Origin of the sequence: Rhizobium acidisoli (genome assembly GCF_002531755.2) — a bacterium.
GTDB lineage: Bacteria > Pseudomonadota > Alphaproteobacteria > Rhizobiales > Rhizobiaceae > Rhizobium > Rhizobium acidisoli.
Genome location: NZ_CP034998.1, coordinates 2,147,655 through 2,597,472, shown reverse-complemented (window position 1 = coordinate 2,597,472; position 449,818 = coordinate 2,147,655). Strand labels below are relative to the sequence as shown.

At 61.1% G+C, this 449,818-nt stretch carries 426 protein-coding genes, 1 tRNA gene, 1 other RNA gene, 14 pseudogenes, 3 riboswitches and 1 other annotated feature (2 of these 446 only partly in view); of the genes and pseudogenes, 253 read left to right on the top strand and 189 right to left on the bottom strand.

All coding sequences use genetic code 11. The features are described 5' to 3' along the window. From CO657_RS12900 to ssrA, 4 genes are all read right to left on the bottom strand, one after another. Positions 1–80, bottom strand: the start of a protein-coding gene (locus CO657_RS12900) for a ribbon-helix-helix domain-containing protein (RefSeq protein ID WP_012558335.1). Its footprint begins 145 nt before the window's first position; 80 of the gene's 225 nt are visible here — the first part of the coding sequence; it begins with the start codon at positions 78–80; its stop codon lies off the left edge, out of view. A 101-nt stretch (positions 81–181) separates the two neighbouring features. Continuing rightward, on the bottom strand, positions 182–376 hold the full coding sequence (locus tag CO657_RS12895) for a DUF4169 family protein (protein ID WP_003593442.1): 195 nt from the start codon (positions 374–376) through the stop codon (positions 182–184). 49 nt (positions 377–425) lie between these two features. Continuing rightward, a complete protein-coding gene (locus tag CO657_RS12890) occupies positions 426–941 on the bottom strand; it encodes an SspB family protein (RefSeq protein ID WP_003593443.1) in 516 nt (171 codons plus the stop codon). 128 nt (positions 942–1,069) lie between these two features. After that, positions 1,070–1,432, bottom strand: a transfer-messenger RNA (tmRNA) gene (ssrA, locus tag CO657_RS12885). 111 nt (positions 1,433–1,543) lie between these two features. On the opposite strand from ssrA, the gene CO657_RS12880 reads away from it, so the two are divergent. The 5 genes from CO657_RS12880 (at position 1,544) to CO657_RS12860 (ending at position 7,014) form a co-directional block, all read left to right on the top strand. Next, positions 1,544–2,338 carry a thymidylate synthase gene (locus CO657_RS12880; protein ID WP_054182716.1) on the top strand — a complete coding sequence of 265 codons (795 nt, stop codon included), beginning with the start codon at positions 1,544–1,546 and terminating at the stop codon, positions 2,336–2,338. 13 nt (positions 2,339–2,351) lie between these two features. Beyond that, the gene (locus CO657_RS12875) at positions 2,352–2,870 is read left to right on the top strand and encodes a dihydrofolate reductase (protein ID WP_054182717.1); all 519 of its coding nucleotides are present in this window, start codon (positions 2,352–2,354) and stop codon (positions 2,868–2,870) included. A gap of 148 nt (positions 2,871–3,018) precedes the next feature. After that, on the top strand, positions 3,019–4,107 hold the full coding sequence (gene hflK / locus CO657_RS12870; RefSeq protein ID WP_003593446.1) for an FtsH protease activity modulator HflK: 1,089 nt from the start codon (positions 3,019–3,021) through the stop codon (positions 4,105–4,107). A gap of 3 nt (positions 4,108–4,110) precedes the next feature. Continuing rightward, the gene (hflC, locus tag CO657_RS12865; RefSeq protein ID WP_012558332.1) at positions 4,111–5,070 is read left to right on the top strand and encodes a protease modulator HflC; all 960 of its coding nucleotides are present in this window, start codon (positions 4,111–4,113) and stop codon (positions 5,068–5,070) included. A gap of 207 nt (positions 5,071–5,277) precedes the next feature. Continuing rightward, a complete protein-coding gene (locus CO657_RS12860; RefSeq protein WP_003593448.1) occupies positions 5,278–7,014 on the top strand; it encodes a Do family serine endopeptidase in 1,737 nt (578 codons plus the stop codon). A 317-nt stretch (positions 7,015–7,331) separates the two neighbouring features. Here the strand turns inward: CO657_RS12860 and serB are convergent, their stop codons facing one another. Beyond that, positions 7,332–8,222, bottom strand: a complete 891-nt coding sequence (gene serB / locus CO657_RS12850; protein WP_054182718.1) for a phosphoserine phosphatase SerB — start codon at positions 8,220–8,222, stop codon at positions 7,332–7,334. On the opposite strand from serB, the gene miaA reads away from it, so the two are divergent. After that, the gene (miaA, locus tag CO657_RS12845) at positions 8,221–9,117 is read left to right on the top strand and encodes a tRNA (adenosine(37)-N6)-dimethylallyltransferase MiaA (RefSeq protein ID WP_054182719.1); all 897 of its coding nucleotides are present in this window, start codon (positions 8,221–8,223) and stop codon (positions 9,115–9,117) included. The two genes, serB and miaA, sit on opposite strands and share 2 nt — an antisense overlap. An 18-nt stretch (positions 9,118–9,135) precedes the next feature. Here miaA and CO657_RS37920 read toward each other — a convergent pair whose 3' ends face one another. Together CO657_RS37920 and CO657_RS12840 are read right to left on the bottom strand one after the other, a co-directional pair. Further along, on the bottom strand, positions 9,136–9,261 hold the full coding sequence (locus tag CO657_RS37920) for a hypothetical protein (protein ID WP_280950474.1): 126 nt from the start codon (positions 9,259–9,261) through the stop codon (positions 9,136–9,138). A gap of 29 nt (positions 9,262–9,290) precedes the next feature. Continuing rightward, positions 9,291–9,830 (bottom strand): lysozyme inhibitor LprI family protein, encoded by a 540-nt coding sequence (locus CO657_RS12840; RefSeq protein ID WP_245292955.1) that lies wholly within the window; start codon positions 9,828–9,830, stop codon positions 9,291–9,293. 85 nt (positions 9,831–9,915) lie between these two features. Here CO657_RS12840 and CO657_RS38225 point away from each other — a divergent pair. Beyond that, a pseudogene (locus CO657_RS38225) lies at positions 9,916–10,031 on the top strand (LysE family translocator); the annotation flags it as partial. Between the two features lie 24 nt (positions 10,032–10,055). Beyond that, complete coding sequence (locus CO657_RS12830) at positions 10,056–10,982, top strand: dihydrodipicolinate synthase family protein (RefSeq protein WP_054182720.1); 927 nt, start codon at positions 10,056–10,058, stop codon at positions 10,980–10,982. On the opposite strand, the gene CO657_RS12825 is transcribed toward CO657_RS12830, so the two are convergent. Beyond that, positions 10,967–12,991: an ATP-binding protein gene (locus CO657_RS12825; protein ID WP_054182721.1), complete on the bottom strand. Its 2,025-nt coding sequence runs from the start codon at positions 12,989–12,991 to the stop codon at positions 10,967–10,969. The two genes, CO657_RS12830 and CO657_RS12825, sit on opposite strands and share 16 nt — an antisense overlap. A 324-nt stretch (positions 12,992–13,315) precedes the next feature. Here CO657_RS12825 and CO657_RS12820 point away from each other — a divergent pair, with 324 nt between their 5' ends. Both CO657_RS12820 and ilvN read left to right on the top strand, forming a co-directional pair. Continuing rightward, the gene (locus CO657_RS12820) at positions 13,316–15,106 is read left to right on the top strand and encodes an acetolactate synthase 3 large subunit (RefSeq protein ID WP_082366265.1); all 1,791 of its coding nucleotides are present in this window, start codon (positions 13,316–13,318) and stop codon (positions 15,104–15,106) included. 81 nt (positions 15,107–15,187) lie between these two features. Beyond that, entirely contained in the window at positions 15,188–15,760 is a 573-nt protein-coding gene (gene ilvN / locus CO657_RS12815; protein WP_003593459.1) for an acetolactate synthase small subunit, read from the top strand. Positions 15,761–15,943: 183 nt separating this feature from the next. Here ilvN and CO657_RS12810 read toward each other — a convergent pair whose 3' ends face one another. Continuing rightward, positions 15,944–16,792 (bottom strand): aldo/keto reductase, encoded by an 849-nt coding sequence (locus CO657_RS12810; protein WP_054182722.1) that lies wholly within the window; start codon positions 16,790–16,792, stop codon positions 15,944–15,946. Positions 16,793–16,941: 149 nt separating this feature from the next. Between CO657_RS12810 and CO657_RS12805 the strand changes: the two genes are divergently transcribed. After that, positions 16,942–17,535 carry a LysE family translocator gene (locus CO657_RS12805; RefSeq protein ID WP_054182723.1) on the top strand — a complete coding sequence of 198 codons (594 nt, stop codon included), beginning with the start codon at positions 16,942–16,944 and terminating at the stop codon, positions 17,533–17,535. On the opposite strand, the gene CO657_RS12800 is transcribed toward CO657_RS12805, so the two are convergent. Together CO657_RS12800 and CO657_RS12795 are read right to left on the bottom strand one after the other, a co-directional pair. Then, on the bottom strand, positions 17,527–18,003 hold the full coding sequence (locus CO657_RS12800) for a DUF2269 family protein (protein ID WP_054182724.1): 477 nt from the start codon (positions 18,001–18,003) through the stop codon (positions 17,527–17,529). The two genes, CO657_RS12805 and CO657_RS12800, sit on opposite strands and share 9 nt — an antisense overlap. Then, on the bottom strand, positions 18,003–19,277 hold the full coding sequence (locus CO657_RS12795; protein ID WP_054182725.1) for an SDR family oxidoreductase: 1,275 nt from the start codon (positions 19,275–19,277) through the stop codon (positions 18,003–18,005). Before CO657_RS12795 ends, CO657_RS12800 begins: the two co-directional genes overlap by 1 nt. 341 nt (positions 19,278–19,618) lie before the next feature. Between CO657_RS12795 and nthA the strand changes: the two genes are divergently transcribed. Genes nthA through CO657_RS12780 form a run of 3 tightly spaced genes read left to right on the top strand, consistent with a single transcriptional unit; the run spans position 19,619 to position 21,328 of the window. Further along, positions 19,619–20,314 (top strand): nitrile hydratase subunit alpha, encoded by a 696-nt coding sequence (gene nthA, locus CO657_RS12790; protein ID WP_054182726.1) that lies wholly within the window; start codon positions 19,619–19,621, stop codon positions 20,312–20,314. Further along, complete coding sequence (gene nthB / locus CO657_RS12785; RefSeq protein ID WP_054182727.1) at positions 20,311–20,970, top strand: nitrile hydratase subunit beta; 660 nt, start codon at positions 20,311–20,313, stop codon at positions 20,968–20,970. Before nthA ends, nthB begins: the two co-directional genes overlap by 4 nt. Then, positions 20,957–21,328 (top strand): nitrile hydratase accessory protein, encoded by a 372-nt coding sequence (locus tag CO657_RS12780; protein ID WP_054182728.1) that lies wholly within the window; start codon positions 20,957–20,959, stop codon positions 21,326–21,328. The genes nthB and CO657_RS12780 overlap by 14 nt, the downstream gene beginning before the upstream one ends. Before the next feature lie 3 nt (positions 21,329–21,331). On the opposite strand, the gene CO657_RS12775 is transcribed toward CO657_RS12780, so the two are convergent. From CO657_RS12775 to CO657_RS12765, 3 genes are read right to left on the bottom strand one after another with little or no spacing between them, the layout of a single operon-like run. Further along, on the bottom strand, positions 21,332–22,114 hold the full coding sequence (locus CO657_RS12775) for an anti-sigma factor family protein (RefSeq protein WP_054182729.1): 783 nt from the start codon (positions 22,112–22,114) through the stop codon (positions 21,332–21,334). Further along, positions 22,111–22,626 carry an RNA polymerase sigma factor gene (locus CO657_RS12770; protein WP_054182763.1) on the bottom strand — a complete coding sequence of 172 codons (516 nt, stop codon included), beginning with the start codon at positions 22,624–22,626 and terminating at the stop codon, positions 22,111–22,113. Before CO657_RS12770 ends, CO657_RS12775 begins: the two co-directional genes overlap by 4 nt. Before the next feature lie 19 nt (positions 22,627–22,645). Then, a complete protein-coding gene (locus CO657_RS12765) occupies positions 22,646–23,026 on the bottom strand; it encodes a COG4315 family predicted lipoprotein (protein ID WP_003593476.1) in 381 nt (126 codons plus the stop codon). A gap of 271 nt (positions 23,027–23,297) precedes the next feature. On the opposite strand from CO657_RS12765, the gene CO657_RS12760 reads away from it, so the two are divergent. Further along, complete coding sequence (locus tag CO657_RS12760) at positions 23,298–23,786, top strand: RrF2 family transcriptional regulator (protein ID WP_003593477.1); 489 nt, start codon at positions 23,298–23,300, stop codon at positions 23,784–23,786. Here CO657_RS12760 and CO657_RS12755 read toward each other — a convergent pair whose 3' ends face one another. The 4 genes from CO657_RS12755 to CO657_RS12740 all read right to left on the bottom strand — a co-directional run bounded on the left by CO657_RS12755 (position 23,787) and on the right by CO657_RS12740 (position 27,140). Continuing rightward, positions 23,787–25,265 carry a cyclic nucleotide-binding domain-containing protein gene (locus CO657_RS12755; protein WP_054182730.1) on the bottom strand — a complete coding sequence of 493 codons (1,479 nt, stop codon included), beginning with the start codon at positions 25,263–25,265 and terminating at the stop codon, positions 23,787–23,789. It abuts the gene before it with no gap. A 94-nt stretch (positions 25,266–25,359) separates the two neighbouring features. Then, positions 25,360–25,776, bottom strand: a complete 417-nt coding sequence (locus CO657_RS12750; protein WP_003593479.1) for a cupin domain-containing protein — start codon at positions 25,774–25,776, stop codon at positions 25,360–25,362. A 60-nt stretch (positions 25,777–25,836) separates the two neighbouring features. Further along, complete coding sequence (locus CO657_RS12745; RefSeq protein WP_054182731.1) at positions 25,837–26,592, bottom strand: SDR family oxidoreductase; 756 nt, start codon at positions 26,590–26,592, stop codon at positions 25,837–25,839. Positions 26,593–26,660: 68 nt separating this feature from the next. After that, positions 26,661–27,140 (bottom strand): carboxymuconolactone decarboxylase family protein, encoded by a 480-nt coding sequence (locus tag CO657_RS12740; RefSeq protein ID WP_054182732.1) that lies wholly within the window; start codon positions 27,138–27,140, stop codon positions 26,661–26,663. 132 nt (positions 27,141–27,272) lie between these two features. Here CO657_RS12740 and CO657_RS12735 point away from each other — a divergent pair, with 132 nt between their 5' ends. Together CO657_RS12735 and CO657_RS12730 are read left to right on the top strand one after the other, a co-directional pair. Continuing rightward, entirely contained in the window at positions 27,273–28,199 is a 927-nt protein-coding gene (locus CO657_RS12735) for a LysR family transcriptional regulator (protein ID WP_054182733.1), read from the top strand. 70 nt (positions 28,200–28,269) lie between these two features. Beyond that, positions 28,270–29,397 carry an ATP-dependent DNA helicase gene (locus tag CO657_RS12730; RefSeq protein ID WP_012558309.1) on the top strand — a complete coding sequence of 376 codons (1,128 nt, stop codon included), beginning with the start codon at positions 28,270–28,272 and terminating at the stop codon, positions 29,395–29,397. A gap of 75 nt (positions 29,398–29,472) precedes the next feature. Here CO657_RS12730 and CO657_RS12725 read toward each other — a convergent pair whose 3' ends face one another. After that, a complete protein-coding gene (locus CO657_RS12725) occupies positions 29,473–30,165 on the bottom strand; it encodes a MerR family transcriptional regulator (protein ID WP_003593487.1) in 693 nt (230 codons plus the stop codon). A 456-nt stretch (positions 30,166–30,621) separates the two neighbouring features. Between CO657_RS12725 and CO657_RS12720 the strand changes: the two genes are divergently transcribed. After that, complete coding sequence (locus tag CO657_RS12720; RefSeq protein ID WP_054182734.1) at positions 30,622–31,374, top strand: pyridoxine 5'-phosphate synthase; 753 nt, start codon at positions 30,622–30,624, stop codon at positions 31,372–31,374. Positions 31,375–31,679: 305 nt separating this feature from the next. On the opposite strand, the gene CO657_RS12715 is transcribed toward CO657_RS12720, so the two are convergent. Beyond that, on the bottom strand, positions 31,680–32,588 hold the full coding sequence (locus tag CO657_RS12715; RefSeq protein ID WP_054182735.1) for an NmrA family NAD(P)-binding protein: 909 nt from the start codon (positions 32,586–32,588) through the stop codon (positions 31,680–31,682). A gap of 123 nt (positions 32,589–32,711) precedes the next feature. Between CO657_RS12715 and CO657_RS12710 the strand changes: the two genes are divergently transcribed. After that, complete coding sequence (locus CO657_RS12710; protein ID WP_003593493.1) at positions 32,712–33,128, top strand: winged helix-turn-helix transcriptional regulator; 417 nt, start codon at positions 32,712–32,714, stop codon at positions 33,126–33,128. A 6-nt stretch (positions 33,129–33,134) separates the two neighbouring features. On the opposite strand, the gene CO657_RS12705 is transcribed toward CO657_RS12710, so the two are convergent. The 4 genes from CO657_RS12705 to CO657_RS12690 form a co-directional block, all read right to left on the bottom strand. After that, complete coding sequence (locus CO657_RS12705) at positions 33,135–34,343, bottom strand: MFS transporter (protein ID WP_054182736.1); 1,209 nt, start codon at positions 34,341–34,343, stop codon at positions 33,135–33,137. A gap of 103 nt (positions 34,344–34,446) precedes the next feature. Continuing rightward, a complete protein-coding gene (locus tag CO657_RS12700) occupies positions 34,447–35,067 on the bottom strand; it encodes a TetR/AcrR family transcriptional regulator (protein ID WP_054182737.1) in 621 nt (206 codons plus the stop codon). 60 nt (positions 35,068–35,127) lie between these two features. Then, positions 35,128–36,045 carry a bifunctional helix-turn-helix transcriptional regulator/GNAT family N-acetyltransferase gene (locus CO657_RS12695; RefSeq protein WP_054182738.1) on the bottom strand — a complete coding sequence of 306 codons (918 nt, stop codon included), beginning with the start codon at positions 36,043–36,045 and terminating at the stop codon, positions 35,128–35,130. 237 nt (positions 36,046–36,282) lie between these two features. Beyond that, the gene (locus CO657_RS12690; protein ID WP_003593499.1) at positions 36,283–37,002 is read right to left on the bottom strand and encodes an aspartate/glutamate racemase family protein; all 720 of its coding nucleotides are present in this window, start codon (positions 37,000–37,002) and stop codon (positions 36,283–36,285) included. Between the two features lie 155 nt (positions 37,003–37,157). Between CO657_RS12690 and CO657_RS12685 the strand changes: the two genes are divergently transcribed. The 5 genes from CO657_RS12685 to CO657_RS12660 all read left to right on the top strand — a co-directional run bounded on the left by CO657_RS12685 (position 37,158) and on the right by CO657_RS12660 (position 42,789). Next, positions 37,158–37,622, top strand: coding sequence for an Lrp/AsnC family transcriptional regulator (locus CO657_RS12685; RefSeq protein WP_012558301.1), 465 nt, complete (start codon positions 37,158–37,160; stop codon positions 37,620–37,622). 27 nt (positions 37,623–37,649) lie between these two features. After that, complete coding sequence (locus tag CO657_RS12680; protein ID WP_054182739.1) at positions 37,650–38,207, top strand: PH domain-containing protein; 558 nt, start codon at positions 37,650–37,652, stop codon at positions 38,205–38,207. Positions 38,208–38,332: 125 nt separating this feature from the next. After that, positions 38,333–38,869 carry a BA14K family protein gene (locus tag CO657_RS12675; RefSeq protein WP_082366266.1) on the top strand — a complete coding sequence of 179 codons (537 nt, stop codon included), beginning with the start codon at positions 38,333–38,335 and terminating at the stop codon, positions 38,867–38,869. Positions 38,870–39,151: 282 nt separating this feature from the next. Next, a complete protein-coding gene (locus tag CO657_RS12670; RefSeq protein WP_054182764.1) occupies positions 39,152–40,417 on the top strand; it encodes an NAD(P)/FAD-dependent oxidoreductase in 1,266 nt (421 codons plus the stop codon). A 416-nt stretch (positions 40,418–40,833) separates the two neighbouring features. Further along, the gene (locus CO657_RS12660) at positions 40,834–42,789 is read left to right on the top strand and encodes an elongation factor G (protein WP_054182740.1); all 1,956 of its coding nucleotides are present in this window, start codon (positions 40,834–40,836) and stop codon (positions 42,787–42,789) included. 180 nt (positions 42,790–42,969) lie between these two features. On the opposite strand, the gene CO657_RS12655 is transcribed toward CO657_RS12660, so the two are convergent. After that, on the bottom strand, positions 42,970–44,016 hold the full coding sequence (locus tag CO657_RS12655; RefSeq protein WP_003593509.1) for an NAD(P)-dependent alcohol dehydrogenase: 1,047 nt from the start codon (positions 44,014–44,016) through the stop codon (positions 42,970–42,972). Between the two features lie 218 nt (positions 44,017–44,234). Here CO657_RS12655 and CO657_RS12650 point away from each other — a divergent pair, with 218 nt between their 5' ends. The 4 genes from CO657_RS12650 (at position 44,235) to CO657_RS12635 (ending at position 49,773) form a co-directional block, all read left to right on the top strand. Further along, on the top strand, positions 44,235–45,143 hold the full coding sequence (locus CO657_RS12650; protein WP_003593511.1) for an AraC family transcriptional regulator: 909 nt from the start codon (positions 44,235–44,237) through the stop codon (positions 45,141–45,143). Between the two features lie 99 nt (positions 45,144–45,242). Further along, complete coding sequence (locus CO657_RS12645) at positions 45,243–46,298, top strand: glycosyltransferase family 2 protein (RefSeq protein ID WP_054182741.1); 1,056 nt, start codon at positions 45,243–45,245, stop codon at positions 46,296–46,298. Next, positions 46,298–47,980: a hypothetical protein gene (locus tag CO657_RS12640; RefSeq protein ID WP_054182742.1), complete on the top strand. Its 1,683-nt coding sequence runs from the start codon at positions 46,298–46,300 to the stop codon at positions 47,978–47,980. The genes CO657_RS12645 and CO657_RS12640 overlap by 1 nt, the downstream gene beginning before the upstream one ends. A 161-nt stretch (positions 47,981–48,141) precedes the next feature. Next, entirely contained in the window at positions 48,142–49,773 is a 1,632-nt protein-coding gene (locus CO657_RS12635) for an FGGY-family carbohydrate kinase (protein ID WP_054182743.1), read from the top strand. A gap of 76 nt (positions 49,774–49,849) precedes the next feature. Here CO657_RS12635 and CO657_RS12630 read toward each other — a convergent pair. Beyond that, a protein-coding gene (locus CO657_RS12630) for an IS630 family transposase (RefSeq protein WP_128715551.1) occupies positions 49,850–50,798 on the bottom strand; the annotation gives its coding sequence in 2 pieces (ribosomal slippage) (positions 49,850–50,461 and positions 50,463–50,798; 948 coding nt in all). A gap of 151 nt (positions 50,799–50,949) precedes the next feature. Then, positions 50,950–51,408, bottom strand: a complete 459-nt coding sequence (locus tag CO657_RS12625) for a hypothetical protein (RefSeq protein ID WP_054183299.1) — start codon at positions 51,406–51,408, stop codon at positions 50,950–50,952. Between the two features lie 170 nt (positions 51,409–51,578). Between CO657_RS12625 and CO657_RS12620 the strand changes: the two genes are divergently transcribed. The 3 genes from CO657_RS12620 (at position 51,579) to CO657_RS12610 (ending at position 54,169) form a co-directional block, all read left to right on the top strand. After that, positions 51,579–52,244, top strand: a complete 666-nt coding sequence (locus CO657_RS12620; RefSeq protein ID WP_054183300.1) for a TetR/AcrR family transcriptional regulator — start codon at positions 51,579–51,581, stop codon at positions 52,242–52,244. Between the two features lie 50 nt (positions 52,245–52,294). Next, entirely contained in the window at positions 52,295–53,314 is a 1,020-nt protein-coding gene (gene ilvC / locus CO657_RS12615; RefSeq protein WP_003593524.1) for a ketol-acid reductoisomerase, read from the top strand. A 93-nt stretch (positions 53,315–53,407) separates the two neighbouring features. After that, entirely contained in the window at positions 53,408–54,169 is a 762-nt protein-coding gene (locus CO657_RS12610) for a hypothetical protein (RefSeq protein WP_054183301.1), read from the top strand. A 60-nt stretch (positions 54,170–54,229) separates the two neighbouring features. Here CO657_RS12610 and CO657_RS12605 read toward each other — a convergent pair whose 3' ends face one another. The 5 genes from CO657_RS12605 to CO657_RS12580 form a co-directional block, all read right to left on the bottom strand. Continuing rightward, on the bottom strand, positions 54,230–54,583 hold the full coding sequence (locus CO657_RS12605) for a hypothetical protein (RefSeq protein ID WP_054183302.1): 354 nt from the start codon (positions 54,581–54,583) through the stop codon (positions 54,230–54,232). Positions 54,584–55,037: 454 nt separating this feature from the next. Beyond that, positions 55,038–55,625: a class I SAM-dependent methyltransferase gene (locus CO657_RS12600; RefSeq protein WP_054183304.1), complete on the bottom strand. Its 588-nt coding sequence runs from the start codon at positions 55,623–55,625 to the stop codon at positions 55,038–55,040. After that, positions 55,615–55,950, bottom strand: coding sequence for a type II toxin-antitoxin system RelE/ParE family toxin (locus CO657_RS12595; protein ID WP_012558287.1), 336 nt, complete (start codon positions 55,948–55,950; stop codon positions 55,615–55,617). Before CO657_RS12595 ends, CO657_RS12600 begins: the two co-directional genes overlap by 11 nt. After that, positions 55,934–56,185, bottom strand: coding sequence for a ribbon-helix-helix domain-containing protein (locus CO657_RS12590; RefSeq protein WP_054183305.1), 252 nt, complete (start codon positions 56,183–56,185; stop codon positions 55,934–55,936). Before CO657_RS12590 ends, CO657_RS12595 begins: the two co-directional genes overlap by 17 nt. 349 nt (positions 56,186–56,534) lie before the next feature. Further along, the gene (locus CO657_RS12580) at positions 56,535–57,635 is read right to left on the bottom strand and encodes a branched-chain amino acid aminotransferase (RefSeq protein WP_054183306.1); all 1,101 of its coding nucleotides are present in this window, start codon (positions 57,633–57,635) and stop codon (positions 56,535–56,537) included. A gap of 316 nt (positions 57,636–57,951) precedes the next feature. Here CO657_RS12580 and CO657_RS12575 point away from each other — a divergent pair, with 316 nt between their 5' ends. Then, positions 57,952–59,172, top strand: a complete 1,221-nt coding sequence (locus CO657_RS12575) for an aminotransferase-like domain-containing protein (RefSeq protein ID WP_054183307.1) — start codon at positions 57,952–57,954, stop codon at positions 59,170–59,172. A 174-nt stretch (positions 59,173–59,346) separates the two neighbouring features. Here CO657_RS12575 and CO657_RS12570 read toward each other — a convergent pair whose 3' ends face one another. The 3 genes from CO657_RS12570 to CO657_RS12560 all read right to left on the bottom strand — a co-directional run bounded on the left by CO657_RS12570 (position 59,347) and on the right by CO657_RS12560 (position 62,250). After that, positions 59,347–60,390 carry a DUF2278 family protein gene (locus tag CO657_RS12570; protein WP_054183308.1) on the bottom strand — a complete coding sequence of 348 codons (1,044 nt, stop codon included), beginning with the start codon at positions 60,388–60,390 and terminating at the stop codon, positions 59,347–59,349. Between the two features lie 100 nt (positions 60,391–60,490). Then, positions 60,491–61,549, bottom strand: coding sequence for an aldo/keto reductase (locus tag CO657_RS12565; RefSeq protein ID WP_054183309.1), 1,059 nt, complete (start codon positions 61,547–61,549; stop codon positions 60,491–60,493). Between the two features lie 230 nt (positions 61,550–61,779). Then, complete coding sequence (locus CO657_RS12560; RefSeq protein ID WP_003593535.1) at positions 61,780–62,250, bottom strand: MarR family winged helix-turn-helix transcriptional regulator; 471 nt, start codon at positions 62,248–62,250, stop codon at positions 61,780–61,782. Positions 62,251–62,471: 221 nt separating this feature from the next. On the opposite strand from CO657_RS12560, the gene CO657_RS12555 reads away from it, so the two are divergent. The 10 genes from CO657_RS12555 to CO657_RS12510 all read left to right on the top strand — a co-directional run bounded on the left by CO657_RS12555 (position 62,472) and on the right by CO657_RS12510 (position 71,399). Next, entirely contained in the window at positions 62,472–63,239 is a 768-nt protein-coding gene (locus tag CO657_RS12555) for an alpha/beta fold hydrolase (RefSeq protein WP_054183310.1), read from the top strand. A gap of 187 nt (positions 63,240–63,426) precedes the next feature. Beyond that, complete coding sequence (locus CO657_RS12550; RefSeq protein ID WP_054183311.1) at positions 63,427–64,404, top strand: ABC transporter substrate-binding protein; 978 nt, start codon at positions 63,427–63,429, stop codon at positions 64,402–64,404. Positions 64,405–64,411: 7 nt separating this feature from the next. Next, entirely contained in the window at positions 64,412–66,106 is a 1,695-nt protein-coding gene (locus CO657_RS12545) for an ABC transporter permease (protein WP_054183312.1), read from the top strand. Continuing rightward, a complete protein-coding gene (locus CO657_RS12540; protein ID WP_054183313.1) occupies positions 66,094–67,113 on the top strand; it encodes an ABC transporter ATP-binding protein in 1,020 nt (339 codons plus the stop codon). Before CO657_RS12545 ends, CO657_RS12540 begins: the two co-directional genes overlap by 13 nt. A gap of 121 nt (positions 67,114–67,234) precedes the next feature. Further along, positions 67,235–68,344: an endonuclease/exonuclease/phosphatase family protein gene (locus tag CO657_RS12535; RefSeq protein ID WP_054183314.1), complete on the top strand. Its 1,110-nt coding sequence runs from the start codon at positions 67,235–67,237 to the stop codon at positions 68,342–68,344. Positions 68,345–68,352: 8 nt separating this feature from the next. Then, positions 68,353–69,123 carry an NUDIX hydrolase gene (locus tag CO657_RS12530; RefSeq protein ID WP_054183315.1) on the top strand — a complete coding sequence of 257 codons (771 nt, stop codon included), beginning with the start codon at positions 68,353–68,355 and terminating at the stop codon, positions 69,121–69,123. A 255-nt stretch (positions 69,124–69,378) separates the two neighbouring features. Beyond that, complete coding sequence (locus CO657_RS12525; RefSeq protein ID WP_003593544.1) at positions 69,379–70,290, top strand: PhzF family phenazine biosynthesis protein; 912 nt, start codon at positions 69,379–69,381, stop codon at positions 70,288–70,290. Positions 70,291–70,512: 222 nt separating this feature from the next. Continuing rightward, positions 70,513–70,588, top strand: a tRNA-Lys gene (locus CO657_RS12520). 154 nt (positions 70,589–70,742) lie between these two features. Then, positions 70,743–71,039, top strand: coding sequence for a hypothetical protein (locus tag CO657_RS12515; RefSeq protein ID WP_054183316.1), 297 nt, complete (start codon positions 70,743–70,745; stop codon positions 71,037–71,039). Between the two features lie 57 nt (positions 71,040–71,096). Then, a complete protein-coding gene (locus CO657_RS12510; RefSeq protein ID WP_054183317.1) occupies positions 71,097–71,399 on the top strand; it encodes a hypothetical protein in 303 nt (100 codons plus the stop codon). Positions 71,400–71,620: 221 nt separating this feature from the next. Here CO657_RS12510 and CO657_RS12505 read toward each other — a convergent pair whose 3' ends face one another. Then, positions 71,621–71,935 carry a hypothetical protein gene (locus CO657_RS12505; protein WP_012558192.1) on the bottom strand — a complete coding sequence of 105 codons (315 nt, stop codon included), beginning with the start codon at positions 71,933–71,935 and terminating at the stop codon, positions 71,621–71,623. A gap of 258 nt (positions 71,936–72,193) precedes the next feature. Here CO657_RS12505 and CO657_RS12500 point away from each other — a divergent pair, with 258 nt between their 5' ends. Both CO657_RS12500 and chrA read left to right on the top strand, forming a co-directional pair. After that, the gene (locus CO657_RS12500; RefSeq protein ID WP_054183318.1) at positions 72,194–73,009 is read left to right on the top strand and encodes a chromate resistance protein ChrB domain-containing protein; all 816 of its coding nucleotides are present in this window, start codon (positions 72,194–72,196) and stop codon (positions 73,007–73,009) included. Position 73,010: 1 nt separating this feature from the next. Then, entirely contained in the window at positions 73,011–74,432 is a 1,422-nt protein-coding gene (chrA, locus tag CO657_RS12495) for a chromate efflux transporter (RefSeq protein ID WP_054183319.1), read from the top strand. A gap of 55 nt (positions 74,433–74,487) precedes the next feature. Here the strand turns inward: chrA and CO657_RS12490 are convergent, their stop codons facing one another. Further along, the gene (locus tag CO657_RS12490; protein WP_054183320.1) at positions 74,488–75,816 is read right to left on the bottom strand and encodes a hemolysin family protein; all 1,329 of its coding nucleotides are present in this window, start codon (positions 75,814–75,816) and stop codon (positions 74,488–74,490) included. A gap of 166 nt (positions 75,817–75,982) precedes the next feature. After that, a complete protein-coding gene (locus CO657_RS12485) occupies positions 75,983–76,366 on the bottom strand; it encodes a VOC family protein (protein ID WP_054183321.1) in 384 nt (127 codons plus the stop codon). Between the two features lie 314 nt (positions 76,367–76,680). Here CO657_RS12485 and CO657_RS12480 point away from each other — a divergent pair, with 314 nt between their 5' ends. Beyond that, a complete protein-coding gene (locus tag CO657_RS12480) occupies positions 76,681–77,007 on the top strand; it encodes an RcnB family protein (protein ID WP_054183322.1) in 327 nt (108 codons plus the stop codon). Between the two features lie 288 nt (positions 77,008–77,295). On the opposite strand, the gene CO657_RS37275 is transcribed toward CO657_RS12480, so the two are convergent. The 3 genes and pseudogenes from CO657_RS37275 to CO657_RS12465 all read right to left on the bottom strand — a co-directional run bounded on the left by CO657_RS37275 (position 77,296) and on the right by CO657_RS12465 (position 79,181). Next, positions 77,296–77,475: a hypothetical protein gene (locus CO657_RS37275; protein WP_082366282.1), complete on the bottom strand. Its 180-nt coding sequence runs from the start codon at positions 77,473–77,475 to the stop codon at positions 77,296–77,298. Beyond that, positions 77,472–78,005: pseudogene (locus CO657_RS12470) on the bottom strand (GTP-binding protein); the annotation flags it as partial. The gene CO657_RS37275 and the pseudogene CO657_RS12470, both read right to left, overlap by 4 nt. Before the next feature lie 120 nt (positions 78,006–78,125). Continuing rightward, a complete protein-coding gene (locus tag CO657_RS12465; protein WP_054183323.1) occupies positions 78,126–79,181 on the bottom strand; it encodes a zinc ABC transporter substrate-binding protein in 1,056 nt (351 codons plus the stop codon). A 101-nt stretch (positions 79,182–79,282) separates the two neighbouring features. Here CO657_RS12465 and CO657_RS12460 point away from each other — a divergent pair, with 101 nt between their 5' ends. The 3 genes from CO657_RS12460 to CO657_RS12450 are packed head-to-tail and all read left to right on the top strand — an operon-like array spanning position 79,283 to position 81,397. Beyond that, entirely contained in the window at positions 79,283–80,194 is a 912-nt protein-coding gene (locus CO657_RS12460) for an ATP-binding cassette domain-containing protein (RefSeq protein WP_003593564.1), read from the top strand. Then, on the top strand, positions 80,187–81,002 hold the full coding sequence (gene znuB, locus CO657_RS12455; protein WP_054183324.1) for a zinc ABC transporter permease subunit ZnuB: 816 nt from the start codon (positions 80,187–80,189) through the stop codon (positions 81,000–81,002). Before CO657_RS12460 ends, znuB begins: the two co-directional genes overlap by 8 nt. Then, positions 80,999–81,397, top strand: coding sequence for a Fur family transcriptional regulator (locus CO657_RS12450; protein ID WP_003593569.1), 399 nt, complete (start codon positions 80,999–81,001; stop codon positions 81,395–81,397). The genes znuB and CO657_RS12450 overlap by 4 nt, the downstream gene beginning before the upstream one ends. 268 nt (positions 81,398–81,665) lie before the next feature. On the opposite strand, the gene CO657_RS12445 is transcribed toward CO657_RS12450, so the two are convergent. Further along, entirely contained in the window at positions 81,666–82,955 is a 1,290-nt protein-coding gene (locus tag CO657_RS12445) for a hypothetical protein (RefSeq protein WP_128715550.1), read from the bottom strand. Between the two features lie 190 nt (positions 82,956–83,145). Between CO657_RS12445 and CO657_RS12440 the strand changes: the two genes are divergently transcribed. Together CO657_RS12440 and CO657_RS12435 are read left to right on the top strand one after the other, a co-directional pair. After that, positions 83,146–83,721, top strand: a complete 576-nt coding sequence (locus CO657_RS12440; RefSeq protein ID WP_054183326.1) for a transglutaminase-like cysteine peptidase — start codon at positions 83,146–83,148, stop codon at positions 83,719–83,721. 232 nt (positions 83,722–83,953) lie between these two features. Then, entirely contained in the window at positions 83,954–84,355 is a 402-nt protein-coding gene (locus CO657_RS12435) for a hypothetical protein (RefSeq protein WP_012558183.1), read from the top strand. Between the two features lie 174 nt (positions 84,356–84,529). Here CO657_RS12435 and CO657_RS12430 read toward each other — a convergent pair whose 3' ends face one another. Both CO657_RS12430 and CO657_RS12425 read right to left on the bottom strand, forming a co-directional pair. Further along, the gene (locus CO657_RS12430; protein ID WP_003593578.1) at positions 84,530–85,060 is read right to left on the bottom strand and encodes a gamma carbonic anhydrase family protein; all 531 of its coding nucleotides are present in this window, start codon (positions 85,058–85,060) and stop codon (positions 84,530–84,532) included. 10 nt (positions 85,061–85,070) lie between these two features. Next, the gene (locus CO657_RS12425) at positions 85,071–85,766 is read right to left on the bottom strand and encodes a fumarylacetoacetate hydrolase family protein (protein WP_054183474.1); all 696 of its coding nucleotides are present in this window, start codon (positions 85,764–85,766) and stop codon (positions 85,071–85,073) included. Positions 85,767–86,044: 278 nt separating this feature from the next. On the opposite strand from CO657_RS12425, the gene CO657_RS12420 reads away from it, so the two are divergent. Further along, entirely contained in the window at positions 86,045–86,797 is a 753-nt protein-coding gene (locus CO657_RS12420; protein WP_054183327.1) for a nucleotidyltransferase domain-containing protein, read from the top strand. Positions 86,798–87,017: 220 nt separating this feature from the next. Here the strand turns inward: CO657_RS12420 and CO657_RS12415 are convergent, their stop codons facing one another. Both CO657_RS12415 and CO657_RS12410 read right to left on the bottom strand, forming a co-directional pair. Further along, positions 87,018–87,998: an SDR family oxidoreductase gene (locus tag CO657_RS12415; protein WP_054183328.1), complete on the bottom strand. Its 981-nt coding sequence runs from the start codon at positions 87,996–87,998 to the stop codon at positions 87,018–87,020. A gap of 171 nt (positions 87,999–88,169) precedes the next feature. Further along, positions 88,170–88,727 (bottom strand): DUF308 domain-containing protein, encoded by a 558-nt coding sequence (locus CO657_RS12410; protein ID WP_054183329.1) that lies wholly within the window; start codon positions 88,725–88,727, stop codon positions 88,170–88,172. A 138-nt stretch (positions 88,728–88,865) separates the two neighbouring features. Between CO657_RS12410 and CO657_RS12405 the strand changes: the two genes are divergently transcribed. Then, complete coding sequence (locus CO657_RS12405; protein WP_003593588.1) at positions 88,866–89,447, top strand: TetR/AcrR family transcriptional regulator; 582 nt, start codon at positions 88,866–88,868, stop codon at positions 89,445–89,447. 127 nt (positions 89,448–89,574) lie between these two features. Here CO657_RS12405 and CO657_RS12400 read toward each other — a convergent pair whose 3' ends face one another. Continuing rightward, positions 89,575–91,548 carry a CHASE2 domain-containing protein gene (locus tag CO657_RS12400; RefSeq protein WP_054183330.1) on the bottom strand — a complete coding sequence of 658 codons (1,974 nt, stop codon included), beginning with the start codon at positions 91,546–91,548 and terminating at the stop codon, positions 89,575–89,577. Further along, a complete protein-coding gene (locus tag CO657_RS12395) occupies positions 91,548–95,306 on the bottom strand; it encodes a FecR domain-containing protein (protein ID WP_054183331.1) in 3,759 nt (1,252 codons plus the stop codon). Before CO657_RS12395 ends, CO657_RS12400 begins: the two co-directional genes overlap by 1 nt. A 127-nt stretch (positions 95,307–95,433) precedes the next feature. On the opposite strand from CO657_RS12395, the gene CO657_RS12390 reads away from it, so the two are divergent. Continuing rightward, positions 95,434–95,973, top strand: coding sequence for a Pycsar system effector family protein (locus tag CO657_RS12390; RefSeq protein ID WP_054183332.1), 540 nt, complete (start codon positions 95,434–95,436; stop codon positions 95,971–95,973). 85 nt (positions 95,974–96,058) lie between these two features. Here the strand turns inward: CO657_RS12390 and CO657_RS12385 are convergent, their stop codons facing one another. Continuing rightward, a complete protein-coding gene (locus CO657_RS12385; protein ID WP_012558176.1) occupies positions 96,059–96,547 on the bottom strand; it encodes a RidA family protein in 489 nt (162 codons plus the stop codon). Next, positions 96,541–97,266, bottom strand: coding sequence for an SDR family NAD(P)-dependent oxidoreductase (locus tag CO657_RS12380; RefSeq protein WP_012558175.1), 726 nt, complete (start codon positions 97,264–97,266; stop codon positions 96,541–96,543). Before CO657_RS12380 ends, CO657_RS12385 begins: the two co-directional genes overlap by 7 nt. A 193-nt stretch (positions 97,267–97,459) precedes the next feature. Here CO657_RS12380 and CO657_RS12375 point away from each other — a divergent pair, with 193 nt between their 5' ends. Continuing rightward, positions 97,460–98,362: a LysR family transcriptional regulator gene (locus tag CO657_RS12375; protein WP_003593596.1), complete on the top strand. Its 903-nt coding sequence runs from the start codon at positions 97,460–97,462 to the stop codon at positions 98,360–98,362. 108 nt (positions 98,363–98,470) lie between these two features. After that, entirely contained in the window at positions 98,471–99,247 is a 777-nt protein-coding gene (locus CO657_RS12370; protein ID WP_054183333.1) for a DUF1194 domain-containing protein, read from the top strand. Positions 99,248–99,588: 341 nt separating this feature from the next. Here CO657_RS12370 and CO657_RS12360 read toward each other — a convergent pair whose 3' ends face one another. After that, positions 99,589–100,278, bottom strand: coding sequence for a VOC family protein (locus CO657_RS12360; protein ID WP_054183334.1), 690 nt, complete (start codon positions 100,276–100,278; stop codon positions 99,589–99,591). A 162-nt stretch (positions 100,279–100,440) separates the two neighbouring features. Then, positions 100,441–100,875: a 6,7-dimethyl-8-ribityllumazine synthase gene (locus tag CO657_RS12355; RefSeq protein ID WP_054183335.1), complete on the bottom strand. Its 435-nt coding sequence runs from the start codon at positions 100,873–100,875 to the stop codon at positions 100,441–100,443. Positions 100,876–100,953: 78 nt separating this feature from the next. Then, positions 100,954–101,097, bottom strand: a riboswitch (FMN riboswitch). Positions 101,098–101,326: 229 nt separating this feature from the next. Here CO657_RS12355 and CO657_RS12350 point away from each other — a divergent pair. Together CO657_RS12350 and CO657_RS12345 are read left to right on the top strand one after the other, a co-directional pair. Beyond that, positions 101,327–101,773: an SRPBCC family protein gene (locus CO657_RS12350; protein ID WP_054183336.1), complete on the top strand. Its 447-nt coding sequence runs from the start codon at positions 101,327–101,329 to the stop codon at positions 101,771–101,773. A 183-nt stretch (positions 101,774–101,956) separates the two neighbouring features. Then, positions 101,957–102,277, top strand: coding sequence for a GCG_CRPN prefix-to-repeats domain-containing protein (locus tag CO657_RS12345; RefSeq protein WP_003593605.1), 321 nt, complete (start codon positions 101,957–101,959; stop codon positions 102,275–102,277). A 213-nt stretch (positions 102,278–102,490) separates the two neighbouring features. Here CO657_RS12345 and CO657_RS12340 read toward each other — a convergent pair whose 3' ends face one another. Further along, positions 102,491–102,715, bottom strand: coding sequence for a hypothetical protein (locus CO657_RS12340; RefSeq protein WP_003593606.1), 225 nt, complete (start codon positions 102,713–102,715; stop codon positions 102,491–102,493). 194 nt (positions 102,716–102,909) lie between these two features. Here CO657_RS12340 and CO657_RS12335 point away from each other — a divergent pair, with 194 nt between their 5' ends. From CO657_RS12335 to CO657_RS12325, 3 genes are all read left to right on the top strand, one after another. Beyond that, on the top strand, positions 102,910–104,022 hold the full coding sequence (locus tag CO657_RS12335) for an adenylate/guanylate cyclase domain-containing protein (RefSeq protein ID WP_054183337.1): 1,113 nt from the start codon (positions 102,910–102,912) through the stop codon (positions 104,020–104,022). Positions 104,023–104,094: 72 nt separating this feature from the next. Continuing rightward, the gene (locus CO657_RS12330; RefSeq protein WP_054183338.1) at positions 104,095–104,745 is read left to right on the top strand and encodes an ArsR/SmtB family transcription factor; all 651 of its coding nucleotides are present in this window, start codon (positions 104,095–104,097) and stop codon (positions 104,743–104,745) included. After that, complete coding sequence (locus CO657_RS12325) at positions 104,742–105,998, top strand: MFS transporter (protein ID WP_054183339.1); 1,257 nt, start codon at positions 104,742–104,744, stop codon at positions 105,996–105,998. Before CO657_RS12330 ends, CO657_RS12325 begins: the two co-directional genes overlap by 4 nt. Here the strand turns inward: CO657_RS12325 and CO657_RS12320 are convergent. Together CO657_RS12320 and CO657_RS12315 are read right to left on the bottom strand one after the other, a co-directional pair. Then, positions 105,987–106,910: a LysR family transcriptional regulator gene (locus CO657_RS12320; protein WP_054183340.1), complete on the bottom strand. Its 924-nt coding sequence runs from the start codon at positions 106,908–106,910 to the stop codon at positions 105,987–105,989. The two genes, CO657_RS12325 and CO657_RS12320, sit on opposite strands and share 12 nt — an antisense overlap. A 129-nt stretch (positions 106,911–107,039) precedes the next feature. After that, positions 107,040–107,963 carry a phytanoyl-CoA dioxygenase family protein gene (locus CO657_RS12315; RefSeq protein ID WP_054183341.1) on the bottom strand — a complete coding sequence of 308 codons (924 nt, stop codon included), beginning with the start codon at positions 107,961–107,963 and terminating at the stop codon, positions 107,040–107,042. A 97-nt stretch (positions 107,964–108,060) separates the two neighbouring features. Here CO657_RS12315 and CO657_RS12310 point away from each other — a divergent pair, with 97 nt between their 5' ends. Next, a complete protein-coding gene (locus CO657_RS12310; protein ID WP_054183342.1) occupies positions 108,061–108,885 on the top strand; it encodes a helix-turn-helix transcriptional regulator in 825 nt (274 codons plus the stop codon). A 24-nt stretch (positions 108,886–108,909) separates the two neighbouring features. Here the strand turns inward: CO657_RS12310 and CO657_RS12305 are convergent, their stop codons facing one another. Continuing rightward, positions 108,910–109,932, bottom strand: coding sequence for an LLM class flavin-dependent oxidoreductase (locus CO657_RS12305; protein WP_054183343.1), 1,023 nt, complete (start codon positions 109,930–109,932; stop codon positions 108,910–108,912). 265 nt (positions 109,933–110,197) lie between these two features. Continuing rightward, entirely contained in the window at positions 110,198–111,349 is a 1,152-nt protein-coding gene (locus CO657_RS12300) for an ROK family transcriptional regulator (protein ID WP_003593619.1), read from the bottom strand. Positions 111,350–111,557: 208 nt separating this feature from the next. Here CO657_RS12300 and CO657_RS12295 point away from each other — a divergent pair, with 208 nt between their 5' ends. The 7 genes from CO657_RS12295 (at position 111,558) to CO657_RS12265 (ending at position 118,362) form a co-directional block, all read left to right on the top strand. After that, positions 111,558–112,865, top strand: coding sequence for an extracellular solute-binding protein (locus tag CO657_RS12295; RefSeq protein WP_003593620.1), 1,308 nt, complete (start codon positions 111,558–111,560; stop codon positions 112,863–112,865). A 61-nt stretch (positions 112,866–112,926) separates the two neighbouring features. Next, a complete protein-coding gene (locus tag CO657_RS12290) occupies positions 112,927–113,817 on the top strand; it encodes a carbohydrate ABC transporter permease (RefSeq protein ID WP_003593621.1) in 891 nt (296 codons plus the stop codon). A 3-nt stretch (positions 113,818–113,820) separates the two neighbouring features. Continuing rightward, the gene (locus CO657_RS12285) at positions 113,821–114,738 is read left to right on the top strand and encodes an ABC transporter permease subunit (protein WP_054183344.1); all 918 of its coding nucleotides are present in this window, start codon (positions 113,821–113,823) and stop codon (positions 114,736–114,738) included. A 2-nt stretch (positions 114,739–114,740) separates the two neighbouring features. Further along, the gene (locus CO657_RS12280) at positions 114,741–115,847 is read left to right on the top strand and encodes an ABC transporter ATP-binding protein (RefSeq protein WP_054183345.1); all 1,107 of its coding nucleotides are present in this window, start codon (positions 114,741–114,743) and stop codon (positions 115,845–115,847) included. Between the two features lie 10 nt (positions 115,848–115,857). Beyond that, positions 115,858–116,688: a glycerophosphodiester phosphodiesterase family protein gene (locus CO657_RS12275; protein ID WP_054183346.1), complete on the top strand. Its 831-nt coding sequence runs from the start codon at positions 115,858–115,860 to the stop codon at positions 116,686–116,688. Beyond that, positions 116,685–117,515 (top strand): inositol monophosphatase family protein, encoded by an 831-nt coding sequence (locus tag CO657_RS12270; RefSeq protein WP_054183347.1) that lies wholly within the window; start codon positions 116,685–116,687, stop codon positions 117,513–117,515. Before CO657_RS12275 ends, CO657_RS12270 begins: the two co-directional genes overlap by 4 nt. Before the next feature lie 205 nt (positions 117,516–117,720). Beyond that, positions 117,721–118,362 carry a metallophosphoesterase family protein gene (locus CO657_RS12265; RefSeq protein WP_012558154.1) on the top strand — a complete coding sequence of 214 codons (642 nt, stop codon included), beginning with the start codon at positions 117,721–117,723 and terminating at the stop codon, positions 118,360–118,362. A gap of 191 nt (positions 118,363–118,553) precedes the next feature. Here CO657_RS12265 and CO657_RS12260 read toward each other — a convergent pair whose 3' ends face one another. Further along, positions 118,554–118,916, bottom strand: a complete 363-nt coding sequence (locus tag CO657_RS12260) for a hypothetical protein (protein WP_054183348.1) — start codon at positions 118,914–118,916, stop codon at positions 118,554–118,556. A gap of 5 nt (positions 118,917–118,921) precedes the next feature. Further along, a complete protein-coding gene (locus CO657_RS12255; protein WP_054183349.1) occupies positions 118,922–119,719 on the bottom strand; it encodes a DUF899 domain-containing protein in 798 nt (265 codons plus the stop codon). A gap of 118 nt (positions 119,720–119,837) precedes the next feature. On the opposite strand from CO657_RS12255, the gene CO657_RS12250 reads away from it, so the two are divergent. Both CO657_RS12250 and CO657_RS12245 read left to right on the top strand, forming a co-directional pair. Beyond that, positions 119,838–121,058 (top strand): hypothetical protein, encoded by a 1,221-nt coding sequence (locus tag CO657_RS12250; protein ID WP_054183350.1) that lies wholly within the window; start codon positions 119,838–119,840, stop codon positions 121,056–121,058. 44 nt (positions 121,059–121,102) lie between these two features. After that, positions 121,103–121,735, top strand: a complete 633-nt coding sequence (locus CO657_RS12245) for a Vgb family protein (RefSeq protein ID WP_054183351.1) — start codon at positions 121,103–121,105, stop codon at positions 121,733–121,735. Positions 121,736–122,229: 494 nt separating this feature from the next. On the opposite strand, the pseudogene CO657_RS12240 reads toward CO657_RS12245, so the two are convergent. After that, positions 122,230–122,764 (bottom strand): annotated as a pseudogene (locus tag CO657_RS12240) (N-acetyltransferase family protein). Between the two features lie 84 nt (positions 122,765–122,848). On the opposite strand from CO657_RS12240, the gene CO657_RS12235 reads away from it, so the two are divergent. Further along, on the top strand, positions 122,849–124,591 hold the full coding sequence (locus CO657_RS12235; RefSeq protein ID WP_054183352.1) for a sensor histidine kinase: 1,743 nt from the start codon (positions 122,849–122,851) through the stop codon (positions 124,589–124,591). A 10-nt stretch (positions 124,592–124,601) separates the two neighbouring features. Beyond that, positions 124,602–125,003 carry a response regulator gene (locus CO657_RS12230; protein WP_003593640.1) on the top strand — a complete coding sequence of 134 codons (402 nt, stop codon included), beginning with the start codon at positions 124,602–124,604 and terminating at the stop codon, positions 125,001–125,003. Between the two features lie 424 nt (positions 125,004–125,427). Here the strand turns inward: CO657_RS12230 and CO657_RS12225 are convergent, their stop codons facing one another. Then, the gene (locus CO657_RS12225) at positions 125,428–126,840 is read right to left on the bottom strand and encodes an aminotransferase-like domain-containing protein (protein WP_012558145.1); all 1,413 of its coding nucleotides are present in this window, start codon (positions 126,838–126,840) and stop codon (positions 125,428–125,430) included. A gap of 92 nt (positions 126,841–126,932) precedes the next feature. On the opposite strand from CO657_RS12225, the gene CO657_RS12220 reads away from it, so the two are divergent. Next, positions 126,933–127,796 carry a DMT family transporter gene (locus CO657_RS12220; RefSeq protein WP_054183353.1) on the top strand — a complete coding sequence of 288 codons (864 nt, stop codon included), beginning with the start codon at positions 126,933–126,935 and terminating at the stop codon, positions 127,794–127,796. Between the two features lie 53 nt (positions 127,797–127,849). Here the strand turns inward: CO657_RS12220 and CO657_RS12215 are convergent, their stop codons facing one another. Next, on the bottom strand, positions 127,850–128,185 hold the full coding sequence (locus CO657_RS12215) for an antibiotic biosynthesis monooxygenase family protein (RefSeq protein WP_054183354.1): 336 nt from the start codon (positions 128,183–128,185) through the stop codon (positions 127,850–127,852). A 299-nt stretch (positions 128,186–128,484) separates the two neighbouring features. On the opposite strand from CO657_RS12215, the gene CO657_RS12210 reads away from it, so the two are divergent. Beyond that, on the top strand, positions 128,485–128,931 hold the full coding sequence (locus CO657_RS12210) for a DUF4168 domain-containing protein (RefSeq protein ID WP_012558142.1): 447 nt from the start codon (positions 128,485–128,487) through the stop codon (positions 128,929–128,931). Between the two features lie 76 nt (positions 128,932–129,007). Here the strand turns inward: CO657_RS12210 and CO657_RS12205 are convergent, their stop codons facing one another. Together CO657_RS12205 and CO657_RS12195 are read right to left on the bottom strand one after the other, a co-directional pair. Continuing rightward, positions 129,008–129,394 (bottom strand): cupin domain-containing protein, encoded by a 387-nt coding sequence (locus CO657_RS12205; protein WP_054183355.1) that lies wholly within the window; start codon positions 129,392–129,394, stop codon positions 129,008–129,010. Positions 129,395–129,786: 392 nt separating this feature from the next. Beyond that, a complete protein-coding gene (locus CO657_RS12195) occupies positions 129,787–131,001 on the bottom strand; it encodes an ROK family protein (RefSeq protein WP_054183356.1) in 1,215 nt (404 codons plus the stop codon). Between the two features lie 194 nt (positions 131,002–131,195). Between CO657_RS12195 and CO657_RS12190 the strand changes: the two genes are divergently transcribed. From CO657_RS12190 to CO657_RS12170, 5 genes are all read left to right on the top strand, one after another. Next, complete coding sequence (locus CO657_RS12190; RefSeq protein ID WP_054183357.1) at positions 131,196–132,470, top strand: ABC transporter substrate-binding protein; 1,275 nt, start codon at positions 131,196–131,198, stop codon at positions 132,468–132,470. A gap of 229 nt (positions 132,471–132,699) precedes the next feature. Then, positions 132,700–133,584 (top strand): carbohydrate ABC transporter permease, encoded by an 885-nt coding sequence (locus CO657_RS12185; protein WP_003593653.1) that lies wholly within the window; start codon positions 132,700–132,702, stop codon positions 133,582–133,584. After that, positions 133,584–134,435, top strand: coding sequence for a carbohydrate ABC transporter permease (locus CO657_RS12180; protein WP_054183358.1), 852 nt, complete (start codon positions 133,584–133,586; stop codon positions 134,433–134,435). Before CO657_RS12185 ends, CO657_RS12180 begins: the two co-directional genes overlap by 1 nt. 38 nt (positions 134,436–134,473) lie before the next feature. Further along, complete coding sequence (locus CO657_RS12175; RefSeq protein WP_054183475.1) at positions 134,474–135,619, top strand: ABC transporter ATP-binding protein; 1,146 nt, start codon at positions 134,474–134,476, stop codon at positions 135,617–135,619. Positions 135,620–135,633: 14 nt separating this feature from the next. Next, complete coding sequence (locus tag CO657_RS12170; RefSeq protein WP_054183359.1) at positions 135,634–137,766, top strand: beta-galactosidase; 2,133 nt, start codon at positions 135,634–135,636, stop codon at positions 137,764–137,766. Between the two features lie 78 nt (positions 137,767–137,844). Here CO657_RS12170 and CO657_RS12165 read toward each other — a convergent pair whose 3' ends face one another. The 4 genes and pseudogenes from CO657_RS12165 to CO657_RS12150 form a co-directional block, all read right to left on the bottom strand. Then, entirely contained in the window at positions 137,845–139,551 is a 1,707-nt protein-coding gene (locus CO657_RS12165) for an adenylate/guanylate cyclase domain-containing protein (protein ID WP_054183360.1), read from the bottom strand. A 113-nt stretch (positions 139,552–139,664) separates the two neighbouring features. Further along, positions 139,665–140,266, bottom strand: a pseudogene (locus CO657_RS12160) (hypothetical protein). Between the two features lie 267 nt (positions 140,267–140,533). Then, on the bottom strand, positions 140,534–141,724 hold the full coding sequence (locus CO657_RS12155) for an MFS transporter (protein WP_054183362.1): 1,191 nt from the start codon (positions 141,722–141,724) through the stop codon (positions 140,534–140,536). A gap of 162 nt (positions 141,725–141,886) precedes the next feature. Beyond that, a complete protein-coding gene (locus CO657_RS12150) occupies positions 141,887–142,903 on the bottom strand; it encodes a zinc-dependent alcohol dehydrogenase family protein (protein WP_054183363.1) in 1,017 nt (338 codons plus the stop codon). 150 nt (positions 142,904–143,053) lie between these two features. Here CO657_RS12150 and CO657_RS12145 point away from each other — a divergent pair, with 150 nt between their 5' ends. From CO657_RS12145 to CO657_RS12125, 5 genes are all read left to right on the top strand, one after another. Beyond that, positions 143,054–143,950, top strand: a complete 897-nt coding sequence (locus CO657_RS12145) for a LysR family transcriptional regulator (protein WP_054183364.1) — start codon at positions 143,054–143,056, stop codon at positions 143,948–143,950. Positions 143,951–144,467: 517 nt separating this feature from the next. After that, complete coding sequence (locus CO657_RS12140; RefSeq protein WP_054183366.1) at positions 144,468–144,968, top strand: GFA family protein; 501 nt, start codon at positions 144,468–144,470, stop codon at positions 144,966–144,968. 345 nt (positions 144,969–145,313) lie between these two features. Next, positions 145,314–146,366, top strand: coding sequence for an EVE domain-containing protein (locus CO657_RS12135; protein WP_054183367.1), 1,053 nt, complete (start codon positions 145,314–145,316; stop codon positions 146,364–146,366). Next, positions 146,344–146,763 (top strand): ASCH domain-containing protein, encoded by a 420-nt coding sequence (locus CO657_RS12130; protein ID WP_054183368.1) that lies wholly within the window; start codon positions 146,344–146,346, stop codon positions 146,761–146,763. Before CO657_RS12135 ends, CO657_RS12130 begins: the two co-directional genes overlap by 23 nt. Further along, positions 146,763–147,296 carry an AAA family ATPase gene (locus tag CO657_RS12125; RefSeq protein WP_054183369.1) on the top strand — a complete coding sequence of 178 codons (534 nt, stop codon included), beginning with the start codon at positions 146,763–146,765 and terminating at the stop codon, positions 147,294–147,296. Before CO657_RS12130 ends, CO657_RS12125 begins: the two co-directional genes overlap by 1 nt. On the opposite strand, the gene CO657_RS12120 is transcribed toward CO657_RS12125, so the two are convergent. Both CO657_RS12120 and CO657_RS12115 read right to left on the bottom strand, forming a co-directional pair. Continuing rightward, positions 147,254–147,829, bottom strand: a complete 576-nt coding sequence (locus tag CO657_RS12120; RefSeq protein ID WP_128715549.1) for a GNAT family N-acetyltransferase — start codon at positions 147,827–147,829, stop codon at positions 147,254–147,256. The two genes, CO657_RS12125 and CO657_RS12120, sit on opposite strands and share 43 nt — an antisense overlap. Positions 147,830–147,843: 14 nt before the next feature. Continuing rightward, positions 147,844–148,941, bottom strand: a complete 1,098-nt coding sequence (locus CO657_RS12115) for a hypothetical protein (RefSeq protein WP_128715548.1) — start codon at positions 148,939–148,941, stop codon at positions 147,844–147,846. 346 nt (positions 148,942–149,287) lie between these two features. Here CO657_RS12115 and CO657_RS12110 point away from each other — a divergent pair, with 346 nt between their 5' ends. After that, a complete protein-coding gene (locus tag CO657_RS12110; RefSeq protein WP_054183370.1) occupies positions 149,288–152,071 on the top strand; it encodes a bifunctional diguanylate cyclase/phosphodiesterase in 2,784 nt (927 codons plus the stop codon). 357 nt (positions 152,072–152,428) lie between these two features. Here CO657_RS12110 and CO657_RS12105 read toward each other — a convergent pair whose 3' ends face one another. Then, complete coding sequence (locus CO657_RS12105) at positions 152,429–153,358, bottom strand: NAD(P)-dependent alcohol dehydrogenase (RefSeq protein ID WP_054183371.1); 930 nt, start codon at positions 153,356–153,358, stop codon at positions 152,429–152,431. Positions 153,359–153,445: 87 nt separating this feature from the next. Between CO657_RS12105 and CO657_RS12100 the strand changes: the two genes are divergently transcribed. Then, a complete protein-coding gene (locus CO657_RS12100; protein ID WP_054183372.1) occupies positions 153,446–154,048 on the top strand; it encodes a TetR/AcrR family transcriptional regulator in 603 nt (200 codons plus the stop codon). Positions 154,049–154,189: 141 nt separating this feature from the next. Here the strand turns inward: CO657_RS12100 and CO657_RS12095 are convergent, their stop codons facing one another. The 12 genes from CO657_RS12095 to CO657_RS12040 all read right to left on the bottom strand — a co-directional run bounded on the left by CO657_RS12095 (position 154,190) and on the right by CO657_RS12040 (position 167,068). After that, the gene (locus tag CO657_RS12095) at positions 154,190–154,840 is read right to left on the bottom strand and encodes a hypothetical protein (RefSeq protein ID WP_054183373.1); all 651 of its coding nucleotides are present in this window, start codon (positions 154,838–154,840) and stop codon (positions 154,190–154,192) included. An 839-nt stretch (positions 154,841–155,679) separates the two neighbouring features. Next, positions 155,680–156,018 (bottom strand): slr1659 superfamily regulator, encoded by a 339-nt coding sequence (locus tag CO657_RS12090; RefSeq protein ID WP_003593689.1) that lies wholly within the window; start codon positions 156,016–156,018, stop codon positions 155,680–155,682. Between the two features lie 7 nt (positions 156,019–156,025). Continuing rightward, complete coding sequence (locus tag CO657_RS12085; RefSeq protein WP_003593691.1) at positions 156,026–156,586, bottom strand: slr1658 superfamily regulator; 561 nt, start codon at positions 156,584–156,586, stop codon at positions 156,026–156,028. Between the two features lie 3 nt (positions 156,587–156,589). Continuing rightward, the gene (locus tag CO657_RS12080) at positions 156,590–158,947 is read right to left on the bottom strand and encodes a SpoIIE family protein phosphatase (protein WP_054183374.1); all 2,358 of its coding nucleotides are present in this window, start codon (positions 158,945–158,947) and stop codon (positions 156,590–156,592) included. Beyond that, positions 158,944–160,116: a class I SAM-dependent methyltransferase gene (locus tag CO657_RS12075; protein ID WP_054183375.1), complete on the bottom strand. Its 1,173-nt coding sequence runs from the start codon at positions 160,114–160,116 to the stop codon at positions 158,944–158,946. Before CO657_RS12075 ends, CO657_RS12080 begins: the two co-directional genes overlap by 4 nt. Continuing rightward, complete coding sequence (locus CO657_RS12070; RefSeq protein WP_425349933.1) at positions 160,113–160,616, bottom strand: hypothetical protein; 504 nt, start codon at positions 160,614–160,616, stop codon at positions 160,113–160,115. Before CO657_RS12070 ends, CO657_RS12075 begins: the two co-directional genes overlap by 4 nt. Before the next feature lie 58 nt (positions 160,617–160,674). Beyond that, positions 160,675–162,327 carry a putative bifunctional diguanylate cyclase/phosphodiesterase gene (locus CO657_RS12065; RefSeq protein WP_003593698.1) on the bottom strand — a complete coding sequence of 551 codons (1,653 nt, stop codon included), beginning with the start codon at positions 162,325–162,327 and terminating at the stop codon, positions 160,675–160,677. A gap of 187 nt (positions 162,328–162,514) precedes the next feature. Then, positions 162,515–163,348, bottom strand: coding sequence for a sugar phosphate isomerase/epimerase family protein (locus CO657_RS12060; RefSeq protein ID WP_054183376.1), 834 nt, complete (start codon positions 163,346–163,348; stop codon positions 162,515–162,517). Then, on the bottom strand, positions 163,345–164,550 hold the full coding sequence (locus CO657_RS12055; protein WP_054183377.1) for an NAD(P)/FAD-dependent oxidoreductase: 1,206 nt from the start codon (positions 164,548–164,550) through the stop codon (positions 163,345–163,347). The genes CO657_RS12060 and CO657_RS12055 overlap by 4 nt, the downstream gene beginning before the upstream one ends. Positions 164,551–164,635: 85 nt before the next feature. After that, complete coding sequence (locus CO657_RS12050) at positions 164,636–164,947, bottom strand: MocE family 2Fe-2S type ferredoxin (RefSeq protein WP_003593701.1); 312 nt, start codon at positions 164,945–164,947, stop codon at positions 164,636–164,638. Further along, complete coding sequence (locus CO657_RS12045) at positions 164,944–165,978, bottom strand: sterol desaturase family protein (RefSeq protein WP_054183378.1); 1,035 nt, start codon at positions 165,976–165,978, stop codon at positions 164,944–164,946. The genes CO657_RS12050 and CO657_RS12045 overlap by 4 nt, the downstream gene beginning before the upstream one ends. 88 nt (positions 165,979–166,066) lie before the next feature. After that, positions 166,067–167,068 (bottom strand): LacI family DNA-binding transcriptional regulator, encoded by a 1,002-nt coding sequence (locus tag CO657_RS12040; RefSeq protein ID WP_054183379.1) that lies wholly within the window; start codon positions 167,066–167,068, stop codon positions 166,067–166,069. 248 nt (positions 167,069–167,316) lie between these two features. On the opposite strand from CO657_RS12040, the gene CO657_RS12035 reads away from it, so the two are divergent. From CO657_RS12035 to CO657_RS12025, 3 genes are all read left to right on the top strand, one after another. Continuing rightward, a complete protein-coding gene (locus CO657_RS12035; protein WP_054183380.1) occupies positions 167,317–168,009 on the top strand; it encodes a type 1 glutamine amidotransferase domain-containing protein in 693 nt (230 codons plus the stop codon). A 52-nt stretch (positions 168,010–168,061) separates the two neighbouring features. Next, positions 168,062–168,475, top strand: a complete 414-nt coding sequence (locus CO657_RS12030) for a GFA family protein (RefSeq protein ID WP_003593706.1) — start codon at positions 168,062–168,064, stop codon at positions 168,473–168,475. 111 nt (positions 168,476–168,586) lie between these two features. Continuing rightward, positions 168,587–169,030 carry an SRPBCC family protein gene (locus tag CO657_RS12025; protein ID WP_054183381.1) on the top strand — a complete coding sequence of 148 codons (444 nt, stop codon included), beginning with the start codon at positions 168,587–168,589 and terminating at the stop codon, positions 169,028–169,030. Positions 169,031–169,082: 52 nt separating this feature from the next. Here CO657_RS12025 and CO657_RS12020 read toward each other — a convergent pair whose 3' ends face one another. The 3 genes from CO657_RS12020 to CO657_RS12015 all read right to left on the bottom strand — a co-directional run bounded on the left by CO657_RS12020 (position 169,083) and on the right by CO657_RS12015 (position 171,622). Continuing rightward, positions 169,083–170,021, bottom strand: a complete 939-nt coding sequence (locus tag CO657_RS12020; protein WP_054183382.1) for a hypothetical protein — start codon at positions 170,019–170,021, stop codon at positions 169,083–169,085. Between the two features lie 314 nt (positions 170,022–170,335). Continuing rightward, entirely contained in the window at positions 170,336–170,509 is a 174-nt protein-coding gene (locus CO657_RS36730; protein WP_003593709.1) for a hypothetical protein, read from the bottom strand. 222 nt (positions 170,510–170,731) lie between these two features. Then, positions 170,732–171,622, bottom strand: coding sequence for an SDR family oxidoreductase (locus CO657_RS12015; RefSeq protein WP_054183383.1), 891 nt, complete (start codon positions 171,620–171,622; stop codon positions 170,732–170,734). A 91-nt stretch (positions 171,623–171,713) separates the two neighbouring features. Between CO657_RS12015 and CO657_RS12010 the strand changes: the two genes are divergently transcribed. Both CO657_RS12010 and CO657_RS12005 read left to right on the top strand, forming a co-directional pair. Beyond that, positions 171,714–172,538, top strand: a complete 825-nt coding sequence (locus CO657_RS12010) for a helix-turn-helix transcriptional regulator (RefSeq protein WP_054183384.1) — start codon at positions 171,714–171,716, stop codon at positions 172,536–172,538. A 446-nt stretch (positions 172,539–172,984) separates the two neighbouring features. Further along, on the top strand, positions 172,985–174,517 hold the full coding sequence (locus CO657_RS12005) for an Ig-like domain-containing protein (protein WP_054183385.1): 1,533 nt from the start codon (positions 172,985–172,987) through the stop codon (positions 174,515–174,517). 71 nt (positions 174,518–174,588) lie between these two features. Here the strand turns inward: CO657_RS12005 and ftsZ are convergent, their stop codons facing one another. Beyond that, complete coding sequence (gene ftsZ / locus CO657_RS12000) at positions 174,589–175,611, bottom strand: cell division protein FtsZ (RefSeq protein ID WP_003593717.1); 1,023 nt, start codon at positions 175,609–175,611, stop codon at positions 174,589–174,591. A gap of 349 nt (positions 175,612–175,960) precedes the next feature. Between ftsZ and CO657_RS11995 the strand changes: the two genes are divergently transcribed. From CO657_RS11995 to CO657_RS11980, 5 genes and pseudogenes are all read left to right on the top strand, one after another. Beyond that, on the top strand, positions 175,961–176,173 hold the full coding sequence (locus CO657_RS11995) for a hypothetical protein (RefSeq protein WP_054183386.1): 213 nt from the start codon (positions 175,961–175,963) through the stop codon (positions 176,171–176,173). Between the two features lie 221 nt (positions 176,174–176,394). Further along, positions 176,395–176,562 (top strand): annotated as a pseudogene (locus CO657_RS38220) (phosphodiester glycosidase family protein); the annotation flags it as partial. Between the two features lie 189 nt (positions 176,563–176,751). Then, positions 176,752–177,501, top strand: a complete 750-nt coding sequence (locus tag CO657_RS11990; RefSeq protein ID WP_245487139.1) for a hypothetical protein — start codon at positions 176,752–176,754, stop codon at positions 177,499–177,501. 125 nt (positions 177,502–177,626) lie between these two features. Next, entirely contained in the window at positions 177,627–179,477 is a 1,851-nt protein-coding gene (locus tag CO657_RS11985) for an AAA family ATPase (protein WP_082366284.1), read from the top strand. Between the two features lie 166 nt (positions 179,478–179,643). Further along, positions 179,644–180,099, top strand: a complete 456-nt coding sequence (locus CO657_RS11980; RefSeq protein WP_054183478.1) for a hypothetical protein — start codon at positions 179,644–179,646, stop codon at positions 180,097–180,099. A gap of 51 nt (positions 180,100–180,150) precedes the next feature. Here the strand turns inward: CO657_RS11980 and CO657_RS11975 are convergent, their stop codons facing one another. Continuing rightward, positions 180,151–181,521 carry a sensor histidine kinase gene (locus CO657_RS11975; RefSeq protein WP_054183388.1) on the bottom strand — a complete coding sequence of 457 codons (1,371 nt, stop codon included), beginning with the start codon at positions 181,519–181,521 and terminating at the stop codon, positions 180,151–180,153. Then, entirely contained in the window at positions 181,518–182,186 is a 669-nt protein-coding gene (locus tag CO657_RS11970) for a response regulator transcription factor (protein ID WP_054183389.1), read from the bottom strand. Before CO657_RS11970 ends, CO657_RS11975 begins: the two co-directional genes overlap by 4 nt. A gap of 148 nt (positions 182,187–182,334) precedes the next feature. Here CO657_RS11970 and CO657_RS11965 point away from each other — a divergent pair, with 148 nt between their 5' ends. From CO657_RS11965 to CO657_RS11945, 4 genes and pseudogenes are all read left to right on the top strand, one after another. Beyond that, a complete protein-coding gene (locus CO657_RS11965) occupies positions 182,335–182,823 on the top strand; it encodes a hypothetical protein (RefSeq protein WP_054183390.1) in 489 nt (162 codons plus the stop codon). A 72-nt stretch (positions 182,824–182,895) separates the two neighbouring features. Continuing rightward, positions 182,896–183,335 (top strand): annotated as a pseudogene (locus CO657_RS37265) (hypothetical protein). 367 nt (positions 183,336–183,702) lie between these two features. Continuing rightward, positions 183,703–185,385, top strand: a complete 1,683-nt coding sequence (gene ilvB, locus CO657_RS11950; RefSeq protein WP_054183479.1) for a biosynthetic-type acetolactate synthase large subunit — start codon at positions 183,703–183,705, stop codon at positions 185,383–185,385. Positions 185,386–185,618: 233 nt separating this feature from the next. After that, positions 185,619–186,379, top strand: a protein-coding gene (locus CO657_RS11945; RefSeq protein WP_097609948.1) for an IS5 family transposase whose coding sequence is annotated in 2 segments (ribosomal slippage) — positions 185,619–185,946 and positions 185,946–186,379 — 762 coding nt in all. Because the reading frame shifts where the segments join, the coding sequence is not laid out codon by codon here. A 373-nt stretch (positions 186,380–186,752) separates the two neighbouring features. Here the strand turns inward: CO657_RS11945 and CO657_RS11940 are convergent. Further along, a pseudogene (locus CO657_RS11940) lies at positions 186,753–187,193 on the bottom strand (helix-turn-helix domain-containing protein); the annotation flags it as partial. Between the two features lie 2 nt (positions 187,194–187,195). Here CO657_RS11940 and CO657_RS11935 point away from each other — a divergent pair. The 6 genes and pseudogenes from CO657_RS11935 to CO657_RS11910 form a co-directional block, all read left to right on the top strand. Further along, positions 187,196–187,345 (top strand): annotated as a pseudogene (locus CO657_RS11935) (DsrE family protein); the annotation flags it as partial. A gap of 177 nt (positions 187,346–187,522) precedes the next feature. Continuing rightward, positions 187,523–188,803: a bifunctional sulfur transferase/dioxygenase Blh gene (gene blh, locus CO657_RS11930; protein WP_054183392.1), complete on the top strand. Its 1,281-nt coding sequence runs from the start codon at positions 187,523–187,525 to the stop codon at positions 188,801–188,803. Positions 188,804–189,265: 462 nt separating this feature from the next. Then, positions 189,266–189,520: riboswitch (cobalamin riboswitch) on the top strand. 171 nt (positions 189,521–189,691) lie between these two features. Next, complete coding sequence (locus tag CO657_RS11925) at positions 189,692–190,708, top strand: ABC transporter substrate-binding protein (RefSeq protein WP_054183393.1); 1,017 nt, start codon at positions 189,692–189,694, stop codon at positions 190,706–190,708. Then, positions 190,705–191,745: a FecCD family ABC transporter permease gene (locus tag CO657_RS11920; protein WP_054183394.1), complete on the top strand. Its 1,041-nt coding sequence runs from the start codon at positions 190,705–190,707 to the stop codon at positions 191,743–191,745. Before CO657_RS11925 ends, CO657_RS11920 begins: the two co-directional genes overlap by 4 nt. Continuing rightward, a complete protein-coding gene (locus tag CO657_RS11915; protein WP_054183395.1) occupies positions 191,742–192,506 on the top strand; it encodes an ABC transporter ATP-binding protein in 765 nt (254 codons plus the stop codon). Before CO657_RS11920 ends, CO657_RS11915 begins: the two co-directional genes overlap by 4 nt. A gap of 121 nt (positions 192,507–192,627) precedes the next feature. After that, positions 192,628–193,191 carry a hypothetical protein gene (locus CO657_RS11910; RefSeq protein ID WP_054183396.1) on the top strand — a complete coding sequence of 188 codons (564 nt, stop codon included), beginning with the start codon at positions 192,628–192,630 and terminating at the stop codon, positions 193,189–193,191. A 22-nt stretch (positions 193,192–193,213) separates the two neighbouring features. Here CO657_RS11910 and CO657_RS11905 read toward each other — a convergent pair whose 3' ends face one another. After that, positions 193,214–193,705 carry an HIT family protein gene (locus CO657_RS11905; RefSeq protein WP_054183397.1) on the bottom strand — a complete coding sequence of 164 codons (492 nt, stop codon included), beginning with the start codon at positions 193,703–193,705 and terminating at the stop codon, positions 193,214–193,216. A gap of 274 nt (positions 193,706–193,979) precedes the next feature. Between CO657_RS11905 and CO657_RS11900 the strand changes: the two genes are divergently transcribed. From CO657_RS11900 to CO657_RS11830, 15 genes and pseudogenes are all read left to right on the top strand, one after another. Then, complete coding sequence (locus CO657_RS11900; RefSeq protein WP_054183398.1) at positions 193,980–194,903, top strand: MYG1 family protein; 924 nt, start codon at positions 193,980–193,982, stop codon at positions 194,901–194,903. Positions 194,904–195,081: 178 nt separating this feature from the next. Continuing rightward, positions 195,082–195,471: a c-type cytochrome gene (locus tag CO657_RS11895; RefSeq protein ID WP_054183399.1), complete on the top strand. Its 390-nt coding sequence runs from the start codon at positions 195,082–195,084 to the stop codon at positions 195,469–195,471. Positions 195,472–195,636: 165 nt separating this feature from the next. Beyond that, entirely contained in the window at positions 195,637–196,455 is an 819-nt protein-coding gene (locus CO657_RS11890; protein ID WP_003593752.1) for a cytochrome c oxidase subunit II, read from the top strand. Between the two features lie 84 nt (positions 196,456–196,539). Then, positions 196,540–198,309 (top strand): cytochrome c oxidase subunit I, encoded by a 1,770-nt coding sequence (locus CO657_RS11885; protein ID WP_054183400.1) that lies wholly within the window; start codon positions 196,540–196,542, stop codon positions 198,307–198,309. Further along, positions 198,306–199,019 (top strand): cytochrome c oxidase subunit 3, encoded by a 714-nt coding sequence (locus CO657_RS11880; RefSeq protein ID WP_054183401.1) that lies wholly within the window; start codon positions 198,306–198,308, stop codon positions 199,017–199,019. Before CO657_RS11885 ends, CO657_RS11880 begins: the two co-directional genes overlap by 4 nt. Positions 199,020–199,042: 23 nt before the next feature. Then, positions 199,043–199,762, top strand: a complete 720-nt coding sequence (locus tag CO657_RS11875) for a heme-copper oxidase subunit III family protein (RefSeq protein WP_054183402.1) — start codon at positions 199,043–199,045, stop codon at positions 199,760–199,762. 7 nt (positions 199,763–199,769) lie between these two features. Further along, positions 199,770–200,141: a cytochrome C oxidase subunit IV family protein gene (locus tag CO657_RS11870; RefSeq protein WP_012558086.1), complete on the top strand. Its 372-nt coding sequence runs from the start codon at positions 199,770–199,772 to the stop codon at positions 200,139–200,141. 40 nt (positions 200,142–200,181) lie between these two features. Further along, positions 200,182–200,763 carry a dienelactone hydrolase family protein gene (locus tag CO657_RS11865; protein WP_054183403.1) on the top strand — a complete coding sequence of 194 codons (582 nt, stop codon included), beginning with the start codon at positions 200,182–200,184 and terminating at the stop codon, positions 200,761–200,763. Between the two features lie 82 nt (positions 200,764–200,845). Next, positions 200,846–201,889: a helix-turn-helix domain-containing protein gene (locus tag CO657_RS11860; protein ID WP_197283892.1), complete on the top strand. Its 1,044-nt coding sequence runs from the start codon at positions 200,846–200,848 to the stop codon at positions 201,887–201,889. A gap of 462 nt (positions 201,890–202,351) precedes the next feature. Continuing rightward, a pseudogene (locus tag CO657_RS11855) lies at positions 202,352–203,584 on the top strand (efflux RND transporter periplasmic adaptor subunit). 206 nt (positions 203,585–203,790) lie between these two features. Continuing rightward, positions 203,791–204,489, top strand: coding sequence for an ABC transporter ATP-binding protein (locus CO657_RS11850; protein WP_054183404.1), 699 nt, complete (start codon positions 203,791–203,793; stop codon positions 204,487–204,489). Then, positions 204,486–205,625 carry an ABC transporter permease gene (locus CO657_RS11845; protein WP_054183405.1) on the top strand — a complete coding sequence of 380 codons (1,140 nt, stop codon included), beginning with the start codon at positions 204,486–204,488 and terminating at the stop codon, positions 205,623–205,625. Before CO657_RS11850 ends, CO657_RS11845 begins: the two co-directional genes overlap by 4 nt. 4 nt (positions 205,626–205,629) lie before the next feature. Then, positions 205,630–206,838 (top strand): ABC transporter permease, encoded by a 1,209-nt coding sequence (locus CO657_RS11840; protein WP_054183406.1) that lies wholly within the window; start codon positions 205,630–205,632, stop codon positions 206,836–206,838. 245 nt (positions 206,839–207,083) lie between these two features. Then, complete coding sequence (locus CO657_RS11835) at positions 207,084–208,574, top strand: right-handed parallel beta-helix repeat-containing protein (RefSeq protein WP_054183407.1); 1,491 nt, start codon at positions 207,084–207,086, stop codon at positions 208,572–208,574. Positions 208,575–208,905: 331 nt separating this feature from the next. Beyond that, complete coding sequence (locus CO657_RS11830) at positions 208,906–210,396, top strand: right-handed parallel beta-helix repeat-containing protein (protein ID WP_054183408.1); 1,491 nt, start codon at positions 208,906–208,908, stop codon at positions 210,394–210,396. 19 nt (positions 210,397–210,415) lie between these two features. Here CO657_RS11830 and CO657_RS11825 read toward each other — a convergent pair whose 3' ends face one another. Further along, positions 210,416–210,697: a hypothetical protein gene (locus tag CO657_RS11825; RefSeq protein WP_054183409.1), complete on the bottom strand. Its 282-nt coding sequence runs from the start codon at positions 210,695–210,697 to the stop codon at positions 210,416–210,418. Positions 210,698–210,859: 162 nt separating this feature from the next. Then, positions 210,860–211,636, bottom strand: a complete 777-nt coding sequence (locus CO657_RS11820; RefSeq protein ID WP_054183410.1) for a dioxygenase family protein — start codon at positions 211,634–211,636, stop codon at positions 210,860–210,862. 219 nt (positions 211,637–211,855) lie between these two features. On the opposite strand from CO657_RS11820, the gene CO657_RS11815 reads away from it, so the two are divergent. Next, positions 211,856–213,436 (top strand): Na+/H+ antiporter, encoded by a 1,581-nt coding sequence (locus CO657_RS11815; RefSeq protein ID WP_054183411.1) that lies wholly within the window; start codon positions 211,856–211,858, stop codon positions 213,434–213,436. 60 nt (positions 213,437–213,496) lie between these two features. Here the strand turns inward: CO657_RS11815 and CO657_RS11810 are convergent, their stop codons facing one another. Continuing rightward, positions 213,497–215,398, bottom strand: a complete 1,902-nt coding sequence (locus tag CO657_RS11810; RefSeq protein ID WP_054183412.1) for a potassium transporter Kup — start codon at positions 215,396–215,398, stop codon at positions 213,497–213,499. A 345-nt stretch (positions 215,399–215,743) separates the two neighbouring features. Here CO657_RS11810 and CO657_RS11805 point away from each other — a divergent pair, with 345 nt between their 5' ends. Next, positions 215,744–216,919 (top strand): MFS transporter, encoded by a 1,176-nt coding sequence (locus CO657_RS11805; RefSeq protein ID WP_054183413.1) that lies wholly within the window; start codon positions 215,744–215,746, stop codon positions 216,917–216,919. 496 nt (positions 216,920–217,415) lie between these two features. After that, positions 217,416–217,838, top strand: coding sequence for a TIGR02594 family protein (locus tag CO657_RS11800; RefSeq protein ID WP_054183414.1), 423 nt, complete (start codon positions 217,416–217,418; stop codon positions 217,836–217,838). 155 nt (positions 217,839–217,993) lie between these two features. On the opposite strand, the gene CO657_RS11795 is transcribed toward CO657_RS11800, so the two are convergent. Then, complete coding sequence (locus CO657_RS11795; RefSeq protein ID WP_054183415.1) at positions 217,994–219,409, bottom strand: pyridoxal phosphate-dependent decarboxylase family protein; 1,416 nt, start codon at positions 219,407–219,409, stop codon at positions 217,994–217,996. Between the two features lie 138 nt (positions 219,410–219,547). Next, positions 219,548–220,498: a LysR family transcriptional regulator gene (locus CO657_RS11790; RefSeq protein WP_054183416.1), complete on the bottom strand. Its 951-nt coding sequence runs from the start codon at positions 220,496–220,498 to the stop codon at positions 219,548–219,550. A 91-nt stretch (positions 220,499–220,589) separates the two neighbouring features. Here CO657_RS11790 and CO657_RS11785 point away from each other — a divergent pair, with 91 nt between their 5' ends. The 3 genes from CO657_RS11785 (at position 220,590) to CO657_RS11770 (ending at position 223,538) form a co-directional block, all read left to right on the top strand. Further along, positions 220,590–221,075 carry a YybH family protein gene (locus tag CO657_RS11785; protein WP_054183417.1) on the top strand — a complete coding sequence of 162 codons (486 nt, stop codon included), beginning with the start codon at positions 220,590–220,592 and terminating at the stop codon, positions 221,073–221,075. A gap of 927 nt (positions 221,076–222,002) precedes the next feature. Beyond that, complete coding sequence (locus CO657_RS11775) at positions 222,003–222,509, top strand: GNAT family N-acetyltransferase (protein ID WP_054183419.1); 507 nt, start codon at positions 222,003–222,005, stop codon at positions 222,507–222,509. 96 nt (positions 222,510–222,605) lie between these two features. Beyond that, positions 222,606–223,538 carry an ornithine cyclodeaminase family protein gene (locus tag CO657_RS11770; protein ID WP_054183420.1) on the top strand — a complete coding sequence of 311 codons (933 nt, stop codon included), beginning with the start codon at positions 222,606–222,608 and terminating at the stop codon, positions 223,536–223,538. Between the two features lie 565 nt (positions 223,539–224,103). Here the strand turns inward: CO657_RS11770 and dapB are convergent. The 3 genes from dapB to CO657_RS11750 are packed head-to-tail and all read right to left on the bottom strand — an operon-like array spanning position 224,104 to position 225,516. Then, positions 224,104–224,874, bottom strand: coding sequence for a 4-hydroxy-tetrahydrodipicolinate reductase (dapB, locus tag CO657_RS11760; protein WP_054183421.1), 771 nt, complete (start codon positions 224,872–224,874; stop codon positions 224,104–224,106). A gap of 13 nt (positions 224,875–224,887) precedes the next feature. Beyond that, positions 224,888–225,241: a hypothetical protein gene (locus CO657_RS11755; RefSeq protein WP_054183422.1), complete on the bottom strand. Its 354-nt coding sequence runs from the start codon at positions 225,239–225,241 to the stop codon at positions 224,888–224,890. A 59-nt stretch (positions 225,242–225,300) separates the two neighbouring features. Continuing rightward, positions 225,301–225,516 carry a hypothetical protein gene (locus CO657_RS11750; protein ID WP_054183423.1) on the bottom strand — a complete coding sequence of 72 codons (216 nt, stop codon included), beginning with the start codon at positions 225,514–225,516 and terminating at the stop codon, positions 225,301–225,303. 193 nt (positions 225,517–225,709) lie between these two features. Between CO657_RS11750 and CO657_RS11745 the strand changes: the two genes are divergently transcribed. Together CO657_RS11745 and CO657_RS11740 are read left to right on the top strand one after the other, a co-directional pair. Beyond that, positions 225,710–226,096 (top strand): VOC family protein, encoded by a 387-nt coding sequence (locus CO657_RS11745; RefSeq protein ID WP_054183424.1) that lies wholly within the window; start codon positions 225,710–225,712, stop codon positions 226,094–226,096. Positions 226,097–226,317: 221 nt separating this feature from the next. Continuing rightward, positions 226,318–227,322, top strand: coding sequence for a carbon-nitrogen hydrolase family protein (locus CO657_RS11740; RefSeq protein ID WP_054183425.1), 1,005 nt, complete (start codon positions 226,318–226,320; stop codon positions 227,320–227,322). A gap of 183 nt (positions 227,323–227,505) precedes the next feature. Here CO657_RS11740 and CO657_RS11735 read toward each other — a convergent pair whose 3' ends face one another. Continuing rightward, positions 227,506–228,108 (bottom strand): histidine phosphatase family protein, encoded by a 603-nt coding sequence (locus tag CO657_RS11735; RefSeq protein ID WP_054183426.1) that lies wholly within the window; start codon positions 228,106–228,108, stop codon positions 227,506–227,508. Positions 228,109–228,376: 268 nt separating this feature from the next. Here CO657_RS11735 and CO657_RS11730 point away from each other — a divergent pair, with 268 nt between their 5' ends. After that, positions 228,377–228,850, top strand: coding sequence for a VOC family protein (locus CO657_RS11730; RefSeq protein ID WP_054183482.1), 474 nt, complete (start codon positions 228,377–228,379; stop codon positions 228,848–228,850). Positions 228,851–228,883: 33 nt separating this feature from the next. Here the strand turns inward: CO657_RS11730 and CO657_RS11725 are convergent, their stop codons facing one another. Then, positions 228,884–229,285 carry a GFA family protein gene (locus CO657_RS11725; RefSeq protein WP_054183483.1) on the bottom strand — a complete coding sequence of 134 codons (402 nt, stop codon included), beginning with the start codon at positions 229,283–229,285 and terminating at the stop codon, positions 228,884–228,886. A 215-nt stretch (positions 229,286–229,500) separates the two neighbouring features. On the opposite strand from CO657_RS11725, the gene CO657_RS11720 reads away from it, so the two are divergent. Continuing rightward, on the top strand, positions 229,501–231,381 hold the full coding sequence (locus CO657_RS11720) for an ABC transporter ATP-binding protein (RefSeq protein ID WP_054183427.1): 1,881 nt from the start codon (positions 229,501–229,503) through the stop codon (positions 231,379–231,381). 61 nt (positions 231,382–231,442) lie between these two features. Here CO657_RS11720 and CO657_RS11715 read toward each other — a convergent pair whose 3' ends face one another. After that, the gene (locus CO657_RS11715; protein WP_054183428.1) at positions 231,443–232,057 is read right to left on the bottom strand and encodes a LysE family translocator; all 615 of its coding nucleotides are present in this window, start codon (positions 232,055–232,057) and stop codon (positions 231,443–231,445) included. Positions 232,058–232,227: 170 nt separating this feature from the next. Here CO657_RS11715 and CO657_RS11710 point away from each other — a divergent pair, with 170 nt between their 5' ends. Beyond that, positions 232,228–232,824, top strand: coding sequence for a demethoxyubiquinone hydroxylase family protein (locus CO657_RS11710; protein WP_054183429.1), 597 nt, complete (start codon positions 232,228–232,230; stop codon positions 232,822–232,824). An 88-nt stretch (positions 232,825–232,912) separates the two neighbouring features. Here CO657_RS11710 and CO657_RS11705 read toward each other — a convergent pair whose 3' ends face one another. Further along, positions 232,913–233,689: a phosphodiester glycosidase family protein gene (locus tag CO657_RS11705; protein WP_054183430.1), complete on the bottom strand. Its 777-nt coding sequence runs from the start codon at positions 233,687–233,689 to the stop codon at positions 232,913–232,915. A 210-nt stretch (positions 233,690–233,899) separates the two neighbouring features. Between CO657_RS11705 and CO657_RS11700 the strand changes: the two genes are divergently transcribed. Beyond that, a complete protein-coding gene (locus CO657_RS11700) occupies positions 233,900–234,283 on the top strand; it encodes a VOC family protein (protein WP_054183484.1) in 384 nt (127 codons plus the stop codon). A gap of 498 nt (positions 234,284–234,781) precedes the next feature. Here the strand turns inward: CO657_RS11700 and CO657_RS11695 are convergent, their stop codons facing one another. Further along, complete coding sequence (locus CO657_RS11695; protein WP_054183431.1) at positions 234,782–235,996, bottom strand: argininosuccinate synthase; 1,215 nt, start codon at positions 235,994–235,996, stop codon at positions 234,782–234,784. 124 nt (positions 235,997–236,120) lie between these two features. Between CO657_RS11695 and CO657_RS11685 the strand changes: the two genes are divergently transcribed. Further along, positions 236,121–236,588, top strand: coding sequence for an Lrp/AsnC family transcriptional regulator (locus CO657_RS11685; protein ID WP_003593806.1), 468 nt, complete (start codon positions 236,121–236,123; stop codon positions 236,586–236,588). 22 nt (positions 236,589–236,610) lie between these two features. Here CO657_RS11685 and CO657_RS11680 read toward each other — a convergent pair whose 3' ends face one another. Then, a complete protein-coding gene (locus tag CO657_RS11680; protein ID WP_128715545.1) occupies positions 236,611–236,916 on the bottom strand; it encodes a hypothetical protein in 306 nt (101 codons plus the stop codon). Between the two features lie 126 nt (positions 236,917–237,042). Between CO657_RS11680 and CO657_RS11675 the strand changes: the two genes are divergently transcribed. Next, on the top strand, positions 237,043–237,537 hold the full coding sequence (locus CO657_RS11675) for a hypothetical protein (protein ID WP_054183485.1): 495 nt from the start codon (positions 237,043–237,045) through the stop codon (positions 237,535–237,537). 276 nt (positions 237,538–237,813) lie between these two features. Here the strand turns inward: CO657_RS11675 and CO657_RS11670 are convergent, their stop codons facing one another. Together CO657_RS11670 and CO657_RS11665 are read right to left on the bottom strand one after the other, a co-directional pair. Next, positions 237,814–238,386 carry a DEAD/DEAH box helicase family protein gene (locus CO657_RS11670; RefSeq protein WP_054183432.1) on the bottom strand — a complete coding sequence of 191 codons (573 nt, stop codon included), beginning with the start codon at positions 238,384–238,386 and terminating at the stop codon, positions 237,814–237,816. 78 nt (positions 238,387–238,464) lie between these two features. Next, positions 238,465–239,277: a hypothetical protein gene (locus CO657_RS11665; protein ID WP_054183433.1), complete on the bottom strand. Its 813-nt coding sequence runs from the start codon at positions 239,275–239,277 to the stop codon at positions 238,465–238,467. 143 nt (positions 239,278–239,420) lie between these two features. Between CO657_RS11665 and CO657_RS11660 the strand changes: the two genes are divergently transcribed. After that, complete coding sequence (locus CO657_RS11660; protein ID WP_054183434.1) at positions 239,421–240,296, top strand: bifunctional helix-turn-helix transcriptional regulator/GNAT family N-acetyltransferase; 876 nt, start codon at positions 239,421–239,423, stop codon at positions 240,294–240,296. 56 nt (positions 240,297–240,352) lie between these two features. Here the strand turns inward: CO657_RS11660 and CO657_RS11655 are convergent, their stop codons facing one another. Both CO657_RS11655 and CO657_RS11650 read right to left on the bottom strand, forming a co-directional pair. Then, positions 240,353–240,556, bottom strand: coding sequence for a hypothetical protein (locus CO657_RS11655; protein WP_012558049.1), 204 nt, complete (start codon positions 240,554–240,556; stop codon positions 240,353–240,355). Positions 240,557–240,779: 223 nt separating this feature from the next. Continuing rightward, on the bottom strand, positions 240,780–241,421 hold the full coding sequence (locus CO657_RS11650; protein WP_054183435.1) for a dihydrofolate reductase family protein: 642 nt from the start codon (positions 241,419–241,421) through the stop codon (positions 240,780–240,782). Positions 241,422–241,512: 91 nt separating this feature from the next. Between CO657_RS11650 and CO657_RS11645 the strand changes: the two genes are divergently transcribed. Beyond that, entirely contained in the window at positions 241,513–242,034 is a 522-nt protein-coding gene (locus CO657_RS11645; protein WP_054183436.1) for a winged helix-turn-helix transcriptional regulator, read from the top strand. Positions 242,035–242,059: 25 nt separating this feature from the next. On the opposite strand, the gene CO657_RS11640 is transcribed toward CO657_RS11645, so the two are convergent. The 3 genes from CO657_RS11640 to CO657_RS11630 are packed head-to-tail and all read right to left on the bottom strand — an operon-like array spanning position 242,060 to position 244,664. Continuing rightward, complete coding sequence (locus CO657_RS11640) at positions 242,060–242,908, bottom strand: ABC transporter permease (RefSeq protein ID WP_183690984.1); 849 nt, start codon at positions 242,906–242,908, stop codon at positions 242,060–242,062. Then, the gene (locus CO657_RS11635) at positions 242,866–243,666 is read right to left on the bottom strand and encodes an ABC transporter permease (RefSeq protein WP_054183438.1); all 801 of its coding nucleotides are present in this window, start codon (positions 243,664–243,666) and stop codon (positions 242,866–242,868) included. The genes CO657_RS11640 and CO657_RS11635 overlap by 43 nt, the downstream gene beginning before the upstream one ends. Continuing rightward, positions 243,663–244,664: an ABC transporter ATP-binding protein gene (locus CO657_RS11630; RefSeq protein ID WP_054183439.1), complete on the bottom strand. Its 1,002-nt coding sequence runs from the start codon at positions 244,662–244,664 to the stop codon at positions 243,663–243,665. Before CO657_RS11630 ends, CO657_RS11635 begins: the two co-directional genes overlap by 4 nt. A 204-nt stretch (positions 244,665–244,868) precedes the next feature. On the opposite strand from CO657_RS11630, the gene CO657_RS11625 reads away from it, so the two are divergent. The 4 genes from CO657_RS11625 (at position 244,869) to CO657_RS11610 (ending at position 248,689) form a co-directional block, all read left to right on the top strand. Then, positions 244,869–245,426 (top strand): NADPH-dependent FMN reductase, encoded by a 558-nt coding sequence (locus CO657_RS11625; protein ID WP_054183486.1) that lies wholly within the window; start codon positions 244,869–244,871, stop codon positions 245,424–245,426. Between the two features lie 263 nt (positions 245,427–245,689). Continuing rightward, positions 245,690–246,361: a response regulator transcription factor gene (locus tag CO657_RS11620; RefSeq protein WP_054183440.1), complete on the top strand. Its 672-nt coding sequence runs from the start codon at positions 245,690–245,692 to the stop codon at positions 246,359–246,361. Continuing rightward, positions 246,361–247,713: a sensor histidine kinase gene (locus CO657_RS11615; RefSeq protein ID WP_054183441.1), complete on the top strand. Its 1,353-nt coding sequence runs from the start codon at positions 246,361–246,363 to the stop codon at positions 247,711–247,713. Before CO657_RS11620 ends, CO657_RS11615 begins: the two co-directional genes overlap by 1 nt. Before the next feature lie 106 nt (positions 247,714–247,819). Beyond that, complete coding sequence (locus CO657_RS11610) at positions 247,820–248,689, top strand: DUF3313 domain-containing protein (RefSeq protein WP_054183442.1); 870 nt, start codon at positions 247,820–247,822, stop codon at positions 248,687–248,689. 101 nt (positions 248,690–248,790) lie between these two features. Here CO657_RS11610 and CO657_RS11605 read toward each other — a convergent pair. From CO657_RS11605 to CO657_RS11585, 5 genes and pseudogenes are all read right to left on the bottom strand, one after another. Continuing rightward, positions 248,791–249,380: pseudogene (locus CO657_RS11605) on the bottom strand (GNAT family N-acetyltransferase). A 205-nt stretch (positions 249,381–249,585) separates the two neighbouring features. Next, complete coding sequence (locus tag CO657_RS11600; RefSeq protein ID WP_054183443.1) at positions 249,586–250,083, bottom strand: BA14K family protein; 498 nt, start codon at positions 250,081–250,083, stop codon at positions 249,586–249,588. Positions 250,084–250,269: 186 nt separating this feature from the next. Further along, positions 250,270–250,485, bottom strand: coding sequence for a hypothetical protein (locus CO657_RS11595; protein ID WP_054183444.1), 216 nt, complete (start codon positions 250,483–250,485; stop codon positions 250,270–250,272). A gap of 197 nt (positions 250,486–250,682) precedes the next feature. Further along, on the bottom strand, positions 250,683–250,916 hold the full coding sequence (locus tag CO657_RS11590) for a hypothetical protein (RefSeq protein WP_425349937.1): 234 nt from the start codon (positions 250,914–250,916) through the stop codon (positions 250,683–250,685). 114 nt (positions 250,917–251,030) lie between these two features. Next, entirely contained in the window at positions 251,031–251,867 is an 837-nt protein-coding gene (locus CO657_RS11585; RefSeq protein ID WP_054183445.1) for an alpha/beta fold hydrolase, read from the bottom strand. Between the two features lie 489 nt (positions 251,868–252,356). Between CO657_RS11585 and CO657_RS11580 the strand changes: the two genes are divergently transcribed. Continuing rightward, entirely contained in the window at positions 252,357–253,316 is a 960-nt protein-coding gene (locus CO657_RS11580) for a S1C family serine protease (protein WP_054183446.1), read from the top strand. Positions 253,317–253,332: 16 nt separating this feature from the next. On the opposite strand, the gene dusA is transcribed toward CO657_RS11580, so the two are convergent. Next, complete coding sequence (gene dusA, locus CO657_RS11575) at positions 253,333–254,298, bottom strand: tRNA dihydrouridine(20/20a) synthase DusA (protein WP_054183487.1); 966 nt, start codon at positions 254,296–254,298, stop codon at positions 253,333–253,335. A 252-nt stretch (positions 254,299–254,550) separates the two neighbouring features. Here dusA and CO657_RS37915 point away from each other — a divergent pair, with 252 nt between their 5' ends. From CO657_RS37915 to CO657_RS11560, 3 genes are all read left to right on the top strand, one after another. Continuing rightward, positions 254,551–254,682 (top strand): hypothetical protein, encoded by a 132-nt coding sequence (locus CO657_RS37915; RefSeq protein WP_280950482.1) that lies wholly within the window; start codon positions 254,551–254,553, stop codon positions 254,680–254,682. Positions 254,683–254,849: 167 nt separating this feature from the next. Further along, positions 254,850–255,365, top strand: a complete 516-nt coding sequence (locus CO657_RS11565) for a DNA cytosine methyltransferase (protein WP_054183447.1) — start codon at positions 254,850–254,852, stop codon at positions 255,363–255,365. Continuing rightward, on the top strand, positions 255,362–255,613 hold the full coding sequence (locus CO657_RS11560; protein WP_054183448.1) for a hypothetical protein: 252 nt from the start codon (positions 255,362–255,364) through the stop codon (positions 255,611–255,613). The genes CO657_RS11565 and CO657_RS11560 overlap by 4 nt, the downstream gene beginning before the upstream one ends. A 148-nt stretch (positions 255,614–255,761) precedes the next feature. Here the strand turns inward: CO657_RS11560 and CO657_RS11555 are convergent, their stop codons facing one another. After that, a complete protein-coding gene (locus CO657_RS11555) occupies positions 255,762–257,024 on the bottom strand; it encodes a hypothetical protein (protein WP_054183449.1) in 1,263 nt (420 codons plus the stop codon). Between the two features lie 77 nt (positions 257,025–257,101). Between CO657_RS11555 and CO657_RS11550 the strand changes: the two genes are divergently transcribed. Beyond that, on the top strand, positions 257,102–257,377 hold the full coding sequence (locus CO657_RS11550) for a helix-turn-helix domain-containing protein (protein WP_054183450.1): 276 nt from the start codon (positions 257,102–257,104) through the stop codon (positions 257,375–257,377). Positions 257,378–258,421: 1,044 nt separating this feature from the next. Here the strand turns inward: CO657_RS11550 and CO657_RS11545 are convergent. The 5 genes from CO657_RS11545 to CO657_RS11525 all read right to left on the bottom strand — a co-directional run bounded on the left by CO657_RS11545 (position 258,422) and on the right by CO657_RS11525 (position 264,907). Next, complete coding sequence (locus CO657_RS11545) at positions 258,422–258,634, bottom strand: cold-shock protein (protein WP_003540801.1); 213 nt, start codon at positions 258,632–258,634, stop codon at positions 258,422–258,424. Between the two features lie 748 nt (positions 258,635–259,382). After that, positions 259,383–259,850 (bottom strand): DUF3828 domain-containing protein, encoded by a 468-nt coding sequence (locus tag CO657_RS11540; protein ID WP_054183452.1) that lies wholly within the window; start codon positions 259,848–259,850, stop codon positions 259,383–259,385. Positions 259,851–260,071: 221 nt separating this feature from the next. Then, entirely contained in the window at positions 260,072–262,198 is a 2,127-nt protein-coding gene (locus CO657_RS11535; protein ID WP_054183453.1) for a calcium-binding protein, read from the bottom strand. A 208-nt stretch (positions 262,199–262,406) separates the two neighbouring features. Beyond that, a complete protein-coding gene (locus tag CO657_RS11530; protein WP_054183454.1) occupies positions 262,407–264,128 on the bottom strand; it encodes a cadherin domain-containing protein in 1,722 nt (573 codons plus the stop codon). A gap of 392 nt (positions 264,129–264,520) precedes the next feature. Beyond that, positions 264,521–264,907 carry a GNAT family N-acetyltransferase gene (locus CO657_RS11525; protein ID WP_054183455.1) on the bottom strand — a complete coding sequence of 129 codons (387 nt, stop codon included), beginning with the start codon at positions 264,905–264,907 and terminating at the stop codon, positions 264,521–264,523. Positions 264,908–265,165: 258 nt separating this feature from the next. On the opposite strand from CO657_RS11525, the gene CO657_RS11520 reads away from it, so the two are divergent. Beyond that, positions 265,166–265,888, top strand: coding sequence for an SOS response-associated peptidase (locus tag CO657_RS11520; protein ID WP_054183456.1), 723 nt, complete (start codon positions 265,166–265,168; stop codon positions 265,886–265,888). Positions 265,889–266,008: 120 nt separating this feature from the next. After that, positions 266,009–266,707 carry a hypothetical protein gene (locus tag CO657_RS11515; protein ID WP_054183457.1) on the top strand — a complete coding sequence of 233 codons (699 nt, stop codon included), beginning with the start codon at positions 266,009–266,011 and terminating at the stop codon, positions 266,705–266,707. A gap of 72 nt (positions 266,708–266,779) precedes the next feature. Here CO657_RS11515 and uvrB read toward each other — a convergent pair whose 3' ends face one another. The 3 genes from uvrB to CO657_RS11500 all read right to left on the bottom strand — a co-directional run bounded on the left by uvrB (position 266,780) and on the right by CO657_RS11500 (position 272,307). Next, positions 266,780–269,773 (bottom strand): excinuclease ABC subunit UvrB, encoded by a 2,994-nt coding sequence (gene uvrB, locus CO657_RS11510; RefSeq protein ID WP_054183458.1) that lies wholly within the window; start codon positions 269,771–269,773, stop codon positions 266,780–266,782. Between the two features lie 157 nt (positions 269,774–269,930). Further along, positions 269,931–270,437, bottom strand: a complete 507-nt coding sequence (locus CO657_RS11505; protein ID WP_054183459.1) for a hypothetical protein — start codon at positions 270,435–270,437, stop codon at positions 269,931–269,933. Positions 270,438–270,567: 130 nt separating this feature from the next. Next, entirely contained in the window at positions 270,568–272,307 is a 1,740-nt protein-coding gene (locus CO657_RS11500) for a rhomboid family intramembrane serine protease (protein WP_054183460.1), read from the bottom strand. A 388-nt stretch (positions 272,308–272,695) separates the two neighbouring features. On the opposite strand from CO657_RS11500, the gene CO657_RS11495 reads away from it, so the two are divergent. The 3 genes from CO657_RS11495 (at position 272,696) to CO657_RS11485 (ending at position 274,039) form a co-directional block, all read left to right on the top strand. After that, positions 272,696–272,989 (top strand): DUF982 domain-containing protein, encoded by a 294-nt coding sequence (locus CO657_RS11495; protein ID WP_082366288.1) that lies wholly within the window; start codon positions 272,696–272,698, stop codon positions 272,987–272,989. Between the two features lie 146 nt (positions 272,990–273,135). Next, positions 273,136–273,525 carry a hypothetical protein gene (locus CO657_RS11490; protein WP_054183462.1) on the top strand — a complete coding sequence of 130 codons (390 nt, stop codon included), beginning with the start codon at positions 273,136–273,138 and terminating at the stop codon, positions 273,523–273,525. A gap of 136 nt (positions 273,526–273,661) precedes the next feature. Next, positions 273,662–274,039, top strand: a complete 378-nt coding sequence (locus CO657_RS11485; protein WP_054183463.1) for a rhodanese-like domain-containing protein — start codon at positions 273,662–273,664, stop codon at positions 274,037–274,039. 141 nt (positions 274,040–274,180) lie between these two features. On the opposite strand, the gene CO657_RS11480 is transcribed toward CO657_RS11485, so the two are convergent. Continuing rightward, a complete protein-coding gene (locus tag CO657_RS11480; protein ID WP_054183464.1) occupies positions 274,181–274,636 on the bottom strand; it encodes a DUF805 domain-containing protein in 456 nt (151 codons plus the stop codon). 161 nt (positions 274,637–274,797) lie between these two features. Beyond that, positions 274,798–275,565 (bottom strand): adenylate/guanylate cyclase domain-containing protein, encoded by a 768-nt coding sequence (locus CO657_RS11475; protein WP_054183488.1) that lies wholly within the window; start codon positions 275,563–275,565, stop codon positions 274,798–274,800. Positions 275,566–275,789: 224 nt separating this feature from the next. Between CO657_RS11475 and CO657_RS11470 the strand changes: the two genes are divergently transcribed. From CO657_RS11470 to CO657_RS11455, 4 genes are all read left to right on the top strand, one after another. Further along, positions 275,790–276,575, top strand: coding sequence for a DUF899 domain-containing protein (locus CO657_RS11470; RefSeq protein ID WP_054183465.1), 786 nt, complete (start codon positions 275,790–275,792; stop codon positions 276,573–276,575). Positions 276,576–276,801: 226 nt separating this feature from the next. Then, a complete protein-coding gene (locus CO657_RS11465; protein WP_054183466.1) occupies positions 276,802–277,176 on the top strand; it encodes a response regulator in 375 nt (124 codons plus the stop codon). Between the two features lie 50 nt (positions 277,177–277,226). Then, positions 277,227–277,478 carry a hypothetical protein gene (locus CO657_RS11460; protein ID WP_054183467.1) on the top strand — a complete coding sequence of 84 codons (252 nt, stop codon included), beginning with the start codon at positions 277,227–277,229 and terminating at the stop codon, positions 277,476–277,478. 175 nt (positions 277,479–277,653) lie between these two features. Continuing rightward, positions 277,654–277,709 (top strand) — a sequence feature (sul1 is cis-regulatory element that is thought to sense ions involved in sulfur or methionine metabolism; They are found in Alphaproteobacteria). A 70-nt stretch (positions 277,710–277,779) separates the two neighbouring features. Then, positions 277,780–279,246: a SulP family inorganic anion transporter gene (locus CO657_RS11455; protein ID WP_054183468.1), complete on the top strand. Its 1,467-nt coding sequence runs from the start codon at positions 277,780–277,782 to the stop codon at positions 279,244–279,246. Between the two features lie 11 nt (positions 279,247–279,257). Here the strand turns inward: CO657_RS11455 and CO657_RS11450 are convergent, their stop codons facing one another. Then, positions 279,258–280,172: a LysR family transcriptional regulator gene (locus CO657_RS11450; RefSeq protein ID WP_012558016.1), complete on the bottom strand. Its 915-nt coding sequence runs from the start codon at positions 280,170–280,172 to the stop codon at positions 279,258–279,260. 100 nt (positions 280,173–280,272) lie between these two features. On the opposite strand from CO657_RS11450, the gene CO657_RS11445 reads away from it, so the two are divergent. The 3 genes from CO657_RS11445 to CO657_RS11430 all read left to right on the top strand — a co-directional run bounded on the left by CO657_RS11445 (position 280,273) and on the right by CO657_RS11430 (position 283,775). After that, positions 280,273–281,154 carry an NmrA/HSCARG family protein gene (locus CO657_RS11445; RefSeq protein ID WP_012558015.1) on the top strand — a complete coding sequence of 294 codons (882 nt, stop codon included), beginning with the start codon at positions 280,273–280,275 and terminating at the stop codon, positions 281,152–281,154. Positions 281,155–281,276: 122 nt separating this feature from the next. Further along, entirely contained in the window at positions 281,277–282,077 is an 801-nt protein-coding gene (locus CO657_RS11440; protein WP_054183469.1) for a class I SAM-dependent methyltransferase, read from the top strand. Between the two features lie 447 nt (positions 282,078–282,524). Then, on the top strand, positions 282,525–283,775 hold the full coding sequence (locus CO657_RS11430; RefSeq protein WP_054183470.1) for an MFS transporter: 1,251 nt from the start codon (positions 282,525–282,527) through the stop codon (positions 283,773–283,775). Positions 283,776–283,861: 86 nt separating this feature from the next. On the opposite strand, the gene CO657_RS11425 is transcribed toward CO657_RS11430, so the two are convergent. After that, complete coding sequence (locus tag CO657_RS11425; RefSeq protein ID WP_054183489.1) at positions 283,862–284,689, bottom strand: RDD family protein; 828 nt, start codon at positions 284,687–284,689, stop codon at positions 283,862–283,864. Positions 284,690–284,998: 309 nt separating this feature from the next. On the opposite strand from CO657_RS11425, the gene CO657_RS11420 reads away from it, so the two are divergent. From CO657_RS11420 to CO657_RS11410, 3 genes are all read left to right on the top strand, one after another. Beyond that, positions 284,999–285,346, top strand: a complete 348-nt coding sequence (locus CO657_RS11420; protein WP_054183471.1) for a DMT family protein — start codon at positions 284,999–285,001, stop codon at positions 285,344–285,346. Between the two features lie 121 nt (positions 285,347–285,467). Next, positions 285,468–286,979 (top strand): DUF1800 domain-containing protein, encoded by a 1,512-nt coding sequence (locus CO657_RS11415; RefSeq protein ID WP_054183472.1) that lies wholly within the window; start codon positions 285,468–285,470, stop codon positions 286,977–286,979. A 115-nt stretch (positions 286,980–287,094) separates the two neighbouring features. After that, the gene (locus CO657_RS11410; RefSeq protein ID WP_054183473.1) at positions 287,095–288,279 is read left to right on the top strand and encodes a DUF1501 domain-containing protein; all 1,185 of its coding nucleotides are present in this window, start codon (positions 287,095–287,097) and stop codon (positions 288,277–288,279) included. A 197-nt stretch (positions 288,280–288,476) separates the two neighbouring features. On the opposite strand, the gene CO657_RS11405 is transcribed toward CO657_RS11410, so the two are convergent. The 3 genes from CO657_RS11405 to CO657_RS11390 all read right to left on the bottom strand — a co-directional run bounded on the left by CO657_RS11405 (position 288,477) and on the right by CO657_RS11390 (position 290,720). Beyond that, positions 288,477–289,424: an IS110 family RNA-guided transposase gene (locus CO657_RS11405; RefSeq protein ID WP_012556863.1), complete on the bottom strand. Its 948-nt coding sequence runs from the start codon at positions 289,422–289,424 to the stop codon at positions 288,477–288,479. Positions 289,425–289,720: 296 nt separating this feature from the next. Then, positions 289,721–290,308: a hypothetical protein gene (locus CO657_RS11395; protein ID WP_054185636.1), complete on the bottom strand. Its 588-nt coding sequence runs from the start codon at positions 290,306–290,308 to the stop codon at positions 289,721–289,723. Positions 290,309–290,333: 25 nt separating this feature from the next. Continuing rightward, positions 290,334–290,720, bottom strand: a complete 387-nt coding sequence (locus CO657_RS11390) for an acyl-CoA thioesterase (protein WP_003593886.1) — start codon at positions 290,718–290,720, stop codon at positions 290,334–290,336. A gap of 290 nt (positions 290,721–291,010) precedes the next feature. On the opposite strand from CO657_RS11390, the gene CO657_RS11385 reads away from it, so the two are divergent. The 3 genes from CO657_RS11385 (at position 291,011) to CO657_RS11375 (ending at position 294,778) form a co-directional block, all read left to right on the top strand. Continuing rightward, the gene (locus CO657_RS11385; protein WP_054185637.1) at positions 291,011–292,831 is read left to right on the top strand and encodes a methyl-accepting chemotaxis protein; all 1,821 of its coding nucleotides are present in this window, start codon (positions 291,011–291,013) and stop codon (positions 292,829–292,831) included. 151 nt (positions 292,832–292,982) lie between these two features. Then, positions 292,983–294,293, top strand: a complete 1,311-nt coding sequence (locus CO657_RS11380; RefSeq protein WP_054185638.1) for an extensin-like domain-containing protein — start codon at positions 292,983–292,985, stop codon at positions 294,291–294,293. 137 nt (positions 294,294–294,430) lie between these two features. Beyond that, positions 294,431–294,778: a CAP-Gly domain-containing protein gene (locus tag CO657_RS11375; RefSeq protein WP_012558005.1), complete on the top strand. Its 348-nt coding sequence runs from the start codon at positions 294,431–294,433 to the stop codon at positions 294,776–294,778. Between the two features lie 48 nt (positions 294,779–294,826). On the opposite strand, the gene CO657_RS11370 is transcribed toward CO657_RS11375, so the two are convergent. Continuing rightward, a complete protein-coding gene (locus tag CO657_RS11370) occupies positions 294,827–295,624 on the bottom strand; it encodes a class I SAM-dependent methyltransferase (RefSeq protein WP_054185639.1) in 798 nt (265 codons plus the stop codon). Positions 295,625–295,874: 250 nt separating this feature from the next. Between CO657_RS11370 and CO657_RS11365 the strand changes: the two genes are divergently transcribed. The 3 genes from CO657_RS11365 (at position 295,875) to CO657_RS11355 (ending at position 298,868) form a co-directional block, all read left to right on the top strand. Continuing rightward, positions 295,875–296,270 (top strand): Ohr family peroxiredoxin, encoded by a 396-nt coding sequence (locus CO657_RS11365; protein ID WP_054185680.1) that lies wholly within the window; start codon positions 295,875–295,877, stop codon positions 296,268–296,270. Positions 296,271–296,376: 106 nt separating this feature from the next. Then, positions 296,377–297,438, top strand: coding sequence for a DUF3095 family protein (locus tag CO657_RS11360; protein ID WP_054185640.1), 1,062 nt, complete (start codon positions 296,377–296,379; stop codon positions 297,436–297,438). A gap of 131 nt (positions 297,439–297,569) precedes the next feature. After that, positions 297,570–298,868 (top strand): epoxide hydrolase family protein, encoded by a 1,299-nt coding sequence (locus CO657_RS11355; RefSeq protein ID WP_054185641.1) that lies wholly within the window; start codon positions 297,570–297,572, stop codon positions 298,866–298,868. A gap of 40 nt (positions 298,869–298,908) precedes the next feature. Here CO657_RS11355 and CO657_RS11350 read toward each other — a convergent pair whose 3' ends face one another. The 3 genes from CO657_RS11350 to CO657_RS11340 all read right to left on the bottom strand — a co-directional run bounded on the left by CO657_RS11350 (position 298,909) and on the right by CO657_RS11340 (position 300,761). Next, the gene (locus CO657_RS11350; protein WP_054185681.1) at positions 298,909–299,322 is read right to left on the bottom strand and encodes an NUDIX hydrolase; all 414 of its coding nucleotides are present in this window, start codon (positions 299,320–299,322) and stop codon (positions 298,909–298,911) included. Positions 299,323–299,349: 27 nt separating this feature from the next. Continuing rightward, positions 299,350–299,847: a MarR family winged helix-turn-helix transcriptional regulator gene (locus tag CO657_RS11345; RefSeq protein WP_054185642.1), complete on the bottom strand. Its 498-nt coding sequence runs from the start codon at positions 299,845–299,847 to the stop codon at positions 299,350–299,352. A gap of 146 nt (positions 299,848–299,993) precedes the next feature. Then, entirely contained in the window at positions 299,994–300,761 is a 768-nt protein-coding gene (locus CO657_RS11340) for a siderophore-interacting protein (RefSeq protein WP_054185643.1), read from the bottom strand. 265 nt (positions 300,762–301,026) lie between these two features. On the opposite strand from CO657_RS11340, the gene CO657_RS11335 reads away from it, so the two are divergent. Then, positions 301,027–301,644 carry an O-methyltransferase gene (locus CO657_RS11335; protein WP_054185644.1) on the top strand — a complete coding sequence of 206 codons (618 nt, stop codon included), beginning with the start codon at positions 301,027–301,029 and terminating at the stop codon, positions 301,642–301,644. Positions 301,645–301,852: 208 nt separating this feature from the next. Then, positions 301,853–302,248 (top strand): Rap1a/Tai family immunity protein, encoded by a 396-nt coding sequence (locus tag CO657_RS11330; RefSeq protein ID WP_054185645.1) that lies wholly within the window; start codon positions 301,853–301,855, stop codon positions 302,246–302,248. Between the two features lie 10 nt (positions 302,249–302,258). Here the strand turns inward: CO657_RS11330 and CO657_RS11325 are convergent. From CO657_RS11325 to CO657_RS37110, 3 genes and pseudogenes are all read right to left on the bottom strand, one after another. Then, positions 302,259–302,462: pseudogene (locus CO657_RS11325) on the bottom strand (FCD domain-containing protein); the annotation flags it as partial. A 16-nt stretch (positions 302,463–302,478) separates the two neighbouring features. Beyond that, entirely contained in the window at positions 302,479–302,874 is a 396-nt protein-coding gene (locus CO657_RS37115; protein WP_197283924.1) for an arginase family protein, read from the bottom strand. Further along, a complete protein-coding gene (locus CO657_RS37110) occupies positions 302,874–303,353 on the bottom strand; it encodes an arginase family protein (RefSeq protein WP_197283925.1) in 480 nt (159 codons plus the stop codon). The genes CO657_RS37115 and CO657_RS37110 overlap by 1 nt, the downstream gene beginning before the upstream one ends. Positions 303,354–303,544: 191 nt before the next feature. Between CO657_RS37110 and CO657_RS11315 the strand changes: the two genes are divergently transcribed. Further along, entirely contained in the window at positions 303,545–304,504 is a 960-nt protein-coding gene (locus CO657_RS11315) for an acetylxylan esterase (RefSeq protein WP_054185646.1), read from the top strand. Then, entirely contained in the window at positions 304,501–305,229 is a 729-nt protein-coding gene (locus tag CO657_RS11310) for an esterase family protein (RefSeq protein ID WP_012557996.1), read from the top strand. The genes CO657_RS11315 and CO657_RS11310 overlap by 4 nt, the downstream gene beginning before the upstream one ends. On the opposite strand, the gene CO657_RS11305 is transcribed toward CO657_RS11310, so the two are convergent. Next, positions 305,220–306,854 (bottom strand): dihydroxyacetone kinase subunit DhaK, encoded by a 1,635-nt coding sequence (locus CO657_RS11305; RefSeq protein WP_012557995.1) that lies wholly within the window; start codon positions 306,852–306,854, stop codon positions 305,220–305,222. The genes CO657_RS11310 and CO657_RS11305 overlap by 10 nt on opposite strands. Positions 306,855–307,312: 458 nt before the next feature. On the opposite strand from CO657_RS11305, the gene CO657_RS11300 reads away from it, so the two are divergent. From CO657_RS11300 to CO657_RS11280, 5 genes are all read left to right on the top strand, one after another. Further along, the gene (locus CO657_RS11300; protein WP_054185647.1) at positions 307,313–308,758 is read left to right on the top strand and encodes an MFS transporter; all 1,446 of its coding nucleotides are present in this window, start codon (positions 307,313–307,315) and stop codon (positions 308,756–308,758) included. 238 nt (positions 308,759–308,996) lie between these two features. Next, positions 308,997–310,061, top strand: a complete 1,065-nt coding sequence (locus CO657_RS11295; RefSeq protein WP_054185648.1) for a histidine kinase dimerization/phosphoacceptor domain -containing protein — start codon at positions 308,997–308,999, stop codon at positions 310,059–310,061. A gap of 208 nt (positions 310,062–310,269) precedes the next feature. Then, entirely contained in the window at positions 310,270–310,821 is a 552-nt protein-coding gene (locus tag CO657_RS11290) for a DUF924 family protein (protein ID WP_003593916.1), read from the top strand. Positions 310,822–310,911: 90 nt separating this feature from the next. Then, the gene (locus tag CO657_RS11285; protein WP_054185649.1) at positions 310,912–313,443 is read left to right on the top strand and encodes a mechanosensitive ion channel family protein; all 2,532 of its coding nucleotides are present in this window, start codon (positions 310,912–310,914) and stop codon (positions 313,441–313,443) included. Between the two features lie 112 nt (positions 313,444–313,555). Beyond that, positions 313,556–313,822, top strand: coding sequence for a hypothetical protein (locus CO657_RS11280; RefSeq protein ID WP_054185650.1), 267 nt, complete (start codon positions 313,556–313,558; stop codon positions 313,820–313,822). Positions 313,823–313,826: 4 nt separating this feature from the next. Here CO657_RS11280 and arsC read toward each other — a convergent pair whose 3' ends face one another. The 3 genes and pseudogenes from arsC to CO657_RS11265 all read right to left on the bottom strand — a co-directional run bounded on the left by arsC (position 313,827) and on the right by CO657_RS11265 (position 315,338). Beyond that, positions 313,827–314,249, bottom strand: coding sequence for an arsenate reductase (glutaredoxin) (arsC, locus tag CO657_RS11275; RefSeq protein WP_003593922.1), 423 nt, complete (start codon positions 314,247–314,249; stop codon positions 313,827–313,829). After that, positions 314,246–314,943 (bottom strand): annotated as a pseudogene (locus CO657_RS11270) (MIP/aquaporin family protein). The gene arsC and the pseudogene CO657_RS11270 overlap by 4 nt, the downstream one beginning before the upstream one ends. Then, positions 314,943–315,338, bottom strand: coding sequence for an ArsR/SmtB family transcription factor (locus CO657_RS11265; protein WP_054185651.1), 396 nt, complete (start codon positions 315,336–315,338; stop codon positions 314,943–314,945). Before CO657_RS11265 ends, CO657_RS11270 begins: the two are co-directional and overlap by 1 nt. A 42-nt stretch (positions 315,339–315,380) precedes the next feature. Between CO657_RS11265 and CO657_RS11260 the strand changes: the two genes are divergently transcribed. The 3 genes from CO657_RS11260 to CO657_RS11250 all read left to right on the top strand — a co-directional run bounded on the left by CO657_RS11260 (position 315,381) and on the right by CO657_RS11250 (position 317,158). Continuing rightward, positions 315,381–315,905: a DUF6428 family protein gene (locus CO657_RS11260; protein WP_054185652.1), complete on the top strand. Its 525-nt coding sequence runs from the start codon at positions 315,381–315,383 to the stop codon at positions 315,903–315,905. Positions 315,906–316,024: 119 nt separating this feature from the next. After that, positions 316,025–316,528 (top strand): DinB family protein, encoded by a 504-nt coding sequence (locus CO657_RS11255; RefSeq protein ID WP_012557987.1) that lies wholly within the window; start codon positions 316,025–316,027, stop codon positions 316,526–316,528. Positions 316,529–316,546: 18 nt separating this feature from the next. Continuing rightward, positions 316,547–317,158 (top strand): TetR/AcrR family transcriptional regulator, encoded by a 612-nt coding sequence (locus CO657_RS11250; RefSeq protein WP_197283926.1) that lies wholly within the window; start codon positions 316,547–316,549, stop codon positions 317,156–317,158. Here CO657_RS11250 and CO657_RS11245 read toward each other — a convergent pair. Continuing rightward, entirely contained in the window at positions 317,144–318,127 is a 984-nt protein-coding gene (locus CO657_RS11245) for a hypothetical protein (RefSeq protein ID WP_054185654.1), read from the bottom strand. The two genes, CO657_RS11250 and CO657_RS11245, sit on opposite strands and share 15 nt — an antisense overlap. A gap of 308 nt (positions 318,128–318,435) precedes the next feature. Here CO657_RS11245 and CO657_RS11240 point away from each other — a divergent pair, with 308 nt between their 5' ends. Together CO657_RS11240 and CO657_RS11235 are read left to right on the top strand one after the other, a co-directional pair. Beyond that, complete coding sequence (locus CO657_RS11240; RefSeq protein WP_003593930.1) at positions 318,436–319,266, top strand: response regulator; 831 nt, start codon at positions 318,436–318,438, stop codon at positions 319,264–319,266. 186 nt (positions 319,267–319,452) lie between these two features. Then, positions 319,453–320,784: a diguanylate cyclase gene (locus CO657_RS11235; RefSeq protein ID WP_003593931.1), complete on the top strand. Its 1,332-nt coding sequence runs from the start codon at positions 319,453–319,455 to the stop codon at positions 320,782–320,784. Positions 320,785–320,840: 56 nt separating this feature from the next. Here CO657_RS11235 and CO657_RS11230 read toward each other — a convergent pair whose 3' ends face one another. The 3 genes from CO657_RS11230 to CO657_RS11220 all read right to left on the bottom strand — a co-directional run bounded on the left by CO657_RS11230 (position 320,841) and on the right by CO657_RS11220 (position 323,313). Next, positions 320,841–321,863: a GlxA family transcriptional regulator gene (locus CO657_RS11230; protein ID WP_054185682.1), complete on the bottom strand. Its 1,023-nt coding sequence runs from the start codon at positions 321,861–321,863 to the stop codon at positions 320,841–320,843. A 295-nt stretch (positions 321,864–322,158) separates the two neighbouring features. Then, on the bottom strand, positions 322,159–322,359 hold the full coding sequence (locus CO657_RS11225; protein WP_003593933.1) for a hypothetical protein: 201 nt from the start codon (positions 322,357–322,359) through the stop codon (positions 322,159–322,161). Positions 322,360–322,755: 396 nt separating this feature from the next. Further along, the gene (locus CO657_RS11220) at positions 322,756–323,313 is read right to left on the bottom strand and encodes a hypothetical protein (RefSeq protein WP_054185655.1); all 558 of its coding nucleotides are present in this window, start codon (positions 323,311–323,313) and stop codon (positions 322,756–322,758) included. Positions 323,314–323,848: 535 nt separating this feature from the next. Here CO657_RS11220 and CO657_RS11210 point away from each other — a divergent pair. From CO657_RS11210 to CO657_RS11170, 9 genes are all read left to right on the top strand, one after another. Next, a complete protein-coding gene (locus CO657_RS11210) occupies positions 323,849–324,148 on the top strand; it encodes a hypothetical protein (RefSeq protein ID WP_128715544.1) in 300 nt (99 codons plus the stop codon). Further along, a complete protein-coding gene (locus tag CO657_RS11205) occupies positions 324,126–326,102 on the top strand; it encodes an AAA family ATPase (RefSeq protein ID WP_054185656.1) in 1,977 nt (658 codons plus the stop codon). The genes CO657_RS11210 and CO657_RS11205 overlap by 23 nt, the downstream gene beginning before the upstream one ends. Next, positions 326,103–327,431, top strand: a complete 1,329-nt coding sequence (locus CO657_RS11200) for a DUF2442 domain-containing protein (protein ID WP_054185657.1) — start codon at positions 326,103–326,105, stop codon at positions 327,429–327,431. A gap of 55 nt (positions 327,432–327,486) precedes the next feature. Continuing rightward, complete coding sequence (locus CO657_RS11195; protein WP_054185658.1) at positions 327,487–328,377, top strand: metallophosphoesterase; 891 nt, start codon at positions 327,487–327,489, stop codon at positions 328,375–328,377. A 229-nt stretch (positions 328,378–328,606) separates the two neighbouring features. After that, positions 328,607–329,275: a DUF2442 domain-containing protein gene (locus CO657_RS11190; RefSeq protein WP_054185659.1), complete on the top strand. Its 669-nt coding sequence runs from the start codon at positions 328,607–328,609 to the stop codon at positions 329,273–329,275. Between the two features lie 452 nt (positions 329,276–329,727). Continuing rightward, on the top strand, positions 329,728–330,696 hold the full coding sequence (locus tag CO657_RS11185) for an SIR2 family protein (RefSeq protein WP_164918674.1): 969 nt from the start codon (positions 329,728–329,730) through the stop codon (positions 330,694–330,696). Then, a complete protein-coding gene (locus CO657_RS11180) occupies positions 330,693–332,522 on the top strand; it encodes an ATP-binding protein (protein ID WP_054185661.1) in 1,830 nt (609 codons plus the stop codon). Before CO657_RS11185 ends, CO657_RS11180 begins: the two co-directional genes overlap by 4 nt. 121 nt (positions 332,523–332,643) lie before the next feature. Next, complete coding sequence (locus CO657_RS11175; protein WP_054185662.1) at positions 332,644–333,426, top strand: hypothetical protein; 783 nt, start codon at positions 332,644–332,646, stop codon at positions 333,424–333,426. Positions 333,427–333,584: 158 nt separating this feature from the next. After that, a complete protein-coding gene (locus CO657_RS11170) occupies positions 333,585–334,880 on the top strand; it encodes a hypothetical protein (RefSeq protein ID WP_054185663.1) in 1,296 nt (431 codons plus the stop codon). Positions 334,881–335,499: 619 nt separating this feature from the next. Here CO657_RS11170 and CO657_RS11160 read toward each other — a convergent pair. The 6 genes from CO657_RS11160 to CO657_RS11135 form a co-directional block, all read right to left on the bottom strand. Next, a complete protein-coding gene (locus CO657_RS11160) occupies positions 335,500–336,789 on the bottom strand; it encodes a DNA cytosine methyltransferase (RefSeq protein ID WP_054185665.1) in 1,290 nt (429 codons plus the stop codon). Then, entirely contained in the window at positions 336,786–337,526 is a 741-nt protein-coding gene (locus CO657_RS11155) for a DUF6339 family protein (RefSeq protein WP_054185666.1), read from the bottom strand. Before CO657_RS11155 ends, CO657_RS11160 begins: the two co-directional genes overlap by 4 nt. 3 nt (positions 337,527–337,529) lie before the next feature. Continuing rightward, positions 337,530–338,444 (bottom strand): hypothetical protein, encoded by a 915-nt coding sequence (locus CO657_RS11150; RefSeq protein ID WP_054185667.1) that lies wholly within the window; start codon positions 338,442–338,444, stop codon positions 337,530–337,532. Continuing rightward, positions 338,444–340,270, bottom strand: coding sequence for a hypothetical protein (locus tag CO657_RS11145; RefSeq protein WP_054185668.1), 1,827 nt, complete (start codon positions 340,268–340,270; stop codon positions 338,444–338,446). Before CO657_RS11145 ends, CO657_RS11150 begins: the two co-directional genes overlap by 1 nt. Beyond that, complete coding sequence (locus CO657_RS11140; RefSeq protein WP_054185669.1) at positions 340,264–340,725, bottom strand: very short patch repair endonuclease; 462 nt, start codon at positions 340,723–340,725, stop codon at positions 340,264–340,266. Before CO657_RS11140 ends, CO657_RS11145 begins: the two co-directional genes overlap by 7 nt. Positions 340,726–340,909: 184 nt before the next feature. Continuing rightward, positions 340,910–341,929 carry a DNA cytosine methyltransferase gene (locus CO657_RS11135; protein ID WP_245293043.1) on the bottom strand — a complete coding sequence of 340 codons (1,020 nt, stop codon included), beginning with the start codon at positions 341,927–341,929 and terminating at the stop codon, positions 340,910–340,912. 372 nt (positions 341,930–342,301) lie between these two features. Between CO657_RS11135 and CO657_RS11130 the strand changes: the two genes are divergently transcribed. From CO657_RS11130 to CO657_RS11110, 5 genes are all read left to right on the top strand, one after another. After that, positions 342,302–344,866, top strand: a complete 2,565-nt coding sequence (locus CO657_RS11130) for a hypothetical protein (RefSeq protein ID WP_054185671.1) — start codon at positions 342,302–342,304, stop codon at positions 344,864–344,866. After that, positions 344,863–346,929 (top strand): hypothetical protein, encoded by a 2,067-nt coding sequence (locus tag CO657_RS11125; RefSeq protein ID WP_054185672.1) that lies wholly within the window; start codon positions 344,863–344,865, stop codon positions 346,927–346,929. Before CO657_RS11130 ends, CO657_RS11125 begins: the two co-directional genes overlap by 4 nt. Before the next feature lie 12 nt (positions 346,930–346,941). Beyond that, positions 346,942–352,827 carry a DEAD/DEAH box helicase gene (locus CO657_RS11120; RefSeq protein WP_054185673.1) on the top strand — a complete coding sequence of 1,962 codons (5,886 nt, stop codon included), beginning with the start codon at positions 346,942–346,944 and terminating at the stop codon, positions 352,825–352,827. Between the two features lie 64 nt (positions 352,828–352,891). Continuing rightward, positions 352,892–353,803, top strand: a complete 912-nt coding sequence (locus CO657_RS11115; RefSeq protein ID WP_054185674.1) for an HNH endonuclease — start codon at positions 352,892–352,894, stop codon at positions 353,801–353,803. 430 nt (positions 353,804–354,233) lie between these two features. Next, a complete protein-coding gene (locus CO657_RS11110) occupies positions 354,234–355,685 on the top strand; it encodes a pentapeptide repeat-containing protein (protein WP_054185675.1) in 1,452 nt (483 codons plus the stop codon). 731 nt (positions 355,686–356,416) lie between these two features. On the opposite strand, the gene CO657_RS11105 is transcribed toward CO657_RS11110, so the two are convergent. From CO657_RS11105 to CO657_RS11040, 14 genes are all read right to left on the bottom strand, one after another. Then, positions 356,417–357,055: a hypothetical protein gene (locus CO657_RS11105; RefSeq protein WP_054185676.1), complete on the bottom strand. Its 639-nt coding sequence runs from the start codon at positions 357,053–357,055 to the stop codon at positions 356,417–356,419. A gap of 97 nt (positions 357,056–357,152) precedes the next feature. Further along, positions 357,153–357,644, bottom strand: coding sequence for a hypothetical protein (locus CO657_RS11100; RefSeq protein ID WP_245293044.1), 492 nt, complete (start codon positions 357,642–357,644; stop codon positions 357,153–357,155). 94 nt (positions 357,645–357,738) lie between these two features. After that, positions 357,739–358,920 (bottom strand): hypothetical protein, encoded by a 1,182-nt coding sequence (locus CO657_RS11095; RefSeq protein ID WP_054185677.1) that lies wholly within the window; start codon positions 358,918–358,920, stop codon positions 357,739–357,741. 205 nt (positions 358,921–359,125) lie between these two features. Next, the gene (locus tag CO657_RS11090) at positions 359,126–359,944 is read right to left on the bottom strand and encodes a hypothetical protein (protein WP_054185678.1); all 819 of its coding nucleotides are present in this window, start codon (positions 359,942–359,944) and stop codon (positions 359,126–359,128) included. Positions 359,945–360,195: 251 nt separating this feature from the next. Further along, a complete protein-coding gene (locus tag CO657_RS11085; protein ID WP_054185679.1) occupies positions 360,196–361,158 on the bottom strand; it encodes a DUF3616 domain-containing protein in 963 nt (320 codons plus the stop codon). Between the two features lie 198 nt (positions 361,159–361,356). Continuing rightward, positions 361,357–362,151, bottom strand: coding sequence for an IS21-like element helper ATPase IstB (istB, locus tag CO657_RS11080; protein ID WP_054186382.1), 795 nt, complete (start codon positions 362,149–362,151; stop codon positions 361,357–361,359). Next, positions 362,141–363,658, bottom strand: coding sequence for an IS21 family transposase (istA, locus tag CO657_RS11075; RefSeq protein WP_128715576.1), 1,518 nt, complete (start codon positions 363,656–363,658; stop codon positions 362,141–362,143). The genes istB and istA overlap by 11 nt, the downstream gene beginning before the upstream one ends. Positions 363,659–363,713: 55 nt before the next feature. Then, positions 363,714–364,457 carry a murein L,D-transpeptidase catalytic domain family protein gene (locus CO657_RS11070; protein WP_054186310.1) on the bottom strand — a complete coding sequence of 248 codons (744 nt, stop codon included), beginning with the start codon at positions 364,455–364,457 and terminating at the stop codon, positions 363,714–363,716. Positions 364,458–364,526: 69 nt separating this feature from the next. Further along, positions 364,527–365,462 (bottom strand): chitosanase, encoded by a 936-nt coding sequence (locus CO657_RS11065; RefSeq protein ID WP_063856479.1) that lies wholly within the window; start codon positions 365,460–365,462, stop codon positions 364,527–364,529. 38 nt (positions 365,463–365,500) lie between these two features. Continuing rightward, complete coding sequence (locus CO657_RS37105; RefSeq protein ID WP_097609996.1) at positions 365,501–367,408, bottom strand: caspase family protein; 1,908 nt, start codon at positions 367,406–367,408, stop codon at positions 365,501–365,503. A 4-nt stretch (positions 367,409–367,412) separates the two neighbouring features. Beyond that, complete coding sequence (locus tag CO657_RS11055) at positions 367,413–369,332, bottom strand: C1 family peptidase (RefSeq protein WP_164918673.1); 1,920 nt, start codon at positions 369,330–369,332, stop codon at positions 367,413–367,415. 317 nt (positions 369,333–369,649) lie between these two features. After that, complete coding sequence (locus tag CO657_RS11050; RefSeq protein WP_128715541.1) at positions 369,650–369,985, bottom strand: hypothetical protein; 336 nt, start codon at positions 369,983–369,985, stop codon at positions 369,650–369,652. A gap of 73 nt (positions 369,986–370,058) precedes the next feature. After that, a complete protein-coding gene (locus CO657_RS11045; RefSeq protein WP_054186307.1) occupies positions 370,059–370,298 on the bottom strand; it encodes a hypothetical protein in 240 nt (79 codons plus the stop codon). Positions 370,299–370,391: 93 nt separating this feature from the next. Further along, positions 370,392–371,318, bottom strand: coding sequence for a DNA-methyltransferase (locus CO657_RS11040; RefSeq protein WP_054186306.1), 927 nt, complete (start codon positions 371,316–371,318; stop codon positions 370,392–370,394). Between the two features lie 252 nt (positions 371,319–371,570). Here CO657_RS11040 and CO657_RS11035 point away from each other — a divergent pair, with 252 nt between their 5' ends. Continuing rightward, entirely contained in the window at positions 371,571–372,314 is a 744-nt protein-coding gene (locus tag CO657_RS11035) for a hypothetical protein (protein WP_128715540.1), read from the top strand. Positions 372,315–373,068: 754 nt separating this feature from the next. Here CO657_RS11035 and CO657_RS38375 read toward each other — a convergent pair. Continuing rightward, complete coding sequence (locus CO657_RS38375; protein ID WP_245487150.1) at positions 373,069–373,362, bottom strand: WCX domain-containing protein; 294 nt, start codon at positions 373,360–373,362, stop codon at positions 373,069–373,071. 56 nt (positions 373,363–373,418) lie between these two features. On the opposite strand from CO657_RS38375, the gene CO657_RS11020 reads away from it, so the two are divergent. Both CO657_RS11020 and CO657_RS36720 read left to right on the top strand, forming a co-directional pair. Then, positions 373,419–374,618 (top strand): IS256 family transposase, encoded by a 1,200-nt coding sequence (locus tag CO657_RS11020; RefSeq protein WP_128715534.1) that lies wholly within the window; start codon positions 373,419–373,421, stop codon positions 374,616–374,618. Between the two features lie 1,662 nt (positions 374,619–376,280). Next, positions 376,281–376,436: a hypothetical protein gene (locus CO657_RS36720; RefSeq protein ID WP_156339794.1), complete on the top strand. Its 156-nt coding sequence runs from the start codon at positions 376,281–376,283 to the stop codon at positions 376,434–376,436. A gap of 436 nt (positions 376,437–376,872) precedes the next feature. Here the strand turns inward: CO657_RS36720 and CO657_RS11015 are convergent, their stop codons facing one another. Then, complete coding sequence (locus tag CO657_RS11015) at positions 376,873–377,544, bottom strand: hypothetical protein (RefSeq protein WP_054184738.1); 672 nt, start codon at positions 377,542–377,544, stop codon at positions 376,873–376,875. 68 nt (positions 377,545–377,612) lie between these two features. Here CO657_RS11015 and CO657_RS11010 point away from each other — a divergent pair, with 68 nt between their 5' ends. From CO657_RS11010 to CO657_RS10975, 8 genes are all read left to right on the top strand, one after another. Then, a complete protein-coding gene (locus CO657_RS11010; RefSeq protein WP_128715538.1) occupies positions 377,613–378,425 on the top strand; it encodes a hypothetical protein in 813 nt (270 codons plus the stop codon). Between the two features lie 22 nt (positions 378,426–378,447). Beyond that, complete coding sequence (locus CO657_RS11005; RefSeq protein WP_164918672.1) at positions 378,448–380,727, top strand: transposase family protein; 2,280 nt, start codon at positions 378,448–378,450, stop codon at positions 380,725–380,727. Between the two features lie 25 nt (positions 380,728–380,752). Further along, positions 380,753–381,709 carry a TniB family NTP-binding protein gene (locus CO657_RS11000; protein ID WP_164918671.1) on the top strand — a complete coding sequence of 319 codons (957 nt, stop codon included), beginning with the start codon at positions 380,753–380,755 and terminating at the stop codon, positions 381,707–381,709. A gap of 58 nt (positions 381,710–381,767) precedes the next feature. After that, positions 381,768–383,561, top strand: coding sequence for a hypothetical protein (locus CO657_RS10995; protein ID WP_128715537.1), 1,794 nt, complete (start codon positions 381,768–381,770; stop codon positions 383,559–383,561). 241 nt (positions 383,562–383,802) lie between these two features. Then, positions 383,803–385,530, top strand: a complete 1,728-nt coding sequence (locus CO657_RS10990) for a hypothetical protein (protein WP_054184743.1) — start codon at positions 383,803–383,805, stop codon at positions 385,528–385,530. A gap of 184 nt (positions 385,531–385,714) precedes the next feature. Then, on the top strand, positions 385,715–385,948 hold the full coding sequence (locus tag CO657_RS10985; protein WP_012557983.1) for a DUF2171 domain-containing protein: 234 nt from the start codon (positions 385,715–385,717) through the stop codon (positions 385,946–385,948). Between the two features lie 52 nt (positions 385,949–386,000). Then, positions 386,001–386,210, top strand: coding sequence for a hypervirulence associated TUDOR domain-containing protein (locus CO657_RS10980; protein ID WP_054184744.1), 210 nt, complete (start codon positions 386,001–386,003; stop codon positions 386,208–386,210). Positions 386,211–386,242: 32 nt separating this feature from the next. Next, the gene (locus CO657_RS10975) at positions 386,243–386,428 is read left to right on the top strand and encodes a DUF3008 family protein (protein ID WP_003579905.1); all 186 of its coding nucleotides are present in this window, start codon (positions 386,243–386,245) and stop codon (positions 386,426–386,428) included. Positions 386,429–386,466: 38 nt separating this feature from the next. Here CO657_RS10975 and CO657_RS10970 read toward each other — a convergent pair whose 3' ends face one another. Continuing rightward, entirely contained in the window at positions 386,467–387,186 is a 720-nt protein-coding gene (locus tag CO657_RS10970; protein ID WP_054184745.1) for an MgtC/SapB family protein, read from the bottom strand. A 234-nt stretch (positions 387,187–387,420) separates the two neighbouring features. Between CO657_RS10970 and greA the strand changes: the two genes are divergently transcribed. Next, positions 387,421–387,903: a transcription elongation factor GreA gene (greA, locus tag CO657_RS10965; protein ID WP_054184746.1), complete on the top strand. Its 483-nt coding sequence runs from the start codon at positions 387,421–387,423 to the stop codon at positions 387,901–387,903. 132 nt (positions 387,904–388,035) lie between these two features. Next, complete coding sequence (locus tag CO657_RS10960; protein ID WP_054184747.1) at positions 388,036–388,395, top strand: hypothetical protein; 360 nt, start codon at positions 388,036–388,038, stop codon at positions 388,393–388,395. 6 nt (positions 388,396–388,401) lie between these two features. Here the strand turns inward: CO657_RS10960 and CO657_RS10955 are convergent, their stop codons facing one another. Then, a complete protein-coding gene (locus CO657_RS10955) occupies positions 388,402–389,295 on the bottom strand; it encodes a LysR family transcriptional regulator ArgP (RefSeq protein ID WP_054184748.1) in 894 nt (297 codons plus the stop codon). A gap of 99 nt (positions 389,296–389,394) precedes the next feature. Between CO657_RS10955 and CO657_RS10950 the strand changes: the two genes are divergently transcribed. Next, on the top strand, positions 389,395–390,003 hold the full coding sequence (locus CO657_RS10950; protein ID WP_054184838.1) for a LysE/ArgO family amino acid transporter: 609 nt from the start codon (positions 389,395–389,397) through the stop codon (positions 390,001–390,003). Between the two features lie 162 nt (positions 390,004–390,165). Here CO657_RS10950 and CO657_RS37250 read toward each other — a convergent pair whose 3' ends face one another. Next, the gene (locus tag CO657_RS37250) at positions 390,166–390,384 is read right to left on the bottom strand and encodes a hypothetical protein (RefSeq protein ID WP_082366329.1); all 219 of its coding nucleotides are present in this window, start codon (positions 390,382–390,384) and stop codon (positions 390,166–390,168) included. Positions 390,385–390,457: 73 nt separating this feature from the next. On the opposite strand from CO657_RS37250, the gene CO657_RS10940 reads away from it, so the two are divergent. Together CO657_RS10940 and CO657_RS10935 are read left to right on the top strand one after the other, a co-directional pair. Beyond that, the gene (locus CO657_RS10940; RefSeq protein WP_172643288.1) at positions 390,458–391,399 is read left to right on the top strand and encodes a LysR family transcriptional regulator; all 942 of its coding nucleotides are present in this window, start codon (positions 390,458–390,460) and stop codon (positions 391,397–391,399) included. 99 nt (positions 391,400–391,498) lie between these two features. After that, a complete protein-coding gene (locus CO657_RS10935) occupies positions 391,499–391,654 on the top strand; it encodes an entericidin domain-containing protein (protein WP_003540537.1) in 156 nt (51 codons plus the stop codon). A gap of 76 nt (positions 391,655–391,730) precedes the next feature. Here CO657_RS10935 and CO657_RS10930 read toward each other — a convergent pair whose 3' ends face one another. Both CO657_RS10930 and CO657_RS10925 read right to left on the bottom strand, forming a co-directional pair. Beyond that, on the bottom strand, positions 391,731–392,081 hold the full coding sequence (locus tag CO657_RS10930; protein WP_054184750.1) for a hypothetical protein: 351 nt from the start codon (positions 392,079–392,081) through the stop codon (positions 391,731–391,733). 34 nt (positions 392,082–392,115) lie between these two features. Beyond that, positions 392,116–393,117, bottom strand: a complete 1,002-nt coding sequence (locus CO657_RS10925) for a glycine betaine ABC transporter substrate-binding protein (RefSeq protein WP_197283915.1) — start codon at positions 393,115–393,117, stop codon at positions 392,116–392,118. 732 nt (positions 393,118–393,849) lie between these two features. Between CO657_RS10925 and CO657_RS10920 the strand changes: the two genes are divergently transcribed. The 3 genes from CO657_RS10920 to CO657_RS10910 all read left to right on the top strand — a co-directional run bounded on the left by CO657_RS10920 (position 393,850) and on the right by CO657_RS10910 (position 397,507). Then, the gene (locus CO657_RS10920; RefSeq protein ID WP_054184751.1) at positions 393,850–395,304 is read left to right on the top strand and encodes a cobyric acid synthase; all 1,455 of its coding nucleotides are present in this window, start codon (positions 393,850–393,852) and stop codon (positions 395,302–395,304) included. 82 nt (positions 395,305–395,386) lie between these two features. Then, a complete protein-coding gene (locus CO657_RS10915) occupies positions 395,387–396,157 on the top strand; it encodes an SDR family oxidoreductase (protein WP_054184752.1) in 771 nt (256 codons plus the stop codon). A 261-nt stretch (positions 396,158–396,418) separates the two neighbouring features. After that, positions 396,419–397,507, top strand: a complete 1,089-nt coding sequence (locus CO657_RS10910) for an adenylate/guanylate cyclase domain-containing protein (protein WP_054184753.1) — start codon at positions 396,419–396,421, stop codon at positions 397,505–397,507. Positions 397,508–397,514: 7 nt separating this feature from the next. On the opposite strand, the gene CO657_RS10905 is transcribed toward CO657_RS10910, so the two are convergent. Beyond that, the gene (locus CO657_RS10905) at positions 397,515–399,305 is read right to left on the bottom strand and encodes a chloride channel protein (RefSeq protein WP_054184754.1); all 1,791 of its coding nucleotides are present in this window, start codon (positions 399,303–399,305) and stop codon (positions 397,515–397,517) included. Positions 399,306–399,565: 260 nt separating this feature from the next. Next, positions 399,566–399,956, top strand: a riboswitch (cobalamin riboswitch). A 383-nt stretch (positions 399,957–400,339) separates the two neighbouring features. On the opposite strand from CO657_RS10905, the gene cobU reads away from it, so the two are divergent. The 5 genes and pseudogenes from cobU (at position 400,340) to cobO (ending at position 406,732) form a co-directional block, all read left to right on the top strand. After that, positions 400,340–400,864, top strand: coding sequence for a bifunctional adenosylcobinamide kinase/adenosylcobinamide-phosphate guanylyltransferase (gene cobU / locus CO657_RS10900; protein ID WP_054184755.1), 525 nt, complete (start codon positions 400,340–400,342; stop codon positions 400,862–400,864). Positions 400,865–400,868: 4 nt separating this feature from the next. After that, a complete protein-coding gene (gene cobW, locus CO657_RS10895) occupies positions 400,869–401,918 on the top strand; it encodes a cobalamin biosynthesis protein CobW (protein ID WP_054184756.1) in 1,050 nt (349 codons plus the stop codon). Between the two features lie 4 nt (positions 401,919–401,922). Further along, positions 401,923–402,613 (top strand): annotated as a pseudogene (locus CO657_RS38210) (cobaltochelatase subunit CobN); the annotation flags it as partial. 103 nt (positions 402,614–402,716) lie between these two features. Continuing rightward, complete coding sequence (cobN, locus tag CO657_RS10890) at positions 402,717–406,100, top strand: cobaltochelatase subunit CobN (RefSeq protein WP_425375993.1); 3,384 nt, start codon at positions 402,717–402,719, stop codon at positions 406,098–406,100. Then, positions 406,097–406,732: a cob(I)yrinic acid a,c-diamide adenosyltransferase gene (gene cobO / locus CO657_RS10885; RefSeq protein ID WP_054184758.1), complete on the top strand. Its 636-nt coding sequence runs from the start codon at positions 406,097–406,099 to the stop codon at positions 406,730–406,732. The genes cobN and cobO overlap by 4 nt, the downstream gene beginning before the upstream one ends. 30 nt (positions 406,733–406,762) lie before the next feature. On the opposite strand, the gene CO657_RS10880 is transcribed toward cobO, so the two are convergent. The 3 genes from CO657_RS10880 to CO657_RS10870 all read right to left on the bottom strand — a co-directional run bounded on the left by CO657_RS10880 (position 406,763) and on the right by CO657_RS10870 (position 408,817). Further along, complete coding sequence (locus CO657_RS10880; RefSeq protein WP_054184759.1) at positions 406,763–407,557, bottom strand: helix-turn-helix domain-containing protein; 795 nt, start codon at positions 407,555–407,557, stop codon at positions 406,763–406,765. Beyond that, positions 407,557–407,922, bottom strand: coding sequence for a nuclear transport factor 2 family protein (locus tag CO657_RS10875; RefSeq protein WP_003579869.1), 366 nt, complete (start codon positions 407,920–407,922; stop codon positions 407,557–407,559). Before CO657_RS10875 ends, CO657_RS10880 begins: the two co-directional genes overlap by 1 nt. A 109-nt stretch (positions 407,923–408,031) precedes the next feature. After that, the gene (locus tag CO657_RS10870) at positions 408,032–408,817 is read right to left on the bottom strand and encodes a TSUP family transporter (RefSeq protein ID WP_054184760.1); all 786 of its coding nucleotides are present in this window, start codon (positions 408,815–408,817) and stop codon (positions 408,032–408,034) included. Between the two features lie 147 nt (positions 408,818–408,964). Between CO657_RS10870 and CO657_RS10865 the strand changes: the two genes are divergently transcribed. The 9 genes from CO657_RS10865 to CO657_RS10825 all read left to right on the top strand — a co-directional run bounded on the left by CO657_RS10865 (position 408,965) and on the right by CO657_RS10825 (position 416,037). Further along, a complete protein-coding gene (locus CO657_RS10865) occupies positions 408,965–409,384 on the top strand; it encodes a cobalamin biosynthesis protein (RefSeq protein WP_054184761.1) in 420 nt (139 codons plus the stop codon). A 69-nt stretch (positions 409,385–409,453) separates the two neighbouring features. After that, on the top strand, positions 409,454–410,404 hold the full coding sequence (locus tag CO657_RS10860) for a nucleoside hydrolase (RefSeq protein WP_054184762.1): 951 nt from the start codon (positions 409,454–409,456) through the stop codon (positions 410,402–410,404). Between the two features lie 190 nt (positions 410,405–410,594). Next, entirely contained in the window at positions 410,595–411,434 is an 840-nt protein-coding gene (cobA, locus tag CO657_RS10855; RefSeq protein WP_003594012.1) for a uroporphyrinogen-III C-methyltransferase, read from the top strand. Next, entirely contained in the window at positions 411,431–412,738 is a 1,308-nt protein-coding gene (locus CO657_RS10850) for a cobyrinic acid a,c-diamide synthase CobB (protein ID WP_054184763.1), read from the top strand. Before cobA ends, CO657_RS10850 begins: the two co-directional genes overlap by 4 nt. Further along, positions 412,735–413,775: a threonine-phosphate decarboxylase CobD gene (cobD, locus tag CO657_RS10845; protein WP_054184764.1), complete on the top strand. Its 1,041-nt coding sequence runs from the start codon at positions 412,735–412,737 to the stop codon at positions 413,773–413,775. The genes CO657_RS10850 and cobD overlap by 4 nt, the downstream gene beginning before the upstream one ends. Beyond that, a complete protein-coding gene (cbiB, locus tag CO657_RS10840; protein ID WP_054184765.1) occupies positions 413,772–414,752 on the top strand; it encodes an adenosylcobinamide-phosphate synthase CbiB in 981 nt (326 codons plus the stop codon). The genes cobD and cbiB overlap by 4 nt, the downstream gene beginning before the upstream one ends. A gap of 55 nt (positions 414,753–414,807) precedes the next feature. Continuing rightward, positions 414,808–415,170, top strand: coding sequence for a hypothetical protein (locus tag CO657_RS10835; protein ID WP_054184766.1), 363 nt, complete (start codon positions 414,808–414,810; stop codon positions 415,168–415,170). 106 nt (positions 415,171–415,276) lie between these two features. Continuing rightward, on the top strand, positions 415,277–415,477 hold the full coding sequence (locus CO657_RS10830; RefSeq protein ID WP_012557958.1) for an ECs_2282 family putative zinc-binding protein: 201 nt from the start codon (positions 415,277–415,279) through the stop codon (positions 415,475–415,477). A 131-nt stretch (positions 415,478–415,608) separates the two neighbouring features. Continuing rightward, on the top strand, positions 415,609–416,037 hold the full coding sequence (locus CO657_RS10825) for a L,D-transpeptidase (protein ID WP_054184767.1): 429 nt from the start codon (positions 415,609–415,611) through the stop codon (positions 416,035–416,037). Here CO657_RS10825 and CO657_RS10820 read toward each other — a convergent pair. After that, the gene (locus CO657_RS10820) at positions 416,027–416,749 is read right to left on the bottom strand and encodes a Crp/Fnr family transcriptional regulator (RefSeq protein WP_054184768.1); all 723 of its coding nucleotides are present in this window, start codon (positions 416,747–416,749) and stop codon (positions 416,027–416,029) included. The two genes, CO657_RS10825 and CO657_RS10820, sit on opposite strands and share 11 nt — an antisense overlap. Before the next feature lie 404 nt (positions 416,750–417,153). On the opposite strand from CO657_RS10820, the gene CO657_RS10815 reads away from it, so the two are divergent. From CO657_RS10815 to CO657_RS10785, 7 genes are all read left to right on the top strand, one after another. Beyond that, positions 417,154–417,432: an acyl carrier protein gene (locus CO657_RS10815; protein ID WP_003540486.1), complete on the top strand. Its 279-nt coding sequence runs from the start codon at positions 417,154–417,156 to the stop codon at positions 417,430–417,432. Between the two features lie 116 nt (positions 417,433–417,548). Beyond that, positions 417,549–418,031 carry a 3-hydroxyacyl-ACP dehydratase FabZ family protein gene (locus CO657_RS10810; protein ID WP_003594025.1) on the top strand — a complete coding sequence of 161 codons (483 nt, stop codon included), beginning with the start codon at positions 417,549–417,551 and terminating at the stop codon, positions 418,029–418,031. Beyond that, positions 418,028–419,233: a beta-ketoacyl-ACP synthase gene (locus tag CO657_RS10805; protein ID WP_054184769.1), complete on the top strand. Its 1,206-nt coding sequence runs from the start codon at positions 418,028–418,030 to the stop codon at positions 419,231–419,233. Before CO657_RS10810 ends, CO657_RS10805 begins: the two co-directional genes overlap by 4 nt. Before the next feature lie 12 nt (positions 419,234–419,245). After that, positions 419,246–420,532, top strand: a complete 1,287-nt coding sequence (locus CO657_RS10800) for a beta-ketoacyl-ACP synthase (protein WP_054184770.1) — start codon at positions 419,246–419,248, stop codon at positions 420,530–420,532. Positions 420,533–420,688: 156 nt separating this feature from the next. Further along, a complete protein-coding gene (locus tag CO657_RS10795) occupies positions 420,689–421,717 on the top strand; it encodes a zinc-binding dehydrogenase (protein WP_054184771.1) in 1,029 nt (342 codons plus the stop codon). A 7-nt stretch (positions 421,718–421,724) separates the two neighbouring features. Then, positions 421,725–422,660 (top strand): lipid A biosynthesis lauroyl acyltransferase, encoded by a 936-nt coding sequence (locus tag CO657_RS10790; RefSeq protein WP_003594031.1) that lies wholly within the window; start codon positions 421,725–421,727, stop codon positions 422,658–422,660. A gap of 287 nt (positions 422,661–422,947) precedes the next feature. Next, positions 422,948–423,664 carry a PAS domain-containing protein gene (locus CO657_RS10785; protein ID WP_054184772.1) on the top strand — a complete coding sequence of 239 codons (717 nt, stop codon included), beginning with the start codon at positions 422,948–422,950 and terminating at the stop codon, positions 423,662–423,664. A 31-nt stretch (positions 423,665–423,695) separates the two neighbouring features. Here CO657_RS10785 and CO657_RS10780 read toward each other — a convergent pair whose 3' ends face one another. The 3 genes from CO657_RS10780 to CO657_RS10770 all read right to left on the bottom strand — a co-directional run bounded on the left by CO657_RS10780 (position 423,696) and on the right by CO657_RS10770 (position 425,316). Continuing rightward, the gene (locus tag CO657_RS10780) at positions 423,696–424,055 is read right to left on the bottom strand and encodes a VOC family protein (protein WP_003594033.1); all 360 of its coding nucleotides are present in this window, start codon (positions 424,053–424,055) and stop codon (positions 423,696–423,698) included. Next, entirely contained in the window at positions 424,056–424,454 is a 399-nt protein-coding gene (locus tag CO657_RS10775) for a polyketide cyclase (RefSeq protein ID WP_054184773.1), read from the bottom strand. 70 nt (positions 424,455–424,524) lie between these two features. Then, positions 424,525–425,316: a helix-turn-helix domain-containing protein gene (locus tag CO657_RS10770; RefSeq protein ID WP_054184774.1), complete on the bottom strand. Its 792-nt coding sequence runs from the start codon at positions 425,314–425,316 to the stop codon at positions 424,525–424,527. Positions 425,317–425,520: 204 nt separating this feature from the next. Here CO657_RS10770 and gndA point away from each other — a divergent pair, with 204 nt between their 5' ends. Next, on the top strand, positions 425,521–426,972 hold the full coding sequence (gene gndA, locus CO657_RS10765) for an NADP-dependent phosphogluconate dehydrogenase (RefSeq protein WP_197283916.1): 1,452 nt from the start codon (positions 425,521–425,523) through the stop codon (positions 426,970–426,972). 58 nt (positions 426,973–427,030) lie between these two features. Continuing rightward, a pseudogene (locus tag CO657_RS10760) lies at positions 427,031–427,291 on the top strand (carbon-nitrogen hydrolase family protein); the annotation flags it as partial. Positions 427,292–427,309: 18 nt separating this feature from the next. Here the strand turns inward: CO657_RS10760 and CO657_RS10755 are convergent. After that, positions 427,310–428,260, bottom strand: a complete 951-nt coding sequence (locus CO657_RS10755; protein WP_054184776.1) for a LysR substrate-binding domain-containing protein — start codon at positions 428,258–428,260, stop codon at positions 427,310–427,312. A gap of 276 nt (positions 428,261–428,536) precedes the next feature. Here CO657_RS10755 and CO657_RS10750 point away from each other — a divergent pair, with 276 nt between their 5' ends. The 9 genes from CO657_RS10750 to CO657_RS10710 all read left to right on the top strand — a co-directional run bounded on the left by CO657_RS10750 (position 428,537) and on the right by CO657_RS10710 (position 436,941). Further along, complete coding sequence (locus tag CO657_RS10750) at positions 428,537–429,379, top strand: transporter substrate-binding domain-containing protein (protein ID WP_054184777.1); 843 nt, start codon at positions 428,537–428,539, stop codon at positions 429,377–429,379. A gap of 140 nt (positions 429,380–429,519) precedes the next feature. Then, a complete protein-coding gene (locus CO657_RS10745) occupies positions 429,520–430,179 on the top strand; it encodes an amino acid ABC transporter permease (RefSeq protein ID WP_054184778.1) in 660 nt (219 codons plus the stop codon). Beyond that, positions 430,179–430,961 (top strand): amino acid ABC transporter ATP-binding protein, encoded by a 783-nt coding sequence (locus CO657_RS10740; protein WP_054184779.1) that lies wholly within the window; start codon positions 430,179–430,181, stop codon positions 430,959–430,961. Before CO657_RS10745 ends, CO657_RS10740 begins: the two co-directional genes overlap by 1 nt. 80 nt (positions 430,962–431,041) lie before the next feature. Next, positions 431,042–431,767, top strand: a complete 726-nt coding sequence (locus CO657_RS10735; protein WP_054184840.1) for an aspartate/glutamate racemase family protein — start codon at positions 431,042–431,044, stop codon at positions 431,765–431,767. A gap of 13 nt (positions 431,768–431,780) precedes the next feature. Continuing rightward, a complete protein-coding gene (locus tag CO657_RS10730) occupies positions 431,781–433,037 on the top strand; it encodes an NAD(P)/FAD-dependent oxidoreductase (RefSeq protein WP_054184780.1) in 1,257 nt (418 codons plus the stop codon). Next, positions 433,037–433,858, top strand: coding sequence for an aspartate dehydrogenase domain-containing protein (locus CO657_RS10725; protein ID WP_054184781.1), 822 nt, complete (start codon positions 433,037–433,039; stop codon positions 433,856–433,858). The genes CO657_RS10730 and CO657_RS10725 overlap by 1 nt, the downstream gene beginning before the upstream one ends. Positions 433,859–433,932: 74 nt before the next feature. After that, a complete protein-coding gene (locus CO657_RS10720; protein ID WP_054184782.1) occupies positions 433,933–435,687 on the top strand; it encodes a thiamine pyrophosphate-binding protein in 1,755 nt (584 codons plus the stop codon). 38 nt (positions 435,688–435,725) lie between these two features. Continuing rightward, positions 435,726–436,235 carry a GNAT family N-acetyltransferase gene (locus tag CO657_RS10715; protein ID WP_054184783.1) on the top strand — a complete coding sequence of 170 codons (510 nt, stop codon included), beginning with the start codon at positions 435,726–435,728 and terminating at the stop codon, positions 436,233–436,235. Between the two features lie 94 nt (positions 436,236–436,329). Next, positions 436,330–436,941: a class I SAM-dependent methyltransferase gene (locus CO657_RS10710; protein ID WP_054184784.1), complete on the top strand. Its 612-nt coding sequence runs from the start codon at positions 436,330–436,332 to the stop codon at positions 436,939–436,941. Between the two features lie 30 nt (positions 436,942–436,971). Here the strand turns inward: CO657_RS10710 and CO657_RS10705 are convergent, their stop codons facing one another. The 4 genes from CO657_RS10705 to CO657_RS10690 form a co-directional block, all read right to left on the bottom strand. Then, complete coding sequence (locus CO657_RS10705; protein ID WP_054184785.1) at positions 436,972–437,505, bottom strand: AAA family ATPase; 534 nt, start codon at positions 437,503–437,505, stop codon at positions 436,972–436,974. 2 nt (positions 437,506–437,507) lie between these two features. Next, complete coding sequence (locus CO657_RS10700; protein ID WP_054184786.1) at positions 437,508–438,581, bottom strand: D-alanine--D-alanine ligase family protein; 1,074 nt, start codon at positions 438,579–438,581, stop codon at positions 437,508–437,510. Positions 438,582–438,614: 33 nt separating this feature from the next. Continuing rightward, entirely contained in the window at positions 438,615–439,229 is a 615-nt protein-coding gene (locus CO657_RS10695) for a C39 family peptidase (protein ID WP_054184787.1), read from the bottom strand. 167 nt (positions 439,230–439,396) lie between these two features. Beyond that, positions 439,397–440,437, bottom strand: coding sequence for a LacI family transcriptional regulator (locus tag CO657_RS10690; protein ID WP_054184788.1), 1,041 nt, complete (start codon positions 440,435–440,437; stop codon positions 439,397–439,399). A 455-nt stretch (positions 440,438–440,892) separates the two neighbouring features. Here CO657_RS10690 and CO657_RS10685 point away from each other — a divergent pair, with 455 nt between their 5' ends. From CO657_RS10685 to CO657_RS10655, 7 genes are all read left to right on the top strand, one after another. Further along, positions 440,893–442,128: an ABC transporter substrate-binding protein gene (locus tag CO657_RS10685; protein ID WP_054184790.1), complete on the top strand. Its 1,236-nt coding sequence runs from the start codon at positions 440,893–440,895 to the stop codon at positions 442,126–442,128. Between the two features lie 140 nt (positions 442,129–442,268). After that, entirely contained in the window at positions 442,269–443,174 is a 906-nt protein-coding gene (locus tag CO657_RS10680; protein WP_012557943.1) for a carbohydrate ABC transporter permease, read from the top strand. Continuing rightward, positions 443,167–444,111 (top strand): carbohydrate ABC transporter permease, encoded by a 945-nt coding sequence (locus CO657_RS10675; RefSeq protein ID WP_003594053.1) that lies wholly within the window; start codon positions 443,167–443,169, stop codon positions 444,109–444,111. Before CO657_RS10680 ends, CO657_RS10675 begins: the two co-directional genes overlap by 8 nt. Before the next feature lie 4 nt (positions 444,112–444,115). Next, positions 444,116–445,222, top strand: a complete 1,107-nt coding sequence (locus CO657_RS10670; protein ID WP_054184791.1) for an ABC transporter ATP-binding protein — start codon at positions 444,116–444,118, stop codon at positions 445,220–445,222. A 277-nt stretch (positions 445,223–445,499) separates the two neighbouring features. Next, a complete protein-coding gene (locus CO657_RS10665; RefSeq protein ID WP_054184792.1) occupies positions 445,500–447,959 on the top strand; it encodes a beta-mannosidase in 2,460 nt (819 codons plus the stop codon). A gap of 39 nt (positions 447,960–447,998) precedes the next feature. Further along, positions 447,999–448,760: a sugar phosphate isomerase/epimerase family protein gene (locus CO657_RS10660; RefSeq protein ID WP_054184793.1), complete on the top strand. Its 762-nt coding sequence runs from the start codon at positions 447,999–448,001 to the stop codon at positions 448,758–448,760. Positions 448,761–448,768: 8 nt separating this feature from the next. Next, positions 448,769–449,818 carry the 5' portion of a Gfo/Idh/MocA family protein gene (locus CO657_RS10655; protein WP_054184794.1) on the top strand. It continues 84 nt past the right edge of the window, so only the first 1,050 of its 1,134 coding nucleotides appear in the window; it begins with the start codon at positions 448,769–448,771; its stop codon lies beyond the right edge, outside the window.

Below are 449,818 nucleotides of genomic sequence, written 5' to 3'. Positions count from 1 at the left end.
TTCAACTCGTCCCAAAACTCGTCTTCCAGCGAGAAGCTGGTGCGGTGGCCGTGCAATGTCGCCGAATGCTTACGGATCATGACGCCGCATCAAGTTGAGTTTTTCGTACATTGATTCAGGGAAACTGCATAAGTGGCTGATCGCAGAGTGCATTCCGGCTTTTCGAGTTTTGCCTGAGCCATCAGGCGCCGTCGTCATCGGTCTCGATACGGCCGTCGCGATGGGCCTTGTCGGCCTTCTCGTTCAGGCTGCGGGTGAGCTGCTTTTCGGCCTTGGTGCGGCCGAAGGAAATGCGGTTCTGCTCGGCCTGCGTCTCCTTTTCGGAGCGGGCCTGCTTCTTGCGGAATTGGCGCAGATTAACGATTTCAGCGCTCATGCGGCCCCTTGATCCCTATAAAAAAGGGAGGCTTGGCCTCCCTTTGAAATCACTGCTTCTTGCGGAAGGAGTCGAGCGAGACGACCGAGCCCGGCTTCTTCTCTTCGCCATCGGCGGGTTTGGCGCCCGCGGCCTCATCCGGCTTTGCTGCGGCGTCGACGGGATAGGCGGTGATTTCACCAGACGGCAATTCCTCGCCATCGGCGAGCGGCACGTCGAATTCGAGCTCGAAGTTGACGGAGGGATCATAAAAGCCGCGGATGGCATTGAACGGGATGACCAGCTTTTCCGGGACGTCGGAGAAGGAAAGGCCGATCTCGAAATGCGACTCGGTGATCTTCAGGTCCCAAAACTGATGCTGGATGACGATGGTCATCTGCTCGGGATATTTCGATTTCAGGTGCTGGGAGATGCGTACGCCGGCAGCACCTGTGAGGAAGGTGATGAAGAAGTGATGGTCGCCGGGCAGGCGGCCCGTCGCTCCGACTTCCGCCAAAACTTTGCGGATGACGCCGCGAAGTGCATCCTGTGCCAGAATGTCGTAGCGGATATGATCCTGCCCCATGCTTTTCCTGTCTTTCGTCGGTTCGGAAGTCTTTTCACAAGGTTATATGCCACGTCCAGGCGCCTTGGGAAAGACCGGAGCCGAGTCACGTTTTTCAGCAGCATACATGATTTCGGCGGCAGGGAGAAGGTGAAGGCTTCTGTTGCCAGGTGCCTTCGGACCCCGCCTAGAGGTGCGAACCACTAGGACTTTGATTGAAGTGTCACACCGCGATTAAGCAGCGAGACGAGCTTCCGCATAGTTGTCGTTTGCAACTACAATTTTAGCCCGATAACGGCGGTACAATGCCGAGCAAAAAGACGATCTTTACACCCTTGTCGATCCTGTTTCGCCCCCATCAAAAGCCGGCCTTCGTGCCCGCCGGTTTTTGGTGGAGGCGCCGGGTACCGCCCCCGGGTCCAATAGGTTTATTACACCGCTCGTTTATCGCCATAGCCGGCCCGAAAGCCGGCATGGGTGATATAGTGGTTTCCGCTGTCCAAGGAAAGGGCCAACGTCATAAAAGCGTTATGCGACCCATCAGAAACATTGGGAAAATGCCCGCCGGCGATTGGTTTCCTGCTGCCGGGAGCTTAAATTAGGCCAAACGGAATCAGCGCGCCATGAAGCAATATCTAGATCTCCTCAACCATGTGATGGAAAAGGGCTCCGACCGGGGCGACCGCACCGGCACCGGCACGCGCTCGGTCTTCGGCTACCAGATGCGCTTCGACCTTCAGGAAGGCTTTCCCGTCACGACGACGAAGAAGCTGCATCTGCGCTCGATCATCCACGAGCTTTTATGGTTCCTGAAGGGCGAGACGAATATCGGCTATCTCAAGGAGAACGGCGTTTCGATCTGGGATGAGTGGGCCGACGAAAACGGCGATCTCGGGCCGGTCTACGGCGCCCAGTGGCGCTCCTGGCCGGCGCCGGATGGCGGCCATATCGATCAGATCGCCAATCTCGTCAAAGGCATCGTCAACAACCCGAACTCGCGCCGCCATATCGTCTCGGCCTGGAATCCGGCCGAGGTCGACCAGATGGCGCTGCCGCCCTGCCATTGCCTGTTCCAGTTCTACGTGGCCGACGGCAAGCTCTCCTGTCAGCTCTATCAGCGCTCGGCCGACATCTTCCTCGGGGTACCTTTCAACATCGCCTCCTATGCGCTTTTGACGATGATGGTGGCTGCGGTCACCGGGCTGAAGCCTGGCGATTTCGTCCATACGCTGGGCGACGCCCATCTCTACCACAACCATTTCGACCAGGCGAAGCTGCAGCTGGCGCGCCGGCCGAAGCCGCTGCCCTTCATGCGCATCAACCCCGATGTGAAGGACATTTTCAGCTTCACCTTCGACGATTTCGAGCTGATCGGCTACGAGGCCGATGCCAGCATCAAGGCGCCGATCGCCGTCTGATCCGGGACATTCCATGGCCGATATCCGCAGGACCATTATCGCCGCCGTTGCCCGCAACGGCATCATCGGCCGCGACGGAGACATGCCCTGGCGGCTGTCGAGCGATCTCAAGCGCTTCAAGGCGCTGACATTGGGCAGGCCTGTCGTGATGGGCCGCAAGACCTATGCTTCGATCGGCAAGCCGCTGCCGGGGCGGCCGAACGTCGTCATCTCCAGGCAGGCGGCGATAGACCATCCCGATGTTTCCATGGCGCATTCGCTGCCGGAAGCGATGACGGCGGCCGAAAGGCTGGCGCGCGAAAGCGGCGTCGACGAGGTCTGCATCATCGGCGGCGGTCAGGTCTATGCCCAGGCGATCGGCCTTGCCGACCGGATGTGCATCACCCATGTCGAGGCCGACCTCGACGGAGACGCATCGTTCCCCGCGATCGATCCCGACATCTGGCGGGCAGGGGAGCCTATCGCGGTTCCGGCCGGCGAGAAGGACAGTCACCCCACGCGCTTCGTCGTCTACGAGCGCCGACACGCCTGAAAATGAACTATTTTCCAATTAAATTGACCAAGTTTCTCACGTTGCGTTGAAAGCCGATGCGGCGATACTTATAACGGTCCCAACGCATCCGCCGGTCAGCCCCCACGGTTCCGGATGCGTGGAAGACTTAACGAACAACGAGGTTTTGATGCCCTGGAGCAATCAGAATGGCGGCGGCGGCCCTTGGGGCGGCGGCGGCGGTAATAATAATCAGGGACCATGGGGCCAGGGGCCGAACCGCCCGCGGGGCGGTGGCAGCGGCAAGGGCGGACCGCCCGATCTGGAAGATATCATCCGGCGCGGCCAGGACCAGCTGCGCAACATCGTTCCCGGCGGTTTCAACGGCGGCGTGGCGGTGATCGTCGCGGCGGTCGTCGCCATTTTCTGGCTGATCCAGTGCGTCTACGTGGTGCAGCCGGACGAACGCGGCGTCGAGCTGCGGTTCGGCAAGCCGAAGGACGAGATCTCGATGCCCGGCCTGCATTTCCATCTCTGGCCGCTGGAATCCGTCGAGACCGTCAAGGTGACCGTGCAACAGCTGAATATCGGAGCGACCTCTGCATCGTCTTCGAACGGCCTGATGCTGTCGAGCGACAAGAGCGTCATCAATGTGCAGTTCGCCGTCTTCTACACGGTCAGTGATCCGAAGGCCTATCTCTTCAATGTCGAAAATCCGGCAGAGACCCTGCAGCAGGTTTCCGACAGCGCCATGCGCGAAATCGTCGGGCGTCGTCCGGCGCAGGACGCCTTCCGCAGCAATCGCCAGCCGATCGAAGTGGATGTGCTTAATATCGTACAGGATACGATGAACCGTTACGGCGCCGGCGTGACCGTGACCGGTGTGACGATCCAGAACGTGGCGCCGCCGCGCGAAGTCGCCGATGCCTTCGAAGAAGTGCAGCGTGCCGGCCGAGACCGCGACAGCACGATCGAAGACGCCAACCGCTACACGAACCAGAAGCTCGGCCAGGCGCGAGGCGATGCGGCGCGAATCCGTGAAGATGCAGCCGCCTACAAGAACCGTGTCGTGAAGGAGGCGGAAGGTGAGGCGCAGCGCTTCACCGCGATCAACGACGAATATTCGAAGGCGCCCGAAGTGACCCGCAAGCGGCTGTTCATCGAAACGATGGAGCAGGTGCTGAAGAACTCGAAGAAGGTCATCATCGACGAGAAGCAGGGCGTGCTGCCCTATCTGCCGCTCAATGAGCTCGGCAAGCCGGCGCAGCAGGGAGGTTGAACCATGACATCGAACAGACTTCCCATCATTCTCCTCATCCTCGCCATCGTGCTGGTCGGCCTCTATTCGTCGATCTTCGTGGTGAATGCCCGCGAGCAGGCGATCGTCGTCCGCTTCGGCCAGATCCAGTCGGTCAAGACCGAACCCGGCATCTATTTCAAGCTGCCCTTCGGCTTCATGGATGCCGACCGCGTCCAGCTTGTGGAAAAGCAGGCGCTGAGGCTCGATCTCGACAATATCCGCGTTCAGGTTCAGGACGGCCAGACCTTCGATGTCGATGCCTTCGTGATCTACAATATCTCGGATGTTCGCCGCTTCCGCGAAACGGTCTCGGGTGACCGCGAGGCTGCGGAAGCGCGGCTGAGGGCGCAGCTCGATTCATCGCTTCGCCGCGTTTACGGCCTGCGCGACTACAATGCCGCGCTCTCGGAAGAGCGTGTCGCGATGATGCTGGAGATCCGAGACGACCTGCGCACGGATGCCGAAAATCTCGGCCTGCATATCGACGACGTTCGCATCCGCCGCACCGACCTTTCTCCGGAGGTTGCGCCCAACACCTACAACGCCATGCGTTCGGAACGCCTGGCCGAAGCCGAGCGCATCCGCGCGGAGGGCAATGAAGAAGGTCAGCGGCGCCGGGCCGTCGCCGACCGCCAGGTCGTCGAGTTCACCGCGGGCGCCCAGCGTGATGCGGAAATCCTGCGTGGTCAGGGCGATGCGGAACGTAACCGCGTCTTCGCCGACGCCTTCAACAAGGATCCGGCTTTCTTCGAGTTCTATCGCTCGATGGCGGCCTATTCCTCGGCGCTTTCTTCACAGGATACGACGCTGGTGTTGTCGCCGAATACGGAATTCTTCCGCTATTTCGACAATGCCGCCGGCACCCTGAAAGCGCCGACAAATCCGGCTGCGGCAATTCCCGGCGCGGCTGCTCCGGCAGCACCCGCCCAGCCGGCGAACTGACACCGACGGATGCCACGAGCATCCTGACAATCCTGAAAGGGCCGGCCCGGGTGCCGGCCCTTTTTTCGTGGAAAGGTCGAGATAATCAGGCTTTTGCGAGGGCCCGTCATATTGCACGGGGATTTCGCGAAAAGGTGATTTCGCCCTCCATCATTCCGCCTTATGCTGGTGCTCAATGTGCGCATTTACCCCTTATGAGGAAGCTTGATGGCCCCCACGAATCGCTCGCCCTTCAGACGAACGCTCGCGCTTATGGCCAGCGCTGCAATTCTTGCGCATGCCGGCATGAACGGGGTCGCCTTTGCGCAAACCGCGCCGCAGACGACGGCGCCCGGAGTTGCTACACCCGCTCCGGCTACTCCGGAAACGGCTGCTCCTGCACCCACGCCGTCTACAGCGGCTACTCCGCAGCAGGCCCCGCAAATTCAGGCGGGAGCCCCGAACAACGGTCCGGCTTCGGTCGCCGATCTCGCCGAAGGGCTGCTCGACGCCGTGGTCAACATCTCGACCTCGCAGAACGTGAAGGATGACGAGGGCGTCGGTCCGGCGCCGCGTGCGCCCGACGGCTCGCCGTTCCAGGAGTTCTTCAACGACTTCTTCGACAAGAAGCAGGGCAACAAGGGACCGAACCACAATGTCAGCTCGCTCGGCTCCGGCTTCGTCATCGACCCGGCGGGCTATATCGTAACCAACAACCATGTGATCGAGGGCGCCGACGACATCGAGATCAATTTCGCCAATGGTTCGAAGCTCAAGGCGAAACTGATCGGCACGGATACGAAGACCGATCTTTCGGTGCTGAAGGTCGAGCCGAAGGCACCGCTGAAATCTGTGAAATTCGGCGATTCCAGCACCATGCGCATCGGCGACTGGGTGATGGCGATCGGCAATCCGTTCGGCTTCGGCGGTTCGGTGACGGTCGGCATCATTTCCGGCCGCGGCCGCAACATCAATGCCGGCCCTTACGACAATTTCATCCAGACGGATGCCGCGATCAACAAGGGCAATTCCGGCGGGCCGCTCTTCAACATGAAGGGTGAGGTGATCGGTATCAACACGGCGATCATTTCGCCGAGCGGCGGCTCGATCGGCATCGGCTTCTCGGTGCCTTCAGAGCTTGCCTCCGGCGTCGTCGACCAATTGCGCGAATATGGTGAGACGCGGCGCGGCTGGCTCGGCGTGCGCATCCAGCCGGTCACCGACGATATCGCCGACAGCCTCGGGCTCGACACCGCCAAGGGCGCGCTGGTCGCCGGCGTCATCAAGGGCGGACCCGTCGACGATGGTTCGATCAAGGCGGGTGACGTCATTTTGAAATTCGACGGCAAGACCGTCAGCGAAATGCGCGATCTTCCGCGCGTCGTGGCGGAAAGCTCGGTCGGCAAGGAAGTCGACGTGGTGGTGCTGCGCGACGGCAAGGAGCAGACCGTCAAGGTGAAACTCGGCCGGCTCGAAGACAGCGATCAGGCGGCGGCATCCGGCGATGCGGCGCCCGACGGTTCGCAGGATGACGGCGTGATCACCCCGGATCCCGGCGAGAACAACGACATGGACGAGCCGGACTCCGGCGATCAGGCCCAGCCGGCGCCAGGCGCGCCCACGCCGGACCAACACCAGGGCCAGGTGTCACCGGATGCATCAACACCGAAGAACGTGCTCGGCCTGTCGCTGTCGCTTTTGAGCGCCGAGACGCGCAAGGCTTTCGGCATTGCCGAGAGCGTCGACGGTGTCGTCGTGACGGAGGTGACACCCGGCTCCGCCTCGGCCGAAAAAGGACTGAAGCCCGGCGACGTGATCGTCGAAGTGGCGCAGGAGTTCATGAAGTCGCCGGACGCGGTCGCTGCCAAGGTGAAGTCGCTGAAGCAGGAAGGCCGCCGCAACGCCCAGCTGATGATCGCATCGGCAAATGGTGATCTGCGGTTTGTGGCGGTGCCGATGGAGTAGGGGGACGGCGGCGGTGATTTGATTGGCCGCTGCGGTTTCTACCCCTCGTTCCCGTGACAAGCGCTGGGACAAGGAAGGAGAGGACGTGCCGTGTGGTACCCCCCTCTGCCCTGCCGGGCATCTCCCCCACAAGGAGGGAGATCGCAAGCGGCCTGCGCCTCCTGCCTATCTGCCGTTTCGTCGTGCTGGTCGCTGATTATTTGGGGAAGCGGGTGCCCCCAGCCGATCTCCCCACCTGTGGGGGAGATGCCCGGCAGGGCAGAGGGGGGCGGCCACAGGCACGCGGGTGAAGGCGGAGAGTGTGTGCCGTGTCGGCTTCAACCCATCACAAAATCCGTCTTCCGGTAACCCTGGATGTAGAGCAGTGCCGTCAGATCGCCGTGGTCGATGCGCATCTGTGCCTCGGCGGCCACAGCGGGCTTGGCGTGGAGGGCGACGCCGGCGCCGGCGAGGTGCAGCATGCCGAGGTCGTTGGCGCCGTCGCCGACGGCGATCGCGTCTTCAGGCGAAATGCCGAGGTGAGCCGAAATCTCGTTCAGCGCATCGACTTTCGCCTGCTTGCCGAGGATCGGCTCGGCGACGAAGCCGGAGAGAATGCCGCCGTCTTCCAGCAGGATGTTGGCGCGGTTCTCGTCGAAGCCGAGGGTGGCGGCGATGCGGCTGGTGAAGACAGTGAAGCCGCCGGAGACGAGGGCGGTGTAATGGCCTTTCGACTTCATGGTGGCGATCAGCTCCGGTCCGCCGGGGGTGAGCGTGATGCGCTTGGCTATGACCTCGTCGACGACCGATATCGGCAGACCCTTCAGTAGGGCAACCCGCTCACGCAGCGCCGGTTCGAAGGCGATCTCGCCGTTCATGGCGCGGGCGGTGATGGTCGCGACCTTTTCCTTCAGGCCGACTTCGGCTGCGAGTTCGTCGATGCATTCCTGGCCGATCATCGTCGAATCCATGTCGGCGATCAGCAGCTTCTTGCGGCGGCTATCCTGCTCCTGAATGACGAGATCGATGGGCGCGCCTGATATGACCGCGAGGAGACTGGCCTCGGCCGCTTGCGCATCCGCGCCGTCGCGCAGCGCGATATCGCAGGCGACGCCGTCCGCCAGCCAGTAAAGACCGGATGCCGCCACGGCCTTGGCCGCCTGTTCGGCGATGCCAGGGGTCAGCACGGGATTTGACGGATTGGCAACAAGCGTGGCAACGAGAGCCATGATGGAAAACCTTCTGAGCACAGTGAACGCGATCCTGATAACCGGGCCGACCGCCAGCGGCAAGTCCGCGCTCGCTCTCGAATTGGCGAGGCGGCACGCAGGCGTGGTGATCAACGCCGACAGCATGCAGGTCTACGACACGTTGCGGGTGCTGACCGCGCGCCCCTCCGAAGAGGAGATGCAGGGTGTGCCGCATCATCTCTACGGCCATGTGCCGGCGGGTGCGGCCTATTCCACCGGCAGCTGGCTGCGCAATGTCTCGGCGCTGCTGCCGGCGCTCAGGGCAGCCGGCCGGCTGCCGGTCTTCGTCGGCGGCACCGGGCTTTATTTCAAGGCGCTGACCGGCGGCCTCTCCGATATGCCCGATATACCCGAGGCGCTGCGGGAAGAGTTGCGGGGGCGTCTGCTGGAGGAGGGGCCGGATAGGCTCCATGCAGAGCTTGCCGAGGTCGATCCTGCCATGGCGGCGGGCCTCAACCGCCAGGACGGGCAGCGCATCGTCCGGGCGCTTGAGGTGGTGAAGGCAACGGGACGGTCGATCGCCGATTTCCAGGGCCAGTCGGGACCGGTGGTGATCGACGCTGCCCAGGCTCGCAAGATCGTCGTGCTGCCGGAGCGGGCCGTGCTGCATGCCCGCATCAACGGCCGTTTCGAAAAGATGCTGCGCGAGGGAGCGGAAGACGAGGTGAGGGCGCTGCTTGCGCTCGGCCTGCCTGCCGAGGCGCCTGTCATGAAGGCGATCGGCGTCTCGCAGATCGCGGCGATGCTGAACGGCGAGATGACGCGCGACGAGGTGCTGGAGAAAGGTGCGGCGGCGACGCGGCAATATGCCAAGCGGCAGATGACGTGGTTCCGCAACCAGATGGACGAGAGCTGGGAGCGGCTGACGGTTTAGCTGTGGGCCAACAGCCCGTCAGCTACCGCACTTGTGCTGGGCATCGGGCAGAATCCAGCTTTCACCGGTGCGGCCGTTGGTGACGAGGAACAGTTTCCCGCCCTCGTCGGGGCTGCAATCGCGGTCGATCTCGACCAGGCACATGGTGACGGGATCGCCGGGCTTCGATCCGATCAGCGCTTCCTCCCTGTCATAAGAGACCTGGTAGCCGTCATTGGCATAATCGATACCCGTGCCACTATCGAAATCCGCATCGTCAGCCGCGCCACCATTGCCGAGGCGGGGTGGACTTCAAGAACCGATGTGGTTGCACAGCGCCCGGCTTTCGCAGGGATTGCGGTTGCCTCGGGCAATTGGCTGCCCGCGAGAGACCGGGCTGAAATCCCCTGCATGAAATCGTTTTTGTCGGGCGAGATATTCCAGAGGACCGCGAGATAGGCGCTCAGAATGCACGACCTGTTGTCGGCACAATCGCGCCGATCCGCCAGGAAATTGCGGGCGGTATGGACGTTATCCTCGTCAGGCGCGGCTTTTTTCTGAGCGGCATAGCGTTGGTTGAAAAGCTCGTCGAGCCGGGAGAGCTGGCTGTCGCCGCAGACGATCTTTTCATCGGCGCTGCCCGCCTTGGAACAGTCGAAGCCGGCAGCATCGGCCACTGTTGCGAAAAGAATGCCGACACCGAAGACAATGATGAAGTTCAAGATGGATTTCACGATCGCCCTCTCCGAAAACTGCCGTCTCCGACGGCGCAACGCACATTCGCATCACGGTGTGGACTCATCAATGCGCAGCCGTCAGTATGCCATGCTTTTCTCGACGGCGCCGATGGTGCGCGGTTATGCCAGGGCGCGCCGCTGATCGGGGGAAGTCTCGTCATCTTCTTTGCCGGTGCGGGATCGCGCCTGCTGTTTTCCACTGATCGTTTTCAGGATCGCATCATGTCCCTTGCCTCTCCGTTTCATGGCCTTTCGGCCTTTCCGCCAACGCCCGCCGACATCAATGGCCGAGTGGACACCGAAGCCCTCTGCGGCTTGCTGGAACGTCTGTGCGAGGCTGGCGTCGCCTCCATCGGCCTTCTGGGCAGCACCGGGATCTACGCCTATCTCACCCGCGAGGAGCGGCGGCGGGCCGTCGAGGCGGCGGTCGAATGCGTCAACGGCCGTGTTTCCATCCTCGTCGGCGTCGGCGCTCTGCGGACCGACCACGCGCAGGATTTAGCGAGCGATGCGGAGGCTGCCGGCGTCGATGCTCTTCTGCTTGCCCCCGTCTCCTATGCGCCGTTGACCCAGGACGAAGCCTACGAACATTTCCTGGCGGTCACGAAGGCAGCGAAGCTGCCGCTCTGCATCTATAACAATCCCGGCACGACCCATTTCACCTTCAGCCGAGACCTGCTGCAGCGCCTGTCCGCCATCGAGACGATCAGGGCGGTGAAGATGCCGCTGCCGGCCGATGGCGATCTGCGGGGGGAACTCGCGGCATTGCGTGAGAAGACCGATCTCGCGATCGGCTACAGCGGTGACTGGGGTGCAGGCCAAGCGCTGCTTTCGGGCGCCGACGCCTGGTACAGCGTCATTGGCGGCCTGCTGCCGCGTACAGCTCTCGCCCTGACCAAGGCTGCCATGGCTGGCAACGGCGAGGAGACGCATCGGCTTGATGGGCTTTTCCAGCCGCTCTGGGACACGTTCAAGGCATTCGGAAGCATCCGGGTGATCTATATGCTGGTCGAGCATCTCTCACTCGGCCGGGCGGAGCTTCCGCGGCCACTCTTGCCGCTAGGATCGGCGGACCGCCAACGGGTGCTCGACGCCGCCCGGCCGCTGATCGCCCAGGAGATGGGGCAGCCGCATCAATCCTTGTTGTAAAGGCTGCTCAGCGGCTTTTTCAGAATGCTTTCGCGCAGCGACGGGCCGGGCTCCCGGCGGGTGATTGCGGGCTGGTCGGCCGGAGGCGCCGGCCGGGGAAAGACCGGTTCTTCGCGGCGCATCTCGCGGCGGAGCGCATCCAGCCGGGGATCGATCGCCGGCGGCGCGGCGGGGTCAAGCCGCGGTGTCTGCGGCAGCAGTTCGCGCCGGTAGGATTCGAGCGGCGCGGACGACGGGGCAGGCGGCGTATAGGGCTTTGCGTCGATTTCCTCGTCGAACGCATCAACCTCGTCGGGGGCTGCCGCGGATGCAGCATAGCTCTGCTGGAAATTCGAAATGTCGGGTCCGACGGTCACCGCCCGCATGCGGGTGACGATCTTGCGCAGATCGACCGTATCCGGATCTTCCTCGCTGTGCTTGCTGTTGGCGCTGGCAGCCTTCGGCAGCAGGCTCTCGTCGACGCGGGAAAAGCGCATGCGCATCGGCACGCTGATCGCCTCGCCGAAGGCGATCGCCTCGCCATTGCCGATCGAGGAGATGAAGCTCGTCGTCGAGATCGATGAGTTCGGGATGGCCGAGCGGATGATTTCCTGGTCGCGGTCATTGGCCAGGCGCATGGCAAACAGCGTCGAGCACTGCGAGAGGATCGTCTGATCGAGTTCACCGGGCCGCTGGGTGATGATCCCCAGCGAGACGCCGTATTTGCGGCCCTCCTTGGCGATGCGGGCGATCGCCTGACGGGTCGGCACAAAGCCGAGGGTCGGATCGGAGGGGATATAGCGATGGGCCTCCTCGCAGACGACCAGCATATGGATGGCACCCTCGCTCCAAAGCGCCACTTCGAAGGCCATGCGGCAGAGCACGGAGGCGACAGAATTGACCACCTCGGAGGGGATGCCGGCCAGCTGGAAGGTGCAGATCGGTCGGTTTTCGCCGGGAATGCGGAAAATCTGCGCGATGGTCTCGGTGATCGTGTCGCTGATCGTGTTGTTGGAGAACATGAAGTGATAGCGCGGATCGTTGATCGCGGCGATGAGGCGCATCTTCAGCGATCGCAGGAAAGGTTTTTCGGTGCGGCCTTCCAGGCGGCCGATGCGCTCGTCGATCAGCGCCAGCAGATCGGCCATGCGGTAGGGAACCGGCGTGTCGGCGGTGATCGAGCTCTTTTCCGTCGTGCGGCGCACCAGCGAGTTGTCGCTGCCGCGGAAGGCGCGCTTGGCCTCGGGTAGGATATCGCGCAGCATGTCGAGTTCTTCCGGCACCGGCGGGCGGCCGCGAAAGACGACTTCGGCGAATTCCTCCAGCCGCATCAGCCAGAAGGGCAGGTCGAGCGTATCGGTATCGATGGTGACGGCATGCCTGGGAAATGCGGCGGCGAATTCGTTGTGCGGATCGAGGATCAGCACCCGCAGCTTCGGGTTGGCTGCAATCGCCTTATGCAGCAGCAGCGACACGGCCGTCGACTTGCCGACGCCGGTGGAGCCGACGACGGCGAAATGCTTGGAGAGCATCGAGGGGATGTGGATCGCCGCATCGATGCTTTCGTCCTGCGTCAGCTTGCCGATGACGGCGGTCGTACCCTCTCCGGCATCGTAGATGCGCATCAGGTCGGCGGCGCGGATGCGGTGGGCGATGGCACCGAGATAGGGATAACGCGAAATGCCGGTCGAGAATTCCTCGCGCCCGTCCTCATCGACACGGACTTCGCCGAGCAGTTCGGTCTCGATCTTGAAATTGTTGTCCTCGCCTTCGCCCCAGGCATGGCTGCCGGTGTTCATCTGATAGACGAGGGCAACGACGCGGTTGCGGCCGACGCTGATCGAAATCAGCCGGCCGACTGACCAGAGTTCGGTAAGATCGGTGCCGCCTTCTTCGGCGACGGCAGCAATTGTTGCCCTGGATCCGCTGCACGCAACGACGCGGCCGAGAAAGCGATTTCCCGGCGCATGGCCGTCGCGTCGATCGTGCTCGCCTGCCTTGCCAGACACGCGCAAGTCGTTGTTGAGCAAAGGGCTACTCCCTGCAATGGGGCTTAATAATAAAGTCCATCCTTTAACAAATCCTTCAAACCATGGTTTTTAGAGGGTAAAGGAGCGCGGATGGATTTTTATTGCGGCATGCGTTGACGCTGCGAAATTTTCTGTCTATCACTTCCGACCATGAAAATCGCAACGGCTCTTATCGTGGTGGGAAAGCGCATGGGCAGGATGGTGTAACCATCCGGCGGTAGCCACCCATGCGCTAGATGACAGGCTCCTCCGGGGCCTTTTTTTATGCCCGAAATTCGGGCTTCCGGCCACAAACGCAAATCCCAGCATAAACGGAACAGACAGATGAGCACGGACAATCAGGCGGCAGGCAATCGGATGACGGGAGCGGAGATCGTTCTCAAGGCGCTGAAGGACAACGGCGTCGAACATATCTTCGGCTATCCCGGCGGCGCGGTCCTGCCGATCTATGACGAGATCTTCCAGCAGGAAGAGGTCAAGCACATCCTCGTCCGCCACGAGCAGGGGGCAGGCCATGCGGCCGAAGGTTATGCCCGCTCCACCGGCAAGGTCGGCGTCATGCTGGTCACCTCGGGCCCGGGCGCCACCAATGCGGTCACGCCGCTGCAGGACGCGCTGATGGATTCGATCCCGCTGGTCTGCCTGACCGGTCAGGTTCCGACCCCGCTGATCGGCTCCGACGCCTTCCAGGAATGCGATACGGTCGGCATCACCCGTCCCTGCACCAAGCACAACTGGCTGGTCAAGGACGTCAACCAGCTCGCCGCCGTCATTCACGAGGCCTTCCGCATCGCGCAGTCCGGCCGTCCAGGCCCGGTCGTCGTCGATATTCCGAAAGACGTGCAGTTTGCGACCGGCACCTATACGCCGCCCGCCGATTACGCGATCCAGAAGAGCTATCAGCCGAAGATCCAGGGCGATCTCAACCAGATCCATGCCGCGATCGAGCTGATGGCCACTGCGCGCCGTCCGATCATCTATTCCGGCGGCGGGGTCATCAATTCCGGCCCCGAGGCTTCCAAGCTGCTGCGCGAGCTGGTCGAGCTCACCGATTTCCCGATCACCTCGACGCTGATGGGCCTCGGCGCCTACCCGGCTTCGGGCAAGAACTGGCTGAAGATGCTCGGCATGCACGGCTCCTATGAGGCCAACATGGCGATGCACGACTGCGACGTCATGGTCTGCATCGGCGCCCGCTTCGACGACCGCATCACCGGCCGTCTCAACGCCTTTTCGCCGAACTCGAAGAAGATCCATATCGATGTCGATCCCTCTTCGATCAACAAGAACGTCCGCGTCGATATCGGCATCCGCGGCGATGTCGGTCATGTCCTCGAAGATATGGTCCGCTTGTGGCGGGCGCTGCCGAAGAAGCCGGAGAAGAACCGTCTCGAAGACTGGTGGACCGATATCGCCCGCTGGCGGGCGCGCAACTCCTTCGCCTATACAAGGAGCAACGATGTCATCATGCCGCAATATGCGCTGGAGCGGCTCTATGCGCATACCAAGGACCGCGATACCTACATCACCACCGAAGTCGGCCAGCATCAGATGTGGGCGGCGCAGTTCTTCGGCTTCGAGCAGCCGAACCGCTGGATGACGTCGGGCGGCCTCGGCACGATGGGTTACGGTCTGCCGGCCGCACTCGGCGTACAGATCGCCCATCCCGACAGCCTCGTCATCGATATTGCCGGCGACGCCTCGATCCAGATGTGCATCCAGGAAATGTCGGCGGCGATCCAGCACGATGCGCCGATCAAGATCTTCATCATGAACAACCAGTATATGGGCATGGTGCGCCAGTGGCAGCAGCTGCTGCACGGCAACCGTCTGTCGAACTCCTATACGGAGGCGATGCCCGATTTCGTCAAGCTGGCGGAAGCCTATGGCGCCGTCGGCTTGCGCTGCGAAAAGCCGGATGAGCTCGACGATGCCATTGTCGAGATGATCAAGGTCAGAAAGCCCGTCATCTTCGATTGCCGCGTTGCTAATCTCGCCAACTGCTTCCCGATGATCCCCTCGGGCAAGGCGCATAACGAAATGCTGCTGCCTGATGAAGCCACCGACGAAGCGGTCGCCAATGCGATCGACGCCAAGGGCCGCGCGCTCGTCTGACATTTTAATTTGCGTATAATCCTTTCCGGAAATCGCTTCCGGTTTTCGGGTTATGCGGCAGGGAAGAGGAAACTCAAGACCATGAACGCACACCTACAGCCCACGGGCTCTGCCTACTTCATCTCACCGGAAACGGCGGCGATCGAAAGCCACACGCTTTCCATTCTCGTCGACAACGAACCGGGCGTTCTTGCCCGGGTCATCGGCCTGTTTTCCGGCCGCGGCTACAATATCGAGAGCCTGACGGTCTCCGAGACCGAGCACCAGGCGCATCTTTCCCGTATCACCATCGTCACACGCGGCACGCCGCATGTGCTGGAACAGATCAAGGCGCAGCTCGAGCGCATCGTGCCGGTGCACCGCGTCGTCGATCTGACGGTGCGCGCCCGCGAACTCGGCCAGGAGCGGCCGATCGAGCGCGAGGTGGCGCTGGTCAAGGTGGTCGGCGAGGGCGAGATGCGCGCCGAGACGCTGCGCCTTGCCGATGCCTTCCATGCCAAGGTCGTGGATGCGACGATCGATCACTTCATCCTGGAGATCACCGGCAAGTCCTCGAAGATCGACCAGTTCGTGGCAATCATGAAACCGCTGGGGCTGATCGAGGTCTGCCGCACCGGCATCGCCGCGATGAACCGCGGCGCGCAGGGGATGTGAGGCCTTCCAGCCTGTCAGGTTGGTGCCGATAGCTGCCCCTCACCCTAACCCTCTCCCCGTAAACGGGGCGAGGGGACGTGCCCTGCGAGAGGTTGGCGGGGGACGGAGAGGTTGCTGCTCTCCCCCTTCGCCCCGCAAGCGGGGAGAAGGTGCCGGCAGGCGGATGAGGGGCACGCCCGGAGATCACAACATCTCCAGCGGCTTTTTCTTTGCCGGCGGCGGGAAGGCGGCGTCGAGCGCCTGCCAATCCTCGTCGGTGATCTCAAGCGATACGCAGTCGCGATTCTCAGCCGCGCGGGCGGCACTCGACGTTTTCGGGATGACGATGACGCCGTCGCGCTCCAGCAGGAAGGCGAGCGCCAGCTGGGCGGGCGTTGCCTGATAGGCCTTGGCGATGCGGATCAGCTCGGGATGATGCAGGATGTGCCCCTGCTCGATCGGCGAATAGGCCATGACCGGAATGCTGCGGCTCTGGCACCAGGGCAGGAGGTCGAATTCGATGCCGCGGCGGGAGAGGTTGTAGAGGACCTGGTTGGCGGCGACATTGGCGCCGTCGGGCACGCCGAGCAGTTCCTCCATGTCGCCGGTGTCGAAGTTGGAGACGCCCCAGGCGCCGATCTTGCCGGAGGCCTTCAGCATTTCGAAGGCCGCGACGGTCTCGGCCAGCGGATGGCTGCCGCGCCAGTGCAGGAGATAGAGATCGATGCGGTCGGTGCCGAGCCGCTCCAGGCTGTGCTCGCAGGCTTCCACCGTGCCTGTCAGGCTGGCATTCCAGGGATAGACCTTGCTGACGATGAAGACCTCGTCGCGCCGTCCCTTGATCGCCTGGCCGACGATCTCCTCGGCGCCGCCGTCGCCATACATTTCGGCGGTGTCGATCAGTGTCATCCCCAGATCGATGCCGGCCTTGAGGCTTTCGATCTCGGCCATGGCATGACCGGCATCCTCGCCCATGGCCCAGGTTCCCTGGCCGAGCGCCGGCACTTCCGCGCCGTTCGGAAATCTGACGAATGGAATTGGGTCGTCCTGCATGGGTTTTTTCCTGGGAGAGAGATTGGGCCGGGTCGCCATCTTTCAAGTAATCCTGTCACCATGACAATGATGTAATGGCATCGGTGATTTAGGGCAGTTACGCTGACCTAAATAAACGGCCTGCGGGAAAGCCGGCCTCGGGAGGTCGCATGCCGCTGGATACGTTTCTCGCCCTCGTTCTCTTCGTCTTCACGACGTCGATCACGCCGGGGCCGAACAATATGATGCTCTTCGCATCGGGCGTGAATTTCGGCTTCCGCAGAACGATCCCGCATATGTTCGGCATCGGTGTCGGCTTCTTCTCGCTGCTGATCGGCGTCGGTCTCGGGCTCGGCGCGGTGCTGCATACGATGCCGGCAGTCTATACTGCGTTGAAATTTGCCGGCGGCGCCTACCTCGTCTGGATTGCCTGGAAGATCGCTTCCTCGCGCTCGCTGAGCGAAGGCAAAAGCGCTGTCGAGCCGATGTCCTTCTTTTCGGCGGCGGCCTTCCAGTGGGTCAACCCGAAAGCCTGGGTGATGGCGGTCACCGCGATGGCCACCTATACCAATCCGGAACTCTATCTCGTCAGCGTGCTCCTCGTCGGCCTGGCCTTTGCGGCGGTCAATGTGCCGAGCGTTTCGACATGGGCAGGTTTCGGCTCGGCGCTGCGGGAATGGCTTTCCGATCCGATACGGCTGAAATGGTTCAATATCAGCATGGCGGTTCTTCTGGTGGCGAGCCTCTGGCCGATGTTAAAATAGGGCGATCGACGGTTTCGTCAGCATCAGCCAGAGAATGCCGATGACAGCAAAGAAGGCCGGAAAGCCGCAGGCGAACCAGATGCGGTAGAGGCTGAAATAGGCCGGCGGCAAGCCGCTTCCGGATTTTTCTGCGACACGGGCGAGATCGCGCAGCCGGATCTGGATCCAGACGACCGGCAGCCAGAACAGGCCGGTGATGATATAAAGCAGCAGCGACAGCGCGATCCAACCTTCCGACAGTTCCCAGCCGATCGCCCGCGCCAGCAGATATCCGGTTACGGGCTGGAAAATGGCGGCGGTGGCGGTGAAGATCGTATCGGCAATGACCACGGTTCCGGCGACATGGGCGATCAGAGCGGGATCACGCGTGCGATGCGCCATCACCATGAAGAAGGCGATGCCGGCGCCGGTGCCGAAGAGCACGGTCGCGCCGATGACATGGGCAAGCAGCAGCCACTCCTCGAGCATCAGCGTTCATCCAGGGTGGCAAGGGCCGTCAGGGTCAGCAGGATCGACGGCAGCACCTTGACGAGGGGGCCGAGCGGGTCGAGCCAGAGCGCGGGTTCGAGCAGGCTGGCGCCGGTCAGATAGGCGAAAGAGACGACCAGCATGCCGAGAAGAGAGCGTTTGGCGAGCGGACGGACAAGCACGGTGGCGCCGAGCGCCACGTCGATCAGGCAGGTCGCAAGCGTCAGCGCCGTTGCCGCCGCTTCGGGCATGAACGGCAGGAAGTGGGCGGATGTCTTCGTGAGCGCCAGCAGCGGGATGAGGCCCGAGAGCAGCCAGAAGACAGAGAGGCCTGATATGACGAGCGGTTTCAGGAGATAGAGCCGGGCAAACCAGAGATCCTGCACGCCGGAGGGATTGGCCGAGAGCGTTGCCGGCGCGGATGTCGCGGTTAGGCCGCTTTCCCGTTTTTCGCTTCGTATGCCCTCCGACATGACGGTCATCGCCGTCGAGCGCAGCGGCGAACGCCAGCCGAGCAGCCCCGCCATATCGGCAAGCCACGTCACGGGCCTGGCGAGCCACGAGGCAAGGGAAAAGATGCGGGCGGGTGCTAGGCCCAGCCATTGCCGGTGAAGGCCGATGAGATCGGCGAGTGTGAGAACCTCGTCGGCGGCAAGATCGATATCCCCGCGGAGGCCGCCTGCGACAGCCCGGGATACGGCTTCCGCCACGTCGTCCACAGAAAGCGTTTCGACCGGACTGTCGGCATGGACGAGCGGCAGCGCCAGCGGAAAGGCGGCAAGCGCCCTGAGCAGCGACGAGCCGCCATGGGCATTGCGGCCGAGCACGAGGGCAGGGCGGAGGATGAGATGAGGCAGGCCGCTTCCTACTAGCGCCTCGTCGGCCCGCCGCTTGGTGGCGAGGAAGGGCAGGTCGCCTGCCGCTCCCGCAGTCCTTGCCGATATCTGCACGACCAATGGCTGAGATGTGCGTTTGGCGGCGGCATAGAGCGCCAGCATCGCTTCAGCCTGCGTGGCCGAGAGATCGTCGGAGAGCCCATCCTGTAGCGCGCCGGCGCAATTGACGACAGCCTGCCGGTCTTTGAGGAGATCTTCCCAGTCCCCGGGCCTTGTCATGTGCGAGAGATCGGCGCGCCGCCATTCGATCGCCGGCTGTTTCAGACGGGCACGCATGGGATTGCGGCCGAGCCCGGTCACAGCATGCCCATCGGCGACGAGCCGGGCCGCGACGACGGAGCCTATGAAGCCGGTTGCGCCGAGAATCAGAATGTTCATGGCGGGAGATTAGCGGAAAAGTTTGAAGGGGATAGAAGGGCTTGGCGGGAGTGTGGTGTGTGATAGAAAGAGGAAGATGACTTTATGAGCATGCCTTAGGTTTTGCGGGGTGCTGCCGCGATTCCCCTTCTCCCCAGCGGGGAGAAGATGCCGGCAGGCAGATGAGGGGGTGAGCGGCGAAAGCCGCGAATGCACGGAGCGTAAGTGAAGGGCAATCATGACGGAGGTGCCGTGTGGCCCCCTCATCCGACCCTTCGGGCCACCTTCTCCCCACTGGGGAGAAGAGGGAGCAGGCCGCGAACCTTGCCTATCCTTTAGACTGCCGTTTTGGAGGACATGCCTTGCACGACGATCACGACCACGACCACCACGATCATGACCACGACCACCACCACGATAACCACTATTCCGACATGCAGGCCCGCGTAAAAGCGCTGGAAACGCTGCTGACCGAGAAGGGGCTGATCGATCCGGCGGCGATCGATGCGATTGTCGAGACTTATGAAACGAAGGTGGGGCCGCGGAATGGGGCGCATGTCGTCGCCAAGGCCTGGAGCGATGCCGATTTCGCCGCGTGGCTGAAGCGCGATGCGACGGCGGCGATTGCGAGCCTTGGGTTTACCGGCCGGCAGGGCGAGCATATGCGCGCCGTTTTCAACACGCCCGAGACCCATAATCTCATCGTCTGCACGCTTTGCTCCTGTTATCCCTGGTCGGTGCTCGGCCTGCCGCCCGTCTGGTACAAGGCGCCGGCCTATCGCTCGCGTGCGGTCATCGATCCGCGTGGCGTGCTTGCCGAATTCGGGCTGGCGCTGCCGGAGGAAAAGAAGATCCGCGTCTGGGATTCGACCGCAGAGCTGCGTTATCTCGTTATCCCCGAGCGGCCGGACGGCACGGACGGAATGGACGAGGCAGCACTGGCCAGCCTCGTCAGCCGCGATGCGATGATTGGCACGGCCATCGCAGGCAGCTGGAAGGTCTCAGCTGCCGGCAGTTCGACGATTTCAGCTGCCGACAGCCCGGAGGCTCGTCCATGAACGGACCGCACGATCTTGGTGGGCAGATGGGCTTCGGGCCTGTCGCGCCCGAAAAGGACGAGCCCTATTTCCATGCCGAATGGGAAAAGCGGGCACTCGGCATCACGCTTTCCTGCGGCGCCTTCGGCGCATGGACGATCGACGAAAGCCGGCATGCACGCGAAAACATTCCGCCGGCCGATTATCTCGCCGCCAGCTATTACGAGATCTGGATCCGCGGCGTCGAGACGTTGCTGGCGCGGCACGGTTTTGCGACGCGCGAGGAGTTGCTGTCCGGCCACAATCTGCAGGAGGGTGCTGCGCCGAAGCGGGTGCTGAAGGCGGAGATGGTGCCGGGCGCGTTGGCGAGAGGCGGGCCTTGCGATCGTCCTGTCGAAACCACACCGCGCTTTGCGGTCGGCGAGACGGTGAGGACGAAGAATTTCAATCCAGCCACCCATACGCGGCTGCCGCGTTATGCGCGCGCCAGGACGGGCGTCGTCGAGACGGTGCAAGGAGCTTTCGTGTTCCCCGACGACAATGCGCATGGCCGAGGCGAAAATCCGCAATGGCTCTATACGGTCGTCTTTGGCGGCGGTGAGATCTGGGGCGAGGGAGCGGATCCGTCACTGACGGTCTCCATCGATGCGTGGGAGAGTTATCTTGAGCGTTTGTGAGATGCCGTCTCAGCTGGCGCAATCGCTTGGGTTGCCGAGGTCGCCCGAAGATGACCCGGTTTTTCCCGAGCCTTGGGCGGCGGACGCTTTCGCCATGACGGTGCATCTGCATGAGAAGGGGCTGTTCGCCTGGAGCGAATGGGCCGAGGCACTGTCCAAGGAGTTGCATAAGCCCGGCCGCGCTGGCGACGGCAGCGATTATTTCGACTGTTGGGTGGCGGCCCTTTCCGAACTGCTCGTCAGGCGCGGCATAGCGGATGCATCCGTCATCCTCGACCTGCAGCAGAGCTGGCAGCGGGCGGCCGAAGCCACGCCGCACGGGCAGCCGATCGAACTTGCCAACGATCCGCTGCGCTGATTTTCACGAAGGGAATTGCCTGTAGCATTCCTCGGCCACACCACGCAGGGTTTCACGCGAGATTTCGCCGGTGACGGCATAACCGAGTTCGCCGTCGATCCAGTAGAAGGTTTCAAGATTGCCCGATGAGGCGAAGCGGAAGCTCGTCGTGCGGTTTTCCGTGTTGCGGCCGACGATGACGGTCAGGCGTTCGCCCGCCTGGTTCTCATACATGAACATGGCGCCCGGTCTGTCATCGACCGGCAGCAGGCGCCCGCCGACCAGCTTGAAGCCGAGCGATTGCAGGTTCGGGATCTTCAGGTTCTGGATGGCGAGGCGCTTGCCGAGCCAGGTGGCGAGATGGGCCTCCTCGTCGGCGAAGACCTCGACCGGGTGGCGAACCTCGGCTGCGTAGACCATGAATGCGGTCTCCGCCTGTTTCGGCAAGGTTTCTGAACCGGTAAGCTGCAATGCCGGCCTTTCCAGCAGTGCCGGGCCATAATGGCCGCTGACGGCGCCGAGCGCAAAGACGACGAGGGCCGCGGCGGCAATCGCCCAGCGTTTCGGTGTAGAGGAGACCGCGCGTGTGGGAGCTACGAGCAGTGGATCGGTGTCCTTTGCCTTCTCGTAACCGGCAAACAGCGATCGGATGCCGCTATTCTGCGCCTGCCATTCGGCGACCATCGCCGCGTCGTCCGCATTATCGGCAAGATAAGCTTCGACGCGGGCACGCGCAGTTTCCGGCAGTTGGCCGTCGGCATAGGCGTGGAGATCGGCTTCGGTGACGATCGGGTTGGTTTCGTTCATTTCGGTCTCCGAAGCGTAATGACGTTATCGGCCTTCAGCCTCTCGGCAACGCGCTGGCGGGCGCGCGACAGCCGGGACATGACGGTGCCGATGGGAATGTCGAGGGAAGCGGCAACCTCGCTGTACGTGTACCCTTCGATGACCACCAGCATCAGCACGGCGCGGTGCTCCTCCGAAAGGCTGTTCAGTGCGTTATCGAGCCGCGCGCGCTCCAGCGGATCGGCCGGCGGTTCGGGAGCGGCCATATCCCCGGCGGCGTCAAGCTCCACCAGCCCGTCGCGCGCCTTGCCGCGCCGGCCGTTGCGGTAAAGATTGGTCATGATGGTCAGGACCCAGCCGCGCAGGTTGAGGCCGCGCCATTGGCCACGGCGCGCCAGAACCTTCTCGACACAGTCTTGCAGCAGATCCTCGCCATCGGCATCCGAGCGCGTCAGGCTGCGCGAATAGCGCCTGAGCGAGGGAAGGAGGGCCAGGACCTGGCCCTCGAAACTTTCCGGTGCGGGTGTTTTCACGCCAGCCGCTTTCTGATGATCAAGGCTTGGCAAGCTCCCAGTTGCCGCCGACGCCATCGCCGGTGATGTCGCCAGCCTTCTTGTCCTTGACCCAGTAATACAGCGGCATGCCGTCCTTGGCCCATTGCTTCTTGCCATCCTTGCGGTCGATGATCGAATATGCACCATCGGCCTTGGCATCGGAAGCGGCCATCAGCGGCGGCCAGTTTTTGGCGCAATCGTCATTGCAGTTGGAAACGCCCTTGGCGTCCTTCTTGAAGGTGTAGAGGGTCATGCCGTTTTCGCCGGCAAGAACCTTGCCCTTGGCGGATTCGACTTCCTTGACAGGAGCGGCTGCGAGAGCAGCGGTCGCTGCGAGGGCTGCGGCGGCCACGACGGACAGGAATTTCACGGATTTCATGATGTCTCTCCTTGAGAATTGGGCACGCAATTTTGCGATACCTGACATGAGACACGAGACGAGGCGGTATTATTCCGCATGCAGGCAGAGTTTTATCGCGGGCGGGGATCATTCGCTGTGAATAAGCTCTTAGGATTGTGCCCGGCACGAACGTGGAGGATTTCAACTCCCGCAACACGCTGCTTTTGCGGGTCGTTTACATCATTTCAATTTGCGGATAGGATGTGTCCTTAATTCCGTTCGCAGAACCAGCCATCACGCGAGTTGCTGAATGATCCTGAAAAGCCAGGTCGAGTGGGCGCTCCACTGTTGCGCCATTCTCGCGGGCCTGCCCGAGGGCAGGTATCTCTCCACCAAGGCGCTCGCGGAGCTTCATGGCCTGCCGAAGGAATATCTCTCCAAGGCGCTGCAAAGCCTTTCGCAGGCATCGCTGGTCGATACAACGCTCGGCCCGAGCGGCGGTTACCGGCTTGCCAGGCCCTCGTCCGAGATCAATTTTCTCGACATTGTCGAAGCGGTCGAGGGCAAGGCGCGCAGCTTCACCTGCACGAATATCCGCGACAACAATCCCTGCCGGCCGGCCGGCTATTGCGACAGCAAGCCCTGCGCGGTCGCCCGCATCATGTGGGAAGCCGACGAGGCCTGGCGCGATACGCTGCGGCGCGTCCGGCTGTCCGATCTGGTCGGTACCTTGTCCGAGGAAGTGCCTGCAGAGCTTTGGCGGAGTACCTTCGAATGGGTGCTCAAGCGCGCCGGCTAACTACCCCCTGAAGATTGTCCTGATGGTTTTCAGAATGGCGTGGGCGCTGTGGGCGGGTTCCGGCGGGAGGGCTGCGTCGCGAAAACGCTCCGCGCGGCTGGCGAGTTCTTCGGCGATTTCTTCCGCCAGCGCCGGACGCTGGTTCAGCAAGGGGGCGAAGGCCTGCTGATCGATTTCATAGACCGTCACCGCGGTCAGAGCCTCCAGCGTGCAGACTTCCTGCATGCCGGCGAGCAGCCCGGTCTCTCCGAAAAAATCACCTGGCGCGAGCCGCCCGCGTTCCCCATCGCCGTGCCGCGCCGCAATAATGCCGGCCCGCACCATCATCAGCGACGGCAGCATGTCGCTCTCCCGGACGATCACGTCGCCCTTGCGGAATTCACGAATGGCAGTGGTCTCGGCAAGCTTCTGCTTTTCATCTGCCGTCAGCGTCGCAAAGATCGGAATGGCCTCGATCAGTTCGAGCGGCGTCACCCGCGGCGGTCGTGCGCTCTCTTCTGTCGGCAGATCGCCCGTCAGCACCGAGGCCGCCGCCGGAACGGCGAGAAGCAGGCCGGCGGATTTGCAGTGGCGATAGACGAGATCGAGCACCTCGTTGCGCGCCTGGACACGCCGGCTCGGGCTCGTCACCCGGAATTGCAGTTCGACTTCGAGGGCGGTGGCGTCCAGCCCTTTCAATGCGACGACTGGCGGCGGGTCGCGCACGATCGAATTGCAGCTCGTCAGCGCCGATAACATGACTTGGCGGACCGATGCCGGCATCCGTGTCGGAGCGATGCGGATGGTGAGGATCAGCAGATGGCTCTCGTCCGGCCGGCTGACATTCGTCAGGCCGAGCTTGGCGAGAAAACTGTTCGGTAGAACGACGATATTGTTGGCGCTGGTCAGGATATGCGTCGCGCGCCAGTTGCTCTCGACGACGCGCCCTTCCGTACCATCGCTCAAAAGAATCCAGTCGCCGATGACATAAGGCCGGCCGAGTGTCAGCGCGATGCCGGAGAAAACGTCGGCGAGCGTGTTCTGGAGCGCAAGGCCGAGAATGATGGCGACCACGCCCGAGGTGGCAACGAGGGTGCCGATCGGCACGCCGAAGACGAAGGCCAGAACCGACAGGGCCATACCGATATAGACGACGCCGATAACGAGATCCTGGAGCAGGCGGGCCTCTCGGGGACTGCCTTCCAGAACCAGATACAGCCTGATAAAACCGATGACAGCCCATGCGAGATGAATCCACCAGAGCGTTTTCGCGACAACGACAAGCAAGGCCTGCGGATCCTCGGACCCATATCCTTGAAACCGATGAGGTTCGATGCCGCTGCCGACGAGGATCAGCGTCATTAAGCCAAAGAAGACGATCTGCACCACCAGCCGCGTCGTCGGCCGCTGGCGGGAAAGCAGGTGCCAGACGACGATACCGGCAAAGCCGACTGTTATCAGGGATATCAGTGGCTTGCCGAAGAGCGTGTCGTAGATCATCTCTTTCTGTCTCCGGGAGGGGTGGGCGGCACATGATTGGGCATGTCGGCCGTCCGCGCAAGCATCGGCCCCGCGCGGACGGGTTTGGCGGCCCTTACTTGTTGAGGGGATAGGTCAGCTCTTTCTGGTCGGTGTCGACGACGAACACGGCAAGCAGGCGGGCGGGCTTCGTTTCGCTGCCGTTGGCGCTGACGCCGTGGCGGTCGCCCGGCATTTCCGAGAAGCTCTCGCCGGCCTGATAGACCTTGACCGGGCCGTCATTGACCTGGCTGCGGATCGCGCCTTCGAGCACGGTGGCGTAGATGAAGGCCGAGTCGGGATGGGTATGGCCGTCGGAGAAGCCGCCCGGGCCGTATTCGACCAGCACGCCCTTGATGCTCTTGCCCGGCACGTTCGGAAGCTCGTGCTCGTAGACGAGGGTGACCTTGGCAGATTTGCTATTGTCGGCAGCGCCGGCGCCGGTGGCCGCCAGGCAGGTGAGGGCAGCGGCGAGGATCGATGCTCTGATCATTGGAATCTCCATTTTTGCTGGGTGGGAGGACGGGCGCGGTGGCCGCGTCCCGGGCCAAAATCACTTCGGCTGGGCGGATTTTGCGAACCATTGTTCGAAGGTGATCGAACCGAGCCGCGGGTTGTCGTCGGAAACGAGCGACTGGTCGTTGAGCCGGACGCCGAAATATTTCGCTTCCGGATCGGCCTCGACGATGCGCGGGTCTTTTATGGCCTTCAGATATCGGGCGACGAGTTCGCTCAACCGCGCCCGTTCCGGACCTGATATTTCGATCGTGGCGTTGGCGGGGGCCGACAGCGCCACGTCAGCCATGGCGTCGGCGACATCGTCGGAGGCGATCGGCTGCACAAAGGCCGGCGACAGGCGAACCGTCTGGCCGATGGTGCCGGACTGGGCGATGCCGTTCAGGAATTCCATGAACTGCGTCGAATGCACGATGGTATAGGGAATGCCCGACGCCTTGATCAGCTTTTCCTGGGCGAGCTTGCCGCGGAAATAGCCGCTGTCCTGCAGCCGCTCGGTGCCGACGACGGAGAGCGCGATATGGTGCTTGACGCCAGCAATCTTCTCGGCGGCGAGAAGATTGCGCCCCGAGATCTCGAAGAATTCGAGAACGGCCTTGTCTTCGAAGGAGGGTGAATTGGCAAGGTCGAGCACGACTTCCGCGCCCTCGAGCGCCGCTGCCAGTCCTTCTCCCGTGATCGTATTGACGCCTGAGTTCGGCGAGGCAGCAATCACCTCATGTCCCTTCTGGCGCAGGCGTTCGACAGTTTTTGAACCGATGAGGCCGGTTCCGCCGATGACAACGATTTTCATAACAGATCTCCGTTCGCTGCCGGGGTGCGGCAGCGTCAAAGGTGAATCTTCTCAATGAATTGTGGAGCTTAGTTCAAGCCGGCCTTGTCGAGGCCGTAGGCCTTGTCGGCCGAACCGGGAACGGTTTTGAAGCCGACATTGACGCGGTTCCAGGCATTGATGGCCATGACGACGAAGGTCAGGTCGGAGATTTCCTTTTCGGAAAGCTGGCCGCGAACCCGTTCGTAAATCTCGTCGGGAATGCCGCCTTCTGGAAGTTTCGTCAACGCTTCGGTCCAGGCAAGGGCTGCACGCTCGCGGGGGACGAAGAGGTTCGATTCCCGCCAGATGGCGACGTGATGGAGCCGCAGTTCCGTTTCGCCATGGATCTTTGCCTGCTTCACATGCATGTCGAGGCAAAAGCCGCATTCGTTGATCTGCGAAGCGCGGATCTCGATCAGGGCCTGAAGCTTCTCGTCGATCACGCTGCTGCGCAATGCCATGCTGAATTCCATGAACTTCTTGAAAAGCTCGGGGGACTGCTGGGCGTAGTTCAATCGCTGGGTCATGTCGTCTCTCCTTTAATTAAGGATATTTGATATCCTTATGGATAAAAGATATCCGTAATTGCTGGACTGTAAAGCCATTCCAGCCTAGTTTGGCTGCATAAAGCCTATGCGCAAAAGTATGAGGGGCGGGGGATGGATATCGTTTCGGCATTGCGGACCTTCCAGCGCGTCGTGGAGACGGGCTCGTTTTCGGCGGCGGCGCACGATCTCGACGTGACGCAGCCGGCGGTCTCGCGGCAGGTCGCAGCCCTTGAGGGTCATTTCAACACGCGCCTCCTGCACCGCACGACGAGCGGCCTGTCGCTGACGGCGGAGGGGGAGCGCATGCTGCCGATGGCGCTCAGAATTCTCGAAGCAGTGGAGGAGCTCGGCGATGCTACTGGATCGGACGGCGTCATGGCTTCCGGGAAGGTCAGGCTCAGTGTTCCGGCACCGCTCGGCCTCTATCTCAGCGAGCAGCTGGGCGATCTTCTTGCCGCCCACCCGAAACTTTCCGTCGAACTGCTCTTCAGGGAGCAGAGTTCCGATATGATCGAGGAGCGTCTCGACCTCGAAGTGCGCCTCGGCTCGGTCGCCGACAGCAGCCTCGTCTGCCGCCGGATCGGCTGGACGACGGCCTTCCTCGTCGCATCGCCCGCCTATCTCGCGCGCAAGGCGCCGCCGCGGACGCCGAAGGACATCAAGGACCATGAATGCCTGTGCTACAACAGGGCGGGCGATGCCGCGACATGGTCGTTCTCCAACGGCTCCGAAGACATTTCAGTTCGGATCTCGCCGCGGCTGACCGCCTGCAGTGCCGTCGCCATTCACAGGGCAGCCCTTGCCGGCGCGGGCCTGGCGGTGCTTTCCCATATCATCGCCGTGCCCGATATTATCGCCGGCCGGCTGATCCCCGTGATGGAGGATTTCCAGCCGAGCCGCCTGCCGATCACCGTTGTCTACCCCTCGCGGCGAAACATGCCGCTGCGCGTCAAGACGGTTCTGGATTTTCTGACCGATGCCATCGGGCGGGATCCGTCGATGTGCGCAAGCGGCTTGGACCGTCGCTGGGAGGGATGATCGTCCCGCCGGGCGATTTGCGGTTTTCCGCCTTGCCTAACGCCCGCGAATCCTGCCAAGTCGTCCCATCATGCAATTTGCGCCGCAACAAGACGAAGCCCTCAAGGCTGTTTCGAAATGGCTGAATGAAGGGCGCTCGCCGCTCTTTCGCCTGTTCGGCTATGCCGGAACGGGGAAGACGACGCTTGCCAAGCATTTCGCCGAGAATGTCGACGGCGACGTGCTGTTTGCCGCCTTCACCGGTAAGGCCGCACAAGTGCTGCGCTCGCGCGGCGCTTCCAACGCCAAGACGATCCATTCGCTGATCTACCGCCCACGCGGCGAGGAGGCGGTGGAGGACGAGGAAACCGGCAAGACCTCGATCGCACCGATGTTTTCGATCAACCGGCAAAGCCCGGTCGCCAAGGCGGCGCTGATCATCGTCGACGAATGCTCGATGGTGGACGAGGCTCTCGGCAGGGATCTGATGAGCTTCGGCACGCCGATCCTGGTGCTCGGCGATCCCGGCCAGCTGCCGCCGGTCAGCGGCGGCGGTTACTTCACCAATCAGGATCCGGATTATCTGCTCACCGATATTCACCGGCAGGCCCGTGACAATCCGATCATCAAGCTCGCCATGCAGGTGCGCGAGGGCAATGAGGTGATGTACGGCGACTACGGCACGGCCAAGGTGATCTCGAAGAACGAGGTGACGCAGGATCTCGTGATGAAAGCCGACCAGGTACTCGTCGGCACCAACAGGACGCGGCGGCGCTACAATCAGCGCCTGCGCGAGTTGAAAGGCTTCAATGCCGAGTATCCGCAGACCGGCGACAAACTCGTCTGCCTCCGCAACGATCCGGCCAAGGGCCTGCTCAACGGCTCGCTCTGGCAGGTGATGACCTCGTCCAAGGAAACGACGAAGCCCGGCATCAATCTTCTCGTCCGGCCCGAAGACGACGACATGGATCGTGGCGCTGCCAAGATCAAGCTCCTGAAACAGGCCTTCGAGGATGTCGAAGGGGAAATCCCCTGGAATACCCGCAAGCGCTACGACGAGTTCGACTACGGCTATGCGCTGACCGTTCACAAGGCGCAGGGTTCACAATGGAACGACGTCGTGCTCTTCGACGAGAGCTGGGCGTTTCGCGATACGCGGGAACGCTGGCTTTATACGGCGATCACACGCGCGGCGGAGACGCTGACGATCGTGCGCTGATAGGATTGGCGGGAGGCGACGGTGGCGGCCGTCGAGAGCGTGCGCCGGGCCCGCGGCGCTGTCAGGCGTTCAAGGTTATGCCTGTACGATGCCGAGCAGAACGGCCTTGGCGATCGCTTGGAAGCGGTTGTTGGCGCGGAATTTCAGGATGATTCCGGCTTCGAGATCCCTGGTCTCATCATGCTTCAGATCGAGCGCTCGGGCGATTCGCTGGGTGGAATAGCCCTCCGCCATCAGTTCCAGGCAACGCCGCTCCTGCGGGGTCAGACTTGCGCTGTCCTGGTTGTCGTTGAGCGGCGGCTCTTCGACACTGTCGTCGTAATCCAGAAGGTCGCCCACCTGCTGGAGCTGGCGGTGCAGCGTCGACATCTCGGCCGTCAGCTCGCGCTTGCGCACCTGCAGCGCTTCGCGGAACATCGCCTCGGCTCTTTCCTGCGAATCGGCCTTGCGAAGCTCGTCCATCAATTCCTGGATGACGGCAATCGGCATGCCGGTCTCGCGGCAGACGGTGATAACCGCCATGCGCATCACGTCGTCTTGGCCGTAGACCCGCATCAGCCCGATGCGATTGGCCGAAATCAACCCCTTTTCTTCGTAGAAATGCAGTGTCCTGTGCGTAACGCCGAATGCGTTGGCCATATCGGCGATTGGCACCGGACCATCCGGTAGATCCGGCGGCAGCGCGGCCGAAGGCAGAAACCGGTATTTCGACCGGGCCTCCGAAGCGATACCGGCGGCAGCAAACAGGCGTTTGGAACCGTCTGGCATGAACCCTCCTAGGGCATCGTGTTGCACCTCATGCGGATTTGCCAGTTGCTTCCCAGGCGCGGCGAGTGGGGTTTTCCTCTGGGCGTTCTTATCATTGGGAAAGAAGCAGTACGCGGCCTACGTTTACGCGATACAATGTCCACGTTATGCGTGAACGATCTCTTTTATAAGTGCTAAAAATAATCTCTTTTAAATGGGATAGCAACGTAAGGGCATATTTTGCCGGCACGCCTTCTGTGCTGCAGCAAAACATGTGCTGCGCTGCCGCATGATCCGGCCATCTTCGGAAGGCAGCGGGAATTACTGTTTGCGCTACGCTTACCATCGATGTTCGATTGAAATGCTTGGGTTTCATCAACGTCCGGCATCGGATCCATCCGCGAATCTCGTTGGCCATTGCAGGGCACTTGGCTTAAAAGCAGGGCCTCCTGTTTCCGTGACCGATGGATGCCAGCCATGCCCGCCAAGCTCTCCGTGAACCTCAACGCCGTCGCCATGCTGCGCAACCGACGCGACCTGCCCTGGCCGAGCGTCGAAGCGCTGGGGCGAATCGCCCTTGCGTCAGGCGCGAGCGGTCTGACGGTGCATCCGCGCCCCGACCAGCGCCACATTCGCTTTTCCGACCTGCCGGTCATCCGCAATCTGATCGATGACGAATTCCCGAACGCCGAGTTCAACATCGAAGGTTATCCCACGCAGGAATTTTTCGACCTCTGCGCCGGAGCCGCGCCCGAGCAGGTGACGCTGGTGCCTGACGATCCCGCGCAGGCGACCTCGGATCACGGCTGGGATTTCCGCACGCACCGGGCATTTCTGACCGATGCCGTCGCACGGCTGAAGACGATGGGATGCCGGGTCTCGCTGTTTGCCGACGGCGACGGGGATGCTGAAGCCGTCGAGATCGCCAAGGCCGTCGGCGCCGACCGGATCGAACTTTATACCGGTCCCTATGGCGGCTGTTACGACGCGCCGGAACGGGCGGCCCCGATCCTCGAAGCGCTCGGCCGGACAGCGGATGCGGCGCTGGCGATCGGCCTTGCCGTCAATGCCGGCCACGACCTGACGGTCGCAAACCTGCCTGATCTGGTGAAGCGCATTCCGGCGCTTGCCGAAGTCTCGATCGGCCACGGGCTGACGGCTGATGCGCTTGAGTATGGCATGGCCGAGACGGTGCGGCGGTTCTGCCGGGCGTGCGGGCAGGCGGTTTGAGTGGGATCTTCTTCGAGGCGGTAAGAAAGGGTCTTTTGCGCCCAAGGACTTGGGCGCGCTGGATTCCTGTGACAGGCACAGGAATGAGGGTGGAGAGGTAGCGCTTCCCATCAGTCGTTGCCTCAATGGCGACGGGAAATTTGACGAAGGCACTCAATTTAACCTCCCTCATTCCTGTGCCTGTCACAGGAATCCAGCCACGGCGCGTCCGCGCCGTGAGTGACTCACCTCACGTGATGAGGGTTTCAGCGTCCCAAATCGGAGCACGCTCATCCCTGCGGCGAGCGCAGGGATGAACGGAAAGCTCAGTGGCCTCCGGCGTTTCCAGCCGCCGTCAAAGCAGCCTTATGCGCCACGAAGAAATCCTTCAGCGATTGCGGCTGTTTGCCCGTCAGCTTGGTGAAATCCTCGGTGACGATGTCGAACTTGCCGGCGCGGATGTTGGCGTCGGCCGACACCAGCATGTCGGCGACGAAGCCGGGGAGGCCGGCGCCGAGCATGCCCTGGCCGAGCTGCTCATCATTGACGTCGACCACTTCGAGCGGCTTGCCGGCGGCTTCGGCGGCGATGGCGGCGATCTGGCGGTTGTTGAGCGACGCCGCGCCGGTCAGCGTGTAGGTGGCGCTGTCCGATGTGCCGGAGGCAAGGGCGGCGGCGATCGCCAGGGCGCAGTCGTCACGCGAGATGGTCGAGACCTTGCCGTCGCCGGTGGCGCTGTACCATTTGCCGCCCTGCAGGTTGTGCGGCATGCTGTGCAGGTAATTGTCGTGATACCAGGCGTCGCGGATGATCGTGTAGGCGAGGCCGCTCGCCTTGATGGCGTTTTCGCTGCCGAGATGATCCGGCGCGAAGGTGACGAGCGAATCGTCCGGTGACGGCATCGAGGTATAGGCGATGTGCTTGACGCCAGCCTTGGCGGCAGCGGCAACGGCCGCCTTGTGCTGGGCGAGGCGTTTGCCGGGGGTATCCAGCGCATCGGTGCTGATGATCAGCAGGCGGTCGACGCCGGCGAACGCCTTCTCGAGGCCTGCCGCGTCATCGAAATCGGCCTTGCGGGTGACGACGCCCTTGTTTGCGAGTTCAGCGAGCTTTTCCGGGCTTCGCGTCGCCGCGACAATCGTGCCGGGGGCGACCTTGTAGGTCTCGATGAGGTGATGGATGACGCGCTGGCCGAGCTGTCCGGCAGCGCCGGTGACCAGGATGGTTTCGCTCATAAGTCGGTTCCTTCTGTGCTCGATAGGTAGTCTCAAAAAGAGAGCAACACTAGAATAGGAATTGACTTGGCGGTGTAAAGGAGGCAGTTTTTCGGCTCTACGTTACCAAAAGGGAACCAGCTCATGAGCGGCGCGGTCGTCAGTCTGAAAAACAGGATGCCGGGGGCGCGGCGCGAGATCGATCTTGCCGGCCTTGATTTTTCCAACTGCCCGGTCAGGGACATGATGCAGCAGATCGGCGGAAAATGGTCGACGCTGCTGCTCGAAGTGCTGGCGGCGGAGCCCCGTCGGTTCGGCGAGCTCAGGCGGATGCTGCCCGATATTTCCCAGCGCATGCTGACACAGACGCTGCGCGACCTGCAGAGGGACGGTTATATCGCTCGCGAGGTCTTCCCGACCAAACCGCCGAGCGTCGAATATTCCATGACCGAACTCGGCCGCTCGCTCTACCTGCCGCTGTCGCAACTGTTGAACTGGGCGGAAGCCAACCATGATGCCGTCCGCGCCGCCCGTTCGCGTTTCGATTCTGCCGATAGCTAGAGTGTCTTACTTGCCGCGCCCTTCCGTCAGGAACAGCAGGAAGGCGAGCGCCGGGAAGGCGAAGCCGATCCAGGCGGTCATCGACCAGCCGCCGGTGGCATAGGCCCAGCCGCCGAGCGCCGAGCCGAGCGCGCCGCCGGCGAAGAAGGTGGCCATGAACAGGCCGTTCAGCCGGCTGCGATGTTCCGGGTTCAAGCCATAGATGGCGCGCTGGCCGCAGACGAGATTGGTCGTCACCCCGAAATCGAGCATGATCGCCGCCACAGTCAGCAGAATCAGGGCGGTTAGTGAGCCGTTCGCTGCGAAATGGCTGATCAGGAAGGAAGCCATGCCGAGCAGCATGGCAAGCGTCGAGGCGATCTTCGTCATGCCGCGATCGGCAAGCCGCCCGGCGATCGGCGAGGCGATGGCGCCGGCAGCGCCGGCAAGCGCAAAGAGGGCGATGCCGTTTTGCGTCAGGCCGAAGGCCGGGCTTGCAAGCAGCAGCGGCGTCGTCGTCCAGAACAGGCTGAAGGCGCCGAACATGCCGGCCTGATAAAGTGCCCGGCGCTGCAGCACGCGTGAAGTCAGTGCCAGATGGCCCATGGAAGCCAGCAGCTCGCCGTAGCGCAGCTTCGTCGTCGGCACGCGCACCGGCAGGTTGGCGCGCAGGATGACGGCGAGCACGATCATCAGCGCTGCGGTGATGTAATAAACCACATGCCAGGACGAGGCCTCGGCGACGAAGCTGGCGAAGGGGCGAGCCAGCATGATGCCGCAGAGCAGGCCGCTCATGACGTTGCCGACGACCTGGCCGCGTGTCGCATCGGGCGCCATGTTGGCGGCAAAGGGAACCAGGACCTGAACGGCGACCGATGAAAGGCCGATGCAGAGCGAGGCGACGAGGAAGGCTGTGGGTGTCGAAGCCAGCGCCGCACCGATCAGCGCGACAGCAGAGACGGCAACCAGCAGCAGCACGAGCCGGCGGTTCTCCGTGAGATCGCCGAGCGGCACGATCAGCAGCAGGCCGAGGCCGTAGCCGATCTGCGTCAGTGTGACGATCAGGCCGGTTGCGGCAGGCGTGAAGCCGAGCTCGGCGCTGATCGGGCCGGCAAGCGGCTGGCCGTAATAGAGATTGGCGGCCACCAGCCCGCAGGCGGCGGCAAAAAGAAAGGTGAGCCAGGGGGATAGCGCCCTTGGAATGGCCTTATCCGGCGCGGTGGCTGAAATGCTCATCAGAAACTCCGGTATGATTGAATGGATTAATCGCAAATCGGTCTGCCGGCGGCCACCCGTTTCCGGGCGCGCAGGGGAATGCTGGCATTCCCCCGGGGGAAAGTCAGGTCACCAGCTTCATCGCGGCTCCGGCAGCGGCAGCCATTTCTTCGCCGCTGCGTTCCGTTTTGCCGATGACGCGCATGCCCTTGGTGAGGCAGAGAAGCGCAAGCGCTACCGCCGATACATCGATATCCGCCGAAATCGAGCCATCGGACTGGCCGAGGCGGATGAGGTCGGCGAGAAGCGTCTCGTCGGTGATGAAGGCGGTGGCGACGCGTTCGGCCGCCTCTGCATCGAAGAGGGCGAGATCGCCGGCGCTGCCGACGACGAGGCAGCCCTGCCGGCCGATTTCACCGTGCGAAGAGCCGGCAAAGAAGGTGATGAGCGCATGGAGCTTATCGCGGCCGGTCTCGGCACGTGCCAGCCTGGCATCGAGCAGGCCGCGACGCACGGCGCGGTAGCGGTCGAAGGCGGCAAGGAAGATGCCGCGTTTGTCGCCGAAAGCCTTGTAGACGCTGCCGGCGGCAAGCCCCATGGCCTCCGTGAGTTCACTGATCGAGGCAGCATGATAGCCGCGCTCGGAAAAGACGCGTAGCGCCGCGTCGAGTGCCGCCTCGGCGTCGAATTCCCGCGGACGGCCGCGGCTGCGGGTCTTCTCATGATCGAGGGTTGTTGCGTTCATGCTTGCCTAATTAGGAAATGATCGTTTCCAAATCAAGCGAAATTTTTGCGACGCAGCAAATCAGAGTGTGAGAAGCCAGTTCTGGCCATTCGCTTCCGGGCCGAACATGCGATGTCTCTCCTCGGAGACAAGTCGGAAGCCCGATTTGACGTAGATGGCGCGGGCGGTTTCCAGCATGTCGTTGGTCCAGAGCTGGAGCTCGCGATAGCCTTTCTGCCTGCAAAAGCGGATGCATTCGTCGACCAGCAGCTTGCCGAGCCCGAGGCCGCGGGCTGATTTGTCGACATAGAGCAGCCGCAGCTTGGCGACGCCATCGCCGCCATTGGTGACGAGGACCGAGCCGACATTGACGCCGCCGCGTTCGGCAATCCAGCAATATTCCTTGGCGGGATCGAAATTGGCGAGGAATTTGCCGGCGACCTCGGCGACAAGCGCCTCGAAGCGCAGGTCCCAGCCATATTCCTCGGCGTAGAAGCGGCCCTGGCTCTGAACGATCCAGCCGATATCGCCGGCGCGGTGGGCGCGGATGATGGCGGGTGCGGGCTTGGCCGCCGGGTCGAGCAGGAGGCGGATCGTGTCCATGGCCGAGACGACGGCTTGCGGTTCGCCGATCGCCAGATTGTCGAAGCGGGCGGCGATCTGGGCATTGGCGCGCCGGCCGAGTTCCTCGAACTGCACGCGTCCCCGATCGGTGACATTGATGATCTGGCTGCGCAGGTCGGCCGGATCCGGACTGGTCTCGATCAGACCCTCGGTGCGAAAGCGCTTGAGGATGCGGCTGAGATAGGCCGGGTCGAGATGCAGATCGCGGACAAGGGCTGCGGCGCTGATGCCGTCATGCGAGCCGATCTCGAAGAGAATGCGGGCATCCGTCAGCGTGAAGGGGGAGTCGAGATAGGCCTTGTTCAAGAGGCCGAGGAAATTCGTATAGAAGCGGTTGAAATCGCGGGCCGTTTCGATGAGGGCGGTATCGGACATAATGATCTCCAGATGGAGATCTCGCCAGACTGCTGACACAGGCTCGCTCCTCGCTCGGCGTCATCCTCGGCCGTGTGCCGAGGATCTGCTGCCCCATCGAACCGAGGCAGATGCTCGGGACAAGCCCGAGCATGACGGATGAGAGGCCGGCGACTGTCCGAACAAGCTGACGCGCATCTCCTAATGGAGTCCTTTGTCCTCAATTTAGTTGACTGAGTCAACTAAATTGATCACAACTCACGCAGCTTCTTCCGTTTCCGCTTCGTCGTCGCCGAGAGCGAAATCCACCGCCGCATGGGCATGGATCGTCGTGGTGTCGAAGCCCGGCAGCGGCAGGCGGTTGGGATCGAGGATCAGGCAGATCTCGGTGCAGCCGAGGATGATGCTGTCGGCGCCGTGCTCTGCGGCGCGGTCGATGATATCGATCAGTTTTTCGCGCGAGCTGTCGTGCACCCTGCCGGCGCAAAGCTCGTTGAAGATGATGTCGTGCACAGTCGTGCGGTCGGCGGCGTCGGGCACCATAATGTCGAGACCGAGGCTCTTCATTCGGTCGGTGTAGAAGCCGTGCTCCATCGTGTAGCGGGTGGCAAGCAGCAGCGGACGCTTACGGCCGGCCGCATGCAGCGATTTCGCCGTCTCATCGATGATGTGGATCAGCGGCGCGGAGATCTTGCCGGCGACCTCATCGGCGATCAAGTGCATGGTGTTGGTGCAGATGAGGATACAGCCGGCGCCCGCGGCCTCAAGACGCGCTGCCACCTCGCCGAGGCGGCGAGCCGCGCCAGCCCAGTCGCCAGCCTTCTGAAGAGCGACGATCTCCTCGAAATTGACCGAATGCAGAATGAGCTCGGCCGAGGCGAGGCCGCCTTTGCGGGCGCGCACCATCTCGTTGACGAGGCGGTAATAGACCGCCGAACTTTCGAAACTCATGCCGCCGATCAGGCCGATCGTTTTCATCTCTTCATGCTCCCATGCTGCGAGTTTCGAAAATGATGCCGCATTGCTCGCGCGATGTGTTTGCGTTGTTTGTCTTCCATATCAAATATCTGCTATGGTTTTGCGCAGTTTTTAAAAATCATGCAAAAATCGGGCGGAGGATTCCCTTAAGGCACATGCTTGATGATCGTGACAGACGCATTCTCGACATGCTGCAGAAAGATGCAGGCATATCCGTGACCGATCTGGCCGAGTACGTGGCGTTATCGGTTTCGGCCTGCTCGCGGCGCATCCAGCGGCTGGAGGAAAGCGGCCATATCCTTCGGCGCATCATCGTGCTTGACCGGGAAAGGATGGGCGTGCCGACGACGGTCTTTGCGCTCGTCAAGACAGCACACCATTCCGACGAATGGACGGAAACCTTCCGCCGGATCATCAGCGACATCCCCGAGATCGTCGAGGCGCACCGGCTGACCGGCAATCACGATTACATTCTGAAGATCGTGCTGCCGCGCGTCGAGCATTACGATGTCATCTATAAGCAGATCGTGCGCAAGCTGGAACTCTTCGACGTCTCGGCGTCGATCTCGATGGAAGAGTTGAAACATGGAATGGCGATACCCGTGGGCTATGCCCGATAAAACGGCATTTTGAGAGGCTGCGATAATATGAGCAACAGCGATATTCATAGCTACTTTCTGCCAGGGGAAAAACTTCTTTGGTCCGGGCGTCCCGCACAGGGATTTCGTCTGACAACGTGGGATTTTGCCCTCGTTCCTTTCTCGCTTTTTTGGGGCGGCTTTGCTCTCTTCTGGGAGACCAGCGTATTGACCACGCCGGGAACGCCGGTTTTCATGCGCCTATGGGGTATCCCGTTCGTCCTGATAGGCCTTTATTTGATCGCGGGACGCTTTGTCGTCGATGCGGCGGTGCGAGCGCGTACCGAATACGCGCTGACCGACCGGCGCGTCATCATTCGCAGAAGCGGTCTGCTTCGGAATTTCTCTGCCACCCAGCTCGACCTGCTGCCGTCGATCAATCTCGAAGAGGGCAGTTTCGGTAGGGGGACCATCACATTCGGAATGTCTTCTTTTCAGCGATACAAAACGGCAGGCGTCTGGACGCCCAGCCTGTCGAGAGACCCTCAGCTTCTGGGAATTGACAGCGTGCGGCAGGTTTATAATCTTCTGGAAAAAGCACGGCTCGATTGCATGAAAAGCCGATAGTTCTTCCCACTATCGATAGCGATTAATTTGCCTCGATACGGAACGTTTTTCGACATAATACGTTCACCTTTGGTTCAGGAGGAGGGCAGCTATCCCTCCACTTGGAGAAGTAGAGGAGAACAGTCATGAGAAAGCTAACCGTTGCTGCGTTATGCTTGATCATAGGAATCCCCGGCGTCACGCCGGCTCAGGCATTTCCGGCTATCAACCCACCCAGGCTCGAACCTCAGCAGCCGATAGAGCGCGTGCAATGGCATGGTGGCCACGGCCACGGTGGCGGCTATCACGGTGGTTACCATCATGGTCATGGATCGGGCTGGGGCTGGGCTTTGGGTGGTCTGGCCGTCGGTACGATCATAGGCGGCGCATTATCCCAGCCCTATTACGGCTCGTATTATGGCTCACCCTACGGCGGCTATTACGGTACACCCTACCGCTATTATGGCTCGCCCTACCGGTATTATGGTTCGCCCTATCGCTACTATGGCTCGCCTTACCGCTATTATGGCCGGCCGTACCGCTCCTATGCATCTTCTGCCTATTATGGAGGAGGCGGAAGCCACGAGGCTTGGTGCTATTCGCGCTATCGTTCGTACAGGGCGTTCGACAATACGTTCCAGCCCTATTACGGACCCCGTCGCCAGTGTGTCGGTCCCTATTGATCGGCGCGTTACGCATCTGCCCGTGAACTGCTTCCAGGGCGACTCCCTTCTTGCGACCCGGCGACACGGCATGCCTGTGTTGAACCCCAGCGGACGCTCGGTCTGGGGAGTTACGACTCGGCCTGAGTTCGGCTCCCATGAGCTTTCCCGCAGGAAGAGCCGATAATCATCGAACCCCCTCGACTGCCGGCGGCGCAGGGCAGGCATGCCGAAACGGCAGTTGCAACATTCGCGGCAAAAGCCACATTGGTTTCGAGCGAGATGGCGCAAAAGGGGCAGGTCATGAGCGATCATCATGTCGTCGTTGTCGGCGGCGGTTTCGGCGGGCTGCAACTCGTCAACGGGTTGAAGGGCGCGGGTGTGAAGGTCACACTCGTCGACCGGCGCAATCATCATCTCTTTCAGCCGCTGCTCTATCAGGTGGCGACCACCATCCTTTCCACCTCGGAGATCGCCTGGCCGATCCGCCGCCTCTATGCCGACCGGCCCGATGTGACGGTGCTGCTCGGCGAGGTCACCGGCGTCGACAGCGGCGCCAGGACGGTGTCGCTGCGCAACGGCATGACTCTGGGTTACGATACGCTGGTACTGGCGACCGGGGCGACGCATGCCTATTTCGGCCGTGACGAATGGGAACCGGTGGCGCCCGGCCTGAAGACGCTCGAGGATGCGACGACGATCCGCCGGCGCGTGCTGCTTGCCTTCGAGAAGGCGGAGATGGAGAGCGATCCCGCCGTGCGCGACGCGCTTCTGACCTTCACCATCGTCGGTGCCGGGCCGACCGGCGTCGAGCTTGCCGGCATCATCGCCGAGCTCGCGCATTTCACCCTGCCGAAGGAATTCCGCAACATCGATACGCGCAAGACCCGTGTCGTGCTGGTCGAGGCAGGCCCGCGGGTGCTGCCGACCTTCGCCGAGGAGCTTTCGGCCTATGCCCAGACGGCGCTGGAAAAACTCGGCGTCGAGATCCATCTCGGCAGGCCGGTGACCGACTGCAGCGCCGACGGCGTGAAGATCGGCGAGACCTTCGTCGCCAGCCGGACGATCGTTTGGGCGGCCGGCGTCACCGCCTCGCCGGCGGCCCACTGGCTGAACGTGCCGGCCGACCGGGCAGGGCGCGTCGTCGTCGAAAAGGACCTGAGCGCGCCTGGCCTGCCCGATGTCTTCGTCATCGGCGACACCGCTTCGGTCATGCGCGAGGACGGCAAACCGGTGCCGGGCATCGCGCCGGCGGCCAAGCAGCAGGGCGGCTACGTCGCCAAGGTCATCCGCGCCCGCCTGTCGGGAAAATCGGCGCCGGCGCCCTTCCGCTATCGGCACCAGGGCAGCCTGGCGACGATCGGCCAGAGTGCGGCGATTATCGATTTCGGCCGCATCAAGCTGAAGGGCTGGATCGCCTGGTGGATCTGGGGTCTTGCCCACATCTACTTCCTGATCGGCACCCGCTCGCGCTTCTCCGTCGCCTGGAGCTGGCTGTGGATCTATCTCAGCGGCCAGCACAGTGCCCGGTTGATCACCCAGCGGGAGACGATGCGGGAGGAGGGGTAGGCTCTTGCTGCGAGGCAAGCCGGCGGACAGCAGGAGAGGGCATGCCTCGGGGCACCCCCCTCTGCCCTGCCGGGCATCTCCCCCACAAGGGGGGAGATCGACTTGCGGATAGAATCTCTCCAAACAATTGATGTTAGAACGAGCGGGTTCGTCCAGCCAATCTCCCCACCTGTGGGGGAGATGCCCGGCAGGGGCAGAGGGGGCGGCCACGGCACGCCGGTTCAGGAAACCGGCCGACCCGTGAAGTCAATCCTCCCACGCTTGACACATGTCCCCACACCGCCTTAGCATCCCGCCCGCGTCCCCCAACCACCACCTAGGGTGTCGCATCCAGCCGTATCAACGGATAGAGGTTCCAATGCGCCGACTCACTTCTCACGAAAATCACATCCGAATTTCTGAGAAGTTGGTGGTTCATGCGCACTTTGAATCTGGGCATCCTCGCCCATGTGGATGCAGGCAAGACTAGCCTTACCGAAAGACTGCTTTTTGACGCCGGCGTCATCGACAAGCTTGGCAGCGTCGATACTGGCAATACACAGACGGATACCCTCGAACTTGAGCGACAGCGCGGCATCACGATCAGGGCCGCGGTGGTGTCGTTTGCGATCGGCGACAGGGTCGTCAATCTGATCGACACGCCCGGCCACCCCGATTTCATCGCCGAGGTCGAGCGGGTGCTTGGGTTGCTGGACGCGGCGATCGTCGTCGTTTCGGCGGTCGAAGGCATACAGGCGCAGACGCGTGTGCTGGTGCGGGCGCTGCGAAGGCTCGGTGTTCCCTTCGTCTTCTTCGTCAACAAGGTCGATCGCCTCGGCGCGCGGTACGGGGACGTGATGGAGGCCCTTGCCGCGCAACTGGCGGTGCGTCCCATCGCCATGTCCTCCGTCACCGATGCCGGCAGCAAGCTTGCCCAGGTGGAGGCTCTGGCGCCGGGAGACGAGCCGCTTTTTTCAGCGCTCTGTGAGGCGCTCGGCGAGAGCGACCAGGCGCTGCTCGACGACTATGTGCTCGCCCCAGAACGACTGACCACGGAAAGGCTCGGGCGCAGTCTGGCCGATCAGGTAGCAAGGGGCCTGGTGCATCCCGTCTTCGCGGGAGCGGCCATGACCGGTACCGGCGTGCCGACGCTAAGCTCGGCCATCGCGACGCTGTTGCCCGAGCGGCGGCTTGATCCGGACGGGCCGGTCGCCGGCAAGATCTTCAAGATCGAGCGCGGCTGGGGCGGCGAAAAGCTCGCCTATCTCTACCTGACTTCGGGCACTGTGCAGCTGCGGCAATATCTGGATCTGCCCGGGGGCGAGGAACGGGTGACTGCAATCCACGTGTTCGAGGCCGGCCGCAGCCATGGCGCCGCGAGCTTCTGCGCCGGTCAGATCGCCCGCGTCAGCGGCCTTGCCGGTGCCCGGATCGGCGATGCGGTGGGCAGCAATCCGGCCTTGGGCGGGCGGGCTTACTTTGCCCCGCCGACGCTCGAAACACGCGTGCTTGCCCGACGGCTCTCGGACAGCGCGGCGCTTTGGTTGGCGCTGAACCAGATGGCCGAGCAGGATCCGCTGATCAATCTGCGCAGGACCGAGGAGACGAATGAAGTCTTCGTGTCGCTCTATGGCGAGGTGCAGAAGGAAGTGATCCAATCGACGCTGCTGACGGATTTCGGCCTCGAGGCGGGTTTCGAGGAAAGCACGGTCATCCTGGTCGAAAGACCCGTCGGCAGCGGGGCCGGCCTGCAGATCCTCTTCAAGGAACCGAATCCGTTTCTCGCCACCATCGGCCTGCGCGTCGAGCCGCGCCCTGCCGGCTCGGGCAACAGCTTCGCGCTGGAGGTGGAGGTCGGCCAGATGCCCGTCGCCTTTTACCGGGCGGTCGAGGAAACCGTGTTCGAGGCGCTGAAGCAGGGCATTTTCGGCTGGCAGGTCATCGATTGCCATGTGGCGATGACGGCGGCGCGGCACAGTTCGCCCGCAAGCACCGCTGCCGATTTTCGGCAGTTGACGCCCTGGGTGCTGGCAACGGCACTCTCGGCTGCGCAAACGGCCGTCTGCGAACCTTTCGACCGCTTTCACCTGGAAGCGCCCGTCGAGAGCCTGAGCAGCGTGCTCACTCTGCTGGCGAAGTCCGCTGCGGCGACGTCGCATTCCGTGATCGCCGATGGCGTGGCGCGGCTCGAAGGCGCTCTGGCGTCTCAGATGGTTCAAAGCGTCCAGCAGCAATTGCCGGGCCTGACGAGCGGGGCAGGGACGATGGAAACCGCTTTCGATCACTACGCCCCGATATCAAGGCCGCCGCGCCTGCGTCTGCGTTCGGGGCCTGATCCGTTCAACCCGGTGGAATATCTGTTGCGGCTGCAGTCCACGAGAGCCTCATGCTGAGGTGCGCAGGCCGAAGGCCGGAGCCTCGAAGCAGGGGGCGGGCGCTCTGAAGTGGCGGTAGAAGCGGCGTTGGCGGATGATGCTTCGAGGCGATCCTTTGGATCGCACCTCAGCATGAGGGCCGGTGGAGTATGCCGTTATCAAAAAAAGGCGGCCCCCGAAGGAGCCGCCTTTCATTCTTCAAGCCGACAGCGAGGCAATATCGATGACGAAGCGGTAGCGGACGTCGCTCTTGACGACCCGCTCATAGGCTTCGTTGATATTCTGGATGTCGATCTTCTCGATCTCGGAGACGATGTTGTGTTTGCCGCAGAAGTCGAGCATTTCCTGGGTTTCCTTGATCGAGCCGATCATCGAGCCCGCCAGGCTCTTGCGCCCGCCGATGACCGAGAAGGCGTGGACCGGAACCGGGTGCTCGGGAACGCCGACCAGAACCATCGTGCCATCAGACTTCAACAGGTTGAGATAGGCGTTCCAGTCGATTGTGGTGCCGACCGTGTTGATGATCAGGTCGAAGGTGCCGGCGAGTTTGGTGAAGGTCTCGGCGTCGCTCGTTGCATAATAGTCCTTGGCGCCGAGCTTGAGGCCGTCTTCCTTCTTCGACAGCGATTGGGAGAGGACGGTGATGTCGGCGCCCATGGCAGCACCGATCTTCACGCCCATGTGGCCGAGGCCGCCCATGCCGACGATCGCAATCTTCTTGCCGGGACCGGCTTTCCAATGCGCGAGCGGCGAATAAAGCGTGATGCCGGCGCAAAGCAGCGGGGCGCCGGAATCGAGTGGAATATTGTCGGGGAAGCGCAGCACATAACCTTCCTTGACGACGATCGAGTCGGAGTAGCCGCCGAAGGTCGGGGTCGTGCCATCCGCTTCATAGCCGTTATAGGTCGGGACGAGGCCCGGCATGTAGTGCTCGTAATCCAGGTCACGCGTAGCGCAGCCGACGCAGGAATCGACGAAGCAGCCGACGCCGACGCGGTCGCCGACCTTGAATTTCGTGACCTTGGAGCCGACGGCGGAAACGACGCCGGCGACCTCGTGGCCCGGTACCATCGGGAAAATGGAATTGCCCCACTCGTTGCGGGCCTGGTGAATGTCGGAGTGGCAGACGCCGCAATATTGAACTGCGATGACGACGTCGTCATCATTGGGTTCGCGGCGCTCGAAGGTGAAGGGGGTCAGCGGTTGCGACGCGTCGGTAGCGGCATAGCCTTTTGCGATAGCCATCTGATGCTTCCTTTTGGGGTTGGGAGGGGTTGAGCGGGATGGCGGACTATTGCCCGGATGCTGGCGAGGGCGTTAGAGTGATCCTCTCAGCTTCTTGCACGATCCTGCAAAAGTCAGGCGCCCGGCTGTTTGCGAAATGGCAAAGACACTCTAGATAAGGGCGATATCGCCCGCGCCAGACAGCTGACAGTCAGACAGCTGACAGAGAGAGTTGCCGCATGACTTTGCCCTTCAGCCCCTATCAGGAGATCGTCGATATCGCGATGCGCTTTGCGCCTCACGACGGTGAGTTCTCCACTTCAATCGGCAATCTTCATGTCAGCCGCCGGTCCAGGCCCAGCGATCCCTTGCACAGCAGCTACCGGCCCTGTTTTGCCTTCGTGCTGCAGGGAGCCAAGAGCCTGCTGCTCGGCACGGAACAGATCAGCTACGGCACGGGGGATTATCTGCTGACCTCGCTCGACCTGCCCGTCGCCTGGCGGGTCACGGAGGCAAGTCCCGACGTTCCGCATCTCTGCCTGGGGCTGGCAATCGATTCCGAAAAGCTTTTGGAGTTACTCAGCCGCATCGATATTCCGCGCCCGGCCGCCCATACCGACGGGCAGCGTGGCATGGTGGTGAACGTCGCGCCGCCCGAGCTTATGGATGCCGCCGTCCGCCTGCTGCGCTTGCTCGATCGTCCAGGCGACATTCCCGCCATGGCGCCACTGATCGAGCAGGAAATCCTTTACCGGGTGCTGACCGGACCGCATGGTGCCCGGCTGATCAACATCGCCACGTCGGACAGCCACAGCAACAGGATCGCGCGCGCCGTCGCCTGGCTGAAGGAGAATTTCGCGCGGCCGCTGCGTATCGAAGACCTTGCCGACCGCGTCAATATGAGCGTCTCGTCCTTCCATCACCACTTCAAATCGGTCACGGCGATGACGCCGGTGCAGTATCAAAAGCAGCTTCGCCTTCATGAGGCGCGCCGGCTGATGTTCGTTGAGCGTCTCGATGCCGGCACGGCCGGCCACCGCGTCGGCTATCAAAGCCCGTCGCAGTTCAGCCGCGAATACAGCCGTCTCTATGGGGCCTCGCCCGCCCGCGATGTCGACGGCGGGCGCGAGATCATGGCGGCGGAATAGCATTCAAGGATGTTCGGCGGCGGCCATCCGGTCATTAAAGGATGTTTGACGTTTCCGGGCTAGGCTGGCGCTATCAATCAAGCAGGCACCGCCGTCCGCATGACGCAAGCACCGTCTCTTTCCATCGTCGCGCCTTGTCACAACGAGGAAGAGGGGCTGCGCGAGTTCTGCCGCCGCGCGAGCGCCGCCGCGCAGAGCGTTGCCGGCGACGCCTTTGAGCTCATCCTCGTCGATGACGGCTCGTCCGACGGCACCTGGGAGATCATCTCGGATCTGGCGGAAAAACTGCCGCAGGTGCTGGGCGTTCGTCTCCTGCGCAATCACGGCCACCAACTGGCCTCGACCGCCGGTCTTTCCGCGTCGCGGGGCGAGCGCGTTCTTTTGATCGACGCCGATCTGCAGGACCCGCCCGAGCTGCTTTTGATGATGATGCCGATCATGGAGCGTGGCGCCGATGTCGTTTACGGCCAGCGCACGCGCCGCGAAGGCGAAAGCTGGTTCAAACTCGCCTCCGCCTCGCTTTTTTATCGCGCGCTTTCCAGGCTCGCTTCCGTCACCATCCCGCGCGATACTGGAGATTTCCGGCTGATGCGCCGGCGCGTGGTCGATATACTGCTGGCGATGCCGGAGCGCGATCGCTTCATTCGCGGCATGGTCAGCTGGATCGGCGGCAAGCAGGTGGCGCTTCCCTATGAGCGCGACGCCCGTTTTGCCGGCACGACGAAATATCCGCTGCGCAAGATGATCAATTTCGCGCTCGACGCGATCACCAGTTTTTCCACGACACCACTGCGCATCGCCACATGGCTCGGCATGATCAGCGCCGGCGTCGCGATGGCGCTGCTCGTCTATACCTTCGTGCGCTGGCTGCAGGGCGAGACGGTCACCGGCTGGTCGTCGATCATGGCCGCCGTCAGTGCCTTTAGCGCCATCCAGCTGATCTGCATCGGCATCATCGGCGAATATCTCGGCCGTCTCGTGCAGGAGAGCAAGAGGCGGCCGATGTTCATGATCGAGACCATCCTGCGCGGCGGCGAACATGCCGAGCTGCCGACGGCTTTTTCGGAGATGAGCGCCGGCGACAAGCGCTCCGCGCTGGATGCAGCCTTTGCATCCGGTGAGCCGCGCTCGCAAAAGAACAGCCGGATCGGATGATGGACCGGATTGCCGCGCCTGTTCATTCGGCAGCCAGGCCCGAAGAATTGGTTGCCAGGCAGGATTCCACCATTGCGATCATTGCTTTCGTCGCGCTTGCCGCGGCCCTGGTGGTGCTGTTCCGCTTTCCGCCGGTTCTCGACTACGCAAATCACTATGCCCGTATCTGGCTTCTTTCGGGCGGGATCGGCGAGCAACCGTTTCCTGAAATCTATGCGATCGATTGGAACCGCACCTTCACCAATGTCGGGATCGATCTTCTGGCGATTTCGGTAGGGCCGCTGGTCGGCGCCGACAGGCTGGCGCGGGCTTTGCTTTTCCTGGCCATCGTGCTGCCGCCGCTTGGTGCGATCGGCCTGCACCGGGCACTTTTCGGCGGCCGGCACTATTGGCAGATCGCCATGCTGTCGCTTGGCTGGTGCGCCACGATGATCGGCGGCTTCATCAACTTCCAGATCGGCCTTGGCATGGCCTTGTTCTTCGCCTGCGCCGACCTGCGGCTGCAGCGCCGAAATCCGGTTCTGCTTTTTGCCTGGCGGCTTGCCGCCGCGCTGCTGCTGACGGTGATGCACATCTTCTCACTCGGCTTCTATATGGCGATCGTCTGCGGCCTCGAATTTTCCTGGCGTTTCGACATCGTGCGATCGAAGGCAGGGCTGATGAGGCTCGCCGGCCGTTTGGCGCTGGCGATCGGCGCCTGCGCCCTGCCGCCACTTGCGCTCTATCTTCGCACCACCGCTTTGCCGAACGCCGGCGGCGATGGCCTCGGCCTTGTCTGGAACGATGGCGTCGTCCTGATCGTCATGAACCTGTTTTCCGCCATCACCACCTATGTCCCGGTGGTGGATGTCCTGCTGGTTCTGCCGCTGATCCTCATCTGCACGCGCGCCGTTCGCGCAGGCGACATCCGCATGCATGCGGGCCTTGCCGTCGCCGCCTGCGGATTGCTGCTTCTCTCCTGTGTCGCACCGCTCCACATGCTCGGCACCGGATGGATCAGCTGGCGCTTTCCGATCATGACGGTGCTCGTCGTCATGGCGATGGTATGCCCCTTCGCGAATCTGACGCGCCGGCAGGCGCTGTTGCTGGCGCTTGTCGTCAATCTCGCGGTTTTCGGCCGGGCCGGCTGGATCGGCTGGAACTGGTGGCTGGCACAGCAAGACGCCGCTGCCGTCGAGACCGTGCTGAAAAAGGTGCCGGCCGGCAAGGTCGTTCTGCCTCTAGGGCACGAACCCGAGATGGTCGGCGACTTTGCCCACACCAACCGGCATTTTGCCTGGGGACTGGACACCTTCCGGCATTTGCCGACGCTTGCAGTACCTTTCTCGCACGCTTTTGTGCCGACGCTCTTCACGGCCAAAGGCAAACAGCCGCTCTCCGTTCTGCCGCCATGGTCGGAGATCGCTGTTCCAGAGGGCAATCTGGTGCCGATCAGCGTATTGTCATGCCCTGACATGATGCAGGAATATAGAGGCTATGCGCCTTATCTCTCGGACTGGCGCAGGCGTTTCGATTTCATCCTCGTCGCCAATGCCGATATTCCCGACCGGCATGTCGGTGACTTAATGCCGGCGGGGCTGATGCTGATCGAGGATGCCGGCTTCGCAAAGCTCTACGCAATCGACAAGGCGACGCCGGCAGCGCCTCTCTCGGTGCCTGCCGGTTGCGCCACGGCTCTATGAACCGTTGCGCTTGGCCTGGCCCGCGCCTCGCTTTCCTTGTCATGTCACCGCGACCGCGTAATGTCAGCGTCGCTGGACGCGACGATCTTTCCAGAGATAGACCTTAAAACCGGCCGCAGTTGCCAATCAACCCGATCCCTGGCGATCTGAAACGAGAGACCATGAGCGACACATCTCATACCCCGGAAGCCGACGCCAAATATGTCATCGGCGTCGATGTCGGCACCGGCAGCGCCCGGGCCGGCTTGTTCGATATGGCCGGCAGCATGCTTACCTCCGCCAAGCGGAATATCAGCTTGTTTCATGAAGCCGGTTCCATCGTCGAGCAATCGAGCCGCGAAATCTGGAGCGCCGTTTGCGCGGCCGTGCGAGAGGCGGTTGCCGCAGCCGACGTCGATCCGGCCTCCGTGGTCGGGCTGGGATTCGACGCAACCTGCTCGCTGGTCGTTCTCGGCGAAGGCGGCAAGCCGCTCGCCGTCGGGCCTTCGGAAGATCCGGACCGGGATATCATCGTGTGGATGGACCACCGCGCCGTCCCGCAGGCGGAGCGCATCAACGCGCTGGGTCATGACGTGCTGCGTTATGTCGGCGGCCGCATCTCGCCGGAGATGGAAACGCCCAAGCTTCTCTGGCTGAGGGAAAATCGTCCCGCTGTGTTCGATGCCGCCTGGCAATTCTTCGATCTTGCGGATTTCCTCACCTGGCGGGCGACCGGCGATCTGTCGCGTTCGACCTGCACGGTCACCTGCAAGTGGACCTATCTCGCCCACGAAAAGCGTTGGGACGGCAGCTATTTCCACCAGATCGGCCTCGGCGTGCTGGCAGACGAAGGTTTTCTTCGCATCGGCAAGTCTATCGTCGAGCCCGGTTCGGCGCTCGGCGAGGGACTGACTGCTGCTGCGGCAGAGGAGCTTGGCCTCACGCCCGGAACGGCCGTCGCAGCCGGGTTGATCGACGCGCATGCCGGCGGTGTTGGAACCGTCGGTGCCGATCCGCAGGCCAATCTTGCCTATGTCTTCGGAACCTCGTCCTGCACGATGACCTCAACGACAGAACCGTCTTTCGTTCCCGGTGTCTGGGGACCTTATTATTCGGCGATGGTGCCGGGCCTATGGCTGAACGAGGGTGGCCAGAGTGCTGCCGGCGCCGCCATCGACCATCTCCTTACCTTCCATCCGGCGGCCGGCGAAGCGGGCGAGCTTGCGAAGCGCGCGGGCGTTCCGCTGCCGGTGCTGCTTGCAGACATGGCCGCCGGCAAGGCGGGCCGTTCCTCCGATGCCGTCAAGCTGGCGGCCGGGCTGCACGTCGTTCCCGAATTCCTCGGCAACCGTGCGCCCTTTGCCGATCCGCATGCCCGGGCGATCATTGCAGGTCTCGGCATGGAGCGGGATGTCGACAGCCTGGTCTCGCTCTACATCGCAGGACTTTGCGGCATCGGCTATGGCCTGAGGCAGATCATCGAAACGCAGGCCGAGGCGGGTGTCACCGTCCAAAACATCGTCATCAGCGGCGGCGCCGGCCAGCACGATTTCGTCCGCCAGGTGCTCGCCGATGCGAGCGGCAAGCCGGTGGTGGCCACGAAGGCCGATGAGCCGGTGTTGCTGGGAGCGGCCATCCTCGGCGCAGTCGCCGGCCGGCAATTTGCCGATGTCGGCGCGGCGATGAGCGAGCTTACGCGGGTGGCAACACGTTTTCAGCCGTCGGAGGGTGAGATTTCCGATCTCCACCGCAAGCGTTACGAAGCCTTCAAGGAGCTTCAGACACTGGCGCGCAAGCTTCGCAGCGATGGCTGACATCGCTGCGCGACAAATGTCGCGGGCTTAAGCGCGTCGCGTTCTTTCTGATTCGCTCCTTGCGCTTTAGAGCGTTTCATGTTTTGACAGAAGCGTAGCCTGCGTTTTCGAAGTAGTTTGCGCATTCGTCTGGTTTAATGGTGCCGACGAGATATCCTAGATGGCGCCAGGTGTCCTCAGTGGTTCTCTTCTGGGCCAACCGCATCCAATGCTTGATCTTGGCGAATGTCTGCTCAATCGGATTGAGGTCGGGCGAGTATTTCGGCAAGAACCATAACCTGGCGCCGGCCGCTTTGATGGCATCGCGAATGGCCTTGGCTTTGTGAGAGCCGAGATTGTCGAGAATGACGATGTCGCCGGGCTTGAGGGTTGGGATCAATTGCTGGCTGACATATGCGCTGAAGCACTCGCCGTTGATGGGACCATCGAAGACGCAGGGCGCGGTGAGCCGATCGCAGCGCAAAGCGCCAAGGAAGGTCAAGGTGCGCCAGCGGCCGTGCGGTGCAAAGCCGCGCAGCCTCTTACCTTTCAGCCCCCAGCCACGCAGGGGCGCCATGTTAGTTCTGATCCAGGTTTCATCTATGAAGACCAGGCGATGCGGATCGAAGCGGCCTTGCCAGGCCTTCCAGCGTGCTCTGCGCCGGACAATGTCGGCGCGACCCTGCTCAAGGGCGAACAGCGTTTTTTTTAAAGCTCAGGCCTTCGCGGCGCATGAATTGCCAGATGGCATTGTGCGACACCCTCACGCCGCGTGCGGCCAACTCGTCCTGTAGCCGATGCAGCGTCAGATGCGACGTCTCCTCAATCCGCTCGATGATAAAGGCTCGGTACGGCTCCAAAATACGCCGGCGATGGCCGCCCATCTGGCCGGGCGAAACACTGCCGGTTGCGCGAAAACGCTGCGACCACTTCACCACAGAGGAAACAGCGATATCGAACCGCTCGGCCACAACCCGGCAACTCTGACCAGCACCAACCGCGGAAACAACGCGCTCATGAAGATCATCCGAATAAGGTCGCGTCATGGATGCTGGCCTCCAACCCAGCATCCATCATGAATCACAAATCTGCTGATTTGGGAATCCGCCGATTCCGAAAAGAAATGAACCGCTCTAGCACTTTGTTTTTGCGCATGTCGTTGCCGCAAAACCGCTGCACACTTTTGCGCGACATGCTTTAATTATTGATGGCGATGATCGCCCAATGGCTGTCCTCGCAGGCGTTATCCTCGCAGACCGCGCCCATCCAGACGGCGCCGTTTGCCAGCATGACGCCGTCGCTGTTGACGAAGAGATCCTGATATTGCTGGCCCCCGACGGCGCGGCGCGTCTCCGGCGTCACCAGATCCTCGAAATTCTCGACGAAATCCTCGGCGTTCTCGACATCATAGGTCTCGCCATTGGCTTTGACGGTCAGCGGATATTCGGCAAGGCCGGCGATCGTCTCGGCGTCGCCGGAGCGCATCGCCAGAACGAGCTGGCGCAGCGGCCGGTCGAAAGCCTCGGCATTGCCGTGCAACTCCTCGATCCTGTTATAGACCTCGTTTTCCGACTGCGCGATGGCGCCGGCGCTTAGGAGCGGTGCTCCGAAGACGACTGCTCCGGCGAGGAGAAGGGCGGCAGGCAAGCGCGACATGGAAAGCTCCCGGCAATGGCATCGATTGACACTATGCGATGCTGACCGATGCGCGCCTATCCAATTCTGGTGTCTCCCTGAGCTTTCCAGTATAAAAATCTGCCGGGCCTGCTTGACGGCTCGATCGCTTTGTCGCATAAACCTCACGAACCGTACCGTACGGTACGTATATGGGAGCCGTGACCGTGTCCGTCGATACCGCAGAGCCGAGCGAGTTTTCGCCGCGCCAGAACGCCGTTCTGGAGCAGGCGTTGCGGCTGCTCGTCGATGGCGGCGAGAAGGCGCTGACGACCTCGGGGGTCGCGCGTGCCGCCAATTGCTCGAAGGAAAGCCTCTACAAGTGGTTCGGCGACCGCGACGGTCTGCTGTCTGCGATGATTGCCTATCAGGCGAGCAAGGTCCGCACCTTCGAGCGCAACGGCGAGCGGCTGACGGCGGCAAGCCTGCATGACCATGTCGTCATCTTCGCACGCGACCTGCTGGAGGTTTTGGCCGGCGATGTCTCGCTGGCGCTGAACCGGCTGGCGATCGGTCAGTCCAACCGCGACGGCTCCAAGCTCGGCAAGCTGCTGCTCGAACGCGGCCGCCGGCAGATCGACCGCCGCGCCATGGCGCTGATCGATGCCGGAAAAAGGGCAGGGCTCCTGCGGTTTTCCGATGCCGACGAAGCCTATCACACGCTTTACGGCCTTGTTGTTTCCGATCTGCATGTGCGCATGCTGCTCGGCGAACCGGGCCTCAAGGATACCGCACGCCAGGCGGAGAGGGCGGTCACCGCCTTCCTCCGGCTCTATGGCACGGACAAGGTTCTGGCGGAGATGCCGGCTTTCGGCTGATCTCGCTTTAATGACAGTCAACAAGACAAGCACAAGGGAAGGAACTTCAAATGCGCGTCTATTACGATCGTGATGCCGATCTCAACCTCATCAAGGCCAAGAAGGTCGCCGTCATCGGCTACGGCTCGCAGGGCCGTGCTCATGCGCTGAACCTCAAGGACAGCGGTGCCCAGAACCTGGTCATCGCGCTGAAGGCCGGTTCGCCAACCGTCAAGAAGGCCGAAGCCGATGGCTTCAAGGTCATGACGGTTGCCGAAGCTGCCGGCTGGGCCGACCTGATGATGATGGCGACCCCGGACGAACTGCAGGCCGATATCTACAAAGCCGACATCGCTCCGAACATCCGCGACGGCGCTGCCATCGCTTTCGCTCACGGCCTCAACGTTCACTTCGGCCTGATCGAGCCGAAGGCTTCGGTCGACGTCGTGATGATCGCACCGAAGGGCCCGGGCCACACGGTTCGCGGCGAATACCAGAAGGGCGGCGGCGTTCCCTGCCTCGTGGCCGTTCATCAGAACGCGTCCGGCAATGCGCTTGAACTCGCTCTCTCCTACGCCTGCGGCGTCGGCGGCGGCCGTTCGGGCATCATCGAAACCAACTTCCGCGAAGAGTGCGAAACCGACCTCTTCGGCGAACAGGTCGTTCTCTGCGGCGGTCTCGTCGAGCTTATCCGCGCCGGTTTCGAAACGCTGACCGAAGCCGGTTATGCGCCCGAGATGGCCTATTTCGAGTGCCTGCACGAAGTGAAGCTGATCGTCGACCTGATCTATGAAGGCGGCATCGCCAACATGAACTACTCGATCTCCAACACGGCCGAGTGGGGCGAATACGTCTCCGGTCCGCGCATCATCACCGCCGAGACCAAGGCCGAGATGAAGCGCGTCCTCAAGGACATCCAGACCGGCAAGTTCACCTCCGAGTGGATGCAGGAATACCGGTCGGGTGCAGCCCGCTTCAAGGGCATCCGCCGCAACAACGACAGCCACCAGATCGAGGAAGTCGGCGCCAAGCTGCGCGGCATGATGCCCTGGATCGGCAAGAACAAGCTGGTCGACAAGAGCGTGAACTAAGCGGTTCCAATGAAATAAAATGGGAGGCCGGAGTGAAAGCTCCGGCCTCCTTTGCTATTAGTGCGTCGTCGAAGCGGGTATGTGGGACGTAACGTGTTTGAAGCGATCGTGCTGACGGCAAAACGGGATCTGGAAGATAGCCTCAGGACCCTCTATCCCACATTCTTCGAATATCCGTTCCCATCTTCGCTGGACGCCTCACCGCTCCGCGATGCCGAGAAAATCCTCACTGGACTAAAATCGACGCCTTTGCGGGAGATCGATGCGGCGGTGCTAGGCCCATATGCGGCAGGTGCGATAACGACGATCGGCTCGGTCGACGACTTCAGGCACTTCCTGCCGCGTATTCTCCACTGCGCTGTCCTCGGCGCGTCCGCATTCGGTTTCGAGCCGCCCATCATCGCTTCCAAACTTCTATTGTGCGACTGGCAGCAATGGCCGATAGCGGAGCGGACGGCAATCGCGAATTTCTTCTACTCAGCCTGGGCCTATAAAAGGTTGCAGGATCCCGATTTTGATGCATCGGCTTGGGACTGGATAGTCGCGATGGCGCTGCTCGATCTTCAGTACCAGGCATGCCTTGATCTGTGGGTGAAGCAGCCGACGCCGAACGCTTTTCTGCAACTCGCCGGCGCTGATCTCAAAAGCCTCTACAGGGGCACTGGGTTCTGGCAGGACGTCGCATCGGCAGATCGTCATCTTGTCCTCGAATGGATCAAGAGCGATATCATTGAAAATGCATTTATCGGGCTGATTGATGCGATGCCGCCGCAGCGGCATTGGATTGTCGATTGCCTGCTCGACGAAATCGGAGAGTTGCGGCGTTTGCCTTCTCGCGTTGAACCGCTGGAGTGATAATCTCGGATCTGACGGTGCCATCTCAACGTGTCATCTTGTGAATCGAGCGCGGCAAGATCACGGGAAGGTTTTTGTTACGTCGATAATTCCGACTATGGCCGCATTAAACTGGTCCATTTCCTCTGCGGGTATCCAATATTCGAGGTGCGCCCGACCGCCCGCTTCCTGAACTGAATGGCCATCGAGATAATCTTTTTTGACTTCAAACCTGGTCACAAAACCTGATCCGCTCCTCGGTACATTCCAGTCCCGAGCTATCCTCACTGCATAGTCTTCGGAAAGCACGGGATAAAAAATCGGTTGGTCGGGCAAGCGAGGGGGAAACCCGCGCATGTCAAGCTCATGAATGAGCGCGAGTTCCTCAGGCCCAACTGGTCGCCATAGTGTAACGGTCTCTATACCTTCGCTCATTTCTGTCTCTCAGCAATCTGGTAGAAAGGTTTCGAATGGATAAATCAACTATGCAGTCGATGGGCTTGCAACGACGAGTTTTTCGCCGACTATCGCAATAAGCGAATTCGGTCCATGGTATTGATATGCCCCACCGCTTGCTTCTTGCAGTCACGATCATGGTTGATCCAATAGTTGCACCGCCGCCGCCAACCTTGATGTGAAAGCGCAATCTTTTGAGCGGCGAAAATGTCCGCCTCCGACATAATCCTTATTTGTTTGATGAGTTCGGGCCACGTTACATTCTCCTTGAAGAGCATGTCGACTGCCACTTGGAGGTTCTCTGGTATTTGCACAACTATAGGCTTTCCGGTTGACGGTTATGAAGCAGTTTTGATCAAAAATTGATGTTGTCAACGCGCCTCAGGCAATTTCCAGACTGCCGGAAACGAGGGCCGGGCGAAAGCTCCGGTCTCTACCGCTCCGCGCTGATCGTCAGCCAGCGGGTCGGCTTGCCGTCATAGCCGCCGCCGTCGCTTTCCTCGATGGCGAGGTTGCGCCAGCCGTCCTTCGTCAGAAGCTCCGACAGCCATTCGCGTGAGGGGTAGTTGTAGTAGCGCCCGAAGCCGTCATGGCCTTCCACTTTTCCCGCCTTGAAACTTGCGTGAAGAAGGCCGCCGGTTTTGAGCGCGCGGCGGATGCGGGCGAAGACATCGGGCAGTTCAGCCCTTGAGACATGGAGAAGGCTCGCATGCGCCCAGACGCCGTCGAAGGCGCTGTCGGCGTCGAGCTCCTGGAACAGCATGACCTTCACCGGCCTGCCGATCAGAACTTCTGCCTGCCTCGCAAGCTCGGCCGAGCCATCCGTCGGCGTCACGTCGAAACCCTGCGACAGCATATAGGCGCTGTCCTGGCCGCCACCGCAGCCGAGTTCGAGGATTGCGCCACCCGGTGCGAGACGCGTGAGGAAGGCATCGAGCTGCTGCTTCGGCAGGCTGCGCGCCCGGTTGGCGTATGTCTCGGCGTTTTCCTCGTAAAAGGCGGAGGTACTGTTACGAGGCATGTGGGTCTGCCGTTGGGGAGCGTCGTCTGGATTGAAGGTGTCTTTCGGGAAGCCGGTCGGCGCCGATGATGTCGACGACGAGGATGCCGTCCGGAACTTCGCGGTAGAAGGCGACGTGGCGCATGTGGAGGAGGCGGCGAAGGCCGGAGCCGAGTTCGTCGCACGCATCTCCCATGGAAGGCACGCGCGAAAGAAGCACGAAAATCCTGTCCCAATCGAGAAGATAGGCATCCGCCTGCGCCTCGCCGAAATGCAGGCTGGCATATTCGTCGATGCCTGACAGCACGGCGTCTGCGGTTCGGGTCAGCCTATAGGTTGATGTCACGCAGCTTCGCCTTCGTTTCCAGCAGGATGTCGGCAATGCGCCGGTCGCTGATGCCGCTCTCCTCAGCCTGTCTCAGGATATCACGCAGTTCCTCGTCATCAAGCTTGCGGTGGTTCTGATCCTTCAGGACGAGTTCCGCCAGATATGCACCGGCACTGCTGTACCTGCCGCTTGCAACACGGCGTGCGACGTAGTCCGCCAGGTTGTCCGGAAGCATGATCGTCATTTTCGCCATCGAATTCGGTGCCGTCCGTAGATGCCGGTTTCAGCGTCCCTGATGCCAGCTTCCCATTCCCCACTTTGTGATAGAAGCGTTGTGCTCCGCCGTCGAGCACTTGGGTCACATCAAGGTCAGTCTTTTTTATCGATGTGGACGACCCGTTCCAAAACTTTGACATGGGCGTCGCCGGTCAGGATATCCGCCTCATGGCGCTCGGCCGTCGCGTAAAGATCGCATCAGCGGTCGCAAGTTTGAGGGCTGCCGATATCTCGGCGGCACGGTGGGCCAGCGTTGTGCCGAGGGGGCCACCATGCGGCGCCCCCTGTCGGTGTTGACGCCGCCGTTCGCCTGGAACGTCCGACGTTCAGGTCGGGATGAGGCGCGTCCAGCCGTGCTCATCGTTCGTTACGCCCTTCTGCAGACTGACGAGCTGTTGACGCAATTCACTGGTCAACTTGCCGGTCTGTCCGTCTCCGACCAGAAACTCACCGCCGGCATGTCGAACCAGGCCGATGCCCGCCAGAACTGCGGCAGTGCCGCAAGCGAACGCTTCGACGAGCCTGCCACTGGCAGCGTCGTCTTGCCATTCCGCGAACGAGTAGGGGCGCTGCTCGACGCGCAAGCCCCTTTCTTCGGCGAGCACGATCACGGAAGCCCGGGTGATGCCCGGCAGGATCGTGCCGCCAAGGGGCGGGGTCACCACTGATCCATCGTTCATCACGAAGAAGACGTTCATGCCGCCGAGTTCTTCGACCCAACGATGCTCTGCGGCGTCCAGGAAGACCACCTGATCGCAACCCTTTTTGGTCGCCTCGGCTTGCGCCACGAGGCTGGCTGCGTAGTTTCCGCCGCATTTTGCTGCACCCGTGCCGCCGGCGGCTGCACGGGTGTATTCGGTCTCGACCCAAAGGGAAACCGCCTTTGCGCCGCCCTTGAAGTAGGCGCCGACCGGAGAGGCGATGATGCAGAAGACATATTCCTGAGCCGGACGAACGCCGAGAAACGCCTCGTTGGCGAACATGAAGGGGCGAAGGTACAGGCTGGCGTCGCCTGTGGGAATCCAGGCCTTGTCGACACGGACCAGTTCTTCGACCGCCTTCAGGAAGAGGTCTTCGGGCACGGGAGGCATCGCCATGCGGGTCGCCGACTGCGCGAAGCGGCGTGCGTTCTCTTCAGGCCGAAAGAGCAGAATCCGGCCATCGTCCGCCTTGTAGGCTTTCATGCCCTCGAAGATTTCCTGAGCATAATGCAGCACGGCGCTCGCAGGATCGAGCTCCAGGGGTCGCCTGGGCGTAACCTTTGCATCGTGCCAGCCCTTCTCGGCCGTCCATCGTGCCAAGACCATATGATCCGTGAAGAGCTTGCCGAAGCCGGGCGTCTCGAGTGCCTGAATGCGATCGGCGTCCGGGACGGGAGACTTGTGGAGTTCGATTTTGATTTCAGGAGAGGCAGACGTCACGGTCATTTCTGGCACCTTGATAGTAAATTGAATAGTGGCGGCGACACTACCGCCGCCGAGCTGGTCTTGGAAGGGTCTGAATCAGCCGGTTTCGACTTTGATCAGAGGAATAATCGCTTGATGTGGCTGACGTCGAGCAGCAAATTCGCAACCGGGCGCCCTCAATGTCGGATGGCGGTTATATCAAGTGGAATCCCGACCATCCAAAGGCTTTTGAATATAAGATTCCAACATGTCACCATGACAAGAAAATAGGTCAGTATTGTTGACATAAATTTCCCGGCATGGTCTCCTGCCGGAATAGAAAATACGAGGAAACCCCATGCTGAACTGGGACACCATGTTTGCGTCGCGCTCGTCGCGCATGCGCGCATCCGAGATCCGCGAGCTTCTGAAGCTTCTCGACCGGCCCGATATCATTTCCTTTGCCGGCGGCATTCCGGATCCGGCGCTGTTTCCCGATCAGGAATTCAAGCAGGCCTATGCCGACATCTTCGATGGCCCTGCCGTCAATTCGGCGCTGCAATATTCGGTCAGCGAAGGTTATAAGCCGCTGCGCGAATGGCTGGTTGGGCAGATGGCCGATCTCGGCATCCCTTGCGAACTCGACAATGTCTTCATCGTCTCCGGCTCGCAGCAGGGCCTCGATTATCTCGGCAAGCTGTTTCTCTCGCCGAACGATACCGCGCTGGTGACTTGGCCGACCTATCTCGGCGCGCTGCAGGCCTTCAACGCCTATGAGCCAGCCTACGACCAGCTGACGCCGAACGGCAACCGGACGCCGGACTCCTACCGTGCGGCCGCAGCCGCAGCTGGCGGCAAGGTGAAATTCGCCTATCTCTCCGCCGACTTCTCCAATCCGACCGGCGAAACGGTCGATCTCGATGGCCGCCGGAAGGTGCTGGCGCTCGCCGAAGAGCTCGACATCGCCGTCATCGAAGACGCTGCCTATCAGTCGCTGCGTTACGACGGCGACCCGATCCCGCCGATCCTGGCGCTGGAAATCGCCGAAAAGGGCCACATCAACGTTACACGCACGATCTACTGCGGCAGCTTCTCGAAGACGCTGGCGCCCGGCCTTCGTGTCGGCTTCATCGTCGCCAATGCCCCCGTCATCCGCAAGCTGGTGCTGATAAAGCAGGCCGCCGACCTGCATTCCTCGACGATCAACCAGATGGCGATATCAGATGTCGCCGAGCGGGGCTTTGAGGCGCAGGTCGCCAAGATCAAGGCCGCCTACATGAAGCGCCGCGACTGCATGCTGGCAGCGCTCGAAAATTATATGCCCGAAGGCACGAGCTGGACGAAGCCGGAAGGCGGCATGTTCATCTGGATCACGCTGCCGGAAGGCATGGACGGGGCCAAGCTATTGGCGAAATCGCTCGAAACCGCAAAGGTCGCCTTCGTGCCCGGCAAGGCCTTCTTCGCCGACGGTTCCGGCGCCAATACTTTCCGCGTCAGCTTCTCCTGCGCCAACGAGCAGATGATCGAGGACGGCATCGGCCGCCTGGGTGCGCTGATCTCGGCCGAGATCGGCGGGTGATTGTTGTAGGCAGGGGGAGGCGTTGCCACGAGTCCCTTCTCCCCAGCGGGGAGAAGATGCCGGCAGGCAGATGAGGGGGCTACACGGCACGCGCTCTCCTCGCAGAGGGAAGGGTAGGCGGTTTATCTTTCCCTCCATCGCGAACGCTTCTCAGGCAGCCAGCCAGAACACCAATCAAAATATAGTCGTCCAGCCTTCGTTCGCCGTTTCGCTCTTGCCGTAGCCGACACGGTCGGCCACGGCGCCGTCGGCATTGCGCAGGATGATGTCGCCGCCTTTGTTGGCAAGCTGGGGACCGCCGCTCCTGGCATCGAGCGCTATGGTGCGCAGTTCGCCGGCCTCAAGCGTTCCCGACAGCGTCTGGGTCCTGCCGTTTTCGTCCTCCAGCTTCCAGCCGTCGAGCGATGCCGACATGTCGGAGCGGTTGATGATCGTCACAGTTTCGGCTTCCGTGCCGCCTGCGCCGTTGACCGGGTTGATCAGCGCGGCGATGATGCGCAGCGACGAGGCGACGATCGGCTGCGGTCGGCGGGTGCCTTCGCCGCGGCCCTGGCCGCCGCGGCCGTCGGAGACGGGATGGCCGGTCGCCGCATCGGTGTTCCAGTTCTGCGACTGGAAGCAGAGGAAGATCGCCGCCCATTCGTCGGTATCGTTGAAATGGACGAGCAGCGCGCCATCCTGGTTCGGCCCGTTGGTGGCCTTGAAGCTGCCGCCGTCACCCTGGTTCATGTGGATGTCGTGGATGCCGTTGCCCGGCTCGAAATGGAAATATTGGTCCGGCTTGTTGTTCTCCGGCCCCCAGGCCTCGCCGAAAGCGTAGAAATGCACGTCGGAATCGGCAATGCGTTCCTGGACGATCGGCTCGATGAAATCACGCAGGTCGTTCTTCGGACCGGATAGCTGGAAGGGCGCGACGTTCATGTCTTCGCGTTCGATCAGCCCACCGCGGACATAATCGATCGCCAGCTCCGGACGGTCCTTGCGGATGTCGGTCAGGCCCATCGGCAGCTCTTCGAGCGCTTCCGTCAGCGCCGGGTGCTTGAAATCGACGATGTTGGCGTAGAGCAGGTCGTGCGGCGATTCCTTCGAGCGGACGTTGAGCGCGATGCGGTAGCTGATACCGTTCGCCTCGATGCGGATCTCGATGTGCGGATCGTTGTCGTCGTCAAGGGCGAGTGCGCTCGCCGTACCCTTCAGGACCTTGTAATTCTTCAGCATGGCGAACCTCGCAGGAGTAGCGGGCTCTTACGCTAACACGGCGAAAGTGCATCTTTTATGACGCCTGTCTTTCGCCGTGCAATGCCTGGTTCGTCATCGCCTATTGCTGAAGATGCGGGCCGAACAGTTCGAGATCGGCTTCACCAAGCCTGTCGCTCACCGTGTTCAGCTGGTGCCAATAAGGATAGATCACCGGCGGCAGGCTGACGGCGTCGAGGCGCTTGCGCTCCTCATCCATCAGCTTCAGCTCGGCGGCAGCGATATTGTCGCGGAACTGGGCTTCTGTGCGGCCGCCGATGATGACCGAGGTTACCGCCTTGCGGCCGATCAGCCAGGCGAGCGCCACTTGTGCGGCCGAGACGCCGCGCTCCTGCCCGATCCCGACCAGCGTCTCAACGATGTTCCACAGGCGGTTCTCGTCACGGATCGGCGGTTCGGTCCAGCCGGCGAACTGCCGCGTGCCTTCGGGAGCGGCCTGGTTGCGGCGGTGTTTGCCGGAGAGCAGGCCGCCGGCAAGCGGGCTCCAGACCAGCACGCCGAGGCCCTGGTCGATCGAAATCGGCAGCAGCTCGTATTCGGCGTCGCGCGCTTCCAGCGTATAGTGGATCTGCTGGCTGACGAAGCGCTGGTAGCGGTGCTCGTTGGCGATGCCAAGCGCCTTCATGATGTGCCAGCCGGAATAGTTCGAGCAGCCGACGTAACGCACCTTGCCCTGCTTGATCAGCGTGTCAAGGGCTTCCATCGTCTCTTCGAGCGGCGTCTGACCGTCCCATTCATGCACCTGGTACAGGTCGATGACATCGGTCTTCAGGCGTTTGAGGCTCGCTTCGCATTCCCGGATCAAATGGTAGCGCGACAGTCCCTGGTCGTTCGGGCCGTCACCCATGCCGAAACGGGCCTTGGTGGCAAGCAGCACGCCTTGCGGCCGCTTGCCGGAGAGCACGTCGCCGATGATGTTTTCGCATTCGCCGTTGGAATAGGCATTGGCGGTGTCGATAAGGTTGATGCCGGCATCGATGCAGATATCGATCATCTTCCTTGCCTCGGCGACGCCGAGATCGCCCACGGTCTTTGCCCAGCCGACGCCGCCGAAGGTCATCGTGCCCATGGTCAAAGTCGAAATTTTGAGGCCTGAACGGCCGAGCAGACGATATTCCATTGAAATTCCTCCTTCATCGAAAACACGATTGACGTACCTCAGCGCGGCGGAACGGCAATGGCTGGGTATTCACGCCTGCGTGAGGCTAGACAAGATTTCGAGCGCCTGCATCTTCCGGGCCGGCCGCGGTCGACGCGCGTGTCCGGCGGCAGGGCGCCGGCAGACTGATCGTACAATATGCCATCGGCTTGTCGACGGAAATCGGTCGGGCGCAGCGATGACGCGCCGCGTCAGGTCTCTTCCTCTTTCTTCTTGTGAATGTTGTCGCGGATGGAAGCGATCGTTTCCCGAATCGTGTTGACGGTCGCGGCGTCGAGACCGACGGCTTTTCCGATGCAGTCGAACACTGGGGCGGTACGGCTCTTCAAGGCGTGCCCCTCCTTCGTCAGGCGCAGGAGGACCTGGCGCTCATCGGCGGGATTTCGGTTGCGGGTGACGAGGCCTGATTTCTCCAGCCGCTTCAACAGCGGGGTGAGGGTGCTCGAGTCGAGAAACAGGGTCTCGCCCAGATCCTTCACCGTGCGGTCGTTATGCGCCCATAATGCGGTCATCACCAGGAACTGCGGATAGGTGAGATCCAATTCGTCGAGTAGCGGGCGGTAAAGCTGGTTAAAGGCATGGCCTGCCGAATAGATTGAAAAGCAGAGCATTTCATCTACCTTCGGCACGTCGGTGAGATCATCTGGTGTGGCGTTTTTCATCACCTTCTCCTTAGGCCTCAATATAATTTGTGCGCGATCTATTTGCAAGCTATTGACGTCGCGGGCTCTCTGGCCTATCTAGATCGTACACAAACAAATCGCTTACAAATTATATGTCATCGAGAATATGGGCGGCCTGCCGCGTCGGGAGATGCGGAGACGAGTGATCGCCCTCCCGGTACGAATCTTAGTCAAACCCAACCGACGAAAGGAAATGACCAATGTTCAAGTTTGCTGCTGTCGTCGCCCTGGCGGGCGCGCTTCTTTCCGGTACTGCCGTTGCCGAGACGGCCAAGCCAACCGTCGTCCTCGTCCACGGCGCCTTTGCCGATTCTTCCAGCTGGAACGGCGTCGTCGAAATCCTGCGAAAGGACGGCTTCCCGGTCGTGGCTGCTGCCAACCCGCTGCGCAGCGTTTCCAATGACGCCGCCTATGTTTCCGATGTGGTCGCCAGCATCGCCGGCCCGGTCGTCCTCGTCGGCCATTCCTATGGCGGGCAGGTGATCTCGACTGCCGCAAACGGCCACGACAACGTCAAGTCGTTGGTCTATGTCGCGGCCTTCGCACCTGATGCAGGGGAATCGGTTGCCGATCTCGCCGGCAAGTTTCCCGGCGGCACGCTGGGTGCTGCGCTTGCGGCGCCGGTGAAACTGAGCGGAGGCGGCGTCGATCTTTATATCGACCAGGCGAAGTTCCATGACCAGTTCGCCAGCGACGTGCCGGCTGAACAGGCTGCCCTGATGGCGGCGGCGCAACGGCCGGTCACCGACGGGGCTCTCAACGAAAAGTCGGGCGAGCCCGCCTGGAAGAAGCTGCCGTCGTGGTTCGTCTACGGCACCGGCGACAAGAACATTCCGGCCGCAGCCCTTGCCTTCATGGCCGAACGGGCAGGGTCCAAGCGAACCGTCGTGGTCGAGGGCGCTTCCCACGTCGTGATGGTTTCGCAGCCGCAGAAGGTGGCAGACCTCATCGAAGAGGCGGCAAAGTAACGTTCTATCAGGGCCACGGCGCTGAAGTGCCGTGGCTCCGTTTTTGGCAAGCTTGAGCCTGCATGCGAGGCCGCGATCGACCGGGTTTGCAGCGATGGCTTGTCGGCGGCCAGCGGCGGCGGCACCTGTCACATCCCTGTTAACGATCCCCAATAAGGGAGGGGAGACCGCAATGAGGATCCCTCACATGAAAACGATCGTTTCCGCCGCTGCACTTCTTGCCGCGAGCTTCCTTGCCGTTCCGGCCCTTGCCGCAAACCTCGTTCTCTACACCAGCCAGCCGAACGAAGACGCGCAGGCGACGGTCGATGGCTTCATGGCCGCCAATCCCGATATCAAGGTCGACTGGGTGCGCGACGGCACGCCGAAGATCATGGCCAAGCTCCAGGCCGAGATCCAGGCCGGCAACCCGGTTGCCGATCTTCTCCTCATCGCCGATATGGTGACGCTGGAGCGTCTCAAGGAAGACGGCAAGCTGCTCGCCTATAAGTCGCCGGAAGCCGCGCAGTACGATGCCGCGCTCTATGATGCCGACGGCTATTACTATTCGACCAAGCTGATCACCACCGGCATCATGTACAACACCTCGGCGGCGATGAAGCCTGCGAGCTGGAAGGATCTGACGAAGCCGGAAGCCAAGGGCCTCGTCACCATGCCGAGCCCGCTCGCTTCGGGTGCTGCCCTCATCCATGCCCAGACGCTTGCCGCCGTTCCCGGCCTCGGCTGGGACTTCTACAAATCGCTCGCAGAAAACGGTGCGATCGCCGCCGGCGGCAACGGCGCCGTGCTGAAGTCGATCGCCTCGGGAGAAAAGGCTTACGGCATGGTCGTCGACTATCTGCCGATCCGCGAGAAGGCCAAGGGCGCTCCGGTCGAGTTCGTCTTCCCGAGCGAAGGCGTTTCGGCCGTCACCGAGCCGGTCGGGATCCTCGCCAGCACCAAAAATGCCGATGCCGCCAAGAAGTTCGTCGACTACGTGCTTTCCGAAAAAGGCCAGGAAGGTTTTCTCAAGCTCGGCTACATCCCGGCCCGCAACGGCATGAAGCTGCCGGAAGGTTTTCCGGCGCGCGACACCATCAAGGTCCTGCCGATCAAGGCCGCAGATGCGCTCAAGAATACCGATCAGGATCTGAAGACCTTCTCGGGTATCTACGGTTCGAACTGATCCTTCCATGCACGGCTATGTCAGAACCGGAAACAGCCAGCCAGCCTGGCTGTTTCCCTTTGTCGTCATCACCGTCCTGATCCTCAGCGTGCTGCCGCTCGCCCGCCTTGCCATGGTCGGGATCGCGGCCTTCGCCAATGGCGGCGTTCTGACTGTGCTCGGCGACGCGTCGCTCTGGTCGGCGACCTATTACACCATCGTCACGGCAATTCTCGGCACGATCATCTCGCTCGTCATCGGCTGCCTCTTCGCCTTCCTGCTGACGCTGACCGATATTCGTGGCAAAGGGCTGCTCAGTTTCTTCTTCGTGCTGCCGATGATGATCCCGCCGCAGGTGACGGCGCTGGCCTGGGTGCAGATGTCGGGGCCATCAAGCCCGCTGTTGAAGGCGCTCTCCATCGCCCCGCCGCTTGGCTCGCCGCAGCCGCTCTATTCGGTCGGCGGCATCGCGCTGCTTTATGGTGTGCAGCATGCGCCGCTGGTCTATCTGGCGCTCCGGGCCGGGCTGATGACGCTGCCGCGCGACGGGGTCGAGGCGGCGCGGCTTTCCGGCGCCTCCAGCCTGCGGGTGTTCCGCGACATCATCCTGCCGCTGTCGCTGCCCGGCATCATTGCCGGGGCGGCGATCTCCTTCGTCTCCTGCACCGGCAATTTCGGCATTCCCGCCATTCTCGGCATTCCGGCCTCGATCTTCACGCTGCCGACGCTCATCTTCACCAAGTTTTCCGCTTTCACCAGCCGCACCTTCGGCGATGTCGCCGTGCTCTCGGCTGTTATCGCGATGATCTCGGTCGCCGGGCTGATGATCCAGGATCGGGCGCTGCGCGGCCGCGATTATCGTGTCATCGGCCTGTCGGGGGCGAGTGCCGCCTTCGAGCTCGGCGCCTGGCGATTCGCCTTCACGCCGCTTCTCTGGGCGATCCTGTTTTTCATGCTGGCCGCGCCCTTCTTCGCGCTCGTCGCCGGCGCGCTGGTGCCGGCCTATGGCGTGCCGCTCACCTTCAAAACCATGTCGCTGCATGCCTTTCAGGAGATCCTGTTCCGGCAGGCGGTAACGCGCACCGCCTTTATCAATTCGCTGTCGCTCGCCGCCGCTACCGCCCTTTGTCTCCTGACGGTGACAGTGCTTGCGGCCTATGCGCTGACGCGGCGAAGAGATGCGGCTTCCCGCATCGTGTCCAGCCTGATCGAGATACCCTATTCGCTGCCCGGCATCGTCATGGCGGTCTCCTTCATCCTGGTCCTCGCGGCGCCCATCCCGTTCCTGCACATCTCGCTCTACGGCACGATCTGGATCATCCTGATCGCTTACCTCTCCTCCTTCTTTGCGGTCAGCCTGAAACCCGTGGTCAGCGCTTTCCATCAGCTTGACCCGGCGCTGGAGGAAGCGGCGCGGCTTTCCGGCGCCGGCTTCTTCCGCCGGCTTTTCGATATCATCGTGCCGCTGATCGCGCCGGCCGCCGGCGCCTCGGTCATCCTCGTCTTCCTGATCGCCTGCAACGAGCTGACGATCTCAGCGCTTCTCTGGTCGGCCGGCACCCAGACGCTCGGTGTGGCCATCTACAATCTCGACGACAGTGGCAGTTCCGACCTTGCTTCGGCGCTCTCGGTGCTCGTCGTCCTCATGGTCGTCGTCATGATGCTGCTGCTCGAGCTTCTGGCAAAACGCCTGCCGAAAGGGGTGGTCCGATGGCGAAACTGATCCTCAACCGGCTGGCCAAGGATTTCGGCACCGGGCGGGCGGCCGTCAGCGATTTCTCGCTCGATGTGCGCGAGGGCGGCTTCCTGGCGCTGCTCGGGCCTTCCGGCTGCGGCAAGACGACGATTCTCAGGATGATCGCCGGTTTCGAGACGCCCTCCGACGGCTCGATCCATCTCGGCGAGCGGCTCATTGCCGATGCCGCCCAGGCGCTACCGCCTGAGAAGCGCAACATGGCGATGGTGTTCCAATCCTATGCGCTCTGGCCGCATATGAGTGTTGCCGATAATGTCGGATACCCCATGAAGGTGCGCGGCATTTCCGGCGAGGCTTACCGGACGAAGGTCGGCGAGGCGCTCTCCACCGTGCGGCTTGCCGATTACGCCGGGCGGCGTCCCGCAGACCTTTCAGGCGGCCAGCGCCAGCGCGTGGCGCTCGCCCGCTGCCTGGTCACCTCGCCCGACGTCGTGCTGCTCGACGAGCCGCTCGCCAATCTCGACCGGCACCTGAAACAGGAGATGGAAGAAACTTTCCGCGAGTTCCACCAGCGCTCGGGCGCGACGATGATCTACGTCACCCACGACCAGAGCGAGGCGATGGCGCTTGCGACCGACGTCGCCGTCATGTCGGAGGGGCGGCTGCTGCAGGTGGCGCAGCCGGCCGAGATCTATGCCCGGCCGGAAGGGCGCGTCGTCGGCGGGCTGATCGGGCGAGGGGCAATCCTGACGCTGCCGGTCATGGGCGGCGAACGCCATCTGGAATGGGACGAGCTGCAGGATGCGCTACAGGCGGCCAACACCGATGGCGCCGATATCCTCGTGCGGCCGGAAGATGTGATCATCGGCGGTGAGGGGGCTCCGGCAACCGTCGAAGCCGTGCTTTTCGAGGGCGAACGTTATGCCGTCAAGCTCACCCTCGGCAACGGCCAGACGTTGCGCGGCTTCAGTCGTGTGGCTGTCGTGCCCGGTGAAGCGGTGCGCGTCGTCATTCGCGCGGGCTGGCGGCTTTGATCGAGGCAGGCAATTGTATCCGGGGCTTCAAAAGGGGCGGTTGTCCGCATATTTCTTGGCCCCGCCATCTTTTCCCCGTGCGATTGCCGGATAAGGTACTGCCCGCAACCGGACCCTTGCCATGTCGCTTCGCCTCGCCACCTTCAATGTCGAAAATCTCCTGACCCGTTTCGATTTCACCGGTTTTCGCAACCAGCTGCGCCAGGATCGCGTCATCAAGCTTTTCCAAGTGTCGAGCGAGGGCGTCTATCAGCAACTGGAGCAGGCGCGGGTGATCGCCGCCACAGACGATACGAGACAGATGACGGCGTTGGCGATCGCCGATGCGGATGCCGATATTCTCTGCCTGCAGGAAATCGACAATATGGCCGCTCTCCAGGCCTTCGAATATGGCTATCTCTTCCGCATGGTCGGAAACGGCTATCGCCAGAAATACCTGGTCGAGGGCAATGACAGCCGCGGCATCGATGTCGCCGTGCTGATGCGCGAGGAAACGCGCGACGGCCAGAAGATCGAGCTCAGGGAAGTCCGCAGTCATGCGATGACCACCTATCGCGATCTCGATCTCTTCGACGAGGAGTTGGCGCTCACCAACCGCATCGATGACAAGATCTTCAAACGCGACTGCCTGGAGCTCGATCTTCTGATCGGCGGCCGGCCGTTCTCGCTCTATGTCGTGCATTTCAAATCGATGGGCAATCCGCGCGACGAGCTGGACGGGCGGCAATCGACGATGCCGATCCGCCGCGCCGAGGCGCGCGCTGTGCGCCGCATCATCGAGGATAGTTTCGGCGCCGGCCATACTGGCAAGAAGAGTTTTGCCATCTGCGGCGACATGAACGATTACCAGGAGCGCGTCGATGTCATCGGCCGCCGCGGGGCCGGCTATCGTTTCGAGCATCACGACGAGGCCGAAAGCGCCCTCGACGTTTTCAGCCATGACGGCTTTGCCGAAAACGTCGTGCGCCGCCGCCCGGCCCTCGATCGCTGGACGCTCTATCACGCCCGCGGGCCGCAGGAGCAGTGGCTCTGCCAACTCGACTATCTCTGGCTTTCGCCAGCACTTGCCGCCCATAATGCCGGCCGCCTGCCTGAGATCATCCGCAGCGGCCAGCCCTATCGCACCATCTTCCCGCCGGGGCAGGAGGTGGAGCGTTATCCGCGCACAGGCTGGGACCGGCCGAAGGCGTCAGATCACTGCCCCGTCGTCATGACCCTGGATCTCCCCTGAAAGCGAACATGAAAACCAATTTGAACATGAAATTTGCAAGCAGCGATTTTTCCGATGATTTCGCCGGCTGGCCGCCGGAAGCCACCGTCTTCCCGATCGCCGGCGTCGATCTGCGCGTCCTGCCCGGCAGCCATCCCTTTGTCGTCGCCGAGGAAGCGGCGATCCGCGAGAACTGGGCCAAGGAAACCGCCGCCAACCCGGCGCTCTTCGACGGGCGGCTGGTGTTCCAGCAGCGGCTGTCGTTCGGAGAGGACGGGATTGCGGGCGAGGGCTACGTCACGCCCTTTTCCGCCTTCATGTGGTGGCGCCGGCAGCCGCAGCGCCAGGGCGGCCTGCATATCTTTGCTTATCCGGTGCTGGAAAGCTCAGACGGCGCGCTGGTGGCGATCCGCATGGGCGCCCACACCGCCAATCCCGGGCAGGTCTATTTCGCCGCCGGGTCGCTGGAACAGGAGGATATCGTCGACGGGCGCTGCGACATCGAGGCCAATATGCGCCGCGAGGTCCATGAGGAGACAGGCCTCGACCTTTCCGATTCCGTGGCAGGGCAGGGGCTCTACGCCAGCTATTCCAAACGCACGGTCACGCTCATGCGGCTCTTCCGCTTCGACATGACGGCGGAGGAGATGGTGAAGCGGATCGAGGCCCACATGCTGGTCGCCGAGGACAAGGAGATCGCCGGTGCAGTTGCGATCCGCTCGGCCGATCCCAAGGCATATCCTTATAACATCTCCATGCTGCCGGTCATTAGCTGGTATTTCGGCAAGGCGGACGCATAAGAGGCCAAAGGCCAGCGCCTCGAAGGACACGCTCCGGCTTGGCTCCTTGCATCCATCTGACTTAGAGCAATTCCAGGAAAAGTGCGAAGCGGTTTTCCCAGGCAAAGCGCAAAGCGCTTTTGCCGGGAATTGCGTTAAAACAAAAGCTTAGAGCGGTTCTTCGCTTGCGTGAAAAGCTGAACCGCTCTAGCGCCTTGCACTCGGCCGTTTGGTCGGGCAGGTTGGCGGCGCGATGACCGATTCAAGGAGGCCGATGTGGCGCGAAGCTACAGCGTCTATGACGTGTTCACCGATCGAAAGCTGGCGGGCAACCCGCTGGCGGTGATCTTCGACGGAGACGATCTCAGCGACGAGGCGATGCAGGCGATCACCCGGGAGATCAATCTCTCCGAGACGGTGTTCGTGCAGCCTTCGAGCAATCCCGCCTATGCGGCGAAGCTCAGGATCTTCACCCCGGGGCGTGAGCTGCCGTTTGCCGGCCATCCGACGGTCGGCACGGCGGTGGCGCTGGCCGAACGGGCGCATGGCGCGGCGACGCTCGATCTCGTGACGGTGCTTGAGGAAAACGTCGGGCCGGTGCGCTGCGCGGTGCGGCTGAGGGAGGGCGAGGCGAGCTTTGCCGAATTCGACCTGCCCCGGAAATCGCAGCCGGCCGTCATGCCGCTCGACAAGCTCGGCATGGCCGATGCGCTGTCGCTGAAGGTGACCGAGATCGGCTTTGAAAATCACGTGCCCTCGGTCTGGAGCGCCGGCGTTCCCTTCCTGCTCATTCCGGTGCACGATGTCGGCGCCGCGCAGCGGGTGGAATTCGATCCGCAGCTCTGGGAAAAGATCGTGCCTTTCGTCGAGGGTGCGCTTGCCTCGGCCTATGTCTATTGCCGCGGTGGGGTCAACCATGTGGCGAAGTTCCATGCGCGCATGTTCGCAAGCGGCATGGGGATCGTCGAAGACCCGGCCACCGGTTCGGCGGCGGCGGCACTCTCCGGTGCGATCCACCATTTCGACCGGCTGACGGACGGGCATCACCCGATCATGATCGAACAAGGCGTCGAGATGGGCCGGCCATCCTTCATCCATCTGCATATCGATGTCGACGGCGGGACGATCTCCAACGCGCGGATCGGCGGCCAGGCGGTGCGGCTGGCGAGCGGCACGCTCGACCTTTGATTTTATGGCGTGCCACGCGTCCGACCGCATGCGTGGCATTCTATCGCTTTGAATCTGCGTCTAATCCTGTCCGAAAATCGATCCCAGTTTCCGGGATCATGCGCCGCATTTCAGTCATGCCGAAAAATCTTCGCGATTAACCAAAGAATTTTCGCCGATGCGCTGGACAAGCCTGCCGATCCTGTTTATACGCCCCGTCACACCGCGCAGCCAAGCGCGAACGGGTGATTAGCTCAGTTGGTAGAGCAGCTGACTCTTAATCAGCGGGTCGTAGGTTCGAGCCCTACATCACCCACCAAATCTCTTGATAAGATTGAATTATTTGAATTCAGGCCGGATCTTCCGGCCTGCCGGAATTTGTCCGGGGCCGGGCGGCATGGTTGGTGTCGTCGGCATGTCTGGCAGCGTGGATCCTCGCGCCCTATTTGCTCTTAGATAAGCGGGAGGGTTCCATGAGAAGCGTCGTTCTAGTCGTTGCCTTGTCTCTGCCGTTGCCGGCCTTTGCCGCGGGGGCGAAGGAGATCAAGGCGAGCGTGTATAGCTGCAGTGAGATTGCGCAGATCATCCGCCAGAATAAGAAGGTCTTCGTCCGTGTCGGCTTCGGCGGCCGAAGCTTCCGCTATCCGCCGGCGCAATGCAGCATGGGCGAAAAGCGTACCAGCACGAGTTTCCGTGATGCTGGCGGAAAGCAGTGCATTCTCGACTATGCCTGCGTCTTCGACCCGGCATCCCCCTATAATTTTCCGTAGAGCGGGATGGTCTTGGGCCGGTTCGGTCAAAAAGTTATCCCACATTCAGGAGTTTTCATGAAAAGCATTGTTCTGGCGATTGTGCTGCTGTTTCCGTCCGCAGCCCTTGCCATCGAGGCAGTGGAGGTCAATGCCAGGGATCATACTTGCGAGGAGCTTGCGCAGATCATCCGCAAAGACAAAGCAGTTTTCGTGCGCATGGGCTTCGGCGGCCGCAGCTTTCGCTATCCTCCGGCCAGGTGCAATCTCGGCGACAAGTACGACACTGCAAGGGTCAGGGATGCCAACGGCAAGATTTGCCTTCTCGACTACCAGTGCGTGTACGACCCCCAGTCCTTCTATAACAGAATCCCCAAATAAAATCCCGCTGCGAGAATTGTGGGGAGGTCAAGAAAAAAGGCCGGGCGAAACTCGCACCGACCCTTCCTAGATCTGTCTCGATAACGGCTGCCAGTACATCCGTGGTCAGCCGTCAGAGACAAATTCAATATTTCTAAAATAAGCTTTCTCTGCCGGTATTCAAGAGCGCGCGACAGAAAAGGAAGCCGGCATTGGGCCGGCTTCCTTTAGCCGAGCAGCAGTTACTGCTGGGCAGGGGCAGCCGGCGGAGTGGCCGGTGCTGGTGCCGGTGCGGGCGTTGCGCTGTTGTCGGTCGGAGCGATCGGCTTAGGCGCCGCTGGTGCCGGCTCGGATTGGGTCGTGGAGGCTGTCGTATCCGGGGATGTGCCGGGGGTGCTCCACTGCGAATAGGCGAATGCAGCGACAGCGATCACGGCCAATGCAGCGACCCAGACAACCCACGTATTATTGCTGCGCGCGCTCGGCGTGGTGCGCAGATCCAGATTTGGGTTCAGCGGGCGGTTCGGGTCGTTGGCATTATTGGGGTCGTACGTCATGGTACTTTCTCCTCTTTCGGTGAAACAATAATGCCGAAGTGAGGATTTTGTTCCGTACCGGGACCGCGAAGCAGTTGATATCAAGGGATTCCGGGCGGCAGCTGACCCTGATCGGCTGTGTTCCGCTGTTCTATGCAAGCGCCCGCTTGACACGGCGGGGTCTGTTTGCGCATGGTTTTTCCATGGGGTTGCGATCATCCCACGAGGCGTCATGCTGAAGAATCGCGTCCAGTAACACCGATCAACGGAGGACGCGTCATGCCGTCATTTCTCGAAATTTCTCCCGACAAACTCAGCCGCCTTATTGGAACCCCCGCCGCGCCTTGCATCGTCGACGTTCGCACCGAGGAGGACTTCGCGCTCGATCCGCGCCTGGTTCCGGGCTCGATCCGGCGCGATCATGCCGAGGTTGCGTCCTGGGCGGCCAGCATGAATGCCGGCACTGTGGTGGTGGTCTGTCAAAGGGGCAGCAAGCTCAGCCATGGTGTGGCCGCCTATCTGCGCCATGCCGGGATCGACGCCGAGAGCCTCGAAGGCGGCTTCGAAGCCTGGATTGCCGGCGGAGCGGCAGTGCCAGCGGAAAAGCTTCCGCGCCGCGACGCCGAGGGGCGCACCGTCTGGGTGACACGGGCGCGGCCGAAGATCGACCGCATCGCCTGTCCCTGGCTGATCCGACGCTTCGTCGATCCGAACGCCGTCTTCCTGTTCGTGCCGGCGCCCGAGGTTATAGCCGTCGGCGAACGCTTCGGGGCGGTCCCCTTCGATATCGAAGACGTGTTCTGGAGCCATCGCGGCGAACTCTGCACCTTCGATGTGATGGTCGAGGAGTTCGGCCTGGCGTCCGAACCGCTTCTTCGTCTGGCGCAGATTATCAGGGCGGCGGATACCGCAAGGCTCGATCTCGCGCCCGAGGCGCCTGGGCTGCTTGCAGCATCGCTCGGTCTCTCCAGGATGTTTTCCGACGATCTGGAGCAGCTCGAAGCCGGAATGCTTCTCTACGATGCCTTCTTCCGCTGGTGCCGGGACGCGACTGAGGAAACCCACAACTGGCCTGCGCCGAAGAAGAGGGCATGAGATGGCCGAGATGACGGATAACGGCCGCGCGGGCAAAACGATGGAGAGGCATGCGGACGAGGAGCATCACCACGGCGTCTCCTTCGGTGACGCTTTCAAGGTATGGCTGCGCGTCGCCGCCTTGAGTTTCGGCGGCCCAGCCGGCCAGATCGCCGTTATGCACCGGATCATCGTCGACGAGAAACGATGGATCGGCGAGCAGCGGTTCCTGCATGCGCTGAATTACTGCATGCTGCTTCCCGGCCCCGAGGCGCAGCAGCTCGCCGTCTATATCGGCTGGCTGATGCACCGTACGCTGGGTGGTCTGGTCGCCGGCTTATTGTTCGTGCTGCCGGGATTCCTGTCGATCCTCTGTCTCAGCTATATCTACGCGGCTTATGGCAGCGTCGGCATCGTCGCCGGCCTGTTTTTCGGGCTGAAGGCAGCGGTGCTTGCCGTCGTCGTGCAGGCCGTCATCCGCATCGGCAGCCGCGCTCTCAGAAATAACGTCATGCTGGCGATTGCGGCGGTGGCCTTCGTCGCCATCTTCTTCCTGCACGTGCCGTTCCCGCTGATCGTGCTTGCCGCCGCCATCGCGGGCTTTCTCGGCGGCCGCTTCGGGCTCGCCGCCTTCAAACCGGGCGGCGGCCACAAGGCCGGAAGCGGCCCAGTGCTGTCGGATGCGGAGTCGGCGCTCGGCGAGGGCATACCGGCGCATGCCCGCCCCAATCTCGGCTGGTCGCTGCGTATGTCGGCAGCACTGCTGGCTCTCTGGCTCGTGCCCATCGCCGCCCTCTATGCGGCTTTCGGGGCACACGATGTTTTCACCGAGATCGGTCTGTTCTTCAGCAAGATGGCGGTCGTCACCTTTGGCGGCGCCTATGCCGCGCTCGCCTATGTCGCCCAGGAGGCCGTGCAGCGTTTCGGCTGGCTGAAACCCGGCGAGATGCTCGATGGTCTGGGGATGGCCGAGACGACGCCGGGGCCGCTGATCATGGTGCTTCAGTTCGTCGGCTTCATGGGCGCCTATCGCAATCCCGGTTCGCTCGATCCTATGCTGGCCGCCACGCTTGCAGCAATCCTGACGACTTGGGTGACGTTCGTACCCTGTTTCCTCTGGATCTTTCTCGGTGCGCCCTTCATCGAAAAACTGCGCGGCAATGTGGCGCTCGCCGGCGCGATGTCCACCATCACGGCTGCGGTGGTCGGGGTCATCCTCAACCTCGCCCTCTGGTTTGGCCTGCACACGCTGTTTGCCGAAGTCGCGACCGTCAGCCTTGGCGGCTTGCGGCTCGATATCCCCGTGCTGCAATCGGCCGTGCCGGCGGCAATGGCGCTGTCTGCCGCCGCCGCCATCGCGATCTTCCGGTTCAAGACGTCTGTGATCACGACGTTGCTGGCCTGTGCGATATCGGGAATGCTCTGGACGCTGGCGGTGGGTTAGAGCTCTTTTTTATGCATGTCGCCCGGAACTGCTGCACACCTCCGGGCGACATGCATCAGCCTTCCCCGTCCGCGGGGATGCGCGTTGCCAGCATCTTGTCGATGCGCATGCCGTCCATATCGAGAACTTCGAAGCGCCAGCTATCGAAAACGAAGGTTTCGCCGGCTTCCGGGATGTGCTGGAGCTGGTGCAGCGCGAAGCCTGCAAGCGTATGGAAATCGGCATCCGGACGATCGCGCAGGCCGAGCCGCTCGAAGGCGTCGAAGGCGGGCATCATCGCATCGATCAAGAGCGATCCGTCTTCCCGCACGATAATGTCGGGCTCCTCGTTGGATCCCGGCAGGTCGCCGGCGATCGCTTCCAGCAGGTCGGTCTGGGTGACGATACCCTCAAGGCTGCCATATTCATCGATGACGATGGCGAGCCGGACAGGCGAGGCCTTGAAACTGTCGAGCACGCGCACGACCGAAGTGCCCTCGTGCAGCACCAACGGCTGCTTGATCACCTCCATCGGCCGGACCTTGCCGCCGTCGAGAACCTGATCGAGCAGGTCCTTCTTCAACACCATGCCGATCGGTTCGTCGATCGAGCCGCGGGCGACCAGCAATTGTTCGTGGCTGCATTCACGGATGGTCTTCAGGATCTCGGCCTCGCTGTCGTCGGCATCGAACCATTCGATATCGAGACGCGGGGTCATGATGTCGGAGATCGGTCTGTCGCCGATGTTGAACACCCGCTCGACGAGCTGCTGCTGCACCTGATTGAGAAGACCGGCTTCCTGACTTTCGGCGACCAGCAGCTTGAGTTCCTGCGGCGAATGGAACGACGATTCCCCGGTTCCGGCGCGAAGGCCGACGCCCCGCAGCACAAGGTTGCCCATGCCGTTCAGAACGAAGATCGCCGGCTTGAACAGCACCAGGAACAACCTCAGCGGACGCACGACGGCAAGCGAAGTGGCCTCGCTGCGCTGAAGCGCCAGGCTTTTCGGCGCCAGCTCGCCCAGCACGATGTGCAGTGCCGTAATGATGACGAAGGCAATGACGATGGCGACGGTATGCGCGCCTGTTGCCGCCCATTGCCCGGGCAGCCAGGACAGCAGAGGCTCGATCAGATGGGCAAGCGCCGGCTCGCCGACCCAGCCCAGCGCCAGCGACGAGATGGTGATACCGAGCTGGGTGGCGGCAAGGTTGGCGTCGAGATTGTCGACGGCGCGCTGTAGGGCAGAGGCATTCATGCGGCCTGTAGCGGCAAGTTCGGTGACACGGCTGCGCCTGACGGACACCAGCGCGAATTCCGCAGCGACGAAGAAGCCGTTGGCGGCCACCAGAAGAAGCACGGCGAGTATCCCGACATAGTCGAAGACGCCGCCCGCGGATTCGGACATGTTTTCCCTACCTCTGAATTGATCCCAATCCGAAACTACACGCTCGGACAGAGGTAGCAAGGCGCGGCAGCCATTCTTGCTGCGAGCGATGTCGATGCGGACGATCGTCTTCAGGATCTTGCGGGCGATTTGCCCGATATGCGGAGCATGATCGCTGCCGCGGCAATCATCTCTTCGGCGCTTCGAACAGCTCGATCGGGTTTCCGGCCGGGTCTTCGAGCAGGATCTGCTTGGCGCCTATGCCCTGTACGATCTCGCCACGAAAACGCGCGCCCGCCTGGCGCAGCGTGGCGACTTCCGCTTCCAGGTCCGCGACTTCGATCTGGATGCGGTTCCATCCGCCGGGCGCAGGCTTCCGTCCGTCCGGCATTGCCTGGGCTCCGCCGCCCGGTCCCGTCATGCCGCTGACGAGCAGACGAAAACCATCTTTCGTCAGGATGGCAAAAGTGGGCGCGGGGTGAAGAGCGACCGAGAAGCCAAGATGTTTCGTGTAGAATTCCAGGGCGGCGTCGACGTCGTCGACGATGTAGCGCATGCTGATGCCGGGCATGGTTTCCTCCATCATCTATCGAGCGATTCCGGACGACGGCCCGACGGCGCCAGCCGCAGGGTCGAACGCGCGAAGGGCGCTCCATGGATCGAACCTGCGCCCAATCCTTCGGAAAATCGAATCAGAACTTCGGGATGCCCGCCGATCGCGTTCCAGGCAAAACTCCAGTTCGTCAGGGTGTATAAGTCTAATCTAAAATATAAAGTCAGCGCCTTATGTCTCGGATTCCATTACGAAAGTTTAATTTAAACTTCAGTTTCGGTTCATCTGTTCGGGCCTAGTTTTCTCCCGTGCCCAACATGAGGAACCCCCACATGAAAAAGATTTTTGCAGCTCTCCTTTCCGCCTCCTTCCTTCTCTCCCCGATGGTCGTCTCCCAGGCCAGCGCCGATGACCATCGCCGTCCGCCTGTCGTCGTGCAGAAGAGGGTGATCGTTGAGAAGAAGGTTGTCCGGCCGCACTGGAAGAAGGGATACCGCGTCAATGCCAGCGAGCGCCGCCGGTTTCACGATGTCAACGACTACCGCCGCTACCGGCTTGCGCCTCCGCCGCGCGGCTATCGCTGGGTTCGGGCAGACAACGACTACCTGCTGATCGGCATCACCAGCGGTGTGATCTCCAGCATTATTGCCGGTCGTTGATTGGTGACAAGGGGAGGGTGGCTTTCGCCGCCCTTTCTCGATTCTTAGGGCATCGAGACCCTGTGTCGCATGAAGACTCCGTCGGCACCGAGACCTCGTCTCGATAGGCATTTTCGCTCTCCCACTCACCTCATTCCTGTGCTCGTCACAGGAATCCAGCCACCGCGCGTCTGCGCGGTGAATGACTCTATGCGAGTTCGCAGAAGAGTCTTCGGCGCCCAAGGACTTGGGCGCGCTGGATCCCTGTGACGAGCACAGGGATGAGGGCGGATGGGGCGTGGTCTGCACCTAATTCCGCCGCCGTGCAGCTATCACCCGCTTGGCAATAATACCAAGCAACCCCTTCGGTCTTTCGGCATCAACCTTCACATCCCCGTCATGTGCCAACGGATGCAGCCCCTCGATCGGCGGCAGCCGATCACACTCCGTGCAAACGCAGCGATAGGGTTTGATCGCCGTTGCCGTCATGCCGCCTGGCGGCTCCAACTGGCGAAGGGGTCGGGCAGGTTTCGCCAGCGATCGGGCGTGAAGACCTCGGTCTCGATGAGGCAGGCGTCGAGTTCTCTCCTGATCCAGGCCTCGTCCATCGGGTCGGCACCGATGAAGACGATTTCCTGGCGGCGATCGCCCCAGACGGGGTCGAGATAGGGGCCGATGGCATTGATGAAGCCCGGTTCGTCGGGCCATTGTTCGCGCGGCACCGCTGCCCACCAAAGACCCATCTTGCCGGTGCGCACGAGGGCGCCCGCCTGGCTGATCTCGCCGACATGGTGCGGGCGCGTCGCCAGCCAGAAGAAGCCTTTGGCGCGCACGACGCCCGGCCATGTCAGGTCGAGAAAGGCCTGCAATTTTGCCGGATGAAAGGGCCGCTTCTCGCGGTAGACGAAGGAGCGGATGCCATATTCCTCGGTTTCCGGCACGTGGTCCTTGAAGCCGTGCAGCTCCTTGTACCAGAGCGGGTGGGTCTCGGCCCTGTCGAGGTCGAAGCGACCGGTGCCTGTTGTCCATGAAACCTCACATATTAATGTTATATCATTACATTGATAGAGCCGAAAAAAGGCGGAACGGGGTCATCCGCCTCTTTCCGCCTCAGCTCTCTCCGGAGCGCCGCATGGCTATCATGCGCTGGAGAGGCAATCCTTCATGCTCTCGGCGATGCCGCGCATGAGGGTGAAGTAGAGATCGGGGCCGGCCTTCAGCGTTGCTGCTTCGGGGTCGAGCACGCCGGATCTGGCCTTCGTGCCTTCGATGACGACATTGACGAGGCGCGGCTCGAATTGCGGTTCGGCAAAGACGCAGGTTGCGCCGAGTTCGCCGACCTTGCGGTGGATTTCCGACACGCGCTCGGCACCGGGAATGGTTTCCGGGCTGACGGTGATCGAGCCGGCGACGCGGATGCCGTAGCGATGCTCGAAGTACTGGTAGGCGTCGTGGAAGACGATGAAGGGCTTGTCCTTGACGGGAGCAACGGTGGCGGCGATTTCCTTATCCAGCGCCGTCAGCTTGTCGTCCAGCGCCTTGGCATTGGCCTGGTAGGTCAGCGCATTGGCGGGATCGGCGGCGACCAGCGTCGTGGTGATCACGGCGGCCATGGCTTTGGCATTCATCGGGTCGAGCCAGAGATGCGTGTCGAAGGCGCCATGGTCATGGTCACCGTCATGTCCGTGATCATGGTCATCATGGCCGGTGCCGGCGGCATGATCGTGATCCTCACCCTCGGCGGAAGCGCCATGGTGCTCATCGCCATCCTCATGTGGCTCGAAGGCGCCGCCTTCGCGGAAGGGCAGCTTGACGAGGCCGGGGGCATGATCGAGCTCGGCGATGCTGGCCTTCGAGCCCAGCGCCTGCAGCGGTTTTTCCAGAAAAGCCTCGAGGCCGGGGCCGGTCCAGAAGATCACCTTGGCTTCCTGCAGCGCGCGCGCATTCGAAGGCTTCAGGCTATAAGTATGCGGGGAGGCGGCGCCATCGACGATCAGCTCCGGTTCGCCCACACCCTGCATGATCGCCGCAACCAGCGAATGGATCGGCTTGATCGAGGTGACAACCACAGGCGCGTCGGCGGCCCGCATGGTGCCGGCAAACAGCAAGGCGGGGACCGCCAGCGCCGGGAGGGCGAGGGCGAGCGGAATTTTAAAGGCCAGGATCTTCAGGGCTGGGCCCAGGGTGCGTTTCATCGAATGCCCCGCTTGAATTGCAGATGTTATGTTATTACATCAATTGCGTTATGCTATAACGTGTGCAATAGCAGGATGCAACAGCGCTGTCGGAAAATTTGATGCTCTCTCCCGCAAATACGAAGGGCGAACCGCTGGTTTCGCTTGAGAATGTCGGCGTTCTGCGCAACGGCCGCTGGCTTGTGCGCGGCGTCGAATTTTCCGTCTCGCGCGGCGAGATCGTGACGCTGATCGGGCCGAACGGCTCCGGCAAGTCGACCAGCGCCAAGGCGGCGATCGGTGTGCTGAAGCCGAATGAGGGCAGGGTCGAGCGTCTGGCCGGCCTGAAGGTCGGCTATGTCCCGCAGAAGCTTGCGATCGACTGGACGCTGCCGCTTTCGGTGCGCCGGCTGATGACGTTGACCGGCCCCCTGCCGGAACGCGACATGCGCGCGGCACTCGAAGCCGCCGGCATCGACCATATGCTCGATGCCGAGGTGCAGCATCTCTCCGGCGGCGAATTCCAGCGGGCGCTGATGGCGCGCGCCATTGCCCGCAAACCCGACCTGCTCGTGCTCGACGAGCCGGTGCAGGGTGTCGATTTCTCCGGCGAGATCGCGCTCTACGATCTGATCAAATCGATCCGCAATGCCAGCGGCTGCGGCATCCTGCTGATCTCGCACGATCTCCACGTCGTCATGGCCGAGACCGACACGGTCATCTGCCTCAACGGCCATGTCTGCTGCCGCGGCACGCCCGAAGCCGTCAGCCGCAGCCCGGAATATGTGCGTCTGTTCGGCAGCCGCGCGGCGCAGACGCTTGCCGTCTACAGCCATCACCATGATCATACCCATCTGCCGGATGGACGCGTGCAACATGCCGACGGTTCGGTGACCGACCATTGCCAGCCCGCTCGTGGTCCCGAACGGGACCATGAGCTTGACGGGCATCACGCGCATGACCATGGGCATAGCCACGGTCATGGCCCTCACGATCACGGTCACGCCCATGCTGAAGGGGAGCGCCATGCTTGACGATTTCTTCGTTCGCGCGATCCTTGCCGGCGTCGGGCTGGCGCTGACGACGGGACCGCTCGGCTGCTTCATCATCTGGCGGCGCATGGCTTATTTCGGGGATACGATCGCCCATTCGGCGTTGCTCGGCGTCGCCCTGTCGCTGCTCTTCGAACTCAATCTGACCCTGGCCGTCTTTGCCGTCGCAGCCCTGGTATCGGTGCTGCTGCTCTTCCTGCAGAAGCGCCAGGCGCTGTCGGCCGATGCGCTGCTTGGCATCCTTTCGCATGCCACACTGGCAATCGGCCTCGTCATGGTCGCCTTCATGAGCTGGGTGCGGATCGATCTTATCGCCTTCCTGTTCGGCGATATCCTCGCGGTTTCCCCGACCGACATCGCGCTGATCTGGGGCGGAGGGCTCTTCGTGCTCGTGGCGATGGCCTGGCTCTGGCGGCCGCTGCTGGCCGCGACCGTCAATGCCGAGCTTGCCGAGGCCGAGGGGCTGAAGCCCGAGCGGGCGCGGCTGTTCTTCATGCTCTTGATGGCGGTCGTCATCGCCATCGCCATGAAGATCGTCGGCATCATGCTGATCACCTCGCTGCTGATCATTCCGGCGGCTGCGGCGCGGCGCTTTTCGGCGACGCCGGAGATCATGGCGGTGCTCGCCTCGGTCATCGGGGCGGCGGCCGTCGTCGGCGGGCTGTTCGGCTCGCTCACCTACGACACGCCCTCCGGTCCCTCGATCGTGGTCGCGGCGCTGATCCTCTTCATTCTCAGCCTGCTTCCCCTCAGGCGGCATCGCGCAGGCATGCAAGGACAAGGTTCATGACGACACCGCAACTCACCAAGAACCAGTCGCTGGTCTTCGACGTGCTCGAAAAGGCCGAAGGGCCGCTCAGCGCCTATACCATCCTCGACAAGCTGCGTGACCACGGTTTTCGCGCGCCGCTGCAGGTCTACCGGGCGCTGGAAAAGCTGCTCGAATACGGTGTCGTGCACCGGCTCGAAAGCATCAATTCCTTCGTCGCCTGCGCCCATCCGGGCGATGACTGCCACAGCCACGGGATCGTCGCTTTCGCCATCTGCGAAAGCTGCGGCCAGGTGACGGAGTTCCACGATCACGAGGTCGACCACCGGCTGATGGCCTGGGTGCGGGGGCAGAAGTTCAAACCAGCGAAGACGACGATCGAGATCCGCGGTTTGTGCGAGGCTTGTGCGGCGTAAGCGGCCACACTATCCGTCGGCACCCTATTCTATCGCACCAACGGGACTTTGACGGGGCGCCCACTTCTCCACCCTCATTGCTGTGACATCCCGGTGGTCAGGTCGGAGGACAGGAATGAGCGAGGGCGGGGCGGCGGCGTGCCCGAAGGTGACGATCCACGCGTTGGTTTCCTCGCCGTATTTGCTGCCGATCGATACACAAAGCGATGACTCAAAAAGGTGAGGCCGCGAGAGCGGCCTCACCTTTTGCATTTCTGTGCGGATAAGCTTAGTCCGGCTTGGATTCAGAGCCGCCCTTGCCGGAGCCGCCATTGTCGCTCTTACCGGAGCCGCCATTATCGCCCTTGCCGGAGCCGCCATTATCGCCCTTGCCGGAGCCGCCGTTGTCGCTCTTGCCGGAGCCGCCATTGTCGCTCTTGCCGGAGCCGCCGTTGTCGCTCTTGCCGGAGCCGCCATTGTCGCTTTTGCCGGAGCCGCCATTGTCGCTCTTGCCGGAGCCGCCATTGTCGCCCTTGCCGGAGCCGCCGTTGTCGCTCTTGCCGGAGCCGCCATTGTCGCTCTTGCCGGAGCCGCCATTGTCGCCCTTGCCGGAGCCGCCGTTGTCGCTCTTGCCGGAGCCGCCATTGTCGCTCTTGCCGGAGCCGCCATTGTCGCTCTTGCCGGAGCCGCCGTTGTCGCTCTTGCCGGAGCCGCCGTTGTCGCTCTTGCCGGAGCCGCCATTGTCGCTCTTGCCGGGGCCGTCATTGTCGCTCTTGCCGGAGCCGCCATTGTCGCTCTTGCCAGAGCCGCCATTGTCGCTCTTGCCGGAGCCGCCATTGTCGCTCTTGCCGGAGCCGCCATTGTCGCTCTTGCCGGAGCCGCCATTGTCGCTCTTGCCGGGGCCACCATTGTCGTCCTTGTCGTGGCCGCCGTTGTCGCCCTTGCCGGGGCCGTCCTTGCCGTCCTTGCCAGGACCGTCGCGTCCGTCATGGCTCGGGCCATCCTTGTCGTGCCCGTGATCTTTTCCACCCTTGCCGCCGTGATGATCGCCGTCCTTGTCGCCGTGGTGGTCCTTCCCATGACCACCCTTGCCATGATCGTGATCTTTTCCGCCCTTGCCGCCGTGATGATCGCGGTCCTTGTCGCCGTGGTGGTCTTTCCCATGGCCGTCCTTGCCATGATCGTGATCTTTTCCGCCCTTGCCGCCATGGTGATCGTGGTCCTTGCCGTCGCCATGATCGTCGTCATCATTGCCGTTGCCGTTGCCGTTGCCGTTGCCGTCGCCGGTGTCCGATCCGCCGCCGTCGGCAACCTGATCGCCATTGCCACCGGTTCCGGTGGCCGAACCGGTGCTGGACGACTTCTTGCCGCCGGCGATGCCTTGGCTGCCACGATCGTTGTCGTTCGGGCCGAACTTGCCATCCGCCTGAATTGCTCTGGTCGGCATGCACAGCCTGTATTCGAGTGTGCCGCGAACTGCGCTGTTGCAATTAACGACCGCCGGGGCTGCCGTTGCCAAGCTGCTGCTTGCCAGGAGGGAAGCAATGGCAAGGCCGAATTTCGATGCTCTGCTGATCATTTCATGCGTCTCCCAAGGTTAACCGAATGTTAATGGGGAGAGTTCTTATACTAACAACGAATTAACGTGAAGAATAAACAATGGTTAATCTGTATCGCTTATATAATAGGGTTAAATTCGCAAGTATAAAATTTTAATAAATTTTTATCCCGACTCTGTTATTGTCTCGGGTCAAATAGGGGAATCGGCTATGGCGCGTCTCTTTTCTCTTGCTGCTATTTCATTCTTTTTTCTTGCTTTTCAGGCTGTTGCCGGATCGTCGCTGCCGGTGACAAGAAGCATCGGCGCGCCTGTGGGATTCGGCGCGGCCTGCGCCAAGTACAAGTGGCTGTGCGGTAGGATGGCGGCGCAACAGCGAAACGACGGGGCAGGGATAGGGCTTCTTCAAAAGATCAATCGTGCCGTAAATCTACGCATCATTCCCGCAGAAGATCGTCCGTCTTCCGGAAACAGGGATGTTTGGTCTCTGCCGGTTGCCGGCCGCGGCGACTGTGAGGACTATGCTCTCCAGAAGATGAAGGACCTGATCGAGGCTGGTTTTCCATCGAACCGGCTGGCGCTTTCGGTGGTCATTGGGCCGCATGATCAAAACCATGTCGTTCTCATTGCCCGGACGGATGGCGGCGATTTTGTGCTCGACAATCTGACCAGTGCCGTGAGGCCCTGGCGCATGACGGGCTATACGTTTCTGGCCACTCAGGATTTCCAATCGCGCACGGGCTGGCGCGTGACGCTTGCCGGTCCCCGCGCCGGCGAATTCTCCTGAGGCGTGTCGTCGTTCAGCCGCCAACGTGCCTGGACCACCTCGAACGACGCTCAAATCGGGTGCAGATGGCGGTAAATTCGACGAAGAATTGTGTGTCCAATGCGGTGCTTGACGCGTGCCCGATGTAAGAATCGGAAACACTTTGTGACTAAGTGTCTCCAAAAGCAGCGTTTTTTGACTTGCTGCGTAAAGAGAGATGAAGGATATTCTGCAAACGTTGAGGGAAGCCTTCATGATCAGAATGATTGAAAACCCTGCCGAACTGGCTGGCGAAGACATCACCGGCAAATATATTCTCCGGAGGCTGAACTATCATTGGTTTGCCTACGGCAAGGCGGCTATTGTAACCGCCTGCAAGGGAACGATCCTGCATCTCGAGCGGGAAGAAACGGTTTATTCCGAGCGTTGGGGCCGTCGCGCCTATACCGGAACCGGCAAGCGTTACCCCGGCGGCATCTGTCCCATTTCGGCAGTCGCCTGCGTTTGCGATACGCCCGATGACGTCAATGCCGTCATTCAACTGGATGTCGAAGCGCAGGATGAATTCTATCAGTTGATCGCCAAGGCGGAAGCCAGGGTTCAGGCGCTTGCCTCTTCCTCGCGAAACAGCCAGTTTCTCGAGGCTGCCGAGTAAGGCGGTTTTTCAACGAAAATCAGCGTGGAGCCGTCAGCCGACGCTCATCGACGAAGCCGAGCCATACAGGGCTCAACGACCATCAGATTGCCACCTTTCTCCAGCCTCATCCTTGAGGCGCCCCGTAGGGGCCTCGAAGGATGGGGCTGGCCCCACTTTTTCTCAATTTCCTGATTACCCGATCTGCTTGAGATCGCGGGCGAAGCGTTGCCAGTTGGCAATGTAGTTTTCCGCCGAGCGGCGGATGGCTTCGATTGCGGCGTCGTCGAGCTGACGAATGGCGCGGGCGGGTGCTCCGACGATCAGCGAGTTGTCGGGGAACTCCTTGCCTTCGGTCACCAGCGCGTTGGCGCCGACGAGGCAGTTGCTGCCGATCTTCGCGCCGTTGAGGATGGTGGCACCCATGCCGATCAGCACGTTGTCGCCCAGCGTGCAGCCGTGGAGGATGGCGTGGTGGCCGATGGTGCAGCCTTTGCCCGTGGTCAGCGGGAAGCCCATGTCGGTGTGGGCCATCACCCCTTCCTGAATGTTGGTGCCTTCGCCGACGGTAATCTTCTCATTGTCGCCGCGCAGCACCGCGCCGAACCAGACACCGACATTCTCGCCGAGTTCGATCTGGCCGATGATATTGGCGTCTGGTGCGATCCAATAGAGGCCGGCGGCGGGCAGTTTCGGCGTCGATCCGCCGAGCGCGTAGACGGGCATGGCTCTCTCCTCAGACGACCTCGACCGATAGGATGGCAACGCCGTCGATACCGCAACTGATGCGGTCACCCCTGGAAACGGCGCCGACGCCGGCGGGCGTGCCGGTCATGATGATATCGCCCGGCGCCAGGGTGAAGAGCTTCGACAGCTCGGCGATGATTTCCGGCACCTTCCAGATCATCTGGTTGAGATCGCCATCCTGGACTCGGCTGCCGTTCTGTTCCAGCCAGATCCTTGCCTGCGAGGGGTGGCCGATGCGGCTTGCCGGAACGATCGGCGAGACAGGGGCGGAATGTTCGAAGGCCTTGCCGACCTCCCAGGGGCGGCCGAGCTTCTTTGCCTCGCCCTGCAGGTCTCGACGGGTGAAATCGATGCCGACTGCATAGCCGTAAATGCAGTCGAGCGCGTCTGCCGCCTGAATGTCAGCGCCGCCGGATTTCAGCGCCAGAACGCATTCGACCTCGTAATGCACATCGTTCGAGAGCGGCGGATAAGGAAAAGCATTGTCTGCCGGCAGCAGGTTATCCGCATTCTTCTGGAAGAAGAAGGGCGGCTCGCGGGAGGGATCATGGCCCATCTCGATCGCATGGTCGGCATAGTTGCGCCCGACGCAATAGACGCGGCGCACCGGAAATCGCTCATCGCTGCCGTCCACCGGCAGCAGAACCGGTGCGGGACGCGGGATGACGGTGACGGGGTGGGGCATGAGCGGCTCTTCCTGTTTGACGAGTCTTGGCGCCATCTTAGACGGAAAACAACGCGCCGGGGAAGCATTCTCGGTGCATTGACGCTCCCGCCGCCGGGCGATATCCTCGCCGCCATGACCGGGATTTTTGCAGTTTCGACGATGTCTACGACCACCGCCCCGGGCGGTGGGTGCAGACGCGTGAACTGAATTCCGTTCATTGCTGCTGAGACCCAACCCGCCGGAAACGAGCGGGTTTTTTCATATCCGCTCGTCTGCCGCCATTCGAGGACGAGATCGTGGACGACATCCAGAAACACATTCTTGCGGAGCGGGCGGTCGCCGCCGCCCATCGCTGCGTCGCCAACCGCTATGCCGGGGCCGCTTTCGCTTACGCCACCGGCTCGCTGCTGCGCGGCGAGGGCACAGCGTTTTCGGATATCGATCTCGTCGTCGTGTTTTCGTCGCTGGAACGAGCCTGGCGGGAATCCTTCACCCATGAGGGCTTTCCGGTCGAGGCCTTCGTCCACGATGAAGAGACGCTGGCGTATTATATCCATGCCGATACCGAGAGCGGCTGCCCTGTTATGGCCCACATGGTCACCACGGGTCGCGTGGTCGGACCGGATATGGAGCGCGCGCGCATCGTGCAGGCAAAGGCGGCGGCAATGCTGGCGGCCGGGCCGAAACCGCTGGCCGGCGCACGTTCCGACATGCTGCGCTATCAGGTCACCGATCTTGCCGACGATCTGCGCGGGACGCGCCCGCCCGAAGAGATCGCGGCGATCGCCGCGCAACTCTACCAGAAGCTCGCCGATCTCATTCTGCTCGGACGCGGCGAATGGGCCGGCCGCGGCAAGTGGGCGCCGCGTCTCATCAGCAGGCTCGATGCCCGACTGGCGGCGGAGTTCGACGCGGCGTTCAGGCTGGCGGCAGGGGGCGATGGCGCGCGATTGTTGGCTTTGGCCGATCGCGAGCTTGCCTTGCATGGCGGCCTCTATTTTGAAGGATTCAGGCAGGAGGCGCCGCTGGAGGCACGGCGCATGGAATAATCAGGCTGCTGGAGAGAGGTAAGGCCCATGAGAGCCTCACCCTGAGGGCCCCCGCCAGGGGCCTCGAAGGGCGAGGCGGGTGTTCTGGTGGTTGATGGGTGCAAGGAGCGACGTTGCGGCATGTCCTCCGAGGCTCCGGCCGTTGGCCTGCGCGCCTCAGGATGAGGCACGTTGGAGAGTGCCGTACCCATCAGAGCGTTGGAGGATGCCTCCGGTTGCTCTAACCGAGAGCGCTTTGGTCGGCGCAAATCCGGTCGATCAGAGCATCGACTTCACCCTTCGGCGGACGGCTTTTGGCGAGGCGCTGCTTGAGGTGCATGATCGGCTCGGCGAGAATTTCATCGAGGCTCTCGGCGCAGGTGAAGTCGCCCGCCACGCGCTTGACCTTCGAATTGTCGAAGATCGCCGTCCAGGCCTTGTCGCCCAAGAGCGGGCCGCCCCATTCCGGATTGTACCGGATCAGCGTGTCCGTTGGCACGTGGACGATCTTCGCCTCGACGCCGAGCAATCTTGCGATCGTCTTCTGGATATTATCCCAGATATGCGCACGGTCGGAGGTGATGTGGAAAATCTCGTTCAGCGCTGCCTGCTTGCCGAACAGGCCGACGAAAGGCACGGCGAAATCGATTGAGCGGGTCAGTGTCCAGGGCGTGTGGCCGTCGCCCGCCACGATGATGGGCTCGCCATCCAGCATGCGTCTTGCCATGACATCGCTGTCGCCCATCATGATCGGCAGGCCGGTGCGAACGGTGTGGCTGGGACGGACGATCGTCCAGGCTAGATTCGCGGACTGTTTGAGCAGTTCCTCGCAGGCGATCTTCGCCTGGCTATAGGGCCAGTGGGGATTGATCGCCGGCGTCTCCTCGGTGATCACGTAGTGACGCGGCGGTTTTTCATAGACCGAGGCCGAAGAGATGAAGATATACTGGCCGCAACTGCCCGAGAACACCTCGATGTCGCGGGCGACCTGGTCGGGCGTGAAGGCGATGAACTGGCAGACGACGTCATAATTGCCCTTGGCGAGATCCGCATAGGCGCCCGATCCCAATTCGCCGACGATCGAGGTCACCCCCGCGGGCAAACCAGCACTTCTCAAGCCACGATTGTAAACGCTGACCTGATGGCCTCCGGCAACGGCGCGCTCGACGCAGGGATAGGAGATTTGGCCGGTGCCGCCAATGAAAAGAACTTTCAAAGCCATGGGAGTGACCTCAGGGTCTATGGGCGGGAACTATTGCCGCCTTTCATAGCGCGAAAGAATGTCATCGTCTTCGCAAATCTCGTCTACGGGGGAGAGCACGGGAATAAGCCGTACTCTGGCCTCCTGCGGCGGCAGAACGCTTCAGGTTTGCCGCCGCAGGAGCCAACTGCCCTAAGCGTGCGCCTTGCGATAGGCTGCGACGACAAGCCAGATCGAGGAGAGCAGGAAGTAGAATGCGCCGAAGCCCGCATAAGGCACGATATCGAGGATCGTCGGCGGGGCGGCGCCAAGCGAGCGGCCGATCATGAAGCCGCCGGCAAGGGCAGACTGCGCGCCGCTGAGGATCATCACCCATTGGGCGCCCTCGGTGCGCCAGCGCCTTACACCAGTGTAGAGCTGCAACAGACCCGAGAGGATTGCCCAAGCCCCGAACACAGCCAGGACGGCATAGGAACTCACGCCGAGGGCGATGACGACGGCGAGAGATGTGACCGTGCTGACTGCGACATTCAACGTCTGCGATGGATTGGCCTGCAGGCCGCCATTGGCCCGGGCGTCGACCAGATTGGCGAGCGCGTCCCACAAGGGATAGATCACCAGCAGAAAGGCCGCGGCGCTCGGCTGCCCGGCCAGGGCAATGGCGGCGGCAATCCAGACGACCGAGAATGCGGCGCGCGTGAAATAATAGGATCGCAGCCAGTTGGACTGGTTCGAAGATTGAGCTTGCATCGACAGTTTCCTTGTTTTGTCTACCTACTAGTAGGAAGTTTATGAGATTGAAGTCAATGTGGCGGGCAGACACCTTCTTGTGATTGAAGAGGAAGCTCCTGGGCTTGACAATCTTCCTACCAGAAGGTAGGCGATGCTATGAAATCAATGCCTTCGACGTCGGACAAGATCCTCGATATTGCCCAGTCGCTCATCGTGGCGGGCGGCTATAACGGCTTCAGCTATGCCGATATCTCTGACGCGATCGGCATCAGGAAAGCGAGTATCCACCATCATTTTCCGGCCAAGGCCGAGCTGGTCGCGGTGCTGGTCGATCGTTACACCAAGCAGGCGGAGGCGGGTTTGCAGTCTCTGCGCGAGCAGGCCGCAAGCCCTGCCGATCAGCTGCGGTTCTACATCGACTACTGGCGTTCATGCATCGAGAACGCTTCGCAACCCTTCTGCGTCTGCGCCATGCTCGCCAGCGAAATGCAGATGCTGCCCGACGAGGTCGCATCACGCGTCCGCGCCCATTTCCGAAATCTCGCGGCATGGCTGACCTCGGTGCTGCAGGCCGGAGTAGAGCAGGGCTTGTTTCAGCTGGACAAACGGCCGGAAGAGCAGGCCCAGATGCTGATGGCCTCGGTGCACGGGGCCATGCTATCGGCGAGGGCTTTCGGCGATCCCGGATTGTTCATCGCAATCGTGGGGCCTGAGATTGCGAGGCTGCGGGTCGCATAACGCAGCAGGAGAGTTGCCGCCGAGGCTCGAGAGAGCCTTATCCTGAGGTGCCCCGCAGGGGGCTCGAAGGGCGAGGCCGGTGCGCCAAGGCATAGAAGAGCATCCGCGCAGAACTGCCGCTGCGCGGTTACTCCCCGCCATCACCAACCAGCGCATCCCGCACGATGGCATAATAGGCGGCAAGCTCGGGGATATCGGCGGCCAGTCTATCGAAGGCCGGATTGGACGGTGCAAGCGTGCCGGCATATTTGGCCTCGATGAAGGCCTGGTGAGCGGCAAGCGCCTCGGCATCGGCCTTGTGCACGACAGTGTAGACCGGCGAGGGCACGGTGCGGCCTTTGACGATGATGCGGTCGAGCTCGATGACGATGTAGGTCTCGGCGACCAGTCTTGCGGTTTCTTCGCCGAGCAGCAGCGCCACGCCGTAATTCTTCGAGGCGCCTTCGAGGCGGGAGGCGAGGTTGACGCTGTCGCCAAGGCAGGAATAGTCGAAGCGGCGGGTCGAGCCCATATTGCCGACAATGCATTCGCCGGTGTTGATGCCGACGCCCATCTTCAGGACATGCGGCTTGCCGCCACGCGCGGCCGCCTCCCGCTCCAGTTGGTTGTTCAGCCGCGAAATCGCTGTCTGCATGGCAAGCGAGGCGCGCACGGCGTGGAGGGCGTGGTCGGGATCGTCGAGCGGCGCATTCCAGAAGGCCATGATGCAGTCGCCCATATATTTGTCGATCGTACCGCCATGATCCATCACCACATCGGAGAGCGGCGTCAGCAGCCGGTTGATCAGGCCGGTCAGTTGCTCCGGATCGTCCTTCAGCGTCTCGGCGATGGTGGTGAACCCGCGTACATCGGAGAACAGTATAGACAGCGTGCGCCGCTCGCCGCCGAGCTTCAGCTGCGAGGGATCGTTCGACAGGCGCCTGACGAGATCCGGAGAAATATACTGGGCGAAGGCGCGGATGATCTGGCGCTTGTTGCGGCGCTCCTCGGCATAATCGAAGGCAGCCTGACCGAAGACGACCGAGATATAGGCGACGGTCGGGCCGAGCGGCGAGACGAAGACATGGGCAAGCCGGATACCGGCAAAGCTGACGGTCGCGAAGGCGAGGAGGGCCGCTGCACTGGTCACGATCGTCAGCCATCCCGTCGAGCGCCAGACGGTCGCAGCCGCCAGCAGCACCGATATCAGGATGCAGGCGGCAACTGCCGGCAGCCGGGCTTCCGCGATCGACAGGCCAGCGCGGATATTGTCGTAGATCGTCGCCTGGATCTCGACGCCGGAGACGAGCTTGCCAGTGTGGATCGTATAGGGTGTCGCAAAGGCATCGACACCGCGCTTGTCGATCTCTGGCGCATTCTGCAGGCTGAGGCCGACGAGGACGACGCGGTCCCTGAAATAACCCGGCGGCAGCAAGTTCTCGGGGTCGAGCGCCTGGTAGTAGGAGACCGTGGGGTAGCTGCGGGCCGGGCCGAAGGATTGGATGAGCCGGCCGGCCGGCAGGTCGGCGTTTGCTGCTCCCGACGCCGTCTTCATCAGCATGGCGGCAAAACCGTCCTGATAGCCCGGAATCCGCCGAAACATGCCGTCGCCGCTGAGATCGATCGAGGCGATGCCGGTCACGGCACCGGCTTGCGTCAGCTGCGGCAGCGGTGTCGCACGGATCAGCTGCGAGGCCTGCGGTGTCTCGATCAGCGTTTCGTCGCCGGCCAGCACGACATCCGGGCCGACCGCCTTGGCGATCGCCGCGTCGTTGTCGGGGTTCGAGGGTTCGGCCATGATGATGTCGAGGCCGACGACACGGGCGCCAGCAGCGCGCAGCTGGCTGACAAGCTCGGCATGCAGACTGCGCGGCCAAGGCCATTGCGCATTGATATCGGCAAGCGAAGGCTCATCGATCGCAACGATGACAGGGCCGCCGGGTGGCGGACGGGGATCGTCGACGGTGGAGAGGTAGTCGAAGCTTCTGAGCTCCAGCAGCGACCAGGCAGGCAGGCGCGACAGCAGCGAAATGGCGATCAGCACGGCGAGCGACAGCACCAGCAGCCTTAAACGGCGGCCCCCGGTTTGCCTCGCCTGCCGCGGCTTGTCCCGCACCGGCATCAGAAGCGGACTTTGAGCGTGCCCTTGAAGGCGCGGCCCCAGCCGGGCACACCGGGCGTGATCTCGAAGTCCTCGTCGAGCAGGTTATAGGCGGCGGCCTCGAGCGCGATGCGCTTGTCCAGCGGTTCCCAGATCAGATGGGCGTCGAGGCTCCAGTAATCGTCGAGCTTGGTGCCGAGATCGTCGCCGTCGCGCTCGCCGACATAATTGGCGGCAATCGTTGCCTTGACCTTGGCTTCGTTGACCCAGGTCAACGCGATCTGGCCGGAATTCTTGGGAATGAAGGGCAGGGAGCCGCCGTAATTCGGCTCGAGCGGGTCCTTGTTCTCCGATTCCATATAGGCATAGGTGGCGGAAAGGCCGAAACCGGCACCGAGCGCCAGGTTTGCGGTGAGGGCGGCACGGTCGATGCTGCCGCGCGACAGCGGCAGGCTGTCGGCCGCCGGAAGCGAGATCAGCGGAAAATCGATCGAGAAATCATGCAATTCCTGGTGCTGGTATTCGACCGAGGTGAAGAACCGGTCGGTCCATTCGGCGTCCCACTGCAGCGCCGCAGTATCGGCATACCCCTCGAGGCCGATCGAATATTGGTTTGCCTGTAATCCGAGGACGCCGATCGGGGCAAGTGTGGGTACGCCGGTGTCGAGGCTCTGGCGCATGAAGGCGGCGCGCAGCCAATGGTTCTGGGCGGGTGTCCAGGCAAGGCCGAAACGTGGTTCCAGGCGGTTGACGTCGACTCCGTCGCCCTCCATATGCGTGCCGAAGAGAGCGTATTCGCCCTTGAGATCGGGTGTAATCTCGTGCAGCACGTCGATGTAGGCGCGGCTGATATTGACGCGGTTGCTGAATGTGTCCGGGCCGGTCGTGGTCTCTGGGATGATCACGACGCGCGGAAAGAGTTCATGCAGGCGAGAAGAGGTGGTCGTGCTGGCATCGATCCAGCCGCCTTCGATGCCGTACCGCCACGTCAGCGGTCCGCTGCCGATGGAATGGCTGAGCGCGCCGATATAGGTTTTTGAAGACAGATCCTCGGTCCCGTCCAAAAATGGAATAATGTCGGGATCGCGCAGGCCGAGAACCGGCGCATCGTCGACCTGAAGAGAGGTGGACGTCCGCGACTTGCTTTCCGAATAGAGGAAGGCGCCGTTCAAGATATTTTCGTAGCCGAAGGTATGGCTCCAGCCGAGGCCGGCATTGGTGGTTTCGGTGATATTGCGCCGATAATTGTATTCCGAAGAGACTTCAGTTGGAATCCCGAAGCCCAGGAGGTTGAGGAAGTCCGTCAGTGACGAGCCTTGCGTCAGTGCGTTCAGCGTTCCATCGTTCTTGGCATGGTTGACATAGGCCACCACGCGATCGTCGGGCGTCACCGTTGCCGTCAGATAGCCATTGCCGCCGATAAGCTTGTTGTCGGTCTGGAAGCCGCCGAAATCGCGATAGTCGCCATCGAGCGCCAGTTCTTCCCAGGTCAGGTTGCCATAGAAGCTGAGCGGGATCGTCTCGTTCGAGAAACCCTGGATTTCAGCCTCGCCGATACCCCTCACATGGCCGTCGACGCTGTTGATGCCGCCGCCCAGCGAGCCTTCGATGAACGGCGTGCGCAGCAGCGTTGCCGAACGGGAGCGGCCGGAAAGCATGTGCGGATCAAGCAGCAAGCCCTGGATAAAGGATGAATAGCTCGATGCGTTGCCACGGTTCTGGATGACATTGTCGTCGCTGAAGCTCGTTGCGTTGACGTAAGGGAAGATGCTGCCCTTGATCGACTGGTCGATATAGCCGCTGCCTTCGAAGGGACTGAAGACCGCGTCCCCGTAATAGCGGCCCCAGGCATCCAGGCCCTGCAGGCGAAAAGCGTTGTTCAGCGTCGAGCCGGCATCCTGATTGGCGCCAAGGGCGCTGTAGTCGCCGCCGCGGGCGCGCGAGCGGCGGAGAAATTCCTGCGCGTTGCGGATCGCGCCGTCGGCGTCGTAATCGTCGATATCGACGGCGGTGCGGAAGGAGGAGATGACCGGATCGTTCTTATCGAGTCTGTCGGCATTGTCGACCGCTTGCTCGGAGGGGATGCGGTCGCCCTTTTCGTAATGGGCGGCGGCGAGCATCAGCTGCGATTGCGAATGGGCGGGATTGGCGGTGCTGGCGGCCAGCAGGTCCTCCAGCGCCTTGTCGCGCTCGCCGGTCTGCAGGTAATAGCGGCCGCGGGCGAGGAGGGCGATGTCGAAGGAGGGGTCGGCGGCAAGCGCCGCATCGATCTCGCGCTTGGCCTCCTTCATGCGCGATTGGTCGAGATAGAGGATGGCAAGGTTGGCGTGGGGGACGGGATCCTGCGGATCGAGAGCGATCGCCCGCAGGAAGGCGGCCTCGGCCTCGCCATTGGCATCGCGGGCGCTCTGCAGCAGGCCCATCGAGTTCAACGATCCCGAGGCGCCCGGCGCAAATTCGATGGCACGGTTCAGATCGGCGAGCGCCCCGTTGATATCGCTTTCGTAGCTCGCCTTGTAAGAGGCGCGTGCAGCAAGGGCGATCGGATGGTTGGGATCGAGCGAGAGCGCGCGGTTCACCGCCTCCTGCATCTGGGCGCGGTCATCGATCAGCTGCGCCAGCTGGGCGCGGATCGCAGGAAGGGTGGGGTCATCCGGAAAACGCTTTTCGGCATCCTTGATCAGGTCGACGGAGGCGCGGGGATTCTTGAGGAAACCCACCGTATAGGCCTGCATGATCGCGCCATAGGGGCCGACAGCCGATGACGGCGGCTTTTCGACATGGGCTGGATCGGCAAGCGAGCGGGCGAAATAGCCGCCATACTGCGCCATGTTCCGGCGGGCCGGATCGAGATGTGGCAATGCCGCCGCAAACAGCCTCGCGGCTTCGTCGTAGCGTTTTTCGGCGCCGGCGATCGTGGCATCGATCAAGTCGACGCGCGCCTTCTGGAGGGTCGTCAACTTGCGCCGGCGAACCTTCTGAAGCGTCTCTGCGGCGACCTGCCGGCCGTCGAAGGCGCTCTGCACTTCGGCAAGCTCCAACCAGTCCTCGGCGGTGCGACGCTCCGGCGGCAAAGCCAACAGCCGGCGGCGCTCGTCGGCCATCCGGCCTGCCGGCAGCGGCGAAGTCGGCATCAGGCCGAAGCCGTCGCGAAGGTTCAGATAGAACAGCATCTGCTCGCGGTCGTCGGGCGTGACGATCACCAGCTTGCGCGGTGCCTGGCCGATGGTGGCGACCGCGCCTTCGCCCTCGTTCACCTCGACGCTGCCCTGCGAGTTGCTAAGCGCCACGCGGCCTTCGAGCACGATCATCGAGGTTTTGCTGCCCTCGACGGTCATCGTCCAGTCGGTGCCGCGGATGGCGGCTGCGGCTGCAGGGGTCTCGACCGTCAGGCCCTGGCCGCCGCGCTCGGCGCGTGCCCAGATCGTTCCCGATTGCAGCTCCAGTGTCGTGTCGCCGCTTGCCGCCATCTTCTTGACCTGCAGCGATGAATTGCGGCCGAGGCGAACCTGGGTGTGATCGGAAAAGACGATGGCGAGCTGGCCGTTGGCGTTGGTGCGCAGCACGTCGCCGGTCAGGAGATCCTGATTGATATCGACGACACGCCAAGTCGACACGTCGATGAAGCGGACCTCTTCGCCGGTCTTGCGGGCGATGACGGAACCGGCGACCGGTGTTGCACGCTGTACCGGCTCGGCCATTGCCGACGGCGCGAAACCGGGCAAAGCAAGCGACAGCGCCATCCCCGCGCGACAGATGTTCTTGGAATAACCCCGCATAACTGAAACCCCATCCCCACTTCCCGTTTGTCCGTGTAGAGTGGAAAAGTCAAGCGTATTGCACACGTGTTCTTGCTTTCGCGCCCAAGTGTAATATCAGGAAAACACTTGTGGACGGAGTATTCACGTGAGCGAATTCGAAACTGCAACTGAGGTTATGTTAAGCCAGCCGTCGAGCGCGGATATCGGCGTCGAGTATTTCGACCATATCAAGAAAATCAATGATATATTTTACGATCAGGTCAAGATCTCCGATCAGAAGGCTGCCTATATCTTCACATTTATGCTGGCCTTCCTGGTGAGTTCCAGTGAGGTGAGGGCGGTCTTCAGCCCGGCGCGCTATATCACCGGCACGTCAGGCAGCATGCTGTTTTCCGGCCTGCTTGCCGCAGCCTCGGTCTTCTCAATCCTGTCGGCGATCCTCGTCGTGCTGCCGCGCCGTTTGGATAGCTCGACCTCGCTGTTCTGGGGCGCCTGGCAGAACCACCGCGAGCTGTTCTTCGACGCGGCAATCAGGCGCGACGAGCGCTATCTTTTCGACCAATATCTCGAAAACGCCAATATCCTCTCCGCCATCGCCCGCAGCAAATACCGCTGCGTGACCTTTGCGTTTCGTGGCTTGATGGTGAGTGTGATCGCCTACGTGCTGCTGTTGGTGGCGGTGTGAGGCGTGGGTGATGCTTTGCGCTTTTCAGCCGGCTGAGGCCAGCGAAACCAAGAAGACGGGCGCGCCGAAGCGCGCCCGTCCGTTTTTAGTCCTCGACCTCAACAATCAGCTCAAGCTCGATCGGCACGCCGAGCGGCAGGCTGGCGACGCCGAGCACGACGCGGCCGGAGAGCTTTTCCTCGCCGAAGACCTGGAGCAGCATTTCCGACGCTCCGTCCGCGACCTTCGGGTGGTCGCGGAAATCGCCTTCGGTGGCGATATAGACGCCGAGCTTGACGACTTTTGCGACCCTGTCCAGCGAGCCGAGATAGTCCTTGGCGGCTGCAAGTGCGCTGAGTGTCGCCGTTTCGGCGGCCTTCCTGCCGTCTTCAGTCGTCAGTGCGCCGCCGACGCGGCCGACATAGCGCGGCTTGCGGTCGATAACCGGCAACATGCCGCTGAAGAAGACCAGCTTGCCTGATCTGACCGCCTCGACATAGGCCCCCAGAGGTGTCGGCGGCGGGGGAAGGGTGATGCCGAGTTCCTGCAGCCGCCGTTCTGCGCCGGCTGCCTGCGCTTGCGGGTGGTTTACCATTTGCCCAGATGTGCGCCGCCGTCGACGTGCAGCACCTCCCCGGTTACGCGCGGAGCTTCGGTCAGAAAGACGACCGCATCGACGACTTCCCCAACGTTGGAAATGCCAGCCATTGGCGACAGCGTGCTGAGGAAGTCCTTCGGATTGTCCTTGTGCAGCGGCGTATCGACGACACCGGGAGCCACCGTGTTGACGCGGATTCCCTCGCTTGCATATTCCATCGCCAGGTTCTTCGAGATCGCGTCGATGCCGCCCTTGGTCATCATCGCCACCGAAGCCGAGAAACCGGCGATCGGATGGTCGATCAGCGGTGTGGTGATGCTGACGATGCTGCCGCCGGACTTCTGGGCGAGCATCTGCCGGACGACCAGCTGCGTCAGGTGGATGAAGCCTTCGAGGTTGGTCGAGGACAGCTTGCGGAAATCGGTCATGGTGTAATCCACGAACGGTTTGCTGAAGAAAATGCCGGCATTGTTGACGAGGGCGTCGATCGAGCCGAACCGGTCGATTGCGGCCTGTGCGACCCGTGCGGCGGTTTCGGCATCGCCGATATCGCCGTCGACGAGCGCCAGCTTGTCTGAAGCCTGAAAGGCATCCGAGGCGCTGACCTGGCGCGAGGTGGCGACGACATTATAGCCGCGCTCGATGAAGGCGTTGACGAGCCCGGCTCCGATACCCTGGGAGGCGCCCGTGACGATGACAGTCTTTGCGTTAGTCATGTTGAACTCCATAATTTGGTCGGGCAACGGAGGTCTTGCGCTTGCGAAGGCCGGGTCGCTCGAGATGGGGCGGCTGCGAATGCGCCTCCATCGGGGTGTGATTGTTTTCGCAAGGTGAATATGGCGAAAACTCCATTCCTCGATTAGATGGAAATATCTGGATTCTCTTTTGCATCTATGCAAAAATCGCTGCATGGCGGACCTGAACGACATCGCGGTTTTCGTGACGGTGGCGCGGTACGGCAGCTTCAGCCGCGCCGCCCATTCTCTCGGCATGCCGGTCTCGACCGTCAGCCGGAAGGTGACGTCGCTGGAGGAGCAACTCGGCGTGACGCTGCTGCAGCGCACGACGCGTAAGCTCAGCCTAACCGCGCAGGGCAGCGCCTATTTCGATCAGTGCAGCGAGCCGCTCGCCCATCTTATCGACGCCGAGCAGGCACTGACGGAAACCCAGAGAAAACCGGAGGGCTTGCTGAAGATCTCCGTGCCCGTCATCTTCGGGCAGGAGGTTTTCTACGAATTCGTTTCGACCTTCCTGAAGACCTATCCCGAAATCCGGATCGATCTCTTCGTCACCAACCTGTTCCTCGATCTGATCGCCGAGAATATCGATCTCGGTATCCGCTTCGGCGAACTCAAGGATTCTTCGATCGTCGCGCAGCGGCTCGGAAAGAGCGTGCGCTATCTGGTCGCCGCGCCGGACTATATGAAGGGCAGGGCGCTTCCCTCGAAGCCCGAAGACTTGAAGGATCACCAGTGCGTGCTGCTGAACGGCCGCAACGGCGAAGCGGAATGGCATCTCGTCAGCGGCCGCAAGTCGGTCCGCCAGCAGGTGTCGGGGCCGGTCTCGAGCCGGGATTTCGAGGCGGTGAGCGCCTTTACCTATCGCGGACACGGCATCGGCCTGCTGCCTTCTACCTATTGCGACGATGAGATCAGAAGAGGTGAACTCATCCGCCTGTTGCCGGACTGGTCATCCGAGGAGATATTCGTGCATGCGGTCTATCCGACACGCCGCTTCCTGCCCTTGCGCCTGCAGGTCTTTCTCGAGGCGCTGAAGGCGTGGAAGACCCCCTTGTGGCTCCCCCTGCATTGAGGCACCCGATGCCATCACCGAAAATTGAAGCCGCGCCTGCGGGCCGGCGCCCCTGGTCGATCAAGCTGTGTTACAGTTTGCTGGCTTGGATGGCGCGGGGATTTACCGATGCTGACGACAGTTGCGGTGCTCATGGGTCTTTCCGGCCTCGTCCCGGCAGCGCAGGCGGGGACAAACGAGGTCGACGTCAGCCTCGTCCTTGCCGTCGACACCTCGCGGTCGATGGATTTCGAAGAGATCGGCATTCAGCGCGAGGGCTATGTCGAGGCGCTCAAGCACAAGGAATTCCTTGATGCGGTGAAGGGCGGTCTGACCGGCCGCATTGCCATCAGCTATTTCGAATGGGCGGGCTATGTCGTCCAGGATTCGGTGATCGACTGGCAGGTGATCGAGACGGAAGAGGACGCGATTGCCTTTGCCGGCAAGATCGAAGCCCGGCCGATCGCCACGCAACGGCGCACTTCGATATCCACAGCGATCGGCCAGGGCGCCAGCATGATCATCACCAGCCCGTTTCGAGGCAGGCGGGAGGTGATCGACGTCTCCGGCGACGGCCCGAACAATTCCGGCAATCCGGTTATACCGGCGCGCGACAAGGCGGTTGCATCAGGCATGATCATCAACGGCCTTGCCATCATGCTGCGGCCCTCCGATGCTCCCAACGGGCTCGATACATATTATGCCGACTGCGTGATCGGCGGCCCCGGCGCCTTCGTGCTGCCGGTCCACAAGATCGAGGATTTCGCCGTTGCCGTGCGCCGCAAGCTGGTGCTGGAGATCAGCGGCCTTTCCCCGCCGGCGACGGTGCAGAGAATTGCTGGGGCTGGGCCCGTGACGGATTGCCTGGTTGGCGAGAAACAGTGGCGGGATTTTTTCGATCGGTGAGGGGTGGCTCGCTGGCGTGATTTGGGATGAGAGGACATGTGGTGTGGCACCCCCCTCTGTCCTGCCGGACATCTCCCCCACAAGGAGGGAGATCGGCTGGGCGCGACGGCTTCCCCAAACAGCTGAGAATTGTGATTGTCGCTGCCGTTCGAGAGGGAGCGATGGTCAAGCCTCCTGTCGATCTCCACCCTTGTGGGGGAGATGGCCGGCAGGCCAGAGGGGGGTACCACATGGCGTGCCGGTAAAGATGAGAGGTGCGGCATCCAAGAAAGCTTCGCCCTGAGATGACTCCTCAGGGGCCATCGAAAGGCGAGGCGGGTGCTCTTGGCGCCTACCGCCATCTACAATGGCAGTTCCCTGCCGGCCCGTTCGCTGACCATATATTCGGCGTACCAGTCCGGCCAGTTTTCGTCGTGCTTGCCGCCGTTGCGTTTCTCGTGTTCGCCGTGGGCGGTGGCCGCGCGGCGCAGCGCTGATGCAAGGTCGCTCGAGGTCGCAAAGGCCGTCTCGTCGGCGTCGATGCGTCCGGGCAGGCGCTGGGTGACTTCCTGGAACAGCCAGCCGTTGCCGTCGGGATCCTTGAACGAGGCGAAGGAGCGATAGCTGCGATGATCGGGATCGCGGCCGGCAAGCCTCAGCCGTCCGAAGAGATAGGGTTCGTCCTTGCCGGCATAGACGCCGGCAGCGTCATGGAACACGTCGCTGACTTCGACGCCGCGGGCGATGAGATCGCGGCGGGCGGCCTCGATGTCGGAGACGATGAGGTAGAGACCCTGGGCGGAGCCGGGTGCGGCTGCGGTTATGTTCTTGCCGAAAATGATCGCGCAGCCGGAGCTGGGCGGGGTAAACTGGATTACCCGGAAATCGGCATCATTGGCGAAGTCGGCGTCGAGCCGCCAGCCGAGGCCGTCGTAAAAACGTTTGGCGCGGTCGACGTCGGAAACGGGGATGACGACCACTTCGAGCTTGGTGTCGACCGGCCGTGTTTTCGGATCTTCGATAGGGGGTTCACTGCGCATTGCATTGCTCATCTTCAGCTCCTTGGGGTTCTGGATGCGTTAAGAATGGCGATACATGTCGGGGTCGAGTGGACCACAGCGCGGCGAGGGCGTCGAATCAATTATTCTGTCGGAATTGACCGGATGAAGACGGCGGGATCGATCCCGCCGCCTCGGTTCGAAGGATCAGCCTTGCTACGCGGCAAGTGCGGCGCGTGTCTTGCCGATCGTCAGCGCGGCCTTTGCGGCCTCCCGCCCTTTCTCGACGAAGTGTGCCCGGTAGATCTGCTTGTGGTGCTCGGTTTCCTGATATTGATGCGGCGTCAGCGAAACCGACAGGACCGGCACGCCGGTATCCATGCCGGCGCGCATCAGCCCGTCGACCACGGCCTGGGCGACGAATTCATGGCGGTAAATTCCGCCGTCGACGACGAAAGCGGCGGCAACGACGGCGGCATAGCGCCCGGTTGCGGCAAGGTCGCGCGAAAGGAGCGGCATTTCGAAGGCGCCGGGAACATCGAACACGTCGACCTGCTCGGGCGGCACGAGCTGGTAGAAGCCGTCAAGGGCGCGGTCGACGATGTCGGCGTGCCAGCTGGCTTTGATAAAGGCGTAGCGGGTGGGTGTCATGGTAATCTCCTTTGGCGAACAGACACATCACCCAAGGCGATCACGAACGTCCCCGACAGCCGCAAGGGCGGCAGGAACGCACGTTCTCTTTCATCCGGACTATGACCGTCGGCTCAGGCATCTCACCTGATCTGCTGACCCTTCCTTAAGAAGGCGCTCGCGGGCTCGCAATCGAAACTGCATACCGCCGGTAGGGACTTTCACCCCGCCCTGAGAACGGCGGGGACAATAGGGGCAAGGCGGCAAGCTGGCAATAGGGCGAAATGCTTTCTGCAATGCGCAAGGAGCGGCGCCGCCGGTGTCCGGCAATGTCGAGAACGGCGCCCCGACTGCCCTTGCTGAACGCACACGTTTGCCTACATGTTTCCGATGAGGACACCCAATCTACACCGCATGACCCGCCGATCCCGCCTGAGGCGAGGGCAGGCCATGACAACCATGGGAGAGAGACATGCAAGATCCCCTCGTCGTTCACCGCGAGGCGCATATCGCGGCGCCGCCGGCGGCGGTGTTTGCGCTGATGACCGACCCGGAAAAGATTCTGCGCTGGATGGGAACGGAGGCTCAGGTCGAGCCGCAGCCGGGCGGGCTCTACCTCGTCAACGTCACCGGCGCTCGCTTTGCGCGCGGCTCGTTTCGCGAGGTGGTGCCGGTTCATCGCCTTGCCTATAGCTTCGGCTGGGACGGCAGCGAGGTGGTGCCGCCCGGGTCCAGTCTGGTCGAGATCGACCTGATCGAGCAAGGAGACGGAACGCTGCTGCGGCTGACCCATAGCGGCCTGCCGAGCGCCGATCAATGCGCCGGCCATGCGGAAGGCTGGGCGCACTACCTTGGACGGCTGATCGAAGTCGCCGCCGGGCGCGATCCCGGTCCTGACAGTTTTCACGGCAGAACATGAACGATTTTTTACGGGCAGCGGGCGCCCGCAAGCGCTTGGCGCCGCGGGAAAAGCGGCCTGTCAACACCCCGATCGGGCGTCCGAAAACGCCCGTTTTTCTCGTCTAAACATGAACGTGCAGTTCATCTCCAGTTCAATTTGGCGGCCATAAGGTCAGGGCGGCTGGATGAAATGGAGTTTTCGATGAAGGCACTTTCTATCGCGGCTGCCTTGCTCGCTGGCAGCCTCTCGATCGGTACGGCTGAGGCGATGCCGATGGGGACAATCAATGTCCAGAGCAAAGTCACAAGCGATGTCACGAAGGTCGACTATGCGTGCGGCCGCGGCTGGCATCTGACCCGCTGGGGCGAATGCCGGCCGAATTGGCGACGCCCGCCGCCGGTGGCATTTTACGGTGGCCCGCCGCGTTGGGGCTGGGAGCGACGCCACCGCGATTGGGACGGCCCGCGCTGGGGCCATGAGCGGCGCTGGGATCGCGACCGTCGCTGGCGGGATGACGACTAAAGGCCTTGGTTAAAGCATGTCGCGCAAAAGTGTGCAGCGCTTTTCCCAGGCAAAGCGCGAAGCGCTTTTGCCGCAACGACATGCGGAAAACAAAGACCTAAAGCGCAAGGAGCGAATCTGAAAGATCGCGACGCGCTTTAGAGGCAAGTTGACGAGGGCCGGTGCGAAGTTTCGCCCGGCCTTTTCCTATGAAATTTTCCGCAGCCTCAGGGGTCAGATCCTGCTGACGAGCCAGTGCTTGTCATCGATCAGTTCCGCGAGCTCGATCGGATCCTTGACGCCGAATTCGAACCATTCGACGAGTTCCTTTGCCTTGCGGCTGCTTTCCTCCGCCGTCAGCTCGACCTGATACCTTTCGCACCACCGCCGAAGGATCGACGTCAGCAGCGTCATGTCATTCCCATCCAGCGGATCTTTCGGCCAGAATATCGTGCCCATCGTACCCCTCAATTACACGATGACGAACGGCCGCATAATGAAATTAAAACGGCGCAAGTTTAAAGCGTTATTTTTCGCTTTTCCCCGTGATGGAAGATTCGCGACAGGAATTGTCTGCGCAGGAATGGCACAAGGTGTCGACAGGCTCCAGAAGGCATCCTTGCGGACGTCCCGGGGCAGTGTCATGTTGCAGCATGGATCTGCCGTCTCCCCTTGCCTGGCTGGTTGACGAGGCCGGTGCCTCGCCCGGTCCCGAACGGTTTCTGGCCGAGCTCGGGCGCCGGCTCTTGGCTGAAGGTCTGCCGCTTTCGGGCGGCGCGCTGACGCTATCGGTGCCGCATCCGATCATCGCGCGGCGCACCTGGCTGTGGCGGGCTGAAACCGGGGCCGTCATCGAGGCGTTGGCCTTTGCCGCCACTCCGCAGAGCGAAGCCGGGCGCGAGTGGCTGGCCGGTCTTGGGCCGGTGTGGGAGACGAGGATCGGGCCTGCACAGGATAATCAGGCATCGGACGGCCCGCTGCTCGGCTGGGCGGGGGTTGCCAACGAGGCAGGGAACAGTGCATTCGGCCCGGCCGCGATCAGCCTGCTGCGCGAGGTCGCGCGTTTTGCCGCTGCGCCGCTTGCCGCACTTGCTGCGCGGGAGGCGCGGGCCGCGCTGCTCGAAGCCTATCTCGGCCGGCGCAGTGCGGCCCGGGTGCAGGCCGGCGCGCTTGCCCGCGGCACTGGCGAGACCATCCGAGCCGCTCTTCTCTGTGCCGATCTGCGCGACTTCACCGCGCTCTCCGAGGTGACCGAGCCTCACCAGATGATCACCGCGCTGGACGCCTATTTCGACCGCGTCGCAGGCGCCGTGCACGCCTTCGGCGGCGAGGTGCTGAAATTCATCGGCGACGGCGTGCTGGCGATCTTTCCGGTGACCGCGGCTTCCGGCGGAGCGATCGAAGGAGACCGGGAGGCCTGCGAGGCCGCATTGCGGGCAGTCGCCGCCAGCCGCGCCGGCATGGTTCATCTCGACCAGGTGCGCCAGTCGCAAAGGCTGGCGCCGTTGCCGTTCGGCGCGGCGCTGCACTTCGGCGAGATCCTGTGGGGCAATATCGGTGCGGCCGACCGGCTGGACTTTACCGCCATCGGCCCCGCGGTCAATCTGGTCAGCCGGCTGGAAGGGCTCTGCAAGCCGCTTGGCCGAACCGTGCTGATCTCAGGCGCGGTGGCGGCGAATACGGCGACGCCCTTGATGCCGCTCGGAGAGCACACCCTGCGCGGCATCGCCGATCCTTGCGCGGTCTTCACGCTCCGGGAGGATTGAGCCTGCGGGAAGGTGCATCACTTTTGCAAAGAAATATTTGCAAAGATATGTTTGCAAATATATGCTTGAAGCATGAAACATCCGCACCCTAAGCCCGCAGCAGATGCCGTCGCCTCCCGCACCGTCAGCCGCGTCGTGCCCGAACCGACGGCACTGAAGGCGCTGGCCCATCCTGTCCGGCTGCGCATGCTCGGCATGCTGAGGATCGATGGGCCTGCCACGGCAACGCAACTCGCCGCGCGGCTGGGCCTGAACAGCGGTGCGACGAGCTATCATCTGCGCCAGCTTGCCCAATATGGCTTCATCGAGGAGGCGCCGCATGCCTCACGGCGCGATCGCTGGTGGCGCGCCAGCCATGAGCTGACCTCGGTGCCGCCAAGCGAAGCCGAGGGAGAGGCACTCGATCTCGACCTCGCTTTCAACCAGGCGGCGCTCTCGCTGCAGGTCGGCCAGATGCAGCAGGCGCTGGAGGAATATGCCGAACTGCCGGCGGAGTGGCGCAAGGCGACGGCGGCCGATGACATCATTATTCCGATGACGGCTGATCAGGCCGAGGCTCTGACGAAACGGCTGACCGGCATCATTCTGGAAGCGATGCGGGCGGCCCCGCCGCTGGGCGAGGCGGCGTCTCGGAACTCCGACATGGTTCCTTTCTATGTCATGCTGCACGCCTTTCCCTATCCGGGCCGCCTTCCGCATCGCGAAGGGGAGGACGAGGCGTGAGGAGGGCCAGGCCCTTCCTGGCGCTTGCCGCAGCCGAGACATGTTCGCTTTCCGGCACGCGGCTGTCGACCATCGCTATTCCCTGGCTGGTGTTGAGCACGACGGGCAGTCCTGTCCTGACCGGCGTGACGGCGATGGTGGAGATGCTGCCCTATGTCGTCGCCAAGGCGCTCGGCGGGCCGCTGATCGACCGCGTCGGCGCCAAACGCATCGCCATCGTCTGCGATACCGCTTCGGTGGTCGCGGTAGGGCTGGTGCCGCTGCTCGATTTCTTCGGCCTGCTCGGCATGCCGGTGCTGCTGCCTGTCGTCTTTGCCATGGGCGTGCTGCGTGGGCCTTCCGACGCCGCCAAGCAGGCGATGGTTCCCGATATCGCCAGGCTGGCGAACGTGCCGCTCGAACGGGTGACCGGCGTCGCCAGCGCCATCGAGCGGCTGGCCTCGACGGCGGGTGCGGCCGGCGCCGGTGCGCTGATCGGCCTGATCGGGCCGGGCCAGGCGCTCCTCGTCAATGCCGCCACCTTCGCCGCCGCCGCGCTGATCGTCGCCGTCGGCATCCCCGATATGCGGCGCACGCCAGGGCCATCCGGCGCCCGACCGGCCGAGAGGGCTTCTTATCTCGACGATCTCCGCGAAGGCTGGCGCTTTCTGCGCGGCGATGCGGTGCTCGTCAGCATCGTCGTCATGGTGGCGATCACCAATCTGCTGGACCAGGCCTATCATGCGGTGCTGCTGCCTGTCTGGACACGTGATTCCGGCCACGGTCCGGAACTGCTGGGAGCGATGTTTGCGGCATTCGCCGGCGCGTCGATCGCAGGTGCGGCGATTGCTGCAGCAATTGGCGAGCGGATGCCGCGCCTGATGGTCTATACCGTGGCCTTCCTGTTGACCGGCTTTCCGCGTTTTCTCGTTGTTGCGCTGGATGCGCCGCTCGGCGTTGTCTTTACGACCCTGGCCATCGGAGGATTCGCCTCGGGCTTCCTCAACCCGATCCTGTCGGCGGTGATCTTCGAGCGCATCCCCAAGCCGCTGACCGGCCGCGTCATCGCATTGAATACCGCCCTCTGCTTCGCCCTCATTCCCTTCGGCGGCCTTGTCGGCGGTGCGCTGATCAGCACGATCGGTCTTGCCGCGGCGCTGCTGCTCACCGGGCTTGCCTATCTCGTCGCCACTCTCTTTCCCCTTGCCTTGAAAAGTTTCCGCGGTTTCGACAGGGCGATTGCCGATGTTGGTGCTTCCGTATCAAGGCGATGAGCGCGCGCCCGATCTCTCATGCCCTAGCGCCTCGACCATCAGTTCGACGAAACGGTGGATGCGCGGTTCCAGCAGGCGCTTGTCGGGGTAGAGCGTGACGATCTTGGCGTCATCGGCTTCCAGGTCGGGCAGGACCTGCCGGAGACGCCCGGCGGCGAGATCGCCGGCGATGAGAAAATCGGGCAGGAGCGCGATGCCCAATCCCGCCAGAGCAGCGTCGCGGATCGCCTCGCCGCTGTCGAGCCGCAGGCGGCTGCGCCCCTGCGCCTTGATCCAGGAACCGCCCTTGCCACGAAAACGCCAGCCTTGCCTTTGATTGCGGTTGGCAAAAATCAGGCAGTCGTGGGCTGCGAGATCGTCGATTTCGCGCGGCTCGCCGTTCGCGGCGAGATAGGAGGGCGAGGCGCAGAGGCGCGTCTTGTAGGTGGCGATCACGCGCGAGACCAGCCGGGTATCCGACGCCGCGGCGCCGATCCGGATCGCCAGATCGAAGCCGTCCTCGATGATGTCGGAGAGGTGATCGGTAAAGCTCACCTCGATCTGGATGTCGGGCCAGGCGTGAAGATATTTTTCCAGCAGGGGCAGCACGACGAGCCGGCCGAAGGCATCGGGTACAGTCAGTCTGAGAAGGCCGCGCGGCATGCCGCTCTGGCCTCCCAGACTCGCTTCCGCCTCGTCGACCGACGCAAGGATCTGCAGGCCGCGCTCGTAAAATACCCGCCCTTCATCGGTCAGGCTCAGCGTTCTCGTCGTGCGGTTGAGCAGACGTGCGCCGAGCCGGTCTTCGAGGCGGATGACGGCCTTTCCAGCCGCCGAGCGGGACAGGCCCATGGCCTGGCCGCCGGCGATAAAACTTCCGGCATCGACGACGGCCATGAAGATCAGGATATCGTTCAGGTTCGTGCGCGGCATCAGGCAACTCGAGCGGTTCGGTCCCAGCCATAAGTCGGTCAGTCATGCAACCGATTCAAGGCTTGGACCATCAACGCTCACGGCGGCAGTAAGGTCCCGACACTTCGCCGCTGGGGCGCTGAAGCCGGGCTACAGCATATCGCCGAGGCTCCAATGGTTGTTCCATCGGGCGTCGATCTCGTCGTCGACATTCTGATATCTGATGTCGGTGGAGAGGCGCAGCCGCCGGCTGCTGTCCTGGTTGGTGGTCGAGGCGTGGATCATGTAGGGCGAGTGGAGCACAACGTCGCCGGCCTCATAATCGGCGGCAAGCCAGCGGGTGTCGAAGCGCTCGGCCATATCGGGAAGATCCTTCGAGACCCAGCCGCCTTCCGTCATGTGACTGTTATAGGCGCTGATCCGCTCTTCCGCAGAAAGATCGCCGCTTGCGGCCTGGAACTTCGCCTCCATCTTGACTCCAAGCGCGTGCGAACCTTCGAGGTAGACGAGGCCGCCCATTTCGGCAGGGATGTCGCCGATCGGAATCCACGCCGTTGCCAGCCGACTGGTGCCGCCGCGGAGATAGACGAGATCGTAGTGAGCGGGTGTGGCCGTCGGCGTTCCCGGCTTGGTAAAACGCATGATCTTGCGCTTGTGCAGATAGGAGATGCCCTGCAGGAAATCATCCATGAAGCGGGTGAGCGGCGGCTGTGCGCAAAAACCTTCATAGGCGGCGGAGCGGACAAGCGACATCAGCCGCCGGTCCGCCAGGCTCCAGTCGACGCTGGCGGCCGACGCAATCCCTTGCGAAAAATCGCTGCCGGGCTCGACCAGTCCTGTCACCGCGAGGCGTTCGAACACCCAGCCACGGAAATCGATGACAGCTGCCCGCGGCAGAAGACCTTTCAGCCAGACATAGCCATCCTTCTGGTAGCGGCGGCGGATGGCGTCGACGCCGATGGCCGGATCGGTCGGCGTCAGCCAGCCGATCCGCTCCGCAGCCAAGGTTTTGCCGTGGGCGGTCAGGGAAAATTCCGGTGTTCTGGCCTGCATGACTTCGGCGGCAATCGACATTTCAGCCTTCCCCAGCTTGAATTGAGTTGCCTTTATTTATCTGATCTGCAGGACTAACCGACATAGAGGAAACTGGTACCTGGACTTTTCGCTCATCATGAGACAGGCCGAGGCCATTTACAGAACGCCGCTTGGCGCGGCCGGCGGACTGGCGGTCACCGGAAGCGGCAGGCAGCATGCACGCCATTCGGTGACCGACCGGAAACTTCCGAGTTTCGCCGTCGTGCTGGTGGAGCGCGGGCAGGGCTGGCTGGAGACCGCCGCCAGTGGCCGCCTCAGCCTGACCGGGCCTGCCCTGTTCTGGCTGTTTCCCAACCGCGCGCATTCCTATTCTCCCGACGAAGACGGCTGGGACGAGCGCTGGGCGCTTTTCGAAGGATCCTTCACGCGGGACTTCGTCAGGCTGAGGATCATTGCCGAGCGACATCCGGTCGTCGCCTTGCATCGCCTCGATGACGTGGCGCGAATCTTCGGAATGCTCCATGCCGATCTGCTCGACGATACCCACCTGGGGCAAGCGTCGGCGGCATTGATGCTGCATCGCATCGTCATATCGGCCGCCAGACAGGCAATCGGAGCGGCTGATCGACGCCAGGAAAGGCCCGACATGGCCGTGATCGTCGAAACGCTGCGGCGGCGGGCGATGCAACCGCTCGACCTCGCCGCCTTTGCCGCCGAGCACCAGATGTCTCCGGCAACATTGCGCCGGCGGTTCACGCTTGAAACGGGGCTGCCGCCCAAGGCATTTCAGCTTCGGGCACGTATGGATCATGCCAAACAGCTGTTGGCTACCACCGACGAAAAAATCGAAGCGGTTGCCGCCATGATCGGTCTGGATGACCCCTTTTATTTTTCACGGGTCTTCCACGAGCGGGAGGGCTGCAGTCCCCGCGAATTCCGCGCCAGATACAGGCGAATGTGAGCGCCCGGTGCTTTGGCCGGAGCGTCAGCGCCAGCCAAGCGCCGGGGCGACGTGGGTCAGAATTGCCTCGATGACATGGGCGTTGTAGGTGACGCCGAGCTGGTTGGGGACGGTGAGCAGCAGCGTGTCGGCCTCGGCGATCGCCTCGTCTTCGGCAAGCTGTTTGATCAGAATGTCGGGCTCCGCGGCATAGCTGCGGCCGAAGATCGCCCGGGTCTTCTCGTCGATGAAACCGATCTTGTCGTCCCCGTCGTTGCCATAGCCGAAATATGCACGGTCGCGATCGTCGACCAGGGCGAAAATGCTGCGGCTGACCGAAACGCGCGGCTGGCGCGCGTGGCCGGCCGCCTTCCAGGCCTCGCGGTAAGCGCGGATCTGGTCGGCCTGCTGGACGTGGAACGGCTCTCCCGTTTCGTCATCCTTCAGCGTCGAACTCTGCAGGTTCATGCCGAGCTTGGCCGCCCAGACGGCGGTGGCATTGGAGCTTGCGCCCCACCAGATCCGCTCGCGCAGGCCTTCCGAATGCGGCTCGAGACGCAGCAGGCCGGGCGGGTTCGGAAACATCGGCCGTGGGTTGGGCTTGGCAAAACCTTCGCCGCGCAGGACCTCAAGAAACACTTCGGCGTGGCGCCGCGCCATCTCGGCCTCGTCCTGACCTTCCGATGGGGCATAGCCGAAATGGCGCCAGCCATCGATCACCTGTTCCGGCGAGCCGCGGCTGATGCCGAGCTGCAGCCGGCCGCCGGCGATGAGGTCGGCGGCACCCGCATCCTCGGCCATATAGAGCGGGTTCTCGTAGCGCATGTCGATGACGGCTGTGCCGATCTCGATCCGACTGGTTCTCGCGCCGACGGCCGATAGCAGCGGGAAGGGGGCGGCGAGCTGCCGGGCGAAATGATGCACGCGAAAATACGCGCCATCGGCACCGAGTTCCTCGGCTGCGACGGCAAGGTCGATCGACTGCAGCAGCGCATCGCCCGCCGAGCGCGTCTGCGATTGCGGCGAGGGCGTCCAGTGCCCGAACGAGAGGAAACCGATCTTCTTCATGTCGCGCCTTTATCCGTTGCTTTTGTGGTCGATGGGTCATCGCACAGTTCCGGGTTGCGTGACAATCGGAACCGGCGAGGTGCGGCGCATCGGCGCTGTCGTATGGCGGTTGCAGTCCGGTGGGAGGTGCGCCTAACGCCGGTTGCTGCGCCTCTCCTCCGTCCTGGGGCACACCGATCAGCCCTCATCCTTCGAGGCCCCTTAAGGGGCACCTCAGGATGAGGTCGGAGAGAGCTAACAGCTTGGCTCGCCGGCCCGCTTACGCTCAATAATAAGCCGATTTGAACGGAGCGATCGCCGCGCCCATGGCCGAGGCATCGCTTGCGATTTCGGAGATGATCAGCTTCGGGCGGGGGCGCGGCACGCCGTAGCGGGGACGGTCGAAAATTTCGGTGCGGTCGATGAGCATCTGCGCCAGAGCAGATGGGATCTGGCCGCCGAAAATGATGCCCTGCGGATCGAAGATGGCCCAGATGGCGTTGATAAGGCGGCTGTAGGCGGGCGTTACCTCGTCCACCCATTCGGCAACGCCCGGCCATTTCGGATCGAAATGTTTGCGCATGTAGCTGATCGAGGGAATGTCGAGACCGTTGCGGTTGAGATTTTCGATCAGGTACTGCAGGGCCGGCCGGCGCTTGTTCTCCTCGGCATCATATATGCCGGAGAATTCGCCGGCATTGCCGACGCCGTTGTGCAGCAGCTCGCCATTGCTGACGAGGCCGCCGCCGAAACCGTAGTTGAAGCTCAAATAGGCGAAGTGCCTTATGTAGCGGCCGGCGCCGAACATTGATTCGGCGACCGTTCCCGCCTTGCCGCCATTGTGCACCCAGACCGGCTTGCCAAAGAAATCCGTCAGCAGCGGCCCGAGCTCGATCAGCGACCATTCATGCAGCGGCAGCGGCGCATTGTAGCGGGTGCCGCTGACGTGGAAGCCGGCAATGGCAAAGCCGATGCCGAAAAAGGCGTCCTCGGAGAGGTCGTTTGCTCGCTGATGTTCGGCCAGGTGCTCACGCACGAGATCGAGCGACTGGGCCATCGAGCGCTCCCGCAGGATGATGCTACTTTCGGCCAGCACCTTGCCTGATATATCCATCAGGCAAATGCCGATCACGTCGGTATTGACCGAGATGCCGCAGCTATAGGCATAGCGGCCTTCGAGGCGCAGAGTCGGGCTCGGCTGGCCGCGGCCGGTGCCGGGCTTCGGCGAACCGAAGGAGACGATGCCGCGCTCCTCCAACTGGTCGATGATCCGGTAGACGGATTGCTGGGTAAGGTCGGTATGGCCGGTGACTTCGGAGCGGGAGAGGCCCGGATGACGCCAGATCAGTCTCAGCATGTCGCGCTCGTTCGAAGAAACGACGCCACCGCCTTCGCGCAGGAAGCGCGGCGCGATCAGGGGTTCCGGGAAATAGGCCATTCCAACATCTCCTTCGCCGATAATTACTAGAGACGTGTAGTAATTATTGGCGCCGTTACCGATCGTTCCAATCGTTCGCCCTATAGCAGCAGCCGTGACTGGTCACAAGCGCCTCGCGTGCGTCACCAAATTGTTACACACTATGTGTAATAAATCGCCGTCAACCGAGCCAGGCGCGAAGCCGGCCGATCAAACAGGCGAGGGCAAGATGAAGATTTCCATTCTGGCGGCTGCGGCCGCGCTGATGGCGGGCGCATGTTCCGCACAGGCGGCCAATATCGAATTCTGGTACGGCAATACCGGTGTCGTCGAGACGGCGATCCAAGCCCAATGCAGCGCATTCAATGCCGCGCAGACCGAGCATCACATTACCTGCGTTGGCCAGGGCAGCTACGAGGTGTCGATGCAGAAGGCGATCGCAGCCTTTCGCGCCAAGAACCATCCCGTCCTCATCCAGTTCTTCGACGCCGGCACGCTCGATCTGATGCTGTCGGACGCTGTTGTGCCAGTCCAGGAGGTGCTGCCCGACGTCAAGTGGGAAAGCTATATTGCCGGGGCGCGCGCCTATTACGAAACCTCCGGCGGCAAGCTTTTCGCCCAGCCTTACAATGCCTCGACGCTGCTCTTCTACACCAACAAGACCGAGCTTCAGAAAGCCGGCGTCACCGAGACGCCGACGACCTGGGAAGAGATCATCGAGGCCGCCCGCAAGCTGAAGGCATCGGGTCATGCCTGCCCCTTCGTCACCGACGGCGATACATGGCGCGTGCTCGAACAGTTCTCGGCCCGTCACGGCCTGCCGATCGCCTCCAGGCACAATGGCTATGACGGCCTCGACGCCGAATATGTCTTCAACACCACCTTCGCCGCCAAGCATTTGCAGAACCTGGTCGACTGGCGCAAGGAAGGCATCGTCAGGCTCGCAAGCGATACCAAGGCCGGCAATTTCACCGCCGCCTTCAATGCCGGCGAATGCGCGATGATGGAGAATTCCTCGGGTTCTTATACGGCTTCCGCCAAGGCGTTCGAAGGCAAGTACGAGCTCACTGTCGGCATGGCGCCGATGTACAAGGGGTATGAGCGCCACAACACGCTCGTCGGCGGCGCCTCGATCTACATCATGAAAGGCCACGACAAGGGCGAAATCGAAGGCGCCAAGGCCTTTCTCGATTTCGTGCGCCGACCCGAACAGCAGATGGCCTTCACATCAGCCACCGGCTACGTGCCGGTCACCAGCGACGTGATGGACGCGATCGCCAAGAGCGGCGAGGCGAATACGCCGAAATACGCCACCGCCGCCGTTGGCATCGGTTCGATGAACGAGCCGCGCACGCCGGATACCCGCGGCATTCGCCTCGGCTTCTACGTGCAGTTCCGCCAGGTCTTCATGGAAGAAACGCAGAAGGCTTTTGCCGGCGGGCAGACGATGCAGGCAGCGCTCGACAACGCCAAGAAGCGCGGCGACGAGCTGCTGCGCCGCTTCGAGCAGACCTACAAGGGCGTAAAGCTGCAGTAATCCGAACCTCCCCTGCATGGGCGCTCGGAGCGCCCATGCAGCCCCCAACGCAGGGTTTCCCATGACGTCGGAATCTTCGCTCTTCAGCCATCGCTGGCTGCCGCTTCTGCTGGTGGCGCCGCTCATGCTGCTGATCGTGCTGTTCTTCTACGCGCCGATCTTCCAGGCCTTCTACTGGTCCTTCTTCCTCGAGCGCCCCTTCGGCGGCGGCTCGATGTTCGTCGGCTGGGACAATTTCATCCGGGTCTTTTCCGATCCCGAATTCTGGGAGGCCGGCTGGCGCACCATCATCTTCATGGTTACCGGCTCCACGCTCGCGGTGGCGATCCCACTGATCCTGGCGGTCGCGGCCGACCGGAAAATCGCAATGTCGCTGCCGGCGCGCAATGTGCTGGTCTGGCCGAAGGGGGTTGCCGGCGCCTCGATCGGCGTCGTCTTCGCCTTCCTCTTCAATCCTTTCGCCGGCGTGCTGGCGCCGCTCAATTCCATCTTTCCGGGCATCTGGGCGCCCGGCATCGACGGCACGGACGCTTTCATCACGCTGATCGCGGCGCATGTCTGGGGCGGCATCCCGTTCAATTTCGTCATCCTGCTCGCCGGCCTGCAATCGATCCCGCGCAGCATGCACCAGGCGGCGGCGATGGACGGGGCAGGGCCGTGGCGACGGATCCTCGACGTGCAGCTGCCGCTTATCATGCCGCAGCTCTTCCTGACACTGGTGCTGGAATTCACCGAAAGCGTCACTTCCGCCTTCGCGCTGATCGACACGATCACCAAAGGCGGGCCGGGCGGCTCGACGACGCTGCTCGTCTACAAGATCTATACCGATGGCTTTTCCGGCTACGACCTCTCCGGCGCCTCCACCCAGACGGCGATCCTGATGGTCTTCGTCGTCCTCCTCACCGCTGCCCAGTTTGTCTTCCTCGGCCGGCGCGTCAGCTACGACAGGTGAACCATGATCGAAAACGCCCGTTCGCTCAACATCGCCGCCAGCCTCATCCTCTTCGCCGGCATCGCCTATATTCTCGGACCGCTCTATCTGACGCTATCGACCGCCTCGCAATCCTATGAATTCATGCTTCGGAACGGGCTTGCCTGGCTTCCCGGCGACCAGCTGTTTTCCAATATGGCGCGGGTCTTTGCCGAAACGCATATCCCGATCCAGATGCTGAACAGCCTGGCGGTCGCCTTCGGTGATGCGCTGGCGACCTGCATCCTGTCGTTTCTGTCGGCCTATGCCATCGTCTATTTCCGTGTCCGCTGGGCGGGAGCGGCCTTCGCGTTGATCCTGGCGACGATCATGCTGCCGATCGAGATCCGCGTCATCACCACCTATCAGGTGGCATCGAACGTGTTTTCTCCCGTGAATGCGCTGCTCGACGTCACCGGCCTCAACGAGCTGATCGCGGCGTATTTCGGCGCGCCGGTGAAGCTCGAATGGAGCGTGCTGAACACGCATCTCGGCCTGATCGCGCCGCTCGTCGCGCACGGCACCGGCACCTTCCTGTTCCGCCAATTCTTCCTGACTTTGCCGAAGGATCTCTTCAAGGCGGCGCGCATGGACGGGGCGGGGCCGATCCGCTTCCTGCTCGACATCCTGCTGCCGCTGTCGCGCACCAGCTTCGCCGCGCTCTTCGTGCTGACCTTCCTCAGCGGCTGGACACAATATCTCTGGCCCCTCGTTGCCGCCTCGACCTCGGACATGCAGACCGCCGTCGTCGGGCTGGCGCGGCTCGTGCCCGATGCCGAGGGAGAGGTGCCGGATTTCCCGATGATCATGGCCGCCACCATCATCGTTTCCATCATTCCGCTCGCGATGATCGCGCTGCTGCAGCGCTATCTCGTCCAGGGCCTCGTTCTTACGGAGAAATAGTGATGACCGCGATCGACATGGCCATCCGCGCCGCTGCCGCCAACATCACGCTTTCAGGCGTCACCAAGGCCTATGACTCCGATACCACAGTCATTCCGCCGATGGATGTCGAACTCGGCGCCGGCGAATTTACCGTCGTGCTCGGCCCTTCCGGCTGCGGCAAGTCCACACTGCTGCAGATGATTGCAGGCCTCGAGCGGGTCAGCGGCGGAGCGATCGCCTTCGGCGACCGCGAGGTGCAGGATCTGGAGCCGAAACACCGCGGCTGCGCCATGGTGTTCCAGAACTACGCGCTCTATCCGCATATGAGCGTCTTCGACAATATCGCCTACAGCCTCAAAGTATCTGGCATGGCAAAGGCGGAGCGTATCGAGCGGGTCGGCGCGGTGGCGAAGATGCTCGGGCTTTCCGATTATCTCGCCCGCAAGCCGGGGCAACTCTCCGGCGGCCAGCGCCAGCGCGTGGCGATCGGCCGGGCCATCGTGCGCGAGCCCGGCGTGCTCCTGTTCGACGAGCCGCTCTCCAATCTCGATGCGCAGCTGCGACACGACATGCGCGTCGAGCTTGCCGAACTCCACCGGCGCATCGGCGCCACCACCGTCTTCGTCACCCATGACCAGGTGGAGGCGATGACGCTCGCCGACCGTATCCTGATCCTCAACAAGGGCCGGATCGAGCAATTCGATACGCCGAAGGCGATCTATCATCATCCGGCCTCGGTCTTCGTCGCGAAATTCATCGGCGCGCCGCCGATGAACATCCTGCCTGTCACCGGAGATGGCGCGGTCCTCAGGCTCGCCGACGGGCAAGTGGTGGCTGAGGCGCGGCTCACCGGCGCCTATCAGCTCGGTATCCGGCCGGAAGAAGTCCTTCTCGACGCCAAGGCAGACGGACATAAGCTCACATCCACTTTGCGTTTCCGCGAGGATCTCGGCTCGCATGCGGTGCTCGCCGCCGAGCTTGCGGGCGCCATCGTCAGGATCGCCACACCCTTCGGCGCCGACGTTTCCGACCACGGCCAGCTCTCCCTCCATTTCCCGGACTCCCGCCTGCATCTTTTCGATCCGGCGAGCGGCAGGGCCATACCAAGCGCATTCGGCGCGAATTGAAGGAAATCCCATGAAATACATCGACCACATTGCCGACCCATCGCGTCCCTGTGCCATCGCCGCCCATCGCGGCGCCTGGCATCAGGCTCCCGAAAACAGCCTTGCCGCCATCGAGAACGCGATTGCCGGCGGCTACGACATCGTCGAAGTGGACATCCGCCAGAGCGCTGACGGCGTGCTGTTCATACTGCATGACGATACGCTGGAGCGGATGGCCGGCGTCGACCGTATCCCCGAGGAAATGACGATCGCCGAGATCACCAGTCTCAGGCTGCGCATGGCCGATGGCGGGCCGGACCAGCCGTTTACGACGGAGACCGTTCCGACGCTGGAACAGGTGCTCGAAACCGTGCGCGGCCGCATCTTCGTCGATCTCGATATCAAGCACCTTGAATTGATGAGCACCGTCGCCGCCAAGGTCAAGGACATGGGCATGGAAGACCAGGTCGATCTCAAGGCCCGGGCCGATACGCCGGAGGCGCTCGCCTGGCTCGCCCGGCAAAGCGGCATCGACGGCATTCCCTTCATGGGTCAGGCCTTCTTCCGGGCCGACAGCGCCGACCAGACCGCCGAGACGGTCCTCTCGATAAAACCTTTCATGTGCGAAGCCAAGTTCGACCGGCTGGAGACGCTGGCCGGCCAGCACCAGCGCCTGCGCGAGGCCGGCATCTCGCTCTGGGTCAACTCGCTCGATCCCGTCTCCTGCTGCGGCCTCACGGACAGAGCAGCGCTTGCCGATCCGGATGCGATCTGGGGCCGGATGATGGCATCAGGCATCAGCGTCATCCAGACCGACCAGCCGGCCGCGCTCAAGGCCTATATCGAGGCGCGCCAGAGGTGAGGGAGATTTCCGATGCGCTCCTCCGCGCGCTGATGGAGGATATGCGACGGGCGGCGGAGGGGGAAATCCTGCCCCGCTTCCTCGGCGTCACTGCCGAGGGGATCCGCACCAAGACCGCGCCCGACGATCTGGTGACCGATGCCGATCTCGGCGCCGAACGGCGGCTCGCCGAGGCGCTTTCGGCGCGCTTTCCACAAGCGCTGCCCATCGGTGAAGAGGCGGTTTCTGTCGATCCCGCCATTCTGGCGCGGCTCGCTGATGCCGATCTCGCCGTCATCATCGATCCTGTCGACGGCACCTGGAATTTCGCCCACGGCCTGCCGCTCTTCGGCATGATCGTGGCGGTCGTCTCGGGCGGGGAAACCGTGGCGGGGCTGATCCACTATCCCGTGACCGGCGATTTCCTCGCCGCCCGGCCAGGGCGAGGGGCCTGGCACATTGCCCGGGACGGTACAGAGACCCGTCTTGCGGTCGCGCCGCCGTCACCCGTCGGTGAGATGCACGGCTTCGTGCCGCTGCACATGTTTCCCGCCGAGGATCAGCCGGCCTATGCGCAGGCCCTGCTGCGCTTTGCCCGCACCACCACATGGCGCTGCTCGGCCTATGAGTACCGGGCGATGGCATCAGGCGCGATGAGCTTTTCTCTGAACGCCGAGCTCAAACCCTGGGACCACGCCGCCGGCGTCCTGATCCACTGCGAAGCTGGCGGCTATGGCGCGCTGCTCACCGGCGAAGCCTATCGCCCGGCGATGGCGAGGGGAAGGTTGTTGCTGGCGCCGGACGCTGCAAGCTGGGAGATGATCCAGCGGATTTTTGTCGAGGAGTGAAATAGGTCGCGTCTCGACGCGATGCTGCTCAAGCGGAAGGAGAGGCAATCACGGTAAATGCCTGAGTCAGAGTCGGTTTTCGCGATGGCGGCGGGGTTTGCGTTTGTTATGATGCGGCAGACGGCGAAGGGGCGTGAGCCTCCGTGCCATGCCTTTGCGCGCCTTCTCTCGCGGACCGTCACATTGCAGCCGAGGGGCTTGGAACATGCGCTACACGTTCGCCATCGGTGATATCCACGGCTGTATCGATCCACTGAACAGCATGATCGATCGCATGGAGGCTTATGCGTCTGAAGGTACAGTCGTTTTCCTTGGCGACTATATCGATCGCGGGCCTGACAGCAGACGTGTCCTCGACCGGCTCATTGCCGGTCCGCCCGGCCCGTGGCGCTGGATCTGCTTGAAAGGCAATCATGAGGACATGATGGTCGCTGCCTATGCCGACAGCGACGACAGAGCCGTATGGATCAGCAATGGCGGGCTTGAAACCGAAATGTCCTATGATGGCAGGGTTCTGCCTCAGCATTTGCAATGGGCTGGCGATCGTCCGCTTATGCATGTGGATCGATATCGCATCTTTGTCCATGCCGGCGTTGTTCCGGAATTTCCGCTGGAACGGCAGACCAAGCGCGATCTTCTCTGGCTGCGGTTCCCTCCCGGTCAATCCAGCGACTATTGGGGCAAACATCTGGTCCACGGCCATACTCCCTCACTGTCCAACCCGGTGACGACAGGAAACCGCACCAACATCGACAGCGGCTGCGTCTTCGGCGGCAAGCTTTCCTGTGCCGTGTTCGACGATGAGGTTGCCGGCGGGCCGATCGACTTTATCGAGGTGAGGGCATGAACCTGCTCACGTCCGTAAGGGTGTAAAGCCAGAGACGGCGGAGTGGAGCAATGCGAAACGAGGGATTTATCGGCCCGCCAGCAGAAGGTTTGGCGAGAACGCAACCCAATCTCCGTCATTCCTGTGACATCCGTCGGGTTAAAGCCCGCGAACAGGAATGACGGACCGGAGGTGTCGCGACGTTGGCACCGTCACCTTTGGCCCGTGCCTCGCCAGCCGGCGGCGAGGCGCAGCCAGGGCGCAAGGTGGAAGCCGCTCATCAGCAGGTACATCGGGACCATTCCGCCGATCGGGAATGCATTTGGCGTCGTGGTGCAGATCATGTCGGCGCTGCCGGTGGTGGCCGTCAGCAGCGCCATGAGCGCGAATGTCGGGGCGGCGGCGAGGGATAGCCGGTCGGCGGTATGGGTGGCGATGCAGCCGGCCTGATTGTTCAACCTCCCGCTCGGGTTGCCAGTTGAACCGTCGTCGGCGGCTGCCAGCGACAGCCATTCGGCGGCGTTGAGAGACGCGTTGCCGTCGTCTCTCTTTGCTGTGTCGGCGGAAAACAGCATCGCCGTTACTCCTTGCCGTAGCGGTCGTGATGGCGCCACCAGATGCCGGTTTCGTTGCGGCCCTTGGGCGCGCGGTCGAGCCATTGATACATGCCCCAAAGTCCATCCAGGCCGCGGGCATAGCTGGAATAGCTGTGATAGACCGCACCGTCGACGAGTTCGAAGGCACTGACTCCCGGCCGGTCGCGGGTGTAGGTCATGACATCGGTGCCGGTCATGGCGGCGATTTGGGCAACCGGGCCTTCTCCGTCAGGCTGCTGCCATTGCTGCACGGTTTGGCCGGCGAGCGGTTCGGGGGCCGGCGGCTCAAGCCGGTAGTTGTATTCTATATCGCCCCGGCGCTGATCTTCGGCACTGAACCAGACGCTGAAATCGCCGTTGAAATCGCTGCCGAAGGACGAGGCCCAGGGGAAGCTCCAGCCCATGCGCTGCTTGAATGCCTGAAGCTTTGTCAGCGGCGCCCGCGACACCGCCCAAAAGGCGACGTCGTGGTTTTCGAGATGGACGAAGACGCCATTGAAACCGTCGGCAATCGAGGAGCAGGACGGGCATCCGGCGGTATAATCAGGCCCGAACATGAAGTGATAGACGAGCAGCTGCGAACGGCCGCCGAAGAGATCCTTCAGCGAGAGGTTGCCGCCTTCGGTGTCGAAGCGGTATTCCTTATCAATCCCAACACGCGGCAATTGCTGGCGCTTGACCGCCAGCGCGTCGCTCCGCCGCGTCAATTCCTTCTCCTCCTCGAGCAGATCGAGCCTTGCTGCCAGCCATTGCTGGCGTGTTGCGTTGAGCTGTGCCGTCATGGGGTCTTCTCCTTTGCCTGTCTATCGTCGTAGCATCCGGCGCGTGTTGCCTGCCGGTCCCAAGCAGATTACGGCCGGGCAGCGAAATGGCGGGAGTGACAAGTGTGACGGGATTTGAATGGACTCGCTGATCACAGCCGCCGCGAGGGCGCTGGCATCGGGTGATGCGCTTGGCGCGCTGAAGCGGGTGGCGCTGCGCGACGACGCACCGGCGCTGGCGTTGCGCGGCATTGCGATGGCTCAACTCGGTGACCTCGTCCGCGCCAAGGCGCTATTGAAGAGTGCGGCGCGCGCCTTCGGACCGCGGGAGGCGGTGGCGCGGGCGCGATGCGTGGTCGCCGAGGCCGAGATCGCGCTTGTCTCACGCGATCTCATCTGGCCGCCGAAGGCGTTGGAATCGGCGCGCAGGGTGCTGGAAGCGCATGGCGACAGGGTCAATGCCGCCCATGCGGGCAATGTCGCCATTCGCAGGCTGGTGCTGATCGGCCGCCTCGACGAGGCAGAGCGTGCGCTCGCAGCACTCGATCCGGCGCCGCTGCCGCCGGCGCTGCGGACTGCCCACGAACTGGTGGCGGCCGGCATCGCCGTTCGGCGCCTGCAGACGCAGGCAGCTCGCGCCGCCCTCGACCGGGCAAGGCTTTCGGCGCGCGCGGCCGCGATCCCCGCTTTGACGGCGGAGGTCGAAACCGCCGCGCTGGTGCTCGACACCCCGGCGGCGCGGCTGATCTCGCACGGACGGGAGCACCCGCTGTTGCTGACCGAGGTGGAAGCGCTGCTTTCCTCCAGCACCCTCGTCGTCGATGCCTGCCGCCATGTGGTGTGGAATGCGGGCACTGCCGTCTCGCTCGCGACTCGGCCGGTGCTGTTTGCACTTGCCCGCACACTCGCCGAAGCCTGGCCGGGGGATGTGGCAAGGGGTACGCTGATTGCCCGCGCCTTCCGCGGCAAACATGCCGATGAATCGCATCGCGCCCGGCTGCGGGTCGAGATCGGCCGGCTGCGCGCTGAACTGCGGGGACTGGCGGAGGTTTCGGCGACAAAGCGCGGTTTTGCGCTTTCCCCGCGCGGTGCCCGGGAGATTGCCGTGCTGGCGCCCCTCGTCGAAGGGGCGCATGGTGCGGTGCTCGCGTTTCTGGCCGATGGGGAGGCGTGGTCGAGTTCGGCGCTGGCGATTGCGCTCGCGGCCAGCCCCCGCACCGTGCAGCGGGCGCTGGATTCGCTGGCCGGTGAAGGCAAGGTCCAATCGCTGGGGCGCGGGCGGGCACGGCGCTGGATGAGCGCGCCGCTGCCTGGTTTCCCGACGATCTTGTTACTCCCCGGGCCGCTGCCGAGCGATTAGGATCGCTCGAGTTATAAAGAACCGGAGTGATCGGGAAGGAAGAGATGAAAAAATCAGCTGCGAATATCCTGCGTGAATATGGGCCTTTTCTCGGCGCTGAGCGCGTCAACGGCGTCACCTTCGACGGCGAGCACGTCTGGTTCGCTTCGGGCGACAAACTGAACGCGCTCGATCCCGCAAGCGGCGAGGTGGTGCGCTCCATCGAGGTCGCCTCGCATGCCGGGACCGCTTTCGACGGAGAGTTCCTTTATCAGATCGCCGAGGACGTCATTCACAAGATCGACCCGAAGACCGGCCATATCCTTTCCACCATCCCGGCACCCGGCAATGGCGGCGATTCCGGCCTCGCCTGGGCCGAGGGCACGCTCTGGGTTGGCCAGCATCGCGGCCGCAGGATCCATCAGATCGATCCCGAAACCGGCAAGATCCTCCGCACCATCGAATCCAACCGCGTCGTCACCGGCGTGACCTGGGTCGACGGCCAGCTCTGGCACGGCACCTGGGAGGGCGACGACAGCGACGTCAGGCGCATCAATCCGGAAACCGGAGAGGTGCTGGAGCGGCTCGACATGCCCGAAGGCACCGGCGTCTCCGGCCTCGAGTCCGACGGCGGCGACTGCTTCTTCTGCGGAGGCGGCGGCAGCGGGAAGATCCGCGCGGTGCGCCGGCCGGGGTGAGGCGGAAGAGCCTCTTATGGAGAGAGTGCGGCCCCCACCAGCGCTCCTCATGCTGAGGTGCGCAGCCCGCAGGGCGGAGCCTCGAAGCAGTGCCGCAACGGTGCTTCTTGCATCGTTCAACATCCCACGTTGGCACACCCGCCTCGTCCTTCGAGGCCCCTTCGGGGCACCTCAGGATGAGGCTCTCTTGGGCGCTGACGCGAGACGGTGGCGAAACAGTAGCCGGAGCAAAATCCACCGCCTGCTATTGGGCGGCGGCATCCCCCAACGCCCGCGATTGCACGCGCGGCATCCTCCAACGCCCCTCATGCTGAGGCGCGTAGCCCATAGGGCGGAGCCTCGAAGCACGCGCCGCAAGGCTGCTTCTTGCATCCATCTGACGTCTGCACGCTCGCCTCGTCCATCGAGGCCCTGCGGGGCACCTAAGGATGCGGCTCGATTGGAGGCTGCGCGCATCCTCCTGGGTCCGCTATTAAGCGCCGCATCCTCATCGCCTACGCAGGCCCATCCTCATCGAACAAAAGCGCCATGCCGATCGCATCGATGAACCGGCCGTCGATACGCGCGGCGCGCCAGATTATGCCCTCGCGCACGAACCCCATTTTTTCATAGAGGGCGATCGCCCGGTGATTGTCCTGGTAAACATCGAGTTCGACCCGGAGAAAGCCGGCCTCCTGCGCGGCTCTCAATGTCGTCTCGATGAGTTTTTGTCCGAGCCCCTGGCCGCGATAGGCCGGAAGGATCCCCATTCCGAGCTTGCCGCGATGGGCGTGCGACGGGAAGAAATGCCGGTCGATGTCGCACCAGCCGACGACCTCGTCTTGCGCGATAGCAACGAATTGCGGATTGGCTTTTGCAATCATGCCCATCACGAAGGCGCGCGTATCCGGCAGCGGCGTTGCCTCAAGCATGGACAGGTATTTTTTCTCCCGCGCGACAACGTCGAGCGCGCGATGAAAGCTGTCGATGTGCGCGGCAGCAAATCGGTTCGATCCTGATGCCTGACATATCCGACGCGGTGGCGTCCATGCGCTTCTCCTTCGAATATCGCGAATGCCTGTGGAGACATGTCGCGGGGCGCAGGGGAGCGCATAATTCACGGTCCGTCAACCTTTGCGTGTCAATTTCTCGGCAGCAGGCGCCGTCAAAAGGTTGCAGATATTGAAGGTCAGGCTAACATCCCACATTACATTCGTCTTGGTGACACTCACCTGTGCGGCGGCTGTGTTGCTGTGCGGATTTGCGTGGCTCGCCGCCATAAAGGTCGATGATCTCTCGCTCCGCCGGCAGGCCGATTTTGTCCGGCAGGGACTGGAAGAACAGATCGCGGCGCTTCCCCGGGAACAGGAAAGCGTTGCCAAATGGGACGACGCCTTCCTTTATGCCAAGCAGCGGAACCATGAATGGCTGCTCGACAATATCGGCCGGTGGACGAGCCAGTATTTCGGGCACGACAGGACCTATATCTTCGACGATACTAATCGCCTGATGTTTGCGTTCCGCGACGGCGCGGATGCCATGCCGCCGCGGCTTGGCAGCGACGACGGCCAAGAAATGACCACGCTTGCCGGAGAGATGCGCGCGGTTCTCGTCGAGCAGGCGGCAAAGCCCGGCACCAAACCGCTTGGTCAGCTGGCGACGGTTCGCACGATCATGATTGGCAATCGGCCGGCGATCGCAAGCGCGCGGCCCATTCTGCCGAGCTCGGCCAGAATGCAGATCGAGGCCGGCCAGGAGTTCATCGCCATCTCGGTCAAGTTCATCGATGGAAAAGCCGCCGAAAGCATCGCCCATTATGCGCGCCTCGAAGGGCTGCATTTCGCGTCGAAAAGCAATGACGAACGGGTCCAAGTGCCGGTCTTGTCCCATGACGGCGGCACGATCGGTTATCTCGTATGGCCGCCGATCCTGCCCGGATTCATGCTCTTTCAACAGATCGCGCCGGCCGGGCTTGGCTGCCTGGCACTGCTGATCGCTGTCGTCTTCTGGCTCGGACGCGGTCTGCATCGGACCTCGCTGACCCTGCTGGACAGCCAGGCTGAGCTCACCCACCACCGCAACCACCTGGAAGAGATGGTGGCCGATCGAACGGCCGAAATCGAACGGCAGAGGGAGGAGCTGGACCGGCTGCTCGTGCACGAGCGCCAGGTGAATGCGCTCCAGCGCCAGTTCGTCGCCATGGCGTCGCACGAGTTTCGCACGCCGCTCGCAATCATCGACGCCGCGGCCCAGCGGCTCTGCCGCTCGACCACCAATGTCAGCGGCGATTACGTTCACGAAAAAGCCGGCGTGATCCGCAGCGCGGTGGTACGCATGGTCGATCTGATGGAGAGCATCCTCGCCAGTGGCCGGCTCGAAACCGGACAGATTACACTGAAGCGGAGCGAGGGCGATCTGAAAGCCTTGCTCGTCACCTGCTGCGACAGGCAGCGCCACCTCAGCCGCTCGCATCTGTTCCATCTCGATCTCGAGCCCATACCCGAGGGTTTGACGTTCGACCGCAGCGCGATGGAGCAGGTCTTCACCAACCTGATTTCGAACGCCGTCAAATATTCGCCCAATGCACCCGATATCCATGTTCGCGCCCGGGTTGATGAAAAGACGCTGGAGATCGCCATCATCGACAGCGGCATCGGCATGGATGCGGATGATCTGCCGAAGCTGTTTCAGCCCTATTACCGCGCCCGCAGCGCGACGGGCATTGCCGGAACCGGTATCGGGCTCAACGTCGTCAAGCAGGTCGTCGAACTGCATGGCGGCACCGTCGAGGTGACGAGCGAGCTCGGCAAGGGCACAACATTTATCATTCGCCTGCCAATAGGGTCTCTATTGTCGGATCAACACGTCGCAGCTTAGGGAAAAGCTTATGGTTACAGTCCTGTGCATAGAAGATGAAGTCGAGATCCGGAACCTCCTTGTCGAAGAGTTGACCGAAGCCGGCTACAGGACGCTCGAGGCCTCGAATGGCGCCGAAGGGCTGGAAATGATCCTGTCGAAATGGCCCGACATCGTCATCAGCGATATTTCCATGCCGGTCATGGACGGGCACCAGCTTCTGGCCGAAATTCAGATCAACCACCCCGAGCTCTCCAACATCCCCTTCATCCTGCTGACGGCGCTGACCGACCGGGAAAACACGCTTGCCGGCCTTCGCGCCGGTGCGGCGGACTACCTGACGAAACCGCTCGATTTCGACCTGCTGCTCGCCAAGCTCGAAGGCTGCGTGACGCGGCTGGAGAACGACAAGGCGGTCAATCGGTCGTTTTGAGGGGGCTTGGGCGATGATGGAGGGTGCGCCGTGCGGCCCTGGCCAGGCATCGACTAGCGCCTAACCCTCTCCTCCGTCATTCCTGCGCTTGTCACAGGAATCCAGCCACGGCGCGTCTGCGCCGTGAATGACTCACCACGACCGCGAAGAAGAGTCTCCTGCGCCCAAGGACTTGGGCGCGCTGGATTCCTGTGACAAGCGCAGGAATGACGGAGGAGGAGAGGTTGGTGCACGGCCTTCAAGAGAGCCTCATCCTGAGGTGCCCCGTAGGGGCCTCGAAGGACGAGGCGGGTGTTCCTGCGTTCGATACATGCAAGAAGCGGCGTTGAGCGTGTCCTTCGAGGCCCCTACGGGGCACCTCAGGATGAGGGAGGTTGGAGGATGCCGCGCCCGCAATAATGCTCGCCGCAACTGGCTCGGTCTCTCACGTCCCCTGCCTCCCCAACACATCCCCCAGCACCTCGAACACTCTTGCATCCAACATCTGCGACACATTGAACCGCATGAAATTCGTTGCCGATTGTGACAAGCTGAAAGCGTTGCCGGGGGCCAGCACGATCTTCCTTTCCAGCGCGGCGCGGGCCACATCAGCCGCATCGATACCGTTCGGCAGGCGGCACCAGAGGAACATACCGGCCTGAGGCTCCAGCCAGGGCGTTATCCCCAGGCCCTTCAGCTTGGCCGAGACCTCGCTCATCGCCCGGGAGAGCCGTTGTCTCAGCATTTCCGTGTGTTTCCGATAGCTGCCGTCGCTCAAGACGTTCAGCACCAGTTCCGCCGTCAACCGGCCGCCGCCGAAGGAGGTGGCGATCTTGAGGTCGGTCAGGCCATCGATCCATTCCGGTTTGGCAGCGACGAAGCCGCAGCGGGCCGAGGCCGACAGGGTCTTCGAAAAGCTGCCGATGTGGATGACCCGATCGAGGCCGTCGAAAGCGGCGAGGCGCGGCGCCGGCGTATATTCGAAATCGGCGAAGATATCGTCCTCGATGATGGTGAGGTCGAACTGATCGGCGAGTTTCAGAAGCCGATGGGCCGTCACCGGGGAAAGCGTTGCACCAGTCGGATTGTGGATGGCGGAGTTGGTGATGTAGAGCCGCGGCCGATGTTCGGCGACGACTTGGGCAAACAGCTCGATATCGGGACCGGAGGGCGTATAGGGGACGCCGACGATCTTTGCGCGGTGGGCGCGCAGCAGCGCATGGAAATTGAAATAGCAGGGGTCGTCGACCAGCACCGTGTCGCTGGGTTCCAGCAGGAAGCGGCAGAGCAGATCGATCGCCTGCGTGCCGGAATCGGCGAGCATGATCTGATCGGGAGAGGCTTCGATGCCGCGTTCGCCCATGCGCCGCGAAATCAGCTGGCGCAATGGCGGCAGGCCGAGCGGCGAGCCGTACTCGGCAAGCGCCGGCTGATCGGCGCGGGCAAGGGTTCTCAACCCGCGGCGTATGCCTTCCCCTGGCAGCCAGGAAGGCGGCAGCCAGCCGCAGCCGGGCTTCAGATCGGTTTCATCAGCCTCCAGCGATTGCCGGGATATCCAGAAGGGATCGACGGCGCGGTCGAGCTTCGGCCCGGCCTCGGCGAGCGCAAAGGGGGCGGCCTGGTTGGCGACGTAAAATCCCGAGCCCGGCCTTGCGAGGATCGCCCCTTCGGCGACGAGACGCTCATAGGCATCCACCACAGTCGAAGTTGACAGCTTCAATGTCGCGGCCAGACCTCGGACGGAAGGCAATCTTGCGCCGGGCGTCAGGCTGCGGCCGGCAATGCGCTGCCTGATCGTTGAGACGACCATCTCCACCCGTGTGCGTCCTTCGTTCATCCGTACTGCTTTCTGCACCATAACAGTTTCGCGAAATCGTATCAGACTGTCACTGTCGTGACCATCCATCATGGCCGATAACGGCAAACAGCAAAGAAGGAGTGCGACGCATCATGGACCGCATGGCATCGGGATGGCTCAATGGTTTTATCGGGGTGGTGATCTTCAGCGGATCGCTGCCGGCGACCCGTGTGGCCGTGATGCAGTTCGATCCGGTTTTCCTCACCGTGGCGCGCGCGGCGATCGCCGGCATCCTCGCGCTCGGCCTGCTGATCGCTTTCCGGGAGAAGCGGCCGAGCGGGCGCGACATTCTCTCGCTGGCCGTCGTCGCGCTCGGTGTCGTGGTCGGTTTCCCCCTGCTGACGGCGCTGGCGCTGCAGCACGTCACATCGGCCCATTCCATCGTCTTCATCGGCCTGCTGCCGCTCTCGACGGCGATCTTCGGCGTGATCCGCGGCGGCGAGCGGCCGAAGCCGGCCTTCTGGCTGTTCTCCGTTCTCGGCAGCGCGCTGGTGGCGGGCTTCGCGGTGATGCAGGGCCTGACGGCATCACCGGTCGGTGACCTTCTGATGCTGGCGGCAATCCTCGTCTGCGGCCTCGGTTATGCCGAAGGCGGCCGGCTTTCGCGCACCCTTGGCGGCTGGCAGGTGATCTCCTGGGCGCTGGTTCTGTCGCTGCCGGTGATGGCCGCCGTGGCGTTTCTTTACCGGCCGGCGAGTTTCGCGGCGATAGAAACGCCGGCGCTGATCGGCCTTGCCTATGTCTCGCTGTTCTCCATGCTGATCGGCTTCATCTTCTGGTATCGCGGCCTGTCGCAGGGCGGCATCGCCGCCGTCGGCCAGCTGCAGCTGCTCCAGCCGTTTTTCGGCCTGGCGCTCGCCGCCACGCTGCTGCATGAGTCTGTGACGTGGAGCATGCTGGCTGTGACGGTTGCCGTTATTCTGTGCGTCGCCGGCGCAAAGAGGTTTGCTCGGTAGGAAAGGATCCATTGACGGACGGGTCCGTCGCCGCATTTCTTCACCAAGCCTCCTCACGCCTCTTCAAGGTTGAAGCCATAGGCTCGTTCGACGAGCCCAACGCGAATCTCATAGCGGCTGTACCAATCTGACCGTCCACGATTTTGCGCCTCGATATGGTCGACCACTGATTTCCAGGCCCGAATGCTGTCCTCATCCTTCCAATAGGAGATGAGTATGCCAAAACCGTCTGCGCCACGGACGCTTTCGAAGCCGAGATATCCGGGCTGCAATTTTGCAAGTTCCGTCATCGCATATCCCATCTCGCCGTAACCATCGTCGACCTTGGTTCGCTGAGAGGAAAAACTGACCATGTAATAGGGCGGCTCAGGTAAAGCGGCGATGGGCATTTCGGCTCCTCCTTTTGGCGTTGTGCAGAACCATACGATTGCCGTAGAGCCTGCACAACTCCGCCTCTTACTGCGGCGAGAATGCCACCCTCAGGCGATACGTACGCCATCGGCATCGGCGCGGCGGGGCCAGCCCGCGTCACAAAGCCGCCGCTCAATCGTCAGCAAATCGCCCCGTTACCGCCGCACCGTGCCCTCTTAGGGGCTCCATGTTCGCGACCTCGCCGGCCATTCAGCGGCCGGCGATCGACCGAGGCGGCTTGCTGCCAATCAAATCATGCACGTGAAAAGGAACGAATATGATCACTCGTTACACATCCCTGGCAATGATGACCGCGGCTGTCTTCAGCCTGCTTGCTTTCAGCCCGGCATCCGCCGCGGAGACGGCCCAGACGCAAGCCCAGCCGCCGGCACAGGGCCAGGCGCCGATGCAGGGCCAGAGCGGCGGCACGGCGGCACCCGCCGTCAGCGATCAGAAACTCGAGGCCTTTGCCGTTGCCTATCTGCAGGTCGACAAGGTCAGGCAGGAATATTCGGCCAAGATCGGCGCGACGAAGGACGAGGCCGGCAAGCAAAAGCTGCAGGCTGAAGCCAAGAAGCAGATGGTCGATACCGTCGAAGCCTCCAAAGATATCTCCGTCGAGGAATATTCCTCGATCCTGACGGCCGCCCAGAGCGACCCGGCGCTGGCCAAGAAGGTGCTGGAAAAGATCGGCACCCCGCCGCCGGCGCAGCCGCAGCAATAGCCTCACCCAAACCAAGGGGCGGGCTAAAGTCCGGGCGGCGAGCGCTTCCCGCGCTCGCCCCAATCCTGACGCAGCCTTACTTGGCAGGCACGACCAGCGGCTCGCCCTTGTGCACGATATAGGTCGCCAGCTCCGACGCCTTGCCGCTGCCGACGTTCTTGGCCGAATGCACCACGCCGGAGGGAATGAACAGGGACTGGCCGGCCTTGAGGGTCACCGGCTCCCTGCCTTCGAGCCGGTATTCCAGCGTGCCATCGAGAACGAAGGCGATCTCTTCGCCGGGATGTGAATGATTGGGGGCGAGAACGCCGGGGGCGAAATCGACGCGTACCTGAACGGCCTCATGGCCGGGCACGTCGATGTCGCTCCGGACGAGATCGGTGCGCTGCAGCGGCTGGTCCGCATGCGCTATCGTGGCAGCGCCGAGAACAAGGGCGAGGGCCATAGCCTGGATCATTTTCATCGTGTCATCCTTCCTGAATTGACCTTTCCGGCTCATCGGCCGCAAGGGTATTTCAGCCGATGATTGAACCTGGGATGTGTCGGAAAACCTGCCTTTTTGTAAGCGAGTGTATCTAGGCCGCGGTGGGTTGCTCGGGTTGTTGAGGGGATTTTATTCTCTGTCGTGCCGTGCAGGCCCCCCTCTGGCCTGCCGGCCATCTCCCCCACAGGTGGGGAGATCGGCATGTGGCTAAACCTTCCCGCCCGTCTACCGTTCGGCATTCGTGACGTTTGTTGTTTTACGAAGACCTTACGCCCAGCCGATCTCCCCACCTGTGGGGGAGGTGCCCGGCAGGGCAGAGGGGGGCTTGCACGGAATGACTTATCCGGCAAATCCGGCCTATCTCCCGCGTCTCAAGCCGCCGACGTCGAGCCTCTGACATTCCCCAGCGTCGCAATATCCGTCACCCCGCCCGACGATTCGAAGTCGAAGATCTTCTGGGTCACCAGAGCGGCGGCGCCCCGGGCCCAGGAATTGTCCTCCCAGTCGGGCAAGAGCGGCGGGGCGGTGCGGAAGGTTCGGGCGGCGAGGGCTTCGCGCAGCGGTGTCAGGAAGGGATCGCCGAGGGAGACGGCTTCGCCGCCGGCGACGATGACTTCGGGGTCGGTGATGTTGACGAGATTGGCAAGGGCGGTGCCGATGCCGCGGCCGGACTCTCCGACGAGGGCGAGGGCGGTGGCGTCGCCGGATGCGAGCGCCTCGCAGAGTTGGGGCAAGCCCAGTTCCTCGCCGCGGCCGGTTGTCTCCCGCCAGCGCCGCAGCATCGACATTTCCGAGTGATAGGCCATCAGGCAGCCGCGTTTGCCGCATTCGCAGAGCCGGCCGCCTTCTTCGAACAGCGTGTGGCCGAACTTGCCGGCCGCGCCATTGGCGCCCCGGTAGAGCTTGCCGTCGATGACGAGCGCGCAGCTGATGCCGACGCCGACGGCCAGCACCGCCATGTTGCGGTGCTGGCGGCCAAGTCCGAAGAGCTGCTGGGCGATCGCATAGGCGTTGGTGTCGTCCTCCAGCCAGACCGGCACGTGGACTCGGGCCGCGACCAGCGCGGCGAGAGGGACATTGTTCCAGCCGAAGCGGTAGCTGCGCACGCAGGCCGTCTGTTCGTGATTGATCACACCGGGCATGGAGATGCCGATGCCGGCAAGCCTGGCGTCGGGCCGGCCGGCGAGCTTCACCAGTTCCGGGACGGTCGCCGCCAGCAGGTCGGCGACCTGATCCGGATCGTGGCCGGCAAGGCTGACCCGCATGGCGGCGACCGGGTTGGTGGCGAGGTCGGTCGCCACGCACTCGACCGAATCCACCATCAGCTTGAAGCCGACGGCAAGCGCGTGTTCGTAGTTGATATCGACCGGGATCGGCCGGCGGCCGGTGAGGCCGGGCACGGTCTTGCCTTCGAGGACGATGCCTTCCTCCAGAAGGTCGGTGACGACGAAGGTGACGGCGGCCGGGCTCAAGCCAATGACGGCGGCGATATCGGCGCGGCTCCTCGGCCCCTCGCGCCGGAGAAGGTTGAGAATGAGGCGTCGGTTCATGGCTCTCGCCGTGGTCTGGTCGCCTTTTAACTTCACGATTCATTCCTTAATTTTGTAAATTAATTATTGCGGGCCGAAAAGATCTATGCATAAGTTCGGCCGCCGATCAACTCAGCCAAGCGGATTATCGCTGGAATTGCGGGTGGATCGCAATGTTGAAGCCTGGTCGGACCGTTTCATGGAGGAGGCGGCGGTCGGGAGATGTCGATCGATCAACTGGGAGGAATTCAATGACATTTTTGAAGCAATTTCCGTCAACCACCCGCAGACGCTTCTTGCAAGGCGCGGGCCTGGTGTCCGCTGCGGCCGTCACCGGCACCTTCCCGATCCCGGCGATCGCGCAAGCGCAGGAGGTCACGATGATCTCCGCCGAAAACAACGGCGAAGCGCTTGATGCGCTGAAGGCGATTGCCGCAGGCTTCAGCAAGGAAGCCGGCGTCAATGTCGTCATCAACAATATGGATCACGAGGCCCACAAGACGGCGATCCGCAATTATCTCGTCGCCGGCGCGCCGGATGTCTGCTCCTGGTTTTCCGGCAACCGCATGCGCGCCTTCGTCAAGCGCGGCCTGTTCGACGATATTTCCGATCTCTTCGAGAAGGAAAAATACAAGGATGTGCTGGGGGCGACGGCCGGCGCCGTCACCGAAGACGGCAAGCAGTACGGCCTTCCCACCGGCGGCACGCTCTGGGGCATGTTCTACCGCAAGGATGTGTTCGAAGAGCATGGGCTGACGGTGCCGAAGACCGCCGAGGACTTCATGGCCTATGGCGACAAGTGCAAGGCGGCCGGCATCACCCCGGTTGCGATCGGCACCAAGGAATTGTGGCCGGCGGCCGGCTGGTTCGATCAGATGAACCTGCGCATCAACGGGCTCGACAAGCACATGGCGCTGATGAACGGCGAGATGAGCTATCTCGATCCGTCGCTGACCGCCGTCTTCGACCAGTGGGAAGCGATGATTTCCAAGGGCTTCTTCACCCCGAACCATACCTCCTTCGGCTGGCAGGAGGCCGCAGCGCTGCTGGCGCAGAAGAAGGCCGGCATGATGAACCTCGGCGCCTTCCTGCGTTCGGCCTTCACCGCCGAGGATCTGCCGCAGCTTGGCTACGCGACCTTTCCGGTGTTGGACGCCAAGGTCGGCCATTTCGAGGAGTTCTCGGTCAATTCGATCCACATTCCCGCGAAGGCGAAAAACAAGCAGGGCGCGCGCGACTTCCTCGCCTATTTCTACAGGCCGGAGAACCTGGCGGCCTATCTGGAGCCCGGCGGCAACGTGCCGCCGCGCCACGACCTGCCGCAGAGCAAGGATCCGCTCGTCAATATCGCTGTCGAGACGATGAAGACGGTGCAGGGCACCTCGCAATATTACGACCGCGACAGCGACCCCGACATGGCCCAGGCCGGCCTCGTGGGTTTCCAGGAGTTCATGGCCAAACCCGACCGGCGCAAGGCGATCCTCACGCGGCTCGAGGGGACGCGGAAGCGGATCTATAAGATTTGAGGCTGGAACGTATCTGAGGCTGCCCCTCACCCTAACCCTCTCCCCGCGCGCGGGGAGAGGGGACGTGCCCCGCGAGACGTTGGCGAGGGACGGAGGGGGCGCCGCTTGGTCCCTTCGCCCCGCGAGCGGGGAGAAGGTGGCGGCAGCCGGATGAGGGGCAGCCCCACGCCGATAGCCGGATGAGGAGCGGGCTCCGCCGCTCGCTCTTGTCGTAAACAAGGTTCTCAAGATGCAGACATTATGGCGCCGCCAGCGTTGGTGGCTTACCCCGACTTTGCTCATCGCGCCGGCGATCCTGCTGTTTTCCACCGTCATCCTGCTGTCGGCGGTGCGCAGCGTCTGGATCAGCCTGCACGAGTGGGACGGCTTCGGCCCGATGGTGTGGATCGGGCTCGGCAACTACGTCGAACTCTACAACGATCCGCAATTCTACGTGTCGCTGAAGAACAATCTGATCTGGCTGGTCATGTTCATGGCCGCGCCGCCGATCGGGCTTGCCATCGCGCTGCTGGTCAACCAGAAAATCCGCGGCATGCGCTTTTTAAAGTCGCTGTTCTTCATTCCGCTGGTGCTCGCTTCGGTCACGGTCGGCGTCGTCTTCACCTGGGTCTATACGCCGGAGTTCGGCCTGCTGGCGCTGATCTTCAAGGCCTTCGGGGCGGTGGCGCCGGCGGTGCTGTCAGACGAGCATTTCGTCACCTTCGCCATCGTCATCGCCGCCCTCTGGCCGCAGGTCACCTTCTGCATGGTGCTCTATCTCGCCGGCCTCAACAATCTCAGCGAAGAGCTGATCGGCGCCGGCCGCGTCGATGGGGCCAGGGGCTGGAACATGCTGCGCCACATCGTGCTGCCGCAGCTGACCCAGGTCACCTTCATCGCCATTGCCGTCACCGTCGTCGGCGCGCTCCGCTCCTTCGACATGGTGTCGGTGATGACCTCGGGCGGGCCGTTCGGCTCGTCCTCGGTGCTTGCCTACCAGATGTACGAGCAGTCGATCTTCTCCTACCGCTTCGGCTACGGCGCGGCGATCGCCTCGGTGCTGTTCGTGATCATGGCCGTCTTCATCGCCTGGTATCTCAGTCACATCATCCGCAGCGAAGAGAGGGGAGGCTGATGTATCCTCGTCCCATTCCGGAGGCCGCCGTCTGGCAGCGCCGTGTTTATGTGCTTGCCGTCGTCATCGTGCTGCTGCTCTGGCTCTGCCCGCTGTTTGCGATCGTCCTCACCTCCTTCCGCTCGACCGAGGATGTCATGGGCGGCAATCTGTGGGGCTGGCCGACCGGCATCGGCGTCATCGACAACTACACAGCGGTGTTCACCCAGACGCCGATGGCGCGTTACTTCCTCAACAGCCTGATCATCACCATTCCCTCGGTGATCGGCGTGCTGGCGCTCTCGACGCTCGCCGGCTACGTGCTGTCGCGCTATCGCTTTCCCGGCAATATGCTGATCTTCGCGCTCTTCGTCGGCGGCAATTTCCTGCCGCACCAGATCATGATGATCCCGGTGCGCGACCTGATGGTGCGTCTCGACCTGATCGACACCACGGCGGCGCTGATCATCTTCCATGTCGCCTTCCAGACCGGGTTCGCGACGCTGTTCATGCGCAATTTCATCGCCGCCCTGCCGGACGAATTGTTCCAGGCGGCCCGCGCCGAAGGGGCGTCGCCCTTCCAGACGCTCATCCATGTGGCGATCCCGCTGGTGCGGCCGGCGCTGGCAGCCCTTGCCATCCTGATCTTCACCTTCATCTGGAACGACTATTTCTGGGCGGTGGTGCTGACCGTCAGCGACAGCGTCAAGCCGGTCACCGCCGGCCTTGCCAATCTGCGCGGCGAATGGGTCTCGGCCTGGAACCTGATTTCATCAGGCACCATCGTCGTCGCCGTGCCGCCGGTCATCATGTTCTTCCTGATGCAGCGCCACTTCATCGCCGGCCTGACCATGGGGGCGGTGAAGGGATGAGTGCCGCGTTTTCCATTTCAACAAGAGAGGGCCAGGACATGACCAGTCTCGAACTCCGTGAGATCAACAAGAATTACGGCGCCTATCATGCGCTGCGCGGCATCGATCTTTCCGTGGCGCAAGGCGAGTTCATCGTCATGGTCGGGCCGTCGGGCTGCGGCAAATCCACGCTTTTGAAATCGATCGCCGGCCTGGAGGAGATTTCCTCCGGCCAGATCCTGATCAACGGCCGCGACGTCAGCAGCGAGGAGCCGGGTGATCGCGGCATCGCCATGGTCTTCCAGTCCTACGCGCTTTATCCGCATATGACGGTGGCGGAGAATATGGGCTTCGGCCTGCGCATGGCCAAGCGCCCGAAGGCCGAGATCGAGGCGGCCGTCGCACGCGCCGCCAAGATCTTGAGGATCACCGACCAGCTCGACAAGCGCCCGAAGCAACTATCCGGCGGCCAGCGGCAGCGCGTGGCGATCGGCCGGGCGATCACCCGCTCGCCCGAGGTCTTCCTATTCGACGAGCCGCTGTCGAACCTCGATGCGGCGCTCCGCACCCAGATGCGGGTCGAATTGAGCAGCCTGCATGCCGAACTCGGCGCCACCATGGTCTATGTCACCCACGACCAGGTGGAGGCCATGACCATGGCAAGCCGCATCGTCGTGCTGAACCAGGGGATCATCGAGCAGGTCGGCTCGCCGCTGGAGCTTTACCGCAACCCCGACAATCTTTTCGTCGCCGGCTTCCTCGGCGCGCCGCGCATGAATTTCCTCGGGGTGACCGTCGACGACGTGTCGGGCCGCAATATCACCGTCTCGGCGCCCGGCCTCGTGCCGGTAACGGTGGAGCTGGCGCAGCCGACGGCGCTTGGAAAAGGCGCCGGCCTGACGCTCGGTATTCGTCCGGAGACGATATCGATCGTCGCCGATGCCAGCCAGGGCGGGGCGATCGAAGGCGAGGTGCGGCTGGTCGAGCATCTCGGCCGCGAAACCATCCTCTATGTCGATGCCGGCAACATGCGCACCATCGCCTCGGAGAGCGGCACCGGCAATATCACCGTGCAGCTCAGCTACGTCGCGCCCTTTGCCGCCGAGCAGAAGGTGGCGCTGAAGCTCGATGCCAGCGAGCTCTATCTCTTTTCATCCGAAGGCGGCCGCACGATCAGCGCCCGCAAGACCATTCTCGACAAATAGGAAAGACCATCCCCGTGTCCGACAAGACCCTCTCCGTATGGAACCCCGTCAAGACCGACCGTTTCCTCGTCGGCGCCCCGCATTATCCCGAGCATGTCGATGAAAGCTATTGGGAGCGCGACGCCGAGCGCATGGCGAAGGCCGGCTTCAACGTGGTGCGCATGGCCGAATTCGCCTGGCATATTCTCGAGCCGAAGCGCGGCACTTTCGATTTCGACCTGTTCGACCGGGCCATCGCAATGCTCGGGCGCTACGGCATCGATACGATCCTATGCACGCCGACGGCCACCCCGCCGCGCTGGCTGACCGCAGCACATCCTGAAATCTTAAGGGTCGACGGCAAGGGCCGGCCGATGAGCCACGGCTCGCGCCAGCATTGCGATACGGCAAGCCCGGTGTTTCGCGAGCACAGCCGGCGCATCACCCAGGCGATGGCCGAGCACTATCGCGACAATCCGCATGTTGTGGGATGGCAGACCGACAACGAGCTGAACACCAGCATGCCGGAGAGCTTTTCCCAGGCAACGCTCAGCGAATTCCAAGCCTTCCTCGCCGATAAATACGGCGAGATTGCCAAGCTCAACCGCGCCTGGGGCGGCGATTTCTGGGCGACGGCCTATGACGGCTTCGATCAGGTGGTGCTGCCGATCGAGTTCGGCCCGACCTTCCCGAGCCCCGGCCATCTGCAGGATTATCACCGCTTCCTCGCCTTCTCCACCGCGCGCTTCCAGCACGACCAGGTCGAAATCCTCAGAGCCGTCAAACCCGCCTGGTTCGTCTTCCACAATCTCGGCGGCCTCCGGGATATCGATTTCCGCGGCCAGTTCAGCAAGGATCTCGATTTCGTCGGCTACGACATCTATCCGATGCTCTATGACGAGTTCCAGCGGCTCGGCAACCACGCCAAGGTGCAGGCGCTGCACCTCGATATCTGCCGCGGCTTTTCCGGCAATTACATCGTGCCCGAGCAGCAATCGGGTTTCGGCAGCCAGCCGGGCTTCTGCACGCTGACGCCGGAGCCGGGCGAGCTGCGCCGCATGGCGCTCTCCTCCGTCGCCCACGGGGCCGATGGCTTGATGTTCTTCCGCTGGCGCCCGGCCCATTTCGGCGCCGAGATCTATTGGATGGGCATCATCGACCATGACGATATCGGCCGCCACCGTTATGAGGAGGCCAAGCGCTTCGCGACCGAGATGATCGCGCTGCAGCCGAAGATCCTCGGCACCTATGTGCGCATGGATGTCGGCATCGCCGGCTCCGATTTCGACAATCAGGAAGCCCACAAGACCTATCCGATCGGCCTGCCGAGCCCACAGGACGATGCGATCCTGCTGCATCAATATTGCTATGATCGCGGCATCGCCTGCGGCTTCATCCATCCCGAAGACGATCTCTCCAGGCTGAAGCTCTTCTATGTCCCCCATTGGGTGATGTGGAAGGACGAATGGACGGAAAAGCTCGAAGCCTTCGCAGCCTCGGGCGGCACCGTCGTCATCGGCGCCCGCACCGGCACGCGCGACGAAGACAACCACGTCATCCGCGAGACCGCGCCGGGCACCGCGCTGTCAAAACTGACCGGCGTGCGCGTCGAAGATTTCGGCCGTCTGACCGCTCCCGGCGCCAACGGCCTGTTCGATGTGATGGAGCGCTCCGGCGGTCTCGTCATCCCGCCGAACAAGCCGGCCGAATCCCAGCGCCGCCAGCGCCGCTTCAAACTCGGCAACCGCGAAATCACCGCCGGCCACTTCTATGAAAACCTGACGGTCGACAGCGACGTCGAGGTGATCGCCGCCTGGTCGAACCGCTATGCCGAGGGACAGGCGATGGCAACCGCCCGCAAGGTCGGCAAGGGCCAGGTGGTCTATCTCGGCACCTATCTCACGCCTGAGTTGACCGAGGCGCTGACCGAACGCCTCTTCCCCCAGGCCGATATCGAACCGCTGGTCGGCGGACTGCCCGAGGGTGTGGAGGTGACGATGCGGATGAACGACGAGCGGCGGCTGCTCTTCGTGCAGAACTACACCGACCAGCCCGCGACGATCGGCGGCGTGCCGGCCGGGCGGGACCTGCTGGATGGGGAGAAGCCGGTAACGGGCAGGCTGCAGCTTGAGGGTTATGGCTGCGCGATTGTGGAGTTGGAGGGGTGAGGCAGCGGCGCACCCGCCTCGTCCTTCGAGGCCCCTGCGGGGCGCACCTCCAGGAGCCTCTCTGGGCGCTGTACACATTCACATCTCCGGCAGGCCGGCCTTTCGGAAGCCGTCGACAAAGTGGTCTCGTACAGATGCATCGCGCAGCGGCTGGGAGCTGAGCCAATGGCCGATCGTGAAATGCGGGTGGGCGATCAGGAACAATTCTGCTTCTCGCCGCGCCTCCTCATGCTGGCCCGACTGCGCAAGCGTAGCCGCCAGGAATTTCCGTGAGTTGGTACGATACGTGTCTTCCCTGCGGAGTGTAGCGGCTGCCGCCTCATAGTCACGCGCGGCGTATTGCGCCTGCCCAAGATGACAAAGATACCAGCAGGCTGGACGGGGATTGAGCCGCAGAGCTTTCTCGATCTGCGCCAGTCCGTCGGCAACCCTGCCGTCCAGCACTGAGATATCAGACATGGCGGCCCAGGTGTCGGCGTGGTTGGGGTCCAGCTCCAGGGCCTTGGCGAAGGCGGCCTCCGATTCCTCCCATCGCCGCTCGTAGGCCAGAATGGTCCCCAGAACGTAACGGCAGCCGGCATCGTTTGGATCCAGCTCGACTGCCTTTTGCGCTGATGTCGTCGCCATCTCACGGTTGGGATCTTCGGGCTCGCCGAAATGAGTCCAGGCCAGCCAACGGTTATAGGCGAGCAGACCGAGCGCCTCGGCATAGGATGGCTCGAGCTTGACCGCGCGCTGGAGCAGCATATAGGCCTCGCGCTCGGTTTGCGGCGACACTTCCGTCAGCAGGCGGGCGCGCACACACAGGTCGTACGCCTCAAAGTTCTTCGGCCGATTGCGCGGCGTCGGGATGGTCAGCCGGCCGACGAGGGCTTCGACAATCTTGGCGTTGACTTCATCCTGCAATTCGAAAACATCTTCCAGCGTCCTGTCGAACCTCTCGGCCCACAAGTGCCCGCCGTCAGCCGTGTCGACCAGTTGGGCGTTGATGCGGACACGGCCCATTGCGCGTCTGGCGCTGCCCTCCAGGACGTAGCGGACGCCGAGTTCCTGGGCGACCAGCTTTACGTTGACCGGCTTGCCCTTGTAACCGTAGACGGAATTGCGCGCGATGACGAACAGGCCGGCCGTACGGGAAAGGTCGGTGATCAGGTCTTCAGTCAGGCCGTCGACGAAAGGCGCGTCGGCTTCATTCCCACTCATGTTCGTGAACGGCAATACAGCGATCGAGGGGCCGTCGGGAAGCGGCAATATGCTTTCCAGCGCATCCGGCCAATGCCACACGTGGACGGGGCGAGTCAGGTTCTTCAGGTAGCGCTCGCCTGCGTCGAAGAACCGGTCGCCGATCTTGCCGACGATCTCGTCGTGAACGCCGGCTGAAATGCAGATACCTCCCGGCGCGGCCTGCGTCTCCAGGCGCGCCGCGACATTGACCCCGTCGCCGAGGACGTCTGAACCATCGTCAATGACATCTCCCAGATTGACGCCTACACGTAAAAGTAGGCGTCGATCTCCGGGAGCCTCGACAGTCTTGGTGGCCCGTTGCATTTCCAGCGCTGCTTCGACTGCGTCCACCGCGCTGCCGAATTCGATAAGGAAGCCGTCACCCACGACCTTGAAGATGCGACCGTTGTGGCGCATCACAGCCGGCTCGATAACGCCAGAACGGAGTTCCCTGAGGTTCTCAAGCGTTGCGACTTCATCAGCCTCCATCAGGCGTGAATATCCCACCACATCGGCAACGACGATGGCAGCGAGACGACGCTGAAGAAATTGATCCGTCATGTGAGGACAAGCCCAACGACCAAATTAGCAAGTTATTGTTCAACTGCGGGTGAGTCAACAAGCCGTAAGAGGTAATGTCCAGGCGATCTCCACCTCCGAGTGGACAATGTCCCCTAGTTGCCCCAGCCGATTTGGAGCCGATCAAATCGAACCTCGCTCAACGGTTGGTTGGAGGGGCCTAGCCTTACCGAACGAAGAACGAGATGAAGCTCGGGGAATAATATTGTTCGAAAATAATCGGAGGCAATTCCGTCAGTTTCAGACGGCTGTTGATGGCCCAGACTTTGTAGGAACAAGATGCAATCGTTTCCTCTCCCCAGCCGTCGAACCTAATAAAAGTCGTGCCCGAAACGGATTTTTTGCCATTGATGAAAAGCGTGGTGTCGGATTGCCAGTTCTTCTTCTGCGGTAGATCGTCCAACGCAATCGCATTCGCGTATTTCAGCTCATGCGTTCCGCTGGCACTCACTCTCTTTTCGACGAGCAAGGGGTGTAAATATGCAGCCGACACCGGCTGCAGCGAACCGTCGCGCTGCATCAGCCGTTGTTCGGTGAGACCCGGGCCGTCCGGCTTGTAGAATACGGAATAGAAAGGCGCCTCTCTGGTCAGCAGCACGCCCTGTTTGGTCTCATTGGCGGTTAAGCAATTGCCAAAGGCTGGTACCGCCAATGTTATTCCAACCAGCAGCGACAGATTTCTTAGCAAGATCGACATCCTAGATTCCTCTCATCCAAGTCCGCTACTACAGTGCTTGGGTGAAATTGGGGAGATCTAGTCAAGCCCCGGCGGATCGCGCAAGCTCTCGCTTAGGTTGTGCGCATCCTCCTGCGCCCGCGATTACCGCGCGGCATCCTCCAAAGCCCCTCATGCTGAGGTGCGCAGCCCGAGAGGGCGGAGCCTCGAAGCACGCCGCAACGCGGCTCCTTGCACCCATCTGACGCCGAGCGCCAGCCTCGTCCTTCGAGGCCCTTACGGGGCACCTCAGGATGAGGCTCTCTTGGATGCCCGCGTCACGCCAACCGCAGTCACCGCCGAACCCAGCATAGTCACCGCACTCAACACGAACGGGCTCCACCAGCCGACATGATCGAACAGCAGGCCGCCGGCGAATGCCCCTGAAGTGATCGCAAACTGAATGAGTGCGACAAACCAGGCGCCGGCTTCCTCCAGATGGTGCGGGACCGTCCGCGTCATCCAAGTCGTCCATGCCGCCGGCACCGGCGTCGTCAGCAAGCCCCAGAAAAGCAGCAGGCCGGCTGTCGCGAAGGCCACGGGACCGAGGCCGACGAGCGCCAGGGCCACGGTCACCAGAACCGCCGGAAACCCGATGAGCACGTGGGCCATATGCGCGCGCAGCACGGAGGGTATCAGCGAGGTTCCGGCGAGGCCGGCAAGGCCGATCCCGAGCAGCACCAGCGAGAGCGCGTTGACGCCGAGATGGGTGATGTCTTCGAGAAACGGCCTGAGATAGGTCGACAGCGCGAACTGCCCCATGAAGAACAGGATCATCGCCGTCATGCCGAGGGCGAAGGTGCGGTTGCCCATCAGGCGGAAGGTCCTGCCGAGCGATCCGCTTTGGCCGCCCGGCATTCGGGGCAAGGCGATAGCTTGCCAGATGAACGCGACAATGCCGATCGGCACGACGATGAAGAAGGCGCCGCGCCATCCGACAAGGCTGCCGAGGAAACTTCCAAGCGGGGCGGCGATCACTGCGGCGAGCGCACTGCCGCCTTGCAGCATGGCCAGCGCCTTGGGCACGTCGGGACCGGAGGCGATGCGGGCGATGATCGCCGTTGCCAAGGACCAGTAGCCGCCGATCGACACGCCGATGAGCGCGCGGCCGACCATGAATATGAGGTAATTGGGGGCAAAGGTGACCGCCAGACCCGAGACCACGAGCACGACGGTATAGCAGAGGATCACCAGGCGCCGGTCGAAGCGCGCAAACAGCACATTGCTAAACAAGGCGGTGATGACGGCGAAGAAACCCGAGATCGAGATCGCCTGACCTGCCTGGCCTACGGTGCTCGCCAGTTCGTCGGCGATCGGGGTCAGCAGGCTCACCGGCATGAATTCCGACGCGACGAGCACGAAGGAGGTCAGCATCATGCAGATGACCGCACTCCACGGCGTCGTCTTGGCTTCAATTCTCATGTCGTAGTTGATGTCCATCGGGCTGTCCCTTCAAGGCGGGCGTTCATGGCGCCGGGCGACAGCTGCGCGTCGCCGTTCCGGCGGCCAGAGTCGCGCCGACAAGCCATGCCGGCGTCGTCGATTTCGAAATCTCGGACGGCTAAGTTTTCGGGGTCCTCGGTGTGATCCGAAATCCGGACGTCACATCCGCAGCAGCGTCTTGATCGCCGAGCGCTCGTCCATCGCCTTGTAGCCTTGGGCGACATCGGCGAGCGGCACTTCGAGATCGAAGACCTTTCCGGGGTTGATCTTGCGCGACAGGATGAGATCGATCAGGTGCGGCAGGAAGCGGCGAACCGGGGCAGGGCCGCCCAACAGGTTCTTCTGTGCGAAGAACAGCATCTGTCCGTCGAGACTGACGCCATGGGGAACGCCGACATAGCCGATCGAGCCGCCGGGGCGGCAGGCATTGATCGCCTGCATCATCGACTCCTCGGTGCCGACGCATTCCAGCACCGAGTCCGCACCGACGCCACCCGTCAATTCCCTGATCCTGGCCACACCCTCGTCGCCGCGCTCGGTGACGATATCGGTCGCGCCATATTCGAGTGCGAGGTCCTGGCGCTGCTTATGGCGGCTCATGGCGATGATGCGGCCGGCGCCAAGCTGCTTGGCCGCGAGCACGCCCATCAGGCCGACCGCGCCGTCGCCGACCACGACCGCCGTGCATCCCGGCGTGACCCGCGCGGCGTCGGCCGCATACCAGCCGGTGCCGAGAACATCAGAAGCCGCGAGCAGGCTGGGGATCAGGTCGTCGGATGGCATGGTGTCGGTCGCCACAAGCGTGCCGTCGGCAAGCGCGATCCGGGCATAGGGCGCCTGCGCGCCCGACATGAATTCGCGATGCTCGCAGGACGACTGGAAGCCATAGCGGCAATGCGGGCAGGTGTTGTCGGAGAGGCAGAACGAGCCGACGACGAACTGGCCGGGGCGGACAGTCCTTACCTCGCTGCCGACCTCGACGACGACACCGCAATATTCGTGGCCCATGTGCTGCGGGGCATTTATCGGTTGAAGGCCGCGATAGGGCCAGAGGTCGGAGCCGCAGACACAGGATGCCGACAGCTTGATGATCGCGTCGGTGGGTTTCTGGATTTTCGGTTCCGCGACTTCCTCGCAGCGGATATCGCCGGGGGCGCGAAGGACGGTGCCGAGCATAATCATCTCCTGTCCGGGCGGAATGCCCGTCTCATTCTTTGGGAGATGGATAGCACCATTCGATAACTCGGATTAGTCGTTGTAATTTGCATGGACTTATCGAAATCAGCTATTAATGGCACCGGATCGGAATGACTGGAGATATCCCCCGTGGCCCGCGAGAATTTCAATGAGCTGCTGCTATTCCTGGCAGTGGCGGAGGAGCGCAGCTTCACCAGGGCCGCGGCGAAACTCGGGGTCGCGCAATCGACGCTGAGCTACGCCGTCAAGGAACTCGAAGCGCGCATGGGGCTGCGGCTTCTCACCCGCACGACGCGGAGCGTGGCGACGACGGAGGCCGGCGAGCGTCTCCGGCAATCGCTTGCACCGCGCATTTCCGAAATCGAGGCGGATATCGCGGCATTGATGGCCTATCGCGACAAACCCGCCGGCACCGTCAAGATCACCCTTTCGAACCACGCGATGGAAAGCGTGGTCTGGCCGAAGCTCGCCCCCGTCCTCGGGGAATATCCGGATATCAGGCTGGAACTCAGCGTCGACAACAGCTTCCGCAACATCGTCGAAGATGGCTTCGATGCCGGCGTGCGTCTCGGCGAGAGCCTGGAGAAGGACATGGTCGCGGTGCGGATCGGCCCGGACTGGCGGCTGGTGGCCGTCGCGTCCCCCGACTATTTCAAGACAAGACCGGTGCCGACGACACCGCAGGAGCTGATGCATCATAACTGCATCAACAGGCGTCTCGACCGGGTGGGCGGACTGTACGCCTGGGAGTTCGAAAAGAACGACGAGGAGGTCCGGGTGAGGGTGGAGGGCCAGTTCACCTTCAACACCGATCGCGAAATGGTCCACGCTGCCCTCCAAGGCCACGGCATCGCCTTTGTTCCGGAAAGCTATGTCGAAACGCATATCGCGGACGGGCGTCTCCAACTCTTCCTCGAAGACTGGACCCCCAAATTCGCCGGCTATTACCTCTATTACCCCAGCCGTCGGCAGAACCTCCCGGCCTTCTCCGTCATCGTCGACGCGCTTCGAGAGAGAAATCTCTGACCCCGTCACACCCGCCTCGTCCTTCGAGGCCCCTGCGGGGCACCTCAGGATGAGGCTCTCTCGGAGGCTGCGCGAGCGATGGTGTAACAGCAGGCGAGACCAAACCACGCTATTCCAACCGCCTGATTGGGCGCGGCACCCTCCAACCTCCCTCATCCTGAGGCGCGCAGCCCGTGAGGGCGAAGCCTCGAAGGACATGCTCCAACGTTGCATCTTGCATCCCTCTGCCGCCGAGCACCCGCCTCGTCCTTCGAGGCTCCAGCCTCCGGCTTCCGCGCCTCGCGATGAGGCTCTCTTGGGCGCTGGCGCGGCACCCTCTGATGCCTGCGATGATGGCGCGGCACCCTCCAACCTCCCTCATCCTGAGGTGCGCAGCCCATAGGGCGGAGCCTCGAAGGACACGCTTCAACGCTGCTTCTTGCATTCGCCGAACTGCAATCTCCGGCCAGGCTGGACGATCAAAAAACGACAACCTAAAAGAGATTAAGCCCAAACCACCTGGTGAAGGAGGAGAAACATGAAACGCATCGAGATGCGGCTCAGCGGCGGCTGCCAGTGTGGTGCCGTGCGCTACCACGCAACCGCGATGTTCGACAATTCGCATCTCTGCCATTGCCGCATGTGCCAGAAAGCCTCAGGAAACATCTTTGCCGCGCTGGTCGCCGCGCCCGATGATGCGCTCACCTGGACACGCGGCAAGCCTGGCATCTGGAAGAGCTCGGAGCTTGTCGAGCGCGGCTTCTGCGCCAATTGCGGCACGCCATTGTTTTTCCACCACCTCGAAAACGGCCGCACCAACCTGATGATCGGTTCGCTTGACGATCCGAACGCCTTCCCGCCGCATGCAAATACCTGCACCGAAAACATGGTGGCATGGTTCGATACAATCACCGGCATGGAAAATACCGGTGCGACCGAAACCAACGGCGCCGACTGGGCCGCGGCGATCCAGCAGAGCAACAACCAGCATCCCGATCACGATACCAGGGCATGGGCGGTGAGGGGGCGTGAAGGCTGAGTCCCAGGCCGGCGGCGGCCAGTAGCGCTGTCCGTTGCCGCTATTCCGGAAAGTCGTCGTGCCGGCAACCATGGGAATCAACATTTCCCGAAGGCAATTCGTGCATAGAGAAGATGGATTTCAAATGCTTCACTTGAAGCTGAATACATCGCTTGGACTAAGCGCCGGAGTACGGCTCCAATGCCTTTCGTTTTATAGCCCCGTTTCTTTATGAGAAGAATGCACTCTGAACGAGACAATATTCAGTGGACAAGCGTCGTGCAAGTTAATGCAGCTATAGGCTGGATCGATAGACTCGCGATTAATCATGGTTGCGGCAGGAGAGGGGTTTGCGGGGGATTCGACATGGCACGAACGCTACTATTGACAAAGTTCAAAGAGCTTTCACTTGATGATCCATTTTTCGATAGTCTGAAGGGGGGCTACGATGAATTTCCGACTTGGTTCAACGGCAAGGCGGAAGAAGACGTTTATGTTGTGGTGGACGAGCATAACCATCTTAGTGGCATGATTTATTTAAAATCTGAGCATGGGGCAGTGACAGACGTAGAGCCCAACTTGCCCGACGGTCACTGGCTGAAAGTAGGAACGCTGAAAATTGAAGGCAAAGGGACGAAGCTTGGTGAGCGAGTCATTAAGAAGATATTCGACACGGCATTGGATGTCGGTGCCACCGGAATCTACGTTACCGTTTTCGACGTTCACAAAAGCCTGATAGAGCTATTCAAGAGATATGGATTCGAGAACACCGCCACCAAGACGACAAAAAATGGCGTAGAATTGGTCCTGTCTCGCTCCCTGACCCAACATTCGCATGATATGTTGAAGTCCTATCCGTTTATGAGGCTTTCGCAGCGAAACCGCTGGCTCTTAGCCGTATATCCCGAATTTCATTCCCGGTTCCTTCCGGACTCGATTCTGAACAATGAGCCCAAGGAGATCGTCCAGGACGTTTCATATACGAATACGATACATAAAATTTATGTCGCGAAGTTGCCGCTCACCCGGATGAACAAGGGTGACGCGGTCATAATGTACAGAACGTCGGACGACAAAGGCCCGGCTTATTATCGCTCGGTTGCGACCTCTATCTGCGTTGTGGAGGAAACCCATCGCCGCAAAGATTTCGCTTCCATCGATGACTTCCTTGAGTACACCAAGCCGCACAGCGTCTTCACTGAGGATGAGTTAAGAGACATGTACGTGTCTTGGGGCAGGCTCTATACTGTCAAGATGACATACAATGTTGCCTTTAATAAGCGGATCACGCGCGGCAATCTGATGGAACTGGCTGATGTTCCAGAACAACCGCGCTGGGACTTGAAGCCTCTAAGTGAGGCTCAATTTCAGAAGATTATCGAATTGGGGAAAGTTCATGAAGGTATTGTTGTCGATTAATCCGGAGCACGTTGAAAATATATTCAAAGGCGTGAAAACGTTTGAGTTTCGGAGAAAGGTATTCGCTCGAAAGGATGTAACGACTGTCGTGGTTTATTGCACTATGCCCGTAGGCAAGATAGTTGGCGAATTTGATATCGATACAATATTGATGGATGCTCCTGACGAGATATGGGAGAAGACGCGATCCGGCTCCGGAATTACGAAAGATTTTTTCGATCAGTATTTCTCAGACAGAAAGGTAGCGTACGCACTAAAAATCGGCGAAGTTCGAGAGTATGAAGAATATGTCGATCCCAAAGAAGTGCTCGACAATTTCACGCCTCCGCAGTCTTACATGTATATGAAAGAAGACAGACAGAAAATCGGACGATGTGAACAATTAGATTTCTGGTAATGCTTGGCACCAAACTCATTATTGTTTTTGGAATTTCCGGGGTCGGGAAAACTACGACATGTGCCGAGTACGCGCAGTCACGCGAGGGCGTCGTTCATTTTTCAGCAAGCAATCTATTGCGTCTTCACCGCGATACTGCCGGTACGCGTTCGATTGACGACGTCATGGGTGGCCAAATCCTACTTATAGATTCGGTTCGTGCTTGTCGAACCGTCACCTCAGCAAAACTCATGCTCCTCGACGCCCATAGCCTTCTAATCGCCGACGGGAAAGACTTTGTTATCCCTGTCGATATCATAGCGGCTATGGAGCCGAACGGCCTGATTTTTGTCGAAGCGGCCGCCGAGGTTATATCGCGGCGGCGCACTTCTAGGGGAGACAGGGGAAATAGTATCTCGGACGAAATTACAAGGTTGCAGGCCGTTGCATTGCAGGCCGTCAAAGAGTATTCAAAGTCGTTGGAGTGCCCGCTATATATAGTTGATGCCGATCAGCGAGTTGATTTCGCTAGAGCGATGGAAGGTTTATCATAAATGGGCTCTAAAATTTTGTTACTGAAGCTATTATTCGCGAAAATAGCGTCATTATATCCGAACTCCTGCCTGCCCCGTACATAAACGTCATTCTCAACACCCGTAAACTTAAAGCCGTACCAATCAAATATCCGCTCAAATGCGGGAAGTTTGGTACCGCTGACCGTAAGGCCGGGTTGGTCGTCGTCTAGCCATTTCAGCAATCCGTCGAACACTCTCAATCCGAGCCCCCTTCCGGCATGATGTGGTGCTACACGGACAGTGCAAATCTTTCGCTCAAGGCCATCGTTCTTGGCGATCCCAACAGCAACTAACTCCCCATTGCGATGTACGGGAAGTAGAAACCTCGTTCCCAATCGAAGGCCTGGTACAACTTTGCTGATATACCAATTCTGGATGTCGGGATAGTCTTCCGACAATCCACGAATAAATCGCAACGTCTCCAGCTCGCGATTGACAAGTGGGAAGCTTGGCGTGGGCTGAGCAGTAAGCGGCGACGAAATCGGCGCGGCTCTATCTTCAGTGACGACCATTTCCGCAATGTCCCTTAGTTGTTGTTTAGGAGAGTGGTATTCTTGATTTGATCAGCCTTCGCCGTACTTTCACCCGAAAACCATGAACTTATACCGGAAGCAGCCAGATTGCCGAGCAATCCGAACAGAAATGCGACGACTAAATAACTCAGCAAGATCCTGCGATCGCTTCTGCGTGTGTGAAGTTTCACAAATGATGAGAAGTCCGCAACCCCGTTTCCGTCTTTGGCCTCCTTCTTCCAATGGTAAACTACCATTCCGCCCGGAATGCCGCTCGGCACATAATCGTTCCACGGATCGTGTTCAAGAAGCCGGTTCTTATGCCATTGGATACTGCTAGCGGACAATTCCGAGTGCACCGGAAATGCCGTGAGGAACGCAACCAGGCTAATATTGACCTTTCCATGGGTCTCTTCAGCTCGGATTTTATTCTCTACCTGCGGCGGCAAGGTGCGAAGTTCGTTGAACCGAAAATCAATATATTCGATTTCTTCGAAGCCGCTCTGAAATCTTCGGTCAAGCGGCGTTATCACATGGATGAATGGGCTGGATTTTCCGCTTGGCAGATAAACTCTCAGTCGAAAATAAATTTGCTCGTCGGGCCTTATCTCATGACTGACGGATTCAATGGCCGCTTTCTCAACGGACAGTAAAGTGCCATCAGAGAATTTCTCTAATGAAAGATGGGAACTATCGAGATTGCCGCTTTCCTCGATGAACTTGTGAACCCGACAAAACAGAGTCTCGCCGTTTTTGAGTTCAATTCGTGCGGGAGCAGGTGTCGTTACGCATTGAAGCTTTTCATTGAAGATACCCTGCGCTACCGAAGTATGCGCTAACTGGACGCCCGCATCTTGAATTGCTTGTCGCTCCACATTAGCAGGCAAATATATGTTGATTCGTTGAACCGGCGACGGGTTTTTGAGTAACAGACCAATCTCCAGAAAATCTCTGGGTGGACTTTCTGGACGGCCCTTGAAATCTCTATCGCCTGCTATCCGCCAAAAATTGAAATGCGTCTCCATTTTGGTGTTCGACACGTCACCGTTAGCCACGCACCAAACCGCCATGCTGCCCGCTCGTTCCTGAGGCTCGCCCTTTCGTGTGTTCACGTTCGTCCCCTTAAACCCCGAATCTACAGGTGTAATTCTAGCTCAAACGCAACCATGCGTGAATCAAAAACCAAACTGGGTGTCGCTGAGTAAAGCATCGGCACGCGTGGACTCGATGGCGGGCCAGAGGTAGCGACGATTGGCAAAGCGCATCTCGGATTACCTTCCGACTGACCACCAAACAACTCCATTCACCATACCCAAACACCCACCATAAACCCTAATCCCACAACCCACCGAACAACCCACCCGAACAACCCCATTTCCCACCCGGCCGCCCCATTCATTTCAACCTTCCTTAAGCGACCGCTGATTAGCGTGCCCTCTGAAATCGAGGGCCTTTTCCATGTTTACCGTTCTGACGTGCGTTACCGAGCAGCATGATCTCACGCTGGTCGGGCTTGCGGGTCTGATCTGCTTTCTCGCCAGCCATTGCGCGCTCGTTCTGCTGCATCGGGCGACCTTGTCCGATGGTGCGGTTCGGTGGGTGTGGCTGGTGACAGCGGGGGCGGCGGGCGGTTTCGGCATCTGGGCCACGCATTTCATCGCCATGCTGGCCTACGATCCCGGTGTCGTCGTCGGCTATCATGCCGGATTGACGCTGGTCTCGCTGCTGGTCGCGATCGTGGCGACAACGGCGGCGGTTGCCGCCAAGATCGCCTATGACAGATGGGTGGCGAACGTCCTGGCGGGCGTGCTCTTCGGCGTCGGTATCTGGTCTATGCATTTCGCCGGCATGTTGGCGATCGAATTCCCCGGTGAAATCTCGTGGGATACGGGCTTCGTGACGGCCTCGGTGGTTCTCGGCGTGGCGTTTTCGGTCGCTGCCTTTCGATTTGCCGGCCGGAGCGGCCGGTCGACTTTGGGTAAGCTGGCGCCGACGGTTCTCCTGACGCTTGGCGTCGTCGCCCTGCATTTCACCGCAATGGCCGGGATAACGGTCATTCCCGGGATCACGGCGCTCAACCCCGCCATGCTTCTTTCGCCGGCGCTGATGGCGGTGACGATCGCCGCCGTCACCTTTTCGCTGCTGGCGGCGGGTTTTGCTGCCGCCATCTTCGCCGTGCGCTCGCAGGCAAAGACGGCCGGGGCCGAGCGCAACTTCAAGCTCCTGGTGCAGGGGGTGACCGACTACGCGATCTATATGCTCGATCCGGATGGCAAGGTCAGCAACTGGAATGCCGGCGCCGAGCGCGCCAAGGGCTATAGCGCCGACGAGATCGTCGGCAAGGATTTCTCGCTGTTCTATTCGGAGGAGGATCGCCGGAAGGGGCTGCCGCAGCGGGCACTTCAGACCGCCCGCAGCGAAGGCAAGTTCGAGGCTCAGGGGTGGCGTTATCGCAAGGACGGCTCCTCCTTCTGGGCCCATGTCGTCATCGACCCGATCTATGACGAGGCCGGCGAACTGATCGGCTATGCCAAGATCACCAAGGACAACAGCAAGCAGAAGGCGGATGCCGACCGGATCGATGAGGTCACCCGCAACCTCGACGTCGCGCTCGAAAATATCGGGCAGGGCATTTGCATGTTCGACAAGGACGAGCGCCTGTTGCTTTGCAACAAACGCTATCTGGAAATCTTCAAATTCCCCGAGGGATCGGTGCGTCCCGGCATGGGCTACCGTGAGATCGTCGACATCGGCTATGCCGCCAATACGGAGGATCCCGGCGAGGCGGCCGCGCGGGCCGAGGCGCATTATACCAGGAACATGGCGCTGATCAGATCAGGCGCCGGCAGCGCGGTTCACAAATATCCGAGCGGCATATCCATCCAGCAGAATGTCAACATGCTGCCCAATGGCGGCTGGGTCGTCACCTTCGAAGACATCACCGATCGCCTGAAATCCGAGGAGCAGGTCGCTTTCCTTGCCAAGCATGACGGGCTGACGGGCCTGCCGAACCGGCTGCAGTTCGGCGAGAGCGTCTCGGAGGAAATGATGATCGCCGACCGGGTGAGGGGCAACGTCGCCGTCATCGGCATCGATCTCGACAAGTTCAAGGAGATCAACGACCAGCACGGGCACGGCACCGGCGACAAGGTGCTTGTCGAGCTGGCGCGGCGTCTCGACGAAGCGCGGCAGGAGGGTGAGTTCATCGCCCGGTTCGGCGGAGACGAGTTCGCCGCGACCAAGCGCTTCGATGAGCTGAGCGCGCTCCACGATTTCATCGCGCGGCTGGAAAGCGCGCTGACCGGGACGGTCACGATCGATGGCTTCGAGATCAAGACGGGCGCCAGCCTCGGCGTAGCGGTCTATCCGAGCGATGCCGCAGGCGTCGACGGCCTTCTCGCCAATGCCGACCTTGCCATGTACCGCGCCAAACAATCCTTGCTGCAGAAGGTCTGCTTCTACGAGGCTGCAATGGACGAGCATGCGCGCCGCCGCCGCTCGCTCGCCAAGGACCTCTGGGCCTCGATCGACCGCAGCCAGCTGCATCTGCACTATCAGGTGCAGAAATCGGTGCGGACGGGCGAGATCACCGGCTACGAGGTTCTGCTGCGCTGGCGGCATCATGAACGCGGCAACATCCCGCCGATGGATTTCATCGGCCTTGCCGAGGAATGCGGCGCCATCCTGCCGATCGGCGAATGGGTGCTCAGGGAAGCCTGCCGCGAGGCGGCGAGCTGGAACAACAGCCACAAGATCGCCGTCAACCTGTCGCCGATCCAGCTCGGCCACGCCGATATGGCGGCCGTCATATCAGAGATCCTTCTGGAAACCGGCCTGAACCCGCGGCGTCTCGAAATCGAGATCACCGAAAGCTCGATCATCGTCGACAAGGACAAGGCCTTGCGGACAATGCGGCAGATCAAGGCGCTCGGCGTTTCGATCGCCATCGACGACTTCGGCACCGGCTATTCGTCGCTGGAGACGCTGCGCTCCTTCCCCTTCGACAAGATCAAGCTCGACAAGAGCTTCATGGCCGAGGTCGAAACCAGCCCGCAGTCAAAAGCAATCGTCCGCGCCATCCTGGCCCTTGGCCGCAGCCTCGAAGTGCCGGTGCTGGCAGAAGGCGTGGAAACCCAGGCGCAACTCGACACGCTCTTGGAAGAGCAGTGCGACGAGGCGCAGGGGTATCTGCTCGGCAAGCCGCAAGCGATGGGCGAGCCCGTGGTTGAGAAGGCGGCTTGAACCCGTCCTGGAGGGGATCACCGCGCGCGGGCGGCGGGTACGGCGGGAAAGCTAACGCCACTCTCCGTCATGCTCGGCCTTGAGCCGAGCATCCATGCCACTGCTGTTGATGGGTGCGGTGTGGGTGCTCGGCTCAAGGCCGAGCATGACGGAGCATGGGGGCGGGCAAAAGCCATTCCCAGCGCAGGCGCCAGCATCAGGAACGCCATCCACCAGCGAAACCAAACAATGACCCGGGCGAACTGACTTGGCAGGCAGGGGAGGCCATGCCTCACGCCTCCCGGGAATCCCAGACAGCACAGACATCCGGCTGCCCAGTCGGAGGGTGCGGCCTAAATCGCCAGCCGGCGGCGATTGTCAGAATGCGAGCACGGTCTTGCCGGAGGTGCGCCGCCCAGTTTCGGTATCGGCGATGGCTGCGAGCGCATCGGTGAAGGGCGCTTGCAGGCCGATCGCCGGCCGCAATGTGCCGTTGCCGGCGAGTTCCGCGATCGCAGGCAGATGCTTGATGCCCATCGTAGCGAAGGCGAGCTTGTAGCGTCGTGACAGCACGCCTCGCAGCAGCCTTGCCGGGGTCGGATTGATGTCGACGAAGACGCCCCCGGGATTGAGCATCGCAAAGCCGTGACCGACGTCGAGCGTGCCGAGCGTGTCGAAGACGGCGTCGTAAGTGCCCTGCCGCGTATAGGCCTGGCTGTCGGAATAGTGAAAGAGCGGGGCGACGCCGGCGGCTCTTGCACTCTCTCTCGATGCCGGCCCGCAGGCACCGGCGACATGCGCGCCGCGGGAGACCGCCAGCTGGACGGCGAGGGCGCCGACCGCGCCGCTGCAACCATTGATGAAGATGCGGGCGCCGGGACGGGCCTTGGCTCTGTCGATGATCGCCACCCATGCCGTCATCGCGGCAATGGGAAGCGAGGCCGCTTCAGCGAAAGACAATTGCGGTGGCTTCCTCGCCAGATGAGCGGCCTCTACCAGCACCGCTTCGGCGAAGGCGCCGGATCTCTTGAAGTCCATCGTGCCGAAGACTTCGTCGCCGACCCTGAAATCGACCACGCCGCCGCCGACCGCCTCGACAATGCCGGCAAAATCCGTGCCCATGCCTTTCGGAAAGCGTCTGCCGGTGAAGAGCCTCATGGCGCCCTGCCGGAGTTTCCAGTCGAGCGGGTTGATTGCCGCCGCGCTGACCGACACCCTGACCTCGCCATCGCCGGCCGGCGGCAAATCATAGTCGCCGAAATACATTTTTTCCGGGCCGCCATGGCGGTCATATTGCACTCTTTTCATATCATCCTCACGTCCGTTCACTGCGAAGGTAAATATTACACTGAGTGCAATTTTACAAGAGATGCGATTTCTGCTATCGCTGCGGCAATGGAACAGGATCGACCGAAACAGCAAGGCTGGCGCGAGAAGAAGCGGCGTGAAACCCTTCAGCGCATTAGCGATTCTGCGCTCAGGCTATTTGCCTCCGACGGCTACGAGGCGACGACGCTGGATGCGATCGCCGAGGCGGCCGGCATTTCGCGGCGGACATTCTTCTACTATTTCGACTCGAAAGAGGAGATTCTGGCCGCCTGGCAAAAAGGCCTGCCGGAGGCCTTTCGCGCCGCCGTTCTGGCACAGCCGAAAGATCAGTCGCCGCTCGATATGGTCTGCAACGCCCACCTGAAACTTCTGGCGAATTTCGACACAGAACAAGCCATCGTCATCGATCGGATTCTTCGCTCCAATGAGCAGCTGCGCGCAAGCAACCAGACCAAATACCTGCAGATGGAGCAGGTGACTTTTGAAGCGCTGTGCGAAATCTGGCCACACCAGGCGCGCCGCAAGGCGCTGCGCGTGGTGGCGATGATGTCCGCCGGCGTGCTGCGGCTTGCGATCGACAGCTGGGCGGAAGAGCAGGGGCGCAAGTCGCTTGTCGACTGTGTAAAAGAGATGTTTGCCGATTTGAAAGCTGAGCTCGCCCGTGCGTAAAGGCTGACGAGAAAGGCCGGGGCGGCCGAAATTGCTCAAAAAAAGAGAGCATTCCGTTACTTAAACAAAGACGGAAATGCTCTCATAGTCTGGCGCGCAACATAACCGATTAGCTGCGCACCTCACGCAACCCACTGGTGGCTATTCGTCTGACGTCGCCGGCGCGGCGTTTTCCAGCGAGGTGCGGATTTGATCGATCTTACCGTTCGCATCGCCCACGCCCAGAATGGTCTTCGCTTCAGCCAGGACCGCCGGGCTCACCTGACCGGATTTCGTTGCGGAAGCCAATGCGTCCTCCAGCGCCGCGTCCCCAAGCAGAGGATCGGTGGCTGTGGGCTCGATTCCGTTGTCGATTTCATACTGGGCATAAGCCACGGCATAGGCCGAGATGGCCGTCATGCGTGGGTCCGAGGTATGCATCAACGCCCTGTAATTCCGCTTCAAGGAGTTCAGGCCCGCAAGCTGCGCCGAAAGGTTTTTCTCTTTTGTGACCCTATCTGTTTTTGCCGACTTCGACTTGTCTTCCGCTTCGGAAGATTTGCCTTTCAAGCCTGTCGATTTGGAGCCGCTATTGGCTGAACCTCTGCCCTGGTTGTCGCTGCCATGGCTGCCGCTGTTTCCATGACCGCCACCATTGCCGCCGCCGTTACCACCACCGTTGCCGCCGCCATTGCCACCACCATTTCCGCCGTCCTTCGCCAGCGCGGCCATATCGATACCGGCAATCGTGACTGGGCCTGCGGCAAGAGCCAGCGAGAGCACAGCCAGAGACGCTAAGGTTGCTATCCGCATCGTTTTCCTCCGGATCAGATCAATAGGCGCCGTGCAGTTTCACGACGTAAGCAGTTGTTAAAGATTAAACCGCGATCGCATTCTGCACATCGGACTGAGGTCTGGTGCCGGGCCACGGCTATGGTCTTAGAGGAAACGCCGGCTAAGCTGACTTGATGAGGGTGGAGAGGTGTGCCGGCCCGATGAAACATCCTCATGAAGTCAGTACGACCGAGGTGCCGGTATTGTTTGGTTCGGTTGGTGGATCGCATTCCACGGCAGGCTCTGCGCCGTGAATAGCTCTTTGTGCTCACCCCGCCCTCCGTCATGCTCGGCCTTGAGCCGAGCATCCACACCGCACCCACCGGCACTCGTGGCATGGATCCTCGGCTCAAGGCCGAGGAAGACGGAGAGTGGGGTTGGCTTTTCAGCCAAACTCCCCGGCACAAAGCAGAGAGTTAGGTGCCTTGAGACGCAGACACGCCGCGGCTGATTCCTGTGACATCCCTCGGGTCGAAGCCCGAGGACTGGTAAGGAGGAGAGGTGAGTGCCTGATGAGCATCTGTGACGCGGCGAACCTGGGGGCGACGCGGACGGATCGTTTTGGTGGGGCATGACCGCAGGCCGGTCGCAATATGCGGTGCACTACCTCTCATCCCTCATTCCTGTGCTCGTCACAGGAATCCAGCCACGGCGCGTCCGCGCCGTGAATGAATCAAATCGCAATGGAAAAGTCTCTCGCGCCCAAGGACTTGGGCGCACTGGATTCCTGTGACGAGCACAGGAATGAGGGCAGAGAGGTAGCGCCTTGAGACGCAGACACGCCGCGGCTGAGGGAGAGAAGGTTCTTCGCCCCCAACTCACGCCAAGCGCAAATCAAGAAGCGGATGCAGCTTCTTGAGGTTCGGCAGGGATTTGGCTTGCCAGGGATATTGGTGCGTGCCTTTGACGATGAGCAGCAGGTCGCCCATCTTTCTGGCTTCGATGGTCAACTTGGCCAGGAGATTGATGCCGGAGGAATTGAGGAACTCGAGACCGGTCAGATTGAACGTCACCTGTTTGTGCCCGTCGTGGAGCAGGCCTGAAATCAAGGAATAGATCGGTGCATAGGCGTCCGGTCCGGCCAGCCGGAAGACGCCGTCGAAATAGACTTCGTTCTGTTCCGCCCATACACGGAAGTTTTCGTCGCTGATTTCCATTCTTCGCTCACGGATTGGAGGAGGGCGGCATTGCCACGGCTGCAGTCGTCGTCAGGATAATATGCTCATCATTATTCTCTTCGAATGCCCATGCCATTTTTGCGTCGTAATCACTTAAAAGCGTCAGCAAGCCCAAGCCGGAACCGCTTGCAGACGATATGGCGTTGGTTTCGATTTGCTCAAGAAGAAGTTCGCCGGGATCCTTCGATTGCAGGCGATGCAGCAGCTGCTGAAAGCGCGAGGCTGTCGCGCCGTCGATGGTGTTCTTCACCCGTATCAAAAAGCTCCCCTCGGATATGCCGGCCTCAATGAGAATCTCACCCGGCAGTCGAAACTTGACGGCGTTTTCGATCAACTCGTTGCTGAGGTAGCCGATGTCATGATGCGCCTGCATGTAGTCTTTTTTCGAACGTGAAAAGGGTAGCGCCATGACCTCGGCGATGAAGTCGGCCGTCATGCCCGAGTGCTTCCATCCAAGCTGAAGCGGTCCATCGGTCAAGGTGAGGCGCGTGCCCGAATCCAGGCTTATGTCAGTCAGAGATTCGATGCCGAATACCGTTGGCGCCATGTCTCACCTATGCCGTACTGCGAGAAGCGTGATGTCGTCGTAGATCTTCTGCGATCCGATAAAGAGCATGAGTGTCGCCACGATTTCGGAAACGACTTTCTCAGCGCTCAGATTCCTCAGGCGAACGGCTTCGCAGCACAGCCGGTCCATGCCGAACAACTCTCCGGCGTCGTTTTCGGCTTCCGTGACGCCATCCGTATGCAAGAGTATGAGATCCCCCTTTTCGAACGCGATTTCACGGGTTTTGATGAAGGCGGAGATATCGGCCTCCAGCCCGATCGGTATGCCCAGATCCATGGTGTCTATACGTTCCACCTCACCATTCGCCCTGACGACGACAACTTCCTCGTGTTGCCCCGACAGGATCATCTCTTTTCCGTCGTAGTCAAGAAACGCCAAAGTGAGGTGCTTATCGATTTTCGTCCTGACGATATTTTTAAACAGGGCGCTGTTCAGATGTGTCAGAAACTCCACGGCATCGGTGTTTCCGGCTTCCTGCAGGGCGCGGGCGACGGACTGAACCATCAGCATCAACACGCCGCTTTCCAGGCCGTGTCCGGTGACGTCGCCGATGCCGATCTTCAGCCGGCTGCCATTCTTCAAGACGTCGTAATAATCGCCGCCGACTTCTTCCGCAGGTCTCATATAGGCGGCGATCTCGAGCGCCTGAAAGTCCTCGAGCTCCTGATCCAGCGGAAGCACCATCAGCTGGATTCTTTCGGCGACGGCGAGCTCCGTTCCAAGACGTCTGTTTTCTCGCTGCAGCTGTGCGTTCAGCGTCGAAATCTCTTCCTTTGCATCTTCGATTTGAGCGGTGCGCTCTTCGACGAGCTGCTCGAGATTTTCGGTGTGATAACTGATCTCTTCGGCCATGCGATTGAAGGCTTCACCGGCCTCGCCGACTTCATCCTTGCTCGATATGGCCACCCTGACCGAATAATCCTTCGCCTGAATGCGTTTGGCAGCACCTGCCAAGGCGCTGATCCCGCTGGTTATTCGTTTCGAGGCCGCAAAGACCGCGATCGTCACGATCAGCAGCGACATCAGGATCGCCAGAATTTGGTAGAGGACGATCCGGTTCGTCGCTTCGGAAATCTTGGCCTGGGCCGCATAGAGCGAGGCATCGATTTCGCGCTCGGGCACGACCACCCCAAGCAGCATCGCCTCTTGCCGAACCGGGCCACTGACCCAGAGATTGGTCGCAGGCAGTTTCTTCACGATAGCGATATAGGGGACCTCGTTGCCGTCCTGCTGCAACAGCAAGTGTTGGATGCCCTGTTCGCGGTCGAGGGCCAGTTTGGCGATCGCCGGCTGGGAGCTTCCCTTCAGGGAGCGCTCCAGGCCGGTCACGCCGGTTCCGCTCGCACCGCTTGCGGACCGCAGGCCGAGGGTTTTTTCGCCGGTGCTGTTGATCGCGACGACATTGCCGTCGGACATGGCGAGAAAGCCGAAGCCGGATTGGGCGACTTTGACATTTTCAACCGTCTGCGCCAGCTGATCGAGTGTGATGTCGGCACCGGCCGTTCCGGCCACATCCTGCCTGTCGGCTGTCCATAGGGGATGAAAGAAACTGACGATCAGCTTGCCGGTAATGGCGTCCGTATAAGGCGCTGTCTGGGTGATGTCGTCGGCGACCGGCCGCGTCTTCATATCCTTAGCCCAGCCCTGCCAGGATTCGTAAAGTCCGGGGAAAAAGAAGTCCCAGAAATTGGCCTCGTTATGGCCGGGATAAAGGCGGTCGAAGGTCTGGGCCTGGTCGGTATAGGGCGCCGTTCTGAAGATCGGCCGTTCTTTCGAGCCGATGTAATACATCTGCAGCTTCGAAGCACCGTGCTGCAGCAGGCTCGGCGCAACAAGATCCAGAACCGCGCTCGTGCGGATATCGCTCTCGACGTCCGGCCTTGGCTGCCGGTCTTGTCCAAGCAGGTAACCCCAGACGCTGACGACCGAGACCGAGCCCGGCGCGTTCTGAGACCACTTCCCCTGCGGATCGTAGGAAAGGCTGACGCTGCCGGGAGATGTGCGGGAGATTGCCGCGCCGACGTCCGAATTGCGCGCGGGATCGTCGATCTGCGCCTGCAGCACGCCGGCGAGCGTACTGACGTCGCTATGAACCTGCCGCAGCAGCAAACTCACCTGTGACGCGGTCGAATCCGCATAGGTGCGGATGTACTCCTGGCTTGCCGCTTCGAGACCCTGGCCGACCTCGAGCGTTGCGTCGCGCGACAGCCTCTGAACGTTCCAAAGCGCCAGCCCGCCGCTGACCAGCAGGTCGAAGAGGACGGCTCCGCCGACGACCAGGATGAACTTTGCCCGAAAGCCTATTCCTGCCGGTCTTTTCAGTGATCGCCCCTCCATCATTGTGGCTTTCGCCCGGAAGCCGCCCAGATCGGCCAGCCTGCATAACCTTTGGGGTGAAGGGCGGCAAAGACGTGATCCTTGAACCCTTGCCGGAACCTGCGGATAAAATCCACCGAGTCGCCGCGCCGGACCGCCATCTCACCGGCATAGACATTTTCCCAGGCTTCGATGATGTCGGCGAAGTCCTGAGGATCCCCGTCGAGGTTCGTCACCATAAAGCAATCGACCTTGATGGCATCGAAGCCCGCATCGGCAAGGAGATGCCGGCTTTTCGGCCCCATCTCGACATCCATGTCGAAGTGCCTGAACAGCTTGGCGACTTCCTCGTACGTCCATTTGATCGTTTCGGCATGCGGCTCGCCCAGGCAATGCGAATTTTTCTCGTTGGTGATGTAGACACGGCCGCCGGGCTTGCAGATGCGGTAAAGCTCGCGCAGCAGCATCTCGGGGCGGTTGAAAATCTGCAGCGAATGCCGGCAGGTCACAAAGTCGAACTGATTGTCCCGAAGCAGCATCTGAGAGGCGTCGCCATAGGTATACTCGATCCCCTGCAGATCGAAGTCGGCGGCGACCCTGCGGGCATAGTCGAGGCTGCGTACGGAATGATCGAGCGCCACCAGCCGTTCGGGTTTGAATTCCCGTTGAACCAAAGCGGCGAAATCACCAATTCCGCAACAGATATCCGCCATGACAAGACCGTTGCGCAGGCCGTGGCGCGGCAGCAGCTCGCGTTCGTGCCTCCATGTCATTTTCGTCTGGGTGCGCAGGATGGGAATGAAGCTCTCATCCTCGACAAAGGTCTGGCCCGGATAAAACGCCGAATCATAGACTTCTACCGAAAGGTTTGGCTGTGATGTCGCCAAGGTCTGGAACAATGAGGTCGACCAGGCCACCACGCTTGACGTAATGATGACGATCTTCCGTTCCGGCCTGGTCCGGCAGTGCGCCGTCAGAATATCGGAAAGAGCTGTAAAGGCCGTCATGTTGATGTGCGTCAGACGTTTGACGTTCAGGTAAACGACGCCGCTGTATTTTTCCAAACTTTGCCGCACCAGCCTGAGTGCATCGGCAATCTCGTTTGGACTTTCGGGCCGCATCTTGCCGGACAGCAGCAGTTCCTGATTTGTCGGATCGAAATGGACGGTGAACGGGCGGGCAAGCAGGTTCATTGGAAATCCTCGGCCGCGGGGAAATCCGCGATGATCTGCATTCCGTGGGCACCGTCTTGCTCAATTCGGATAGCGGCGCGGAATATGGTGGCCAGATCTTTGAGCAAAATCGTCCCCTCGGACTTCAGCTCAGGCCCGGCGCCCGGGAGAGGCTGGCGTTCATTTGGCCCCATGCCAGTGCTTTCGCGGTCGTCGCGGGCAAAGGCAATTCTCAGCCGGTTGGACGTCGCGCCGCGATAGAGACTGAAACTTATCCTTCCCGGCTCACCGGTCGAGCGGAAGGCAAGTTCAACGAGTTCGTTGGCCGCGACGGAAAGAAAATTCGAATATCGAGCCGGGTCGCTGTGACCTTGGCCGAGAATGTCGGAGAGATATTCGGTAATCCTGTCGCAAAACTGCCACTGAGATTTGAACGTCGCAACATTCAGTTCCAGCGATACCATCGGCGCCAATGGGTGGTCATCGAAGCCAGATGCTTGCTCTTCCAATACAGCCTCCATCAGTTTGTCTGGAGCGTCAGATGCCCTCAAAAAAGCACGGCGAAATATCTCTCGTTTGCTATACCAGCGCGTGGCTCACCGATGTTTCAGCCCGGTCGATGAATTCGCCGATCGCCTCGACCGGAAGCGGCCTGCTCACCAGATAGCCCTGAAGCCTGTCGCAGCCCACACTGTGCAGCCATTCCGCCTGAGCCGGCGTCTCGACCCCTTCGGCCGTCACCTGCATGTCGAGGCCATGTGCGAGGTTGACGACGCAGCGGACGATCGTCTGGCTTTTCGGATCGGTTTCCAGATCGGTGATGAAGTATTTGTCGATTTTGATCGTGTCGAAAGGGAATGTCTTGAGATAGCTGAGCGAAGAATATTCGGTCCCGAAATCATCCAGCGAGATCCGTATCCCCAGCACGTTGAGCGTATTCAGGGTGTCGATGTTATTGACGGTGCGCTCAAGCAGCACGCTTTCGGTGATCTCAAGCTCCAGACGCTCGGGCGGAAGTCCGACCAGGTCCAGCGTCTGCGATATGCGATCCGTCAGGCCGCTCGTCAAGAATTCCGCCGCCGAGACATTGACGGCGACGATGTAATTCTCAGGCCACTTCATCGCTTCGCGGCATGCCTGCTCCAAAACCCATGCGCCGATGTCAGGCATCATTCCATCGGCCTCGGCCATCGGAATGAATGCCGCCGGTGGAATTTTTCCAAGTAGCGGGTGGTGCCATCTCAGCAACGCTTCGAACCCGACGATGCGGCTGCCTTCGGCAAGGGGTTGATATTCGACGAAGAATTGCTGTTGATCCAAAGCCATGCGCAGGCTGCGGCGCAGCAATTCGCGTTGCTCCAGCAACTCAAGCATTGCGGCATCGAAGGCTTTTGCCCGGCCGCGCCCGTCTTGCTTGGCGGCATAAAGCGCGAGGTCGGACGCCTTCATCAGCTGCTCCGGATTGGTTCCATCCGGAGGAGCTGTGGATATGCCGATGCTGGTGCCAACAAAGACCGCGATGCCATCGATCGTGAAAGGCTTTTTGAATGCGGCAACCAAAGCTTCCGCCAACCGATGCGCTTTGGCCGGATGTCCCGAGCCCCTGGAAATAACGGTGAATTCGTCGCCGGCCAGTCGGTAGGCTCTGTCATCGCTGGTCAGGCAGTCTTGAATACGCCTTGCGGCAAATTGAAGAAGCTTGTCACCGGCTGGATGCCCAAGTGTGTCGTTGACGGGCTTGAAATCGTCAAGGTCGAGCTGCATCAGAGACAGGGTCTCGTCCGAGCCTGCGGTCTCCTGCAGCAGCACAGCAAGATCGTCGCTGAACTGGCGTCGGTTCGGCAGCCCCGTCAGCGGATCGTGGGTCGCCAGGTGCAGAAGGGTCGCGCGCTCATCGTCGACAAGCTCATCGGAGCGAACCACGGCAAACAGCTCTCCGATCCGATAGATCGTCAGCCCGTGTGCGCCCGGCCCGCCCAGATCGCCCGATATTCGCAACGGCTGGGCACTGTCATCCAAGGAGCGGAAAGCGAGCGTAATCGCCGATTTGTCCAGCTGTGGAAAATGCTCCCAAAGGGACGTGGCCGGTTTGACGGATGCAGGCAGCTCATTGCCCAGCAAATTCTCGACGGGATTGAAGTCGCGGTCAAAGAACAAAAGCCGGTCGATCGAAGTCGAAGCTTCTGTCTGTGTTTGTCCGAGGGCCGAGCTGGCCGCACGAATTTTCCGCATCTTCGGGCCTCTCCCAGTCGAGTGTCCTAACCAGATATCGTAGCAAATCAACTGTCGCACAACTTGTGCACGTCAAGATTTACATTAGGCACCCCTGATTAACAATCCCAAACCTCTGCCGACAGGCTTACGATTTTGGGCACACTGCACTGATCCAACAGGGGATTTGCAGATCGGGACGCTGATGTCAGGCGGTGGCAGCCCAGAGCTTATGCACAAGCTGCCGCAGCGTCAGGGCCTCAGCCCACCTGTCGGTCGAGTCGTTGCCGTCTCTGCCGGTGATCGCATAGGGTTTGGGACCCAGCTCGCAGGTAAAGATCAGCTCGGCGTCCTCGGCGGCGCGGGATCGCCAGTGGCGAAAACCATATTCCCACCATTCGAGGAAGAGATCGACCCAGGGCCGGTGGTGCGGAAAGGAGATCTCGATCTGCACCTGTTCACGCGAGGCAATCCGGCCGTGAAATGCGTGGGCGTTCTCCAGGATGCGTCGGATCAGAGCGTGGTTTTCCTCATCGACCGGAAAGGCGAACTCGCGGCCGACGAGGAAATGCGACAGGTCGGCCAGCAGCGGCAGGTCGGGACGCTGATCGAGCAGATCCAGCGTAAAGAACAGGTCCGCGGTCATCCTGTCGCGATGTGTTTCGATGAACACGGGAATGCCGGCATCTTCAGCAAGCCGCATCCAGCCATCAAGAAGCGGCAGGCAGGCATCGACGCGGCGCGGGCGGATATCGGGTTGCAGGTTGATGTGGCTGACCGGAAACTCCGCGGCCAGTTCCAGCGGCAGACGCAGATCGTCGACAGAGCGCGGGAAGCAGACACCCTCGATCTTCAGGCCAGTGCCCCGGATGGCCTCGTCGAGGGCAACGACATCGCCCCGGTTGGTGTAATGCGCGCTGATGCCGTCGAAGCCCGCCTCGGAGATCATCGCGATGTTCTGGTCGAGTGTGCGCTCGAACCCATCCGTGTGCCGGCGCTCCATGGCCCAGAGCGATTGGAAGATCAGCAACCTCTGTGTCATGCGGCCCGCGCGCTCTTCAGAAGCATTTTGAGGTTTACGCCCGGGTCTGCCAGTTCTGCGGGACTGGGGCTGATGCCTGCGGCAATCAGCATCTCGGCGAGCTTGATGTCCCGGGCCAGGCCATTGCCCATGCCAAGGCCCGCGGCTGCCACGAGGCGCCCGTCATCGAGATAAAATTCGAGCTCGCCTTCCGCGGCCGAACGTTGGACGGTCCGATGGGAGGACTGCGGCAGTCCTGCCACCTGGAGGCCGAGATCGTACTGGTCGGACCAGAACCAGGGGAGGGCGGCGAAGGTCTCGGCTGTACCCGCCATGTTTCGCGCCGCGGTTTCGGCCTGCGTCCTGGCGTTCCGCCAGCTTTCATAGCGAACATGTCCGCCACCCGGCTCGGCCACCGCCGCGCAATCGCCTGAAGCGAAGACGTTCGGCGCGCTGGTGCGAAGACAGGCGTCCGTCAGGATGCCGTTGCCGGTGGCCAGTCCCGCTGCATCGGCCAAGGCGATGTCGGGCAGGACTCCGATGGCGCTGACGACGAGATCGGCATGCACCAGGCTGCCATCGGTCAGGGTGACGCCGTCGTCGCCGATCGCCGTCACGCCTCGATCGAGGTGAAAGCGCACACCTTCCGCAACATGTCTGGCGTGCAGCTTTTCGGCAAAGCGGGCAGGGACGGCGCGGCCCAAAGGTTTCGGGGCGGCTTCGATCACGTTGACCGCGACGTCCTTTCCGCGGAGAACCGCTGCAAGTTCCATCCCGATCAGACCGGCGCCGATGATCGCCACGCTCCGGCCCGGTGCAACACGGGAGAAGATCGCTTCGGCCTCAGTGTGGGTGCGGAAGTCGAATGCATGCGCTGCACCGGGGCAAGTGAGCCGCCTCGGCCGCGCGCCGGTCGCCAGAAGCAGCTTTTCGTAGCGCAGCACCCTTCCGTCGCTCAAGCGCACTGTTGCTGCGCCGGTATCCAGCTCGGCGGCCGACAGGCCCTTGAGATAGGCAATGCCGGCCGCTTCGAGCGCGTCTGCCGCGCAGATCAGCTTCATCTGCACCGCATCGTTCACGGTCTTCGACAGGGGAGGTCGTTCATAGGGCAGATGAGGCTCGGCTCCGACCAGCGTGACGGGCCCGGAATAACCGGCTTCACGCAGCGCAAAGGCTGCCCGGGTGCCGGCTTCGCCGGCGCCGATGATGACGATATCGTCCATGTTTTCTCCGTGGAAAGAGCGGCCGGCGCTCGTGAGGACATAAAAACCAACGCCTGAAGCGCTGCGCAGGTCCGGGCGACATGCATCAAGCCAGAGCCACGCGAACCTCTCCGTCGATCACTTCCGCCGGATAGGTTTTCAGATTTTCGCAGGCGGGAAGCCTGAGGGCCTCGCCGGTGCGATAGTCGAAGGCGCCGGAATGTTTTGGACATTCCACCTCGAAATCCATCACCAATCCGTCGGCGAGATGGATTGCCTCGTGGGTGCAGAGGCCGGCGGTGCAGTAGACGCTGTCGTCCGGGCCACGGTAGATCGCATAGGTGCGGCCGCCATGATCGAAGCGGATGGCGCCTTCCTGTTCGATATCGTCGAGTTTGCCAGCTGAAACCCAGGTCATTCGGCGGCTCCCCCGACTTCCAGGCTGGCCTTGCGGGCCGCGAGTTTTTCCTTGCGTCTGCGGTAGCGTTCCTGCATCTGCGCTTCGCCCTCGGGCGTGCCGTCGTGCCAGGTGCCGAACCATTTATCGAGCGGGATCAGCGCGTCGCCGTAGTTCACCTCGAAATATTTGTGGTGGAGGTAATGCGCATAGGCATGGCTATCGACCAGTTGCTCCTTACCGATCTCGACCTTGTCGAAGCCGACATGGCCGGGAATTGCCCCGAAACCGGCATAATGCAGCTGGTAGAGCATGAGGATCGGGTTGGAGGGTAGGAACAGATGGTAGAACGCCGTTCCGAAATAGAGCAGATGCTCGACCGGATGCATCGACAGCGACGACCAGGGGGAAGGGTTCACCGAATTGTGGTGGACCGAGTGCACCCATTTGTAGAGCAAAGGCGTGTGGATCAGCCGGTGTATGCAGAAAAAGTGGAACTCGTGAATGATCGGCACCACGAGCGCGACGAGCGCCAGCGTCCATGGATTGTCTGCAAACCGCAGCCACGGCGCGTAGCCATTGGCATGGGCCCAGAGCATGCCCACCTCGACGGCGGTCCAGATCGTCACGCCTGACAGGAAGGTGCGCAGCATATTGTCGAGGTTCTGGCGCTCGAACCAGAAGGCGTTGCTCTTCTGGTCGGCCGGGAACTTGCCATTGTACTTGAACCGGTTTTCCTGCCGCTTCAACACGTAGAGATGCAGTTCGAAGGCGCCGTAGAACAGGAAGACCGCGATGGCGTTCACCGCATAGAGCCAGGCGATCCAGCCAAGGCTGAGCGATGTCATCGTCTCCACGGGCGGAATGACCCAGGCCCAATAGGCGAGCGCAGAGACCGCGAAAATCAGGTTCCAGGGAAGGAAGTAATGCGGCAGCCATTTCAGGACCGCCATCAGCCGCGGCGGAAAGGCGAAAAGCGGGGCGGTTTCGGCCGGCTGGTTCGGCGCCCAATCGCCGCGCTTGTTGCGCTTGCCAAATTTCAGATCATCCATCGGCATCTCCTCCGCCCCGCATCTCTCTGCTGACTGGAAATTAGCAGGGACGCCGGTGAATGCCGAAACCTTCCTTGATCTGATTAGATCAAAGCCCTTCCTTGGTGATGGTAATAAAACGGATCGGTGCCTGGTCCGGTTTGATATCGGTCAAGCCAATCCGGCGCAGGATCAGATCGAGCGATCGCCTGGCCTGCGCCTCGGGCGCCTGGTCGAGGACCACATCCATGATACCGTCCTGCAAGGCGCTGCGCGTATAATCGGTGAGTTCATGCCCGACGAAGAAGATGCCGCGTTCGCGCGCATGCCGCCGCAGCACAGCGATCAGCGCCGAATTACCGCCGCCGGCATTATAGAGGCCGGCAAGGTCCGGATAGATCCGCAAGGCCGAGGACAGGAGTTCAGCGCCGAGATGCTCTTCGTCGAGACCGAAGCCCAGATACTGGAAGCTGGTGGCGCCGGGATGCTCGAGAAAATAGTCCGAAAAACCGCGGATGCGGTCGCGGTGCACCTGATAGATCGGATGGCAGATCGCGAAGACCGGACCGGTCCGGCGTGCCATTCGGCTGATGAAGAGCGCTGCCGTCCGGCCGGCGGCATAATTGTCGATACCGACGAATTCGCCTGTCCGTTCCGAGGCGCGGGTGACGACATGGACCACCGGCAAGCCTTGGGCGCTGACCTTCTCGACGGCCGCGCCGATCACCGGATGGTTGGGCACCGCCAGGATCAGGCCGGCGCGCCGCAGGCCGGCCGACAAGATGCGGCGCGCGATTTCTTCCGGCTTCATCTCTTCGGTAAAACTGCGATGCACGATGACCAGCGGGTCGAGGGTCGCCGCGATCCTCTCGAATGCCGCGGAGAGCCGCTGATAGAAGGTCGTTTCAGGACGCACCATCAACACCTCTATGCGCAGCAGGCCGCGATGGGTGTCCGGGAGCGTGCGGGGATAATCCAGCGCGCGCGCGGCAATGATCACCTTCTCGACCAGTTCCGGGCGCACGCCCCCGCGTCCGTTCAGGACCCGCTCGACCGTGGCCGTCCCGACGCCGGCATGGCGGGCGATATCCCGATAATTCGGCTTGTTCACTTTTCAGGTCCCTGGAATGGCCAACGCGATCGGATCGATCCTACGGGCAATCCGTCCCTCTTCATACACCGGAGCCTCAGAACTCACAGAAGCTGATTGGCCGATACCAATGGCGGAAGGGAGAGCTTGTATCGCGGGTGCAGTCGATCTATGATTTCTGCCAATTCAGCATGAGATTGCAGGCAGTATTTCACCGTTAAACCGGACGCGGGAGAGTTTGTCCTCCGGCCGGCCGAAGGAACTGAGCAATGAAAATTCTCATGGTTCTCACATCGCATGATCAGCTGGGAAATACCGGAAAGAAGACCGGATTCTGGCTAGAGGAGCTCGCCGCCCCTTATTTCGTCTTCCGTGATGCCGGGGCCGAGGTCGTGCTCGCTTCGCCCAAAGGAGGTCAGCCTCCGCTCGATCCGAAGAGCAACGAGCCGGCGTTTCAGACCGACGACACGCGCCGGTTTGAACGCGACCCGTCGGCAACGGCGGCGCTCGCCAACACGCTGAAACTGTCTGACATCGACCAGGCCGATTACGACACCGTGTTCTTTCCCGGCGGCCATGGCCCGCTCTGGGATCTGACGAACGACCGCAACGCCCACACGTTGATCGAGGAGACGCTTGCTGCGGGAAAACCGCTGGCGCTCGTCTGTCACGCGCCGGGGATCCTGACCAAGGTCAAGGCTCCGGACGGCGGGCCGATCGCAAAGGGTCGAACGGTGACCGGCTTTACCAATTCCGAGGAGGCCGCCGTGCAGCTTGTCGAGGTCGTGCCCTACCTGCTCGAAGACGTACTGAGAGAGCAGGGGGCGAAGTTTTCGACGACGGAAGACTGGGCGGTGCATGTCGTCCAGGATGATCAGCTGATTACCGGGCAGAACCCGGCCTCGTCGAAGCAGGCCGCACGCCTGTTGCTGCATGCGCTGGGCAAGCAGGATGCGGCCTGAGGCGTAGGGGCGAGCTCCGCCGCCGATCTTGAAACGGATGAAGGACCCCGGCATGGGTAGGAAATATACGGGAAAATGTGCTTGCGGCGCGGTGCAATTCGGCTTCGACACAGATCCGACCTTCGTCGCGGACTGCCATTGTCTGGATTGCAAGAAAGCCTCGGGCGGCGAGGCGGCCACCTTCTTTGCCGTGCCGCAGGATGATTTCACCCTGACTGCCGGCAAAGCCAAGGCGTTTCACTACATCGCCGATTCCGGCAAGGGGCTCGATCGCAACTTCTGCGCCGATTGCGGTGCACGGTTGTTCAGCAGCAACCTCGAAAGCTTTCCTGGTCTGGTCTTCGTCACCCTTGGCAGCCTGGATCGGCCTGAGCTGATACAGCCCGGCGTCGAGATGTTCACCAAACGGCGGCTGGCTTGGGCAACGCCCCTCCACCTTCCGCAGTTCGAAGGCATGCCGAGCTGACGGCTGCACGGCGCCAAGCGATTTTTCTTGAAGAAAAGATCGATCCCGTGTCGGATCGGCGAAGGCTTGTCCGTCCTTAGCGCGTTCATTCCACCACAAGGGATCATCACCATGCCGAACACCATACGCCTGCATCGCGTCTTCGCGACCAGCCCGGACAAGGTCTATCGCGCCTTCATCGAGGCGGATGCGCTTGCCAAGTGGCTGCCGCCGAACGGCTTTCTGTGCACCGTGCATCATTTGGAGCCGGTCGTCGGCGGCACGTTCAGAATGTCGTTCCGCAACTTCACCACCGGCAACAGCCATGCCTTCGGCGGCGAATTTCGCGAGCTCGTCCCCGGCGAACGCGTCCGCTACACCGACAAGTTCGACGATCCGAACCTGCCGGGCGAAATGGAAGTCACTGTGACGCTGAAAAAGGTCTCGGTCGGTACCGAGGTTGATATCACCCAAGCAGGCGTGCCCGACCTCATCCCGCCGGAGGCTTGTTATCTCGGCTGGCAGGAGTCTCTGAAAAACCTCGCCAGGGTGATCGAGCCCGATATCCAGGAATAGCGCGATTGCGCCAGGGCTGCCGGGGCTTTACGCCGGCGGCCCAAGAGAGCCCTCAGGTGGGCTGCTGGAGGATGCCGCGTTTGGCCAGCGCCGCACGCGCTGCGGTGGCTCCCCACTCTTCTGAAAGGTCATGCCCTTCGATCTCGGCTTCGGCGATCGGCGTCGCGCGGATCAGCGGCGCGGCGCCGAAAGGCAGGCCGTCGATCCGGTCGGGGTCGCGGCTGAGCATGATCCGAGTCATCGGGCGGTAGTCATCGGTCAGCCGGCAGAACAGGATGGCGCCGTGCTTGTCGACATCGCGGGCGACGCGATGCCCGTCGGCCACGAGGTCGCCGATGCTGATCAGCAAGTTGCCCCAATTGCCGATCTCCTCCGCATCCATTGTCGCAGCGTTGAATTCCATGAAAAGCTCGCATTCGACACCGTTCTCCTGATCGGATATGCCGGCCCATGGGGTCGACAGTCCGTCGGTGGCAAGCGTCAGCATTTCCGGCGCATGGATGGCGAGGATGCGGCGGTGCGGGCCGAACCATTTCGTCTGGTTATAGATATTGGCCGTCGCACGCTCGACGGCAAAACCCTCTTGCACTAGGCCGCGGCTCTGCCAGAAGGCGCGCCGCGCGGCGGCGGAAGCCTCGTAAATCGGATCGTCGGGACCACGCGGAACGATCGATTGGTCATAGGTGGTTTCGAGGGTCAGCTGCGCCCGCATCAAGGGAAATCTCGGCTTTTTCCAGCGGATCACCACCGTGTTGAACCGCTCCGTCGCGGCCGCATCGAGCTTTTCGACGACCTCCTCGATAATGCCGAGCGGTTGGGTGGAATCCTGCCTGATATGCTTGCCCTTGGCATCGACATAACCGCCGGTGCGGGAGGAATGGCCGGCCTGCAGCGTGGTGGCGGTCCATTCGGCCCTCACTGCACCCGCCGGCGCCTTGCCGAGAACCGGAGCAAGCTCCCGGATCGCATCGTCGATCGAATAGGATGCCACGTCGCCCCTCCACCTTCGCCCCCAGTTCGTATCCCTCGGCCGGCCGGCCGCGAGCAGAAGGTAGGGCAGAGGCGTTGCCGTTCAATGACGGGTGGGGATGGTGTGAGCACGGGCCAGGCGAATGCGCGGCTGGCGATATCCGCTGGCGTTGCGGCGTGTGCATGCCTGTAGAAGATTTTATAGAAAACTCTCACCCAGCACCCTCATCTCTGTCCTTGGGTCAAAGCCCGAGAACAGAAATGAGGGAACTGTGGGGCTTCCCGACAATAGTTGGTGGGGATATCGCCACCACGCAAGCGGGCGGCACGCGCCGCTCAATTGCTTCCGTCGTTCGGCCGCGCCTTGGCGCTGTCGTTGCTGCTGTCCGAGGCAGTTTTGCCGTCGGGCTGCTGACCGAAATATGTGCCGCCGAGGTGGCCGCCGGCGCTGGTGTTTTTGACCTGCTGTTCGGCGCGTTTCTGTAGTTCACGGACGTTGGTCTTGCTCATTTTCGGCTCCCTGTTTGAGGTTGCGACCTCGGGACAACCGATGGGGGACGACACTGTTCCATATTTTCTGCGGGACGATCCCGCCGATATGAATGAGGGGCGGATGCGGTAGGGCAGGGTCATCTCTGCAAGATCGGCGGCATCCCTACCATGGCGCGCCCGCCTCGTCCTTCGAGGCCCTTGCGGGGCACCTCAGGATGGGGCTCTCGGGGGGCGGGCGTCTTAACCACCGAAATAAGCCGGGTGGTCGATATCGGCGAGCAGGTCCGGTTGGGTGGGCTGCCAGTTGAGGAGCGTGCGGGTGCGCTCGCTCGATGTCGGCACGTCGAAGCCCGCAAACATCGAGAACCAGCCGAAATGCTCAGCCGCTTCCTCGCGCGACTTCGAGACCACCGGAACAGTGAGCCGCCACCCGATCACCTCGGCGATCTTCCGGAACGGCACGCCCTCCTCGGCGACCGCGAGGAAGGGGCCGCCGACTGCGCCGCGCTCCAGCGCCAGCCGATAGAGGCGGGCGGCATCGAGCCGGTGCACCGCCGGCCAGCGGTTCCGCCCTTCGCCGATATAGGCCGAAATACCCGTCCGTCGGGCGAAATCAATCAGGATCGGCACGAAGCCGTGATCGCCGTGGCCATGCACCGACGGCGGAAGGCGGACGGTGGAGGCGCGTACCGCGCGTGCCGCAAGTGATACCGCGGTGATTTCGGAGGCGCGGGGGTAGGTCTCTGTGGTGGGCATGGGCGGATCTTTCTCGGTGCCGACGCGGCCGGGCGCATGGCCGAGGCCTGCCGTGACCAGCAGGGGGCGGCTGGAGCCTTGAAGAGCTTCGCCGAGCGCCTCGATGGCGCGCCGGTCGAGGGCGCAGTTTTCGGCGAATTTCGAGAAATCATGGTTGAAGCCCGTGTGGATGACGCCATCGGCCTCGGCGGCGCCGCGCTTCAGGCTCTCCACATCCTCGAGCGTGCCGCGATGGACCGCAGCGCCGGCGGCCGCCAATTCCTCAGCTCCTTTTTCCGAGCGGGTTAATCCTAGCACTTGGTGTCCGCCAGCGATCAATTCACTGACGACAGCCGAGCCAACCCAGCCGGTTGCTCCGGTTACGAATACGCGCATGTCAACCTCTCCTGTTTTGCTGGAGACAGATATCGAGCGTCCTGCTATCATGGTAAAGTAGTGATATTATCATGGTATAATGATTAACAGGATGAGCGAGTTCGTCACCTCTGAAAACCGGCTAGGCGCCTATCTCAAGGATCGCCGTGCCAAGCTCGATCCGGCCGCGCTCGGCTTTGCCGGCGAGCGTCGCCGCACGCCGGGGCTGCGCCGTGAGGAGGTGGCAGGCCGCGCCAATATCAGCCCCACCTGGTACACGTGGCTGGAGCAGGGGCGCGGCGGCGCGCCGTCGGCCGACGTGCTCGATCGGATTTCGCGGGCGCTGATGCTGACCGATATCGAGCGCGAGCATCTTTTCCTCATCGGCCTCGGCCGCCCGCCCGAGGTGCGCTACCGCAGGCAAGACGGGGTGACGCCCAGGCTGCAGGGTGTGCTCGATGCACTGGACCCGAGCCCGGCGCTGATCCGCAACGCCATCTGGGACGTGATTGCCTGGAACCGGGCGGCAACCGTGCTGCTGACCGACTACGGCGCACTGCCGCCGGAAGAACGCAACGTGCTGCGCTTCATCTTCCTCGATCCGCGCGTCCGCGCCGCCCAGTACGACTGGGAAAGCGTCGCCCGCTTCGTCGTCGCAGCCTTCCGGGTGGACGCGGCCCGCGCGGGTGCTGCGGCCGAGGTCGAGCCCTTGGTCGACGAACTCTGCCGCAAGAGCCCGGAATTCCTGGCCATGTGGCGCGACAACGATGTGCGCACCCATGGCGAGGGCGTCAAACGCATCAAGCACCCGGTGCTGGGGTTGCTCGCCTTCGAATATTCGGCATTTCAGGTGGATGGCCGCCCGGATCTCAGCATGGTGGTGTATAATCCGGCGACGGTGGAGGATGCCGAGAAGATCAGGCGGGTGTTGGGGTGAGAACGCTAGTCGGCTTCTAAGTGCGGGGCCTGATGCGATGCACACCCGCCTCGTCCTTCGAGGCTCCGGCCTTCGGCCTGCGCACCTCTGGATGAGGCTCTCTTGGGCGTTGGCGTCCATCCTCCGACTGCTGTTGTTGCGGGCGCGGCATTCCCCAGCGCCCCTCATGCTGAGGCGCGCAGCCCGAGAGGGCGGAGCCTCGAAGCACGCGCCGAAACGTTGCTTCTTGCGGGCTTGGAGCGCCGGCGCACCCGCCTCGTCCTTCGAGGCTTCAGCCTTCGGCTTCCACACCTCAGGATGAGGCTCTCTTGATCTTCGGCCCGGCTGATGTGACGAAATTGTAAATCGCTAAATTGCCACTTCAGCTAGAAAATAGTTTGACCTTCTCCTGCAATGGCTGTTTTCTCCCAATCGACCAAGGCGAGTGGATCTTGAAGGAGATATCCATGACAGTGTTTGCAAAACCTGTGGCGGTCGATGATTCCCACACCGTCTACGAGAGCGACGTTATTTCAGGCAATCTGCTGGATAACGATATATCAGCGGCCAACGGCAATATGTTTCTCAACTTCTTCGACGGCGAAAGGGTTCTCGCCAAGAAGGATGGGCAGGTCACCGATATCGAGGGCGAGCACGGGACGTTCCACGTCAAGGCTGACGGCTCCTATACCTATACGTTGAGCGAGGCCGCCAAGGCGGGTTTCGTCGATGGCATGACGCTGACCGAGACGATCGGCTACAAGATCTCAGATGGCGCCGGCAATACAGATGTCGGCCATTTCACGCTTGATATTCACGGGGTTACCAGCCCGCCGGTCGCGGTCGACGACGCCTTCTCCTTCCGCGAAGGCGGTGAGATCACCGGCAACGTGCTTGCCAATGATCACGCCGGAGAGGCCGGCACACTCTTCCTGCGCTCGGTCGAGGGCACGAACGTCGGAACCGGCGAGCGGCAGACGACCGACGTCGCCGGTGAATTCGGCACCTTCCATTTCTCGGCGGACGGAAGCTTCACCTACAATCTCGATCCGGCCGTGAAGGCGGGTCTTAACGACGGCGAGCATGTCACGGAGAAGCTCCAATATTACAAGGTTTCCGACGGCGCCGGTCACGCGGACGCCGGCGTGATCTCGCTGACCGTCGACGGCGTGACGGACGGCAAGTCGTTGAACACCAATCATGTCGAGGCACAGGCGGATGTGGTGCGCCCCTTCCTGGACCACTACGAACTCCAGGGTGTCGCGGTCGATCCGCAAACGGGCAAGTTTTACGTCAGCTCCGGCCATGGTTTCCCGGATGATTCCATGGTGTATATTTATGACAACGCCGCCGCATTTGAAGCCGACAACGCCAGCGGCGCCATCTCTCTCGGCGAATATGACCGTGGCGAATATGACATCGGCGGAACCTATTTTGCAGTCCGCGGCGGCGAGATCATCGGAAGAACCAACGAGGCCAGAGGCGAAGGTCCTTTCCCCGATCAGACCTATCTCGCAAAATGGGATGCCGCAGACGGATCGCTCGATCAGCAGGGCGACCCGATCCCCGGCCTTATCGGCGATAATGGGGCGGGTACGTTCGACTGGGGTGGATTCACGGCCGTCAATACGATGCAGGATTCGACCGGCATCTACGTTGTCGGCCGCATCGATGATGCGACCTGGCAGGTCTCCAAAATCGATCCCGACACGCTGAACCCGATCGAATCCAAGACTTTCTCAGCCGGTGGGCTGGGATACGGCTTTGCCGTCGACGGCACGTTCTTCTTCGGCGATTCCTTCGGCAGCGAGCATATCGGCACGGCATTCGATTTCGAAACCGGGGTCAAGACAGCAATCGATGTCAACATCGCCATATCAGGAGACGACTCCATCACCAACGTGGCCTATGACGCGGCGGCGGATTCGATCTACATCACCAACTCTCAGACCGACGAAATCTCCGTGGTGCACAACATCTCGGACATATTGTTCGCCTGACGGGCCTTAACCGTATGACGTCGCCCCGTTCGTTTGTACCGGGCGACGTCTAGTCATCAGCGGCGGCCCTACTACTGCAGCGTGCGCGTCTGGATCTGCTCTGCGGCTGGCTGAGAGGCGGAGGCGGGCATTGCGCCGCCTTCCAGGCCGGTTGCCACGACCGAGACGCGGAACCTGCCGTCAAGGCTGCGGTCGAAGATGGCTCCGACGACGATGTCGGCGTCTTCCTGCACCTCGTCGCGAATGCGGCTTGCCGCTTCGTCGACTTCGAACAGCGTCATATCCGAACCGCCGGAGATCGAGATCAGCACGCCCCTGGCGCCCTTCATCGAGATATCGTCGAGCAGCGGGTTGGCAATTGCCGCTTCCGCCGCCTTCATCGCGCGGCTTTCACCGGAGGCTTCGCCAGTGCCCATCATGGCGCGGCCCATGCCGCGCATGACCGACTTCACGTCGGCAAAGTCGAGGTTGATCAGGCCTTCCTTGACGATGAGATCGGTGATGCAGCCAACGCCCGCATAGAGCACGCGGTCGGCCGTCATGAAGGCATCGGCGAACGTGGTTTTCGCATCGGCGATGCGGAAGAGGTTCTGGTTGGGGATGACGATGACCGTATCGGCTGCCTGGCGAAGCGCCTCGATGCCGATTTCCGCCATTCTCATGCGGCGGTTGCCTTCGAAGGTAAAGGGTTTGGTGACGACCCCGACCGTCAGGATGCCGGCCGCACGTGCTGCGCGGGCGATGACGGGTGCTGCACCTGTGCCCGTTCCGCCGCCCATGCCGGCGGTGACGAAGCACATGTGCGAGCCGGCCAGGTGATCCATGATCTCATCGATCGATTCCTCGGCCGCCGCATGGCCGACCTCCGGCAGAGAACCGGCGCCGAGACCCTCGGTCACATTGGCGCCGAGCTGGATGCGGCGCGTCGCCTTGGAGGTGGCGAGCACCTGAGCATCCGTGTTTGCGGCGACGAATTCGACGCCTGCCAGGTTTTCCGCGATCATATTGTTGATCGCATTGCCACCACCACCACCGACGCCGATCACAGTAATGTGCGGCCGCAGTCCCGAAATGCCGCCCTTGGCGTCCGTCATCGCGCTCTCCTTTGATGCTTCGTTCACGCCACGCCCTCGTCGCGGATAGCGAATCGGCGCTTAGGATAGCCGCCCAACAAGGCGGAGGCGAGGCGAAAGACGTCACAGCGGGAGAGATCAAGATCGGGACGGGGCTTGGTGCTGCTTTGAGGGAGAGCGCCGTGGCGGCCACTCCTTGAACTGGACGCGTGGAGCGGTTTCGGCCCATGAATTGGAACCAGGATCGCACCCGTGCTGTTTAACTGGAAGACGCGCGGAAGCGCCGATAACAGGGACGCCGATCGCGGGAGAGCCGGCCTATTTCGGCAAGGACGATCGGTCTTTTAGTTCCCCTATGGAGGAGCGCGACATGCAAACGACCCGATCGAAAGAACTGGCGAATGAATATCTGCGCCTGGGCGGTAAACGGCTGGCCAAGATCGATGATAATATCGTCAAGATCCGCCACTGGGAGGATGACACGCCGGAGGCCGAGGCTTTCTGGCAGAAGAACATTGAGCCGCTGGATGAGCGGCGCCGCGTAGAGGTCGAAACGCACCTTCCCACGATCAACGACAGGTGATCGCAGCGATTTCCCGCAAGCCACTATCGATCGCGCCGGCTGTCCAGTCGGCACTGGGGCGACAGGCGGATCGTGCATCCGTCCCTACGAGATCGCTGGGGAAACGCGTCAATGATGCTTTCATTCAAAATATAGAAGTGTTCGCCCATCCTGCTGACGCGAACGTCAGATATGTCGTCTGAACTGCGGACGCTGACAAAGCCGACCTCAGATTGTTCTGGAACAACGCCGATACGGCCAAGCCCGAAGGCTCCGCCGGCCAGGTCTCGAACTTCTACAAGACCGAACGGCGTATTCTCTATCGGTACGCGGGCGCTTCGATACTGCCGACCGATGAATTTCTGAAGCGTAAGCAGAGTGTCCGCTTCGCCACCCAGTCCGGCCCGATGCCTCTTTGCATGATTACCTCCGAACTCCCGCGTCGACCGTTCCCCCAGTGTCAACGGAATACGGCGGCGTCCGGTGGAATAACCTTTACTGACAGGTTGTTGCTGCTACCTAAAGTTATTTTCTTGAGGACATTCTCGGTTCTTCGTGGGTGGCTACTTCCGCCTTCTCGAGTCTTAGTCTAGCGTTTCATGATGGTCGATGAACTCATCGGAATCGCAGATGAAATGGAAGACCTGCTACCGCTGTTTGTTGGGGGTGGCAGCATGTCAGGTCTCATCCTTCCAACAAGTCATTCTGCGACGTTTAAAGCTCTCGCGATTGAAACAAAGTCGATACTTGATCAGGAACTTGGTCATGCGAACGATTATTCGCTTAACCTGTTGCATGCAGTAAATGCAGGCGCTGGCGGTTTTTCTGGTGGGCCTTCTTATGCTTCGGTAGAAGAGGCCTCGAAGATTGTCCGCGCCGCTGTTCGCGCAATCGAGCGTAAACGACGGACGCAAGCAGCGGCGCCACCTCTTGCTAAATCTTATGTTGATCCGACTCGGATTGTGGCGCTGCTGGCCATCGGGAAAGGCCCGTTGGACTTTGCCCGCTTGGGGGAACTTTGCCGTGAGATTAACGTAGCAGCATCGAATAGATGCCATCTCTCTACTGCGATGCTTCTCCGTACAATCATAAATCATGTGCCGCCAGTTTTCGGTTTCAGCACGTTTGCAGAGGTCGCCAATAGCTATGGCGGGGCTAAAGCCCAGAAATCATTCAAAGCCTCGATGCAACGGCTTGAGGGTTCTCTTCGCAACATCGCTGATATGCATCTCCATTCTCCGATCAGGCCACAGGAAGACGTGCCTACCGCGGTTCAAGTAGACTTCGCCGCGGACCTCGATGTTCTTCTCGGCGAGATTATCCGCGTGAGCGGTGCTGGAAATGGATAAAAATTGGCGAAGTCCGCTCTGAGAGGCCGGAGGCGTTCGCTTCTTGCTTCGTCGAATGCTGGTGTAATCCGAGCGAAAAATGAATCTAAACTTCGGCATTTCTATTAATCTAGGGACCGTATTGTATGCGAGTTAAACGCTTCCGACTTGAATCCTACGGACCGTTCTCTGATAGTTCATGGATCGAACTATCGCCAACCATGAATATCTTTGTTGGTGAGAACAACGCCGGCAAAAGCGCCGTCCTCCGATCCTTTCTCGGGTACTTGCCGGCCGTTCCACACCGTGATGCTGTTGAGTGGCGAAAGCAGTATCTCCGCGTGCCAAAGCACAGTGCAGAGATAGAGTTTTCAGGCACAGAGTTGGATTGGACGCTTCGGAAGATGCAAGAATCCGAGGGGCTTGGATGGCTCTCGGCGTCGCCGTTGTACACGACTCAAACGGAGTTTAAGCGCTTCGCTCACGGCAAACTGGAGGCAAGCCACCTTGAGCAATCGCTTGTCCGCTCGCCGGGCGGTAACTTTGAGGACCTCATTAAGTTTCCCTCGGGAACAGTAAATGCATATACCTTCATATTCCATCAAGGTGACTGGTTGATACAACCCCACGGTGGCGGACATGCGCCGAATTCAGGCCTACCCAATGTCTTGTCACGAACGTGGAGGGATAAGGTTTTTGTTTTCGAGGCGCTTCGGTCTAGCCCCGGAAAGATGGAGTATGCCGCTCCTAGCCGCCTTGATGCAAATGCTAATACCCTTGCGGTACAACTCAACGGTTTGCAGGGCGATAGTCCTGAACTCTTCGCCAAGTTGGTGTTTCACCTGACTTCTATCTTTCCCACAGTTGGGAACCTAAGCGTCAGCCCGGCCGATAATGCATTCGAGATCCGTGTCTGGGCAACGCGCGAACAGAGAACTCGTGAGTTAAGTTTCAGTCTTGATGACAGTGGTACAGGCCTGGCGCAGGCGATCGCTGTCCTCTACATCGCGATGACCATGAATGATGCTGTGTTGGTGATCGATGAGATCAGCAGCTATCTTCATCCCGCCGCGGCCAAAGCCCTATTGCGCATACTGCAGTCAAACTATCCCCAGCACCAATACATCATATCAACCCATTCTCCCGAGGTGCTCAGTGCCGGACGAGATGCTAAGGTATTCTGGGTTCGGAAACACGATTTCGAGTCAACTGTTGCTGAAGTAGATCTTGGGGATCTTCGGACACTCCGGGAGGTCACCGGGCAGTTGGGCGTTTCCATGACGGATGTGTTTGCTGCGGAACATATTGTCTGGGTAGAGGGTGAGACCGAGGAAGCCTGTTTCCCTATGCTGCTTGCCCAGTCGGGCGACAAGACCAGATCAGTGCTCTTCATCGCACTGCTTGCAACCGGCGACTTCCAGGACAAAAGAGTCAAGGCGGAGAAGGTTTTTCAGATCTACGAGCGGCTATGCAGTGCGACTGCCCCGGTTGTGAGTAAAGTTGCATTCAATTTCGACACTGAGGGCCTGACTGAGGAAAAGAAAACGGAACTAAATAAGCGATCGGGTGACCGCATCCATTTTCTTCCCCGTCGCAACCTCGAATCTTATTTACTTAAGCCCGGTGCAATTGCCCGAGTGATTGTTGAAGCCGTTAAAAGCGAGCAAGCGCTGGATGTCACGCAGATTGAAGCCACTGTAGCTGCCACTTTGCAGGAAGCGGCAGGAAATAGGCGCTACGGCGCTCCCGCTGATCCTCCCGCATTCACAGACGAGAAATGGCTTGCCCGGGTCGACGGTGCGAGCTTGCTCAAGGACTTGTTCTCAACGGTGACCGAGCAGACGCTCGAATATCGTAAAACTACTCACTCTGTAGCTTTGGTCAGAGACCTACTGGATCGACAGCCAGATATGCTCGCGGAGTTGGTCGCCTATGTTGGTGACTTAGTCCGCGTTGCGAAACAGCAACGCGCCATCGTGAGATGCTGGGTTTCGTGATTGCGGTTATCTCATTTCGTCATCAATTACGCAACGGATGGTGGCGTGCACTTGTCGGGCTTTCCGGCAACCTCTGGCCACGTGCAAGACGGTCATCCATCATTCTAAACCGATCTGTAGTCATGCTATGAATTGATTCGCATACGTGATGTCGATGGGGATTTCCATGAATTCATATCGTGTCGCAGTTTTGATTGCCGCCTCGGCTTTGCTGGCGCTGTCGGACACGCAAGCATCCGCCTGTAGTTGCAAAGAGATGTCCACGAAAGAAAGCTTCGCTAGTTCCGATTTGGTCGTAAGAGGCCGCATGAAGCTGGTGACTTACGGTGTCGAGGTGCCGGGTGGCGGATCGGACGGCGAAACAATACGGATGACGCGTGGCGAATTTGAGATCCAGAAAGTGCTGAAGGGAACCTTCAAGGGCAAAAACCTGTCGATGTATACGGGTTCCGGTATGGGAGATTGCGGTCGTTTAGGAGAGTTCCTCGCTTCAGCGATTAACTACAGCGACAAGAAATTCGTCGTCGAATTCGGCTTATCAAAAGCCGAACATGCCGGACAAACTCTCTATTTCACGTCAATCTGTGATTACATAAAGGGTCCGAAAGACGGCCAACAATAACACCGTCCTCAGGCGTCGTCCGGTTCATGAGAATTGCTGCCGGCTGGACGCCTACCGCCCCGACCCCACCGCCATCGGCAAACACAATACACTTCGCAACCCCACCGCCCCATTCGCCTCCAGCGCCAGTGACCCCCCATACAACCCCGCCAGCTCGCTTACGATACTCAGACCAAACCCGTTACCCGGCACATGTTCGTCTTCCCGCACACCAGGCAGCAGCACTGCATCTAGCCGATCCGGCGATATCCCCCGGCCGTCGTCTTCAATTATGATCCGGGCGGTCGGGCCGTCGCGGCGGGCGCGGACGATGACGCGCGAGGTGGCCCATTTGAAGGCGTTGTCGATCAGGTTCCCGAGCATTTCCTCGACATCGCTTTCGTCGCAGGCGACGCACAGGCGGTCGGCGATGTCGGTGTCGAAGGCAATGCTGCGCTCGGCGTAGATCTGACCAATCGCCCGATGCAGATCGGCGACTGAGGCCGCCAGATCGGTGCTGGCAACATTGTTCGACGAGGCCATCACCCGGCGGGCGGCGGCGAGGTGGTGCTTGATCCTGTTGTCGATCCGGGCGGCCAGGCCCCGCAATGCGCCCTTGGGATCGTTTTGCTCGTCGAGCGCCAGCAGCAGACTCGCCACCGGCGTCTTGAGGCCATGGGCGAGGTTTGCGAACTGCATGCGTGTTGCCGCGAGCCGCTCGTCGCTGGCGGCCAGCAGTGCATTGGTTTTCAACGACAGCGGCGCAAGCTCGGCGCTTGCTTCCTCCGGCAGGCGGGCGCGTTCTCCCCGGTTGATGGCGTCGATATTGGCCGCCATGGATGTCAGTGGCCGCAAGCCAAAGCGGATTTGCCAGAGGGTGCCCGCCATCAGCACAAGCCCCAGCAGCAGCATGCAGGGAACCAGCCAGAAGAGCGCGCGTAGCGCCGGGCCGACAAGGGCGATCATCGGCGCAGTCGCGGTGATCGTCAGCGTCATGCCGTCAATGCTGCGGACGGCTTGGCGAAGGTAAAGCGGCCCTCTTCCACGATCGCCGCCCGTGCCGGATGTCGGCATGCCCATCAGCATATGGCGCAGATCCTGCCGTGGCGGCGGCGCATCGATCGTGCCGTTCATCAGGGAGCGGGAGGTCAGGCGTTGCTCTCCATCGTCGATCTGCCAATACCAACCGGAGGAGGGGCGATCGAAGGGCGGTGCATCGAGCGGCGCGGAGAGAGCAATCCTTCCCGCCGCGTCGCGCGTCACGGCGCCGGCAAGGGCGCCGATCTGGGTGTCGAGACGCTGATCGACCTGCTCGCGCACCACAGTCTTCAGCGCCAGCCAGAGCACGATCGCGGCCACAACGAGAGCCAGCGTCACGAAGATGCCCGAGAACATCAGCAGCCGGCCGGCGATCGATCTCGGCTTGAACAACGGTGCCTTCATGGCGCCGCTGCCGCCGTCAGCATATAGCCTCGGCCTCGCACGGTCTCGATGCGGTCGCCCCCGAGCTTCTTGCGCAGCCGGGCGATGATCACTTCGATGGAATTGGAGTCGACCTCGGCATCGCCGTCATAGACGCGCTCGGTCAGCTCCCGCCGGTCGACGATTATCTCCTTGCGCAGCATCAGGCAGGAGAGCACCCGCCATTCCAGCGCCGTCAACTTCAGCGGCAGGCCGTCGAGTTCGAAGGTGCCGAGCTGGGCATCGAAGACCAGCGCACCGCAGGTCAGCCGCGCGGCGGCGTGGCCGGCCGCCCGGCGCACCAGGGCGCGCAGGCGCAACACCAGTTCTTCCACCTTGAAGGGCTTGGCGAGGAAATCATCGGCGCCGGCCTTGAAGCTTGCGACCTTGTCCGGCCAGCCGTCGCGCGCCGTCAGCACCAGAACCGGCAGGTTGCGGCTGCCCTCGCGCCACTCCTTCAGCACGCTGACGCCATCGATCTTCGGCAGTCCGAGGTCAAGGATCGCGACATCGAAGAGTTCTGTCAGGCCTGCATGGAGAGCGTCCTCGCCGTTGCGAGCGATATCGACCACGAAGTTTTCCGATCGCAGCACGGCGGCGATCCTGCCGCTGAGGTCTTCGTCATCTTCGACGAGCAATACGCGCATGGGGCAGGGCTTTCCTCAAGGCTGGGCATCTCCGGGGACGGGCCAAAACTATCGGGCCGAGCTTAACTCAATCTGAACGAAGAGGTTCAGGCGGGCGAGGGGATGGGGCGGCTAGAGTGCGGCAGCGACTGATGCAAGGAGCAGATATATGCCGAATGAAGACCATGACAACGTGCAGACCGAGGGCGCAGCCATGCCCGTCCCGCCAGGACAGCGCCGGCGTCGGCTGGCGCTTCCCATCATCGCCGCCGCCGTGGCGCTGGTCATCGGGGCTGCCGGGGGCGCCGGTGCTGTCAAGATGATGCGTCCCACGCCGGAAATGGCGCCGCTGACGCCGGTGGCGATTTCGGCCATGCCTGCATCGAGCCTCGTGACGATCAAGGGCAAGGTCGCCGAGATCTACGGCAATAAGTTCGTGCTGCAGGATGACAGCGGCAAGGCGCTTGTTGAAGCCGGCCGAGCCGGCGAGGGCGGCACTCTCGTTAGCCGTGACGAAGCCGTCACCGTCCAGGGACGCTTCGACGACGGCTTCGTGCAAGCGAGCTACCTCGTTCGCCAGGACGGACGAACCGAAGCGCTGCGGCCGCCGAAAGGTCCGCCGCATAGACGATTCGAGGATTTCGATCACAGGCCTTGACGGGCCATGAACCATAGCCGCGCTGCGGTGTTTACAGACGTGCTTCTCAATTCCGGCAAAGGAACAATTCCCATGCAAAGATTTCTCTTATCAGGCCTTGCTCTTGCCGCACTCGCCGGTGCCGCCTTCGCTCAACAACCGCCCACCCCGCCGCCCGCCGCGACCCCACCCGCTGCGGTCGACCCGGCCTCGCCACCGCCACCTCCTCCGCCACCGAATCCGTCTGCTTCGCCGATGACGAGCGGATGATGGGCGAGCCGGATGCGCGGCCGGGAGATCGCCCCGATGATCGGTGGCATCGTTCGAGAGACGACATGGGCTTCCGTGACGACAGAGGCTTTCGTGGTTTCCGTGGCCATCGCCCGCCACCACCCCCGCCGTCCAAGGCCGCCCATTTCCGGATCGAGGACGGCGATACCAGGATCGATCTGAAATGCGCCGAGGACGAACCGATGAAGGCCTGCGCCGACCTGCTGCTCCAGGTGATGGATCGCCTGCAGGGCCAGAACTAGACTTGAATATCCTGGCATAGCCGGGACGCCGCACGACATTGCAACCGTCCGCCGTTCTCTGGCGGGCGGTTTGTAGATTGCGGAAGGCCGCCGCCGCCTCCGCAAGCATTGACGGCGGCCCGATTTGGCTTTAGCTGTGACGCCATGAAGATCGCAATGGTTCTGGCAGTGGTGATCGGGCGCATGGGCAGGATGGTATAACCATCCGGCGAAAGCACCCATGCGCGGTAAGCAGGCTCCTGACGGGGCCTTTTTTTATGCCCTGAATCCGGGGCGCGCGCCTCGTCGGACTTTCCACACATCGTCATACTGATCAAGGAACGGAACCATGAGATCCCGTCATTCCATCGACACCCCGCGCGCCCAGATGACCGGCGCGGAAATCGTTCTCCAAGCGCTGAGAGACAACGGCGTCAAGCATATATTCGGCTATCCCGGCGCAGCCGTGCTGCCGATCTACGACGAGCTTTTCCAGCAGGAAGACATCAGACACATTCTGGTCCGCCATGAACAGGGAGCCGGCCATGCCGCCGAGGGCTACGCCCGCTCGACGGGCAAGGTCGGCGTCATGCTGGTGACCTCTGGACCCGGCGTTACCAACGCGATTACGCCGCTTCAGGATGCCTTGATGGATTCCGTGCCGCTCGTCTGCCTGTCCGGCCAGGTGCCGACGACGCTGATCGGGTCCGATGCGTTTCAGGAATGCGATACCGTCGGCATCACCCGGGCCTGCACGAAACACAATCGGCGGGTCAACGACGTCAATGAACTCGCGGCGGTCATCCACGAGGCCTTTCGCATCGCCGGGTCAGGCCGGCCCGGACCCGTTCTGGTCGACATGCCCAAAGACGTGCTGTTTGCAAGCGGCAGTTATGCACCGCCTGAGGCTGTCACCCCGAGACTAAGCTACCAGCCGGACAACCGCTGCGCCGGCAGGGAGAGCGAAGCTGCGATCGCTCTGATGGCAACGGCACGCAGGCCGGTTATCTGCGTGGGCGGCGGCGTCATCAATTCCGGCCCCGAAGCGGTAAATCGGCTGCGCGAGCTGGTCGATCTCACCGGCTTTCCCGTCACGTCGACGCTGATGGGGCTCGGCGCCTATCCGGCTTCCAGTCCGAACTGGCTGAAGATGGCCGGGCTTCACGGCTCCCATGAGGCCAATATGGCAATGCACGACTGCGACCTTATGCTCTGCATCGGGGCACGCTTCGACGGCGGGCTCGCCGCCGGCGTCGATGGCTTCTCACCGAATTCCCGGAAGATTCAGATCGATATCGACGCTGCCTCGCTCAACAAGGCCATGCGTGCAGATATCGGCATCCGGGGCGATGCGGGCGACGTGCTTGCCGAGCTCGTTCGTCTTTGGCGGGCGCTGCCGCGGGCGCCGGACCGGGCGAGATTGGCCGAGTGGTGGAGCATGATTGCGGGCTGGCGCGCACGGCGATCGTTTTCCTATGCGATGCGCGAGGACGTCATCATGCCGCAATATGCCATCGAGCGGCTTTACGAACTGACGAAGGAGCGGGATACCTACATCACGACGGAGGTCGGCCGGCATCAGATCTGGGCGGCGCAATATTACGGCTTCGAGCAGCCGAACCGCTGGATGATATCAGGCGGCCTGGGGACGATGGGATACGGGCTGCCTGCCGCGCTCGGCGTGCAGATCGCCAATCCCGGCAGCCTCGTCATCGACATAGCCGGGGATGCCTCCGTGCAGATGACCATGAAGGAAATGTCGGCCGCCGTGCAGCACAACGCGCCGATCAAGATCTTCATTCTCAATAATGGCGATCAGGGAGCGGTTCGGCAGCACGGAAATCCGGATTTCGTCAAACTGGCGGAAGCCTATGGCGGACACGGCATTCGCTGCGAGAGGCCGGCCGAACTCGACGATGCGATCCTGGAGATGATCGAGGTGAACATGCCTGTTCTGTTCGATTGCCGCGTCGCCGAACTCGCCGATCGCCTGCCGACGATCGGGGCGGGCGGGGCAACCGCCGGTGGCCACCCTCGTCCTTCGAGGCCCCTTCGGGGCACCTCAGGATGAGGGCGGAGAGAGGGCGCGGCGCGACTTACCGGAGAGCTGATCGGCAGGTTAGAACAGGATGATTTTAGGCCCGGTTGGCCTAAAATCTGAATCCTGTTCTAAATTAAAGAGTTAGAGCATGATGTCGCCCGAAAACCGCGCACACTTTTCGGCATCATGCTCTAGGAGTCGTGGACTCTTGGGATTCCCAAAGGTGAGCAAATCAGATTCAAGACTGTCTTTTGGAGGCAGTCATGGGTGTTTTAGATCGTCTCATTCTTCGCGATGACCAGTGGGAGCGGATGTCTCGCCATATCATTGGCGACGATCGCACGCGCGGTTCATCTGGACGTGACAATCGCATGTTTGTGGAAGCGGTCTTGTGGATCGTGCGGACGGGTTCGCCCTGGCGCGATCTGCCGGAGGTGTTCGGTGATTGGAACAGCGTGTTTCGCCGCTTCAGCCGCTGGAGCCAAAAGGGTGTCTGGTGGCGTGTCTTTGAGGCGATGTCGGAGGATACCGACTTCGAATATCTGATCGTCGACAGCACTATTATTCGCGCCCACCAGCACGCCTCCGGCGCAAAAAAGGGGCTGAAGATCAGGCCCTTGGCCGTTCCCGCGGCGGCTTGAGCACCAAAATCCATATGGCCGTGCGTGGCCTTGGATGTCCCGTTCGTTTCATTCTGACCGCCGGTCAGAAAGGCGATGCACCGCAAGCCGATCTCCTGATCGAAGACCTGCCAGCCGAGGTCGTCATGGCCGATACGGCCTACGACAGCGACCGGCTACGCAAACGCATTGCCGACAAGGGCGCGCAAGCGGTCATCCCGAACAACCCCTCGCGTGCCAAGAAGTATCCACTCGACAAGCAACTCTATGCTCAGCGTTATCTCGTCGAATGCTGCTTCTCGAAGCTCAAGCAGTTTCGACGCATCGCCACACGATATGAGAAAACCGTTCGAAACTACAAAGCCATGATCGCTCTGGCCGCAACAATCCTATGGCTCAGATAAGTGTCCACAGCTCCTAGAGCCCACTGGCATAGCATACATGGCACAGCGTCAACCTACCCCAGCGGCACGGCACACCGATCAGCCCTCATCCTGAGGTGCGCAGGCCAAAGGCCGAAGCCTCGAAGGACGGGGGCGGGTGGCTCGGCGCTTAAGACCACATCCATTACGAGGTGACGCCGGTGGCCGCCCTCGTCCTTCGAGGCCCCTTCGGGGCACCTCAGGATGAGGGCGGAGGGAGGTCGCGGCTCGTGTCACCGGAAGGTCCTGCGACGTACCAACGGCCAGACTCTGCGTGGCGCCGCTCAGCCCCAACTCATCGCAGCGGGAAATCTTTGCCGATTAGGTGAATGCCGTCGAATTGATGTCTTAACCCCTATTCCCGCGCCGTCGCCCGCCAGGCGGCCGGTGGGGTGGCGAAGGCGCGGGAGAAGGCGCGGTTGAAGGCGGCTTCGGTGGCGTAGCCGGCTTCGTCGGCGATCGCTGCGATCGGCCGGCTTGAGGTGGCGAGCGCGACGCTTGCGAGATAGAGCCGCCAATCCCTCATATAGCGGATCGGTAAGGTCGAGAGCATGGCCTGGAAGCGGTCGGCAAGGGCGCTGCGCGACAGGCCGGTAGCGGTGGCCAGATCCTCCGGCGACCAGTTGCGCCCGGGATCGTCGTGAATGAGAGAAAGACAGCGCGAAAGCGAGGGGTCGGCGAGTGCTGCCAGCCAGCCGACCGAGCGCGGCTCGGCCATCATGATCTGATGGCGCAGAATTTCGATGAAGATGATTTCCGTCAGCCGCGGCAGCATCGAGACGCCGCCGGCACGCGGCCCAGCAGCGCGGCGGCACGATCTGGGCCTGCCCGCCCTGCGTCACATCGCGCGGTTATACGCAGGAAGACATGCTCGACGGCGTCATCATCGTCGGCGCCAGCGCCATGCATGCCGAAATCAGACAAGGTGCGGCGACGCTGTCGTTTTGATCGTGACGAGCCGGGCCGGTAGGGGCGGCAGCGCCTCCGGCGGCATTGTCAGTCCGCGGGCTGGTTGCAGACGCAGGGGAACGATGCCAAGCGACTATTCTTGCGCTCGGCAATATACTTGTGAGATTGTACCGATATACATGCGATACTGCCGATGCAGGCAGCGCGGGGGCTTCGATGACATCCGTGAGGGTCAATGAGCTGATATCGGTGGCGGGGCAGCCCGATGCCGCCGGTTTTGCTGCTTTTGCGGCAGACGGTTTTGCCGGCGTCATCAATGCCCGGCCGGATGGCGAGGAGCCGGGGCAGCCGGGCGATGCGGCGGAAAAGGCTTCTGCCGCCGCCGCGGGGCTCGCCTACAGCTTCGTGCCGGTGAAAGGGGCCGAGATCACCGAGGCCGATATCCGCGCCTTCCAGAGGGCGATGATGCAAGCGAAGGGGCCGGTTGTCGCTCATTGCAAGAGCGGCACCCGGGCGCTGACGCTCTATGCGCTCGGAGAGGTGCTCGACGGGCGGATGCAACCCGGGGACGTCGAGGCCTTCGGTCAAAACCTCGGCTTCGATCTTGCCGTCGCACGCCGCTGGCTGGAAAAGCGGGCAGGGCAGGCGGCTGTCGTGAAGGCCTTCTTCGAACCCCGCACCTGCAGTGTGCAATATGTCGTTTCAGACCCGGTCACGAAACGCTGCGCCATCATCGACCCGGTGCTCGATTTCGACGAGATGTCGGGTGCGACGGGAACGACCAATGCCGACGCCATCCTCGCGCATATCGACAGCGAAGGGCTGACGGTCGAGTGGGTCCTCGACACGCATCCGCATGCCGATCATTTCTCCGCCGCGCACTATCTCAAGGGAAAGACCGGCGCGCCGACAGCGATCGGCGCCCATGTCACCGAGGTCCAGCTGCTCTGGAAGGAAATCTACAACTGGCCGGCACTCGAAACCGACGGCTCGCAATGGGACCGGCTGTTTGCCGAGGGCGACACTTTCGAGATCGGCGGGCTTGAAGCCCGTGTGATGTTCTCGCCCGGCCATACGCTTGCCTCGGTGACCTATGTGATCGGTGACGCCGCCTTCGTGCACGACACCGTATTCACCCCGGATTCCGGCACGGCGCGCACTGATTTTCCCGGCGGCAGCGCCAGCGCCCTCTGGCACTCGATCCAGGCCATCCTGTCGCTGCCCGAGGAGACCCGGCTCTTTTCCGGCCACGACTATCAGCCTGGCGGTCGCCATCCCCGCTGGGAAAGCACGGTGACCGCCCAGAGGGGCGCCAATCCGCATATATCGGGCATCGACGAGGCCGGCTTTGTGGCGCTGCGCCAGGCGCGCGACCGTACGCTGCCGAAGCCGAAGCTGATGCTGCACGCGCTGCAGGTCAACATCCGTGGCGGGCGGCTGCCCGAGCCCGAGGAGAACGGCCGGCGCTATCTGAAGATTCCGCTGGATGCGTTGTAGGAACGCAGGGAGCAGCGCTGCGGCGCGTGCTCCGAGGCTTCGCCCTTGCGGGCTGCGCGCCTCAGCATGAGGGAGGTCGGAGGGTGCCGCACCCACGCAGCGGGAACGGGAGATCTTGTGTCGACGCTCAAGAGAGCCTCATCTTGAGGTGCGGAAGCCGAAGGCTGAAGCCTCGAAAGACGAGGCGGGTGCTTCATTCGCAGAGCGGGATGTGTTTTTAGCAAGGAGCACCGTTGCGGCGTGCTTCGAGGCTTCGCCCTCTCGGGCTGCGCACCTCAGCATGAGGGAGGTTGCTGGATGCCGCGCCCACGACAGTGGGAACGGGAGGATGCTTAAGAGAGCCCTATCCTGGGGTGAGGATGCTGGCACTATACCGGCCGACAGCGCTCCGACGGTCCGTCTCCATTTTTCGCCCACCAGACCCAATCCTCCGCAATAATCATTGACGTCGCGCGGGCCGGCGACGTAACTGGGGGCGACGGTTCCCTGAAGATGACTCCAAGGGGATTAATAGGGAACACGGTGAGGACGACCCAGAAGGGACCGAGACCGTGGCTGCCCCCGCAACTGTATGCGGATTGTCGATCATCTCAGGTGTGGCCAGCGACCGGCCATCTCTGAAGGGCTGATAGCCTCGCCACTGCGATATATCGCGGGAAGGCGGATGAAAGACGGATATCCGCAAGCCAGGAGACCTGCCGTCAATCACGATCCAATCAACCGGGCGGGGATGCCCGGACAAGGAACAGACATGATTGACCTTCTGAACCTCCGCCGAATTTCGGCATGCATCCGTCTCGATTGGACCTCCTGCGGCTAGCGCGCGTCAGCGTGCCTTCGGCCGCGCGTGCGGCATAACCGTGCTTTTTTCCTTCAATCGAGGTTTTCATGCGCCAGATTCTCGCCACCATGACATTTGCCTTCGGGCTGATCGGCCTTGCGGTACCGAGCCTTGCCGCCACCCAATATCCTTTGACCATCACCAATTGCGGTGAGCAGGTGACGTTCCAGAAAGCGCCATCGAAGATCGTTTCGATCGGCCAGGGCATGACCGAAATTCTCTTCTCGCTCGGCCTTGCCGAGAAGATCGCCGGCACGGCCGTCTGGGTCGGTCCGGTCCTGCCGCAATATGCCGAGGCCAACAGCAAGATAAAGCGTCTCGCCGACAATGATCCGAGCTTCGAATCCGTCGTCGGACAGGAGCCCGACCTGGTGGCGGCCGAGTTCGAATGGCATGTCGGCGCACAGGGCTCCGTCGGCAAGCGGGAGCAGTTCCAGGATCTCGGGATCAATACCTATCTCGCGCCGGCCGATTGCGTCGCCAAGGTCAACACCGATGGCGGCGACGGTGTGCGCAAGGAGCTGTTCACGATGGAGCTGGTCTACCGTGAGATCGCCGAGCTCTCGGAGATCTTCGACGTGAAGGAGCGCGGCGATGCGCTGATTTCCAAGTTGAAGAAGCGCGAGGCGGATGCCGTCGCATCGATATCCGGCGCATCGGGCAAGAACCTGCCTATCGTCTTCTGGTTCTCCAGCAAGGAAGTCAACGGCGATGCCTTCATCGCCGGCAAGAACAGCGCGCCTGCCTATATCCTGAAGGCGATCGGCGCCAGGAATGTCCTCACGACCGAAGAGGAATGGCCGCTGGTCGGCTGGGAAACCATCGCCCAGGCGAACCCGGCCGTCATGGTGCTCGCCACCATGGACCGGCGCCGCTACGCCGCCGACGATCCGAAGGTCAAGATCGATTTTCTCGAGAACGACCCCGTGACCAAGGAACTCGATGCCGTCAGGAACAAGCACTTCGTGATGATGGACGCGCAATCGATGAACCCGACGATCCGCACGATCGACGGCATCGAGACCTTGGCGAACGGCATCAAATCCTTCGGCCTGTCGCAGTGAAGGCAGTGTCGGTCAGGCAACAAGGATGGTGGGCGCTTGCCGCGCTCACCATTTCAGCCCTTCTCCTTCTCGGACTGATGATCAGCCTTGCCGTTTCGATCGGCGAGATCGCGATCCCGCTAGCGACGACGGCGGAGGCGGTGTCGAACCGGCTTTTCGGAACGCAATTCGAGCTCAGCCGCATCCACCAGGGCATCGTCTGGGATTATCGTCTGAGCCGGGCGCTGGTTGCAGCCAGCGCCGGCGCGTCGCTCTCGCTCTGCGGTGCCGTCCTGCAGGCGCTGCTGCGCAATCCGCTGGCCGAACCCTATGTGCTCGGCATCTCCGCCGGCGCTTCGACGGGAGCCGTCTGCGTGATGATCCTCGGCCTCGGCTACGGTGTTCTCGGCCTGTCCAGCGGCGCCTTCATCGGCGCGGTCATTGCCTTTCTGCTGGTCGGCTTCCTTGCGACGGGTGCGGGGGGAACCGGCGAGCGCATCATCCTGTGCGGCGTTGCCGGTTCGCAGCTCTTCACTGCGCTGACCTCCTACATCGTGACGACATCGGCGAATGCCGAGCAGGCGCGCGGCATTCTGTTCTGGCTTCTGGGTTCGCTCAGCGGCGTGCGCTGGCCGGATGTCTATCTCTCGGTGCCGATCGCGTTTGCCGGTTTCCTCATCTGCATGGCCCATGTCCGGGCGCTCGATGCTTTCGCCTTCGGCACGGATGCGGCCGCCTCGCTCGGCATTGCCGTGCGCCGCGTCCAGATCCTGCTGTTCGGGCTGACGGCGGCGATGACGGCAAGCGTCGTCAGCATGGTCGGCTCGATCGGCTTCGTCGGCCTGGTCATTCCGCATGCGGCCCGCTTCCTCGTCGGACCGGGCCATCGGTGGCTGCTGCCGGCAACGGCGCTCGGCGGCGCGATCTATATGGTCGGCGCCGATATCGTCTCGCGCATCATCATCCCGCAGCAGGTTCTGCCGATCGGCGTCGTCACGGCGCTCTTCGGCGCGCCGGCCTTCGCCGTCATCCTCTATCGCGTGCGGAGAAGCGCATGAGCATTACCATCGACGCGGTGAGTTTCGCCGCCGGCGACACGGTCATCGTCAACGGCGTCAGCCTGACGGTGGCAAAGGGCAAGGTTCTCGGTCTGCTCGGGCCGAACGGGTCCGGCAAATCGAGCCTGCTGAGGCTGATCTGCCGGCTGCGCAAGGTCCGCAGCGGCGTCATCCGGCTGGGCGAAGACGATATCGCTTCGCTGTCGCGCGCAGCCCTTGCCCGGCGCATCGCTTTCGTCGAGCAGCAGTCGACGACCGATACCCAGCTGACCGTGCGCGACGTGGTTCGGCTCGGCCGCACGCCGCATCGCGGGCTGCTTGCGCCCTTCGGTGCGGAGGACGATGCCGCCGTCGACGAGGCCTTGTTGCGGGTCGACATGCGGGAGCGGGCGGGCCAGCTCTGGCAGACGCTGTCGGGCGGCGAGCGCCAGCGTGTCCATATTGCGCGTTCGCTGGCTCAGACGCCGAGCGAGCTGCTGCTCGACGAGCCGACCAATCATCTCGATATCCAGCACCAGCTCGACATTCTCCAGCTGATCTCGAAGCTAGGCATCACCTGCATCGTCGCGCTGCACGATCTCAACCTGGCGGCGATGTTTTGCGACAGCCTGGCGGTGCTTCAGAAGGGCGAGGTCGTCGCCTCGGGGGCGCCGGAGCACGTGCTGACGGAGGATATGATCGGCCGGGTTTTCGGCGTTCGCGCCCATGTCCAAAAATCGGCCGTGCATGGCCGGCATCATATCCAATACGTCATGGATTGAGGAACGGCCGGGATTTTCGAACTCAAGGAGGAGATATGACCTCACTGGCCTTTTTCATGGACTGGCGTATGATTTCTCGGGGCGCGCGCGTGCGCCCCGCCCGGTCGAACGGAGTTTCGAGATGCTCGAACGAAATCAGTTTCCCCTGCGCCCCGTCATCCCCGGCTTCGCCGTCGCCTGGGTCGTCATCATTTCAGGTGCAAGTGTCGCTCTCAGCCTGGTTTTTGCCTGCGTCACGCCCTTCGTGGCCCTGGCGGCGGTATCGGCGGTCATTCTTCCCCGGCGCATGGCGCTGACGACGGTTCTGCTGGGCTGGCTCGCCAACCAGATGGTCGGCTATCTCGTGCTCGGCTATCCCCAGACTTGGGACAGCTATGCCTGGGGTCTGGCGATCGGTATTGCCGCATTCGCATCCCTGGCCGCAGCGCTCGGCGTGCTTCGCCTTGCCGCCAGCCTCAGCGTCGCCGCGGCTGGCGCCTTCATGGCCGGCTTCGTTGCCTATGAAGGCGTGCTCTTTGCCGCGACGGCCGTGCTTCCGTCAGGCGAGGGAGCGTTTTCGGCGTCTGTGGTGGCGAATGTCCTGCTGATCAATTCTCTGGCCGCGATCGGCCTTATCTGCCTTCATGCCGGCGCGGCGGCCGGCCGTGCGCTTGTTGCAAGTCAGCCGGGACCGGCGCTGCCTTAAGCGGTTGACTTCATGCACGAAATCAAGGCGCCGGAAACCGCATTACCTCCCGCAATAACGTGATGACCTCTGAGACCGATGGCCCTCTGACCGGTGGCGGCACTGCGCGTTCACAGAACTCGCGCCAGACGAACAGCGTCAGTTCCGCGCCGTCCGTTGCGGTTTCTCCCGGTCCTTCTGCAAAATTCTCGAGCAGACGATACCGGCCGTCCTTCCAGAACAACTCCTCCACCCAGTCATATATCGGGATGACATGAAAATGGATCGGATAACCGGGCGAGTGCCCGTATCGGCCGATATAGACGCGCTGAGCATTCAGGTCCTGTTTCAGCGCCTTCTGCGTTCTTGCAAGCAATGGGCCGAATTCGCCCAACGCCTTTTCGGACAAATCCGAAAGGTCGGTCGTGTCGGTCTTGCAACTGATCATGAGATAGCCGGGAAGGGCGGAGTTCATCCGGTGGTTCACCAGCCATCCCGCGGTCTCGGCAACATGAAAGTGCTGAGGAATCTCCAAACGCCGCCTCTTTCGCTTTCGCAAATGAACATTTTCGACGCCGGAGAATAAGCAGTTTTGCGAGGGCTGCAACGGCGATCCTGGAGATCGACCGTGACTCGTTCTCGGCTTCGCGGTGGTCGCTCGCAAACTCAATGAGTACGAATGGGTGGCGAGCGGCAGGGCGGCGCTGAGGTGAAATGCGCCAAGCATGGGTTGAGATCGTCGCCGGCAACGGCTATCTGGTTCCGACCCGCAAGCGGACCCTCCGCGAACGACAAGGCGCAAAGCTCCCATGATCCCCGATTTCCTCGTCACCCATTCCGGTGGCTTCCATGCCGATGAATTGCTGTCGAGCGTCATCCTGACCCGGCTTTTCCCGCAGGCGCGTATCGTCCGCAGCCGGGCGCCGGAATGGATCACGCCGGGCGAAGGCCGCATCATCTATGATGTCGGCGGTGCCTATGATCCTGCTGCGGGGATATTCGATCACCACCAGCGCGGCGCGCCGACGCGCGAAGATGGCCAGCCCTACAGCTCGTTCGGCTTGATCTGGAAGCATTACGGCCGTGATTATCTCGCAGCCTCCGGCCTTCCCGAAGCGCATGTCGAGGCGGTGCATGGCACTTTCGATGCGGGCTTCGTGCTGCCGATCGATCTGACCGACAATGGCGCGCTCAGCCCCTCGGGGCCGTTGGCGGGCTTGACCTTGCCGGCGCTGCTGGAGACGCTGAAACCGGTTTTCGACGAAGCAGAACCCGAGGCCGACGATCGCGCCTTCCACGCGGCGCTTGCCATTGCCCGCAGTTTCGTCGAGGCGAGGATAGCCCAGAGTGCCGCAAAATTGCGGGCCGAGGCGATGGTGCATCGGGCAATCGAGGCTGCGGGGCAGGGGCGTGTTCTGGAGCTGCCGAGGGGAATGCCGTTCCGTCCGGCCATCGTCAAGGCAGGCGCCGATCACCTGCTGTTCGTCGTCCATCCGCGCGAAAAGGATTGGTGCGTGACCGGCATCCGCCGGGCCGAGGAGGGTTTCGAGCTCAGGGCCGATCTGCCGGCAGCCTGGGCCGGTCTCGCCAATGGAGAGCTGGAGGCGGTTTGCGGCATAGAGGGCGCGAGCTTCTGCCACAACGGCCGCTTCATCGCCGCCGCGAGGACCCGCGAGGCAGCACTTGCCATGGCGGATTTGGCGGTGACGGAGGCGCTTTCGATCGAGGTGTAGTGGCCGTTATCCGCGCCGGGTTCACCTGATCTCATATGCGTTCAGGCGACCCCAACTGTGAGGCGATTGACTTGCATCCGCGAAGGATTAAGCTTCGAGCCATAACAACCACCACCCACACGCGAGAGATAATGGAGGGTGTGAGTGGCCGGCGACCTTGAGGAGGATGAGGTTTGCCATGGATTACCGTGTTGTTCTGCTGATTGGTGCAACTGCGATTGCCCTTTTCCCCGGTCATGCCGGGGCGCAGGAGGGTGATGCGACGGCTGGGGCCACTGTTTTCAAGAAATGCGCGACCTGTCATGTCGTCGAGTCCGATACCAACAAGGTCGGTCCGTCGCTGAACAAGCTGTTCGGCAGGAAGGCCGGGACGCATCCCGATTTCGCCTATTCGGCCGCAATGAAGGCGGCCGGTGAAGGCGGCCTCGTCTGGGACGAGACCGTGCTGCGCGACTATCTCCATAATCCGAAGGCAAAGGTGAAAGGCACGAAGATGGCCTTTGTCGGCGTGAAGGACGACCAGGAGATCACCGATCTCATCGCCTATCTCAAACAATATTCGCAGTGATGGGCATATTCGCAGTGACGGGCAATACCCCAAATGACGGGCCGCGGCCGGGCGGCGCATGGCTAAATTGCCGTAATTGCCGATATTTTCTATCTGTGCGATAATAAAGACGGACTTTTTGCGGAATGCGGTTTCACGGGTCAACCTGCTCGAGGAGGAGCGGAAATGGCTGTCGTGCTGATCCTCGTCCTGATTGTCGTCGGCTCCGTGCTGTTTCATGTGCTGAGCCCGTGGTGGTGGACGCCGATCGCGTCCAACTGGACCTATATCGACAGTACCCTCGTCATCACCTTCTGGATCACCGGTATCGTCTTCGTGGCGGTGGTGTCGTTCATGGCCTACTGCGTCTTCCGCTTCCGGCATAAGCCCGGAAACCGGGCGCATTATGAGCCCGAGAACCGCCGGCTGGAATTGCTGCTGGGAGGGGGAACGGCGGTCGGTGTCGCGGCGATGCTGGCGCCCGGCCTCATCGTGTGGAACCAGTTCATCACGGTGCCTGCCGATGCCGCATCGGTCGAGGTCGTCAGCCAGCAATGGCTGTGGAGCTTCCGCCTGCCGGGTGCCGACGGAAAGCTCGGCCGCGCGGAGACGCGCGACGTCAGCCCCGAGAACCCGCTCGGCCTCGATAAGAACGACGCAAGCGGCCTCGACGACATCATCATCGAGGGCGGCGAGCTGCATCTGCCGATCGGCAAGCCGGTGCACATCCTGCTGCGCTCCGTCGATGTGCTCCATGATTTCTATGTGCCGGAATTCCGCGCCAAAATGGACATGATCCCCGGCATGATCACCTATTTCTGGCTCACGCCGACGCGGACAGGGACTTTCGAGATCCTCTGCGCCGAACTCTGCGGCGTCGGCCATCCGCAAATGCGCGGTACCGTCGTCGTCGACAACGACGCAGACTACCAGACCTGGCTCGGGCAGCAGCAGACATTCACCCAGCTGACGGCGTCATCGGGAGAGCCGCCGCCGGCAAACTGACTTCGGCGCAGCCGCCGGAGCCGCTTGCCGGTTCAGTTGACCCCGCAGCGGTCGTAGACCGCTGGAGGAAAGGGAAGAGAGATCATGGTCGAGATTCCATCCGGCAGCATCCCCTCCGCCGAAGTCGAGGATGTCGAGCTTTATCATCCGCACAGCTGGTGGACCAAATATGTGTTCAGCCAGGATGCCAAGATCATCGCCGTGCAATATTCGATCACTGCGATCTCGATCGGCCTGGTGGCGCTGGTGCTTTCCTGGCTGATGCGGATTCAGCTGGCATTTCCAGGCTATTTCGCCTTCATCGATGCCGATCACTATTACCAGTTCATCACCATGCACGGCATGATCATGGTGATCTATCTGCTGACGGCACTCTTCCTCGGCGGCTTCGGCAATTACCTCATTCCGCTGATGGTCGGCGCCCGCGACATGGTATTCCCATATGCGAACATGCTGAGCTACTGGATCTATCTGCTCGCGGTTCTGATCCTCGCCGCAGGCTTCTTCGCCCCCGGCGGCCCGACGGGGGCCGGATGGACGCTTTATCCGCCGCAATCCGTGCTCTCCGGCACGCCCGGCGGCAAGGACTGGGGCATCCTGCTGATGCTTTCGTCGCTGATCGTCTTCATCATCGGCTTCACCATGGGCGGCCTGAACTATGTGGTGACCGTGCTGCAGGGACGCGCACGCGGCATGACGCTGATGCGGATGCCGCTCACCGTCTGGGGCATCTTCACCGCGACCGTGATGGCGCTGCTCGCCTTTCCCGCCCTCTTCGTCGCCTGCGTCATGATGATGTTCGACCGCGTGCTCGGCACCAGCTTTTTCATGCCGGCCATCGTCGAAATGGGCACGCAGCTGCAACATGGCGGCGGCAGCCCGATCCTGTTCCAGCACCTGTTCTGGTTCTTCGGGCATCCCGAGGTCTATATCGTCGCGCTGCCGGCCTTCGGCATCGTCTCCGACCTGATCAGCACGCATGCGCGCAAGAACATCTTCGGCTATCGGATGATGGTCTGGGCGATCGTCATTATCGGCGGCTTGAGCTTCGTCGTCTGGGCGCACCACATGTATGTCAGCGGCATGAACCCGGCCTTCGGCTTCTTCTTCGCCACCACGACGCTGATCATCGCCGTGCCCACCGCGATCAAGGTCTATAACTGGGTGCTGACGCTCTGGCGCGGCGACATTCACCTGACGCTGCCGATGCTGTTTGCGCTCGCCTTCATCGTCACCTTCGTCAATGGCGGCCTGACCGGCCTCTTCCTCGGCAATGTCGTCGTCGACGTGCCGCTGTCGGATACGATGTTCGTCGTCGCGCATTTCCACATGGTCATGGGGGTGGCGCCGATCCTCGTCATCTTCGGGGCGATCTATCACTGGTATCCGAAGGTGACGGGTCGCATGCTGAACCACATGCTCGGCCATATCCACTTCTGGATCACCTTCCTCGGCACCTATGCGATCTTCTTCCCGATGCATTATCTCGGCCTGCTCGGCGTGCCGCGCCGCTATTTCGAGATGGGAGAGACGGCCTTCGTTCCGCCTTCGGCCCATTCGCTGAACATCTTCATCACGGTAATGGCGCTGATCGTCGGGGCCGGGCAGATGGTCTTCCTGTTCAATCTGGTCTGGAGCCTTTTCCGGGGCAGGGAGGCAGGCGGCAATCCGTGGCGGGCAACGACGCTCGAATGGCAGACGCCGCAGACGCCGCCGGCACATGGCAACTGGGGCAAGGATCTGCCTGTCGTCTACCGCTGGGCCTATGATTACAGCGTGCCCGGGGCGGCTGAGGACTTCATCCCGCAGACAGTGCCGGCAAGCGATGGCGTCACCCGGGAGGTTCCGGCATGAACGTCATCCTGGTCTTTCTTGCCGCAGTCGCCGCCATCATCATCTGGTGGCTTTCCGGGCAGCGGCTGACATCCAAGCCCTGGCTGGAGACGGGGTCGGTGCGGCTGCCGGCTCATGACGGCGCCGATCGGCCAGCCGTGCCGGCGGTGAAGATCGGCCTCTTCGTGTTTCTCGGCGTCGTCGGCGCGCTCTTCAGCCTTGCCGTCAGCGCCTATTTCATGCGCATGGCGTCGGCGGACTGGTGGGGGATGCCCATTCCGCGCCTGCTCTGGGTGAACACGGCAGCACTGGCCTTGAGCAGTGCCGCGCTGCAATGGGCCAAACGAGAAGCGCGGCACGGCCGCATGGAAGCCCTGCGGCCGGCGCTTGTGACGGGACTTGCGCTTGCGGTCTTCTTCCTCGTCGGACAAATCCAGGCTTGGCGGGAACTGACGGCCGCCGGCTACGTGCTTGCCGACAACCCCGCCAACAGCTTCTTCTACATGCTGACCGGCCTGCACGGATTGCATATTTTCGGCGGGCTTGCCGTGCTCACGCACACGACGGTCAAGGCATTCTCAACCGACGTCGCGCCGGAAAGGCTGCGCCTCAGCGTCGATCTTTCCACCATCTACTCGCATTTCATGCTCGCCGTCTGGCTCCTGCTTTTTGCGCTTTTTGCCGGCTGGGCGAATGATTTCGTCGATCTCTGCCGGACGTTGTTGAAATAGGGGCTGAACCAGGAGGTTTGCAGATGGCACAGACTATCGAGACGCATGGCGAGCCAGGGCTGCGGCCGGCCGGTCTGCGCGGTGTCGCCGCCGATTTCAGCTCGGATCAGCGCGCCTTCAAGACCGCCTCCTGGGGCAAGGCGATGATGTGGATCTTTCTGCTCAGCGACACCTTCGTCTTCGGCTGCTTTCTGATCGCCTATATGACCGCCCGCATGTCGACGCCCGTCGCATGGCCCAATCCGAGCGAGGTTTTTGCGCTCCATATCGGCGGGCAGGATGTTCCGCTGATCCTGATCGCGATCATGACCTTCGTGCTGATCTCGAGCAGCGGCACCATGGCGATGGCGGTCAATTTCGGCTATCGCCGCGACCGCCACAAGACCGCGGTGCTGATGCTGCTGACGGCGCTTCTCGGGGCATGCTTCGTTGGCATGCAGGCCTTCGAATGGACCAAGCTGATCACCGAAGGCGTGCGCCCCTGGGGGAACCCGTGGGGGGCCGCACAGTTCGGCTCGACCTTCTTCATGATCACCGGCTTTCACGGCACCCATGTGACGATCGGCGTCATCTTCCTCCTCATTACCGCCCGCAAGGTCTGGCGGGGCGATTTCGACGTGGAGCGGCGCGGCTTCTTCACCAGCCGGAGAGGGCGCTACGAGGCCGTCGAGATCATGGGTCTCTACTGGCATTTCGTCGACCTGGTCTGGGTCTTCATCTTCGCGTTTTTCTATCTGTGGTGAGGTCGTCATGAGCGAGACAACAGCGCATGGGCAAAGCCCACATGCACAGGCCCCGCATGCACAAGATCACGGGCAGCAGCATCCGATCGGGCTCTATTTCTTCGTCTGGGGCCTGCTCTTCGTGCTCAGCGCCTTTTCCTATATGGTCGATTATCTCGGGATCCACGGCTATCTTCGCTGGACGCTGATCCTGCTGTTCATGATGCTGAAGGCCGGGCTGATCGTCGCCGTCTTCATGCATATGGCCTGGGAACGGCTGGCGCTGGTCTACGCCATCCTGCTGCCGCCGGTGCTGGTGCTGGTTTTCGTGGCACTGATGGTCTCGGAAGCGGACTATACGATCTTCACCCGGCTCGCCTTCTTCGGTGCCGCGCCTTAGATATCGGTCATCAGGTGCGACCATCTCAACCGGAGCAAATATGGCCGAGATTTTGCTGTTCCACCACGCTCAAGGGCTGACCCCTGGCGTGCGCGCCTTCGCTGACGAGATTACGGCCGCCGGCCACATCGTGCACACGCCTGACCTGTTCGACGGGCGCATATTCGACAGCATCGAGGAGGGGCTTGCCTATATCGGCGAGATCGGCTTCGACGCCATCCGGGAGCGCGGCGTCCGGCTTGCCGACGAATTGCCTCGCGAACTGGTCTATGCCGGGTTCTCATTCGGCGTGCTGCCCGCGCAGAAGCTGGCACAGACACGGCCTGGCGCCCGCGGGGCTCTGCTTTTTTACTCCTGCCTGCCGATCAGCGGCGAATGGGCTTTCGGGCCCTGGCCGGAGGGAGTGGCTGTCCAGATCCACGGCATGGACAACGATGCGATCTTTGTCGGCGAGGGTGACATCGATGCCGCCCGCGAGATCGTGGCGAAGGTCGAGGACGCGGAGCTTTTCCTCTACCCCGGCGATCAGCACTACTTCGCCGACAGTTCGCTGCCGTCCTATGATGCGGATGCGACCGCGCTCCTCACCACGCGGGTGCTGGCGTTCCTGGATGGCCGCTGATCCAGGCGGATCCCCCACAAAATCCCCATCTAAAACACGTCCTAAAACATGATGGAGGTCGCGCCCGGCGACGATCTCGGCAATGATGGCCGCCTATTCGCCACGATCCTGTCAGGCCATGCTGTTTATTCCGCTTCCCTTCGCCGTTGCCCTGCTGCTGCTTGTCCTTTTCGTCACGGTCCTCAGGCGCGACGAGGAGGCGGTGCCGAACCGGCCGTTTCTGGCGCTCATCCTGCTCGCCGCGCTGCAATCCGTGCTCTCCGGCCTGCGTTGGGGATATGGAGTGCAGGCCATCGGCTTGATCGCGCCGGTGATTGCGGCGATGGTGCCGCCGCTTGCCTATGCCGGGGTTTCCCGGCTGGTGCGGACCAGCCGGCGGCCACTGCCGGCGCGGGTGGCGCTGCATGCCGTGCCCGCCGCCCTTATCCTGCTGCTGATGGCCGTTTGGCGCGAGGCGATCGATATCGCGCTGGTGCTAATCTTCGTCGGTTATGCCCTGGCCATCCTGCTTCTGATGCGCCCGGGCGCCGATGCGCTGCGGCTGGCGCCCTTCGAAGGGGCGGTGCCGGCCTACCGGGCGATCATCTTTGCGGCCGCCGCTCTGTGTCTCTCGGCCGCGCTCGATACCTTCGTCTTCCTCGACCTCACCTCGGCCCATAGTGCGCGGGCGCTGATGCTGATCAGTATCGGAAATCTCGCTGTCCTCGTCATCCTCGGCATCGCGGCGGCGGCCGCCAGCCGAAGCCGGGCGCCGGCCGAGATGGTGGAGACGGCGCCGCGGCCGGAGACGAGCGAGGACAAGGAGACGATCGCCGCGGTCGATGCGCTGATGGAGGCCCGTAAACTCTATCGCGACGCCAATCTCAATCTCGACCGGCTGGCCCGCAAGACCGGCATTCCCGCCCGCCAGATCTCGGCAGCGATCAACCGGGCGATGGACAAGAACGTGTCGCAATATGTCAATGACTACCGGATCGGCGAGGCCTGCCGGCTGCTTTCCGGCACTGGGAAATCGGTGACCGAGGTGATGTTCGAGGTCGGCTTCCAGACCAAGTCCAACTTCAACCGCGAATTTCGGCGAGTGACGGATATGACGCCGGTTGCCTGGCGGCAGAGGAAGGGGTGAGGGCGGTGTTTCCTCGGCAATGGGGGCTGTAGCGGCCAGCCATCCGCCCTCGTGGTTCGAGACGGCCCTGCAGGCCTCCTCACCATGAGGGCTAATTGTTGTGCCCTGCGGCTAACTCTCGGCGGCAGGGCGCCGCGTTCCCCAGCGATACAAGCCGTGCCCTCTCTCCGACCTCATCCTGAGGTGCCCCGCAGGGGCCTCGAAGGACGGGGGCGGCCAGCGGCGCTTAAACGCATCGGCATGCCACCCGCCCTCGTGGTTCGAGACGGCCCTGCGGGCCTCCTCACCATGAGGACTGATTGTTGTGCCCTGCGGCTAGCCTATCGGCGGCAGGGCGCCGCGTTCTCCAGCGATACAAGCCGTGTCCTCTCTCCGACCTCATCTTGAGGCGCCCCGCAGGGGCTCGAAGGACGAGGGCGGCCACTGGCACGTACGCAATCGCGATCGAGGACTGCCTGGATCGTGTTCGAGGTCGCGATTTCTGCCGGGTCGGCGATGTCTACCGGTATGAACACGACATCAGAACATGACCGAGACCTTGCCGCCAAGCTCAGATCGCTTTCGATCGCGCCCGCGGCCTTTGCGACGGAGCCGCCGAAGCCTCATGCCCGGCGGCGCACGACCCCTGGCGCAATGCTTGTCCTTGCCGCGACGGCATCGCTGGCGGCGGCTCTTTTCTATGGACCTGAGACGCTGCAGCGCATCGAGACCTCGCTTGCGGGGTTTTCGGGCAGAGACCTTGCGATATCCGCTGATGGGGTGGAGGCGCGAGCCAGGGACGGTGCCGCTGTTGAAGGAGTGCGGACTCCGACCGAGGGTGGAGCGAAGAGCACGGCTGCGCTCCCCCGCGAGGTCACCGGCTCCGGTTATGTCGTGGCCCCCGATATCGCCACCGTCTTTTCCAAATATGAGGGCCGGATCGTCGCGGTCGAGGTCGAAGCGGGCGACAGCGTCGTCGCCGGGCAGGTGCTGGTGCGGCTTGACGATGCCGGCGCGCGTTTTGCGCTTCGGGGCGCCGAGATAGCGGGGCGGGCGGCGGCGCTGGCGCTTGATGCGAGGACGATCGAGCTTGCGCAGGCGCGCTCGTCGTTTGCACGCACCGAGCGGCTCGCCGGGCGCGATGCCATGTCGGCACAGGCGCTGGAGGAGGCGAAAACGGCTGTCGACAAGGCCGAGAATGCCGCCCTGCAGGCACGCCAGGATGTCGAAAAGGCGGAGCTCGAGATCGACAAGGCGCGCGAGCAGGTGGAGGCGCTGACCGTGCGTGCGCCGATCTCCGGCGCCGTCACGGGGTTCGATGCGCATATCGGCGACACGGTGCTGTCGCGCGAGGACAGCGTGCGGGAGGATGAAAGCCTGCTTACCATCACCGATACGGCGAGCCTGGTCATCGATGCCGATGTGGCCGAGGCCAATATCGCGCTGATGCGGCCGGGCCTGTCGGGCGAGGCGGTGCTCGACGGCTTTCCCGGCCAACCCTTTGCGGTCGAGGTGTCGAAGATCGCGCCTGTGATTTCGCGGGAAAAGGGGACGGTGACGCTGCGCCTGTCGCTGACGTCGCCGCCGCCAGGCATGCGGCCTGCCATGGCGGCGCGCATCCGGCTGCTGGTGGGGTAGGAGGCGGCTTCCGATGGTGCCTATCATCCGCCCCCGTCCTTCGAGGCTCCGGCCTTTGGCCTGCGCACCTCAGGATAGGGCTGATTGTTGTGCCGTGTGGCTGGAAAGCTGATCGCGTGTCGTGCGGCTGGCGGGCTGATCTGATGACGTGCGGTTTGGCTTCCTGTGCCGCAGAGCGCAGCTTCTCTCCGACCTCATCCTGAGGTGCCCCGCGAGGGGCCTCGAAGGACGAGGTCGGCCACCGGCTACCGGCCACAAAACAACGAACCACCAAGGAGCAGAGCATGACGGACACTCAAGATCCCTATATCGCGCTTGCGGGCGTCAGGAAGGCGTTCCGGATCGGGGCGGAGACGATACCGATCTTCTCGGGGCTCGATCTTGCCATTCCGCGCGGCGATTTCGTCGCGGTGATGGGGCCGTCGGGTTCGGGGAAATCGACGCTGCTGAATATGCTAGGCGGCATCGACAGCGCAGACGCCGGCGAGATCCGGATCGGGCGCAGCCATCTCGAGCAGATGGGCGAAGGGGCGAGGGCCGACTGGCGGGCGCACAGCATGGGCATCGTCTTCCAGTTCTACAATCTGCTGCCGATGCTGAATGCGGCGGAGAATATCGAGCTGCCACTGCTCTTGAAGCCGCTCGGGCGCAAGGAGCGGCGGGCGCGTGTCGATACTGTGATGGATCTGGTCGGGCTTGCCGGGCGGCAGCGGCAGTTTCCGTCGAGCATGTCGGGCGGGCAGCAGCAGCGCGTCGGCATTGCGCGGGCCATCGTCGCCGATCCCGATCTCATTCTCTGCGATGAGCCGACCGGCGATCTCGACCGGAAATCGGCCAATGATATCCTGGAGATGTTGGGCTTCCTCAATCGCGAGCTTCAAAAGACCATCATCATGGTCACGCACGATCCCCAGGCCGCCGCCTTTGCCAGGCGGACGCTGCATCTCAACAAGGGCGAATTCGTCGAGGGGGAAGGCCGATGACCTTTTTCCAGCTGATGCGGCGCAATGCCTGGCGCAAGCGGCTGCGGGCGATCTTGCTGATGTTTTCGGTCGGCATCGCCTTCCTGATCTACGGACTGACGGCGAGTTTCGTCAGCGGCAGCCAGGGGGCGGCCGGCGCCAGCGACAATCTGCTCGGCGTGTTCAATAAATCGGGCCGGGGGCTGCCGCTGCCGATTGCCTATCTCAACCGGATCGCGGCGCAGCGCGATGTCGCGGCCGTCGCCTATACAGCGCGCATGCGCGGCTTCGTCGAGGTCGAGAAGAATATCGTCGCCGTCAGCGCGGTCGATCCGCAGGCGATTGCCGCCGCCAATGGCGCCGAACTCGGGCTGACGCCTGAGTTGATCGCGGCGCTGGAAGAAGGCGGCGACCGGGTGCTCGTCGGCCGGGCGCTGGCTGAGGCGCAGGGCTGGTCGGTCGGCCAGCGCATCGGCCTCACCAGCCAGCTCTTGAAGGCCGACGGCAGCCGGAACTGGAGCTTCACCATCGCAGGCATCTTCGAGGGCGCCGATGCCGGCACCGACACCTATTTCATGCTCGCCCGCTACGACATGGTCAATGCTGCCCGCGCGCGCGACAGGGATACGGTCGACGCCTTCGTGGTGCGCCCGCGCGACGGTATCGCCTCGGGCGTGCTGGCGGCGCGCATCGATGCGCTCTTTGCCAATTCGGCGGCTGAGACCCGGACGCAAACGGAAAAACAGTTCCTCGAAGCGTTTCTCCGGCAGTTCGCCGATGTCGGGCTGATTGTCAGCCTCGTCGTCGGCGCCGCCTTCGTGACGATCCTGATGATATCGGTCAACACCATGCTCTTTGCCATCCGGGAGCGCCGCTTCGAAATCGGCGTGATGAAGGTGCTCGGCTTTTCAAGCGGGCGGATCGTAGTGCTCATTCTCGGCGAGACGCTGTTCATTTTCGCCATCGGCGGGGCGGGCGGGCTCGTTCTGGCCAAGCTCGCGACACTGTCGATCGGGCCGGAATTCGGCCTCGTCTTCAGCGGCGAGGTGCTGCTGAAATCCGTCGCGATCATTGCCGGGCTCGGCCTTCTCACAGGGCTGTTGCCGGCCGCTAACGCCATGTGTCTGCCGATCGTCAACGCCTTCAAAACGAGATAGTCCAATGTCATCAGCGCTCAAGCAGACCTTTCTCATGATCAGAATCAATCTCGGCAGCCTGCCGCGGCGGCTCACGATTTCGTTGTCGATGGTGCTGTCGGTCGCCCTCGTGGTGGCGGTGCTGGCAGGGTTTCTGGCGATGGCGCGCGGTTTCGAGGCCGCTCTTGCCGGCGCCGGCTCGCCAGACATCGCCGTCATCCTCGGTGGCGGCACCAACCAGGAAACCGGCTCCGACGTGCCGGCAGATGCGATCCGCAGCCTGACCGCCATCAGCGGCGAGACCGGGATCGCACGCGACGGGGCCGGCGGGCTGGCGCTGTCACGCGAGACCATCGTGCCGATCGATGTAAAGGGGAGCGACGGTGCCGAGCAGACGCTGTCGTTGCGGGGCATGGACCGCACGGGGCTCGATCTGCGCGGCCGCGCCCGGCTTTCGCAGGGGCGGCTGTTTGCACCGGGCGCACGCGAGATCGTCGTCGGCGCCCGCATCGCAGACGCTTTTCCCGGCTTTTCCGTTGGCCAGAAGGTGCGGTTCGGCGCGGTCGACTGGACCGTCGCCGGCCATTTCACCTCCGGCGGCAGTGCCTTCGAATCCGAGATCTGGGCGGACCTGGACGCGGTGCAATCGGCCTTCGACCGTCAGGGGCAGGTGCAGAGCCTGCGCGTGCGGCTTGCCGGCGGCGACCCTGCAACAGCACTGGCGGTGCTGCGCGAGCGTCTGTCCGATCTATCAGGCACGCCGCTCACCGCTATCCCCGAGGCTGATCTCTATGCCGCGCAGGCCGAGCGCACCGAGAGCCTGATCCGCCTGTTCGGCTGGCCGATCGCGCTGCTGATGGCGGTCGGCGCGACGGCGGGCGCTTTGAATACGATGATGAGCTCGGTCTCCGACCGCGGCGTCGAGATCGCCACGCTGCGCCTGCTCGGCTTTCCCCGCCTGCCGGCCTTCGTCGCCACCTGGGTCGAGGCGGTGCTGCTGTCTGTAGCCGGCGCCGGTGTCGGCATCCTCGCCTCCCGTCTTGCCTTTAACGGCTGGCAGGCGAGCACGATGGGCGCCAACAATACGAAGATGGCGTTCCAGTTGGTCGTGACACCAGATGTGATTTTAACCGCCGGGCTTCTGGGGCTGGTGGTCGGGGTGATCGGCGGCGCCTTGCCGGCGCTGGCGGCGGCAAGGCTGCCGCTGAGGGCGGCGTTGCGGGCGAGGGGGTGAAGTAGTGCCGCCGATTCATGCAATTACGCCGCCGGAAATTTTTCGGATAAGTTGCATCTTTCCAGTGGCTTAGCAAATCCGGGCATTGCCTGTGGAGTAAGGTCCGCAAACCGACCCGCTGCCGCATTGACAACATCTTCTCGCCCTTTTGCCGTGGCGGGTTGCCCCCGCCGCGTTCGGACGGCCGGTTCCGGTCGATTCGCGTGGCAATGTAGCGATCCGACGAACAGGGCAACATTGGCGATATGACAATCTACTATGTGAACTCAGCGACTGGCTCCGACCGCAATGGCGGGACGGACCAGAAATCGGCTTTTGCGACTTTGTCCAAAGTGGAATCCTTGGGACTGAAACCGGGAGACAGCGTGCTTCTTGCCAAGGGAAGCGTGTTCAACGAACAGTTCGATATCAAATATTCCGGCAGCGAGACTGCGCCGATCAAGATCGGCAGTTACGGAACGGGGGCCGCGCCCGTTATCCACAGCGGCGGCGATGGCATTCACAGTCTTTATGCCTCGAACATCGTCATCGAGAACCTCAAAATATCGAACACCGGCGGTGCGGCCATCTATGGCGGCGATGTCACCAACTGGACGGTCCGCGATGTCGAGATCGCCAAGAGTGGAATGTCGGAAAACGCAGGTGCCGTCACCTTCAGGAACAGCAAGAACGTCACGGTCGAAGACAGCAAGATATCTGATGTCAAAGGCGACGGCTTCTGGATCGAAAAGGTCAGCGGCGTCAAACTTCTCAACAATACCGTTACCAGCGCCAATGGCTCTACGGCCGATGCGATGCAGCTCAACGACAGCAGCAACATTCTGATCAAGGGCAATCATCTCGACCAGACGCATGCCGTCAGTCCGAAGGGGGGGATCGCGCTGGTGCGGGCCACCGATGCCGTGGTCGCGGACAATGTCCTGACTGGCGGGGGCTTCGGCATCAGCGCGCCTGCGGGCAAGAACGTCGCTATCCACGGCAACGACATATCGGGATATCACGGTTACAGCTGGTCCTTCGCCGTCGGCCTCGGCGATCAGGGCAGTGCGCGGGATTACGACATCTCGGGCAACCATATTCACGATGGCGCTTGGGGCGTGGCCGTCAGCGGCGCCACCGGCACCAGCTATAGCCTCACGAATATCAAGGTCCACGACAATGTCTTCGACGACCTCACCCAGGCGGCGCTGAAGGTCGACAGGCCGGCGTCCGGCTCCTTCTACAGCAACACCATCGAGACCGGCGTCAAGGCCACCAGCATATCGCCCGCCATCGTCGACGCGCATACCTTTTCCGTCAGCAACAACCACACGGTCGCAAATGTCGAGACGGCGCTTGCAAGCACCGAGACCAAGATTGCCGCCACGACGGAGGCGGTTGCCGATCCGGCAGTCGTCGCCGTCCACGACAATCTGAAGATCTTCACCGATACGGGCGAAGCCCATCGCGGCAATCTTCTGGAAAACGACAGCTCCGACAACGACACGCTGGTGCTTCGCCGCTTCGGCGACGAAGCCGTCGGCAAACACGGCCTGACGCTGACTGGAGACTACGGTTCCATCCACGTGGACCGGGAGGGCAACTATGCCTATACGCTCGATGAAACGAAGCTGCCCGACGACCATAGCGGGCATGTGAGCGAGTCTTTCAAGTACGGCATCGACGATGGAACCTCGCATCACAGCGACGCGGATACGCTGACCGTCTTCATCCATATGGATGGTTTGCTGAGCTGAGATAGGGCACGGCCTCCCTCCGCCCTTGTCCTGAAGCGTCCCGTAAGGGGCGTTGAAGGGCGAGGGCGGCCATTCCCTTACGTTCATTGCAAACGGTCCGTTACCGTTTCATTCACCTTTCGGTCGTTATTTTATAGATTATTTTCTCGTAAGTTGTATTGTCGAGGATGCAGCCACCGCCAGGCTTCTCGGGAGCATTGCAGGCCACAGCCTGTCTACCGCCGTCGGGACAATCGAAGATTGTCCTATGGCCTTTCGCCCCGACCGCATCCGATCCACTCATCGCAGCTGATCCCCAAACAGCTGCGCGACAATGCGAGCATATGGCGATATGACAGTCTATTATGTGAACTCGGCGACAGGCGCCAACAACAACAGCGGCACGAGCGAGGATGCGCCTTTTGCATCCTTCTGGGCGGTGGAAAATTTGAAGCTGCAGCCCGGCGACACCGTGCTGCTCGCCGCCGGAAGCGTTTATAACGATCAGCTCGACCTGAAATATTCCGGCACCGCCAGCGCCCCGATCACCATCGGCAGCTACGGGATCGGCGATGCGCCGGTCATCCATAGTCCAGGCGACGGCATTCACAGCCTTTATGCGTCGAACATCGTCATCGAGAACATCAAGATCTCGGATACCGGCGGAGCAGCCATCTATGGCGGTTATGTTTCGAACTGGACGGTGCGCAATGTCGAGGTCGATCACACCGGTTTGGCGGGCAAGTCCGGTTCCGTCACCTTCCGGACGGGCTCGAACATCACCATCGAAAACAGCACGATCAACGACGTGAATGGCGACGGCGTCTGGATCGAGAAGATCAACGGCGTCACCCTTCTCAACAATACCGTCACCAATGCTCACGGCACCACGGCAGATGCCGTGCAGATGAACGACAGCAGCAACATCCTGATCAGCGGCAATTATCTCGACCAGACGGGGGCCGTTAGCCCTAAGGGCGTGCTGGCGCTCGTCCGGCCTGTCAATGCCGTGATCGAGGACAATACGCTGGTTGGCGGCGGCTTCGGGGTGGCCACCCAGGCGGGCACGAATATCGCCATCCACGACAACGACATATCGGGATATGGCGGCTACAGCTGGTCTTACGCCGTCGGTCTCGGCGACCAGGGCGATACGAGGGACTATGATATCTCAGGCAATTACATCCATGATGGCGTGTGGGGCGTGGTGGTCAGCTCTGCCGGCACCACCAGTTACGTCCGCGAAGATATCGACGTCCACAACAACGTTTTCGACGACCTGTCGCAGGCGGCGCTGAAGGTCGACAGGCCTGCATCCGGGGCTTTCCACGACAATGTCATCGCCAGCGATGTGACGCCCTACAGCATATCGCCGGCCATCATCGCCGCGAACACCTTTCCCGTCAGCAACAATACGACGCTCGAGGAGGCTGACCCCCTGTTTGTCAGCCTTGATAGTCACGTTGCCGGCGATACAACGCATGTGGGCGCGGCCCCGATAATTGTCGCGGCCCATGACAGCTTGAAAATCTCAGCCGACACGGATGGCGCCCATCACGGCAATCTGCTGGAAAACGACAGTTCGGCCAATGGGATCCTGCTGCTTCGCCGCTTTGAGGGTGAAGTCGTCGGCAAGAACGGTCTGACGCTGACCGGCCAATACGGCACCATCCATGTCGACGATCATGGCGACTACAGCTACACGCTCGATGCGGCGAAGCTTGCCGGCGTTACCGGAGACGTCAGCGAGACGTTCCACTATAAGATCTCCGACGGGGCTGCGCATCATTTCGATACGGATACGCTGAGCATTTCCATCGATGTGGATGGCGTGCTGATCTGAAAAGGATACCGGCCGCAGCTCATCGGCCGCCAAACAGGATCCTGGTGACGTCGATTTCGATTTCGGCGCAGATGATCTCGTATTCGCTGACAATCGCCGGGTCGGCCGACAGATCCTTGCGCATGCGATCAAGAACGGCGCAGGCCTCGCCATAGGCTCCGCACAGTTCGTAAAGATGGGGCTGGCTCGCCGCGGCGGCTCTGATCGTTGCCCTCGTCGCGGGCAGCCTCATCATCAGCCTGGCCAGCCCCTGTTCGGCGACTTGCCGGACAATGTGTGCGACGCCTTCTTTCCTGACCATGCCATCAACCCTCGCTGCCTGTATCCCGCTATCGAGAGTTAGTACGCAGGAATGCTGCATCTGGTTTCATACCGGATGCAAGATCGTCCTTTAAAACCTCTGTGGTGGAGGAATTCCGGCACGGCCGGCAGTTGGCGATCGGCGGCTTTCTCTGCTCTCCGCCTACGAAGAGAGGCCGATCGTGATGGTGGCGGAAAGCACGCCGCCATCGAGCTTCTCGAAGTCGAATATGTGATCGGCGGCATCCTCCGGGAAGATGCCGTCCGCTTCATTGCGGGTATCGCGGGGAGGGCGTCCAAGATAGTCCGGATGCTCGCCATAGATGATGTCGCTCAGCGTGTCATCGAAATAGATCTGGCTGACGAGAAGCTCCTTGCCTTCGACGAGGATGCGGCAATGAACATGCGGCGTGCGGCCCTTGTACCATCCGGGATAGGCCGTCAGGAAGCTTGCCTGCCCCTCAGCATCCGTCAGCTGGCGCCCCCGAAAGGCGAGGCCGCTGATTGCCTCGGCATCACCGAGCGTACACATGTCGGCAGCCTCGCGGCCGGAATAGATGCCACGATGATCGGTATGCCAGATTTCGATATCGGCGCTCTCGACCGGCCGGCAATCGGCGGCATGGACGATGCGAACGGCCAGCCGCAACGGCAGTCCGGCCTTTCCTTCCGAGACGTCCTGACGGGCCGGAATATTGTTGACGTGGCAGGGGCCAAGGGTTTGTGCTGATGTCACGATGCAATTCGGACGGCTGCGAAAGAGCGGCGCAGGCAGCTTTTCCCATGCGACCGACTTTGTGCCGCCGCTCAGGAAATCCGTTCCCTTCCAGTCGAATGTCCTGGCGGCAACAGTGATATGCCGCCGTGGCCAGATCGCCGCTGCAGCTACGGTCGAGGCCGCAATGGCTGCACCTCCCAGCACCAGAGTTCGTCTTTGCATCGGTCTTCCTTTCCTGAAGACGCAGCGTGTAAGGAGGATGCGCAGCAAACTCCAATTAAATCCAGGCAATGATTGATGGCAGAGAGAGTCAAAGTCTCCAAACTTGCCATTCCCGGTTCCGCAGCCTTTACAGCGCGTCGTGTCTTTTCAGATGCGCAAGGCCGCTGTAACTCTTTGCGGCAGGCATCCGACATTCGTTGCTGAGCCAGGGCAGGGCACATGGAACCAACCCAGTTATTCGAGCTCGTTATCGCGATGTTTCTGGCGATCATCGCGCTGCACTATGCCGCCCACAGGCTCGGACTGCCGCCGTCCGTCGCGCTGCTGACCGGTGGCGCTTTGCTGGCCTTTGTGCCGGGACTGCCGGCGATTTCAGTCGATCCCGGGCTGGTGCTGGTCATCTTCCTGCCGCCGCTGTTGATGGATGGCGCCTGGTCCATCGCGCTGTCGCGGCTGCGGCGCCACATGATCGGGATCGCCTCGCTTGCCGTCGGCGCGGTCTTCTTCACCTGCGTCGTCGTGGCCGTTGTCGTCCATCTTATCTTTCCGTCACTTCCCTGGGCCGCCTGCGCGGCACTGGGCGCGATCGTTGCGCCGCCGGACGCGGTCTCGGCGCGCGCCGTGCTCGAGCGCGTCAGGCTGCCACGGCGGCTGCAGATTCTGCTGGAAGGCGAGAGCCTGCTCAACGATGCGAGCGGCCTGGTTCTTTTCCGTTTTGCCGTTGCCGCCGCCGCAACGGGCGCCTTCAGCGCGGGGGAGGCGGTTGGCGACTTCTTCGTGCTGGCGCTCGGCGGCGCCATCGTCGGCATCGTCATTGCAGCCGCATGGGTCAAACTCATCCGGCATCTCGGCGATGATTACCTGATCATTGCGGCCACCGTGCTGCTCGGCTGGATTTCCTATCTGTTCGGCGAACTGCTGCATGTTTCCGGCGTCATTGCCACCGTGACCACGGGCTTGGTCGCCTCCTGGCACCAGCACACGGTATTTTCAGCGGCCACGCGCATGCGCGGCACGTCGTTCTGGACGGTGATGATCTTCCTGATGGAAGCGGCGGTCTTCACATTGATCGGGCTGTCGCTCCGGGATGTCGTCGAACGCGGCGGCGGCTTTAGCACCGTGATCGCGACAATGGGACTGCCGATGCTGGCAGTCCTCGTGACACTCGTAGCCGCGCGGTTTGCCTGGGTCTTTGCCTCCGATCTCGTCATCAAGTCATGTGCAGCGCTGGGGTTCACACGTACCCGGCCGCTCGGCGCAGGCGGGGCAACCGTTCTGAGCTGGGCAGGCGTGCGCGGCGTCGTCACACTCGCCTTGGCGCTGAGCCTGCCCGAAGGTTTCCCGGGCCGTGACTTCATTCTCGCCACGTCCTTTACCGTCATTCTCGGAACCGTGCTCGTGCAGGGCACGACATTGGGGCGGGTGATTGCCTGGGCGCGGCTGGCGCCCGAGACGGAAAGAGCGCGCCTGACAATGAGCCAGGCGGAAGCCGCCATGGCACAGGTGCAGCTCGGGATCGTGCAAAACCTGGCCTATGACACAGAGGGAAAGCTCATCCATCCGCAATTGCTGGAGCGCTATCAGCGCAGGGCGACGGCGATCGTCGACTATGCCGAGAGAACCGAGCATTACGTGCCGCTGCTCCATGCTCATTTCGACGTCGTTCTCGAAGCGGTTGCGACGGGGCGCCGGGAACTCATTCGCCTCCACCGCGCCGGCGACATCGATGACGAGACGTTGGACGAGCTGGAACGCGATCTCGATCTCGAGGAACTGAGCGCGATCTCGGCCAAGGCCTGACGTTCGGTATCTCGCACCGCGGCGCGTGCCTATCCGCCACTGCAAACTTGGCTTCCCGCGCTAAATGGCAATCTGTTCGCCGAGCTCGACGACGCGGTTCGACGGCAGGTTGAAGTAATCGGAAGGATCGATCGCCAAGCCTTCCAATGCCATGAATATGCGCTCCTGCCAGCCGGGCAGGCCGGTGTTCGGCGTCCTCACGAGGTTCCGGCGGCCGAGATAGAAAGAGGTTTTCATGATCTCGAACTTGAAACCGCCCTCCCGGCAGAGCGCCAGCGCCCTGGTGACATCAGGATCGTCCATGAAGCCGAAGGTGAGATCAAGGCGCACGAAGCGCGGCGAGAGTTGGCTGATCTTGATGCGCCTGTTGTCGGGGACATAAGGTTCGTCTTCGGTCCAGACGGTTAGGATGACGTTCTGCTGGTGGAGCACGTGGTTGTGCTTGAGATTGTGGAGCAGAACGTTCGGCGTCCGGTCCGGGACGCTGGTCAGGAAGACTGCCGTTCCCGGAACGGTGACCGGCGAATGGTCCGACTTCCGCTCGATCGATCTGATGAAGGAATCGAGCGGGATCTCATTGTTGGCGCGCAGTCTCTTCAGATAGGCCTGCCCGCGGGTCCATGTCCACATCAGGATCATGATCGCCAGCGCGAGGGCGACCGGAACCCAGCCGCCATCGTAGATCTTCAAGAGGTTGGCCGCCAGGAACAGGACTTCGATGATGAAGAGCGGCAGCAGCAGGGCAGCGGCGAGCACGAGGGAGTAGCCCCAGACGGCGCGGAGGAACTGGAAGACCAGCATGGTCGAGATGACCATGGTTCCGGTCACCGAGATGCCGTAGGCTGTCGCCAGCGACTCGGAGTCGCCGAAGGAAAAGATCAGCATCAAGACGCCGACCAAGAGGAGAAGATTGACGCTCGGCACGTAGATCTGGCCAGTGTTGGTCTCCGACGTGAACTTGATCCGCAGCCGCGGCAGGAAGCCGAGATGAACCGCCGAGCGGGCCAGCGAAAACGCACCGGTGATGACAGCCTGGCTGGCAATGATCGTCGCCATCGTCGCCAGCAGAACCACCGGCAGCAAGGCCCAATCGGGATACATCAGAAAGAATGGATTGGCAGCGGCTTCGGGATGGGCGAGCACGAGCGCGCCTTGTCCGAGATAGTTGAGAAGCAATGCCGGAAAGACCAGCACGAACCATGCCGTCTGGATCGGGCGGCGCCCGAAATGGCCGAGATCGGCATAGAGCGCTTCGCAGCCGGTGACGGTCAGAAAGACGGCGCCGAGAACGATGAGGCCGACCGTGCCGGCATGGGTGAGGAACAGAAATGCATTGACCGGATTGAGCGCCTCCAAAATCGCCCAGTCGTCACCGATATGGATCAGACCGCCCGCCGCCATCGCCAGAAACCACAACACCGTGATCGGCCCGAAAAACATCGAGACGGCAGCGGTTCCCCGCGACTGGACGCCAAACAGAACGATCATGATTGCAGCCGACGCAAGCGGGACATAGTCGGCAAAGGCCGGGGTGACCAGCTTCAGGCCTTCGAGCGCCGACATGACCGACAGAGCTGGCGTGATCATTGCATCGCCGATGAAGAGAGCCGCCCCGATCAGGCCGGCGAAGAAGAGCACCGGAACGTTCCGTCCCATCTTCTTCATCAGGAGGGCGAGAAGCGACAGCGTGCCGCCTTCGCCGTCATTATCCGCCCTGAGAAGGAAGAGCACATATTTGAAGGTCACAATGATCGTCAGCGTCCAGACCATCAGCGAAATGAGCCCGATGACCTCGGCCTCATGCACGCCATCGGCGGCAAAGGGCCTCAGCGCCTCACGAAGAGCATAGAGTGGGCTGGTGCCGATATCGCCATAGACGACGCCGATCGCGCCGACGACCAGTCCGACAAAGCCCTTACGGCCGGCACCTTCACCCGTATTGTCTGCACGTGTTGACGTCATGGTTCCCCGCTCATGCCACTTGGCCATGCACACAAACATATGCCGCATTGCAGAACGGCAAGTAAATTGATGCAGGTGCGAATTTTTTGTGAGGGTAGAAGGCGGACTGAGGAGGTCAGCATCCACTTGTGGCGTCACAAGCCGTTGGCTCGACGATTGCTTCCGGCGAGCCGCCAACCCTCCTGAAACGAGCGGCGGCACCAGCATGCTGACAGCAACTGTCAGCAAGGGTGGGAGATAAGCGAGAACCGCGGATTTTGGAGCCAGTCGCCGTTTCGTCGGAATGTCCGGCTATCTCGGATGCCTGGGCTTCAATCCCCGCCCCAATCGGAGCAAGTCCCCGAGATGAAGCCGCATCATCGCATTTTCTTCATTCAATTTGCCGTGGCCCTTTCCGTCGGTGCGTTTCTTTCGCGGCTGCCCGACCTTCAGCGCAAGTTCGGCCTTGCCGAAGGCGAACTCGGCCTTTTGCTCGCTGTCTTGTCGTTAGGGGTTCTCTGCGGGCTGACGTTCTCGGTGAGGTTCATCGAGAGGCTCGGTGCGCGCAAAACCGCCTTCGTCACCGTCTTCGGCGCGTCGCTGTTTTTGGCGCTGATCCCCTGGATGCCTTCGGCTCCGTCGGCGGTGCCTTTGTTCTTCATTGCCGGCATTTTCACCGGGGCATTCGAGATCAACGCCAATATCGAAACCGATCGCCATGAGGCGCTGCTCGGATACCGCATCATGAGCCGGGCTCACGGCATGTGGAGCCTCGGCTTCTGCCTCACCGCCCTTGTTGCCGCCGGCATGCGGCAGGCTGCCGTCTCCATCGAACTGCATACTTTCCTCACCCTCGTCATTGTCTTGATTGCTGGGTCGATCGTTTTCTCCGGGATCGAGAATGCGCCCAAGCGGCGCGATGCTCACCCCGGACATGCGCCGCTTATCGCCTTTCCCACCATCGGGCTGCTGCCCCTTTGCCTCGTCGGCGCAGCTCCGCTTCTTGCCGAAGGCGCAAGCGTCGATTGGTCGGCAATCTATATGCGGGACGTATTTGCCGTGGAACCATTCGTCGGCGGGCTCGGCGTGACCATCTTCTCCTTGCTGATTGCCATCGGGCGGCTCGGCATGGACCCTGTCATCGACCGCTTCAATCCCCGCCCGGTCGCCATAACCCTCCTTGGAATTACGGCCATCGGTGTCGTTATGGTGGCGACGGCGACGCATCCTGTTGTCGCGCTTGCAGGCTTCGGCATGACGGGGATCGGCTGCTCATCGGTCTATCCGCTTGCCATCTCGGCTGCGGCCCGGCGCAGGGATCGACCTGCACCGGTCAGCGTTGCAGCACTCGGGCAGACGACGTTTCTCGTGTTTTTCGCCGGGCCGCCGCTGCTCGGTTTCGTTGCCGAACACCTCGGCATCCGCTTTTCGTACTGGGCAGTCGTCCCTGTTCTCGCTGCGGCACTTCTGGTCACCAGGGCGCTTGCCGCGGATCCTGCTCCGGTCACAGGCCGGCCCGAACCGGTGCAACCTCACGGTTGACTCGCTACGCCGGCTATCCGCTGTCCGGCAGCGTCCATCTCCGCAACCGACAGGGTGGTGCACGACCAGCTTTAGCCGCCGAATGGGCGCGGGCGCAATGTATTTCCCGTGGTGACTAAGTATTACTGTGCCTATCTTAAATATAGCTCGTACAGGTGATGGCCGAGATCGCTCACCGCTGTCAACTTTTTGGTGAATCAACTTGTTGCTCAATCACTTGCGGGTGCGGTTCATCCTACCCAGAAGGAACTGGGTTCGGATGGTGAAACTCTAGCCTTTCTACCCGACAAAACATGCGGTTTGCAGAGTTTGCGATGGTCAGGCCAGCCCCTGCCTGCAGCGGTTTCGTGCCTTTCTCCGGCCTAATTTCCGCCGCCAAAATGCCAGTATTAGTTGTTTCTAAATCACGCCATAATTGGCTTCTACGTTGCCGCGCCTGTTTTATTCTTCGCCACATTTCGGAATTTCAGCGTTATACAAACAATGGTGGGTAACTATGAAGGTTATTCTCGTCATCGTCCTCACGGTGCTTGCCGTGCCCTGTGAGGCGGACATGATGGGCACGGCGTCCAAGTACAAGAGCATGCACGAACGCTCCATCTCCTTCCTCAGCATCAATCCCCGCAGGGTATCGTGGTGCGGGGCGTTCCTGGCCTTTGTCGCCAAACGATCTTCGCGACAACCGCCGCCCAACCCCAACATGGCTGCGTCCTGGACGAAGTTCGGCAAGCCGGTGTTCTTTCGCGCCGCCAGGCGAGGGGATGTTGTGGTGATCCGCACGGGCAGGCGCTTTCATGTGAGCCTTTTCGATCACATCGACCAGCGCCGGCAGTATGTCTACCTGTTCGGCGGCAACCAATCCAACCGGGTGCAACTGTCGAGGTATCGCGCCAGTTCGGTCGTCGCCGTGCGACGATGAGGGCGGAGAGAAGGGTGCGCTTGTGTCACCCGATGGTGTCGCTGGGTGCCAGCGGCCAGACTTTGCAGGGCTATAGATTGGCGGCGGACGCAACGGCTTTTGTTTTGATGCATGTCGTTATCCCGGAACCGCTGCACACTTCCGGGCGACATGCATTAGCGCTGATGGGAATTGCCGCTGACGCTCCTGAACGCAGCAATGATGCTCTCCGCCGCCACCTCCGCCTGATCCGATGTCGTCTGGAAATTGGTGACGGAGAGGCGTAACACGTCGCGACCGTGCCATTTGGCGCCGCCGGCGAAGATCAGGCCATCCGCCTGGATCTTTTCGATCGTCTTTCGGGTCATGGCATCGCCTTCTTCGTCTGGACGGTCGGCTGCGAAGCGGATGATGAGCTGGTTAAGCGCGACCTCGTTCAGAATGGTGATGCCGGGCTCGCGCCCAAGCAGGTCGGCCACCAGCCGCGCCGAGGCGCAGCACTGGTCGATCAGGGCGGCCACGCCTTCTCGGCCGAGATGTTTCAGCATCGCCCAGGTGGCAAAACCGCGCGCCCGTCTTGATAGCTCCGGCACGTAATGAGACGGATCGCGCTCACCTTCGCCGGCGAGCGGCAGATAGCTTGCGGCGATCGTCATGGCGCGGCGATGGGCGAGCTCGTTGCGGACGATCGCATAGCCGCAATCATAGGGGGTCTGCAGCCATTTGTGGCCGTCGGTCGCCCAGCTGTCGGCGGCTTCGATGCCGCGGCTGAGATGGCTGGTCTTCACCGACGCCTGCGCCCAGAGGCCGAAGGCCCCGTCGATATGCACCCAGGCGCCTTTCGCTTTCAGCAGCGGGATGATCGCGGCGAAGTCGTCGAAAGCGCCGGTATTGATCTGCCCAGCCTGCAGAATAGCGATGATGGGACCGGAGACCATATCGAGCGCGCCGGCCAGCGCGGCCGGGTCTATCCGTCCCACCGGATCGGTGCGCACGCGCAACACGCGATCGTGGCCGAGGCCGAGGAATTGCAGCGCGGAGAATACCGTCGTGTGAGCATCGTCACCGATCAGCACGGTGATTTCGGGCGCACCGAACAGGCCGCGGGCATCGCCATCCCAGCCGACCTGGCGCAGCACGTCGCCGCGGGCGGCGGCAAGGCAGGTGAAGTTCGCCACCGTCGCGCCCGTGACGAAACCGACTGAGCTTTCAGCCGGCAGCTTCAGGAGATCGATAAGCCATCTCGCAGCGACGGTCTCGACGGCGGCTGCGGCCGGGGCGGCGGTATGGTTTCCGGCATTCTGGCCCCAGGCGCTGGTGAGGAAATCGGCTGCGACGCCGACGGGATGGGAACCGCCGATGACCCAGCCGAAGAAGCGTGGGCCTGTCGTCGCATGCAGCCCGGGTTCGGCGCCATCCGCGAGCTGCGTGATGACCTCAAGCATCTGCGAACCGACCGTTGGCAGCGGCTCGTCAAAACAGGCAAGCGAGGTGGCGTAGTCGTGAGTGGGCATATGGCGGGCGGGTGTCGCCTGCCGAAACTCGGCCGCAAGCCGGGCAGCTTCCTGAAACAGAGATGCAATTGCCGACATGCGGATCCCCCTGCCGCCGACCGTCCCCTGGATGCCCTGGACGCAAGCTGTCGGCGCATGCAGTCTAGCCGATCTTGCCGACGCTGTCTTGGCAGCGAAATATAAGATCGATCTTGGGCGTCGCCGAATTTTGCGGCCTTACGGCGCCGCCGGTTGCGTTTGCTCGAGAGCACCCAGCAGCCAGGCGACGCCGGCATCCATCAAGGCGACCTTGGGGAGAGCGGCATTGATGTGAAATCGCGTGAGCTCCAGCGGCGCGTTGACGCTTTCCAATCCGAAGCGCGCCGCATGAATGGCGGCAAACCGTCTCGGCAATGCGCAGAGCAGATCGGTCTCGGCGAGGATGGCGAGGGCGAATGTGAAATTCGGCACGGTCAGCGCGACACGCCGCGCGCAGCCGTGCTTGGCCAGGGCCTCGTCGACGAAACCATGGGGATCGCCGCTGAGCGAGACGACCAGATGCTGCATCTCACAGTATCTGGTCAGGCTCGGTTCGCCGGCGAAGGCATGGCCGGTGCGCATCGCCACGACGAAATCCTCCTCATAGAGCCGGCTGATATGGAAGCGCTGCGGAATGTGCTCGGTGGGGATGACCGCGATATCGGTCAGCCGGTCGTCGAGATCGGCGAATGCGTCGCGCCATGCACGCTCCGGCGAGGTTTTCTTGGGCGCCGGCAGCAGTTGGCGGATGCCGATATCGATGCCGGGTGCGGTGCGGTGAAGCTTGTCAAGAAGCGGCGCCAGCAGCACGGCGGAAACGCCGTCCGGTGCGGCGATCGTGAAGCGGCGGGTGGAGTTTGCGGGATCGAAGGGTTCGGCGTCCGAAAGCATGCTGCGCACGCGGGCGAGCACATCGGCGATCGGTGCTGCCAGTTCCATGGCGCGCACCGTCGGCACGACGCCCTTGGGCGTTCTGAGGAACAGTGGATCGTTCAGCAGTCGCCGCAGCCGGCCCAGCCCATGGCTGACGGCTGAAGAGGTAAGGTTCAGCTGCGCGGCGGCGCGGCCGACATGACGCTCCTCCAGCACGGCCTCGAAAAGCACGAGCAGATTGAGATCGCTGCGGGAGAGGTCAATTGGATTCAGCATATCGCTGAAATCATATCATTGGATTCAGTGTCGCTGAAGTGGGATTTGTGGCGGGCGCAAACGGCGTTCGCATCGCTGAAGGAGCAAGGTCATGTCATTCCCATCCAGTTCAATGCCGGCCGAGAGTTCCATCGCCGAAAAGGCGTGTGCGGAGCTCATCTGCCGCACGACCGAGGCGAATGCGGCGCTGATGCGCGGCGATATCGATGCATACCGCGCCTTGAATCCGCACGCGGCCGATTACACGCTGATGTCGCCATTCGGCGGGCGACCGACGCATGAGGCAGAGTTGACGCGGGAGCGCTGGCGGGCGATCGGCCGTTTCTTCGCCAACGGCACCTTCGAACAGGAGGTCGTGCAGGCTTATGCATCAGCCGACATGGTTGTCCTTGCCGTCATCGAACGATGCCGGGTGGAGGTCGGCGGTCTGCCGATGCAGGACTGGCCGTTGCGCGTTACCCTGGTTTATCGCCGCGAGGGCGCAGAATGGCGGTTGGCGCACCGCCATGCCGATCCTCTCGCCAAGGGTATCAGCCTGGAACAGGCAAGTGTTTTGGCGCGGGGTGAGGCATTGTGACGCCAGCCGACGCGCATCTTTGACGAACTGCACCCCGCGAATTCCCGGGGTGAGATGGCAGGATTGAGTGGCAGCCGACGTTGACATGCGCGTCTCGCCTTTACCGGGATGGTCAAGATAAATCGAGCAGCGCGGGAGATGTTTCCTAGGACTCGCCAATAACTATCTTATTCTGCGTGGTTCATTTCTGAATTTTACTGGTTTCATCTAAAATCTATTGCCTTTTCTTCAAGTATCATTCAATGATGCGGAAATATCATTCGCGCCGCTGTCAAGGCCGCTCTGCCAATCAGCGAGGGATATGCACTGAAGTATTTCGTTCTCTATACGCTGATTTGCATGGTGGTCGGGATAGTTCTTCTCGTCATTGTCCGTCAGACTGCCCCCTTCAAGCTGGACAAGCCGAGCGATCAAACGACCGAGTGGTCAGCCGATGGATCGGCGACGGGGTCCACCGATCAGCCGGATAATCTGGTTGTACGGTCGACGCGCGAGCCGGCGACCGAGCGACCGGCCGTCCGGCCGTCCAATCAATGGGACCTGCGGCCAACGAACCAACCGACGGACGGGGATCCGTCGGGTGTCCGGAAGGGCGGCCGGGTGGGAACCCCGGCGCAGTAATTGCAGCCGGAGCCTGCCTCGTCCTTCGAGGCCTCTCAGAATGAGGCTCTCTGGGTGCAGAATCTTCCGACGCCCTCCATCCTGAGACGGAGCCTCGAAGGACAGGCTTCAGCATTTCCCCCTGCATTCTTGCGCCACCGGCGCACCTTGTCTTCGAGGCCCCTTGCGGGCTGTCTCGGGATGAGGCTCTTCTAGGTGTTGGCGTGAGGCGGGTGCAATAGGGGCCGGATTTCAGTCATCGTCTCCGCTTGCATCGGCCGGAACACACTGTCATGACGACAGCTGAGATATCCGGGAGGTCTCCGAATGGATGCAAGCGGCGTGACGATCAGGCATATCCAGGCCGACGAGGTGGAGGCCTTCCGGCGCATCCGTCTGGAAGCGCTTCGCACCGAACCCGCCTCCTTTGCCAGCCGCTACGAAGACTGGGCGGCTCTTTCGCTCGAGGAGTGGCGCAACCGCTTGAGCGAGCCGGTTTTCATTGCGTTTCAGGGCGGTGAGCCCGTCGGTATCATGGGCCTGCTCCGCCAGCGGTCGAGCAAGATGGCCCATCGGGCGACGATCATCATGGTCTACATCGGAAGGAGCCTGCGCGGCACCGGTCTTGCCGAGAGGCTTCTTGATGTCGTTGTCGATCATGCGCGCGATATCGGCATCCGGCAGCTCGAACTCTTCGTCAGCGCGGAGAATGCGGCGGCGATCCGGTTCTATCAGCGGCAGGGCTTTTCCGAGGTCGGCAGGATCCCTGCCGGGGTTCTGGAAGAGGGCAGGGAGATCGACGACGTCATCATGGCCCGCCGTCTGGTCGATTAGGCCTCGCGCGAAATTTCAGCGCATTTGCTCTACCTGATCTATTGACCTCAAGCACGGTTGGGGTCGCAGGATGCCGGCGGAAGCTGGAGGTTTGCCGTGACGAAAATTCTGAAAGACGAAGATCTGGCCGACAATGCGTTGATGGGTGTTGCTATCGATGCGCTCGAGACCGCTTTTCTTGCGAGAGCCGGCAATCGGCTGGTCTCTCCGCCCCGGCATCATGTGTCCTTTCCCGATCGAGGCGATCTCGTCTTCACGGTCGGCGGCATGCTTGGCGACAAACCGCTTGCGGGTTTTCGCGTCTACGAAACATTCGACGGGGCAGAGCATTCGCAGATCGTCGCGGTGTGGTCGGCCGACGATGCCAGGCTCAAGGGCATTGTTCTCGGTGAGCGCCTCGGCAACCTCAGGACCGGTGCCATCGGAGGTCTCGCCGTCCGCCATCTCAGCGCGCCCGGCGCCAGGATTGTCGGGATCATCGGCAGCGGGGCGCAAGCGCGAACCCAGCTTGCCGCAGCCGCCGCCGTTCGAAAACTGGATCGCGCCCGCGTCTACAGCCGCGACGAGAACAATCGCGCCGCCTTCGCAAGCGAGATGCAGCACACCCTGGGGCTGGAGGTCGAACCTGTCGGCAGCGTGTCAGAAGCCGTCGATGAGGCCGATATCGTCATTTGCGCGACGGCGAGCCAAATGCCTGTCCTTCTTGCGCGCGATTTGAAGCCGGGTGTGCACGTCAATACCGTCGGCCCGAAAACGATTCAGGGATACGAACTCGGTCTTGATATTGCGGACGCCGCTGCCGTGATCGCAACGGATTCCCCCGAACAGACCCGAGCCTACGCTTCGCCTTTTTTCCTCGCCGGCTCCGGCAACGAAGATCGCATGGCCGACCTTGCCAACATCATTGCCGGGAAAGCGGCCGGGCGGAGATCGGCGGAGGACATAACGCTATTCTGCTCCGTAGGTCTTGCCGGAACCGAAGTCGTTGTCGCCTCTGCGATCCTCGATAGAGTGGACGTGTCGGTGTAGGCTTTGATTCAGGGGCGGGCTTCAAGCCTTTGTTTTAACGCAGGTATGGTTGAGGCGGGAGGCAGAGACAGGGAGACGCCAAATGAAAGGGCGCAGCATCCTCCCACGTCCCTTATGCTGACACGCGCAGCCCATAGGCGGAGCCTCGAAGGACACAACAGCGCTGCTCCTTGCTCCTATCTTGTGTCGGCGCGCCCGCCTCGTCCTTCGAGGCCCCCACGGGGCACCTCAGGATGAGGCTCTCTTTGGGGCTGGCGCGAGCGGAGGGGTAACCGTTGCCGGGGCAAACCCACGGCAATTCACCGCCTGTTCTTGGGCCGCGGCATCCTCCGTCGTCCCTCATCCTGAAGTGCGCAGCCCGATAATAGGGCGGAGCCTCGAAGGACACGCCGCAGCGCTGCTTCTCGCATCATCCACGCTGGCGCAGCCGCCTCGTCCTTCGAGGCCCCTGCGGGGCACCTCAGGATGAGGCTCTCTAGAGGGCTGGGCGCAACCAGGGACGCGCTTAGACTTTGATTCAAGAACGCACTTCAAGCCTCCGTTTACCCTGTCTCTTCGCCCTTTCTCAGGCCAGATCCAGGACATCCTGCATGCTGTATTCGCCTGCTGTGCGTCCCGCGACCCAGCGAGCGGCGGCAAGTGCGCCGCGGGCGAACATGCCGCGGTCGAGCGCCGAATGCGAAAGTGTCACGACTTCCTCGGCGGCGGCAAACAGCACACTGTGTTCTCCGACGAGCCCGCCGGCGCGCAGGACGGCGAAGCCGATTTCGCCGGGCGGCCGTTCGCCGGTGATGCCGTCGCGGCCGCGCCGCTCGACGGCGGCGAGGGAGACGCCTCGGCCTGCGGCGGCTGCCTCACCGAGCATCAGCGCCGTGCCGGACGGCGCGTCGATCTTCCTGTTATGATGGGCTTCGAGGATTTCGATATCCCAGCCCTGCGCGGGAAGGGCGCGGGCGGCTTGGGCAACGAGGCCGAGCAGCATATTCAGGCCGATGGAGAAATTGCCGGAGCGCAGGATCGGAATCGTCCGGGCTGCCTCCGTGATCCGTTCAATCTCGTCCGCTTCGAAACCCGTCGCCCCGATCACCAAGGCCGGTCCGCCGGCCGAGGCGCACAAGCCGGCAAGTTCGGCGGCAGCACGTCCTGTGGTGAAATCCAGGATCACGTCGGCGGCCGCGATCGCAGCCGAACGGTCGATCAGCCCTTCACCGATGGAGCCGGGACGAGCGATGCCGCCGACGACTGCAAAAGCCGGATCGGCCGCCAGCAGCGGCAGGATGGCGCGACCCATGCGGCCGTTCGCGCCGGCGACCGCTATTTTGATTGGTGAGGTCACAGTTTTTCCTTGCTCAGGAGGGCGAGTGCGAGGCGGAGGAGATTTGTCGCGTTAGACGCAGATAAATCAGGGTGAGGGCGTAAACAACAAGCACGACCGGTATTTCCGTCAAGACGGGAAGCAGGATCATCCCGTCGCCGGGCCCGGCCTCTTCTCCCGGCGCCATCGCCGGCGTCGCCAATATGGCGAGCGTGATTGGCGAGAAAAACACCCATAGAAATGCCAATGTGTGCGGCAGCCATCTACGTAGCGTGAGCATCCGCGCGGTGAGGATCGCCGAAACAGGTATCAGGATGTTCAAAACAAAGACAAACGAAAGAGCAAAGAATTCCGGCAGGATTGTCGGGTAGTGCGGATTGTATTCCATCAGCTTTTCTCAGGGCTGCTGTCTATCGAATGCGGCCGGTTCGGCAGGCCGCCCTGACGTTACCAGTTGCCGGGGTCGGCGGTGTGATCGATGCTGGCGAATTCATCCGCCTTTTCCCGATCCAGCTTCACCTCCATGTTCACACCCGTCTCGTCGGTGACGGAATAGCGGTCAGGGAGCGGTCCTTTTGAAAGTTCCTGATACAGGAGCAGGGCGGCCTCTTCGGCGGTATCGGCCTCGATCTCCCGGGTGAGGGTAACGGTGAATCTATGCATGGTTCGGCCTTTCGATCGGCGCGCTTGCGATGCGCAGCTTGCGCAGTCTGACACGAGTTTTGTAGCAAGGACACAAAAAGCGTGTCGCTTAGAATTTGATTCATGCGATGGTTTCAGGTTCTTGTTTTTATGGACGTCGCGGCCACGGCACCGCCGCGCAGTTTTGGGAGAACTCAGCCGAGAAGGATAGATCATGCGCCTGAATCAGGTGACCGTTACGATGCCTGACCTCGATTTGGGCTGGAGCTTCTACACCCTCCTCGGTCTGAGGCCCGTCGTTGATGCCCGTCCGCGGTATGCGCGCTTCCTCTGCCCGGACGGGGACAGCACCTTCTCCCTGCATCAGGGCGAAAGTGGCGGCGGCGGAACCACAGTCTATTTCGAGTGCGAGAGCCTGGAGGAGACGGTCGGCCGCCTTAGCGAGGCCGGCCTTCAATTCGTGAGCGGACCCGAGGACAAAAGTTGGCTCTGGCGCGAGGCGGAGCTGCTCGACCCCGGCGGCAACCGCATCATCCTTTATTTCGCCGGATCGAACCGCATCGATCCGCCTTGGCGAGTGGGGCAAGGTGGCCCGAAGTAGGGGCCTCCGCGCCAACGGATCCCCGCGATTCCCCGAATTGACGAATCGCGGCCGCCTCGGCATTTTTAACTCGGCGTGATCCAACGCCGAACCTCCTCAGGCCTTCCCCAGCAGGGTCTTCAACCGGAGGCAAAGGGGCTTTCGTCTCGGGTCGTTATCCTGGTCCTGATGTTTCGGGCCTGTTGCTGGGGAACGATGTCCGGAACGTAAGAGGCCCTGATATGACTGACAATGGAAATTTCAAACGGCGAGTGCGCGCGCGCGCGGCCAAGACGGGTGAATGCTATACCACCGCCCGGATGCATGTTCTTCCCAGGTGGGTGGAAGACGCAGCGCCCGAGGTGAGGCGCCTGCGCCTTGCCGTGGCCCAGACCACTTATGCAGACGATCCACGCGACATCGACAAGCTTCGCCGCAGCGGCCAGGAGATCCGCCTGCTGATGCAGCGGGCCCGGCAGGCGGGGGCACGGCTCGTGCACTTTCCCGAAGGGGCGACGTCAGCGCCCAACAAGCGCATCATGTCGGAAATCGGGCCGAGAGAGATTGGGCCGTCCGATTGGCGGCGGTTCGAGTGGGCTGTTCTGCGTGAGGAACTAGATGCAACACGCAGGCTGGCACGCGAACTTGGGCTCTGGGCGGTCATCGGCTCGGTGCATCCGCTGACGGCGGCGCATCGGCCGCACAACAGCCTCTATGTCGTCTCCGACCGCGGCGAATTGGTCACGCGCTACGACGAGCGTCTGCTGTCCAACACCAAAATCTCTTTCATGTATACGCCGGGATCGATCCCCGTGACCTTCGAGGTCGACGGCATCCGCTTCGGCTGCGCGCTCGGCATGGAATGCCACTATCCGGAGATTTTCAGCGAATATGAGCGGCTCGATGTCCATTGCGTACTGTTTTCGACGACAGGCGGTTCACCGGCTAATGAACCGTCTTTCGCCGCAGAGGCGCAAGGGCATGCGGCGAGCAATAGTTACTGGGTCAGTTTCTCTATTCCCGCCCATCCCGGTCAGGCTGATCCTGCTTCTTCCGGGCTCGTCGCGCCTGGCGGCCGGTGGGCAGCGCAATGCCCAACGGATGGAACGGCCGCGATAACGCTCGCCGATATCGACGACAATCCCGGCGACCTTTCTCGTCCTTGGCGGCGCAAGGCGCGGAGCGGCCTCTATGAGCCGCATCGCGTCGACGGCGACCCGCGTAGCGACGGGCGGGATATGTTCTAGAGCCGCGTCGCGGCCAAGCCGAATTTCATCACCGGTGGCTCGGCCGCCGCCGGTGATGTGGCAGGAAAAGAACTCACCTTGACGGCGCTCCGCAGGGCCCTTGAGGTGAAGCGTGCGCGAGCCGCACTATAAACTGGCAATGAACCGCGGTGGGCCACGGCGGTCACTGGGACATGACCCTTGTTATGCAATCACGCCGGAAATCGTATCGGCCGAAGCGCTTACCAGAGTGAACTCACCGTCGCGAAGGCGATAGAACCCGTCTTGGGGAACGGGCAGTTCCAGCATTTCTCGTTTGGAAAGGCCAGAATAGACACCACGGATCAACCTGCCAAACAGCCCGTGGGAAATCGCGATTGTCGGTCCACGTAAGCTTGCGATCCAGTCCTTCGCCCGGGCACAGACAGCATCGAAGCTTTCTCCGTCTGGCGATTTGAAATACCAATCAAAAGCGTCGGATCCGTCCAACATTCCTGGAAACTCGTTGTCGATCTCGAACTTGGTCATGCCGTCCCAAGAGCCGATGGTCACCTCCATAAGCCGTGGTTCCAGGTGGGCCACCAATGGCAATATCCGTTTCACGCGAGCTGCAGTCTCCTGAGTACGGCCGAGCGGACTCACGTGGAATTGGAATGAATGCTCGCGACCGGCGACTTCCTTTTTCAGAAGTTTCGCGGCCTGTTCAGCCTGTTCGATACCGCGCTCCGTCAGCGATGAATCTTTCTGGCCTTGGAAGCGGCCCAAGCTGTTCCAAATGGTCTCGCCATGGCGAAGCAGGTAAATCATCAGCGTTGTTCCATGTCGGCCAATGCAACAATGAGCGGGGCCGCTGAACCGAAGAGGGCGGTTGCAGCGGCTCCGTCACGCTACAGATCGATTATGACCGCAATTGGCGCGACCCCCGCGATCGCTGTCTTCTGCTATCGGCGCTTTTTGGTCAGTTGGCAGGGCGCGGCGATCGCCGCCGGGAAATTGTTTCGGTGGGCTGGAGAAACCCGGTTTGCTTCTTATTTCACCGAGGGAATTCGAAACGAAAAGCGAAAGGATCCGCGCAATGGCAAAGAACACGATCTGCGTATGGTACGACAAAGACGCCGAGGCGGCGGCCCGCTTTTATGCGGCGACGTTTCCAGACAGTGCCGTCGGCGCCGTCATTCGGGCACCGGGAGATTATCCGGATGGCAAGCAGGGAGACGTATTGGTCGTTGAATTCACCGTGGCGGGTATTGCCTGCATCGGCCTGAACGGAGGGCCTACGTTCAAACACAGCGAGGCTTTCTCGTTTCAGATCGCAACCGACGATCAGGACGAAACCGATCGCTACTGGAACGCCATCGTCGGTAATGGCGGCCAGGAAAGTGAGTGCGGCTGGTGCAAAGATAAATGGGGTGTGTCCTGGCAGATCACGCCGCGCGTCCTCTCCGAAGCGCTAGCGGCAGGCGGGGGGCAGGCAAAGCGTGCTTTCGACGCGATGATGACAATGAGGAAGATCGATGTCGCAGCGATCGAGGCGGCTCGGCGCGGCTGAGGCGTCTGCCCGAAGCCAAGAGATATCAGGCTGTCAGAACCAGAGGTCGCGCACGCAGCGCCCTTTGGAGGGAAGATCTTCGAACGTGTCCAGACCGTCGAAATGATCGATGGGTAAATCGGCGACGAGATCCGGCGGCGCAAGCCGCATGTTGACCGCCATGCGCCGGCGGCCATCTTTTTGAAGCCGCAGGCCGCGCCAGCTCAAGACGCAGGCGCAGGATGGGCAAAACAAGATTTCGAGGGACGATGTCTCCCGGCCGGAACGGGTATAGGAGGCGGTTTCTCCGCTGAGAGCGATACGCTCTCCTTCGTAATCATAGGCCCAGAGAGTGCCGTAGCGGCGGCAGAGGGTGCAGTTGCAGGCGGTGACCGAGCCGGGATCGCCTTCGAGCGTCCAGCTTGCCTTGCCGCAATGACATGAGCCCGTCAGCATGAGTGTTCGTTCAATCTGCTGTTTCTTCAGGTGCATCCTGCCCCAATCGCGAGGCGATCGCAATTGGGCTTTCAAGCGCCTCGCTTCCCTCCGCTCGCTAGCCCGTTTGGTCAATTTCTGAAATTTCTGGTTGAGATGGCGGCCGAAAGATGATCCCCTGCGACTTGGCGTAGCCGAGTCCACGCTTCATCCCAATTTTTTGATCCGAGCGGCCCATGTCGATTTCCGATGCGATCTACCGTCCCTTCGAAACCTGGATCCGGCCGCTCGACATTCCGTACCGGCCGCTGCCTTCCAAGGGGCCTGTGGCCGTCCTTCTGCACTTCATTTCGATGTTTCGAGGCGTTCTCATCGCTTTGGCGCTTTCTTCGATGGCGATCGAAGCAATCAACCTCACGATCGTCTGGGGGCTTTCGGTCATTGTCGACGGTGTGACTCAAAAGGGCGCGCCTGCTTTCCTGAACAGTGAATGGCCGCTGCTTGCCTTCCTCGGCCTCCTGATCTTTCCAGCCATGCCAATCGCCTCGTTTCTTCTCAACACTTTCAATTCGCATACGCTCGGCGTCGGTATGCCTGCCGCCATCCAGTGGCAGGGTCACAAGGCGGTGGAGCGGCAGGATCTGGCTTTCTTTCACGATGTTTTTGCCGGGCAGGTCTCCTCGCGGCTGTCGCAAGTGGCGTCTTCCGTCCAGCAGCAGATCGTTGTCGCCTTCCAGGCCATTCCGCGCTTCCTGTTGCAGATGGTCGGCTCCGTGCTCTTGCTGGTGAGTTTGTCCTGGCAGCTTGCCCTGCCGGTCGTCATCTGGATCGCGCTCAATGTAGCGCTCGCAATCAGGATGGCGCCGGTCTTTACTGAGCGTTCGCGGCGCACCGCCAAGCAGCGCAGCCTCGTCGCCGGCGCTATTACCGATCTCTACACCAACATGCAGATGATCAAGCAGTTTGCGGCTGAAGACAGCGAAGCGGGTGCCATCCGCCGTATCATCCAGAAATCCGTGCAGACGCAGCACAGGGAGCAACGCATCTACCGCACGTCGGAATTGATCGTCGTGGCGCTCAACATGATGCTGTGGCTCGCCATGCTGTCGATCGGCTTTTCCGGGCTCATCAACGGCTTTCTCACGGTCGGCGAGTTCGTCGGCGCGGTCTATATCCTGCACCGGCTGTCCGGGCACACCTTCACTTTCCTGCAGATGGGGCAGCAGATCTTCCAAGCGATCGGCACGATCAAGGACGCCATGCCGGTCATGACGACGCCGCCGACCATCACCGACCGGCCGGATGCGTCAAGTCTCACGGTCAGCCGCGGGGAGATCCGCTTCGAAAAAGTCCACTTCGCCTACAAGTCGGGCAAACCGGTCATCGATGCGTTGTCGCTGACGGTGCGGCCCGGCGAAAAGGTGGGCCTGGTCGGCCTTTCCGGAGCCGGCAAGACCACGCTCGCAAATCTGCTCCTGCGCTTCTACGACATCGGCGACGGCGCGATCCTGATCGACGGGCAGGACATTCGGGCGGTCACGCAGTCGAGCCTTCGCCGCGCCATCGGGGTCATCGCGCAGGACGTCGCGCTGCTGCACCGGTCGGTCGGCGATAATATCCGCTATGGCCGGCCGGAGGCGACGCGGGACGAGATCGAAGAGGTGGCTAAGATGGCAAGCGCCGATGCCTTCATTGCCGATCTTACCGACGGCGAGGGCCGCAAAGGTTATGACGCTTTCGTCGGCGATCGCGGCATCAAGCTTTCCGGCGGCCAGCGGCAGCGTGTCGCTATCGCCCGCGTTCTCCTGAAGGACGCGCCGATCCTGGTGCTGGACGAGGCGACCTCGGCGCTCGACAGCGAATCCGAAGCCGCCATTCAGGAGAGGCTGAACCTCGTCATGGAGGGAAAGACGGTGATCGCCATCGCGCACCGCCTCTCGACCATCGCCAGGATGGACCGGATCGTCGTGCTCGATCACGGGCGGATCGTGGAAGAGGGCAGGCCGGACGAGCTGGTCGAACGCGATGGCCTGTTTGCCCGTCTTTGGAAACGCCAGACCGGCGGCTTCATTCCCGAAGACATCGATGAAGCATTGCCGGCTTCGCCTGCGACCTGACCAGCGATGTCGTTGCGGCAAAGCGGCTGCACGGTTTTGCGCGACATGCTTTCGGATGCCGTCAGCGAACCAAGAGCAGGCGGCCGCCGATCAAGATCAGGGCGGCGCCCATCACGCGCTCGATGCTGGCCTTGAAGCGCAGGAAACCGGCGGAAACGCGCGGATTCGAAAAGAAAAAGGCCAGGCCGCAATACCAGAGAGCCGAAAGAAGGAAGCAGGTCAGGGCGATGAGGCAATAGAGCCAGACGGGCGCATGTGCCGGGATGACAAGCGCAAAGATACTGCCGAAGAAAGCCACCGATTTCGGATTGGTCATGCTGACGACGTAAGCGCGGCGCATGGCGGAGCGCCAGGAGATTTCGCTCGGTCCCGTCGGCTTCAAGGGCTTGGACGCGTTGCGGATCATCTTCAACCCCAGCCAGATCAGATACAATGCGCTGGCCACCTGCAACATCATATGCAGCCATTCGAAATGGGTCAGCAGAAAACCGAGCCCCGCCATCGCCATCACGGCCCAGGTCAGGGATGCGATCGCAAGTCCGAGACCTGCGAAGAGCCCGGCAGCGCGCGATACCGTCATGCTTGTGTTGGTGACGATGATGAAATTCGGTCCGGGGCTGACGAGGGAGGCGATGTAGACGCTGACGAGCAATGCGAGCGAATTGATATAGTCCATCAGGCTTTCCTACGTTGCTGGCCCGAGCCTATGCGAGGCCGGTGGCTTTTGAAAGGGCTTCTCACTCACGGGCTGCTTAAGGGCTGACGGACAGGCCGTCGCGGCACCCCTTGACGATCACGGCGGCAATCCTGCCTACTGCCGGCAAGGGAACCGGGGGCTGAGTGGTTATGATCAATCCGTCGAGCAACGCGGGAATGCGCGACCCCGATGTCACCGTCCGTCGCATTCTCAAGGTCAACCATGCGGGCGAGTTCGGCGCCATCAGGATCTATGGCGCCCAGATCCTGATGGCCCGGCGGCTGTTTCCCGGCATCGTGCCGGCGCTGGAAGAAATGCGTGAGGACGAAATCGAGCATTGCCGGCTGTTTCGCGAGGCAATGCCTGGAAGGCGCGCCAGGCCCTGTCGCGTCATGGCCTTCTGGAGCCTCGGCGGTTCCGTGCTCGGCATCCTGACGGCGCTTGGCGGGCGCAACATGATCTGGATCTGCACAGAGGCGGTGGAAAGCACGGTCCATCGCCATCTCGAAGACCAGCTGGCCTTCCTTGCCCAGCGTGATCCCGAACTTCACGCCCTCATCGCGTCGATCCAGGAACAGGAGCTGGCGCATCTGAGGAAAGCCGAAGACAGCCAGAAGAGACGGGGCCTGCGCCACGCCTTGCTGCTGCCCGTCATCGGTGCCCTGACCGACGTGATGATCTGGCTCTCCACCTGGGGAGACTCGAGCTGGATGCGGGCCGAAATGACGCGTGCGGGGAGGGGATAGGCTTTGATGGGGGCACTATGGCGTCATGGTTGATATCGACGTGCGACCTAATGCGAAGGCCAGCTTGGCGCCCCGATGAAGGGTGTGGTTATTCGACAAGCCCGAGCATCGGGCCGTAGCCGCCGTGCCAGGAGCGGTCGTTGCGGCCCATCGCCGGATGGTAAAGCCCGACGCCGTTTCCACCGTCGAGGAACAAGGCGTCGGGGCATTGCAGATGATCGCGGAAGAGCCGTGCGAAGTCGTGGAAATTCACTCCATCTTCGCTGATCGCCAAGCGAACCGTGCCGGCCCCGCAGATGCCGATACCGCTTCGGCGGGTTCGATCCGTCGAGCCGGGGATGAAAATCGGGTTCAGCGTGTCGGCGATGACAAGCATCGGACCGGACTGCGTGGCGAACCGCACCTTCTGCGCACGCTTTAGAAATTCATCGGTTGGCAGCATGCCGGCGCCGGTTTCACCAAGAAAGAATACGCCGTTCGGCTTCTTGTAGAAATTCGGCACCTGGCCGCCGGAGCTTTCGGCCTTTGCGGTATTGGCGGGTTTCAATTCCCTGCTGTTTTCGACATATAGCCCCATCGGCGAAAAATCGGCCCGGTACATGCCGGCGTTGACGGCCAGCACCAGCGTCTTCCCCTCGGCGCGAACGGCTTCGGCAAGGCTTGAAAAATGGCGGTACGGCTCGCCATTGGCGCCCTTCCAGAACAGGCGCAGGTCGGCTTTCCCCGTTTGCAGGGTGCAGACGACGTATTTCGCCTCTTCGAAAGTCTCCTGGTCGCATTGCTCGGCATGGGCTTGATGCAGGGGTAGTAAGGTCGCTGCGAGCATCAGTGCCGCAGCGAGCACGCCATGTTTCAGATAGGTCATCTGGGTCACGCATCCGGTTTGCCGCCGATGAGCCGGGAATACCTGATTTGCTCCAGCGGCACTGCGGGGAGTGGGAACTCCGTAAATACTGCAATGATCGCTTTTCTGTGACTGACAGCCAATGATCTTGCCAGGAGCACATCATTTGTTCTTGTTTTGTTCGGCGTGATCCAATATGGTTTTCCTGATCCTGAGCGGGAAGAGAAGATCATGAGTGTCTACGCAACTGTCGGCGCAATCGATTCTGCCAAATCGAACGCCTTTTACAACGCGGTTCTCGCCGTTATCGGGTGGAGCAAACATCAGGAATTTCCGGGATGGTGCGCTTACTCCGAAGGAGGGAGGGGGGAAGGTTTCGTTCTATGGGTCTGCCAGCCTTTCAATGGCGAGGCTGCGAGCGCCGGAAACGGCTCGATGATTGGTTTCATGGCAAAGTCGCGCGCCGAGGTGGACGCTTTTTACGGCGTTGCGATGGCCAGCGGGGCAGCAGATGAGGGCGCGCCGGGCGCGCGTCCGCATTACGGGCCGAATTGGTATGCCGCCTATATGCGGGATCCCGCGGGGAACAAGATTGCCATCGTTTTTAACGGCTGAGTTTTTGCATCAGCCAGGATGCCCGGTGGCGCCGGGCTATCTCATCTGCCGCCGGCAAGCTGGTGAGGATGAGTAGCGTTAGCGGCGAACGCCTCGAGGGCAAGCGAAGGCCGCCCTGACTTCCAGCTCCGAGACATCCAATCCTACCATGCGGTACGGGCAGTGCCGAGTGCTGTCGTATGGGAGGATGATACCTGCGCGATATGCGCTTTGAGCGACACGACACAGTTTCCCGGAAAACTGAGTTTGTGCGTCGTCAAGTGCTTCAGCAATTCCTCCGCACCGCGCTTTTCGGTAAGCGGAAATGTCACAGTCATGCAAGTTCCTCCAACGAACACAGTGAGCATCTGATATAGCTAATGTCTAAATTCTTTTGCGCCGCAACAAGAAAATTTTAATGATAAAATTAAAATCGATTAGTTTTTTCGTGCGTATTTTTAAGATCGTTTGAAATCGGATTCGGGTCGTGGCTGCCAACGCGCCGACGCAAGGCAGGGCTCATCTGCCGTTACGGGCTGCCCAGCTCCTGAGCCGCAATCCGTTGAGTTTGATGAAGCCTTCGGCGTCGTGATGGTCATAGGCGATGGCGCTTTCCTCGAAGGTGACGAGGTCGGCGGAATAGAGTGAGCAGGGCGAGGTGCGGGAGATGACCGTAGCGCTTCCCTTATAGAGCCGTACCGTCACTTCGCCGCTGACGAAGTCCTGGCTCCGGTCGATCAGAGCCTGCAGCATGTCCCGCTCGGGAGAGAACCAGAAGCCGTTGTAGATCAGCTCGGCGTATCGGGGCATGATCTCATCCTTCAGATGTGCGGCGGCACGATCGAGCGTGATCGATTCAATGCCGCGATGCGCCGCAAGCAGGATCGTGCCTCCCGGCGTCTCGTAGACGCCTCGCGACTTCATGCCGATGAAGCGGTTTTCGACGAGATCGAGCCGCCCGACGCCGTGCCGGCCGCCGAAGCTGTTGAGCTCGGTGAGCAAGGCAGCGGGTGTCATGGCCTGCCCGTTCACGGCTACGGGGTCGCCGTTTTCGAAGCCGATGGTCACGGTCTCGGGGGTATCGGGCGCATCGACGGGGTCGACCGTGCGCTGATAGATGTATTCGGGCGCAACCTCGGCCGGATCTTCGAGGATTTTGCCTTCGGTGGACGTGTGCAGCAGGTTGGCGTCCATCGAGAAGGGCGCTTCACCGCGCTTGTCCTTCGGCACCGGGATGCGATGCATCGCGGCATATTCCAGAAGCTGCATGCGGGAGCGGATGTTCCATTGGCGCCAGGGAGCAATGACCTTAATCGACGGATCGAGCGCATTGACGGCAAGTTCGAACCGGACCTGGTCATTGCCCTTGCCCGTCGAGCCGTGGGCAACGGCATCAGCACCGACTTGCCGGGCTATGGCGACCAGATGCCTGGCAATCAGCGGCCGAGCGATCGAGCTGCCGAGCAGATACTGCCCCTCATAAAGCGTGTTGGCGCGCAGCATCGGAAAGACGAAGTCGCGAACGAATTCCTCCCTGAGATCGACGATACGGATGTCCTTGACCCCCAACATTGCCGCCTTCGCCCGCGCCGGCTCAAGCTCCTCGCCCTGCCCGAGATCGGCGGTGAAGGTCACGACCTCGCATCCGTAGGTCTCCTGCAGCCATTTGAGGATGATCGAGGTATCCAAGCCGCCGGAATAAGCGAGCACGATTTTATCTATCTGTCTTGCCATCAGCCGTCTCCACATCAATGCTTGCAACGATAGGCTACGTATTGCGCAATGAGCTGGCGAAAAATCCTCGAAATTGCGATCGTTTGGCATATGATGCCACTATAGAAGAGGCTTGAGCTATAAAATGCCGGTAATCCTCGACGCGATCGATCGCCATATCCTGCGCGTGCTTCAGCGCGACGGGCGCATTTCGAATGTCGAACTGGCAAAGGAGGTGGGGCTGTCGCCTTCGCCGTGCCTGCGCCGCGTGCGGCTGCTCGAGGAGGCGGGGATCATCGATCGCTATGTTGCGGTGCTGGACCCGGCAAAGGTCGGGGCGGGGCTGACGGTTTTTGCCCGCGTATGGTTCAAGACCCAGGATGCCGAGGTGACGCTGCGCTTCGGCGAAGCTGTCAAGCGGTTTCCCGAGGTGATGGAATGCTACCTGACGACAGGAGAATGTGATGCCGTGCTGCGGATCGTCACCGCCGATCTTCACAGCTATTGGCGTTTCCAGGCCGACCACCTGACCCGCATTCAGAGCGTGCTCAGCGTCAAGACCGATGTGCCGATGGAAACGCTGAAGCGAAGCTACGAGCTGCCATTGCGATAGGCGCGCGTGGCGCATCACACGCTCATCTACAACTTCCCATCGACTGGGAGGCCTGGCTGCGCAGCGCCGATGTCCGGGATGTCGATCCGACGAGCGGGCTGACCTTCGATTCAGCAAAATTCGCTGTCGAATCCGCGATGCGGGTGAGGGCGCGATGCTCGGGCGCATGATGCTTGTAGCAGCCGACCTTGCGGCGGGACGGCTGGTCAGGCCTTCCAAACAGGCGCTCAAATCCTTTCGCGGTAATTCCTGGTCTATCCGCCGCGGGGTGATCAAGCAGCGCAAAATCAGGGCATTTCGGGATTAACTGCTTACCGAGATTGGTCATTCCGGGAAGGTAGAATGATCTGTTTATGGGGAAACCGCGAATCTACTTAAATTGACCCAAGTCATTAACAGGTTGTGGAACACTCTCCGTTATTCACTGTGCGTTGTGTTTTTGCGCGAGTTGTCGATGAGCAAGATTGCCGAAAGAAGGCTGCGAGTTAAGCCGTCGCAACGGCGTCCCCAGCATTCCATTACATTGATACTAGCTATAATGGGGTTTGTGGCCTCTTGTTCAAATGCGGATGAAAGCGCAATCGCAGATAAGTTTGTGGTCAGCGAGCTTCATTTCCTTGGTACTTTCTGCGAGGGTCCTTATTTTGCGGTGCGCGATGGCAATTACATTTCTTTTGACGGCACAGAGTACAAAACGCTTCTTAGAAACATTACGATAACGGCTGCAGGACCGGACCGCCTCTCCATTTCCTCCGAGGTCGGCTCGGGCAACTTTATAGTAACTTACCTGCTCAAGCACGATAGCACCGTCGCGATCATTGAAAGCGTAAGAATGGAGCCGGAACCAACTCCAGAGCAATGGGCCACTGGGAGCGGCATTGAGTTCAGAGACGCTATTGAACGAATGAAGAAAATTGACCCGTTGGTCCTATGCACGGCAACGACATGAGTATCGCAAACGGTTCGTTCGCAACGTTGTGAACGCTAGGGTGCGGGCGCTGATTTGGCGCGAAGCCTTTGGGGAAACCCTGGCAATTATCACAACGCGTGAAGCTAATACGCGAGGCTGACATTGGAATTCCTGACGGCGAAGGAGGTCTTTTCCGTCCGCAGCCGCGGCTGCTTCCAGCGTGCATCCGCGGCGGCTCCTGGGGATTTGAAGCAGCGCACGTTCAGGCAAGACAGATTCCTTACCGGCTGGGCGGCTTGGCTGCAAAGACCGACGTTAGAAATTGCCTACGACGTTCAACACATGATTTCGAATGGCGGCAGCACTTTCCTGCGGTGAAGCGAAAGTGACATCCAGGATAAGGGTATTTTGATGCTGAGGATCGAGAACGCAGGCTCGTCGGCTGCGTTCTCTCGAGGTTTCTACATCTATCGATTTTAGATGGACGCGGCGTTCGGGAGTGGAAATCCGGCGTGCCAACTCGTCCTCATCGCAGAGCAACCGGATGGGCACAAGTAAGGCCTGGCGCTGTTGAGCTGCGGCAGCAATTTGCTGAAAGGTGCGCATGCTTCGCGGATCGCCTTCAATCCCGGCATGCGTGAAGATGAAATTGGCCGAGGGCGCGCTATAGGCTACGATCGCATCCAGGACGGCTTGCCGAACTCTGCCGGTATATTCCCATATTCCTTCCGGAAGGGGAGATTTCCCGTCGTCATCCAAGAGGCGCAGTATCGGGTTATTGAGCCAGTGATTGTCGATAATCTTTGCGGGGAAAAGCGGACTTAATTCTTTGGCGATCGCCAGTTTCCCGACGCCTGGAAAACCGATCAGCAGAATGAAGATATTCATGCGGAGCAACCTCCTCGCTCTCGTCCGACATAGTCCGCGCTGCGCAATAGCGTTTTTCGCAATCCTTGCAGCTTGCGCTCACTCGACCTGGATATGGATATGGTCGTCGTGGCGGGCGGCGCGGCAGCCTTGGAAGCGGACGTGGCTGTCGGTGATGCCAAGCGCGTTCTTCAAATGCGGCTCGATGAAGATTTTCTGCAGGCGGAAGCGTGCCACGCCTTCGCTGGTCAGCCAGGCGACCGCGGCCGATGTGCGCTGCTCCTCGATGCCATAGGCCGGAAACAATGGCTGCAGCGCGTCGAAATCCCAACGAGTGGTCAGCCAGTCGTGGCGGCCTTCGCATGGCAGTTCGTCGCCCGGTGCCGGCTCTTCGAAGGCGAAATAGCCGATCGGGGAGCGGGTAGCGCCATTCAGGAAGGCGCCGTCGGCATTCTTGTAATAATAGGCGAAGTCGAGCTTTTTCCCGTCAGCATGCGACAGATGCGGAAGCAGCGGAAAGCCGTTCACGAAGGGGAAGTTCGCATCCAGCGCCACGGTGACGGTTCCGGGAAATTCCGCGGCCATGTGGGCGGCAAGCGCCTTCGCGAGATCGCGCAGCTCAGGCGTGACGTAATTGCGGTTCAGCAGGCAATAGATCGGGGAGCGGACCACCAGTCTGTCTGTAGCGCCCGATATGCAGGAGAGGGGAACGCGCCCGAACATCGGGGCTGCGAGGCCCGCTGCAAACGACGCACCGGCATAAAAAACCAGGAAGATGGCGAGCTTCACCAGTAGGCGGCGGATGCCCCAGGCGCGGGACGCGGCGAGGGCAATGAGATAGGCGAGGCCGCCGATCTGCGTCAGCAGCGTCAGAATGACAACGATCAGGACGTGGAGGACAAAACGGAACACGGGAGAGGCCTTGCGCGACGTTGTCATCCCATAGGCGAGGCGATGATGATCGGCAAGGTGGCTGCAAGCCTCCGACCGGCCATATGCCTGCTTTTAAGTGCTCTGAATTGACAGAGATAATTATCTGACTTAAGTCAGGTAATATGACCTGTGATCCAATCGCTCGCGTTCGTCGCTTCAACCGTGCCGTCACATCCGAAGTCGGCGCTCTCGACAGCTCGTTCCTCGGACGCGGACGGCCGCTGGGGGCTGCGCGGGTGCTCAATTCGATCGGCCGGGGACAATCGGATGTTGCGGTGATCCGCGATTGTCTGGGCCTCGACTCGGGCTTGATGAGCCGTCTGCTGCGCAGCCTGGAAGAGGAGGGTCTCATCGAGACGGTGCCGAACGCCGAGGATGCACGTCGCCGCATCGTCAGATTGACCGAAAACGGCCGGTCCGAGTTTCAGGCCTATGAAGCGCTTTCCAATGCGCAGGCGGAAGGATTTCTGGCGCGCCATCGCCGCCCGGAAGAACTTCTGCGCGCCATGGATATGATTGCTTCCTCGCTGAAGCGCGACCAGATTGTGATCGAGGAGACGGACCCTCGGCACGAGGATGCCCGCTATTGCCTGAGTGAATATTACGGTGAACTCGCACGCCGCTTCGAGAAGGGTTTCGATGTGTCGCTGTCCCGCGATCCCGATGCCAAGGATATGATCCGTCCGCGCGGTGCGTTTCTGGTGGCCATGTCCGATGGCCTGCCGATCGGCTGCGTCGGATTGAAGGGCGGTGGCGGCGAGGTCGCGGAGATCAAGAGATTATGGGTCGCCCCATCCGCGCGTGGCTTGGGGCTTGCAACACGCCTGATGACGGCCGTTGAGACCATCGCCGGCGAACTGTCCGTCAAGCTCCTGCGCCTGGATACGAACAGCGCGCTTTCCGAGGCGCAACAGCTTTATCGCGGAAGCGGCTGGGTCGAGATCGACCGTTTCAATGACGACCCATATCCCGACACGTTCTTTGAAAAACGCCTTTAAGCGTTGCGAAGCAGCGGCGCGGCTGATGCGTGGCGGCGAGGGATTTCGGTCGGGGTCTACTGGTAGTCCAGCTGCTTCGACAGCTCGGCTAAAAGCCTGTCGCGGTCAGTGTTCAACTGGACGAGATCGACGGCAATGGTGATGGCGCGGCGCCCTTCACTGCTGTCGATATCGAGCTTTCTCTCGCAGCACCATCGCCGAACGGCGTCGGTGACGATTGTTATTTCATCGTCGTTGAGTGAGATGAGCGATAGGAGCATCGTCGTGCCATCCGAAAAGCTCAAAAGCGCCTATGGTCTCAAGCGGTCGTGCCGACGCCGCTGTGCCAATGGCGCTTAGTTTACGCGTATTCCCCAACAACTCCACAGCTATTTTGGCACTGTTTGGCGCCGATCCTGTTGCGCGTGCTTCCCATCCTCGCCAGTGCATGCCGCGGGAAGCCTGCGGCATGCACTGGCGGAAAGGATGCCGATCGGTTGCCCGCTATTTTGCCAATACGATATGTGTGGCGTGTTCAGTGGCGACATGCTCGGCGACACGGAAGCCGAGGGCGGGCAGGTCGATGCCGGTGAACATCGCTTCTCCCTTGCCGAGCACGACGGGCGAGATGGCGAAATGCACTTCGTCGATCAGGCCGGCCTGCAGATATTGGCGGACGGTGCTGACCCCGCCGCCGACTTTCACGTCCTTGCCGCCGGCCGCAGCCTTCGCCTTTTCAAGTGCATCTTCGATGCCGCCGGGGATGAAGTGAAAGGTCGTGCCGCCCTCCATGACGAGGGGGTCGCGCGGATAGTGCGTCAGGATAAAGGTCGGCGCGTGATAGGGCGGGTTCGGCCCCCACCAGCCCTTCCAGCTCTCATCCGGCCAATCGCCGCGAATGGGGCCGAACATGTTGCGCCCGAGAATGAAGGCGCCGAAATTCGCCATGCCGCGCGCGGCATAATCCTCGTCAATCCCTTGCGAACCGTCGTCCTTTCCCCGCATCGCGCGGAACGTGCGGGTATGGAAAAACCATTGAAACATCTCGGCTCCGCGTTTGCCGAGCGGATCTTGCATGCTTTGTTCCGGACCCGCACCGAAACCATCTATGGACAGGGAAAACCCTGCGACACGCACCTTCGACATGCTCTCCTCCATCTGATTGCTATTTGAAACCGGTTGCGTTGTCGCATAAGTGCTCCTATATTGCAACCAGTTTTTTCAAGGAGTGCATGTCGTGGATATCGAACTGCGGTCGGGCTGCCCGATCAACCTGACGATGGAGGTGCTGGGCGACAGGTGGAGCCTCATCATCATCCGGGACATCATGTTTGGCAACCGTCGCCATTTCCGCGATCTCCTGACCCATTCCGAGGAGGGGATCGCCTCCAACATTCTGGCAGCCAGGTTGAAGCGCCTGCTTTCGCTCGGGTTCATCAGCAGGCGGGACGATCCGAGCCACAGCCAGAAGGCAATCTATAGCCTCGAGGAGCCGGCCATCCAGCTTGTTCCCGTCTTCGCCATGATCGGCGCCTGGGGACGGCGCCATCTGCCTGTCAGCGAGGAGTTGAGCATCCGCGCGCAGCTTCTCGAAGAAGGCGGGCCGGCGCTCTGGGACGAATTCATGGAGGATCTCCGGCAAATCCATATCGTCGACCCGATCGGCGGAGCCAATGGCACGCGCACGTCGACCGTGCTGGCCAAGCTGACGGCGGCGTTCCTCGAGGTCCGCGCGAAATCGTCGGCGCCGGCATCCTGATATAGAGGGAAGTCACCCGGCCCGATCAGCCGCCGGCACCCTGGTATTTCCCGGTGGCGTAGCGCCAGTACGCGATTGCGATCAGCACCCAGACCGGGCCGGCCGCCAGGGCCGCGGGGGCGGCCCAGTCCCCGAGGATCGGGACGGGTTTGCCGAGCAGGGCGGCGACGGGAACCGAACTGGTCAGCGCCAGCGGAACAGCGGTGAGGAGGGTGATCTGGATGCTGCCGGGAAAAATGTTGAGCGGGTAGCGCGTCAATTCCCAAAAGCCGAAGAAGATCGAGAACAAGTGATTGGAGCGCACCCAGATCAGTGCCGTGGCGCCGATCATCGTGATCAACGAGGCGGTCAGCAACGCCGCGCTGATGAGCGTGGCAATGAGGAATGACACCGACCAGACCGACCAGCCGAAGTCGACGGATATGACGGCCCAGCCCATCAGCGCCACCGCGAGGATGACGTGACCGGTATAGCTGATATTGAGGCCGGAAAAGATCAGATAGGCCCAGGGACTGAATGGCTTGACCAACAGCGTATCAAAGGTGCCAAGCCTCACCAGTTCTTCCAGGTCGCGCAGTTGCACGAAGCTCATTGCTGCACCGAGAGAATAGGCGAGCAGCTGGAAGCTGAACAACAGCGCCAACTCCGGCCAGGTCCAGCCGCCGAGCGTATCGAATCGCGCAAGCAGGATGCCGATGGTGGCGAAGACGCTGCCGTAAGAGAGGATCTGTGCAAGACGATCGAGCCAGAAGGCGCCGCGATATTCCATCTGCGAGCGGACATACATGCGCACCAGCAGCGGAATGACGCGGAGGTGATGAAGGAGCACAATCAGCCTCCCTGCACGGTGATACGGGTGGAGGCTGAGCGCCATAGCCAAAGGACGCCGAAGAGGAACAATCCGGCCCAGGCGAGGCCGAGGCCGAGATGAAACCAGATGTCGGCAGCCGAAAGCCGGCCGAGATAGACGGCATTGGGATAATAGACCACCCAGGCAAAGGGCAGGTGGCGGGCGATCGTCGCCAGCGGCTCGGGGAAGAACCAGAAGGGCACCAGCAGGCCGGAGAACAATTGAAGCAGGGCGCCGAGGATCCAGTCGAGCGAGAAGCTCGTCATCAGCCAGAAGGCGATAAGGCCGAAGAGCGCCGACATCAGGAATAGGAGCGTAAAGGAAAGTGCCCAGAAGGCGATGAACATCAGGGCATGGAACAGGCTCGCCGGCGGCAGCATGCCATAAAATAACGCGGTGAAGGTGATGGTTGGGATGACCTGCGTCATCAGCCGATAGAAAAAGCTGCCGCATTCGTTGGCGAAGAGATAGAGCGGATAGGATAGCGGCTTCAGCAACCAGACAGCGATATCGCCTGTCTTGAGCGACCGGCCGATCTCGCCGATGATCCTTTCAGGCCGGGTGGCGCCCATCACCGCGCCGCCGAGCAGCGCGTAAGTCACCATCTGCTGTAGCGAGACCCCTTCGACCGCGATTGCACCGACGCCGGCATAGGCGGCCTGCCAGATCGCAACCCGTGCGACGACTTGCACCAGTTTGCCAAAGATGTTGGCCCAGACCTCGTTGCGATAGGCAAGCTGGGAATGGAAGGAACTCCGGGTAAAAGCGAGATAAGCGCTCATGACGCCCGCGCCCTGGCGTTACGCCCCTGGTAAAAGCTGCGGATGACTTCTTCGATATCGGGCTCGTGCAAAGCCACATCCTTGAGGTCGCGGTCGCTTCCTACTTCCGACAGGATCCTGACCAGCGAAACGTCTTCGCGTTCGATCAGATAATTCTTGCGCAGGCCCTCATCGCTGACGAGCGTAGCCGTGCTGAGCGGCAGCGGTCCTGGATCGCTGGCAAATTCGAGTGTCAGCCGCCGGGCCGAACCCAAGGCTGCGCGCAGGCTCCTCAATTCGCCGTCGAAGATCAGCCTCGAGTGATCGACCATGATCAGCCGCGGGCAGATGGTCTCGATGTCCTGCAGGTCGTGGGTGGTGAGGATGATGGTAACGCCGCGCTCGCGGTTGATCTCAGCAAGAAACCGCCGCACCGCATCCTTGGCGACCACATCCAGCCCGATGGTCGGTTCGTCCAGAAAGAGGATTTTCGGATCGTGCAGCAGCGACATGACGATCTCGGCCCGCATGCGCTGGCCGAGGCTGAGTTGGCGCACCGCGCGGTCGAGAAAGGGCGTGAGGTCGAGCAGTTCGCTGAAGCGGCGGAGATTATCCGCATAGCGGGCGAGGGGGATGTCGTAGATGCGCTGGTGCAAGGTAAAACTGTCGACCAGCGGCAGGTCCCACCACAGCTGGCTGCGCTGGCCGAAGACGACGCCGATCTCGCGCGCATTGTCCATGCGGCTCAGATGCGGCGTGCGGCCGAGCACCGAGAGCGTGCCGGCGCTCGGCACCAGGATGCCGGTCATCATCTTGATCATCGTGGATTTGCCGGCGCCGTTGGGGCCGAGATACCCCACCGCTTCGCCGGCCGCGACGTCGAAATCGATGTCGGAAACGGCCAGAACTTCGGTATATTCGCTCGTCACCAGCGTCTTCAGGGCGCCCAGAAAACCCGGAAATCTCTTATGCTGCCGGAAGCGTTTGCTGACGCCCCGTGCCTCGATCAAAGCCGTCATCTCTATTTCCCGCCGATTCGGCAGCTGTCCGGATTGGAACTCAAGCTAACGCCGGGCTCGGCCAGTGCAAGCAAAAGTCGCTTTTGCCTGTCCCCTCAATCGCGCAATTCGAGGTGCTGCAGCGCCGCCTGCCGATCCGAAAAGACGCGCGGCGCCACAGCCTTTTGCGTTGACAGCCACGATCAATCGATCGCTGTTAGGCTCATGAAGATTCTCGCAATATCCGGCAGCGCTCGGCGCAATTCCACCAATACGGCCATGTTGCGGGCTGTCAGCGCCGTTGCACCAAGTGATATCGACATTGCGATCTTCGATGGCGTGGGAGCTTTGCCGGTGTTTTCGCCCGACCTCGAGGGGGCAGCTCTGCCAGCGGCCGTGCGGGATTTTATCGCAGCGATCGCCCGGAGCGACGGGGTGATCATCGCCAGCCCGGAATATGTGCGATCCATCCCCGGCGGCCTGAAGAATGCGATCGACTGGCTGGTGTCAGGCGAGAAGATCGTCCACAAGCCCATTGCGCTGCTGCACGCATCGCATCGGGGCGATGACATGCTGGCGGGCCTGCGCACGATCCTTGCGACCATTACCGATCGGTTCGCAGCGGATATCTTCCTCCGGCTTCCCTTGATGAAGCTGGAACCGGCCGAGGTGTTTCGGGCCGTCGAGACGGCGGAGAACCGTTCCAGAGTGCAGGCCTATCTTCAGGCCTTCTCGGCCTATTGCGAGGCAGCCGGCCAGGCCGTCATCGGACCTCCATCATGAGGCCGCTTTCGAACGCCGCTTTTCCGTGAAGCGATTGCAGTATTGCGAGCGGGGCTGCGAGCAGCGCCGCGACGATGAAGGCGGAAAGGACGTGTCTCGTGAGGAGACGAAGGATAGGTCGGATCATCTCGATCTCCAGGCGCCGCGGATATCCTCTGTGCTGGACCTCGACAATTGCGGCAGCATGACCGGCGCCTTGCAAGCTCCGCAATGCTGCCGCAACCCTTGTGGCGGAGAAGGGAAAGGCAAGAGAACAGGCGGCGATGCGGATATTGTTGATAGAAGACGAGAGGGAGCTGGCCGAGGCGCTGTCGGCAGCGCTCGGCAAACATGGGATCGTCGCCGACCACACGATGCATCTGGCCGATGCCGTCGAGCTGACGCGGCAGAACCTCTACGACGCGATCCTGCTCGACCGGCGCCTGCCTGACGGAGAGGGGCTGAGCTTCATTCCGGAGCTGAGGCGGACCGGAAAACACACGCCGATTATCGTGCTGACGGCGCGCAACGAGCCGAAGGAGCGGGTCGAAGGCCTCGACCTCGGCGCCGACGACTATCTTGGCAAGCCGTTTCTGGTCGACGAGCTGATGGCGCGGCTGCGGGCCGTGCTGCGGCGGGCGCCGGATCTTGCCGAATTGCAGATTGCCGCCGGGCGGATGGTGATCGATCCGCTGCACCTCAGCGTCACGGTGGGCACGGTGCCGCTCGATCTGCCGCGACGCGAACTTCTGGTATTGGCGGCCCTTGCCAGGCGGAAGGAGAAGACCGTGCTCCGCTCGACGCTGGAGGCAGCGGTTTATAATTATGAGGAGGAAATCCAGTCGAATGCGCTCGACGCGCATATTTCGCGGCTGCGCAAGCGGCTGATCGATGCCGGCGCCGGCGTCTCGATCCATAATATCCGCGGGGTCGGCTATCTCATGAAGGAAGAATGATGGCCAAGGCGCATGACGCCAATCCGTCGCTTTGGTGGCGGCTCAGCTGGCAGCTCAGCATTGTCTTCGTCGCTGTGGTGGCGGCTGTCATCGTCGGTCTCTGCGTTTATGGGGCGATGATCCTCTCGCCGAACGTCGCCACTGAGGACAGGCTGACCGCGGCGCTCGATGAGGCGCTGACCTGCGATGCGCAAGGCAGGCTCATCATTGCCGACAGCCCGCGCCTTCGCGCCTTCAAGGCCGAGAGCGGCAGGCTCTGGTTCGTCGTGGCGACGCCGGAGGGGCAGACGGTTTCCTATGGCGCCGTGCCGGAGGCCTATCAAGCGCTCGGCCCCTATGTGCATCTGATCAAGGAGGCCCATATACGCGGTGCCGCATCTGTCGGCGAGAGCGCCTCGATCGACAGTGTCGAGACCGGGATCGGGCCATTTCGCGTTATGTACGGCGGCAACCCGAGCCGGAGCGCCACCTTCCTGACCATGCTCACAGAGACCTATCCGATCTATGTGCCGCTTCTGGCGATCGCCCTGCCGGCGGTGTTTTTTGCGGTCCCGAGGATCGTCGGGCGGGCGCTCGCGGGGATCAGCGAGGTGGCGCGTGAGGCGGCGGCCATCGAGCCGCGCCGGCAGGGCGCGCGCCTTCCCGTGAGTGGCATTCCCCGGGAAGTGTCGCCGCTGGTAACCGCCTTCAACGGCGCGCTGGAACGGCTGGAGAATGAATTCCGCAAACGCCAGCGCTTCCTGATCGATGCGGCCCATGAGCTGCGCACCCCGATCGCCATCATGCAGACGCGTATCGACGGCATGCCCGACGGCCGGGAGCGGCAGCGGCTGCTCGACGACGTGGCGCGGCTGGCCGAGGCGGCCGAACAGCTGCTCGATTTCGAGCGAAACGACCAGGCGGCCGATCTCGACGAAACGGTCGATCTCGTCGGCATCGCCCGTACCGTCGTGGCAGACCTCGCGCCGCTGGCAATTGCGGGCGGTTACCAGATCTGCTTTCAAAGCGATGCGGAGAGCCTTGAACGCCGCGGCAGCCCTTCCGCCTTGCCTCGCGCGGTCAGCAACCTGGTGCGCAACGCCATCGATCATGGCGGCAACAGGGGCATGATCACGGTCTCTGTCTCGCGCTCGGCTTCCGGCGGCGGCAGGATCAGCGTCGCCGACGAAGGGCCGGGCATTCCGGCCGAACATCGCGAACTGGTGTTCGAGCCCTTCTATCGCGTCACTCCCAGAAGCAAGGGCGCCGGTCTCGGCCTCAGCCTCGTCAAGCAGGTCGCCGCAAACCATGGCGGCGAAGTCGGCATCGAAAGCAGTGCTGCCGGGACGTGGGTGACGATCGAACTCGGATAGGTCAAGCCTTGCCAAGTCGGCACGTTCGCTGCGAAAGGCTGTAATGCTGCGGCAATTCTTGGCCGCTAATTTCGCCTGAGATCATCGGCGACGGAGGCCAGACAGCGTGCGCAGCAATCCATTTCCATCTTCCTCCCCACGGGCGACGAGGGGTTTGTTTCTCGCCTTGTCGCTGACGCTCTCCATCGCAGCGGCAGGGTGCAGCTCGGTGCCCCTAAAGGAGGCCGGCACGCTTTCCTCCTACGGCAATCTCGGCGCGCCCAAGGGGAAGCTGTCGAAATCACGGGTCTATGTCGATGGGACGCGCCTTATCTCGGCAAAGACGGTGAGCATCCTGCCGACGACCTTCGCGTTCAGCGCCGCGACCCGTGTTAAATCGCATGCCGACCGTGTGATGGTGGCGAATGCGCTGGACCGGGCGCTGTGCATTTCGCTCAGCGACAAATATCAGCTGGTCTCTTCAGGCCAGCCGGCGGAGCTGACGATCCGCTCCGTCGTTACCGACATCGTGCCGACCAATAAGGCGATGGCTGGTGTTTCCACCGTCGTCACCGTTGGCACCGGTTTCGTCCTGCCGGTCGGCGTGCCGCGGCTGCCGGCCGGCCTCGGCGGACTGGCGGTCGAGGCGGAGGCCGTCGACAGCGGTGGTGTGCAGCGGGCAGCGATCGTCTGGTCGCGCGGGGCAAACTCGCTGCAGAACACGCCCCGCGTTTCCGAAGTCGGCGACGCCTATAGCCTGGCGTCGAAATTCAGCAGCGAGTTTTCCCGCATGCTGATCAAAGGCAGGGAACCGAAGGGACTGGATATCTCGCTGCCATCGGGGCAGCGGATGAAATCCTGGCTCGGCGGAAAACCGAAATACGCCGCCTGCGACGCCTTCGGGCGATCGCCCGGACTGATAGGGGCGGTGGCCGCCAAATACGGCGCGCCGCCGCAATGGACCGAGAAGAAGCCGAAACCGGCGGCGACTTACTGAAAAAATGCGCATTCAGTCCTGCCCCAGGCTGACGGGACGGACGGAGCAAAAGCGGGCAAGGTTTGTGTTCCGTCCGTCTGAAATCCGTCCCGCGTTTCACGTTAGATGGTGGCTCTGGCCTTCAGCCGGAAGTAGAGTTTGATCTGATCGGGCCTGTCGGAGGGATGCGGGCCGCGCATAAACAATTCGCCGCCATTGCGCTCGATCACGCGCCGCGACGCATGATTGTCCTCGTTGCAGAGGATGACGAGGCGGTGGAGACCTTCCTTCGCCGCGACCAGCATCAGTAGTTTCAGGGCGGTGGTCGCGTGGCCGTTGCGCTGTTTCCACGGCACGACGGAGTATCCCACATGGCCCGAAACTTCGGACGGCAATTCCTCAGTGCCGGCTTGAAAACGCAGGCTGATGCTGCCGCAGAATTCGCCGTCCATATCCAGAACAGACGAGTGACCACCTGCGGCGATCCGATCCCGCTACGCCGTCGGTCAGCAGCAATGAGGCCGTCGAGGAACCCCGATCTGTGCTGGCGTAGCCGCTGGAGTTCGCCCAAAATATAGGCGTGGTCGCCGGCGCGGCGCGGATCGGGAGACCAGCCGGCGGCGAGTGCTGCTTCGAAGCACGACAGGTTTTCAAGATCCGGCGCAAGCAGGACGACGCGACCGGTGGACTTCACTTTATCTCCAGACGTCATGGATCACCCGCGCAATATCAGGCGGCGGCGCAATTAAGAGGTTCGATCCGCGCGGCTCAGAAGCTGGAAGACAAGCACGACTGGGCGCCGTTGGGAAGCGAGTTGTTTTGGAGCGCGAGCGTCACTGATGGCGCAGGCGTCGCCAGCGCACGATCAAAAAAGCCCCGCATCTTCATGCGAGGCTTGCTGCTGAGGGTAGACGGGCTTAGCGGCACTGGCGGCGCGGGCCGTAATTAGGCTGATAGGTATTGTCGTAGGCGCGATAGGACCGGTAGCGGCTGTAGCAATAATCGGCATGCGAGCTGTAGCCGGGTGAAGAATAAGCGCGGGGCTGCGAGGCGATGATGCCGCCGATGAGGGCGCCGGTAGCCAGCCCGCCGATGATGGCGCCGCTATTGTCGTGGTGACGATACCGGCGATCGTAGCGGCGATCCCAGCCGTAGCGGTCGTCGCGATAGTGGCGGTCGCGATCGTAATGGCGATCGCGATAATAGCTGCGGTTATTGTTGTATCTGCGAGTGTCGCCGTAGCGCGAGCAGACGATGGAGTATGGATTGCAGCCGACGGTGATGATCTGGGCATCGGTACTACCTGACCCCGGAGCCGATTGCATGGTGTTCGGCACGAAGACCGGGCCTGCCGAAGCCGGCATTCCGGAGAAGGCCGTCGCTATCGACAGAGCAATGATGGCGAATCTGTTCATTTCACTCACCTTGGGTAAACGGATGTATCGACGGCATAACGCGGCGGAAGGCAATTGGTTCATTTTGGGATGTGAGGTGTGACCTATGTGCGTATCTGCTAACGTAACGGGCAGCTTAGCCACCGGTGGAGCGTGTCCTGCCGGAGACCGAAGGATGCCGTTCGAGCGTGCGTCGGAAGTGCGTTATCAGGTTCGCTTCCCGCCGGCCAGCAATCGAAGCTGGTTCTCGTCATGCACACCTTGCCGGTAAAGCTCGATGATAAGAGCGCCGAGGCGGTCGGCTTGCTCGCCTGATCTGTCGATCTGGAGCTCGCTACACAGCGCTTCATGGACCCGCCTACACACATCGAGGTCTTCGGATACGAGCGGTTCGTCACGCGTGCTGAACAGCTTGTCTGACATCGCAATCTACCCTCTTTCGATGCCGTGAATCGCTAACGGTGAAAAAAAGATAATTTCGCGATCCTTGCTCTGCAAGATGGGCGAACGTCCGATATTCAAAAGAATTCGGGGAGCGCCCACTCGGAAGGATACTGGCGAGGCAACGTGAGATGGGATGATAGCGATGAGCGTTTCGGCCTGACAGGCTGCGTGGAAATCTACTTGGCTGCGGGGTCCTTGCCGTCTTGCTTCGACAGGCGCAGTTCTTTCAGCCGCTTGGTTTTCTCCCGGCGGGCCCGCTGTTCAGCCTCGATGGTTTCCTTGGCAGCTCGCTCGGTGTTCTCGAACCGATCCTGCCGGTAAGCCTTTGATGAGGGTTCACGTTCTCTTGTCATGGCCGCTAAACGCAAATCGGCGAAAACGGTTTCATGAGAAAATGCGTCACCGGCTATCAATCGATCAGTCTATCCCGACGGTGGCCGTTTGTTGCAGCCGGCAGATGATAATTTCGCCGCGCTGGTATGCCGGCTGCCGGGCGCCTGATCGGCGCCCGGCGGATTGGTCGGTCAGCCCTTGATGAAGGCAAGGATGTCGGGATTGATGATGTCGGCATGGGTGGTGCACATGCCGTGCGGAAATTTCTCGTAGACCTTCAGCGTGGCGTTTTGCAGCAGCTTCGACGAGAGCAAAGCGGAGTCGGCGATCGGCACGATCTGATCATCGTCGCCGTGCATGACGAAGGTCGGCACGGTGATGATCTTCAAGTCTTCGGTGAAATCGGTTTCCGAAAAGGCCTTGATGCCGTCGTAGTGCGCCTTGGCGCCGCCGATCATGCCCTGGCGCCACCAATTGTTGATAACCGGTTCCGACACCTTCGCGCCCGGCCGGTTGAAGCTGTAGAACGGGCCGGCCGGTAGGTCACGGTAGAACTGTGCGCGATTGGCGGCGAGCTGCCGGCGCAGGTCATCGAACACCTCGATCGGCAGGCCGCCGGGATTGGCATCGGTTTTCACCATGATCGGCGGCACGGCGCCGATAATAACGAGCTTGGCGACGCGGCCCTGGGATTGGCCATGACGGGCGACGTAATGGGTCGCTTCGCCGCCACCGGTGGAGTGGCCGACATGGACGGTGTTCCTGAGATCGAGATGCTCGACGACGGCTGCGGCATCGGCGGCGTAATGATCCATGTCGTGACCTTCGCCGACCTGGGTCGAGCGGCCGTGGCCGCGCCGGTCATGGGCGACGACCCGGTAGCCCTTCTCGAGAAAGTAAAGCATCTGGGCGTCCCAGTCGTCGGAGCAGAGTGGCCAGCCGTGATGGAACATGATCGGCTGAGCGGCCTTCGGCCCCCAATCCTTGTAGAAGATCTCGACGCCGTCCTTGGTGGTGACTTTGCTCATGTCGTAGCTCCTTGGTAGGTGGGGTTGATGCGGTCGGAAATTTGCGCCGTTGCCGGCAGAATTGGCAAGACGACGAGCGCTGCCGCGCCGAGGCTTGGGCAAGAGGGTTGAGCCGAAGGCAATACCGGCTCGATGTTGTTATTGAATGCCTGTTTCTATTCTATTGATATGACCGAAGTTTGTATGGTCCGATGCATTGTCGCCGTAACAGGCTGGTCATAGCGTATCGAGGGCAGCGGATTGCACGGGCGAACATCTGAAGTGAGCCAGTTTTTTGCCGTTCGTTCAAGATATCTGTCCGGGTAGTTCGATATAGCTGTCCGCCTAGTTATGCTCGCGTGCTGCCGCGATTGCCGGAGCTACCCTCGCTCACTTGAACCGCGTTCGAGGCCCAACCATCTAATACTCAACAACAGTATGATGGCGAACCGTCGCAACCAAGACTGCTTGGGCCGCGGACGACGGCTATTCCCGCCTGAGGATCAAATCATGGGTTACATGGACAAGGCGATAGCGCCTCAAAATGACGGGGCGCTGATCGATGCCTATTCACAATCGATCGCTGCAGCAGTCGACACGGTCGGGCCGGCCGTCAGCCGGATCGAGAGGGTTGGTGGCCGGCAGGGGCATGGTTCGGGCTTCGCCGTGTCGCCCGACGGCCTGATCATCACCAACAGTCATGTCGTCGACGACGCCAAAGTCGTCCGCATTACCACGCCCGACGGCTTCGTTACGGAAGGCCGGGTGTTGGGTCGCGATGTCGATACCGATATCGCCCTCATTCGCGCCAATACAAGCACCGGCGCCTGGGCGCGGCTCGGAGATTCCCAGCGGTTGCGCCGAGGCCATATCGCCATCGCAATCGGAAACCCGCTCGGTTTCGAATGGACGGTTACTGCCGGCATCGTCTCGGCGCTCGGCCGGTCGATGCGGGCAGCCAGCGGCCGCCTGATGGAGGATGTCATCCAGACCGATGCGGCGCTCAATCCCGGCAACTCAGGCGGGCCGCTGGTGTCTTCCAGCGGCGAGGTCATCGGCGTCAATACCGCGGTCATCCAAGGCGCGCAGAGCATCGCTTTTGCCGTAGCGTCGAATACCGCCAATTTCGTCGTTTCGGAAATACTCCGCTACGGCCAGGTCAGGCGCGCCTTCATCGGTATCGCAGGCGATACGATCGTGCTGCCGCGCCGGGTAGCACTTGCGGCGGGCACGCTGCAGACGACCTCCGTTCGCATCCGCCGCGTCGAGCCGGAAGGGCCGGCGGCAAAGGGCGGGCTGCAGGAGGGCGATTACATCCTCGCCATCGACGGCAGTCCGGTCGGCGGTGTCGACGATATCGTCAGGCTGATGGATGGCAGCAGGATCGACCGGGATACCGAGATACTGGTGTTCTCGGTGGCGGGTCGGATCGAAAAGAAGACCTTGCTGCCGATGGCGCGGACGTCCTGAAAAGACGTCAGTCCCGTCAGGCGCTGACCGCCTCCTGCTCCACTCCCGAAAAGTCCACGGCCGCAAAAGCTGCGGACAGTACCTCCGGCCCGGCACCGCTTTTGGCCGCGTCGGTCGACAGGATCTGGCGGTAGCGCCTGGCGCCGGGCAGGCCGGTGAACAGGCCGACCATGTGGCGGGCCACGTGCTGCAGCCGGCCGCCACTGGCGATATGGCGTTCGGCATAGGCCATCATCCGGTCGCGCAGGCCTTCCCAGTCCGGCTCTCCCGCCGGAGCGCCGAAAAAGCGCTGGTCGACTTCGGCAAGGATCGCCGCATTCTGATAAGCGGCGCGGCCGAGCATGACGCCGTCGACATGAGCGAGATGGGCGGCGGCTTCATCAAGCGTGCGGATGCCGCCGTTGATGCCGATGTAGACATCGGGCCAGCGCTGTTTCATCCGGTAGACGATCTCATAGTCGAGCGGCGGGATCTCGCGGTTCTCCTTGGGGCTCAGGCCCTTCAGCCAGGCCTTGCGGGCATGGATCCAGATCGCGTCGGCACCGGCATCGAGAACGCGGGTGATGAGCTCCGGCAAGGCCTGTTCCGGTTCCTGCTCGTCGACGCCGATCCGGCATTTCACCGTCACCGGCACGGTTGCGACCCTCTTCATCGCCGCGATGCAATCGGCCACCGTTTCCGGCGTCAGCATCAGGCAGGCGCCGAAGGTGCCCGATTGCACCCGGTCGGAGGGGCAGCCGACATTGAGGTTGATTTCGTCATAACCGTAGGGTTCCGATATCTTCACCGCCTCGGCAAGCTTGGACGGGTCCGACCCGCCGAGCTGCAGCGCCAGCGGATGTTCCGCGGCGTCATGGCCGAGTAGCCGCTCGCGCGGGCCGTGAATGATCGCATCGGCCACCACCATCTCGGTATAGAGCAGCGCCTGCCGGCTGATCTGGCGGTGAAAATAGCGGCAGTGCCGATCCGTCCAGTCGATCATAGGCGCAATGGCGAACACCGGGGCCTTGAAATAGCTCGGTTTCCCTTGGTTTCCCGGATTTTCGACTGTGTGCACTTGTCTCGTTTTCTCTTGTCTTACCGCTTTTACGACCGTTTTTTGAAATGCTAGTGCTACGATGTAGCATTTGGCGGAGGTCGTGTAGCACTCATGGGAACCATATCAGAGCGAACCCGCAGGAATGGCTCTAAGTCATATACCGCACAGATCCGGCTAAAGCAAAAGGGCGAGGTCGTGCACAGCGAGGCCCAGACGTTCGATCGCAAGCCGGCCGCGAAACCGTGGCTCAAAAAGCGGGAGACCGAGCTTGCCGAACCGGGCGCGCTGGAGAAGCTGAAGGCCAAGGACCCATACTTGCAGATGTGATCGACGAATACATTGCCACGTCATTAAAGACGAAGGCGCAGTGCCTGATGCCCTCAAGAAACATCCGATCGCCGCGCCCATATTAGGCAGACCGGTGACAAATATGCCGGCCGGAAATGGCTGCCCAAATAGTTCAGCGATGCAGCTGGTGGAATTCCTTTTCGCCCGTGCCGACGCTGACCACCGGCGGCGATCGCGGCCGGTCCCAGCAAGGCGTGGTTGCGGCGGCTTTGACGAGGCTGCGGGGCAATGACAAGCATGGGCAGGATATCTGCTATCCCTTGCCGACGCAGACCTGCGGCGGCGGGCATAAAATGCTGATCCTGCCGTTCCTGCAGACCTATTACGGCTCCGGCGATAACAGCCACGACGCGCGCGACCCTCTGCACACGGTCACTGAGCGCCACGGTTTGGTGACCGTTGAGGTAAACGGCCAGACCATGGTGATCACCGACGGCTGCATGCGGATGCTCGACCCACTGGAAGGCGCGGCCGCTCACGGCTTCGATCCAGGGAGCTTCGACCACGTGATCGAGTTCATCAACGAGCAGGGCAAGCACGTGAAACGCAAGCCGAACAAGACCGAGCTCGGCCACCTCGTCGGCAATAGCGTGCCGAAGAAGATGATCCGCCTGCTGGCGGAGTGCAACGGGCGCTACGAATTCGTCGAGGCAGCGGAATGAACACCAGTCCCCTGGCTTGGCGCGACGATATCTATCGGCGGCTCGCCAAATGCGGCGCCGTCGACGTTGGCTCGGTCTATCCGCCTAAGGCGGGCGGCAGGCTGTGGCGCTGGCGGATCTGGCTGACGGCGAGCGGGACGAAGGCCGAAGGCACAAGCGGAACCGAAGCCGAGGCGCAGCGGCGCGTCGAGGAGCGTTTCCGGCAATTCCTGACGGCGGCGTCTCTGTCGTCGTCAGATTCGAACTGACTGAAATACGAGGGGCAGACTATGAGCAACTTAGCGCGCAATGCGGCATGCGTGCGCACCGGGACCATCGTCCGACGATCACCAGGCGCTTGCCCATGGCCGCAAGGCGGGCGGTTTTTCCCGACGCGCGGCCACCTATGCGCTCACGTCATCCGCCAACCTTGGGAAGATCTTGTCCATATTTCATGATGTCGGTCATGCTCGGCGGGTCGATCGTCTCCGGCCCGTGGCCGGGAGCTCGACGGAACATCGCCTCCAGCAGGGCGCCGCGATCCTGCAGCGTCGCGGCTCCCTGCTTGATCAGGAAGAGGTAGGTGTTGAGCATCGTGATCCGCTGAGAAGCGTCGTCCATCAGAAGCAGCGAGCGGTTGTTATAGCGAACGATCAGTTTAATAGCCCAGACGACGAAGCCGATCGGCACTCCGATCAACAGCAGCCGACCGAAGGCGATCAGCGTGGCGGCGACACCCCCCTGCGGAACGCTCTGAACGTTGATGACATTTCGTTCGATCTCGGAGAGAAGAGAGAGGACTTCTTCGCGGTAGAGATAGGCCGCCACGGGAGCGCCGGTCAGGACGGCGAGGAGCAGGAAGAGCGAACTATAGTATCCGATGCCCGCCCTTACGGCGCGACGCCCCCAGAGGCGTCGCGTCTCCCGCAGGCCGAGCTGCTCGCGCATCTCGAATTCGGCCAACTCGATACGCTCTTTCACGCTAGCGAAACCATGTTGCGTCAACAGCGCCTCCTGGCGGAGCACCTGCTGCTCGGTCTGGAGCCGGCTGACCTCTTCTCTGACCGTCGCAAGATCCGACGATGCTTTTCCAGCGTCTTGCTGGACCAGTATCATGCGTCGCTCGATCCTTTGCAAATCGGCGGATCTTTTCCTGCTCGTCTCCTCTTCCACGATGGAATCGATCTCGTGTTCCTGCCACCGGATGTAGCTTTGAAACTCGGCAGCTATGGCCGGCTCCCCGTAGTCGATTTGGCGATCATATGGTTGCAAGTGGAATGGAAGGACGAAGCGAAGTTCGGCCAGCAGCTGTCCAGCCAACTGGTAAAAAAAGCGGACGGCGCCCTTTCCCTCTTGTGCGGACGCGCCGACGGCGAGCGCTTCGTCGAATGCTTCAAGGTCGTCTGCCAGTTCCTTCATATTATTGACGGCCTCTGCGATCATGGGGTCGATCGCATTGGACGCGGCTTCGAGCCGGGAGCTAATATCGATCAACACACCAACGACGCGGTTGGTGTCGCCGATATGCTCGCGCGCAAGCTGAATCTCCTGATTGACGATGAACAGCCACTGGTTGAGCTGGAAGCGCCACGCCAGTTCTCTGGCTTCAGGCGTGACAAGCTTTCTCTTCTCCCCACCTTTGAACGGAGACTGAAGGGACTGATAAGTGGCTTGATCCATGACCGGCTCCGCGAGGTTTTGGGAAATTTATGCAGTAAAATCCGGTCGGCACAAGGTGCAGTTGCAGGCGGTGTCGCATGAGCCATGACGCCACCAATTGGGCCAGCAAGCAGCGCGGCATCAACTGCGCTGAGGCGACGGTGCTCTGGCACCTCTCGGACTGCCATAATCTCGCCTTCGGCTGCTATCCCAAGCAGGAGTTGGCCGACGCCTCCGAGATCGACGAGCGCTCGGTGCGCCGCTGCCTGGCCTCATCACGCGAGAAAGGCTTCGTCAACTGGGTCGAGCACAGGCCAGATCGCAAGGATAACGCTGCGACTGCGGTCGACGAGGCTCCCGTTGTCGAAGACTGAATACCTTCAACTGAACCTGCTCGACCTTTATGACAAGGGGCAACTTGCGTTATTATCGGCCCAATTCTTCACAATATCGATGAGATGCTGATTGCGTATTGTGTTCCCAGCATAGACGGTTAGCTTTGTCCCGTCTCCGTTTCGTTCCACCTTAGCTTTCCAGTAGTAATTCCTTATGCCAACGTTAAGTAGAGAGGACGTAATCTCGCCAAAACCTAGCTCAGAATAAAGCTGTGCATCGATGTTAACCGATGCATTGAGCGAAAAGGTGAGGTGTCCTTCGAGGCAGTTTTTCGCTGGGCCGACAATGCGCCGGTAAATCTCTTGATAATTCTCCGAATACTGAAATACGGCTTGCCTAGTCGAGCCTGACCGTTCCAAATCACCCGTCGTAGTGGAACAGCTGGATAGCGCAAACATGACGAGGATGAGGCCAAATTTCATAGGTCGCAAACCGCCGTATTGAAGCCATTGCTGTACGACGATTTGATTTGCAGCGCCCACCCCGGTTCAAACGTGGCGCCGGCGCCTTGGTCATTCTTTACCTCGAATTTCCCAGCCATTCGTCCTCCACAAAGACCTGAGCTCTAAAGAAGGCTAGTCGCCCGCCAACCGCTGCTACCCCTGACTTCATGTGCCTCTGCAGTGATTCTGGAAAGCCCGGCTAGAACAAGCTCACAACTTCTTGGTAAACGCGTCGGGCGCTCGGCCCTTTTTTATAGGGTGTGGCAGCCGCCATTCGCTGCTCTCAGCTAACAAACAGCGCTGCGAAAGTGTTATGCAGTCACGCAGCCTGTTTGATTTAACTCGCTAAAATGTGCCGATCCGTCCAGTCGATCATCGGCGCGACGGCGAAAATCGGGCTCTTCTGCGTCATCGACGTCGCATTATTCGTTGTTCCCGGGCACCGCCATGCGGCGGGCTCAATCAGCAAGCGTGCGTATAACATCCGGCGGTGCGATCGACAAATGACGTTCTCGCCGCAAAACAGAAACGGCGCCCCTTGCGGAGCGCCGTTCATGCCGCCAAAGCGGAAAGTCTGACTTACGAAGCCGAGATGTTGACGGCCTTCGGGCCTTTGCCCATGCGGTCCGGCTCGGTGTCGAAGGTAACCTGCTGGCCTTCGCGCAGCGACTGGATGCCAGAAGCCTGCAGCGCAGAGATATGGACGAAAACGTCCTTTGCGCCGCCGTCCGGCGTGATGAAACCAAAACCCTTGTCCTGGTTGAAGAATTTTACGGTGCCCTTGGTGGCCATTGGGATCGTCCTTTTCCCTTAGTCTGTGTAGTATCCGCGCCCCCGAGAGGAAGCGGACGGCTTTAGCTTTCGCCCCGATCGATTGGGACGAAGGGTCAGTCGGAGAAGTCACGTACGGGGAAAGAACGTCTACGTAGGCGGGTAGTCCCGCGCCGCCTTCCAAACGGAAGGGATTACCACATCAGTCCAGTCACCGGCATGCAAATGCCCGAGTAGGTGAATTGGTGCCAGCTTTTCGGGCAAAAAGCAAGCGGGATTATTTTGGCATGCCCGCATCGAAGTCGGGAAATGTCGAAGATTCAGATACTTGACGAAAAGTTAGCGGTTCCTTGCACAGCTGTGCCATAGCGGGATTCCGTGCCGAAACGGGATGAGCCGGTAGATTCGATAGCCGGGCATGGATTTTGTCGTCGGGCGGCGCTTGCTGCTTCGGTACACCAATCAGCCCTCATGGTGAGGAGGTCCGCAGGTTCGTCTCGAACCACGAGGGTGGATGGCCGGGGGGCTGGCGTCGGTGGTGGGGGCAGCCCTGGGAGGTCCAGTGCCCCTGGCGCCGCCCTCGCTCCGCCCTCATCTTGAGGTGCGGAAGCCAAAGGCTGAAGCCTCGAAAGACGGGGGCGGCCACTGGCGCCATCACCTCGATTCTGGATGCTGTGCATCAGAGGTTTCCACGCCCGCCCTCGTGGTTCGAGACGGCCCTTCGAGCCTCCTCACCATGAGGGCTGATCTTGGGGCCATTGACAATCGCCTACTGCGCATCACCCAGCAACGCGCTCAGGCTCCACGGATTATCCCCTTTCTGATTGGCGATATCGTCGACCTTCCAGCCACCATGCTGGCGCACCAGCGTGTAGAAGAGCGTCACCTCTTCGCCGTTTTCGAACTGCACCTCCACCTCGGCCTTGTCATCCAGCAGGATCGGCTGGCCGATCCTGACATCGCTCGCCGTGCCGTCCTGGCCTGATATGACGGGATCGAAGTCGATCGCGCCGACATCGCCTTCGGGCGTATTGTCGAGGTCGGCCTGCAGGAGCTGGTTCAGATGGTCGGAGAAGAAGATCGAATAAGGCGAGGGCGCCTCGGCGTCGCTGTTGTCGGTGTTGTAACTGTAGAGCGCCTTGAGCAGCGCCTTCGGTGTCTTGTACGTCTCGGCCGATGCGGGCAAGGCTGCGAGCGCCGACACGGCAAAGGCCAGGATGAATGTGGGCAGACGCATGCGGGCTCTCCTCGGATGACGAGAAATCATAACCGAAACGGGTGTCGAGGTGGAGCTGCATTTTGGAAATGGGATGTTCGGAAGCGGTTGCCGCCCTCGCGGTTTACGAATGTCGCGGGCACCAGGAAAGTTCGGCCGCTTGGGCAGCTAGGCGGGGAGTCCGGCTTTTTTGTCGAGATCGCCGGTGACGCATCTTGCGTCCACCGGCGATCATATCGCGATTAAATCAACGCTTCATGCGACAGGCTCGCAAACGACGGTTCGAAGACGTCCTTTACGGTTATCGTGAAATCGTGGCTGGTGGCATTTCCAGCCGCGTCGTAGGCTTCGGCGGTAAAGGTCAGGCTATGGTTGCTTTCGAAGTCGATCGCAGCCTTCGTCTGGATCTTGTTGCCGACGAGCTTGAAGATGCCGTCCGCATCATCTGTCAGCCGCCACTTCACCGTGCCGCCTTCCGGATCGACGGCGGAGAGAAGGCCGACCGATGTGCCGATCGCGACGTTTTCGGAGATGGAGCTGCGCGAGAAGGAGAGCTTGATCGGCGCTTGGTTGAGAGGGGCTTCGTTGACGTCGAGGACGTTGATCGTGATGTGTTGCTCCACGGTGACCTTACCGTCAGAAACCGCAACCACTATCGTCTGCCACGGATAGGTCTCGTAGTCGAACGCCTTCGAAGTGACGATGCGGTTGCCTTTCAGCCGGAAGTGATCGCCCGCCCCGTCGAGCAGTGTGTAGGTGAGCGTGTCGCCATCGGCGTCGTGGGCGCTGAGCAATCCAACCGTAGTCCAGATCGGTGTGTCTTCGGACACAGCGGTTTTCGACAGCTGGATATTGGTCGGCGCGGTGTTGTTGCGTGTCAAGGTTTCCGTGGCGAAATCGTAGACGCCATCGGCAAAACGGGCGAATTCGATGTCACGCAGCGTATCCATACCCTCCTGCTCACTCGTCAGGATGTGGGCACCATTGTCCATCGCGAAGGAATAATTGGCGAAATTGCCGTAGAAGATTGCCGTGTCGGTGCCGGCGTTACCGTCGAAAATGTCGTTGCCAGCGGTCCCCGTGAAGAGGTCGTCGCCGCCGCCGGTCTTGACGTCGATGCCGAAGGCGGTACCGCTGATAGAGGCCGAGCGGTTTGCCAACTCGTCAGATAGATCGGCATGGGCGCTGTCCGCCAATCTCAGGGAGATAATCATGTCATCGAAAACCGATCCGCGGGAGAGGATGATTTGTTCGAAATTTTCGAACTGCGCGGCCGAACCAAGCACGCCTCCGCTAAGAAGGTTGCCTTCGAACGTTTCCAGGATTTCGAAGTTCTTCACGGTGAGACCGACAAGACTGCCGGCATTCAGGGTATCGGTGTCGGCGCCGCCGTCAATCGTTCCCGAGACCGCGATGCCGGATCCATATACGGTCAGGGTCACGATATCGTTGCCGCTGCCGGCGTCTATATCGAAGACTTCGCCGTAGCCGTAAGACTCGCCATCGATGATGGTGTCATTGCCTGCGCCGCTTTTGATGATGTCGTTGCCCGCAGCGGCATTGATCCCATCATTACCGGCGCCACTGTCCAAAATATCGTTGCCGTCAGTTCCTATCAACACGTCGTCACCGCCGGCGGTCTTGACGTCGATACTGGAACCGATGCCGCTGATGTAGGCCGTGCGGCTTCCCAACTCGTCCGAAAGATCGGCATGGGCGCCGTCCGCCAATTTCAGGGTGACGGCGATGTTTTCGCCGCCCGGACTGTCCGAGTAGGTGATCTTGTCGAAGCTCTCGAACTGAGCCGCCGTAGCGATGATGTCTCGTTGCGATTCAAGGATTTCGAAGTTCTGGATCGTTATGCCGGTAAGATCGGAGGCTTGCAGTTTGTCAATGCCGGCTCCGCCGTCGACTGTCCCGGAATTCGCGAAACCGTAGAAATCATTCCACACAGCCACGGTGTCATTGCCGTCGCCCGCATCGATATCGAATACTAAGTCGGTGGCAATACCACCATCACTATCCACGATCCTGTCGTCACCTGCACCACCTTTGATAACATCATTTCCGGCGCCTCCGCCGATCAGGTCGTTACCTGCGCCGCCGTTCAACTGGTCATTCCCGGAATAGCCATTGATGATGTCGTTGCCAGCCCCCGTTGTGATTGCATTGTCACTGTTCGAACCCGTTACCTCCGCGGAAATCGATCCCAACTCGTCGCTCAGGTCGGCTACGCCGGAACCCGACACCTGCAGAGTAACTGCAGCGTGGGGGCTAGCGGCGGAATAGCGGATGACATCGTATGCTTCGAACTCCGCACCGGTCTTGGTGATCAGCTTGCCGTTCGTGTTCAGAATATTCAGGGCCATGTTTAAACTTTCCGAAATATCGGTTGCATCCTGCAGGAGTTGGTCTCTTCTACCATCCGGGTGGAGGGGCTTCGGCGGGAGGCTATGATCGCCTCATTTGGAGATGTTCAGCTGCCGGTTAGAAGCTTAGCCGCTGGCAATGGCCGGCGCTCGACGCATGCTGTCGCCGTCGGGACGCGTGCCCACATCCCGAACGACAGTCTCGTGGCTAGATCAAAGCGTCATGTAGAAGGCTCGACGGTTCGAAGACGTCCTTCACGGCGATCGTGAAATCGTGGCTGGTGGCATTTCCAGCCGCGTCATAGGCTTCGGCGGTGAAGGTCAGGCTGTGGTTGCTTTCGAAGTCGATCGCGGCCTTGGTCTGAATCTTGTTGCCGACGAGCTTGAAGATGCCGTCCGCGTCGTCGGTCAGCCGCCACTTCACCGCCCCGCCTTCCGGATCGACAGCGGAGAGAAGGCCGACCGAGGTGCCGATCGCGACATTCTCGGAGATCGAGCTGCGCGAGAAGGAGAGCTTGATCGGCGCTTGGTTGACCGGCGCTTCGTTGACGTCGAGAACGTTTATCGTGATGTCCTTCTCGACCGTGACCTTGCCGTCGGAGACGGCGACTTTGATCGTGTGCGACTTCGCCGTCTCGTAGTCGAAGGTCTTGGAGGTGACGATGCGGTTGCCGTTGATCCGGAAGTGATCGCCGGCGCCGTCGAGCAGCTTGTAGGTGAGGACGTCGCCGTCAGCGTCCTTGGCGCTGAGCAGGCCTACCGTGGTCCAGATCGGCGTGTCCTCGGAGAGAGAGGTTTTCGAGAGCTGGACGTTGGTCGGCGCGGCGTTGCTGCCGTCGAGTGTGAATTTTTCCGTGGTGAAATTGTAGATACCATCAGCAAAGCGCGCGAATTCTATGTCATGCAGCGTGTCCGTCCCTTCCACGGCGCTCGTCAGGATGTGATCGCCATTGCTCAATGCCATGGAATAGTTGGTAAAATTGCCTGCGAAGACAGCCGTGTCGATGCCGGCGCCGCCATTGATGGCATCATTGCCACCCCCGCCGGTGAATTTGTCATCGCCCGCCTTGCCGTTGATGGCATCGTTGCCGCCACTGCCGTCGAAAATGTCGTTGCCGTCGGTGCCCGTAAACTCGTCACTGCCGCCGCCGGTCTTGACGTCAACGCCGGAGACATAGCCGGTAATGAAAGCCCCGCGATCTCCCAGTTCGTCGGAAAGATCGACGTGGGCGCTGTCTGTTAATGCCAATGAGGCGCTATAATTGTTGGCGGGATTGTTCGCGTAGGCGATCTTATCGAAGCTTTCGAACTGCGCGCTCGAACCGGAAACCAAATATCCCGCCGTTTCAAGGATTTCGATGTTCTTGATCGTCAGGCCTCTTAGCTCAGGGGCTTGCAGACTATCGATCCCCGCGCCGCCATCGATTGTTCCGGAAAACTGCGACGTGAATACACGCACGGCGATGGCATCGTCGCCGTCGCCTGCGTCGATGTCGAAAAGTTCCGGGCCAAAGCCGCCAATATCACCATCGGAGATCGTGTCGTTGCCCATGCCGCCTCTGATGACGTCATTTCCGGCGTCACCTGAGAGCAGGTCATTACCATCGCCGCCGTTCAGCGTGTCATTGTCAGCCCCGCCATATAGCTGATCGTTTCCGGCGCCGCCGTTCAGCGTGTCTGCGCCGTCGCCGGCTATGATGCTGTCGTTGCCTGCGCCCGTCGTGATCGCATTGTCTGCGCTTGAACCTCTCACGTTTGCGGAGACCGAGCCCAACTCGTCGGCCAGATCCGCCACGCCGGAATCCGAGACGACCAGAGCGACAGGCGAGGAAGGGTTGGCGGCGGATTGGCGAATAACATCGTAGGCTTCGAACTCGGCGCCGGTGTTGGTAATTGTGGCGCCGTTTGTATCCAGAATATTCAAGGCCATATTTTAATCTTCCCCAAAAGATGCGTTTTACTCTGAAAAATGAGAAATCCCCGAAAGAACTGCTTATCGGCTCGGCCGACGACAACCCCACGGGGATCTATGCCAACCATTAATGAAGTTTTCAATGAAAAATTGTGATTTTTTCTTGGTCTTTTAACGAAAAAATAAGGCTGAAATACTGACGAATGACTTTGAATTTGCAAACCAAAATTCGTATTTTAGTCTTTTAATTTATACCCATCATCAGCGGATATAAGCTCGCGGTATAAGCGTGAAAAACTGTATTCGCTTGGCGCGCTTTGGCATTGCGCGTTAGCGCCTGACCATCGGCGCCGATTCCGCCTGATGACGGAGTTGGCGCCTGCCGTTTGAGGGCGGCCTGTTGAGACCTCTCATGCGAGCTTGATGAGGCCCGCTTCGGTGGGGGTAAATCCGCAGGCGCGGTAGAAGCCGGTCAGGTGCGGTTCGAAATCGACATGCAGCCACTCAGCGCCGCGCTCCCGCGCAACTCTCGTCGCTTCCTTGACCAGTCTCGTCGCAATCCCCTGCCGGCGCATGTCGGGATGAACTGAGGTGTCGAGAATGAAGGCATGAATGCCGCCATCCCAGGCGACGTTGACGAAGCCGACGAGTGTGTCGTCGTGATAGGCGCCGATATGGGCGAGGCTGCGGGACAGAATGCGGGAGAAATCCGGTGCGTCGGGCGTGCTCCAGGCGGCTGACCAGAGGGCGTTGAGTTCGGCGGACGAAGGGAAGGGGTCGATGCGGAGTTCGGGCATGGATGGTTTCCGATTCGTTTGTCGCGCCGCTTGCCGGACGTGTTTTTTCCGCCAATTCCGCTTGCTTCGCAATAGACCGATTGCTGGGGCAGGCCTCCTCTCAACCTCAAGGTCAGGGCGCCCACTTCTCATCCTTCATTTCTGTGTCCTCATGGCCGCGAAGGGGCATTCCTGAACGGCCACAACTGACGCTTCGTTGACGACGTCCCCGCCGAGAACATAATCGGAACATCTAATATTCCATCGACAGGAAGCACAATGTGCGGACGCATCTTCGTAAAAACTTCGCTTGAGGAATTGATCGGCAATTTCGCCTTTGCAGTGAAGGGCGGGGATATCGACGGGCTGGGAAATCGCTTTCCCCGCTGGAACGGGGCGCCGTCGCAAGATTATCCTATAATCATCAGGGATATCGTGCGCGAACCCGATACGTCGGGCCCCATATTCGTGACCGCGCGCTGGGGGCTGATGCCTTCCTGGGCGAAACCCGGCGGCAGGCCGCCGCCGGTCAACGTCCGCTGCGAGGGGATCAGCTCCAACGGCATGTTCCGCTCTGCCTACCGGTCGCGTCGCTGCCTCGTTCCGATCAATGGCTTCTTCGAATGGAAGGACATTCACGGGACCGGCAAGAACAAGCAGCCCTATGCCATCGCCATGACGGACGGCTCGCCTTTTGCGCTCGCCGGCATCTGGGAGACGTGGACGGATGAGAAGGGCGTGTCCATCCGCAACTTTGCCGTTGTCACCTGCGAGCCGAACGAGATGATGGCGGAGATTCACGACCGCATGCCCGTCATCCTGCATCGCGAGGATTACGAGAGATGGCTGTCCCCTGAGCCGGACCCGAATGATCTCTTGAAACCCTTCCCGGCGGAACTGATGACGATGTGGAAGATCGGCCGGGATGTCGGCTCTCCGAAGAACGACAGGCCGGAGATCATCGAAGAGGTCGAGGACGATCCGGAACCGACGCTGATCTAAAACAATCCCGGCAAAAGCGTGCGGCGTTTTTGCGCCCGGAATTGCTCTGATTTTACCGGCTCGGGCGGAGCCATTCACGAAACCATGCGGCAGAGACATCCTCACGAGGAGAGGAAACGCATGCAAGACGATATCGGAACGCTTCTCAGATCGTTCCTCAATAATGCCCTTCGCAAGCAGCCTCAGCACCGCATCCGGGATTTCGGCGGCTATGAGGTCGGCAAGCGCCGAAACCTCCATGTCATCGAACCGATCGCGCGGGATACGGCAGATTTTCTCTGCACCTATCTCCGTATCAGGCTGCGCGGCGAGCCGGCGAGTCGGGAAGGCGTCGCCTCCACCGTCGCTGCAGCCTTGAAGAATGTCTCCGATGAGTTCGCCTACAAGCTGACCTGGCACAGCGACGAGGCATGGAGCACCGTTTGCAACTCGGTCGCAGAGTTTCTGGAAGGCTGCCTGCAGATCGAGGCGAAACCCTATGATGGGTCGCTGACGGCGCAATCGGATTATAACGGCTGGAAGAGCTGGGAGATGGTCATCAGCGGCGAGACGCCGCGGGGGAGGTGGCGCCACTCCTGGAAGGAAAAGCCCGGCGACGATTTCATCGGCTTCTACGGCGATGCCTGCATGGGGCGGATCTTCAAGATCGATCTCACCGGCTCCGACGAACGCTGGTACTGGCTGATCGCGGCGGACGGCAGCCCCCGGCGGGGCTGGCCGGCGGCGGGATTCGAGGCGAGCGCCAGGAGTGCAGCCTGTCGGGTGGAGCGGATTTATTTTGCGCTGGTGGCGGGGACGGGGAGGGTCGGATGCGGGTGAGTAGGGAGGTATATTCGCCGCGGCATTGGTAATTTTGCAGAGTGGGCTCCCTCACTCGGCGTGCCGGTCGCCTCACCGCCCCGGTCGCCCAGTCTTTCCCTTCGTCCGACTCTTGCGCTTCTGCTCTCCCGGCTCTTCATAGCTCCCGGCTCCCACCCGGGCGCGTACCACGGGCCGCACGCCATCGTCGCGCTCCGGCTGGCCTTCCAGCAGTGGTGAAAACCGCTTCGTGCCCTTGGCGGCATCGGGCTTTTCCGGCACATGCCCAATGACCGGTTTTTCCGTTCGGCCGACGGTCATTTCGTCGAGGTCGTTTTTGCGGAACAGGCTCTTCTTTGTCGGTTCGGCGATGTCGCGGCCCATGTCGTCGAGGGCGGGTTTGCGGAAGAGGGGGGTGTCGGTGCCTGGGCCCATGTCGTCGAGAGAGGGGCGGGAGAAGTAGGAGGGTGTGGCCCCCTCATCCGCCCTGCCGGGCACCGACCGGGGTCGAGCCGCTTGTCTCGACCCGTCCTCCGGACCCCCGGCGGGGAGAAGAGACTCGCGGGTCGCCTTGGCATTCCGCTTGATGCCTTCCATCGACTTGGCCTCTTCGCGCGCCATCGGGTCGTCCATGACCGCCAGTTCCGCCGCCTTGAGGCGTTTGATTTCGTCGCGCAGGCGGGCGGCTTTTTCGAAGTCGAGGTCGGCGGCGGCGTCACGCATGCTCTTTTCGAGCGCGTTGAGATGGGTCTGGAGGTTGTTGCCGACGAGGTTGCCGCCATCGGCGAAGCCCTTGCCCGAGACGCCGGAGATATCGGCGCGGACGTGGTCGCGTTCGTAGACGCTGTCGAGGATGTCGGAGATCCTGGCTTTCACCGATTCCGGGGTGATGCCGTGCTCCTGGTTATAGATCATCTGCTTTTCGCGGCGGCGGCTGGTTTCCTCCATCGCCCGCTTCATCGAGCCGGTGACCTGGTCGGCATAGAGAATGACTTTGCCGTCGACGTTACGCGCGGCGCGGCCGATCGTCTGGATCAGCGAGGTCTCGGAGCGCAGGAAGCCTTCCTTGTCGGCGTCGAGGATGGCGACGAAGCCGCATTCGGGAATGTCGAGGCCCTCGCGCAGCAGGTTGATGCCGACGAGCACGTCGAAAGCGCCGAGGCGCAGATCGCGGAGGATCTCGATACGCTCAAGCGTGTCGATGTCGGAGTGCATGTAGCGGACGCGCACGCCCTGCTCATGCAGATATTCGGTCAGGTCCTCGGCCATGCGCTTGGTCAGCACGGTGCAGAGGGTGCGGTAGCCTTTGGCGGCGGTTTCGCGGATCTCGCCGAGCACGTCGTCGACCTGGCTGCGGGCCGAGCGGACCTCGACCGGCGGGTCGATCAGGCCTGTGGGCCGGATCACCTGTTCGGCGAAGACGCCGCCTGATTGTTCCATCTCCCAGCCGCCGGGGGTGGCCGAAACGGCAATGGTGTCGGGGCGCATGGCGTCCCATTCCTCGAAGCGCAGCGGCCGGTTGTCCATGCAGGAGGGCAGGCGGAAGCCGTATTCGGCCAGCGTCGCCTTGCGCCGGAAGTCGCCCCGGTACATGCCGCCGATCTGCGGCACGGTGACATGGCTTTCGTCGATGAAGACGAGGGCGTTGTCGGGGATATATTCGAACAGTGTTGGCGGCGGATCGCCGGGGTCGCGGCCGGTGAGATAACGCGAATAGTTCTCGATGCCCTGGCAGGAGCCGGTGGCTTCCAGCATTTCGATATCGTAGCGGGTGCGCTGCTCCAGGCGCTGGGCCTCCAGCAGGCGGCCGGCCTTCTCCAGCTCGGCGAGGCGAAGCCTGAGCTCCTCCTTGATCGACTTGATGGCGCCGTTCAGCGTCGGGCGCGGCGTGACATAGTGCGAATTGGCGTAGATCTTCACGGATTTCAGATCGCCGACCTTCTGGCCGGTCAGCGGATCGAACTCGGTGATGGCGTCGATCTCGTCACCAAACATCGAGATGCGCCAGGCGGCATCCTCCAAGTGGGCGGGGAAGAGCTCGATCGTGTCGCCGCGCACGCGAAACGAGCCGCGGGTGAAATCCATGTCGCGGCGCTTATATTGCTGGGCGACGAGGTCGGCCAGCAGCTGGCGCTGGTCGAGCCGGTCGCCGACCGACATCTGGAAGGTCATCGCCGTATAGGTCTCGACCGAGCCGATACCGTAAATGCAGGAGACAGAGGCGACGATGATGCAGTCGTCGCGTTCGAGCAGCGAGCGCGTCGCCGAGTGGCGCATGCGGTCGATCTGCTCGTTGATCGAGCTTTCCTTCTCGATATAGGTGTCGGAGCGCGGCACATAGGCTTCCGGCTGGTAATAATCATAGTAGGAAACGAAATATTCCACCGCATTGTCGGGGAAGAAGTTCTTGAATTCGGAATAGAGCTGGGCGGCCAGCGTCTTGTTGGGCGCCAGGATGACGGCCGGGCGCTGCGTCGCCTCGATGACCTTGGCCATAGTAAAAGTCTTACCGGAGCCGGTGACGCCGAGCAGCACCTGGCTGCGGTCGCCATTCTCCAGCCCCTCGACGAGATCGCGGATGGCTGTGGGCTGGTCGCCGGCCGGTTCGTAGTCCGACTTCATCAAGATGCGGATACCGCCTTCGGACTTGTCCGGCCGGGCCGGGCGGTGCGGCGTCCAGATCTTGCCGTTCTTGTGCAGCGGGTTGCCGCTCTCGATCAGCGCCGACAGCGCTTCGACGGTGGCGGTGACGGCGGTGCCGGCCTGCAGCGACGAGGCTTCCTCCAGCGTCGTATTCATGCCGGCGACGGGGTTGAGGCCTGCGGCCGCGCGCGTCTTCGGGTCGGTCGAGCCGCCCATCGAAGTACCACGCGCCGATTTCGAAGCGGCGATTTCGACCTTCTTGCGGTGCTTGCCGGCCTTTGAGGCGATCTGGCGCTGGGTCTCGACGCCCGACGCTTCGGCATCGGCCTCCAGCTGCTTCACCCAATCGGCAACGGATCCGGACAGGGGAGCGCCCTCGAAGGACGACTGCGGGGCTTCCTCGAAGCCATTCGGGGCGGGGGATTTCTTCGGAGATTTGGCCATGGCGGGAATATGGAGAGAGTCAGCGCGAAAGGGAAGAGGGGAAGAGTACAGAAGGGAAACGAACTGTGTGTTCGAAGGATGGAATAGTTTGGAGTGGCTTAGCTCAGGGCCTGGGTAAGACCACCGCAGCTTTGCACCAATAACAGTCGTTGCGCCCTCAAGGCTTGGTTTCCGTCGTGCAATTCGTGTTCTCATTGTAAAAATTGAAATCAATGCCGAATTTTCCGGCGGCCTCACTGAGCTTCACGTTGACGGTTTCTCCCGAGGGCGAAGCGAATCTCGCGTCGATATTCGATATCCATGTCGGCCCAACCGGGAATGTCAAAATGGTCGTTGCCGGCTCGCCATATTTTATTCGAAAGGTTTGCACGATCAATGCGAAGTCATGAAGTCCGCCATCGCGATGCTGTTGGATAGAGCCGACTTTGTCGTTGCATATGAAAAGACTGAGATTCGACCCTTCCACGACCCAATTGCCAGGAAGGTTGGGAGAAAGCTCCTTCAATCTCCAACCTTTTTCACTCGCATTCCGCTGGGCATCGGCAAACGAGCTACCCAATTTGAAATCGTGCAAACCGTCCAGCATTTGTCCGCGAGTTGAGCCGCTTGACAGCGCCGTCAGGGCAAAAGCAAAGCCGCAAATTAAAAGTAATCCCTTGGGCATGAAAGCCTTCCACTGTAAAAAGCTTGAAGTGTCTACTGCTATAAACACCTGACGCTAGACGCCGAATGCTCAATGCAAAGATTGTTGGCTTCAGGTATGTCCGCCCTCGCGTTCCGAGGCCCATTGATAGTTATTTCGCGTCGAGCTTAGCCAATTCGCCATCTGCTCCATGATATTCGATAAATGTTTTCGGGCAGGACGCCAAAGCGGCCTGGAACCTGCTGCGCGCCTCATCTTTGGCTCCGGCAAGCAGATACCATTCGCCAATATAGAAGATCGACTCGCAGATCTGGTTGCTGTCGGCCGCCTTCGCCGTCAGCTCCCCCGGCGTCACTTCGCGGAGGAAAAGACGGTAGATGGGATGGGGCCAGGCTGCTTGATCGATCGCGCCGGCTGCGGTCCTGAGATCAGCGAGCGCATTCGGATCACCGCCTCGGGTTTCAGCGATGAAACGCCAGAGGCGATAATAGGGGGCGGTGCGTGGATCCTGACTTGCGATGAGAGCAAATCCCGTCGCGGCCTGCTGGTACCTTCCGCCGAAATAGTTCGTCATCGGGTCGTTGAGATAGGACTGGCGTGCATTGCTGATGGGCCAAAGCGAACTCGCCGCGATGACGACGAATGCAGCACTGAAAACGATCGCGGCAGCGCCGAAGCGGGGCGTCGGACGCTCGCGTGGCCAGAGGGCTAACAGCAGGAGCGAGAGAGCCGCGCCGGTCAACGCACCGCCGAAATGTCCGGCATAGTCGATGGTCTGGCCGTCTTTTGCGGCCGAGAGGAAGGGCAGCAGCGAGGGGACCAGAATTTGAATGGAGCCCATTTGCAGGGGGGATGCGATTGGCGTCGACCGAAAACGGATGCTGCCGGCGATGACGGCCGCGAAAAGCCCGACAATGCCACCGGAGGCGCCGACACCGACCGCGTGGACGTCGTTGATCCAGACCGATGTGAGGGAGCCGCCAAGGGCGCTGGCGAAGAAGATCGCCGCAAACCAGCGCCAGCCGATCAGCCGTTCGAACAGCACTCCCGCTATCCACAAGCAGCAGCAATTGGATGTGAGATGGATGATGCCCCCGTGCATGAACGGCGCGGTAAACAGCCGCCACCACTCGGCGTTCTCGGTAATGCTCCGCCGAAATGTGCCACCGAGCACTAGCAATGTGCGAATGTTGGGAGAGCCTGCCCGAGATGCTTCGACGCCAAAGGCGAGCTCGCAGGCATAGACAGCGATCAGAACCGCAAGAAGAGCGTAGGTGAGGACGGGATAACGGGCGCCGTCGAAAGCCGGTCCCGGCACCTCGTCGACGTCCTGTTCGGCAATCGAACCGGCTTCCTGCAAGGTGTGCCATTCAGCTTCAAACGCTTCGGTTGCCACTTCCGCGAACTCGTTGAATACCGAGTCCGGACGGCCCTGCAGAAAATGCAGAAGGACGCCGACCCTGAGGCGCGAACCGACGAACCATTCCGGTAGCCGGGCTGCAAGCCCTCGTCTGGTCAAGGTCTTGGCGGCGGCGGGATCAAGGTGAATGACGATGGAATCCGAACCTTTGCTCTGGAACCTCTCGAAGCTCACGATGGCCGACCACCGCACGATTTGGTCGGGAAAATTCGGCAGCCGGACGCCGGCCGTCGATACCACCAGTCCGGGTCCCTTGGAGAAGAGCTTTGGCATCATCAACAATGGGAGCAGACCGAAGAACCCGGCACCCAGCAACGGGAAGAACCAGACCAGATGAGGATCCTTGTCTTTCGGCAGGAGGAACCCGAGGAAGACAGCTCCCGCCGCAATGGCAAACATGATCAGTATAACGAGCAGCAATTTGCCTTTGTTGTAGGCATATTCGGATCTGCGCAACTCTTCCGGCTTCATTCAAAAATTCTCATTGAAAAGCATCGCTGGCACGCACATTTGCTGGAGATCGCAAATGAGTGGTTCTTGATATCAAGAAGATTTCTCCGGCAAGAGACTATCTACTTGCAGTAGAAGTTTGCAAGGCCAGCTTTGAAAGGCTCAAAAGCGGATGCGTAGGCAGGGCGGGCGACGCCCGCCGGTTCGCGGATGCGGTATCCGCCACCGCTCCTCATCCTAATGCGCGTAGCTCATAAGGCGAGGCCTCGAAGGACACGCCGCAACGTTGCTCCTTGCATTCTTCCGATGTCGGTGCATCGCGCTTTCTACAGCGGTGCTGCCGGCACTGGAACCGAGATCGGCCTTCGGCAGTTAATTTCCTGTCCATTCAGCTGCAGGTGTTACTGCCATTAGCGACCATTCCGCCTTCTGGAAAAAAACGATCTCGATCGATCTTGATGCCGGCGAACGGCTGGTTCTCCGCTCACCGCAGGATGCGCTTTATGCACTCGTCTCCGACTGGCCGATCCATGACGGCGTCCATCAGCAGAGGGCGATCGATTTCTGCCGCGCCTGGCTTGCGGGCCGCATGCCGGCCGAGACCGTGCGGCAGGCCTTTATCCTCGCGGCGCTGGAAGCCGGCGTGGCGATCACCGATGATGAGAATAGGAGCGAGGGCTCCGTTTCGACCCCTCCGGTATAAGTCCAGCGACGCAGCCATATCCACGGTCACGCAGTCACATGCGCAGGGTCGATAAGTTTATTTTCGTGTATTGCAAATATTGTTCCCGCTGTGTTTGTAGGAATGCGCAGCGTTTATTACGCTCCGATTCTTGGAGATCCAACTGAATGAGAATAAAAGTCCTTGCTTGCTCTGCCCTGCTGGCGCTCGCCGGCTGCAATGCCCCGGTGTCGCAATCCGTTGCCGATTCCCAGCGGCCTCCCTCGAACGACGTCCGGCAGAACTTCGTCAACCTCATATTCAAGAGAAGTTATAGACACGAAGCGGGAGAAGTCGTCTGGGCCCGGATTTCGAGCGTTGTGCTGCTCGATCCCGAGAAGAAGATCTATGCTTACTGTGTGCGCGTGGTGCCCAAACGCAGCTGGGGAGACTGGGCCTATCTCGGCGTCTCCTTCACGGATAGCCAAATCCTAGGCGGGACCGCGAATGATAATCGCTGCAAAGACAAGCGGCTGCGCTACTACCCGTTTCCCGAGCTGACCGGGATGAAGACCTGACCCAGGACGAGGGCTCGGGTCGCGTCGCCGTTCCAGGCTTTGTTGAGCGGCGGCGCGATTTGCCCCCAGCGTCGTGGGGGCGCCGTCCCTCCGGAAAGCTCAGTCCATCGATTTTCGTAGAGAAAGATCCAACTGAATGAAAAGCAAATTCCTTGTCTGCGCTGCTCTGCTGGCGCTGGCCGGCTGCCAGACGCCGGAGCCGCAATCGGTTGCCGATTCCCAGCGTCCGCCTTCCAGCGCCGTTCGACGCGAGCACGTCGATGTGCTGCAGGGAACCATTAAGCCGGGGAACTTCCTAAAGGCCGAAATTTCGAGCGTGGTTCTGCTAAATCCGGAAAAGCAGATATATGCTTATTGTACGCGCACGACGGAACGCAGCAACCCGAACTGGTCCTATATCGGCCTGGGCTTGCAACACAACATGATACTGTATTTGAAAAAGGACGACTATCGCTGCCACGACAAGCGGCTGCGTTACTATGATTTTCCTGAATTACGGAACATGAAGTACTGAGGCAGAGGCGGGCTTTTGCCAACCGCTCCGGTCCCCTTCGGGATGCCGTCAGAAGCGGACCGCGCACCCCGCAGTCCGCGTAACGACGATGACCGGTGCCCCGGACCCGCTCAACCCGCGAGGACCATTCTCACACCTTGCTCACGCGAACACGGCTTCCCTGGAATCATCCATTGTCGACGCCCTGCAGTACCATACGAGGACGACAACCGATCCAATGGGAGCTAATAGTACAAGAAGCTGCCACCATCCGCTTCGGTTGATGTCGTGAAGGCGTCGGGCGGCCACGGCGATCCACGGGAGAAACGTGGCCAGCGACCAGATCCGGTTCAAGGTTTGGCTCCGATCCACGACAAGCAAAGCGATGGCGACGAGAGAGACGAAGAGTGCCGAATACCAGAATTCCGATCGGCTCGCTCTGCCGTTGAAGTTCACGTAATTCTTGAAATAGCTTCCAATCGCCTGGCCGAAACCCATGGCCTGCGGCCGGCCACCGAAGCGGTTCGGCCCAACCAGCGGTTTTCTGAAGACGAAGAACAATGGCACGCCGAACAGGATCAAGACGATCAACCAGTGAAACAGAGAAAAACTGCCCATGAGAAACCCCAGCTGTTAAAACGGCTTAGAGATAAGCGATGTTTGTTTCCGGAGGATTAACCGGCTGGTAATCGAATATATTTCGCAATCACAGCGTGAGAAACTGCGGCTACCATGGTGGCGGCGCGATGATACTTTGAGCAGGCCGCAATCGCCGTCGCTCAGTGCTTGACCAGCACACGTGCCTGCACCGGCTGCTCGATGCCCTTCAGCGCAAGCCTGCGCGTTTCGGCGCCTGCCGCGAGGTCGGGGGCCTTCGCGGCCGTTTCTGCCGAGATCAGGATCTCGCCGGCGGCGGCATGGGATTCCAACCTCGCGGCTTGGTTGACGACGCCGCCGATTGCGGTGAAATCGCTGCGGAAGGTCGAGAATTCGCCGATCTGCACCTCGCCGGAATGGATGCCGACGCCGACGCCGAGGGTGCGGCCGGGCAGGGCCTCGAGCGCCAGACCGTTCAGCGCCGCGGTGCAGTTCCCCTGGATCTCCTGGGCGGCCAGGATCGCGGCGCTGGCGTGATCTTTCCTCACAATCGGAAAATTGAAGATCGCCATCAGGCCGTCGCCCATCTGCTTGTTGACGATGCCGTCATGCGCCCAGATCGCCTGGGCGCAGCGATCCTGGAACAGGCTGACGATCTCGCTCAGCTGCACCGCCTCGATGCGCTCGGACAGGTCCGTGAAGCCCCTGATATCGGCAAAGAGGATGGTGGCGTCGGCGGTGATTTGGCGCTGCTTCTTGACATACTGAAAAGAGCGTTCGCAGATCGTGCAGATATCGGGGTTCATCTTGCTGCGAGTGATGCCCAAGGCGCGGAAGGGCAAGGCGAGCGGGCCGCCGATCGGGATCGGCATATGCATCTGGTCCCAGCAGCCGCGGCAGATCCTGGCGCTGCCGTGTCTGGCCTGCTGGCTGGAGGAGGCTGTCGTCATTTCGAACAATCCGTCGGCTGATAGCCAAAGAACAAGCTTCCGATACTTGCCTGCTTTTGGCAACTCTCCAAGGCGGCACTTGAATAGCGCCACACTTGTTACTCCCACTGGCCGAGTTCGGCTGCCAGACTATTTCCCGCAACAGTGAACAGCGACAAGCAGCGGACGTAAGCGCGCTTTGCCTGGCGAGGCGCGGGCATTCACCGCAATCAGGAGATTTCAAAATGACCACAACAGCCCAGAACGGCGGCCAGCCGGCCATGCATAAGCCTGCGGTCGTGTCGGAGGCAGCCTGGGAGGCGGCCTGGAAGCAGATGCTCGTCAAGGAAAAGGCCCAGAGCCGCGCCCGGGATGCGCTTGCCGCCGAGCGCCGGCGGATGCCGTGGATGGCGGTCGAAAAGGATTACGCATTCGAAGGGCCGCAGGGCAGGGTCAGCTTGCACGATCTGTTTGCAGGGCGACACCAGCTCATCCTCTACCGCGCCTTCTACGAGCCCGGCGTCTTCGGCTGGCCCGAGCACGCCTGCCGAGGCTGCTCGATGGTGGCCGACCAGGTCGCCCATGTTGCCCATCTCAACTCCCGCGACACGACGCTGGTTTTCGCCTCACGCGCTCCGCAGGCCGATATTGCCCGGCTGAAAGCGCGGATGGGCTGGGCGCATCCGTGGGTGACGATCACCGACAGCTTCGACAAGGACTTCGGTGTCGACGAATGGCACGGCACCAACGTGTTCTACCGCGACGGCGAGCGCATCTTCCGCACCTATTTCATCAACAACCGCGGCGACGAGCAGATGGGCGGCACCTGGAACTATCTCGACATCACGCCGCTTGGACGCCAGGAGGTCTGGGAGGATTCGCCGGAGGGTTATCCCCAGACCCCGACCTACAAGTGGTGGAACTGGAACGACGCTTATGTCGCCGACGCCGAGCCCGACAAGAAGTGGGTCGAAGTCTCCGATGCCGGCGAGGCGGCGTTCCGGGCCGAGGGTGCAAACGAGAAATCGTGACGAGAGGGCAATTGCCTTGCCGGCCTTTCATACGACCGGCAAGGCGGAGGGGCCGATGGCCGAATTTCAGCTGGCTCGGCAAAAGTGCCGTCGTTCGTAACGGCAGTATCGACTGGTGGCGCCCGAGGTCTCGAGGGAAATTCAATGCAGAGTGGAAACATTCTGAAGCCGGCCGCGTTGTAGCCGTTACCGGCGGTGTGCCCGCGGCCGGACAAGGAGGCTATTCATGAAGGTCATGATCGTTGAAGATGATAATATCATCGCTCTCGAACTCGAACGCATTGCGCAAGAGGCCGGACACCAGACCGTGGGGCCACTTTCGACGGTGGAGCAAGCTCTCGCCTACGCTCCGAGAAGCGATGTGGCGCTCGTCGATCTCAGCCTCTCCGACGGGGTGAGCGGCGCCCAGCTTGCGCGCCGGCTGATCGACCGCTTCGGCGTGGACGTGATCTTTGTGACCGGCAGTCCGGAGAATGTCGGCAATGGTATCGAGGGGGCGCTCGATGTAATATCCAAGCCCTTCACCGACGAAAGGATTGTCAGCGCGCTTTCGCGGGCAGAGGCCCGACGCAAGGATTTCGACAGCAAGGCAGCGGTCTGATCGGTTGGATTGACGTCGTTTATTGGGTGCCCTCCAGGGAGATCATCCGGATGAAGCACGCGTTTGTCGCCATTCTCCTCACCCTCACGGCCTGCGCTGGCGCGGGAGAGCCGCAGCCTCTTTCGGATAGCCTTACCTATGGCGGAAAGGTCGTTCATTCACCCTATCGACCGGGAACGGTGGTCAAACATACCTTTCTTGGTCAATTCGGCTACCGTGTCTTCGAGACCTATGTCGTTCAGCCGGACGGGAGGCTGAAGCTGACGTCCCAGAGCACGGGCCCGGACTTCCTCTGGCAGTAGCGTCCTCGCCATCTCTCTGCGTAACTCTCAAAGGTAGCCGCCAAATGCCCGTCTGCCGAAGCCACTGCCTTTGCTTCCCGATTGTTACAGCCCTTGCGAGGGAGGCTTCGGCCTGTCCATGCGCAATTGAATGTTGCGCTGCGGCAAAAATCTCGTCTATACCACCGGCATTCACCACGGACCCGGTGAGACCCCGGGTGGCTCTTCTGGCCGCCGATCCGCCAGACAACGCAAAACCTGCATGTCATCACGCGACCGCTCGGCAGAGCGCGTCGGGCCATGCTTTGCGAGACTCCATCCCATGCTGCTTTCCTCCATCCGTCGCGATTGGTCCGCCAATCCCATGCGCGAAATGCTTGCCGGAGCGGTGGCGACTTTCGCCCTGATCCCCGAGGTTATCGCCTTTTCATTCGTGGCGGGGGTCGATCCCGAGGTTGGCCTGTTCGCCTCCTTCATCATCGGCATCGTCATTGCGTTTACCGGCGGACGCCCGGCGATGATTTCGGCGGCGGCGGGGTCGGTCGCACTGGTCGCAGCACCGCTGGTGCACGCCCATGGACTGCCCTATCTCTTTGCGGCCGGGCTGCTGGCGGGGCTGCTGCAGATCGTGTTCGGCCTGCTGCGGCTCGGCGTGCTGATGCGCTTCGTCTCCAAATCCGTCCGTACCGGCTTCGTCAATGCGCTCGCCATCCTGATCTTTGCGGCGCAGATGCCGCACATTATCGGCGCCGGCTGGATGGAATATGCCGTGCTGGGTGCCGGGCTTGCGATCATCTATCTGACGCCGCGGATCACGACGGCGATCCCTTCACCGCTGATCTGCATTCTGATCCTGACCGTCGCGTCGATCGGGCTCGGGCTTCCCGTGCAGACTGTCGCCGATCTCGGCAGGCTGCCGGATTCGCTTCCGACGTTCGGCTGGCCGGCGGTGCCGCTGACGCTGGAAACCCTCCGGATCATCGCCGGTCCGGCGCTTGCCATCGCCATGGTCGGGCTGCTGGAATCGATGATGACCGCGAGCGTCGTCGACGATCTCACGGATACGCCGAGTTCGAAAAACCGCGAATGCACCGGTCTTGGCCTTGCCAATGCGGCCGCAAGTCTGTTCGGCGGCATTGCCGGCTGCGGCATGATCGGCCAGACCGTCAGCAATGTGAAATATGGCGGGCGCGGCCGGCTCTCGACGCTGTTTGCCGGCGCGTTTCTGCTGATCCTGATGGTGCTGCTGAAGCCATGGGTCTCCGAGGTTCCGGTCGCCGCGCTGGTGGCGATTATGGTCATGGTGTCGATCGACACCTTCGACTGGTCGTCGCTCCGAGCCGTGGTGGTCCATCCCCGAACGTCGAGCGTCGTCATGGCGGCAACCGTCGTCGTCACCGTTTTCACCACCAACCTGGCCCTCGGGGTCACGGTCGGCGTGCTGCTCAGCGGTGTGTTCTTCACCTTCAAGGTCGCCCGCCTGCTGCGCGTCGACGTCGCGCCCGATCAAGCCGGCGGACGGCTGATCTACCGCGTCTCCGGTCAGGTGTTCTTTGCCTCCGCCGACGTCTTCGTCGACGCCTTCGACGTTCAGGATGCGATCGGCAAGACCGTGCTGATCGACGTCTCCGAAGCGCATTTCTGGGACATCACAGCGGTTGCGGCGCTCGACAAGGTCGTGCAGCGCTTCAAGGCACACGGCAGCGCCGTGGAAGTCGCTGGCCTCAATCAGGCGAGTGCGACTTTGATCGGAAGCCTCGATGGCAAGGTGCTGCTGACGGATGTGTGACGGACTTACCGCTATATGATGGCGAAGTCGTCGCGGCCGTCGGCTCCCGCGTTCAATCGTCTGGCGGCGAGTTCGATAAAGGTCTTGACCAGAGGCGGCAGGTGCCGGCTGCTCGGATAGACGACGTGCAAGCCGCCGACCGGGGTCGTGTAACCGTCGAGAACGCGGCACAGCCGCCCATCCCTGATGCAGGTATTGGCGACCCCATGGGGCAGTCGGGCGATGCCATAACCGGCGATCGCTGCGGCCATGACCGCCTGCATTTCATTGGCGGCGAAGCGCCCTGAGACCGAGACTGTTTCCTGTCCGTGTGGGCCTTCAAGCAGCCATTGCGCATGGGTGGATTGGCCGGCGACAACGCAGTCGTGGCGGACGAGATCTGCCGGGCGATCGGGCGCGCCGCAGCGGGCGAGATAGTCGGGGCTCGCGCAGAGCAAGCGATGGGTAGAGCCGAGCTTGCGGGCGATCAGCGTCGAATCCTCCAGAATGCCGGTGCGGAAGGCGAGGTCTATGCCGTTTTCGACGAGATTCAGCCTGTCGTCGGTCAGCCGCAACTCGACCCTCGACTTCGGGTAGGTCGCCAGAAGATCGAAGATCGCATCCTGCAGGAAGTGACCACCGAAGCCGACCGGCGCCGATATGCGGATCGTGCCGGCGGGCTCCGTCCTTGCTTCCGCAAGACGCAGGTTGGCGCCTTCGATCGCGCGGAGCGCCTGGCTGCTTTCCTCGTAATAGAGGCGGCCGGCATCCGTCGGGCTGAGGCTGCGGGTCGTGCGCTGCAGCAGGCGCACGCCGAGTTCGCGCTCGAGAGCGGCAATGCGTCGGCTGACTGTTGTCTTCGGCATGCCGAGCAGGCGCGCCGCGGCGGTGAAACTGCCGGCCTCGATGACGCGGGCGAAAATCATGATATCGTTGAGATCTAGCATTGTATCCCGAGGTGGTACGATGTTTCTCAATTATAAGCTATTATGGTTCAATGCGACAGGCCTTAACTTTGCTCTATCGTTCACAACAAGGAGCAGACAGATGAGCAACACACGAAGCATTCTGGTGACGGGCGCCACCGGCCAGCAGGGCGGCGCGGTCGTTCGCGCCCTGACCGCGCGGGGATACCGCGTCAAGGCGATCTCGCGCAAGCCGGACGGTGATGGCGCAAAGCGGCTGGCCTCGGCCGGGGTCGAGGTCGTCGCCGGCGATCTCAACGATGGCGCATCCGTGGCGAGGGCGGCTGAGGGCGTCGATACGATATTCCTGATGGGCAACAGCTACGAGGCCGGGACGGAGGCGGAAACGCGCCAGGGCATCACCGTCGCCAATTCGGCAAAGGCCGCCGGCATCGGGCACCTGATCTATTCCTCCGTTGGCAATGCCGACAAGAAGACCGGCATTCCGCATTTCGACAGCAAGTACCTCGTCGAAAAGCATATCGCAGGCCTCGGCATTCCCTATACGATCAGCGCGCCCGTCGCCTTCATGGAAAATACCGTGGCGCCCTGGGCGATCGACGGGCTGCGCCAGGGCGTCTATGCCGCGGCCCTGCCGCCGACCCGGCTGCTGCAGCAGATCACCATCGACGACATCGGCGCTTTCGTCGCAGCACTGGCCGAGCGGCGCGAACAGGTGTTCGGCAAGCGTTTCGATATTGCCGGTGACGAATTGTCTGGCGAGCAGCAGGCGAAGATCCTGTCCGAGGCGCTGGATCGGCCGATACGCTACCAGGAACTGCCGATCGCCGCGATGCGGCAACAGAGCGAGGACGCGGCGCTGATGTTCGAATGGTTCGATCGCACCGGCTACGACGTCGACATCGCTGCCCTGCGCCGCGATTTCCCCGATGTCGGCTGGCACAGCTATGCCGATTGGGCGCGCGGCTTCGACTGGAGCGTTCTCGGCAAGGCGTCCGCCTGATACACTCTCCGTCGTCCCCGGCCTGAACCGGGGACGACGGAGAGCCCGACGCGCCTTGCGCAAGGCGACGGATCGCTCGGCTCTACGGCGATAGATCATCGTTCTTGAAGAGGGAGGCTTCGATGCCGTCGAGTTTCAATGTCGAAAGTGCGGATGGTTATGAGCGGCTGATGGGGCGCTGGAGCAAGAGGCTGGCGCCGCTGCTGATCGATTTCGCCGGTCTCGCGGATGGGGATCGTGTGCTCGATGTCGGCTGCGGCACCGGCAGCCTGGCTTTTACGCTGGCGGAAAGACCAGGCTTGAAGGAGATCGCCGCCATCGATTATTCGCCTGTGTTCGTCGAAGCGGCGAAGTGGGCGAATTCCGATCCGCGGATCACGATCCAGCAGGGCGACGCCTGCGCGCTGCCCTTCGAGGATAACCGTTTCGACCGGGCGATGTCGCTGCTGGTGCTGCATTTCGTGCCGGAGGCCGCCAAGGCGGTGGCCGAAATGGCGCGCGTCGTGCGCCCAGACGGCGTAGTGGCCGCCGCCGTCTGGGATCATTATGGCGGCATGTCCGGCATGCGGATGATGTGGGACACGGTCGTCATGCTCGACGAAAACGCGCTGCCGCTGCGCCGAAAATATTGCTTTCAGCCGATGATGCGGCCGGGGGAGATGAAGGCGTGCTTCATTGCGCAAGGTTTGGCCGAGGTCGAGGAGACCTCGCTGCTGATCCGGATGGATTACCTTTCCTTCGACGACTACTGGCAGCCGATTGCCGCCGGCGAGGGGCCGCTCGGCAAGTATGTCGCGGGGTTGGAAGCCGGCAAGCGGGAGGCGGTTGATGCGGCGGTGAGGGCGGCTTATGAAGCTGGGGAGCCGGATGGACCGCGGTCGTTTGCCTCTGTGGCTTGGGCGTGCCGGGGCAGGGTGGCGTGAGATATTAGGGGCGGCCTATCCCACTCTCCCTCATTCCTGTGCCTGTCACAGGAATCCAGCCACGGCGCGTCTGCGCCGTGAATGAATCAACAGTTCAAGGAGTCTTTGCGCCCAAGGACTTGGGGGGCGCTGGATTCCTGTGACGAGCACAGGAATGAGGGAAGATAGGTTGGCGGTCCCGACTCCGGTTGATGTCAAAGGATAACTGCATGCTATGTCAGAAAGACAGCGTGCGGGGGGTGCCCGCCTCAGCATGGGCCTTCGATCACGACAAACGTGATGGAACTTGGCCAGCATCGCTGCCGTTGTTTCCGCTGTCTCCGATTGCGAGTGCGCATTCCCGCAACCGCAGCCCCTGACAGCCGCAACCCGCCCGTTTGGGGCACCCCTTCCGACGGCATCCGGAATTGCCCGCCTCGCCGCCGCTTTCGGACGGAGGAATATCAGATGTCCGCTTTGGAAAGCCTGCGCCGGCTGACGCCGCAGCAGCGCAACACCGTCATCGCCAGCTATCTCGGCTGGACGCTCGATGCCTTCGATTTTTTCATTCTCGTCTTCGTTCTCAAATATATCGCCGAGGAATTCCACACCGACGTTCCCGCCGTCTCGGTGGCGATCTTCCTGACGCTTGCCATGCGGGCCCTCGGCGCGCTGATCTTCGGATTGGCCGCCGACCGCTATGGCCGGCGCATCACGCTGATGGCCGATGTGCTGCTCTATTCGCTGTTCGAATTCCTGACCGGTTTCTCCACCGGCCTCACCATGTTCTTGGTGCTCCGGGCGCTCTACGGCATCGCCATGGGCGGCGAATGGGGCGTCGGCGCCTCGCTGGTCATGGAGACGGTGCCGGAGGAAAGCCGCGGCATCGTCTCCGGCATCCTGCAGGCGGGTTATCCCTCGGGCTATCTGATCGCCTCGGTCGTGTTCTTCCTGCTCTTTCCCGTCATCGGCTGGCGCGGCATGTTCTTCATCGGCGCGGCCCCGGCGCTGCTGGTGCTCTATATAAGGCGTAATGTCGAGGAGAGCCCCGCCTTTCTGAGACGGCAGGCCGAGGGGCGCCGGCCGTTCCTGACGGTGCTGCGCGAAAATATTCCGCTGTTCATCTGGGCGGTGCTCTTGATGACGGCGTTCAACTTCTTCAGCCACGGCACGCAAGATATCTACCCGACCTTCCTCGAAACTCAGCGCAACTATTCGAGCTATACGGTCGGCGCCATCGCCATCGTCTACAATATCGGGGCGATCTGCGGCGGGCTGTTCTTCGGGGCTCTGTCGCAGCGGATCGGCCGCAAGCGGGCGATTGTGACGGCCGCACTGATCGCCGTGCCCGTGGCACCTCTCTGGGCCTATGCGCCGGGGCCGGTGCTGCTCGCCATCGGCGCCTTCCTCATGCAGTTCTTCGTCCAGGGCGCCTGGGGCATCGTGCCGGTGCATCTGAACGAGTTGTCGCCGGACGAAGTGCGCGGCACCTTTCCCGGCTTCGCTTATCAACTCGGCAACCTGCTGGCCTCTGGCAACGCCACGCTGCAGGCGGGGCTCGCCGCCCGCTGGAACGGCGATTACGCCTCAGCGCTGCTGATCGTCGCGGCGGTGGTGGCGCTCGTCGTCGCCCTGCTCGCCGGCTTCGGCTACGAGAAGAAGGATGTTCGCTTCGGCATGGAGGAAGCCGAGGAGCCGCATGGCGCGATGCGAATCTAGCGCTGCCTGCGGTTGACAGAGAGGCCGGCGGCGGTAGCAGCTGGCCGGCCTTTCCTTGCGCCTTGCAGCCCAGGCAGCAGAACGTTTCAACTCTTCACCACTTTGCAGGCGCAGATGCGATCGTAAAAGGTCTGTCCTCGCCAGAAGATGAGGGGCAAGAACCACCAGATCAGGGCAGCTATACCCAGGATGATCTCGAAAAACACCGCGGCACCATTGTCTAAAAGTGTGTATCCGTCGTGGGACATGCGGAGCAACGTGTCGAAGTCTTCCGTGGGAAAGACCGGCAACGCAAAAGCGGCAGCGATGAAAAGCAGATACGGGCAGAATTTCAGGATCTCTCGTCTAAACTCGATGCCAAGGCCGGGGTTCTTACCATCGACGGATTGGACTCTCAGGCCCATCAGCTTTTTTCCGATCGTGCGGCGGCCATTTGCGGAAAAATAGGCAAAAGCCAACGCAAGAAGTGCAATGTTGACGATGCCGGATATTAAACTGGGGTATACGGACTCGGTTTCGACCACCGGATTGCCGTCCGCGTCGACAGGGACGGCCAGCCACCGGGCTGATGTCCCGTAGTCCGTTTGGCGGGAGACGCCTGTCTGCAGGTATCTTTGCTTTTCCGAACCGATTTGGCTGACTTCGCAGATCTGATTGATGCGAACTTCCCCCGGTTTCAACGGCCATCCGACGTCAATTCGCTTTGCAAGCTGATCCGGCACCTCCACGCTGCACTGTGTGTAACTCCAGCCGGCAAAACGGAAGTCCAGGGGAATAACTGTTGAAATGCAGTAAACGGCTATGAGAATGACAGCCTGAAAAATGATGATGTCGACGATACAGGCCACGGCGCGTCGCCAGAAGTGGCGGGAAGGCAAAGTTGCGTATTGCGGTATCTGCGGTGTCGTGTCCATGTCGCCCCCTATGTATTCGCGCAAGCTAATCCGTCACGTTGATTCGTTTCAACATTAAGTGGAAAAATGCACGGGCTTTTTTAGAGACGCACCGTGCTCACTCTAAAGTGCGGTTTCGGTGCAATTTCTGCGCTGGGAAGGTGAACCGCCGCAGAGCCTCCCTGATATCCGCATCGTCTCGGTGTCGTAAGGGCTCAGCGCAGTTCTCAAGCCATGCGGGGCTTGCCGCCGGGCGGCGGCGTGCTAGGTAAGGGCTGCCGGCATCTCCCTGCCGGATCGGTTTCTTCCTTCACAGCCCTGAGTTATTCCATGTCATTTTCTCCCGCCGCCCTCTGGCCTGTCATCATGCTGTTTGCCTCCAACATCTTCATGACTTTCGCCTGGTATGGCCATCTCAAGCACAAGAGCAGCGCCATCTTCCTTGCTATCGTCGTCAGCTGGGGCATCGCCTTCTTCGAATATTGCCTGGCGGTGCCGGCCAACCGTATCGGCTCGGCGGTCTATACGACGGCGCAGTTGAAGACGATGCAGGAGGTGATCACGCTGATCGTCTTTGCCGGCTTCTCGATCTTCTGGCTCGGCGAGAACCTGACCTGGAACCATGCGATCGGCTTTGCGCTCATCGCAATCGGAGCATCCTTCATCTTTCGGGCGTAAATTGTAATTTTTTCAACAGATTACAAATCGTCCATGTCTGGATATCGCCACATTTCCTACAGATTGCCGTCGCAATCGGCTGGCAGCCTGTCACTACCAAGTGATCAGGAGTTGACCGGCCATGAGCCTCTCTTTCCCGACGATGGCAGCGATCCGGTTCGGCTATGGTTTCCGGCCGGGCGAGGCGCCGCCGCAAAACAAGGATGAGCTGATCAGTCAGCTCGGCAAGGGAATGGCGGCGACGCCGGACTTTCCGCTTGGCGGCCCCGATACACGCCGACGGGCGATCCTCAGCCTGCAGGAACAGTTGAAACAAATCCGAGAGGACGCCGGCACGGTGACCGACGATCCGACGCGGCGCGAGATGCGCAAGGGCGTGCAGCGCCAGGCGCAGCAGCAATTCCAGCACGATGCGAACCTGCGGCTGATGCAGGCGGTGCTGTCGCCGTACGGCTTCTACGAGCGGCTTTCGACCTTTTGGACCGACCATTTCTCCACCAGCGCCAACAAAAGCCTGCCGATGCGCCTGATCGTGCCGCTCTACGAGGCCGAGGCGATCCGGCCGTTCATGTCGGGCAGGTTCGGCGATCTCCTGCGCAGCGCCACGGCCCATCCCGCCATGCTGATCTATCTCGACCAGGCGGATTCGCTCGGGCCGGAATCGGTCGGCGGCATGAAGCGCAACAAGGGGCTGAACGAAAATCTCGGCCGCGAACTCCTGGAGCTGCATACGCTCGGCGCCGGCAGCGGCTATACCCAGGCGGATGTGACGGCGGCGGCCATGGTGCTGACGGGTCTGACCATCGACCGCAAGGAGATGGACATCGCCTTCCGGCCGAATATTTCCGAGCCCGGCGCGCATGAGGTGCTCGGCGTCAGCTATGGCGGGCGCAAGCGCTCGCGCGACGATTATCTCGACATGCTCGACGATCTCTCCGTCCATCCGAAGACGGCCGCGCATATCAGCCGCAAGCTTGCGGTGCATTTCGTCTCCGACCAGCCGGACGAGGGGCTGGTGTCCGACATGGCCGCGGCGTGGAAGAAGACGGACGGTGATCTGACAGCCGTCTACACCGCCATGCTCGACCATCCCGCCGCTTGGCGCGACGAGGGCGCAAAGGCGCGTCAGCCCTTCGATTATGTCGTTGCCGGATTGAGGGCGCTGAATGCGGGGCCGGTCAACGGCGTCGTCGGCAGCTTCCTGGCGGCCAATCAGCAGGGCACCGAAGAAGGCGACATGGCGGCGAATACGCCTGGCATGGCAGGATCGCCCGTGACGACGGACCCCGCCGGCGAGGCGAGGGACAAGCGGCTCAAAGCCTTCCGGACGGCGCGGGCGTTGGGGCAGGGGGCGCTGAAGCGTATGGGCCAGCCGATCTGGCTGCCGCCGAGCCCGGCCGGTTTCGAGGAGGGTTTTTCCGCCTGGATCACCGGCAGCCAGCTCGCCGAACGATTGGTCTGGGCACGGCGGGCCGCCACCCAGTTCGGCCGCGACGAAGATCCGCGCGAATTCCTGAAGTCGACGCTTGCGGATGCTGCGCGTGACGAGACGATCCGCGTGGTGTCGCAGGCGCCGAACAAGATCAGCGGGCTGACATTGGTGCTGGCATCGCCCGAATTCAACCGCCGCTAAGCAGACTTTCGTTGGCAAGCCAACGCTTCGTCTGCGTAGCTCATTTGTTTTGTCGCAGGTTCTGACCGGAAAACCGCTGGACACTTTTCCGGAACCTGCTCAGGAGGCCCACGCCATGACGCTGTCGATGAACCGGATCTCTCTTTCCCGCCGTGGCTTTCTGACGTCGGCCTGCTGTCTGGCCGCCGCACCCGTCTTCACGACGGTCACCTTCGCGGCGATGCCAGGCGACAACCGCTTCGTCACCATCGTGCTGCGCGGCGCGATGGACGGGCTGGATCTGGTGCAGCCCTATGGCGATGCCGGCTTCGCCGCGCTCCGGCCGACCTTGGCGCTGACGCCCGATACCGGGCTTCTCGACCTCGATGGACGTTTCGGTCTTAATCCCGCCGCCGCGGATCTGACGCCGCTCTGGAAAAGCCGGGAGCTTGCCTTCGTACATGCGGTGTCGACGCCCTATCGCGACCAGCGCAGCCATTTCGACGGGCAGGACATGCTGGAATCCGGCGGTGAACATGTTGCCGAGGAAAAAACCGGTTGGCTGAACCGGGCACTTGCGGTCATTCCGCGCTCGGATGCGCGCAAGGCGATCGATGTCAACACCTCGACCGAGCTGATCCTCTCCGGGCCGAACAATGTCGACGTCTGGGCCTCGGATTCCAATCTGGCGCCGGCGCGCGACGAGATGCAGTTCCTGGCGCGGCTCTATGCGGACGACCCGCCGTTTGCCGCAGCACTTGCCGAGGCGACGCGAGCCGACGCCGCCTCGATGATGGTCGAGCCGGATGGCCAGCGCGGCGAAAAGGTTGCCGATGTGGCGGCGCTCGCGGCCAACATGCTGAAGGGCGATTACCGCATCGCCAGTTTCTCGATCACCGGTTGGGATACGCATATCGGCCAGGCGGGCCAGTTCAAGCGGCCGGCACAGGATCTCGTGCAGGCGATCAACACGCTGAAGACGACGCTTGGGACCGAGATCTGGGCAAAGACCGTGGTGCTCGCCATGACCGAATTCGGCCGCACCGCCCGCCAGAACGGCTCCGCCGGCACCGACCACGGCACCGGCGGCTGCGCGCTGCTTGCCGGCGGCGCGATCAACGGCGGCCGCATCCTCGGCAAGTGGCCCGGCATCGGCGACGGCCAACTGCTCGATGACCGCGACCTGATGCCGACCGCCGACGTGCGCGAGGTGGCGGCGGCGATGCTCTATCGGCAGTTCGATGTCGGTGTGGATGATCTGACGGGGAAAATCTTTCCGGGGCTGGGGTTTGATAAGGGGTCGGAGTTTTTGAAGGTGTAAGGGGCGGCGATTTTCCTCCTCTTCTGAGTGACCGGCACTGTGAGGAGAGGCGGCACGGCACACCGACCAGCCCTCATGGTGAGGAGGCCCGAAGGGCCGTCTCGAACCACGGGGGCGGGTGGCTGGGCACCACACCAGCCTCGCCATTTGGCGAAGCGGGTGGCCAGCCCCGTCCTTCGAGGCCCCTGCGGGGCACCTCAGCAACCGTGTTGTTGCGGCTCGCTCCAGGGTGTGTGTCTTTTGAGGATAGTGTTGATCATGATGATGAGTTTTCGCATGGCGGCGACGAGGGCGACCTTGGGCGGTTTACCGGCGTCGCGCAGCCTTTTGTAGAAGGCCTTGATGGCCGGGCTGCAGCGGATGGCCGAGAGCGTTGCCATGTAGAGGGCGCATCGGACGGTGGCGCGGCCGCCGGCGATGTGGCGCTGGCCACGCCAGGCGCCGCTGTCGTGGGCCATCGGTGCGACGCCGACGAGGGCGGCGAGTTTCTTGTCGTCGATGCCGCCGAGTTCGGGCAGTTCGGCGATGAGCACGGCGGCGCCGACCTCGCCGATGCCGGGCACGGTCAGCAGCAGGTCGCGGCGTGCGGCCATGTCGGGCTCGGCCTCGATGGCGAGCGCGATGGCGGCATCGACGCGGGCGAGCTGGGCCTTGAGGGCGGCGAGTGTCTCGCCGATCAGCACGGCGACGGCTTGCGGGGCATGTTCGAGGCGGTTCTTCTCGGCGACTGCCATGTCGATGAGCTGGCGGCGACGGGTGACGAGGGCAGCAAGCGCGATGCGGCCGTCGTCGATATGGGGGATCTGTGCCGGCCGCATCGCTCTGGCGAAGTGGAGAATGACGCGGGCATCGACCTGATCGGTCTTGGCCAGCCGGCCGCTGGCCCTGGCGAAATCGCGGATCTGGCGGGGATTGACGACGGCGACCGGACTATCGGCGGCCATCAGCGCCCTGACGGTCGCCATCTCGTAACCGCCGGTGGCCTCGACGACAACAAGCTCTGCGCCGGCCACCGCCGCCGCGAGTGCGGCTCGGCCTGCTGCATCATTGTCGAAGCGGACAACGGTGCGTTTGCCTTCGACGGCCACGTCGAGATGGGCCTTCGAGACATCGATACCGACCATGAAAGTTCTGGGGGCATGCATGGGGTGCTCCTCCTTGCAACGCGGGCTCAAGGCCCAACCAACCGTTCGAGCGAAGACATGGCGACGGAGATGCTCGCTGAGGCGCGAGTTCAAAACCCTAGGATGACACGCATCCCCGCCGCACAGCCGCATTATACAGCAACGGCAACGTACAAGGATGAGGCTGGAGAGAGGTCGCGGGCTTGAGACGCAGGTGTGTGGAGCAAGCCGCTGCCCGGCCCTTCGCATAGGCTCAGGGCGTTCGTCGCTGCAATCGATTCACTGGATCGATTGCTCCCGCTTCGCGGGACCGCTCCTCACCCCAGCACATCATAAAGCCGGAAGATGAAACTGACCTGGTAGAGCAGATTGGCGATAACGAAGGTGGTCTGGAAGCGGCGGTTGGGTGTCCAGGCGGCGATGGCGCAGAGCAGGATGTAGGCGATGTTGCGGGCGGGATATTCCCAGCCGAGCGACAGGATGCGCTCCGGCCCCTTGATCGCCGTGTCGAGGATATCGACGGCATAGATCAGGCCGAGGATGCCGAAGAACCATTTGCGCCGGGAAATGAAGTATTCCTCGTAGCCGCCATATTCGTCGAGGCTCGCCGGGAAGAGCAGGGCGCAGAGCAGGAAAAACAGGCTGCAGAAGCAGACGAGGAAGAGATAGATGCCGAAGCCGATCGCCGGCACGGCCTGCAGCCGATATTCCCACCACCAGATGTGGATGATGAAAAGGAACAGGGAGAGCGCCCAGCCGAGGTGGACGGCATAGACCTTCGCCTTGCCGGGATGCTGGACGATACCGGCGACGCCAGTCAGCAGCCGCGCCAGCGAAAGGCTGATGACCATGCCCATCACCACCTTGATGTGAAGGAAGACCTCCGGCGAGCTGACCGTTTCCATGCCTTATCCCTCGGTATCGAGAGTGTTACTCCGCGGGGACGGCCTTCGGTTTGCCCTCTTCGTCGAGCGCCACCATAATGAAGGTGGCGGCGGTAACCTTCTCCATCTTGGCATAGCGGGCACGATGCGCCCAAGCTTCGACGATCAGGGTGATCGAGGTGCGGCCGACGCGCTCGATATCGGTATAGACCGACATCGTGTCGCCGATCTTGACCGGCAGTTCGAAGGCCATCTCCTTGACGGCGGCGGTGACGACGCGGCCCTTGGCGCGCTCGGCGGCGCGAATGCCGGATGCAAGGTCCATCTGCGCCATGACCCAGCCGCCGAAGATATCGCCGGCCGGGTTGGCATCACCCGGCATTGCGAGCGTGCGCAGCGTCAGTTCGCCTCTCGGCTTGGCGGCATCGGTCATCAAGGGTTCTCCATCTGGTGCGGGCCATGGGTCGGCGATTCACTGGTGAGTACCCTAGTGCAAAGGCTGGAGGCTGTAAAAGACCGCTTTACCAGGTCCTTAGAGTAGATGGCGGCGGAAAAATGCCGGACCGGCACCGGTCTAAATTCCATTCAATTTCAATTGGTTGAATTTTGCAGCCAATACCTCCCTTACGTCATTTAATCGTCTTCTAATCAAACTTTACGCTCCAGTAATTCTGATGGGTCAGTATGTGAACGATTTCACATAGAAGACTCGCCGGGAACCTCATGCGCAACATCAAGATTTCCACACGCCTTTACTGCCTCGTCGGCTTCACGCTTGCCGTGCTCGCGGCAACGATGGTGTTCTTTCTGAACTATTCCTATTCCGAGCTGCAAGCGGAGCGGAAGGCGGGGCTGGAGAAGATGGAGGCGACGGCGATCGGCATCTTCGACAAATATTACAAGATGGAGCAGGCGGGCACGATGACCCGCGAGCAGGCCCAGGCGGCCGCCAAGGACGTGATCGGTGCGATGCGCTACGGCGCCGACGGCTATTTCTGGATCAACGACATGCATCCGACCATGGTGATGCACCCGATCAAGCCGGCGCTCAACGGCACCGACATCTCGCAGATGAAGGATCCGAACGGCAAGTTCCTGTTCGTCGAATTCGTCAACAAGGTGAAGAAGGACGGCAAGGGCTTCGTCGATTATTACTGGCCGAAGCCGGGCGCCGATGAGCCAGTGCTGAAATATTCCTATGTCGCCGGTTTCGAGCCCTGGGGCTGGATCGTCGGCACCGGCGTCTATGCCGATGACCTAGCCGCGCTCTATCGCCAGAATGCGATCTGGGCGGCAGTGCTCTGCCTGCTCGGCGCGGCCGCCACGGTTGCCATCGCCTATGCCATCGTGCGCAGCGTGACGGCGCCGGTCGCCCGGCTGAAGACAGCGATGAACGCGATCGCCGCCGAAGAGGCATCGGTGGAGATCGCCGGCAGCGAGTGCCGTGACGAAATCGGCCAGATGGCCAAGGCGCTGCTGGTGCTGCGCGATTCCGTCGACGAGCGCAGCGCGCTGCGCGGGCGGGAAGACGAAAGACAGCGGCAGATCGAAGACGAGCGCCGCGGCAACGAGGCGAGCCTGCGTTCGGCCTCGGAGCGGCAGACCCTTGCGATGCAGGCGCTCGGCGTCGGCCTGGAGAAGCTCGCTGGCGGCGACCTGACGGTTGCGATCGGCGAAATCGGCGAGGACTACGCCAAGCTGAGGGGCGATTTCAACGCCGCCGTCGATGCGCTGAACGGGGTCATCCATGCGATCGCCGAGTCGAGCCGCGTCGTCAACGACAGCGCTTCCGACATCAGCGAAGCGACCGGCAACCTGTCGAAGCGAACAGAACAGCAGGCGGCGGCGCTCGAAGAGACGGCGGCAGCGCTGGACGAGATCACCGCGACGGTCAAGACGGCATCCGAGCGGGCGAACGAAGCGCGCGAGATGGTGGCCGAAACCAAGGCAAGCGCCGGCCGCTCCGGCGATATCGTTCGCAATGCGGTGACGGCGATGGGCCGGATCGAGGAATCGTCGAGCCGCATCAACCAGATCATTTCGGTTATCGACGAGATCGCCTTCCAGACGAACCTTCTGGCGCTGAATGCCGGCGTCGAGGCGGCGCGGGCAGGCGAGGCGGGCCGCGGCTTTGCCGTCGTCGCCCAGGAAGTGCGTGAACTCGCCCAGCGTTCCGCCAATGCGGCCAAGGAGATCAAGGAATTGATCAGCCGGTCGGCGACCGAGGTCGAGGGCGGGGTGGCGCTGGTGCGCTCAACGGGTGAGGCGTTGCTGGAGATCGAAGCGCTGGTCAACAAGGTCAACGACCACGTCGCGTCGATCGCGACGGCGGCCCGCGAACAGTCGACCGGGCTGAACGAGATCAACGGTTCCGTCAATCACATGGACCAGATGACGCAGCAGAATGCCGCGATGGTCGAGGAGACGACGGCGGCGAGCCGCACGCTTGCCGACGAAAGCACCCAGCTGAAGACGCTGCTTTCGAATTTCCGCCTGCGCGGGGCGGGGCAATCGCCCGGAGCCCGGTACACACGGGCAGCGTGAGTTAACCGACAGATCAAAGGCCGCGAAAGCGGCCTTTTTCATCTCCGTCGCGTTCAGATTGTGCCGGTAAGTTTTCATTCACCGTTTTTAATTAAAATTGGAGTGAGTTTTTTCTGTCACTGCCCAGTCGGCCTGCGGAAGCGATAAGAGTATGGCGTTTGTTTCCTTTCCTCGGCGATCCCTTTTGCCCCTGCTGCTTTCGGCGGCGCTGACGACCTGTTCGATCAGCGATGGGCTGGTGCCGCCGGCCAATGTCGACAGCGGCACCAGGGTCAGCTCGATCTCGCCGGCACGGGCGCCGGCGGCGCGCATGGCGCCCTCGGTGCGCATGGCGCCGGTGGAAAGCCAGGCCTCCTATCCCGTTTCCAATGCGCCGGTCGGCAATAGCCAGGGCTCCGTCGATTACCTCAATACGCCGAACCTTGCCGGCACCGGTCATGCCGCGCCCTCCCAAGCGGCGGCGCGCGGGGGCCGCCTGCCGATGATCGACAGCGATGAGGCGCTGGCGGCGGGCCAGCCGAGCGGCAATTGGGGCGGCACGCAGAACCTTGCGATCCCTTCCGGTGGCGTCAATATGGATGACGAACTTGGAGCAGAGCCGGTCGTCGGGTTGGCGCAGGAACAACAGCAGCAGATCGCCGAGGGCAATGCGACCGAGCCCGTCGTTGACGGCATCGGCACCGATAGCCCTACGCAGGTGAACCAGCCGCTTCGCCAGCCCGCACCGATGCCGCAGCCGGCAGCACAAGCGCAGATGAGCCGGGCGCCCGCCTGGAACGACGGCAGCCCTGTCGTGGCGCCGACACGCGTTCCGGAAGAGGATGAAAGCGAAGAGGTCGCGATGCTGCGTCCCAACAATCCGATGATGAGCGAGCCAGCGGTACCTGTCGATCCGAGCGTCATGCCGGCCTCCGAGCTTGCCTGCCGGCGCGAGCTGAAGCGCATGGGCGTGCTCTTCGACGAGAAGCCGCCGATCTCGAACGGGCCGGCCTGCCAGGTGCCCTATCCGGTATCGCTGAAGGGGCTTTCCGGCAGTATCGGCGTCAAGCCGGCGGTGACGCTGAACTGCCAGGTGACGCTCGCCTTCGCCAAATGGGTGAAGAACGAGTTGGCGCCGTCTGCCCGCTATCGCTACTGGAGCGGCATCAGGACGATCCAGCCGCTCGGCGGCTATTCCTGTCGCCGCATGAACAACAGCCGGCAGAGATACAATCCGATGTCTGAACACGCCCGCGGCAATGCCATCGACGTCGGCAAGTTCGTGCTGAAGAACGGCCATGAGATCGACGTGCGCAAAAAGGGCCTGTTCTCGCTGCGCGAGGGCCGGTTGCTGAAGGCGGTGCGCACCGACAGCTGCCGCTATTTCAACACCGTGCTCGGCCCCGGCAGCAACCCGGAGCACTGGAACCACTTCCACTTCGATCTGCGCTCCCGCAAAAGCGGCAAGGTCTATTGCGACTGATATCTGTCCCCTTGAACCGTGCGGCGCGGGTGCGGCTGTCGTCGCGGCAAATAGGCCCGCCGGCAGAAAATGGTTCATCCTGGCGGCCCGGCGCGCTATAGATCGCCGGGGCGGATTGCCGTTTGAGAGTTGGATCCATGAGCTATGATTTTCATGTCGGCCAGAAGGTCGTCTGCATCAACGATACCTTCAAACATGTCAGCATCGACCAGCTCATCCGCAAAGGCGAGATCTATACGATCCGCTGGGTGGGCGAATATACCCATTATGTCGACGGCACGTTCATCGGCGTGAAGCTCGCGGAAATCCATCGCGGCAATGATGACGGGCCGGAAGGTTACGGGGCGGCCGATATGCCCTATCGCGCGACGCGCTTCCGGCCGCTGGTGAAGGACAAGATCGCATCGCTGCGCAAGTTGCTGGCGCCGACACCCGATGCACCGGTGGAGCCCAAGGAAAAAGTCAGGAAGAAAGAGAAGGTCTGAGCGCCGCTCTGCCCTTGCCGGTCGCGATCCCGAAAGACGGTGGTCCGATCAGGCTGGCTTCCTGCTGAGGAACAGCCCGGTTTCCCTGCTGACGTCGAGGGCGCCGCTGCCTTGCCTGAAGGCATCGGCGATCGCCTGGCGGAAGCGGGTGAGGTGAGGCTCGTCGGCGCCTTCGCCGGGCGGATAGGAAGTGAGAGCCAGGAAGACATCCTCCGGTTCGGTGATCCGCATGCTTGCCGGATACTGCGACATGGCGACGTTTCCGAATTGCGATCGCATCATTTGTTCGGCGGCGTCATATCCGAAGGCTTCGGCGGCCGGATCGGTCGGCGTGCTGCCGAAGACGGTCGTCAGGCGATAGATCTCGCGCATATTGCCGATGCCGTTGGTGGTGACCGCGAGAACGCCGCCCGGTTTCAAGACCCTTGCCATCTCTGCGATGCCGGCGGCCGGGGCGGGCAGGTGATAGAGCATATGCATGGCGATCACCAGATCGAAGGCGCCGTCTTCGAAAGGAAGTGCGGCGGCGTCGGCCCGGCAGCCTCGAACGGAGCCGAAGGGTAGCGTGCTGCAGCGCGCCACTGCCTCGTCGACCATGCCTGACGAAAGGTCGGTCAGCGTCAGGTGCAGATCCTCCGGCAGCAAGCTTGCCGTTGCGGCCCAGAACCATGCCGGCCCGCAACCGACGTCGAGCACGTGATTTCCCGGTTTCAGGGGCACCCGCCCGGCAACCCACGGGAACCAGCCGGTTTCGGCGATGGTATATTCGGTATGGAGCCTGGCGCGGGCGGCGAGCTTGCGGCTGTCGCCATACTGCACCGCATTGCCTTCGGTTATGGAGGACATCTCAATTCTCCGCCTTCCCAGTGAAGTCCCGGGCCTCGAGGCAGAGCCTATAGAGGGCTTCGTTCCCGGACAAGACGGGACAAGGCGTCGCTCGAGCCTGCCCGCGCGGCTGGCTCAAGCCTTCTGCTGGTGAAAAATAAATCGCATCCGATTAAATCGGAATAGCGTTGACATCGACTTCGGTTCGATATATTAGAGCGCATCCGATTAAATCGGATACGATAAAGCAATCAAACCGAAGGACATGACAATGACTGAGAAGCTTCTTTTTGCTGGCAAGACCCATATCGCCGGCGGCCGCAACGGCTATGCACGCAGCAGCGACGGCACGCTCGACGTCAAGCTGCCGCAGCCGCATCCGGCGGCCGAAAACCTGTTCGGCGCCGCCTGGTCGGCCTGCTATATCGGCGCCATCGAACTCGCTGCCGCGCAGCGGAAGATCACGTTGCCAGCCGGTCCCGAGGTCGATGCCGAGATCACGCTCAATGGCGATAACGGCTCTTACTTCCTGCGCGCACGGCTCGATGTCAGCCTGGCAGACATCGATCGCGGGATCGCGCAGGAGCTGATCGAGGCGGCCCACGGCATCTGCCCATATTCCAAGGCGGTCCACGGCAATATCGACGTCGAAACCAGGCTCGTCTGAACGGGAAGGGCCGGCCTCGCGCCGTCACCTTCAAGCGGGGTCTGCCGATCGGCGGCAGACCCGTTTCTGAGCCAGCAGTCCAACCTGCCGATCCGGAGAATGTGCCATGATCAACAGCTACGCCGAGCCGCATCAGGCCTATGACGAGTTTTCGCTCGTGCTCGATCCCGGTGTCTACGAGCCGTTGCCTGACGATTGGCTGATCGGCATTACCGATGTCGTCAGCTCGACCGCGGCGATCCGATCGGGGCGCTATGAAGACGTCAATTATGCCGGCGCGTCGATCATCGCCGCCCTCGGCAATGCCTGGGGTTCGTTCGATTTTCCCTTCGTGTTTCGCGGAGACGGAGCAGCCTTCGCGTTGCCGGCGAACGGCATCATGGCTGCGACATCGGCCTTGCGTGATGTCGCGGGCTTCGCCAAAGCCGAGCTTCATCTCGACCTGCGCGTCGGGCTCGTCACCGTCGGCGAAATCCGCGCCAACGGGCGCGATGTCAGGATCGCGCGCTATGCCGCTTCCGAAAGCGTGACCTATGCGATGTTTGCCGGAGGTGGGCTCAAATGGGCGGAGCAGCAGATCAAGAAGGGACGTTTTCTTGTCAAGCCCGGCCGCTATGCAATGAAGCCTGACCTGACGGGCTTGAGCTGCGACTGGGCGCCGTTCCCGAGCCAGCGCGGCGAGATCCTGTCGTTGCTGGTCGAGCCGCGCGACCAGACGCGCGCGGAAATCTTTGCGGCGCTGGCGAAACGCGTTCTGGCGGTTTTCGACGCCGCGCCGCGCCGGTCCCATCCGCTGTCCGGAGGGACGGGTATGGCGAGAGAGAAGCAGGTCAGCGCCACACGCTGGTCGGAGGTCGCCTCCAATTCGGATTTCCGCAAGTTCGACGACGGCCTGCGCCTGACGCTGGACTGCGCGCCCGAGCAAATCGACAGCGTCGAAGCCATGCTCATTGCGGCGCGGGCGCGCGGCCAGATCGATTTCGGCCTGCACCGCCAGTCTCACGCGCTGATGACCTGCCTCGTGCCATCCGGCCGGCCGGATTCGCACCTGCATTTCCTCGATGGAATGGGCGGCGGTTACGCGAAAGCGGCCGAGATGATGGAGGAGGGCGCGCTTGGCGTGGCATCGCGTCAGCCTAAGAGGCCTGTCATGGCGGTCGAAGCATAGCCTGACGGGGTGATTGACCCCCGTATTGCCCGGGAGCATAGTCCCGGCCAGACGCGAATGACCTGCTGTTGCTACGAGGTCGGCCAGTCGATCCTCGTCCATCCAAGCAGATCGAACGAGAGGAGAGCGTCATGTCACCGCCATCCCTACCATCGCTCACAAGGCGGGAGCTGCTTGCAGCCACCGCCGCAGCCGGTGCCATCAGCCTGCTTGCCGGAACGCCCAGCGCGCAGGCGAATGGCGAGATGCTCAGCCCCTTCAGCATCAATTTCCCCGAGGAGGCGCTCGAGGACCTGCGCCGACGCGTCGCGGCAACGCGCTGGCCCGATAAGGAGACGGTCACGGACGATACGCAAGGTGTACGGCTGGCGACGATCCAGAAGCTCGCGAACCATTGGGCTGGGGATTACGACTGGCGTAAGATGGAGGCGCGGCTCAATGCGCTGCCGCAATTCGTCACCGAGATCGATGGGCTGGATATTCATTTCATTCACGTCCGCTCCAAGCACGAAAATGCATTGCCTATTATCATCACCCATGGCTGGCCGGGCTCGATTATCGAGCAGCTGAAGATCATCGAGCCGCTCACCGACCCGACAGCGCATGGCGGAAGCGAAGCGGACGCGTTTGATGTGGTGATCCCATCGCTGCCGGGCTACGGTTTCTCCGGTAAGCCGACGGCGCCGGGTTGGAACCCTCCTCGCATCGCCCGTGCCTGGGTGGTGCTGATGCAACGCCTCGGCTACACGAAGTTCGTGGCGCAAGGCGGTGATTGGGGAAACGCGGTCACCGAGCTGATGGCTCTGCAGGAGCCGCCGGGATTGCTTGCCGTCCATACGAACATGGCGGCCACGGTTCCAGCCGATATCGCCAAGGCGCTCGCAGCCGGCGGGCCGCCGCCCGCCGGTCTTTCAGCTGATGAAAAGCAGGCCTGGGAACAGCTCGACGACTTCTACAAGAACGGGCTGGGTTATGCGATCGAGATGAACAACCGGCCGCAGACGCTCTACGGGATCGTCGACTCGCCGGTCGGCCTGGCGGCCTGGATGCTCGACCACGATATTCGCAGCTACCAGATGATCGCCCGCGTTTTCGATGGAAAGCCGGAAGGTCTGACGCAGGACGATATCCTCGACAACGTTACGCTCTACTGGCTGACGAATACCGCAATCTCCTCGGCGCGGCTCTACTGGGATAATGCGCATTTTCCGAGCGGAGGCTTCTTCGATCCCAGAGGCATCAAGATTCCTGTTGCCGTAAGCGTCTTTCCCGACGAGATCTATGCGGCGCCGCGCAGCTGGGCAGAGAAAGCCTATCCGAAACTCATCCACTACAACAGGCTCGACAAGGGCGGCCATTTTGCCGCCTGGGAACAGCCGACGGCTATGACGGCCGAGCTGAGAACGGCGTTCCGGTCGCTGCGCCAGTAAGGCAAAATCGGGTTGCGCCGAACCGGGCCGCCAAACGCTTTCAATCTTTGCCACTCTGCTGCAGGAGAAGCTTTGTGAGTATTTTGCCGATCTGAGGCGGCGCCAGCTCGGTTTCGCATTCTATCTCGGCGGCGGTAAACCATCTGAGCGCCGTGTGTTCATCGCCGATAAGTCGCGGCGATCCCTGCCATCGGTCGACGTGATAGACATGGAAGGTGGCGGATGCCCCGGGCGGGCTTTCCGAAACGAACTCTCCGGCAAACAGCCAGTGCTGTGGCATCACGCCGATTTCTTCCAGCAATTCCCGGCGCATTGCCGTCTCGGCGTCTTCGCCATCTTCGACATGGCCGCCCGGCAGGCTCCACCGATCCGGGTGCGTCCTGCGCTCCGAATTTCGCCTGGCGAGAAGAACGCTCCCATTCCCGATCAATGCGCCGATTGCGATCTCGGGCATATCACCGAATGCCGACATGTGCCGCGATCATGATTTTTGCGGCTCCGCCTGCGCCCGCAGCAAGTTGTCGCGCAGCCGCGTCACCGATTTCTGTACGATGGGGAAATCGTCGCCGAGGCCGACGGCGTCGATCAGGACTGAGCCGGGATCGGTGTCGAGAAGATCGCGCCCCGCGGGCGTCAGGTTCACGCGCACCTGCCGTTCGTCGGCGGGGTCGCGATGGCGGGTGATAAAGCCCGAGGACTCCAGCTTCTTGAGAATGGGGGTCAGCGTGTTGGATTCGAGGAACAGTTTTTCCCCCAGCATGCTGACCGTCTGGTCGTCCTCCTCGGAGAGGGCCACCATGGCGATGTATTGGGTATAGGTCAGGCCGAGTGCGTCGAGAACCGGCTTGTAGGCGCGGCCGAAGGCAAGATTGGCCGAATAGACCGCGAAGCACAGGAAAGTCGAAAGCTTACGGCGCTCCGCACCTGGGCCGGCGGGTGCAGGCATCTCGGGCTGTTTCGCGGTTTTGGAGGTGGCCATGGGAAATCCTATCAACGCTCTGATTGCTTAGGAATACATATATATCGCACCCGATTAAATCGCAATGTATATCCGGCTGCTTTCTGACAGCGTGTCCGGCCGTCGCCCCAGCTTCCGGAGCGGCGGCCAGCGTCGGCGTCTACGGGTTAACCGAACTTCTCCGTCGCATCGGCCTTGCCGAATACCCAATAGCCGGATGCCTTGATCCAGCTCAGCGGGTAGCCCCGTTCCAGCAGATGGGCGCGGATATCGCGTGTCACCGATGCTTCCGCCGCGGCCCAGACGAAGGTTTCCGGCCTGATGTCGATCATGCTCAACAGTTTCAGCAGTGCAGCGGCATCGGTTGCCTCGGAGAGAGGCCGGTGCGCCCAGTGGACATCAAGGTCCGCTCGGGTTTCGAAGCTCTGCTCTTCCAGGGGGCCGGTGACGGCGGCGATCGCGGTGATGACGGTTCCGGCCGCACTCTCCTCGATGCGGCGGCCGATCGCAGGCAGCGCGGTCTCGTCGCCGATCAGCAACCATCGCGTCACCGCCTTCGAGACCACGGCAGAGCCTCTTGGCCCGCCGATCTCGAGCCTGTCGCCGGGGCGTGCGCCGATCGCCCATTGCGTGACCGGACCTGCCTCGTGCAAGGCGAAGTCGATGGTCAAGCTCCGCGCGGCATTGTCATAGCGGCGCGGCGTATAATCCCGGCGCTCTTCTCCGCCATCGGCGGCGGGAACGAAGATCTTGATGTGGTCGTCAGGCGCAAGGCTGGTGAAATCGGCGAGATCGTCGCCGCTCAATGCGATGCGGCGCATGCCGGGGGTGATGTCGATGACGCTTTCGACCGTCAGTGCGCGCCGGCGCGTCTCGTGGCGCACCCGCTCGATGCCGGGGGATGAAGTCTGCTCTTTGAATTGATTGTTATCCATGTGTCCTCAGGAGCTATTGAAACTCGATCCGCAGGACACAGTCGCGCAGATCGAAGCCGCAAAGCCGTTCGATCATACGCGTTGAGTGACGTTAACGCTTACGTGGCCGGGTGACCCGGCCATTGACGGGCTTGATGTAGCGGAGCGCGGCGGCATGTGCAACCGCATCGAGGCCGCAAAACCCGATGATTGCCGAAGTTTAACTTTTCCGAGCCAGTTCGGTCGGGCAATGTCGGCCATCAATCGAGATAGAAGGGCAGGGCCGATGGACAACCGGATCGAGGAAGTGCTCGACATCTATCACGGGATGATCGAGACGGAGCGCAACAGCCCGCGCGAGCAGCCTCCCGGCGGCCGCGATGGAGGGCAGGATAAGCGGCTGCGCGCGGTCGGGCCGGAGACCGGGCAGTTCATCAATATTCTCGCCAGGAGCCTCAAGGCGCCGATCATTCTCGAACTCGGCACCTCCTTCGGCTATTCCGGGATATGGCTGGCGGAAGCCGCCCGCGCTACCGGCGGCCGGCTGATCACCATGGAAATGCACGATTACAAGTCGGCCTATGCGCGCGACATGGCCGTCAAGGCGGGCCTTGCCGACCATGTCGAGTTCAAGGTCGGCGACGCCGTCCAGATGATCGGCGCGCTTTCTGAGGGCATCGACTTCGTGCTCGTGGATCTCTGGAAGGACCTTTACCTTCCCTGCCTCGAGGCCTTCTATCCCAAGCTCAATCCGGGCGCGATCATCGTCGCCGACAATATGATCCGACCCGGGGGTGAGGATGTAAGGCGCTACGGCGAAGCCATCCGCGCCAAACTGGGGATCTCAAGCGTGCTGCTGCCGGTCGGCAGCGGACTTGAGGTGAGCCGTTTCGACCGAGGTTGACGGCGGGCGATCACAAGAATCCGGTGCGTCCAACTGCTTGAGCGAGAGTGTATCGCGGGATTGCACCGTGTTTTGTCGACCTCGTAACTGCACACAAATTGCCGCTCATTGCTACTTTTGAATGCGGCACAAAAGATGACACGTTTGAAGCTCATTTCCGACATTTTCCCGATCGAAGCTCCGCGCCATTCAGACTTGGGGAGTTGTGATGTCGGGCATTCTTATCGCCACCCTGTTGGCAACGGTTTCAGCAAAGATTCCCGCCGGATTATCCAGCGGTGACGTTCTCTATTCTGATTGCAGCGGGTCCCGGCAGTTTGTCGTCGGGTATGTTGCCGGCTGGTTGGACAAATGGAATAGTGACGAGTATCTCGCCCGTCGCATTTTTACCGAGGCCGCTCCCAGACCCAGCAGGATGGTGAACTCGGCGCATTTTGCAATCGCCGTTGGTGTTAACGTCTGCATTCCAACCGGGACCACGGCGGAAGCGATCGGCAATACGCTATGCACGTTCCTCGAAGAGAATCCCGGCATACGCGAGGCGACCGGCGACGAGCTGATGATGACCTTGGCTCATTATAAGTACCACTGCCCGATTCCTTAGGGGGGCACACCGGCTTATTGGTCTCGATGAGGCGGCTGAGCGAGGTGGCGGCGTTCAGCATGTGAGCGCGCATACGGCGTGAGGCCATCTCGCCGTCGCCTTCGGCGATCGCCTGCATGATGGCTTCGTACTTGTCGCGATAGCGGGTCAACCATTCACCCTGGCGCGGCTGCGCGCGCCGGAAGGCGTTCGGGAGGTTACGCGCGGCGATCGCCGCCAAGCCCCAATTTTCAATCTCCAATCAGAGGCAGCTCAGCCAGCAGCGCCCGCGTCTGGATGGCGTCCCATGAAATATATTCGGTGATCGCCAGGCCGACGATTTCCGCTTTCGCCGCGACATCCCGGAGGAGGCGGACGACGTGAGCTGGTTCGAGGCGGCCGCGCGGGACGCCCTGGAGGAAGCCGGGGCCGGCGTCGGGCTTGTTGAAGAGGATCGACCTGAAATGTGCCGGATTGATCGCGTCGATATCGAGATGCACGGCGAGATACGCGATGCGCTGCTCCTCGATCCAGTTCAGGATCGCAGCGCTGTCCGTCCGTAGTTCGGCTGAGCCGGTTCGCCGGAGCGACATGCGCTTGAGGATTTCGTCTTCCGCCGCCGACCATTCGTCCAGACCGGCATACATCACCAAAGCGGGGTCGACGTGATTTTCGACTTCCGCCGCGAAGTCGCGGCGCCCTGGCCAAGGAGCATTCCGAGCACTTGCGCATGGGCATGGGGTGTTTCCTTCGGCGTCTGCACATCGGGGTGTGCGTCGATCCACAACACGCCGACCCTGCCATAGTGTTTGTTGAGATAAGCGATCGGAGCGAGATCGACGAGGCAATCGCCGCCGATGGTGAGGATTTTATCCGGTCGATGCTTCTCGATCGCTCGGCGGGCGGAACGGACCTGCTCGAGAAGCGCCGTCTTTGCGAGGATTCCGTCTTCCATCCTGAGTGATCCTGGGCCGCCGGGAGAGGGGACCGGCACGGTTTCATCCGGGCCGTCGGAGGGCGGCAGAAGCCAGGAGAGCAGCTCTGAACTCAGGTGATAGTCGCTGAGATTGCCGCCTTGCCATTGCGGCATGTGCAATCGGAGGGTCTTCGAGCGTGAATCGGTCATGCGGCAATCCTTCCGTTGGCGTCCCGCCAAGATATGGTAGCCTCACGCCGATACCAATGGCCGACCGTTGCCAATACCATCATGGCGAACTGGCTCAGCTGTCACACACCCCGCTCGATCGCAGGGTGCTGGGTCGCCGCAACCGGGGAGAGCGCCTTGCGCGGCCGGGCTTTTCACGGGACAAAGCGCGGATGAGCATTCCTACAACACATCCCTTCGCCTTCGACCCGACCTACGGCATGCGGCTCGAAGAGCTTCTTGCGGTCGAGCCGCCGGAGGAGCCTGGTGGTTTCGACGCATTCTGGGAGGCGCGGTATCAAAAGGCGCTGACAGTCGATCCGCAGCCGGTGCTTTCCCGGAGCCAGCTCACCCATCCCGATTGGCACGTGCTCGACCTCGTCTATCTCTCCACAGATGCGTTCCGGATCGGCGGCTGGCTGCTCCTGCCGCGTGAGGGGCAGGTACGGCGCGGTCTCGTCGTCGGCCATGGTTACGGCGGGCGCGACCGTCCGGATTTCGATCTGCCGGTCAAGGAAACGGCGCTCATCTTTCCCTGCTGCCGCGGGCTGTCGCTGAGCCGCCATCCGCCGATTTCCGAGAACCCTTCCTGGCATGTGCTGCATGATATCGACAAGAAGGATTCCTATATCATCGGCGGCTGCGTCGAGGATATCTGGCTTGCAGTCTCGACGCTCGCAGCCCTCTATCCCTGGCTTTCAGGGCATGTCGGTTATAGCGGCATCAGCTTCGGCGGCGGCGTCGGGGCGATGGCGATCGCCTATGATCCGCGCATCGACCGCGGGCATCTCGCGCTTCCAAGCTTCGGGCACCAGCCGCTGCGCCTCGAACTGCCGAGCGTCGGCAGCGCGCAAGGAGTGCAGGAATATCAGGCGGAACATGGAAACGTGCTGGAGACGCTGCGCTTCTTCGATGCGGCGACGGCGGCGCGGCGGATCAGGGTGCCGATGCTGACGGCGGTGGCGCTTTTCGATCCTTCGGTCGCGCCGCCCTGCCAGTTCGCTGTCGCCAATTCGATACCGAAATTTAATGAAATCTTCATCCTGGACGCCGGGCATTTCGACTACCCTGGAAGTGCTGAGCAAGAGGCGGTTCTCCGCGACAAGATCGGACAGTTCTTCAGGGTGCCATGAACCGCGAATATCTGCGCTGGTACAGTCAGCGTCTGCATCGAGACATGGAGATGCTGGTGTTCGGCCATGCCGGCGCCAAGGTGCTGGTTTTTCCGACGCGAGAAGGGCGCTTTTTCGAATATGAACAGCTCGGCCTGGTCGCAAGCCTTGCAGACAAGCTGCAGGCCGGCCATCTCCAGCTTTACTGCATCGAGGGGCTGGCGACCGAGAGCCTTTACGGCTTCCACCGCCATCCGGCCGATCGCATCCGCCGGCATGCCGCTTTGGAGGATTATATCCTCAACGAGGTGCTGCCGCTGATGGCGGCGAAGAATCCACATGACTGCACCATCGTGCACGGATGCAGCCTCGGCGCCTTCCAGGCGGCAAGCCTCGTTTTCCGCCACCCGCATCTCTTCCGCAAGCTCGTCGCCTTTTCCGGGCGCTACGATCTGACGATGAAGGTGGAATCCTTCGACGACCTGTTCGACGGCTATTACGATGACAGCGTCTATTTCCACACCCCGACGCATTTCCTGCCCGGCCTCGGCTCGGACTGGCGGCTCGACAGGCTGCGCGAGATCGAGATCGTGCTGACCATCGGCGATGCCGATCCCTTCCTCGACAACAACCGCTATCTCAGCCGGCTGCTGGGCGAGAAGAATATTCGCCACCAGCTGCATGTATGGGACGGCCGCGCCCATCGCGCCGGCGCTTGGCGGAGGATGGCTCCGCTTTACGTCTGAAGACCCGCCACCACGGTGAAGGCTGCGGCGACCGCGACAGCGCCGGGATCGGCCACATCGGCCAGATCCCTTGCGCCGACATAGGAGGAACGTCCGGCTTTCGCCTTGGTCATCGCCTTCGTCGATTCCGCGCCTGATGCCGCCGCCTTTGCCGCTGCTGCAACGCCGCCGGAGGCTAGCGCATGCAGCGCCGGCGAGAGCGCATCGACCATCGTGCGGTCGCCGACCTCCGCTCCGCCGTAGAAGGCCATCCGGTCGAGCCCGGCCAGAAGGGCTGCCGATATATTTGATTTGTCGGCCATCGCCTTGGCCGCGGCGGTGAAGAAGATCGACAGCAGCACGCCGCTCGATCCACCCATACTGGTGCCGAGAATATCGCCGATCGCGGCAAGGGTGGCCGCCGGCCGGTCGAGCGGCAGCGTGTCGAGGCGGGCGAGCAGGCTGCGGGCGCCTGTTGCCACGGTCGAGCCGGTATCGCCGTCGCCGACGCGGGCGTCCAGGCGGTTGAGATCCTCTTCCAGCGAAATCAGATGCTCGCAGAGTGCCGCGATCAGGCGCCGGTTGCCGGGGTTTTCGCCGGCTGCGGCTTCTCCTCTCGCTGTCCTCGGTGCGGCGATGATCTCGATCCCATGGCGCTCTACGGCGGGCATCCAGGCATGCGGTTCGACAGCGGCTGTCAGGGCCGCTTCGCGCTCGGCGTCCAGCGGGATCAGCGACAGCGAGAAGCCGTTCATGTTGAGCGCGGTCATGACAGGCGCCGGACCGATGATCAGGCGGGTGCGGCGGCCAAGCGGGGTGGCCAGCACGGCATTGGCGACGACGGCCATTTCGAGTGGCGGCACGGCGCCGAGATTGTTGATGAGCAGCGCGTGATCGCCGGTATTCCCAGGCGTTGCGGAGAGGCGGGCGGACATGATGGCAACGATATCGGCGACCGGCTGCAGCGCGATGCGCTCGACGCCCGGTTCGCCATGGATGCCGAGGCCGAGTTCGCCTTCGTCGGCGCCGAGCCGGTCCTCGTGCGTCTGGCCGGGCACGCTGCAGGTGGAGAGCGACATGCCGAGTGAGACGATATCGCCGGCGGCACTTCCGGCCTGGGCCGCGACCGTTTTCAGATCCTGACCTCGTTCGGCGTGGTAGCCTGCGATCTTGTGGACGAACAAGGTGCCGGCGACGCCGCGCGGCTGGCTGATGCCGGGCAGGGCGATATCGTCGGCGACGATAACCATCTCGACATCGAAGCCTTCGGCGCGGGCCTTTTCGGCGGCAAGGCCGAAATTCAGGCGGTCGCCGGTGTAATTCTTGACGATCAGCAGCGCGCCCTTCGGACCCGTCACCGCCCGGATTGCCGTCAGCACCGCATCGACGCTCGGCGAGGCGAAGATCTCTCCCGAAACGGCCGCCGTCAGCATGCCCTTTCCGACAAAGCCGGCATGGGAGGGCTCGTGGCCGGCGCCGCCGCCCGATATGATCGCCACCTTCGACTTGTCCCAGTCGGCGCGCAGGATCACCTTGATATCGGGAAAACTGTCGAGGCGGGCAAGACGGCCCTTGCGGCTCGTCAGAAGCAGGCCGTCCAGGGCTTCGGTGACGATGTTTTCCCTGCGGTTGAAGAAGTGTTTCATCGATTGAGACCCGTCCGTTGGTTTCGTGCCGTCGTCATGCCTTTTTGCCGGTCGCAAGAGGTGCTGTCCACCCGCATCGAGCAAAGGGATCGCGCGGCGATCCGGGCCGAGACTGGGGAGGAAACTTGGCGATAAGAGAAATTTCTCCCGCAAGCGTACCGCTACGGCGAAATCTGGCCTCGCTGCGGGATGGGTCGCAGGCTATCACCTCGACGCCGCTCCTGTTTTCCCGGGAGCGGTTCAAACTTGGCCTCGCTCCGGCGGGGCCTTTTTCTTACGCGGCGAGCTGCCCCTCGGAATATTCCCGCGCAGTGCGAGATTTAGCCTTTCCGGCCGGATGCAACGGGCGTATTCAGCCAGTAGGCGGTTCATATCCGCATATCCCCGCGCGGCGGATTTTCAGTCAGCTTCCTTCCCGTTTCCCTGCCGCGGCATCCTGAATTTTCATTGGCGGATCGATGACCACGGCAGAGACGAGCGAGAATGGGCAGGAGGCGGCAAGCGGCCGCCAGGCGAAGATCGTGGCGCTGGTCGTTGCCGTTTCCTTCTTCATGCAGATCCTCGACGGCACGATCGTCGCCACCTCGCTGCCGCAGATGGCGGCAAGCTTTAATGTCCAGCCGGTGTCGATGAGCATCGGCATCACCGTCTACATGCTGACGATGGCCGCGTTCATTCCGTTGTCGGGCTGGCTCGGCGACAGGTTCGGCGCGCGCCGGATCTTCCTGATGTCGATCGCCGTCTTTACCGCCGCCTCGCTGTTCTGCGGCCTGTCCGGCAGCCTTACGGAATTTGTGCTGTGGCGCGCCCTCCAGGGCGCGGGCAGCGCGCTGATGACGCCGGTCGGGCGGATCATCGTGCTGAAGAACGCCCGCAAGTCCGAACTCGTCCAGGCGATCGCGCTGATCACCTGGCCGGCACTGACCGCACCGGTGATCGGCCCGGTGCTCGGCGGCTTCATCACGACCTATGCCAGCTGGCACTGGAACTTCCTCATCAACATCCCGATCGGCATTCTCGGCATGGCGCTGGTGCTGCGCTTCGTGCCGGAGCAGCGCGAGACAGATCCCGGCCGGTTGGATTTCGCCGGCTTCGTCCTGAGTGCTGCGGGGCTGACCTTCCTGCTCGCCGCCCTGGAGCTTTCGGTCAAATGGGACGGTGGGCTTTTACCGGTCATATCCATGCTTGCAGCCGGCATCGTGCTGTCTGTGATGGCGACCCGGCATTTCCTCGCCGTCGACAATCCGCTGCTCGACCTTTCGGCCTTCCGCGTCCAGACCTTCTCGATGTCGACGCTGTCGGCCGGCACGGCCTGCCGGGTGGCGATCAATGCGACACCGTTCCTGCTGCCGCTCCTGTTCCAGCTCGGTTTCGGGCTGAGTTCGATTGCCGCCGGCACCTATCTGCTCGTCTACTTCCTCGGCAATCTCGGCATGAAGACGGTGACGACGCCGCTCTTGCGCTTCCTGGGCTTCCGCATCGTGCTGGTGTTCAACGGGCTGATTGCGGCGCTTTCAATCGCCGCCTGCGGTTTCCTCACGCCGGATACGCCGCAGTTTTTCATCCATGCGCTGCTTTTTCTCGCCGGCCTGTCGCGGTCGATGGAATTCACTGCGCTGAACACGCTCGCTTTCGCCGATGTCGGTCCGGCGCAGCGAAGCTCGGCCTCGACGCTGTCGAGCATGCTGCAGCAGGTGTCGATGCTGCTCGGCGTCGCCGTTGCGGCGGCTGTGCTGAATATCGCCTCGGCCCTGAGGGGCGCGGATAATCCCGTTCTTGCCGATTTCCGCTGGGCTTTCGTCGTGGTCGGCGCGATCGGCGTCATGTCGTCGCTGCGCTTCCTGCAATTGCCGGCGGAGGCAGGCGCCGAAGTATCCGGCCATCGGAAATTCCAGAAAAATTAGCCCGCGGCGGAACCAATCGGGCCGCTCCAATCTTCTTCAACGGCTTCCATCGGATCCTCCTCCAGGCCAGGTCGTGTTCTGAAAATGCCGGCTTCCTGCCACCCTCCTTCCGCGCCGCCAGCGACAAGGGCGAGGGACCGCTGTTTACCGCAGGCGGCCGATGCAATACGACATTGCCATGCGGACGACTCGGACGCTTGCGGGCGGTCGTCGCTGCGAGAGAAAGCCGGGAGACGGAATGAGCACTTCTAGCGGCGATGCGGATGCCCTGATCCACATCCTCTATATCGATGACGACGAGGGGCTCGCCCTCTTGATGCAAAAGAACCTCGGCCGACGCGGCTTTTCGGTTGAATGGGCCGAGAATGGTGCTGCCGGCCTTGCGAGACTTGGCAAAGGCGGCGTCGACGCCGTCGTGCTCGATCATGTCCTGGCTGGCGAGACCGGTCTCGATATCCTGCCCTGCATCACGGCGCTGCCGGATCATCCACCGGTCATCTATGCGACGGGTTCGGACGATACAAGCATCGCGGTCGCGGCGCTGAAAGCCGGCGCCGACGACTACATGTTCAAGGGGATCTCGGCCGATTATTTCGACCTGCTCGCCGCCGCCCTCGAACAGGCGCTGGAGCGGGCGCGCTTTCGCCGCGAGACGGCGCAGGCGCAGGAGGTGATCCGCCAGCAGCGCGATCTTGCCGAGATGCTGCTTGCCGAGGTCAATCACCGCATCGCCAACAGCCTCGGCCTTGTCGGCGCGCTGATCAGGATGCAATCCTCGATGACCAAGGACCAGGTGGCGATCGATGCGCTGCACGAAACCCAGATGCGCATCAACGCGATCGCCAGCGTGCACCGCCGGCTCTATACCAACCGGCAGGTCGGTTCGGTGCAGGTGGATGAATATCTGAACAGCCTGCTTACCGAACTCGAAGCCTCGATGCGCGACGACAAGCGGCCGCACCGCGTCGTGCTCACCGCTGAGCCCGTCAATCTGGCGACCGACAAGGTGATCACGCTCGGCTTGATCGTCAGCGAACTCGTGACCAACGCTTTCAAATACGCCTATCCGGACAGTGTGCCGGGCGAAATCCGCGTCTTTGTCGATCAGACGGACGAGGCGTTGAGGGTCATCGTCGAGGACGATGGGGCGGGGTTCGATCCGGAGAGCCCGGCGAGGGGAACGGGGCTCGGGACGCGGATATTGACGGCCATGGCTGCGAGCTTGAAATCGGATTTTGCCTATGATCCCGGGCATGATGGGACGAAGGCGACGCTAGTGTTTTCGTTGAACGAGGGGAAGTAGGGTGTGCCGTACGGCCCCCTCATCCGCCTGCCGGCACCTTCTCCTCAAGGGGAGAAGAGATGTGCCGCGACGCCTCGATTCCCTCTTCTCCCCTCGGGGAGAAGGTGCCCGTAGGGCGGATGAGGGGGCTGCAAGCACACCATTATCTGTTTATCGACAATAGTTTACCGACATCGCATTATCAAACTTAACGCTAGGGGAAGCGAAGATGACGACGATCCGTACGCCGAGGGAAGTCTATGACTTCTGGTTTGTCCGATGCGGCCGGGAGCTGTGGTTCCGCCCGCCGCCGGAGCTCGACGTCGAGATCCGCGAAGGCTTCCGAGAGACGCATCTGGCTCTTGCCGCGGGCATCGGTGACGAATGGCGGGTGGATGCCGAAAGCCGGCTCGCGGCCGTGATCCTGCTCGACCAGTTTTCCCGCAACATTTATCGCGGCACGCCGCTCGCCTTTGCAACCGACGGGCTGGCGCTTCGGGAGGCCAAGCTCGCGCTTGCCGCCGGCGCCGACCTGGCGGTCGAGACCGCCTGCCGCACCTTCTTCTACCTGCCGTTCGAACATGCCGAAGACCTTGATGAGCAGGATCGTTCGGTGGCATTGTTCACCGCGCTTGGCGATGAGGAATATCTGGACTATGCGATCCGCCATCGCGACATAATCGCCGCCTATGGCCGCTTTCCGCACCGCAATGCCATGCTCGGACGGGAATCGACGGCGGCGGAACGCGATTATCTCTCCCAGCCCGGGGCCGGCTTCTAAACCTTTCCGGGGGCTTCCGCCTTTCTGTCGCCTTTCTTTGCTAGGAAAAGCAGGCATTCTATCCCGACGACAACCTTTCCGGAGGCGCTTTTGCGGCTGAGGTCCATCCTGCTTCGCACCATTCTTCTCGTGACGCTGGCGCTCGCCGGCGCGCATTTCGAGGGTGCCGCGGCCTTCGCGCAGGAAGCGCAGACGCAGGCGGCCGCGCCGGCGCCTGTCGATACCCCGTTCGACCAGGCGGCGAAGGAGATCGACAAGGCGAAGGTTCAGCTGACGGCGCTTCAGGACGGCGTCAAGCAGAATGCCGACAATGACGATGCGCTGGTCGGGCTTGCGACCAAGGCCGACGAGCTCAGCCGCGCCGTCATCACTATATCGGTCAATCTCAGGCCGCGTTTCGACCAGATCAAGAACCGGCTTGCCGAGATCGGCGATCCGCCGAAGGACGGGCAGCCTCCCGAAGCCGAGATCGTCACCCAGGAGCGCAATACGCTCGCCGCCGAGCGGGCGCAGATCAACGCGGTGACGGGCGACGCCGAAAACCTGTCGATTGCGGTGACGAAGCTCGTCAACCAAATCATCGAGATGCGGCGGCAGCTGTTTGCCGATACGCTTTTCAAGCGGACCGAGGTCTCCGCTTCGGTGATCGACGATGCCGCCGGCGCCTTCGTGCACGAGATCAGCGAATTCTCGCAGGCTCTGTCGAGTTGGGCGGTGTTCGTCTGGAAATTCAAGCGTTTTCCGATGTTTGCCGCGATCGTCCTGTCGCTCGCCTCGGCGCTCATCCTGCTTTCCGGCAGCTATCGGCTGTTCGGCGCATATCTGCGCCGCGATGAGGCTGTCGAGGAGCCGTCCTATATCGGGCGGTTATCGATCGCCTTCTGGTCGACACTGATCCGCACGATGGCGCTGTCAGTGCTGCTCGTCACCTCGTTCTTCTTCCTCAACGGCTTCAACGTGCTGAGACCGGATATCGCGCCGGTCATCGGCGCGCTGTTCGGAACGATCGGCCTCGTCTATTTCGTCGGCCGCTTCGTCAACGCCATCTTCGCGCCGCGCGAGCCGCGCTGGCGGCTTGTGCGGCTTTCCAATCTCGGCGCCCGCTCGATCGGCTATTGCCTGCTGGCGATGGCTGTGGTCAACGGGCTCGACTATCTTTTCGGCACCGTCAGCGAGGCGATGGGCTCGCCGCTGGTGCTGACCGTGATCCGAAGCCTGTTTGCGGCGCTGATCATCGGCATGATCCTGATCACGGTCTCCTTCGGCAAGCCGATGTTGGCAAGGAACGGCGATCCCGACGCGCCGGGCAGACATTGGCCGCGCGGCATGGCGATCATCCTGCGGGTCGTCGGCGCCAGCCTGATCATCGCCGCGCTGACGGGGTATGTCGGGCTCGCGCGCTTCGTCGCCACGCAGCTCATCATCACCGGTGCTGTTGTCGCCACCATGTATGTCGGCCTGCTTTCCGGCAAAGCGATTTCAAGGCAGGAAAGCTTCGGCGACACCTTCTTCGCCCGCTTCCTGACGCGCCGCTTCAATCTCGGGCCGGTGGCGATCGACCAGGCCGGCCTGCTCGTCGGCCTTGCCATCTATGCCGTGGCGCTGATTATCGGCGTCCCGCTGATCCTGCTGCTCTGGGGCTTTCATGTGCAGGATCTGCAGATTATCGCCTATCGGCTGTTTACCGAGGTCAGGCTCGGCGGCATCAGTATCTCGCTGCTCGGCATCTGCACCGGCATCCTGCTGTTTGCCGGCGTCTACCTGCTGACACGCTGGCTGCAGCGCTGGCTCGACGGCAATGTCATGGCAAGAAGCCATGTCGATCTCGGCGTCCGCAATTCGGTCAAGACGGGCATCGGCTATCTCGGCGTCGGCATCGCCGCGATCATCGGCGTCTCGGCCGCCGGCATCGATCTCTCGAGCTTCGCACTCGTCGCCTCGGCGCTCTCCGTCGGTATCGGTTTCGGCCTGCAGAACATCGTCTCCAACTTCGTCTCCGGCCTGATCCTGCTCGTCGAACGGCCGTTCAAGGTCGGCGATCATGTCGTGTCGGGCACGGCCGAAGGCATCGTCAAACGCATCTCGGTTCGTGCCACCGAGATCGAGACTTTCCGCAAGCAGTCGATCATCGTGCCGAATTCGGAGCTGATCAACGGTCTGGTCGGCAACTGGACGCACCGCAACAAGATCGGCCGCTCGGAAATTCCGGTTTCCGTCAGCTACAATGCCGATCCGCAGCAGGTGATGGATATTCTGCTGGAGCTGACGGCGAAGATACCGCTCGTCATGCGCAATCCCGAGCCGCACGTCGAATTCCTGCGCTTCGGACCATATTCGCTTGATTTCGAGCTGCGCTTCTTCCTCGCCGATATGGGCGACGGCATGACGGTGCGCAACAATCTCAGGATCGAGATCCTCCGGCGCTTCAAGGCCGAAGGTATCGAGATCCCGCTGCCGCAGAGCGACCTCACCATCCATCGCGATGCTCCGCCTGTCCTTGCTAATGCCGTCAAGGAGCAGACGGACGGCCGAGACGATCCAAAGAACAAGCCCATCGAGGAAGAGGAGCGGCCGGTGCGGCAGCTGCGCGGGCGGACGGCGGATGGCAGCCTGAAGAGCTGAACGGCTCATTCAGCCATCATTCACAGGTCTATGTGCATGATCTCCAGCATCGGGATCGCTGCCGAGGGCAGCACCGGTCGTTCGAGGGGAGGGCGCGTCTGCGCCGCCGCACATGATGGCAAGGTTTGCCGCCGTTCTGCTTGTCCCGCTGCTTGCCTCGCCCGCGGTCCAGGCGGCATCCATCACCAACACCGATCCAGCTGCAGTGGTGCTCGTCATCACCGAGAGCGGCCAGCGCGTCGAGGTGGTGGTTGATGCCGGGGCTTCGGAAAGCCTCTGCTCCTCCGGCTGTTTCATGACGACGCCCGACGGCGACCGCATCGGGCTCGATGGCGGCGAGACGATCGAAATCGTCAAGGGCTCGGCGGTCGTCAAGTAGCGGATCAGACGATCCGTTTCCCCTCGGCGTCCAGCACTTTCTCGCCGTCTTCCTTGGTAAAGGCGCCCTTGTGGGTCTCCGGCAGGATTTCCAGAACCAGTTCGGATGGCCGTGACAGGCGCGTGCCGAGCGGTGTCACGACGAAGGGGCGGTTGATCAGGATCGGCTGCGCGAGCATGGCTTGGAGAAGCTGGTCGTCGGTCAGATCGGGATTGTCGAGGCCGAGTTCGGCATAGGGCGTATCCTTCTGGCGAATGGCTTCACGCACGGTGAGGCCGGCATCGGCGATCATTCGAGCCAGTTCCTCCCGCGAGGGCGGGGTCTTGACGTATTCGATGACGGTGGGTTCGATGCCTGCATTGCGGATCATCGCCAGCGTATTGCGCGAGGTGCCGCATGCCGGGTTGTGGTAGATGGTGACGTTCATAGCTTCGCCTCACTGGATAGGGTTGACGATGTCTCGGCCGGCTGCAGCAGCCAGGTGAAAAGAATGAGCGCAAGGAGCGCGCCGGCGATTTCGGCAGCCAGAAGCCCGGAAGATCGACCGGGCGGATGCCGGAAAAAGTGTTGGTCAGGGAGCGGGCGAGCGCAACGGCCGGGTTGGCGAACGAGGTGGAGGCGGTGAACCAATAGGCGGCGGTGATGTAGAGGCCGACCAGCCATGGCACCGCTTTCTGCTCGAACCGGATGCCGGCGAGAATGACCGCGACCAGGCCGAAGGTCGCCACACCTTCGGAGAACCATTGTGCGCCGCCGGTGCGAACCTTGCTGGAGAATTCGACGAGCGGGAGTTCGAACATCAGGTGGGCGGCGATCGTCCCTGCCACGCCGCCGGCAATCTGTGCCAGCACATATCCCGTGAGGTCGCGTTTCGGCAGCGAACGCAACATTGCGAAGACCAGTGAGACGGCCGGGTTGAAATGGGCACCGGAGATCGGCCCGAGCACGGTGATCAGCACTACCAGCATGGCGCCGGTCGCGAGCGTGTTGCCGAGCAGGGCAAGCCCGACATCCTCGGTCAGCGACGTCGCCATGATGCCGGACCCGACGACGGTTGCGACCAGCATGGCGGTGCCTGTGGCCTCTGCGACCAGTCGGCGCTGCAGATCGAACGGCGCCATCAGTCGGCCGTCGCCGCTTTTGCGGTCGTGCTCGGGGTCATTGCAAGGTCTCCCTTCATCGCGGTGGAACGGCATGCCGCGACGGCGGCAGCCGGCGCGCAGATCTCAGGTTTTCCGCCGCAGCAATCTTCCATCAGGAAACGGATCAAGCCGCCGAGCCTCTCGTAACTGGCGGTGTAGATGATCGAGCGGGATTCGCGCTGCTGGGCAATCAGGCCGGCACGTTCCAGCTCCTTCAGATGGAACGAGACATTGGATGGCGAGACCTCGGCCTTTTCCGCGATGGCGCCCGCCGCCATTCCGTCCGGGCCGGAGACAACCAGCATGCGGATGATGTGCAAGCGGGTTTCCTGCGAAAGCGCGCTGAAGGCGGCGAGGGCTTGACGCTGATCCATATTTCAATAATCCTTGAATCGTTGAAATGAGGATTAGCCGATATGAATGCGATCGACAACGGAAAAAATCAGGAAAACGATATCAGTCTCGGCCTGCTGCTGGATATGCTTGCCGGCATAAAGGACGCGCCGCTGGTTTTCTACTACGACGGGCAGCCGGTGAAATCGGGTTATCATATCACCGAGGTCAAGGCGGGCCAATTCGCGGGTCTCGATTGCGGCGCCAATCCCGAGGCTTGGAGCGAGATCTTCATCCAGCTCTGGGATGTCGAGGAAAACGACCGCAAACACATGGCGACCGGCAAATTCTGCGCCATCGTCCGCAAGGTAACGGAGCATGTGCGGCTCGACGCTTCGGCCAGGCTCACCTTCGAAGTCAGCGACGGCGTGGGGCCGATGCAGCTCTATTGCGCGGCGATGCCGGTTCTCCGCGCCGGTGCCGTGCATGTCGCGCTTTCACCGCGGCCGGCAAGCTGCAAGCCGCGTGACCGCTGGCTTGCCGAAGAAAACAAGAAGGCCGTGGTCTGCTGTGGACCATCAGCGGCAGGGAGCGCCTGCTGCGCCTAGCAAAGAATGAAATGGTGCTTGGGTGTGGCCGAAATTCCATTGACTGACCGGCAGTCATTCGAGTAAATCTGAGGCGCCGGCGTCATGTTGCCGCCGCCCGTTTCATCTCGGAGATTGCCATGAGCGCGAAGACCCTGCTGAACTCCCTGCTCCGATACAAAGCCAGCGTCGACGACGAGCTTCTCGACGCGCTGAGTGCGCTCGGCGAAGAGGCGCGGTCGGATGCGTTTCACTCAGCCCTTCGCGTTCTCAACCATGCCCATCTCGTTGACCGCATCTTCGCCGCCAATCTTCAGCGGCTGGGTCATTCCTACACCGCGAGCTGGAGCAGCCAAGCGCCGTCTTTGGTCCAGCTGGCCTCCGATATCAGGGACACGGACCGTTGGTATGTCGACTACACCGCGCGCATGACGCCTGACGAAATGGAGGAGGTCGTCGACTTCACCTTTACCGATGGCGGGGCCGGGCGCATGTCCCGCGAGGAAATGCTGGCCCATGTGGTGACGCATGCCGGTTATCATCGCGGCGAGGTCGGCCGGTTGCTGCCTGATATCGAGAGCACCGCGATGCGTGACGTGTTTGCCGGCTACCTGCACAGAGCCGATCCCGCCCGCCGTCAGTGAGCCTGGATGGTCCCGCCGATGCCGACCGATCCTGTTGCAAAGCCGAGAACCAAGCCTGCCGAAGAGCGGCGCGACGAGCTGATGCGTTCGGCCGAGCGGCTTTTCCTGGAAAAGGGCCTGGAACAGACCACCATCGAAGAGATCACGGCTGGCGCCGGGGTCGCCAAGGGTACCTTCTACCTGCAGTTTTCCTCGAAGGCCGATATTCTTCAGGCACTGCGCGCCCGTTTCGTGCAGGGCGTGCTCGATGGCATCGTCGCGGCGGTCGAAGGCCGGACGGGTCAGGATTGGCGCGGTAAGCTCGCCGCTTGGTCGACGGCATGCGCCAGCGGTTATCTCGACGCGGCCGGGCTGCATCATCTGGCCTTCGTGGCCGAGCCCCCCGCCACGCGCGAAGGGCTTTCGCGCAACATCCTGATCGACCATCTGAGCGAACTGCTCACCGCCGGGGCGAGCGGGGATGCCTGGTCGGTCGACGATCCCGGCTTTACGGCGGTATTCCTGTTCAATGCCCTGCACGGCGTGATCAATCAGCCAGTCGATGAGACACCTGCTGGCCGCGCCGAATTGCTGCGCAAAATCGAAGCGCATTTCCTGCGCACGCTGGGCTTGGCGTCAGGTATCGATTGAGAGCTCAGCGTCCCACCATCTGAGCACCCGCATCGCGCGGAGCGTGATCCATCGCGAGGGCTCGCCTTGCCCGTCGTCGACTTCGAACCACACCCGCCCCGGCAGGCTCCAGTCGAGCGGCCAGCGGCCGTCCTGAAGGCGCCGGGAGCGAAGATGCTCGATCGCCTCGCCGAGCCGGCGATCGGGAGCGACGGCGGAGAGGATGGCGCTGGCGCGGAAATAATCGAGGGCACGCAGAATGTCGTAGCGCCAGCGGTTCGGGTGCAGGAACTGCAGGAAACTTTTGTCGGCCGGCTCGCCGGTGCCGAGACGGCGGAAAAGGTGGCGCTCGAGCAGGAATTCTTCGCCCGTCCGGCGCGCCTGGCGGGATCGTGGCGTGCCGCCGGTCGATTTTTCGAACTCCAGCAGGCCTTCCAGCACATTGATGGTGCTGGCGAAGGACGAGCGGTGAGAGCCGTTAACCCTCTCGCAGTTCCAGCCGCCGTCGTCGAGACGCTCACCCGCCAGCCTGTCGACGATCGGCGAGACATCGATGCCGAAATAAGCGCCGTCGGCGACGGTGCGGCCGTTGATGCATTCTTCGACTTCGCCTTCCCAATAGGGCTGGCCGCCTTCTTCCCAGCGGGCATTGGCGTCGATCAATTCGACAGCGCGCCTGGCCTGCTCGCAGGCGGGATCGAGACCGAATTCCCTCAGTTGCGACAGCGAAAAGGTCGTGGCAGTCCATGGCTGGCCGCGCTCGCGCCACTCCCGGGGATCGAAACCGGCAGGCAGGAAGGCGCCGCCCGCCCATTGCCCGTCCTCGTCCCGGCAGGCAAGCAGCCTTGCACCCCAACCTTCGGTCTCGACTTTCGCCCGCTCGGCCATCCAATTCCGCTCGGGGGCGTCGATGAGGTCACGCATCACCTGCCAGCGGATCGACGGGTCGGAATCGCGGAGCCATTCGATCACCGGGTCGGATTGGGTCATGGGAGAACCTCTCGGCGGGTCGGTCTATACCGAGTTTATAATCGCTTTGGCCGGGCGCTGCCAGCCGAGGGGAGTAGGCATCTCACCCGGTCGCCTGCCACCCGTCCCCGTCCTTCGGAGGTTCCGGCTCCGGCCTGCCGAGAATGCGTCGCTTCGCGCCTGATTTCTTAATCATATCCGCAAGAAATCGGAGGCGATGCCATCGGGCCGCCTCTTCGTTTCATATGCGGACGCGCCGATTAATAATTACTCAAATCAATTGATGTACCAAATTGATCCGGGGACAGATTTTACATCAAAGGTTTGCTATGGCGTTTCTAGGTATTTCGGGGATGCAATATTCCGGGGAAATGTTTGCCGGTGCGCGTATTATTGTCGCGGAAGATTCCAACGTATTCACCTCGATGATCAGCAAACGCCTCAAGGAGCTGTTCGACATTGACGTCGAGATCTGCCGCAGCTTCGAGGATCTGCAGTTTTCCTACGACAAGTCTTCCGATCCGATCACGCTGGCAATCTCGAACATCAACCTTCCGGGTGCCGAAAACGGCGAAGCGCTTGAATATCTGGTCGATCTTTCCATCCCGACCATCGTCTTTACGGGCACCTTCCATGATGGCATGCGCGACAAGCTGATGGCCAAGGACATTGTCGACTATATCCTCAAGGACAATATCTTCGCCGTCGACCTTCTGGCGGAATCGATTTGCCGGTTCCTGACCAATCATCGTCACCACGTGCTGATCGTCGACGACAGCGCGACGGCCCGCGCGCTGCTGTCGAGCCGGCTGAAACGCTATAATTTCCGCGTCAGCACCGCCGAGAACGGCGCCAAGGCATTGGAGATCCTGAAGGCCAACCGCGATATCGGCCTGATGATCACCGACTACAACATGCCCGATATCGACGGCTTCGAGCTGACGCGACGCATCCGCTCGAATATCGGCTCGCACGAGTTACGCATCATCGGCGTTTCCTCCTCCTCGAACCGGTTGCTTTCAGCGCGTTTCCTGAAGGCCGGCGGCAATGATTTCATGCTGCGCCCGTTCATCGACGAGGAGTTCTACTGCCGCGTCAACCAGAACCTCGATACGCTGCTGCAAATCCAGTCGATGCGCAGGGAGCGGGCGGTTGCCTGACGGCCCTTCCAGTATCGGCATCGCCAGCGGGGCGGAGATGACGGTCGCAGACCGTCATCGAATTTCTGCAATTACAAGTAACGCCGTCATTTGTCCCCTTCACGCGCGCAGGCCCCTCGGTTATCGTCCGCCGCGCCGGGGAGAGGGCCGAGTCGGGGCCATCGGACGCATGGGGGAATAGCGGCTGTGGCTTTTCAAGCGGATTTTCAGCGAGATGGCATCGGGCTCCGTTCAGGCGGGCTCAAGATACTTCTGGTTGAAGATTCCCGGATGTTTTCCGCTGTGCTCTGCCATCGGTTCCAGACCGAGCTCGGCCTTGCAGTCAAATCCTGCCCGTCGCTGAAGGCTCTTCGCGAAGAACTTGCCGAGGACGGTCACGGCTACACCATGGCCGTCGTCGATCTCAACCTGCCGGATTCGCCCTATGGCGAAGCGCTCGACTGCACGATCGAGCACGATATCCCGGCGATCGTCTTTACCGCGACATTCGATCTCAACACGCGCAACAGGATCATGGAGCGCAATGTCATCGATTATGTGCTCAAGGACAATGAATTCGCGCTCGACAATCTGGTCGCCACCGTTCGGCGGGCGATCTCCAACCGCAAGACGCGGGTCCTCGTCGTCGATGATGTCGTCTCGGTGCGCCAGGTGCTGGTCGACCTCCTGAAGGCGCAGCAATATCTCGTCGTCGAGGCAAATTCGGGGCTCGAGGCGCTAGCCGCGCTCGAGGCTTACAGCGATATCGAACTCGTCGTCACCGACCACCATATGCCCGATATGAGCGGCTACGAGCTGACGCGGCGTATCCGCCATCGCTTCGGTTCCGACAGACTGCGCGTCATCGGCGTCTCCTCCTCCAACGACCGCATGCTGTCTGCCAGTTTCCTGAAGGCCGGCGCCAGCGATTTCGTCTACCGTCCCTTCGTCGCCGAGGAATTGCAATGCCGCATCGCCAACAATGCCGAAACGCTGGCGCAGATGCGGCAGTTGCGAGCGGCGGCGGCCTGCGACTACCTGACCGGACTCTACAACCGCCGCTATTTCTACGACAACGGCCCGAAGCTGGTGAACGAGTGCCTGCGGCTGAAAGTGCCGAGTTCGGTGGCCATTCTCGATATCGATCATTTCAAGCGGCTGAATGACACCTATGGCCACGAGATCGGCGACAAGGTGCTGAAGGCTGTCGCAAACAGGCTGTTCACGATCTTCGAGGGCAGCGACAATCTGCTCTCGCGGCTTGGCGGCGAAGAATTCGCCATCCTTTTCCCGCAGATGGATTCGGCTGCCGCGACCAAACTCTGCGACGAGATCCGCTCGGACATCTCGCGGCTGAAGGTGACGGCCGACGACGAGGAACTCGGCGTCACCATCTCGATCGGCATCGCCGAAATCGAGGGCTACGAAACCTTCGAGAACTATCTCAACGCCGCTGACCAGTTCCTCTACATGGCCAAGCACCGAGGCCGCAACCAAGTCTTTTCCGACGCCAGGATGACGGAAGAAGCGGCGCAATAGAGCCATTCTGGCAAGGCGCCGCCCTTTCATTTCAGGCGGCGCGCTCTTTCAAACTCTCAGGCCGCGACCGCCTGTTGACGCGCGGTCGCCATGGTCATCTTGCGCTCGGCGCGCTCCTGCTGCGGCGAGCGATGGTAGAGTTCGCGATAACACTTGGAAAAGTGCGAGGCCGAGACGAAGCCGCAGGCGACTGCGACCTCGACGACGGGCATCGAGGACTGCACCAGCAGGTGGCGGGCGCGATCGAGGCGGATTTCCAGATAGTAGCGGGCCGGCGAGCGGCCCATCTCCTGGCGGAACAGCCGCTCGATCTGGCGGCGCGAGAGACCGGCGCCGTCGGCGATCTCGATCAGCGACAGCGGCTCGGCGAGATTGCCTTCCATCAGCTCGATGATCGACAGCACCTTGGCGTTCTGCACGCCGAGGCGGGCGCGCAGCGGCAGGCGCTGGCGGTCATGCGGGTTGCGCACGCGGTCGGTCAGGTGCTGCTCGCAGATGCGATTGACGAGGCTTTCGCCGAAATCCTCGCCGACGAGGTTCAGCATCATGTCAAGCGAGGCGGTGCCGCCGGCGCAGGTATAGAGATTGCCGTCGATCTCGTAGAGATCGGCATAGACTTCGGCCTGCGGGAAGGCTTCCGAAAAGCCCGGCAGGTTTTCCCAGTGGATGGCGCAGCGCTTGCCGTTCAGCAGGCCGGCCTGGGCCAACACATGTGCGCCCGTACAGAGGCTGCCGACGGCAACGCCGCGATTGTAGCATTCACGCAGCCAGGCATTGACCGACTTGTTGTTGAACTGCTCGACATCGATGCCGGAACAGACGAGCACCATGCCCGGCCGGTTTTCGCCGCCGAGATGGCGGCGCTCCTCGGCGAGCGAGGAATTGGCCTCGACGCCGATGCCGCACGAAGAATAGACCTTATCCCCGTCGAGAGAGGCGAGCCGCCAGGTATAGGCCTGATAGCCGAGCATGCGATTGGCGATGCGCAAAGTGTCCACGGCCGCCGAAAAGGGCAGCATGGTGAATTGCGGTACCATAAAGAAGACCAGCGAACGCTTCTTGATCTGCATCCTGTTCATAGCGAAATCCATGCTCGAGGAACGATGACATATTCGTTGCGCGGAATGCGTCGCGCCGATGTCCTGAAAGCGACACTGGCATGGAAAAATGCGGCCGGGAAGAGCAAATATGCGACATTGGTCGCGATCTCGCCAGTCAAACCGCGAGGAGGGCTGCAGATGGAGCAAAGAACGGGCTGACAGGCGACTGAACTTCAAGGCTGAAAACGGCCTGGGAAGGAACGGTCAAGCCACGAAAAAGGCGGCGTTGCGTGATGCAGACGCCGCCCTCATCTTAGGAGGAATGTCGCATTCATTACATGGTCCGGTGTTTGTTGTCGTCCGTGCTCGGCCAGCCGATGTCCTTGCGGATGTCGAAGGGCATAGCTTCGATTTCACGGGCGGTCCGCCAGCGGGTCCAGGCGAGCACGAGCTTGCGGGCATAATTTGCCAGATCGAAGCGGCCTGCGCCGGAGGTGAAGGGCTTGCCGCCACCGCGATAGGTGAGCGTGGTCATTTTCCGGTTCCTTTCTTTAGGTCAGGGCATGGTCATCGATGGGAGGTTCGTCCATGTCCGTGATCACAATATGGGCCTCCGGGACCCATCATTCAAACGAATAGAGCTTATGGATAACATCAGAGATATTGAATGATCAGCGTTTGCCCGAGCGTGCGACGTGCCGACCTTATGGCGGGAAAAAATTTTTCGCTTCATTCGGAAGAAATCCGCCCTTCGGAATCAAGATTTTTTCCCGCGTCTCTAGTTTTCAAAGCTTTATGAAAGGTACGTCCCATTGAGAGCGTTTTCGTGATGAGCGTGGTCAGGAGCGCGGCGCGCCTCTGGTTACGGTGCGCTCACCGCCTACGCACGCCATAATAAAGTCCGCTGCGTGCGTTGCCCAATTCCATAAACTCAGTCTTGTGCCTTGTCGGCTGCCCACCTGACGCCAACACCGAAATATACGTTTGGACGGACAGCATCCTGCCAGCCAAGGAATTCCACGCCTCTTTCAATGTAATACTGAAGCAGAGTTTCTGATGGGTTTTGCCACAGTTGGCCGAGCTCGAGCGAGCTGACAGTTGTCGCTGGGAGGCGCGTGGCCTTTGCGATGACACTTTGTTTGTCACCTAGCAGAGCTCGCGCGGCCGCGAACGAATTGCGAAATCTTTCGGTGTGATAATTCAGCCCACTGGCCGCTAACGATGATAGGGAACGATCGTCTGGCGCTCTCCACCTCGCACCCGGTCGACCGACTTTTTTTCCGAACGACAGGTCGCCCAAAAATTCGATGCCCTCGGCCTCGTAGAACTCGATGAGTTTGAGGTTGTGCTCGAGGATCGTTGAATTTCCGGATTCCGAGGCGGCTATTGCCTTTCGCATCAACCCGACGCGGGGCTCAAGGTCGCGGATCGAGACGCCCAACAGCGCTCGTGCGGCCCGCAGTGCGTCGGCGGAAGTCGGTGTCTTCATAGGGCGACAAAGCCGGTCAGGCCAATTACTTGTCAATAACTGTAGTTTGGAGTCTTCCGTTTGCTATTTGAACGTTTATAGCCGGTCTATGGAGATTCGATATGTCCCATAGAACGGAGACGTCAAAAATGCGTAAGTGCGATTCGGCATTACACGAATGGTTTGGGATGTCCCGGTCGTCCCTGATTAAATGCCTGCGACGTCTCGCGGACGATCTGGAGGACGTCGATCGGTGTGAGGAGGCGCAAGCACCTGACGCTGCCATGAACAGTTGGACCTTGGGCAAGCGTGCGGTTCCATGCCTGATTGGTAGGCCACTTGGACACCCAAATATCTCTGACGGCAGACCTGCATTTTCTAGCGAGCTTTTCTATTTCGACCCGGATCGCGGAATAGCCCGGACGATGAGCCGCTGGTATCGCCTCGGCACCCGCGTCGAACCAGAGTACTGGGGAGAACGTCTTCGCGGAAAGTCCAGTTTTCTGAGGGACACGCTGTGATCGAAAAACAGGGTCTACCGAACGAGAATACAACAATGACGAAACGCCGCCGCGGCAAGCCGTCCGCGGCGTGGATGTCCGACCAAGCGATCGACGGAACCGTCATAACCATTCTAGTTTTCACCGGGCACCGCGTCCTCGCCGCGCTGCGGCGATGGAACAAGAAGACTGGCGTACCCAATGTGACTGCCAGCCTTCCTAAAGATTGCGCCTCGCACGAACGGCTTTTCGACGGCATCACTCCCGGACGCGCGTCGAAGTCCGGGGCGAACGGCTCCGGGAGAGACCTAGCCCATTGGGGGACTGGCATTGATGGATATCGTGGAATTTCTTGAAATCGTGAACTCGGTGCAGCCATCCAGAAGCAAGCCGCGTCCGCCGTGGAAGCTCAGTCAACCCGATGACGAGGACTTCATTACCCTTCCGGTCTATCTCGCCTTTTGCTTAATCGCGGCAGCAGCCCGGCCGTGGAACAAGAAGAACGCGAAGTTCAAGGTGATCCTCTGCCTATCTGAGGAAGGCAGCGTTCCCATCTTTACCACGGCGGCTCGTGTTTTTCTAAAGTGTGTCGCTGACTACAAGCTGGGAACTCGGCCGTTCGTCAGCGATTGGAGCGACCGTCATTCCTTCAGGAATCAATTTGAGGTCCAGAGATCGGACCGGGCAATCTTCCTCAAAGAGCCCAAGACCGAGCTGGATGACGAGGCAAGGTTATTTGCGGACGCGGTGGTTGATGTCCCGGCGCGGACCAGAAGCCATGTCGAGGCCGCCTTCAAGCGTTTGGGATTGCCCATCACCGACAGGGACGTCGGCTTACTGCTGTTGGAGCCGTGGTCACGACTGGACAAGGCCTTCCAGGAAGGTCGATCGCCCACGCTGGCATTGCAGAGGTTGAGGCAGTATCCGCGACCCGACACGCCGGCCGCTGCGCCGGTCGCCAAGATCGGCGGGCCGACGCTCGCGGACATGCACGGATACGGGCCGGTAGTGGACTGGGGGAATGATCTCGCCCAGGACATCGACGATTACCGAGCGGGCCGCATCCAGTGGGCGGACGTGGACGACGGGGTCTTGCTTTCCGGTCCGACGGGAACCGGAAAGACAACCTTCATGCGTGCACTGGCAAACAGCTGTGGCGTATCCATCATCGTCGGGTCGTTTTCGACTTGGCAAAGCGCGGGGTCGCTTGACCACTTTTTGAGAGCCATGCGGAAGGCTTTCGCGGAAGCCAAAAAGAATGCGCCGAGCATACTTTTTGTCGACGAAGCAGACACGTATGGCAGCCGGAACAGCGGTGATCACAACGACTCCTACTGGACGGCCGCGATCGCCGGTTTCCTCGAGCTTCTCGACGGTTTTCATGGCAGGGAAGGTGTGGTGGTCGTCGCGGCATGTAACCATGTCAACAGGCTCGATCCGGCGATCCGGCGTGCCGGACGGCTCGACCGTCATTTCGAGATCGCGCTGCCCGACACACAATCACGACTGTCGATCTTGAAATTCCACAGCGGTATCGAGCTTGATCCCTCACAAGGCGACATGTTCTGCATGGCCACCGAGGGTTTCTCCGGGGCCGATATCGAACAACTCGCTCGTGACGCCAGGCGGGCAGCGCGACGCCATCGTGAGGTTCTTTCGGGAATTCACGTCATTGCCCAACTTCGAACGTTGAGGGAGCTTTCGGATGACTTCGTTCGCAATCTCGCTGTCCATGAAGCAGGTCATGCCCTCGTCGTAATGGAAATCGGCCACGGAGAGGTGACGGAAGTCAGGATTTCCCGATACCGGATCGAAGGGAAATCCAGCGAACTCGGCTTCGTACAGTACGGCGAAATGGGTGCTCGAGCAAAGACGCGGGCCGACTATCTGAACGCGATCGCGGTTTGCCTTGGCGGGATCGCCGCCGAAAAGGAAGTCTTCGGTTGCTTTTCCGACGGCGCTTCGGGCTCTGAAGACGCGGACCTCAACAGGGCGACGGAGATTGCGACTATGCTGGAGGGTGCTCGCGGGATGGGGCACACCCTTCTCGTCGAAGACCCCGTCGATCAACTCGAGCGACTGCGAACGTATAACCCGGAGTTCCGGAGGCGTGTTCACGACCTGCTGCAGAGCGAATTCGACCGCGTGAAGTCCATCATTCGATCCAGGCGAACGGCCCTGGATGCTATCGTCGAACGTCTGATGGAAACGAGAATGTTGTCCGGCGACGAAGTCGCTGAGATCGTGCAACGACACCGGATGCCCACTGTCAGCTTGGCGAAGCTGCCGCGCCGCATGGGAGAAGGATAGATGGTGCGGGGGCGTCGACGAAGGCGGGTCAATCGCCGCGACAAGATCGGCCAAGGCGGAGAAAAGTCGCTTGGGTCCGGTCTCGACGAGATGGGCTTTCAACCGCTGGGACGCCGCATTGTAGTCAAGACCAAGCGTGATGCCGATTTCCCATTGAAGCATCCGGCTCCGAGTGATGCCTACTACGATTACTCGTCGCGCCGGATCGTGATCGAGTTCGAAAACGGCTCGGCTTTCATGGTTCCGGCTCGATCGCTCGATGGGCTGGCCGAAGCGTCCGAGAAGGACATCGCCGGGGTCGAAGTTCTTGGCGAGACGGCCCTCCGTTGGGAAACGCTCGAGCTTAATCACGAGATCGCGATGCTCATGGCTGGAATTTTCGGCCGTCCGAGTTTTATGGAAGAAATTGCGACGCGCGCTATGGGCCGACTACATAACGATACGCAGGCAGCCGAGTTCGCCGCTTGGGCTCGACCAGTTGCCGAATTTTTCTCCTACGAATTGCCTTACCGTCGCGAGGCTGGGTGGGAACACTACTACATGACCGCCTATGAGATCGGGTGCGCGGCGCTTGTCGCACTGGGGCAGGCGAATGAGACTGTGGGGGGAGCCAAGCCGCGACGATTTCCAGCCCGTCCCGAGGAGCCGCCAAGGTGGGATGATATCTCGATTGCGGTCATCTATGTCGCCGCCCAGAACGGCCAGCTGCGATTCCGGCCGTTGGATAGGCGCGTTCCGTCGCTGAAGACGGACGATCGCGGCGACATGCCAGGAACCAATATCGCGGCTGCCAATGGAGCCGGCCCGGCTCGTGCTACGTTCAACGCATACTTAGTGCTGGAGGCTCTCGGACTCGTAGAGGGTGGGCGCTGGACAAAAGCTGCCGAAACGGTCCTATGGCGGGACAATCCGACGGAGTGGAACCTCGATTTCGTGAGCGATGCCAGGTTTGTCAGGGCGGCTTTCGACGCCGCTGCGGGCGTGCCGGACGACATCCGCTCTGAGATAGACGCGATTGTCACCTCCGTGAACGAGGAGACCTGGACAATGCGGACGCCGAATGTCGAAAAGTCCGATAAGTCTAGTCCGCCTCCCGATGCCGAAACCGTGCCGCCAGCAACGCCTGCTGATCTGCGAAGCATGGTGGACGATTCCCGATGCCATCGTCTCAATGCATTGTTTTTTCGCCGATGGCGTCTGGGCGACGGTTGGCTTTCCGCCACCGAAGCGAAGTCCGCACTTGAGATTTATCACGACGCATTGGCGATTTCGATGAGAAAGGCGGTGATGGGTTGGCTCTACCCAAGCAGGCCATCACTAGCGCTTTGACTGTCTCGCTTAACCAGGTCCTCTTTTTTCCTCTGCCGCAATAGGGACAGCAGTCATGAAACTTTGGGTCCTCTCAGACCTCCACTTGGAATTTGGACAGCCATTTTTGCAGTCTCCGCCAGACGACGCCGATGTCATGGTTTGCGCTGGCGACGTTCTCGACAAGGGCATCATCCCGAGCCTTCAATGGCTGGCCGATACCTTTGCCCATGCCATCCCCGTGGTTTTCGTGCCGGGAAATCATGAGTTTTATTCGGCGTCCGTGCAGGAAGGCATCCGGGACGCCCACGAGTTCGCCGGTCGTTTTCCAAACGTCCATTTTCTTGAGAATGGGGCTGTCGACATCGATGATGTCCGGTTCATTGGAGGGGCTCTTTGGAGCGATTTTCGGTTGTTCGGCCGTAATCCGGAAGTCGCCATGTCGTACGCCGCGCACGGGATGAACGACTACAAGAAGATTAAATTCTCGAAGGAACCGTTTCGCAAATTCAAGCCCATTGACGCCTATCGAAAACATCTTGAGACCCGCGATTTCATCGCCAATGAATTGCGAGAACGGGCAGGGCTAACGACAGTCGTCGTTACGCATCACGCACCGTCTCCGCGTTCGATCGACCTCGGTTTCCGGCACGATCCACTCTCAGCTTCCTATGCTTCCGACTTGGAAGACTTGCTATGGGAGGCCGGACCAAATTTGTGGGCACACGGTCACGTCCATCATCGAAACGACTATGTCGTTGGCAATACTCGGGTGATCTCGAATGCCAGAGGATACCCGGGCGAGAGGACTGGCTTCGATGCTGCCTTTGTCGTGGAGATCGGTCCCAACCCCCAATCGAATGAAGAACTGGAGCAGTCGGCGTTGGCGATCCCAGACCGCGCCCCCAAGACCGACCCCGACCCAGGCGACGAGCTTCCGGATGGTGATGGCATGACAAAACCGTGACCTGAAGTCGGCTGGCTGCGTCGTCGGTAAGTCAAGAGGACGCAGGAGACGCAAGGCCTACATTCCGAGCCGGTTCGTTCAGACCCTGAACGACACCACCGCCGAGACACCAGAAAGCGCATTTCGACTCATCGAACGCAGCCGAGTGATTAGACCAAGCCGCCTCCGGCGCAGGAGTTCACATGCCTCATCAAACACCAAGCAAGTCCTTTACGACAGACGGTCCGGCATGGCCGTTGTCGAATTCAGCAACGGTTCTGTATTCATGGTGCCGGCTAGGTCGCTTGAGGGCCTTGCCGGCGCTTCCGATAGAGAGATTGCAGAGGTCGAGTTCGCGGGCGAGGCGGCTCTGCATTGGAGACGGCTCGACGTCTCACACCGGATCGATCTTCTCATGGAAGGTGTGTTTGGTACCCGGGTCGACCCGCCGGACTTCGTGCGAAATCGAGGCGAGGCACAAGGCAAGACGGGGGAGCCGCCGTCCTCGCTATGGCTTGGACCTGTAATCGAGTTCCTGTCAAACAATCTCCCCGGCAGTCGCGAAACTGGCTGGGAACACGACTTCATAACCGCCTATCTGATCGCTTGCGAGGCACTCGTGGCCTTAGGCCAAGCCGACGAGACTGCGTATGGAGCGGTCGCCCGCGACAACCCGCTACTCCCCGCGGTCCTTCCGCGCTGGGATGACCTGGCGACCGCGGTTGTCTTTCTAGCGGCAGAGAACGGCTTGATCACCTTCCTTTCGGACAGGGAGGGCCAATCGCAACGGCCGGGGCCAAAAGGCGAAAATTTGCATGAGCCCAACCTGGGGATGTGGGCCGCCCGCTCCGGGCGGCGGAGCTTGGCGGGTCGAGGGCCAGCTGGAACTTGTCTTGTCTCGTTGAAAAAAACCGGCTGAAGCGTTAGGACTCCGGCTGCACGCAAGTCCGCGGTTGGAAGCGGAAAACGGCTCGATGGAGATAAGCCGATGAGTGTCAATTGTCGATCTCGCTGACTGAGGAGCAGGATGCGTTTGCCCGTGGGCTGGTTAATGGCGGCTGACCAGTGAAAGGGATGGCGAGACCATGGCGCTAATCATGGGCGCTGAATGCGGTAAAACGTGGGTAGTGAACCGCCCCAATTCGCGTTGCCGGAGCCGGATGTTTTCTCGCGGACGCTGTGCGCGACCGATCGACGCCAAGACATCTTCAAGGTCACGGTTCCGGGACTGGCTCCACGACCTGCCACGTTACCCATGTTGCCCGCTTAACGGGAATGCGCTTTATTTCTCTTATGGCGCGAAAATTGATTCTCTCGGACCAAGCTGACGACGTTAGGAAGCTGGTTGAATCCTATATTCAATCTGGAAACTTGAATTTCCTGATCGGATCAGGCGCGTCGATGCCCGCCATTCAGGTTGCTGGCGATATCGAAGCGCAAATCAACGGCCTCCTCATGGGGGGCGATTTAGAACAGGCAAATCTGGTTGCACTCGATTTCATCGAGGAGCTTGCTGAAAGGAACGTTGATCTGCTGGCAGATATTGATGACGAACCGCTCGTCGAGACGCTTTCCAACTACGTCGACTTTCTATCCATCATTGATGCAATCTTGTTCGAGCGGAAGAACATTCTCCTGCCCCGGCAAGCGAACATTTTCACCACGAACTACGACCTCTTTATTGAGAAGGCGGCGTCCAAACTTCCCAATGTTACGTTGAACGACGGTTTCGATCGGACGTCGGCAGTCGGCAACAGGTATCTCTTTTCGCCAGCAAGATACTTCGACAGGACCTACCGGTCCGGCAACATGACCGACCGGATAGTCGAACTGCCTGTCTTGAACCTGATCAAGGTGCACGGGTCGCTAAGTTGGATGAGAGACACCGATAAGGAGATTCGTTTCGCGTCGGATGGCGTAAAGCTCTCAGGTAACGTGAGCAAAATTGATCCTGCTGCGGTGACGGCCGCATTGGGAACCCGCGCGTTGATACTCCCGAACCTCAGGAAGTTCGAATCCGCTTTGATGGAGCGTGTCTATTTCGACTTGCTTCGCCTTTTGTCCAACTGCATGGACAAGGACAACGCACTTCTCGTTGCGTTCGGCTTCTCGTTTGCGGACGAGCATATTCTCGACATTACCCAGCGTGCCCTTCGCAATCCGACCTCCCAATTACTGATCTTCGCATATTCCGATGCAAATGTGGCGGGGTTCTCGAGCAAGTTCGCTCAGAACCGGAATATCACGATTGTTGCGCCGGGCCAGGGCCCGTCGATCGACTTCAAGTCCTTCAATGCCATTTTGCGCGCAATCATCCCCGAAAGCGGTGCGCCGCAATGAGTGATGTCCGTCTCCAGAAGGAGGCTGTACTTCGGGTGGGGGAAGTCTCGGGCGTCACCGGGCGACGGATTCTCGTCACTGTCGACAAGGATAAGAACCTGTCCGAGCTATTCTACGACGGCGATCTTCTGAGGAACATCGCGGTCGGGAGCTACATGGACATCCGAAAGGGGTTCGTGAGCCTTATAGGTAAGGTCGAGGGCGAGAATGCCAACCCTGACACTTCCCGATTCGAAGATGGCGATCCGGTTGTTCGCGGCCGCCGCGTGCTTTCTGTGGCGCTGGTCGGGTTCATTGATCGGGGAGGTCGATTCTATGGAGGGACCAAGGAGCTCCCGCTGGTCGGAAACGAGGCCTTTCTGCTTACTCGTGAGCGAGTTCTCCAGGTTCACAATCTCATCGCAGAGGACGGAATAGCCTTGCATATCGCGACCTCGGAGTATGAGGGCTACGACATTGCCCTTCCGGTGGACGGGTTGATGAACAGTCACATCGCTATTTTTGGAAACACTGGGAGCGGTAAGTCGAACACATTGGCCACCCTCTACCAGCATTTTGTCACCGAGTTACGCGCTATAAATCATCAAAGGTTTAACGACAACTGCCGGATCATACTGTTCGACTTCAATGGCGAATACGCGCACACCGACTGCATTGCCGGTGACAAGACCGTCTACAATCTCTCGACCAGAGTTAACACCGGGGACACGGTGCCGCTTGGAAACGCAGGTCTGCTGGACCTGGAGATGCTTTCGATTATTTCGGATGCCACCGAGAAGACGCAGAAGCCTTTCCTGCGCCGTGTCCTCTCGAGGTATGAGGCCGTTATGAGCGGAAATGATCCGATCGGACATCTCAGGAACATCGTCAGGCAGCAGATCACGCAAATACTTGGGATGTCGGACAAGGTAAGGGCGGACTTATTATTAGACTATCTACGGCAGGTGCTTCCTGATCACGATCAGAATGGAGACGCGGTCGAACTCGCTTCCGACCTCGAATGGCACAACACGACTGCCCAATACAAACGCGGCCAGGAATATTTGCGTAACAATCTGCCGGCGATCCAAAGCACCGTCGTATACAGCCATGTCGCAAATCTCGACTTCGAGGACGACATCATCGCGGATTTTGTGACCTTCTCGTATGTCCAACTCATTTACGACGTTCTCGCAAACCGGGCCCAGAACGAACACATCGCCCCGGTGATAAACAAGCTTCGGAGTAAGCAGAGCGACATCAGAAAGGTTTTCAACCCGGCCGTTCACGGCGACGTTTTTGCCACGAACGTGGTCGTCGTCAACTTGAACGACGTCAATCTGGAAATGAAGAAAACGATCCCGCTGCTGCTCTGCCGCCGCATCTATCAGGAGCACAAGACATCGTTTCAGGGAAAAACACTGAACATTGTCGTCGATGAAGCCCACAACATCTTATCAACCGAGTCTTCGCGGGAAACGGAGAGCTGGAAGGACTATCGCCTCGAAACCTTCGAAGAGATCATCAAGGAAGGACGAAAATTCGGGGTCTTCGTAACCATTGCCAGTCAGCGGCCGAACGACATATCGCCGACTATCACATCCCAGGCGCACAACTACTTTATTCATCGGCTGATCAACCAGAAAGACCTGCAATCGATCGCCAGCGCCGTCTCGTACATCGATAAGCTGACCGAGGAGTCGATCCCAACCCTGCCGACGGGGACTTGCATTTTCAGCGGCATGGCCGGCCAGATGCCTCTTAAACTGAACATTAAAGCTCTTGAGCACACGTTGCAGCCAAAGAGCACCACCCTCCGGTTCGCATCTTTGCTATCCCAGAATTGATGGAAGCGCGTGATTCCGGACGCTCATTCGGTCTGGTGCCGTCCAAGTGTCCCTCGAGGGCAGGCGGCCGAAGGTCTGCGCAGTTTGTGTTGTGTCCGGCTAAAATTCATTGGGAAAAGAAATGACACGCTGGGTATGCGCGTTCTGCGGGCCGACGGAAAGTAAGCGCACAAAGGAACACCTCTGGCCTACGAGCCTCTATCGACGCGTCGTAGCTTTGCTTGATGGGGGTGAGCAAAAGTTCTGGGTCGCCAGCTTGGATAAAGCTCTGCCGAACGAGCCCACTATTCGGGACGTTTGTGCCGTTTGTAACAATGGCGAACTATCGACGCTTGATAACTACGTCTGCCAGGTATTTGATCGTGACTTTTCTGTTATCCGCGAGCGTGGAGAGAAGGTCGAACTAGAGTTTGATTACCATTTGCTGAAACGTTGGTTGCTGAAAATGTCGTACAACTCGGCACGTATCAACGGTTCCGACGTACCCGTCTTTCAGCCAGTGCTTCCCTACATAATGGGGCAAGGCTTGTCCGCAGGACGGAACGTGAAGCTCTTCCTAGAGATGACCTATCCTAGCGAAATCCCCTTAGAACACACCCAAGCGGGAATGCCGACGACTGTGAGACCGGTAGCCAACCGTGTCGGGTTCGCTGGCTACGAAACACCGACCGGGATGAAGCTCGTAAGGGCGGTGCACCTGAGAAGCTTCAGTTTCCTTCTTGCGTTCCTACCGACTACGGCGAGCGCTGGTTCAAGTCGGGCGTTCGTCGAAGAATTTCTCTCATGTCGTCCAGCGGCTCGTGAGCTTAGGGCCTCCATGTCTAGGGTAGCCTTGCATTGTGACGGGATCGATTGCTGGACCTCATTAAAATCAGGCATGACGCATCGCCTCAGGCGCAAATGAATTCCCTTACCGGAGACAGGGAAGTGAAACAGCTCAAGCGATGACACGGTCACCCGGCTCGCCAACACCAAAGGAAATTAAGAGTCGAACCTTGCACAAGGTCACCTCACGCCATCAAATGTCAGATATTCGTATCGAGCTAACGATTTGTACTGAAGATGAGCAAGACTTTTTCTCGACAGGAACTCTATGACCTCGTTTGGTCAACGCCAATTCCCCAACTCGCTGAGCAGTTCGGAATATCTGATCGAGGCTTGGCGAAAACATGCGAACGGTTCCATATCGCGGTGCCAGGTCGCGGGTACTGGGTTAAGGTCGAAGCTGGTCAGCCTGCAACAAAAACACCTCTATGGAAAACCAACAACCCCGCTTATCAGACCATCGAGATCGGTGGGGCCCAGAACCAAGGCAATCCGCAACTTGCCTTTGCCGCTAAGGCTGCACAAGAGGCGGTAGTAGCTGCCAGGCAAGAGCCTGTCGCAAAGCCGAAAAGACACGAAGTCCGGAAGGCCGCTGTCGATTCCAGTGCGGCAGCCAAGCGCGACCCGGAGATCGAGTCCCCCTCGACAGTGACGTTCGAGTTGGTCAAGCGACCCCACGCAAGCATTATGGGTATCCTGCTCGAACTCCGAAATGCAATTCCCGACCGTGATGGCGGGATTTCCGTAAAGGGTATTCGAATCCACGAAAGATCGCTAACCAGGACCATCGCTTTCCTACACAACCTTGCTCTCGCACTTGAGCTTCGCTCGGTTTCTATTGGTCAGGGCGAATCAGGACTCAGAGCAGAAATCCCTCCAGACGTTGTGCGCTTCGAAATTCTTGAGGGACGCAGGCTCGAAAAACATGAGCCGACTCCCAGCGAGCTAAGAAGGGAGATCGACTTTCAGCGGCGGCGGGATTTGGCGAATCGTCGCGGACAATGGTTGCCGCCGGAACATTTCTATCCTGAATACGACTACCACTATTCCTCCAAACTCTCATTCGAGGTCCATAACTGGGCGGATGGGGCGAGAAAAAAGTGGTCCGATGGCAAGCGGCAGACGCTTGAGGGTGTTGTTGATAGTATTGCTGACGGCGTTCTCTACCACCTGCACTTTGACAAAGCTCGCCGGGAGAAAAGGGAAGAAGACGAGAGACGCTGGCAACATATGGCCCGCCGTCGCGAGCTTCAGAAGCTGCGGATTGATCGGGAGCAAAAACGAATTCGCTTCCTTGCTGAACTCGCGGCCTACCAGAGAGAGGCCGCTGACCTAAGATTGACAATTGCCAACGCGGCAGAGGTGACCGAGAAGGTTGACTCTGAATATGGACGGATGATCGATTGGGCACGAGGCCGCCTTGCACATTTGGAGGCACAGAATTCTGTGGGTCCACTGACGGCCAATCTGAAATTACAAAACTTGTTTCCCGACAATGATGAGCTTTTCGATCCGGAAGGCGACCCTCCTTGAGCTTCGATGCATCTGCGCCTCACCGAACCTTTGGCGACGGGCGCTGGAACAGCCGGGATTCCGGAAAGCACACCATCAACACCTAAGAGAGGTCGTCGGCGTTTGCTGACGACATTGAAACTGAATAGCCATAAGGTCAGGACTTACGCATACCGGTGTGCCGTTCGCACCTTGCCGAGTGTCGGCGTGCTCACGCCTTGGATCCGAATGCTATAATGTCGCACTAGGCGGCTGCACCAACTCCCGCGCATGTTTTTCCATCCAAGCCACTTTCAGGGCTCCTTCGGCAAGTACTCCACGGCGATCCAATTCAATCTCCCAAGCGGAGCCGCCAGAAATAGGGAGATCGTGCATGTGTTCCCGCGTTCGCCGAACCCTTTTGATTGCCGCGCTCATGATCTCAATCTGTGGCTTTATCCCATAGGCGTCAAGGAACAATTGGAAGCGCCGCGCTTTTTCCAGGACGCCTTTCGACAAACCATGCCCTTCGCATTTCTGGTCACGCCAGAGTGGCACCCAACGCCACGCAATAAGCCAAGGTCCCAAGAGTCCGGTCCCGGCGCTGTAGCATCCCAATCGATAAATGCTGCAGGGAGGCCAGCTCGGAAGACGGACGCAGTCAGGCCGCGTCCTGCACGCTCGCAAGGCTCTCGGAGGCGGTGAGGGCAGAAAGGGCTACCGCATATCCGAGGATAGGATGCACTGCGTCTCCTATCCATTTGGCGAGGTTCTTGCGCTTGACTTCTGTTCCGGGCGGGGCAAAGTCGAACCAGTCCGGGAAGCCCTGGATCCGGGCCGCCTCGTGGGGCGTTATTACGCGACGCCTGGTCGGATGGATGTACCGCCCCTGTCCGGGCGTCCCGAAGCCAGTCGTGATGGTCTGCGCGGGCTTATCCCAGTGAATGCGCCCGTAGACCGCGGTATAGGTCGTGCCGTTCTTGTGGCAGTCCGGTCGCTGGGCATCGGGTAGGTCGTAAAGGTCATGGTCGAAGAGGTAGTCGATCCTGTCCATGTTGACGGACGAAAGGGTGGGAGCCGTGTCGAGCAGGCGATCGGACGCGACATCCACGAGATCGGCGATCGCCCATGAAACCGGAAGCGGCTCCGACGCTAGCTTACGCGCTGCTCCGGCGAGATAGTCGGCAGGGATCTCGCAATTACGGACGGCCAGAAGAAAGTGACGGTTTCGTCTCTGTGCGCTGCCGAGTTCGTCCGCTTTCAATACCGACATCGAAACGCCGTATCCGGCCGACCGCAGCAGGCCCACGGCGGTGGCAACCACGTTGGAATGCGAGTTCAGGACCGTCGGCACGTTTTCAATTATGATAGTCTCCGCGTTCAGGGCAACACCCAATGCGGCCGCCGCCACATACAAGTCGTTTCTGGGATCCTGCCGTCTGGTGTGGTTGTTGAGGTTGGAATGCCCCTGGCAAGGTGGTCCGGCGATGAACATGTCGACCGGACCGATATCCGAAAGCGCCGGGTCAACGACTTCCGGCTCGTATCCGAAGCTCGCATCCTCGCCGAGTCCGAGCACGTGGTAATCCACAAGGGTCGCGACACTGGCGCTGATGCAGCGGCGCGATCCGAGGTTGGCCCGGTGAATGTCGAGCGCGACCGCGTCCGTATCTATGACGGCAGCAAAATTTGCCTTGTTGCCAAGAGCTTCGATGGCTGTCTTAACACCTAGCGCTAGGCCTCCAGAGCCACAGAACGCGTCAACGATGTTGATAGTCTCTCCGGCTGGCGGGGCGGGCTTGGAGCCGTTGCGCAAGAAGGACTGCCACCAGGCGGACGAACCTTCCAAGTGGTCGTCGGCCAAATCCGGCAATTTCGTTTCGACGGCGTCGCGCCCCGATGTGACCGTCTTCGACACCTGGCCGCCCGTGCGGCGAAATAACTGCTTCAATCGACCATCCCGCGTTGCTCGGACTCAAGGCGCTGCCATTCAGCTTCTATAAACCGAGTCGCGCGTTCCTGGGACATTACCTCAAACATGAGATTGGATCGAGCCCGCTTTAGATGTTTCGCCAGCGAGCGTATTTCGATGTGCTTCAGGCGCGCCTTCCCGTGCCGCTTCGCCGGGAACTGGAATTCGAGAAAAGCCCTGGCGAACACGCGGGCGTCGCCGTAACTCTGGCGGAAGATGTGGCTTCGCCAGAAGTCTATGTCGCCGTACCGCGCAAGGCGGTAAGCGTCTTCCGCGTCCGGCGAATGGCCGATCTCTGCACGCAGCCACAGCCTGTAGAAAAGGTTTTCGCCGGAGCCGCCGATGCCGAAGTTGCCGTGGTTTCCGCTGTCGCCGTAGCGCCAGTACACGATCTCCTGTCCGAACGACACGGCGAGCCAGATCCAGAATTCCGGATCTGCGAGGGCCGGATGCTCGGGAAGCCGACGGTGGACTAGAGGTGAGGCCGCGGTTTCGAACTCACTTCCGGATTTCTTCCCGGTCTCGCCGACGGAAGCCATCAGGTTTGCCAGTTCGACCTTGAGGTCTTCCGCGACCGCCTCCCAGTCCACGGCTTCGCCTTCGGCGTTGAGGTGCATGTCGGGAAGCGCTGGCGGTTCCTCGCCGGAAGACCGGGAAGTAGAAAGCGCCGCGAGGTACGAGCGGGCCTCGGCCTTGCTGAAGTAGGGGTACGGCATCTTTTACCTCAACGCGCCTAGAACGGACAGGCGATCCTGGATGACCGCTCTGAGCTTAGAAGGATTTTTAGCGATCGTCTGCAGTTCGCCGAGGCTCATCGGCGTGTCGCCGCCGAGTTTGGTGAGAAGGTTCGCGAGCGGACTCCGATCGTCGACCTCGATGCGCTTCTCCCACTCGTAATGGCTTTCGAGCAAAATCGCGGTGATGATTTCGGACGCGAGAAGGGGCTGTACGACTTCGCCGAGGTCACTGGTCGTGAGTTTGGCATGGGCGTCCGCATGAACCCAAACCGTCGCGACGGACGCCCCCTCGTCGATTTCGGTGTCGATACCGCCCCTATATTCCACGGCGAAGAACGTTTTGGGCGGAAAGTTCACCGCGATCCAGTCTTCGTCCGTGCGGATGCGCAGGTCGAACAGGGTTGGCATCGTGCGCGACCGCAGCACGAACGTTTTCTTCGCCAGCCAGTGACCGGGGAGGAATGGTACCCCGGGTTCCGGCTGTTTATCGTTCGCCAGGCATATCGCGAGGGTGACCTGCGTATTGCGGCCTCCGCCCAGCCGTGCGAGCGCTTCCGTATCGACGGACCAGCGCGCCGGAAGCTTCGCTCCGAGCCCTGTGCGGTGGATGACCTCCGAGCGCTTGAGAAAGCCGTGTCTCACGACGAGTATGAGCTCCAAGTCGTCTGCCTTCAGCTTTCCGCCGATCCAGGTCTTGAAATCCGCGATTTTCAGCGAGACGGTCAGTGCAAGCTTCTGGAAGTCGATTTCGTCGAGTTCGAAGGACGCGTCGGTCGAAAATTCGCCGTCGTCCTGAAGCTTGATTCCACACTGATCGAGCGCTTTTTCGGCGCTGATCGTCTCGAAGAACGGACGAACCTCGCGGGGTTCCGCCCTGTGCCATGTTTGAGCTGCCATCAGTCCTGCCCTGCCGGTTCCACTTCGGGAACGAATTTCACGGTCCAAAGAGGATCGTACAGCTCGCTTTCACATACGAACTTGACGCTCGACTGGGTCAGGACGAAGCGGCTCCAGCCCTCCTTGGCAGGATCTGTTTCGAGATCGGCCGACGCCGTTATCGAGAGCCGTAGATCGTCGCCCGACTGGCCGTCTTCGATAACCGGACAGGTTACGCGTACGCGCGCCACCATATCGTCTACGTCTTCCTCGGCCTTGAGTTTGACGCTGAAGGCCGCCGTCAGGCGCAGCTTGTCGCCAACCGCTTCGGCTCGCGGCTCCTGGTCGTAGAACAGGTTGATCGGCGCGGAGGAAGCCTCGACAGGCGGCTGCGAACCTTTTTTTGCGGGTGTCAAGAAATTGGCGAGCGTTCGCTCCAGCATCGTGAGCTTCTTCGGTCGTGGCGGAGGGGGTGGTGAGGCCGCGCCCTGGGAAGCCCTGAGATTCCTTTTGATTGCCCTCAGGACCCGGTCGACAATGGCGCGGCTCTGCCCTGTGGCATCCTGGAGGCGACGTGCGTCGGGATCCCACCTGTCGTGGGCGGGCGGTTCCGCGGAGCGGAGAATGTCATCGATGTCTTCATCCGCGAAGAACGTGCCGACCAAGGGAGGGTTCTGGGCGTTCCAGGACCGATAATACGCCACGACCATCAACGGCGCGCGGATCAGCGCGACAGAATCGAGCCGTTCTTCCTCGACGGCGTATTCGTCTTTTCTGTTTTTCTCCAGGAGCTTGAAGCCCGCGACCCCGAGGGCCAGGTCCTCCACCTTGAGGAACGACTTCCGGAAGTCTGTCTTGTTGTTCGGTGGTGACTGGCCGTCCGCCAGGTAGAACGCGTCTATGAAAGGCTTGAGGTCTTCCCTTTTCTTGGGTCGGGGGAACGACTGCTTCCCTTTGGCATCGACGACCGTGACGTCAAGCTCGTTGCGGATGAGGCGCGGCCACCACCAGTCCTCGACGCCCTTGAGGATCTCGTCGGTATCGACGACGGCGTCGACGATCAAGACCGAGGTGCCTTTTTCATCTGGCCCGCGGGTGGCAAAACCGAGCTCGGCGGCCACCCGGTCGGCGTCGTCGTTGAGTAGCGGCTCCACGATCTGCAGGCCGCCTTCCGGCGTGACGTCGACACCGAACCAGGCACGACCCGTGAAGTGCTCGTCTTCGAACTTGTGTTTGCGGAAGTAGCCGCAGCCGAAGAGCAGCGACAGCGGCTTGCCGTCGCCGTCCAGCGTCCTGCTGTAAGCGAACATTGAAAGAATCGCGGAGTTCGAGCTGTAAACGGACTTGCCGAAACCGTAGGAGCCGCCAGTGTGTTCCTTGCTGTGCTCCTTGCTGCCGTCGCCGAGCGAAAGGAGGAAACGGTAGAACTTCGAGTCCGGATCGGTGGGGTCTCCTTCCAGGCCTGTCGTGTTGTAGTCGTCTATATATAGGAGGTTGAGCGGCTTGGCTGCGTCTCCGAGGGTTCGCAGGCAGTTCGGTTGGTTGATCTTCAACGCGTTCGCGCGGGACCGCACCGCCCCGAGGCCGGAAACCGAGACGAAGTGCTCCTTTTCCGCGCGCACCAGCGTTTTGGCTACGAAGCGTACGCCCACCTTGGCTTCGCCTTTGACCCGCGCGTCGACGCTGTTCTGGATCGCCTCGCGTGCCAACACGGCAGCGGGATGCATGCCGGAAGACGCAAGTGTATTGGTGAACGCTTCGCCCGCCGCACCGCCCATCGGCGGATTGTATTCGAATGACCACGAGACCGCCGGGGTGACGGGTGCGCTATTTACTGCTTTCAGCATTTATCCCTCGGTGTGTCGTCCTTGGCGACAGTCTCCGCTACCGGAATTGCGGTTCGAAGGAAAGTCTCGACGTCTTCTAATGCTACTTTCGGTTTGTTAAGACTACATTGCCAGATCGTCATCACGCGCCATCCGGCGGCTAGAAGCTGATCCGTTTTCCTCTGGTCGCGCGCCCTGTTGGCTTCGATTTTGGGAACCCAGAACTCGCGCCGGGAGGAAGGGAGCCGCCCGAGGCGGCAAGTGTGTCCGTGCCAGAAGCACCCGTTGACGAATAACGCGGCTCTCCGGGAAGGGAAGACGATATCGGGCGTGCCGGGGAGGCTCTTGACGTGAAGACGGTATCGCCAGCCGCGCGCATGCAGAAGCTGACGGACGATCATCTCCGGCTTCGTGTTGCTCCTCTTGACGCGGCGCATCAAACGGCTGCGCTGTTCGTTGGAAATGCTGTCGACCATCTTCTAGGGCTGCCCCGATGCGAGGACGCGCTCGTGCGGGTATGTGGATTGAAATCCGTCCATGAGCGTACTTATGTACAGCACGCGCGTTCGATCAAGGGTCGCTTTCTTTCTGTCGTGGACAAAAAGCGCTTTGAGCGGATTGCGAAGTCGCTCGTGCTTCCCCTGTGTGGCCGGAACCCGCTTAGTTCGTGCCGGACCTGTCGTCTCCGTAATGTTCGAGATGCGCCACGATCGAACGCCCGATCGCGTTTCCGAGCTTTACCGGAACGGCGTTGCCTATGAGCCGGCCGAGCGGCGTGAACTCGACCTCTTCACCCTCGTCGACGAAACGGTAGTGTTCCGGAAAGGACTGCAGTATGGCGAGCTCGCGCAGCGACAGCGGCCTGTCCTGTTCCGGGTGGCCGAACCTGCCCGTCCCGAAGTTATGAGCCTGGGTGGTGATCGTCCCCGACGGCTTGTCCCACTCAAGACGTCCGTACACGCTCTTGTAACTAGAGCCCGACGTTTTCCGATGACATGCCAGACGAAGACGTTCCGGCCAATCTTCCCATGTCCCGCCGGGTCTCGAAGCCTTGATCCGTTCGAGATTGAGTTGCGTTATCGCTCTTACCCGATGAAGACGGTCGTCCGTCGAGCTCTCTCCGGCGGAAATAGAAGGAAGGTCGCCGATGGCTTCCCTGACGGTAACTCGCTCAGTACCGAGTTCGGAAGGTTCGAGCAGCCGGATCGGCCCCATCTTGGACGCCAGAAGCACGAGGCGTTTTCGCCTTTGCGGCACGCCGTAGTCGGCTGCGTCGACCACCTCCCAGAAGACGTTATAACCGTTAGATTCCAAAAGTCCGAGGAAATGGCGGAAGACGGCCTCGCCCCGCAGTACGGGGACATTTTCCATGGTCACGACGTCCGGAGCGAGCGCCTCTATCATGCGGCCAAACTCGTTGAGGAGCGGCCATTTCTTATTCGTCTGGCGATCGCTGCCGTTGCGCAGGGTCGAAAACGGCTGGCATGGGGCGCAGCCCGCGAGAAGCTTTACGGAATCCTGGGAATAGAAGGCAGCGAGCTCATCTCCGGTTGTCTCCGAGAGGTCCTTCTCCAGGAATTTGGCACCCGCCATGTTGGCTTCGAATGGATACGAGCACTTGCCGTCCAGATCCAGTCCGGCTTTGACAGCGATCCCGGCCTCCTGGAGCCCGTAGGACAACCCACCCGCTCCGCAAAACAGGTCGATAGCTTCTATATTCACGGCAGATGCCCCCGGTAAATCGCATGCCCAGAACTGGGAATCAGCGCAATAATCGCAAAGATTGAACCGGGCACGGACACTACGGTCAATCGATTTTCTCGTTGCCGACGGATCACGTGTGAATAAGCAATACTCCTGTAGAGGCCGGAAGCCGCAGTGTCCGACCGACAAAATCGCTTTCTACCTCGGCAGATTATCCCGCTTACCGAGAAGTTGAAAAACGGCTGCCGATGACTTTCCATCTACTCCGACCTCTGGTTGCAAGATATCCGTTGCGAATCAGCCGCGGACATCTACAACTTGAGCATTCGAGAAAGTACGGAAATCGCAATGCCCGCCGTCACCACGCTTACCGGCGCAGACTGGAACGTCAGGCTCTGCAGCCATTACCTCTCTTCCGACGGTCCTTACGGCGGCGTGCCGATGACATTCCTGGACGCGACGGTTCCGGAGCTCGCGACGGCGTCGGGCGAAGCCTGGTCGGGCGACGAGGCGCTGAACTCCTTCTTGAGCGGATTCGGTATCGGCGACGTCACCCGATGGCTCGGCAGGGACGATTACCCGTTGCGTGATAAAGACCGGCCTCCGTACTTCCGCTATCTCGTGCTGACTTGCGTTATCGCGGTCAACGACATCGCCGGCGTCGACCGCGGGACGCATAACTTCAGGCGTCGGCTCGGCCAGACCCTGGGCATGGAGGAGCTCCAGACCGTCAACGGCGTGAACCGTCTCTGGCGGGCACTCGCTGACTGGAGCGCTAGGCAGAGGCGTAACGGTCTGGCGGTGCGTGAAGTCGTATTGCCGGACTACGGTACGATGAACCTCATCGGGTATGCGGTACGTATGGCTTTCCCCTCATGGAGGGATCGCACCCAGTTCACAGCGATCCTTAGGGGCATTCCCGAAGCGGTCCGGATTTCGCCGGGAAGGCTCGTGGCAGAGCTTTCCAGGCCCCACCGGACGCTCGACATCCCCAAAGCGATCGTCGAAGCACTAACCGATTTCGGCACGCGGCGAACGTCCGGCCAAACCATGCTCGACGGACATCGTTTCTGGTCACTGGTGAAAAGTATTGAGGCAGAACTCGCCGTGGAAGCCGGGGAGGCCCCTCATCGGCGGGTTTCCGTGGAACTTCGTTTCGGCGGCTACGGACAGGACGAACCCGAGTTCCGCCTGGTCGATAAAACGGCAGGATCGTTCGATGCGACACCGGAGGGCGACGGATCCTGGCTCGACACAATGGCGAGTATTCCGCGCGATCCTCGCTCCGCCATGGCGAAAGCCCTTGCTCGGGGATACGCGATATTCAAACGTTCTGCCGGGTGCTGGGTTTGTGACGACGCCGGGATAGACACCAACGACATATGCATGATCGTGGCCGCCGACGGCTCCGCGCCGCGCGCGTGGCGCTTGATGGCGGCTTGGAGCGAGATCGGGCCGGGGTGGCGGCTTTCGGAGCGCGTGGACGGATCCGACATCGTCAGGCTACTCGGAATCAACGATCCGGGGGTCCGTGAGCTCGATCGGCCGAAACTGGTAGGCGGCGTTTCGCTGAAGCGCGGCGTATATCTCGGCCGTCCGGGCTTCCTGCCCCGCGTCGAGCAATTCGGTGCGGGGACCGTGGCGGCAACCCGCCTCGTGGGCTCGCACGGTGAACTCGCGGTGGCCGACGACGGCGTGATGACGGCAACGCAGCCGCTCGACGGTATCTGGCGCGTCTCCGTCGCCCAAGGCGGCAATTCCCTCGACATTCCGTTCGCTCTTGAACGCAATGCCGCTGAGCCTGCCGTATATCCACCGCCTCCACGGGCGGACAGATGGCGGCCGGAGGAAGAGCTGAGAAACACGGTCCCGGCATCCGTTCCTTGTCGGGGAACATTGTCGGAGTCCGGGTCGGTCGAGCCGACAGAGACGATTTCTGCTCTTTGTGAGGCGATCGTTTCGCGCGCGGGCTCCGGGTGGCGTGACGGCGATCTCGTCGGTCTCGTCGAAAGTGCCTACCCGAAATCACCGATCATCTGGGATATTATACGATCATTCCAGGAAGCCGGCTGGCTGGACGCCTACTCGTCGACGAGCTGGCGGGCGCGGTTCTGGCGGTGCAGACCGCCCGGCATCATCGGCATCCCGGGTGGCGACGCGGTGGTGGACGGGGCAACGGGCAGTGCGGCGCTCGATCGACTTCGTGAAACTGCCAATCGCCTCGGCGTCGCGGTCCTGGTGCACGACGGTATATCTCCGAACTCCTTGTCGACGGTCCGACTTTCGGGACCCGGTATAGGCAAGCTCTCCGAAGCTTTGGCGTGGCCGATGACGGTGCTGGAGGGCCTTCCCAGCCCGTCGGATCAGTGGATTGAGGACAGCCGCACGCCAGAGGGTCGGATTCGTACGGCGATTTGGTCACACGAGGTCGGGCTTTTTCTGGAATACAACCGCGATCCCATGCCGATCACGGTCGAATGCTGGGCGCGAGAGCGGCGCGACGAGCCCGATCTTTACGTGGTCCGGGATCGGTCGGGCGTGTTGCGGAAGACCCGGAGCCGCGTAGCCGCTGTTTTGGAAGGACACCGCCTGAATCGCGTCCCGCTTTTTAGCAAGCGGGAGGATCGCGTCGTCAGAACCCGGAAATCGGGGCACTTGCCGCTACCGATCGCCAGGGCGATGAGATTTCGCTCCCTCCGGGCTTCCGGCGTCTCGCCGGGCGAAGGGCCGAACCGGGAGTACTCCTATTCGCCAGATCGGGAGATCGAGATGTGGCTTGGAAATTATCTCGGCGCGGCTTTCGAGACGGGGGCGGCGAGCCGTTCCGGAACCGCCGCCTCGGAAGTCGAATGGAGGCATCGAGGTGGACGACGCCCCGCCTGGAACGCATACCCGATCGGATACGGTAGATGACAACGCAATGGTATTTGGGTCGCAACGCTTACGACCCGCGCCCGAACCGACTACATACGCGGATCCAGCCACGGGCGTTCTCCCGCGATGGAGCATGGCGGGTTTACGACAAGTGGATCGACTACTTCCCTACCGAGGGTAAGGTATTTTCGCCGAACCATCCGCAAGGCGCAAGTGAGGCGTTCTTCGCTTTCGACGTCACCGAAGTCACCGACCTCACGAAGCAAGACAGGTTCAGGCTGCAGACCCTGCGGAAAGTGGAGGAAGTTCTCGACTATTCGGACCGCGATCCCGAGGACGTTCGCCGAATCTTCGTTGAACAGGGCGTTTCAGGACGTAAGGCCGACAGGGAGACCGTCGTCGTCGTCCTACCGGATGACCTATGTGTCCGCATCTCGCTCGTGCGCGATGGGAAGGGGAAGAAGAGCGTGGCGGAGCTTATCGACCTGGCCGAGCTGCCTCTTTATTCGTTCGACCGCTCCTTGTTCGCCGGGGACAGGATCGACGGCTGCTGGTATTCCGTTCCGGACGTCACGGTCGGACCGGTGCAGGGCACGATTGACTGGTCGCTCGACAAGGATTTTCTGGCTTCCCTCTTCAAGCAGCTGAAGCGCCTTTCCGCACCGGAACCGGGAGAACTCCCGTACCCCGCAACAAGGTCCCAAATCCACGCGTTCCTGACCACGCTCGACCGTCACGGTCTTCTACCGGCCGACGAGGAACCCTGGCGCTCGGACGGCGAAAGGGTTCGTCGTCTCGCGTCCGACATGCGTTTCGAAGTCGATGAAATCGAAGAACTCGTGCACATCCTGAGTTCTCTCGCACCAGTCGAGGAAAAGCTTTCCGAGGCCCTCGACAAGAGGCGCAGAACGCTCGAAGTCGAACTTGCCGCGAGCGTCGAGGCCGATGTCAGAGCGGAAGTCGAAACGCGTTACGAAGCTCTTTCGGCGCAAAACACGGAACTCGACGAGACGCTATCGAAACTCACCGTCGAGAAGGCGTCACTCGAACGAACTGTAGCCGAACTGGCCGACCGCCGCGATCGCACGCAACGGGAAATCCGGTCATTGACCGCCAATGTAGCGTCTCTGATCGAGGTCCACGAGGACGGGCGAGAGGTCAAAGCCGATCGTCTAATTCAAGATATCGAGAAGGTATTGCGGGGCGAAAAGCCTGCGGTCTCGCGCGTCCTTCACGGGCCACCGCGTTCCGAATTGCCGACTTTCGATTACGATCTGGCCCCTGTGCCATGGGAACGTCTGAATCAGGAACTAGGTGCTGCAGCGTCGCAGCACGGGTTCGAGCCGCGGGATATCGAGACGCTGGATCTCCTGGCGAGATCGGGGGAGGTCCTTCTCCTTTGTCCGGACGTCGCCGGCGCTGTCCTCCGGTGCTATGCATCGGTGGTCGCACAAGGCGGTTTCGCCGTTCAGTCGCTGGATCCTTCGACGATCGGCTACGACGATCTATGGCGCTCTCCTGCCCGGGGGACACCGACCCCGTTGTCGCGTGCCTGGGCCGCTTGTGCGAACGACCCTTCGGTGGCCCGAATGGTACTGTTGGAGGGCATCGAGAGAACGCCGCTCGACCTCTGGATACACCCGTTGATAGCGACGCTGCGCGCACAGGAAAGGCCCAAAAACCTCCTGGTGTTCCTATCCATGGCTACTGCGACTATCGACCGCGACCGCAGCGTCGCAAATCTTTCGGAGCTCGTGGTGCCCTTCAAGACGCAAGGCCCTACGGAACTGAACCCTGATTTCTTGAAGAACCTGCTCGGAGACGAGGACGAACCCGGACTGTGGTTCGATTTCAGGGCCAAGCCCGCGGTCGCCCGAAACGAAATCGGATCCCTGATGAGCGCGGAGTTCGGTCCATCCGGAAAAAAACGGATGCCGCTTGCGCTCCGGGCTTCTGTCGCAGCACGCGGTACAGGAATTTTCGATGTCGAGAAGACTGTCCGCATTCTTTGCGAGAACCTCGACGCTTCGCCGGCCGACGCTGCCGATCGTATCGGGAGCCTCGAACTCGGCAGGGAATACCTGCGAACGCTTTCAAATTGAGGAGTATGAACCATGCTTGACCCGCTCGGAGCGTTCGAACGCATCAGAGAGCTGTACATCTCTTATCTGGACACGGCGTTCCGTGTGCGCCGTCCGGCCCTCGCGGCCGAGCGTAGACGTCTGCTGCGGACTTCCGGAACGCTTGCCACGGTTCCGTTCCTCGAACCGGTGCCTCGGTACAGATCGTCCCCGTTAGCACTCGAAGACCTTGCCGACCTCGAAAGCTCCGAAAATCCGATCGGTCATCTTTCAAAGTCCGGCCGCCGGGCTTTCGCCGAACTGGCGCTCTCGGGCCTCTATCCGGGCCTCGCCGCGGAGGGCGAAGTCACCCGCAAGAGCATATTCAAACCATACGAACATCAGATGGAGATGCTGGCAAAGGGCACGCGGCCCGGATCTCCCGGTATCGTCACCTCGGGTACCGGCTCGGGCAAAACAGAAGCGTTCATGCTTCCGATCCTGGCGGCTATCGCGGAGGAAGCCGTGAAATGGAGCGCGCCGCAGCCCGGGTATCTGGCGAACGCCTGGTGGAGGGATACGCCTTCCGAGTTCAGGCTACACCGAGAAGGGGAGGCGTCGGATCGTCCCAAGGCGCTGCGAGCGCTCGTTCTCTATCCCATGAACGCACTGGTCGAGGACCAGCTCAGCCGTCTGCGCAGGACGTTGACTTCTCCGGAAGCGACGGCGGTGATGGACGAAAGGTTCGCCGGAAACAGGATCTTCTTCGGCCGCTACACGGGAGCCACTCCGGTTGCCGGGCATCTAGTCCATCCGCGCCGTCCTCACGACCGGAAGGAACAGGATGCTGCCGCGAGAAGGGTCGCCAGAGTAGCCGCGGCGATGTCCAGCTACGAGCGGGACCAGGAGCTGGCGAGGACGCATGATCGAAATCATCCGGACGACGATCCGACCCGATATCTTTTTCCGTCCGTTGACGAGAGTGAACTCGTGGCCCGCTGGGATATGCAAGCGACGCCACCGGACATTCTCGTCACCAACGTCTCGATGCTCGGGACGATGCTGTCGAGAGAAGTCGAGGCACCCGTTTTCGATCTCACCAGGGAGTGGCTGGAGCGTGACGACGACAGCTATTTCTTCCTCGTGCTCGACGAGCTCCACCTCGTGCGCGGATCTTCCGGAACAGAAGTGTCGGGCTTGATAAGGGGCCTCATCGCGCAGCTCGGCCTCGACAGGCCGGAGCATCGCCATAAGCTGCGCATCCTGGCCTCCAGCGCATCGCTTCCTCTCGACGGCGAACAAAGGGAACGAAGTCTGAGATACCTCCACGACTTCTTCGGTCCCAACGGCACGAGCGAAACGGCTGACGATCCCGGTGCAACCGGCCCGGAGGACTGGGCTTCCGCGATCGTTCCGGGGACCCCGGAAATACCGACTCCCGAAAAGCCGCTTCCGCTGGACGGAAGTCCGTTCAGGGCGTTGATCGCGGTCTTGTCTGCGGACGGCGCGCTGATCGGCAAGATCGGAGAAAGGTCGGCCGAGCTGGACGCCGTCGTAATCGATTGCGCGAAGGCACTTGTCGCTGTCCCACCACAAGCCGCGGGCGATGCAGCGAAGGAAGCTATCGAGGCGGCGTCCGCCGTACTCACAGCCGCGTGCAGGACCGCCGACGGAAACGGGCTGCGCGCCACTGGGGCGGAAACGCTAGCCGAGCGCATATTCGGCGAGAAGACGCCAGCGGCGATGGAAGCCCTCCGGGGGCTGACCGTCCTGCGGGGGCTCGGCGACAAGACGCACGATCTTTGGGGCTTCAAGATCGACGAGAAAACGACCAGCTTCCGCGAACACATCTTCATTCGCAGCATCGAAGGCTTGTTCGCCACCCCGGTCGACACATTCAGCGGCGTCGATTTCGCGGGCGTCACGATCGAGCGCGGAACGAGCTACGGCACCGTGGGTGAGGGCCATCAGCGGATTTTCGAACTGGTCTATTGCGAGTCCTGCGGCGAAGAATTCATCGGCGGACGACGCGGCGAAACCGGACGAAGCAACGGCCTCGCGGTAGAGTTGTTGCCGTCCTCCCCGGAGCTGGAAAGTCTCCCCGAAACTGGGGCAACCGGAAACTACGAAGATCTCAGTTATCAGGACTTCGCCGTCTTCTGGCCGACGACGCGTCCCGCGCAGCAAGGTGACACCACCGACGAGGCCTGGAGCGAAGCGACCCTCGACACCCGGAACGGTCTCGTGCTCGGATCCGTCGGCGAGGGGCGGACAGGCGTCCGCGGGCGGTTGTTTTGCCTGCCTCCCAAACTTGGCAACAACCTCAAGGCACCGGGCTCCGCAGGGCCGAAGTGCTGCCCGGCGTGCGGCATCGATTATAGCGGTCGTAGCGCCAAATTCAGGCAATCCCCCATCCGAAGCTTCCGGACAGGCTTCGCGAAGAGCTCTCAGCTCGTGGCGACCGAATTGTTTTCCGTCCTTCACGCCAGCGGTGATCTCGCCAAGGCGGTCGTATTCTCCGACAGTAGGCAGGACGCGTCGCGGGCGGCGCTCGACATCGAGCGGCGGCATCATCAGGACAGCAGACGGCAGCTCCTGATCGAGTGCCTCGAAGCGTTCGCCGCGGACGTTCCGGCGGAGCGGGAAGCGCTTCAGGCACGACTGAACGAAGCCGCGGCGAAAATGGACCACGCCGAAATGTCCAAAATCCTGGCCCGGCTCACCGCCCTCCCGCAGAACGGCGAAGGTGGCCGGGTGCCGTTGAGCGGTGTCGTCGAAACGCCGGTGCGGACGGGCCAGGTGGTGACCGACGAGGCTGGCCCGCTTCTTAGCCGGATGATCGACATCGGAATGCACCCGACCGACGACGTCGGAATTGCCCGGATAGGCGAGGGAGATAGAAGGGAAGGCTTCGAGTGGGACGAACTCTTCCGCCAGGAAGACAAGCTTGTCCGCTGGCGCGAGCAGCAAGACGCCAATGCCCTTCAGGCGGCGCGAACCGACGTCATCACCGATATGCGGCCCTTGGTGGACGACGTCCTGTTCTCCAAGACGTACTTCGCCCTGGAAGAAACGGGGCTGGGTTATCCATCCCTGTTCCCCGCGGAAGGTGCCGACCACGATCGCTTCGACGCGTACCTACGTGTTTTCGCCGACGCATATAGGGTGCGTGGCAATCGTTGGGTCGAGAAAAACGAGCAGCGCAAGGAGTGGCCGACGGGGCTCTCGGTTCAAAACAAGCGGGTAAAAACGTTCGCCGCAGCCGCGGGGCTCAAGGAGCCGGCGGAGGAACTCGAGACCGTCATCGAAAGACTCAGAAGCCTCGGTCACGGCAACGGGTTCATCGATCCGGAAAAGCTATTCGTGAGGCTGGTGGACAGCGATCACGGTTACTTTGCCTGCACCAACTGCACGAGAGTCCATCTCCATCGTGGCGTCGGAGTGTGCACTCGCTGCGCCGTGAAGCTGCCCAAGGAGCCGACGGGGAAGACCGCCGAGATCCGAGAGCGGCACTTCCTTGCGCGCAGTATCGAGCACGCTGCGGACGCCGGGATCGAAGCGTTCCGGCTGCGGTGTGAAGAACTGACGGGCCAGACGGGATCACCAGCCGACCGCCTCCGTCGTTTCCGCGGCATTTTCGTCGACGGTCAGGATGGCGGCCAAGGGGATCTGTACAGGAAGGCAAGGGAGATAGACGTTCTCTCCGTCACCACGACGATGGAGGTCGGCATTGACATCGGCGCGCTGCAGGCGGTCTATCAGGCCAACATGCCGCCACAGCGCTTCAACTACCAGCAGCGTGTCGGCCGCGCGGGTCGCCGCGGACAGGCATTTTCCATGGTCGCGACGCTTTGCCGTAGCAGAAGTCACGACCTCCACTATTTCATGCACCCTGAAGCCATTACGGGCGACGCCCCGCCGCCGCCGTTCCTGACGTCGGATCATCTGGCCATCCCGCTCAGACTGCTCCGAAAGTTCTGGTTGATCGAAGCCTTCGATATCCTGCGTGACGAATGCGGCGAGGATTACCCGGGCGACGACGCGCGGGCGGACGTGCACGGCGAGTTCGTGCCGGCTCACATTTTCTACGGAGAAGGATCGCCGTGGCCGGAGCGCCTCGCCAGAGCTCTTGACGCATCGATCGGCGTGCGCGACGCGTCGGCGAGGGCGTTGGGATCCGGCATGCCGGGCAGGGAAGAGGAACTGCTCCAGGCTCTGACACCCGAGATCCTCATCGGCGAATTGATGGGGCTGCGCGAAGCGGGGTCCGGATCCAATGCCAACCTCGCGAGCTTCCTTGCCGAAAACGGCCTGCTCCCGATGTACGGGATGCCGACCAGGGTACGAGACCTGATCATCGGCACGAAGTCATCCGATATCGGGCAACCGGAATGGGATAAGATCGACCGTGATCTCGATGTCGCCATCTACGAATTCGCGCCCGGTCAGAGCCTGATCCGCGACAAGCGGAAGCACACGTCGATCGGCTTCGCAGCGCCTACGTTGATCCTCAACGATGGCAGAAAGAACACGGTGAACTTCATCACCACGGGCGGCCCGAACTGGTACACCGATCAGGCCAACATAGCCGTCTGCGAAGCGTGCGGGGCGACCAACACCGCACCGCCAGGAGCCGTTGAGGACAGGCGGTGCTCCGATTGCGGCAAAGCGATACCCGCCGCGTCGTTCGTCAGATACTACATGCCTGCCGGGTTCCGAACGGCGTTCAGGCCATCGCCTCTGGACCAGGACGATATGGTTTCTAAACCGACACGACGGGAAACGTCTTCGGAAATGGAAGATATCACCGCAGACCCTGTAGACGGAACGAACATGATGTTCGCGATCGGGGACAAGGCTTCGATCATCCGGCGCAACGATGGCCCTGTGAACGTCAACGGCGGTGGCGACGGGTTCGTCGTCAGGGAGGCTGTGCAGCGGAGCGTTCTCCTGAGGGAGACGCCGCCCAAGCTCTGGGGCAATAACCTCAAGTTCCAGTTCGTCGTCCCGGACGAGCTCACGAACACGGGGAAATGGTCCCCGCCGGATCACGGCGGCCTTCCCGCCGTCGACGAAACCGTCCGCTTGATGTCGAGGAAGAGAACCGATTCCTTCTACATGAGCATGCGGACCGTACCGCCGCTTCTCGCGTACGATCGTCTCGGCGGCCGGAGCGTGTACAAGACGAGCATGCGTGCGGCCGCGGTTTCGGCAACGCAGCTTCTCCTGCAGCGTGCCGCGCTCGAGCTGGATATCGGACCCGAGGAATTCGAGACCCTGGAACCGCGACTGCGGGGTGGTCTGCCATTGCTCCAGATCGCGGACACGCTCGTCAACGGTGCTGGGTTCTCAAGACGACTGGCCGGATCCGTCGGGACGTCCTCGCTGGCACTGCAGTTGGTGCGCTCCATCGTCGAAAACCCCGGCGACAGTTTGGTGTCGCCGTATTTCACCGACGAGCACAGGCAGACCTGCAACAGGTCCTGCTATCGCTGCATGCAGAGGTACAACAACCGCGGCTATCACGGACTGCTGGACTGGCGGCTTGGCGTCGGTTTTCTGAGGTCCTGCCTCGACGAAAACTGGAAGGCCGGGTTGAACGGGGACTGGAGCGCTCCCGAGATATCCGACTGGATCGAAATCGCGTCTCGATCTGCGGCTGAACTCCAGCAGCTCGATCCGGTCAACCGTACGATAGCAACGGCCGGAACTCTCCAACTTCCCGCGGTTGTCGAGCGCAAGGGGGGCGTCGTGTCAACCTTCGTTATCGTGCACCCCTTCTGGCGGCTGGACGACGCATCGACGAATGCCGGGTTGCTCGGAGAAGCGCTCTCCCATTTCGGAACGGGAAACGTCCACTTCGTGGATACGTTCGAGGCAGCAAGGCGTCCCGTGAAGGCTACGGAGTTCGCAAAGCTACGACCTGCCGAGGCGTTCTAAAAGGAGGCCGGCCGCTTCGGCGGCCGGCCTGTCGACCGATGATGCAAATGGAAGGGGGCTTGAGTTGAAGGGCGTATTCGATACGAAACCGAGATCGGGCTACGACGACGAGATCGCGTTCCGTTACCACTTTCCCAAGCAGTACAGGTCGGACGCCGATGCGATGGTCGGCGACCGTATCGTTTATAGGGAGCCTCAGCGTAACGGCGGACGAAGAGCGTACGTCGCGACGGCCAAAGTTCTGCGGGTCTTCGACGATATGTCCCGGCCTGGATTCGCCTATGCAGCAGTCGGCGAATTTCGGGAGTTCGACGCGCCGGTTCCGTTCTCCGACAACGGCCGTTACTGCGAGGCTGATCTTCGGAAGATCGGAGATAGGACGAGGGTCGGTGCCTATCTTCAGGGCAAGTCTGTCCGAACCCTTTCGGAACCGGACTTTGCCGCCATTGCGCGGGCAGGGCTCGCCGAAACGCTATCGCCGTCGAACGCGATAAGGCTGGAACTTGACGAGGCGCATGTCGACGAGCCCACCCAGGCCCTGCTTCGCCTGCCCATGGAGGAGCAGGAGCGACGGATTGAGCAGATTCTCATGAACCGTAAAATCCGGGAGGCGGGATTCCGCCGGAAAGTCTGCGAAGCGTACGACAATCGTTGCGCCGTGACCGGGTTGAGGATTGTCAACGGCGGAGGAAAAGCCGAAGCGCAGGCGGCTCATATTTGGCCGGTGGCCGCGGGCGGCCCCGATGTCGTACAGAATGGCATAGCGCTGTCGGCTACCGTGCATTGGCTGTTCGACAGGCATCTGATTTCGTTGACGGACGAATACAGGATATTGGTGTCGCACAACAAGGTTCCCTCCGAACTGAGAGTCCTGTTCGAAAAACAGATGGAGCGGATCCATCTTCCCCCCGACCCGAGACTCTGGCCCGAGCGTTCCTACGTGGCACGACACCGCGACATCTTCAGCTCTCTCTGACATAGGAGCCTAGCCTCCAGCCTCTTCCCTTGAGACCCGTCGAAAGGACGATCTATAGTCATGAGCACCCTTCAGCCGGACGGGTCGGCCTGACCGGCGTGAGACGGTCATCCATAGGGGGTCTCTCGCAATAGCGTAGGGGCATCGAGTGTTCGCGTTGGTTGCCTTCGAGTACAGCAATGGAAAAGGCGAGAGCCTTAGGATGGTCAGCGGTTTCGGTATCGATCCCAAGGTCGTCTCAATGAGGTCGCTGCTTACGCGTTTTTCAGTAACCGATGTTCCGATCCCACGTTGTCCTCGCCGCCTTAATCTGTGATCGGCTTTCCTTGGATGAGCAAAACGAGGCACCAACTGGTTTCGGCTTCGTTTCACCTTATTGCAAACTTTTTTCTTCAACTATAGTTTGTGGAGGCAGCAGGCGGGGCGTCGTATGTCGAAAGTCGTTCGGTTCGTGTCATCGGCAATTCCTATCGGCTTAGCGCTAATAGCCATAGTCATAGCATTCACGCTCAGCGCTCGGATCACGGCCGTTAAGGTAACTGACGATCCACAAGATCCTGTCACAGAGATCGAAACGCCATGCCATGGGAAGTTCAACAACGTGGCGTTAACGCAAGCGCAGCTCGATCAGGTGATTGCCGACCACGCAGTGTGGTTGGGAAAAGCGGCCTTGGCCAGAATACAACTTACCGCCAAAGTGGGTCCCCCCTATGATCCGGTCGCCGCCCATAACACAGAGGAAAATTTCGCCCGTGAAGGCTATGCCAGCCCGATGCCGCCTTCGATAACCGGCGAAAGTTTCGAATACACTCAGGATGGAAGAGCTGACCTTTGCGGAGCAAGGATCACGGGCCTTTCTTTCAAGGCCGCAGACCTGAGATACGCTCGAATGATGGGCGCACGTATAGTCTCTTCAGAGATAGTTGGCGTGGACCTTCAGTGGTCGAACCTTGAAATGGCCGGGATGTGGCAGCTAAGGCAAACCGGCTCGACGCCGGGTGGCAGTTTCTACGGAGCCAACCTAAGGGGAATACAGATCTACGAAAGCGACTTCCGGAATTGGGACTTCTCAGAAGCGATAATGCGGTTTGGCAATTTGGACAACGATGACTTCTCAAATACTTCATTCGACAGTGCTGACTTGAGCGGTGCAACAATGCGTAACGTCGATCTTGATGGCGCGGCGTTTCCTAAGGCCAAATTGGCGAAGCTTAATCTAAATATCCGATCTGGGCATTTGCCACAGGTAGAATCGCTGCGGGATGCAAAGGATCTGACGTCAATCTCAAGCTACGGAGGCTCCGAGGCGACATTGGCGGACCTAAGAAACAAGCTCGACGCGGCGAAGCTCAATGTCCCGGCTGCGGAAATCAATTACGCATTGAATAACGAGAGGAACGCGTATGAGTCGGCCGCGCGTGATGATCGTGCCTATGCCATGCAAGGCTCGGTAAACTGGCTCCTCTTTGGTGTTCCCTACGCCTACGGTTTAAGACCCGAACGACTCGCGCTATCAGGCGGGCTAGTAGCTGGAATCTTTTCGTTGTTCTACGCTTTCTGCATCTCCCGATCGCCGCATAGTCGGCACGCTATCTGGGTGTTTAGACCAAGGCCGCCAGAGCTGATAAATAAAGATCTTGCCAAGCGGCCAGTGAAGCTGACGAGCCAGAACTGCAACCCCCTCCTCCTCGGTGCTTGGTTCAGCATTCTTTCGGCCTTTAGGATTGGCTGGGGCCAGATCAGCGTCGGTGAGTGGATCGCTCGCTTACTACCTGTAAATTACGAGTTTCAAGCAACGGGTTGGCCGCGAACAGTGGCTGGTATCCAGTCACTCGTCAGCGTCTATTTGCTAGCTCTTGTCATTTCCAAATACCTTGTATGAGCAAATGCTCTGAACTTCGACGAGCCGACTATGCTAGGGAGGATGGCGGAAACGCCGCTCAACCGAAGGTAACTGATGGTGCGGCCCACACATTGCCTACGCGACATGGTCGAGAATTCAGGATAGGTATCATCTCGAAAACCTATAACGAGGCCGAAGAATGTCTCAGAAAATTTGGCGTGGGTACGGAACACCGGTTATCACGTAGAAGCCATATCCGACAAGAAGCCTCCCGTGAATGCTGGGATGCCTTTGCATAGGGCTATTTCCCCTTCAGCAGGTCGTCTCCGGTAATGTCGCCTGTAGGGCGACAATCTGGGTGAGATCCGTCTCATCTTGGTTGTCGCGCTGCAGTCGCCCAAGCGGGCTTCCCATGCCTGGAAGACCTTGCACTTCTCGTGCAGCCGATCGCCGCCCCCCCGCATAGTTTTCCTCGATACTCGCAATGAGGTGGATTTAGAATACTTCCCTTGTGTACGCCGTGACGTTCTTGCCTACCTCAAACCTGATTCGCCGCCAATGTACTGGCCGTCGATCCGGATGGCCCCAGAGCTTCATCTTCGCCCGGCGCTTGCCAATCGCCTCTCTGATCTTGGCCAGCAGCCGCAGAAAGGATCGTAGGCCTCGTCCTCGACAAACCCCCAAACAGCCGACGGATCAACATTGCGCGATTGCCTTCCGGCAGGAAGTGCTGGCGAACTCGGCCTTGGGGCAAGGAGAAACCACTTACGTCAGTGCTCGGGTTCAGCAGCACTTGAGGGCACGCTACGGAACGAGACCATAGCGAGGTAAATGACGCCCGTAGCCAGGCCCAGAAGGAGCAGAAACAAGATACCGTCGGTGACGTAAAGCACATATTCATGAACGCCAAAGATGGGTGTGTGATCAGCGTTCATACGTTGGCTAATGGCAAAACACGGCGGGGATACGCAACCGTGTTGATGGGCAATCGTCCTGCTGACCCAGAAGTCGTTGCTTAGAGGAACTGGAGCGTTCCAGTCGTAGATTTCGCTCGTTGCATATCTCGAACCGAATATCGCTAGGGCAGCGATGATGAAAGCACAGAAAGTCACTGCCGTAGCCAACGAGACCAAAGGGCTTCTTGCGTCCATTTCCTCGAAGTTTGTATTGGGCGGAATTAACAACACGTCGCGCCGTGTTCTTGCCTGGCCGACGTAAAGTCCAAGAGCCCAAACCAGTACGGCAGCGGTCAACAGCGTGATAACCAGTCCCCAGTATCCGCGGGAAATCAGAACTCCTTGCGCGGGTGGAGCTACGGGCAGCGCGTTTTGTACAAACAGTGCCCAAGTGATCGCCAACGGTATGAACGCAGTTCCTACCCAGGTCCAAACTCTAGCAAGTGCAAGCATCGTCCAATTCTCCGAAGTGGTGTTTGGGTACGCCGGACGGCAGGCCCGGTTCTTGGTTGAGCAAGGCCCCCAAGGCTGCCTGTTCTAAGTATTACGATCACTGACACAGTTTACGGGCTTCATTTTCCAGACCATCGCCAAGCGTCTGGGAAATCTGTCCGGCAAGCGCATCCACGATCGGACCAAAGGTGCCACTCGCACTTAACACACTTACGCTTTTGTGAGCGATGTTGCAGGTAGAGAGGTCTATCTTAGCATCAACGGCGACACGCGCAGAGACGTCTCCCTTAAACGCGGCGTTGTCGCTCGTACGGCACGTCAGAGAGCCTGTCGCATTGGCAGTGGCCTGATTTCCCTTCACATGAATGTCGATGTTTTCGATCGTGACGTTTTTGAAATTGTCGACACCGACGGAGGCTCCAATCAACTTCACCTTGAGCGCCGAGCAAGGCTTAGCTCGCTCAATTGCGTTCTCGAGAGCGTTTCCTGCAATCGCGGCGCTCGGAACGCCAAAGATATAGGCCAGGAAAAGCAGTGAGGGTGCGTAGATAGAGAAGAGTCGAAAGCGGAATGCTAAAGTGATAGGCATCGTCAGTCCCCATTGTTCGAAACTCGAGTTCCCTGGACCGTTGAGCGCACGCGCTCGTGGAAGGACCCATAGATTACCGCTGGATCGCCGCCGGCTACTGCAATTCCGCGGTAATTTCATATCGAAATTTACTGCCTTCATTCCCGTCGTCCGGACACTTGAATGAGTGCTCTGTGATCGTGTCGTCGTAGACCCATCCCCACGGGAATTGAGATGATTTCCGGAAACCGGAAAACACGCAAGCCACGTTCGATATGATCGATGTGGTCTTCGTTATGGCGACAGTGGCTTCGCAGACTTCGTCCTTCTTGTCCGTAAACGGCAAGCCCTCGCCATTCGCGTAAACGATATAGTCGCAGCCGCTTGCGCTCTGATTTGCCACCTTGTAAGCGGCAGGATCTGAACCGCCTGTGGATGAGCTGGCGGCAGTAACCGCGTCGGCGGGAAGCGCGTTGTCGTCTTCAATCACCAACGCCGTGTTGTTGCGCTCGAGAATTTCGCGAGCGGTCAAACGTTTCTGCAAAAAATCGCCGTTCGCCGTCACTTCAAAGCTCTGCATCCCTTGCTCAGAAAGTAAGAACAGGCGGTTCCCAATCTGGCTTGGTTCTGCCTGAGGGTTCTCCACCTTAGCTCCAAGAGGAGAGAACCGGCCAAAGTAATGAAGAACGCCACTCGAATAACCATAGATGGCGTATCCGGGGAAATCGGTGCCGTAAATCGAGCCAATTAGAAACGGCCCTTCGACGGACAGAGTGACTGGGTAGTCGGTTCCGATAGGCCACGTGCCAATACCCTCCCGCGCGATGGTCTGAAGCAGGGCGTAAGATGGCCAGATGTTCGTCCAGCCCGTCTCCTTCAAGATTAAATCCACCGAGTTCAGCGGGTCTGTGTCGGTGCAGTCCTTTTCACTGACGGGAGCGATTTTGACCAAGAGATCAGTTTCCTCGCCATCCTCATCAAGGTCGGCCACGTCCTTCGAAAGGATGCAGAAATCAGCATAGGCGAGTTCTTCCTCAACAATCTGCCTGATCAGGAACGGCCTGAAGGTTTTTGCCAGCAAGACCCGCTTGGCCACGAACGCAGACATACGAGGTATCGTCTTTGTGAACAGCTCTGTGCCATTTAGGACAAAGGAAACAATCGCAGTCACAAGCGCGAGCAGACCAATTCCCTGGATTATCTTCCGGGCGATGTACCGGATGGCTTTGCGATAATCAGGCTGAGGCACTATTCGTAGGATCAAGTTCTCGATTTTTTTTATGTCGGCCTCGTCCACGTTTTCCTCCGACGGGTTCGTTGAAGTTTGTCATCGTTCCGAGCGCGGCGTTCTTCAGCCAAATCAAGGTGCCGGACCGATAGAGCCAAAACCCAAAGACTTGAAATCCTGTGCCGATGGCGATTTTCAATCTTGTGACGGCGTAACGATCCAAAATCTGGTTTGGACCATTGAATGACGTGGGCTGCAGATGCCGCGCCTTCCCCTATAGTCCGACCATTTTGATGTCCTTGACTATCTTGTCGCCATATTGATCGACGAAGTCTTTGAGCTTCTGGCGAATAGCTTCAACTGAGAAGCCGGATCGCCAGCTCTTTGGATCCTTGACAATTTTATCTTTCCAAAAGTCAAAGTCATGGTCGATCGAAGCTTGGTCGTTGGACGTGCTCATGTCGACAACCAAAACCAGCTTGTCGGGCTTTCCGCGCGAGTCAGCGGGCGACCAGCCGATTAGAAAGGGACCTTCCCCATCAAATGCCATGTTTTGCTTCACTGCGTATGCCATCGCTGTCGATGCCGCACCCAACACGTAATGCTGCAATACCCAGTCACAGTCGTCGGCTTTTGCGAGCTTCGCCTCCGGGTCATCCAAAGGCCAAATGGTGATCATCTGATCTGAAACCGGGTAGGGGGAAAGTTCCGATCGATCGAAGTGAGCAAGAAACGACCTGCAAACCATCATTAGCTTTGCAGAGTTTGCCGAGGTCTGTTTGGATTTTAGCGCTACGATGCCGTACGCACCGACCCCGTCAGGAGGGATGTCGATTTCCCTGACGTACTCTCTAACGGGATGCAGAATTCCCGTATCCTGTCCCGCCTTCTCGACAGTACTGCCTGTATCATGCGCACTCTTCTCGACGGTTTTGCCTGTATCCTGCATACCCTTTTCGATTGCTTTACCCGCATCCTGTACACTCTTCTCTATGGCTTTCCCCACGTCGCAGAAAATGTCGGACCAGGTACACGCGCCAGCGGCCGACGACCAGCTGTCAAAAACAATTAGAACGACAAGAATACGTCTCATGGCTGCCTCCGTCCGGGATCACCGGTTCTGGCGGATATCCAGCTCCTCAGCACCGAGATAACGGAGCTTATCACCGTGAAAACCACCACGGAGGCGACGATAAGCATCGCAGTCCCGCCATCAGTATTCGGTCGAACCCACCACACGAGAAGTATTCCGACAAGTGTGCCCACACCGCCGCCCACTGTCACTCCTTTGAGCATCGCACTCCCCTTACATCTCCCGCCGAACTGTTGCCCCGGCAATTGGAACTAACCCTGCAGTCTCTTGAGCCAATCCGCGGAATACACGCCGCCCTGCAAACGCGTGTCGCCGGGACTGTCATAAAACACCAAGAGGCCACGCTCGCCACCGACGTCGCACCAACACAGTCCTTCCGGCTTTTCGATTGCCGTGCCCCACGAGTAGACTTTCCTGGGAACCGATCCTGGCTCAGGCGACCAACGGTAAAGCGCGAACGGTCCCTGCGCCTCGCCGACAGGACCAGCGGTAATCAAAATGTTGGCTCCGTCCCAGGTCAACTCCCGAACGCCCAGGCCTTGAAGATTCAGGAAGAATGGCCGTACTGCTTGAATCCTAAAGGCGCTGTCTATCGTCAATTCAGCTACAACCGCAAACCCGCCGATCACTGGCCCACGCAAGCCGATGAAGACACGGCCGTCGACAACAGCTAGTCCCTCGATATCGATTCCGTTTTCCTTGGTCGGTAGCTCACGAAATGGCGAGAAGAAAAGATTGGCTTCGAGTACGGTGCGGAGCGACCCGTCGCCCGTAAAGGGCACACTCTGTGCTGTGACTGGTCGACCTGTGGATTGATCGATCGTCACTCTCGCAAGCAGTCGTCGGCTCATTCGCTCGCGGATTTCCGAATTTAGAATCTCATTGGCTTCCGGTTTGCGACGTGCCTTGCAATGTGCTCCACAAAGCCAGAGGGAAGACGCGTCTGCATCGATGGATTCCAGATCCAGTTCGTCACCCGATGATCCTGGAATCCCTTGGATAAGCTGGTCCAATGCAAATCGCTCCGAAAGTCTGTAGCCATCGACTTCTCGCGTCAGGCGCTCGAGCGTTCGGCCCTCGTCGGACACCGTCCAAAGCAGCGATCCCGTTGCTACGCAGCCAGAGAGATTTCGGACTAACGGTTGTTCGCTCGTTCCGAAGTCCAGTGAAACCTGCCCTGCCAGAAAGAATTCGCTCATCGTACCAGTGTCCATGCTTCCCTCCAAAGTGAACGTAATTCGACGGTGAGTTGGGTTTGAGTTGTCGTTTCAGGGCGTCTTCCAATGCATCAGCAATGAACCTTGCTTGAGCTGGTCGATGACCTTCCGTGCTACCAGGTGTGTTGGTTTCCACGCGGAACTGAGCCGGTTTTTCCACCGAGAAGTGAGCCACCTCTGAGTATGGTTTTCTGATCAGGGTTTGGTCAAGGGATTGGTTTTTTCTCCTTTCCTCTGTGCTGCGGCAGCCGAGCTGGCTTTGAATCGGAAGCTGTCGTTGCCGGTTTCCAGGATATGACAACGATGGGTCAGGCGGTCGAGCAGAGCGGTCGTCATCTTGGCGTCCCCAAAGACGGTGGCCCACTCGCTGAAGCTGAGGTTGGTGGTAATGATGACGCTGGTGCGTTCATAAAGCTTGCTCAGCAGATGGAAGAGCAGCGCTCCGCCTGAGGCACTGAACGGAAGGTATCCGAGTTCATCGAGGATCAGCAGATCGAGGCGAACCAGCGTCTCAGCGATCTGGCCCGCCTTGCCTTTGGCCTTCTCCTGCTCGAGCGCATTGACCAATTCTATGGTCGAGAAGAAGCGAACTTTTCGGCGATGATGCTCAATCGCCTGGACTGCGAGGGCGGTCGCGACATGTGTTTTTCCTGTGCCCGGTCCGCCGACAAGCACAATATTATGCGCTCCGTCCATGAACTCGCATCGGTGCAACTGGCGCACCGTCGCTTCGTTGATCTCGCTGGCGGCGAAGTCGAACCCGGAGATGTCCTTGTAGGCTGGGAAGCGAGCAGCCTTCATGTGATAGGCGATGGAACGGACCTCGCGCTCGGCCATCTCGGCCTTCAGCAACTGGGACAGGATCGGCACGGCCGCATCGAAAGCCGGGGCTCCTTGCTCGATCAGGTCAGTGACAGCCTGGGCCATGCCATACATCTTCAGGCTACGCAGCATGATGACGACTGCGGCGCTGGCAGGATCATGACGCATGGCGACCTCCGATCCGGACGCGCAGACCATCGTAGCGCTCGACATTGGCCTTGGGTTCGTGAAGCAAGGTCAACGCGTGTGGCGTATCGATATCGGGGCCATCGGTCGTCTTGCCGTCGATCAGCCGATGCAGCAGGTTCAGCACATGCGTCTTCGTCGCTACGCCCGCATCCAGAGCCAGTTCCACAGCCCTGACGACGACCTGTTCGTCGTGATGAAGAACGAGAGCAAGGATATCGACCATCTCACGATCACCGCCAGGGCGGCGAAGCATCTGGTCCTGCAGCCGTCGAAAGGCCAACGGCAATTCCAGGAAGGGCGCACCATTGCGCAGGGCACCAGGTTTGCGTTGGATGACCGCAAGGTAATGCCGCCAGTCGTAAATCGTTCGCGGCGGTTTGTCGTGACTCCTCTCAATAACCCGCGCATGCTCGCATAGGATATTGCCCTCGGCCGCAACGACCAGCCGCTCCGGATAAATCCGCAGGCTGACGGGCCGGTTAGCAAACGACGCGGGCACGCTGTAGCGGTTCCGCTCGAAGGTAATCAGGCAAGTCGGCGAGACGCGCTTGCTCTGTTCGACAAAGCCATCGAAAGCGGCAGGTAATGCCATCAGAGCAGCCTGCTCGGCGACCCAGATGTCCGCAATCGTGCCGGGCAAAGTGCCGTGCTGGGTCTCGCGCCACAGGTCTTGGCAATGCTGTTCCAGCCATGCGTTCAACGCCAATAAATCCGGGAAGTCCGGCATCTGTTGCCACAGCCGCGGTCGGGCATCCTGGACGTTTTTCTCGACCTGACCCTTCTCCCAACCCGCGGCGGGATTGCAGAACTCAGGCGCAAAGACGTAGTGGTTCGTCATTGCCAGGAAACGGATATTGACCTGTCGCTCCTTGCCGCGGCCAACACGGTCGACTGCAGTCTTCATGTTATCGTAGATGCCGCGACTAGGCACACCGCCGAACACGCGGAAGCCGTGCCAATGAGCGTCAAAGAGCATCTCGTGGGTTTGCAGCAGGTAGGCCCTGATCAGAAAAGCTCGGCTGTGCGATAGCTTGATGTGGGCGACCTGAAGCTTCGTGCGTTCGCCGCCGATCACGGCATAGTCCTCACTCCAATCAAATTGGAATGCCTCGCCAGCGCGGAAAGACAGCGGAACGAATATGCCGCGGCCCGATATCTGCTGCTCAATCCGCCACTCACGGGCGAAGGCGGCGACCCGGCCGTAGGACCCGGTAAAGCCCAGAGCCATCAGATCGGCATGAAGTTGCTTCAGCGTTCGGCGCTGCTTGCGTGACCTCCCGGCCTCGGTCTTCAGCCAGCCAGCGAGTTTGTCGGCGAACGGATCAAGCTTGCTTGGTCGTTCCGGTACCGTGAACTTCGGCTCGATCGTGCCGGCGCTCAAATACTTCGCGATCGTATTGCGCGACAATCCGGTTCGTCGGCTGATCTCGCGGATCGACTGCTTCTCCCGAAGCGCCATCCGACGGATGATATTTAAAAGTCCCATGTGGATCACTCCGTTGCCCCCGTCGCTCACCGCGTTGGGGGAAGGTTCACATGGCTCAATTCTCAATGGAAATTATGCGCCTAACCGGCTCAGTTCTGCGTGGAAACCAACACAGGTGATCCAATGCAGGGCAGCCTTCGCTTCTGCCAATCCGCCCGTATCGCTGGGAAAATCGCGGCGAAACGTAGTCTGCTCCATGTACAACGATGGCACGCGAGCGGGCTCTTGAATTTGTCTCTTCCAGGCCGTCGAGCTTCAACGAGTAGCCGTTTTCTCCCTGATAGGTCTCCGCGCATCGATAGATGCCCAGTGCCGTTGCCTTCGATCCCTCAACATTGGAAAAGACGTCGGCAATTCCATCATCGCTAGGCCCTTCCGACCCGCGCCCGTGGGCACAGAGGTATGAGCTGGTCTCTTTTGCGATCACGTCGAAAACAAACATGCGGGGCTTGCTCGAGTGAAGGTCGAAATTTGCTATCGCCCAATAACGCGGGTGGCTTTCCTGATAACGCTCGTTTCGAAGGGCAATCAATCTTTCCATTGGAAGCTCGAGTTCGGCATCTTCCGCCAAGGTCATGAGTATCGGTTCATCGACGCCACGTTCTGCCGGTCCGCCTTTCGCGAAAAAGGCGGCATCGGGCAAGGATTTCATACGACCAGCCGCGAAAGCTGCGCCCGGTTCACTGTTGCGAAGCAGCTCTTGAACGACTGAATTCGTCGCTTCCAGCGTTGCTTCGAGCTGGGTCAGAACCTGATGCATGAGACTGGCATCGTTCGTTGTCTGCAATGCCCTGGCCATTGTCTGTCCTCCGCAATTTCCTGATTGACGAGGTCCGCGAAGCGCCTTGAGCGCCTCGCGGATTTGACCTCATTCTGCTGCGTCTCCATAGTCCACACCGCCGCTGACGACGTGGAGCATATCCCCTGTCGGAGGGGCTTCCCTGTCGGTGGGACGTCCGTAAACCGGGGTGCCATTTGCCTTGAATGGCACGGCAGATAGATCCCAATTTCCGTTATCTATCTCGCGCAGCAAGTCTCTCGTCCGATAGGCGCTGGCCCGGACAGGAGGATTGCTGTGGCTCGAGAGCCAGCTATGACGGGCCTGGACATACTCCGATATCCAAGTTTTCTCGTTGCCGCCCTGTGACGGTGGACGCTCTGTGAAGCGCTCGCGCAGAAAGCCGAGAATGCTGCCGCTATGAATGAATGAATCGTAGATCACGAGCACGGAGAGCGGATAATGGAATCCGTTTTCGACTGCCCAGCGCAGCGCAGGTTGGAAATAACGCCGATCGAAGAAGACGTCCTGGCATTCGCGCATGACAGGGTCTTCGTTGCCGGCGGATTTCAAGAGGTTCTTGAACGTCTGATCGTCGTCCAGAGGTGTTCTTCCGATCTTTTCGACATATGGCCGTAGCTGCTCGGAATACCGGCCGCCAGCACCGGCGTACATGGCCACGAGTTCGCGGAGATTGCCATACTCGGTCGTCTGCGAACGGCCATATGTGACTTGGCGGATACGGTTCGGACCGTCGTTGTAGAGGCTGATCGAGCCGTACTTTCCGCTTATGGTGCCGGTTTCGAAGACATTGATCACCTGCTCGCAAATCCGACGCTGTTGATCAGTCAAAAGGGCGTCGCCAGTAGCGCGCGGTGCATGCTCAACGTCCAGACCAACCATGCCCTCGGGGCCCGACTTGGTGGCGGGACCGCCCCTGAGTTCGTCGACCGCGGATTGGAGTGACAGAGCGACATTCAAGATCGATTGAAGCAGTTGAACGGTTTGGTTGGCATCAGTCTTCATGACATCCTCCTATCTTTTGGTTGCTGCGAAATCCTCGCTCAGATCGCGAATGGAGTCTGGGCGTCGAACACTGGGTTCTTCGGGCCGATGGACCAATGATTTGGGGACTGCGTTTCGGGCATTTTGCTGAGAATCGCCCCGTGGAAAGCTGCGTAGTTCCGGCTGAAGCGGCCGTTGTCCCACACGTTGATGAGAGCAGCTGTAAACGCACCGTTTCCTAGACCGTCCAAGGACGTTTGATTGTCCTGGCATCCCGAGATGAGCCTCACGCTGCAGGAGATCGGGGTATCCATTGCTCTGAGGACGGTTTGCGCCTCAACACTCGACAGCGAACTGCCGAGCTTGTTGTAGAGGTCGCGATTCTGCCTGAATGTCCGGGCGGCGATGTTCGAAGGCATCGCTCGAGCCAGCGGATTTGCCACAACGGCAACCTGAGGCGAATCCGGGTTTACTGCTCTAATGACGCTCCCGCTGTGGCAACTATCGGATATGACGAGAACGCGGACTCCAGGCTTGAATTTGGACCACATCATGTACTGTTCGTCGTCTATGAGTTGCCGATCAAAAAGGCACCATGTTTCATCGACCCCGTCTTCCTCGTCGCCATTGAAGTCCGGGACTTGCCCACCGTGGCCGGAGTAACTGATGAAGAAAATGTCGCCAGCGGAAAGGTCCTGGGCGGCTTTTTCGATCTCCCCGGCGACGTTGTCTCTGGTAGCGTTAGCGGTCAGAAGCAATTTGGCTTCATATCCCAGGCCGCCAGCGATCTCGTACATGTCTTGGGCGTCAAATTCACAGGCGTTCAACTCGCCAGACCACCCGGCGTAGTGCCCGGGATCAACGGCATTGAGGCCAATATGCAGCGATCGACCAGCAGGCCCGTCCTTAGGCTTCGCGCTCCGGGAAGCCGCCTGCGACGGTTGGACCGTTGCGCGATAACTGGTCGTCTCGGCGGATACCGCTGCCCGGGCTTTGTTCGCCCTCGTCTCGACAGCTTTCGGCTTCGGCGAAAGCTCCTCGATTTTGTCCGAGAACTTCTTCGCCACTTTCCGGTAGCCGTCATTGGTTGGGTGTAGTTCGTCGTACCACTCGTCTTCGTGAACTGTATTTCGGCAATCAATGTAGTGAAGCCGCGCCGAGGTCTGCTGGAGAAGGGCCAGCCTCTCGTTGAAGCGATCCACCATTACTCGCGCAATTGCTTTTTGAAGTGCCGGATCGGTAATTTTTCTCTCGGCCATCGGTTTGCCAAGCCACGGGCCGTTGGCCGGAACCGTGTAGTCGTAGCCATGGCAAATGATTTGAAGGTTGGGGAATTTCTGAGCAACCTGTCTGACCAGCTTTGAATATATCCCTATTGCCTCGTCGAGCACGAGGTTGAAGGAAGGGCGGAGATGGGCTGCCGGCGACTTTGCAGGGTCGAAATCGAACAAGTGAGCGGCGAGATTTCCGCCAGCCACGACGTCATTTCCCCCGCCGCTGAACAAGAATATCGACGCGCCGGTATTGGCGATCGCTTCCATATATTCGGCTTCGCGGAACATGTTGGATAGCGTGTCACCTGCGGCATCAAGACTGAAGACAGCATAGCGCTGCATTAGATCGTCGATAACGTCCGATAGCTTGAATGGATACTGGAACCAACTATCCCCTTCGGAAACGAGGATCGGTCCGCGATAGCTTCCCTCGCCAACCCGTGCATTGAAGGCGACGTGTCTACGAAGCCGCGCAATGAAATTCGCACTATTCAACAGAGCCGCGCTCCGCTCGGTGCCTTCCGCCGTTGGCGGGATACTTACCGTCTGAGGATTCAGAGCCAGGACCGGGCTGAATGGGCCTGATCGCTTTTCATCGACTTCGAAGTAGCGGGTGAGCTCCTCATCCGACACCGATGTATCTGCCAGCCGCTTATTGAGTTCTTCAAGTGAGATCTTACCATTCGAAGGCATCTTCCTACTCCTCTGGCTTTAAGCCTAATTTGACTGGAGAAATGCGCTCTAGAATTCCTGGGAGGAGGTTGCTCTGTGAGTAGAGATCGTTTTGCGATAGAAACTGCCCGTAGGGCGCGTCGACCGAAATCTCGTTGATACAGAGTCCCGGAAATTCACTCATTCTGACGCTTTGGATGCCGGAGCGGCCCATACTCTTCCCCACGAAATTCGGACGATCCTCGGGCCCGGTAGAGCAAAACGCATTCTCGATAAGCTGGAGAATCGACTTCGAGTACATGCCAACGGACAGGCGGGCTTCCGTCTCGCGGTTCGGGACGTGTAAGGTCGCCTTAGCGTTGGTTCCAACGCTCCTCAAAAGCTTACTCAACCTGTCCGCTGTGATTGTCGGAGCTATCAGATCGACCGTGCGGATCATCTGAGTAAGTCGCAAGAAATCCTCGTGCCGATCTCTTTCCAACATATCTATGAGGTCGCAGAGCAGCATCGCTCCAGCGCCGTCAGACAAAATGTGCACCGAGAATCCTTCCAGCCGCAGCAAATTCGTCACTGCCCAGCTTAGGGGCCCATCCACGGTCGTCGACTGAGCACTCGCGCGCTCGACGTCGCGCCAGAAAGCTCTTCCTACCCCGCGAATGTGGGACTCGATTAGCGTGTCCAGTCCACTACTACGGGTGTCGACTTGCTTGGTCGCCTCCAAAGCTAGCTGCGATAAGACCGAGGAGGTCTTCTCAACGAAATCATTGCACCAAGCGACAGTGAGGGGGTACAAATTCTTTCGCTTGAACGCCTCCTTCTCGCGGTTGATCTCTCTGGCAATGTCATCGAGACCCAGCAGGCTTCCGCACAGCTTCAAAACTACACCCCGGTATTTGGCTACACGGAGACTGCGCTCGGCTGAAGACTTAGACGTTTTTGTTCGCCGCCCAAGAACCGCAAGATACCGACAGGTCTCCGCAATGGTCCGGTCGTCATAGGGGTAACGGGACCGCGAGACAGGCGAGCCGTCATCCAGATGTATGAGATGGCCGCGAACCTGAAAGGCTGGTGTACTGGCCGCGGCGGTCGGCTTTCTTGCTATGTATATTCCTTGTTCGCCGATGGTATAGGGGAAGGCGGCAGGGGTCGATACGCCTAGCCGGAGAACCCAGCCATCGAAGATGTTGTCCGCCCAATCGTCATATCGCCAATGGGCAACGCCAGGGCAGCCCAGGAAGCCCCCCCATCGTTTTCCCCATGAATTCAGGACCAAGAACCCTTTGCTATCATATCCGACAATCACAAAGGCATGGGCACTGGACTGGGGATAATTGGGGTTTATGTGTCCGTCGCGGCGGGCAACCAGGTGTTTGCTCCAACCTTCGTGAATTCCTGCCGATACTAATATTGGCCCCACGTCGTTCAGCGCGGCATGGTAGTCGTTGAGGCTGGGGCGGAGACGATAGTACGCCCCCAGCGAAATCTTCCGCGCGTCCTTCGCTCGCTTAATCGTGAGACGGGGTGGTCTTGTATCACGGGATTTGTACCGCCAAAGTTCCTCGGAACAAACGCCGTTGTGGTAGAAGCCTTTGATCACGTCGCGGAGGCAGACGCCGTCTGTCTGTCGTTCGTAATTTTGCTGGATTGCCATTTGATAAAGCATTCGCGCGCTAACCTGAGGCGCGATCAGGGAAGGTCTTGCTGTCTGAATCCGTTGCAGGTCGATAAGGGTCGCGGCCGCTTGAGCCGCGCAGGTTCCTTCTTCCCCCTGATCGCGCGGCAACCAATTCAATGGGTCGCCCATCTTCAGTGCCCGGACAAGGGTCGCGTCCACAGGTAGCTCAGAGGGAAGTGGGCGTAGCGACGGAAGATAAACTTGATCGCGCAGGTCGGGAGCGTCTTTCACGACGCTCGGCAAAGCCGAAACTTGCTCAACTACGCCCATAGTCGCGCCCCCCAGCAACGCAGGCGACCCAAGTGCTTTGGAATACAACCCCGGCCGACCTAGTATTAGGTCGGACAACAGCCATAACATCACCGTGGCAGGTGCCACTGCGAAGTTTAGCTTAGAATAAATGAAACTGAATGCTGCTTGGTATTACACCGGTAGTCTTTTGACTACGCCCGCGTTGCATCTGTGCAATAATACACCGCATCGTAGAGGTGGCAAGAGTTATTTAGATAAAACTAAAGGATTGCCAGAGAGCTGGAAAATCGCATTGCTTTTAACAATTGCGCTCCTTCCTCGCTTCCGTGCGCTCTTTACGCCGCGTTTAGTGGCTTCCTCATTTCGAGCCGCTTCGTCCTGCCGACCGCATACTCAACCAGAACCGGATAGCCAGATTTCTTTGGCGGAGACCAAACGACCCCGATCGGCATCCAGGTGAACATGCTCTTGGGCAGCTCATCGTAGTGGATGTTGGTCTCCGTGGCGTTCTCAAGCACCGCTTTCACTCTTTCGCCTGTGACCTCGGAGTTGAGTTCAACCGAGAAGTCATCGCCGAGCTTGTAGCCATCCAGCGGGAAGATGCGATATCGGTATCTATGCACGACTGCCTGCTTGTCGATGTACGAGGTTCTCACGAGATACGGCTCCAACGCGTGCTCATCGCCGTTCTCGTGCCAGCGCCCGATGATCTCGCTTCGGGTGGCGTCCCCATTAGGTTTCGCCTCACGCACAGCGAATAAGGAGACCGTAGTCGTTGATCAGCGCAGTCATCGCGTGATGCTTGTCAGCAAGCTTACCGTCGATACTCAATGCCAAGCCGCCAGCAGCCTGCAGTGAGATAATGACGTCTTCACCAGGCAGCAAGAGGTGACCGACGTAGCGGATGGAAACCGAATTGCCATCGTCCTTAGCCCGCGCTTGATCGAATGCGGTTGCAAAATTAGCTTGATCGATGCCGTCCATTTAAAAGCTCCCCGGTACTGAGAAAAATGTTCGCCCGGATTTTTATGGGCAGCAAGGGGGCCGGGAGACTGTCGACTGTCTTTGTGGCCAGCGCTACTCGCCGGAGATAGAGACAGTTGATGGATCGATGGCTGCAAGCGTCGTGTTCGAAACGCTCACTGTAAACAAATCCTCCATCCTTGGTGCCAACGCCACGACGTCTGAGACAGGCCTCCGAGCTTGCGCTTTCGGTCCGCCGAGACGTTCGCGAATGATGTCGACATATTCAGGAACTCGCTCGACGAGCACTGATTTTCGATCGAGGCGATTGCAAACAGCTCCGACGGTGCCTGCCCCCGCGAACGGATCGAGAACTTTCTGGCCGGGTTTCGTCAAGCTTTTGACCAGACGCTCCACCAGTTCTTCAGGAAACTGACACGGATGGCTGGTTTTCTCTGGATGTCGATTTTTCACATTGGAGATATCCCAGACGTCACCCGGGTTTTTGCCCAACGGGTTTCCACTAAGCTGACCCATCTTCGGACCCTTGTAGTGCCGTTTGTTCGGATACTTTTGCGGTACCCGAATGCTGTCGAGGTCGAAGTGATACTCGTCGGACTTCGTAGCCCATACGATGGTCTCGTGACGGCCCGACAGGCGTCTTCTGCAGTGCATACCGTGCCCGAAGGTCCAGACCACTCGGCTCCTGATTTTCATACCAAGGGCGCGGAAAATGGGAATGACAACGCTGTCGAGAGGAACGATTTCGCCGTTGTCGACCCAATTTCCTACCTGCCAACAGATCGAGCCATCTGGCCCTAGAAGCCTTACGCACTCATTGATGACGCCCGTTTGGAAATCAACGTACGCGTCAAGCGCGGCACGTTTTTCGTACGCTTTGCCGATGTTGTACGGAGGGCTGGTCACCACAAGGTCTACCGACCCAGTAGGGAGTTGAGGAAGGACTTCGGCGCAGTCGCCAGTATGGAGCGCGCAGAGACCGATAGCCTCCGCGTTCCCGCGAGCAGGTTGATAGAACATGGATGGTTGATTTCGTTAGGCCAGGACGCTGTCCCAGCGGGTTGATGCATCCATGGTCATCTGGATTTTCGCGTTGCTCAAGGTCCTAATCAGAAAATAATCCGGCGACCTAATGTGGGTATCGTCATCCTTCCCACAGCGACTGTCGCACCACGGGAGCATGAGGGCCCGAGGTGAACGCTGCCGAGAACCAAAACAGTTTCGCTTGCAGCCTCTCCTGATCCGGTCAACCATCGATACAGCACATCAATCTTGATCGAAGGTTCCCTCATGCCCCGACGCGTTCTCGAAGCTAGCCTGACCCACATGTCGCCGCTCCATATCGGGGTCTTGCATCGACAAGACGGCTTCCGCAGCGGGGTAGGCATCATGCCATACGGTCAGGGGTTTCTATTCCAAGCTGCTCGGGTCCGCATGTCGCATCTCGATGGCCGCGAGATTTTGTGGGATGCACCCGGTCTTTGGAACCGTGCGGTCTCGGAAGGGTATAGCCACCTCTGGCTACACGCCGACGGCCCTGAGCATGAGGCACCGATCTTCGACCGGACCAAAGTACTCGATGCGTTCGAGCGTCCGCCGTTTGATCGGAAGATAGACGACAGCGGGCGGGCAGGCGTTGGCTTCGAGCGTCTTCACAATGACAGGAAGAAATTCAGGGCAACGCCCAAGAACTTCGAACGCGAGATCGAAAACGACCTCACCAAGCTCCGGCAGCATGTGGACAACGAAGTGTTCGACGTCGAGCTCTACTACCTGTTGGAGCGCACTTACAATTTGGTTTGCGGCGCGGAGTGGGCCAAGGAAAACGGGAACAGCAGGTGGGCAGCATGCGACTTTGCTTTGAGATCGCTCGCGGACTGTCTCCTTGCGTTGTTCGAAAAAGTTGCCGACGCAGAAGGCGTCCCGTTGAGTATTGAAGAGATGATTTGCGGGTTGCGGGGAAGGGTGCTTCGAAACCTGAGGATGACGAAAGAATGGCGAGCGCTAGCGGCCTGAGGCAGGCGGCTGCCGCAGTGGACAATCATTACTTCAGCAACCGCATGCGCGACGAGAAGCCGGGCGCTCAGCCGATCACGCTACCCACGACACGATGTTTCAACCGCCAGGGAAGAAAATGAAGCAACCTACAAAGAAAGAAGTAGATCGCAATTCGACGGCAGTCTCGGCGGACACTGCCGCTCACCGGCTACTGCGAATAGCGCATTCTCACGGTGGAAGTTTTTTGAAAATGACGCTCGCTGATGCTAGGGAAATCGCGGACTTGGTACTAAAGCCGGAATAGTCAGGCATACGCCCAGCCTGCTGACTACCGAGCGAATAGCTGCTTCCGAGGCATCGGCCGAGCGGGTTGGAAGCAGATTAACGTCGCGATGATTCTCTGCTCTTCTGCAAAGCTGCGACGACCAGTGGCGCGGCAGCCAGCACAATCCGACCGAGTGGCACGCGGCGAAAACGCGGCTCGCGACCGCGCTGCCCGCTATGCCTGCCAGCACTTTCCCCCAAGGGAAGGCACCCGGCTTCTCGTCGTTCTCCGAATTTGGTGTGCGCTTAGGCATGACTTAATCTCCGAATACAGGCGAGCCTCGTCCATCGTGGTGCTCTAATGCGTCATCGGGCGGACCACATTCGGTATCAACTGTCCGTCCTAAGCCATGCTACGCTCATGCGGCGCGCGATCCCCCTCAAGGCAGCGCGCTGAAATCGGGCCTTCGATAGCGATCAACCATCGAGCGCAGCTCTTCCGGCGCAATCACCTCCACTTGTCACCCCATTGGTAGAGGTGCCAGGTCATTTCGAGCCAGCCAGCTGCGTGAAATCGCACGATCAGGCTGCCATCATCTCTACTCTCTAGGACTTGCGATGGGTGGAACCGAAACTCCGCGGCGCGTGATGCTGCCTCTGGAGCGAACCGCCAAATGTTCTTGATCCGAGGAGAAGAGGATCGTGTCCCGGCAAGTGGTGTAGCTGACGGGAGGTAGCAAAGCCGAGTGCCCGCGCGCTTCTCGCTGCGCTGTAGCGGGTGATCGGCTTTGCGGGCGGCCATCAGTGTTTTCCGCTAGGGTCGGGTTGTTCAAGACCAACCTGACGGAAAGACCACCGATGACCAATGACATGATGAACGTGCGCTCCCTCGTTGAGAAGAGCGCGGATGCAGATTTATTGCGTGAGATGATTGGCTTTGCCGCCGAGCGGCTGATGGAGTTGGAAGTCGGCTCGGCCACGGGTGCTGACTTCGGTGAGAAGAACCCGATGCGGCTCGCTCAACGCAATGGCTACCGTGACCGCGATTGGGAGACGCGCGCCGGAACCGTCGAGCTTCGCATTCCGAAGCTGCGCAAGGGCAGCTACTTCCCGAGCTTTCTCGAACCGCGTCGGATGGCGGAAAAGGCCCTGACGGCGGTTATCCAGGAAGCGTATATTCAAGGGATATCAACACGCTCTGTCGACGACTTGGTCAAGGCCATGGGCATGTCTGGCATCTCCAAAAGCCAGGTGAGCCGTCTATGCGAAGAGATCGACGTCAAGGTCAAAGCGTTCCTCGACAGGCCAATTGAAGGCGAGTGGCCGTATGTATGGGTGGATGCGACCTACCTCAAAGTCCGGCGCGGCGGCCGCATCGTTTCCGTTGCTGTTATCATCGCCGTCGGCGTCAACAGCGATGGTCGACGCGAGGTCCTGGGAATGGAAGTCGGCACGTCGGAAGCCGAGCCGATCTGGACGGAATTCCTGCGCAGGCTGACACGTCGAGGATTACGTGGTGTGAAGCTTGTTGTCTCCGATGCGCATGAAGGGCTCAAGGCCGCCGTCACCAAGGTTCTCAACGCCACCTGGCAACGGTGCCGGGTTCACTTCATGAGGAACGTACTGGCGCATGCTGGAAAGAGTGGCAGGCGGGTCGTCTCGGCCTTCATCGCCACCGCCTTTGCCCAGGAGACGCCGGAGGCCGCCAGCGCTCAATGGCGCAGCGTCGCTGATCAGATCAGACCGAAAGTGCCGAAGCTCGCCACCATCCTGGACGACGCTGAAGAGGACGTGCTCGCCTACATGACCTTCCCGAAAGAGCACCGGGCGAAGCTTCACTCAACGAATCCAATCGAACGTCTCAACGGCGAAATCAAGCGACGAACGGAGGTCGTCGGCATCTTTCCCAACGACGAAGCCATCGTCCGTCTCGTCGGTGCACTGCTGCTCGAACAGAATGATGAATGGGCCGTCCAGCGCGCCAGGTACATGACGCTTGAGACCATGGCACAAATGAGCGATGATCCCCAAATCAGTCTGCCCGCTGTGGCACGCTGAAATCCCCTCCGACCCAACGTCGGAAAGCACGGCAATCAGCCGTCAGCTACACCACTCCCATGGACACGATCGAGAAGAGAGGAAGCGGCAGCGTCGCACCGCGCGGATAGTTGCGTGAAGCGTTATCAGCGAGTGCCAGACTAATCCTAAGTAACGGCTCAGTGGGACAGGTCGTTGTAGGCGGGTAGGGCTGGCGATATGAAGTGGACGATAGCGCCATACCTGGCGGTCGCCGGAATTATGCATGGGTCATGCGATCGGGTAGCAGACCGCGTTTTCGACGAAGACAAATCACTTCCTGAGGGCCGCTCGTCGAGGACCGGCGGGCGGCGAATAATGGTCTTTGCTGGGCGGCTTTTCGAGCGGCGAGAAACGCAATTGAGTCGCCGATTCGAGCAATTTGAGGTCAGATGACGCTTCCGACCTGACGCGATGGGAGCCCGTCGCATCAACAAGGGAAGAAAATATTTTTGATAATGATGCGAGACCATGTCGCGATTCTAACGCTTGAGACGGGGTTTCTAAAAGATCAATCCGCCATTTGTTTCCCGTCCGTTCAATCCAGTGGGTGCGCTGTCACACGAAATGGACACCCGATCGAAACACGATACCTAGAACTGACGTCCAGAGATCGCCGACACCACGCGATCATGCGCTGCAGTCTCACGGACAAATCCCCGACGCGCGAATTTCCAATCCGTTCGGAATATTCCAAGGTTCCGAGCTGCCACCTATTGTACCTCACATCGCGGCGCAAATGATTTCTAATTTAGCTCTGACCTGAGAAAGCCGAGTCTTGGATTTGCGTCGATTCAGCTCCTTCCAAGACTCCGATCACAACTGGAGTCTTGCGAGCGAACGAAACGAAGGAAGCTTTGACCTGCAAGCGTTGGGCATTTACTTGTCCTCTCCCGTAGTCAAAACCCAATATCGGCGTCTCCAATTCGCGTGACGGGTGATGCCGCGACATGTCCGCCGAAACTGAAGAAATGTAAGGTTTCGACGATCCGTGTGTCCGAGCTCGTCGTTCGTGAAGAGACGTTACGCTGAAGCTCTAGAGTGCGACGCCGCAGCCACGGTGGAGAATCGCAACGGCTCGAAGGAAATCAATTATGGAATTTGTAAGGCGGTAATTCGGGATTGGATCCATCCGGCAGCGATCGACACGGACGCAAAAAATGGCGCTTGAAATTCTTTGCGGATGACGCTTATTTCCGTGTGCCGAACGTTGATGAGTAATCTGCTCGCAGCGTTATCGGCTTGAACGGATACGGGCTGCATTTGCCGTGCAGCCCGATCCGATTGTCGGCAAACCCCACGAACAGGTTTGCCGAAATGGCCTAGAAGTGGAGCAGACTAATATGTCTATCTATGCCGAGTACCTGTCTATCTCGAACATCTCTCGAAAACAACCGGCAAGCAGGCCTCTACAAGGCTGCAGGCCAAAAAAACTGGTGGATCGGCTGAAACGTCACGCATCAGGTGTGACTGCGGACGTCTCACGCGCCTGGATTGACGCCCTAAGCAACTAGATCGTCGGCCCGACACCTATTGCAGCCTGTCAACCAGGCTTCCCAATGAACCCAGCGCACCACGGATCGAAATGCCCGCGATCGCGCCTGTGCGCCCGTTCCTCGACGGAGCGGAGGAGGAGATGCTCGAATGAAGCCTTTCAACAACCCGCCTGCCAAAGATGTTCCGGTTCTTGTACGTGAGTTTGACCATGAGCCTTTTTATGATGCTCATGAGGCAATGCTTGACGCGTGTCGCTCTATCTTCCTGCGGCGGATGGACCGCATTGGTCAAGACAGCGAGTAGCTTGCCCCAATGGTCGTGTAGTCTCCGAGCAGTGCGCCATTTCCATCACCGCATCGATGCTCCGTTTTCTGTCGGCGTCGGACTACACCCGTAGGACCGAGTTGGGCCGATCTCTGTGTGAGTGAAAGAGCCCACAGGTCCTCTCGCGAAAACTCCTCCGAGCCAACTTTCACTGGCTGGCTTGGAGTACTCATCGCTGCCTCAGCATCCACGAACGACTTAGGCTGGAGGACAAGCGTTGGCTTTGGCATCAGGCAAAGAAGAAACAGAGCAAGTTGGGGCAGCCCCGCCATGTTTCGCGACGAATGTAAGGAATTATTTATGGCAGCTGAAATGATCCCTACGACCGTGGCGTCGAAGGATGCTTCGTCCTTCAGGTCAACTGTCCGGAACTATAAGGGATGGCCCAACGGACATGTGGGACCACTTCGCCCGGCTATTTCTTTCGGTTTGGCGCACGATAACGCTTCGTCGGGACGAGGTGTTCGGGAATTGGCTCGCCCACAAGCCAATAGCCTTTGCCTTTGTACTCGAACTCATCGGCCTCCCAAAGCATCTTTCCAACCCTCTGAGCAGGGTTGCGGCCGGGAACTGTGACACCATCCTCATTCAGTTGCGCAAGGATTTCGGTTCTTCCCAACGGGCGTCCGGCCGCTTTGAGGATGACCTTCACGTGCGCACGAACCCGAGAGGATAGGTTCCTCCCACCACTGACTTGAGGTGTCGAAGCACTGGGGCCGGCCTTGATTGACACTTCGGTCGTCTCGACCTGCTGGAGTAAGCCGCGGAGGGCTTCCGTTTCTGCGTCTGTCTGTTGCGCCATATCAATGAGGACATTCGCGCGCGTTCTCAGCGAGGCGGCCTGAGTGCGAAGTGCGGCGGTTTGCTTCTGAGATGCCGCGATCTTGCGCTTCAACTCACCCGCCCACGCGGAGAGGTCGAGACGCAAAGGCTCGCTAGCGGAATCTTTCTGTTGAAAGAAAGAATTCTCTATTTCTGTCTCGGTTGGAATCGTATCTTGCTTAGATCGTGGCAACTCGGAATCTTTTTTAAGTGAATGCTTTTTGCCTTGGAGGTGAAGTCTATCTTTTCGTGCGTTTTTTGTCATCCGGGTCGGAGGATCGGCGGCAGTTTCTCCTCCGACTTTCCACTGATCTCAGCCACATGGAGACCTGAGTGTCGCAGGACAAAGATCCATATATCGTCGATTATTTCGTCTTCGCCAGAGCTGAAGGAGACGCGCCCGTGAGATGGGTGGCGAGTGGACGGAGAACTCATGCAGTGGGTCTTATCCCACTTAACAAATTAAAACACCATGGGATACCATGGGAGTCTCGCGAGGTTGAAAAGCACGCGCTGAGAATGCTTTCGGCGTGTTCCCGGGTGGTGAGGATCAACTCGCAACCCCATAGCCTCTTCTTCGGGTTCCGCGGCATCAATTGGCAATTCCGGTATACACCGGACATCCTAGCCCATGTACACCCAAGCTTTGTCGAGGAGTTGCTCGAAGGCAGGCCGTTGTACGAAGCGGTGGCCGAGCCGTACCACGGTGAAATTGCTTTCGAGGATGCGGTTTCTGTTCTGTTTGAGATGAAGGCGACCTTGGACACGAGCTTGGACGATCAGTCGAACAAGACGAAGATGGATGCGGTCGAAGCCATCTACGCCCACGTCGACCAGCCATTCCTGGTCCTGACTGAGCGGCCACACATCTGCAAGGATTTGCTGAGCGTCATCACCCATCTCGAAGCAGGGGCGAGGGACCGTATTGGCGATCTCGAGCGGTCCCGGTGTTTGTTTGCCTTCGGTCGCGAGAAGTGCCTGACATACCGCACGCTCAGCGAAGCTTTAGGTGGGCAGCCAAAGGGGGAAAGGCTCGTGAAGGCTCTACACCTCAAGCAATTTCTTTCGATCGATTTGCGCCGCGGCTTGGTGCCGAACGCCCCCGTTTGGTTGAGGCAACAGACGGAAATCGGTCGGGATGTTTAGTATCTGTATTAGCGACAGGTTCATGCTGCTCTCCATTCCCAAACCCGGCGACTTCTCGGTCGTAGGATTGGATACGCAGGCCGTCACGCTGCAACGGTACCCCAACGGTGAAGTTCTCGTCAAAGACGCGACCCAGTTCGCGTTGGAGTACGCGAATGGTGACATTTGGCAAACCGCCCAGGCGGGCCAAGAGCTGCGGCCCTCGACGGCCCGGCACCTTCTCGCTTTGCTCAAGCCGGAAGGACGGATGGTGACCGTCGGCGAAATGGAGGACTGGGAAAAAGACCGGGAGGAGTTAATTCACGCCAGGACGAAACAGTTCTACGGAAACAAGTACATCGATCAGCGTAATTTCAACCTCGACTACACAAAAACCGAGGATGATCTCGCGCAATTTATGAGGGATAACCACGAAGAGGCCGACAGGCTCGGCCTCGGCAAATGGATTCCGTCCGCGACAGTGATCCGGGTGCTTGTCTACAATCGGACTAGGCACGTGAGCTTGGTTGACTGCATGCGCAAAGATCCCGCTGTAAGGGCAAGGGGAATCTGGCCGCAGTGGACTTATACCCTGGCGCACGAGGCCATCGATAAGGTCTTCCGACGGGAACTTCCGAGCTGCGCGGAGGCGTACAAGTGGTTCGAGGGACAATTCTACCTCGAGCGGGACGAGGGCATCGGGATCGAGGGAAAGCGGCCCAATCCACCTACGGATCGCGTGTTCCGCACTTGGTTCAACGAGGAGTCAAAGAAGGCGAACCTTGTACGACTTCATGGAACTCGCAAGGTCAACAAGAGCCTCAAGGGTGTCATCAAGCCGCAGGATGCGGTGCGTCCTCTACAGATCGTGATTATCGACCAGACGCTCGGCAACATTTGGTCTGTTGTGAAAAGTCGGTCCGAAAGCTTGGTAAACAGGGCGCTGCCGCGAGGTTCAACCGACCAGGATGTCCCGTCGGCTGAGGAGGAGCCAAAGGTCCTCACGACAAAGCGACCTGAGATCGTTTACGCGGTCGATGTCTTCAGCAGGAAAACCCTCGCCCTCATTCTTACCTACCAAGCGCCATCCATCGCCACGTTCATGGCGTGCCTGAAAATGGTGATGACGCCTAAGATCGAATGGATGAGGCGCTATCCCGATCTACCAGACGCGACAGCAGGGCATGGTCCGCCAGAAACAGTTGTTCTGGACAACCTGAGAGTTCACGTCACTGACAGCGTCCAGCTTGGTTTGCTGGCGATGAACATCGCAATCGAGTACGCCGCGCTGGCGTCGCCTGAGTGGAAATCGATAGTTGAACGCGCAATTGGAACGGTAAAGAGGGTGATGGCCGTCCTGCCGGGTGGCTTTTCAATAGACGACAAACGGACAAACTCGTCTGACCATCAGAAATACGCTCGGCTCGATCTGGAAGAGATCGATGAACTCGTGACGCACAAGATCATCACCGAACATCATATGAAACCCCACGGTGGTACAAACGAGCCGCCTGGTCGGCGGTTTGTCTGTGGCGTGGAAAAATACGGACGAGGCGCGCTCAGGGACCTGCGCCAACTAGACCTCATGCTCCGTCGTCGAAAGATCGGAGCAACGCTGACCAGGAATGGGGTCGACTTCAAAGGGCATCACTTCCATGACGAGGGTCTCGCAAGTCGGCTCCTTGAAGAATTCTCGGCCAAGACGAAAGGTAAGGTTGGTTATCCAGTCAGCTTGAAGATCACAATTTTATGGAAGCCTGGCGATTGCAGTTCAGTCGGCGTGATGGGTCCTGGCGGAAAAACGGCGGTCGAATTGCGAAATACGGATCCGCTTTTTTCGAATACTCCGGTTTCGTTCGAGTTCGCTCTGGCTGCGAAGAAGGCCAACGCGAAGATATTCGAGCTGAAATACCCGCCTGAAGTCCGGGCGAAATATCTGAGGGAATACTTTGAGCGGCTCGAGCAGTTGTTGCCCAAACAGACCCATAAGGCGGGGAAAACGACAGCAAGGTTGCTGGAAGGCGGTAGGGCGATCGTAATCCCGCCGGATGTGCGCCGATTTGATATCACTATTCCCGTCACCAACCTGGGTGTTTCGAACGTCGACATCGAGATTGCCTACGCGGCTGAGGAGGGACGTGAACAACCGATCACGCCTAAGAGGAGGGGCCCGAAGGCGAAATCCAAGCCCGCAGAACCAAAGTCTCCAGCTCCGGAATGGGAGCCTCTGCCCTCGCAGCCGTCTTATGTGTTTTCGTCGGCAGCGGAAAGCGAGGCTTTCCTCGACCGTCTCGAAGCTGAGATGGCCGCGACACGTCATTGAAATCGAAAAGTGGAGCCTACAGAAAATGAAACCACTGCCGGATATCTCCAACGAATTCCGTCAAATGCGTATACCTCTTCCCAAAGTTGACGAAGCGCATCGAGCGATCAATCGTCTTGTAGACAGTCGCTTGGCGGCCCTCAACGACAATCGTCCGACACGCGCAGAGGCGGGGTGCGTTACGATTTTCGCCCCGTCACACGCTGGGAAAACCACCATCATGAGCTGGTACGTGGAGAAGTTTCTTGGCGGCAATTACAACGTGAAAGAAACCAAAGTCGCCGTCATAACTCTAAACGGCGAGTCGTCTCAAAGTGCGTTTTTGCCTCAAGTTCTCAAAGGACTGGGCGATCCGTTGCCGTTTTTGGGTAAGCCCCCTCAAATGTTGGATCGGCTCCACGGTCTAATAGCGAAACATCCCATTCACCTAATAATGTTCGACGAGTCCAATAACCTGAGAATGCGAAACGCAAACGATAAAGACGCGACGAGAACACACAATACTCTGCGAGGTTTCGCAAAACACAACGGTTGCCCAATTGTAGTCCTCGGCACGAACGAGGCTAAGGCGAGGATTGGTAGCGACGGGCAGATTTGCAGTATAGACTTTCCTGTCCTGCTCACTCCCCTGCAGCTCAACAACCCCAAGGATGCTGCCGTTCTGGTCAGATATTGTTCGGAGCTTGGCATAAAGCTGAAGGAACACGGCCTGTTTGAGCGCCGCAGCAATTTCGTCGTGGGCAATACTCTTGCGTGCTTGGTGGAGACAGCTGGCGGCCTTCCTGGACGAATTTCGCGCGTTGTGGAGCGCGCGGCATATCTAGCGCGCGACGAAGGAGCTAATTGTGTCGACGTAAGACATCTGGAGGCTGCCACCGACCTCTATGCCATCCCCCACGGCTTCGTAACATTGAACCCGTTCACCAGAGATCGGGAGGCAAGGGAGCGCGCAAAAACCAAGAGGGCGCGACGAAGTGCCTGACCATTACCGGACAGATGGAGCCGCGCACGATACCCAATGCCAAACTGCGAGTTTGGCATTGGGTATCGAACTCGGGAGTGGCGAAGGGATGAGAGAGGCACTCCATCGCGCTTCTTTATGGAACGGATTTCCTCGTCCTTCGGTCATCATTGACCTTGCGGGTTGCACATCCGTTCGGAAAGTCTCGGCACTCGCGACCTGCGATAATCGACGCGACATCGCGAAACTAGCTCAAATTCTCAGCCTGGCTCCAGACGTCCAGGAGCGATTGTTACGGGAAAAACTGCCTGTCCACGCTAGCCGAGATTTTGTCATGTTTTTCGGTCACGCCGTTCGGCGTGGTCACATCTCCAATGCCCGCCGTATTGCGCCACAGATGTTGGCCCAAGGTGAGCGTTTGAAAGCCATCTGGTCCCTGAAACCTCTGGCTCTGGATCCCGTTAGCCGAGAGTATCTTTGCGATCGCTGCCCCTGCGGTGCGCTGCTCGGCTGGGAGCTGTCTTGTGACGCTTGGACTTGCGACCAATGTGGGGCCGACCTTCGAGATGCTCCGGTCAAGATTTACAATCCCCGTAACGAGAAAGCCTTGGATTTCGCTGCTCGTCTCATCGATCCCGAATCTTCTGAACGGAATTCTTCGCTTCCCGCCGGATCGGAGCTGGCAGACGAGCGAGCTGGTGATCTATTTCAACTGATCGTGCGCATCGCCCAAACGTGCCAACGTATTGAGGCAGCCGATGCCCGAAAAGCGATCGAACCCCACAATATCGAGAGAGCGGGGAGGGCCGTTCTTGATTGGCCGAACGGCTTCGAAGAGCTGGTGGACAGTATCATTGCCCCGACATCGGAAAGCAGGGAGCTTGGCTGGTTCGATAGCAAGCCGCTCCGAAGACTACAGTTTGATCAGACATTGCCCGCGACGATCAGGACCAGAATCAAAGGGTTGCTCGATTCAGCTCGGCGCATCGAAGCAGTGAATTCGCAAGGGGTCACGCCGTCGAGGTTCGTCTATCCAAGCAAGGTTGGTGACACTAACCGACTAAAGCGCCCAAGAGAGGACGTGCTAACTCTGGTTAGGAGCCGAGGCAAAAAAGTGGACGGCCGTTTCGCACCGAGCGCCCATTTCAATCCATACATGACTGCCATGCGAGATATCGGTACTGTTCGCCGCTTCTCCGAGGACATGGGCCTGCCCATGCCGGCAGTCTGGGAGCTACTTAATCGCGGTATGGCACCAGAGTTGGCGACGGATATTGCCCACCTCGGCCCGGTTCCACTTCCTACTGTCGAGAGCAGTTTGATTGCCGACGTCTCGAAGATAATCCGCCCCGGGACGAGAATTGGCGCGCTTGGGCTGGTGTCTTGTTGCTTTGCGTTGGACCCATCAATGGGATTTAGTTGGTCGTCGATTTTGCGGGCGGTGCTCGACGGCCAGCTTGAGGTGTGGCGCGGTAGGAGGCGAAAGCGCGGGCTCATGTCGGAACTCGTCGTTACCGACTTTTCATTCCTGCGCTCTCTTGTCGAGACGCAGCCAACGAGTGATGACGTCCGGAACGCTCCGATGAGCCATAGAGAGGTTTCGATGACTATAGATCGAACAAAATCTGTCGCCGCCAACATTGTCAACTCCGGGCTGATGCAGGGAATATCTACAGCGGAGAAGCTCGCGCAATTGCGGAAATCGTGGGCTTTCAGCTTCGAGCTGCAAACCCTCGCAGGGATGAGCCGCCGACCGATCAAAGATCTCTATCGGAAACTGAGAAATGTCGACGTCAAATGCATGAGGTCAGGAGACGTGATTTTTTGGCGGCGCGATGAAGCGCTTTCTTGCCTTGGACTGCAGTTATCCTAGCTTAGCGATCTGACGCTTGTTGTGAGTTGCAAATCCACGTTTTCACTACCTTATCGATTAGCCTGTTCGAGTCGCAAACCGAATTCGAGGTCAGGGCCGTACTGGCGTTCGAGGCATTACCGCTAAGCGAGCCATTTCCAAACCTAATCCGACCGGGGAGGGCGATCCCCGGCAAATCGTCGTTTCGCATCAGTATCACGATCAAGTGGCGGGCGTGAACGCTTTTCCTGAAGGAGACGCTGTGAACAAGTTTTTCTTGGAAACCAATGAGCTGGTGTCCAGTCAGATGGACATACCTTCTTACGCATTCCCTATAGAGCCAAGACCTGGTGAAGGCGTCCCGGACTTACTCATGAGGGCTACGTTTGAAAATGGCTTCAGCGGAATGCGAGTGGTCAATCTCATGCTGGGTTATGCCGAAAATACCCAATGGTCGCACAGTGCTATGACGGCGCGGACTATTGACGCGGTGGCTATCGGGAAGATTCTAGGCGTGAAAGAAGAAAGAATTCTGGAACTCCTGTACGGACGCGAACCCGGACCGGTCAACTTCTTCGGTGCGAAGATATCGCCCTTCATCTTGGGTCGTACCCGGAAAATATCACCGGCTCACCTGAAGCAAAAAGGGTACCAGAAGGCGATTTGGAGTCTTCGATGTTTTTCTTTCGACCCGGAAAATCGCGAGAAGCTCGTAGATCAATGTAGCTGCGGAGTACGTCTCACTTTCGAGAGGACCGCAGCACTAGCGTTTTGCAACTATTGCGGCGCGGATCTGCGAGAGCTTGAAACATCAAACGTAGACATCGCCGATGAGGCGGCGCTCCAGTTCTTCCTTTCGCTCATTGATCCTTGCGCAGATCGCTCGAGGGAGTGGAATGTCGATGACAGTTTGAGACAGTTCTCTCGGGGAGAATTGTTCACGCTGATAGTCGAGTCTGCAAAACTGTTAAATTTGCAGGCGACGGGTCGCAAGGACACCAAACTGGGGGAAAACTACATCATCCCGCACACTTTCATCCTCGGGGCCGCCAACAGTGTCCTCAACTGGCCAAATGGGTTCCTCGATATGGCGATCTCTATCGAAGACAGCAGGGTTACAAATTGCCGCCGCTCAAAAACACATCCGCTGGTTGCGAGCATTCCGCGGAATTTCAAGGACCTGAGATGGTTTCTGAGAAAGGAACTAAACATTCTCTTCGGAAAAGGGAAACGAGTGCGTTTTCATTATCCGAGCACGAGCATTGCGCAAGTTGACCATCCCCCGATTTTCTATCCAAAAGCCGTGAAATTGCAGGGCAAGGCATTGGGGCTGCCATTATGCGAGGTGCTGAATTTATACCAGATTGGGTCCGTCCAATGCCCGGACCGGTCGCTCGGGCTGCTGCTGGGCGCACCCGCGAACGCGCCGCTGCTCAACATCGAGTCTTTCAAAGAGAATCCATCGGCAGAAGCGAAAGGCCTACCTATCTTTGAGTTGGTGCATGCCTCTCGGAGTTCAAAGCATCCCTGGGCACATGTCTTCGCAGCCATCCTCAACGGCGAAATCAAAGTAAGGTGGCAGCCTTCCAAGGGAAACAGCAACTGGTTCTCAAAATGCTTGTTCACCACGGACGAAGCCCGAGTGAGAAAAATCTGTCAGTCACGCGGGTCGACCCTTAGCCCCGACACCGAGATATCTATCGACGACTTGCTATTCTACTTTCGAATGATGCGCACCTCGCGAGCGATTTTGCGAGGCGCGGGCGTGATCCCTCCTGGCAGGCTTACCCTTAACATCTTGTGGGAACTGCAGGAGCGCTACATGACCTTTCAGGACATAAAGACCCATCTTCTCGTCAAAGGCATGCCGCAATTCCCGAATTTTCTGGGGCGGGACCTCGATAGCTCTGGCCTGCGTCGCATTGTGCCAGAGGTCAGGCTCTACGAAAGGGAGGAGGCTGAGGCCTATTTGAGGGCGTTCCGATCCTAGCGTTCGCAGCGTTCAGCGCGAGGAATCAAAATAATTTCCATTTCGGGAATCAACAAATTTTTCCGGCCATAGACCTTTGCGGGGGTGCAAAATGCGAAATCGAGGCACAGAGAGGCGGCTCGGAACTAAGTCCGCTCCACCTCGTTGCCGCTTCGTAGCTGACAATGACGCAAAGGAGGAAACGATGATTTCCGCAGACCAGATCCGAGAACATATGGAAGTGCGGGCTGCCGACGGCACTCATATGGGGACGGTCGATCATCTCGACGGTCCCACCCGCATAAAGCTGACGAAGACCGACTCGGAAGACGGCAAACACCACCTGATCCCGATCGATTGGGTCGATCACGTCGACGCACATGTTCACCTGTCGAAGAACGCCAGGGATGTCCGCAGCCAGTGGGCCACCATCAACTGACGAGCGGTCGGCTGCGGCTTCGGCCGCAGCCCCATCGTCAAAGGGAATACACATGTCCAAACATTTGAAGAGGGGCGACGAAGTAAGCTGGGATACCAGCCAGGGAGCGACCGAAGGCAAGGTGGTGAAGAAGCAGGCCAGCCCCACAAAGATCAAAGGTCACAAGGTGAAAGCGTCGGCGGCGGAACCGCAATATATCGTCGAGAGCGACAAATCGGGAAAACGCGCCGCACACAAGCCGGATGAACTGAGGAAGCTTTAAGGGCTGCTGATCCCAACGAGAAGGAGATCGATATGCCAGCCAAGTCCAAGGCCCAGCAGAAGGCGGCGGGTGCCGCACTGTCGGCCAAGCGGGGCGAAACGCCCAAGAAGGAACTCAAGGGTGCCTCGAAGCAGATGGAGGAATCCATGAGCGAGAAGCAGCTCGAGGAGTTCGCATCCACCAAAAGAAAGGGTAAACCGGAGCACGCCTCGAAATAGGTTGAAGAACAGCGGCAGCGACTGTGGCGCCGTCCGGTTCACGTTGTCGTCGAATGCATCGAGAAATTCGCGACCTCGTACGTCTCGCAGACGGCGAAAAGAATTGCGCGTGCTGATGCATCCGGATCTTTCGCCAGCCAGCGCAATTCGAACGTCACGCCGATGCGGCCATCTTCGGTCTGTCCCAGCGAAACGAACAATGCGCTGCATTCAAGAGAGTCCAGCACAGCTGACAGGTCGGGAATATCGGAACTCGAGCCGTAGACGACGAGTGTCGCCTTGCGTTCGCACCGCAGCCAGCTGTCCAGGCGTTTCAGCGGCGACAGCACGATGAACGCAACGATGGTTGCCACCGTGCCGGTGACGATCTGGCCGCCGCCGAAACAGAGGCCGACGACCGTCATGAACCACAGGGTTGCCGCCGTGGTGACGCCGGTCATCATGTCGCCGCGCCTGAGGATTGCTCCGCCGCCGATGAAGCCGACGCCTGTGAGGACGCCGAGGGGAAAACGCAGCACGTCCATCTGCGTGAAGAAACTCAGCGTTTTTCCGTAGGTCGATAGAAGCAGGTTCGCCTGGACCATTGCAATGCAGGCGGCCAGCGCCACCAGGATCGTGGTCCTGAAGCCCGCGGCATGGCCGCCGCGCTCGCGGTCGAGGCCGATAAGGCCGCCGGCAATCACCGTCAGTCCGATGCGTGCGGCGATATCCCACCAGCTCGGGGCCAGCGGCATGGCGTCCGTCAGGAACGAGGGCATATTTCGCTCCAGACTTTATCGCGGCCTTTTCGCTGCTCGCCGGGCATTCGATCCTCCTCGGCCTCAATGCATTATGGGTCTAAACGCCATGCGGCGCAGGACGCTCTCCGTTGCCGGCGTCGTCGCCGACAGCCCGAGATTGGCGGTTCGGCTGCAGCCGGTGTATGTATGGTTTCAAATATGGGCGGTTCGCCCGTCAACTAAAGGGCACTGCGCCCTAAACGGAGGATAGAATTGGCCGTCGCCTTCACCAAGGAAGAGAGTTTCGAAACTGCTTCGGAAACCCTGCTGCCCGATCGTCCGGTTTCGCCGCATCTGAACCTGGTCACGGAGGCTGGGCTGAAGGCTCTGGAATTGCAGTTCCAGCAGGCGCGCGAGGCTTATGATACAGCGAGCACCATAGAAGACGTGAACGAACGGCGGCGGCAGGCAGCAGGTCCCTTGCGCGATCTGCGCTATCTCGCGGCAAGGCTGCGCACCGCCCAGCTCATGGCCGATCCTGCGTCAACCGACACTGTTGCCTTCGGCAGCACGGTGACCTTCAGCCGTGACGACGGGCGGGTGCAGACCTATCGGATCGTCGGCGAGGACGAGGCCGATCCCAAGGCAGGATCGATTTCCTATGTCTCGCCGGTGGCGCGGTTGCTGATGGGCAAGGCTGTCGGCGATGTAGTGGAGACCGGCGGCCAGGAGCTGGAGATCATTGCTATCGCGTAGGACGCGATAGTCCAAGCAGTGCCGGATTCAGCGAAACGCAATTATTGTTATAAAAATGGTACTGTTTGGTACTTTATTTATGAGGCATTTACCAATCGTGACCTAGAAGGTGACATTCCATCATCGAAAGTCATGCTCATGGTCAGCGCAATTTCCAGTTCTGCATCCACCATTTTGAGTTCAGCCGCTTCAACCTCGTCTTCCAGCTCATCGGATCAACTTGCTTCTCTCGAGGCGCAGCTTGCCGAAAAGCAGGCAGCCCTGTCGCAGACACAGGACGAGAAAGAGAAGGCCACGATCGAAAAATCCATCGAGACGCTGGAAGCCAAGATTGCCAAGCTCGAAGCGTCCGAGAGCAGTAAGACCGAGGCGTCTGCCGCATCGAAGCCAGCCGCTGAGGCTCCGCAGGAGCTCTCCGGCGAAAGCGACCGTATCGGCACGAAGAATTTCGACGAGACCAGCGAGTTCGGCAGCCGCACGGCTTATGTTTGATCGCAACTAGAGGCGGCGCTTCGCCACCGTGACGACTTCGCGCGTCAGCTCCGCCAGGCGATCGGCGGCGAGGCGGTTGATCTGCCAATAGAGTGGAATATCCAGCGGTGTACCGGGAACGAGTTCCACCAGCCGGCCTGAGGCGAAATGTTCGCGGGTCAGCTGGGTCGGGTTCATTCCCCAGCCCATGCCCGAAAGGGCGGCCTCGACGAAGCTTTGCGTCGAGGGCAGCCAGTGGGTGGGGTGGTCGAGATCGTGTCCGAAGGTCTGCCTTATCCAGCCGCTCTGCAACCTGTCTTTCTGATTGAAGGTCAGCGTCGGCGCATTGCGGATCGCTTCGGCGGTGACGCCATCAGGAAAGTTGCGCGCAACAAAATCGGGGCTTGCCGTGGCGTGATAGCGGAGAACGCCGAGTTCGAAGCGACGGCATCCCCTGATCGGCTTTTCCAGGCTGGTGACGGCGGCGATCACCCGTCCGCGCTCAAGCCATTCGGCGGTGTGATCCTGGTCGTCGACGGCGATGTTCAGGAGGTAGGACGCGTTTTTCGCGAAATTCGCCATCGCCTCGACGAACCACGTTCCGAGACTATCGGCATTGGTTGCGATCTGAAGGGTGACCCGCTGGTGCGGCTCGTCGGGATCGACGAGCGCCGGCAACTGCCCGAGGAGTTCGGCCTCCAACATGCCAACATTCTCCATGTGACGACAGAGCCATTCTCCCTTTTCCGTTGCCGAGCAGGGCGTGCCTCTGACGATGAGCACGGTGCCGAGACGCTCTTCAAGTTGCTTCACGCGCTGCGAAATCGCCGAAGGCGTGACGTTGAGGATGGCGGCGGCGCGTTCAAAGCTGCCGGTCTGGACGACGGTTGCGACGGCGCGGAGGGCTGGATAATCGAGCATGGATTAGTTTCGCTTAATTGGGCTAATTTGGATTAACTAGCCTAATTCGCGAAATGGCGATACCACACCGTCACCGAAGTGAAGGTGTTCGCCGGAGCGATGAATTTTTCGATCTATGTCACCGGCCTGATGATGGGCCTCAGCCTGATTGTCGCGATCGGCGCGCAGAATGCTTTCATCCTGCGCCAGGGTCTGCGCAATGAACATGTCTTCGCCGTCTGCCTTGCCTGCGCGCTCTCCGATGCCGTGCTGATCGTGCTCGGCGTGACCAGCCTGCAGCAGATCGCCCGGTTCATGCCCTGGCTCGATCCGGTCATGCGTTATGGAGGAGCGGCGTTTCTCGCCTGGTATGGCGCCAAGAGCCTCTATTCCGCCCTTCGGTCATCCGCTACCCTCTCGGCGGCGGAGGCCAAGACTTCGAGCTTTCGCCAGACGCTTGCGACCTGCCTCGCGCTCACCTGGCTCAATCCACATGTCTATCTCGATACGGTCGTGCTGCTCGGCACGATCTCGACGCGTTATCCCGGTGAGCAGGCTTCGTTTGCCGCAGGCGCGGTGACGGGTTCTTTCCTGTTCTTCTTCTCCCTCGGATATGGCGCGACATGGCTGCGGCCGATCTTCTCGAAGCCTTCGTCCTGGCGGATGCTGGAAACGCTCGTCGCTTTCACCATGTGGATCATCGCCTTCAAGCTGCTCGGCGGGATGTAGGCGACTCCACGGTCGGCTTTATGCACGCCGACGAATTGGGGAACGGTCCCTGCGGCTCCTGTTCAGCAGGACCGTGCGCAGACCAAGTCAGAACCTGCGACATATTGAAAGCGCTGCCGTGTCTTTTGCGCGTCTGAAAAAAGCGGCGCTGGCGAACGCGCTTTATGCGCGGCTCGGTGATTCCACGATCCTCAGCGCCCGCTTCGGCCAAGCGGCCCTGTTCACAAGCGGCAACTCCATTTCACGCTGGCAATCCGCCATCAGGTGCGACGGAAATCGCTTCAATTCCCGCAACGCATGTTCGTGGTTCGCATCCCTGCGCCGGCGCGACTTGAATGCGGAAAGAGCCTGTACGATATTCCATGTGCTTGATTGTGCCATGTCCGGCGTCCTTTGTTTGCATTAGCCTCCGATACCCAGAATATGAGTGCCGATTGACATTCAATCAAACAAAATGATATGGGGTTATAAATCAGAAAAATTGAAAGATGCGACGATGAGCCTTCCCTTTCGCCGTCCCATTCCTTTGCTTGACAACGATGTGCTGCGTACCTTCGTCGCCATCGCCGAGACAGGCAATTTTTCGACCGCCGCAGAGGCGGTCTTCCGCACGCCCTCGGCAGTGTCGATGCAGATCAAGAAGCTCGAGGAACAGCTGGGCGCGACGCTGTTTCTGCGCGACGCCCGCTCGGTATCGCTGACCCGCCACGGCGAGATGCTGCTGTCTTACGCCCGCAACATCCTGGCACTGTCGAACGAGGCTGTGTCACGCTTCATCATGCCGGAGCTCAGCGGTGTCGTCAGGCTTGGCGCGCCGGAGGATATCGGCGAGCGGCTGCTGCCAAGCATCCTGAAGAGTTTCGCTGAAAGTTATCCCGGCATCATGGTCGACGTGACGATCGACATGAGCATCGGGCTGAAAAAGCGCATGGAGGAGCAGCGGCTCGACCTGGCCTTGATCAATTGTGCGACGCGGCCGTTCCCGACAGGTGGCGAGGTGGTGTTCCGCGAGCGGCTGGTCTGGGCCGGCGCCAGGTGCGGTTCGGCGCATCGCCGCGATCCCCTGCCGATCTCGATCTGGGAGGATGGCTGCATCTGGCGCCAGGAGGCGCTCTCCCAGCTCGAACGCAACAAACGGCACTATCGCGTCGCCTATCTCAGCGGCCACACCATGGCGCAACGTGCCGCCGTGCTCTCCGATCTGGCCATTGCGCCGCTGCCGCTATCCTATGTCAATGAAGACATGGCGATCCTCGGCCCGCAGGAAGGCCTGCCGGAACTCGGCGCTTTCGATATCCGCCTGCTGACCGCCTCGCAAGTATCGGGGCCGATCGAGACGGTGGCCGACAGCATTCGCGGCGCCTTTGCCGAGAGAGCGAAGGCGGTTGCCGCCTGATAATCTCTTTCAGGCGTTGAACCTTTTGTCCCCTTGTGCGTTATCGGCGCGAACGGCATAAGTCCCGTTCGGGGTTGATTTCAAACAAGGATATTCGAAATGACGACAACGGCCAAAATCGCCGCAGCCTTGATGGTTCTTCTTGCACTTTCCTCCTGCGGCAACACGATCCGCGGCATAGGAAAAGATACGGCAAACACCGTGAACGCCACGCAGGACGCCGGCCGCTCGGTTGATCGCGCTGCAAAGAAGTAACGGCCGTTCAGATTCCTACGGAGAACGCCGGATCAAGTCTTAACCGGGAGCCGGATCACGTGTTGACCGCGCCGGATCAAGGGTTGACCGGGGGATAAGCCTTTTCCAGGCCGCCGGATCGGTCAAGACCGGTCCGGAAGGCTTGGTAGGCCGGATGCTGGCTGGAGCGGGCGGTTTCCATCAGCCGGATCTGCAGCCGATCCGGCGCTTGAGCTCCGAGCCACAAGCCGAGATTTTCGAGCTTCAGCGAGTTCAGGAAACGCGAACCGGCGGCGATATCGAGATGGCGGCGCAAGCCGTCAAGCAGGTTATCGTCCTGAGCAACATTTTCCATGAGCAGCGTCAGATATGATTTGTCCGTCTCCGACAGCGCAGCGAGCTTTTCCGCAACGGTATCGCGATCGGGAAAGGGAACATTGCCATTCATGTCGAATCGTCCGGTCGTTGATCGTCTCCTGACGTTATAAGCTTGCCTTGACCTTTTCGGCTACATCGGCCGGAACCCATTTCATCCACAGACCCTCGTAATTGCGAAGGAAATGGATGGCGGCATCCTCGTTGCTTTCGTGGTTTTCGTCTTGCCAGGCGAGAACCTGACTGATCGTCTGATTGTCCCATTTACGGGTTTTGAGATAGGTGGTGACGGGTCCGGAGCGGCTGGCAAAAGACCTGGTCATCAAGGTGAAGGCGCGCGATACCGGGTAGGAATTGAGTTCCGGCCTCATGCAGCCGGCAACCGCCGTGCAGCGGTCCCACTCGGTCTTGTTGTGGCCGACGCCGAAGCTCAGCCGCGTCATGTCGTATTTGCCGAGAACGGCCGTCGGCGCCCAATAGTAACCGAGCCAACCGACCTTGTTTTCGAAGGCGCGGGCAATCGAGGCATCGAGCCGTTCGGGGCTGCCGGTTTCGACGAGTTCGAAGCCCTTCTTGTCCGCAGCAAGCGCCTTGAACAGGTTGGTGGTCGATATCTGGCAGCTCCAGTCGGCGGGACAATTGTAGACCGCGCCCTTCGATGCATCGTCCTCGGCGGAGAAGAGTTCGGGATGTTTCAGCGCATCTTCGACCGACCGGATGTCGGGATTGGCGTCGGCGATGAATTTCGGGATCCACCAGCCCTCGACCGCACCGTCGGCCAGGATCTCGGCTCCCTGCACCAGCCGTCCGGCGTTGACGGCCTGATCGAGCAAGGCCCTGACGGAATTGATCCAATATTCGGAGGCGATATCCGGAGTGCCTTTCTCATTCATCGAGGCGAAGGTCGGCAGCGTGTCGCCGTCGACGATTGTGACCGAGCAGCCGTAGCCCTTTTCCAGGATGATCTTGTCGAAATTCGCCGCAATACCGGCCGAGGCCCATTTCATCTCGGCGATCGACACCTTGCCGCACTCTGCGGCTTCGGCCGGCGCAACGATAGAAAGAGCCGCGGCAAAGACGGCTGGAATCAGAAACGTCTTCATCGTCATTCCCCGAATTCTTCTTTACAGCGCTGCGTCTTTTCAGACGCGCTAAGGATGCTGGGATACCTGGATCTACGGACGCGCAGCCGGGTCGGAAATCAGCGACAAGTTTCTCCGGCGCCCGAAAAGAAATGCCTCGCGGGCGATCCCGCGACAGAGGTTTTCCTGTTCATGAGCGCCTTCGTCCTTGCGCCTCCGGCAGCTTGTCGCAGGTCATGGCTCGAAAATGGCGTTTTTGGGAAGCCTACGCGTTCGCTCGCAGAAATCAACCGTCTTCTGCTGATGGTTGCGGTACTAAATGATTGAATTCGATGAATTTATCTCAATATCCCGAAAATGGCGCCTTTAAGCGGTTTGCACGCTCTTGGCGATTGCCGGCGGATCTTCGGCAGAAATTTCGGCGGGAAAGTCAAAAAAGATCAAAATTAACATTTGCGTAAGGCTTCAATAACTCTCCGGTAAGAATGTGCCGTTATCAGTTGGGTCGTGGCGGCAATGACCGCCGCTTCTCCGGTTCAGGTAGTGCGTACCGGAGAAAGCGAGCTTCGCCGTGTAGGGGCGAAGACGCCTGAGTTTTCGGCAAACCGCGCAGAGCCAAGGCCATGCGCGGTTTTCGCGTTTCTGCGGGACGCTTGAGCAGGGTCAAGTCCTGCCCCCAGAGCAAGTCTTGACCGGGGGCACGCCTTGACCCGGTGTCGTTGCCCATTGTAGGCCTCGCCTCAGCGAAAGGCGGCCACCATGGCAAGAGCGATCATGCTGCAGGGAACCGGCTCGGATGTCGGCAAGACGGTGCTGGTCGCGGGCCTTTGCCGGCTGGCGGCCAATCGCGGGCTTGCCGTGCGGCCGTTCAAGCCGCAGAACATGTCGAACAATGCGGCAGTTGCCGATGACGGCGGCGAGATCGGCCGGGCGCAGTGGCTGCAATCCCTGGCTGCACGCACGCCATCCTCGGTGCACATGAACCCGGTGCTGCTCAAACCGCAATCGGAAAACGGCAGCCAGATCATCGTGCAGGGCAGGGTGTTCGGCCAGGCGAAGGGGCGCGACTATCAGCGGCTGAAGCCGCAACTCCTCGGCGCGGTGCTCGAAAGCTTCGAAAAAGTCGCTGCGGGCGCCGATCTCGTCATCGTCGAGGGCGCCGGATCGCCGGCCGAAATCAATCTGAGGGCCGGCGATATCGCCAATATGGGTTTTGCGACCCGGGCCGGCGTGCCTGTCGTGCTCGTCGGCGATATCGACCGCGGCGGTGTCATCGCCTCGCTGGTCGGCACGCATGCGATCCTCGATGATGGCGACCGGGCGATGATCGCGGGCTATATCATCAACAAGTTCCGCGGCGACATCTCGCTGTTCGACGATGGCATCCGCGCCATCGAAGGTTTTACCGGCTGGCCATGTTTCGGCGTCGTGCCGTGGCTGCAGGGTGCGGGGCGCCTGCCGGCCGAAGATTCGGTCGTGCTCGAACGGCTGGCGAAGGGCAGGGCGGGCGCGCTGAAGATCGCCGTGCCGGTGCTATCGCGCATCGCCAATTTCGACGATCTTGACCCGCTGCGGGCAGAGCCGGACGTCGAACTGGTCTTCGTGCGATCAGGCGAACGGCTGCCTGCCGATGCGAGCCTCGTCATTCTGCCCGGCTCGAAATCGACGATATCGGATCTCGCCGATTTCAGGGCTGAAGGCTGGGACCGCGATCTCCATATGCATGTCAGACGCGGCGGCCGGGTGATCGGCATTTGCGGTGGCTACCAGATGCTCGGCCGCACGGTGCACGATCCGCTCGGTATCGAGGGCGGGACGCTCGAGACGCCTGGGCTGGCACTTCTCGACGTCGAGACCGAAATGGCGCCTGAAAAAACCGTGCGCAACAGCCATGCCCGCTCGACCGAATACGACGTGCCGCTTGCCGGCTACCAGATCCACCTCGGCATCACCCACGGCCCGGATTGCGACCGGCCTTCGGCAATCGTCGATGGCGTGCCCGACGGGGCGCTTTCCGCCGACGGCCGAATCATGGGCACCTACCTGCACGGGCTCTTCGGCAGCGACGCCTATCGCGCCCGGCTGCTTCAAAGCTTCGGTCTTTCGGGCGAGCGGCGGAACTATCGTGAGAGTGTCGAGCAGGCGCTTGATGAGATCGCCGGAGAACTCGAGCGTTACCTCGATCCGCGCTGGTTGGCCGGGCTGCTCGGTTAGGCTGCCCCTCTTGTACTCTTGCAAAATTAGTTGACTGAGTCCATTAATTCTCGCGGCGAGGCAGGTTGAGAGCGATGAAACCATGAGCATATCGGATAGATTTTCATTGGCGAGTCAGGTGGCGCTCGTGACCGGTGGCGGCCGCGGTCTGGGCTTCGAGATGGTGCGGGTGCTTGCCGAGGCCGGCGCGCATGTCATCGTCACCGGACGCACAGCGGCGACGCTGGAGGAGGCCGTAAGGACGCTGCGTGCGGCGGGCGGCTCGGCGGAGGCTGCCGTGTTCGACATCGCCGACCGAAAGGCCCAGTGTGCTGTGATGGCCGATATCGAAAAGGTCCACGGCCGTCTCGATATTCTGATCAACAATGTCGGCGCCCGCGACAGGCGGCCGCTGACCGAATTCGACGATGATGGCATCATCGAGCTGCTGCGGACCGATCTGGCCGCGGCGATGATGCTTTCGCGCGATGCCGCCGTGCTGATGAAGCGGCGCAATTATGGTCGCCTGATCGCAGTGACCTCGATCAGCGGTCATGTCGTCATGCCCGGCGACTGCGTCTATCCGGCTGCCAAGCAGGGCCTGACCGGACTGATGCGCGGTATGGCGGTCGAATTCGGCCCTTACGGCATCACCAGCAACGCGATTGCACCCGGCTGGTTCGCCACGGAGACGAACGCGGCAATGGCCGCGAATGAGGAATTGATGCCCTTCGTGCGCCAGCGCATCCCGGTCCAACGCTGGGGACGCCCGGACGAGATCGCCGGCGCGGCGCTGTTTCTTGCAAGCGGCGCCGCCTCCTTCGTCAACGGCCACGTATTGACCGTCGACGGCGGCATGACGGTCCGGATGTGAGGACGATACCCGCCGGCGTTGTGCCGGCTTCGGATGAAAAGACTTGCCGTTGATAACGGCTGGAAATATCGCCTTGGCGCGACTATCAATTGATATCGCGGGAGCCGGTTCGGCATCGCCGCCCATTTGCCCGATTTGCCGTCATAAGTTTGCGCCGGCTCATGTGGAGGTTCGAAAATTAGCGATCATATTCAATGGATTATAGAGCAGGGAATCACCAGCGATCATATCGGCGACCTCGTTGCCGGCCTGTGCGAACGGCTGATTGCGGACGGGTTTCCGATCTGGCGGGCGAGTATCAGAATGCCGTCGCTGCATCCCATGTATCGCGGCGTCGCGGCCAATTTCACGCGGGGCGGTGAGACCGTCCTTGAAAATGCCGAGCACGGTAGTGCGACGGAGCGTGACTTCGAGAAGACGCCGATCTTTTACCTTTTGAGCCGCGGCGAAAGAACGGGACGATGGAATTTGGCAAGCGGCGAGGGTCTCCATTATACCGAGCTTAACGAATTCGCGCGTTCCGGGGGCACGGATCACGTGATCAGCCTTTTCGAATTCCCGAAGGAAGTCGCGCTGCGCGGGCTCGGTTTCTCGCTGACGAGCGATGCACCGGGCGGATTTTCCGATGATCAACTGACGGTCGTCGCAGCGCTATTCCCGGCGCTCGGACTGGCGGCTTACCGCGTGGCGGTGTCGAAGACGGCGAGCGACATCCTCGCGGTCTATACCGGCGCCAGGACGAGCGCGCGCATCCTTGCCGGCGAAACCCGCAGAGGAATGGGCGGTTCCATCGATGCCGCCATCCTGCTGGCCGACCTTCGCAATTTCACGGCTTTGACCGAGGTCTATCAGCCCGCGGAGATCGTCGGGTTTCTCAATGAGCATTTCGAGCTGATCGGCCGGCATGTCGAGGAAAATTCCGGCGAGATCCTCAAATTCATGGGCGACAGCGTGCTGGCGATCTTTCCGACCGAGGCCGAGGATCCGCAAAAAGCCTGCAGGGCGGCGTTGGCTTCGGCGCAGAATCTGCTGAAGGCCAACGAAGAGCTCAATCGCGGGCGGACGCGCAACGGAGGCCCCGATATCGGCATCGATGTCGTGCTGCATCTCGGCGAAGTTTTCTACGGAAACGTCGGCGCCCACGACCGGCTCGACTTCACGGTGATCGGCAGGGCGGTCAACGAAGCCTCGCGGCTGGAAAAGCTCTGCGGAATGCTCGAGCAGGACCTGCTGCTGTCGGAGAGCTTCGCGGCGACCTTAGCCGTCGCCTGCGAGTATCTCGGATCGTTCGAATTGCGGGGCGTGTCGAAGAAGGCAGACGTCTTCCGGCTGGCCGACGCCGCGTCATAACACCCCTTCAAATTTCGCCGGAGACTTCGCGGCGGCGGCGGTCAAGTTCCTCGCTGTAGCGGCGCAGCGTATAGCTTTCGCTGAGCTGGCCGATCACCTTGCGTTCGATCAGGTTGTTGACGACGGCGAGTGCTTCGCTTTCGCTCTTGTCGAAGATCGCCGCCGCCTGCCTGGCATTCATCTGCGGCTGCAGGAAATCGTTGCGGTAGTGGATGAAATCGGCGAGCGTCTTGCCCTCGTCCTGCGCGTCGGTCGGGTTGGCGTAGATCTCCGGCACCAGAACGAGGCCGGCATATTTGTCGCTCTCCTCGACGAGGATAACGCGCTGGGTCGAGCCGATTGGGAAGGCCTGCTTGAATTCCTCCAGCGAGATGCCCGCCCTTGCCGTCTTCACGTCGGCGCGCATCAGCTTGTCCACCGTCAGGTTGCGGATCCAGCCGACGTCATGGGCGCTGCGGATGCTTTCGCCGCGCAGATGGAAGCGCCATGTGGCGAAGGAGTATCCGAAGGTCGAGCGCACGACGAGCGAGGAGGTGATGACGGCGGCGAGCACCAGCGCGGTGATCGGAAAGTCGCCGGTGATTTCGAGCGCCAGAAAGGTCATCGTCAGCGGCCCGCCGATGACGGCGACGGCAAGCGAACTCATGCCGACCACGGCATAGATGACGGGCGTCAGCGTCGCATCGGCAAAATAGGGGCCGCAATAGGCAAAGAGCTTGCCGAGCAGGGCGCCCATGAACAGCGAGGCGAAGAACAGGCCGCCCCTGAAGCCCGAACCGATCGAGATCGCCGAAGCCAAGGATTTCAACAGGAAGAGGCCGATCAGCGCCGGGATGGCGACGTCGCGGGAGAGGTTCAGATGCAATGCACCGTGGCCGGCCGAAAGCACCTGCGGCGAGATCATCGCCAGCAGCCCGACGATGATGCCGCCGAGCGCCGGGCGGAAGGGCGGGGCGATCGCGCTCTTGCGGGCCAGTTCCTCGACGAAGGAGACGCCCTGCATGATCAGGATGCCGACGCCGGCCGAGACCGCGCCGAGCAGCAGCGCCGGGATATAGTCGGCCGGCACGACCGCACCGAAGCCGCCGATATCGATGGTGAAATCGCCATGGGTGAGCAGCCTTGCGATCAGGGTGGAAACGAGGGCCGAGACGACCACAGGGGTCAGCGAGACGATCGTATAGGTGCCGATGATCAGCTCGAAGGCATAGAAGGCGCCGGTCAGCGGCGCGTTGAAGGCGGCGGCGATTGCGCCGGCTGCGCCGCAGCCGACGAGGACGCGGAGATCCGAGCGGCGAAGCTGCAGCTTCAGGCCGAGTTTCGAGGCGAGGCCGGCGGCAAGCTGGGTATAGCCGGCCTCCAGGCCGACGGAGGCGCCGAAACCGTTGGAGATCAGGTTCTGCACCGCGACGATAATGCTGTCGGTCAAGGACAGGCGGCCGCCATGCAGCGCATTGGCCTCGATCGGGTCGACCATCGGCTTCTTGCGGCGTTTGGCCAAAATGAAGAGCAACAGGCCGAGCAACATGCCGCCGATGACCGGGGCGGTGAGCAGCAGCAGCTTGTCGTCGATAACCGACGAGCTCAGCCTTTCGCTGTCGGCGATACCGAAGACCAGCTGATGCAGTTCATTGGAGACGAAGCTCATGCCGGTCACGGCAAGACCGGAAGCAATGCCGACGACAGCACCCGCCAGAGACAGACCGACTTCGCTACGGCGGGTCAGCGCCCGCAGCCGTCTCGGATCGAAGAAAACACGCAGCGCTCGGAACCGGCGCCGATCCAATTTCATAAGCATGGCAAGACAACTAGGCAGGAAGAGACCCGGTCAAGGGCGAAGGTGCAGTCCGCATGCGACGCAATTGCGGCGAAAAGCCGGCGCGTAGGTCAAATATTTATGACGTAAGCCTCTGATAAATGACGATATTCCTGGTCGAGTAAGTCGTGTTTCAGTGAGCGTGCCTGCCTTGCCGCCGATGGCCGACCGCCAAGGCCGGTTGACTTCACTCTTGAGCTTGCCTAACCATCCCTCAACGGATGGTCATCTGACCATCCTCGGATATTAACGGATGGTTCCGGATCGGCGTTACGCCTTCCGGATGAAAAGGGAATGTGACGGGGCGGACCCACACCGGGCGCCTTCATCACAGCCGACCCCGCGACTGTAGAGCGGTCAGGGTCTTCCATCCGGCATCGAGCTCTTCCGGCTGGCAGCTTGCAATCGTGCAGGCAGGCGGGACGGGCGACATGCCGGAAAAGCCACTGGACATGCATGGTGATCAACCGGGGTCGGACGCCTCCATTTCTACGAATCGTCCACCTTTTCACCGATGCAGCCGGGAAGGCGAGGCAGATCCGCCGGCACGATCAGGGGCGACCGGTTTCCGGTCCGCCCCGATCGCGGCCGACAACCGCGAGCCAGGAGACCTGCCATTCGTGCCGGGCGAAAAGCCCAACCCTGGGCAAGAGACCCGCTGCCAGCACGGAGGTTGTTTTGGCTGAACGATTGAATTCGGCATGGCTTGGTGCGGTCAATGGCGCAACGGGTTGGACGAGGGGGCCATACGGCTCGCAATTTATTGTCCTTCGCTTGCGCTATGCGCATTCGCTTCTATCGTCGCTCACCCCCTCATCCGGCTGCCGCCACCTTCTCCCCGATGGGGAGAAGAGGTACGTGGCGACGCCTCGGTCCCTCTCCTGCCACTGCGATCAGAGAGACGGTCAAAGACAAAAGCTTGCTCCCTCTTCTCCCCAGCGGGGAGAAGGTGGCCCGAAGGGTCGGATGAGGGGGGCGGCACGGCGGGCCCTATCCTGCCAAAGGGCGGCGCTCACATGACGGTTGGCCCGATCACTACAGTCTTCATCCTCGGCGGCGCACGCTCCGGCAAATCCCGCTTTGCCGAATCCCTCGTGGTTTCAAGCGGCCTCAACCGCCACTATCTCGCGACCGGGCGGGCCTGGGACGAGGAGATGCAGGCGCGCATTGCCCAACACAGGGCCGATCGCGGCCCATCATGGACGACGCATGAGGAGCCGCTCGATCTCGTCGGCAAGCTCGCCGCCATCGATGGTGAGGACCGCGTCGTGCTGATCGACTGCCTGACGCTCTGGGTTACCAATCTGATGATGGAGCAGCGCGATATGGCCGGAGAATTTTTGGCGCTCGCCGATTATTTGCCGCGGGCAAAGGCGCGGCTTGTTTTCGTTTCCAACGAGGTCGGCCTTGGCATCGTGCCGGACAATCGGATGGCGCGGGATTTTCGCGATCATGCCGGCCGGCTCCACCAGATGATCGCGGCAAAGGCCGCCGAAGTCTATTTTATCGCGGCAGGCCTGCCGCTGAAAATGAAGGGTTAAATCCATGAACCAGCAAAAGATTCCCGCAACCGTCATCACCGGCTTCCTCGGCGCCGGCAAGACGACGATGATCCGCAATCTGCTGACCAATGCCGGCGGCAAAAAGATCGCGCTGATCATCAATGAATTCGGCGATCTCGGTGTCGACGGCGAGGTGCTGAAGGGCTGCGGCGCGGAGAACTGCAGCGAGGATGATATCATCGAGCTGACCAATGGCTGCATCTGCTGCACCGTTGCCGACGATTTCATTCCGACGATGACGAAGCTTCTGGAGCGCGAACAGCGGCCCGACCATATCGTCATCGAAACCTCGGGCCTCGCTCTGCCGCAGCCGCTGGTCGCCGCCTTCAACTGGCCTGACATTCGCACCCAGGTGACCGTCGACGGCGTCATCACGGTGGTCGACAGCGCGGCTGTCGCCGCCGGCCGTTTCGCCGATGACCATGATGCCGTCGAGGCGGCGCGCAGCGAGGATCAATCGCTCGATCACGAGAGCCCGATCGAGGAACTGTTCGAGGACCAGCTCACCTGCGCCGATCTCATCGTGCTCAACAAGACCGACCTGATCGACGTGGCCGGCCTTGGCCGGGTGCGCGACGAGGTCGCCGCCCGCACCCAGCGCAAGCCGGTGATGATCGAGGCGAAAAACGGCGAGGTGCCGGCCGGCATCCTGCTCGGCCTCGGCATCGGCACGGAGGACGATATCGCCAACCGCAAATCCCATCACGAACTGGAGCATGAGGACGGCTCGCCGCACGATCATGACGAATTCGACAGCTTCGTCGTTGAGCTCGGCCCCGTTGCCGATCCGGCCGGCTTTGTCGAGGCGCTGAAGAGCATCATATCAGCCCATGACGTGCTGCGCCTCAAGGGCTTCGTCGATGTTTCGGGCAAGCCGATGCGCCTGCAGCTCCAGGCCGTCGGCAGCCGTATCGACCACTATTTCGATCGCGCCTGGGCGCCTGGGGAAAAGCGCGGCACGCGCCTCGTCGTCATCGGCCTGCATGAGATGGATCAGGGTGCGGTGAAGGCGGCAATCGAGGCGCTGGCGTAAGCCCATGCATCTGCTTCTGGCCCAGCAGGGTACGATCAGCGACGGCGAAGAGGCAATCGATCTCGGTCAGACGCCGGGCGATATCCTGTTCCTGTCGGCCGCCGACAGCGAGCTCGCGGCGATCGCGACCGCCCATCGCGCCTGCGGTGGGCCGCATTCGCTGCGGCTCGCCAGCCTGATGAGCCTCAAGCATCCGATGTCGGTCGATACCTACGTCGAGCGCACGGCGCGGCACGCCAAGCTCATCATCGTCCGTGCGCTCGGCGGCGCCAGCTATTTCCGCTACGCGCTGGAGGCGCTGCATGCGGCAGCCTCCCGCGCCGGCGCGCAGATTGCGGTGCTGCCGGGTGACGCCAGGCCGGATGCAGGGTTGGTACCCTTCTCGAACATCGCAGCTGACGATCTCGATGCACTCTGGGCCTATCTGATCGAGGGCGGCGATGCCAATGCGCGCGCCTTTCTCGATTATGCCGGGGTGATGCTGTCGGGTGCGGAAAAGCCGGCGCCGGCAGTACCGTTGATGAAAGCCGGCATCTGGTGGCCGGGGCGGGGGCTGGTCGGGGTCGAGGAGTGGCGACAGGTGACCGCGCCGTCGTCAGCTGAGGCCGCGATACCCCCCTCTGTCCTGCCGGACTACCGGGGTCGAGCCGCGGGTCTCGACCCGTCCTTCGGACCCCCCACACGGGGGGAGATCAGGGATGAGAGGCCTCGCTCTGTCTCTTCCGGAAGTGCGGCATCTTCACGCGTTTCATTTGTTGGAAGCCCAGGCGACTTGCCGATCTCCCCCTTGTGGGGGAGATGTCCGGCAGGACAGAGGGGGGTACCCCAAGCTCGACGGAAGAGGCGGGATTCGAACCTAAGATTTCCCCCATCGTCGCCATCAGCTTCTACCGCGCCCTCGTGCAGAGCGGCGAGACCAAGCCGATCGAGGCGCTGATCGACGCCTTGCAGGCGCAAGGCCTCCGGCCGCTGCCGGTCTTTGCCTATAGCCTCAAGGACCCGGTTTCCACAGGCATTCTCGAAAGCGTGTTTTCGGCGCTGAAACCCGATGTCGTCATCAACACGACGGGCTTTGCGGTCTCCGCGCCGGGCGCGGATCGGCAGCCGACGGTGCTGGAGGCGAACGGGGCGGTGGTACTGCAGGCGATCCTGTCGGCCTCGTCGCGGGAGGCGTGGGCAACTTCGTCGCAAGGCCTGTCGGCACGCGATCTCGGCATGAACGTGGCGCTGCCCGAAGTCGACGGCCGGGTGCTGGCGCGGGCGGTCTCCTTCAAGACGGCGGCGCGTTACGATGCTGCCGTCGAGACCAACATCGTCGCCAGCGAACCAGACGCCGACCGGATACGCTATACGGCGGAACTCGCCGCCAACTGGGCGCGGATACGCGCCACTCCGGCTCGCGACCGGCGCATCGCGCTCGTGATGGCGAACTATCCGAACCGCGACGGCCGGCTCGGCAACGGGGTCGGCCTGGATACGCCGGCCGGCAGCATCGAGGTGCTGCGGGCGATGGCGGCAGCGGGTTATCCGCTCGCCGATATTCCGGCCGATGGCGACGCGCTGATCCGGCATCTGATGCAAGGGCCGACCAATTCAGGCCATGACGGCAGGGTCATTCGCGAGACCCTTTCCCTGAGTCTCTACAACGGCTTCCTGGACACTCTTCCCAATAAGATTCAGGATGAGGTGAGGGCCCGCTGGGGCGATCCCGAGAACGATCCGTATTTTCTCGACGGCGTCTTCGCCCTGCCTTTCGCCCGCTTCGGCAGCGTCCTCGTCGGCATTCAGCCGGCGCGCGGTTACAATATCGATCCGAAGGAGAGCTATCATTCGCCGGATCTCGTGCCGCCGCACGGTTATCTTGCCTTTTATGCTTTCCTGCGGCGCGAGTTCGGCGCCGATGCCGTCATCCACATGGGCAAACACGGCAATCTCGAATGGCTGCCGGGCAAGGCGCTGGCGCTGTCGGAAGAGTGTTATCCCGAGGCGATCCTCGGGCCGCTACCGCATCTCTATCCCTTCATCGTCAACGATCCGGGCGAGGGCACGCAGGCCAAGCGCCGGACGGCAGCCGTCATCATCGATCATCTGACGCCGCCTTTGACGCGAGCGGAGAGCTACGGGCCGCTCAAGGATCTGGAAGCGCTGGTCGACGAATATTACGAGGCCTCCGGCGGCGATCCCCGCCGCATCCGCCTGCTCAGCCGGCAGATCCTCGATCTCGTGACCGATATCGGCCTCGACCGGGATGCCGGCATAAAGAGCGGCGAAAGCGAAGGCGACGCGCTGAAGAAACTCGACGCCTATCTCTGCGACCTCAAGGAAATGCAGATCCGCGATGGGTTGCATGTGTTCGGCGTGTCGCCGGAGGGGCGGCTGCTGACGGATTTGACCGTGGCGCTGGCGCGGGTGCCGCGCGGGCTGGGTGAAGGCGGTGATGCGAGTTTGCAGCGGGCGATTGCTGAGGATGCGGGGGTGGGCAATGTGCCTGGGGCACCCCCCTCTGTCCTGCCGGACATCTCCCCCACAAGGGGGGAGATTGAATCGGAGCACCGGCCTCCCCAAACAATCGATATAGAGCGATTGTCTTACTCGTTGCCGATCTCCCCCCTTGTGGGGGAGATGTCCGGCAGGACAGAGGGGGGTAATTCCACGTTCGACCCCCTCGACTGCGACATGGCCGCCCCGTGGACCGGAACGCGTCCCGCAATACTCGCCGACGTTCTCGATGCACCCTGGCGCACCAACGGCGACACCGTCGAGCGCGTCGAACTGCTGGCGGCCAAGCTGGTCTCCAGCGAGATTGCCTGCCCCGCGGAATGGACGGCGACGCAGGCGGTACTCTCCGAGATCGAGACCCGTCTCAAGCCTTCGATCCTTGCCTGCGGCCCGGCGGAAATATCCGGCCTGCTTGCCGGCCTCGACGGCCGCTTCGTCGCACCTGGCCCGTCGGGTGCGCCGACCCGCGGGCGGCCCGATGTACTGCCGACGGGCCGCAATTTTTATTCGGTCGACAGCCGCGCGGTGCCGACGCCGGCCGCTTACGAACTCGGCAAGAAATCCGCCGAACTGCTGGTGCGCCGCTATGTGCAGGATCACGGCGAATGGCCGGTTTCCCTTGGGCTGACGGCATGGGGAACGTCGAATATGCGCACCGGCGGCGACGATATCGCCCAGGCGCTGGCGCTGATCGGTGTCAAGCCGCTTTGGGATATGAGTTCGCGCCGCGTCACCGGCTATGAGATCATACCGCAAGCCATGCTTGGGCGGCCGCGTGTCGACGTGACACTCCGCATCTCCGGCTTCTTCCGCGACGCTTTTCCCGAGCAGATCGCCCTGTTCGACAAGGCGGTCCGCGCTGTCGGCGCGCTTGACGAGGACGAGGCCGACAATCCGATTGCAGCGCGCATGCGCGGCGAGGCGGCAAGGCTTGCAGCCGCCGGTCTCGACGCCGCCGCGGCGAAACGCCGGGCAGGTTATAGGGTCTTCGGCTCGAAGCCCGGCGCCTACGGCGCCGGATTGCAGGCGCTGATCGACGAAAAGGGTTGGGAGCGGCGCACCGATCTTGCCGAAGCCTATCTCGTCTGGGGCAGCTATGCCTATGGCGCCGGCGAGGAGGGCAAGGCCGAACGCGGCCTGTTCGAAGAGCGGCTGCGCTCGGTGCAGGCCGTCGTTCAGAACCAGGACAATCGCGAGCACGATCTGCTCGACAGCGACGACTATTACCAGTTCGAGGGCGGTATGGCGGCGGCGGCCGAGGCGCTCAGCGGCGCGCGCCCCTCGATCTATCATAATGATCATTCGAGGCCGGAACGGCCGGTGATCCGTTCGCTGGAGGAAGAGATCGGCCGCGTCGTGCGCGGGCGCGTCGTCAATCCGAAATGGATTTCGGGCGTCATGCGCCACGGCTACAAGGGTGCGGCCGAGATCGCCGCCACCGTCGATTATCTCTTTGCTTTCGCGGCGACGACGGGTGCGGTCGGCGCGCATCATTTCGAGGCGGTCTACCAGGCTTTCGTCACCGATCCCACCGTGCGCGCCTTCATGGTGGAAAAGAACCCGGCGGCATTCGACGAAATGGCGGCTCGGCTGCGCGAGGCGATAGACCGCAGCCTTTGGACGCCGCGCAGTAATTCGGCCCGGTTCGACCTGGCCATCCAACAGAATGAGGTGAACCGATGAGCGACGAAATCCCGGACAACGAAACGGGCAAGGACGATGCGCGCCACGCCGAGAAGATGGCGAAGAAGAAGGCCGCGCGCGACAAGATCATGGCGACCAAGACCGATGGCAAGGGGCTGATCATCGTCCATACCGGCAAGGGCAAGGGCAAATCATCCGCCGCCTTCGGCATGATCTTCCGCCACATCGCCCATGGTAAACCCTCGGCCGTCGTGCAGTTCATCAAGGGCGCGATGTGGACCGGCGAGCGCGATCTGATCGAGAAGCATTTCTCCGATCTCTGCCAGTTCCACACCATGGGTGAGGGGTTCACCTGGGAAACGCAGGACCGCGCCCGCGACGTTGCCGCCGCCTCGGCGGCCTGGGAAAAGGCCAAGGAGCTGATCCGCGACGAGCGCAATTCCATGGTGCTGCTGGACGAGATCAACATCGCGCTGCGCTACGACTATCTCGATATCAACGAAGTCGTCGCCTTCCTGACGGCCGAGAAGCCCGCCATGACGCATGTCGTGCTGACGGGGCGCAACGCTAGGGAAGAACTGATCGGGATCGCCGATCTGGTCACCGAGATGGAGCTTGTCAAACATCCCTTCCGCTCCGGCATCAAGGGCCAGCCTGGGGTTGAATTCTAGAGCGATTTCAGCTTGGAATTGCTCTGGGCCTCAGTTGAGGGAAAGGCTGCGCAGGATCGCGGCTGTTTCCTCATCCGCCGGGAAGAAGGATTCCACGGCCAGTTCCGACAGAGTGATGTCGACGGGCGTGCCGAAGACCGTGGTCGTCGAGATCAGGGATAGCAGGCCGGCCTTGGTCGAAAGCTTCAGCGGAATGGCGATGCCGGCGTGGTCGGTATGCGCGTCGTTCGCCGCTTCGGGCACCGGATAGGACAGCAGTTCTTTCAGCAGCCTTTCCAATACCGGATCGCCCGAGGCCGATACTTGCTGGCGCAGCCGGTCGATAAGGTGGGCGCGCCATTCCGGGAGGTTTGCGATGCGGGGCGCCAGTCCTTGCGGGTGCAGGCTGAGGCGCAGCACATTGACCGGCGGTTCCAGCAGCGACGGATCGGCAATGCCCGAGATGAGCGGCGCCAGCGCCGCATTGGCGGCAACCAGCGTCCAGTGGCGGTCGATCGCGAGCGCCGGGAAAGGCTGATGAGCTTTCAACACCATGTCGATGGCGCGGCGCGCCGGTTCCAAGGCGGGATCGTCGAGTGCGCGCTCGGTAAAGACGGGGGCGAAACCCGCTGCGAGCAACAGCGGGTTCCGGTCGCGGAGCGGCACGCCAAGGCGTTCGGCAAGATGCAGCAGCATGTCGCGGCTCGGGGTCGCGCGCCCGCTCTCGATGAAGCACAGATGCCGCTGCGAGATATCGGCCTCCAGCGCCAGGTCGAGCTGGCTCATCCGGCGGCGCTGGCGCCATTCGCGCAGATGATCTCCAAGAGGACGGGCGGTCGGCGCCATCAGGCGGCTTCCGGCAGTTGGTCGATGAAGCCCCGGACGGATTTCAGCTTGCCACCCTCGAGTTCGGCAAAATCCGTGCCCTTGATCAGTGCTTCGCCATTGGCCGGCCCGAGGCCCCAGGAGAAACGCAGATTGTCGCCATAGCCGTCAGCCGTGCCGATCAGTTCGAAACGGAAACCGGGGAAGCGGTTCTGCACGGCCTCCACCAGCGAATTGATCTGCTCGTGGCCTTCACCGCGCATCAGCGGGTCGATGTAGGTTGCGGCTTCCGCCCAGCTCTCGGCGATGAGAGCGCGGCGGCGAGCCGCATCCGTCTCGTTCCAGACGGCGAGGTAGCGCTCGGCATTGCTGTTTGCATCGTTCATCGGTCATCTCCTTTTGATCGCCCGTCCATTCCAGGCAGCGCGATCATGGGGCAAGGCGATGCGGCCTATCAATTACGTCAGAGGTAATGGAGGCGGTCAAATATTTAGGCTAAACGCCGAGCCAGACCCGCAGTGGATTTGCCGGATCGGCGAGCAGTTTGATCGCGAGGGCGACGCAGACGATGACGAGCAGCGGCTTGATGAGCTTTGCGCCGATGCGCATGGCGAGCCGCGAGCCCAGCTGCGCGCCGAGGAATTGGCAGATGCCCATTAACAGACCGATCTTCCACAGTATTGCGCCGAAACTTGCGAAGACGATCAGGGCGCCGAAATTCGAGCCGAGATTGAGAAGCTTGGTGTGCGCCGTCGCCTTCAGCACGCCGAAGCCGGCGAGGGTGACGAAGGCAAGCATGAAGAAGGAACCGGTGCCGGGGCCGAAGACACCGTCATAGAGGCCGATAGCCGGGACCAGTGTCAGACCGAAGGCGAAGGGCGTGATCCGGCGATGGGTATCGACGTCGTTGAGGTTCGGCTTGACGGCAAAGAAGATCGCGATCGACAGCAGCAACACCGGCATGATCGCCTGCAGCACTTGTCCGGGCACGATCGTGGCAAGAGCGGCGCCGAGCGCCCCGCCCATGACCGCCATCAGCGCCATCGGCAATTGTTCGCGAAGCTGCACGTGGCCCTTGCGGGCATAAGCGAGCGTTGCCGAGGCGGCGCCGAAGATCGACTGCACCTTGTTGGTGCCGAGCGTCTGCAGCGGCGGAATGCCGGCAATCAGCATGGCGGGAACGCTGATGAGGCCGCCGCCGCCGGCGATCGAATCGACGAAACCGGCAAAGAAGGCAGCCGCGCAGAGCAGCAGAAGCAGATGAGGAGCAATGTCAGGCAAGACGGTATTCCGGAGAGCTTTCGGGTGGCTTTGTTGCATTTCCCATCCCAAGCTGCAATGGCTGCCAGAGCATGATGCCGATAAGCAGGAGCGGTTTTCCGACGGCATCATCTTGTGAGACACGGCAGGGCGCATTCGACGGCTTCCATGAGTGATATTTTCTCCGATACGGCACGGCGCCACGTGCTCGGGCTCGGTTGCGAGCGCGGGACGCCCTCTGCTGAGGTTCTGGCGCTGGCGATCGCGGCCCTCGATGCGGCCGGTATCGGCGTGGCGGAGCTTGCTGCCATCGCTTCCATCGACAGCCGCAGGCAGGAGGCGGCAATCCTTACCGTTGTCGAGCATTTTTCCGTGCCCGCGTTGTTCTTCGATGCGCCGCGGCTGGAAGCGGAAACGCCGCGGCTCAAAAATCCCTCGGAGATCGTCTTTGCCCGCGTCGGCTGTCATGGCGTGGCGGAATCGGCGGCACTTGCGGCCATTGGCCCGGATGCGGAACTCCTGCTCGGCAAGATCAAATCCGCGCATGCGACGGCGGCGATTGCCCGCATCGGGTTGCAGAAAGACTGACGGGCGTTATGGTGGCGGCAATTCGCGGCGCCGTCCGGCAGCTCGCGGTTTACATACAAAGGATATTCCATGCACAAGGTCATTTATGACACGGATCCGGGCGTCGATGACGCCATGGCGCTTCTTTTCCTGCACCGCCATCCCGAAATCGATCTGATCGGCATCACCACCGTTTTCGGCAATGCCTCGGTTGAGACGACAACCCGCAATGCGCTTTTCCTCAAGCGCGAATGGGATATCGCAGCGCCGGTTGCCAAAGGCGCCAGCGTCACCATCGACCCCTCGCGCGCCGAGCGGGAATGGCCGGCGATGGTGCATGGCGACAACGGTCTCGGCGATATCGAAGTGCCGGAGATGATCGATCTGCCGCTTGATCCGCGCCCAGCGCATCGCTTCATCATCGACATGGTCCGCGCCAACCCCGGCGAGGTGCGGCTTGTCGCTGTCGGGCGGATGACCAATCTGGCGCGGGCGCTGAAGGAAGACCCGGAGATTGCGGGCCTGGTCAAGGATGTCGTCATCATGGGCGGCAATTTCTATGTGCCGGGCAATGTCTCGCCGGTCGCCGAAGCCAATATCCACGGCGATCCCGAAGCGGCCGACATCGTCATGACCGCGCCCTGGAAGGTCGCCGTCATCGGCCTCGACGTCACCTCGATCACCACGATGAGCCGCAGCTATCTCGGCGAGATGGCCGCCAAGGGCGACGGGGCGGTAAAGCTGCTCGACGCCCTGTCGCAGTCCTACATCGATTTCTACAAGCACGCGGTCGAAGACGGCATGATGGTGCATGACAGCTGCGCTGCGGTCTATGTCGTGGCGCCGGAACTGTTCTCGTCGATATCGGGTGCGGTGCGCGTCGTCTGCGGCGGCATTGCCGACGGCCAGACAATCGTCAAGCCGGACGGTCGCCGTTTCCCGCCGGGCGACTGGGATGGCCTGCCGAGCCAGATCGTCTGCACCGGCATCGAGTCGGAGAAAGTCATCGACCTTATCCGCGAGGCGCTGCTTCGCGCTTGATCGACTGGGAGGCCGGCTGCACCGCGGCCGGCCTTTGCGACTATATGATAATATATTCATATTGTTATTCGGGTTTTCGGAGAATTCGAATCCGCCTCCTCGCAAAGTGAGTCACGGTCATCTCAGCAACTTCAAGTGAGGCGGGGCGCACGGCGTTGACCTTGCTCCTCGCTGGGCCTAGATCAACAAAATGTTGAATAGCCAACTCTCTCATCTTCCGGCGCTGGAGCCGGGCAGCGTCTGGCTCGTCGGGGCCGGCCCCGGTGATCCCGGGTTGTTGACGCTGCTGGCTGCCAAGGGACTTTCCGAGGCTGATGTCATCGTGCACGACGCGCTCGTCAACGAGGAATGCCTGGCGCTGGCGCGGCAGGAGGCGGTGGTGGAATTTGCGGGGAAACGCGGCGGCAAGCCTTCGGCGAAACAGCGCGACATCTCGCTGCGGCTGGTGGAATTGGCGCGGGCCGGCAAGCGGGTGCTGCGGCTAAAAGGCGGCGACCCCTTCGTCTTCGGCCGTGGCGGCGAGGAAGCGCTGACGCTGGTCGAGCACAACATCCCCTTCCGCATCGTGCCCGGCATTACCGCCGGCATCGGTGGGCTTGCCTATGCCGGCATTCCGGTGACACATCGCGACATCAACCATGCGGTCACCTTCCTCACCGGCCATGATTCCTCCGGCATCGTGCCCGACAGGATCAACTGGGAGGCGATCGGCCGGGGTTCACCTGTCATCGTCATGTATATGGCGATGAAACATATTGCCGAGATCAGCACCCGGTTGATCGCCGCCGGCCGGCTGCCCTCCGAACCCGTCGCCTTCGTCTGCAACGCCGCCACCGGCCGGCAGCAGGTGCTGGAAACGACGCTTGGCGACGCGCCCGAGACGGTCGCCGCCTCCGGGCTCGAACCGCCGGCGGTAGTCGTCGTCGGCGAGGTGGTGCGGCTCAGAGCCTCGCTCGACTGGCTCGGCGCACTGGCGGGCAGGCGCCTGCAGCCCGATCCATTTCGCCGGTCCGGCAAGGTGCTGATATGAGCGGCCTCCTGATCGCAGCCCCTTCCTCCGGCGCCGGCAAGACGACGGTGACGCTCGGGATGCTGAGGGCGTTGCGCCGGCGCGGCGTCGCGGTGGCACCCGGCAAGGCCGGGCCGGATTACATCGATCCCGCTTTCCATGCGGCGGCAAGCGGCACACCCTGCCTGAATTTCGATCCCTGGGCGATGCGCCCGGAACTGATCTCGGCCAATTCAGCCCTTCACCGCTTCGGTGACCGCATTTTGGTCATCGAGGCGATGATGGGGCTCTTCGACGGAGCGGCCGACGGAAAGGGAACCGCGGCCGATCTTGCCGCCCAGCTCGGCCTTTCCGTGGTGCTGGTCGTCGACGCCTCGCGCATGTCGCAGTCGGTGGCGCCGCTGGTATCAGGTTTTGCCGGCTTCCGCGCCGATGTCCGCGTTGCCGGCGTCATCCTCAACAAGGTCGGCAGCGAGCGGCATGAGGCGATGCTGCGCCAGGCGCTCGAAGCGATCCGCATGCCTGTTATTGCCGTGATCGGCAGCGACAAGGCACTTGCCCTGCCGGAGCGCCATCTCGGCCTCGTCCAGGCCGGCGAACATGCGACGCTTGAAAATTTCATCGACCATGCGGCGGACGCCGTTTCCGAGGAATGCAATTTCGAATTCCTGCTGCGCATTGCAAGGCAGGGGCTCAACCGGCCGTCTGCCGCCAATATCGACCGGCTGATGCCGATCGGCGCCCGCATCGCCGTGGCGCGCGATGTCGCCTTTGCCTTTTCCTACGAGCATATGCTGCTCGGCTGGCGGCGCCGCGGGGCTGATATTTCCTTCTTCTCGCCGCTTGCCGACGAGGTGCCGGCCGCCAATGCCGATGCGATCTATCTGCCGGGCGGTTATCCCGAGCTGCATGCCGGGCGGCTATCCCAAGCGCAGAATTTTCGCGCCGGCATGCTCGATGCGGCGGCGCGCGGCATCAGGATCTACGGCGAGTGCGGCGGCTACATGGTGCTGGGCGATGGGTTGATCGATGCGGAGGGCAGGCGCCACGAAATGCTCGGCCTGCTGCCGGTCGTCACCAGCTATGCCGAGCGCCGGCGTCATCTCGGCTACCGCCGTGTGACGCCGCTCGACGGCGCCTTCTTTGCGCGGACGATGACGGCGCATGAATTCCACTATTCCACCGTTGTCTCCGAGGGCGAGGGAAAGCGGCTGTTTACAGCGCAGGATGCGCTCGGCACGGATCTCGGTGCTGTCGGGCTCAGGCGCGGCCAGGTGGCGGGTTCCTATATGCATCTGATCGATCTTGCGAGAGCGGCCGCATGAGTGCGCCGATCGCCCATGGTGGCGGCATCACCGCCGCTGCGGCCGCCTTCGGCGGCAGGCCGGAGGACTGGCTCGACCTTTCCACCGGGATCAACCCCTGTCCCGTCGCCCTGCCTGACATCCCGGCAAGAGCCTGGCACCGTCTGCCGGACAGGCATCTCGTCGACGAGGCAAGATTTGCGGCCCGCGATCATTATGGCAGTGGAGCGATCCTGCCGCTGCCGGTGCCCGGGACGCAATCGGTGATCCAGCTCCTGCCGCGCCTGCTTCGACGAGGTCAGGTCACCGTGACGGACGACAGGGTCGCCGCGACGGACGACAAGGTCGCCGTGGTGTCGCCGACGTATGGCGAATATGCGCGCGCCTTCGCTTCGGCCGGTTTTGCCGTCGATGCGGTCGACGATGTTGCTGCGATCGGCGGTGAATACAGGCTGGCCGTCGTCGTCAATCCGAACAATCCGGACGGCAGGGTCTGGTCGACCGAAACGCTGATTGCCCTGCATGAGAGAATGAAGGCGGCAGGCGGGATTGTCGTCGTCGACGAGGCCTTCGGTGATGCTGATCCGGCGCTGAGCCTGGTAGCCCACGCGCAAAATCTTTCCAACCTGATCATCTTCCGGTCCTTCGGCAAGTTCTTCGGGCTTGCCGGCCTGCGGCTCGGTTTTGCGATCGCGCGCGAGGATATTCTGGCGGGTTTCGAGGACTGGCTCGGCCCTTGGGCGGTCTCAGGCCCGGCGCTGTCGCTGGCCGCCTCGCTGTTGCGTTCCGACGTCTCCGCGATCCGCCACTCTCTCCATACACGCAGCGCCGCGCTGCAGGCGACGCTGACCTCGGCTGGGTTGCGGATCAGGGGAGGAACGGCTTTGTTCATCCTTGCCGCCGATAGCAGGGCGAGCGACATTTACACGCATCTTTGCCGGCATCATATTCTCGTCCGCAAGTTCGATTATGCGCCGGATTGGCTGCGGTTCGGCCTGACGCCCGATCCGGCGGCGGACAGGCGGCTTGGCGAAGCCCTTCAGGGATTTGAGCGATGACGATCGACGAAAACCTTCTTGTGTTGCTTCTGGCGCTGCTGCTCGACCGGATCGCCGGCGATCCGCAATGGCTGTGGTCACGCGTGCCGCATCCCGTCGTCATGTTCGGCGCGGCGATCTCCTATGCCGACCAGCAGCTCAATCCCTCAAGCCTTACCGGCTCCCAACGTCGGATGAACGGCGTCGCGGCGATCCTGGCGCTGCTGCTGCTGTCGATCGCCGCTGGCTTCGTGTTCGACCGGTTCTTCGCGCTCTTGGGCCTTGCCGGCCTCGTGCTGGAAGCCGGTCTTGTGGCGATTTTCCTGGCGCAGAAGAGCCTTGCCGATCATGTCGCGGCCGTCGCCACCGCCTTGCGCGGCGAAGGGCTTGCCGGCGGCCGGAATGCCGTCTCCCGCATCGTCGGCCGCGATCCCGAAACGCTCGACGAGCCGGCCGTCTGCCGCGCTGCGATCGAAAGCCTTGCGGAAAATTTCTCCGACGGCGTCGTGGCGCCGGCTCTCTGCTATGCCGTCTTCGGCCTGCCGGGTCTGCTTGCCTACAAGATGCTGAACACTGCGGATTCGATGATCGGCCACAGATCGGAAAAATACATTGATTTCGGTTGGGCTGCGGCCCGGCTCGACGATATCGTCAACTGGCCGGCCGCGCGGCTTTCCATCCTGCTGATCGCCGCCGGGGCCTGGATCCGGCGCGGCATGAGCCCCTGCCGCGAGGCGATCCGCGTGGCGATGCGCGACGGCGGCCTGCACCGCTCGCCGAATTCCGGCAGGCCCGAGGCGGCCATGGCCGGCGCCCTCAACGTCCAGCTCGCCGGCCCGCGCATCTATGGCGGTGTGATCGTGACGGAGCCGATGATCAACAACGCCGGCCGCGACATTGCCACCGCCGGCGACATCGAGGACGGCGTGTCGGTGTTCTATGCCAGCTGCATGGTGCTCACTGGTCTGACGTTTGGGTTGTTTTTGTGCTTTCTGTAAGGGGTATCACGCAAAGCATTCGCGGTGAGCAGGCCACCAACGCATGAGGCTTCATATGTCTTTTTCAGAAGAACAGCTATGGGACGAGATTAATGAGAGCTGGACGCGTATGTCGTTCAAACAGCGATATCTGTGGGAAGCGATCAAACGCCCGCCTGAGCAATGGCAATTGCGGGGTTACGGCTCCTGCTGGACCGTCGCGCTGATTGGCTCGACTGTCATATATTATAACCAGTTCGAACATGGATTTAATGCTTCGAACTGGTTTGAGCACGGCGTGATCGCCCAATACCAATCTTTGAATTGGGGATTGGAAGATGTCCTGCAGCGGCAGCTTGATATCATAAATTCAGGTTACGATGTTGGCCCGTGGGCAAGTCCGCCAATTGCCGGAGAATATCCGAACACGTCACGTTGATCGATACGAACAGCAGCGCCGAGCGCGGCTCCAATGCCCGGTGGACAGCTCCGCCGCAAAGGTTTATGCGAAGCGCCTCATATCTCATCAGACCGGAAGCAGAGCGATGACAGTTCAGGTTGAATTACCGTGCCCGAAGTGCAAGAGCACGAAGATGAAGTTCGAGCGGCCCGAAATCCGGGAGACCGATATCATTAGCTGTGCCGCCTGCGGTCACAATCTCGGCACGATGGCCTCTATCCGCGAGAAGATGAACAAGGCCTATCAGCGCGTCAGCCGGCCTGCGGCCGGGCGCAAGCTCCAGTAGGTGAGTCGTTCACGGCTTAAACGTGTTAAAATTGTGATTACCATTCGGATTAAAGCAATATAGAAAGTATTGGCTTAGTCTCTCTGTCGTGAGGGCGCAATTAAACTGCGCGGGTGCGAAGAGGGGCTATCATGAAGACGATTTTGGCGGCTGCGGCCGCAAGTTTATTGCTGCAGTTTTTTCCCGTTACCGCCGAGGCGGCGACGCTGGTTGCCAATGTCAGCATCGGCAAGCAGATGATGACCGTCACCGAGAACGGCTTCGTCAAGTATCGCTGGAAGGTTTCGACCGCACGCGATGGCTACGTCACGCCGACCGGTTCGTGGAGCGCCAAGTGGCTGTCGCGCGATCACCGTTCCCGGAAATACGACAATGCGCCGATGCCCTACGCTGTGTTCTTCAACGGCGGTTACGCCGTTCACGCCACTTTCGACCTGAAGCGCCTGGGCCGGCCGGCCTCGCATGGCTGCGTTCGACTGCACCCCGACAATGCCGCCCAGTTCTTCTCGCTGGCGCGCCAAGCCGGCCTTGCCAATACCCGCGTGGTGATTACCCGCTGATCTTCTTTTCCAGCTCATCCATGTCGGGGACAACGATATGCCGGATGTTCTCGATGCGGATGACGCCCTGTTTGCGCAGCCGGGTTAACTGGCGGCTGACGGTTTCGATCGTCAGCCCGAGAAAATCGGCGATCTCGGCGCGCGATAGCGGCAGATCGAAGGCGGTGCTGGTGGCCGTTTGCGGTTCGGCATGCGTGGCGATGAGGTGGAGCAGGCTTGCGACCTTCTCCTCGGCGGTGCGCCGGCCGAGCGTCAGCATCCATTCGCGCGCGGCATCGAGCTCCTTCAGTGCCTGATCGTGCAGGCTGCGCTGCAATTCCGGCGTCTCCGATATCATTCGGTCGAGCAGGCTGCGGGGGAAGACGCAGATTTCGGCATCGGTCGCAGCCTCGGCCGACAGCGTGCTCTCGCGCATGAAAGGCCTGCCGACGAAATCGGGGGCAAATTGCAGGCCGACGATCTGCTGGCGCCCGTCCGGCATCACCTTGCAGAGCTTCACCACCCCGCGCATGATGTTCGAATAGAAAGAGCTTTCCGATCCTTGAGCGACGATCTCAGAGCCCGCATCGACCTTGCGGCGCAGCGAATGGCGGCCGAGTTCTCGCAGCTGGCTGCTCGACAAGGCGCCGCAGACGACGCCGTGCCGCGCCTGGCAGGAACGGCAAGCGACAGGCGTGCCGGCTTTGAGAACCTCACTGCGTGCGACGTCCATATCCCGATCCCTTCGAAATCCTGATATACCCCGGCATACCTGACATCTGCGAGAGAGCTCGGCTATCCCGATTTCTTCCCGCGCGCTTGATGATTATCAATTTCGCCGGGCTTACGAATTGATCCAGATCAAGTGTCCGTGTTTGCGGCTCGGTCGGGGAGGATGTTCGCGCCGAGGCGGGCCGTGCGCGCGTTGATTCGCATGGCCTGTCGGCGCTGCCGGCGCAGTGGGCGCCCCGCAGCGGCATCGCCATCCGCCTAGGGTGACGGTAATGGCCTGCATTCCATTGCTGTTTAGGCAACACCCGGCCGGCAAATTGCCGCAACGCCGGGACGAAAGCATTGGCTTTTGAAATGGATTTGCCTATGAGGAGGTTTAAATCGTCATTTCATGAGGTACAGCGCGTGACCGCTACATTCGATAAAGTTGCCGACATTATTGCAGAAACCAGCGAGATCGACCGCGCGACGATCACGCCGGAGAGCCATACGATCGACGACCTCGGTATCGACAGCCTCGATTTCCTCGACATCGTCTTTGCGATCGACAAGGAATTCGGCATCAAGATTCCGCTCGAAAAGTGGACGCAGGAAGTCAACGAGGGCAAGGTTTCCACCGAAGAATATTTCGTGCTGAAGAACCTCTGCGCGAAGATCGACGAGCTCAAAGCAGCCAAGGCCTGAGGACCTAACCGTCTTTTTTTGAGCGCCCTGCCGCCTGACTATGGCGGCTGGGCGGTTTCGTTCCTAACTAGGCGTCACCGGCGGGCGGATCTGGCCTGTCGGGCCGGAGGATCCGAATGCTGCTGGAATATTTCCAGATGATTGACCGCGTCGAAGCGGTGGACCTGAAGAAGGGCACGCTTAACGCGCGATCCGTCGTGCCGGCCAAGAGCCCCGTCTTCGAGGGTCATTTTCCCGGCATGCCGCTCGTTCCCGGTGTGCTGTTGATCGAGACCATGGCGCAGGCCTCCGGCATGCTGGTGCTTGCCGCCACCAACTTCGCCGCCATGCCCTTCCTGATGTCGGTCGACGGCGCCAAGATGCGCACGTTCGTCGAGCCGGAAGCCGTGCTCGACATCGAGGCGGTGCTTGAGCACGACGGTTCGGGTTTCGCGGTGACCAAGGCTAAAATCACCAGCGCCGGCAAGAAGGTCTGTGATGCGCAGCTGAAGCTTCGCACCATGCCGTTTTCCGAAGTGCCGCTCGGCGATATCGTGAAAAAACGTGCCGGCGAGATTGGACTTCTCGAAGCGATCGCGGCGCAGGGAGTGGTTGGATGAGCAAGGCTGCAAACGACGTCGTCATCTCGGGCATCGGCATCGTCACCTGTCAGGGCGTCGGCAAGGATGCGCATATCGCACTGCTTTCGGCGACAAGCGCGCCGAAGGCGATCGTCGAGACCGAGAAGTTCAAGCCTTATCCGGTGCATCCGCTGCCCGAGATCGACTGGTCGCAGCAGATCGCCAAGCGCGGCGACCAGCGCCAGATGGAGAACTGGCAGCGCATCGGCGTCTTCGCCGCAGGCTTGGCACTCGATGATGCCGGCTTCAAGGACAATCTCGAGGCCTGCGGTACGATGGACATGATCGTGGCGGCGGGCGGCGGCGAGCGCGACATCAATGTCGATACGCTGATCGTCGACGAGGCGCTGAAGCGCAACGACCGCGAATTGCTGCTGAACGAGAAGCTGACGACGGAACTGAGGCCGACGCTGTTCCTCGCCCAGCTTTCCAACCTGCTCGCCGGCAACATCTCGATCGTGCACAAGGTCACCGGCTCGTCGCGCACCTTCATGGGCGAGGAAGCGGCCGGGATTTCAGCCGTCGAGACCGCCTTCTATCGCATCAAATCAGGCGAATCCTCGCATGCGCTGGTCGGCGGCGCCTTCGCGGCGGAGCGGCCGGACATGATCCTGCTTACCGAAGCGATCGGCGCCCATGCGCGCGGCGACTGGGTGCCGCTCTGGTCACGCAAATCAAGCGATGGCGGCGGCATGATCACCGGCTCGGCCGGCGCTTTCCTGGTGCTCGAATCGCGCCAGCATGCGGAAGCGCGGGGCGCGCATATCTATGCCGTCATCGACGCGGTCGAGGGTGACCGCGGCAACCGCAATGCCGGCAATCTCGAGGTCCGGCTGGAGCGGCTTTTAGCACCCGCCGCCGGGCTTGCCGCCGAAAGCACGGCGATCTTTTCCGGCTCGACCGGCATGCACGATCTTGCCGCCCGCGAACGGGCGGTGCTCGAATATCAATTGCCCGGTGCTGCGATCCGTGGCTTTGGCGGCGTCACCGGCCACACGATCGAGACGCAGTTCACGCTGGGCCTGGCGCTTGCTGCGCTTGCCGTCGACGGCAAGGCCAAGGTTCCGCCCTTCGATGCCGCCCATGAGGCGCCGATGCGGGCAGGCGCCACCGCCGCCGTCGTCACCGCGGTCGGACACCAGCGCGGCGAGGGCGTTGCCGTCCTTTCCGCAAATGCGTGAGGAGTGAAAGATATGACAGCTTCCGCTTACAGGGATCACCTCGGCCGTCCGATCGTGGCCGTGACCGGCATGGGTATCATTACTTCGCTCGGTCAGGGCCTCAGCGACAACTGGGCAGCGCTTTCGTCAGGCACCTCGGGCATTCACGAGATCAACCGTTTTCCAACCGAGGGATTGTCGACGCGGATCGCCGGCACCGTCGATTTTATCGGTATCCCGGCCCCGAACGCCGTCGAGCGTTCCTATGCCTTCGCCCGGGAAACGACGATCGAGGCGCTTGCCGATGCCGGCTTTTCCGGCGATTTCAATGGCCCGCTGTTCCTCGCGGCCCCGCCGATCGAGCCGGAATGGAGCGCCCGTTTCGAGCTTGCCGACCGTTCGCCGGCCTCCGAGCATCCTGGTGATGCTTATGAACGTTTCCTGACGGCGCTGCGCCAGCGGCCGGATCCGGCCTTCCATGAGGCGGCCCTGTTCGGGGCGATTTCCGAGCGCCTTGCCGACCGGTTCGGCACCCGCGGCCTTCCCGTCACGTTGTCGACAGCCTGCGCTTCTGGCGTCACGGCGATCCAGCTCGGCATCGAGGCGATCCGCCAGGGCCGCACCGATCGCGCCCTGACGGTTGCAACCGACGGCTCTCTCAGCGCCGAAGCGCTGATCCGCTTCTCGCTGCTGTCGGCCCTTTCGACGCAGAACGATCCGCCGACCAAGGCTTCCAAGCCGTTCAGCAAGGATCGCGACGGCTTCGTCATCGCCGAAGGTGCGGCGACGCTGGTGCTGGAATCGCTAGAAGCGGCGGTCGCCCGCGGCGCCAAGGTGCTCGGCATCATGAAGGGCGCCGGCGACAAGGCCGACAGCTTCCACCGCACCCGCTCCTCGCCGGACGGCGGCCCGGCGATCGCGACGATCCGCGCGGCCCTTGCCGATGCCGGCATCGACGAAAGCGGCATCGGCTACATCAACGCGCACGGCACCTCGACGCCGGAGAACGACAAGATGGAATATGGGGCGATGTCGGCCGTCTTCGGCGAGCGGCTCGTCGGCATTCCGGTGTCCTCGAACAAGTCGATGATCGGCCATACGTTGACGGCGGCGGGCGCCGTCGAGGCGGTGTTCTCGCTGCAGACGATGCTGACCGGGACACTGCCGCCGACGATCAACTATACCAATCCCGATCCGTCGATCGTTCTCGATGTCGTGCCGAACAAGAAACGGGAAGCGCAGGTTTCTGCCGTGCTTTCCAACTCCTTCGGCTTCGGCGGGCAGAATGCCAGCCTTGTCATGGCGCTCGAACCGGCTTAAGCGGTTTCCGACACATTTTTGAGATGAGATGACGCCTACAGCATCGGCCCGAAAATCGGGCGATTTTCGGAAAGCCTATGCGTAGATTTAAAGAGTTAGAGCGTCCTTTGTGCGTCCGAACGGACGCACGGCGCTCTAACGGCGAGGGATTTTGCCATGCGTGCTTTGCAACTGATCGATGACCGCAAGCTTGAGATCACCGACCTGCCGGAACCGGATGCGCCTGCCGCCGGCGAAGTGACGCTGCGCGTCAAGGCGGTGGCGCTCAACCATATCGACGTCTGGGGCTGGCGCGGCATGGCATTCGCCAGGCGCAAGATGCCGCTGGTCATCGGCGCGGAGGCTTCCGGCGTCGTCGAAGCGATCGGGCCGGGTGTCGCCAACGTGCTGCCGGGCCAGCTCGTTTCCATCTACGGCGCGCGCACCTGCGGCCTCTGCCGCCCCTGCCGCGAAGGCCGCGACAATCTCTGCGAACATGTCTCCGGCGTGCACGGCTTCCATCTCGACGGTTTCGCGCAGGAGAAGGTCAACCTGCCGGCGCGGCTGCTGGTGCCGGCTCCTCCCGGCGTCGATGCCATCGGCGCGGCACTCGCTCCCGTCACCTTCGGCACGGTTGAACACATGCTGTTCGACAATGCCAAGCTCGAACCCGGCGAGACGATCCTCGTCCATGCCGGCGGCTCAGGCATCGGCACGGCAGCGATCCAGCTTGCCAAGAAGATCGGCTGCAACGTCATCACCACCGTCGGCTCGGACGACAAGATCGAAAAGGCCAAGGCGCTCGGCGCCGATCACGTTATCAATTACCGCACCGACCGGTTCGAGGGCGTGGTGCGCAAGCTCACCAAGAAGAAGGGCGTCGACGTCGTCTTCGAACATGTCGGCAAGGATACCTGGGCGGGCTCGATGCTCTGCATGAAGCGTGGCGGGCGGCTCGTCACCTGCGGTTCGACCTCGGGTGTTTCCACGGAAATGAACCTGATGATGCTGTTCCAGCAGCAGCTGAAGCTTTTCGGCTCCTTCGGCTGCCGCATGGAGAACATGGCGGATGCGATGCAGAAGATGGGCCGCGGGCTCGTCCATCCTGTCATCGATACAGAGGTCAGCTTCAGCGATATCGACCGGGCGCTGGAGCGGATGGAGTCGCGCCAGATCTTCGGCAAGATCATTCTGAAAATGGATTGAGCCCCAAGTGAAGCTCCTCATCACCCGGATCGTTCTGGCGCTCAGGCACTTCCAGCAATGGCTGGTAGCGCAGGTGATGTTCGGCTTTCTGAACGTGCTGAAGCTGTTTCCGGCTGATGGCGCGATTCGCTTCGCCGACAGGATGACGCGCCGCCTCGGCCGGCGGACGCGCCGCCACAAGCTGATGCTCGTCAATCTGCGCAATGCCTTCCCTGAGAAGAGCGAGGCCGAGATCGAAGAGATTGCGCTCGCAAGCTGGGGCAATATGGGCCGGCTTGCGGCCGAGTATGTCTTCCTCGACCAACTGTTCGACTATGATCCCGCAAATGCCGAGCCGGGCAGGGTGGAGGTGTCGGGCATCCCGATCTTTCTAGATCTGCGCGACAATCCGCGCCCCTTCATCGTCTTTACCGGCCATACCGCCAATTTCGAGCTGCTGCCGGTGGCGGGTGCCGCCTTCGGGCTTCATGTGACCGTGCTCTTTCGGCCGCCGAACAATCCCTATGTCGCCAAGAAGGTCTTCGATTTCAGGAGCGCGCGGATGGGCAAGCTGGTGCCGTCGCATGCCGGCTCCTCCTTCGCGCTCGCCCGTCAGCTGGAGGCCGGCCAGGGCGTGGGCGTGCTCGTCGACCAGAAATTTGGCAAGGGGCTGAAGGGCACCTTCTTCGGGCGCGACGTCAAGACCAATCCGCTGCTGCCGAAGCTGGTGCGCCAGTTCGACTGCGAGGTCTATCCGGCGCGTTGCATCCGGCTGCCCGGCAACCGCTATCGGCTGGAAATCGAGCCGCGGCTGGAAATGCCCCGCGACGCCAAAGGCAATCTCGACCTGCCGGCAGCCGCGCAGCTGCTCAACGACAAGGTGGAAAGCTGGGTGCGGGAATACCCGGAACAGTGGCTCTGGTATCACGACCGCTGGCAGATCAAGCAGACGCTCAGTTCCTAAGGCGCGTCGCGATCTATCGGATTCGCTCTCGCGATTCAGTTCTTTGTTTTGGTGCATGTCGTTATCTGCAAAACCGCGACACGCTTTTGCGCGACATGCTTTCAGAATATCCACCCCCAATTATCAGCGGTGAAAAGCGGCAATGGTCTCGGATTGAAACTGAGTGCATTTTCATGTTACCCGTCACTACCAAGACGCGAATAATGTCTACCGAAGGGCGCATTTTTCGAAATATGCCGCCATAATAGGTCTCGGACCGCCTCTTGGACCAATGGGAGTTGGGCGTCTTGCTGGAGCTTTTTCGAGCTTTTTCCATGCGTTGCACGCAGATAGAGGAAGCCATACGCCTGGGTGACGATCAGCGCGTCACGGCGCTCGACGGCCATGTCGAACCGCTGGTCGAGGCAATCCTCGCCCATCAGGCGGTCAATCTGCTCGAAGTCTACATGCAGCTGCAGTTTGTGACTCATCTCATCGGCCAGGACGCCGACGACAGCGCCAGCGTCACCGAGCACACGACGGTGCTATCCTTCCTGCTTGACCGCTATTTCGGCACGCATGGCCCGGACTGGCGCGTGCCGTCGCCTCAGGATGTGCGCATCGAGCCGCCGCCGGCCTATGTGCCTGATACCGACAACGGCCAATTCCTCAATTCGGCGATCCTCGAAAGCCTGCCGGACCGCGTCGCGGTACTGACCAGGGACTATCGCTTCCTCTATTCCAATCCAGCCAACTGCGCCCATCTCAACAAGAAGCCGATGGAGCTCATCGGCCGCCATCTTTCCGAATTCATCGGAGAGGAGCTGTTTGCCGCCTGCGCCAAATACAAGCTCGACGACTGCTTTGCCGGTGAGCAGATCGACTACGCCTATGAATGTCCGAACGCCAGCGGCGGATCGGGGCAAGTGCGCTGTCGCATGTCGCCGTTGCGCGATGTCGGCGGTACGGTGATTGGCGCGCTGCTCGTCATGGAGGATATCGAGCCGCAGCAGCCAACTGGCTGATCAATAGCTGGCCGCGACCAGCCAGGCACCTTCAGGCAGTCGCCCAGACGGCGAGTTCATATCCGTCGCGGTCGAGGAAATGGAAGCGGCGGCCTCCGGGAAAATCGGTGATCGGCCGGACGATGGTGCCGCCGGCTCTCTCGACCGACGTCAGCACCTCTTCGAGATCCCTGGCGTAGACGACGACCAGCGGGCCGCCCGGCCGCACGGGGCCGAAATCGGTGAAGCCGCCCTTCAGCCGGCCATCGTCGAATTCGCAGTAGTTCGGGCCGTAATCGGTGAAACGCCAGCCGAAGGCCGAGCCGTAAAAGGCTTTCGCGGCGGCGATGTCGGCGACGTTGAATTCGACATAATCGATGCGGCGATCGTGGTTTTCTGACTTCTCGGACATCTATCTCTCCATCAGGGCTTTCAGCATGGCGAGATCCTTCTCGACATGGGCGGCATCGGCTGAAAACTGCGCATCGGTCATGCCGGGCAGCCGCAGCAGCGTGAACATGACCTCGCAACCATCGCCGTTCGGCACGATGCGCAGCGCATTATAGACCCGGAGGTCGGATTCGATTGTCACCGTATGGTCGATCACGCCGAATTCATTGGTCGGCACGAAGCTCACTTTAACGGTGCCAAGCGCGCCATGGGCAATCCAGTCGGCGCCGTTCGGCTCGAGGCCGCTCGCAAGGCCGGAGGCCCAGAGCGGCATGTTCTCCGGCTTGCCGGCGAAATCATAGACGTCGCGCCAGTCGCGCTCGATCGATTGGTGGATGATTTTCGCGGGCATCGTCGACATGGCTTGCAGGTCCTCGATATTGGGTCTTGCTGTCATAACAGGCCGATCCGCGGCGTCTTGAACAAAACGGTCAGCCTGGTCTTTTCGGCATGCTGAGTTGGCCAAGAATGGCGGTAGGAGTCAGGCCCGAGAACTCGCCGACCTCGCGCGTCATGTGAGCCTGGTCGGCAAAGCCCGCTTCGAGCGCAAGCTGGGCAAGCGGCATCGTGCCCGACCTGCGGCAGAGGTCGAGGAAACGCTGGAACCGACGGATCCGTTCCAGCGTCTTGGCGCCATAGCCGAAATGGTGGTGGCAGCGGCGGCGCAGCTGCCTTTCGCTCATGTCGAGCCGGCCGAGCAGCCTGGACGCCGGGCGGCCGCTGTCGGCGGCGGCGAAGATCACGGCGGCATCCTCAGCGGGTTCGTCCGCATCGCGCGCGGCCTCTTCGAGCAGGCGGCCGAATAGCGCCATGGCATCCGCTGGATCGGGGCAATCGCCAAGCCGTGCCTCGAATTCGGCCGTGTGCTTCCAGCCGATGTCGGCAAGCGGCACCGAGCGGCCGAGCAGCGCCGAGAGTGGCGTCTTCAGCCAGGGTGCAGCGGCGCCCGGCGCAAAACGTGCGCCGATGACCGTCGTGCCCGGCCGGAGAGTGGGAAAGGCCGCCGTCCTGTCGGGCCCGGCGACTGCCAGCCGGCCGTCGATCCAGAGGAGGTCGCAATAGCCGTCCGGCACGATCGCCACCTGTGCCGGCGGTCCGTCATTGAGCGCATGCGACCAGAACCGGCTGAAATGGTGTCGCAGCCTCAGCGGCGGCGCATATTCCCGGTAGCGGCCGGCACGGGCAGCGAGCAACGCGGTATCTTTTCGTCTTTCCGGTGCCAAGGCGATCTCTCCCGAAACGCCGATAATACCATCAGATAGGGCATCAAGAGGAGGTCGTGCGAAAACTTGGTTGACAATCAGCCGGCACAAGCGGTTGTCGGACAAGTCGGGATATTGCAAGCGTCATTTCATTGCTTTTGCGAACCGATTAGACCCTTGCGAGACTTGCCGTTTGACCGAGACAGTGCCACAACACCGGTCCAAATGACACATCGGAGGTTTGTCGTGGAAAAGGCAGAAATCGGACTGATCGGTCTTGCGGTCATGGGCTCCAATCTGGCGCTCAACATCGCGGAAAAAGGCAATAAAATTGCGGTCTTCAACCGTACGCCTGAGAAAACCGACGAATTCTACGAAAGCGCCGGCGATCTGAAAAAGCAGATTATTCCCTGCAAGACGGTCGAAGAGTTCGTCGATGCGATCCGGCCGCCGCGCCCGATCATCATCATGATCAAGGCGGGTGATGCCGTCGATCAGCAGATGGAGGCGTTGCGCCCGCATCTGTCCAAGGGCGACATCATGATCGATGCCGGCAACGCCAATTTCCGCGACACCATCGCGCGCTTCGACCGCCTCAAGGATACCGATCTCACCTTCATCGGCATGGGTGTTTCCGGAGGCGAAGAAGGTGCGCGCCATGGCCCGTCGATCATGGTCGGTGGCACGGAAGACTCCTGGAAGCGCGTCGAGAAGGTGCTGACCTCGATTGCCGCCCGCTACAACGACGAGCCCTGCGTCGCTTGGCTCGGCAATGACGGCGCCGGCCATTTCGTCAAGACCATCCATAACGGCATCGAATATGCCGATATGCAGATGATTGCCGAAATCTATGGCATCCTGCGCGACGGCCTCGGCAAGAGCGCCTCCGACATCTCCGGCATCTTCGGCGAATGGAACAAGGGCCGGTTGAACTCCTATCTGATCGAGATTTCCGAGAAGGTGCTTGCGGCGACCGATCCGGTTTCCGGCGGCCCGATGGTCGACATGATCCTCGACAAGGCCGGCCAGAAGGGCACCGGCAAGTGGTCGGCGATCGAGGCGCAGAACATGGGCATTCCGGCAACGGCGATCGAAGCCGCGGTCGCCGCCCGCAGCCTCTCCTCGATGAAGTCGCAGCGCGAAGCTGCCGAAAAGATCTTCGGCACGCAGGCCGTATCCTTCCCGATCGCTTACGGTCCCGAACTCAACAAGGATCTCGAACTGGCGCTGTTTGCCGCCAAGATCGGCGCCTATGCACAGGGCTTCGCGGTGATGGCGGAAGCCTCGCGCGAGTTCAACTGGTCGCTGCCGATGCCGACGATTGCCAGGATCTGGCGCGCCGGCTGCATCATCCGCTCGCAGTTCCTCGACGAGATCACCTCGGCCTTTACCAAGGCGCCGGACGCTGCGAACCTGATCGTCACGCCGGCCTTCTCCGACATGGTCAAGGAATCGATCCCGGCACTGCGCCGTGTCGTCGCCGCGGCGATTTCCGCCGGCCTGCCGGTGCCGGCGCTGACTTCAGCGCTCACCTATTTCGACGCCTACCGCCAGGGCAGGGGAACGGCCAACCTCATCCAGGCGCAGCGCGACTTCTTCGGCGCTCACGGCTTCGACCGCCTGGATGGCAAAGATTTCCACCACGGCCCCTGGGGCAGCGGTGCGGCGAGCTTCTGAGGCTTGCCGAGAAGAGATCGAGGAAAGCCCGGCCATCGCGCCGGGCTTTTTCGATCAAGGAAAGTTTCTGATCTTATGTTGCTCCAACAATATGATGCCACGAGATAAGGCGGAAATTTTCAAGGAGCAGCATAATGTCGTCCGCGGCGAAAGATGCCGCGAAACCGGCCTCTGGATGATATCGTCCGACGTGACAGGCGAGCGCGATGGGCGCGTCGCCTGGGGACCGACGGCGGTTCTGAACCCGGAAGGGCAGGTCGTGACACAATTGCCTCTGGAAAAACCCGGCTTGCTGCTCTTCGACTTTCCCTCCTCTTAGTCGGCAGCTAGGACGTCTTCACTCCGACGCCTGAACGGGCCGCCGTTGACAGTAAAAACGCGCATTGTCCGTCGAATGCCTGCTCAGGCGCATCTCCTTCAAAAGCCAGTCGCGGAAAACACCAATGCTGGGCTGATGGGACTTTCGCTCCGGATAGACGAGGAAATAGGCCTCCCCAGACGCGATGGGGGCGCCGAAAGGCATATGGAGCGTGCCGCACTCGATTTCCTGGCGCACATAGAAACTGGGGACAAGTGCTATCCCGAGACCGTTGATGGCCCCGTTGATGATCATGTCGAAATAGGCGAAGCGCGGTCCCTGGAGGCGACCGTTATAGTTCACCTTGCTCAGTCGCAACCAATGCATCCACAGGCTTGGTTGTCCGGCGTTCTGCAGCTGGATATAGTCTGAAATATCCGTCGGGGAACACTGCGTGCCCGGCGGTATGAGTTTCGGAGATGCGACGACGACGAGTTCCTCGTTGAGGAGTTTGAAGCACCGTGCGTGCAGCCACGAGCCGACCCCGCGCAGAATCGCGATATCCAGGCGTGTCGTCTCGAAATCAAGATTGGTGTCGGCGCATTGCACTTCGATCGGAATGTTCGGATGTCTGTCGATGAAGGAGCCGAGCATCATTGGAAGCCATCGCGAAGCCAGCGTTGGATGCGTGCCTAGGATCAATGACGTGTCTATCGACCGTCCCCGCACGGCATCCATCGACACCTCCTGCAACTTGTCAAGGGTAAGCGACACGTCACGGTAATAGGCCGCGCCAAGTTCCGTCAGCACCAGCCGCGGCCCCGACCTATGAAACAGCGTAAGTCCGAGAAATTCTTCCAGATTCTTGATCTGTCGGCTTATCCCGCTTTGGGTGATGCCGAGTTCCTCGGCCGCCCTCGTAAAGCTCAGATATCTGGCGGCGGCCTCGAAGGCATGCAATGCGGAAAGGGACGGCAGAAGGCGTCTCATAGGAAAATTTCACCCTTTGCCGAACAATTCCAAGCATGAGTAAAAGTCATGATAGGGAAAATTTTCAATGCTTTTGTTCTCAAGTCAACTGCGCAATGATGTTTCCAAGCCAATATAGACAACCGCCGGCCAACGCGCGGTGGGGAACTCAGTCATACAGTCAGAAGCGGAGTGCCAATCCGCCAGGCGCATAATTGCGCGATTTCCCCTCTGTATCGCTCATCCTGCAATCCGCCACAGGGATTGCTGCACACAAGACGACAAAAGGGGAACGCAATGATCAAACGTAGAGTATTTAACATGGTGCTTGGCGGTTTCGCCGTCGCTCTCGCTTCGCCGGCCGTCATTGCGTCGGCGGCAAGGGCTCAGGGCAAGAGTTCGCTCGACCGCATCAAGTCTTCGGGCGTCCTGCGCATTGGCGGCATACCTGACGGCGTGCCTGGATACCAGAAGGCCCTGACGGACGGCCAGTGGCGCGGCTTCTATGTCGATATCGCGCAGCAATTGGCCAGCGATCTGGGTATCAAGCTTTCGATCGTCGAGACGACTTGGGGCAATTCGGTCCTTGATCTTCAGGCGGACAAGATCGATGTCTTCTTCGGCCTCAATCCGACGCCTCAGCGCGCCGAAGTCATCGATTTTTCCGGCCCCATCTTCAAAAACGCCTTTACTCTCGTCGCCAACAAGAAGCTGCAGGGTGAAACCTGGGAGGATTTCAACAAGCCGGAAGTCCGCATTGCGGTCGATGCCGGCTCTGCGCAGGACAGCGCGGCGACGCGCAACGCGCCCAATGCGCAGATCCTGCGGCTGAAGACTGTCAGTGACGGAACCGCGGCCTTGCAGGCCGGCCGTGCCGATGCGCAATGCCTCGTCGTTGTCAACGCGTTGCCGCTTCTGGCCAAGAACCCATCGATCGGAAAGCTGATCGTTCCGACCCCGATCGACGCCACGACATCCAATGCCGGCTTTCGCCGCGAAGAGGATAAGTCCTGGTCGAAATTTGTCGATGATTGGATCACCAAATATCGCGAAAACGGCTTCGTTCAAAAGAGCGTCATCCGCAATCTGGATCTCGTTGGAGTGAAGGAAAGCGACTTCCCCAAGGGATTGACCATCTGACGCTCCAAGCAGCCTTTCCGACAATCGTGCGGAAAGGCTGCATCCCAGCCGTCAATGGCTCCTTCTCCTGACAGCATTCTACCTGAGCGTCGGCTTTATCCGGCCGATATCGCTCGCAAGAGAAATGCGGCGGTCGATGTATGTATAACTGGGACTTTTCGATTATCTGGTCTTATCGGGGCATTTTGCTCGATGGGGTGATGATCACCTGCGCCATCACGGCAGCCATCATCGTCCTGGGCATGATTTTTGGTCTGGTTACCGGCCTTGGAAGCATCTCGCGGTTGTGGGCCATACGTTTCGTTTCGGTCGCGCTGATCGAAGTCTTTCGCTGTACGCCCCTCATCGTTCAGCTCATCTGGTTTTATTATGCGCTGCCGATTTTGGCCGGGATCGAGATGACGCCGCTCACGGCGTCGCTCGTGGCGCTGTCATGCTACGGCGGCTCCTTCTACGCGGAAATTATCCGCGGCGGCATCGTCTCGATTGACCCGGGGCAATCGGAAGCGTCTGCGGCGCTCGGAATGCTGAAGGGACAGATCATGCGGCGAATCGTTCTGCCGCAGGCCCTGAAACGCATGGCACCGGCGCTCATGAACCAGTCGATCATCCAGTTCAAGAACACGTCGCTGGTGTCGGTTCTTGCTGTTCCGGACCTCGTGTATCAGAGCCAGATGGTCGCTCACGACAGTTTTCGTCCTCTCGAGACTTACACGGCGGTCGCTGTGGCGTACTTCGCTATCCTATTTCCTCTGACGATCTATGTGCGTCATCGCGAGAAGAAATTCGGAGTCCGCTAATGACCGATCTCGTCGAACCGAAAATCGAAATTGCCGGCCTCAAGAAAAGCTACGGCCCGCTCGAAGTATTGAAGGACATCAATCTTAACGTCGCCACCGGCGAAGTCGTTGCCATGATCGGCCCATCCGGCTCGGGAAAATCGACGCTGCTGCGCTGCATGAATCTTCTGACGATACCGGACAAGGGAACGCTGCGGGTTGGAGATACGCGTTTTTCGTTCGACGCGCAGGAAAAGCCTCCGAAAGACCGCGAGCTGGCAAGCTTCCGCAGCCGCACGGGCATGGTGTTTCAGCATTTCAACCTGTTTCCGCATATGAGCGTGCTGGAAAACGTCATGGAAGCTCCGATCCAGGTCAGGAAACTCAACCGCGGCGCGGCCGAAGAGCTGGCGAGATCGCAACTGGCAAAGGTCGGCCTCGTCGACCGGGCCGGCCAGATGCCGCATACGTTGTCGGGCGGGCAGAAACAGCGGGTGGCGATCGCCAGGGCCCTGGCCATGCAGCCGGAAGTCATGCTGTTCGACGAAGCGACATCCGCCCTCGACCCTGAACTGGTGGGCGAGGTCCTGAATACGATGCAGAATCTCGCCTCCGAAGGCATGACCATGGTCGTTGTCACGCATGAGATCGCTTTTGCCCGGGAGGTCGCAGATCGGCTCGTCTTCATGCGGGACGGCGTCGTGGTCGAGGATGGACCTGCGAAAGACGTCATAGACAATCCCAGGCAGGAAGCGACGCGGTCGTTCCTGTCCCACTTTCATCGCGCAAAAAACAGCAACTGAAGGGCAATCACCGCGGTCGTTCATGGCGCAGCAGCAAATCTGCCGCGAGGGATGTCTGTTGCCGAAAAATGGAGAAGATCATGATTTTGAAGGGCGGATTTACCAATTACGGCCAGGAGATTGGCGTCCTGATGCTGGACACCGCGTTTCCCCGTCCGAGGGGGGACATAGGCAACGCCTATTCCTATGATTTCCCGGTCCGCTACAAGACCGTGAAGGGCGCTTTCGCCACCAGGATCATGGGCGATCATCCCGATGAGGATCTGATCGCGCCGTTCATCACGGCAGCGCAGGAGCTTGAAGCCGAAGGCGTGCGGGCAATCACGACAAGCTGCGGCTTCCTGGGGCCGTTTCAGAAGAAAATCGCATCCGCCGTCAACATCCCGGTCTTCACATCGGCACTGATGCAGGCGCCGATCATCAACGCCATGTTGCCGCCGGGCAAGATCATCGGGGTCTTCACCGAGCGGAGCAGCCATATGAACGACGACCATTTCAAGGGTGTCGGCTGGTCCATGGACGACATTCCCGTCCAAATCCAGGGCATGAAGGCGGATGCCGAGTTCCCCGCCACCTACATCATCGGGCGGCGAACGCTAGACTTCAGCGTCCTGAAGGAAGAGATGCTGGAGATGACGCGCGAGTTCATGGCGACATGTCCGAATCCCGGCGCGATCCTCTTCGAATGCACGAATATGTGCCCATTCTCGTCCTTCGTGGCCGAGGAATCAGGCCTGCCGGTCTTCGATATCAATACGCTCATCAACACGTTCCATCTCGCTGCAAACCCCCGCAACTACTACTGATCTGGAGAGTGGCATGCGCGTCGCAGTTATCGGTGCAGGTATTGTCGGAGCGTGCTGCGCGCTTGAGCTGATCCGCGATGGCCACGACGTGACGATCGTGGAGCCCGGGGCGCCCGGCGGCCCGCAGTCGGCTAGCTATGGCCATGGATGCTGGATAAGTCCGGCCTCGGTCGTGCCCATGTCCATGCCGGGTCTTTGGCGTCGCGTTCCGGGATATCTGCTCGATGCGCGCGGTCCCCTGGTCATTCGTTGGCGCCATATCGTGCCGCTGATGCCCTGGATTCTAAGGTTTCTCATGGCCGGGGCAACCGATGCGAAGGTCGAGAAGACGGCGATGGCGCTGGCAGGCCTGCTGGGCGACAGCCCCAGGCGCCATGCCGAACTTGCTGCCGAGATCGGCCGGCCGGAGCTTATTCGCAACGACGGCGTCCTCTACGTCTATCCTGACAGACAGGCTCTGGAGGCTGACGGCCTTGCTTGGCGGCTGCGCTGCATGGCCGGGGTAAGGTGGACGGAACTCGATCGGGAGGCGCTACGCGAGAGGGAAGTCAATCTCGCCGACCGCTATGCCCTTGGTCTTCTGGTGGAAGACGGCTCCCACTGTGTCGATCCGGCTGCCTATGTCGGACGCCTCGTGGACGTTGCCGTGGAACGTGGCGCATTGTCGGTTCAGGGCGTCTGCAAGCGCATCGCATCCGCAGAAGATCAGGCCGTCACGGTCGAGATGGACACGGGAGAGACGATCGCATGCGACCGCGTCGTAATCGCGGCCGGAATCTGGTCGAAAGCGCTTGCCAGGCAGGCCGGCGACCGGATCCCGCTCGAATCCGAACGGGGTTACCACGCTGAAATCGAGGGCACCAAAAACGGCCCTTGCCATCCGGTCATGCCAAGCGACGGCCGGATGGCCAATACGCAGACCTTACGCGGGCTGCGCCTGTCGGGGCAGGTCGAACTGGCATGCACGCAAGCGCCCGCCAACTGGCAACGGCTCGATATCCTGATCGAGCACGCCCGCAAAACTTATCCCGCCTTGAACTCTCCTGATGAGTGGACGGTCAATCGCTGGATGGGGCATCGACCTTCGACGCCCGATGGTCTTCCCGTCATCGGGCCGTCCAGCGGCTCGCCGGACATCTTATACGCCTTCGGACATGGTCACGTTGGCTTTGCCAGCGGGCCGATTACCGGGCGCATCGTCGCGGATCTCGTTTCGGGCGCCAGGGTGCCGGCCGACGTCGCGGCTTTTTCTGCAAGGAGATTCAAATAGTGGAAACGAATGTTGTTCGAATTGGGCTTGCCGGCTTCGGAAGTTCCGGACGCGCAGTTGCCGCCGCCCTCGTGAAGGGTGCGATTCCGGGTATCGGTCTTGCCGCTGTCAGCGCCCGAGATTTGGAAAAGGCGCGTGCTCATCTCGCGACCCTGGACGCCAGCGTGCCGGTGGTGCCGCTGAACGAGCTCGCCGGCCATTGCGACCTCGTCGTTGAGGCCGCAACCGGCGCCGCTATCCCTCAGATCGTGGACGCGGTCCTTCCGCACGGTAAGGACCTCATCTGCGTCAGTGCCGGCGGTTTTCTCGCCGTGCCCGACCTGGAGCAGATCGCGGCCCGGCATGGAGCTCGAATACAGATCGCTTCCGGCGCAATGCCGGGGCTGGATATTCTGCGTTCAGCGAAAGAGGGAACGATCCGCAGCGTACACCTCAAGGCAAGGGTCAAGCCGGAGACCCTCGCCAGCGAGCCCTATGTCCTGGAGCAGGGCTTGGATTTTCGCCAGCGGCGGCCCGAAAAGCCGGTATGCGTCTTCAACGGCATGGCCACCGATGCGGCGCGTCATTTTCCGCGGCATCTCAACGTTGCCGTCTCGATCAGCCTGGCCGGCATCGGCTTCGATAGAACCGTCATCGAATTGTGGATGGATCCCGACATTCCCGGTGCCATCCACCTTTTGACCATCGAGGCCGACGAAATCGGCCTGACGATGGAGAGTCGCAATCTTCCGTCGGCCAATCCGAAGACTTCACGCATCGTCGCGCCGAGCATCCTGGCGGCCCTTCGGGAGCGCGTCGCCACGATCAGGGTCGGTTCCTGACGCAGCCTTTCTCATCCAATCATCGACGTTTCGCGGTGCTCGTCGAGTGCCCGGAAAATATCAAGGAGAATACAATGCGTGGTGCCGATATTCTGGTCAAAATGCTGATCGGCTATGGTGTCGAGGTCGTGTTTGGCGTGCCCGGCGATACAAACGTGCCTTTCTACGAAGCGTTGCAGGACCATGAGGATCAAATCCGGCACGTCATGGCGCGCGATGAGCGGTCGGCCGGATATATGGCGGACGCCTATGGCCGGTTCACCACAAAGCCCGGCGTTTTCGAATGCCCGTCGGGTGCAGGCGCAATGTATTCCCTGCCGCCGGTCGCGGAATCGAACTCGTCTTCCGTGCCCGTCATCCTTCTGACGATCGATATTCCGTTGCCGGGAGAGGGCAGGGGCGTTCTGACGGAACTCGATTGCGCCCGGCTTTTCGATCCGATCACGAAGATGTCGGTACAGGTGAAATCGGCCGAAAAACTGCCCGAAATCATCCGCCGTGCATTTCGCGTGGCGTGCTCGGGCAAGCCGGGCGCGGTACACCTGCAAATTCCCGAGGACATGTTGATGGCGGACGTCGATCCGGCGCGCATATCCTTGCATGTGGAAGCGGAATGCAGGCAATTCCCGGCTTTTCCGACACTCCCGGAATCGGGCAAGTTCGACATTCTGCTGTCGCTGCTTCGGACCAGCAAGAAGCCGCTGATCGTTTCGGGCGGCGGCGTGAACCGTTCCTGCGCCGGGCCGGAGGTCACGGAATTGGCCGAAGCGCTGAACATTCCGGTTTGCACGACGATGACGGGGCAGGGCACGATGCCCGACGATCACCGTCTGGCTGTCGGTGTCATTGGCGATAACGGCTTCCATCCGCATGCCAACTGGGCGCTCGAACATGCCGATTTCGTCCTGTTCGTCGGTTCCAAGATGGGATCGGTGGTGACCATCGGGTGGACATTCCCGAAGATCACGTTGAACAAGCGTGTCGCCCAGATCGACATCGATCCGGAAATCATGGCCAACAATTACGAGAACGTATTGTCCGTAACCGGCGATGCGAAGCTCGTCCTGCGCCGGATGATCGAGCTTGCCGGCGACAGCGGGGACGGGTCGCAAACCCAGGCCTGGGTGGACGAACTCAACGGTTTACGCGCTTCGTTCTGGGAGAATGCCGAAGCATTGCTGACTTCCGAAGCATCGCCGCTGCGGCCGGAGCGTGCCGTGCGTTGCTTCAACGAGGCATTGGAGGTTTATGGCAAGCCGGCCCACATCTATTCGGATGCGGGGACGCCGACGCCGCATATGACGCGCTTCCTGAAATTGAAGGACCGGCGGACACGCATTGCAATCCCGCGCGCATTCGGCGGGCTGGGGTCGGCATTGCCGGCCACCGTCGGTGCCTGGTTCGCCGACAAGGAGCGTCGGCCGATCGGCATGTTCGGCGACGGCTCCTTCGGCATGACCGTCGGCGAACTCGAAACGCTGGTTCGCCTGCAGGTTCCCGCAATTCTGCTCCTGTTCAACAACGGCACCTTCGGCTGGATCAAAGGCCTGCATCGCCTGAAGGGACATAATCAGTGCTTTGGCGTTGATTTCATGCCCCCGAAAGGCCAGGCGATTGCAGAAGCATTCGGCCTCAAGGCCTGGACCGCCACCGATGCCGGCGAACTGGATTATGCTCTTGCGGAAGCGTTTCGCTATGCCGATGGCCCTTGCCTGATCGATATCCACGTGGAGTCGATTGCCGATCGCGTCCCCCCGGTCTATTCGTGGCTTTCGAAACGCGGCAAGAACCCGTTGAGCATCGAAGCCGAAGAGGTGCGATACTTCTGATCCCCTTTTTCCTCGTTCAGCCGGCAGAAGGCGACAACATGTCAGAAACGGGCGCAATGATCATCCAAACCGAGCGTCTGAGGCTTCGCTTGCCCGAGATGGATGATTTCGCCGCATATGCGGAACTCATGGCTTCACCGCGGTCGGTCCGAATGGGCGGGCCGTTCGATCGGCGCGCGGCCTGGGGAATGTTCTGTCACGACGTGGCGCTCTGGCAGCTTTTCGGGCACGGGGCGCTGATGATCGATCTTGCCGAGACCGGCGAATGCGTCGGCCAGGTCGGCATCAATCACGGGCCGCTCTTTCCGGAAAAGGAGCTGGGCTGGTTGGTCTATGAGGGCCATGAAGGCAGAGGTTATGCGACCGAGGCGGCCATGGCGTTGCGGGACTGGGCCTTTGCGACGCTCAGCCTGCCGTCGCTCGTCAGCTATATCGCCCCCGGCAACGCCGCCTCGATTGCCGTCGCGCAACGGTTGGGCGGGCGTCTTGATCTGACGGCTCCTCGAACCGATCCTGGGGATCTCGTTTATCGTCATCTCGCTGCCTGAAAACATGTACACTCACCGGGCGCCGCGGCTGTGCAGACGGCTCAATCCTTATGTTGATCGGCCAGGATCGGTGCCGCAAAAATGGGGGTGGCGGATGACGGACGCAAAGCGGCAGCACTGGGACGAGGTCTATCGCACGAAAGCGCCCGACAGCGTCAGCTGGTATCAGCCGGCGCCTGAGCCTTCCCTGCGGGCGCTTGATGAGCTGCGATTGCCGGTCACGGCCTCGCTGATCGATGTGGGCGGTGGCGCATCGAGCCTTGTCGATCGGCTTGTCGAGCGCGGGTGGTCCGATCTCACCGTACTTGATATCGCCGCGCCGGCGCTCGACCTCGCCAAAGCACGGCTGGGGGACGTCCGCGTTGCCTGGGTGGTCGATGATGTCACTGCGTGGCGACCGGGGTGTCGGTACGATGTGTGGCACGACCGTGCCGTCTTTCATTTCCTCACCGAACCCGAGCAGCGGCTGGCTTATCGCCGCGCCCTCGAAACCGGCACGGTGCCGGGCAGCGCCGTGATCATCGCGACCTTCGCGCCTGACGGGCCGGAACGGTGCAGCGGCTTGCCGGTCCAGCGTTACGACGCGGCCGCTCTTACGCGTGAATTCTCCTCCGCGTTCACGCTTCAACGTGACTGGCGCGAGGAGCACACGACACCCAGCGGCGGCCGGCAGTCGTTTCAGTGGTGCGTCTTTCGCAGGCACTGAGGCTCCCGTTGAGAAGGCAGCGAGAGCCGGCTACTGCGCTACAAGGCTATCGAGAATGAAATCCGCCCGGTCGGCGACCGCGATTTTCGGCAGCGTGACGACGTCGTAGCCGAGCGCCGGGTAGATGGCTGCAAGCCGGCCATATTCGGCAACCGCCTCGTCGAAACCATGGCGTCGTTCGGGGTCGGTGACATAGATTTCCGGCCATGGCGGGGTGAGAAAAACGCTGCTGTTATAGCGGTGGAGGGCGCTTAACCTGTCCAGGACCGGTTCTCCGGTCAGGTGTTGAAGCGCTGCCGCGGCATCGATCAGCCCTCGGTCGAAAAATGTCCAGCCGGGCCGGCCGCGTGCGGCTGCGTGGTCGGCGATCGCCATCTCGATGGCGCGGCGTGCGAAGGCCGCCATATCGATCCAGGGCAGGGCTGCGCCGTCGCTTTCGAGCTCTTGCCTGACGATCCGCCGGCCGGGCTCTTCGACGACTGCATGACCGCGACGGCCGAGTTCGGCCAGCAGCGTCGATTTTCCGCCGCCGGAACATCCTGAAATCAGGACTGACCTGTTCATGCTCAGGTCCGGCCGGCGCGCGCCAGGCCGTGCTCCACCAGCCTGTCGATGATTTCGGCGTAACCGACGCCGCTTGCCGCCATCGCCTTAGAATACATGCTGATATCGGTGAAGCCGGGGATGGTGTTGATCTCGTTGACGAGGAACCGCATGTCGTCCATCAGAAAAAAGTCGACGCGGGCCATGCCGTCGCAGCCGACCGCCCGGAAAGCGCTTGCGGCCATGTCGCGCATGGCAGCCTCGACCTCCTCAGGCAGTTCGGCCGGGACTTTCAGCGCCGCGCCCTTCTCGTCGACGTATTTGGCATCGTAACTGTAGAAGCCGTGACTTTCGGCCGGCACGATCTCGCCCGGCCGGGAGACGAAAAGTTCGCCTGCCCTATCCTCCAGCACGCTGAATTCGATCTCGCGGCCGGCAACGAACTCCTCGGCGAGCAGTATACGATCGTGGCGGAAGGCCTCGGCAAGGGCGGGTGCGAATTCCTGGCTGGCATGAACCTTGGCGACACCGACCGACGATCCCTGCCGCGCCGGCTTGATGAAGAGCGGCAGTCCAAGCTCGCTTTCGAGGGCTGCCAGCGAGGGGACAGCATCCTCACGCATTGTCACCGAGCGCGCCACCGGCAGGCCTGCTGCCTTCAGCAGGCGCTTGGCGATGTCCTTGTCGAGCGCTGCGGCCGAACCGAGAATGCCGCAGCCGGCGAGTGGAACGCGCGCCACCTCCGCCAGGCCCTGCACCGATCCATCTTCGCCATGCAGGCCGTGCAGCACGGGAAACAGGATGTCGATCCCCGGCAATTCGTGGGCCGCGCCATGGGCCGGGATCGCCAGCATCCGGCCGCGTCCGCCCGGCACGAGGCAGATTTCGACGCCTGATGACGGTGTTGCCAGTATGCCGTCCTCGAAATTGCTCAGCAGCCATTGTCCCCCGCGGGTGATGAAAACAGGGATGGCGTCATATTTCTCGGGCACGAGCGCGCCCATGACATTGGTCGCCGAAAGGATGGAAACCTCATGCTCGGCCGAGCGGCCGCCGAAGAGCACGGCGATGCGCAGCCTGTTTGGGGAAGGGGTCATGCAAGCCTCCGAAGCGATCTGGTGTTGAAAAGGTCAGGTGTCGACAGATATGCCGCGATTGGCGAAGAAGCGGTCGAAGACGGCGAGCGGCAGCGTCACATCAGCCTGGCTCGCCTCGTCATGGCCAGACGGGTTGTGGAAGCGGATCGCCTCGTCGCTCGCCGCCGTGACCAGCACCAGATGGCCGCCCTTCGATGGCGGCTGGCGCTGCGGCCAGCGGATGCCCGAATGCACCGAGGCGATGAAGAAGCGCCGCTTCGATAGAAGCTCTGGAATGGCATATGTCTCGACGCCTGTGATGGTCTCCGCGCTCAGCGCGAATCGGTCGGCAGCGAAGCGGACGAAGGGCGCGTAGATCAGCCCCTTGATCGAGGCATCGATCTCGTTGACGACATAACCGCCATATCTAGTGCAGGCGCGGGCAAGCTGGAGGGTCGGATGGATCTCACCGCGGGCGGCAAGGATCATCTTCAGGCAGGCCATGCCGCAGACATTGACCGCCCAGCGCGCATATTCCTCGATCGTGCCGGCTCCCGAGTGTTGCCAGAGCGGATCGCCGAGCAAGGCCTGCGACCCCTCGGCAAGCACCGGCAGCGTCATGCCCGGTGTTTCCCATTGGCTGAAATAGGGCACGCCGCTTTCTTGCATGCTGTCGATCTCCCCGTCACTCGCTTTGAGATGGCGAGCAATCTTGGCTTTTTCGAGCCGATGCCCCGCTTGCGATTGGCGCGGTGAGTTGGGGGAGAGCTGAGCTCACTACGTCGCTGGAACCGATTTGAGCCACCAACCCGACGGGTCGCGCGTCTTAATCCGCCTTACCTGCCGCCCTCAGGCCAGATCGGCTGGCTGATGCTCTGCAGCAGCTCCGGTTCGACGCCGTCGATGCGGGCAATGACGGCTTTGGCCATTTCGCGGCCGGCCTGGCGCACGTCTTCCTGGACGGTGATAATCTCGGGGCGGATCCAGTTGAGGATCGGCACCGATTGCTTCGACACCATATCGAGATCGCGGCCGAGCGCCTTGCCGGCAGCCTCGATACCGGCATTGACGGCGATCGCTGCGCTGCCGGCCGAACAGACGATGCCATCAGGGGCATTGGGTGAGCGCATCATCACCTCGACGACGTCGCGAATGTCGGCGAGGGGCGCGTCGCTGTTGACGCGCAGCGGCACTTCCTCGGCGCCGTAATCATGCAGGCCGGTCTGGAAGCCGATGCGGATATGGGCGTAATAGGTGAGCTTGCTCGGCGGCTGCAGCAGGGCGATGCGCCGCCGGCCGCGTTTGACGAGCCGTTCCACCGCCTGGTGGGCGAAGGCTTCGTTGTTGAAGTCGTGGAAAGGGTGCGTGAGACCGGCGTCGGTGCGCCCATGGGTGGCGAAGGGCATGCCGCGCTCGGTCAACAGCCGCACGCGCGGATCGTCCGGTTCGATGCGCGAGATGATGACGCCGTCGGCCGAGCCGGTGTCAAGGATGTAGCGCACCGGCAGCATCGGATCCTTGCTGTGGGAATGCGGCGTGACGACGATATGATAGGGCGTGCCGGACAGGACCTCGGAGATGCCGAAGACCATCTGGCTCGAAAAGCCCATGATCTCCTCGTCGATGCTGAGGACGAGGGCGATGACGTTGGTCTTGCCGGTGCGCAGGCGCACGCCGGCCCTGTTCGGCTGGTAACCGAGCTGGCGGGCGACCATGCGCACCCGCTCTTTGGTTTCCGCCCCGATGTCGGGCGCATCCTTTAAGGCGCGCGATACTGTCGTCACGCCGAGGCCGGTCATGAAGGCGATCGTCTTCAACGTCGGGCGCTCGCGCGCCGTTGGCGATGCCGCCTGCCCGAAATTTCCCTTGTTTTCCATCCCTGTAGGCCTGCCTCGCGCGAATTGGTGTCGCTTATAGAGGCTTTTTCAGGCGCCGTAAGCCCGCCGCCCGCCAAAATCGCGCCTCCCTAAGAAACGCAATCTGTAACGATACAGTAGAAATGTCGAGGGCTTTTTCCTATGTGCTTTGCAGCATTGTGTGCACAGGTTGAATCTACGGCTCATGCCCTGCTTTTTTGCGTTTGCGAAAAGTATACGGCGGAGTTGAAAACGAATTTCGAGACTTTTATGTATATTTTCAATATTATAAAGAGAAAGTGCATCTGCGAGATCGTGTGACCGAATGCCGGTTCGGAGGGGAGAGCCGGGCCGACAGGAAACAGGCACAAGTAGTAAATCCCGTTGTCGAGGAAAAATTTGAAGGCGGGCGGTTGCGTGCGGAAATCGATTGATCTAAGTTTTTCCGGCAACGTTTCAGTGAGGGAGGAAAACTCATGAAAATTCGTATTATGGCGGCCGTGCTTGCCGCTTCGGTCGCGCTTCCGTTCGGCGCCGCCAATGCTACCGATCTCGAAGTCACGCATTGGTGGACTTCAGGCGGCGAATCGGCTGCCGTCGCCGAGCTGGCAAAGGCATTCGACGCCACCGGCAACCACTGGGTCGACGGCGCCATCGCCGGCTCCGGCGGCACCGCCCGTCCGATTATGATCAGCCGCATCACCGGCGGCGACCCGATGGGCGCCACCCAGTTCAACCACGGCCGCCAGGCTGAGGAACTCGTTCAGGCTGGCCTGATGCGCGATCTGACCGACGTGGCGACCGCCGAGCACTGGAAGGACATCATCCGCCCGGCGAGCCTGCTCGATTCCTGCACGATCGACGGCAAGATCTATTGCGCTCCGGTCAACATCCACTCCTGGCAGTGGCTGTGGCTGTCGAATGCCGCCTTCAAGAAGGCCGGCGTCGAGGTTCCGAAGAACTGGGACGAGTTCGTCGCCGCCGCTCCGGCTCTCGAAAAGGCCGGCATCATTCCGCTCGCCGTCGGCGGCCAGCCGTGGCAGGCGACAGGCGCCTTCGACGTGCTGATGGTCGCGGTTGCCGGCAAGGATACCTTCAACAAGGTTTTCAAGGACAAGGATGCGGAAGTTGCCGCCGGTCCTGAAATCGCCAAGGTGTTCAAGGCCGCCGACGATGCGCGGCGTATGGCCAAAGGCAGCAACGTCCAGGACTGGAACCAGGCCACCAACCTCGTCATCACAGGCAAGGCCGGCGGTCAGATCATGGGCGACTGGGCGCAGGGTGAATTCGCACTCGCCGGTCAGAAGGCCGGCACCGACTACACCTGCCTGCCGGGCCTCGGCGTGAACGAGATCATCTCGACCGGCGGCGATGCCTTCTACTTCCCGCTGCTGAAGGACGAGGAAAAATCCAAGGCGCAGGCCGTGCTCGCCAAGACCCTGCTCGATCCCAAGACCCAGGTTGCCTTCAACCTGAAAAAGGGCTCGCTGCCGGTTCGCGGCGATGTCGATCTCGCCGCCGCCAACGACTGCATGAAGAAGGGTCTCGACATCCTCGCCAAGGGCAACGTGATCCAAGGTACCGACCAGCTGCTTTCGGCCGACAGCCAGAAGCAGAAGGAAGACCTCTTCTCCGAATTCTTCGCCAACCCGTCGATGACGCCGGAGGACGCTCAGAAGCGTTTCGCCAAAATCATCGCTTCGGCTGACTGATCGGTAGACACGCCGCCGGCCGGACGAATGGTCCGGCCGGCGGCGTGTCTCCGGCATTCCGGCGAATCCCGGGACAGGATGGCAGACGCTGCCAACCCGTTCCGTTACGGGTCGCAGCTGCGAATTGAGGAGAAGTGTTCATGACGGGTCAAGCGCAAGCAGGCCGGCCAATCAAGTTACTGCGCAATCTGAATGCCAAGATTGCGTCCATCCCGATGATCCTGACAGCGCTGGTGATCTTTGTCGGCGGCACGTTCTGGACGGTCTTTTATTCCTTCACCAATTCCAAGCTGCTTCCGCGGTTGAGCTTTGTCGGCATCGATCAGTACGAGCGACTCTGGGCGGCACCCCGCTGGGTGACGGCCATCGAGAACCTGGCTCTCTACGGCGTGCTCTCGCTGGTCTTCAGCCTGGTCATCGGTTTTATGCTCGCCGCGCTGATGGACCAGAAGATCCGTTTCGAAAACACATTCCGCACCATCTTCCTCTATCCCTTCGCGCTGTCCTTCATCGTGACGGGCCTCGTCTGGCAATGGGTTCTGAACCCCGATTTCGGCATTCAGTCAGTCGTGCGTTCGATGGGCTGGACGAGCTTCACCTTCAATCCGCTCTATACGCCTGAAATCGTCATCTACGGCATTCTGATCGCGGCGCTGTGGCAGGGAACGGGTCTCGTCATGTGCCTGATGCTGGCCGGCCTGCGCGGCATCGACGAAGACATCTGGAAGGCGGCGCGCGTCGACGGCATTCCGATGTGGAGGACCTATCTTTTCATCGTGATCCCGATGATGCGGCCGGTGTTCATTACGACGATCGTCATCATCGCCTCGGGTATCGTCAAGGTCTACGACCTCGTGGTGGCGCAGACATCGGGCGGGCCGGGCATTTCTTCGGAAGTGCCGGCGAAATATGTCTACGACTACATGTTCCAGGCGCAGAACCTGGGGCAGGGCTTTGCTGCCTCGACCATGATGCTCGTCACCGTCGCGATCATCATCGTTCCGTGGGCCTATCTTGAATTCGGCGGAGGGCGCAAGCGTGGCTGATGTAGGAACTCTCAACACCACCGTTGCCGGTATCGATGCCGTCGCACCGAGACTCGGCGAAGGCCCGAGCGGCGCGAAGCCGCGCCCGGCGCTGTCGTCGCGCAACATCATGCTCTACGGTACGCTGACGATCGCGGCGCTCTATTATCTGCTGCCGCTCTATGTGATGGTCGTCACCTCGCTGAAGGGCATGCCGGAAATCCGTCTCGGCAATATCTTCTCGCCACCGATGGAAATAACCTTCGAGCCCTGGGTGAAGGCCTGGGCGGAGGCCTGCACAGGCTTGAACTGCGACGGCCTGTCGCGCGGTTTCTGGAACTCGGTGCGCATCACCGTGCCGTCGGTCATCATCTCGATCGCCATTGCCTCGGTGAACGGTTATGCGCTGGCAAACTGGCGCTTCAAGGGATCAGAGCTGTTCTTCTCGATCCTCATCATCGGGGCGTTCATTCCCTATCAGGTGATGATCTATCCGATCGTCATCATCCTGCGTGAAATCGGCATCTACGGCACGCTGACGGGTCTCGTCATCGTGCATTCGATCTTCGGCATGCCGATCCTGACGCTGCTCTTCCGCAATTATTTCGTGTCGCTGCCGGAAGAATTGTTCAAGGCGGCGCGTGTCGACGGTGCGGGCTTCTGGCAGATCTTCCTGAAGATCATGCTGCCGATGTCGCTGCCGATCTTCGTCGTCGCGATGATCCTGCAGGTGACCGGCATCTGGAACGACTTCCTGTTCGGCGTGGTCTTCACCCGGCCGGATACCTATCCGATGACCGTGCAGCTCAACAACATCGTCAATTCCGTCCAGGGCGTGAAGGAATACAACGTCAACATGGCGGCAACGATCCTCACCGGTCTCGTGCCGCTCATCGTTTACTTCGTGTCGGGACGACTTTTCGTCCGCGGCATCGCCGCTGGCGCAGTGAAGGGTTGATCCCATGAACGTGAATTCAAGTGTCTCCAACTCAAGCGTTTCCATCAAGGATCTGTCGCTGAACTTCGGCGCGGTGAGCGTGCTGAAAGATCTCAACCTCGACATCAACGACGGCGAGTTCCTGGTACTGCTCGGCTCGTCCGGCTGCGGCAAGTCGACCTTGCTGAATTGCATCGCCGGCCTGCTCGATGCCTCTGAAGGGCAGATCTTCATCAAGGGCAAGAACGTCACCTGGGAAGAGCCGAAGGACCGCGGCATCGGCATGGTGTTCCAGTCCTATGCGCTCTATCCGCAGATGACCGTCGAGAAGAACCTGTCCTTCGGCCTTCGCGTTGCCAAGGTGCCGCAGGCCGAGATCGACAAGCGGGTGGCGCGTGCCTCCGAAATCCTGCAGATTCAGCCGCTGTTGAAGCGTAAGCCGGCCGAACTATCAGGCGGACAGCGCCAGCGCGTGGCGATCGGCCGGGCACTGGTGCGCGATGTCGACGTCTTCCTGTTCGACGAGCCGCTGTCCAACCTCGACGCCAAGCTGCGCTCGGAATTGCGCGTCGAAATCAAGCGCCTGCACCAGTCGCTGAAGAATACGATGATCTACGTCACCCATGACCAGATCGAGGCGCTGACGCTTGCCGACCGCATCGCGATCATGAAGAGCGGCATCATCCAGCAGCTCGACGATCCGACGACGATCTACAACAGGCCGCGCAATCTCTTCGTCGCCGGCTTCATCGGCTCGCCGTCGATGAATTTCCTGCGGGGCGAACTGGTCAAATCAGGCGACGGCATTGCCTTTTCCGCCAACGGCGTCATTTTCTCGCTCGCTGCCTACGAGGCCAGCGAGACGCTGCAGCCCGGCCGCAAGGTGGTGCTCGGCGTTCGCCCAGAGCATATCAAGGTCAACGAGAATGTCGGCGGCGAGGAACATGATGCCACCGTCGATATCGAGGAGCCGATGGGCGCGGACAATCTTCTGTGGCTGAAACATGCCGGTCACACGATGTCGGTACGCGTCAACGGCGCGCGCCGCTTCAACGTCGGAGCCAAGGTAAAGCTCAGCTTCGACATGACGGTGGCTTCGGTGTTCGATGCCGAGAGTGAGCTGCGTCTCTAGGGATTTTGCGGATTGAGGCCACTAGCCGGAGCGAGTTTGACGAAAAGGCCAACCCCGACCTCCGTCATCCTCGGGCTTGACCCGAGGATCCATGCCCGCTGCCGCACGTGGATGCGGTGTAGATCCTCGGGTCAAGCCCGAGGATGACGGAGAGCGGGGTGGGCGGATGAGGAGAAAAACGAAACGTCTCTGACGAACGACTAGGTGAAGGCCACCGAACGGTGACATTTGCCCTTCCTTCAAGACCACAACCCTTTTCGAAATCGGAAACGACATCGTGACGCAACAAACGCCCCCCTCCAACATCGACCTTTCCGGTTCGTGGCAGCTCGCCTCCGTCGACGGCGAGATTCGCACTGCGATCATGCTGCCGGGCGACGTGCATACCGCGCTCCACCGGGCAGGGCTGATCCCCGATCCCTATTTCGGCCGCAACGAGGAAAAGGTGCAGTGGGTCGCCGAGCGTGAATGGGCGGTGGAGCGCAGCTTCGCGCTGCCGGAGGTCGATGGCGACTGGTATCTGGATATCGACTACCTCGACACGGTCGCCAGCGTCCATGTCAACGGCTTCCTGGCGCTCGAAGCCGATAACAGCTTCCGCCGCTACCGGCCCGATGTGTCCAGCATGTTGAAAGCGGCCGACAATGTCATCCGCATCGTCTTCGCCTCGAACATCGCGGTCGGGGCCGAGCGGCAGAAGAAGCAGCCCTTCTACATCCCATACAGCACGGGCAATTCGCCGATCCCGGATGGCAACATGCTGCGCAAGCCGCAATGCCATTTCGGCTGGGACTGGAATATCGCCATTGCGCCGTTCGGCCTTTACGGCACGATCGCGCTGAAGAAGCTCGAGACCGCGCGCATCGAACATGTCGTCACCCGCCAGACGCATAATTTCGACGGATCGGTCGATCTGACGGTGACGGCGACGCTCTATTCCAAGGGGCCGAGCATTGCCCAGGTCTATTTCGATCTCGATGGCGAGCGGGTGCGCCTCGATGTCGGCGTCCATGGCGAGACCCATGTCAACCATCTCTTCCATATCGACAATCCGCGCCTATGGTGGCCTTCCGGCAGCGGCGAGCAGGCGCTCTATAGCCTGTCCGTCGAATTGCCGACGGATGAGGTGACGAAGCAGATCGGTCTTCGCACCATCGAGCTGATCACCACCCCGGATGCATCAGGCAGCCGCTTCGCCTTCAAGGTCAATGGCCGTGAGATTTTCTGCCGCGGCGCCAACTGGATCCCGGCTGACGCGCTGTTTTCGCTGTCGTCGCCTGAAAAGACCGAGGATCTCCTGCAATCGGCCGTAGCCGCCAACATGAACATGATCCGCGTCTGGGGCGGCGGCTTTTACGAGCAGGATCATTTCTACGATTTATGCGACCGGCTGGGCCTGATGGTCTGGCAGGACTTCATGTTTGCCTGCAACCTCTATCCCTCGACCGAGGACTTCCTCGACAATGTCGCGATCGAGGTCGATTACCAGGTGCGCCGGCTTTCTTCGCATCCCTCGATTGCGCTCTGGTGCGGTGACAACGAACTTGTGGGAGCACTCACCTGGTTCGAGGAATCACGGAAGGATCGCGACCGCTATCTCGTCTCCTACGACCGCCTCAACCGGACGATCGAGCAGGCGGTGAAGAAGGCGCTGCCCGGCGCTCTCTGGTGGCCGTCGAGCCCCGCTTCGGGCTATCTCGATTTCGGCGATGCCTGGCATGCCGACGGCTCCGGCGACATGCATTACTGGTCGGTCTGGCACGAGAATAAGTCGTTCAACAATTACCGTTCGGTGCGGCCGCGCTTCTGCTCGGAATTCGGCTTCCAGTCCTATACCTCGCTGCCCGTCATCAAGACCTATGCCGAGGAGAAGGACATGAACGTTGCTTCCCCCGTCATGGAGCTGCACCAGAAGAATGCCGGCGGCAATGAGCGGATCGCCGGCACGATGTTCCGCTATTTCCGTTTCCCCAAGGATTTTCCGAACTTCGTCTATCTTTCCCAGATACAGCAGGGCCTCGCCATCAAGACGGCGGTGGAATATTGGCGGTCGCTCAAACCGCATTGCATGGGCACGATCTACTGGCAGCTCAACGACACATGGCCGGTCGCCTCGTGGTCGAGCCTCGACTATGGCGGCCGCTGGAAGGCGATGCATTATCTCGTCAAGCGCTTCTTCCAGCCGGTCGCGGTCGCGGCCATTCCTTCCGAGGACGGCAAGACGATCCGCTTCTCGCTGGTCAACGACACGCTTGAAGATATCAGCATCGATCTTTCCATCTCGGCTCTGACGATGAAGGGCGAACGCCTGCACCTGAAAGACGTGCAAGCCGTGTGCTCGCCGGATGCCGCGGTGACGGCTGCGAGCATCGACGTTTCCGACATCCCCGCCGACACGCTGCTTGCCTGGCATTTCACCGCGTCGAACGGCATGGGCGGCGAGGGGCATTATGTCAACGGCACCTATAAGGCGCTGGAATTGGAGCCGTCGGGCCTGACGGTCGCTCACGAATATGTCGGGGAGAGTGGTGCGATCGATATCAACGTCACCGCGAGGGGACTTGCGCTCTTCGTGATGATCGAGACCGAGACGGACGGCAAATATTCCGACAATGCCTTCGACCTTGCAGCCGGCGAGAGCCGCCGCATCACCTTTACCCCGGCACATCAGCTTGATCGCGGCGCCCTTCCGGAGTTCCGCTTCTACGACCTGCATTCCTGCCAATCGGCGGATTGATCCTTCCCAAGCATGGGCACGAGGCCCGAGGAGAATATGATGACGAAACTCAGCTACCAGCTCTACAGCGCCCGTAATTTCCAGCCTTATTCGGCGATTTTCGAAAAGCTCGGCAAGGCGGGTTATGCCGAAGTCGAAGGCTTCGGCGGCATTTATGCCGATCTCGACGATGCGGGGCTGAAGAGCCTTCGCGCCGATCTCGACAAGAACGGCCTGGTCATGGCGACCGGCCATTTCAGCCCGGATTTCCTGGAGAAGGACGTGCAGAAGTCGCTGAACATTGCCAAGATTCTCGGCATGGATTCGATCTATGCGCCGCATCTGGCCGCTGAGCAGCGCCCCTCCGACGCCGCCGGCTGGGTCGCCTTCGGCAAACGCCTGCAGGAGATGAGCAAGCCATACAAGGAAGCCGGCTACGAATTCGGCTGGCACAATCACGATTTCGAATTCGTCAAGCTGGCCGACGGCTCGCTGCCGATCGAGCGCCTCTTCGAGGGTGCGCCTGATATTTCCTGGGAAGCCGACATCGCCTGGGTCATTCGCGGCAATGCCGATCCTTTCGCCTGGATCGAGAAGCTTGGCTCGCGCATCACCGCGGTGCATGTCAAGGACATCGCGCCGGCAGGCGAGGCTAAGGACGAAGACGGCTGGGCCGATGTCGGCCACGGCAAGGTGGAATGGGGCAAACTGATGGCGGCCCTGCGCGCCACCAAGGCAAAGCACTTCGTTGTCGAACATGACAATCCCAAAGATATCGACCGCAACATCAGCCGTTCGATTGCATCCTTCCAGACTTATTGAGGCACATCATGACCAGGGAACTTGGCGTCGGCATCATCGGATGCGGCAACATCTCCACCACCTACTTTTCGCTGGCACCGCTCTTCAAGGGGCTGAAGGTGCTGGCCTGCGCCGATATCAACGTCGAGGCCGCCGAGGCGCGCGCCAAGGAATATGGCGTTAAAGCGCAGACGATCGACGCGCTTCTTGCCAATGACGAGATCGACGTCGTCGTCAACCTGACGATCCCGGATGCGCATTTCCGGGTGTCGAAGTCGATCCTCGAGGCCGGAAAACACGTCTATTCCGAAAAGCCGCTGGTGCTTTCGCTTGAGGAGGGTGAAGAGCTTCGCCGCATCGCGAAGGAAAAGAACCTGGCGGTCGGCTGCGCGCCCGACACGTTCCTCGGCGGCGCTCATCAGCTCGCCCGCAAGTTCATCGATGACGGCGGCATCGGCCGGGTGACGTCGGGCGCCTGCTACGTGATGAGCCCCGGCATGGAGATGTGGCATCCGAACCCGGATTTCTTCTTCCTGCCGGGCGGTGGCCCGATCCTCGATCTCGGCCCCTACTACATCGCCAACCTGATCAACCTGATCGGTCCGGTGAAACGCGTCGGCGCCATGACCTCGATGGCGTCGCCGACCCGCACCATCACCAGCGAGCCGCGCAACGGCGAGATCATCCCGGTCAAGACGCCGACGACGATCCAGGCGCTGCTCGAATTCGTCAGCGGCGCCACCGTGACGCTGTCGGCGAGCTGGGACGTCTGGTCGCATCGCCATGCCAATATGGAGCTCTACGGCACCGACGGCTCGCTCTACGTGCCGGATCCGAACTTCTTCGGCGGCACGGTCGAGGCAAGCGGCCGCGACAAGGACATCAAGCCGCTCGACGCCTGGGAGCATCCGTTCGGCAAGATCAACCAGGAAAACCCGAACGGATCGCGCGCCAACTACCGCACGGCCGGCCTTGCCGACATGGCGATGTCGCTGATCGAAGGCCGCGACGCACGCTGCTCGCTCGACCGCACGCTGCACGGGGTCGACGTCATGACCTCGATCCTGAAGTCGGGCGAG

What these genes read in the sequence shown, in the direction of transcription:
- ilvN (WP_003593459.1), top strand. Translation starts at nt 15,188, where the DNA reads ATGAACGCACACCTACAGCCCACGGGCTCTGCCTACTTCATCTCACCG.
- CO657_RS12075 (WP_054183375.1), bottom strand. Translation starts at nt 160,116, where the DNA reads ATGAACCTGCTTGCCCGCCCGTTCACCGTCCATTTCGATCCGACAAAT.
- CO657_RS12490 (WP_054183320.1), bottom strand. Translation starts at nt 75,816, where the DNA reads ATGTCCGAATCCGCGGGCGGCGTCTTCGACTATGTCGGGATACTCGCC.
- CO657_RS11675 (WP_054183485.1), top strand. Translation starts at nt 237,043, where the DNA reads ATGAGCAAGATTGCCGAAAGAAGGCTGCGAGTTAAGCCGTCGCAACGG.
- CO657_RS12540 (WP_054183313.1), top strand. Translation starts at nt 66,094, where the DNA reads ATGGCGAAACTGATCCTCAACCGGCTGGCCAAGGATTTCGGCACCGGG.
- CO657_RS12380 (WP_012558175.1), bottom strand. Translation starts at nt 97,266, where the DNA reads ATGACTAACGCAAAGACTGTCATCGTCACGGGCGCCTCCCAGGGTATC.
- CO657_RS10985 (WP_012557983.1), top strand. Translation starts at nt 385,715, where the DNA reads ATGATTTCCGCAGACCAGATCCGAGAACATATGGAAGTGCGGGCTGCC.
- CO657_RS10915 (WP_054184752.1), top strand. Translation starts at nt 395,387, where the DNA reads ATGAGCATATCGGATAGATTTTCATTGGCGAGTCAGGTGGCGCTCGTG.
- CO657_RS11785 (WP_054183417.1), top strand. Translation starts at nt 220,590, where the DNA reads ATGTCATTCCCATCCAGTTCAATGCCGGCCGAGAGTTCCATCGCCGAA.
- CO657_RS12165 (WP_054183360.1), bottom strand. Translation starts at nt 139,551, where the DNA reads ATGACGGATCAATTTCTTCAGCGTCGTCTCGCTGCCATCGTCGTTGCC.
- CO657_RS11310 (WP_012557996.1), top strand. Translation starts at nt 304,501, where the DNA reads ATGAACCGCGAATATCTGCGCTGGTACAGTCAGCGTCTGCATCGAGAC.
- CO657_RS11615 (WP_054183441.1), top strand. Translation starts at nt 246,361, where the DNA reads ATGGCCAAGGCGCATGACGCCAATCCGTCGCTTTGGTGGCGGCTCAGC.
- CO657_RS12760 (WP_003593477.1), top strand. Translation starts at nt 23,298, where the DNA reads ATGATCCTGAAAAGCCAGGTCGAGTGGGCGCTCCACTGTTGCGCCATT.
- CO657_RS10740 (WP_054184779.1), top strand. Translation starts at nt 430,179, where the DNA reads ATGACCGATCTCGTCGAACCGAAAATCGAAATTGCCGGCCTCAAGAAA.
- CO657_RS11020 (WP_128715534.1), top strand. Translation starts at nt 373,419, where the DNA reads ATGACCAATGACATGATGAACGTGCGCTCCCTCGTTGAGAAGAGCGCG.
- CO657_RS11505 (WP_054183459.1), bottom strand. Translation starts at nt 270,437, where the DNA reads ATGCCCAAGGGATTACTTTTAATTTGCGGCTTTGCTTTTGCCCTGACG.
- CO657_RS12055 (WP_054183377.1), bottom strand. Translation starts at nt 164,550, where the DNA reads ATGGACGATATCGTCATCATCGGCGCCGGCGAAGCCGGCACCCGGGCA.
- CO657_RS10875 (WP_003579869.1), bottom strand. Translation starts at nt 407,922, where the DNA reads ATGAACGATGCAAACAGCAATGCCGAGCGCTACCTCGCCGTCTGGAAC.
- CO657_RS12225 (WP_012558145.1), bottom strand. Translation starts at nt 126,840, where the DNA reads ATGGTGCAGAAAGCAGTACGGATGAACGAAGGACGCACACGGGTGGAG.
- CO657_RS11485 (WP_054183463.1), top strand. Translation starts at nt 273,662, where the DNA reads ATGAAAAGCAAATTCCTTGTCTGCGCTGCTCTGCTGGCGCTGGCCGGC.
- CO657_RS11900 (WP_054183398.1), top strand. Translation starts at nt 193,980, where the DNA reads ATGATCCCCGATTTCCTCGTCACCCATTCCGGTGGCTTCCATGCCGAT.
- CO657_RS12800 (WP_054182724.1), bottom strand. Translation starts at nt 18,003, where the DNA reads ATGCTCGAGGAGTGGCTGCTGCTTGCCCATGTCATCGGCGCGACCGTG.
- CO657_RS11460 (WP_054183467.1), top strand. Translation starts at nt 277,227, where the DNA reads ATGAAGCACGCGTTTGTCGCCATTCTCCTCACCCTCACGGCCTGCGCT.
- CO657_RS11225 (WP_003593933.1), bottom strand. Translation starts at nt 322,359, where the DNA reads ATGACCACGCTCACCTATCGCGGTGGCGGCAAGCCCTTCACCTCCGGC.
- CO657_RS12425 (WP_054183474.1), bottom strand. Translation starts at nt 85,766, where the DNA reads ATGCCCCACCCCGTCACCGTCATCCCGCGTCCCGCACCGGTTCTGCTG.
- CO657_RS11415 (WP_054183472.1), top strand. Translation starts at nt 285,468, where the DNA reads ATGAGCCTCTCTTTCCCGACGATGGCAGCGATCCGGTTCGGCTATGGT.
- CO657_RS12095 (WP_054183373.1), bottom strand. Translation starts at nt 154,840, where the DNA reads ATGCGGATAGCAACCTTAGCGTCTCTGGCTGTGCTCTCGCTGGCTCTT.
- CO657_RS12340 (WP_003593606.1), bottom strand. Translation starts at nt 102,715, where the DNA reads ATGGGCACGATATTCTGGCCGAAAGATCCGCTGGATGGGAATGACATG.
- CO657_RS11845 (WP_054183405.1), top strand. Translation starts at nt 204,486, where the DNA reads ATGACCTTTTTCCAGCTGATGCGGCGCAATGCCTGGCGCAAGCGGCTG.
- CO657_RS10805 (WP_054184769.1), top strand. Translation starts at nt 418,028, where the DNA reads ATGAGCAAGGCTGCAAACGACGTCGTCATCTCGGGCATCGGCATCGTC.
- CO657_RS10935 (WP_003540537.1), top strand. Translation starts at nt 391,499, where the DNA reads ATGACGACAACGGCCAAAATCGCCGCAGCCTTGATGGTTCTTCTTGCA.
- CO657_RS12875 (WP_054182717.1), top strand. Translation starts at nt 2,352, where the DNA reads ATGGCCGATATCCGCAGGACCATTATCGCCGCCGTTGCCCGCAACGGC.
- CO657_RS12210 (WP_012558142.1), top strand. Translation starts at nt 128,485, where the DNA reads ATGATCACTCGTTACACATCCCTGGCAATGATGACCGCGGCTGTCTTC.
- CO657_RS12560 (WP_003593535.1), bottom strand. Translation starts at nt 62,250, where the DNA reads ATGAAAAACGCCACACCAGATGATCTCACCGACGTGCCGAAGGTAGAT.
- CO657_RS37105 (WP_097609996.1), bottom strand. Translation starts at nt 367,408, where the DNA reads ATGCCTTCGAATGGTAAGATCTCACTTGAAGAACTCAATAAGCGGCTG.
- CO657_RS11390 (WP_003593886.1), bottom strand. Translation starts at nt 290,720, where the DNA reads ATGACCGATGCCGCCAAGCCGAGAGGCGAACTGACGCTGCGCACGCTC.
- CO657_RS11200 (WP_054185657.1), top strand. Translation starts at nt 326,103, where the DNA reads ATGGTGCGGGGGCGTCGACGAAGGCGGGTCAATCGCCGCGACAAGATC.
- CO657_RS12730 (WP_012558309.1), top strand. Translation starts at nt 28,270, where the DNA reads ATGCAATTTGCGCCGCAACAAGACGAAGCCCTCAAGGCTGTTTCGAAA.
- CO657_RS12025 (WP_054183381.1), top strand. Translation starts at nt 168,587, where the DNA reads ATGCCGAACACCATACGCCTGCATCGCGTCTTCGCGACCAGCCCGGAC.
- nthB (WP_054182727.1), top strand. Translation starts at nt 20,311, where the DNA reads ATGAACGGACCGCACGATCTTGGTGGGCAGATGGGCTTCGGGCCTGTC.
- CO657_RS12205 (WP_054183355.1), bottom strand. Translation starts at nt 129,394, where the DNA reads ATGAAAATGATCCAGGCTATGGCCCTCGCCCTTGTTCTCGGCGCTGCC.
- CO657_RS11380 (WP_054185638.1), top strand. Translation starts at nt 292,983, where the DNA reads ATGGCGTTTGTTTCCTTTCCTCGGCGATCCCTTTTGCCCCTGCTGCTT.
- CO657_RS12405 (WP_003593588.1), top strand. Translation starts at nt 88,866, where the DNA reads ATGAAATCAATGCCTTCGACGTCGGACAAGATCCTCGATATTGCCCAG.
- CO657_RS11475 (WP_054183488.1), bottom strand. Translation starts at nt 275,565, where the DNA reads ATGACGACAGCCTCCTCCAGCCAGCAGGCCAGACACGGCAGCGCCAGG.
- CO657_RS11255 (WP_012557987.1), top strand. Translation starts at nt 316,025, where the DNA reads ATGAGCGCGAAGACCCTGCTGAACTCCCTGCTCCGATACAAAGCCAGC.
- CO657_RS12045 (WP_054183378.1), bottom strand. Translation starts at nt 165,978, where the DNA reads ATGGATGATCTGAAATTTGGCAAGCGCAACAAGCGCGGCGATTGGGCG.
- CO657_RS11260 (WP_054185652.1), top strand. Translation starts at nt 315,381, where the DNA reads ATGAATGCGATCGACAACGGAAAAAATCAGGAAAACGATATCAGTCTC.
- CO657_RS11315 (WP_054185646.1), top strand. Translation starts at nt 303,545, where the DNA reads ATGAGCATTCCTACAACACATCCCTTCGCCTTCGACCCGACCTACGGC.
- CO657_RS12230 (WP_003593640.1), top strand. Translation starts at nt 124,602, where the DNA reads ATGGTTACAGTCCTGTGCATAGAAGATGAAGTCGAGATCCGGAACCTC.
- CO657_RS11850 (WP_054183404.1), top strand. Translation starts at nt 203,791, where the DNA reads ATGACGGACACTCAAGATCCCTATATCGCGCTTGCGGGCGTCAGGAAG.
- CO657_RS11650 (WP_054183435.1), bottom strand. Translation starts at nt 241,421, where the DNA reads ATGTCGAAGGTGCGTGTCGCAGGGTTTTCCCTGTCCATAGATGGTTTC.
- CO657_RS12400 (WP_054183330.1), bottom strand. Translation starts at nt 91,548, where the DNA reads ATGCCGGTGCGGGACAAGCCGCGGCAGGCGAGGCAAACCGGGGGCCGC.
- CO657_RS12250 (WP_054183350.1), top strand. Translation starts at nt 119,838, where the DNA reads ATGGACTCGCTGATCACAGCCGCCGCGAGGGCGCTGGCATCGGGTGAT.
- CO657_RS11870 (WP_012558086.1), top strand. Translation starts at nt 199,770, where the DNA reads ATGAGCGAGACAACAGCGCATGGGCAAAGCCCACATGCACAGGCCCCG.
- CO657_RS11210 (WP_128715544.1), top strand. Translation starts at nt 323,849, where the DNA reads ATGACGAAACGCCGCCGCGGCAAGCCGTCCGCGGCGTGGATGTCCGAC.
- CO657_RS11745 (WP_054183424.1), top strand. Translation starts at nt 225,710, where the DNA reads ATGCGCCTGAATCAGGTGACCGTTACGATGCCTGACCTCGATTTGGGC.
- CO657_RS12805 (WP_054182723.1), top strand. Translation starts at nt 16,942, where the DNA reads ATGCCGCTGGATACGTTTCTCGCCCTCGTTCTCTTCGTCTTCACGACG.
- CO657_RS12100 (WP_054183372.1), top strand. Translation starts at nt 153,446, where the DNA reads ATGGAACAGGATCGACCGAAACAGCAAGGCTGGCGCGAGAAGAAGCGG.
- CO657_RS37250 (WP_082366329.1), bottom strand. Translation starts at nt 390,384, where the DNA reads ATGGCACAATCAAGCACATGGAATATCGTACAGGCTCTTTCCGCATTC.
- CO657_RS11335 (WP_054185644.1), top strand. Translation starts at nt 301,027, where the DNA reads ATGGACAACCGGATCGAGGAAGTGCTCGACATCTATCACGGGATGATC.
- CO657_RS11725 (WP_054183483.1), bottom strand. Translation starts at nt 229,285, where the DNA reads ATGCTGACGGGCTCATGTCATTGCGGCAAGGCAAGCTGGACGCTCGAA.
- CO657_RS12345 (WP_003593605.1), top strand. Translation starts at nt 101,957, where the DNA reads ATGAAGGCACTTTCTATCGCGGCTGCCTTGCTCGCTGGCAGCCTCTCG.
- CO657_RS11620 (WP_054183440.1), top strand. Translation starts at nt 245,690, where the DNA reads ATGCGGATATTGTTGATAGAAGACGAGAGGGAGCTGGCCGAGGCGCTG.
- CO657_RS38375 (WP_245487150.1), bottom strand. Translation starts at nt 373,362, where the DNA reads ATGGCCGCCCGCAAAGCCGATCACCCGCTACAGCGCAGCGAGAAGCGC.
- CO657_RS12795 (WP_054182725.1), bottom strand. Translation starts at nt 19,277, where the DNA reads ATGAACATTCTGATTCTCGGCGCAACCGGCTTCATAGGCTCCGTCGTC.
- CO657_RS12515 (WP_054183316.1), top strand. Translation starts at nt 70,743, where the DNA reads ATGAGAAGCGTCGTTCTAGTCGTTGCCTTGTCTCTGCCGTTGCCGGCC.
- CO657_RS11140 (WP_054185669.1), bottom strand. Translation starts at nt 340,725, where the DNA reads ATGGTCGACAGCATTTCCAACGAACAGCGCAGCCGTTTGATGCGCCGC.
- CO657_RS12590 (WP_054183305.1), bottom strand. Translation starts at nt 56,185, where the DNA reads ATGGCGAAAATGACGATCATGCTTCCGGACAACCTGGCGGACTACGTC.
- CO657_RS12750 (WP_003593479.1), bottom strand. Translation starts at nt 25,776, where the DNA reads ATGATCAGAGCATCGATCCTCGCCGCTGCCCTCACCTGCCTGGCGGCC.
- CO657_RS12280 (WP_054183345.1), top strand. Translation starts at nt 114,741, where the DNA reads ATGACCGCGATCGACATGGCCATCCGCGCCGCTGCCGCCAACATCACG.
- CO657_RS12430 (WP_003593578.1), bottom strand. Translation starts at nt 85,060, where the DNA reads ATGCCCGTCTACGCGCTCGGCGGATCGACGCCGAAACTGCCCGCCGCC.
- CO657_RS11290 (WP_003593916.1), top strand. Translation starts at nt 310,270, where the DNA reads ATGACGACGATCCGTACGCCGAGGGAAGTCTATGACTTCTGGTTTGTC.
- CO657_RS11420 (WP_054183471.1), top strand. Translation starts at nt 284,999, where the DNA reads ATGTCATTTTCTCCCGCCGCCCTCTGGCCTGTCATCATGCTGTTTGCC.
- CO657_RS11295 (WP_054185648.1), top strand. Translation starts at nt 308,997, where the DNA reads ATGAGCACTTCTAGCGGCGATGCGGATGCCCTGATCCACATCCTCTAT.
- CO657_RS10960 (WP_054184747.1), top strand. Translation starts at nt 388,036, where the DNA reads ATGCTCATGGTCAGCGCAATTTCCAGTTCTGCATCCACCATTTTGAGT.
- CO657_RS11360 (WP_054185640.1), top strand. Translation starts at nt 296,377, where the DNA reads ATGATCAACAGCTACGCCGAGCCGCATCAGGCCTATGACGAGTTTTCG.
- CO657_RS12410 (WP_054183329.1), bottom strand. Translation starts at nt 88,727, where the DNA reads ATGCAAGCTCAATCTTCGAACCAGTCCAACTGGCTGCGATCCTATTAT.
- CO657_RS11440 (WP_054183469.1), top strand. Translation starts at nt 281,277, where the DNA reads ATGCCGTCGAGTTTCAATGTCGAAAGTGCGGATGGTTATGAGCGGCTG.
- CO657_RS11455 (WP_054183468.1), top strand. Translation starts at nt 277,780, where the DNA reads ATGCTGCTTTCCTCCATCCGTCGCGATTGGTCCGCCAATCCCATGCGC.
- CO657_RS11535 (WP_054183453.1), bottom strand. Translation starts at nt 262,198, where the DNA reads ATGGCCCTGAATATTCTGAACACGAACGGCAAGCTGATCACCAAGACC.
- CO657_RS10755 (WP_054184776.1), bottom strand. Translation starts at nt 428,260, where the DNA reads ATGAGACGCCTTCTGCCGTCCCTTTCCGCATTGCATGCCTTCGAGGCC.
- CO657_RS12460 (WP_003593564.1), top strand. Translation starts at nt 79,283, where the DNA reads ATGCTCTCTCCCGCAAATACGAAGGGCGAACCGCTGGTTTCGCTTGAG.
- CO657_RS11410 (WP_054183473.1), top strand. Translation starts at nt 287,095, where the DNA reads ATGACGCTGTCGATGAACCGGATCTCTCTTTCCCGCCGTGGCTTTCTG.
- CO657_RS12820 (WP_082366265.1), top strand. Translation starts at nt 13,316, where the DNA reads ATGAGCACGGACAATCAGGCGGCAGGCAATCGGATGACGGGAGCGGAG.
- CO657_RS12745 (WP_054182731.1), bottom strand. Translation starts at nt 26,592, where the DNA reads ATGAAAATCGTTGTCATCGGCGGAACCGGCCTCATCGGTTCAAAAACT.
- CO657_RS12220 (WP_054183353.1), top strand. Translation starts at nt 126,933, where the DNA reads ATGGACCGCATGGCATCGGGATGGCTCAATGGTTTTATCGGGGTGGTG.
- CO657_RS11180 (WP_054185661.1), top strand. Translation starts at nt 330,693, where the DNA reads ATGAGTGATGTCCGTCTCCAGAAGGAGGCTGTACTTCGGGTGGGGGAA.
- CO657_RS12275 (WP_054183346.1), top strand. Translation starts at nt 115,858, where the DNA reads ATGAAATACATCGACCACATTGCCGACCCATCGCGTCCCTGTGCCATC.
- CO657_RS11150 (WP_054185667.1), bottom strand. Translation starts at nt 338,444, where the DNA reads ATGGCAGCTCAAACATGGCACAGGGCGGAACCCCGCGAGGTTCGTCCG.
- CO657_RS11405 (WP_012556863.1), bottom strand. Translation starts at nt 289,424, where the DNA reads ATGCATGCCCCCAGAACTTTCATGGTCGGTATCGATGTCTCGAAGGCC.
- CO657_RS12065 (WP_003593698.1), bottom strand. Translation starts at nt 162,327, where the DNA reads ATGCGGAAAATTCGTGCGGCCAGCTCGGCCCTCGGACAAACACAGACA.
- CO657_RS11925 (WP_054183393.1), top strand. Translation starts at nt 189,692, where the DNA reads ATGCGCCAGATTCTCGCCACCATGACATTTGCCTTCGGGCTGATCGGC.
- CO657_RS10820 (WP_054184768.1), bottom strand. Translation starts at nt 416,749, where the DNA reads ATGGACGTCGCACGCAGTGAGGTTCTCAAAGCCGGCACGCCTGTCGCT.
- CO657_RS11280 (WP_054185650.1), top strand. Translation starts at nt 313,556, where the DNA reads ATGATGGCAAGGTTTGCCGCCGTTCTGCTTGTCCCGCTGCTTGCCTCG.
- CO657_RS11795 (WP_054183415.1), bottom strand. Translation starts at nt 219,409, where the DNA reads ATGTCGGCAATTGCATCTCTGTTTCAGGAAGCTGCCCGGCTTGCGGCC.
- CO657_RS12570 (WP_054183308.1), bottom strand. Translation starts at nt 60,390, where the DNA reads ATGCTGAAGAATTACAAGGTCCTGAAGGGTACGGCGAGCGCACTCGCC.
- CO657_RS11300 (WP_054185647.1), top strand. Translation starts at nt 307,313, where the DNA reads ATGACCACGGCAGAGACGAGCGAGAATGGGCAGGAGGCGGCAAGCGGC.
- CO657_RS11125 (WP_054185672.1), top strand. Translation starts at nt 344,863, where the DNA reads ATGACAACGCAATGGTATTTGGGTCGCAACGCTTACGACCCGCGCCCG.
- CO657_RS12080 (WP_054183374.1), bottom strand. Translation starts at nt 158,947, where the DNA reads ATGATGGAGGGGCGATCACTGAAAAGACCGGCAGGAATAGGCTTTCGG.
- CO657_RS10810 (WP_003594025.1), top strand. Translation starts at nt 417,549, where the DNA reads ATGCTGCTGGAATATTTCCAGATGATTGACCGCGTCGAAGCGGTGGAC.
- CO657_RS11715 (WP_054183428.1), bottom strand. Translation starts at nt 232,057, where the DNA reads ATGGACTATATCAATTCGCTCGCATTGCTCGTCAGCGTCTACATCGCC.
- CO657_RS12720 (WP_054182734.1), top strand. Translation starts at nt 30,622, where the DNA reads ATGCCCGCCAAGCTCTCCGTGAACCTCAACGCCGTCGCCATGCTGCGC.
- CO657_RS37920 (WP_280950474.1), bottom strand. Translation starts at nt 9,261, where the DNA reads ATGTGCCTGGTCGAGATCGACCGCGATTGCAGCCCCGACGAGGGCGGG.
- istB (WP_054186382.1), bottom strand. Translation starts at nt 362,151, where the DNA reads ATGCGTCATGATCCTGCCAGCGCCGCAGTCGTCATCATGCTGCGTAGC.
- CO657_RS11145 (WP_054185668.1), bottom strand. Translation starts at nt 340,270, where the DNA reads ATGCTGAAAGCAGTAAATAGCGCACCCGTCACCCCGGCGGTCTCGTGG.
- CO657_RS11450 (WP_012558016.1), bottom strand. Translation starts at nt 280,172, where the DNA reads ATGCTAGATCTCAACGATATCATGATTTTCGCCCGCGTCATCGAGGCC.
- CO657_RS11040 (WP_054186306.1), bottom strand. Translation starts at nt 371,318, where the DNA reads ATGTTCTATCAACCTGCTCGCGGGAACGCGGAGGCTATCGGTCTCTGC.
- CO657_RS11580 (WP_054183446.1), top strand. Translation starts at nt 252,357, where the DNA reads ATGGGTTACATGGACAAGGCGATAGCGCCTCAAAATGACGGGGCGCTG.
- CO657_RS12150 (WP_054183363.1), bottom strand. Translation starts at nt 142,903, where the DNA reads ATGCTCGGCACCGTCCTTCGCGCCCCCGGCGATATCCGCTGCGAGGAA.
- CO657_RS12435 (WP_012558183.1), top strand. Translation starts at nt 83,954, where the DNA reads ATGATCAGAATGATTGAAAACCCTGCCGAACTGGCTGGCGAAGACATC.
- CO657_RS11705 (WP_054183430.1), bottom strand. Translation starts at nt 233,689, where the DNA reads ATGACCTATCTGAAACATGGCGTGCTCGCTGCGGCACTGATGCTCGCA.
- CO657_RS12655 (WP_003593509.1), bottom strand. Translation starts at nt 44,016, where the DNA reads ATGGCTATCGCAAAAGGCTATGCCGCTACCGACGCGTCGCAACCGCTG.
- CO657_RS12485 (WP_054183321.1), bottom strand. Translation starts at nt 76,366, where the DNA reads ATGCCCGGCATCAGCATGCGCTACATCGTCGACGACGTCGACGCCGCC.
- CO657_RS11480 (WP_054183464.1), bottom strand. Translation starts at nt 274,636, where the DNA reads ATGGGCAGTTTTTCTCTGTTTCACTGGTTGATCGTCTTGATCCTGTTC.
- istA (WP_128715576.1), bottom strand. Translation starts at nt 363,658, where the DNA reads ATGGGACTTTTAAATATCATCCGTCGGATGGCGCTTCGGGAGAAGCAG.
- CO657_RS11755 (WP_054183422.1), bottom strand. Translation starts at nt 225,241, where the DNA reads ATGGAATACAATCCGCACTACCCGACAATCCTGCCGGAATTCTTTGCT.
- znuB (WP_054183324.1), top strand. Translation starts at nt 80,187, where the DNA reads ATGCTTGACGATTTCTTCGTTCGCGCGATCCTTGCCGGCGTCGGGCTG.
- CO657_RS12180 (WP_054183358.1), top strand. Translation starts at nt 133,584, where the DNA reads ATGTATCCTCGTCCCATTCCGGAGGCCGCCGTCTGGCAGCGCCGTGTT.
- CO657_RS11045 (WP_054186307.1), bottom strand. Translation starts at nt 370,298, where the DNA reads ATGGACGGCATCGATCAAGCTAATTTTGCAACCGCATTCGATCAAGCG.
- CO657_RS12625 (WP_054183299.1), bottom strand. Translation starts at nt 51,408, where the DNA reads ATGTCGCGCTTGCCTGCCGCCCTTCTCCTCGCCGGAGCAGTCGTCTTC.
- CO657_RS12120 (WP_128715549.1), bottom strand. Translation starts at nt 147,829, where the DNA reads ATGGTCGTCACTGAAGATAGAGCCGCGCCGATTTCGTCGCCGCTTACT.
- CO657_RS11560 (WP_054183448.1), top strand. Translation starts at nt 255,362, where the DNA reads ATGAACACCAGTCCCCTGGCTTGGCGCGACGATATCTATCGGCGGCTC.
- CO657_RS10780 (WP_003594033.1), bottom strand. Translation starts at nt 424,055, where the DNA reads ATGTCCGAGAAGTCAGAAAACCACGATCGCCGCATCGATTATGTCGAA.
- CO657_RS11015 (WP_054184738.1), bottom strand. Translation starts at nt 377,544, where the DNA reads ATGACAAAAAACGCACGAAAAGATAGACTTCACCTCCAAGGCAAAAAG.
- CO657_RS37275 (WP_082366282.1), bottom strand. Translation starts at nt 77,475, where the DNA reads ATGACGGCAACGGCGATCAAACCCTATCGCTGCGTTTGCACGGAGTGT.
- CO657_RS12035 (WP_054183380.1), top strand. Translation starts at nt 167,317, where the DNA reads ATGAAAATTCTCATGGTTCTCACATCGCATGATCAGCTGGGAAATACC.
- CO657_RS12130 (WP_054183368.1), top strand. Translation starts at nt 146,344, where the DNA reads ATGAAGGTATTGTTGTCGATTAATCCGGAGCACGTTGAAAATATATTC.
- hflK (WP_003593446.1), top strand. Translation starts at nt 3,019, where the DNA reads ATGCCCTGGAGCAATCAGAATGGCGGCGGCGGCCCTTGGGGCGGCGGC.
- CO657_RS11220 (WP_054185655.1), bottom strand. Translation starts at nt 323,313, where the DNA reads ATGAAGACACCGACTTCCGCCGACGCACTGCGGGCCGCACGAGCGCTG.
- CO657_RS12105 (WP_054183371.1), bottom strand. Translation starts at nt 153,358, where the DNA reads ATGAAAAGAGTGCAATATGACCGCCATGGCGGCCCGGAAAAAATGTAT.
- CO657_RS12480 (WP_054183322.1), top strand. Translation starts at nt 76,681, where the DNA reads ATGAAAAAGATTTTTGCAGCTCTCCTTTCCGCCTCCTTCCTTCTCTCC.
- ilvC (WP_003593524.1), top strand. Translation starts at nt 52,295, where the DNA reads ATGCGCGTCTATTACGATCGTGATGCCGATCTCAACCTCATCAAGGCC.
- CO657_RS12290 (WP_003593621.1), top strand. Translation starts at nt 112,927, where the DNA reads ATGACGTCGGAATCTTCGCTCTTCAGCCATCGCTGGCTGCCGCTTCTG.
- CO657_RS12860 (WP_003593448.1), top strand. Translation starts at nt 5,278, where the DNA reads ATGGCCCCCACGAATCGCTCGCCCTTCAGACGAACGCTCGCGCTTATG.
- CO657_RS10955 (WP_054184748.1), bottom strand. Translation starts at nt 389,295, where the DNA reads ATGCTCGATTATCCAGCCCTCCGCGCCGTCGCAACCGTCGTCCAGACC.
- CO657_RS12685 (WP_012558301.1), top strand. Translation starts at nt 37,158, where the DNA reads ATGCTTGATGATCGTGACAGACGCATTCTCGACATGCTGCAGAAAGAT.
- CO657_RS11710 (WP_054183429.1), top strand. Translation starts at nt 232,228, where the DNA reads ATGATCAATCCGTCGAGCAACGCGGGAATGCGCGACCCCGATGTCACC.
- CO657_RS11890 (WP_003593752.1), top strand. Translation starts at nt 195,637, where the DNA reads ATGGCTGTCGTGCTGATCCTCGTCCTGATTGTCGTCGGCTCCGTGCTG.
- CO657_RS11065 (WP_063856479.1), bottom strand. Translation starts at nt 365,462, where the DNA reads ATGAAGACTGATGCCAACCAAACCGTTCAACTGCTTCAATCGATCTTG.
- CO657_RS11985 (WP_082366284.1), top strand. Translation starts at nt 177,627, where the DNA reads ATGCGAGTTAAACGCTTCCGACTTGAATCCTACGGACCGTTCTCTGAT.
- CO657_RS10970 (WP_054184745.1), bottom strand. Translation starts at nt 387,186, where the DNA reads ATGCCCTCGTTCCTGACGGACGCCATGCCGCTGGCCCCGAGCTGGTGG.
- CO657_RS12330 (WP_054183338.1), top strand. Translation starts at nt 104,095, where the DNA reads ATGAAACATCCGCACCCTAAGCCCGCAGCAGATGCCGTCGCCTCCCGC.
- CO657_RS11265 (WP_054185651.1), bottom strand. Translation starts at nt 315,338, where the DNA reads ATGGATCAGCGTCAAGCCCTCGCCGCCTTCAGCGCGCTTTCGCAGGAA.
- CO657_RS10950 (WP_054184838.1), top strand. Translation starts at nt 389,395, where the DNA reads ATGAATTTTTCGATCTATGTCACCGGCCTGATGATGGGCCTCAGCCTG.
- CO657_RS11490 (WP_054183462.1), top strand. Translation starts at nt 273,136, where the DNA reads ATGAGAATAAAAGTCCTTGCTTGCTCTGCCCTGCTGGCGCTCGCCGGC.
- CO657_RS11195 (WP_054185658.1), top strand. Translation starts at nt 327,487, where the DNA reads ATGAAACTTTGGGTCCTCTCAGACCTCCACTTGGAATTTGGACAGCCA.
- CO657_RS12050 (WP_003593701.1), bottom strand. Translation starts at nt 164,947, where the DNA reads ATGACCTGGGTTTCAGCTGGCAAACTCGACGATATCGAACAGGAAGGC.
- cobN (WP_425375993.1), top strand. Translation starts at nt 402,717, where the DNA reads ATGTCCGGCAGGACAGAGGGGGGTACCCCAAGCTCGACGGAAGAGGCG.
- CO657_RS12705 (WP_054182736.1), bottom strand. Translation starts at nt 34,343, where the DNA reads ATGAGCATTTCAGCCACCGCGCCGGATAAGGCCATTCCAAGGGCGCTA.
- CO657_RS10705 (WP_054184785.1), bottom strand. Translation starts at nt 437,505, where the DNA reads ATGAACAGGTCAGTCCTGATTTCAGGATGTTCCGGCGGCGGAAAATCG.
- CO657_RS10750 (WP_054184777.1), top strand. Translation starts at nt 428,537, where the DNA reads ATGATCAAACGTAGAGTATTTAACATGGTGCTTGGCGGTTTCGCCGTC.
- CO657_RS11995 (WP_054183386.1), top strand. Translation starts at nt 175,961, where the DNA reads ATGCAAACGACCCGATCGAAAGAACTGGCGAATGAATATCTGCGCCTG.
- CO657_RS12575 (WP_054183307.1), top strand. Translation starts at nt 57,952, where the DNA reads ATGCTGAACTGGGACACCATGTTTGCGTCGCGCTCGTCGCGCATGCGC.
- CO657_RS11830 (WP_054183408.1), top strand. Translation starts at nt 208,906, where the DNA reads ATGACAGTCTATTATGTGAACTCGGCGACAGGCGCCAACAACAACAGC.
- ftsZ (WP_003593717.1), bottom strand. Translation starts at nt 175,611, where the DNA reads ATGACGGACGCCAAGGGCGGCATTTCGGGACTGCGGCCGCACATTACT.
- cbiB (WP_054184765.1), top strand. Translation starts at nt 413,772, where the DNA reads ATGACGATCGACGAAAACCTTCTTGTGTTGCTTCTGGCGCTGCTGCTC.
- cobA (WP_003594012.1), top strand. Translation starts at nt 410,595, where the DNA reads ATGTTGAATAGCCAACTCTCTCATCTTCCGGCGCTGGAGCCGGGCAGC.
- CO657_RS12465 (WP_054183323.1), bottom strand. Translation starts at nt 79,181, where the DNA reads ATGAAACGCACCCTGGGCCCAGCCCTGAAGATCCTGGCCTTTAAAATT.
- CO657_RS10715 (WP_054184783.1), top strand. Translation starts at nt 435,726, where the DNA reads ATGTCAGAAACGGGCGCAATGATCATCCAAACCGAGCGTCTGAGGCTT.
- CO657_RS11305 (WP_012557995.1), bottom strand. Translation starts at nt 306,854, where the DNA reads ATGAAACACTTCTTCAACCGCAGGGAAAACATCGTCACCGAAGCCCTG.
- CO657_RS11525 (WP_054183455.1), bottom strand. Translation starts at nt 264,907, where the DNA reads ATGCCCGAACTCCGCATCGACCCCTTCCCTTCGTCCGCCGAACTCAAC.
- CO657_RS11875 (WP_054183402.1), top strand. Translation starts at nt 199,043, where the DNA reads ATGGCACAGACTATCGAGACGCATGGCGAGCCAGGGCTGCGGCCGGCC.
- dusA (WP_054183487.1), bottom strand. Translation starts at nt 254,298, where the DNA reads ATGATCGACTGGACGGATCGGCACTGCCGCTATTTTCACCGCCAGATC.
- CO657_RS10825 (WP_054184767.1), top strand. Translation starts at nt 415,609, where the DNA reads ATGAAGACGATTTTGGCGGCTGCGGCCGCAAGTTTATTGCTGCAGTTT.
- CO657_RS11240 (WP_003593930.1), top strand. Translation starts at nt 318,436, where the DNA reads ATGGCGTTTCTAGGTATTTCGGGGATGCAATATTCCGGGGAAATGTTT.
- CO657_RS11680 (WP_128715545.1), bottom strand. Translation starts at nt 236,916, where the DNA reads ATGACCAATCTCGGTAAGCAGTTAATCCCGAAATGCCCTGATTTTGCG.
- CO657_RS11720 (WP_054183427.1), top strand. Translation starts at nt 229,501, where the DNA reads ATGTCGATTTCCGATGCGATCTACCGTCCCTTCGAAACCTGGATCCGG.
- CO657_RS10700 (WP_054184786.1), bottom strand. Translation starts at nt 438,581, where the DNA reads ATGACCCCTTCCCCAAACAGGCTGCGCATCGCCGTGCTCTTCGGCGGC.
- CO657_RS10735 (WP_054184840.1), top strand. Translation starts at nt 431,042, where the DNA reads ATGATTTTGAAGGGCGGATTTACCAATTACGGCCAGGAGATTGGCGTC.
- CO657_RS11695 (WP_054183431.1), bottom strand. Translation starts at nt 235,996, where the DNA reads ATGGCAAGACAGATAGATAAAATCGTGCTCGCTTATTCCGGCGGCTTG.
- CO657_RS11885 (WP_054183400.1), top strand. Translation starts at nt 196,540, where the DNA reads ATGGTCGAGATTCCATCCGGCAGCATCCCCTCCGCCGAAGTCGAGGAT.
- CO657_RS10800 (WP_054184770.1), top strand. Translation starts at nt 419,246, where the DNA reads ATGACAGCTTCCGCTTACAGGGATCACCTCGGCCGTCCGATCGTGGCC.
- CO657_RS11635 (WP_054183438.1), bottom strand. Translation starts at nt 243,666, where the DNA reads ATGAGCGCTTATCTCGCTTTTACCCGGAGTTCCTTCCATTCCCAGCTT.
- CO657_RS10880 (WP_054184759.1), bottom strand. Translation starts at nt 407,557, where the DNA reads ATGGCGCCGACCGCCCGTCCTCTTGGAGATCATCTGCGCGAATGGCGC.
- miaA (WP_054182719.1), top strand. Translation starts at nt 8,221, where the DNA reads ATGATGGAAAACCTTCTGAGCACAGTGAACGCGATCCTGATAACCGGG.
- CO657_RS11515 (WP_054183457.1), top strand. Translation starts at nt 266,009, where the DNA reads ATGCAAGACGATATCGGAACGCTTCTCAGATCGTTCCTCAATAATGCC.
- CO657_RS12695 (WP_054182738.1), bottom strand. Translation starts at nt 36,045, where the DNA reads ATGTCCGATACCGCCCTCATCGAAACGGCCCGCGATTTCAACCGCTTC.
- CO657_RS11465 (WP_054183466.1), top strand. Translation starts at nt 276,802, where the DNA reads ATGAAGGTCATGATCGTTGAAGATGATAATATCATCGCTCTCGAACTC.
- CO657_RS11800 (WP_054183414.1), top strand. Translation starts at nt 217,416, where the DNA reads ATGAAGGTTATTCTCGTCATCGTCCTCACGGTGCTTGCCGTGCCCTGT.
- CO657_RS12450 (WP_003593569.1), top strand. Translation starts at nt 80,999, where the DNA reads ATGACGACACCGCAACTCACCAAGAACCAGTCGCTGGTCTTCGACGTG.
- CO657_RS11345 (WP_054185642.1), bottom strand. Translation starts at nt 299,847, where the DNA reads ATGGCCACCTCCAAAACCGCGAAACAGCCCGAGATGCCTGCACCCGCC.
- CO657_RS11445 (WP_012558015.1), top strand. Translation starts at nt 280,273, where the DNA reads ATGAGCAACACACGAAGCATTCTGGTGACGGGCGCCACCGGCCAGCAG.
- CO657_RS12535 (WP_054183314.1), top strand. Translation starts at nt 67,235, where the DNA reads ATGTCGCTTCGCCTCGCCACCTTCAATGTCGAAAATCTCCTGACCCGT.
- CO657_RS11550 (WP_054183450.1), top strand. Translation starts at nt 257,102, where the DNA reads ATGAGCCATGACGCCACCAATTGGGCCAGCAAGCAGCGCGGCATCAAC.
- CO657_RS10940 (WP_172643288.1), top strand. Translation starts at nt 390,458, where the DNA reads ATGATATGGGGTTATAAATCAGAAAAATTGAAAGATGCGACGATGAGC.
- CO657_RS10730 (WP_054184780.1), top strand. Translation starts at nt 431,781, where the DNA reads ATGCGCGTCGCAGTTATCGGTGCAGGTATTGTCGGAGCGTGCTGCGCG.
- ilvB (WP_054183479.1), top strand. Translation starts at nt 183,703, where the DNA reads ATGACCGGCGCGGAAATCGTTCTCCAAGCGCTGAGAGACAACGGCGTC.
- CO657_RS11055 (WP_164918673.1), bottom strand. Translation starts at nt 369,332, where the DNA reads ATGGGCGTAGTTGAGCAAGTTTCGGCTTTGCCGAGCGTCGTGAAAGAC.
- CO657_RS12550 (WP_054183311.1), top strand. Translation starts at nt 63,427, where the DNA reads ATGAAAACGATCGTTTCCGCCGCTGCACTTCTTGCCGCGAGCTTCCTT.
- CO657_RS11245 (WP_054185654.1), bottom strand. Translation starts at nt 318,127, where the DNA reads ATGACCCAATCCGACCCGGTGATCGAATGGCTCCGCGATTCCGACCCG.
- cobO (WP_054184758.1), top strand. Translation starts at nt 406,097, where the DNA reads ATGAGCGACGAAATCCCGGACAACGAAACGGGCAAGGACGATGCGCGC.
- CO657_RS11110 (WP_054185675.1), top strand. Translation starts at nt 354,234, where the DNA reads ATGTCGAAAGTCGTTCGGTTCGTGTCATCGGCAATTCCTATCGGCTTA.
- CO657_RS12660 (WP_054182740.1), top strand. Translation starts at nt 40,834, where the DNA reads ATGCGCACTTTGAATCTGGGCATCCTCGCCCATGTGGATGCAGGCAAG.
- CO657_RS12690 (WP_003593499.1), bottom strand. Translation starts at nt 37,002, where the DNA reads ATGAAAACGATCGGCCTGATCGGCGGCATGAGTTTCGAAAGTTCGGCG.
- CO657_RS12620 (WP_054183300.1), top strand. Translation starts at nt 51,579, where the DNA reads ATGGGAGCCGTGACCGTGTCCGTCGATACCGCAGAGCCGAGCGAGTTT.
- CO657_RS12370 (WP_054183333.1), top strand. Translation starts at nt 98,471, where the DNA reads ATGCTGACGACAGTTGCGGTGCTCATGGGTCTTTCCGGCCTCGTCCCG.
- CO657_RS10920 (WP_054184751.1), top strand. Translation starts at nt 393,850, where the DNA reads ATGGCAAGAGCGATCATGCTGCAGGGAACCGGCTCGGATGTCGGCAAG.
- CO657_RS37115 (WP_197283924.1), bottom strand. Translation starts at nt 302,874, where the DNA reads ATGTATGCCGGTCTGGACGAATGGTCGGCGGCGGAAGACGAAATCCTC.
- CO657_RS12070 (WP_425349933.1), bottom strand. Translation starts at nt 160,616, where the DNA reads ATGGAGGCTGTATTGGAAGAGCAAGCATCTGGCTTCGATGACCACCCA.
- CO657_RS11660 (WP_054183434.1), top strand. Translation starts at nt 239,421, where the DNA reads ATGACCTGTGATCCAATCGCTCGCGTTCGTCGCTTCAACCGTGCCGTC.
- CO657_RS11625 (WP_054183486.1), top strand. Translation starts at nt 244,869, where the DNA reads ATGAAGATTCTCGCAATATCCGGCAGCGCTCGGCGCAATTCCACCAAT.
- CO657_RS10850 (WP_054184763.1), top strand. Translation starts at nt 411,431, where the DNA reads ATGAGCGGCCTCCTGATCGCAGCCCCTTCCTCCGGCGCCGGCAAGACG.
- CO657_RS11355 (WP_054185641.1), top strand. Translation starts at nt 297,570, where the DNA reads ATGTCACCGCCATCCCTACCATCGCTCACAAGGCGGGAGCTGCTTGCA.
- CO657_RS11540 (WP_054183452.1), bottom strand. Translation starts at nt 259,850, where the DNA reads ATGCGTCTGCCCACATTCATCCTGGCCTTTGCCGTGTCGGCGCTCGCA.
- blh (WP_054183392.1), top strand. Translation starts at nt 187,523, where the DNA reads ATGACATCCGTGAGGGTCAATGAGCTGATATCGGTGGCGGGGCAGCCC.
- CO657_RS11070 (WP_054186310.1), bottom strand. Translation starts at nt 364,457, where the DNA reads ATGGCCAGGGCATTGCAGACAACGAACGATGCCAGTCTCATGCATCAG.
- CO657_RS12255 (WP_054183349.1), bottom strand. Translation starts at nt 119,719, where the DNA reads ATGACGGCACAGCTCAACGCAACACGCCAGCAATGGCTGGCAGCAAGG.
- CO657_RS12305 (WP_054183343.1), bottom strand. Translation starts at nt 109,932, where the DNA reads ATGAAGAAGATCGGTTTCCTCTCGTTCGGGCACTGGACGCCCTCGCCG.
- CO657_RS11000 (WP_164918671.1), top strand. Translation starts at nt 380,753, where the DNA reads ATGAAACCACTGCCGGATATCTCCAACGAATTCCGTCAAATGCGTATA.
- CO657_RS12265 (WP_012558154.1), top strand. Translation starts at nt 117,721, where the DNA reads ATGCGCTACACGTTCGCCATCGGTGATATCCACGGCTGTATCGATCCA.
- CO657_RS12605 (WP_054183302.1), bottom strand. Translation starts at nt 54,583, where the DNA reads ATGAGCGAAGGTATAGAGACCGTTACACTATGGCGACCAGTTGGGCCT.
- CO657_RS10690 (WP_054184788.1), bottom strand. Translation starts at nt 440,437, where the DNA reads ATGGAAAACAAGGGAAATTTCGGGCAGGCGGCATCGCCAACGGCGCGC.
- CO657_RS11170 (WP_054185663.1), top strand. Translation starts at nt 333,585, where the DNA reads ATGAGCAAGACTTTTTCTCGACAGGAACTCTATGACCTCGTTTGGTCA.
- CO657_RS12555 (WP_054183310.1), top strand. Translation starts at nt 62,472, where the DNA reads ATGTTCAAGTTTGCTGCTGTCGTCGCCCTGGCGGGCGCGCTTCTTTCC.
- CO657_RS11865 (WP_054183403.1), top strand. Translation starts at nt 200,182, where the DNA reads ATGGCCGAGATTTTGCTGTTCCACCACGCTCAAGGGCTGACCCCTGGC.
- CO657_RS12735 (WP_054182733.1), top strand. Translation starts at nt 27,273, where the DNA reads ATGGATATCGTTTCGGCATTGCGGACCTTCCAGCGCGTCGTGGAGACG.
- CO657_RS12385 (WP_012558176.1), bottom strand. Translation starts at nt 96,547, where the DNA reads ATGGTAAACCACCCGCAAGCGCAGGCAGCCGGCGCAGAACGGCGGCTG.
- CO657_RS10670 (WP_054184791.1), top strand. Translation starts at nt 444,116, where the DNA reads ATGAACGTGAATTCAAGTGTCTCCAACTCAAGCGTTTCCATCAAGGAT.
- CO657_RS11730 (WP_054183482.1), top strand. Translation starts at nt 228,377, where the DNA reads ATGGCAAAGAACACGATCTGCGTATGGTACGACAAAGACGCCGAGGCG.
- CO657_RS12350 (WP_054183336.1), top strand. Translation starts at nt 101,327, where the DNA reads ATGCAAGATCCCCTCGTCGTTCACCGCGAGGCGCATATCGCGGCGCCG.
- CO657_RS10975 (WP_003579905.1), top strand. Translation starts at nt 386,243, where the DNA reads ATGCCAGCCAAGTCCAAGGCCCAGCAGAAGGCGGCGGGTGCCGCACTG.
- CO657_RS12135 (WP_054183367.1), top strand. Translation starts at nt 145,314, where the DNA reads ATGGCACGAACGCTACTATTGACAAAGTTCAAAGAGCTTTCACTTGAT.
- CO657_RS11500 (WP_054183460.1), bottom strand. Translation starts at nt 272,307, where the DNA reads ATGAAGCCGGAAGAGTTGCGCAGATCCGAATATGCCTACAACAAAGGC.
- CO657_RS11470 (WP_054183465.1), top strand. Translation starts at nt 275,790, where the DNA reads ATGACCACAACAGCCCAGAACGGCGGCCAGCCGGCCATGCATAAGCCT.
- CO657_RS12635 (WP_054182743.1), top strand. Translation starts at nt 48,142, where the DNA reads ATGAGCGACACATCTCATACCCCGGAAGCCGACGCCAAATATGTCATC.
- CO657_RS11670 (WP_054183432.1), bottom strand. Translation starts at nt 238,386, where the DNA reads ATGAATATCTTCATTCTGCTGATCGGTTTTCCAGGCGTCGGGAAACTG.
- CO657_RS11585 (WP_054183445.1), bottom strand. Translation starts at nt 251,867, where the DNA reads ATGAGCAAAGTCACCACCAAGGACGGCGTCGAGATCTTCTACAAGGAT.
- CO657_RS12010 (WP_054183384.1), top strand. Translation starts at nt 171,714, where the DNA reads ATGAGCGAGTTCGTCACCTCTGAAAACCGGCTAGGCGCCTATCTCAAG.
- CO657_RS11155 (WP_054185666.1), bottom strand. Translation starts at nt 337,526, where the DNA reads ATGCCGTACCCCTACTTCAGCAAGGCCGAGGCCCGCTCGTACCTCGCG.
- CO657_RS12440 (WP_054183326.1), top strand. Translation starts at nt 83,146, where the DNA reads ATGGCGCGTCTCTTTTCTCTTGCTGCTATTTCATTCTTTTTTCTTGCT.
- CO657_RS10865 (WP_054184761.1), top strand. Translation starts at nt 408,965, where the DNA reads ATGAGTGATATTTTCTCCGATACGGCACGGCGCCACGTGCTCGGGCTC.
- CO657_RS11990 (WP_245487139.1), top strand. Translation starts at nt 176,752, where the DNA reads ATGATGGTCGATGAACTCATCGGAATCGCAGATGAAATGGAAGACCTG.
- CO657_RS11700 (WP_054183484.1), top strand. Translation starts at nt 233,900, where the DNA reads ATGAGTGTCTACGCAACTGTCGGCGCAATCGATTCTGCCAAATCGAAC.
- CO657_RS12710 (WP_003593493.1), top strand. Translation starts at nt 32,712, where the DNA reads ATGAGCGGCGCGGTCGTCAGTCTGAAAAACAGGATGCCGGGGGCGCGG.
- CO657_RS12880 (WP_054182716.1), top strand. Translation starts at nt 1,544, where the DNA reads ATGAAGCAATATCTAGATCTCCTCAACCATGTGATGGAAAAGGGCTCC.
- CO657_RS11910 (WP_054183396.1), top strand. Translation starts at nt 192,628, where the DNA reads ATGCTCGAACGAAATCAGTTTCCCCTGCGCCCCGTCATCCCCGGCTTC.
- CO657_RS11250 (WP_197283926.1), top strand. Translation starts at nt 316,547, where the DNA reads ATGCCGACCGATCCTGTTGCAAAGCCGAGAACCAAGCCTGCCGAAGAG.
- CO657_RS12545 (WP_054183312.1), top strand. Translation starts at nt 64,412, where the DNA reads ATGCACGGCTATGTCAGAACCGGAAACAGCCAGCCAGCCTGGCTGTTT.
- CO657_RS11915 (WP_054183395.1), top strand. Translation starts at nt 191,742, where the DNA reads ATGAGCATTACCATCGACGCGGTGAGTTTCGCCGCCGGCGACACGGTC.
- CO657_RS10795 (WP_054184771.1), top strand. Translation starts at nt 420,689, where the DNA reads ATGCGTGCTTTGCAACTGATCGATGACCGCAAGCTTGAGATCACCGAC.
- CO657_RS11350 (WP_054185681.1), bottom strand. Translation starts at nt 299,322, where the DNA reads ATGCCCGAGATCGCAATCGGCGCATTGATCGGGAATGGGAGCGTTCTT.
- uvrB (WP_054183458.1), bottom strand. Translation starts at nt 269,773, where the DNA reads ATGGCCAAATCTCCGAAGAAATCCCCCGCCCCGAATGGCTTCGAGGAA.
- CO657_RS11365 (WP_054185680.1), top strand. Translation starts at nt 295,875, where the DNA reads ATGACTGAGAAGCTTCTTTTTGCTGGCAAGACCCATATCGCCGGCGGC.
- CO657_RS10930 (WP_054184750.1), bottom strand. Translation starts at nt 392,081, where the DNA reads ATGAATGGCAATGTTCCCTTTCCCGATCGCGATACCGTTGCGGAAAAG.
- CO657_RS12810 (WP_054182722.1), bottom strand. Translation starts at nt 16,792, where the DNA reads ATGCAGGACGACCCAATTCCATTCGTCAGATTTCCGAACGGCGCGGAA.
- CO657_RS12715 (WP_054182735.1), bottom strand. Translation starts at nt 32,588, where the DNA reads ATGAGCGAAACCATCCTGGTCACCGGCGCTGCCGGACAGCTCGGCCAG.
- CO657_RS12645 (WP_054182741.1), top strand. Translation starts at nt 45,243, where the DNA reads ATGACGCAAGCACCGTCTCTTTCCATCGTCGCGCCTTGTCACAACGAG.
- CO657_RS10680 (WP_012557943.1), top strand. Translation starts at nt 442,269, where the DNA reads ATGACGGGTCAAGCGCAAGCAGGCCGGCCAATCAAGTTACTGCGCAAT.
- CO657_RS12565 (WP_054183309.1), bottom strand. Translation starts at nt 61,549, where the DNA reads ATGGAATATCGTCTGCTCGGCCGTTCAGGCCTCAAAATTTCGACTTTG.
- CO657_RS11330 (WP_054185645.1), top strand. Translation starts at nt 301,853, where the DNA reads ATGTCGGGCATTCTTATCGCCACCCTGTTGGCAACGGTTTCAGCAAAG.
- CO657_RS11895 (WP_054183399.1), top strand. Translation starts at nt 195,082, where the DNA reads ATGGATTACCGTGTTGTTCTGCTGATTGGTGCAACTGCGATTGCCCTT.
- CO657_RS11740 (WP_054183425.1), top strand. Translation starts at nt 226,318, where the DNA reads ATGACTGACAATGGAAATTTCAAACGGCGAGTGCGCGCGCGCGCGGCC.
- CO657_RS11130 (WP_054185671.1), top strand. Translation starts at nt 342,302, where the DNA reads ATGCCCGCCGTCACCACGCTTACCGGCGCAGACTGGAACGTCAGGCTC.
- CO657_RS11655 (WP_012558049.1), bottom strand. Translation starts at nt 240,556, where the DNA reads ATGCTCCTATCGCTCATCTCACTCAACGACGATGAAATAACAATCGTC.
- CO657_RS10775 (WP_054184773.1), bottom strand. Translation starts at nt 424,454, where the DNA reads ATGTCGACGATGCCCGCGAAAATCATCCACCAATCGATCGAGCGCGAC.
- CO657_RS12500 (WP_054183318.1), top strand. Translation starts at nt 72,194, where the DNA reads ATGCCGTCATTTCTCGAAATTTCTCCCGACAAACTCAGCCGCCTTATT.
- CO657_RS36730 (WP_003593709.1), bottom strand. Translation starts at nt 170,509, where the DNA reads ATGAGCAAGACCAACGTCCGTGAACTACAGAAACGCGCCGAACAGCAG.
- CO657_RS10660 (WP_054184793.1), top strand. Translation starts at nt 447,999, where the DNA reads ATGACGAAACTCAGCTACCAGCTCTACAGCGCCCGTAATTTCCAGCCT.
- CO657_RS12175 (WP_054183475.1), top strand. Translation starts at nt 134,474, where the DNA reads ATGACCAGTCTCGAACTCCGTGAGATCAACAAGAATTACGGCGCCTAT.
- CO657_RS10745 (WP_054184778.1), top strand. Translation starts at nt 429,520, where the DNA reads ATGTATAACTGGGACTTTTCGATTATCTGGTCTTATCGGGGCATTTTG.
- CO657_RS11775 (WP_054183419.1), top strand. Translation starts at nt 222,003, where the DNA reads ATGGATGCAAGCGGCGTGACGATCAGGCATATCCAGGCCGACGAGGTG.
- CO657_RS12740 (WP_054182732.1), bottom strand. Translation starts at nt 27,140, where the DNA reads ATGACCCAGCGATTGAACTACGCCCAGCAGTCCCCCGAGCTTTTCAAG.
- CO657_RS11175 (WP_054185662.1), top strand. Translation starts at nt 332,644, where the DNA reads ATGACACGCTGGGTATGCGCGTTCTGCGGGCCGACGGAAAGTAAGCGC.
- CO657_RS11555 (WP_054183449.1), bottom strand. Translation starts at nt 257,024, where the DNA reads ATGGATCAAGCCACTTATCAGTCCCTTCAGTCTCCGTTCAAAGGTGGG.
- CO657_RS12755 (WP_054182730.1), bottom strand. Translation starts at nt 25,265, where the DNA reads ATGATCTACGACACGCTCTTCGGCAAGCCACTGATATCCCTGATAACA.
- CO657_RS11005 (WP_164918672.1), top strand. Translation starts at nt 378,448, where the DNA reads ATGCTGCTCTCCATTCCCAAACCCGGCGACTTCTCGGTCGTAGGATTG.
- CO657_RS11840 (WP_054183406.1), top strand. Translation starts at nt 205,630, where the DNA reads ATGTCATCAGCGCTCAAGCAGACCTTTCTCATGATCAGAATCAATCTC.
- CO657_RS12315 (WP_054183341.1), bottom strand. Translation starts at nt 107,963, where the DNA reads ATGTCGATTGCCGCCGAAGTCATGCAGGCCAGAACACCGGAATTTTCC.
- CO657_RS11880 (WP_054183401.1), top strand. Translation starts at nt 198,306, where the DNA reads ATGAACGTCATCCTGGTCTTTCTTGCCGCAGTCGCCGCCATCATCATC.
- CO657_RS11685 (WP_003593806.1), top strand. Translation starts at nt 236,121, where the DNA reads ATGCCGGTAATCCTCGACGCGATCGATCGCCATATCCTGCGCGTGCTT.
- CO657_RS12310 (WP_054183342.1), top strand. Translation starts at nt 108,061, where the DNA reads ATGAGACAGGCCGAGGCCATTTACAGAACGCCGCTTGGCGCGGCCGGC.
- CO657_RS11100 (WP_245293044.1), bottom strand. Translation starts at nt 357,644, where the DNA reads ATGCCTATCACTTTAGCATTCCGCTTTCGACTCTTCTCTATCTACGCA.
- CO657_RS10835 (WP_054184766.1), top strand. Translation starts at nt 414,808, where the DNA reads ATGTCTTTTTCAGAAGAACAGCTATGGGACGAGATTAATGAGAGCTGG.
- CO657_RS37110 (WP_197283925.1), bottom strand. Translation starts at nt 303,353, where the DNA reads ATGACCGATTCACGCTCGAAGACCCTCCGATTGCACATGCCGCAATGG.
- CO657_RS11190 (WP_054185659.1), top strand. Translation starts at nt 328,607, where the DNA reads ATGGCCGTTGTCGAATTCAGCAACGGTTCTGTATTCATGGTGCCGGCT.
- CO657_RS12030 (WP_003593706.1), top strand. Translation starts at nt 168,062, where the DNA reads ATGGGTAGGAAATATACGGGAAAATGTGCTTGCGGCGCGGTGCAATTC.
- CO657_RS12215 (WP_054183354.1), bottom strand. Translation starts at nt 128,185, where the DNA reads ATGCCCATCGCCGCTTTACCTGAGCCGCCCTATTACATGGTCAGTTTT.
- CO657_RS12185 (WP_003593653.1), top strand. Translation starts at nt 132,700, where the DNA reads ATGCAGACATTATGGCGCCGCCAGCGTTGGTGGCTTACCCCGACTTTG.
- CO657_RS12510 (WP_054183317.1), top strand. Translation starts at nt 71,097, where the DNA reads ATGAAAAGCATTGTTCTGGCGATTGTGCTGCTGTTTCCGTCCGCAGCC.
- CO657_RS12125 (WP_054183369.1), top strand. Translation starts at nt 146,763, where the DNA reads ATGCTTGGCACCAAACTCATTATTGTTTTTGGAATTTCCGGGGTCGGG.
- CO657_RS12675 (WP_082366266.1), top strand. Translation starts at nt 38,333, where the DNA reads ATGAGAAAGCTAACCGTTGCTGCGTTATGCTTGATCATAGGAATCCCC.
- CO657_RS12085 (WP_003593691.1), bottom strand. Translation starts at nt 156,586, where the DNA reads ATGGCGCCAACGGTATTCGGCATCGAATCTCTGACTGACATAAGCCTG.
- CO657_RS12670 (WP_054182764.1), top strand. Translation starts at nt 39,152, where the DNA reads ATGAGCGATCATCATGTCGTCGTTGTCGGCGGCGGTTTCGGCGGGCTG.
- CO657_RS11545 (WP_003540801.1), bottom strand. Translation starts at nt 258,634, where the DNA reads ATGGCCACCAAGGGCACCGTAAAATTCTTCAACCAGGACAAGGGTTTT.
- hflC (WP_012558332.1), top strand. Translation starts at nt 4,111, where the DNA reads ATGACATCGAACAGACTTCCCATCATTCTCCTCATCCTCGCCATCGTG.
- CO657_RS12600 (WP_054183304.1), bottom strand. Translation starts at nt 55,625, where the DNA reads ATGCCTCGTAACAGTACCTCCGCCTTTTACGAGGAAAACGCCGAGACA.
- CO657_RS36720 (WP_156339794.1), top strand. Translation starts at nt 376,281, where the DNA reads ATGAAGCCTTTCAACAACCCGCCTGCCAAAGATGTTCCGGTTCTTGTA.
- CO657_RS12060 (WP_054183376.1), bottom strand. Translation starts at nt 163,348, where the DNA reads ATGACACAGAGGTTGCTGATCTTCCAATCGCTCTGGGCCATGGAGCGC.
- CO657_RS12140 (WP_054183366.1), top strand. Translation starts at nt 144,468, where the DNA reads ATGAAACGCATCGAGATGCGGCTCAGCGGCGGCTGCCAGTGTGGTGCC.
- CO657_RS12005 (WP_054183385.1), top strand. Translation starts at nt 172,985, where the DNA reads ATGACAGTGTTTGCAAAACCTGTGGCGGTCGATGATTCCCACACCGTC.
- CO657_RS11105 (WP_054185676.1), bottom strand. Translation starts at nt 357,055, where the DNA reads ATGCTTGCACTTGCTAGAGTTTGGACCTGGGTAGGAACTGCGTTCATA.
- CO657_RS11120 (WP_054185673.1), top strand. Translation starts at nt 346,942, where the DNA reads ATGCTTGACCCGCTCGGAGCGTTCGAACGCATCAGAGAGCTGTACATC.
- CO657_RS10905 (WP_054184754.1), bottom strand. Translation starts at nt 399,305, where the DNA reads ATGCTTATGAAATTGGATCGGCGCCGGTTCCGAGCGCTGCGTGTTTTC.
- CO657_RS12505 (WP_012558192.1), bottom strand. Translation starts at nt 71,935, where the DNA reads ATGACGTACGACCCCAATAATGCCAACGACCCGAACCGCCCGCTGAAC.
- CO657_RS12300 (WP_003593619.1), bottom strand. Translation starts at nt 111,349, where the DNA reads ATGGCCTATTTCCCGGAACCCCTGATCGCGCCGCGCTTCCTGCGCGAA.
- CO657_RS12190 (WP_054183357.1), top strand. Translation starts at nt 131,196, where the DNA reads ATGACATTTTTGAAGCAATTTCCGTCAACCACCCGCAGACGCTTCTTG.
- gndA (WP_197283916.1), top strand. Translation starts at nt 425,521, where the DNA reads ATGACACATCGGAGGTTTGTCGTGGAAAAGGCAGAAATCGGACTGATC.
- CO657_RS12725 (WP_003593487.1), bottom strand. Translation starts at nt 30,165, where the DNA reads ATGCCAGACGGTTCCAAACGCCTGTTTGCTGCCGCCGGTATCGCTTCG.
- CO657_RS10720 (WP_054184782.1), top strand. Translation starts at nt 433,933, where the DNA reads ATGCGTGGTGCCGATATTCTGGTCAAAATGCTGATCGGCTATGGTGTC.
- CO657_RS12395 (WP_054183331.1), bottom strand. Translation starts at nt 95,306, where the DNA reads ATGCGGGGTTATTCCAAGAACATCTGTCGCGCGGGGATGGCGCTGTCG.
- CO657_RS11815 (WP_054183411.1), top strand. Translation starts at nt 211,856, where the DNA reads ATGGAACCAACCCAGTTATTCGAGCTCGTTATCGCGATGTTTCTGGCG.
- CO657_RS11230 (WP_054185682.1), bottom strand. Translation starts at nt 321,863, where the DNA reads ATGAACAGGATGCAGATCAAGAAGCGTTCGCTGGTCTTCTTTATGGTA.
- CO657_RS11965 (WP_054183390.1), top strand. Translation starts at nt 182,335, where the DNA reads ATGCCGAATGAAGACCATGACAACGTGCAGACCGAGGGCGCAGCCATG.
- CO657_RS11600 (WP_054183443.1), bottom strand. Translation starts at nt 250,083, where the DNA reads ATGAACAGATTCGCCATCATTGCTCTGTCGATAGCGACGGCCTTCTCC.
- CO657_RS12640 (WP_054182742.1), top strand. Translation starts at nt 46,298, where the DNA reads ATGGACCGGATTGCCGCGCCTGTTCATTCGGCAGCCAGGCCCGAAGAA.
- CO657_RS10925 (WP_197283915.1), bottom strand. Translation starts at nt 393,117, where the DNA reads ATGACGATGAAGACGTTTCTGATTCCAGCCGTCTTTGCCGCGGCTCTT.
- CO657_RS12285 (WP_054183344.1), top strand. Translation starts at nt 113,821, where the DNA reads ATGATCGAAAACGCCCGTTCGCTCAACATCGCCGCCAGCCTCATCCTC.
- CO657_RS11980 (WP_054183478.1), top strand. Translation starts at nt 179,644, where the DNA reads ATGAATTCATATCGTGTCGCAGTTTTGATTGCCGCCTCGGCTTTGCTG.
- CO657_RS11975 (WP_054183388.1), bottom strand. Translation starts at nt 181,521, where the DNA reads ATGAAGGCACCGTTGTTCAAGCCGAGATCGATCGCCGGCCGGCTGCTG.
- CO657_RS12015 (WP_054183383.1), bottom strand. Translation starts at nt 171,622, where the DNA reads ATGCGCGTATTCGTAACCGGAGCAACCGGCTGGGTTGGCTCGGCTGTC.
- CO657_RS11530 (WP_054183454.1), bottom strand. Translation starts at nt 264,128, where the DNA reads ATGGCCTTGAATATTCTGGATACAAACGGCGCCACAATTACCAACACC.
- cobD (WP_054184764.1), top strand. Translation starts at nt 412,735, where the DNA reads ATGAGTGCGCCGATCGCCCATGGTGGCGGCATCACCGCCGCTGCGGCC.
- CO657_RS12895 (WP_003593442.1), bottom strand. Translation starts at nt 376, where the DNA reads ATGAGCGCTGAAATCGTTAATCTGCGCCAATTCCGCAAGAAGCAGGCC.
- CO657_RS12775 (WP_054182729.1), bottom strand. Translation starts at nt 22,114, where the DNA reads ATGAACGAAACCAACCCGATCGTCACCGAAGCCGATCTCCACGCCTAT.
- CO657_RS11640 (WP_183690984.1), bottom strand. Translation starts at nt 242,908, where the DNA reads ATGGCGCTCAGCCTCCACCCGTATCACCGTGCAGGGAGGCTGATTGTG.
- CO657_RS11090 (WP_054185678.1), bottom strand. Translation starts at nt 359,944, where the DNA reads ATGAGACGTATTCTTGTCGTTCTAATTGTTTTTGACAGCTGGTCGTCG.
- CO657_RS12680 (WP_054182739.1), top strand. Translation starts at nt 37,650, where the DNA reads ATGAGCAACAGCGATATTCATAGCTACTTTCTGCCAGGGGAAAAACTT.
- cobW (WP_054184756.1), top strand. Translation starts at nt 400,869, where the DNA reads ATGAACCAGCAAAAGATTCCCGCAACCGTCATCACCGGCTTCCTCGGC.
- CO657_RS11085 (WP_054185679.1), bottom strand. Translation starts at nt 361,158, where the DNA reads ATGGACACTGGTACGATGAGCGAATTCTTTCTGGCAGGGCAGGTTTCA.
- CO657_RS12245 (WP_054183351.1), top strand. Translation starts at nt 121,103, where the DNA reads ATGAAAAAATCAGCTGCGAATATCCTGCGTGAATATGGGCCTTTTCTC.
- CO657_RS11820 (WP_054183410.1), bottom strand. Translation starts at nt 211,636, where the DNA reads ATGCAAAGACGAACTCTGGTGCTGGGAGGTGCAGCCATTGCGGCCTCG.
- CO657_RS12700 (WP_054182737.1), bottom strand. Translation starts at nt 35,067, where the DNA reads ATGAACGCAACAACCCTCGATCATGAGAAGACCCGCAGCCGCGGCCGT.
- CO657_RS12110 (WP_054183370.1), top strand. Translation starts at nt 149,288, where the DNA reads ATGTTTACCGTTCTGACGTGCGTTACCGAGCAGCATGATCTCACGCTG.
- CO657_RS11425 (WP_054183489.1), bottom strand. Translation starts at nt 284,689, where the DNA reads ATGGACACGACACCGCAGATACCGCAATACGCAACTTTGCCTTCCCGC.
- CO657_RS10830 (WP_012557958.1), top strand. Translation starts at nt 415,277, where the DNA reads ATGACAGTTCAGGTTGAATTACCGTGCCCGAAGTGCAAGAGCACGAAG.
- cobU (WP_054184755.1), top strand. Translation starts at nt 400,340, where the DNA reads ATGACGGTTGGCCCGATCACTACAGTCTTCATCCTCGGCGGCGCACGC.
- CO657_RS11750 (WP_054183423.1), bottom strand. Translation starts at nt 225,516, where the DNA reads ATGCATAGATTCACCGTTACCCTCACCCGGGAGATCGAGGCCGATACC.
- CO657_RS12375 (WP_003593596.1), top strand. Translation starts at nt 97,460, where the DNA reads ATGGCGGACCTGAACGACATCGCGGTTTTCGTGACGGTGGCGCGGTAC.
- CO657_RS11595 (WP_054183444.1), bottom strand. Translation starts at nt 250,485, where the DNA reads ATGTCAGACAAGCTGTTCAGCACGCGTGACGAACCGCTCGTATCCGAA.
- CO657_RS12260 (WP_054183348.1), bottom strand. Translation starts at nt 118,916, where the DNA reads ATGCTGTTTTCCGCCGACACAGCAAAGAGAGACGACGGCAACGCGTCT.
- CO657_RS10860 (WP_054184762.1), top strand. Translation starts at nt 409,454, where the DNA reads ATGCACAAGGTCATTTATGACACGGATCCGGGCGTCGATGACGCCATG.
- CO657_RS11825 (WP_054183409.1), bottom strand. Translation starts at nt 210,697, where the DNA reads ATGGTCAGGAAAGAAGGCGTCGCACACATTGTCCGGCAAGTCGCCGAA.
- CO657_RS12445 (WP_128715550.1), bottom strand. Translation starts at nt 82,955, where the DNA reads ATGATCAGCAGAGCATCGAAATTCGGCCTTGCCATTGCTTCCCTCCTG.
- CO657_RS12320 (WP_054183340.1), bottom strand. Translation starts at nt 106,910, where the DNA reads ATGCCGCGCACGAACCTGAACGATATCCTGATCTTCATGGCCGTCGTC.
- CO657_RS11395 (WP_054185636.1), bottom strand. Translation starts at nt 290,308, where the DNA reads ATGGAAACGGTCAGCTCGCCGGAGGTCTTCCTTCACATCAAGGTGGTG.
- CO657_RS11790 (WP_054183416.1), bottom strand. Translation starts at nt 220,498, where the DNA reads ATGCTGAATCCAATTGACCTCTCCCGCAGCGATCTCAATCTGCTCGTG.
- CO657_RS12155 (WP_054183362.1), bottom strand. Translation starts at nt 141,724, where the DNA reads ATGGACATCAACTACGACATGAGAATTGAAGCCAAGACGACGCCGTGG.
- arsC (WP_003593922.1), bottom strand. Translation starts at nt 314,249, where the DNA reads ATGAACGTCACCATCTACCACAACCCGGCATGCGGCACCTCGCGCAAT.
- CO657_RS11630 (WP_054183439.1), bottom strand. Translation starts at nt 244,664, where the DNA reads ATGACGGCTTTGATCGAGGCACGGGGCGTCAGCAAACGCTTCCGGCAG.
- serB (WP_054182718.1), bottom strand. Translation starts at nt 8,222, where the DNA reads ATGGCTCTCGTTGCCACGCTTGTTGCCAATCCGTCAAATCCCGTGCTG.
- CO657_RS11970 (WP_054183389.1), bottom strand. Translation starts at nt 182,186, where the DNA reads ATGCGCGTATTGCTCGTCGAAGATGACGAAGACCTCAGCGGCAGGATC.
- CO657_RS12355 (WP_054183335.1), bottom strand. Translation starts at nt 100,875, where the DNA reads ATGACACCCACCCGCTACGCCTTTATCAAAGCCAGCTGGCACGCCGAC.
- CO657_RS11520 (WP_054183456.1), top strand. Translation starts at nt 265,166, where the DNA reads ATGTGCGGACGCATCTTCGTAAAAACTTCGCTTGAGGAATTGATCGGC.
- CO657_RS11835 (WP_054183407.1), top strand. Translation starts at nt 207,084, where the DNA reads ATGACAATCTACTATGTGAACTCAGCGACTGGCTCCGACCGCAATGGC.
- CO657_RS10685 (WP_054184790.1), top strand. Translation starts at nt 440,893, where the DNA reads ATGAAAATTCGTATTATGGCGGCCGTGCTTGCCGCTTCGGTCGCGCTT.
- CO657_RS12765 (WP_003593476.1), bottom strand. Translation starts at nt 23,026, where the DNA reads ATGAAATCCGTGAAATTCCTGTCCGTCGTGGCCGCCGCAGCCCTCGCA.
- CO657_RS11370 (WP_054185639.1), bottom strand. Translation starts at nt 295,624, where the DNA reads ATGTCCTCCATAACCGAAGGCAATGCGGTGCAGTATGGCGACAGCCGC.
- CO657_RS12415 (WP_054183328.1), bottom strand. Translation starts at nt 87,998, where the DNA reads ATGGCTTTGAAAGTTCTTTTCATTGGCGGCACCGGCCAAATCTCCTAT.
- CO657_RS12360 (WP_054183334.1), bottom strand. Translation starts at nt 100,278, where the DNA reads ATGAGCAATGCAATGCGCAGTGAACCCCCTATCGAAGATCCGAAAACA.
- CO657_RS10710 (WP_054184784.1), top strand. Translation starts at nt 436,330, where the DNA reads ATGACGGACGCAAAGCGGCAGCACTGGGACGAGGTCTATCGCACGAAA.
- CO657_RS11385 (WP_054185637.1), top strand. Translation starts at nt 291,011, where the DNA reads ATGCGCAACATCAAGATTTCCACACGCCTTTACTGCCTCGTCGGCTTC.
- CO657_RS12335 (WP_054183337.1), top strand. Translation starts at nt 102,910, where the DNA reads ATGGATCTGCCGTCTCCCCTTGCCTGGCTGGTTGACGAGGCCGGTGCC.
- CO657_RS11805 (WP_054183413.1), top strand. Translation starts at nt 215,744, where the DNA reads ATGAAGCCGCATCATCGCATTTTCTTCATTCAATTTGCCGTGGCCCTT.
- chrA (WP_054183319.1), top strand. Translation starts at nt 73,011, where the DNA reads ATGGCCGAGATGACGGATAACGGCCGCGCGGGCAAAACGATGGAGAGG.
- CO657_RS11860 (WP_197283892.1), top strand. Translation starts at nt 200,846, where the DNA reads ATGATGGCCGCCTATTCGCCACGATCCTGTCAGGCCATGCTGTTTATT.
- CO657_RS11340 (WP_054185643.1), bottom strand. Translation starts at nt 300,761, where the DNA reads ATGGATAACAATCAATTCAAAGAGCAGACTTCATCCCCCGGCATCGAG.
- CO657_RS10695 (WP_054184787.1), bottom strand. Translation starts at nt 439,229, where the DNA reads ATGCAAGAAAGCGGCGTGCCCTATTTCAGCCAATGGGAAACACCGGGC.
- CO657_RS11810 (WP_054183412.1), bottom strand. Translation starts at nt 215,398, where the DNA reads ATGACGTCAACACGTGCAGACAATACGGGTGAAGGTGCCGGCCGTAAG.
- CO657_RS11735 (WP_054183426.1), bottom strand. Translation starts at nt 228,108, where the DNA reads ATGATTTACCTGCTTCGCCATGGCGAGACCATTTGGAACAGCTTGGGC.
- CO657_RS12530 (WP_054183315.1), top strand. Translation starts at nt 68,353, where the DNA reads ATGAAAACCAATTTGAACATGAAATTTGCAAGCAGCGATTTTTCCGAT.
- CO657_RS11430 (WP_054183470.1), top strand. Translation starts at nt 282,525, where the DNA reads ATGTCCGCTTTGGAAAGCCTGCGCCGGCTGACGCCGCAGCAGCGCAAC.
- CO657_RS12580 (WP_054183306.1), bottom strand. Translation starts at nt 57,635, where the DNA reads ATGACCGTGACGTCTGCCTCTCCTGAAATCAAAATCGAACTCCACAAG.
- CO657_RS12830 (WP_054182720.1), top strand. Translation starts at nt 10,056, where the DNA reads ATGTCCCTTGCCTCTCCGTTTCATGGCCTTTCGGCCTTTCCGCCAACG.
- CO657_RS11375 (WP_012558005.1), top strand. Translation starts at nt 294,431, where the DNA reads ATGAGCTATGATTTTCATGTCGGCCAGAAGGTCGTCTGCATCAACGAT.
- CO657_RS12650 (WP_003593511.1), top strand. Translation starts at nt 44,235, where the DNA reads ATGACTTTGCCCTTCAGCCCCTATCAGGAGATCGTCGATATCGCGATG.
- CO657_RS10980 (WP_054184744.1), top strand. Translation starts at nt 386,001, where the DNA reads ATGTCCAAACATTTGAAGAGGGGCGACGAAGTAAGCTGGGATACCAGC.
- CO657_RS12295 (WP_003593620.1), top strand. Translation starts at nt 111,558, where the DNA reads ATGAAGATTTCCATTCTGGCGGCTGCGGCCGCGCTGATGGCGGGCGCA.
- CO657_RS12090 (WP_003593689.1), bottom strand. Translation starts at nt 156,018, where the DNA reads ATGGAAATCAGCGACGAAAACTTCCGTGTATGGGCGGAACAGAACGAA.
- CO657_RS12890 (WP_003593443.1), bottom strand. Translation starts at nt 941, where the DNA reads ATGGGGCAGGATCATATCCGCTACGACATTCTGGCACAGGATGCACTT.
- CO657_RS11205 (WP_054185656.1), top strand. Translation starts at nt 324,126, where the DNA reads ATGGATATCGTGGAATTTCTTGAAATCGTGAACTCGGTGCAGCCATCC.